General features: G+C 62.1%; 396 protein-coding genes, 8 tRNA genes, 3 rRNA genes, 4 pseudogenes and 1 riboswitch (1 of these 412 only partly in view). Of the genes and pseudogenes, 277 read left to right on the forward strand and 134 right to left on the reverse strand.

Annotated elements, in window-relative coordinates; translation table 11 throughout:
• The first annotated feature begins 400 nt into the window (after positions 1 to 400).
• Complete coding sequence (locus tag ARUE_RS07340; RefSeq protein ID WP_011774265.1) at positions 401 to 2,212, forward strand: proline--tRNA ligase; 1,812 nt, start codon at positions 401 to 403, stop codon at positions 2,210 to 2,212.
• On the forward strand, positions 2,209 to 3,006 hold the full coding sequence (locus ARUE_RS07345; protein ID WP_014921267.1) for a sulfite exporter TauE/SafE family protein: 798 nt from the start codon (positions 2,209 to 2,211) through the stop codon (positions 3,004 to 3,006). The genes ARUE_RS07340 and ARUE_RS07345 overlap by 4 nt, the downstream gene beginning before the upstream one ends.
• A gap of 17 nt (positions 3,007 to 3,023) precedes the next feature.
• Here the strand turns inward: ARUE_RS07345 and ARUE_RS24070 are convergent, their stop codons facing one another.
• From ARUE_RS24070 to ARUE_RS07360, 4 genes are read right to left on the reverse strand one after another with little or no spacing between them, the layout of a single operon-like run.
• Positions 3,024 to 3,170 (reverse strand): hypothetical protein, encoded by a 147-nt coding sequence (locus ARUE_RS24070; RefSeq protein ID WP_162486129.1) that lies wholly within the window; start codon positions 3,168 to 3,170, stop codon positions 3,024 to 3,026.
• Between the two features lie 26 nt (positions 3,171 to 3,196).
• Complete coding sequence (locus ARUE_RS07350; RefSeq protein ID WP_014921268.1) at positions 3,197 to 4,222, reverse strand: aminoglycoside phosphotransferase family protein; 1,026 nt, start codon at positions 4,220 to 4,222, stop codon at positions 3,197 to 3,199.
• A 34-nt stretch (positions 4,223 to 4,256) separates the two neighbouring features.
• Positions 4,257 to 4,985, reverse strand: a complete 729-nt coding sequence (locus tag ARUE_RS07355) for a VIT1/CCC1 transporter family protein (protein WP_014921269.1) — start codon at positions 4,983 to 4,985, stop codon at positions 4,257 to 4,259.
• A 51-nt stretch (positions 4,986 to 5,036) separates the two neighbouring features.
• Complete coding sequence (locus ARUE_RS07360; RefSeq protein WP_014921270.1) at positions 5,037 to 6,203, reverse strand: ferritin-like domain-containing protein; 1,167 nt, start codon at positions 6,201 to 6,203, stop codon at positions 5,037 to 5,039.
• A 30-nt stretch (positions 6,204 to 6,233) separates the two neighbouring features.
• Between ARUE_RS07360 and rimP the strand changes: the two genes are divergently transcribed.
• Positions 6,234 to 6,845 carry a ribosome maturation factor RimP gene (gene rimP, locus ARUE_RS07365; RefSeq protein ID WP_011774270.1) on the forward strand — a complete coding sequence of 204 codons (612 nt, stop codon included), beginning with the start codon at positions 6,234 to 6,236 and terminating at the stop codon, positions 6,843 to 6,845.
• Positions 6,845 to 7,825: a transcription termination factor NusA gene (nusA, locus tag ARUE_RS07370; RefSeq protein ID WP_011774271.1), complete on the forward strand. Its 981-nt coding sequence runs from the start codon at positions 6,845 to 6,847 to the stop codon at positions 7,823 to 7,825. The genes rimP and nusA overlap by 1 nt, the downstream gene beginning before the upstream one ends.
• A gap of 100 nt (positions 7,826 to 7,925) precedes the next feature.
• Here the strand turns inward: nusA and ARUE_RS24640 are convergent, their stop codons facing one another.
• Complete coding sequence (locus tag ARUE_RS24640; RefSeq protein ID WP_286140395.1) at positions 7,926 to 8,189, reverse strand: hypothetical protein; 264 nt, start codon at positions 8,187 to 8,189, stop codon at positions 7,926 to 7,928.
• On the opposite strand from ARUE_RS24640, the gene ARUE_RS24645 reads away from it, so the two are divergent.
• From ARUE_RS24645 to ARUE_RS07390, 4 genes are all read left to right on the forward strand, one after another.
• Positions 8,109 to 8,363, forward strand: a complete 255-nt coding sequence (locus tag ARUE_RS24645; RefSeq protein WP_238324636.1) for a YlxR family protein — start codon at positions 8,109 to 8,111, stop codon at positions 8,361 to 8,363. The genes ARUE_RS24640 and ARUE_RS24645 overlap by 81 nt on opposite strands.
• Positions 8,364 to 8,515: 152 nt before the next feature.
• A complete protein-coding gene (gene infB / locus ARUE_RS07380; RefSeq protein WP_014921271.1) occupies positions 8,516 to 11,392 on the forward strand; it encodes a translation initiation factor IF-2 in 2,877 nt (958 codons plus the stop codon).
• 77 nt (positions 11,393 to 11,469) lie between these two features.
• Positions 11,470 to 11,973: a 30S ribosome-binding factor RbfA gene (rbfA, locus tag ARUE_RS07385; protein ID WP_011774274.1), complete on the forward strand. Its 504-nt coding sequence runs from the start codon at positions 11,470 to 11,472 to the stop codon at positions 11,971 to 11,973.
• An 88-nt stretch (positions 11,974 to 12,061) separates the two neighbouring features.
• A complete protein-coding gene (locus ARUE_RS07390; RefSeq protein WP_011774275.1) occupies positions 12,062 to 12,544 on the forward strand; it encodes a nucleoside deaminase in 483 nt (160 codons plus the stop codon).
• Positions 12,545 to 12,557: 13 nt separating this feature from the next.
• Here ARUE_RS07390 and ARUE_RS07395 read toward each other — a convergent pair whose 3' ends face one another.
• On the reverse strand, positions 12,558 to 13,712 hold the full coding sequence (locus ARUE_RS07395) for a pyridoxal phosphate-dependent aminotransferase (RefSeq protein WP_187329933.1): 1,155 nt from the start codon (positions 13,710 to 13,712) through the stop codon (positions 12,558 to 12,560).
• 34 nt (positions 13,713 to 13,746) lie between these two features.
• Between ARUE_RS07395 and truB the strand changes: the two genes are divergently transcribed.
• The 8 genes from truB (at position 13,747) to ARUE_RS07435 (ending at position 21,463) form a co-directional block, all read left to right on the forward strand.
• Positions 13,747 to 14,682: a tRNA pseudouridine(55) synthase TruB gene (truB, locus tag ARUE_RS07400; protein ID WP_043469994.1), complete on the forward strand. Its 936-nt coding sequence runs from the start codon at positions 13,747 to 13,749 to the stop codon at positions 14,680 to 14,682.
• 2 nt (positions 14,683 to 14,684) lie between these two features.
• Positions 14,685 to 15,038, forward strand: a complete 354-nt coding sequence (locus ARUE_RS07405; RefSeq protein ID WP_011774278.1) for a hypothetical protein — start codon at positions 14,685 to 14,687, stop codon at positions 15,036 to 15,038.
• Positions 15,039 to 15,058: 20 nt separating this feature from the next.
• Positions 15,059 to 15,493, forward strand: a complete 435-nt coding sequence (locus tag ARUE_RS07410; protein ID WP_286140289.1) for a hypothetical protein — start codon at positions 15,059 to 15,061, stop codon at positions 15,491 to 15,493.
• A gap of 89 nt (positions 15,494 to 15,582) precedes the next feature.
• Entirely contained in the window at positions 15,583 to 16,566 is a 984-nt protein-coding gene (locus ARUE_RS07415) for a bifunctional riboflavin kinase/FAD synthetase (RefSeq protein ID WP_014921276.1), read from the forward strand.
• Between the two features lie 159 nt (positions 16,567 to 16,725).
• Complete coding sequence (rpsO, locus tag ARUE_RS07420) at positions 16,726 to 16,995, forward strand: 30S ribosomal protein S15 (protein ID WP_011774281.1); 270 nt, start codon at positions 16,726 to 16,728, stop codon at positions 16,993 to 16,995.
• Between the two features lie 240 nt (positions 16,996 to 17,235).
• Complete coding sequence (locus tag ARUE_RS07425; protein WP_011774282.1) at positions 17,236 to 19,488, forward strand: polyribonucleotide nucleotidyltransferase; 2,253 nt, start codon at positions 17,236 to 17,238, stop codon at positions 19,486 to 19,488.
• Positions 19,489 to 19,569: 81 nt separating this feature from the next.
• Positions 19,570 to 20,913: a M16 family metallopeptidase gene (locus ARUE_RS07430; protein WP_014921277.1), complete on the forward strand. Its 1,344-nt coding sequence runs from the start codon at positions 19,570 to 19,572 to the stop codon at positions 20,911 to 20,913.
• An 88-nt stretch (positions 20,914 to 21,001) separates the two neighbouring features.
• Positions 21,002 to 21,463, forward strand: a complete 462-nt coding sequence (locus ARUE_RS07435) for a DUF1579 family protein (RefSeq protein ID WP_011774284.1) — start codon at positions 21,002 to 21,004, stop codon at positions 21,461 to 21,463.
• Positions 21,464 to 21,494: 31 nt separating this feature from the next.
• Here ARUE_RS07435 and ARUE_RS07440 read toward each other — a convergent pair whose 3' ends face one another.
• Both ARUE_RS07440 and moaA read right to left on the reverse strand, forming a co-directional pair.
• Complete coding sequence (locus tag ARUE_RS07440) at positions 21,495 to 21,761, reverse strand: MoaD/ThiS family protein (protein WP_011774285.1); 267 nt, start codon at positions 21,759 to 21,761, stop codon at positions 21,495 to 21,497.
• A 4-nt stretch (positions 21,762 to 21,765) separates the two neighbouring features.
• Positions 21,766 to 22,905, reverse strand: coding sequence for a GTP 3',8-cyclase MoaA (moaA, locus tag ARUE_RS07445; RefSeq protein WP_011774286.1), 1,140 nt, complete (start codon positions 22,903 to 22,905; stop codon positions 21,766 to 21,768).
• A 150-nt stretch (positions 22,906 to 23,055) separates the two neighbouring features.
• Here moaA and ARUE_RS07450 point away from each other — a divergent pair, with 150 nt between their 5' ends.
• Genes ARUE_RS07450 through ARUE_RS07490 form a run of 9 tightly spaced genes read left to right on the forward strand, consistent with a single transcriptional unit; the run spans position 23,056 to position 30,686 of the window.
• Positions 23,056 to 23,823 (forward strand): response regulator transcription factor, encoded by a 768-nt coding sequence (locus tag ARUE_RS07450; protein WP_014921278.1) that lies wholly within the window; start codon positions 23,056 to 23,058, stop codon positions 23,821 to 23,823.
• A complete protein-coding gene (locus ARUE_RS07455) occupies positions 23,810 to 25,063 on the forward strand; it encodes a sensor histidine kinase (protein WP_011774288.1) in 1,254 nt (417 codons plus the stop codon). The genes ARUE_RS07450 and ARUE_RS07455 overlap by 14 nt, the downstream gene beginning before the upstream one ends.
• On the forward strand, positions 25,060 to 26,640 hold the full coding sequence (locus tag ARUE_RS07460) for a molybdopterin-dependent oxidoreductase (protein WP_014921279.1): 1,581 nt from the start codon (positions 25,060 to 25,062) through the stop codon (positions 26,638 to 26,640). Before ARUE_RS07455 ends, ARUE_RS07460 begins: the two co-directional genes overlap by 4 nt.
• 59 nt (positions 26,641 to 26,699) lie before the next feature.
• Complete coding sequence (locus ARUE_RS07465; protein WP_014921280.1) at positions 26,700 to 27,926, forward strand: molybdopterin molybdotransferase MoeA; 1,227 nt, start codon at positions 26,700 to 26,702, stop codon at positions 27,924 to 27,926.
• Entirely contained in the window at positions 27,914 to 28,444 is a 531-nt protein-coding gene (moaC, locus tag ARUE_RS07470) for a cyclic pyranopterin monophosphate synthase MoaC (RefSeq protein WP_011774291.1), read from the forward strand. The genes ARUE_RS07465 and moaC overlap by 13 nt, the downstream gene beginning before the upstream one ends.
• A complete protein-coding gene (locus tag ARUE_RS07475) occupies positions 28,441 to 28,938 on the forward strand; it encodes a MogA/MoaB family molybdenum cofactor biosynthesis protein (protein ID WP_014921281.1) in 498 nt (165 codons plus the stop codon). Before moaC ends, ARUE_RS07475 begins: the two co-directional genes overlap by 4 nt.
• On the forward strand, positions 28,928 to 29,383 hold the full coding sequence (locus ARUE_RS07480; RefSeq protein ID WP_014921282.1) for a molybdenum cofactor biosynthesis protein MoaE: 456 nt from the start codon (positions 28,928 to 28,930) through the stop codon (positions 29,381 to 29,383). The genes ARUE_RS07475 and ARUE_RS07480 overlap by 11 nt, the downstream gene beginning before the upstream one ends.
• Positions 29,384 to 29,434: 51 nt before the next feature.
• On the forward strand, positions 29,435 to 30,193 hold the full coding sequence (gene dapB, locus ARUE_RS07485; RefSeq protein ID WP_011774293.1) for a 4-hydroxy-tetrahydrodipicolinate reductase: 759 nt from the start codon (positions 29,435 to 29,437) through the stop codon (positions 30,191 to 30,193).
• A 4-nt stretch (positions 30,194 to 30,197) separates the two neighbouring features.
• Entirely contained in the window at positions 30,198 to 30,686 is a 489-nt protein-coding gene (locus ARUE_RS07490) for a hypothetical protein (protein WP_014921283.1), read from the forward strand.
• Here ARUE_RS07490 and ARUE_RS07495 read toward each other — a convergent pair.
• Positions 30,662 to 31,897, reverse strand: coding sequence for a heparan-alpha-glucosaminide N-acetyltransferase domain-containing protein (locus ARUE_RS07495; RefSeq protein WP_011774295.1), 1,236 nt, complete (start codon positions 31,895 to 31,897; stop codon positions 30,662 to 30,664). The genes ARUE_RS07490 and ARUE_RS07495 overlap by 25 nt on opposite strands.
• 89 nt (positions 31,898 to 31,986) lie before the next feature.
• Between ARUE_RS07495 and ARUE_RS07500 the strand changes: the two genes are divergently transcribed.
• From ARUE_RS07500 to ARUE_RS07530, 7 genes are all read left to right on the forward strand, one after another.
• On the forward strand, positions 31,987 to 32,322 hold the full coding sequence (locus tag ARUE_RS07500) for a hypothetical protein (RefSeq protein WP_011774296.1): 336 nt from the start codon (positions 31,987 to 31,989) through the stop codon (positions 32,320 to 32,322).
• A 104-nt stretch (positions 32,323 to 32,426) separates the two neighbouring features.
• On the forward strand, positions 32,427 to 33,359 hold the full coding sequence (dapA, locus tag ARUE_RS07505; protein WP_014921284.1) for a 4-hydroxy-tetrahydrodipicolinate synthase: 933 nt from the start codon (positions 32,427 to 32,429) through the stop codon (positions 33,357 to 33,359).
• Positions 33,360 to 33,365: 6 nt separating this feature from the next.
• Positions 33,366 to 35,057: a ribonuclease J gene (locus ARUE_RS07510; RefSeq protein WP_011774298.1), complete on the forward strand. Its 1,692-nt coding sequence runs from the start codon at positions 33,366 to 33,368 to the stop codon at positions 35,055 to 35,057.
• A 75-nt stretch (positions 35,058 to 35,132) separates the two neighbouring features.
• Positions 35,133 to 38,003, forward strand: a complete 2,871-nt coding sequence (locus ARUE_RS07515; protein ID WP_043469997.1) for an FtsK/SpoIIIE family DNA translocase — start codon at positions 35,133 to 35,135, stop codon at positions 38,001 to 38,003.
• Between the two features lie 38 nt (positions 38,004 to 38,041).
• Positions 38,042 to 38,644 carry a CDP-diacylglycerol--glycerol-3-phosphate 3-phosphatidyltransferase gene (pgsA, locus tag ARUE_RS07520; protein WP_014921286.1) on the forward strand — a complete coding sequence of 201 codons (603 nt, stop codon included), beginning with the start codon at positions 38,042 to 38,044 and terminating at the stop codon, positions 38,642 to 38,644.
• On the forward strand, positions 38,641 to 39,153 hold the full coding sequence (locus tag ARUE_RS07525; RefSeq protein ID WP_014921287.1) for a CinA family protein: 513 nt from the start codon (positions 38,641 to 38,643) through the stop codon (positions 39,151 to 39,153). Before pgsA ends, ARUE_RS07525 begins: the two co-directional genes overlap by 4 nt.
• A gap of 137 nt (positions 39,154 to 39,290) precedes the next feature.
• Complete coding sequence (locus tag ARUE_RS07530; RefSeq protein ID WP_014921288.1) at positions 39,291 to 39,725, forward strand: helix-turn-helix domain-containing protein; 435 nt, start codon at positions 39,291 to 39,293, stop codon at positions 39,723 to 39,725.
• Between the two features lie 93 nt (positions 39,726 to 39,818).
• Here the strand turns inward: ARUE_RS07530 and ARUE_RS07535 are convergent, their stop codons facing one another.
• The gene (locus ARUE_RS07535) at positions 39,819 to 40,358 is read right to left on the reverse strand and encodes a MarR family winged helix-turn-helix transcriptional regulator (protein ID WP_051024926.1); all 540 of its coding nucleotides are present in this window, start codon (positions 40,356 to 40,358) and stop codon (positions 39,819 to 39,821) included.
• A 41-nt stretch (positions 40,359 to 40,399) separates the two neighbouring features.
• Between ARUE_RS07535 and ARUE_RS07540 the strand changes: the two genes are divergently transcribed.
• The 6 genes from ARUE_RS07540 (at position 40,400) to dapF (ending at position 45,966) form a co-directional block, all read left to right on the forward strand.
• Entirely contained in the window at positions 40,400 to 40,624 is a 225-nt protein-coding gene (locus tag ARUE_RS07540) for a DUF3046 domain-containing protein (RefSeq protein ID WP_011774304.1), read from the forward strand.
• 258 nt (positions 40,625 to 40,882) lie between these two features.
• On the forward strand, positions 40,883 to 41,926 hold the full coding sequence (recA, locus tag ARUE_RS07545; RefSeq protein WP_011774305.1) for a recombinase RecA: 1,044 nt from the start codon (positions 40,883 to 40,885) through the stop codon (positions 41,924 to 41,926).
• Positions 41,916 to 42,458 (forward strand): regulatory protein RecX, encoded by a 543-nt coding sequence (locus ARUE_RS07550; protein ID WP_043470000.1) that lies wholly within the window; start codon positions 41,916 to 41,918, stop codon positions 42,456 to 42,458. The genes recA and ARUE_RS07550 overlap by 11 nt, the downstream gene beginning before the upstream one ends.
• Before the next feature lie 53 nt (positions 42,459 to 42,511).
• Positions 42,512 to 44,005: a tRNA (N6-isopentenyl adenosine(37)-C2)-methylthiotransferase MiaB gene (gene miaB, locus ARUE_RS07555; RefSeq protein WP_014921292.1), complete on the forward strand. Its 1,494-nt coding sequence runs from the start codon at positions 42,512 to 42,514 to the stop codon at positions 44,003 to 44,005.
• Between the two features lie 19 nt (positions 44,006 to 44,024).
• On the forward strand, positions 44,025 to 44,951 hold the full coding sequence (gene miaA, locus ARUE_RS07560) for a tRNA (adenosine(37)-N6)-dimethylallyltransferase MiaA (protein WP_014921293.1): 927 nt from the start codon (positions 44,025 to 44,027) through the stop codon (positions 44,949 to 44,951).
• Positions 44,952 to 44,997: 46 nt separating this feature from the next.
• A complete protein-coding gene (dapF, locus tag ARUE_RS07565) occupies positions 44,998 to 45,966 on the forward strand; it encodes a diaminopimelate epimerase (protein ID WP_014921294.1) in 969 nt (322 codons plus the stop codon).
• On the opposite strand, the gene ARUE_RS07570 is transcribed toward dapF, so the two are convergent.
• On the reverse strand, positions 45,947 to 46,561 hold the full coding sequence (locus ARUE_RS07570; RefSeq protein ID WP_014921295.1) for a class I SAM-dependent methyltransferase: 615 nt from the start codon (positions 46,559 to 46,561) through the stop codon (positions 45,947 to 45,949). The genes dapF and ARUE_RS07570 overlap by 20 nt on opposite strands.
• Before the next feature lie 540 nt (positions 46,562 to 47,101).
• Here ARUE_RS07570 and hflX point away from each other — a divergent pair.
• Positions 47,102 to 48,664 carry a GTPase HflX gene (gene hflX / locus ARUE_RS07575; protein WP_043470004.1) on the forward strand — a complete coding sequence of 521 codons (1,563 nt, stop codon included), beginning with the start codon at positions 47,102 to 47,104 and terminating at the stop codon, positions 48,662 to 48,664.
• Complete coding sequence (locus tag ARUE_RS07580; RefSeq protein WP_014921297.1) at positions 48,657 to 50,717, forward strand: ATP-dependent DNA helicase; 2,061 nt, start codon at positions 48,657 to 48,659, stop codon at positions 50,715 to 50,717. The genes hflX and ARUE_RS07580 overlap by 8 nt, the downstream gene beginning before the upstream one ends.
• Positions 50,718 to 50,795: 78 nt before the next feature.
• Here the strand turns inward: ARUE_RS07580 and lexA are convergent, their stop codons facing one another.
• Complete coding sequence (gene lexA / locus ARUE_RS07585; protein WP_011774313.1) at positions 50,796 to 51,539, reverse strand: transcriptional repressor LexA; 744 nt, start codon at positions 51,537 to 51,539, stop codon at positions 50,796 to 50,798.
• Positions 51,540 to 51,888: 349 nt separating this feature from the next.
• On the opposite strand from lexA, the gene ARUE_RS07590 reads away from it, so the two are divergent.
• The 8 genes from ARUE_RS07590 to ARUE_RS07620 all read left to right on the forward strand — a co-directional run bounded on the left by ARUE_RS07590 (position 51,889) and on the right by ARUE_RS07620 (position 58,077).
• The gene (locus ARUE_RS07590) at positions 51,889 to 52,248 is read left to right on the forward strand and encodes a LysM peptidoglycan-binding domain-containing protein (RefSeq protein ID WP_014921298.1); all 360 of its coding nucleotides are present in this window, start codon (positions 51,889 to 51,891) and stop codon (positions 52,246 to 52,248) included.
• 78 nt (positions 52,249 to 52,326) lie between these two features.
• Positions 52,327 to 53,445, forward strand: coding sequence for a histidinol-phosphate transaminase (locus ARUE_RS07595; RefSeq protein ID WP_014921299.1), 1,119 nt, complete (start codon positions 52,327 to 52,329; stop codon positions 53,443 to 53,445).
• Between the two features lie 46 nt (positions 53,446 to 53,491).
• Complete coding sequence (gene hisB / locus ARUE_RS07600; protein WP_011774316.1) at positions 53,492 to 54,118, forward strand: imidazoleglycerol-phosphate dehydratase HisB; 627 nt, start codon at positions 53,492 to 53,494, stop codon at positions 54,116 to 54,118.
• Positions 54,115 to 54,858, forward strand: a complete 744-nt coding sequence (gene hisH / locus ARUE_RS07605) for an imidazole glycerol phosphate synthase subunit HisH (protein ID WP_011774317.1) — start codon at positions 54,115 to 54,117, stop codon at positions 54,856 to 54,858. The genes hisB and hisH overlap by 4 nt, the downstream gene beginning before the upstream one ends.
• On the forward strand, positions 54,859 to 55,017 hold the full coding sequence (locus tag ARUE_RS24075; RefSeq protein WP_011774318.1) for a CG2302 family histidine operon protein: 159 nt from the start codon (positions 54,859 to 54,861) through the stop codon (positions 55,015 to 55,017).
• Positions 55,018 to 55,066: 49 nt separating this feature from the next.
• The gene (priA, locus tag ARUE_RS07610; RefSeq protein WP_014921300.1) at positions 55,067 to 55,810 is read left to right on the forward strand and encodes a bifunctional 1-(5-phosphoribosyl)-5-((5-phosphoribosylamino)methylideneamino)imidazole-4-carboxamide isomerase/phosphoribosylanthranilate isomerase PriA; all 744 of its coding nucleotides are present in this window, start codon (positions 55,067 to 55,069) and stop codon (positions 55,808 to 55,810) included.
• The gene (locus tag ARUE_RS07615; protein ID WP_011774320.1) at positions 55,810 to 56,721 is read left to right on the forward strand and encodes an SseB family protein; all 912 of its coding nucleotides are present in this window, start codon (positions 55,810 to 55,812) and stop codon (positions 56,719 to 56,721) included. The genes priA and ARUE_RS07615 overlap by 1 nt, the downstream gene beginning before the upstream one ends.
• Before the next feature lie 51 nt (positions 56,722 to 56,772).
• Complete coding sequence (locus tag ARUE_RS07620) at positions 56,773 to 58,077, forward strand: MFS transporter (RefSeq protein WP_014921301.1); 1,305 nt, start codon at positions 56,773 to 56,775, stop codon at positions 58,075 to 58,077.
• A gap of 85 nt (positions 58,078 to 58,162) precedes the next feature.
• Here the strand turns inward: ARUE_RS07620 and ARUE_RS07625 are convergent, their stop codons facing one another.
• Entirely contained in the window at positions 58,163 to 58,561 is a 399-nt protein-coding gene (locus ARUE_RS07625; RefSeq protein ID WP_043471107.1) for a DUF1844 domain-containing protein, read from the reverse strand.
• 394 nt (positions 58,562 to 58,955) lie between these two features.
• Here ARUE_RS07625 and infC point away from each other — a divergent pair, with 394 nt between their 5' ends.
• The 5 genes from infC (at position 58,956) to ARUE_RS07650 (ending at position 63,043) form a co-directional block, all read left to right on the forward strand.
• Entirely contained in the window at positions 58,956 to 59,972 is a 1,017-nt protein-coding gene (infC, locus tag ARUE_RS07630; RefSeq protein ID WP_014921303.1) for a translation initiation factor IF-3, read from the forward strand.
• Between the two features lie 117 nt (positions 59,973 to 60,089).
• A complete protein-coding gene (gene rpmI, locus ARUE_RS07635) occupies positions 60,090 to 60,284 on the forward strand; it encodes a 50S ribosomal protein L35 (RefSeq protein WP_011774324.1) in 195 nt (64 codons plus the stop codon).
• Positions 60,285 to 60,403: 119 nt separating this feature from the next.
• Positions 60,404 to 61,078 (forward strand): 50S ribosomal protein L20, sunset domain variant, encoded by a 675-nt coding sequence (rplT, locus tag ARUE_RS07640; protein ID WP_043470006.1) that lies wholly within the window; start codon positions 60,404 to 60,406, stop codon positions 61,076 to 61,078.
• A gap of 26 nt (positions 61,079 to 61,104) precedes the next feature.
• Positions 61,105 to 62,016, forward strand: coding sequence for a TrmH family RNA methyltransferase (locus ARUE_RS07645; protein WP_014921306.1), 912 nt, complete (start codon positions 61,105 to 61,107; stop codon positions 62,014 to 62,016).
• A gap of 100 nt (positions 62,017 to 62,116) precedes the next feature.
• Positions 62,117 to 63,043 carry a cation diffusion facilitator family transporter gene (locus tag ARUE_RS07650; protein ID WP_014921307.1) on the forward strand — a complete coding sequence of 309 codons (927 nt, stop codon included), beginning with the start codon at positions 62,117 to 62,119 and terminating at the stop codon, positions 63,041 to 63,043.
• 99 nt (positions 63,044 to 63,142) lie between these two features.
• Here the strand turns inward: ARUE_RS07650 and ARUE_RS07655 are convergent, their stop codons facing one another.
• Positions 63,143 to 64,351: an MFS transporter gene (locus ARUE_RS07655; RefSeq protein WP_043470009.1), complete on the reverse strand. Its 1,209-nt coding sequence runs from the start codon at positions 64,349 to 64,351 to the stop codon at positions 63,143 to 63,145.
• A 133-nt stretch (positions 64,352 to 64,484) separates the two neighbouring features.
• Between ARUE_RS07655 and ARUE_RS07660 the strand changes: the two genes are divergently transcribed.
• Positions 64,485 to 64,919, forward strand: a complete 435-nt coding sequence (locus ARUE_RS07660; protein WP_014921309.1) for a (deoxy)nucleoside triphosphate pyrophosphohydrolase — start codon at positions 64,485 to 64,487, stop codon at positions 64,917 to 64,919.
• Between the two features lie 10 nt (positions 64,920 to 64,929).
• On the opposite strand, the gene ARUE_RS07665 is transcribed toward ARUE_RS07660, so the two are convergent.
• Positions 64,930 to 66,024, reverse strand: a complete 1,095-nt coding sequence (locus tag ARUE_RS07665; protein ID WP_014921310.1) for an Rv2578c family radical SAM protein — start codon at positions 66,022 to 66,024, stop codon at positions 64,930 to 64,932.
• 91 nt (positions 66,025 to 66,115) lie between these two features.
• Here ARUE_RS07665 and pcp point away from each other — a divergent pair, with 91 nt between their 5' ends.
• On the forward strand, positions 66,116 to 66,757 hold the full coding sequence (pcp, locus tag ARUE_RS07670) for a pyroglutamyl-peptidase I (RefSeq protein ID WP_014921311.1): 642 nt from the start codon (positions 66,116 to 66,118) through the stop codon (positions 66,755 to 66,757).
• Here pcp and ARUE_RS07675 read toward each other — a convergent pair.
• Together ARUE_RS07675 and ARUE_RS07680 are read right to left on the reverse strand one after the other, a co-directional pair.
• A complete protein-coding gene (locus ARUE_RS07675; RefSeq protein ID WP_014921312.1) occupies positions 66,754 to 67,383 on the reverse strand; it encodes an SIMPL domain-containing protein in 630 nt (209 codons plus the stop codon). The two genes, pcp and ARUE_RS07675, sit on opposite strands and share 4 nt — an antisense overlap.
• A gap of 2 nt (positions 67,384 to 67,385) precedes the next feature.
• Positions 67,386 to 67,832 carry a hypothetical protein gene (locus ARUE_RS07680; protein WP_011774333.1) on the reverse strand — a complete coding sequence of 149 codons (447 nt, stop codon included), beginning with the start codon at positions 67,830 to 67,832 and terminating at the stop codon, positions 67,386 to 67,388.
• A 158-nt stretch (positions 67,833 to 67,990) separates the two neighbouring features.
• Between ARUE_RS07680 and pheS the strand changes: the two genes are divergently transcribed.
• From pheS to ARUE_RS07700, 4 genes are all read left to right on the forward strand, one after another.
• Entirely contained in the window at positions 67,991 to 69,052 is a 1,062-nt protein-coding gene (pheS, locus tag ARUE_RS07685) for a phenylalanine--tRNA ligase subunit alpha (RefSeq protein ID WP_011774334.1), read from the forward strand.
• A gap of 2 nt (positions 69,053 to 69,054) precedes the next feature.
• Positions 69,055 to 71,598, forward strand: coding sequence for a phenylalanine--tRNA ligase subunit beta (gene pheT, locus ARUE_RS07690; protein WP_014921313.1), 2,544 nt, complete (start codon positions 69,055 to 69,057; stop codon positions 71,596 to 71,598).
• 184 nt (positions 71,599 to 71,782) lie between these two features.
• A complete protein-coding gene (locus ARUE_RS07695; RefSeq protein ID WP_014921314.1) occupies positions 71,783 to 72,649 on the forward strand; it encodes a trypsin-like serine peptidase in 867 nt (288 codons plus the stop codon).
• A gap of 130 nt (positions 72,650 to 72,779) precedes the next feature.
• The gene (locus ARUE_RS07700; RefSeq protein ID WP_043470011.1) at positions 72,780 to 73,427 is read left to right on the forward strand and encodes a 4'-phosphopantetheinyl transferase family protein; all 648 of its coding nucleotides are present in this window, start codon (positions 72,780 to 72,782) and stop codon (positions 73,425 to 73,427) included.
• 4 nt (positions 73,428 to 73,431) lie between these two features.
• Here ARUE_RS07700 and ARUE_RS07705 read toward each other — a convergent pair whose 3' ends face one another.
• The 4 genes from ARUE_RS07705 to ARUE_RS07720 form a co-directional block, all read right to left on the reverse strand.
• On the reverse strand, positions 73,432 to 74,775 hold the full coding sequence (locus ARUE_RS07705) for a M1 family metallopeptidase (protein WP_014921316.1): 1,344 nt from the start codon (positions 74,773 to 74,775) through the stop codon (positions 73,432 to 73,434).
• A gap of 12 nt (positions 74,776 to 74,787) precedes the next feature.
• Positions 74,788 to 78,699 carry a Pls/PosA family non-ribosomal peptide synthetase gene (locus ARUE_RS07710; RefSeq protein ID WP_014921317.1) on the reverse strand — a complete coding sequence of 1,304 codons (3,912 nt, stop codon included), beginning with the start codon at positions 78,697 to 78,699 and terminating at the stop codon, positions 74,788 to 74,790.
• Between the two features lie 156 nt (positions 78,700 to 78,855).
• The gene (locus ARUE_RS07715; protein ID WP_011774340.1) at positions 78,856 to 79,821 is read right to left on the reverse strand and encodes a quinone oxidoreductase family protein; all 966 of its coding nucleotides are present in this window, start codon (positions 79,819 to 79,821) and stop codon (positions 78,856 to 78,858) included.
• Between the two features lie 85 nt (positions 79,822 to 79,906).
• Positions 79,907 to 80,995, reverse strand: coding sequence for a fatty acid desaturase family protein (locus tag ARUE_RS07720; RefSeq protein ID WP_014921318.1), 1,089 nt, complete (start codon positions 80,993 to 80,995; stop codon positions 79,907 to 79,909).
• Positions 80,996 to 81,162: 167 nt separating this feature from the next.
• Between ARUE_RS07720 and argC the strand changes: the two genes are divergently transcribed.
• The 9 genes from argC (at position 81,163) to ARUE_RS07765 (ending at position 90,695) form a co-directional block, all read left to right on the forward strand.
• Positions 81,163 to 82,194: an N-acetyl-gamma-glutamyl-phosphate reductase gene (gene argC / locus ARUE_RS07725; protein ID WP_011774342.1), complete on the forward strand. Its 1,032-nt coding sequence runs from the start codon at positions 81,163 to 81,165 to the stop codon at positions 82,192 to 82,194.
• Complete coding sequence (gene argJ, locus ARUE_RS07730; RefSeq protein ID WP_011774343.1) at positions 82,191 to 83,357, forward strand: bifunctional glutamate N-acetyltransferase/amino-acid acetyltransferase ArgJ; 1,167 nt, start codon at positions 82,191 to 82,193, stop codon at positions 83,355 to 83,357. Before argC ends, argJ begins: the two co-directional genes overlap by 4 nt.
• A gap of 10 nt (positions 83,358 to 83,367) precedes the next feature.
• The gene (gene argB / locus ARUE_RS07735) at positions 83,368 to 84,312 is read left to right on the forward strand and encodes an acetylglutamate kinase (protein ID WP_043470013.1); all 945 of its coding nucleotides are present in this window, start codon (positions 83,368 to 83,370) and stop codon (positions 84,310 to 84,312) included.
• Entirely contained in the window at positions 84,309 to 85,586 is a 1,278-nt protein-coding gene (locus ARUE_RS07740; RefSeq protein WP_014921319.1) for an acetylornithine transaminase, read from the forward strand. Before argB ends, ARUE_RS07740 begins: the two co-directional genes overlap by 4 nt.
• A complete protein-coding gene (gene argF, locus ARUE_RS07745) occupies positions 85,583 to 86,590 on the forward strand; it encodes an ornithine carbamoyltransferase (protein ID WP_014921320.1) in 1,008 nt (335 codons plus the stop codon). Before ARUE_RS07740 ends, argF begins: the two co-directional genes overlap by 4 nt.
• A complete protein-coding gene (locus ARUE_RS07750) occupies positions 86,590 to 87,126 on the forward strand; it encodes an arginine repressor (RefSeq protein WP_011774347.1) in 537 nt (178 codons plus the stop codon). Before argF ends, ARUE_RS07750 begins: the two co-directional genes overlap by 1 nt.
• A gap of 71 nt (positions 87,127 to 87,197) precedes the next feature.
• Entirely contained in the window at positions 87,198 to 88,403 is a 1,206-nt protein-coding gene (locus tag ARUE_RS07755) for an argininosuccinate synthase (RefSeq protein WP_011774348.1), read from the forward strand.
• On the forward strand, positions 88,400 to 89,875 hold the full coding sequence (argH, locus tag ARUE_RS07760; protein ID WP_014921321.1) for an argininosuccinate lyase: 1,476 nt from the start codon (positions 88,400 to 88,402) through the stop codon (positions 89,873 to 89,875). The genes ARUE_RS07755 and argH overlap by 4 nt, the downstream gene beginning before the upstream one ends.
• An 82-nt stretch (positions 89,876 to 89,957) precedes the next feature.
• Entirely contained in the window at positions 89,958 to 90,695 is a 738-nt protein-coding gene (locus ARUE_RS07765) for a maleylpyruvate isomerase family mycothiol-dependent enzyme (RefSeq protein ID WP_014921322.1), read from the forward strand.
• A 47-nt stretch (positions 90,696 to 90,742) separates the two neighbouring features.
• Here the strand turns inward: ARUE_RS07765 and ARUE_RS07770 are convergent, their stop codons facing one another.
• Entirely contained in the window at positions 90,743 to 92,302 is a 1,560-nt protein-coding gene (locus ARUE_RS07770) for an AlkA N-terminal domain-containing protein (RefSeq protein ID WP_014921323.1), read from the reverse strand.
• An 83-nt stretch (positions 92,303 to 92,385) separates the two neighbouring features.
• Here ARUE_RS07770 and ARUE_RS07775 point away from each other — a divergent pair, with 83 nt between their 5' ends.
• The 3 genes from ARUE_RS07775 to tyrS all read left to right on the forward strand — a co-directional run bounded on the left by ARUE_RS07775 (position 92,386) and on the right by tyrS (position 96,759).
• A complete protein-coding gene (locus ARUE_RS07775) occupies positions 92,386 to 93,051 on the forward strand; it encodes a DNA-3-methyladenine glycosylase (RefSeq protein WP_014921324.1) in 666 nt (221 codons plus the stop codon).
• A 131-nt stretch (positions 93,052 to 93,182) separates the two neighbouring features.
• Positions 93,183 to 95,411 (forward strand): ATP-binding domain-containing protein, encoded by a 2,229-nt coding sequence (locus tag ARUE_RS07780; RefSeq protein ID WP_011774353.1) that lies wholly within the window; start codon positions 93,183 to 93,185, stop codon positions 95,409 to 95,411.
• Positions 95,412 to 95,448: 37 nt separating this feature from the next.
• Positions 95,449 to 96,759 (forward strand): tyrosine--tRNA ligase, encoded by a 1,311-nt coding sequence (tyrS, locus tag ARUE_RS07785; RefSeq protein ID WP_014921325.1) that lies wholly within the window; start codon positions 95,449 to 95,451, stop codon positions 96,757 to 96,759.
• A gap of 73 nt (positions 96,760 to 96,832) precedes the next feature.
• Here the strand turns inward: tyrS and ARUE_RS24080 are convergent, their stop codons facing one another.
• Positions 96,833 to 97,051, reverse strand: a complete 219-nt coding sequence (locus ARUE_RS24080) for a hypothetical protein (RefSeq protein ID WP_014921326.1) — start codon at positions 97,049 to 97,051, stop codon at positions 96,833 to 96,835.
• A gap of 696 nt (positions 97,052 to 97,747) precedes the next feature.
• Between ARUE_RS24080 and ARUE_RS07795 the strand changes: the two genes are divergently transcribed.
• The 12 genes from ARUE_RS07795 to xerD all read left to right on the forward strand — a co-directional run bounded on the left by ARUE_RS07795 (position 97,748) and on the right by xerD (position 113,865).
• Positions 97,748 to 99,270 (forward strand): 16S ribosomal RNA (locus ARUE_RS07795).
• A gap of 576 nt (positions 99,271 to 99,846) precedes the next feature.
• Positions 99,847 to 102,989 (forward strand): 23S ribosomal RNA (locus tag ARUE_RS07800).
• A gap of 147 nt (positions 102,990 to 103,136) precedes the next feature.
• Positions 103,137 to 103,253, forward strand: a 5S ribosomal RNA gene (gene rrf / locus ARUE_RS07805).
• The 16S, 23S and 5S rRNA genes sit together here, the layout of an rRNA operon.
• Before the next feature lie 326 nt (positions 103,254 to 103,579).
• Entirely contained in the window at positions 103,580 to 105,478 is a 1,899-nt protein-coding gene (locus tag ARUE_RS07810; protein WP_014921327.1) for a hypothetical protein, read from the forward strand.
• Positions 105,471 to 106,457 (forward strand): HAD-IIA family hydrolase, encoded by a 987-nt coding sequence (locus ARUE_RS07815; RefSeq protein ID WP_014921328.1) that lies wholly within the window; start codon positions 105,471 to 105,473, stop codon positions 106,455 to 106,457. The genes ARUE_RS07810 and ARUE_RS07815 overlap by 8 nt, the downstream gene beginning before the upstream one ends.
• A 9-nt stretch (positions 106,458 to 106,466) precedes the next feature.
• Positions 106,467 to 106,727: a hypothetical protein gene (locus ARUE_RS07820; RefSeq protein ID WP_014921329.1), complete on the forward strand. Its 261-nt coding sequence runs from the start codon at positions 106,467 to 106,469 to the stop codon at positions 106,725 to 106,727.
• Between the two features lie 3 nt (positions 106,728 to 106,730).
• Positions 106,731 to 107,543 carry a TlyA family RNA methyltransferase gene (locus ARUE_RS07825; protein ID WP_011774360.1) on the forward strand — a complete coding sequence of 271 codons (813 nt, stop codon included), beginning with the start codon at positions 106,731 to 106,733 and terminating at the stop codon, positions 107,541 to 107,543.
• A gap of 13 nt (positions 107,544 to 107,556) precedes the next feature.
• Positions 107,557 to 108,597 (forward strand): NAD kinase, encoded by a 1,041-nt coding sequence (locus ARUE_RS07830; protein WP_014921330.1) that lies wholly within the window; start codon positions 107,557 to 107,559, stop codon positions 108,595 to 108,597.
• Positions 108,598 to 108,600: 3 nt separating this feature from the next.
• The gene (gene recN, locus ARUE_RS07835) at positions 108,601 to 110,340 is read left to right on the forward strand and encodes a DNA repair protein RecN (RefSeq protein WP_014921331.1); all 1,740 of its coding nucleotides are present in this window, start codon (positions 108,601 to 108,603) and stop codon (positions 110,338 to 110,340) included.
• Positions 110,341 to 110,467: 127 nt separating this feature from the next.
• A complete protein-coding gene (gene pyrG / locus ARUE_RS07840) occupies positions 110,468 to 112,213 on the forward strand; it encodes a CTP synthase (protein ID WP_011774363.1) in 1,746 nt (581 codons plus the stop codon).
• Between the two features lie 27 nt (positions 112,214 to 112,240).
• Positions 112,241 to 112,903, forward strand: a complete 663-nt coding sequence (locus ARUE_RS07845; RefSeq protein WP_014921332.1) for an NUDIX domain-containing protein — start codon at positions 112,241 to 112,243, stop codon at positions 112,901 to 112,903.
• Between the two features lie 2 nt (positions 112,904 to 112,905).
• Entirely contained in the window at positions 112,906 to 113,865 is a 960-nt protein-coding gene (gene xerD, locus ARUE_RS07850) for a site-specific tyrosine recombinase XerD (protein ID WP_011774365.1), read from the forward strand.
• 23 nt (positions 113,866 to 113,888) lie between these two features.
• Here the strand turns inward: xerD and ARUE_RS07855 are convergent, their stop codons facing one another.
• Complete coding sequence (locus ARUE_RS07855) at positions 113,889 to 114,647, reverse strand: hypothetical protein (protein WP_014921333.1); 759 nt, start codon at positions 114,645 to 114,647, stop codon at positions 113,889 to 113,891.
• Between the two features lie 56 nt (positions 114,648 to 114,703).
• On the opposite strand from ARUE_RS07855, the gene ARUE_RS07860 reads away from it, so the two are divergent.
• A complete protein-coding gene (locus ARUE_RS07860) occupies positions 114,704 to 115,201 on the forward strand; it encodes an 8-oxo-dGTP diphosphatase (RefSeq protein ID WP_014921334.1) in 498 nt (165 codons plus the stop codon).
• A 73-nt stretch (positions 115,202 to 115,274) separates the two neighbouring features.
• Here the strand turns inward: ARUE_RS07860 and ARUE_RS07865 are convergent, their stop codons facing one another.
• The 8 genes from ARUE_RS07865 to ARUE_RS07900 all read right to left on the reverse strand — a co-directional run bounded on the left by ARUE_RS07865 (position 115,275) and on the right by ARUE_RS07900 (position 124,938).
• Positions 115,275 to 116,414, reverse strand: coding sequence for a bifunctional 2-methylcitrate synthase/citrate synthase (locus tag ARUE_RS07865; protein ID WP_014921335.1), 1,140 nt, complete (start codon positions 116,412 to 116,414; stop codon positions 115,275 to 115,277).
• 77 nt (positions 116,415 to 116,491) lie between these two features.
• Complete coding sequence (gene prpB / locus ARUE_RS07870) at positions 116,492 to 117,397, reverse strand: methylisocitrate lyase (protein WP_014921336.1); 906 nt, start codon at positions 117,395 to 117,397, stop codon at positions 116,492 to 116,494.
• Positions 117,398 to 118,918 carry an MmgE/PrpD family protein gene (locus tag ARUE_RS07875; RefSeq protein WP_014921337.1) on the reverse strand — a complete coding sequence of 507 codons (1,521 nt, stop codon included), beginning with the start codon at positions 118,916 to 118,918 and terminating at the stop codon, positions 117,398 to 117,400.
• A gap of 10 nt (positions 118,919 to 118,928) precedes the next feature.
• Complete coding sequence (locus tag ARUE_RS07880; protein ID WP_014921338.1) at positions 118,929 to 119,570, reverse strand: GntR family transcriptional regulator; 642 nt, start codon at positions 119,568 to 119,570, stop codon at positions 118,929 to 118,931.
• A 68-nt stretch (positions 119,571 to 119,638) separates the two neighbouring features.
• Positions 119,639 to 120,727 carry a class I SAM-dependent methyltransferase gene (locus tag ARUE_RS07885; RefSeq protein WP_014921339.1) on the reverse strand — a complete coding sequence of 363 codons (1,089 nt, stop codon included), beginning with the start codon at positions 120,725 to 120,727 and terminating at the stop codon, positions 119,639 to 119,641.
• A gap of 141 nt (positions 120,728 to 120,868) precedes the next feature.
• Positions 120,869 to 122,494, reverse strand: coding sequence for a helix-turn-helix domain-containing protein (locus ARUE_RS07890; RefSeq protein WP_286140376.1), 1,626 nt, complete (start codon positions 122,492 to 122,494; stop codon positions 120,869 to 120,871).
• A gap of 87 nt (positions 122,495 to 122,581) precedes the next feature.
• The gene (locus ARUE_RS07895) at positions 122,582 to 123,295 is read right to left on the reverse strand and encodes a response regulator (RefSeq protein ID WP_011774374.1); all 714 of its coding nucleotides are present in this window, start codon (positions 123,293 to 123,295) and stop codon (positions 122,582 to 122,584) included.
• Positions 123,292 to 124,938, reverse strand: coding sequence for a sensor histidine kinase (locus ARUE_RS07900; RefSeq protein ID WP_014921341.1), 1,647 nt, complete (start codon positions 124,936 to 124,938; stop codon positions 123,292 to 123,294). Before ARUE_RS07900 ends, ARUE_RS07895 begins: the two co-directional genes overlap by 4 nt.
• Before the next feature lie 139 nt (positions 124,939 to 125,077).
• Between ARUE_RS07900 and ARUE_RS07905 the strand changes: the two genes are divergently transcribed.
• From ARUE_RS07905 to ARUE_RS07950, 10 genes are all read left to right on the forward strand, one after another.
• Positions 125,078 to 126,424 (forward strand): C4-dicarboxylate transporter DctA, encoded by a 1,347-nt coding sequence (locus tag ARUE_RS07905; protein WP_011774376.1) that lies wholly within the window; start codon positions 125,078 to 125,080, stop codon positions 126,422 to 126,424.
• A gap of 254 nt (positions 126,425 to 126,678) precedes the next feature.
• A complete protein-coding gene (locus ARUE_RS07910) occupies positions 126,679 to 127,578 on the forward strand; it encodes a ParA family protein (protein ID WP_011774377.1) in 900 nt (299 codons plus the stop codon).
• Between the two features lie 6 nt (positions 127,579 to 127,584).
• A complete protein-coding gene (locus ARUE_RS07915; RefSeq protein WP_014921342.1) occupies positions 127,585 to 128,508 on the forward strand; it encodes a segregation and condensation protein A in 924 nt (307 codons plus the stop codon).
• On the forward strand, positions 128,501 to 129,157 hold the full coding sequence (gene scpB, locus ARUE_RS07920; protein WP_011774380.1) for an SMC-Scp complex subunit ScpB: 657 nt from the start codon (positions 128,501 to 128,503) through the stop codon (positions 129,155 to 129,157). The genes ARUE_RS07915 and scpB overlap by 8 nt, the downstream gene beginning before the upstream one ends.
• Before the next feature lie 151 nt (positions 129,158 to 129,308).
• Positions 129,309 to 130,523 (forward strand): pseudouridine synthase, encoded by a 1,215-nt coding sequence (locus ARUE_RS07925; RefSeq protein ID WP_014921344.1) that lies wholly within the window; start codon positions 129,309 to 129,311, stop codon positions 130,521 to 130,523.
• A gap of 3 nt (positions 130,524 to 130,526) precedes the next feature.
• Positions 130,527 to 131,633 (forward strand): prephenate dehydrogenase, encoded by a 1,107-nt coding sequence (locus ARUE_RS07930; RefSeq protein WP_014921345.1) that lies wholly within the window; start codon positions 130,527 to 130,529, stop codon positions 131,631 to 131,633.
• Positions 131,633 to 132,346: a (d)CMP kinase gene (gene cmk, locus ARUE_RS07935; RefSeq protein WP_014921346.1), complete on the forward strand. Its 714-nt coding sequence runs from the start codon at positions 131,633 to 131,635 to the stop codon at positions 132,344 to 132,346. The genes ARUE_RS07930 and cmk overlap by 1 nt, the downstream gene beginning before the upstream one ends.
• A 28-nt stretch (positions 132,347 to 132,374) precedes the next feature.
• Positions 132,375 to 133,070 (forward strand): lysophospholipid acyltransferase family protein, encoded by a 696-nt coding sequence (locus ARUE_RS07940; RefSeq protein WP_014921347.1) that lies wholly within the window; start codon positions 132,375 to 132,377, stop codon positions 133,068 to 133,070.
• Between the two features lie 10 nt (positions 133,071 to 133,080).
• Entirely contained in the window at positions 133,081 to 134,631 is a 1,551-nt protein-coding gene (gene der / locus ARUE_RS07945; RefSeq protein WP_014921348.1) for a ribosome biogenesis GTPase Der, read from the forward strand.
• 141 nt (positions 134,632 to 134,772) lie between these two features.
• Positions 134,773 to 134,849 (forward strand) — tRNA-Pro (locus ARUE_RS07950).
• A 126-nt stretch (positions 134,850 to 134,975) separates the two neighbouring features.
• On the opposite strand, the gene ARUE_RS07955 is transcribed toward ARUE_RS07950, so the two are convergent.
• Positions 134,976 to 135,422, reverse strand: coding sequence for a MarR family winged helix-turn-helix transcriptional regulator (locus tag ARUE_RS07955; protein ID WP_014921349.1), 447 nt, complete (start codon positions 135,420 to 135,422; stop codon positions 134,976 to 134,978).
• A gap of 167 nt (positions 135,423 to 135,589) precedes the next feature.
• On the opposite strand from ARUE_RS07955, the pseudogene ARUE_RS07960 reads away from it, so the two are divergent.
• From ARUE_RS07960 to ARUE_RS07985, 6 genes and pseudogenes are all read left to right on the forward strand, one after another.
• A pseudogene (locus tag ARUE_RS07960) lies at positions 135,590 to 136,481 on the forward strand (MFS transporter); the annotation flags it as partial.
• Positions 136,482 to 137,260: 779 nt separating this feature from the next.
• Complete coding sequence (gene gcvH, locus ARUE_RS07965) at positions 137,261 to 137,647, forward strand: glycine cleavage system protein GcvH (protein ID WP_011774387.1); 387 nt, start codon at positions 137,261 to 137,263, stop codon at positions 137,645 to 137,647.
• A gap of 137 nt (positions 137,648 to 137,784) precedes the next feature.
• Positions 137,785 to 138,261, forward strand: coding sequence for an FHA domain-containing protein (locus ARUE_RS07970; protein WP_011774388.1), 477 nt, complete (start codon positions 137,785 to 137,787; stop codon positions 138,259 to 138,261).
• A gap of 20 nt (positions 138,262 to 138,281) precedes the next feature.
• Positions 138,282 to 138,998, forward strand: a complete 717-nt coding sequence (gene ftsR, locus ARUE_RS07975; protein ID WP_011774389.1) for a transcriptional regulator FtsR — start codon at positions 138,282 to 138,284, stop codon at positions 138,996 to 138,998.
• Complete coding sequence (locus tag ARUE_RS07980) at positions 138,998 to 139,501, forward strand: bifunctional nuclease family protein (protein ID WP_011774390.1); 504 nt, start codon at positions 138,998 to 139,000, stop codon at positions 139,499 to 139,501. Before ftsR ends, ARUE_RS07980 begins: the two co-directional genes overlap by 1 nt.
• Before the next feature lie 235 nt (positions 139,502 to 139,736).
• On the forward strand, positions 139,737 to 140,330 hold the full coding sequence (locus ARUE_RS07985; RefSeq protein WP_011774391.1) for a MerR family transcriptional regulator: 594 nt from the start codon (positions 139,737 to 139,739) through the stop codon (positions 140,328 to 140,330).
• Between the two features lie 122 nt (positions 140,331 to 140,452).
• Here ARUE_RS07985 and ARUE_RS07990 read toward each other — a convergent pair whose 3' ends face one another.
• Positions 140,453 to 141,262 carry a ParA family protein gene (locus ARUE_RS07990; RefSeq protein WP_014921351.1) on the reverse strand — a complete coding sequence of 270 codons (810 nt, stop codon included), beginning with the start codon at positions 141,260 to 141,262 and terminating at the stop codon, positions 140,453 to 140,455.
• A 303-nt stretch (positions 141,263 to 141,565) separates the two neighbouring features.
• On the opposite strand from ARUE_RS07990, the gene ARUE_RS07995 reads away from it, so the two are divergent.
• Complete coding sequence (locus tag ARUE_RS07995; RefSeq protein ID WP_014921352.1) at positions 141,566 to 144,961, forward strand: pyruvate carboxylase; 3,396 nt, start codon at positions 141,566 to 141,568, stop codon at positions 144,959 to 144,961.
• Positions 144,962 to 145,029: 68 nt separating this feature from the next.
• Here the strand turns inward: ARUE_RS07995 and ARUE_RS08000 are convergent, their stop codons facing one another.
• Positions 145,030 to 146,841, reverse strand: coding sequence for an AMP-dependent synthetase/ligase (locus tag ARUE_RS08000; RefSeq protein WP_043470017.1), 1,812 nt, complete (start codon positions 146,839 to 146,841; stop codon positions 145,030 to 145,032).
• A gap of 187 nt (positions 146,842 to 147,028) precedes the next feature.
• On the opposite strand from ARUE_RS08000, the gene ARUE_RS08005 reads away from it, so the two are divergent.
• Complete coding sequence (locus ARUE_RS08005) at positions 147,029 to 148,087, forward strand: ROK family glucokinase (protein ID WP_014921354.1); 1,059 nt, start codon at positions 147,029 to 147,031, stop codon at positions 148,085 to 148,087.
• A 29-nt stretch (positions 148,088 to 148,116) separates the two neighbouring features.
• Here the strand turns inward: ARUE_RS08005 and ARUE_RS08010 are convergent, their stop codons facing one another.
• The 3 genes from ARUE_RS08010 to ARUE_RS08020 are packed head-to-tail and all read right to left on the reverse strand — an operon-like array spanning position 148,117 to position 150,246.
• On the reverse strand, positions 148,117 to 148,671 hold the full coding sequence (locus ARUE_RS08010; RefSeq protein ID WP_014921355.1) for a hypothetical protein: 555 nt from the start codon (positions 148,669 to 148,671) through the stop codon (positions 148,117 to 148,119).
• Positions 148,658 to 149,461 (reverse strand): alpha/beta hydrolase, encoded by an 804-nt coding sequence (locus ARUE_RS08015; protein ID WP_014921356.1) that lies wholly within the window; start codon positions 149,459 to 149,461, stop codon positions 148,658 to 148,660. The genes ARUE_RS08010 and ARUE_RS08015 overlap by 14 nt, the downstream gene beginning before the upstream one ends.
• Positions 149,458 to 150,246, reverse strand: coding sequence for an alpha/beta hydrolase (locus ARUE_RS08020; RefSeq protein WP_014921357.1), 789 nt, complete (start codon positions 150,244 to 150,246; stop codon positions 149,458 to 149,460). Before ARUE_RS08020 ends, ARUE_RS08015 begins: the two co-directional genes overlap by 4 nt.
• Before the next feature lie 110 nt (positions 150,247 to 150,356).
• Between ARUE_RS08020 and ARUE_RS08025 the strand changes: the two genes are divergently transcribed.
• Both ARUE_RS08025 and ARUE_RS08030 read left to right on the forward strand, forming a co-directional pair.
• Positions 150,357 to 151,148: a lysophospholipid acyltransferase family protein gene (locus ARUE_RS08025; RefSeq protein ID WP_014921358.1), complete on the forward strand. Its 792-nt coding sequence runs from the start codon at positions 150,357 to 150,359 to the stop codon at positions 151,146 to 151,148.
• A 66-nt stretch (positions 151,149 to 151,214) separates the two neighbouring features.
• Positions 151,215 to 152,618 carry a class II 3-deoxy-7-phosphoheptulonate synthase gene (locus tag ARUE_RS08030; protein WP_011774399.1) on the forward strand — a complete coding sequence of 468 codons (1,404 nt, stop codon included), beginning with the start codon at positions 151,215 to 151,217 and terminating at the stop codon, positions 152,616 to 152,618.
• A gap of 71 nt (positions 152,619 to 152,689) precedes the next feature.
• Here ARUE_RS08030 and pknB read toward each other — a convergent pair whose 3' ends face one another.
• Together pknB and ARUE_RS08040 are read right to left on the reverse strand one after the other, a co-directional pair.
• Positions 152,690 to 154,756 (reverse strand): Stk1 family PASTA domain-containing Ser/Thr kinase, encoded by a 2,067-nt coding sequence (gene pknB, locus ARUE_RS08035; RefSeq protein WP_014921359.1) that lies wholly within the window; start codon positions 154,754 to 154,756, stop codon positions 152,690 to 152,692.
• 74 nt (positions 154,757 to 154,830) lie between these two features.
• The gene (locus tag ARUE_RS08040; RefSeq protein WP_014921360.1) at positions 154,831 to 156,174 is read right to left on the reverse strand and encodes a LysM peptidoglycan-binding domain-containing protein; all 1,344 of its coding nucleotides are present in this window, start codon (positions 156,172 to 156,174) and stop codon (positions 154,831 to 154,833) included.
• Between the two features lie 258 nt (positions 156,175 to 156,432).
• Between ARUE_RS08040 and ARUE_RS08045 the strand changes: the two genes are divergently transcribed.
• Entirely contained in the window at positions 156,433 to 156,786 is a 354-nt protein-coding gene (locus tag ARUE_RS08045) for an Rv2175c family DNA-binding protein (protein WP_011774402.1), read from the forward strand.
• 137 nt (positions 156,787 to 156,923) lie between these two features.
• Here the strand turns inward: ARUE_RS08045 and ARUE_RS08050 are convergent, their stop codons facing one another.
• Together ARUE_RS08050 and ARUE_RS08055 are read right to left on the reverse strand one after the other, a co-directional pair.
• Entirely contained in the window at positions 156,924 to 158,018 is a 1,095-nt protein-coding gene (locus ARUE_RS08050; RefSeq protein ID WP_014921362.1) for a polyprenyl synthetase family protein, read from the reverse strand.
• Positions 158,015 to 158,590: a hypothetical protein gene (locus ARUE_RS08055; RefSeq protein WP_014921363.1), complete on the reverse strand. Its 576-nt coding sequence runs from the start codon at positions 158,588 to 158,590 to the stop codon at positions 158,015 to 158,017. Before ARUE_RS08055 ends, ARUE_RS08050 begins: the two co-directional genes overlap by 4 nt.
• Before the next feature lie 72 nt (positions 158,591 to 158,662).
• Here ARUE_RS08055 and dinB point away from each other — a divergent pair, with 72 nt between their 5' ends.
• The 23 genes from dinB to dnaE all read left to right on the forward strand — a co-directional run bounded on the left by dinB (position 158,663) and on the right by dnaE (position 185,881).
• Positions 158,663 to 159,925, forward strand: a complete 1,263-nt coding sequence (gene dinB, locus ARUE_RS08060) for a DNA polymerase IV (protein ID WP_014921364.1) — start codon at positions 158,663 to 158,665, stop codon at positions 159,923 to 159,925.
• A 238-nt stretch (positions 159,926 to 160,163) separates the two neighbouring features.
• Positions 160,164 to 160,532, forward strand: a complete 369-nt coding sequence (locus tag ARUE_RS08065) for an SCO2097 family morphological protein (RefSeq protein WP_011774406.1) — start codon at positions 160,164 to 160,166, stop codon at positions 160,530 to 160,532.
• 512 nt (positions 160,533 to 161,044) lie between these two features.
• Positions 161,045 to 161,476, forward strand: a complete 432-nt coding sequence (gene mraZ, locus ARUE_RS08070) for a division/cell wall cluster transcriptional repressor MraZ (RefSeq protein WP_011774407.1) — start codon at positions 161,045 to 161,047, stop codon at positions 161,474 to 161,476.
• A 169-nt stretch (positions 161,477 to 161,645) separates the two neighbouring features.
• Positions 161,646 to 162,644, forward strand: coding sequence for a 16S rRNA (cytosine(1402)-N(4))-methyltransferase RsmH (rsmH, locus tag ARUE_RS08075; RefSeq protein ID WP_051024932.1), 999 nt, complete (start codon positions 161,646 to 161,648; stop codon positions 162,642 to 162,644).
• Entirely contained in the window at positions 162,641 to 163,309 is a 669-nt protein-coding gene (gene ftsL / locus ARUE_RS08080; protein ID WP_011774409.1) for a cell division protein FtsL, read from the forward strand. The genes rsmH and ftsL overlap by 4 nt, the downstream gene beginning before the upstream one ends.
• A gap of 42 nt (positions 163,310 to 163,351) precedes the next feature.
• The gene (locus ARUE_RS08085) at positions 163,352 to 165,148 is read left to right on the forward strand and encodes a peptidoglycan D,D-transpeptidase FtsI family protein (protein WP_011774410.1); all 1,797 of its coding nucleotides are present in this window, start codon (positions 163,352 to 163,354) and stop codon (positions 165,146 to 165,148) included.
• A gap of 102 nt (positions 165,149 to 165,250) precedes the next feature.
• Entirely contained in the window at positions 165,251 to 166,897 is a 1,647-nt protein-coding gene (locus ARUE_RS08090; protein WP_014921365.1) for a UDP-N-acetylmuramoyl-L-alanyl-D-glutamate--2,6-diaminopimelate ligase, read from the forward strand.
• 6 nt (positions 166,898 to 166,903) lie between these two features.
• Entirely contained in the window at positions 166,904 to 168,394 is a 1,491-nt protein-coding gene (locus ARUE_RS08095; RefSeq protein WP_011774412.1) for a UDP-N-acetylmuramoyl-tripeptide--D-alanyl-D-alanine ligase, read from the forward strand.
• The gene (gene mraY / locus ARUE_RS08100) at positions 168,391 to 169,500 is read left to right on the forward strand and encodes a phospho-N-acetylmuramoyl-pentapeptide-transferase (RefSeq protein WP_011774413.1); all 1,110 of its coding nucleotides are present in this window, start codon (positions 168,391 to 168,393) and stop codon (positions 169,498 to 169,500) included. The genes ARUE_RS08095 and mraY overlap by 4 nt, the downstream gene beginning before the upstream one ends.
• On the forward strand, positions 169,482 to 171,071 hold the full coding sequence (gene murD, locus ARUE_RS08105) for a UDP-N-acetylmuramoyl-L-alanine--D-glutamate ligase (RefSeq protein ID WP_051024933.1): 1,590 nt from the start codon (positions 169,482 to 169,484) through the stop codon (positions 171,069 to 171,071). The genes mraY and murD overlap by 19 nt, the downstream gene beginning before the upstream one ends.
• 2 nt (positions 171,072 to 171,073) lie before the next feature.
• Positions 171,074 to 172,375, forward strand: a complete 1,302-nt coding sequence (gene ftsW, locus ARUE_RS08110) for a putative lipid II flippase FtsW (protein WP_011774415.1) — start codon at positions 171,074 to 171,076, stop codon at positions 172,373 to 172,375.
• Positions 172,376 to 172,381: 6 nt separating this feature from the next.
• Complete coding sequence (gene murG, locus ARUE_RS08115; protein ID WP_011774416.1) at positions 172,382 to 173,500, forward strand: undecaprenyldiphospho-muramoylpentapeptide beta-N-acetylglucosaminyltransferase; 1,119 nt, start codon at positions 172,382 to 172,384, stop codon at positions 173,498 to 173,500.
• Positions 173,497 to 174,867 (forward strand): UDP-N-acetylmuramate--L-alanine ligase, encoded by a 1,371-nt coding sequence (gene murC, locus ARUE_RS08120; RefSeq protein WP_014921366.1) that lies wholly within the window; start codon positions 173,497 to 173,499, stop codon positions 174,865 to 174,867. The genes murG and murC overlap by 4 nt, the downstream gene beginning before the upstream one ends.
• Entirely contained in the window at positions 174,860 to 175,780 is a 921-nt protein-coding gene (locus ARUE_RS08125) for a cell division protein FtsQ/DivIB (protein ID WP_011774418.1), read from the forward strand. The genes murC and ARUE_RS08125 overlap by 8 nt, the downstream gene beginning before the upstream one ends.
• Before the next feature lie 216 nt (positions 175,781 to 175,996).
• Positions 175,997 to 177,217 carry a cell division protein FtsZ gene (gene ftsZ / locus ARUE_RS08130; RefSeq protein ID WP_011774419.1) on the forward strand — a complete coding sequence of 407 codons (1,221 nt, stop codon included), beginning with the start codon at positions 175,997 to 175,999 and terminating at the stop codon, positions 177,215 to 177,217.
• A 25-nt stretch (positions 177,218 to 177,242) separates the two neighbouring features.
• On the forward strand, positions 177,243 to 177,983 hold the full coding sequence (locus tag ARUE_RS08135; protein ID WP_014921367.1) for a purine nucleoside phosphorylase YfiH/LACC1 family protein: 741 nt from the start codon (positions 177,243 to 177,245) through the stop codon (positions 177,981 to 177,983).
• Positions 177,976 to 178,734: a YggS family pyridoxal phosphate-dependent enzyme gene (locus ARUE_RS08140; protein WP_011774421.1), complete on the forward strand. Its 759-nt coding sequence runs from the start codon at positions 177,976 to 177,978 to the stop codon at positions 178,732 to 178,734. Before ARUE_RS08135 ends, ARUE_RS08140 begins: the two co-directional genes overlap by 8 nt.
• A gap of 86 nt (positions 178,735 to 178,820) precedes the next feature.
• A complete protein-coding gene (locus ARUE_RS08145; RefSeq protein WP_011774422.1) occupies positions 178,821 to 179,357 on the forward strand; it encodes a cell division protein SepF in 537 nt (178 codons plus the stop codon).
• Between the two features lie 107 nt (positions 179,358 to 179,464).
• A complete protein-coding gene (locus tag ARUE_RS08150) occupies positions 179,465 to 179,752 on the forward strand; it encodes a YggT family protein (RefSeq protein ID WP_011774423.1) in 288 nt (95 codons plus the stop codon).
• 156 nt (positions 179,753 to 179,908) lie between these two features.
• Positions 179,909 to 180,607 carry a DivIVA domain-containing protein gene (locus ARUE_RS08155; RefSeq protein WP_011774424.1) on the forward strand — a complete coding sequence of 233 codons (699 nt, stop codon included), beginning with the start codon at positions 179,909 to 179,911 and terminating at the stop codon, positions 180,605 to 180,607.
• Between the two features lie 131 nt (positions 180,608 to 180,738).
• Complete coding sequence (lspA, locus tag ARUE_RS08160; protein WP_011774425.1) at positions 180,739 to 181,347, forward strand: signal peptidase II; 609 nt, start codon at positions 180,739 to 180,741, stop codon at positions 181,345 to 181,347.
• On the forward strand, positions 181,340 to 182,266 hold the full coding sequence (locus ARUE_RS08165; protein WP_043470019.1) for an RluA family pseudouridine synthase: 927 nt from the start codon (positions 181,340 to 181,342) through the stop codon (positions 182,264 to 182,266). The genes lspA and ARUE_RS08165 overlap by 8 nt, the downstream gene beginning before the upstream one ends.
• A 57-nt stretch (positions 182,267 to 182,323) precedes the next feature.
• Complete coding sequence (gene dnaE, locus ARUE_RS08170) at positions 182,324 to 185,881, forward strand: DNA polymerase III subunit alpha (protein ID WP_043470021.1); 3,558 nt, start codon at positions 182,324 to 182,326, stop codon at positions 185,879 to 185,881.
• A 15-nt stretch (positions 185,882 to 185,896) separates the two neighbouring features.
• Here dnaE and ARUE_RS08175 read toward each other — a convergent pair whose 3' ends face one another.
• A complete protein-coding gene (locus ARUE_RS08175; protein WP_011774428.1) occupies positions 185,897 to 186,397 on the reverse strand; it encodes a flavin reductase family protein in 501 nt (166 codons plus the stop codon).
• 113 nt (positions 186,398 to 186,510) lie between these two features.
• Here ARUE_RS08175 and ARUE_RS08180 point away from each other — a divergent pair, with 113 nt between their 5' ends.
• The 3 genes from ARUE_RS08180 to nrdR all read left to right on the forward strand — a co-directional run bounded on the left by ARUE_RS08180 (position 186,511) and on the right by nrdR (position 189,088).
• Positions 186,511 to 187,044: a hypothetical protein gene (locus tag ARUE_RS08180; protein ID WP_014921369.1), complete on the forward strand. Its 534-nt coding sequence runs from the start codon at positions 186,511 to 186,513 to the stop codon at positions 187,042 to 187,044.
• Positions 187,045 to 187,048: 4 nt separating this feature from the next.
• Positions 187,049 to 188,413 carry a histidinol dehydrogenase gene (gene hisD, locus ARUE_RS08185; RefSeq protein ID WP_014921370.1) on the forward strand — a complete coding sequence of 455 codons (1,365 nt, stop codon included), beginning with the start codon at positions 187,049 to 187,051 and terminating at the stop codon, positions 188,411 to 188,413.
• A 174-nt stretch (positions 188,414 to 188,587) separates the two neighbouring features.
• Positions 188,588 to 189,088 (forward strand): transcriptional regulator NrdR, encoded by a 501-nt coding sequence (gene nrdR / locus ARUE_RS08190; protein ID WP_011774431.1) that lies wholly within the window; start codon positions 188,588 to 188,590, stop codon positions 189,086 to 189,088.
• A gap of 60 nt (positions 189,089 to 189,148) precedes the next feature.
• On the opposite strand, the gene ARUE_RS08195 is transcribed toward nrdR, so the two are convergent.
• The 3 genes from ARUE_RS08195 to map form a co-directional block, all read right to left on the reverse strand.
• Positions 189,149 to 189,928 (reverse strand): SDR family oxidoreductase, encoded by a 780-nt coding sequence (locus ARUE_RS08195; RefSeq protein ID WP_014921372.1) that lies wholly within the window; start codon positions 189,926 to 189,928, stop codon positions 189,149 to 189,151.
• Positions 189,929 to 189,935: 7 nt separating this feature from the next.
• Complete coding sequence (gene ppgK, locus ARUE_RS08200; RefSeq protein WP_043470023.1) at positions 189,936 to 190,739, reverse strand: polyphosphate--glucose phosphotransferase; 804 nt, start codon at positions 190,737 to 190,739, stop codon at positions 189,936 to 189,938.
• A gap of 72 nt (positions 190,740 to 190,811) precedes the next feature.
• Positions 190,812 to 191,690 carry a type I methionyl aminopeptidase gene (gene map / locus ARUE_RS08205; RefSeq protein WP_014921373.1) on the reverse strand — a complete coding sequence of 293 codons (879 nt, stop codon included), beginning with the start codon at positions 191,688 to 191,690 and terminating at the stop codon, positions 190,812 to 190,814.
• A gap of 108 nt (positions 191,691 to 191,798) precedes the next feature.
• On the opposite strand from map, the gene ARUE_RS23700 reads away from it, so the two are divergent.
• Positions 191,799 to 191,963 carry an SPOR domain-containing protein gene (locus ARUE_RS23700; protein ID WP_011774435.1) on the forward strand — a complete coding sequence of 55 codons (165 nt, stop codon included), beginning with the start codon at positions 191,799 to 191,801 and terminating at the stop codon, positions 191,961 to 191,963.
• A 9-nt stretch (positions 191,964 to 191,972) separates the two neighbouring features.
• Here ARUE_RS23700 and panB read toward each other — a convergent pair whose 3' ends face one another.
• Positions 191,973 to 192,878, reverse strand: a complete 906-nt coding sequence (gene panB / locus ARUE_RS08210; RefSeq protein ID WP_011774436.1) for a 3-methyl-2-oxobutanoate hydroxymethyltransferase — start codon at positions 192,876 to 192,878, stop codon at positions 191,973 to 191,975.
• Between the two features lie 190 nt (positions 192,879 to 193,068).
• Between panB and glnA (ARUE_RS08215) the strand changes: the two genes are divergently transcribed.
• Complete coding sequence (glnA, locus tag ARUE_RS08215; RefSeq protein WP_011774437.1) at positions 193,069 to 194,409, forward strand: type I glutamate--ammonia ligase; 1,341 nt, start codon at positions 193,069 to 193,071, stop codon at positions 194,407 to 194,409.
• A 9-nt stretch (positions 194,410 to 194,418) separates the two neighbouring features.
• A complete protein-coding gene (locus ARUE_RS08220; RefSeq protein WP_014921374.1) occupies positions 194,419 to 197,430 on the forward strand; it encodes a bifunctional [glutamine synthetase] adenylyltransferase/[glutamine synthetase]-adenylyl-L-tyrosine phosphorylase in 3,012 nt (1,003 codons plus the stop codon).
• Here the strand turns inward: ARUE_RS08220 and ARUE_RS08225 are convergent.
• Positions 197,418 to 198,908, reverse strand: a complete 1,491-nt coding sequence (locus ARUE_RS08225; RefSeq protein ID WP_014921375.1) for an arylsulfatase — start codon at positions 198,906 to 198,908, stop codon at positions 197,418 to 197,420. The two genes, ARUE_RS08220 and ARUE_RS08225, sit on opposite strands and share 13 nt — an antisense overlap.
• Positions 198,909 to 198,970: 62 nt before the next feature.
• On the opposite strand from ARUE_RS08225, the gene ARUE_RS08230 reads away from it, so the two are divergent.
• The 3 genes from ARUE_RS08230 to ARUE_RS08240 all read left to right on the forward strand — a co-directional run bounded on the left by ARUE_RS08230 (position 198,971) and on the right by ARUE_RS08240 (position 200,285).
• Positions 198,971 to 199,585, forward strand: a complete 615-nt coding sequence (locus tag ARUE_RS08230) for a GNAT family N-acetyltransferase (protein WP_014921376.1) — start codon at positions 198,971 to 198,973, stop codon at positions 199,583 to 199,585.
• Positions 199,586 to 199,617: 32 nt separating this feature from the next.
• The gene (locus tag ARUE_RS08235) at positions 199,618 to 199,833 is read left to right on the forward strand and encodes a hypothetical protein (RefSeq protein WP_043471114.1); all 216 of its coding nucleotides are present in this window, start codon (positions 199,618 to 199,620) and stop codon (positions 199,831 to 199,833) included.
• Positions 199,834 to 199,934: 101 nt separating this feature from the next.
• Positions 199,935 to 200,285, forward strand: coding sequence for a hypothetical protein (locus ARUE_RS08240; protein WP_011774442.1), 351 nt, complete (start codon positions 199,935 to 199,937; stop codon positions 200,283 to 200,285).
• Between the two features lie 70 nt (positions 200,286 to 200,355).
• Here ARUE_RS08240 and glnA (ARUE_RS08245) read toward each other — a convergent pair whose 3' ends face one another.
• Entirely contained in the window at positions 200,356 to 201,780 is a 1,425-nt protein-coding gene (gene glnA, locus ARUE_RS08245) for a type I glutamate--ammonia ligase (protein ID WP_011774448.1), read from the reverse strand.
• Between the two features lie 312 nt (positions 201,781 to 202,092).
• On the opposite strand from glnA (ARUE_RS08245), the gene ARUE_RS08250 reads away from it, so the two are divergent.
• Entirely contained in the window at positions 202,093 to 202,530 is a 438-nt protein-coding gene (locus tag ARUE_RS08250; protein ID WP_014921378.1) for an RDD family protein, read from the forward strand.
• A gap of 87 nt (positions 202,531 to 202,617) precedes the next feature.
• On the opposite strand, the gene ARUE_RS08255 is transcribed toward ARUE_RS08250, so the two are convergent.
• The 3 genes from ARUE_RS08255 to lipB all read right to left on the reverse strand — a co-directional run bounded on the left by ARUE_RS08255 (position 202,618) and on the right by lipB (position 205,147).
• Positions 202,618 to 203,379 (reverse strand): DUF4191 domain-containing protein, encoded by a 762-nt coding sequence (locus tag ARUE_RS08255; protein WP_014921379.1) that lies wholly within the window; start codon positions 203,377 to 203,379, stop codon positions 202,618 to 202,620.
• A gap of 95 nt (positions 203,380 to 203,474) precedes the next feature.
• Positions 203,475 to 204,482, reverse strand: coding sequence for a lipoyl synthase (gene lipA, locus ARUE_RS08260; RefSeq protein WP_014921380.1), 1,008 nt, complete (start codon positions 204,480 to 204,482; stop codon positions 203,475 to 203,477).
• Positions 204,479 to 205,147: a lipoyl(octanoyl) transferase LipB gene (gene lipB, locus ARUE_RS08265; protein ID WP_043470025.1), complete on the reverse strand. Its 669-nt coding sequence runs from the start codon at positions 205,145 to 205,147 to the stop codon at positions 204,479 to 204,481. Before lipB ends, lipA begins: the two co-directional genes overlap by 4 nt.
• A 150-nt stretch (positions 205,148 to 205,297) precedes the next feature.
• Here lipB and ARUE_RS08270 point away from each other — a divergent pair, with 150 nt between their 5' ends.
• Positions 205,298 to 206,983: a serine/threonine-protein kinase gene (locus tag ARUE_RS08270; protein ID WP_014921382.1), complete on the forward strand. Its 1,686-nt coding sequence runs from the start codon at positions 205,298 to 205,300 to the stop codon at positions 206,981 to 206,983.
• Positions 206,984 to 207,047: 64 nt separating this feature from the next.
• Here the strand turns inward: ARUE_RS08270 and ARUE_RS08275 are convergent, their stop codons facing one another.
• Positions 207,048 to 207,947 carry a TIGR01777 family oxidoreductase gene (locus tag ARUE_RS08275; protein ID WP_014921383.1) on the reverse strand — a complete coding sequence of 300 codons (900 nt, stop codon included), beginning with the start codon at positions 207,945 to 207,947 and terminating at the stop codon, positions 207,048 to 207,050.
• A gap of 85 nt (positions 207,948 to 208,032) precedes the next feature.
• Here ARUE_RS08275 and ARUE_RS08280 point away from each other — a divergent pair, with 85 nt between their 5' ends.
• Positions 208,033 to 211,551, forward strand: coding sequence for a S41 family peptidase (locus ARUE_RS08280; RefSeq protein WP_014921384.1), 3,519 nt, complete (start codon positions 208,033 to 208,035; stop codon positions 211,549 to 211,551).
• A gap of 86 nt (positions 211,552 to 211,637) precedes the next feature.
• On the opposite strand, the gene ARUE_RS08285 is transcribed toward ARUE_RS08280, so the two are convergent.
• A complete protein-coding gene (locus tag ARUE_RS08285) occupies positions 211,638 to 212,066 on the reverse strand; it encodes an OsmC family protein (RefSeq protein ID WP_011774456.1) in 429 nt (142 codons plus the stop codon).
• A 133-nt stretch (positions 212,067 to 212,199) separates the two neighbouring features.
• Here ARUE_RS08285 and ARUE_RS08290 point away from each other — a divergent pair, with 133 nt between their 5' ends.
• Entirely contained in the window at positions 212,200 to 212,583 is a 384-nt protein-coding gene (locus tag ARUE_RS08290) for a VOC family protein (protein WP_011774457.1), read from the forward strand.
• A 121-nt stretch (positions 212,584 to 212,704) separates the two neighbouring features.
• Here ARUE_RS08290 and ARUE_RS08295 read toward each other — a convergent pair whose 3' ends face one another.
• From ARUE_RS08295 to ARUE_RS08310, 4 genes are all read right to left on the reverse strand, one after another.
• Positions 212,705 to 213,058 (reverse strand): hypothetical protein, encoded by a 354-nt coding sequence (locus tag ARUE_RS08295; RefSeq protein ID WP_011774458.1) that lies wholly within the window; start codon positions 213,056 to 213,058, stop codon positions 212,705 to 212,707.
• Positions 213,059 to 213,204: 146 nt separating this feature from the next.
• The gene (gene sucB / locus ARUE_RS08300; RefSeq protein ID WP_014921386.1) at positions 213,205 to 214,938 is read right to left on the reverse strand and encodes a 2-oxoglutarate dehydrogenase, E2 component, dihydrolipoamide succinyltransferase; all 1,734 of its coding nucleotides are present in this window, start codon (positions 214,936 to 214,938) and stop codon (positions 213,205 to 213,207) included.
• A 112-nt stretch (positions 214,939 to 215,050) separates the two neighbouring features.
• On the reverse strand, positions 215,051 to 216,433 hold the full coding sequence (lpdA, locus tag ARUE_RS08305) for a dihydrolipoyl dehydrogenase (RefSeq protein WP_026005508.1): 1,383 nt from the start codon (positions 216,431 to 216,433) through the stop codon (positions 215,051 to 215,053).
• A 298-nt stretch (positions 216,434 to 216,731) separates the two neighbouring features.
• Complete coding sequence (locus ARUE_RS08310; RefSeq protein WP_014921387.1) at positions 216,732 to 218,255, reverse strand: leucyl aminopeptidase; 1,524 nt, start codon at positions 218,253 to 218,255, stop codon at positions 216,732 to 216,734.
• 345 nt (positions 218,256 to 218,600) lie between these two features.
• On the opposite strand from ARUE_RS08310, the gene ARUE_RS08315 reads away from it, so the two are divergent.
• From ARUE_RS08315 to ARUE_RS08330, 4 genes are all read left to right on the forward strand, one after another.
• Positions 218,601 to 219,539 (forward strand): proteasome assembly chaperone family protein, encoded by a 939-nt coding sequence (locus ARUE_RS08315; RefSeq protein WP_043470029.1) that lies wholly within the window; start codon positions 218,601 to 218,603, stop codon positions 219,537 to 219,539.
• Between the two features lie 35 nt (positions 219,540 to 219,574).
• Positions 219,575 to 220,930, forward strand: coding sequence for an MFS transporter (locus ARUE_RS08320; RefSeq protein ID WP_014921389.1), 1,356 nt, complete (start codon positions 219,575 to 219,577; stop codon positions 220,928 to 220,930).
• A gap of 109 nt (positions 220,931 to 221,039) precedes the next feature.
• Positions 221,040 to 222,293 (forward strand): DUF4192 domain-containing protein, encoded by a 1,254-nt coding sequence (locus tag ARUE_RS08325; RefSeq protein ID WP_014921390.1) that lies wholly within the window; start codon positions 221,040 to 221,042, stop codon positions 222,291 to 222,293.
• 246 nt (positions 222,294 to 222,539) lie between these two features.
• Entirely contained in the window at positions 222,540 to 223,853 is a 1,314-nt protein-coding gene (locus ARUE_RS08330) for an RNA polymerase sigma factor (RefSeq protein WP_011774465.1), read from the forward strand.
• A 180-nt stretch (positions 223,854 to 224,033) separates the two neighbouring features.
• Here the strand turns inward: ARUE_RS08330 and ARUE_RS08335 are convergent, their stop codons facing one another.
• Positions 224,034 to 224,255, reverse strand: a complete 222-nt coding sequence (locus ARUE_RS08335) for a DUF7455 domain-containing protein (RefSeq protein WP_018778705.1) — start codon at positions 224,253 to 224,255, stop codon at positions 224,034 to 224,036.
• Between the two features lie 255 nt (positions 224,256 to 224,510).
• Between ARUE_RS08335 and ARUE_RS08340 the strand changes: the two genes are divergently transcribed.
• Entirely contained in the window at positions 224,511 to 226,619 is a 2,109-nt protein-coding gene (locus tag ARUE_RS08340) for a DNA gyrase/topoisomerase IV subunit B (RefSeq protein WP_014921391.1), read from the forward strand.
• Here the strand turns inward: ARUE_RS08340 and ARUE_RS08345 are convergent.
• The gene (locus tag ARUE_RS08345) at positions 226,616 to 227,827 is read right to left on the reverse strand and encodes an MFS transporter (RefSeq protein ID WP_014921392.1); all 1,212 of its coding nucleotides are present in this window, start codon (positions 227,825 to 227,827) and stop codon (positions 226,616 to 226,618) included. The two genes, ARUE_RS08340 and ARUE_RS08345, sit on opposite strands and share 4 nt — an antisense overlap.
• 33 nt (positions 227,828 to 227,860) lie before the next feature.
• Between ARUE_RS08345 and ARUE_RS08350 the strand changes: the two genes are divergently transcribed.
• On the forward strand, positions 227,861 to 228,397 hold the full coding sequence (locus ARUE_RS08350) for a Chromate resistance protein ChrB (protein ID WP_043470031.1): 537 nt from the start codon (positions 227,861 to 227,863) through the stop codon (positions 228,395 to 228,397).
• Between the two features lie 13 nt (positions 228,398 to 228,410).
• Here ARUE_RS08350 and ARUE_RS08355 read toward each other — a convergent pair whose 3' ends face one another.
• Together ARUE_RS08355 and ARUE_RS08360 are read right to left on the reverse strand one after the other, a co-directional pair.
• Positions 228,411 to 229,433, reverse strand: a complete 1,023-nt coding sequence (locus tag ARUE_RS08355) for a M56 family metallopeptidase (protein WP_014921394.1) — start codon at positions 229,431 to 229,433, stop codon at positions 228,411 to 228,413.
• 5 nt (positions 229,434 to 229,438) lie between these two features.
• On the reverse strand, positions 229,439 to 229,825 hold the full coding sequence (locus ARUE_RS08360; protein WP_011774471.1) for a BlaI/MecI/CopY family transcriptional regulator: 387 nt from the start codon (positions 229,823 to 229,825) through the stop codon (positions 229,439 to 229,441).
• A gap of 280 nt (positions 229,826 to 230,105) precedes the next feature.
• Here ARUE_RS08360 and ARUE_RS08365 point away from each other — a divergent pair, with 280 nt between their 5' ends.
• Genes ARUE_RS08365 through ARUE_RS08380 form a run of 4 tightly spaced genes read left to right on the forward strand, consistent with a single transcriptional unit; the run spans position 230,106 to position 237,237 of the window.
• On the forward strand, positions 230,106 to 231,704 hold the full coding sequence (locus tag ARUE_RS08365) for a cytochrome ubiquinol oxidase subunit I (protein WP_014921395.1): 1,599 nt from the start codon (positions 230,106 to 230,108) through the stop codon (positions 231,702 to 231,704).
• An 18-nt stretch (positions 231,705 to 231,722) separates the two neighbouring features.
• Positions 231,723 to 232,805: a cytochrome d ubiquinol oxidase subunit II gene (gene cydB / locus ARUE_RS08370; protein WP_014921396.1), complete on the forward strand. Its 1,083-nt coding sequence runs from the start codon at positions 231,723 to 231,725 to the stop codon at positions 232,803 to 232,805.
• Between the two features lie 7 nt (positions 232,806 to 232,812).
• Complete coding sequence (cydD, locus tag ARUE_RS08375; RefSeq protein ID WP_014921397.1) at positions 232,813 to 236,217, forward strand: thiol reductant ABC exporter subunit CydD; 3,405 nt, start codon at positions 232,813 to 232,815, stop codon at positions 236,215 to 236,217.
• Positions 236,218 to 236,226: 9 nt separating this feature from the next.
• Positions 236,227 to 237,237, forward strand: coding sequence for a GNAT family N-acetyltransferase (locus tag ARUE_RS08380; protein ID WP_014921398.1), 1,011 nt, complete (start codon positions 236,227 to 236,229; stop codon positions 237,235 to 237,237).
• Between the two features lie 4 nt (positions 237,238 to 237,241).
• Here ARUE_RS08380 and ARUE_RS08385 read toward each other — a convergent pair whose 3' ends face one another.
• Positions 237,242 to 237,760, reverse strand: a complete 519-nt coding sequence (locus ARUE_RS08385; RefSeq protein WP_014921399.1) for a DinB family protein — start codon at positions 237,758 to 237,760, stop codon at positions 237,242 to 237,244.
• Between the two features lie 129 nt (positions 237,761 to 237,889).
• On the opposite strand from ARUE_RS08385, the gene ARUE_RS08390 reads away from it, so the two are divergent.
• Positions 237,890 to 238,273, forward strand: a complete 384-nt coding sequence (locus tag ARUE_RS08390) for a VOC family protein (RefSeq protein ID WP_011774476.1) — start codon at positions 237,890 to 237,892, stop codon at positions 238,271 to 238,273.
• An 89-nt stretch (positions 238,274 to 238,362) separates the two neighbouring features.
• Here ARUE_RS08390 and ARUE_RS08395 read toward each other — a convergent pair whose 3' ends face one another.
• Complete coding sequence (locus ARUE_RS08395; protein WP_011774477.1) at positions 238,363 to 240,879, reverse strand: DNA gyrase/topoisomerase IV subunit A; 2,517 nt, start codon at positions 240,877 to 240,879, stop codon at positions 238,363 to 238,365.
• A gap of 55 nt (positions 240,880 to 240,934) precedes the next feature.
• Here ARUE_RS08395 and ARUE_RS24920 point away from each other — a divergent pair.
• Positions 240,935 to 241,759: pseudogene (locus ARUE_RS24920) on the forward strand (GNAT family N-acetyltransferase); the annotation flags it as partial.
• A gap of 43 nt (positions 241,760 to 241,802) precedes the next feature.
• Here the strand turns inward: ARUE_RS24920 and ARUE_RS24090 are convergent.
• Positions 241,803 to 241,904 (reverse strand) — tRNA-OTHER (locus ARUE_RS24090).
• Between ARUE_RS24090 and ARUE_RS24095 the strand changes: the two genes are divergently transcribed.
• From ARUE_RS24095 to ARUE_RS08415, 4 genes are read left to right on the forward strand one after another with little or no spacing between them, the layout of a single operon-like run.
• On the forward strand, positions 241,889 to 243,622 hold the full coding sequence (locus ARUE_RS24095; RefSeq protein ID WP_162486228.1) for an acetate--CoA ligase family protein: 1,734 nt from the start codon (positions 241,889 to 241,891) through the stop codon (positions 243,620 to 243,622). The two genes, ARUE_RS24090 and ARUE_RS24095, sit on opposite strands and share 16 nt — an antisense overlap.
• A 57-nt stretch (positions 243,623 to 243,679) precedes the next feature.
• Positions 243,680 to 244,405, forward strand: coding sequence for a DUF5998 family protein (locus tag ARUE_RS08405; RefSeq protein ID WP_011774479.1), 726 nt, complete (start codon positions 243,680 to 243,682; stop codon positions 244,403 to 244,405).
• On the forward strand, positions 244,402 to 245,631 hold the full coding sequence (locus tag ARUE_RS08410) for an alkaline phosphatase family protein (RefSeq protein ID WP_014921401.1): 1,230 nt from the start codon (positions 244,402 to 244,404) through the stop codon (positions 245,629 to 245,631). The genes ARUE_RS08405 and ARUE_RS08410 overlap by 4 nt, the downstream gene beginning before the upstream one ends.
• On the forward strand, positions 245,624 to 246,352 hold the full coding sequence (locus tag ARUE_RS08415) for a thymidine kinase (RefSeq protein WP_011774481.1): 729 nt from the start codon (positions 245,624 to 245,626) through the stop codon (positions 246,350 to 246,352). Before ARUE_RS08410 ends, ARUE_RS08415 begins: the two co-directional genes overlap by 8 nt.
• Positions 246,353 to 246,388: 36 nt before the next feature.
• Here ARUE_RS08415 and sepH read toward each other — a convergent pair whose 3' ends face one another.
• Positions 246,389 to 247,741: a septation protein SepH gene (sepH, locus tag ARUE_RS08420; RefSeq protein WP_187329934.1), complete on the reverse strand. Its 1,353-nt coding sequence runs from the start codon at positions 247,739 to 247,741 to the stop codon at positions 246,389 to 246,391.
• A 302-nt stretch (positions 247,742 to 248,043) separates the two neighbouring features.
• Between sepH and ARUE_RS08425 the strand changes: the two genes are divergently transcribed.
• The gene (locus tag ARUE_RS08425) at positions 248,044 to 248,343 is read left to right on the forward strand and encodes a DUF4193 domain-containing protein (RefSeq protein ID WP_011774483.1); all 300 of its coding nucleotides are present in this window, start codon (positions 248,044 to 248,046) and stop codon (positions 248,341 to 248,343) included.
• A 70-nt stretch (positions 248,344 to 248,413) separates the two neighbouring features.
• Here ARUE_RS08425 and ARUE_RS08430 read toward each other — a convergent pair whose 3' ends face one another.
• Positions 248,414 to 248,884: a DUF3093 domain-containing protein gene (locus ARUE_RS08430; RefSeq protein WP_014921403.1), complete on the reverse strand. Its 471-nt coding sequence runs from the start codon at positions 248,882 to 248,884 to the stop codon at positions 248,414 to 248,416.
• Positions 248,885 to 248,960: 76 nt separating this feature from the next.
• Between ARUE_RS08430 and dut the strand changes: the two genes are divergently transcribed.
• The 4 genes from dut to ARUE_RS08450 all read left to right on the forward strand — a co-directional run bounded on the left by dut (position 248,961) and on the right by ARUE_RS08450 (position 251,527).
• Positions 248,961 to 249,500, forward strand: a complete 540-nt coding sequence (gene dut, locus ARUE_RS08435) for a dUTP diphosphatase (RefSeq protein ID WP_043471120.1) — start codon at positions 248,961 to 248,963, stop codon at positions 249,498 to 249,500.
• A gap of 119 nt (positions 249,501 to 249,619) precedes the next feature.
• Positions 249,620 to 250,378, forward strand: a complete 759-nt coding sequence (locus tag ARUE_RS08440; RefSeq protein WP_014921405.1) for a DUF3710 domain-containing protein — start codon at positions 249,620 to 249,622, stop codon at positions 250,376 to 250,378.
• Positions 250,379 to 250,529: 151 nt separating this feature from the next.
• Positions 250,530 to 250,748 (forward strand): hypothetical protein, encoded by a 219-nt coding sequence (locus tag ARUE_RS24650; RefSeq protein ID WP_238324569.1) that lies wholly within the window; start codon positions 250,530 to 250,532, stop codon positions 250,746 to 250,748.
• Positions 250,745 to 251,527 carry a DUF3159 domain-containing protein gene (locus ARUE_RS08450; protein ID WP_014921407.1) on the forward strand — a complete coding sequence of 261 codons (783 nt, stop codon included), beginning with the start codon at positions 250,745 to 250,747 and terminating at the stop codon, positions 251,525 to 251,527. The genes ARUE_RS24650 and ARUE_RS08450 overlap by 4 nt, the downstream gene beginning before the upstream one ends.
• Here ARUE_RS08450 and ARUE_RS08455 read toward each other — a convergent pair.
• Together ARUE_RS08455 and ARUE_RS08460 are read right to left on the reverse strand one after the other, a co-directional pair.
• A complete protein-coding gene (locus ARUE_RS08455) occupies positions 251,494 to 252,231 on the reverse strand; it encodes a potassium channel family protein (protein WP_011774488.1) in 738 nt (245 codons plus the stop codon). The genes ARUE_RS08450 and ARUE_RS08455 overlap by 34 nt on opposite strands.
• Entirely contained in the window at positions 252,231 to 252,902 is a 672-nt protein-coding gene (locus tag ARUE_RS08460; RefSeq protein ID WP_017198905.1) for a potassium channel family protein, read from the reverse strand. Before ARUE_RS08460 ends, ARUE_RS08455 begins: the two co-directional genes overlap by 1 nt.
• Before the next feature lie 115 nt (positions 252,903 to 253,017).
• On the opposite strand from ARUE_RS08460, the gene ARUE_RS08465 reads away from it, so the two are divergent.
• From ARUE_RS08465 to ARUE_RS08475, 3 genes are all read left to right on the forward strand, one after another.
• The gene (locus ARUE_RS08465; protein WP_014921408.1) at positions 253,018 to 254,991 is read left to right on the forward strand and encodes an APC family permease; all 1,974 of its coding nucleotides are present in this window, start codon (positions 253,018 to 253,020) and stop codon (positions 254,989 to 254,991) included.
• On the forward strand, positions 254,992 to 256,356 hold the full coding sequence (locus ARUE_RS08470; RefSeq protein ID WP_014921409.1) for a class I SAM-dependent RNA methyltransferase: 1,365 nt from the start codon (positions 254,992 to 254,994) through the stop codon (positions 256,354 to 256,356).
• A gap of 243 nt (positions 256,357 to 256,599) precedes the next feature.
• Complete coding sequence (locus ARUE_RS08475) at positions 256,600 to 259,407, forward strand: aconitate hydratase (RefSeq protein ID WP_011774492.1); 2,808 nt, start codon at positions 256,600 to 256,602, stop codon at positions 259,405 to 259,407.
• Positions 259,408 to 259,431: 24 nt separating this feature from the next.
• On the opposite strand, the gene ARUE_RS24105 is transcribed toward ARUE_RS08475, so the two are convergent.
• On the reverse strand, positions 259,432 to 259,572 hold the full coding sequence (locus ARUE_RS24105; protein WP_162486132.1) for a hypothetical protein: 141 nt from the start codon (positions 259,570 to 259,572) through the stop codon (positions 259,432 to 259,434).
• Positions 259,573 to 259,595: 23 nt separating this feature from the next.
• Between ARUE_RS24105 and dxs the strand changes: the two genes are divergently transcribed.
• From dxs to ARUE_RS08500, 5 genes are read left to right on the forward strand one after another with little or no spacing between them, the layout of a single operon-like run.
• Positions 259,596 to 261,569: a 1-deoxy-D-xylulose-5-phosphate synthase gene (dxs, locus tag ARUE_RS08480; RefSeq protein WP_014921410.1), complete on the forward strand. Its 1,974-nt coding sequence runs from the start codon at positions 259,596 to 259,598 to the stop codon at positions 261,567 to 261,569.
• A complete protein-coding gene (locus ARUE_RS08485; protein WP_011774494.1) occupies positions 261,566 to 262,135 on the forward strand; it encodes a DUF402 domain-containing protein in 570 nt (189 codons plus the stop codon). Before dxs ends, ARUE_RS08485 begins: the two co-directional genes overlap by 4 nt.
• Entirely contained in the window at positions 262,132 to 262,692 is a 561-nt protein-coding gene (locus ARUE_RS08490; RefSeq protein WP_014921411.1) for a hypothetical protein, read from the forward strand. Before ARUE_RS08485 ends, ARUE_RS08490 begins: the two co-directional genes overlap by 4 nt.
• Before the next feature lie 30 nt (positions 262,693 to 262,722).
• A complete protein-coding gene (locus ARUE_RS08495) occupies positions 262,723 to 262,941 on the forward strand; it encodes a helix-hairpin-helix domain-containing protein (RefSeq protein ID WP_011774496.1) in 219 nt (72 codons plus the stop codon).
• 57 nt (positions 262,942 to 262,998) lie between these two features.
• Complete coding sequence (locus tag ARUE_RS08500; RefSeq protein ID WP_011774497.1) at positions 262,999 to 263,982, forward strand: aldo/keto reductase; 984 nt, start codon at positions 262,999 to 263,001, stop codon at positions 263,980 to 263,982.
• Between the two features lie 82 nt (positions 263,983 to 264,064).
• Here ARUE_RS08500 and ARUE_RS08505 read toward each other — a convergent pair whose 3' ends face one another.
• From ARUE_RS08505 to ARUE_RS08545, 9 genes are all read right to left on the reverse strand, one after another.
• A complete protein-coding gene (locus ARUE_RS08505; protein ID WP_011774498.1) occupies positions 264,065 to 266,209 on the reverse strand; it encodes a 3-hydroxyacyl-CoA dehydrogenase NAD-binding domain-containing protein in 2,145 nt (714 codons plus the stop codon).
• Positions 266,206 to 267,477: a thiolase family protein gene (locus tag ARUE_RS08510; protein WP_011774499.1), complete on the reverse strand. Its 1,272-nt coding sequence runs from the start codon at positions 267,475 to 267,477 to the stop codon at positions 266,206 to 266,208. Before ARUE_RS08510 ends, ARUE_RS08505 begins: the two co-directional genes overlap by 4 nt.
• A gap of 194 nt (positions 267,478 to 267,671) precedes the next feature.
• A complete protein-coding gene (locus ARUE_RS08515) occupies positions 267,672 to 269,033 on the reverse strand; it encodes an HRDC domain-containing protein (protein WP_014921412.1) in 1,362 nt (453 codons plus the stop codon).
• An 80-nt stretch (positions 269,034 to 269,113) separates the two neighbouring features.
• Positions 269,114 to 269,773, reverse strand: a complete 660-nt coding sequence (locus ARUE_RS08520) for a DUF3000 domain-containing protein (protein WP_014921413.1) — start codon at positions 269,771 to 269,773, stop codon at positions 269,114 to 269,116.
• 67 nt (positions 269,774 to 269,840) lie between these two features.
• Positions 269,841 to 270,947 carry a threonine aldolase family protein gene (locus ARUE_RS08525; RefSeq protein ID WP_011774502.1) on the reverse strand — a complete coding sequence of 369 codons (1,107 nt, stop codon included), beginning with the start codon at positions 270,945 to 270,947 and terminating at the stop codon, positions 269,841 to 269,843.
• Between the two features lie 10 nt (positions 270,948 to 270,957).
• Positions 270,958 to 271,695: an SDR family NAD(P)-dependent oxidoreductase gene (locus ARUE_RS08530; protein WP_014921414.1), complete on the reverse strand. Its 738-nt coding sequence runs from the start codon at positions 271,693 to 271,695 to the stop codon at positions 270,958 to 270,960.
• Positions 271,695 to 273,059 (reverse strand): DUF6421 family protein, encoded by a 1,365-nt coding sequence (locus ARUE_RS08535; RefSeq protein WP_014921415.1) that lies wholly within the window; start codon positions 273,057 to 273,059, stop codon positions 271,695 to 271,697. The genes ARUE_RS08530 and ARUE_RS08535 overlap by 1 nt, the downstream gene beginning before the upstream one ends.
• A gap of 209 nt (positions 273,060 to 273,268) precedes the next feature.
• Positions 273,269 to 273,709, reverse strand: coding sequence for a peptide-methionine (R)-S-oxide reductase MsrB (gene msrB, locus ARUE_RS08540; RefSeq protein WP_014921416.1), 441 nt, complete (start codon positions 273,707 to 273,709; stop codon positions 273,269 to 273,271).
• Positions 273,710 to 273,723: 14 nt separating this feature from the next.
• On the reverse strand, positions 273,724 to 274,215 hold the full coding sequence (locus ARUE_RS08545) for a hypothetical protein (RefSeq protein WP_011774506.1): 492 nt from the start codon (positions 274,213 to 274,215) through the stop codon (positions 273,724 to 273,726).
• 138 nt (positions 274,216 to 274,353) lie between these two features.
• On the opposite strand from ARUE_RS08545, the gene ARUE_RS08550 reads away from it, so the two are divergent.
• On the forward strand, positions 274,354 to 275,619 hold the full coding sequence (locus ARUE_RS08550) for an alpha/beta hydrolase family protein (protein ID WP_014921417.1): 1,266 nt from the start codon (positions 274,354 to 274,356) through the stop codon (positions 275,617 to 275,619).
• Positions 275,620 to 275,663: 44 nt separating this feature from the next.
• On the opposite strand, the gene ybaK is transcribed toward ARUE_RS08550, so the two are convergent.
• The 3 genes from ybaK to ARUE_RS08565 form a co-directional block, all read right to left on the reverse strand.
• Complete coding sequence (gene ybaK, locus ARUE_RS08555) at positions 275,664 to 276,170, reverse strand: Cys-tRNA(Pro) deacylase (protein WP_011774508.1); 507 nt, start codon at positions 276,168 to 276,170, stop codon at positions 275,664 to 275,666.
• Between the two features lie 33 nt (positions 276,171 to 276,203).
• Positions 276,204 to 276,665, reverse strand: coding sequence for a SufE family protein (locus tag ARUE_RS08560; protein WP_187329935.1), 462 nt, complete (start codon positions 276,663 to 276,665; stop codon positions 276,204 to 276,206).
• A 74-nt stretch (positions 276,666 to 276,739) separates the two neighbouring features.
• On the reverse strand, positions 276,740 to 277,666 hold the full coding sequence (locus ARUE_RS08565; RefSeq protein WP_014921418.1) for a sulfurtransferase: 927 nt from the start codon (positions 277,664 to 277,666) through the stop codon (positions 276,740 to 276,742).
• Between the two features lie 209 nt (positions 277,667 to 277,875).
• On the opposite strand from ARUE_RS08565, the gene zapE reads away from it, so the two are divergent.
• Positions 277,876 to 278,916: a cell division protein ZapE gene (gene zapE, locus ARUE_RS08570; RefSeq protein WP_043471131.1), complete on the forward strand. Its 1,041-nt coding sequence runs from the start codon at positions 277,876 to 277,878 to the stop codon at positions 278,914 to 278,916.
• A 19-nt stretch (positions 278,917 to 278,935) separates the two neighbouring features.
• Here the strand turns inward: zapE and ARUE_RS08575 are convergent, their stop codons facing one another.
• The 7 genes from ARUE_RS08575 to ARUE_RS08605 all read right to left on the reverse strand — a co-directional run bounded on the left by ARUE_RS08575 (position 278,936) and on the right by ARUE_RS08605 (position 282,683).
• Positions 278,936 to 280,153, reverse strand: a complete 1,218-nt coding sequence (locus tag ARUE_RS08575) for a benzoate/H(+) symporter BenE family transporter (protein WP_014921419.1) — start codon at positions 280,151 to 280,153, stop codon at positions 278,936 to 278,938.
• Positions 280,154 to 280,285: 132 nt separating this feature from the next.
• The gene (locus tag ARUE_RS08580; protein WP_014921420.1) at positions 280,286 to 280,519 is read right to left on the reverse strand and encodes an antitoxin; all 234 of its coding nucleotides are present in this window, start codon (positions 280,517 to 280,519) and stop codon (positions 280,286 to 280,288) included.
• A gap of 94 nt (positions 280,520 to 280,613) precedes the next feature.
• Entirely contained in the window at positions 280,614 to 282,068 is a 1,455-nt protein-coding gene (locus ARUE_RS08585) for an amino acid permease (protein WP_014921421.1), read from the reverse strand.
• 178 nt (positions 282,069 to 282,246) lie between these two features.
• Positions 282,247 to 282,322, reverse strand: a tRNA-Gly gene (locus tag ARUE_RS08590).
• Between the two features lie 58 nt (positions 282,323 to 282,380).
• Positions 282,381 to 282,455: transfer RNA gene (locus ARUE_RS08595), tRNA-Val, on the reverse strand.
• A 38-nt stretch (positions 282,456 to 282,493) separates the two neighbouring features.
• A tRNA-Cys gene (locus ARUE_RS08600) sits at positions 282,494 to 282,564 on the reverse strand.
• Positions 282,565 to 282,610: 46 nt separating this feature from the next.
• Positions 282,611 to 282,683: transfer RNA gene (locus ARUE_RS08605), tRNA-Gly, on the reverse strand.
• Between the two features lie 250 nt (positions 282,684 to 282,933).
• Between ARUE_RS08605 and ARUE_RS08610 the strand changes: the two genes are divergently transcribed.
• From ARUE_RS08610 to hisF, 16 genes are all read left to right on the forward strand, one after another.
• Positions 282,934 to 283,005, forward strand: a tRNA-Val gene (locus ARUE_RS08610).
• A 15-nt stretch (positions 283,006 to 283,020) separates the two neighbouring features.
• Positions 283,021 to 283,269 (forward strand): hypothetical protein, encoded by a 249-nt coding sequence (locus ARUE_RS08615; protein ID WP_043470035.1) that lies wholly within the window; start codon positions 283,021 to 283,023, stop codon positions 283,267 to 283,269.
• Between the two features lie 12 nt (positions 283,270 to 283,281).
• Positions 283,282 to 284,175 (forward strand): cytochrome P450, encoded by an 894-nt coding sequence (locus ARUE_RS08620; protein WP_014921422.1) that lies wholly within the window; start codon positions 283,282 to 283,284, stop codon positions 284,173 to 284,175.
• 50 nt (positions 284,176 to 284,225) lie between these two features.
• Positions 284,226 to 284,798, forward strand: coding sequence for a peptide deformylase (def, locus tag ARUE_RS08625; RefSeq protein ID WP_011774517.1), 573 nt, complete (start codon positions 284,226 to 284,228; stop codon positions 284,796 to 284,798).
• Positions 284,795 to 285,715, forward strand: coding sequence for a methionyl-tRNA formyltransferase (fmt, locus tag ARUE_RS08630; protein WP_014921423.1), 921 nt, complete (start codon positions 284,795 to 284,797; stop codon positions 285,713 to 285,715). The genes def and fmt overlap by 4 nt, the downstream gene beginning before the upstream one ends.
• Positions 285,712 to 287,262: an RsmB/NOP family class I SAM-dependent RNA methyltransferase gene (locus tag ARUE_RS08635; RefSeq protein ID WP_014921424.1), complete on the forward strand. Its 1,551-nt coding sequence runs from the start codon at positions 285,712 to 285,714 to the stop codon at positions 287,260 to 287,262. The genes fmt and ARUE_RS08635 overlap by 4 nt, the downstream gene beginning before the upstream one ends.
• 55 nt (positions 287,263 to 287,317) lie before the next feature.
• Entirely contained in the window at positions 287,318 to 287,992 is a 675-nt protein-coding gene (gene rpe, locus ARUE_RS08640; RefSeq protein ID WP_011774520.1) for a ribulose-phosphate 3-epimerase, read from the forward strand.
• A gap of 78 nt (positions 287,993 to 288,070) precedes the next feature.
• Positions 288,071 to 288,225: riboswitch (FMN riboswitch) on the forward strand.
• Between the two features lie 89 nt (positions 288,226 to 288,314).
• The gene (pnuC, locus tag ARUE_RS08645; RefSeq protein ID WP_011774521.1) at positions 288,315 to 289,019 is read left to right on the forward strand and encodes a nicotinamide riboside transporter PnuC; all 705 of its coding nucleotides are present in this window, start codon (positions 288,315 to 288,317) and stop codon (positions 289,017 to 289,019) included.
• Positions 289,016 to 290,137 (forward strand): bifunctional diaminohydroxyphosphoribosylaminopyrimidine deaminase/5-amino-6-(5-phosphoribosylamino)uracil reductase RibD, encoded by a 1,122-nt coding sequence (gene ribD, locus ARUE_RS08650; protein ID WP_014921426.1) that lies wholly within the window; start codon positions 289,016 to 289,018, stop codon positions 290,135 to 290,137. Before pnuC ends, ribD begins: the two co-directional genes overlap by 4 nt.
• Positions 290,137 to 290,766, forward strand: coding sequence for a riboflavin synthase (locus ARUE_RS08655; RefSeq protein ID WP_011774523.1), 630 nt, complete (start codon positions 290,137 to 290,139; stop codon positions 290,764 to 290,766). The genes ribD and ARUE_RS08655 overlap by 1 nt, the downstream gene beginning before the upstream one ends.
• Positions 290,763 to 291,458, forward strand: coding sequence for a 3,4-dihydroxy-2-butanone-4-phosphate synthase (gene ribB / locus ARUE_RS08660; protein WP_014921427.1), 696 nt, complete (start codon positions 290,763 to 290,765; stop codon positions 291,456 to 291,458). The genes ARUE_RS08655 and ribB overlap by 4 nt, the downstream gene beginning before the upstream one ends.
• Positions 291,455 to 292,159 carry a GTP cyclohydrolase II gene (ribA, locus tag ARUE_RS08665; protein ID WP_014921428.1) on the forward strand — a complete coding sequence of 235 codons (705 nt, stop codon included), beginning with the start codon at positions 291,455 to 291,457 and terminating at the stop codon, positions 292,157 to 292,159. Before ribB ends, ribA begins: the two co-directional genes overlap by 4 nt.
• 16 nt (positions 292,160 to 292,175) lie before the next feature.
• Positions 292,176 to 292,661 carry a 6,7-dimethyl-8-ribityllumazine synthase gene (gene ribH, locus ARUE_RS08670; RefSeq protein WP_014921429.1) on the forward strand — a complete coding sequence of 162 codons (486 nt, stop codon included), beginning with the start codon at positions 292,176 to 292,178 and terminating at the stop codon, positions 292,659 to 292,661.
• 105 nt (positions 292,662 to 292,766) lie between these two features.
• Positions 292,767 to 293,030: a phosphoribosyl-ATP diphosphatase gene (locus tag ARUE_RS08675; protein ID WP_018778638.1), complete on the forward strand. Its 264-nt coding sequence runs from the start codon at positions 292,767 to 292,769 to the stop codon at positions 293,028 to 293,030.
• An 84-nt stretch (positions 293,031 to 293,114) separates the two neighbouring features.
• Complete coding sequence (gene hisG, locus ARUE_RS08680) at positions 293,115 to 293,975, forward strand: ATP phosphoribosyltransferase (RefSeq protein ID WP_011774526.1); 861 nt, start codon at positions 293,115 to 293,117, stop codon at positions 293,973 to 293,975.
• A gap of 60 nt (positions 293,976 to 294,035) precedes the next feature.
• Complete coding sequence (hisF, locus tag ARUE_RS08685) at positions 294,036 to 294,812, forward strand: imidazole glycerol phosphate synthase subunit HisF (protein ID WP_011774527.1); 777 nt, start codon at positions 294,036 to 294,038, stop codon at positions 294,810 to 294,812.
• 73 nt (positions 294,813 to 294,885) lie between these two features.
• Here hisF and ARUE_RS08690 read toward each other — a convergent pair whose 3' ends face one another.
• A complete protein-coding gene (locus ARUE_RS08690) occupies positions 294,886 to 295,530 on the reverse strand; it encodes a TIGR03085 family metal-binding protein (RefSeq protein ID WP_014921431.1) in 645 nt (214 codons plus the stop codon).
• An 89-nt stretch (positions 295,531 to 295,619) separates the two neighbouring features.
• Here ARUE_RS08690 and hisI point away from each other — a divergent pair, with 89 nt between their 5' ends.
• The 11 genes from hisI to pyk all read left to right on the forward strand — a co-directional run bounded on the left by hisI (position 295,620) and on the right by pyk (position 310,856).
• Entirely contained in the window at positions 295,620 to 296,036 is a 417-nt protein-coding gene (gene hisI / locus ARUE_RS08695) for a phosphoribosyl-AMP cyclohydrolase (RefSeq protein WP_014921432.1), read from the forward strand.
• Between the two features lie 58 nt (positions 296,037 to 296,094).
• Positions 296,095 to 297,678, forward strand: coding sequence for an anthranilate synthase component I (locus tag ARUE_RS08700; RefSeq protein WP_014921433.1), 1,584 nt, complete (start codon positions 296,095 to 296,097; stop codon positions 297,676 to 297,678).
• Entirely contained in the window at positions 297,675 to 298,280 is a 606-nt protein-coding gene (locus tag ARUE_RS08705) for a Trp biosynthesis-associated membrane protein (RefSeq protein ID WP_014921434.1), read from the forward strand. The genes ARUE_RS08700 and ARUE_RS08705 overlap by 4 nt, the downstream gene beginning before the upstream one ends.
• A 132-nt stretch (positions 298,281 to 298,412) precedes the next feature.
• Positions 298,413 to 298,685, forward strand: a complete 273-nt coding sequence (locus tag ARUE_RS08710; RefSeq protein WP_011774532.1) for an HGxxPAAW family protein — start codon at positions 298,413 to 298,415, stop codon at positions 298,683 to 298,685.
• Between the two features lie 2 nt (positions 298,686 to 298,687).
• Complete coding sequence (trpC, locus tag ARUE_RS08715; RefSeq protein ID WP_014921435.1) at positions 298,688 to 299,506, forward strand: indole-3-glycerol phosphate synthase TrpC; 819 nt, start codon at positions 298,688 to 298,690, stop codon at positions 299,504 to 299,506.
• 114 nt (positions 299,507 to 299,620) lie between these two features.
• Positions 299,621 to 300,997 carry a tryptophan synthase subunit beta gene (gene trpB, locus ARUE_RS08720; RefSeq protein WP_014921436.1) on the forward strand — a complete coding sequence of 459 codons (1,377 nt, stop codon included), beginning with the start codon at positions 299,621 to 299,623 and terminating at the stop codon, positions 300,995 to 300,997.
• Positions 300,997 to 301,809: a tryptophan synthase subunit alpha gene (gene trpA / locus ARUE_RS08725; RefSeq protein WP_043470039.1), complete on the forward strand. Its 813-nt coding sequence runs from the start codon at positions 300,997 to 300,999 to the stop codon at positions 301,807 to 301,809. The genes trpB and trpA overlap by 1 nt, the downstream gene beginning before the upstream one ends.
• Positions 301,810 to 301,830: 21 nt before the next feature.
• Positions 301,831 to 302,985 carry a prolipoprotein diacylglyceryl transferase gene (lgt, locus tag ARUE_RS08730; protein WP_014921438.1) on the forward strand — a complete coding sequence of 385 codons (1,155 nt, stop codon included), beginning with the start codon at positions 301,831 to 301,833 and terminating at the stop codon, positions 302,983 to 302,985.
• Between the two features lie 259 nt (positions 302,986 to 303,244).
• Entirely contained in the window at positions 303,245 to 307,858 is a 4,614-nt protein-coding gene (gene gltB / locus ARUE_RS08735) for a glutamate synthase large subunit (protein ID WP_014921439.1), read from the forward strand.
• Positions 307,851 to 309,308 (forward strand): glutamate synthase subunit beta, encoded by a 1,458-nt coding sequence (locus tag ARUE_RS08740; RefSeq protein WP_014921440.1) that lies wholly within the window; start codon positions 307,851 to 307,853, stop codon positions 309,306 to 309,308. Before gltB ends, ARUE_RS08740 begins: the two co-directional genes overlap by 8 nt.
• Before the next feature lie 54 nt (positions 309,309 to 309,362).
• Entirely contained in the window at positions 309,363 to 310,856 is a 1,494-nt protein-coding gene (gene pyk, locus ARUE_RS08745) for a pyruvate kinase (protein WP_011774539.1), read from the forward strand.
• A 149-nt stretch (positions 310,857 to 311,005) separates the two neighbouring features.
• On the opposite strand, the gene ARUE_RS08750 is transcribed toward pyk, so the two are convergent.
• Complete coding sequence (locus tag ARUE_RS08750) at positions 311,006 to 311,611, reverse strand: ANTAR domain-containing response regulator (RefSeq protein ID WP_011774540.1); 606 nt, start codon at positions 311,609 to 311,611, stop codon at positions 311,006 to 311,008.
• Between the two features lie 189 nt (positions 311,612 to 311,800).
• On the opposite strand from ARUE_RS08750, the gene ARUE_RS08755 reads away from it, so the two are divergent.
• Positions 311,801 to 311,882 (forward strand) — tRNA-Leu (locus ARUE_RS08755).
• An 856-nt stretch (positions 311,883 to 312,738) separates the two neighbouring features.
• Here ARUE_RS08755 and ARUE_RS08765 read toward each other — a convergent pair.
• Positions 312,739 to 313,206 (reverse strand): hypothetical protein, encoded by a 468-nt coding sequence (locus ARUE_RS08765; RefSeq protein ID WP_162486133.1) that lies wholly within the window; start codon positions 313,204 to 313,206, stop codon positions 312,739 to 312,741.
• A 650-nt stretch (positions 313,207 to 313,856) separates the two neighbouring features.
• Between ARUE_RS08765 and ARUE_RS08770 the strand changes: the two genes are divergently transcribed.
• The gene (locus ARUE_RS08770; RefSeq protein WP_043470044.1) at positions 313,857 to 315,110 is read left to right on the forward strand and encodes a HEPN/Toprim-associated domain-containing protein; all 1,254 of its coding nucleotides are present in this window, start codon (positions 313,857 to 313,859) and stop codon (positions 315,108 to 315,110) included.
• A gap of 80 nt (positions 315,111 to 315,190) precedes the next feature.
• Here ARUE_RS08770 and ARUE_RS08775 read toward each other — a convergent pair whose 3' ends face one another.
• The 4 genes from ARUE_RS08775 to ARUE_RS08790 form a co-directional block, all read right to left on the reverse strand.
• On the reverse strand, positions 315,191 to 317,740 hold the full coding sequence (locus tag ARUE_RS08775; RefSeq protein ID WP_014921444.1) for a tetratricopeptide repeat protein: 2,550 nt from the start codon (positions 317,738 to 317,740) through the stop codon (positions 315,191 to 315,193).
• Positions 317,741 to 317,774: 34 nt separating this feature from the next.
• Positions 317,775 to 318,143 (reverse strand): Het-E N-terminal domain-containing protein, encoded by a 369-nt coding sequence (locus ARUE_RS08780; protein WP_014921445.1) that lies wholly within the window; start codon positions 318,141 to 318,143, stop codon positions 317,775 to 317,777.
• Positions 318,144 to 318,673: 530 nt separating this feature from the next.
• Complete coding sequence (locus ARUE_RS08785; protein WP_014921446.1) at positions 318,674 to 319,705, reverse strand: DUF4192 domain-containing protein; 1,032 nt, start codon at positions 319,703 to 319,705, stop codon at positions 318,674 to 318,676.
• 460 nt (positions 319,706 to 320,165) lie between these two features.
• Complete coding sequence (locus ARUE_RS08790) at positions 320,166 to 320,828, reverse strand: hypothetical protein (protein WP_162486134.1); 663 nt, start codon at positions 320,826 to 320,828, stop codon at positions 320,166 to 320,168.
• Positions 320,829 to 320,897: 69 nt separating this feature from the next.
• Between ARUE_RS08790 and ARUE_RS08795 the strand changes: the two genes are divergently transcribed.
• The 7 genes from ARUE_RS08795 (at position 320,898) to ARUE_RS08820 (ending at position 327,191) form a co-directional block, all read left to right on the forward strand.
• Positions 320,898 to 321,395 carry a hypothetical protein gene (locus tag ARUE_RS08795; protein ID WP_043470046.1) on the forward strand — a complete coding sequence of 166 codons (498 nt, stop codon included), beginning with the start codon at positions 320,898 to 320,900 and terminating at the stop codon, positions 321,393 to 321,395.
• Positions 321,396 to 321,817: 422 nt separating this feature from the next.
• A complete protein-coding gene (locus ARUE_RS08800; RefSeq protein WP_014921449.1) occupies positions 321,818 to 322,519 on the forward strand; it encodes a hypothetical protein in 702 nt (233 codons plus the stop codon).
• 441 nt (positions 322,520 to 322,960) lie between these two features.
• Entirely contained in the window at positions 322,961 to 323,614 is a 654-nt protein-coding gene (locus tag ARUE_RS24925) for an 8-oxoguanine DNA glycosylase OGG fold protein (RefSeq protein ID WP_353580112.1), read from the forward strand.
• Positions 323,614 to 325,125: a hypothetical protein gene (locus tag ARUE_RS08805; protein WP_014921451.1), complete on the forward strand. Its 1,512-nt coding sequence runs from the start codon at positions 323,614 to 323,616 to the stop codon at positions 325,123 to 325,125. The genes ARUE_RS24925 and ARUE_RS08805 overlap by 1 nt, the downstream gene beginning before the upstream one ends.
• 238 nt (positions 325,126 to 325,363) lie before the next feature.
• Positions 325,364 to 325,543, forward strand: a complete 180-nt coding sequence (locus tag ARUE_RS08810) for a hypothetical protein (protein ID WP_162486135.1) — start codon at positions 325,364 to 325,366, stop codon at positions 325,541 to 325,543.
• Positions 325,544 to 325,911: 368 nt separating this feature from the next.
• Entirely contained in the window at positions 325,912 to 326,883 is a 972-nt protein-coding gene (locus ARUE_RS08815) for a phospholipase D-like domain-containing protein (protein WP_162486136.1), read from the forward strand.
• Positions 326,884 to 326,996: 113 nt separating this feature from the next.
• The gene (locus ARUE_RS08820; RefSeq protein WP_043470048.1) at positions 326,997 to 327,191 is read left to right on the forward strand and encodes a hypothetical protein; all 195 of its coding nucleotides are present in this window, start codon (positions 326,997 to 326,999) and stop codon (positions 327,189 to 327,191) included.
• 639 nt (positions 327,192 to 327,830) lie between these two features.
• Here ARUE_RS08820 and ARUE_RS08825 read toward each other — a convergent pair.
• Complete coding sequence (locus ARUE_RS08825) at positions 327,831 to 329,600, reverse strand: DUF4209 domain-containing protein (protein ID WP_014921454.1); 1,770 nt, start codon at positions 329,598 to 329,600, stop codon at positions 327,831 to 327,833.
• Positions 329,601 to 330,293: 693 nt separating this feature from the next.
• The gene (locus tag ARUE_RS24930) at positions 330,294 to 331,001 is read right to left on the reverse strand and encodes an HNH endonuclease (protein WP_353580113.1); all 708 of its coding nucleotides are present in this window, start codon (positions 330,999 to 331,001) and stop codon (positions 330,294 to 330,296) included.
• 2,288 nt (positions 331,002 to 333,289) lie between these two features.
• Here ARUE_RS24930 and ARUE_RS08835 point away from each other — a divergent pair.
• Together ARUE_RS08835 and ARUE_RS08840 are read left to right on the forward strand one after the other, a co-directional pair.
• Positions 333,290 to 334,582: a C-glycoside deglycosidase beta subunit domain-containing protein gene (locus ARUE_RS08835; protein WP_014921457.1), complete on the forward strand. Its 1,293-nt coding sequence runs from the start codon at positions 333,290 to 333,292 to the stop codon at positions 334,580 to 334,582.
• A gap of 25 nt (positions 334,583 to 334,607) precedes the next feature.
• The gene (locus tag ARUE_RS08840; protein ID WP_014921458.1) at positions 334,608 to 336,086 is read left to right on the forward strand and encodes a C-glycoside deglycosidase beta subunit domain-containing protein; all 1,479 of its coding nucleotides are present in this window, start codon (positions 334,608 to 334,610) and stop codon (positions 336,084 to 336,086) included.
• Between the two features lie 46 nt (positions 336,087 to 336,132).
• Here ARUE_RS08840 and ARUE_RS08845 read toward each other — a convergent pair whose 3' ends face one another.
• Entirely contained in the window at positions 336,133 to 337,074 is a 942-nt protein-coding gene (locus ARUE_RS08845) for a LysR family transcriptional regulator (RefSeq protein WP_014921459.1), read from the reverse strand.
• Between the two features lie 252 nt (positions 337,075 to 337,326).
• Here ARUE_RS08845 and ARUE_RS08850 point away from each other — a divergent pair, with 252 nt between their 5' ends.
• From ARUE_RS08850 to ARUE_RS08910, 13 genes are all read left to right on the forward strand, one after another.
• Entirely contained in the window at positions 337,327 to 338,610 is a 1,284-nt protein-coding gene (locus tag ARUE_RS08850) for an ABC transporter substrate-binding protein (RefSeq protein WP_014921460.1), read from the forward strand.
• A gap of 56 nt (positions 338,611 to 338,666) precedes the next feature.
• Positions 338,667 to 339,626 (forward strand): carbohydrate ABC transporter permease, encoded by a 960-nt coding sequence (locus tag ARUE_RS08855; protein WP_043470050.1) that lies wholly within the window; start codon positions 338,667 to 338,669, stop codon positions 339,624 to 339,626.
• A gap of 2 nt (positions 339,627 to 339,628) precedes the next feature.
• A complete protein-coding gene (locus ARUE_RS08860) occupies positions 339,629 to 340,465 on the forward strand; it encodes a carbohydrate ABC transporter permease (RefSeq protein WP_014921462.1) in 837 nt (278 codons plus the stop codon).
• Between the two features lie 93 nt (positions 340,466 to 340,558).
• Positions 340,559 to 341,335 (forward strand): TIM barrel protein, encoded by a 777-nt coding sequence (locus ARUE_RS08865; protein ID WP_014921463.1) that lies wholly within the window; start codon positions 340,559 to 340,561, stop codon positions 341,333 to 341,335.
• The gene (carA, locus tag ARUE_RS08870) at positions 341,332 to 342,894 is read left to right on the forward strand and encodes a c-glycoside 3-oxidase CarA (protein WP_043470051.1); all 1,563 of its coding nucleotides are present in this window, start codon (positions 341,332 to 341,334) and stop codon (positions 342,892 to 342,894) included. Before ARUE_RS08865 ends, carA begins: the two co-directional genes overlap by 4 nt.
• Before the next feature lie 53 nt (positions 342,895 to 342,947).
• The gene (locus ARUE_RS08875; RefSeq protein ID WP_014921465.1) at positions 342,948 to 343,343 is read left to right on the forward strand and encodes a C-glycoside deglycosidase beta subunit domain-containing protein; all 396 of its coding nucleotides are present in this window, start codon (positions 342,948 to 342,950) and stop codon (positions 343,341 to 343,343) included.
• Positions 343,340 to 344,443, forward strand: a complete 1,104-nt coding sequence (locus ARUE_RS08880; RefSeq protein ID WP_014921466.1) for a sugar phosphate isomerase/epimerase family protein — start codon at positions 343,340 to 343,342, stop codon at positions 344,441 to 344,443. The genes ARUE_RS08875 and ARUE_RS08880 overlap by 4 nt, the downstream gene beginning before the upstream one ends.
• A gap of 17 nt (positions 344,444 to 344,460) precedes the next feature.
• On the forward strand, positions 344,461 to 345,486 hold the full coding sequence (locus ARUE_RS08885) for a sugar phosphate isomerase/epimerase family protein (protein ID WP_014921467.1): 1,026 nt from the start codon (positions 344,461 to 344,463) through the stop codon (positions 345,484 to 345,486).
• Positions 345,487 to 345,496: 10 nt separating this feature from the next.
• On the forward strand, positions 345,497 to 346,267 hold the full coding sequence (locus ARUE_RS08890) for a nuclear transport factor 2 family protein (RefSeq protein WP_014921468.1): 771 nt from the start codon (positions 345,497 to 345,499) through the stop codon (positions 346,265 to 346,267).
• Positions 346,268 to 346,275: 8 nt separating this feature from the next.
• Positions 346,276 to 346,674, forward strand: coding sequence for a C-glycoside deglycosidase beta subunit domain-containing protein (locus ARUE_RS08895; protein WP_014921469.1), 399 nt, complete (start codon positions 346,276 to 346,278; stop codon positions 346,672 to 346,674).
• The gene (locus ARUE_RS08900) at positions 346,671 to 347,855 is read left to right on the forward strand and encodes a Gfo/Idh/MocA family protein (RefSeq protein ID WP_014921470.1); all 1,185 of its coding nucleotides are present in this window, start codon (positions 346,671 to 346,673) and stop codon (positions 347,853 to 347,855) included. The genes ARUE_RS08895 and ARUE_RS08900 overlap by 4 nt, the downstream gene beginning before the upstream one ends.
• A 13-nt stretch (positions 347,856 to 347,868) precedes the next feature.
• Positions 347,869 to 348,873, forward strand: coding sequence for a sugar phosphate isomerase/epimerase family protein (locus ARUE_RS08905; RefSeq protein WP_014921471.1), 1,005 nt, complete (start codon positions 347,869 to 347,871; stop codon positions 348,871 to 348,873).
• 3 nt (positions 348,874 to 348,876) lie between these two features.
• Entirely contained in the window at positions 348,877 to 349,665 is a 789-nt protein-coding gene (locus ARUE_RS08910; protein WP_014921472.1) for an SDR family NAD(P)-dependent oxidoreductase, read from the forward strand.
• Between the two features lie 19 nt (positions 349,666 to 349,684).
• Here ARUE_RS08910 and ARUE_RS08915 read toward each other — a convergent pair whose 3' ends face one another.
• A complete protein-coding gene (locus ARUE_RS08915) occupies positions 349,685 to 350,698 on the reverse strand; it encodes an apurinic/apyrimidinic endonuclease family protein (RefSeq protein ID WP_014921473.1) in 1,014 nt (337 codons plus the stop codon).
• Between the two features lie 66 nt (positions 350,699 to 350,764).
• Between ARUE_RS08915 and ARUE_RS08920 the strand changes: the two genes are divergently transcribed.
• The gene (locus ARUE_RS08920) at positions 350,765 to 351,196 is read left to right on the forward strand and encodes a C-glycoside deglycosidase beta subunit domain-containing protein (RefSeq protein ID WP_014921474.1); all 432 of its coding nucleotides are present in this window, start codon (positions 350,765 to 350,767) and stop codon (positions 351,194 to 351,196) included.
• A 21-nt stretch (positions 351,197 to 351,217) separates the two neighbouring features.
• On the opposite strand, the gene ARUE_RS08925 is transcribed toward ARUE_RS08920, so the two are convergent.
• Positions 351,218 to 352,483, reverse strand: coding sequence for an ROK family protein (locus tag ARUE_RS08925; protein ID WP_014921475.1), 1,266 nt, complete (start codon positions 352,481 to 352,483; stop codon positions 351,218 to 351,220).
• Positions 352,484 to 352,586: 103 nt separating this feature from the next.
• On the opposite strand from ARUE_RS08925, the gene ARUE_RS08930 reads away from it, so the two are divergent.
• From ARUE_RS08930 to ARUE_RS08975, 10 genes are all read left to right on the forward strand, one after another.
• Positions 352,587 to 353,621, forward strand: a complete 1,035-nt coding sequence (locus ARUE_RS08930) for a Gfo/Idh/MocA family protein (RefSeq protein WP_014921476.1) — start codon at positions 352,587 to 352,589, stop codon at positions 353,619 to 353,621.
• Positions 353,618 to 354,400, forward strand: coding sequence for a hypothetical protein (locus tag ARUE_RS08935; RefSeq protein WP_014921477.1), 783 nt, complete (start codon positions 353,618 to 353,620; stop codon positions 354,398 to 354,400). The genes ARUE_RS08930 and ARUE_RS08935 overlap by 4 nt, the downstream gene beginning before the upstream one ends.
• Before the next feature lie 92 nt (positions 354,401 to 354,492).
• Positions 354,493 to 355,509: a VOC family protein gene (locus tag ARUE_RS08940; protein WP_043470053.1), complete on the forward strand. Its 1,017-nt coding sequence runs from the start codon at positions 354,493 to 354,495 to the stop codon at positions 355,507 to 355,509.
• A gap of 163 nt (positions 355,510 to 355,672) precedes the next feature.
• Complete coding sequence (locus ARUE_RS08945; protein WP_014921479.1) at positions 355,673 to 356,650, forward strand: fumarylacetoacetate hydrolase family protein; 978 nt, start codon at positions 355,673 to 355,675, stop codon at positions 356,648 to 356,650.
• A gap of 9 nt (positions 356,651 to 356,659) precedes the next feature.
• Positions 356,660 to 357,646, forward strand: a complete 987-nt coding sequence (locus ARUE_RS08950; protein WP_014921480.1) for a cyclase family protein — start codon at positions 356,660 to 356,662, stop codon at positions 357,644 to 357,646.
• 27 nt (positions 357,647 to 357,673) lie between these two features.
• Positions 357,674 to 358,810: an FAD-dependent monooxygenase gene (locus tag ARUE_RS08955; RefSeq protein WP_014921481.1), complete on the forward strand. Its 1,137-nt coding sequence runs from the start codon at positions 357,674 to 357,676 to the stop codon at positions 358,808 to 358,810.
• The gene (locus ARUE_RS08960) at positions 358,807 to 359,811 is read left to right on the forward strand and encodes an amidohydrolase family protein (protein ID WP_014921482.1); all 1,005 of its coding nucleotides are present in this window, start codon (positions 358,807 to 358,809) and stop codon (positions 359,809 to 359,811) included. Before ARUE_RS08955 ends, ARUE_RS08960 begins: the two co-directional genes overlap by 4 nt.
• Entirely contained in the window at positions 359,808 to 360,773 is a 966-nt protein-coding gene (locus ARUE_RS08965) for a fumarylacetoacetate hydrolase family protein (protein WP_014921483.1), read from the forward strand. Before ARUE_RS08960 ends, ARUE_RS08965 begins: the two co-directional genes overlap by 4 nt.
• 48 nt (positions 360,774 to 360,821) lie before the next feature.
• Positions 360,822 to 362,417 carry an MDR family MFS transporter gene (locus ARUE_RS08970; RefSeq protein ID WP_286140303.1) on the forward strand — a complete coding sequence of 532 codons (1,596 nt, stop codon included), beginning with the start codon at positions 360,822 to 360,824 and terminating at the stop codon, positions 362,415 to 362,417.
• 20 nt (positions 362,418 to 362,437) lie between these two features.
• A complete protein-coding gene (locus ARUE_RS08975) occupies positions 362,438 to 364,054 on the forward strand; it encodes a GMC oxidoreductase (protein WP_014921485.1) in 1,617 nt (538 codons plus the stop codon).
• Positions 364,055 to 364,615: 561 nt separating this feature from the next.
• Here ARUE_RS08975 and ARUE_RS08980 read toward each other — a convergent pair.
• The gene (locus ARUE_RS08980) at positions 364,616 to 364,918 is read right to left on the reverse strand and encodes a YciI-like protein (protein ID WP_014921486.1); all 303 of its coding nucleotides are present in this window, start codon (positions 364,916 to 364,918) and stop codon (positions 364,616 to 364,618) included.
• 44 nt (positions 364,919 to 364,962) lie between these two features.
• Positions 364,963 to 365,463 (reverse strand): GNAT family N-acetyltransferase, encoded by a 501-nt coding sequence (locus ARUE_RS08985; RefSeq protein WP_014921487.1) that lies wholly within the window; start codon positions 365,461 to 365,463, stop codon positions 364,963 to 364,965.
• Positions 365,464 to 365,523: 60 nt separating this feature from the next.
• Here ARUE_RS08985 and ARUE_RS08990 point away from each other — a divergent pair, with 60 nt between their 5' ends.
• The gene (locus ARUE_RS08990) at positions 365,524 to 366,105 is read left to right on the forward strand and encodes a TetR/AcrR family transcriptional regulator (RefSeq protein WP_014921488.1); all 582 of its coding nucleotides are present in this window, start codon (positions 365,524 to 365,526) and stop codon (positions 366,103 to 366,105) included.
• 41 nt (positions 366,106 to 366,146) lie between these two features.
• Here ARUE_RS08990 and ARUE_RS08995 read toward each other — a convergent pair whose 3' ends face one another.
• Positions 366,147 to 367,394: a beta-ketoacyl-[acyl-carrier-protein] synthase family protein gene (locus ARUE_RS08995; protein ID WP_014921489.1), complete on the reverse strand. Its 1,248-nt coding sequence runs from the start codon at positions 367,392 to 367,394 to the stop codon at positions 366,147 to 366,149.
• Between the two features lie 65 nt (positions 367,395 to 367,459).
• Between ARUE_RS08995 and ARUE_RS09000 the strand changes: the two genes are divergently transcribed.
• The 3 genes from ARUE_RS09000 (at position 367,460) to ARUE_RS09010 (ending at position 369,224) form a co-directional block, all read left to right on the forward strand.
• Positions 367,460 to 368,074: a TetR/AcrR family transcriptional regulator C-terminal domain-containing protein gene (locus ARUE_RS09000; RefSeq protein WP_014921490.1), complete on the forward strand. Its 615-nt coding sequence runs from the start codon at positions 367,460 to 367,462 to the stop codon at positions 368,072 to 368,074.
• Positions 368,075 to 368,470: 396 nt separating this feature from the next.
• Positions 368,471 to 368,884 carry a hypothetical protein gene (locus ARUE_RS09005; RefSeq protein WP_014921491.1) on the forward strand — a complete coding sequence of 138 codons (414 nt, stop codon included), beginning with the start codon at positions 368,471 to 368,473 and terminating at the stop codon, positions 368,882 to 368,884.
• Entirely contained in the window at positions 368,859 to 369,224 is a 366-nt protein-coding gene (locus tag ARUE_RS09010) for a helix-turn-helix domain-containing protein (RefSeq protein ID WP_043470057.1), read from the forward strand. Before ARUE_RS09005 ends, ARUE_RS09010 begins: the two co-directional genes overlap by 26 nt.
• Before the next feature lie 746 nt (positions 369,225 to 369,970).
• On the opposite strand, the gene ARUE_RS09015 is transcribed toward ARUE_RS09010, so the two are convergent.
• Positions 369,971 to 370,618 carry a TetR/AcrR family transcriptional regulator gene (locus ARUE_RS09015; RefSeq protein ID WP_014921493.1) on the reverse strand — a complete coding sequence of 216 codons (648 nt, stop codon included), beginning with the start codon at positions 370,616 to 370,618 and terminating at the stop codon, positions 369,971 to 369,973.
• Between the two features lie 181 nt (positions 370,619 to 370,799).
• On the opposite strand from ARUE_RS09015, the gene ARUE_RS09020 reads away from it, so the two are divergent.
• From ARUE_RS09020 to ARUE_RS09065, 10 genes are all read left to right on the forward strand, one after another.
• Positions 370,800 to 371,021, forward strand: a complete 222-nt coding sequence (locus ARUE_RS09020) for a hypothetical protein (protein WP_014921494.1) — start codon at positions 370,800 to 370,802, stop codon at positions 371,019 to 371,021.
• Between the two features lie 32 nt (positions 371,022 to 371,053).
• Positions 371,054 to 372,856 carry a sigma-54-dependent Fis family transcriptional regulator gene (locus tag ARUE_RS09025; protein ID WP_014921495.1) on the forward strand — a complete coding sequence of 601 codons (1,803 nt, stop codon included), beginning with the start codon at positions 371,054 to 371,056 and terminating at the stop codon, positions 372,854 to 372,856.
• A 220-nt stretch (positions 372,857 to 373,076) separates the two neighbouring features.
• Positions 373,077 to 374,024, forward strand: a complete 948-nt coding sequence (locus ARUE_RS09030; protein ID WP_014921496.1) for a C-terminal binding protein — start codon at positions 373,077 to 373,079, stop codon at positions 374,022 to 374,024.
• Positions 374,025 to 374,042: 18 nt separating this feature from the next.
• Positions 374,043 to 375,329, forward strand: coding sequence for an aspartate aminotransferase family protein (locus ARUE_RS09035; protein ID WP_014921497.1), 1,287 nt, complete (start codon positions 374,043 to 374,045; stop codon positions 375,327 to 375,329).
• Between the two features lie 2 nt (positions 375,330 to 375,331).
• Positions 375,332 to 376,231: a fumarylacetoacetate hydrolase family protein gene (locus ARUE_RS09040; protein WP_014921498.1), complete on the forward strand. Its 900-nt coding sequence runs from the start codon at positions 375,332 to 375,334 to the stop codon at positions 376,229 to 376,231.
• A gap of 31 nt (positions 376,232 to 376,262) precedes the next feature.
• On the forward strand, positions 376,263 to 378,353 hold the full coding sequence (locus tag ARUE_RS09045; RefSeq protein WP_014921499.1) for a hydantoinase/oxoprolinase family protein: 2,091 nt from the start codon (positions 376,263 to 376,265) through the stop codon (positions 378,351 to 378,353).
• A gap of 3 nt (positions 378,354 to 378,356) precedes the next feature.
• Positions 378,357 to 380,117, forward strand: coding sequence for a hydantoinase B/oxoprolinase family protein (locus tag ARUE_RS09050; RefSeq protein WP_014921500.1), 1,761 nt, complete (start codon positions 378,357 to 378,359; stop codon positions 380,115 to 380,117).
• Positions 380,118 to 380,198: 81 nt separating this feature from the next.
• Entirely contained in the window at positions 380,199 to 381,332 is a 1,134-nt protein-coding gene (locus ARUE_RS09055) for a Gfo/Idh/MocA family protein (protein ID WP_286140309.1), read from the forward strand.
• A 184-nt stretch (positions 381,333 to 381,516) separates the two neighbouring features.
• Positions 381,517 to 383,478, forward strand: a complete 1,962-nt coding sequence (gene iolD / locus ARUE_RS09060; protein WP_014921502.1) for a 3D-(3,5/4)-trihydroxycyclohexane-1,2-dione acylhydrolase (decyclizing) — start codon at positions 381,517 to 381,519, stop codon at positions 383,476 to 383,478.
• A gap of 93 nt (positions 383,479 to 383,571) precedes the next feature.
• Positions 383,572 to 384,927, forward strand: a complete 1,356-nt coding sequence (locus ARUE_RS09065; protein WP_026005296.1) for an aldehyde dehydrogenase family protein — start codon at positions 383,572 to 383,574, stop codon at positions 384,925 to 384,927.
• Positions 384,928 to 385,001: 74 nt separating this feature from the next.
• Here the strand turns inward: ARUE_RS09065 and ARUE_RS09070 are convergent, their stop codons facing one another.
• The gene (locus tag ARUE_RS09070) at positions 385,002 to 386,186 is read right to left on the reverse strand and encodes a Gfo/Idh/MocA family protein (protein ID WP_014921504.1); all 1,185 of its coding nucleotides are present in this window, start codon (positions 386,184 to 386,186) and stop codon (positions 385,002 to 385,004) included.
• Positions 386,187 to 386,374: 188 nt separating this feature from the next.
• Between ARUE_RS09070 and ARUE_RS09075 the strand changes: the two genes are divergently transcribed.
• The 14 genes from ARUE_RS09075 to ARUE_RS09140 all read left to right on the forward strand — a co-directional run bounded on the left by ARUE_RS09075 (position 386,375) and on the right by ARUE_RS09140 (position 403,588).
• Positions 386,375 to 387,142, forward strand: coding sequence for an SDR family NAD(P)-dependent oxidoreductase (locus ARUE_RS09075; RefSeq protein ID WP_017197455.1), 768 nt, complete (start codon positions 386,375 to 386,377; stop codon positions 387,140 to 387,142).
• A 52-nt stretch (positions 387,143 to 387,194) separates the two neighbouring features.
• Positions 387,195 to 388,955 carry an IlvD/Edd family dehydratase gene (locus ARUE_RS09080; protein ID WP_187329936.1) on the forward strand — a complete coding sequence of 587 codons (1,761 nt, stop codon included), beginning with the start codon at positions 387,195 to 387,197 and terminating at the stop codon, positions 388,953 to 388,955.
• Between the two features lie 59 nt (positions 388,956 to 389,014).
• A complete protein-coding gene (locus ARUE_RS09085) occupies positions 389,015 to 389,989 on the forward strand; it encodes a D-2-hydroxyacid dehydrogenase (protein WP_014921507.1) in 975 nt (324 codons plus the stop codon).
• 152 nt (positions 389,990 to 390,141) lie between these two features.
• On the forward strand, positions 390,142 to 391,605 hold the full coding sequence (locus ARUE_RS09090; RefSeq protein ID WP_014921508.1) for an APC family permease: 1,464 nt from the start codon (positions 390,142 to 390,144) through the stop codon (positions 391,603 to 391,605).
• Positions 391,606 to 391,646: 41 nt separating this feature from the next.
• Positions 391,647 to 392,654, forward strand: a complete 1,008-nt coding sequence (locus ARUE_RS09095) for a Gfo/Idh/MocA family oxidoreductase (protein ID WP_014921509.1) — start codon at positions 391,647 to 391,649, stop codon at positions 392,652 to 392,654.
• Between the two features lie 296 nt (positions 392,655 to 392,950).
• A complete protein-coding gene (locus ARUE_RS09100) occupies positions 392,951 to 393,835 on the forward strand; it encodes an ATP-binding cassette domain-containing protein (protein WP_043470061.1) in 885 nt (294 codons plus the stop codon).
• Entirely contained in the window at positions 393,832 to 394,830 is a 999-nt protein-coding gene (locus tag ARUE_RS09105; RefSeq protein WP_231745402.1) for an ABC transporter permease, read from the forward strand. Before ARUE_RS09100 ends, ARUE_RS09105 begins: the two co-directional genes overlap by 4 nt.
• Positions 394,831 to 394,902: 72 nt before the next feature.
• On the forward strand, positions 394,903 to 395,871 hold the full coding sequence (locus ARUE_RS09110) for a sugar ABC transporter substrate-binding protein (RefSeq protein WP_014921512.1): 969 nt from the start codon (positions 394,903 to 394,905) through the stop codon (positions 395,869 to 395,871).
• A 110-nt stretch (positions 395,872 to 395,981) separates the two neighbouring features.
• Positions 395,982 to 398,930 (forward strand): FAD-binding and (Fe-S)-binding domain-containing protein, encoded by a 2,949-nt coding sequence (locus ARUE_RS09115; RefSeq protein ID WP_014921513.1) that lies wholly within the window; start codon positions 395,982 to 395,984, stop codon positions 398,928 to 398,930.
• Positions 398,931 to 399,128 carry a hypothetical protein gene (locus tag ARUE_RS09120; RefSeq protein ID WP_014921514.1) on the forward strand — a complete coding sequence of 66 codons (198 nt, stop codon included), beginning with the start codon at positions 398,931 to 398,933 and terminating at the stop codon, positions 399,126 to 399,128.
• A gap of 436 nt (positions 399,129 to 399,564) precedes the next feature.
• Positions 399,565 to 400,188 carry a carboxyltransferase domain-containing protein gene (locus ARUE_RS24935; protein WP_353579759.1) on the forward strand — a complete coding sequence of 208 codons (624 nt, stop codon included), beginning with the start codon at positions 399,565 to 399,567 and terminating at the stop codon, positions 400,186 to 400,188.
• A gap of 38 nt (positions 400,189 to 400,226) precedes the next feature.
• Entirely contained in the window at positions 400,227 to 400,928 is a 702-nt protein-coding gene (locus ARUE_RS09130) for a TetR/AcrR family transcriptional regulator (RefSeq protein ID WP_014921516.1), read from the forward strand.
• A 47-nt stretch (positions 400,929 to 400,975) separates the two neighbouring features.
• A complete protein-coding gene (locus ARUE_RS09135) occupies positions 400,976 to 402,439 on the forward strand; it encodes an APC family permease (RefSeq protein ID WP_014921517.1) in 1,464 nt (487 codons plus the stop codon).
• 867 nt (positions 402,440 to 403,306) lie between these two features.
• On the forward strand, positions 403,307 to 403,588 hold the full coding sequence (locus ARUE_RS09140) for a hypothetical protein (protein ID WP_014921518.1): 282 nt from the start codon (positions 403,307 to 403,309) through the stop codon (positions 403,586 to 403,588).
• Here ARUE_RS09140 and mobF read toward each other — a convergent pair.
• Together mobF and ARUE_RS09150 are read right to left on the reverse strand one after the other, a co-directional pair.
• Positions 403,516 to 404,417, reverse strand: a pseudogene (gene mobF / locus ARUE_RS24940) (MobF family relaxase). The gene ARUE_RS09140 and the pseudogene mobF sit on opposite strands and share 73 nt — an antisense overlap.
• Positions 404,414 to 404,755 carry a hypothetical protein gene (locus tag ARUE_RS09150; protein WP_014921520.1) on the reverse strand — a complete coding sequence of 114 codons (342 nt, stop codon included), beginning with the start codon at positions 404,753 to 404,755 and terminating at the stop codon, positions 404,414 to 404,416. Before ARUE_RS09150 ends, mobF begins: the two are co-directional and overlap by 4 nt.
• A 251-nt stretch (positions 404,756 to 405,006) precedes the next feature.
• On the opposite strand from ARUE_RS09150, the pseudogene ARUE_RS23725 reads away from it, so the two are divergent.
• A pseudogene (locus ARUE_RS23725) lies at positions 405,007 to 405,641 on the forward strand (Nramp family divalent metal transporter).
• Positions 405,642 to 406,375: 734 nt separating this feature from the next.
• Here the strand turns inward: ARUE_RS23725 and ARUE_RS09160 are convergent.
• The 4 genes from ARUE_RS09160 to ARUE_RS09175 all read right to left on the reverse strand — a co-directional run bounded on the left by ARUE_RS09160 (position 406,376) and on the right by ARUE_RS09175 (position 410,709).
• Positions 406,376 to 406,579 carry a ferredoxin gene (locus tag ARUE_RS09160; protein ID WP_014921522.1) on the reverse strand — a complete coding sequence of 68 codons (204 nt, stop codon included), beginning with the start codon at positions 406,577 to 406,579 and terminating at the stop codon, positions 406,376 to 406,378.
• Between the two features lie 49 nt (positions 406,580 to 406,628).
• Positions 406,629 to 407,864: a cytochrome P450 gene (locus ARUE_RS09165; protein ID WP_014921523.1), complete on the reverse strand. Its 1,236-nt coding sequence runs from the start codon at positions 407,862 to 407,864 to the stop codon at positions 406,629 to 406,631.
• A gap of 27 nt (positions 407,865 to 407,891) precedes the next feature.
• Positions 407,892 to 409,073: an NAD(P)/FAD-dependent oxidoreductase gene (locus ARUE_RS09170; protein ID WP_014921524.1), complete on the reverse strand. Its 1,182-nt coding sequence runs from the start codon at positions 409,071 to 409,073 to the stop codon at positions 407,892 to 407,894.
• Between the two features lie 178 nt (positions 409,074 to 409,251).
• Positions 409,252 to 410,709: an MFS transporter gene (locus ARUE_RS09175; RefSeq protein WP_051024942.1), complete on the reverse strand. Its 1,458-nt coding sequence runs from the start codon at positions 410,707 to 410,709 to the stop codon at positions 409,252 to 409,254.
• An 83-nt stretch (positions 410,710 to 410,792) separates the two neighbouring features.
• Between ARUE_RS09175 and ARUE_RS09180 the strand changes: the two genes are divergently transcribed.
• Positions 410,793 to 411,380: a TetR family transcriptional regulator gene (locus tag ARUE_RS09180; RefSeq protein WP_286140378.1), complete on the forward strand. Its 588-nt coding sequence runs from the start codon at positions 410,793 to 410,795 to the stop codon at positions 411,378 to 411,380.
• A 731-nt stretch (positions 411,381 to 412,111) separates the two neighbouring features.
• Here the strand turns inward: ARUE_RS09180 and ARUE_RS09185 are convergent.
• The 13 genes from ARUE_RS09185 to ARUE_RS09245 form a co-directional block, all read right to left on the reverse strand.
• Positions 412,112 to 412,855 carry an SDR family NAD(P)-dependent oxidoreductase gene (locus ARUE_RS09185; protein ID WP_014921527.1) on the reverse strand — a complete coding sequence of 248 codons (744 nt, stop codon included), beginning with the start codon at positions 412,853 to 412,855 and terminating at the stop codon, positions 412,112 to 412,114.
• A 30-nt stretch (positions 412,856 to 412,885) separates the two neighbouring features.
• A complete protein-coding gene (locus ARUE_RS09190) occupies positions 412,886 to 413,899 on the reverse strand; it encodes a zinc-dependent alcohol dehydrogenase (RefSeq protein WP_043470064.1) in 1,014 nt (337 codons plus the stop codon).
• 10 nt (positions 413,900 to 413,909) lie between these two features.
• Positions 413,910 to 414,770, reverse strand: a complete 861-nt coding sequence (locus tag ARUE_RS09195; RefSeq protein WP_014921529.1) for a fumarylacetoacetate hydrolase family protein — start codon at positions 414,768 to 414,770, stop codon at positions 413,910 to 413,912.
• Between the two features lie 61 nt (positions 414,771 to 414,831).
• The gene (locus ARUE_RS09200; RefSeq protein ID WP_014921530.1) at positions 414,832 to 415,734 is read right to left on the reverse strand and encodes an SMP-30/gluconolactonase/LRE family protein; all 903 of its coding nucleotides are present in this window, start codon (positions 415,732 to 415,734) and stop codon (positions 414,832 to 414,834) included.
• Positions 415,731 to 416,495 (reverse strand): IclR family transcriptional regulator, encoded by a 765-nt coding sequence (locus ARUE_RS09205; protein ID WP_014921531.1) that lies wholly within the window; start codon positions 416,493 to 416,495, stop codon positions 415,731 to 415,733. The genes ARUE_RS09200 and ARUE_RS09205 overlap by 4 nt, the downstream gene beginning before the upstream one ends.
• A 75-nt stretch (positions 416,496 to 416,570) precedes the next feature.
• Positions 416,571 to 417,248, reverse strand: coding sequence for an SDR family NAD(P)-dependent oxidoreductase (locus ARUE_RS09210; protein ID WP_014921532.1), 678 nt, complete (start codon positions 417,246 to 417,248; stop codon positions 416,571 to 416,573).
• Positions 417,245 to 420,151, reverse strand: a complete 2,907-nt coding sequence (locus ARUE_RS09215) for an FAD-binding and (Fe-S)-binding domain-containing protein (protein WP_162486138.1) — start codon at positions 420,149 to 420,151, stop codon at positions 417,245 to 417,247. The genes ARUE_RS09210 and ARUE_RS09215 overlap by 4 nt, the downstream gene beginning before the upstream one ends.
• On the reverse strand, positions 420,138 to 421,853 hold the full coding sequence (locus ARUE_RS09220; RefSeq protein WP_043470067.1) for an IlvD/Edd family dehydratase: 1,716 nt from the start codon (positions 421,851 to 421,853) through the stop codon (positions 420,138 to 420,140). The genes ARUE_RS09215 and ARUE_RS09220 overlap by 14 nt, the downstream gene beginning before the upstream one ends.
• Before the next feature lie 383 nt (positions 421,854 to 422,236).
• Positions 422,237 to 423,265 carry a family 43 glycosylhydrolase gene (locus tag ARUE_RS09225; RefSeq protein WP_202949983.1) on the reverse strand — a complete coding sequence of 343 codons (1,029 nt, stop codon included), beginning with the start codon at positions 423,263 to 423,265 and terminating at the stop codon, positions 422,237 to 422,239.
• Between the two features lie 134 nt (positions 423,266 to 423,399).
• A complete protein-coding gene (locus ARUE_RS09230) occupies positions 423,400 to 425,811 on the reverse strand; it encodes a glycoside hydrolase family 3 N-terminal domain-containing protein (protein ID WP_202949984.1) in 2,412 nt (803 codons plus the stop codon).
• A 282-nt stretch (positions 425,812 to 426,093) separates the two neighbouring features.
• A complete protein-coding gene (locus ARUE_RS09235; protein WP_162486139.1) occupies positions 426,094 to 428,433 on the reverse strand; it encodes a family 78 glycoside hydrolase catalytic domain in 2,340 nt (779 codons plus the stop codon).
• A 442-nt stretch (positions 428,434 to 428,875) separates the two neighbouring features.
• Positions 428,876 to 430,612: a DUF5605 domain-containing protein gene (locus ARUE_RS09240; RefSeq protein ID WP_043470073.1), complete on the reverse strand. Its 1,737-nt coding sequence runs from the start codon at positions 430,610 to 430,612 to the stop codon at positions 428,876 to 428,878.
• A 511-nt stretch (positions 430,613 to 431,123) separates the two neighbouring features.
• Complete coding sequence (locus ARUE_RS09245; protein WP_014921539.1) at positions 431,124 to 432,254, reverse strand: LacI family DNA-binding transcriptional regulator; 1,131 nt, start codon at positions 432,252 to 432,254, stop codon at positions 431,124 to 431,126.
• A gap of 536 nt (positions 432,255 to 432,790) precedes the next feature.
• Between ARUE_RS09245 and ARUE_RS09250 the strand changes: the two genes are divergently transcribed.
• The 9 genes from ARUE_RS09250 to ARUE_RS09285 all read left to right on the forward strand — a co-directional run bounded on the left by ARUE_RS09250 (position 432,791) and on the right by ARUE_RS09285 (position 445,197).
• Positions 432,791 to 433,753, forward strand: a complete 963-nt coding sequence (locus ARUE_RS09250; RefSeq protein WP_014921540.1) for a carbohydrate ABC transporter permease — start codon at positions 432,791 to 432,793, stop codon at positions 433,751 to 433,753.
• A complete protein-coding gene (locus ARUE_RS09255; RefSeq protein WP_014921541.1) occupies positions 433,750 to 434,577 on the forward strand; it encodes a carbohydrate ABC transporter permease in 828 nt (275 codons plus the stop codon). The genes ARUE_RS09250 and ARUE_RS09255 overlap by 4 nt, the downstream gene beginning before the upstream one ends.
• Positions 434,578 to 434,698: 121 nt before the next feature.
• Positions 434,699 to 435,961, forward strand: coding sequence for an ABC transporter substrate-binding protein (locus tag ARUE_RS09260; protein ID WP_162486140.1), 1,263 nt, complete (start codon positions 434,699 to 434,701; stop codon positions 435,959 to 435,961).
• Between the two features lie 32 nt (positions 435,962 to 435,993).
• Entirely contained in the window at positions 435,994 to 436,455 is a 462-nt protein-coding gene (locus ARUE_RS24945) for an ATP-binding cassette domain-containing protein (protein WP_014921543.1), read from the forward strand.
• A gap of 31 nt (positions 436,456 to 436,486) precedes the next feature.
• Positions 436,487 to 439,237: a family 78 glycoside hydrolase catalytic domain gene (locus tag ARUE_RS09265; protein ID WP_502691466.1), complete on the forward strand. Its 2,751-nt coding sequence runs from the start codon at positions 436,487 to 436,489 to the stop codon at positions 439,235 to 439,237.
• Between the two features lie 126 nt (positions 439,238 to 439,363).
• Positions 439,364 to 440,614, forward strand: a complete 1,251-nt coding sequence (locus ARUE_RS09270) for an MFS transporter (protein WP_014921545.1) — start codon at positions 439,364 to 439,366, stop codon at positions 440,612 to 440,614.
• A 269-nt stretch (positions 440,615 to 440,883) separates the two neighbouring features.
• On the forward strand, positions 440,884 to 442,248 hold the full coding sequence (locus ARUE_RS09275; RefSeq protein WP_043470076.1) for a GH1 family beta-glucosidase: 1,365 nt from the start codon (positions 440,884 to 440,886) through the stop codon (positions 442,246 to 442,248).
• A 496-nt stretch (positions 442,249 to 442,744) separates the two neighbouring features.
• Positions 442,745 to 444,424 (forward strand): D-apionate lactonase family protein, encoded by a 1,680-nt coding sequence (locus ARUE_RS09280; RefSeq protein WP_043470081.1) that lies wholly within the window; start codon positions 442,745 to 442,747, stop codon positions 444,422 to 444,424.
• A 20-nt stretch (positions 444,425 to 444,444) separates the two neighbouring features.
• The gene (locus ARUE_RS09285; protein ID WP_014921548.1) at positions 444,445 to 445,197 is read left to right on the forward strand and encodes an SDR family NAD(P)-dependent oxidoreductase; all 753 of its coding nucleotides are present in this window, start codon (positions 444,445 to 444,447) and stop codon (positions 445,195 to 445,197) included.
• Between the two features lie 859 nt (positions 445,198 to 446,056).
• On the opposite strand, the gene ARUE_RS09290 is transcribed toward ARUE_RS09285, so the two are convergent.
• Positions 446,057 to 447,442: an MFS transporter gene (locus ARUE_RS09290; RefSeq protein WP_014921549.1), complete on the reverse strand. Its 1,386-nt coding sequence runs from the start codon at positions 447,440 to 447,442 to the stop codon at positions 446,057 to 446,059.
• A 317-nt stretch (positions 447,443 to 447,759) separates the two neighbouring features.
• Positions 447,760 to 448,425: a TetR/AcrR family transcriptional regulator gene (locus tag ARUE_RS09295; RefSeq protein WP_014921550.1), complete on the reverse strand. Its 666-nt coding sequence runs from the start codon at positions 448,423 to 448,425 to the stop codon at positions 447,760 to 447,762.
• A gap of 192 nt (positions 448,426 to 448,617) precedes the next feature.
• Here ARUE_RS09295 and ARUE_RS09300 point away from each other — a divergent pair, with 192 nt between their 5' ends.
• Positions 448,618 to 450,654, forward strand: coding sequence for a hypothetical protein (locus ARUE_RS09300; RefSeq protein ID WP_202949985.1), 2,037 nt, complete (start codon positions 448,618 to 448,620; stop codon positions 450,652 to 450,654).
• Positions 450,655 to 451,071: 417 nt separating this feature from the next.
• Here the strand turns inward: ARUE_RS09300 and ARUE_RS09305 are convergent, their stop codons facing one another.
• From ARUE_RS09305 to ARUE_RS09330, 6 genes are all read right to left on the reverse strand, one after another.
• The gene (locus tag ARUE_RS09305) at positions 451,072 to 451,932 is read right to left on the reverse strand and encodes a phosphogluconate dehydrogenase C-terminal domain-containing protein (protein ID WP_014921552.1); all 861 of its coding nucleotides are present in this window, start codon (positions 451,930 to 451,932) and stop codon (positions 451,072 to 451,074) included.
• A gap of 1 nt (position 451,933) precedes the next feature.
• Positions 451,934 to 452,734 carry a sugar phosphate isomerase/epimerase family protein gene (locus ARUE_RS09310; protein ID WP_014921553.1) on the reverse strand — a complete coding sequence of 267 codons (801 nt, stop codon included), beginning with the start codon at positions 452,732 to 452,734 and terminating at the stop codon, positions 451,934 to 451,936.
• Positions 452,731 to 453,555 (reverse strand): triose-phosphate isomerase family protein, encoded by an 825-nt coding sequence (locus ARUE_RS09315; protein ID WP_043470084.1) that lies wholly within the window; start codon positions 453,553 to 453,555, stop codon positions 452,731 to 452,733. Before ARUE_RS09315 ends, ARUE_RS09310 begins: the two co-directional genes overlap by 4 nt.
• The gene (locus ARUE_RS09320; RefSeq protein WP_014921555.1) at positions 453,539 to 454,009 is read right to left on the reverse strand and encodes a ribose-5-phosphate isomerase; all 471 of its coding nucleotides are present in this window, start codon (positions 454,007 to 454,009) and stop codon (positions 453,539 to 453,541) included. Before ARUE_RS09320 ends, ARUE_RS09315 begins: the two co-directional genes overlap by 17 nt.
• On the reverse strand, positions 454,006 to 455,763 hold the full coding sequence (locus tag ARUE_RS09325; RefSeq protein WP_014921556.1) for a dihydroxyacetone kinase family protein: 1,758 nt from the start codon (positions 455,761 to 455,763) through the stop codon (positions 454,006 to 454,008). Before ARUE_RS09325 ends, ARUE_RS09320 begins: the two co-directional genes overlap by 4 nt.
• Positions 455,764 to 455,846: 83 nt before the next feature.
• A complete protein-coding gene (locus ARUE_RS09330; protein ID WP_043470087.1) occupies positions 455,847 to 457,214 on the reverse strand; it encodes an MFS transporter in 1,368 nt (455 codons plus the stop codon).
• A 208-nt stretch (positions 457,215 to 457,422) separates the two neighbouring features.
• Between ARUE_RS09330 and ARUE_RS09335 the strand changes: the two genes are divergently transcribed.
• Entirely contained in the window at positions 457,423 to 458,166 is a 744-nt protein-coding gene (locus ARUE_RS09335; RefSeq protein ID WP_014921558.1) for a FadR/GntR family transcriptional regulator, read from the forward strand.
• A gap of 502 nt (positions 458,167 to 458,668) precedes the next feature.
• Here ARUE_RS09335 and ARUE_RS09340 read toward each other — a convergent pair.
• Positions 458,669 to 459,370, reverse strand: coding sequence for a TetR/AcrR family transcriptional regulator (locus ARUE_RS09340; RefSeq protein WP_014921559.1), 702 nt, complete (start codon positions 459,368 to 459,370; stop codon positions 458,669 to 458,671).
• Positions 459,371 to 459,456: 86 nt separating this feature from the next.
• Here ARUE_RS09340 and ARUE_RS09345 point away from each other — a divergent pair, with 86 nt between their 5' ends.
• Positions 459,457 to 460,860 (forward strand): MFS transporter, encoded by a 1,404-nt coding sequence (locus ARUE_RS09345; RefSeq protein WP_081589130.1) that lies wholly within the window; start codon positions 459,457 to 459,459, stop codon positions 460,858 to 460,860.
• Positions 460,861 to 460,912: 52 nt separating this feature from the next.
• A protein-coding gene (locus tag ARUE_RS09350) for an SDR family oxidoreductase (RefSeq protein WP_014921561.1) crosses the window boundary here: on the forward strand, positions 460,913 to 461,373 show its 5' portion. 280 nt of this gene lie beyond the right edge of the window; 461 of the gene's 741 nt are visible here — the first part of the coding sequence; its start codon is at positions 460,913 to 460,915; the stop codon falls past the right edge of the window.

Below are 461,373 nucleotides of genomic sequence, written 5' to 3' on the forward strand. Positions count from 1 at the left end.
AATGTGTCTGCGATCACATAGGTTCTTCCCAAGCCGTGTCGTTGGGGCGCGGGTGGTACAGGGGGAATCATGACCAAGACCTTGAAGGGCGCCATTGGCGGCTATACCATCCGTGATTTCGGCAATGAACAATGCTTCCCAGTCGCAGGCGATGCCGTTCCGCTGGAGGGAACGGCAATCTAGTCCCCGGACAGAGTCTGCGGCCGTCCGGCCGCTGAGCCACGCCATCGCAGGATGACCAGCCGGTTGCGGCCAGGGGCTTCCAAACGCGACGGCGTGGCTCTTCTGTTTTCAAGCTGTCCGGACGCCATGCGGGCCCGTTCAAGCGGCCGCGCAGTCAGCCGGTAGATTAGTAGACAGTTGTTTTTGCCACATCTGCCATAGAAACGGATACGTACCCGTGGTCCTTCGCCTTTCCCAGCTGTTCCTACGCACCCTGCGTGAAGATCCCGTCGACGCCGAGGTTGACAGCCACAAGCTCCTGGTCCGCGCCGGCTACATCCGCCGCGCCGCACCCGGTATTTACACATGGCTGCCGCTGGGGCTGAGCGTCCTGCGCAAGGTGGAGGACATCATCCGCCAGGAAATGTCCGCCATTGGAGCCCAGGAAGTCCACTTCCCGGCCCTGCTTCCCCGCGAACCTTATGAGGCCACCAACCGCTGGACCGAATACGGCGAAGGCCTGTTCCGTCTCCAGGACCGCAAGGGCGCGGACTACCTTCTGGCACCCACGCACGAGGAAATGTTCACGCTCTTGGTCAAGGACCTGTACTCCTCGTACAAGGACCTCCCGCTGAGCCTCTACCAGATCCAGAACAAGTACCGTGACGAAGCCCGTCCGCGGGCAGGGCTCCTCCGTGGCCGCGAATTCATCATGAAGGACTCGTACTCCTTCGACATCGATGACGCCGGCTTGGACGCAAGTTACGCCGCCCACCGTGCTGCCTACCTGAAGATCTTTGAGCGGCTCGGCCTGGAAGTTATTCCTGTAGCCGCCACCGCTGGTGCCATGGGTGGATCCAAGAGCGAGGAATTCCTGTTCCCCACCGAGATCGGCGAGGACACGTTCGTGCGCTCGGCCGGTGGCTACTACGCCAACGTCGAGGCCGTCACCACCGTGGTTCCGGACGAGATCGACTTCAGCAACGCTCCGGCCGCCGAGGTCCTGGACACACCGAACACCCCCACCATCGACACTTTGGTGGACGCCGCCAACCAGTTGGCTCCCCGCAGCGAGTCCGACGGCGGCGCCTGGACTGCCGCTGACACGCTCAAGAATGTTGTCCTCGCCGTCACGCTGCCCACGGGTGAGCGCCAGATCGTGGTGATCGGCGTTCCCGGCGACCGCGGAGTAGACCTCAAGCGCGTGGAAGCCAACATTGGCTCCCACCTGCCCATCGCCGGTGAAATCGGCCTCGAGGCTGCCAACGAAGAGGACCTCAAGAAGCTGCCCTGGCTGGTCAAGGGTTACATCGGACCCGGCCTGTCCCTCGACGAGCCTGTCCTTGGACTTGAAGGATCCTCCAAGGTTCTTTTCCTTGTGGATCCCCGCGTCGTCTCCGGCACCACCTGGGTTACCGGTGCCAACGCTGAGGGCAAGCACGTCTTCGGGCTGGTCGCTGGCCGCGACTTCGTGTGGGACGGCGTCATCGAGAGCACCGAAGTGCGTGCAGGCGACCCCGCCCCGGACGGCTCGGGACCGCTGGAAACAGCGCGTGGCATCGAGATGGGCCACATCTTCCAGCTCGGCCGCAAGTACGCTGAGGCCTTGGACCTGAAGGTCCTGGACCAGAACGGCAAGCAGCAGGTTGTCACCATGGGCTCGTACGGCGTTGGCGTGACGCGTGCCGTCGCGGCCCTGGCTGAAGCGAACAATGACGACCGCGGCCTCGTGTGGCCGCGCTCCGTAGCTCCGGCCGATGTCCACGTGGTGGCGGTGGGCCGCGGCGATGAGATCTTCGAAGCAGCAGAAAAGCTTTCCCTTGAACTCGAAGCCGCCGGCCTGGACGTCATCTTCGATGACCGTCCCAAGGTTTCACCCGGCGTGAAGTTCGGCGACGCCGAACTGGTGGGTGTGCCCACCATCCTGGCCGTCGGCCGGGGTCTTGTGGACGGTGTAGTGGAAATCAAGGATCGCCGCAGCGGTGAAGCCGAGAACATCTCGGTGGACAAGGCCGTGGACTACGTGGTCAACGCCGTACGAACCCGGTGATTTCCGGGTTCGAGTCGATCCAGCTCACCACACTCATCCTGATTGTGGTGGCTGGATTCGCAGCCGGCTGGGTGGATGCCGTAGTGGGGGGCGGGGGACTGATCCAGCTCCCCGCCCTGCTGCTGGTTCCGGGCATCACGCCTGTACAGGCCCTGGCTACCAACAAGATGGGGTCCATTTTCGGGACCACCACCAGCGCTGTCACGTACTACCGCCGCGTGGGACCCGATCTCAAGACGGCTGTTCCCATGGCGGTTATCGCGTTGGCCGGGAGTTTTGGCGGGGCCATCCTGGCTGCCTCCCTGCCGGCCAGCGTTTTCAAGCCCATCATCGTGCTGGCGCTCATCGCTGTGGCCATCTTCACAGCCCTTCGTCCCGGCGCCGGTGAACTGACCGCTCTCCGCCATGACGGCAATAAGCACTACGTGGTGGCGTGCCTGATCGGTGCCGTGATCGGCTTTTACGACGGCTTGATCGGCCCGGGTACGGGCTCGTTCCTGGTCATTGCCCTTGTTTCGGCCATGGGTTATGCCTTCCTGGAAGCCAGCGCCAAAGCGAAGATCGTCAACATGGCCACGAATGCCGGCGCGTTGATTTTCTTCCTCCCTCACGGTTCCCTGCTGTGGGGCGTAGGCCTCATCCTTGGCTTGGCCAATATGGCAGGAGGCTACCTCGGTGCCAGGACCGCTGTGGCCAGGGGAAGCAAGTTTGTGCGCCTTGTCTTCCTGATGGTGGTTGCGGCGTTGATCATCAAACTGGGCATGGATGTCTGGAACGAGAACTTCGCAGCGTAGGGCTGCCGCAGTTGGTTTTAGATAAAGCTGCCGCTGGCATTGGCCATGGTCCTCAAACCACGGACGACGGCGTGGGGCACCACCGCGCTCGACGCCGGGTTGCCGGGGGAAGCCTTGTTCGTCACCCGGATGTCGAACCTGCCGAGGCTTGTTTCCGCCACCACTTCAAAGCCACCGTCAGGACCATGAGCTACTGAACCGCTTCGCCGGGCTCGGGGAGTTCGTGCGCCCGCGGCAGGGCATCGAGGGTGCTGCCGGCCAACGTGCTGGCTACCCACAGGGAACGGGCAAGGTCGCCACCGTGTCCGGGTTTTGCGGCGTACCACAAAGCGTTCTGCACCTCACGGGCGACGCTCCATTGCCGCGCGACCTCAGGATCCAGTCCTGCGGCGAGGCTGAAGTCATGGCACCGCTCGCGCAAGGCCGCTTCCGGGTCCGTCCGCGAGAGGTCGTGGATGCGGTTCCACAGGATGGGTGCTACGGCGAACTCGGCCTCGCCAATCTGTGGTTGCGGATCAATGGCCAGGTAGTCCCCGCGGAGGGACAGCCGTCCGGCGGCGGTGGTAGCGAGAATGTTCATGAAGTGGAGGTCCGTGTGCACCAGGACATCGGTGCCGGAACGGCGTCCCACCACTCCACGCGTCTGGCAGACCTCCAAAGCTGCCTCCAGAAGCCACCTCGGGAAGGGCCGGTCCAAACGTTCCCATTCTGCAGGGAGTTCATCGCTCCACCGTTCGGCGGTGGCAGCAATATGGTCGAAAGCCCGCCACTCCGGGCGGTCGTCGGGCTGGATTGAGAGTTCGCGCATGATGGCGCCCCACACGTCCCTGGCCTCGTCCAGCGGAGCGTCCTGCAGCCACCGGGAAGCATCCAGGCGTTCGAGCACCATGGAGCACCTTGCGTCGTCTGAGGCGAGAAGACGGACCGCGCCCCGGCCGTCCCAAAGGGCCAGGGCGTGGCCCTCCACCAGCGCTTCGTCGTGGGGAAAAGCGATCTTCAGGGCCGCGGGAACGCCGTTCTGAAGAACAGGCACCACCAAGGCTCCATGGCCATTCCAAGGCTCGGCGCCTGGCGCAAGGTCCACCGTGAGCTGCCAGCGGTCCAGTGCCTCAGAGATGAGCCTCGGGAGGCTGGCCAGCCAGTCCCTGCCCGCGGAGTCGCGGTTGTACCGGGCGTGGAGGTCGCCCGGAATGGGAATCATCGCGTGAAGGGTCACGCCAACAGCCTAACTCCGCGTCACCGCGTGCCCCTTAGAAAACGCCGCTTGCGCCCAATAGGGTTCCGATCGAGAAGGTTGCGGCCAGCGCCAGTGCCCCGCCCAAGACCACCCGGGCTGCCGCGCGGAAGCGGGAGGCGCCGCCGATCCATGCGCCTACCGCACCGGTGATCGCCAGGGCCAGCAGGACTGCGACGAACGTCAGCGGCACCCGCAGCTCCGGCGGAGGCAGCAGGATGGCCAGCATGGGCAGCGCCGCCCCCAAGGTGAAGGCGACAGCGGAAGCCAAGGCTGCGTTCCAAGGGCTGACGATGTCGTCTTCATGGATATTCAGCTCGGCCGAGAGGTGGGCGGCCAAGGCATCGTGTTCGGTCAGCTCCTGTGCAACGGTCCGGGCGGTCTCGGCGCTGAGCCCTTTCGACTCGTAGATCGCGGCCAACTCGTTGAGTTCATCTTCCGGTTGCTCCGCCAGCTCACGTTTTTCTTTTTCGATCAGCGCTTTTTGGGTGTCGCTTTGGCTGCTGACGGACACGTACTCACCCAAAGCCATGGAGATAGCGCCACCCACCAGGCCAGCGGTTCCTGCAGCGAGGATACTGCCCGTGCTCGTGGTAGCGCCCGCCACGCCCACCACGATCGCCGCGACGGACACGATGCCGTCGTTGGCACCCAGGACTCCGGCCCGCAACCAGTTCAACCGGTGGGCAAGATCGTCGCGGTGGGGTTCGTTCTCATGCATGGTGGCAGTTTCTGTGGAAGCCATGCATCAAGCCAAGCACTGGCAGGCGGCCCTGACCAGCATGGCTAGGCTCGCCTATCCGCCGGTGGAAGCGGGTGCGGTGGTGGGCGTCGGCAGCGAAGGCAACTCGCCGGCGTCGAGCATGAGTCCCGGCAACGCAGGTAGGGGCGCGCCCCAGGCTGCGCTCCTGCGGGCAGCAGTCAGAAGACCGTCAACTGCCCAGCTCCGAGTCTCATCCGTGGACAAAGCAACCAGGTCACCGAATCGAGGCAGGGATGCAAGTTCCACGGAGCCCAGGAAAGCGGCCGGGTCCTTGGCGAACTGTTCCGGCAGCCGGTAACCGGCCTCGCTGGCGGGCGAGTCCGCGCAGTTGGCGCTGGTCAGTGATTCTGCCTGCTGGAGCAATGCCTCGTGCACTGGCAAGTACTTGGCAGCAGCCGCCGAGTTCGGCTCGTCCAGGCGCTTCAGGGCCACCTGGTACACGTAGATCGCTTCTTGTTGCGAGCGAACCACCGCTGCCAGGGCGGTGTCGGTGGTGGCGGACGTCGACTCCGGGGTGGGGCTGACCGACGGGCAGGAGGCGGCCAAAGGCGTTGCCGCCAGAGCCTTGGCGTCCGCCGCCGCTGTCTGCTGTGGCTGTGGCAGCTGCCACTCCGCGGCCAACCGTTCGGCCTCAAGCAGCTGAGCGGATCCGACGGCGGCAAGCATGCGGGCGATCCCGCCGTCGGCCTTTCGGGCATCGTCCAGTCGCTCCTGCCCACTGCCGGCCAAGCCGGTCAGGAAGGAGGCGCGGCTGGTTTCCGTCGCTGCTGCCCCGGTCTTGGCAGCCGTGGCCCCGCCGGACGATCTTGGGCTGGGCGTTGCATCATTCGGGCCAAGCAACGCCTGTGCATGGGTTGTCAGCAAAGTCACAGCGTTACCGAGTGTCGATTTTTCGGCATCAGGAGCGGCAGCCTCTGCCTGCATGGCGGCTGATTCGCGCAGCTGCAGCGTGTCTTCCAACGCCGAGGCGCGGGCTGTTTCGGAGAACGGGACTATCGGGGGAGTGCCGGAATCCCGCGGAATAAGCACCATTCCGGTGCCCGCAACAAGCAGTGCCACCACGGCAACCAGCAAAACCCGGCCCCAGGGTGGTGTTCGTCGTTTTTCGCTTGTCCGCCCGTTCACAACAGACCATGGTGTCACGTGGAGGGGGAAGTCCGTGCACCATGTTCCCGGGAAAATCGTTAGGCTAGTAGTCACAACAACATCTATCGGGAGGCGGCGGGCAACGTGAGTGACTCGGAAGCCACGACTTCAACAGACCGTTCTGAATCGAACTCAACGGCCACCATCCACAACCCGGAAGAGAGCAGGCTTAAGGCACTGCTTGAACCGGCTGTCCTTGCCAGCAGGCTCTACCTCGAGGATGTTTCCATCCACGTTGCCGGTTCTCACCGCACGGTCCACGTCGTCGTGGACCTTCCGCAGGAAGAGACCGGGGGCGTCAGCCTTGACGCTATCGCGGACGTCTCACGTGGGCTGTCCGATATTCTGGACAACGATCCCCATGACGACGGCCGTCCGTACGACCTTGAGGTTTCTTCCCCGGGAGTAAGCCGCCCACTGACCGAACCGCGTCACTGGCACCGCGCCCGCGGCCGCATGGTCAGGGTCAACGTCATTCAAGGGGATAACCTCCTGGGCCGTATTGCCTCGGTGGGGGATGATGCCGTGACGCTCATCCCCGAGCACGAGGTCAAGAAGGGCATGAAGCCCAAGCAGGGCGAACCCATCACTATTCCTTTCGACAGGATCCGCCAAGGAAAAGTCGAGATTGAATTCAGCCACCTCCACGAGGCTGCGCTGGAAGACGAGCACAACGGACCTTCCGAGGAGGCCTAATGGATATTGACATGAGCGCACTGAGACTCCTGGAGCGTGAGCGTGAAATCCCGCTGGATCTCCTGATTCCCACCATCGAGCAAGCGCTGCTGGTGGCGTATCACAAGACGCCCGGGGCCTTCGAGAAGGCCCGCGCGGAACTGGATCGCAAGAGCGGCCACGTGACCATCTGGGCCACGGAAATCGACGACGACGGTGAGCCCATCGGCGAGTTCGAGGACACCCCGGCAGGTTTTGGCCGCATCGCTGCCAGTACGGCCCGCCAGATCATTCTGCAGCGCCTTCGCGACGTTGAAGACGACAACGTGCTGGGCGAATTCAAGGGCCGTGAGGGCGAGCTTGTGGCCGGCATGATCCAGCAGGGCAACAACCCGCACATGATTCAGGTCAACCTTGGGGCTGTGGAGGCATTGCTGCCGCCGCCCGAGCAGGTTCCGGGCGAGAAGTACCTCCACGGAAGCCGCTTGCGTGCCTTCGTGGTGGACGTACACCGCGGTGCCAAGGGCCCGTCCATCACGTTGTCCCGTTCGCACCCCGGCCTGGTCCGCAAGTTGTTCGAAATGGAAGTTCCGGAAATCGCGGACCACTCGGTAGAGATCGTGGCGCTGGCGCGCGAAGCGGGTCACCGCACCAAGATCGCCGTCAAGGCAAACACTCCCGGCGTCAATGCCAAGGGTGCCTGCATCGGTGAAATGGGTTCGCGTGTCCGGGCGGTCATGACCGAACTCAACGATGAAAAGATCGACATCGTCGATTTCAGCGATGACCCCGCGACCTTCATCGCCAACTCGCTGTCGCCGTCGCGAGTGAATTCCGTCACTATCACCGACGAATCCACCCGCTCGGCCCGCGTGGTTGTGCCTGACTACCAGCTTTCGTTGGCCATCGGCAAAGAAGGCCAGAATGCGCGGCTCGCAGCCAAGCTGACCGGCTGGCGCATTGATATCGTCTCGGACGCCGCCCCCGCCAAGACTGACTAGCGCTTCAGCCGGCGGCCTGTGCCGCCGGTTCCGCGCCGCACTGGCGCGTACCTGGTTTCGGGAGACCGGGGCCGGGGGGCTAGACTAGATGGAACCGGGCTTACGTCCGGTATCCGCGCGCTTTGGCGTGCCTCAGCTGCATCCGCAGGACCGGGGCCCGTCGGGTGCCAGTAGCGTAAGGCAGGTTGGACACGTCGTGGCTGAACTGCTTGAACACGGCCATGGGCCTGTTCGCACCTGCATCGGATGCCGGAAGCAAGGCTCCCGGTCCGAGCTTGTCCGGTTGGTCGCCCAAGGCAGCGGTTCGTCCGCTGTCCTGGTGGATGAACGACGCCGGATGGCCGGCAGGGGTGCGTGGCTGCACCCCAGCGAAAAGTGCTTGGCATTGGCGATCAAGCGGCGAGCTTTTGGAAGGGCCCTTGCGGGTGCTTCCGATACAGGCGCCGTGGAACGATACTTGATGCCCGGCACGCCACTTGTGGAGGCCCAGGCCGCCGCAGGAAAACCGTCCAAACCTGAAAGCGGGTCAGAAAACTGATGGAAACCCGATGAGTTCCCAGCGATGAGTGCGTAACGATGACAACTTTGTTGCGCTCTGCAATGGGCCTTTCAATCGCGCAAGCGGCGAAGGCCCGCAGTAAGAAGTAGACGGTTCGTGCCTGGCTCGGTGCGGACCGAGACAGGAGAAATGTGGCCAAGGTCCGCGTACATGAGCTCGCCAAAGAGCTCGGTATTACTTCCAAAGATGCAGTAACCAAACTGCAGGAATTGGGCGAATTCGTTCGCTCCGCCTCTTCAACCATTGAGGCCCCCGTCGTGAAGAAGCTTCGCGACGCCTACCCGGGTGCCGGCGCTGCCAAGGCTGCCGCTCCCGCTGCAGCCCCCAAAGCTCCCGCAGCATCCCGTCCGGCTGCTCCGGCACCGGGACCTGCAGCGCCGAAGGCCCCGGCCCCGGCACCTGCAGCCCCCGCTCCGGCAGCTCCGGCCGCCGCTGCTCCGGCCGCCGCTGCTCCGGCAGCACCCGCCCCGGCAGCCCCCGCGGCTCCTGCCGCGTCCACCCCGGTTTCGGCCAAGCCCGGCGCCCGTCCTGCTCCCAAGGCAGAGACCCCGGCTCCGGCACGTCAAGGTGGTCAGGCTCCCCGTCCCGGCGGTCCGCGTCCGGGCAACAACCCGTTTGCCACGTCCCAGGGCATGCCCCGTGGACGTGGTGGCGACGGAGACCGTCCGCCGCGTCCGGGTAACAACCCGTTTGCACCGTCCCAGGGCATGCCCCGAGGCGAACGCCGCAACGACGGCGAACGCCCCGGCGGTCCCCGCCCTGCAGCTGGCGCAGGCGGCCCCCGTCCCGCAGCCGGTACCGGTGGTCCCCGTCCGGGCGCACCGCGTCCCGGTGCACCCCGTCCGGGCGCACCGCGTCCCGCCGGTGGTCCCGGTGCCGGAAACCGTCCTACTCCGGGCATGATGCCCAACCGCACTGAGCGTCCGGCTCCCGGTGGCGCAGGCCGTCCGGGTGGCGCAGGCCGTCCCGGTGGCGGACCCGGTCGTCCCGGTGGCGCACCTGGTGCAGGTACCGGTGGCGGAGCTCCCGCCGGCGGTGGCTTCGGTAAGGGTGGCCGCGGTCGCGGTGGCACCCAGGGTGCCTTCGGCAAGGGCGGCGCCGGTCGTGGCAAGCAGCGCAAGTCGAAGCGTGCAAAGCGCCAGGAACTGGAGCAGATGAGTGCTCCGTCGCTGGGCGGCGTATCGGTACCCCGCGGTGACGGTGAGACCATCATCCGCCTGCGTCGTGGCTCGTCCATCACGGACTTTGCCGAGAAGATCGATGCGAACCCCGCATCGCTGGTGACCGTACTGTTCCACCTCGGTGAAATGGCTACGGCAACGCAGTCCCTCGACGAAGACACCTTCGGCCTGCTTGGCGCCGAACTCGGCTACAAGCTCCAGGTTGTTTCGCCGGAGGATGAAGAGCGCGAGCTCCTCGACCAGTTCGACATCAACATCCAGGACGAACTTGACGCCGAAGGCGACGACGTTCTCGAGGCCCGAGCACCGGTTGTCACGGTCATGGGTCACGTTGACCACGGTAAGACCCGTCTGCTGGACGCGATCCGCAACTCGAACGTTGTGGCCGGCGAGCATGGTGGTATCACCCAACACATCGGTGCCTACCAGATCAGCCACGTCCACGAGGGCACGGCCCGCGACATCACCTTCATTGACACCCCCGGTCACGAGGCCTTCACGGCCATGCGTGCACGTGGTGCCAAGGTCACAGATATCGCGATCCTGGTTGTTGCAGCCGACGACGGCGTTATGCCGCAGACGGTGGAAGCACTCAACCACGCCCAGGCAGCCAATGTGCCGATCGTCGTCGCAGTGAACAAGATCGACAAGGAAGGCGCCAACCCTGACAAGGTCAAGGGACAGCTGACCGAGTACGGACTGGTTCCCGAAGAGTACGGTGGCGACACCATGTTCGTTGAGGTCTCTGCACGCCAGAACCTCAACATCGACGAACTGATCGACGCCGTTCTGCTGACGGCCGATGCCGCACTGGATCTGCGCGCCAACCCGGACAAGGACGCTCGAGGCATTGCCATCGAAGCGAACCTGGACAAGGGCCGCGGTGCTGTTGCTACCGTCCTGGTCCAGTCCGGAACCTTGGCAGTGGGCGACACGATCGTGGCCGGTACGGCTCACGGCCGCGTCCGCGCCATGTTCGACGAAAACGGCGAGGCACTCGATGTCGCACTGCCGTCCCGCCCGGTTCAGGTCCTCGGCCTGTCCAACGTGCCGCGTGCAGGTGACACCTTCCTGGTGACACCTGACGAGCGTACGGCCCGCCAGATCGCTGAGAAGCGTGAAGCTGCCGACCGCAACGCTGCACTTGCCAAGCGTCGCAAGCGCATCAGCCTGGAAGACTTCGACCAGGCCGTTGCCGAAGGCAAGATCGACACCCTCAACCTCATCCTCAAGGGTGACGTGTCCGGTGCCGTGGAAGCCCTCGAAGACGCGCTGCTCAAGATCGACGTCGGAGACGACGACGTTCAGCTTCGTGTCATCCACCGCGGTGTGGGTGCCATCACGCAGAACGACGTCAACCTCGCCACGGTGGACAACGCCATCATCATCGGCTTCAACGTCAAGCCGGCCGAGCGTGTTGCCGAACTGGCCGACCGTGAAGGCGTGGACATGCGCTTCTACTCGGTCATCTACGCAGCAATCGATGACATCGAGATGGCTCTCAAGGGCATGCTCAAGCCGGAATACGAAGAAGTCCAGCTCGGTACCGCCGAGGTTCGCGAAGTCTTCCGTTCTTCCAAGTTCGGAAACATCGCCGGCTCGATCGTCCGCACGGGCATCATCCGCCGTAACTCCAAGGCACGTGTCAGCCGCGACGGCAAGGTCATCGGTGACAACCTCACCGTTGAGACGCTCAAGCGCTTCAAGGATGACGCCACCGAAGTCCGCACGGACTTCGAGTGTGGTATCGGTCTTGGCTCCTTCAATGACATCAATGAAGGCGACATCATCGAGACCTTCGAAATGCGCGAAAAGCCGCGCAGCTAGGTTCCGTTTGGAACGGGTCCGTCGGGTAGCCCCGGCGGACCCGTTCCGTCCCCTTTTCTACTTTCCAGGAGGAAGTCATGGCTGATCCCGCACGCGCCGCCAAGTTGGCACAGCGGATAAAGGTGGTTGTTGCCGAAGCGCTCGGACGTCGCGTCAAGGATCCGCGCGTGGAGTCCATCACGGTCACGGACGCCCGCGTCACCAACGACCTTCAGCACGCCACCATCTACTACACCGTCTTTGGTGACGACGTAGCACAGGCCGATGCCGCCAGGGCACTGGAGAAGGCAAAGGGTGTGCTGCGGCAGGAAGTCGGCCGCAACATCACTGTTCGTCTCACTCCGACCCTCGAGTTTGTGGCTGACCAGATTCCGGTCAATGCATCCAACCTTGAAGAGCTCCTGCGTGAAGCCAAGCGCCGCGACGCAGAGGTAGCCGCTTTGGCTGCCAGCGCCAAGCACGCAGGCGAGGCAGACCCCTACAAGGGCGATTCCCCGGAGGACATCGACGAGGACGACTTCGACGAAGAGGACACCGACCTCTCCGGCGATAACGATCTGGACGAAGACGCCAACCGGTAGACCACTCTTTGAGTTTTTCTACAGCTGATGCCCTTAAGAAGCCTTCTTAGGGGCATCAGCTGTATTAAAACTCGCTATGATCTGGAGCATGTCGGCGCACAGTGCTCAGCAACGCGATGAATACCTGAACCTTGCCATCCAGCTGGCCGTGCACAACGTTTCCGACGGCGGCGGCCCTTTCGGCGCCGTTGTGGTCACCGCGGACGGAACTGTCCATGAGGGAGTCAACCGGGTTACTCGGGACCACGACCCCACAGCACATGCGGAAGTGGTGGCGATTCGTCGTGCCGCAGCCGCAAGCAAAAGGTTCGACCTCACGGGTTCCGTCCTTTATGCAAGCTGCGAGCCGTGCCCGCTGTGCCTATCCGCCACGCTCTGGGCCAGGATCGGGCACGTCTACTTCGCTGCAGACCGACACGGTGCGGCCAAGGCAGGCTTCGACGACGCTGTGTTCTACGAGTACTTTGCCGGCACCCGACCGGAGTTGCTGCCCGTGGAGCATGCCGAGCTGGCCGCTTCCAATGAACCCTTCGACGCCTGGCGGAACCACGCGCGCCGCACGGCCTACTGAAGATCCGCGAAAACTAGACCTTGGCTGGGAGGCGGCTGACGCCGTCGAGCAGGTCCTGCTGCCCGCCGCACAGGGCAATCCTGATCCAGCCCTCGCCGATCGAACCGAACGCCGTACCCGGAGCGAAGGACACGCCGGACTCTGCCAGGAACGCCCGCACCCAGGACCTGACATCCCCGCCGCTCACATGCGAGACGTCGGCCCACAGGTAGAACGCCCCCTGGGCGCCCAGGAACGGAATTCCCTTCTTCGCCAAAACAGCTGAGGCTGCATCCCGGTTACTCCGGTAGTGGTCGCGAGCCTGGGAAACATAGTCCTGGGGTCCTGTCAGCGCGGCCAAGGCGGCGTACTGCGAAGGAGACGCGACGCAGGACACGATTGACTCCATCACGTTGTTCATCTTCGGCTCCAACCCGGGCGGGCAGATCAACGCTCCAATCCGAAGGCCAGTTAGCCCGTAGGTCTTGGACAGCGTCAGGGAAGTGAAGACCCGGGCTTCTCCGGGGATGTCGCTGTCGAAGCGCGCGGGACTGACATGGGGGACATCGAAAGTGAAGGCTTCATAACATTCGTCAGAGATGATCCAAAGGTCATGGCGGACGGCAAGCTCCACCAGTTGGCGCGTGGATTCTTCGCTGAAAACGGCGCCCAAGGGATTGGACGGGGAGTTCAACATGAGGACCCGGGTGCTTGGCGTGACGAGCGCCTCGATGTCCTCAACGCGCGGCTGGAAGTCGTTCTGCGGGTATAGCGGATACGGCACCGGAACGGCGTGCAGTAGCCGGCTGGTCATGGCGAAGGTGGGGTAGCCGGGGTTGGGGATGAGAATCTCATCGCCGGGGGAGAGAAGGAGGCTCATGGCGAAGTGCAGTCCCTGTTGGGCGCCGTCCACTACGTACACGCGATCCGCGCCGATATCCACGTTTTGCTGTTCCCGGAAGCGGGCGGCAAAGGCTTCACGGAGGGCGGGGATCCCGGCGTTGGGTGTGTAGTTGGTCTCATCCCGATCCAGGCAGTCAATACCGGCGTCGAGGACGTGCCGGGGTAAGGCAAAGCCCGGCTCCCCGATGCTGAGGACGATTGCTTCGGGGGTGCACCACGCAGCTTCGGTGATCTCACGGATCTGGTTCACAGGGACGTCGCGGACATGCGCGGCAAGGTCAGGCATGGGAGCCATCCTAGCCACCCATATACTGGTAAGCGTGCTTTCTGGACTGGTAATCGTTGACAAACCGCAGGGATGGACCAGCCATGATGTGGTTGGCCGGATGCGGCGGCTGGCCGGCACCCGGAAAGTAGGCCATGCGGGCACGCTTGATCCCATGGCAACCGGCGTTCTGGTGCTCGGCATCAACAAGGCCACGCGCCTGCTGACCTACATTGTGGGCACGTCCAAGACGTACACCGCCACTATCAGGCTGGGCGAAACCACCATCACCGACGACGCCGAGGGCGCGGTCACGGAGGCCCGCACCGCAGCGGACATTACTGATGACGCCGTTGCCGTTGGTGTTGCCGCGCTCACCGGGCCCATCCAGCAGGTTCCCAGCAGCGTGAGCGCCATCAAGGTCAATGGCGAACGCTCCTACGCCCGTGTCCGCTCGGGCGAAGAGGTTAAGCTCGCGGCTCGCCCGGTCACCATCCACCGCTTCGATGTCCACTCCATCACGAGGATCGACGGCGGCAGGGTAGTTGACGTCGACGTCACCGTGGAGTGTTCTTCCGGCACGTACATCAGGGCGTTGGCCCGGGACCTCGGCAACGCTTTGGGTGTCGGTGGGCACCTCACAGCCCTACGCAGAACCCAAGTTGGCCCGTACTCCCTCGATCAAGCGCGCACGCTGGAGGAGCTGGCAGAAGAGCTCGAGGTTTTGGAGATGTCCTTGGCAGCACGCTCGCTGATGCCCAACCGGGAGTTGAGCGAGGAAGAAACCACCGAGATATCTTTTGGCCGCCGCATCGCTGCCGGACCAGGAGCAGGAACGCCGGACGCTGCCACGGCTGAAAAGCCTGCCGCCGCGTTCGCGCCGTCGGGAGAGCTCGTGGCATTGCTGGCAGACACGGGCAGCTTCGCTAAACCCGTGCTGGTCTTTGCCCCTGGAACTGGAACTGGAACTGGAACAGGGCAGGCAAAATAGGCATGGACGGATACTTCTACGCCATCCTCATCGTTGGATTGGTGTCCACGATCATGTGCGTCGTGGCCGGTTTGATGAAGAAAGCCCCGAACGACCCCACCATCTTTTCCGTACTCGCCGTTGAGCTCGTGCTCGTGGTGTATCTGGTGGGCTCGATAGTCCGGGTTGCCATGGGCGAGCAGATGGCCGGTGAAGCTTGGGAGTTCTGGGGCTACCTCATCGTTGCCCTGATGATTCCGTTGGGGGCCGTCTATTGGGCCATTCTTGAACGAACCCGCTGGAGCAATTTTGTCCTCGCGGCAGTGGGCGTAACCGTGCTGGTGATGGCCGCGCGCATGAATCAGATCTGGTACTGACCTTGAAGGAAGAACGCAACGTGACTGGAACCGACACCAACCCGGCCAACCGGCAGCCGAAGCAAAAGGACACACGGAACACAGGGCCAGGTCGCCTGCTGATCGCGGTCTACGCCGTGTTCGCGTTGTCGGCGACAGCTCGTGCCGGCTACCAGATCGCCACCAAGTTCGCCGAAGCTCCCTTGGCGCATATCCTGTCGGCGTTCGCCGCCGTCGTCTATATTGTGGCCACTGTCTCGCTTGCCAAGCCGGGCCGTACTTGGTTCAAGGTTTCCCTGGCGGCTGTGCTCACTGAACTTGTGGGTGTGCTGGTGGTAGGAGCGATCAGCCTCTTTGATCCGGTCGCTTTCCCGCACGACACCGTGTGGTCCCTGTTCGGCCGCGGTTACGGCTTTGTTCCGCTTGTCCTGCCGATCCTGGGTCTCTTGTGGCTCAACAAGCGCCGGCCGTCCTGAGTCAAACACCCTAGCGGGTAACCTTAGATTGTTCCGGCGCCGGGAGGTTGCCGGGCGCAATGAACATCTGCAGTAAAAAGGCGAGGTTGATGGTCCACATCTGGAACGATCCCACTGAAGTCCCCAAGGACTTCGGACCTACTGTCGTTACCATCGGGAACTTTGACGGCGTCCATCGTGGCCACCAGCACGTTCTGTCGCAGCTGACCGATACGGCCAAGAGGCACAACATCCCGTCGGTCGCCGTGACATTCGATCCCCACCCCGCCCAAGTGCACAGGCCGGATTCTGCTCCGGAGCTGATCATGGGGCTTCAGGACAAACTGGAGGCCCTTGGCGATACCGGGGTGGATGCCGTACTGGTGATGAAGTACACCCTTGAACTTGCTGCCATGACGCCCCTGGAGTTTGTCCGGGAGGTCCTGCTTGAGGGTCTCCACGCCGCACACCTCGTGGTGGGACACGACCTCCGCTTTGGTGCCGGCAATGCCGGCGACGTTGTCACCATGCAGGAACTGGGAGATCAGCTCGGTTTTGGGGTTCAGGTTGTCAATGAATACGGCGCGGGGGGCTTCCCGGTCCACCACGACGGCGATACCGACCGGCGCTGTTCCTCCACCTGGGTGAGGGAGGCCTTGTCCGAAGGCGACGTCGTTACTGCTGCCGCGGTGTTGGGCCGGCCCCACCGCATGCGCGGGGAAGTGGTGCACGGAGCTGCCCGCGGACGGGATCTCGGTTTCCCTACGGCTAACCTTTCCCACGATTCCACCGGTTACGTGCCAGCGGACGGCATCTATGCGGGGTGGCTGATCGACCAGACCGGCACGCGGTGGCCAGCCGCAATCTCCGTTGGTTCCAACCCCACGTTCGACGGCGTGAGCCGGCAGGTTGAGGCACACGTGATCGACCGTCCCGAAGAGAACGTGGAAGACTTCAACCTCTACGGGCAGACAGTTGCCGTGGAATTTACGCAGCGTCTGCGGGGCATGGTGGCCTATCGGGGACCGGAAGCCTTGGTGGAACAAATGTGCCTGGACGTAGCCCAGGCACACGAGCTGCTGACCCGGCACTAGGGGCATTTCGACAACACTGCTGACGTGCCGGTAAACTGATGAGTGGATCCGGCTGCAGTCCGTGGCGGCTGGACCTGTTTTTGTGTGCGGCAACGTACCAAGGACAACCCGTCAGCGAGGCGCTGCACCGGGAGGCACGGCACAACTCTAGGAGTTCACGTGGCACTTGACGCCGCTGTAAAGCAGTCCATCATCAAGGAATACGCAACCACTGAAGGCGACACCGGTTCGCCCGAGGTTCAGGTTGCAGTCCTGACTCAGCGGATCAAGGATCTGACTGAGCACATGAAGGAGCACAAGCACGACTTCCACACCCAGCGCGGTCTGCTGGCCATGGTTGGTCGTCGCAAGCGCATGCTTTCCTACCTGAAGAACACTGACATCGCCCGCTACCGTGCGCTCATCGAGCGTCTCGGCCTGCGCCGCTAGTCTGCCTTTAGGGGCGGCCCGCTCCGTTTCGGAACGGGCCGCCTTCTTCACCAACAACTAAAAACAGGAATCAACCGCATCGCGCATTCGCGGTCCTCGGTAGTGATTCCCGGGAAACCATCTGTGACGATGATGCCCGTGGATCTCGATCGATGACCGGGTGTCGTACAGGCCAGGAAAAAAGAAGAGGCCTGGGTTGATGCGGCGGACTTCCGCTAACAGAAACGGAGGTGACTCTCTATGGAGGGTCCCGAAATCCAGTTCTCAGAAGCCATTATCGACAACGGACGTTTCGGCAAGCGAGTTATTCGCTTCGAAACCGGCCGCCTTGCCAAGCAGGCAGCCGGCGCGTCGATGGTCTACATCGACGAAGACACCGCACTGCTCTCGGCAACCACCGCTGGCAAGCAGCCGCGCGAAGGTTTCGACTTCTTCCCGCTGACGGTTGATGTTGAAGAGCGTATGTACGCTGCCGGCCGTATCCCGGGTTCGTTCTTCCGCCGCGAAGGCCGTCCCTCCACGGAAGCCATCCTGGCTTGCCGCCTCATGGACCGCCCGCTGCGCCCCGCCTTCGTGAAGGGCCTGCGCAACGAGGTCCAGATCGTGGTGACCGTTCTGGCCATCAACCCGGATGAGCTCTACGACGTCGTCGCCATCAACGCGTCCTCGATGTCCACGCAGCTTTCCGGCCTCCCGTTCTCCGGCCCGATCGGTGGCGTCCGCGTCGCCCTCATCGCCGACGAACAGGGTTCGCAGTGGGTCGCTTTCCCCAAGCACTCCCAGCTTGAGAACGCCGTGTTCAACATGGTTGTTGCCGGCCGCATCGCCGGTGACGACGTCGCCATCATGATGGTGGAAGCCGAAGCCACGGACAACTCCTGGAACCTCATCAAGGAACAGGGCGCAACCGCTCCTACCGAAGAGGTTGTTTCCGAGGGCCTCGAGGCTGCAAAGCCGTTCATCAAGGCACTTTGTGAAGCACAGGCAGACCTGGCAGCCCGCGCTGCCAAGCCCACGGTTGAGTTCCCGGTCTTCCTGGACTACCAGGACGACGTCTACGCCGCTGTTGAAGCCGCTGCTGCCGACAAGCTGGCCGCTGTCTTCCAGATCGCTGACAAGCAGGACCGCGACAACGCCTCCGACGAGCTCAAGGACGAGGTCCTTGGTGCCCTTGCCGGCCAGTTTGAGGGCCGCGAGAAGGAACTGTCCGCAGCTTTCCGCTCGGTCACCAAGCACGTTGTGCGCCAGCGCATCCTCAAGGACCAGGTCCGCATCGACGGCCGTGGCCTGACGGACATCCGCCAGCTGACCGCCGAGGTAGAGGTTCTGCCCCGTGTACACGGTTCGGCAATCTTCGAGCGCGGCGAAACCCAGATCATGGGCGTCACCACGCTGAACATGCTGAAGATGGAGCAGCAGATCGACTCGTTGTCGCCGGTAACGCGCAAGCGCTACATGCACAACTACAACTTCCCGCCGTACTCCACCGGTGAAACCGGCCGCGTCGGTTCCCCGAAGCGCCGCGAAATCGGCCACGGTGCCCTTGCTGAGCGCGCCCTGGTGCCGGTTCTGCCCACCCGTGAAGAGTTCCCGTACGCCATCCGCCAGGTATCCGAGGCCCTCGGTTCCAACGGTTCGACGTCCATGGGTTCCGTCTGTGCTTCGACGCTCTCCATGCTTAACGCCGGTGTGCCGCTGAAGGCCGCTGTTGCCGGTATCGCCATGGGCCTGGTTTCCGACCAGGTTGACGGCCAGACCCGCTACGCAGCCCTGACCGACATCCTCGGCGCCGAAGACGCATTCGGTGACATGGACTTCAAGGTGGCAGGTACCTCCGAGTTCGTTACGGCCATCCAGCTGGACACCAAGCTCGACGGCATCCCCGCTTCCGTGCTGGCAGCAGCACTGAAGCAGGCCCGCGAAGCCCGCCTCCACATCCTCGAGGTCATCAACGCAGCGATCGACACCCCGGACGAGCTCTCCGAGTTCGCGCCGCGCGTTATCGCTGTCAAGATCCCCGTGGACAAGATCGGCGAGGTCATCGGCCCCAAGGGCAAGATGATCAACCAGATCCAGGAAGACACGGGCGCGGACATCTCCATCGAAGATGACGGCACTGTCTACATCGGCGCCACCAACGGTCCGTCTGCCGACGCAGCACGCTCCGCCATCAACGCCATCGCCAACCCGCAGGTACCGGAAATCGGTGAGCGTTACCTGGGTACGGTCGTCAAGACCACTACCTTCGGCGCTTTCGTTTCCCTCACCCCGGGCAAGGACGGCCTGCTGCACATCTCAGAGCTCCGCAAGCTGGCCAATGGCAAGCGCGTGGACAACGTTGATGACGTCGTCTCCGTGGGCCAGAAGGTTCAGGTCGAGATCACCAAGATCGATGACCGCGGAAAGCTTTCCCTCTCCCCGGTTGTTGCCGAGGAAGAAGGAGCAGCCTCCGAGGACGCTCCTGCCGAGGCCGCTGAAGAGTCCGCAGAGTAGTCTGTAAGCAGTACACCCGGCAGGGCCGGTGGGCTTGAAAAAGCGCCACCGGCCCTTCCGGCCTTAACCCGAAAGGCCTTGATGACTGTTGTACCCTTGCCGTTGGAGCAGACCCTTCCCGGCGGCGAATTGATCCATGGTGCAGAGGGCGGTTCCGTCGTAAGGCGCTCCGTCCTTCCCGGGGGCGTGCGCGTCCTGACCGAGGCCATGCCCGGTCAGCGTTCGGCCACCATAGGGTTTTGGGTGGCAGTGGGTTCGCGCGACGAAGCGGACGGCCAGCACGGTTCCACACACTTCCTTGAGCACCTGCTGTTCAAGGGCACCAAGCGGCGCACAGCCTTGGAGATCGCCTCCGCTTTTGACGAGGTGGGCGGCGAGTCCAATGCGGCTACGGCCAAGGAAAGCACCTGCTACTTCGCCCGCGTCCTGGACACCGACCTTCCCATGGCCATCGATGTCATTGCCGACATGATCACCGGGGCTGTCCTCGATCCTGCTGAACTGGAGCAGGAGCGCGATGTCATCCTTGAGGAAATCGCCATGGACAGCGATGACCCCACAGACGTTGCCCACGAGAAATTCGTAGCGGCCGTCCTCGGCCACCACCCGTTGGCACGCCCCATTGGGGGAACCCCGGATGCCATCAAGGCTGTGGCGAGGGATTCTGTCTGGGCGCACTACCAGCGCTACTACCGCCCCGAGGAACTGGTCATCACCGCGGCCGGCGGCCTGGATCACGACGTCGTCTGTGAACTCGTTCTGGATGCTTTGAAGGCCGCAGGATGGCAGCTCAACGCCGATGCCGCGCCCGTGAATCGTCGTGGGACTGACCGGGCCGTCATCACGGGCACGTCGGGACTGCACGTAGTTAAGCGTCCCGTGGAGCAAGCAAACATCATCATGGGTTGCCCCACGATCGTTGCAACGGATGACCGCCGGTTTGTCATGAGCGTGCTCAACGCCGTCCTGGGTGGTGGCATGTCATCCCGCCTGTTCCAGGAGATTCGTGAGAAGCGCGGCTTGGTGTACTCCACGTACTCGTTCACGGCAGCGTATGCAGACGCCGGATACTTCGGGATGTACGCCGGCTGCACGCCGTCCAAGGTTCGCCAAGTGTTGGAACTTCTGGGCCTTGAGCTGGACAAGCTCGCCAAGGAAGGCATCACGGACGAAGAGCTCCGGAAAGCAGTAGGGCAGCTCAGCGGCGGGATTGTCCTCGCGCTTGAGGACACCGGCTCGCGGATGTCGCGGCTTGGCCGGGCGGAACTGGTGTCAGGAGAATTCCAGGACATTGACGAGACCTTGGCCCGTATCAAGGCCGTCACGGTGGAGGATGTTCAGGAGCTCGCCCGCGAACTCGCAGCGGCGCCCCGCACCATCACCGTTGTTGGTCCATTCGAGGAAACCGAGACCTTCGGCCTGTAGCTTCCTGTCCCGAATCTCTGGACTCCCGCACTGTAAACAGGGCAGCATGATCACACGATGATGCTGCCCTGACTACATTGGAGTCCTGATGGATCTGCCCCCAAGCGGCCATGCTGCGGAGATGCTGCGGGATTTCCTCGGTCATTGGCGGGGCATCACGGAGATCGCTGCGTCACCGTGGGGAACTGCACGGACAGCTGAGGCCGAGGCGGTGTTTACCAAGGCTGCGGGCGGCTACGCGGTGGTCCAGAGCTACAGGCACCGCGAAACCGACGGCACGCATTTCGAAGGTCATGGCATGTTCACTGTTGACCGGGACCACGGCGATACGCTGTGGTACTACGTGGACAGCATGGGCCGGCCGCCGGCGAGCCCGGTCCGTGGGACATGGAACGCAGGCACGTTGACCCTGGACCGGCGGACAGCCGACGGCGTGGCCCGGCACACGTTCCGCGTTGACGATGGCGTCCTGGTGCACACCGCAGACTTGAAGCTTGAGGGATCTGCCGAGTTCAGCCCGTTGTTGAAGAGCGTGTTCCGGAAGGTCTGAACCCCGAGCAGTCCTAGCCCCCTGCGCGGTCCTAGCCTCCGGCGAACGGCGGCAAAACGTCGATGACGTCTTCACTTCCCAAGGGAGCCGTACGGTCCCGGACGGCCACCTCATTGCGGAGGAAACTGCTGCGCGCCACGATCCTGGCGAGCGGCGGCGTGCCTTCGGGAGGCAGAGGGCGTTCGACGGCGAGGGCGGCTTCCAGCAGTTCCTCCAGGCTGGTGCCTTCCGGGAGGACGTGGCGTTCTTCTTCCACCCCGGCGGCCGCGCGTGCGGCAGCGAAGTAACGGACAAGCAAGGGTTCAGCCTCCGATTGCGCTCATGCTGCGGTCCGGCTGGACGAAGTCCGCTGCGCCGAGACCGGTGTGGTCCATGCCGTGGGCTTTGGGCTTGACCCACATGGCGTCCTGCCACCGTGACGCCAATTCGTCATCCGTGGCACCCTCACGGAGAATGCCCAACAGGTCGAATTCTTCGCGGGAGAAAAGGCAGCTCATGATCTTGCCCTCCGCGGTGATGCGAGTACGGCGGCAGTCAGAGCAGAACGGTTCAGTGACTGATGCGATGATGCCGACTGTACCGAGGACCGGCCCTGTGGCGACGCCCGTTGCCGCATCCCGGCGTCGTACTTCAAAACGTTCGGCCGGGGCACCGTCCCGCTCCCGGGGGTCGTTGTCCAGCACGAAGTCGCGGGAGAGCAGTTCACGAATCTCGGCGGCCGTGATCATGTTGCGCCGGGTCCATCCGTGGTCGGCATCCAGGGGCATTTGCTCGATGAAGCGGAGTTCGTAGCCGCGGCCCAGGGCCCAAGCCAAGAGGTCCGGCGATTCGGCGTCGTTGATGCCGCGCATCAGCACAGCATTCAGTTTCACGGGACCCAAGCCGGCTGCCCAGGCGGCATCTACGCCGGCCAGGACGCGGTCCAGGAAGGGGCGTCGCGTCAGTTTGGTAAACGTCTCCTCGTGGAGGGAATCGAGCGAGACGTTGATCCGGGTCAGGCCTGCAGCTTTCAGGGCTTGGGCCTTCTTATCCAGTCCCACGCCGTTGGTGGTCATGGAAATGGGGAGGTCCGGGTGGTCGCTCCGGATGCCGGCAATGATTTCCACCAAGTCGGCGCGGACCAGGGGCTCGCCGCCAGTCAGGCGGAGCTCACGTACGCCCAGGGCGTTGACGCCCACACGGACAATGCGGACGATTTCGTCTTTGGTCATCACGGCCTGTTTCGAGAGCCATTCCAAGCCCTCGGCAGGCATGCAGTACGTGCAGCGCAGATTGCATTTGTCCGTCAGGGACAGGCGCATGTCCGTTGCGCGCCGACCATAGCGGTCCCACAGCCCGGCGGGCGTGCCTGCGGGACGTGGGGGCGGAACTGCAAGGCCGCTTTCCGTGCTGCCTGCCGCGCCGCCCGTAGGGGGCACCGGCATGCCTAGCTGAACACTCATAAATTCAGGCTACGCCACCGCGGCTGGATCAGTGACACCCGTTACAGTCGCAGAGGCCTTTACCCACACAGTTCTTACGGATTCCATACACTTGTGCCCTTTGTGCCAGGATCGGGTGCCGGCCACCCCCAGCAAACCTATGCTGAAAGTGTGACCACAAATACGGCATCATCTGCACCGGGGAATCGTCGCATTCTTCTGGTAGAGGATGAACAGACCATTGCCGACGTTGTCCGCGACTACCTGCTGAAGGCCGGGTTCCAAGTGGACATGGCGGGGGACGGCTTCACCGCGCTCGAGCTGGCAGCCTCTCGTCAACCCGACCTTGTGATCCTGGACCGCATGCTGCCAGGACTGGACGGTGTGGAGGTCTGCCGCCGACTCCGCCAAACCATGAGCGTTCCCGTCATCATGGTCACGGCTCTGGGAACCGAAGACGACCGGATTCTGGGCTTGGAAATGGGAGCGGATGATTACGTCACCAAACCCTTCTCTCCGCGGGAGCTGGTCCTCCGGGTTAAATCGGTACTGCGCCGGAGCATCAAGGAATTCGCGCCGGAACCGCCTGTGGAGGCCGCAGGACTTGAACTGGATCCTGCCTCCCGGACAGTCACGCACGGCGGAGTTCCGCTGGCGCTGACGGTCCGTGAATTCGACCTCCTGGCTTTCATGATGCGAAGGCCCAACCAAGTTTTCAGCCGGGAAGAATTGATCAAGGCCGTCTGGGGCTGGGACTTCGGCGATCTGTCCACAGTCACGGTCCACGTCCGGCGCCTGCGGGAGAAAATCGAAGCCAACCCCACCAAACCCGAACTGCTCAAGACCGTATGGGGCGTCGGCTACCGCTTCGACAGCAAGCGATCCGATGGCGTCACTATGAACGTGCACGGCAAAGAGGGTGAGCATGGAAGGCAGTGAGCTGTGGGCCATCCTCGCGTGGGTCTTGTTCTGGGCCGTGCTCATCGGTGCCGGCACTTGGGTGCTTCTCCGGCTGCTTCGCCGGGCCTCAATACTCGCCCAGATCTGCCTGGTGGTGGTGGCCACCGTTGCCGTTCTGGTGGCGGGCATGGTCAGTGCCTTCACCGCGATGTTCATCTCCGCGAGGGACCTCGAAGTCATGTGGTACATCTTGGCCACTGCCTCGGCGGTTGCTGTTGCACTGTCCCTCATGCTTGGTGCCGGCGTCTCCCGGAACGCTGCCCACCTGGTGGACGCTGCCCGGCGCCTGGGGCGTGGCGAAACACTGGAACATACCGTGGCGGAGGGTCGGGGGAGCGCTCCTGCCATGACGTCCGAACTCGCCGAACTGGCCCAGGAACTTGAGGCCAGCAGCCGGAGCCTGGCCGAGTCCCGGCAACGCGAAGCCGCCATTGAGGCCGCCCGTCGCGAGCTGGTGTCGTGGATTTCGCATGACCTCCGAACACCCTTGGCCAGCATGCGCGCCATGACCGAAGCCCTTGAAGATGGCATGGCATCAGATGTTCAGGGCTATTACCGGAAGATCATCGGGCAAACCGAACAAATGACGGCCATGGTCAACGACCTCTTGGAACTATCCAAAATTCAGGCAGGCACCCTCCGCCTGCGTGCCGAGCCGCTGGACCTTTATGACCTCGTCAGCGATGCGCTCTCGGACTTGGCACCTTTGGCCGCGAAACGCGGAATCAGGCTCGACGGCGGCGGTGACCGGGAGTGCATGGCCGTCGCCGACGGACCAAGCCTGGCCCGGGCCGTGCGAAACATACTCCTCAACGCCATCATCTACAGCCCACCAGGCAGCGACGTCCACATTAGCGTCGGCCGGGATCGCGTGGGAGGTTCCGGCGGGAACGCCATTATCGCTGTGGAGGATCAGTGCGGCGGCATCCCGGACGAGGACCTCCCGCACCTGTTCGAAACGGGCTGGCAGAAAGACCCCGCCCGCCGCACCACGGAAGAGATGCAAGGCCGCTACAGCGGCGCAGGCATCGGCCTGAGCATGGTGGCCGGCATCGTCAAGGCACATGGGGGATCGGTTACCGTGGACAACGTCGACGGCGGTTGCCGCTTTGCGTTGTCATTGCCGGCTGGGGCACCCCCACCGGAATCATCGATGTCATCAATGACTCCTACCCATCAAGTCATCGCAACTGACAACCGCCCTGGAGGCTCGTCATGAGTACGCTCGCACCCGATAGCACCCAGCAGCGTCGCATCATGGGCAAGCCCGTATTGTGGGCCGCTGCGGCCGGGGTAGCAGCCGGAGCCGCCGGGATCGCGGCGGGCGAACTGACAGCAGGCCTCCTGAGCCCGCTGGTATCGCCGGTCACAGCCCTTGGTGGCGCCGTGATCGACGCCGTGCCGCCGGGAGTCAAAGACCTGGCAGTCCAGTTGTTCGGCACCGCAGACAAAATCGTGCTGGTGGTGTGCATCGTGGTCGTCGCAGGAATTCTGGCAGCGCTCGCTGGTGTCCTGGAACGCCGCCGGACCGGCTGGGGCCTGGCACTCGCTGGACTGGCGGGCGCAGCAGGACTGACCGCCGTCGTGACCCGAGCCCAAGCGAGCCCCCAAGCGGCCCTTGCACCGATCGTTGCCGCCATTGTCACCATGCTGCTGCTGCGAACGCTCATACGTCGGCTCGCAACCTGGGCTCCGTCCGAAGAAACCCCCGGGCGCGAAAAGGCGCCATTGGCTCGGCGAAGCTTTCTAAACGCCTTGGCTGGAACCTCACTCGCCGCCGTCGTAGCCGGAACGGTGACCACTGTCCTCACCAGGGCCACAGCGGTGGCTTCCGGTTTCCGCGGCTCCATGACGCTCCCGGAACCCGCCACCCCGGCGCAAGCCATTCCTGCGGGTGCGTCCTTGCCGGTGGATGGCATCAGCCCTTTGGTCACCCCGAATGCGGATTTCTACAGGATCGACACCGCATTGACCGTGCCGGCCATCGACCCCCCTGCCTGGACACTGAAGGTCACCGGAATGGTGGAACGCGAAGTTGAAATCGACTTCGCTACCCTCCTTGCCAAGCCCATGACACAACGCCACATCACCATCGCCTGCGTGTCCAACAACGTAGGTGGCGACCTCATAGGCAATGCCCTCTGGCTGGGCTGGCCCGTGAGGGAACTCCTGGCAATGGCAGGACCCAAAGCCGGCGCAGACATGGTCCTCTCCACCAGTAACGACGGCTGGACGGCCAGCACTCCCTTGGAGGCCCTCACCGATGACCGTGACGCGCTCCTGGCCGTAGGCATGAACGGTGAACCCCTTCCGCTGGAACACGGATTCCCCGTACGGTTGATCGTGCCGGGCCTCTACGGCTTTGTCTCCGCCACCAAATGGCTCACTGAACTGAAGGTCACACGTTTCACCGACGACACCGCGTATTGGACGCCCCGCGGCTGGAGCGATCACGGGCCCATCAAGACGCAATCGCGCATCGATGTACCCCGCAGCAGCCGGAGCGTCCAAGCAGGCAACGTGCAGTTCGGCGGTGTGGCATGGGCCCAGCACAGGGGAATCAACCGCGTCGAGCTCCGCGTCAACCGCGGACCGTGGCAGCAGGCAGCGCTTGCCGGCGCCATCTCCACTGACACTTGGTATCAGTGGCAGTTGGGCATCGACCTCACGCCAGGAGACTACGAAGTGCAAGTCCGGGCCACCGATTCCAGCGGTGTTCCCCAGACCGAAGACAAGGCACCTGTAGCCCCCGACGGTGCCACCGGATATCACACCATCAACGTCAAGGTGGGCTGAGGCCCTAGTCTGGGTACGTCCGGAGAATTCCCCGGAAGCCAGCGTGTCCACACAGGAGGATGTCCGTGCCCAGATCTGTTGCCGCCCACCGCCAGGCAGTGGTGGAACTGCTGACCGGCGTCAGTGCGGATAGGGGTAAGCTCCGCCTGCCACTGCTGGAGGCGCTGGGCAAAGCGCTCGCCGTCGATGTCTACGCGCCCCTCTCCCTGCCCCCGTTCGACAATTCCCAAATGGACGGCTTTGCCGTCCGCTCGGCAGACATTCCCGACGGCGGTGCGGAGCTCCGGGTAGCTGAGCCGGTTCCGGCAGGTGCCGCGCCGGCAGCACTCAAGCCCGGCTTTGCCGCCCCCATCATGACCGGGGCCGTGATCCCCGAGGGGGCCGACGCCGTCGTGCCCATTGAAAAGGCGACGCCGAACGCTTTCCCGGACCCTGCAGTGGGGGAGGCTGTTGTCGTCCTGCCTTCAGTCGCTCCCGGCACCTACGTCCGGGACAGCGGCAGCGACATTGGGAAGGGTGAACTGGCGCTGGTCGCAGGCACCCGGATGGGACCCGCACAGTTGGGTCTCTTGGCGGCCTTAGGCCTGACAACCGTTGAAGTCCGCAAACCTTGGCGCGTGCTTCTGGTCACAACCGGAGACGAGGTAGTGGAGCCCGGAAAGGAACTCACTGCCGGCAAGATTTTCGACTCCAACGGAACACTGCTCGAAGCCTCCATGCGACAAGCCGGCCTGGACGTGGTCCGCACCGGAATTTCCGATGACGACCCCTCCAAGCTGCTGGCGGTCCTCCAACGTCACACCGGACCGGCGGAGGACCGGGTAGATGTCATCGTCACCACAGGGGGAGTGAGTAAGGGCGCCTACGAAGTAGTCCGGCAGGCCATGGCGAACCAGCCGGTGGAATTCCTGCCGGTCGCCATGCAGCCAGGTGGACCGCAGGGATTGGGCACCGTCGAGGGTGTTCCGTTCCTTGGCTTCCCGGGAAATCCGGTCAGCTGCCTGGTCTCCTTCGAGATGTTTCTCCGACCGGCCCTTTCACAGGTACTGGGAACGCCTGCGCAGCGGCCGGTGCTCAAAGCACGTTTGGCCGAATCGCTGACCTCGCCGGAAGGAAAACACCAGGTTCGTCGCGGAACCATGGGCGCCGATGGCACGGTCCGGATGGAAGGCGGCGCAGGTTCCCACCTGGTCCACGCCCTGGCCCGGGCAAACGCGCTGGTGCAGATCCCCGGCGACGTCACGGAACTCGCCGAAGGGGACGAAGTGGAAGTATGGATGCTGTGAACCACACTCCCGAAAATTCCGGTGGCCTGACCCACCTCAGGCAGGACGGCACTGCGCAGATGGTGGACGTTTCAGAAAAAGCCGTCACTACGCGTGAAGCCACCGCCACAGCCACTGTCCGCAGCACGCCTAACGTCCTGGCCCTGCTGGGCGCCGGTGAGCTGCCCAAGGGCGATGCCCTCGCCGTGGCACGTGTTGCGGGGATCATGGCGGCGAAGAAGACACCCGAGCTGATACCGTTGTGCCATCCCTTGCCGATCTCCAAGGTCACGGTGGACTTCGAGCTGGGCGCCGACTCTGTTGAAATCCTGGCGAGCGTCAAGACCAGAGGCGTGACCGGCGTCGAAATGGAAGCCCTGACGGCGGCCTCGGTTGCCGCATTGAGCGTCTACGACATGATCAAGGCCGTGGACAAGCATGCAGTGCTGACCGATATTCGTGTGCTCGCCAAGAGCGGTGGAAAAAGCGGAGACTGGGACGTTTCCGGAGAATCGACCCCCAGGGAGGCCGGCGCGTGAGTGCGTGCGAGCCGATCACGCCGCGGAAGGCCGGCGTCGTTATCGCGTCAACCCGAGCCGCCGCCGGCGTGTACGCCGATGAGACGGGGCCGATCATCCTCGATTGGCTCAGCGAGCACGGCTTCGATACGTTCCCCACCATGGTGGTGCCGGACGGTGAGCCGGTCGGCGCTGCCCTGAGGGCACTCCTGACACAGCACCCCGCCGTGATCATCACCAGCGGCGGTACGGGCCTCAGCCCGGACGACCGCACGCCTGAAATGACGCTGCCCCTCCTCGAACGCGAGATTCCGGGCATCATGGAGGGTATCCGGCGCGCCGGCGCCGCCAAAACCCCCATGGCCATGCTGAGCCGTGGCCACGCCGGGGCAGCGGGGAAAACGTTCGTCATCAACCTGCCCGGATCCCCGAAAGGCGTCATGGACGGCTTGGCTGTCCTGGACCCTGTGATCGGGCACCTCTGTGAGCAATTGGAAGGAAACCATGGGCATTGAAACAAACTTTGAAGTGGTGAGCGCAGTCCTCAGCGCCGAGCCCATTTCCGTAGACCAAGCCATCAGGGCAGTGGAGTCGGATACCGCCGGAGCAGTGGTCAGCTTCAGTGGCGTCGTTCGAAATCACGACGACGGCAAGGCAGTGGACCGGCTAAGCTACAGCGCGCATCCCACGGCGCATCAGGTGATGTCGGACGTCGTGGCGCAGCTGGTTGCCGAGCACTCCGGAGAAGCGGCGCAACCCGTTCGGATCTGGGCAGCCCACCGGATCGGCATGTTGGAGATCGGTGATCCCGCGCTGGTGTGTGCAGTGGCTGCCGCCCATCGAGGCCAAGCATTCGCTGTGTGCTCCGAACTCGTGGACCGGGTCAAAGAACAGGTCCCCATATGGAAGGAACAGTTCTTTACTGACGGCACCGTGGAATGGGTGGGAGCAGGGGAGTAGGCCGGAGTAACGGTTCCTGCCGGGCTCCGGCCCGGCGGTAGGGTTAACGGCATGACCGAACAACTTGCTGTTGCAGTGCTGGGCGCCCACGGGCGCATGGGAATTGAAGCCGTTAAGGCTGTTGACGCAGCCGAAGACATGAAGCTCGTAGCCGCTCTGGGCCGCGGCGATTCCCTGGAGAAACTGCTCGACGCCGGTGCACAGTACGTTGTTGACCTGACCGTTCCGGACATCACCGAGACCAACGTCCGGTTCGCCGTGGAGCACGGCATCCACGCAGTTGTGGGTACCACTGGCTGGGACGCCCACCGGCTCGATTCCTTGCGGAGCCTCTTGGAGCAAAAGCCGGACACCGGTGTTCTGATCGCCCCGAACTTCGCCCTCGGATCGGTGCTCGCCTCCGCGTTCGCGGCGAAGGCGTCGCAATACTTCGAGTCCGTGGAAATCATCGAACTGCACCACCCCAACAAGGTTGATGCTCCCTCCGGCACCGCAGTGCGCACGGCACAGCTGATCGCTGAAGCGCGCCAGGAAGCCGGCGTCCCGGCGAGCCCGGACGCCACGGAAACATCACTGGACGGTGCGAGGGGCTGCGACGTGGACGGGGTTCGTGTCCATAGCGTGCGCCTCCGCGGTTTGGTGGCCCATCAGGAAGTGCTCTTCGGTGGTCCGGGTGAGCAGCTGACGTTGCGCCACGACTCCTTCGACCGTGCCTCCTTCATGCCCGGCGTCCTTCTCGGGCTTCGCAAAGTCGCAGCCAACCCCGGCCTCACCGTTGGCTTGGACGGCTACTTGGACCTGGGGCTCTAGGACCATGGGCAATTTTTGGACCTCTTTGAAGAAGAACCGCACCAAAATCTGGGTGGGTGCCATCACCTTGCTGTTGGTGCTTTACCTGGTGGTTTCCGTGCAGCGCTCGTTCCTCTTGCTCGGCGACCCCAACCTTGTAGCCAAGGGGATCGGGGCCGCCTATCTGGTCCTGCCTGTTGTTGGCGCATGGGCGCTCATCCGTGAGCTGCTTTTTGGTGCCCGTACAGAGCAGATGGCCAAGGTTCTGGAAGCCGAGGGCGGATTGCCGGTTGATGATCTTCCGCGCACTCCCGGCGGGCGTATTGTCCGCGCAGCTGCTGACGCCGAGTTTGAGAAGTACCGCGCCGAGGCCGAGGCCGCTCCGGAGGACTGGCGCTCATGGTTCCGGCTCAGCTGCGCCTACGATGCCTCAGGAGACCGCAAACGTGCACGTGCATCCATGCGTGACGCCGTGAAGCTCTTTCGCTCTCAGCCCACCGCAGCTGGCCGGTGACGGCCCAGGCTTGATGCCGTATGGGCCACCCACTCCAATGGTCCGCGGCGCCGAAGTACGGCGAAACAAACGCCGATCACAACAGCAGTGAGAGCCTGGGCCCAGTACATACCTTCATCTGTCCACCCCGAGGGCAGGGGCTGGTTGGTGAAGCCGGAGACAACCCACACGTGCGCTGAATAGAGGGTCAGGGTCATCGCCCCCGGCCCGCTCAGCAGGATCAGGAAGTTGACCTTGATCCGCTCCGCCCAGGTGCCGAGCAGCAGGAACAAACCCACCACGGCCGCAGCCACGCCACCGCTGTGCAGCAGGTCCAAGGTGGTCCCGGCGTGCGGGGACGCTGTCGCCAGCCACCACCATGTACCGGTCTGTTCGAGGCCGGTGACGTTCACCTGAAGCATGCTCTCCAACGGGTATCCGCGGGTGTTCGGGAGGACTGAAAGTGCAGCCCGACCACCCCACAGCTCCATGGCAAGGATTCCGACGACTTTTGCCAGGCCGGCCACCACGACCCCGCAGGTCAGCAGCAGCACTTGGACTCGCGCCGTCGTCAGCGCCAAGCGGCCGATCACCAATCCGAGCAGCAGATAAGAGATCCACTGGAACGCGGGGTAGTAGCCGGTGAAAAAGAGGTCGGCGAGGAGGAGCGCAGGCGTCTCCATGTCCTCCCAGTTGGGATTGTGGCCCAACTTCAAGGGAGGGTTGGCGTCCAGCAGCAGAGGCCGGACCAGATATGCCAGCACCGGTGACAGCAGGACCCAGCCAAGTGCCCAAAAGCAGAGCGCCTTGAGCCGAAGGCCGAGGAACGGCAGGATGCACAGGAACAGAACCGCGTAGTGGACGAGGATCACGGCTACGTTGACTTCCAGGCCGCCCAGCATGAGTCCGACGACGGCGATCACCAAGGCGCGCATGGCAACTCCACCCCGGGCAGCCCATAGTTCCGTGCCGCTGCGGGGCTCCTGCTTGCCCGTACTGAGCGCCAGCCCGACGCCGGCGAGGACGGCAAACAGCGCCGCGGACCTGCCTGAGAACACCAATCCCACAAAGGTCGGCTCCCATTGCGGGGACGGTCCGAACGTTGGCATCACGTGCGTGGCCATCATCCCCAGCAAGGCTGCACCCCTGGCGGCATCTATCCCTGTGAGCCGGGAGGAGACGCGTCGGCCGCCTGGCGCTTTCTGCGTCGGGGTCGTCTCTTGCGAAGTCATGCAGCGATCGTCTCATAAGCCAATGTGAGCCGCTCGTGATGTGACAAGAAGCCCTTGTGTTCGAATATATGTTCGAATAACATGGCTGCATGAACGAAGCTCCCAAGCCGCCGGAAGGCATTCAAGGACCCATGAAAGCGATGAGCCCCGGCGTCGTCGATTTCCTGTTCAGGCAGCTCGTAGCGGGCGAGCCTCCGGAAGACACCCAGTGGCGGCGTGAAGGTCCTGTCTTGGCGGAGCAGACGCCGGGGGCCGAACTCGCCCGTCGGCTGTCCGAGACGGACCTGGCGTCCTTGACGCCCCTGGAACTTTTCGAGTACGTTCGCGCCTCGCAGCGCTTGGTGGCTTGGGCAGAACAGCTCAAGGAGCGGGCAGTGGCGCACTACTGTGCGGAGGAGCCTGCACGGGCGCCCAAACCCGCTTAACAGCCTCGGACCCGTCTCCTTCCACAGCTCTGTCGCCAGCGAATGAGGACCACCACGCGGGACCCATTCTTCCAACAAGCCTGCGACAGGGTAACGTTTTTCGTATGTCTGACTTGCGCGCCCACGTTCCCGCCCTTGGTACCCTGCTGACCGCCATGGTCACCCCGTTCACTGAGGACGGCAAGGTGGACTATGACCAAGCCGCAGCGCTGGCAGAAAAGCTCGTTCAGGACGGATGCGACGGACTCGTGGTCACCGGTACCACTGGAGAGACGTCAACCCTTACGGACGATGAAAACCTCGGTATGTTCCGGGCGGTCAAAGAAGCCGTTGGAGGCAAAGCCGCCATCATTGCCGGGACCGGCACCAACGACACCGCCCACTCCGTGCACCTCTCGCAGCGTGCGGCAGAAGTCGGCGTCGATGGTCTCCTGATCGTCACCCCTTACTACAACAAGCCCAGCCAGGCAGGCGTTCGTGCGCACTTCGAGACGATTGCATCGGCCACGGACCTGCCCGTCATGCTCTACGACATTCCGGGCCGTTCCTCCATTGCGATCGCTCCCGAGACCATGATTGCGCTTGCGAAGCACCAGAACATCGTGGCCGTCAAGGACGCCAAAGCGGACTTCGCTGCTGCAACGCGGGTCATGGCTGAAACGGACCTGGTCTTCTACTCCGGTGATGACGGATTGACGCTGCAGTGGATGGCACTCGGCGCCGTCGGCCTGGTGGGCGTCACTACTCACGTCGCCACCAGCCGCTTCCGCGAGCTGATCGACGCCGTCAACGCCAGCGACCTCGCCAAGGCAAGGGCCATCAACTTTGAACTGGAGCCCGTCATACGCGCAACCATGACGCGGGTCCAAGGCGCAGTAGCCGCCAAGCAGATTCTCAAGTGGCAGGGAGTCCTGCCCAACTCGGTTGTCCGTTTGCCCCTCGTGGAGCCGGACGCGGCCGAGATCGAAATCATCCGCGGGGATTTGGCAGAAGCCGGAATGGACTTCGACGTCCAGGACGGTTCCGCCGGAAAGTAGCAAAACATGACCCAAACCGCCCTTCCCGGACTGGTTACTCCGCCGAAACTGCCGAAAGGCACACTGCGGATTGTCCCGCTCGGTGGACTGGGAGAGATTGGCCGCAACATGGCGGTCTTCGAAATCGACGGCAAACTGCTGGTGGTTGACTGTGGCGTGCTCTTCCCCGAGGAAACCCAGCCCGGCGTCGATTTGATCCTGCCTGATTTCTCCTACATTGAGGACCGTCTGCAGGACATCGTAGGCGTCGTGCTGACCCACGGCCACGAGGACCACATTGGCGCGGTTCCCTACCTCCTGCGCCTCAAAGCCGATATCCCGCTGATCGGATCCCAGCTGACTCTTGCCCTAGTGGAAGCCAAGCTCCAGGAACACCGGATCAAGCCGTACACGCTGACCGTCACTGAGGGGCAGGTGGAGCAGTTCGGCCCGTTCGAGTGTGAGTTCGTTGCAGTCAACCACTCCATCCCGGATGCCCTGGCAGTCTTCATCCGAACCGAGGGCGGCAACGTCCTCCACACCGGCGACTTCAAGATGGATCAGTTGCCGCTGGATGGCCGTATTACGGACCTTCGACACTTCGCGCGTTTGGGCGAAGAGGGCGTGGACCTGTTCATGGCAGACTCCACCAACGCGGACGTACCGGGCTTCACCACCGCCGAGAAGGAAATCGGCCCCACCTTGGACCGGTTGTTCGGACAGGCCAAGAAGCGCATCATCGTGGCCTCATTCTCTTCCCACGTTCACCGTGTCCAGCAAGTTCTGGATGCCGCAGCCAAACATGGCCGCAAGGTGGCCTTCGTTGGCCGTTCAATGGTCCGCAACATGGCTATCGCAGCCAAGCTTGGCTACCTCGATGTCCCCGAAGGCATCCTGGTGGACATCAAGAACATCGACAACATGCCGGACGACCGCGTGGTTCTCATGTCCACCGGATCGCAGGGTGAGCCGATGGCTGCGCTCTCCCGCATGGCCAACGGTGACCACCGTGTGGTGGTGGGCAAGGGAGATACCGTCATCCTGGCCTCCAGCCTCATCCCGGGCAATGAGAACGCCGTTTTCCGTATCATCAATGGCCTCCTCAAGCTCGGCGCCGATGTGATCCACAAGGGCACGGCAAAGGTCCACGTGTCCGGGCACGCAGCCGCCGGTGAACTGCTCTACTGCTACAACATCCTTGAGCCTCTCAACGCGATGCCCGTCCACGGTGAAACCCGCCACCTGATTGCCAATGGCAACATTGCGCTCGAATCAGGTGTCCCGGCCGAGGGCATCATCCTGAGCGACAACGGCACTGTCATTGACCTCAAAGACCACAAGGCCAACGTGGTGGGCCAGGTGGAAGTCGGCTTTGTCTACGTCGATGGTTCCAGCGTGGGAGAAATCACCGACGCCGACCTCAAGGACCGTCGCGTCCTGGGGGATGAGGGCTTCATTTCCGTTATCACGGTCATCAGCCGCACCACCGGCAAGATCGTGTCCGGCCCGGAGATCCATGCCCGCGGTGTGGCCGAGGATGACTCCGTCTTCGACGAGATCATCCCCAAGATCAACGCCGCCCTCGAAGATGCTGTGCTTAATCACACCGACCACACCAACCACCAGTTGCAGCAAGTGGTCCGCAGGATCATCGGCACGTGGGTTAACCGCAAGCTTCGCCGCCGCCCCATGATCATCCCAGTGGTCCTGGAGGCGTAGCCAGCCAGCAACATGAATACCCAAGGGGGCCTGAAATCCGCGGATTTCAGGCCCCCTTGGGGTAGCGTGGCACTTATGGCGACCCGTACTACCTCCACGCCACGAGGCAGCTCCAGCAGTAAATCCGGCGGCACAGGCCGGAGCACAGCCGCATCCAAAACCAGCGGAGCTGCGTCCAAGAGCGGGCGCGGCAGCACTGCCCGCACCAAACAGGCGGCCGCCGTCGAGCCGCATGCTCCTCTGCCGCTTCGCATGCTTTCAGGTTTCTGGCAGGGCATCGGCCACGTTGTCGGCGCCGGGGTCCGGCGAATCGGCTACGACGTCAGTGATCTGGATCCCGCCGACCGCCGGGACGGTGCAGCCCTGTTCAATTTGGTGCTGGGCATTGCCATCGCCACCTTCGCTTGGTGGGGTCTGACCGGGTGGCTCCCTGACATGGTTTACAGCGTGGTCAATGGGACCTTCGGGTGGATGTCCCTGATCCTGCCCTTCATGCTGTTCGTCTGTGCTTTCCGTCTTTTCCGCAAGCCACAGGATGGACGTGGGAATAACCGCGTGGGTATCGGTTTCATGATCATGACCCTGGCAGGGTCGGGCCTGGCCCATGTCATTGGTGGCCTGCCCACCGTTGCGGATGGCTTCGACGGCCTGCGCAAAGCTGGCGGAATGCTGGGTTTCCTCGCCGCCGCCCCGTTGGCTGCAATCCATATGGCTGTCCCCGTGGTCCTTTACGGACTATTGGCGTTTGTGTCTCTGCTGATCGTCACGGCTACGCCGTTTGGTGCCATTCCGTCCCGGATCAGGGGCGCCTATGAACACCTCATGGGTGTTGACCTCATGGATGAGTCCGGCAAGGACGCCCATGACCGCAGCTACCTCTATGAAAACGAAGCTTCCACTAAGCCGAAGAAAAAGAAGCGCATGCGCTTCTTTGGCAAGGACGAGGAAACAGATACGAGCCTGGAAGGTTACGTCGGCGACGAGGCCTTCGAGCACGCAATAGTCGACGACGACGAAACTCCGCGTGCGTCCGAACCGCGCGTTCCACCGGGCGTGCGTCGTCCAACGCAGGCCGAGATCGCCGTCGGAAAGATCAAGGCCGCCCAAGGCCTGGGTGGCGCCACGCCAGGTATCGACAACCCCACCGAGGCCATCCCGATACTGACTCCGGAGATGACCGCGCCTGTGGCTCCGGTTGCCCAGGTTCCCGCGAAACCCGCAGGGGCGCCCCTCCCTCAGGCGCCCATTCCGCAGCGCACCGAGCAACTGTCCCTTGCCGGCGATGTCACCTACACCTTGCCGGCATCGGACTACCTGACGCCCGGCTCCATTCCGAAGGAGCGCACGGAAGCCAATGACGCCGTCGTCGCTGCGCTGACGGACACCCTGACGCAATTCAACGTTGAGGCCGCGGTGACCGGCTTCAGTCGTGGTCCCACTGTGACGCGTTATGAGATCGAGCTGTCTCCCGGTACCAAGGTGGAGCGCGTCACTGCCTTGTCCAAGAACATCTCTTATGCCGTGGCGTCGAGCGATGTCCGCATCCTGAGCCCGATTCCCGGCAAGTCCGCCATTGGCATCGAGATCCCGAACACTGACCGCGAGACCGTATCGCTGGGTGATGTGCTGCGGAGTCAGAATGCGCGCAGGACCGACCACCCGATGGTCATGGGCGTCGGCAAGGACGTCGAGGGTGGCTACGTGGTAGCCAACCTCGCCAAGATGCCTCACTTGCTCGTTGCCGGTGCTACCGGTGCTGGTAAGTCGAGCTTCGTGAACTCCATGATCACCTCCATCCTCATGCGTGCCACTCCTGATGAGGTACGGATGGTCATGGTGGACCCCAAGCGCGTGGAGCTCACGGCGTACGAGGGCGTCCCGCACCTGATTACGCCCATTATCACCAACCCCAAGAAAGCGGCCGAGGCTTTGCAGTGGGTGGTTCGCGAGATGGACGCCCGCTACGACGACCTCGCCAACTACGGTTACAAGCACATTGACGACTTCAACAAAGCGGTCAGGGCGGGCAAGGTTGTGCCGCCCGTGGATTCCAAGCGCGTCATCAAGCCTTACCCGTATCTTCTGGTGATCGTTGACGAGCTCGCCGACCTCATGATGGTTGCCCCGAGGGACGTCGAAGACTCGATTGTCCGCATCACCCAGCTCGCGCGTGCCGCCGGCATCCACTTGGTGCTTGCAACGCAGCGTCCGTCCGTTGACGTCGTGACGGGCCTGATCAAGGCGAACGTTCCATCCCGTATGGCGTTCGCTACATCGTCCGTGACGGACTCGCGTGTTGTGCTGGACCAGCCGGGCGCCGAGAAGCTCATCGGCCAAGGTGACGCTCTGTTCCTTCCGATGGGTGCTTCCAAGGCCATGCGTGTCCAAGGCGCGTGGGTCACGGAATCCGAGATCCATAAGGTTGTGGAGCACGTCAAGGGACAGCTGCAGGCTGTCTACCGTGACGACGTCGCTGCTGAGGCGCCTAAGAAGCAGATCGACGACGACATTGGAGACGACCTCGAGGTCCTGCTCCAGGCAACGGAGCTTGTGGTCACCACGCAGTTCGGCTCAACCTCCATGCTTCAGCGAAAGCTTCGGGTGGGCTTTGCCAAGGCCGGCCGCCTCATGGACCTCCTGGAATCCCGCGGCGTTGTGGGTCCCTCAGAAGGTTCCAAGGCGCGGGACGTCCTGGTCAAGCCCGATGACCTCGCAGCAGTACTTGCCGCGATGAAGGGCCAGGAATCACCCGCTGCGCCCGACGCGCATACCGCCGCGCTGAGCGATAACGCGAACTCGAACATCGCCGTCGGCGGGTATGCCGAAGACCTTGTGCAGGCGGACCTGGACAACCGGACGCAGGCCATCGAATACTACGACGGCGCCGATGGCCCGAATGATGACGAAGAGGGCGGCGAGGACGCCTGGTCGCTCACGGGGCGTTAGCCCAAGGAAGGCAGCCCCAAAGAAGGTAGCCTAGTGGGGTGACTACAGCCGAGGGTGATAACGCGACTTCCAGCAGTTCCGACGTCTGGAACCTGCCCAACATCCTCACGATGCTCCGCATCGTCCTGGTTCCCTTCTTCGTCTGGTTCCTGGTGGCCGACGACGGCGAATACGGCGTCTGGCGCTGGGCCGCTGTTGTCGCCTTCGCCGTCGCCATCTATACGGACAAGCTCGACGGCGACATTGCCCGGGCGCGAGGCCTCATCACCAACTTCGGCAAGATTGCCGATCCCATCGCCGACAAGCTGCTGATCGGTTCTGCGCTGGTTCTCCTGTCCATCCTGGGAGAGTTGCCGTGGTGGGTAACTATCCTCATCCTGGTGCGGGAGTGGGGGATAACCGCCCTACGCTTCGTGGTTATCCGGTACGGCGTCATGCCTGCCTCCCGCGGGGGCAAGCTGAAGACAGTGGTCCAAACGGTGGCCATTTTCCTTTACATCCTGCCGCTGAAGGCGATCACTCCCTGGCTGGGCGACGTCGCCTTCTGGGTCATGATGGTGGCTCTCGCCATCACCCTCTGGACCGGCGTCGAGTACGTCATCCAAGCGCTGAAGCTGCGCGCGGCCGGGCGGCGTGCATGACGCCCGATGACGGCGCATCCGCCGCTGAACAGACGTCGACGGCGGCAGTGGCTATTGCCATCGGGAACAAACTGACCGTGGCTACCGCTGAGTCACTGACGGCGGGCATGGTTGCGGCAGTATTGGCCAACACCCCGGGAGCATCCGGGATGCTGCAGGGCGGCGTGGTTGCCTACCAGAATTCAGTGAAGGCCGGTGTCCTGGGTGTTTCCCAGCAGCTGCTCTCAGAGGTCGGCTCCGTTGACGGGCAGGTGGCAGAGGCCATGGCCGACGGCGCAAGGCGGGTCTGTGGCGCCGATCTTGGGATTTCCACGACGGGGGTGGCCGGACCTGAGCCGCATGACGGCAAAGCAGTAGGCACGGTGTTCATCGGAATTGCCGGGAAATCCGGAACGGAGTCGTTTGAATACAGTTTTTCGGGGGACAGGCAATCCATCAGGGAACAAGCTTGCGGGGCCGCCTTGGCGCGTCTGCTTGCTGCCCTGAGTGACGTTGGTTACCGTTCGTAAAGTAGTCGGGAACAAAAACTGATTGCCAATAGTTGTGTCATTGTGTCGCTTCGGAAGAGCCGGGGCGCCTAGGATGTAAAAACCAACCCGGTCCGCCAGCCAGCGAACCGGACGAATGAGGGAGCAAGGCGATACAGATGGTAAAGCAGCCCGTATCCGTAAACGGCGTTGTCCGCTGGAAGGATGTGGGCTTGGCTGATCAGGCACAGAGCGAACAGAAGGAGCGCAAAATGGTTGTACTACGCCACGAGATAGGTGATGTACTGCGCGATGTCCGCCAGCGTCAGGGCCGTACCCTCCGCGAGGTTTCGCACAGCGCCCGCGTCTCACTCGGCTACTTGAGTGAAGTTGAACGCGGCCAGAAGGAGGCTTCTTCCGAGCTCCTGTCCTCTATCTGCACAGCCCTGGATGTTCCGTTGTCCCACATGCTTCGCGAAGTCAGCGACCGCGTGGCCGTCGCAGAAGGTGTCGCAGTTCCGGACACTGTTCCGCAGGAATTCTCCCAGCGTTACGGGCGCGATCTCGACCTCACGGACGACTTCCCGCAAGGAATGCTCTCCGGAGCCAGGTAACCGCTCCACCAGAACCATGGAAAAGGTCCCCAGCCTCAGGCTGGGGACCTTTTTCGTTTGAGTTCGTGGGATGCAGGCGCGGCAGGATGCTGCCTAAACGCCCGTGGGCTTGTCCTCGGCGTCGATTCCAGGTTCCTTCACGTTGAGCACACCGTCGCCGTAGATCGCGTTGAGCCGGCCCATGTAATCAGCCAACGTTTGGACGTCCTCCAGTGGCCATTCGCCGAGTCGTTCTCGGAACACCTGCCTGCGGGCATCCTGAACCTGGTGCATCTTCTCTTCGCCCTTATCCGTCAACCGGATGGACTGGGCCCTGCCGTCCTGGGGATCCGCTTCTTTGTACACCAGGCCGATGCTTTCCAGAAAGGCGATCTGGCGGCTCACGGAGGGCTTGCCTACCCCGATGCACGTGGCCAGGTCAGTGAGCCGGATGGGCCCCTCCCGGCGGATGACTGTGAGGAGTCCATAGGCGGCAGGTTCCATGTCAGGGTGGACCTGGCGCGACAACTGGTGGGAGATAGAACGGGCACGGCGCCAGAGCAGGCTCAGCTGGTGTTCAACCTGCTGGAGGGCGTCGTCCGCGGCGTCGCCTGGCACGGCCGTACTTGGCGTGCTCTGGAGAGGATTGCTCATGGCAACCATTCTAGAGTCCGGGGCCATGAGAGACTCTATCCGTGAGGGCAAGTGACTTTTGGCGACTGATGGACGATGAATTCGGGGCAGGCTACTCCCGGGTCCTGGCCAACTCGCTGGTACTCGCCGGCGTTGGCGGACGGACTGCCGTGGAGGCGTTGGCCTCCGGTTATCAGCCCCGCGAGGTCTGGTTGGCCATGTGTGAGGTCCAGGATGTTCCCCCCGAACGCAGGCTTGGCAGGGATATCAAACCGACTGCCAATTGAACTCCGGCACCCGATGGTGACGGCGTCCCGGCATGGGACACGCCGGGACGTTGTTCGAATATCTGTTCGGGTGGGGATATGCTCCTGTGAGAGGAAAATTGATCTCGAAGGACGCATTCCAGAGCCTCCGGCAGCCCGGTTATCCACATAGCCATTGCCGGCTACTAAAAATGTCAGAGCACCGTAATAGCGTCTGACGTGACAGGAAAGCGGCCCTTCGGGCCACTCCACAGCGAGAAAGCATCAGAGGTGTGAACCATGGCGGCAACCCCGGATCGTGAGAAGGCGCTCGAAGCAGCGCTTGCCCAGATCGACAAGCAGTTCGGCAAAGGCTCCATCATGCGCCTGGGTGATGACACCCGCGCGCCGATTGAGGTCATTCCGACCGGCTCCATTGCACTGGATGTCGCCCTTGGCATTGGCGGCCTGCCGCGAGGCCGAGTGGTGGAAATCTACGGCCCGGAGTCCTCGGGTAAGACCACCGTTGCGCTTCATGCCGTGGCCAACGCGCAGCGGGCAGGTGGCATTGCAGCCTTCATTGACGCTGAGCACGCCCTTGACCCGGACTACGCTGCCAAGCTTGGCGTGGATACGGATGCACTCCTGGTCTCCCAGCCGGACACCGGTGAGCAGGCCCTGGAGATCATGGACATGTTGGTGGGCTCCGGCTCGCTGGACATCGTGGTCATTGACTCCGTGGCGGCCCTGGTACCCCGCGCCGAAATCGAAGGCGAAATGGGCGACTCCCACGTTGGCCTCCAGGCCCGACTCATGAGCCAGGCATTGCGTAAGATCACAGGCCGCTTGAGCCAGACCAAGACCACCGCCATCTTCATCAACCAGTTGCGTGAAAAGATCGGCGTGTTCTTCGGATCTCCGGAAACCACCACCGGTGGTAAGGCCCTGAAGTTCTACGCCTCAGTGCGAATCGACGTCCGTCGTATCCAGACCCTGAAGGAAGGTGCGGACTCCGTCGGTAACCGCACCAAGGCGAAGATCGTCAAGAACAAGATGGCTCCGCCGTTCAAAATCGCCGAGTTCGACATCATCTACGGTCAGGGCATCTCCCGCGAGGGCGGCATTATTGACATGGGTGTGGAGCACGGCATCATCAAGAAGTCGGGCTCGTGGTTCACGTACGACGGCGATCAGCTCGGCCAGGGCATGGAGAACTCGCGTCGATTCCTTCGGGATAACCCTGAGCTTGCTCAGGAGCTTGAGCGCCTGATCAAGGAAAAGCTTGGCGTGGGCGTCGTCAAGACGGAAGAAGATTCCCCGAAACTGAAGGCCGTTGACGGCTAGAAGAGGGCCGGATCCGAATTCTTCGGTTGCGGCCGATCCCGAACCTGATCCCGAATCCGTGGCGCGTGCCATCGTGCTGAGGCAGTTGACGATGGCGCCGCGGAGTCGGCTGCAGTTGTCCCGGAAACTCGCGGAACGCAATGTTCCCGAGGACGTGGCGCAGGCAGTTCTGGATCGCTTCGAAGAGGTTCAGCTGATCGATGATGCTGAGTTTGCCAGAATGTGGGTCCGGAGCCGCTCGCAAAGCAAAAAGCTTGCCAAGGGTGCCATTCGTCGTGAACTGGCAGACAAAGGCATCGAGTTGGACGCAGCGGAAGAGGCCCTCTCGCAGCTCAGTGACCAAGACGAGGAATTGGCTGCCCGGGAGCTCGTTCAGCGCAAGCTGCGGCCGGGCATGGATTTGTCAGATCGGGCCGAGCGGGACAAGTACACCCGCCGGTTTGCATCCATGCTGGCACGCAAAGGGTATCCCCCTTCCTTGGCTTTCAGAATCGTCGGTGAGGTGCTGGCAGAAGCCGGTACCCTTGAGTAGTGAGTTTGACCATTCCCTCCCCAATAGCTGCCACCCCTCCTTCTGCTGCGTCCATGAGTGCTGGTGAGCCCAAGACCTATCAGGTTCGGACTTTTGGCTGCCAGATGAACGTCCATGATTCCGAGCGCATGGCGGGGCTCCTTGAAGAGGCCGGCTATGTGCCCGCTGACGGGGAGGTGGCGGATGTTGTGGTCTTCAATACGTGTGCTGTCCGGGAGAACGCAGACAACAAACTCTACGGAAACCTCGGCCAGCTGCGGCAGGTCAAAGAGGCGAACCCCGGTATGCAAATTGCAGTTGGCGGTTGCCTGGCCCAGAAGGACCGCGAAACTATTGTGAAGAAGGCGCCGTGGGTTGACGCTGTATTCGGAACGCACAATGTGGGGGCTCTTCCGGCTTTGCTGAACCGTGCCCGTCACAACAATGAGGCGCAACTGGAGATTCTCGAATCCCTGGATGTGTTCCCGTCGACGCTCCCCACAAAGCGTGACTCGGTCTATGCAGGATGGGTCTCCATCTCCGTGGGTTGCAACAACACCTGCACTTTCTGCATTGTGCCCTCGCTTCGTGGCAAGGAGAAGGACCGGCGCCCGGGCGAGATCCTGGCCGAAATCCAGGCACTCGTTGATGACGGAGCTGTGGAAGTAACGTTGCTGGGCCAGAACGTGAATTCGTACGGTGTGGAGTTTGGTGACCGTCAGGCATTCTCCAAACTCCTGCGTGCTTGCGGTGAAATCGAAGGTCTGGAGCGTGTTCGTTTCACCAGCCCCCACCCCGCTGCATTTACGGACGATGTCATAGACGCCATGGCCGAGACACACAACGCCATGCCACAGCTGCATATGCCGTTGCAGTCCGGCTCGGACAAAGTGCTCAAGGACATGCGTCGTTCATATCGCTCCAGCAAATTCCTGGGGATTCTGGACAAAGTGCGGGACCGCATCCCCCACGCCGCCATCACGACGGACATCATCGTTGGCTTCCCGGGCGAAACCGAAGAAGACTTCCAGGCGACCCTGGATGTCGTGGAGAAGTCGCGGTTTGCGTCCGCTTTTACGTTCCAGTACTCAAAGCGGCCAGGCACGCCGGCCGCAGACCTTCCGGAGCAACTCCCCAAGGCCGTGGTGCAGGAGCGCTACGAAAGGCTCACGGCGCTGCAGGACCGCATTGCTGCAGAAGAGAACGCCAAGCAGCTGGGACGGAAGGTGGAGGTCCTGGTCACAGCGCAGTCAGGGCGGAAGGCCGGTGAAACACACCGGTTGTCCGGCCGTTCCAAGGACCAGAGGCTGGTCCACTTCTCCGTGCCTGCAGGTGCTGAGGCTCCGAGGCCGGGTGACTTCGTCACGGTGACCATTACGGAGGCCGCTGCTTTCCACCTTGTAGCTGACCCGGCGGGCGCAGACGATTACCTCTTGCGCCGCTCCCGCGCAGGGGATGCCTGGGACCGTTCGCAGGCTGATTCCTGCGGAGTACCCGCAGCAGGAGCGGCGTCAGGCAAGGCCGGTGTGTCGTTGGGCATGCCGTCGCTGCCAACTCGTCGCGCTTAGAGACGGATCACAGGACCTCATGTCGTTCACCAGTCGGGAACTTCCTCGGCCTGTCATTGCAGTTGTAGGCCCCACGGGTTCCGGTAAGTCGGATCTGGGCGTCAACCTCGCCCTTGCTTTGGATGGTGAGGTGATCAACGCCGACGCCTTGCAGTTTTACCGCGGCATGGACATTGGAACCGCCAAGATCACAGTGGAAGAGCGCAGGGGTGTGCCACACCATTTGCTGGACTCCATGGACGTCACCCAGGAGGCGAGCGTCGCGGACTTCCAAGATGAATGCCGCGCTGCCATCAATGACATTCACTCGCGGGGAAAGCGCGCTATCCTCGTGGGCGGATCCGGATTGTATGTGCGGGCCGCCTTGGATGTGCTGGAGTTTCCCGGCACTGATCCCACACTCCGCAAGGAGCTGGAAGAACAGTACGAAAACAACGGGCTTGCGCCGCTGCGTGCCCGCCTGGAGGAAGTCGATCCCGTGTCGGCGGCCCGCCTCGGCGACGCCCGGCGCGTGATCCGTGCTTTGGAGGTCCACGGCCTCACTGGCCGCCCCTTTAGTTCGTTCATGCCGCAGCGGGAGTACTTCCAGCCTGCACTGCAGATCGGCCTTGAAGTGGATCGGGAGCAACTAAGGGAACGTCTGGCCGTGAGGGTCCATCGGATGGTGGAGGCCGGTCTTCAACAAGAAGTTGAACGACTCGACGCCGTCGGGTTGCGGAGCGGCAAGACAGCTTCGCGCGCCTTGGGGTATGCCCAGTTCCTGAAGGTTCTTGACGGTGAGATGACCGCAGACACTGCAGCTGAGGAAACCATCGTGGCCACCAGGCAGTTCGCACGCCGCCAGCTGACGTGGTTCCGGGCGGATCCACGCATCACGTGGCTGGGTTGGCAGGATCCGGAGCTTGTGGACAAGGCGGTCAAGGTGGTCAACGCGGCTTCGACGTAGCCGATGCAATTTCTGGCCGAACAGGCGCGGCAGGTAGCCTAGAACCATGGATGAAACCGCCGCAGTTCCCGCCCGGCAGGCCGCAACTGCCGACGTGTCAGTGACACCTCCCAGCCTCGCAGGCCTGACATTTTCCAAGGGTCACGGAACGGGCAATGACTTTGTGCTTATCGCTGATCCCGGGGACGCCCATGAGGTCACGGCTGAGCAGGTGGCGCAATTGTGCGACCGCCATGTGGGCATCGGGGGTGACGGCCTTATCCGGGCGGTCCCGTCCCGCTTTCTCCCGGAAGGCCGCGTTGCCCTGGAGCAGGATCCCCAAGCAGAGTGGTTCATGGACTACCGCAATGGGGATGGTTCGCTTTCCGAGATGTGCGGCAATGGCGTGCGCGTCTTCGTCCATTTTCTGATCGCGGAGGGTTTGGTGGACCTGGGGCCCGGTCAGACCCTCACTATCGGCACACGCGGCGGCGTAAAAAAGGTTGTACGCACGGTCAACGGCTATGCCGTGGATATGGGCCCGTGGGAGTTCATCTTCCCCGAGGAAGCCACCAGCAAGGCCATGGATGCACTGGTCAGCGCCGAGGGCCTGGAAGTGCCAAGGCCCGGCCTGTCAGTCAGCATGGGCAATCCCCACACGGTAGTTGCCCTTGCGGAACTTAGCGAGCTTTCAGCCACACAACTGTTCAAGGCTCCCGTGGTGGATCCCAAGCCCGCCAATGGAACCAACGTCGAGTTTGTGGTCCCCGCCGAGCCGCTGGTGGAGGACGGTGTAGGAACCATCACCATGCGCGTTCACGAGCGTGGCGTGGGGGAGACACAGTCCTGCGGCACGGGCGCGTGTGCCGCCGCCGTCGCGATCCGTCACTGGGCGGGGGACACAGCCCCGAACGACTGGCACGTCAAAGTGCCGGGCGGCGTCGTGGGTGTGAAGTTCTTCCCCGGGGCAGGCGGCCGCGAGCATGTGGAACTTAGCGGCCCGGCCGTGATTGTGGCTACTGGGACGCTTTCCTGACCCGGATGATCCTGAACGTCTTGGACGTGCTTTCACGGGAAACCGTGTAAGAACTGTCCAGTTCGGCGGCGAGCCATCGCTGGAGGGAGTCCGAGCCCAGGTTCTTCTGCACAACCAACCAGGCGTTGCCTCCCGGGGCCAGCCGGGGCAGCCACGTCAGCAGCAGCGAGTGTAGTTCGTCCTTGCCGATGCGTATGGGCGGGTTGGACCAGATGGTGTCGAATTCGACGGCGGGATCTACCTCGTGCGGGAGGCTCGCCGTGACGTTGGTGAGGCCGAGCGCCGTCGCGTTCTCGTTGGTCAGCGCGATGCAACGCTCATTCACGTCCACGGCATGAACGTGGGCATGTGGCGCCATCAGGCCAAGGGTCAGGGCAATCGGGCCCCAGCCACAGCCGATGTCCAGAAGGTGACCCTTCGGTGACGGCGGTGGAACCTCGGCGAAAAGCACCGCCGTGCCCTTGTCTACACCGTCGGGACTGAAGATGCCCGATGAGGTCTGCAGATGGCGCGTGGCCCCAGCGAGTTCAACTGTGAGTGGCTTGCGCGTGAACGGTCCTGCCGGTTGGGCGGTGAAATAGTGTGCAGACTCCATAATTTGCCAGATTAGTTGGCTATCGTCGGCTTGGGAAACCGCCTCCGTCCACGGCAGGGTTGACAACGGCTGCTAAAGTGGAGCGCATGTTCTTGATCTTCGAGTAATCAGCCGAACAACGCCTGATTCATCAGGTGTTGTATGGCACCGCCCGCGACGCAGGCCCCGCTTGGCATTTCAGCCCGGCCCGGCCTTTCCGCCCGGCAGGTCCCAATGGCCCAGTTTGGTCGCAACGGCTCAGTCCGTTGGTTCCATGCCGAGCCGGACACTCTGAAGATCCCGTCCCGCCTTTCTATTCGCCGTGGACCGCTAACGTTTTGCGGCCGAAGCGCAGGGACAGGCAGCGCATCCTCACCTTGGCCAAGGACCCTCCCCGCGGAATCAACCACGCCACATCACAACAGCCCTGCCCCCACAAGGCCCGGGCTGCCCAGTACACAGGAGGCCCTTTTGGCCGATGCCCGTCAGCCCAGCGCGAATAGCGCCCCACCCAGCAGCAAACAGCACTATTCTGGAATTGCCGAACAGTCTAAGGAGACCATGACCACCCAGAAGCACTCCGGATCCGATTCCGACGCCCAGGACATGAGTCCTGAACAAATCCAGGCCGTCATCGACCGGATTCTTTCCAAGGATGTACCTGCGCAGGCATCCGACGACAACGACGCCAATGGTGTGTTCGGCAAGGCGCAGGCGATTTCCACGCTGGACCAGGAACACAGCATCTTCGACGGCGATCAGGAAGATTTGGCTGAACGCCGCGCTCTTCGCCGTACCGCGGGACTGTCCACCGAGCTTGAGGACGTCACTGAGGTCGAATACCGGCAGCTGCGCCTGGAGCGAGTTGTCCTGGCCGGCCTGTGGACCGAGGGGACTCTTGCTGATGCAGAGAACTCCCTCCGCGAACTCGCGGCACTGGCTGAGACCGCCGGATCCGAGGTGCTGGATGGCTTGGTTCAGCGTCGGCAGAAGCCGGACCCCGGGACCTTCCTTGGTTCCGGTAAAGCCCAGGAACTCAAGGACATCGTCGCCGCCACCGGCGCAGACACCGTGGTGGTGGATACAGAGCTCGCGCCGTCTCAGCGACGCGGCCTTGAGGACATTGTGAAGGTCAAGGTCGTTGACCGGACCACGTTGATCCTGGACATCTTCGCCCAGCACGCCAAGAGCCGGGAAGGCAAGGCGCAGGTTGAGCTCGCACAGCTCGAATACCTGCTCCCGAGGCTTCGTGGTTGGGGTGACTCCATGTCCCGTCAGGCCGGTGGCCAGGTGGGTGGAGCAGGCGCTGGCATGGGCTCGCGTGGTCCGGGTGAAACCAAGATCGAACTTGATCGACGGCGAATCCGCACCCGCATGGCCAAGCTGCGTCGTGAAATCGCCGCGATGAAGCCAGCGCGCGAGACCAAGCGCGCCAACCGCCGTCGTAATGCTGTTCCGTCCGTCGCCATCGCCGGGTACACGAACGCCGGCAAGTCGTCCCTGCTCAACCGCCTTACCGACGCCGGTGTCCTGGTGGAGAACGCCCTGTTCGCCACCTTGGATCCCACGGTCCGCAAGGCGCAAACCCCGGATGGCATCGGCTATACCCTCGCAGATACCGTTGGATTCGTTCGTTCACTGCCAACCCAGCTGATTGAGGCTTTCCGGTCCACGTTGGAAGAAGTTGCAGATGCGGACCTGATCCTCCATGTGGTGGATGCATCGCACCCTGATCCTGAGGGCCAGATTGCCGCAGTAAGGGCCGTTTTCACCGAAGTGGATGCCCGCAAGGTTCCGGAAATCATCGTCCTCAACAAGGTTGATGTCGCGGATCCCTTTGTGGTGGAGCGCCTTAAGCAGAAGGAACCCCGCCACGCTGTGGTGTCCACCCGCACGGGTCAGGGTATTGCCGAACTGCTGGAAGACATCAGCCGATCCATTCCGCGGCCTGGCGTGCGCCTTGAACTGCTCATTCCCTACGACCGCGGGGAAATGATCAACAAACTGCACAATTCCGACTCGGAAATCCTCAGCCTTGAGCATGAGGAGAACGGGACCCGCGTAGTTGTCATGGTGCGTGAAGGTCTGGCTGCCGAACTGGAGTCATTCGTCAGTAATGGTTGAGAAGGTGGCGGCGGACGGCGTCGAGTCGGCGGGGGAGAAAGCCACCCTCGAGTTGTTGGACCGGGCTGTTGCCGGCATGGGCGGACAAAGCCGTACGGGTCAGCACGAAATGGCCAAGTATGTAACCCGGGCTATTGAGACCGGAGAGCATTTGCTGGTCCAAGCGGGAACGGGAACGGGTAAGTCCTTGGCTTACCTGATTCCGTTGATCGCTCATTCCATGGACAGCGACAAACCGACGCTCGTGTCCACCGCCACCTTGGCACTCCAGACTCAGATCGTCGGCCGTGATCTTCCCCGGCTGCTGGAGACGATCAATCCTGCCCTTGAGCGTCCGGTCAACGTGGCACTGGTCAAGGGCAGGGCCAATTACGTGTGCCTGCAGAAACTTGAAGGCGGATTCCCCAGCGAAGAGCCCTCCGAAGGGCAGCTGTTCTCCTTGGGCGAGGACACCAGCGTGCCTCACTTTGCTGCCTCCATGGGCGGGCCGCAATCCCAGCTGGGCAAGGAAGTAGTCCGCCTCCGGGAATGGGCGGAGAAGACCGCTACGGGCGACCGGGACGAACTGATGCCGGGCGTCACTGACAGGGCCTGGCGTCAGGTGTCCGTCACGTCCATGGAGTGCTTGGGTGCGCAGAAGTGCCCTCTGGCCGAGGAGTGCTTCAGCGAGCTGGCGCGCTCCAGGGCGGGGGAGGCCGACGTCGTGGTCACCAACCATGCCATGCTTGCCGTCAGCGCCTTCGAAGGCCTCGCTGTGCTGCCTGAGTACGACGTCGTGGTGGTTGATGAGGCGCATGAGCTTCAGGACCGCGTGACCGGTGCCGTATCAGGGCAGTTGTCGGTGGCGATGGTCCACGCTGCGGCATCCAGTGCCCGCAAGCACACAGCCATAACAGTGGACGCCCTCAACGCTGCAGCGGACCGGCTGGATATGGCCATCGCCGGCGTATCCAACGGGCTGTTGCCCAGTGGCCTCAATGACGAGCAGCTCGATTGCCTGGACCAATTGCGGGACGCCACGCGCGCTGCGCTCTCGGATTCGAAGACTGATTCGTCAAGCGCAGTGGACGGCGGCCGCCAGCTCGCGCGCTCACGGCTCATGCTCATCCTGGAACTGTGCGAGCGAATGCTGGCCGCCAAAGAGAACCGGGAAGTTGTCTGGTTCTCGCGGAACAGCACATTCGACCCCCAGCAGGGCTATTCGCAACCGGATGAGACTGCCCCGGCTTTGATCAATATCGCCCCGCTCAGTGTCGCGGGACGGCTTCGGGAGGGCCTCTTCGCCGGCCATACCGTGGTGCTGACTTCCGCCACGCTGGCCATAGGCTCTGCCTTCGAGCCGGCAGCAGGCGGCCTCGGCCTGATTGGCGACGGTGCCCCGAGTTGGACAGGGATCGATGTCGGATCGCCCTTTGACTACCCCAAGCAGGGTGTGTTGTACGTGGCTAAGCACCTGCCCAAACCCGGTCGGGGAACTTCGCCCGAGGCGCTGGACGAATTGGAAGACCTCATCCGGGCCTCCGGAGGCGGGGCTCTGTGCCTGTTCTCCTCACGGCGTGCGGCAGAGGAAGCAGCCGATGCCATGCGACTCCGGCTGGACGTGGATATCCTCTGCCAGGGCGAATCAACTATGGCGGCCCTCGTAAAGCAATTCGCGGATGAGCCGGACACCTGCCTCTTTGGAACAATGTCACTGTGGCAGGGGGTCGACGTTCCTGGCGGCTCATGCCGTCTGGTGGTGATTGACCGCATTCCCTTCCCGCGCCCCGATGATCCCCTCATGACTGCCCGCTCCCGGGCAGTGGCACAATCAGGCGGGAATGGCTTCATGGCCGTATCAGCAACGCACGCTGCCATCAGGCTGGCGCAGGGCGCTGGCCGCCTGATCCGCTCGACGGGCGACAAAGGGGTAGTGGCAGTGCTCGACTCGAGGCTTTCGACGGAACGTTACGGAGGCTTCCTGCGTGCCGCCCTGCCGCCCTTCTGGGCAACGACGGACCGATCAGTGGTCCGAGGCGTTCTGGAGCGTCTGGGCTCGGCTAAGGCCCCGTAGCGCAACCTTCCCGTGGACACCTGCTGGTGTCCACGGGAAGGGGCGTCTAGATGGAGCTGCGTCTAGGGGGAACGGCGTCTAGAGAGAGCGCAGTACCGAAACTACTTTGCCCATGATGGTGGCCTGATCGCCGAGGATGGGTTCGTACTGGGTGTTTTGGGGGAGCAGCCACGTATGGCCGTCACGCTGGCGGAAGGTCTTCACGGTTGCTTCGTCATCCAGCAGGGCGGCCACGATGTCGCCGTTGATGGCGTCGTTCTGGCGGCGGACCACCACCCAGTCACCGTCACAGATGGCGGCATCAATCATGGAGTCGCCGGCCACTTTCAGCATGAACAATTCGCCGTGCCCCACAAGTTGCCGGGGGAGTGCAAGTACGTCTTCCACCGTCTGGTCAGCCAGGATTGGGCCACCGGCAGCGATGCGGCCAACCAGCGGAACCATGGCGGTATCGCTGGCGCTGGCGAGTTCCGTTACGGCAAGGCCACCCGCGCTGCGAAGGGTGGTGGGCGCTTCCACTCCCGGAATCGCCCCACCATCAAGGGTCAGCGGCATCAGGACTTCCATGGCGCGCGGACGCTTGGGATCCCTGCGGAGATAACCAAGCTTCTCCAATTGGGACAACTGATGAGTAACGCTCGACAAACTGGCCAGACCCACGGTGTCGCCGATCTCACGCATGCTGGGCGGGTAACCGTTGTCATTGACCGACCGTTGGATGGTCTCCAGGATCTTCTTCTGCCGGACAGTCAGGCTCTTGGGACTCTTTTGAGGCTGCTGGCTCCGCAGGGGTGCCCCGCCGCCTGTGGCTTTCGCTGCCATGTTCGCCAATGCCCTTCCGTTCGGCCCCGAACCGTGCCCGGGGTTGTCGGGTCTGCAAAAAATGTCAGACCCTCCTGTTCCACTGAAACAGTGCTGTTTCTTCACTCAAACGTAGGGCAGGCACAGGCGTTTATCAAACATTTGTTCTAGCGAGTCTCGACACCGTTCGTTGATAAGTGCTAAAAATGTCATAGCAAGGTTCGAATATGTGTTCTATAAACCTGATGCTGAAGCCGGATGTTCGAACATAGCGTTCGAATATCCGGAGCCAGAGGAAGGGAACACCAAGAATTGGCCGCCAAGCACCGGGCACCCCGGAGCTTGGCAATAGCTCAGAAGGGCTCAGCTCATGTCCGCAATCACTACGTTCGCTGATTTCCGCACCACCCAGGCATCTGCTCGCCTGCGTCTCACCCGGCGGGGACGGATTGTTTTCTTCGGCATTCCGGCAATGCTGCTGGTGGCGGCACTGCTGAGCCTGGCCGGTTTCATCAACTCTCCAGCCAAGGCCTCGGACTCGCAGTCCCAACTGCGTCCGCCCGTTGCCGTCACCGTCACGGTTCAGCCGGGGCAGTCCCTGTGGGGCATCGCCGGCGCTGCCGCTCCCGAGCGGGACCCTCGGGATGTCATCGCCGAGATCATCCAGCTGAACGACCTCCGCGGCGGTCGCATCCTGCCAGGCCAGCAGCTGTTCGTTCCGGCGAACTGAGCCAGTTCCCATCCGCAGGAACCCGTGATCGGGCGTCACAGTTAGTCGGCAGTGCCGGAGGCCCCTTAAACTAAGTTGGTGAGTGACCAGCTTGAGCGACTTGACCGACTTCCCCTCCGGACCAACCTGCGTGGACTGAGCCCCTACGGCGCACCGCAGCTTGATGTCCCCATTCTGCTCAATGTCAACGAGAACACTCATGGCGTCCCCGCAGATGTCCAAGCCGCCATCACCGAGGCCGTAGCCGCTGCGGCCACAGGACTGAACCGCTATCCGGACCGCGAGTTCACGGAACTTCGTGAAGCCTTGGCCGAGTACCTTGGCCACGGACTTTCTCCGGACAACATTTGGGCCGCCAACGGATCCAATGAAGTCCTGCAGCAGATCCTTCAGGCATTTGGCGGACCCGGCCGCAAGGCCTTGGGCTTCCCTCCCACGTACTCCATGTACCCCCTGCTTGCCAGTGGCACAGACACCGAGTATGTCCGCGGAGTGCGTGCCGACGACTACGGGCTGGATGCCCAATCAGCCGCTGCCCAGGTTCGGGAAACGGGAGCCAACATTGTGTTCCTGTGTTCACCCAATAACCCCACGGGTACAGGCCTGAGCCTTGACGTCGTCGAGGCCGTCTATGAGGCCGGCGAAGCGAGCCAGGCCATTGTGATCGTGGATGAGGCTTACCACGAGTTCGCGCACGACAATACTCCGAGCGCCTTGACCCTGTTGGCCGGACGCGAGCGTCTGATCGTCTCGCGCACCATGAGCAAGGCATTCGCCTTGGCGGGCGCCAGGCTCGGATACATGGCGGCTGCCCCGGAAGTCACGGACGCCATCAGGCTGGTCCGCCTCCCGTACCACCTCTCTGCCGTCACGCAGGCAACGGCCCTCGCAGCTCTCAATCACCGCGAAGCCCTTATGGCCGATGTTGAGGACATCAAGGTTCAGCGCGACCGCATCGTTACTGAGTTGCTGCGCATGGGCCTCAAGCCTGCGGCATCAGACTCCAACTACGTCTTCTTTGGAGGACTGGAGGATCCGCACACCATCTGGCAGGGCCTGCTGGATGCCGGCGTGCTGATTCGCGATGTCGGCATCCCCGGACACTTGCGCGTCACTGCCGGAACCGAGCCGGAAACCACAGCTTTCCTGGAGGCTTTGGAAGCATTGCTGGACGGCACAGCGCCACACCGCGCCTAAACTTGTCCATAGACCCAACCCACCCTCCGTGTATAAGGACGTCCCAATGAGCGAAACCGGCGCCACGCCGACCGCTGCCCGCACTGCGCGCATGGAGCGCACCACCAGCGAGTCTTCCGTCCTGGTGGAGATCAACCTGGACGGTTCCGGTGTCTCCGACATCAGTACCTCGGTACCGTTCTATGACCACATGCTGACGGCACTGTGCAAGCATTCCCTGATTGACATGACCGTCAAGGCAACCGGCGATACCCACATTGATGCGCACCACACGGTGGAAGATGTCGCCATCACCTTCGGGGAGGTCCTTCGCCAGGCCTTGGGCAACAAAGCCGGTATTCGTCGCTTTGGTGAAGCAACGGTTCCCTTGGACGAAGCCTTGGCTCACGCCGTCGTTGATGTTTCCGGACGTCCCTACCTGGTCCACGGCGGTGAGCCGGCCGGACAGGAGTATCACCTGATCGGCGGGCACTTCACGGGATCGCTGACCCGTCACGTTTTTGAGGCCATCACGCTGCACGCCGGCATCTGCCTGCACATGAACGTCCTTGCCGGACGGGACCCGCACCACATTGTAGAGGCCCAGTTCAAGGCCTTTGCGCGCGCGCTGCGTGCGGCCGTGGAGTCCGATCCCCGAGTGGAGGGCATTCCGTCCACCAAGGGCGCACTATGAGCGGCCAGGTTTTGAAGGATGGGGCAGTGGCGGATGCCATTGCGTCCGTGAAGCCGGAGTCGCCGGAAGGCAAGCCCACCGTCACCGTATTGGACTATGGATCGGGCAACGTTCGGTCCGCTGTCCGTGCGCTTGAACGCGCGGGCGCCCATGTGGTGTTGAGCTCCAAGCCTGAGGACGTGCTCAACGCTGATGGTCTGGTGGTTCCCGGGGTTGGTGCCTTCGAGACAGTGATGAAGGAACTTAAGTCCGTTGACGGCATCCGCATGATCGGGCGCCGGGTTGCCGGTGGCCGCCCTGTGCTGGCCATCTGCGTCGGCTTGCAGGTCCTTTTCGAAGCCGGTGTTGAGCATGGCACCGAATCCGAAGGCATGGCCGAGTGGCCCGGCAAGGTTGAGCTCCTGCCCGCCCCCGTGGTCCCTCACATGGGCTGGAACACGGTAGACGTGCCGGAGGGCTCAAAGCTCTTCGCCGGCGTGGAAGAGGAACGTTTCTACTTTGTGCACTCCTACGGTGTTCAGGAGTGGAATTTCGACGTCGTGCAGCCCCGAATGGCTCCTCCCATGGTCACGTGGTCAGAGCACGGTGCACGCTTCATTGCTGCGGTGGAGAACGGCCCTCTCTGCGCCACGCAATTCCACCCGGAGAAGTCAGGCGACGCCGGAGCGCGGCTCCTGCGCAATTGGGTGGACAGCCTCCGCAAGCCCGCTCAGGAAGCATCCGGAAGCGGTGCCGCCTAAATGTGGTGGTCGGTAATACTCATGGGCCTCGCGGGCTTGCTGGTGGGTGGGGGTATCTCCTTCCACCAGCAGAAAAAGCCGCGGTGGGTTTCCATTTCTTTCTATGTGCTGGCCGGGATGTCCCTGCTGGCCGCTTATCTCCTGACGCTGGGTAACTGAACCAGGCGCTCAACAAGCCCGCGTCACCTTTCAAACTCCAAGGACACACATGACCACCTCCGCCCAGTCCGTTCTGGAACTCCTTCCCGCCGTCGACATTGTTGACGGTCAGGCAGTCCGCCTCCTTCAGGGAGAAGCCGGTTCGGAAACCAGCTACGGCACACCCCTTGAAGCAGCTTTGAACTGGCAGAACGACGGTGCCGAATGGGTGCACATGGTGGACCTTGACGCCGCTTTCGGGCGCGGAAACAACGCCGCGCTGATCAGCGATGTCGTGTCGCAGCTCAATGTCGAGGTGGAGCTCTCCGGCGGTTTGCGGGACGACGAGTCCCTGGAACGTGCACTGGAACTGGGCGTCGCGCGCGTAAACCTCGGTACGGCAGCGTTGGAGAACCCGGAATGGACCCGGAAAGCAATCGACCGCTTCGGTGACAAAATCGCGGTCGGCCTTGATGTCCGCGGTACAACTCTTGCCGGGCGCGGTTGGACCAAGGAGGGCGGCGACCTCTGGGAGGTTCTGGCCCGCCTCGAGGATGCAGGTTGTGCGCGTTATGTAGTCACCGACGTCACCAAGGACGGAACACTGCAGGGCCCCAACGTGGAACTTCTGCGCCAGATGGTGGAGAAGACCGGCAAGCCTGTTGTCGCGTCGGGCGGAATCTCCAGCTTGGAAGACCTCCGTGTCCTGCGCGAACTGGTACCTCTGGGCGTTGAGGGCGCGATCGTAGGCAAGGCGCTCTATGCGGGTGCCTTCACGTTGCCCGAAGCCCTGGACGTTGCCGGCCGACGCTGATGCCCCACGACGAAGGACACGGGCATGGGGATCACGGCCACGGACGGCGTGAGCTTCCCGGCCACATTGCGGCCGCGTTGGCCGGCGCCGGGGGAGCTACCGACTCTGCAGGCCAGCCCTGGGCCGGCAGGAGCCTCAGCGGTGACGACGCCAAGATCCACAATTTCGAGGACGACGACGGCTCAGCGGACCCCGGGTACGTAGCCGCCGTGGCGGCACTGATCAACGGAACAGGCAGTGAGGCAGACGTTGTGGCCTCCCTGGCGACGGCACGGGTTTTCGTTCCGGTGGTTGCTCAGCTGGCTGAAGAAGCCGAAGGCGTTGACGGCCTGCACGCTGACAAGCAAGCGGATATGGCGTTGGTCACACTTAAGGCTCCTGATGGCCGCACGGCCATGCCGGTATTTACTTCCGCAGCCGCCCTCGAGGCATGGCATTCGGAGGCGCGGCCGGTTGCCGTTTACGCCGCGCGCGCAGCACTTTCGGCAGTATCTGAAGGCGCACAACTGTTGGTGTTGGATCCCGGTTCCGACTTTGCCTTTGTTGTGCGGCGCCCGGCCATGTGGGCCCTTGCCCAGCAGAAGGACTGGACGCCGTCATACCTTGATGATCAACTGGAGGCTGCTCTCGGTTCCACGGTCACGGCCTTCCGGACGGTCCGTCGACTCGAGACGCAACCCGGCGGCGGTGTTTCGTCGCTGACGGCCGATGGTCGTCAGGTCTCAGGAGGCGGTGCGGGGCCGGAGCTACGCGTTGTTCTTTTCCTTGAGGATGGACTCGACGCCGTAGCGGTGCAAACTCTCGTTGCCCAACTGAACGAGGCGTGGGCGCAGATGGATTCCTTTGCCGAAAGCGTTGATTCCATGGAAGTAAAACTGCAGCGTGCAGCACAGGAGCCCACGCGGCATTAACGGCAGCACCGGTTCCCCGGGGCTGCCCTGGGGAACAAGAGGATTTAGCCAGTGAACTTCGCTCTCTACAAAGAGATGCTGTCCATCCGTCCTGTCCGGCGTCTACTGATAGTGGGCATGATTGCCCGCATTCCGCACTCGGCTGCCGGAGTGCTGCTGACGCTGCACATCGTGCTCACACTGGGCCAGGGATACGCTGCTGCCGGTGCGGCAGCAGCCGTCATGACCATCGGCATCGCGGTGGGTGCACCGTGGCGTGGCCGCCGGGTGGACATGGTGGGCCTCAGGAAGGCACTGATCCCTTCGGTTGTCTCCGAAACTGTCATCTGGTCGGTCGTTCCGCACGTTTCATACGAGTGGCTGCTGCCGCTGGTGTTCGTCGGCGGCCTTTTCACGCTGCCGATCTTCAGCGTTGTCCGCCAGTCGTTGGGCGTCATGGTGGATGGTGAGCAGAGGCGTTCGGCGTTCGCCCTTGATTCCATCGCCACCGAGCTGGTCTTCATGATCGGCCCGGCAGTCGGTGCCATCGTTGCCACCAGCGGCTTCTCGGCAATTGGTCTCACCGCGGTGGGAATCTCCGTCTCTGTGGCGGGACTGTTCCTCATGTGGTTCAACCCGCCAACACGCAGCGAGGTGGTGTGCAGCCCACAAGAATCGGCAGACCGGGCCGCAGCTGACCTCGCTGCCGCGGAGGCTGCCATGGTGGCTTCAGCGCCTGCCCACGTTCAGGAGGCGGCATCGGAGATGGCGTCGGCAACCTCGCGTACAGCAGCCCTTCGGACCCGGGTCGCCAGGAACTTCACCTGGTTCACGGTCTCTGTTGCGGCACTCTTCGCGGTTGCTGCGGGATCGGGCATGGTGCTTAGCGGGTCCGACGTCAGCATCGTCGGGCTGTTGGAACGTGGCGGGCACGAGAATGAAATCGGAATTGTCTTCTTCTTCTGGTGCGCCGCGTCGGTAGTTGGCGGACTCATCTACGGGTCCATGAAGCGGTCCATCTCGCCAATGCTCTTGCTGCTTGGAATGGCCGCCCTCACCATACCTATGGGCTTCGCCCAAGACACGTGGACCCTTGCGTTCCTGTCGCTGTTGCCCGGCCTGTTGTGCGCCCCGGTTTTGTCGGCATCGTCGGAGAAGGTGGCTGACCTGGTGGACGAGGAACGCAGGGGTGAAGCGATGGGCTGGTACGGCTCCGCACTGACCGCTGGCGTTGCGTTGGGCGCTCCTCTCGCCGGGGTCTTCATTGACACGGTTGGGCCGTCGGGCGGCTTTGCGGCCGTCGGCATCGCCGGCGTCGCTCTCTGCGCTACGGGCCTCATCCTCACGTCTTTGCGCCGCCGGTCCGCGCGCGTCTGAGGCGCGGTATAACCAAGCAAACAACGACGGCGGGTCGACCACATGTGGGTCCACCCGCCGTCGTTGTTTCTTGCGGTTGTTGGGGCTAGTTCACCGGTCCGGTGAACTTTTCGCCCGGGCCCTTGCCCGGTGCGTCGGGAATGAGTGACGCTTCGCGGAAGGCGAGCTGCAGTGAGCGAAGGCCATCGCGCAACGGGCCTGCGTGCTGTGAACCGATCTCCGGGGCGGCTGCCGACACCAGGCCGGCGAGGGCTGTGATCAGCTTGCGGGCCTCGTCCAAGTCCTTGAGGTCCTCGGCATTGGGGTCATCTGCCAGGCCAACCTTGACGGCGGCCGCACTCATGAGGTGGACGGCGCCGGTGGTAATAACTTCCACGGCCGGAACTTCAGCGATGTCACGGATCTGCTGGGACACCCCGGCATCAACGGCGGGGGCGGCGTCTTCGCCATAGGAGTTGCGGGAATTGCTGTCTTCAGTGCTCATACTGGTAAGCTTGTCACAGACCGACTGGAAGTCGTTATTCACAGTCAACATCTGCAGTTCATGCTCCCGCCTCACGCAATGTGCGCTTGGCGGGTTGTTTCTGTAGAATTGATTTTCAGTTTGCAAGCGGAGTTCTCTCCCACCCGCGTCAGCCGTTCCCTTCGGGGACAGGATCCCTTTTTGGGACAAGAGGTTGCCGGGTACCTGGTCGGACACTTTTGGAGGCATGGCCTCCGGGGGTGCGTGCTTCCTTAGAGGAGGTGCAGCCGATCTTCGAGGCCTTCGATTGCACCAGCAATTGGGGGCCTTCTCTATTTGCCGGTGACATCATCACAACCACAGGAGCTTTAACATTAGCGAGCCAAGAATCAATGAGCGTATCCGCGTCCCCGAGGTGCGGCTGGTCGGTCCTGCCGGCGAACAGGTAGGAATTGTCCGCATCGAGGACGCCCTGCGTCTTGCTGCCGAGTCCGATCTCGATCTCGTTGAAGTTGCCCCGCAGGCTAAGCCTCCTGTTTGCAAGTTGATGGACTTCGGCAAGTACAAGTACGAAGCCGCCGTAAAGGCCCGCGAGGCCCGCAAGAACCAGACCAACACGGTTCTGAAGGAAATTCGCTTCCGCCTGAAGATCGACAAGCACGACTACGAAACCAAGCGCGGACACGCACTTCGGTTCCTGGGTGCCGGCGACAAAGTCAAGGCCATGATCCAGTTCCGCGGCCGTGAGCAGCAGCGTCCCGAGATGGGCATCCGCCTGCTGCAGCGTTTCGCTGAAGACGTTGCCGAGGTTGGCATCATCGAGTCCAGCCCGCGCATCGATGGCCGCAACATGGTCATGGTGATCGGCCCGCTGAAGAACAAGGCTGAAGCGAAGGCTGAAGCCCGTCGCGCAACGCAGCGTGCTGAGGCCAAGGCGCAAAATGAGGCCAAGGCGTCGGGACGCGTTGACACCACGGGCGAGCAGGCTCCGCTGACTCAGAGCCTCGCTGACCTTCTTCCCGAGGGCTTCAGGGTCACCGAAGAGGAGACCAAGCAGGAAACTGTTGAAGCACCCGAGGTCCAGGCGCCGGTTGCTGAGGAAGCTCCGGTTGTTGAGGAAACCGCGCCGGCTGCTGAAGAAGCTCCGATCGTGGAGGAAGCTCCGGTTGTTGAGGAAGCCCCTGCGCCGGTGGTTGAAGAAGCACCCGTGGCCGAGGCTGCACCGGTCAAGGCAACGCCGGCCGCAAAGGCTCCGGCCGCCAAGGCTGCTCCAGTAGAAGCAGCTCCGAAGCCGGCTGTTCCCGCAGCTGCCCCGAAGCCTGCAGTTCCTTCGGCTCCGAAGCCCGTCGCCAAGCCGGCAGCTCCCAAGCCGGCAGCCCGGCCCGCGGCGCCCAAGGCTGCGCCGAAGCCCGCATCACGCAAGACCAACTAGTTCAACGCCGCGGAGGCCCCGCCTCCATCGGCAAGCAACCAGCACGCCGGCCCTCGTAGGCCGGCTGCGCGAAAGAATCGCGGACTCGTCCGTGGATACGTAAGGAGATCGGTTCCCATGCCGAAGATGAAGACCCACAGCGGTGCTAAGAAGCGCTTCAAGCTGACCGGTACCGGCAAGCTGAAGCGCCAGCAGGCCAACCGCCGTCACTACCTGGAGCACAAGTCCTCCAGGCTGACCCGTCGTCTCGCAGGCGACAAGCTCGTCTTCAAGGGCGATGCCAAGGTCATCAAGAAGATGCTCGGCGTCTAAGTTCCAAGTTCTTTGGTTACTGCCATCCGGCAGGGACCGACTACACCAAAAGCCTTCTCAGGCCGGCCGGGTTTCCGGCAGTAGCAGCTTGGGATAAAGATTTCTGAAGGAGTACGCACGTGGCACGTGTGAAGCGGGCGGTAAACGCCCACAAGAAGCGCCGGGTTGTCCTCGAACGCGCAAAGGGTTACCGCGGACAGCGTTCGCGCCTGTACCGCAAGGCCAAAGAGCAGCTGCTGCACTCGTTTGTGTACAGCTACGGTGACCGCCGTAAGAAGAAGGGTGACTTCCGTCGCCTCTGGATCCAGCGCATCAACGCTGCATCCCGCGCCAATGGCCTCACCTACAACCGGCTGATCCAGGGCCTCAAGGCCGCTGAGGTTGAGGTTGACCGCCGCATGCTGGCCGAGCTGGCCGTTTCCGACGCCAACGCTTTCGCCGCTCTGGTGAACATCGCCAAGGCTGCACTTCCGGCTGACACCTCGGCTCCTGCAGCTGCCGCTGCCCCTGCCCCCAAGGCTGCCAAGGTTGCTCCGGCTGCTGCCACCGCAACGGCTGTCAAGGCTGTCGTTTCCGAGAAGCCGGCCATCGACGGCGCAGTTGCTGCTGACGGCGACGAGGCTCCGGAAGGCTACGCCATCAAGGGCAACGCCGAGTCCAAGAAGTACCACGTTCCGGGTTCCACCTGGTACAACACCACTGCTGCTGAGTACTGGTTCTCCACCGTTGAGGCTGCAAAGGCTGCCGGCTTTGAGCCTGCAGGTGGCGAAGCCCGCCAGCAGATCAAGAACTAGTCGCAACTGCCACTAAAGTTCTTTATATGAACGAAACCGGGCGCCCGCAAGACTTTCCGATGACCAACCCCCGAGCTGATCGGGTGAGGGACGTCGCCAAGCTTGCCGGGCGCCCGGCGCGTTTAAAACGCGGACGCTTTCTGGCAGAAGGTCCGCAGGCGGTGCGTGAGGCGTTGACGCTGCACCGTGAGCGCACCGCGGCCGGAGGTCCCGCCGTCGTGCATGAAGTTTTCGCCAGCGAAGCCTGCCTTGAACGCCTCCCTGAGCTTGCCGACCTCGCGCTGGGGACGCTGCTCCGGCTGGCAAGCGACGAAGTCCTTGCCGCCATGGCGGACACCGTCAATCCACAGGGGATTGTGGCAGTGTGCAGTTTTGTGGATGTCAGCCTGGATTCAGTGCTCGACGCCGGTCCCCGCCTGATCGCCGTGATGTGCCAGGTGCGCGACCCAGGCAACGCCGGTACGGTCCTGCGCGCCGCTGATGCGGCTGGGGCAGATGCCGTGGTGCTGACAGGCTCCAGCGTGGATATTTACAACCCCAAGGCTGTCCGCTCCACTGCCGGCTCCCTCTTCCACCTGCCGGTGGTTCTGGGAGCCGACGTCGAGGAACTGGTGGCACAGTGCCGCCGGCGAGGGATCGGCATTCTGGCGGCCGATGGCTATGGAACCGTCAACCTGGACAAGCTGCAAGATGAGAATGCGGCGCGGAGGCTCGGGAATGGTTCCGTAGCCTCGGACTATGCCCTTGAGTCTCCTACGGCATGGTTGTTCGGTAACGAGGCACAGGGTTTGTCGGATGCGGAGCTTGCACTGGCTGATCACCGGGTGGCAGTACCGGTTTATGGGGCAGCTGAGAGCCTTAACCTGGGCACGGCTGCCACGGTGTGCCTTTACGCCAGTGCGCGCTCCCAGCAAAGCGCCCGAGTGGGGAATGTGTAAACAGCGCATCGCCGGGTACGGTATTGGATGCAGGATCAGACGATGACGACTCTTCTTGGTCAATTCCATTCTTTCCCTAACCCGAAGAGGTGAAGCTTTCGTGGCTGCAGGTGGCGGTACCAAAGCGATTGTGGCGGCGCTTGCCGCGAACCTGACCATCGCCGTATTGAAGTTCGTTGCGTTCTTCCTGACGGCGTCATCGTCCATGCTCGCAGAAGCCATTCACTCTGTAGCTGACTCAGGCAATCAGATCCTCCTGCTCGTGGGCGGAAAGCGTGCCAAGAAAGCCGCCAGCCCTGAGCACCCGTTCGGCTACGGCCGCGAACGGTATATTTACGCGTTTATTGTCTCGATCGTGCTGTTCAGTGTTGGTGGCCTGTTTGCCCTGTACGAGGCGTGGGAGAAGTTCCAGCACCCCCACGGTATTGAGGGGGCTTTCTGGTGGGTCCCGTTGGCCGTCCTGGTGGGTGCCATCATTGCCGAGTCGTTCTCGTTCCGCACTGCGATCATCGAGTCGAACCACATCCGCGGCAAGCAGTCGTGGGTGAAGTTCGTCCGGAACGCCAAGCAGCCGGAACTGCCGGTTATTCTCTTGGAAGATTTCGGCGCGCTGCTTGGCCTGATCTTCGCGCTCTTCGGTGTGAGCATGACGTTGGTTACGGGTGACGGTGTCTGGGATGCACTCGGCACGGCAATGATCGGCCTCCTGCTGGTGGCCATAGCCGTGGTCCTGGCCCTGGAAACCAAGTCCCTGCTGTTGGGGGAGTCCGCCACCAAGGAGGACGTCCAGCGCATCACGGAGGCCCTGGAAGCCGACGGCACCCGCATCATCCACCTCAAGACCCTGCATTTGGGCCCGGAGGAACTGCTCGTAGCCGCGAAGATCTCCATGGGTGCTTCCGAAACGGGTGAAGAGATCGCCAAAGGTATCGACGACGCCGAGCAGCGTATCCGTGCGGCCGTTCCGATCGCGCGGGTCATCTACCTCGAACCCGACATCGAGCGCGTCCAGGCATCGCAGCTTTAGGATTTCGGCCACGCGCTTAACGCAGATGGGCTCCGCTTGCGCGGAGCCCATCTGCGTTAACTCAAGCTAACCGGCCAGTGCCGCCGGTCCTCATGAGGATCAGGTGGCCAGCGGCCTCTTGCGTTCCAGCAGGCCGCTCAGTACGGCCACTCCGAGGCCCAAGATGGCCAGGACCGAACCTACCAATGCAGGAGCTACATAGCCCCAGCCCCAGGCGATAACGGTTCCGCCGAGGAAGGCGCCGAGCGCGTTGGCGATGTTGAGGGCTGAGTGGTTCAGGGAGGATGCCAGCGATGCGGCGCCCGGTGCAGCGTCCAGGAGTCGGGTCTGCAGGGCAGGGGTCAGCATGGAACCGATGCCGCCCACTACGAACGCCATGATGAATGCGGCCCAAGCCCAGTGCGCAGCTACGGCGTAGACCACCAGCGCCACGGCGATTCCCGGCATGACCCAGTAGATGGTGCCCATCACGGACTTGTCAGCAAGGCGTCCACCAAAGATGTTGCCCACTACCATGCCTAGTCCATAGAGGGCCACGACGGCGGGGATCAGGTTTTCGGGTATTCCAGCCACGGACGTCATGGTGTGCGCGATGTACGTGTACACGGCAAAGAAGCCGCCAAATCCAATGACGCCGATCAACAGCGCCAGCCAAACCTGAAGACGCTTGAGTGCCCCCAGCTCGCGCCGGATGCTCGCCTCCGGGTGCGCTGCTTCGAAGGGAACGAACTTCCACACCATGGCAACGGTCAACAGCCCGATGGCGCCGACGATGACGAAGAGCAGTCGCCATCCGAAGGTCTGACCCACCCACGTGGCCAAGGGGACGCCGATGACGTTGGAGACCGTGAGTCCTGCCATCACCATGGAGATTGCCCACCCCCTCTTGGTAGGGGCGACGAGGCCGGCAGCGATGACGGCTGCCACTCCGAAGAAGGCTCCATGGGGAAGGCCCGAAGCAAAGCGCGAGAGCAGCATGAAGCCGTAATCGGGCGCGATGAAGGAAGTCAGGTTCGCCAGGGACAGGAACAGCATGAGCCCCAGGGCAAGATGCTTTCTGGGGAGCTTTGCCCCGAATGCGGCGAAGACGGGAGCGCCGATGACCACACCCAAGGCGTAAGCAGAAATGAGGTTGCCGGCCTCGGGGGTGCTGATGCCCAGCCCTTCCTCGATTTCCTTCAACAGGCCCATCATGGCGAACTCGGTGGTACCGATGGCGAATCCGCCCATGGCCAAGGCCAGGATTGCCAGACCAAGGTGTTTCCTTGCAGCTTTGGCGGTAGCGGGTGGGGACACAGTGGTAGTCATAAGCCTGCTTCTTGAGGGTGCCTTGTGGGCTGAGGAATGCGGAGAAAATCCGATAACAAGTTTAGTCCCGCACCCACCACTTGGCGTCGCTATGTGACGAGCCCCATTCATCGGGCCCCCATAGACTGTTGCGGTGACTGCACTGATTAACGTCGTGGGCGCCGCCGTCGTCGACTCCCTGGAAGCCCCCACCCGCCTACTAGTTGCGCGCCGCACAGCACCACCCCAATTTGCGGGTATGTGGGAATTTCCGGGCGGCAAGGTGGAAACCGGTGAGGCTGCGGAGGCTGCCCTGCATCGCGAACTCGCGGAAGAACTGGGAATTGAAGTGCAACTGGGGCCCGAGCTTGACTCAGGCAATGTCGCCGGGTGGACACTCAATGAACGTGCGTCCATGCGCGTGTGGTTCGCCGAACTGACGGCGGGCGAGCCGCGGCCCCTGGAAGATCACGATGAACTTCGCTGGGTGTCGCTGGTTGAGCATGACGAAGCTCTCAGCCTTCCGTGGATTCCGGCAGACCTTCCGATTGTCCAGGCCCTGCTGGATCGGGTAGCCGCTCCAGCTTGAGAACGGACTCCTAGAAAAGCGGCTGTTGTCCCGGGAGGGGAGCGGACACGTCCACGGCCGGGCCGGCTCCCGTTCCGGTGGAAGGCCGTGCATTCCGATGGCTGAAGCCCGACGTCCCGGTGAAGCCGTACTTCGCCTTGAAGTAGCTGATCCGGCCGGTCAGCCATGCACGGTACTCCTTGGAGGCGTAGGAGCCTTGGCCGTAAAGCCGCCTGTACTTGCCCACCAGCTCCGGGTGCTGGACGGCCAGCCACTTCATATACCACTCCCGCGTTCCCGGCTTGAGGTACAGGGCGCCGGCTGTGACTCCTGTGGCCCCCGCCTTCGTCAGCTCCGCGAACAAGGAGTCAAGGGCCTCATCCGAGTCTGTAAGCCAGGGCAGGATAGGCATCGCCATGACGCCGCAACCCAGGCCAGCGTCCCGAAGACGGGCGATGAGCTTCAACCGCGCCCTGGGAGAAGGCGTACCGGGCTCGATCAGTGCAGCCAGATCTTCGTTGGTCATAGCCAGGGAGATACCGAGGTCCACGGGAACCTGCGTAGCGGCGTGCTTGAGCAGAGGAATGTCCCGTGCCAGCAGGGTGCCCTTGGTCAGGATGGAAAACGGAGTGCCGGAGTCCGCCAGGGCCCGGATGATTCCCGGCATGAGCGCATAGCGACCTTCGGCGCGTTGGTAGGGATCGGTGTTGGTGCCAAGGGCAACTTGAGGACGTGCCCAGGAGGGCTTGGCCAGTTCCTTGCGCAGAACCTCTGCGGCGTTGATCTTGACCACCACTTGGGAATCGAAGTCCCGTCCGGCGTCGAATTCCAGATACGTGTGGCTCTTGCGGGCGAAGCAGTAGACGCAAGCATGGCTGCAGCCGCGGTAGGGATTCACGGTCCACTCAAACGGCATGTTGGAACCGGAAGGCACCTTGTTGAGCACTGACTTTGCGGTGACCTCATGGAAGGTGACTCCCGAGAATTCGGGTGTTGAGATGGAACGCACAAGCCCGGCCAGTGGCAGCAAGGCATCCAGTGCCGGGGCAGGGCCCGGAGCCTGGGTGTCACTGGTTTCTGACGCCGGTCCACGCGTAGGTGAAAGTGCTTGTGCGTCCCATCTCATGGACTCTATTCGAATGTATGTTCGAATGAATGTCAAGGCCTCGACACCAAGGTCCGGATCACGGGGGCAGGGGCATTGCTAAGGTTGCCCCATGATTCTGCTGACTGGCTTCGAACCGTTTGCTGAGGACACCGTGAATCCTTCCTGGCTGGCGGCGCGGCGTGCGGGGGAGTTGCTCGCCTCAGAGGGCATCGCCGTTGAAGCGGTGGAGCTCCCATGCGTCTTTGGTGAGTCCGTACATGTCCTCACCGAGGCAATAGCCCGTCTCAACCCGGACCTGGTTATTTGTCTTGGCTTGGCGGGAGGCCGTGAACGGGTCTCCTTGGAACGCGTCGCCATCAATTGCGATGACGCCCGGATCCCGGACAATAAAGGCCAGCGCCCCGTCGATGAGGAGGTTATCCCGGGCGGGCCCGCAGCATACTTCTCAAGCCTGCCCATAAAGGCGGCGCTCAGAGACCTCCAGATCGCGGGAATCAGGGGAGAGATCTCGCAGTCCGCGGGAACCTACGTGTGCAACCACGTTTTCTACGCCCTGATGCATTCGCTCGTGTCCAGGCCCGGCATCCGTGGCGGGTTCGTCCACGTTCCCTACTTGCCGGAACAGCTGCAGGCAGACAGCCCAGTGCCGTCCATGCCCTTGGATGTGATGGCGGAGGGAATTGCCGTCATTGTCCGGACAGCCCTGCGCACACAGACCGATGTGAAAATTTCAGCAGGGGCTATCCGCTAAACAAGCTCCCACTCAACCTTGACGCTCGCCGTGACTGAGGACTCGCCGGCTTCCACGGGCATGGCCTCGGCAGTGAAGGAGGCCCTGACCATTCCACCCAAAGGAATAGGTGCGCCGTGCAGGGGTTCTTGGGAAATGGACACCACCTGCCCAAGCCCGGCCGAAGCCAGCGAAGCGTACTGTGCGGCTCTTGCCACGGCATCCTGCCATGCGGCCTCTTGTGCCTGGGCTGTGACCGAGGAATTATCCGCAAAGCCTTGCTCGATCCCGTTGATCCGTATGTCGTCGCCGCCGGCCGCCACCGCGGCGGCGATAGCACCTGGTGCGTCCGCCTGGGAGCGGATTCCCACCTGCAGGTTCGTGGATGCCACGTACGCGGTCACCTTCTGCCCTTGACCTTCCACCCACACCAGATCGGCACGAAGGTTCAATCCGCTGGTTCGAAGGTCGACGTCGGAAATACCGGACCCCCGCACAGCGGCCGCGACAGCGTTAGCCGCCTTCCCGGCGTCGTCATACGCTTTCGCCGCCGAGTCCCGGCGGGTCTCGATGCCGAGCGTCAAGGTGACCAGGTCTGGAACAGCCTTTGCGCTCGCGGTCCCGGTGACAGTGATGGTTCGCTTCATTCTTAAGCCTCGATTCGATTGCTGGCAGGTCTCTCCTGCGGGCGGTTGGGCGCGTCCACGTAGCCGCCGGCCGCGAGGCCCGCCTGGCGCTCGAAGAAATTCCTTGAGCCCGGGTTTCCGCTGCGCAGCATGGACCAAGCGGCGGCGACGCCGTAAAGGGCCAGGAAAGGAAGTCCCAGGCAGTACGCGTATTGGGTGCTGTGCCGCTCTTCATGGCCCAGGAGCACTGTGTCGGCTCCGGCCACGCCCGGCGGCGCGCGGTACAGAATGACGTTCCCCAGTGTGAATGCGCCCGCGTGGGGGAGTTTCCACTGATACCCGGCAGCTATCAGGAGGCCGCGCGGACCGCGCGAGAGAGTGCTTCGGGACGCCGCAGCCACTGCAAGTCCCAGCGGTGTGGACAGGTTCACGACGTTTGCGATCTGCCGTAAGCGTTGCGCCGGAGTCATGAAGCCATGCTAGACCCGTCCCAAACTCCGCGGTTAAAGCGCGCCTGCGAGGTTCAACTAGACTGAAGGGTAGTGCCTGCCGTCCGCGGTGAGCACTGCCCTTTCGTTTTGCAGGCCTGCCTTGCCGGCCGCTCCCGACTCGTAGCTAAGAACAGTAGATGACTGACACTTTGCCAGGCGCTGCCATCCCGAATCCGCTGGATGAAGCCGCCATCACCGCCGCCGTCGAGGACGCCATTGCCGCTATTGCGGCTGCTTCCTCCCTTGATGAACTCAAGGCTGTCCGCCTCGCCCACACCGGTGAGAAGTCGCCCCTGAGCCTGGCCAACCGTGAAATCGGTGGCCTCGCCAAGGAGCACAAGGCTGCCGCCGGCAAGCTCATGGGCTCCTCCCGCGGCCGGGTCAACCAAGCGCTCGCTGCCAGGACCCAAGTGCTCGAGGCTGAGAATGACGCTCGCATCCTGGTGGAAGAAACCGTTGATGTCACGGCCGCTCCGCGTCGTCGCCGTGCCGGTGCGCGCCACCCGCTGTCCACGCTGCAGGACCGTGTTTCGGACATCTTTGTTGGCATGGGTTGGGAAATCGCCGAAGGCCCCGAGGTGGAGTCCGAGTGGTTCAACTTCGATGCCCTCAACTTCAAGCCGGACCACCCGGCCCGCGAAATGCAGGATACGTTCTTCGTCGAGCCCCCTGAGGCGCACCTGCTGATGCGTACGCACACGTCCCCTGTGCAGGTCCGTTCCATGCTGGAGCGTGAAGTTCCCATCTATGTGCTGTGCCCCGGCAAGGTGTTCCGCACGGATGAACTCGATGCCACGCACACGCCTGTCTTCCACCAGTTCGAGGGTCTTGCGATCGACAAGAACCTCAGCATGGCAGACCTTCGCGGCACGCTGGAGCACTTCGCCCGCCAGATGTTCGGCGACGAAGCGTCCATCCGCCTGCGCCCCAACTACTTCCCGTTCACTGAGCCTTCCGCTGAGCTGGACATCTGGCACCCGGGCGCCAAGGGCGGTCCCCGCTGGATCGAGTGGGGTGGCTGCGGCATGGTCAACCCCAACGTCCTCCGGGCAGCCGGCATCGATCCGGACATCTATTCAGGTTTTGCTTTCGGTATGGGCATCGAGCGCACGCTCATGTTCCGCAACGAGGTCGGCGATATGCGCGACATGATCGAAGGCGATGTACGTTTCAGCGAGCACTTCGGGATGGAGATCTAACAGTGCGTATCCCACTTTCCTGGCTGCGTGAATTCGCGCAGGTACCGGCCGACGCCACGGCCGAAGACGTCATGGCTGACCTGGTCAAAGTTGGCTTCGAAGAAGAAGAAGTCCACCGCCCCACCGACGAGCTCAGGGGTCCCATTGTGGTTGGCCAGGTCCTAAGCCTGGTCAAGGAACCGCAGACCAACGGCAAAACCATCAACTGGTGCCAGGTCCGCGTGGTCCCTGAGGGACAGGAGCAGACCCTCACCGGCAAGGGCATCGATCCTTCCGGTGTGCAGGGCATCATCTGTGGTGCTCACAACTTTGTTGAGGGAGACAAGGTAGTTGTCACACTGCCTGGTGCTGTCCTGCCCGGCAACTTCCAGATCTCGGCGCGGAAGACCTACGGTCACTTGTCCGCGGGCATGATCGCTTCCGTTCGCGAGCTGGGCATCGGGGACGACCACGACGGTATCCTGGTCCTCTCGCGTATCGGCCTGGACCCGGAAATCGGCACTGACGCGATGGAACTCCTTGGTCTCTACGACCAGGCAGCGGAAATCAACGTCACGCCGGACCGCGGTTATGCTTTCTCCATCCGTGGTGTCGCCCGTGAATACGCCCACGCCACCGGGACCACGTTTGTGGATCCGGCGTCGAGGGTCAGCGCACCGGCTTCCCTTCAGGGCGGCTACGGCGTCAAGATCAACGACGACGCGCCGATCTACGGCAAGCCCGGCTGCGACCGCTTCGTGGCCCGCACGGTCCGCGGCGTGGATGCTTCACGTCCCACCCCGCCGTGGATGTCCGCGCGCCTTCGCCTGGCCGGCGTTCGCTCCATCTCGTTGCCGGTTGATATCTCCAACTACGTCATGCTGGAGCTCGGCCAGCCGAACCACTGCTATGACCTGGACAAGCTCTCTGGCGACATCGTGGTTCGTCGTGCAGTGGCGGGGGAGAAGATCACCACCCTCGATGACAAAGAGCGCACGCTCGATGTCGAGGACCTGCTGATCACCGATGATTCCGGCGCCATCGGCATCGCCGGTGTGATGGGCGGCGCCCACACCGAGGTGTCCGATTCCACCACCAACATCCTGGTGGAAGCCGCGCACTTCGACGAAGTCTCCATTGCCCGCTCCCGTCGCCGGCACAAGCTGCCGTCCGAAGCTTCCAAACGCTTCGAACGTGGCGTGGACTGGCACGTCGCCAACATTGCCGCCCAGCGCGTGGTTGACCTCTTGGTCGAGCTCGCCGGTGGCACCGCAGATGAGGCCGGGACCGACGTCGGAACCGCTCCTGACGCCGTCACCATTGAACTACCCGCAGAGTTCGCCTCCGCCCGTATCGGCATCGACTTCACTGACGAGCAGATCACCACGTCCCTTGTGGACCTGGGGGCCGTGGTGGAGAAGACCGCCAGCGGCTACCGCGTGACGGCTCCGAGTTGGCGCAACGACCTCGAAACCAAGGAAGACCTCTCCGAGGAAATCGCGCGTCTTGTCGGCTACGACAACATCCCCTCGACTCTTCCGGTGGCGCCTCCGGGCCGTGGCCTGAGCCGCAGCCAGCAGCAGAAGCGCCGCGTTGTCCAGGCTTTGGCTGATGCAGGGCTTACCGAGGTGTTGTCCTACCCGTTCGTCTCCAAGGCAGCCAATGACACCTTCGGTGTTGCTGCTGAAGGTGCGGCTCGCCCGGCGCTCAAGCTGGCCAACCCCATCAGTGAGGAACAAGGATACCTCCGCACCTCCATCCTGCCGGGCCTGATCGAGGTCGCCCGCCGCAACCACTCGCGCGGCTTCCGCGACCTGGCATTGTATGAGGCCGGTTCGGTCTTCCTCCCCGGTGAAAAGCTGGGCACGGATTCCATTCCGCCGCTGGGCGTCAAGCCCGCCGATGAGGTACTGGATGCACTGTACGACGGCGTCCCTTACCAGCCGCTGCACATCGCCGCTGTCCTGACCGGCCATGACTCCCCGGCAGCTGCGACGCATACGCCGCGTGCCTGGGACTGGGCAGACGCTGTTGATGTGGCACGCCTGATCGCCGACGTCCTGGGCGTGGAGCTGGTTGTCAGCCAGGGAAGCCACCAGGCATTCCACCCGGGCCGTGCAGCCCGACTCGCACTGCGCACTGGCGACGTTGTGGGCTACGCAGGAGAGCTGCACCCTAAGCTCCTGGCTGCGCACGACATGCCGGCCCGCTCCGTGGCACTTGAGGTCAATGTTGAAGCGTTGTTCGAAGCTGCCGCTGACGTGATCGTGGCCAAGCACATCTCCGGGTTCCCCGTGGCGACGCAGGATGTTGCCTTGGTTGTCCCGCAGGACGTGCCGGCAGACCAAGTCCTTTCGGCGCTCCGCGAAGGCGCCGGAGTCCTCCTCGAAGATGTCTCGTTGTTCGATGTCTATGTGGGGCCGGGCATTGAGGACGGCAAGAAGTCGCTGGCTTTCGGCTTGCGTTTCCGCGCGGACGACCGCACGTTGACGGCCGATGAGGCCTCTGAAGCCCGCGCTGCTGCTGTGGCCGTGGCGACTGAGCGGTTTGGGGCTGTTCAGCGCTGACCTGTTTTACTTAGGACTGTCCCCGGAATCGAACAGGTTCCGGGGACTTTCTTTTTATTGAGATAACACTCCCAGCATCTTGACAGAATATTCACATATGCATGACAGTTTTGTCATACACATGTGAAGCATGCGTATCACATCCCTCGCACGGTTCCCCAGAGCCGTCCCTTGAAAGGTACCCATGAAGAAGCAGAACGTTGCTTTGCTTGTCGGGGCTGCAGTAATGGCTTTGACGTCCTCGCTTGGTGGAGCCGCTGTGGCGTCAGAGTCGACGCCCCAAGTGAACGCCGCAGAGGTCCAGCCCGTATCGCACACGGTAGACCAATCGCAGGTTTCCGGTTCCGCCGCGTCGCCGTTGGCAGACAAATACACCATTGCCGCACCCTCCAAGAACGGCGGCGCGTCCACAGACTCAGTCATCGGTGCGGACGGCCGGGTGCGGATCACCAACACCACTGCGGCACCCAACCGCTCGATCGTGCAGATTGAATTCAATGGCGGATACATCTGCTCCGGTGCCTTGATCTCCGACGACACAGTCCTGACTGCCGGGCACTGCGTGCACGAGGGCGGCACCGGATCGGAAGCCGACTACTCCTGGGGTGTCAAAGTGGCTCCGGGCCGCAACGGCTCAACCGATCCCTACGGCACGTGCGGGGCAACCAAGATCTTCACGGACCAGCGCTGGATCGACTCCGCCAATACCAATGCAGACTGGGGTGTCATCAAGCTCGACTGCACCATCGGTAACACCACCGGATGGCTCAACTACACCGGCACAACCGCCAGCCTGAACGGGATCAGCACTACGGTCCGGGGCTATCCGGGAGACAAAGCCTTCGGCACCATGTGGTCCATGACCGGCCCCATTGAAAGCACCCAGACGGAGAAGGTTTTCTACAAGATGGACACCTACGGCGGTCAGAGTGGAGCCCCCGTGTACAACAGCTCCAACACCATCGTGGCAATCCACACCAACGGCGGCAGCTCCAACTCAGGCACCCGCATCACGCCCACGCTGGCGAACTACCTGACGTCGGTGAAGTAACCCGGATGAGTTAACTCACCTACACGTGTTCCCCGCTGCGAACCTGGCTGCGGGGAACACTGCTGTCCGGGTGGGATGCGAGAGAAGCACGCTAAAGTTTTGCTGGGGAGAGGGCCGTAGGGAGGTCGTGATGGATAACCCAAAACTTGCGCTGCATAAGCTGGGTGACCTGCCTTTTTCGGATGTCCCTCTTCGAGACCTTGGCCAACCGGCCCTCGAGCGCGCCAACAGCTTTGCCGATGCCAAGGACCGCAACGTGTTCCTTGCCGGCCGGCTCGCTCTCCAGCACTTCGCGGCCTCGCTCCTCGACGTGGACCCCACTCGGCTGGTACCGGACTATTGTTGCCCGCGGTGCGGCCCGGGACAGGACCACGGCCGCCCCGGGTTCATGCTCGACGGCGGCCCGGCGCCTTTGGCGGTAAGCGCATCCCGGGCGTCGGGCTGGGTGCTGCTGGCCGGCGTCGTACATCCAGCGGAGGGCATCCGGCTGGGAGCGGACCTTGAAGCGATAAGCGGGATTGGCTTCGATGGCTTTGACGGCGTCGCCTTGACCGCAGCCGAGAAGGTATTCCTGGTGTCCATCCCGGCGCAGGATCAAGCCAGGCGGCGCGCCCGGCTCTGGGCGCGCAAAGAAGCCTGGCTAAAGATGACGGGCGAGGGTCTGCGAAGGAACCCAGCCGAATTGGACGTGGTGGACCGTCCGGGCTTACAGGACGTGAACATTGTCAGCAATCGTGATCTGCCGGAAGGCCTGGTCGCCGCTTTGGCCCTCGGCTAACGCGTCAACGCGCTGAAGGCAGTGGTGGCAGCGAAGCTTCGTACAGCCACGGGCGGAGAATCGACGCGGCATTAAGCCCGGGAACGAATGAATCCGCAGCCTCAATGAACGTCCCAGTTGAGACCGAACCGTGCCGATTCGTAGCCGTCCAGTGCTGCAGGAAACCGAAGAATGCTTCGTCCCCGGCCGCCATCCGCACCGCATGAACGGCAAGTGCGCCGCGTTTGTAGACGCGGTCATCGAACATCAGCTCGGGACCCGGATCACCCACTACGAGGTCTTGGGCCCCGGCGTCGAGCCTCTTCCACGCGGCCGTTGCGCGGGCGGCGACCGTCATGGTGCGGGATTCCTCGGACCATAGCCACTCCGCATAGCAGGCAAAACCCTCGTGGAGCCAGATGTCCTTCCAGCTGCTCACCGTGAGCGAATTGCCAAACCACTGGTGCGAGAGCTCGTGCGCGATCAGGCGCTGCGCATCCCATGTGTCGCGCATATGGTTTCGCCCGAAGATGGAGACGGTCTGGGCTTCCAGTGGAATTTCCAACTCGTCTTCGGTGACCACCGAGGTGTAGTCGGCGAACGGGTAGGGGCCGAAGCAGTCCTCGAAAGTACGCATCATGTCCGGCTGCCGGCGCAGGCCTTGGAGGGCGTCCACTGCCATCTCGGGCGTCACGGCAACAAACTGGGGGACCCGATGGTGAGTATTGCCGGCGTGGAGTGGGACCCTCGCGTAGCGACCGATCTGCACAGTGGCCAGGTACGTGGCCATGGGTTCGGCTTGTTCGTAGACCCACGTTTCCCGGCTGGACTTCCGGGTATGGCTGACTAGCTGGCCGTTGCAGACGGGCCGGTAATTGTCGTCTGTGGTGACGGAGATGAGGAAGGTTGACTTGTACCGCGGATGGTCGTTGCACGGGAACCAGGACGCTGCACCGTTGGGCTGGCCGGCCACCAGTACGCCGTCGTTCAATTCCTCCCAACCGACATCACCCCAGAGGCCGCGGCGCGGCTGGGGGTTGCCGTCGTAGCGGATCTCGAGTGAGAACTGCTGGCCAGGCTTGAGCGAGGTTGTGGGCGTCAGCACCAGGTGCTCCGCCCTGTGGCTGAACTTCTGCAGCTTCTTGCCATCCAGCTGAACCTTGCTGGCCCGCAAGCCCACCAGGTCCAGGACGATCTGCGAGGCCGCCTCCAAGGCTGTGCATCGCAGGACCGCTTTGCCGATTAGCTTGTTGCTGCCCAGCCTGACATCGAGGTCCAACTCGTACCTGTCCACGCGGTAGCTGCTGCTGCCGTGGTTCAAGGCGTAGGGGTCGGCTTCGGCTGTGGGAGTAGCGATTGGTACGGTCATGATCCGTCCAATCTACTTGAGGCGCGGCGCTTGTGCAGACGGACCCACCCACGGGCTCACCGGGTTACCCATCCAGTACGTCCCGGCCGGGACGGTTTCGCCGCGCATGACCAACGACGCCGGACCAACAGTACCGCCGTCGCCGATGCTGGCCGCGGGGAGGATGACGCCGTGCGGTCCCATGGTGGCACCGTTGCCGAGCGTCACGGTGTCGAGGCTCATTACACGGTCGTGGAACAGGTGTGTCTGGACCACGCAACCACGGTTGACGGTGGAGTTCTCGCCCAAGGTCACGAGGTCAGCTTCGGGGAGCCAGTAGCTTTCGCACCATGTTCCGCGTCCGATCTTGGCTCCAAGTCCGCGCAACCACCACACCAAGGCAGGAGTTCCGGCAGCAGACCGGGCAAACCACGGGGCGCTCACCATCTCGATAAACGTGTCCACAACCTCGTTGCGCCAAATGAACGAGCTCCACAACGGATGTTCTCCCGAACGGATGCTCCCCACCAGGACCCACTTAGCGACGATGGAGCTGAGCGCGGCAACGGCGCCTGCGGCCAGCATCACTACGCCACCCAGGAGGGCGGCAATCCAGTAGCCCCACCCGCGGGCGATCCAGTCCAGCACCAGCATCACGGAGACAGCGATGTTCACCGTGAGGATGACCGGAACCAAGCGGCACAGTTCCCACAGGGCTCGTGCCAGTTTGAGCTTGAGGGGCGGTTGGAAGGTGCGGGTCTGGTCAGCGTTGACTGCGGTGCGGCGCAACCTCACCGGAGGGCTGCCAAGCCATGAGGTACCGGATTTCGCCTTGGCGGGCGTGGCCGACAGCACTGCGACGAGCGAATTCTTGGGTACGTTGCGGCCTGCGGCCGTCATCCCCGAGTTGCCAAGGAAGGAACGCTTTCCGATCTTCGCCGGAGCGATTTTCATCCACCCGCCGCCAAGCTCGTAGGAGGCAACCATAGTGTCATCCGCCAGGAAGGCGCCATCGCCAATGGTGGTCATTTTTGGAACGAGCAGCACGGTGGAGGCTTCCACGTTCTTGCCCACCTTGGCCCCGAGGAGTCGGAGCCAGACAGGGGTGAACAGGCTTGCGTACACGGGAAAGAGGAGGTCGCGTGCCATGTCCAGGAGGCGTTCCGTGGCCCAGACCTGCCAGCCGATGCGGCTTCGAACCCGGTAGTAGCCCTCCGCCAGGCCCAATCCCAGAAGCCTGGCGACAATCAGGATGAGCACGAGGTTGCCGAAGAACCACACCAGGGCCGCCAGCGGCAGGGCGATGGCGATGTGCGGAAGAGCGGTCTCCAACGAATCATGGCCTTGGATGAAAGCCAGGACCACCAGTGCGCCTGCGAAAGCAGAAACATAGGGGATGAGGGCCAGAAGGGCCGAAGCGCTGGCAAAGGCGGAGAACCAGAGCCTGTCGATGACGGGCCGGCGGCTGCTGGGCTCAGGCCACTCGTGCTTGGCTTTTCCGCGGCGTTCTGCGGGGGAGCCGGCTACGAGGTGTCCGGCTTTCACTTTGCCCAACACAGCGGATCCAGCATCGACGTGGGCACCTGCGCCGATGGTCGCTCCTGGCATCAGGGTGCTCCGTGCACCTACGACTGCACCAGCTCCCACGTGGATCTTGCCGATGTGGACTGAATCACCGTCCACCCACCAGCCCGAAAGGTCCACTTCGGGCTCGATGTTTGCTCCGCTACCCAAGGACAGCAGGCCGGTGACCGGGGGCAACGAGTGCAGATGGACGTCTCTGCCGATTTTCGCACCCAGGGCGCGCGCGTAATACGGGACGAACGGTGCGCTGGCCAGGCCGATGGCGCCCGAAAGATCCTGAATTTGCTCTGCGAGCCACAGCCGCAGGTGCGTCTTGCCGGACCTCGGGTAAGTGCCGGGTTCAATTCTGCCGAGCAGGATGCGGGCCGCCAGGACCGAGATCGCCATGCGGCCCAAGGGGCTGACAAAGACCAACCATGACGCCGCGATCCACCACCAGGAGACCACGGGGGCCGCAGCGAACCCGGCAAAGGCTGCAAGTAGATTGTTGGCGCCCATGAGGTAGGTCAGCCAACGCATCCCCACGAGTATGTGGAGCGGCACGCCCATGAGGACCTGGAAAATCTGCGACTTCAAAGCGGTGGGACGGACGGTGCGCTCAGCGGCGGGACCCGGCGTGCCGCCGTCGGGCAGTGATTGCCGGGCGGCGTCAATCAGGGCGCCGATGCGCGGCGTCGCATAAATATCGGCGACGGTAATGGTGGGGTACCGGACACGAAGAGCGGAAACGAGCTGGGCCGCTGCCAGGGACCCGCCGCCGTAGGCGAAGAAATCGGCATCCAGGGAACTCACCGGACTGCCCAGCACAGACTCCCACTGATCCACTACCCAACCCGCGTCATCCGGCAGGTTCAACGGTGCGTTGCTGGCCTCCGTGGCACCGGCCCCCGCCAGCGGCCAGGGAAGGGCATGACGGTCTACTTTGCCGCTGGTCTTGGTGGGTAGCGAATCCACCACGGTCAGCAAAGGGATCAAGGCAGCCGGAAGGCTCTCGCCGAGGAGCTTCCGTGCTTCATCCATATCGAGCTCATGGCCGTCAGCCGGAGCTAAGTACCCCACCAGGATCTGGTTGCCGGCCGCCGTCGTCTGGACTGCGGCCGCTGCGCCGGCAACGCCGGGGAGGGATTGCAAGGCCGCATCCACTTCGCCCAGTTCGATGCGACGCCCGCCCAGCTTGACCTGTTCATCGGCCCGGCCCATGAAGATCAAGCCCTCGGTTTCGAAGCGCACGAGGTCGCCAGAGCGGTAGGCGCGGGCCCATCCCAGCGTGGTCATGGGGGCGTACTTCTCGGCGTCCTTGGCGGGATCCAGGTAGCGGGCCAACCCGACGCCGCCGATGATCAGTTCGCCGATGTCGCCTTCAGCGACCGGTACTCCATTGGGATCGACGACGGCGAGGTCCCACCCGTCCAGCGGCAGGCCGATCCGTACGGGACCGGGTCCGCCAAGGGGAGCGGCGCACGCCACCACCGTGGCCTCTGTGGGCCCGTAAGTGTTCCACACTTCGCGGCCGTCCACGGCGAGCCGTTCGGCCAATTCGGGTGGGCATGCTTCGCCGCCGAAGATGAGGAGCCGCACGTTCTCCAATGCCTCAGCCGGCCACAGTGCAGCCAAGGTGGGCACTGTGGAGACTACCGTGATGCCGTGGTTGATGAGCCAGGGGCCGAGGTCCATTCCGGTGCGAACCAGGGCTCGTGGTGCGGGCACCAAGCAAGCACCGTGCCGCCAGGCAAGCCACATCTCCTCGCAGGAAGCGTCGAATGCGACGGAGAGCCCAGCCAGTACCCGGTCCTGAGGTCCAATGGGTTCGGCTTGGAGGAAGATCCGGGCTTCCGCGTCAACGAACGCTGCGGAAGAGCGGTGCTTGACGGCGACGCCCTTGGGAGTGCCTGTGGAACCGGAAGTGAAAATGATCCAGGAATCGTCATCCAGTCCGGGCGTGCTGGGACCGGAAACAGCTTCCCTTGCCTCGCCGGCGAGCTGGACGTCCAGGCCCGAAGCAATGACCGCGCCAACTTTGGCTTCCCCGAACACCAACTTGGCGCGCTCGTCGGGGTCGTCCGCATCCACCGGGACATAAGCGGCGCCGGCCATGAGAATTCCCAGTATGGCGATGTAAAGCTCATTGGTTCCCGAGGGGATCCTGACGCCGATCTTGTCCCCACGGCCAAGCCCTGCACCGTTCAATTGCGCTGCGAAAGCGCGGACAGCCTTGAGCAGTTCGGTGTAGCTCAATGACTTGTGCCCATCATCCAAGGCAGAGGCCTCGGGGAATGATGAAGCGGTATCTTCCAGGATGTCGACGAGAGTGCGCTCGGCGGGGGCCGCCGCGCCTCCCGGTAGCTGGGGTCGGTATGTCATCAGGGCAGGCGTCGTACCGGCCCCAGCGGGATGTTCTGTGCTCACGAACGTCAGCTTTCCGCAGAAAGATGAACAAAAGGTGTCTGACGTTTCCTGCCCTTAACACTTTGTTGCATCATTGTTCGCTTTCCGCTCACCTGACGTTCAAACCGGTACTTAAGGGACCAGCAGGACTTTTCCAGTGGTCCGGCGGCCTTCCAAGTCCCGGTGCGCCTGCGCCGCTTCTGCCAAGGGATAGGTGGCACCAACCCTGACAGCGAGGGTGCCGTTGGCGGCGGCGTCGAAAATTTCTGCCGAGCGCCATCGACGCTCGTGGGTGTTCTGGACAAAGTGAGCCATGGTGGGCCTGGTCAGGGTGAGCGAACCTGCGGCGTTCAAACGCTGGGGATCGAACGGCGGCACCGGGCCGGAAGCCGCACCGAAGAGCACCATGGCGCCGCGGATGCGCAGGCTCTTCAGGGAGTCATCGAACGTGTCCTTGCCGACGCCGTCGTACACCACGTTGACGCCCTCACCGTCGGTAAGTTCGCGGACTCTGTCTGCGAAGCCCTCGTAGCGGAGTACTTCATCGGCACCTGCCAGCGTGGAGAGATCGGCCTTCTCATCAGAGGAGACGGTGGTGATGACGCGGGCGCCGCGGGCCTTGAGCAGTTGGGTCAGCAGGAGGCCGACGCCGCCGGCACCTGCATGCAGGAGGACGGTGTGCCCGGGCTCCACCCGGAAGGATGAATTCATCAGGTAGTGAGCGGTGATTCCCTGCAGCGGCAGGGCCGCGGCGGTGTGATCATCGACGCCGTCAGGAACCGGCAGTGCCTTGCTTGCCTCAACGAGGGCGTACTCCGCGTAGGTTCTGGACCCCTCGGCGGTGGCAATGCGGTCACCAACAGAGAATTCCTCAACGCCTTCTCCTACGGCCTCCACTGTGCCGGCAGCCTCGGCGCCCGGCGTGAAGGGGTACTCCACTTTGTAGGTGCCGCTGCGTTGGTACGTCTCGATGAAATTGACCCCGGCAGCTGCGACCTTGATCAACAGCTGGCCGGGGCCAGGCGACGGTGTTTCCACGGATGCGTACTCGAGGACCTCAGGTCCTCCGGACTGCTGTGCAACGATGGCGTTCGTCATGGTGGCTCCTTACTCCGGGGCGGTCCTTCCGGTGCCCGGTTTCAGAATCCATCCTAGGGAGGTTGGGGCCTCCGGTGTCGAACGCCTAGCGGCGTCCGTGCGTCGAAGCGACGGGGCAGTCGAAGCCGCGGCCTGCGGCCAAGCCCACGTCATTCAGGTACCGGACCACGATCCCGTAAGACTGCATGAGCGTGGTTTCGGTGTAGGCGATGGAGTGTTTGCTGCAGAACTCGCGCACAATTTTTGTGGCCTTGTACAAATGGGGGCGAGCCATGTCAGGGAACAGGTGGTGTTCCACCTGCCGGTTCAGCCCACCCAGGAGGAAGTCCATAAAGATGCCGCCGGAGATATTGCGCGAGGTCAGGATCTGGCGGTTGAGGAAGTCCACGCGGCTGTCCTTGGGAAGGACGGGCATGCCTTTGTGGTTCGGGGCGAACGAGGCCCCCATGTAAAAGCCGTAGACCATGATCTGCACACCCAGGAAGGCGAACGCCATGCCGATGGGCAGGAATGTGAATGCCAGAACCGGGAGGGCGGCCAGCCTTGTGACCAGGATGGGCGTCTCTACCCAGCGGTGGCGTACTTTCTGCTTGCCGAAGACGAAGCGAAGGGAGTCAAACTGCAGGCTCAAGCCGAGGAGCGTCAGGAGCGGGAAGAAGAACCAGCCCTGCTTCTTGGTGAGGAAAGCGAGGCGGCCCTTACGTTCGGCTGCGGCGTCTTCGTAGAAGACCAAGGCGTTGTTCCGGATGTCCGGGTCCTTGGAAATGACGTTGGGGTGGTTGTGGTGGGCTCCGTGCTTCTGCTCCCACCAGGAGTAGCTGATGCCGGCGACGCCGGTGGCCAGGAGACGGGCGGACCAGTCATTGGCGCGGCGTGAGGCGAAGATCTGCTTGTGGCCGGCCTCGTGGGCCAGGAAGCTCAACTGCGTGCAGAGGATACCCACGGCAGCGGCGATCAACAGCTGGTACCAGGATTCACCGATCAAGGCGAACCCCAACCAGGTGCCTGCCATAAGGAGCACTAAGGCAACGAAGACCCAGATGTAAAAGCCGCTACGGCGTTCGAGGAGTCCTTCGGCTTTGACGCTCTTGAGGAGCTCGGAGTAGCTCTGGACGACGGGGTTGGGTTGAATTGCGCGAGCTTTGGGGCGCTCAGCGGTGGACGTGGGTGACATAAATGTGCCCCGTATCGCTAACGGGCAACGCTGCAGCCGACGTTCGGACTGCACGGTCTGGATCACCCTTCACTAAGCATACGGGTAATCTCCAAAATAATGAGACTGCTCACAACTGCATGCATAAATATCGGACAGCATGAATATTCTTGCTGTACAGTGTAGGTATGACTATTTCTGTTGCCGTCTCCGGTGCCAGCGGCTACGCCGGGGGAGAAGTGCTGCGCTTGCTGGCTGGCCATCCGAACGTCACCATCGGTGCCATCACCGCTCACAGCAACGCCGGTTCCAGACTAGGGGAGTTGCAGCCGCATCTCCACGGTTTGGCCAGTCGGATTCTGGAAGACACCACAGTGGAGAACCTTTCCGGGCATGACGTCGTGTTCCTGGCTCTGCCGCACGGTGCCTCTGCCGAGATCGCTGCACAGTTGCCTGAAGGGACGGTAGTGATCGACGCCGGTGCTGACCACCGCTTGCAGGACGCCGCAGCGTGGGAAAGGTTCTACGGCTCCGCTCACGCGGGCACTTGGCCGTATGGCCTCCCTGAGCTCCCCGGTCAACGCGAAGCCCTCAAAGGCGCTACCCGCATCGCCGTTCCCGGGTGCTACCCGACGTCCGCCCTGCTGGCCTTGACGCCCGGTTTCGCCAACAATCTCCTCTTGACGGACGACGTCGTGATTGTCTCCGCCTCGGGGACCTCAGGCGCCGGAAAGGCAGCCAAGGTCAACCTGATCGGCGCCGAGGTCATGGGTTCCATGAGCCCCTACGGTGTTGGCGGCGGACATCGGCACACCCCGGAGATCGAACAGGGACTGTCCAATGCGGCCGGTGAGCCGGTGACGGTTTCGTTCACGCCCACGCTGGTTCCGATGAGTCGCGGCATCCTCACCACGGCAACGGCCAAGGTTGGCCACGGCGTTTCCTACGCGGAGCTTCGCCAAGCCTGGGCAGACGCTTACGACGACGAACCGTTCGTGCACCTCCTTCCCGAAGGCCAGTGGCCCACCACCAAGTCCGTTCAGGGCTCCAATCATGCGGTGATGCAGTTGGCCTTCGACGCCCACACTGGCCGCGTGATCGTGACGTGCGCTATCGACAACCTCACCAAGGGGACCGCCGGTGGAGCCGTGCAGTCCATGAACATTGCCCTCGGCCTGGACGAAACCGCCGGCCTGAACCTGCAGGGAGTTGCACCGTGACCATTACCGCCCCCAAGGGATTCCGCGCCGCAGGCATCAAAGCCGGCATCAAGGCCTCGGGCAAACCGGACCTTGCTCTGGTAGTCAACGACGGCCCGCAAAAGTCCGCCGCCGCGGTCTTCACCTCCAACCGTGTGGCTGCTGCGCCGGTTCATTGGTCACGCCAGGTGGTCAGCGACGGACGTGTGGATGCCGTGGTCCTGAACTCCGGTGGAGCCAACGCCTGCACCGGTCCCCAGGGCTTCCAGAACACCCACGCCACCGCCGAGAAAGTGGCAGAGGTGCTGGGAATCTCAGCTTCCGACGTCGTCGTGTGCTCAACCGGCCTGATCGGTGAGCAGCTGCCCATGGACAAGATTCTGCCCGGCGTGGACGCTGCCTTCCGTGAACTGTCGGAGGATGGCGGCTCCGCCGCAGCCACGGCGATCATGACCACGGACAGTGTGTCCAAGGAAGCCGTCTTCACCGGCACCGACGCCGAGGGCAAGCAGTTCACTGTCGGCGGCATTGCCAAGGGTGCCGGCATGTTGGCTCCGGGCCTCGCCACGATGCTGGTGGTCCTCACTACCGACGCCGAGGTTCCTGCTGATGAACTCGACGTCGTCCTGCGGGATGCCACGCGCGTCACCTTTGACCGGGCAGACTCGGACGGCTGCATGTCCACCAACGACACCGTGGTTCTGCTGGCATCCGGGGCGTCCGAGGCGTTGCCATCCGCCGAGCAGTTGAGCGAAGCGGTCACCCAGGTCTGCGCCGAACTGGCCCGCAAGCTCATCGGTGACGCCGAAGGCGCCAGCCACGACATCGCCATCCGGACGTTCAACGCTGCCAGCGAACGCGATGCCGAAATCGTTAGCCGCAGCGTTGCCCGCTCCAACCTGTTCAAAGCCGCCATCTTCGGCAAGGACCCTAACTGGGGCCGTGTGCTCTCGGCCGTGGGAACGACTGACGCCGTCTTCGAGGCGGACCAGCTCAACGTGGCAATGAACGGTGTGCAGATCTGCCGCAACGGCGCAATCGGCGATGACCGCAACCTGGTGGACCTGGAGCCGCGCGAAGTGCTGGTCGAAATCGACCTGCAGGCCGGCGATGCCGAAGCCACCATTTGGACCAACGACCTCACGCACGATTACGTGCACGAGAACAGCGCATACTCGAGCTGAGCGGATGACTATGACTGCGCACACCCGCGAAACCACCTCCATGAGTGACGCCCAGGACAAGGCCGGCACCCTGATCGAGGCCCTTCCGTGGATCCAGCGTTTTGCCGGTACCACCATGGTGATCAAGTACGGCGGCAACGCTATGGTCAACGACGACCTTCGTCGTGCCTTCGCCGAGGACATTGTGTTCCTCCACCACGTTGGCATCCACCCCGTGGTGGTCCATGGCGGTGGCCCCCAGATCAACTCCATGCTGAGCCGCCTGGGCATCGAGTCCGAGTTCAAGGGCGGCTTGCGCGTCACCACCCCTGAAGCCATGGATGTGGTCCGCATGGTCCTCACGGGCCAGGTTGGACGCGAGCTTGTTGGCCTCATCAACTCCCACGGTCCCTACGCCGTGGGCATGTCAGGCGAAGATGGCGGACTATTGCGCGCCGTTCGTACGGGCACGGTTGTTGACGGCGAAGAGGTGGACCTCGGCCTGGTGGGCGAAGTGGTGGGTGTGGATCCCGCCGGCATCAAGGACATTCTCGACGCCGGCCGCATCCCGGTGATCTCAACGGTCGCCCCGGAAATTCTCGACGACGGCAACGGTTCCGGTCCCACCACCGGACAGGTCCTCAACGTCAACGCGGACACTGCAGCTGCAGCCGTCGCCTCCGCCCTGGGCGCCACCAAGCTTGTCATCCTGACCGACGTCGAAGGCCTGTACGCCAACTGGCCGGACAAATCCTCTCTGATTTCTTCCCTGACCGCATCGGAACTCCGGGACATGCTGCCTCGCTTAGAGTCCGGAATGATTCCAAAAATGGCCGCCTGCCTCAAGGCCATCGATGAAGGCGTGGAACGCGCGCACATCGTGGACGGCCGCTTGCCGCACTCGATGCTGCTGGAGACGTTCACGACCGCCGGTATCGGCACGCAAGTAGTACCCGACGAGGAAGTGAACGCATGAGCACCGAACTGAGCCATACCGCCATCGCTGCGGAGGCTGCCGCAACCACGCTCGTTTCCCAGAGCTCAGGCGCTGACTGGCTTGCCCGTTACTCGTCCTCGCTCATGGGCGTCTTCGGCACGCCGCAGCGTGTCCTGGTCCGTGGCGCCGGCTGCCTCGTGTGGGACGCCGACGGCAAGGAATACCTGGACCTGTTGGGCGGGATTGCCGTGAACGCGCTGGGCCATGCCCACCCCTTCGTCACGTCTGTCATCTCCAGCCAGCTGGCCACGCTGGGCCACGTCTCGAACTTCTTCACCAGCCCCACGCAGATCGCACTGGCCGAGAAGCTCCTGGCCATCAGCAATGCACCGGCAGGTTCCAAGGTCTTCTTTGCCAACTCCGGCACTGAGGCCAACGAGGCAGCGTTCAAGCTCGCCCGCCGGAACAACTCCGACGGGAAGCGGACCAAGATCGTTGCCCTCGAGGGGGCCTTCCACGGCCGCACCATGGGAGCCTTGGCGCTCACCGCTAAAGAGGCTTACCGTGCGCCGTTCGAACCACTGCCCGGTGGCGTGGTCCACCTTCCCTTCGGCGACATCGAAGCCCTGCGTGCCGCCGTCGACGATTCCACCGCAGCTGTCTTCCTGGAACCGATCCAAGGCGAAGCGGGTGTCCGGCCGCTCAGCGCCGAATACCTGCGGGCGGCCCGCGAGGTGACCACAGCTGCCGGTGCGCTGTTGATTCTTGACGAGGTCCAGACCGGTATTGGCCGCACAGGCAAGTGGTTGGCCAGCGAAGACGCCGGCATTGTTCCCGACGCCGTGACCCTCGCAAAGGGCCTCGGCGGCGGCTTCCCGGTGGGCGCCTTGGTTACCTTCGGAAGTACGACGTCGGCCCTGCTCAGCGCCGGGCAACACGGCACCACGTTCGGCGGGAATCCGGTGGCTACGGCCGCCGCGCTGGCCACGCTCCACGCGATCGAAAGCCAAGGTGTCCTGCAGAACGTGCTGACTGTCGGCGCCCACCTTCGTGAGGGACTGGCCGCCATCGAGGCCGTCACTGAAGTCCGTGGCGAGGGTCTGTTGATCGGCTTCGATGTGAACGCCGACATCGCACCCGCGATGGTGACCGCAGCTTTGGACGCCGGCTTCATCATCAACAGCCCGGGGCCGAGGACCATCCGCCTCGCGCCGCCGCTGATCCTGACCGTGGATCAAGCGAACCGTTTCCTGGACGCTCTACCCACCCTGATCGCTACGGCTACGGCCAACACCGCTAAGGACGCACAGTGACTACTACCAACACCACCCGTCACTTCCTCAAGGACACGGATCTGAGCCCTGCCGAGCAGGCTGAGGTTTTGGAACTCGCCGTCCGTATGAAGGCCGCGCCGTACAGCATGCAGCCCTTCGCCGCCGAGGGTAACGGCCGTAAGACAGTGGCAGTGATCTTTGACAAGACCTCCACCCGCACGCGTGTTTCCTTCGCCACCGGCATAGCGGACATGGGCGGCAACGCGCTGATCATCAACCCGGGTGAAGCCCAGATCGGCCACAAGGAATCCGTGGAGGACACGGCGAAGGTCCTGGAGCGCATGGTGTCCACCATCGTATGGCGGACAGGTGCGCACTCCGGCCTGGTTGCCATGGCGGCAAACTCCAAGGTCCCCGTCATCAATGCCCTGTGCGATGACTACCACCCCTGCCAGCTCCTGGCCGACCTCCTGGCCGTCAAGGAACACAAAGGCGAACTGGCTGGATTGAGCATGGCCTACCTGGGTGACGCCGCCAACAACATGGCCAACTCCTACTTGCTGGCCGGAGTTACTGCCGGAATGCATGTGCGCATTTCCGGCCCCGAAGGCTATCTTCCGGCACCTGAAATCGTGGCTGCCGCAGAGGAGCGTGCGGCCGAGACAGGCGGCTCGGTGCTCATCACCAGTGATGCAGCCGAAGCGCTCAAGGGCGCCGACGTCGTAGCAACGGACACGTGGGTTTCCATGGGCCAGGAAGCCGAAAAGGAAGCCCGGCTGCAGCTCTTCCGCGAGTACTCCGTGGACGAGGCCGCCATGGCGCAGGCCGCGCCGGACGCCGTTGTGCTTCACTGCCTTCCGGCCTACCGGGGTTACGAAATTTCCGCCGGAGTGATCGACGGGCCGCAGTCGATTGTCTGGGACGAGGCGGAGAACCGCCTGCACGCCCAGAAGGCGCTGATGGCCTGGCTAATGCACCGCTCCGGTCTCGCTTTCGTGGACGGTCTTTCTCCCGTCGAAGGAACCGGGGAGAGCACGTTCTAGTGTCCACCAACCCGTCCGTGCCGGGCGCCAGCCCAGCCACCAAGACTGCCCGCCAGGCGCGTATCACCGCGATTCTGACGGGTGAGTCCGTGCGTTCACAAGCAGAGCTTGCAGCCCTGCTGGCGGACGACGGCGTCCAGGTCACCCAGGCCACCCTGTCCCGCGACCTCGTGGAACTGGGCGCAGTCCGGGTCCGGGGCAAGGAAGGCGCACTTGTTTACGCTGTCCCGGGGGAGGGTGGGGACCGCAACGCCAAGAGCGGTGTTACCCAGGAAATCCTGGATGCGCGGCTGACCCGGCTTTGCGGCGAACTCCTGGTGACAGCGGAGGCATCGGGCAACATCGTGGTACTCCGCACCCCGCCGGGAGCAGCCAATTTCCTGGCCTTGGCAGTTGACCACTCGGTGATGCCGTCGGTATTGGGTACGATCGCAGGCGACGACACTTTGCTGCTGGTCGCACGGGATCCCGATGGCGGGGCAGAACTGGCAGCGCGTTTCCTGCGCATGGCCGAAGAAGCCGGGCCTGGCAACTAATTGATCTTTTTCAGCATTGATTCACACAGCATTGATTCGAATGAACCAAGCAACAATAAAGGAGCACTCTCGTGACTGAGCGCATTGTTCTGGCCTACTCCGGTGGCCTTGATACTTCCGTAGCCATCGGCTGGATCGGTGAAGCCACCGGCGCCGAGGTCATCGCTGTGGCCGTCGACGTCGGACAGGGCGGCGAGTCGCTGGAGACCATCCGCCAGCGCGCCCTCGGTTGCGGTGCTGTCGAAGCCTACGTTGCCGACGCCCGTGACGAGTTCGCCAACGAGTACGCCATGCCTACCCTGAAGGCCAACGCCCTCTACCAGGGCCACTATCCGCTGGTTTCCGCTATTTCCCGCCCGGTCATCGTGAAGCACCTCGTGAAGGCTGCCCGCGAATTCGGTGCCACCACCGTTGCCCACGGCTGCACCGGCAAGGGCAACGACCAGGTCCGTTTCGAAGTTGGCATCCAGACCCTCGGCCCGGACCTGAAGTGCATTGCACCGGTCCGCGACCTCGCGCTGACCCGCGACAAGGCCATCGCCTTCGCCGAGGAAAAGGGACTGCCGATCGAGACCACCAAGAAGAACCCGTACTCGATCGACCAGAACGTCTGGGGACGCGCCGTCGAAACCGGTTATCTCGAGGACATCTGGAACGCTCCCACCAAGGACATCTACGATTACACCGCCACCCCGGAATTCCCGCCGGCGCCGGATGAGGTCATCATCTCCTTCCAGGCCGGCGTTCCGGTCGCCATCGACGGCGTCAAGGTCACCCCGCTGCAGGCCATCCAGGAACTGAACCGCCGTGCAGGCGCGCAGGGCGTTGGCCGCATCGACGTCGTCGAGGACCGCCTCGTCGGCATCAAGTCCCGTGAAATCTACGAAGCCCCGGGTGCCATGGCGCTGATCACCGCCCACAAGCACCTCGAGGACATCACCATCGAGCGTGAGCAGGCCCGCTTCAAGGCAACTGTTGGCCAGCGCTGGGCCGAGCTGGTCTACGACGGACAGTGGTTCTCCCCGCTCAAGCGCTCCCTGGATGCCTTCATCGAGGACACCCAGCAGTACGTTTCCGGTGACATCCGTATGGTCCTCCACGGCGGCCAGGCAGTCGTCAACGGTCGTCGCTCCGAGACCTCGCTGTACGACTTCGACCTCGCTACCTACGACACCGGCGATACCTTCGACCAGTCCATGGCACGCGGCTTCATCGAACTGTGGGGCATGTCCTCCAAGGTTGCCTCGGGCCGCGACCTGCGCGTCGCAGGGCAGTGACACCGCAGCAGGGCCCCGGGACGCAGGGGTCCCCGGCCGAGCGTAGCGAGGTAGGGGAGCGTTCAGGGACAAATGAAGGTGCACTGTGGGGCGGCCGGTTCGCCGGCGGCCCGGCAGATGCGCTGGCTGCTCTGAGCAAGTCCACCCATTTTGACTGGCGGCTCGCCCGCTATGACATCGCCGGTTCCAAGGCCCACGCCCGCGTGTTGGCCAAGGCCGGTCTGTTGGACGACGCCGAGCTCGAAGGCATGCTTGCCGCCCTCACCCAGTTGGATGAGGACGTCGCCAGCGGCGCCTACCTCCCGGCTGAGAGCGACGAGGACGTGCACGGTTCGCTGGAGCGTGGCCTGATCGAGCGGGCTGGTACCCAGCTGGGCGGCAAGCTGCGTGCGGGCCGTTCCCGCAATGACCAGGTGGCCACGCTGGGCCGTATGTTCCTGCGTGACCACGCCCGCATCATCGCCCGCGGTGTCCTTGCCACCATCGATGCCCTTGTGGAGCAGGCCAAGGCCCACCACGGCGTAGCGATGCCTGGTCGGACGCATTTGCAGCACGCGCAGCCGGTGTTGCTGAGCCACCACCTGCTGGCCCACGCCTGGGCGCTGTTGCGCGATGTGCAGCGCCTCCAGGACTGGGACAAGCGTGCCGGTGTGTCGCCCTATGGTTCGGGTGCGCTGGCCGGTTCATCCCTGGGCCTGGACCCTGAGGCTGTCGCCGCTGATCTCGGCTTCTTCTCGGCCGTCCACAACTCGATTGATGGCACCGCCTCCCGCGATGTCTTCGCCGAGTTCGCCTGGGTATGCTCCATGATCGGCGTGGATCTGTCCCGGATTTCCGAGGAAGTCATCTTCTGGGCAACCAAGGAATTCTCCTTCGTGACACTGCATGACTCGTACTCCACAGGGTCCTCGATCATGCCGCAGAAGAAGAACCCGGACGTTGCCGAGCTCGCGCGCGGCAAGGCAGGACGCCTCATTGGCAACCTGACCGGACTGCTGGCGACGCTCAAGGGCCTGCCGCTCGCGTACAACCGCGATCTGCAAGAGGATAAAGAACCTGTCTTCGACGCCGCCGACACCTTGGAGCTGCTGCTTCCGGCCGTGTCCGGCATGATTGCCACGCTGAAGTTCAACACGGAGCGCATGGAAGCACTGGCTCCCCAAGGCTTCGCGTTGGCCACGGACATTGCTGAGTGGCTCGTCCGGCAGGGCGTTCCCTTCCGTGAAGCCCACGAGCTGTCCGGCGCTGCCGTCAAACAGGCCGAAGGCCGGGGCGTGGAGCTGTGGGACCTGACGGACGAGGAATACGCAGCAATCTCGGAGCACCTGACTCCCCAGGTTCGCAGCGTCCTGAGCACTGAGGGGTCGCTCAACAGCCGCAACTCTCAGGGCGGAACGGCACCAGCCGCCGTCGAACGCCAACTGGCTGCCCTTCAAGCGGAACTGGACGCAGCGCGTTCCTACGCCAGCTAGACCACTCGGGACGGCACGTCGCGGCCATGCCTTCGGGCAGGGCAACGCGAGGTGCCGTCCCGCAGTGCGTTAACATGGCGCTATGACTCAGATCACCCCTGAGACGTTGCCCGCAGAGCTTCACAAAGCCGCCGACACCGTCACCCGCCTCGTATCCAAGATGGACGAATCCTCCGTCGCGGAACCGTCAGAACTTCCAGGCTGGACCCGTGGCCACGTCCTGGCGCACCTTGCCGGAATTTCCAACGCCATGGCCCGGCAACTGGAGTACGCGCGCCGCGGCGAAACCGTGGAACTGTACCACGGCGGCATGGACGGCCGTACGAAGGCCATCGAACTGGCGGCAGGGCACAGCCTCGCCCGGCACACGGAATCGGTCACCGCCGCGCTGGGGTCCGCCATCGCCGCGTTCGACGCCTTGGGTCCGGACGATTGGCAAGCACGGATCGCCTACAGAGACGGAACAGTGCTCGACGGCGGTCTGGCGCTGTGGCGCGAACTCACCATCCACGCATCGGACCTGCGTTTGGGTTACGGGCCGGAGACTTGGAGCCGACCCTTCTGCGAGCACCTCATCACTTTCCTGGCCGCACGTGTGCCCGAGACCTACAAACTGGTCCTGCAACCCACAGGGCTGCCACAACTGAGCATCGGCACCGGAGGCACATCCATAGCAATTACCGGCATGCTGACGGACATCGCGGCCTGGCTGGCCGGCCGCGAACCGAGCCTTGGGAGCCTGCGGGCAACTGCAGCCGCTGACGGTGTGGAGCTCCCCGAATTGCTGCCGTGGCCCGCGGCCCAGCCCGCCGCCCGCTGAACCCCGGACGCTCTCTCACGTCCCTCGGGTTTGGGGCGGTCGCTCTCTCACGTCCCTCGGGTTTGGGGTGGTCGCTCTCTCACTTCCCGCGGGTTTGAGCTGGTCGCTCTCTCACTTCCCGCGGGCTTGGTCTTCACCGCTGCTGCCCGCCACAAGTGCATGGTGGCGTACGAACGCCACGGGCTGACCTCCCTGAAGTCTGCGCTGAGTCCCAACCCCACGGGCAGCGCCTTCACGCCGTTCCTTACTGCCGCGTCATTGGCCAGGAACACATCCGGGGCGCCCAGTACCCTCATGGCGACATAGCCCACCGTCCACGGTCCCACGCCAGGCATTGGGAGAAGCTTCCGGCCGAGGCTGGCGGGGTCGTCGCCGTAGCCGAAGTCCAGTTCCCCGCTGGCCATGGCCTCGGCGGCGGCCACGATGGAATCGATGCGGCGCTGTGGTCCTCGGAGTAAGGCACGCCCGTGTTCGGCGAGTTCTGCTGCTGTAGGAAATAGTCGATCAAGGTCTGGCGCAGCGCCATCGACGGCGGATCCGGCCGCAGACAACTGGCTAAGGGCAGTTCGGGCAGCAGCGACGGTGATCTGTTGTCCGATCATTGCCCGAATAAGCAGTTCCTGGGGCTCCACAGCCCCCGGCACGCGCATCCCCGGGAGTGCGGCCACGCTGGCCGTAAGCCTCGGATCCGGCGCCAGGGCGCCATCGACCGCTTGCGGATCGGCGTCCAGGTCGAACAGCCTGCGGACCCGGCTCAACAGTGCCGGGAGGTCGTGCAGGTCCACGGCCGTGGCTGTGAGTTGCAACGGTTTGCCGGGTGTTGAGGGGCTGTAGGCAACCGAAAAGGATGCGCTGCCTCGGGGGAGCCGGAGCGTGCGGGCATAGGTCCGGCTCCCGTCACTGTCAGTCGTTGCTCTTTCGATGCCCGGCACCGCGCGAACTGCCAGGAAGTCGAAAATGCCCGGATCGAAGGGTTCCCTGTAAGGAAGGTTCAGCGTCAGCGCCGCCGGGGCTGGCGTCGCTGCCCCGGAACCTTTGCGGGTGCTGGACTTCGCCCCGGTGGCCCGCACCGCCGTCGGGGTCATCGCGAAAACCTCGCCGATGGTGTCGTTGAATTGCCGCACGCTGTTGAACCCTGACGCGAACGCCACGTCGGCAAGGAGCATGTCGGTGGAAACCAGCAACGTCCTGGCGGTCTGCGCCCTGCTGGCCCGTGCCAGTGAGAGGGGGCCGGCGCCGAGTTCGTTGCTGAGGATGCGATTAAGCTGTCGAGCGGAGTACCCCAGCCGGGTCGCGAGGCCGTCGACGCCCTCGCGCGTGATGACGCCGTCGTTGATAAGCCTCATCGCTCGGCCGGCGATGTCGGAGCGGATGTTCCACGCGGGCGTCCCAGGGACAGCCTCGGGCAGGCATCGCTTGCAGGCGCGATACCCGGCCTCATGAGCCGCTGCGGAGGTTTCGTAGAAGGTGACGTTCTCAGCCTTGGGCGTACGCGCGGGGCACGACGGCCGGCAGTAGATGCCGGTGGAGCTGACGGCAGTGAAGAACTGACCGTCAAAGCGGGTGTCGCGCGCGTCGATCGCCCTGTAGCGCTGCCAGAAGTCCATTGCTTTATCCTGCCAGCCGTTCGAAGCAGTCGCTAGCGGAAATCGGACATGGCCGTTTGCTGCATTGTTGCTAGGGTCTGGTCATGAGTTACGTGCCAAACGAGGTCAGCAGCCCCGCCGACGTGCGCAAGTTCCTTGAGGGCGATCCCCGTGTCATCGCTCCGCTGATACTCGGTGCGGTACTGACCCACCACTCGGAAGCCGGTCCGGTCTCCGTCAGGCTCACCGAAGTTGAGTCCTACCTTGGGCCTCGCGACTCCGAGCACCCCGACCCCGGCTCCCACACCTTCGGCGGTCCTACCGCCCGGAATGCGCCCATGTTCGGGCCGCCCGGGTTCCTGTACGTCTACTTCACCTACGGCATGCACTACTGCGCCAACATTGTCTGCGGTCCCGATGGCGCTGCGTCAGCACTGCTCCTGCGTGCCGGTGAAATCGTCGAGGGGGAGGGTCTCGCCGCCCTTCGCCGGCCTGCATCCAAAGCGCACAAGGACCTGGCCAGCGGACCCGCCAGGCTCGCCTCCGCGCTGGGACTTACGACGGCGGACACTGGCCGTGACGCGCTCGCGGAACCGTTCAGTTTGTGGTTGCCCAGGACGCCGGCGCCTGCCGTTGCCAGCGGACCACGGGTGGGCGTAGCGGGTCCGGGCGGAAGCACTGAATACCCGTGGCGCTTCTGGATCGAGGACGATCCTACGGTGTCCCGGTACAAGGCAGCACGGCCGCGGAACCGGAGCGCCACCAACTGACTTCAGCGCTGGCGGCTTTGCGAACCTCGACTTTTGTGTGACGCAGTCCGCCGTATGACGCGTACCCCCCACGTTTACCAAAATCGCTGTAGAATGGTAGGTCTGTCTTTTGCGATAGGGGTTACGGTTCGATGCACGACGCTGATTTGGTCCATGAGCAGGAATATGTTGCCGGGCTGTATGCCCGGCTCGATGAGCTGCGCGCCGAAAAGCGCGCCCAGCTGGCGCAGGTGCGCAAGGCCGGTGCGGTGGGAACCATGCAGAACGTCTCAGAACGTGACGCGTTCGCGGCACTGTACGAAGACCGCCTGGCCCAGCTCGACGCCGTCGACGACCGCCTGGTCTTTGGCCGCCTGGACCTTGATTCCGGTGAGGCGCAGTACATTGGCCGCATCGGGCTGTCCACGGCCGATCTCCAGCGGCTGATGGTCGACTGGCGTGCTCCGGAAGCCGGCCACTTCTACCAAGCCACCGCGTTCGACCGTCAAGGCGTGCGCCGCCGCCGTCACCTGATCCTTCAGGGGCGCGACGTGAAAGCCATAGAAGACGACGTCCTGGATGCCGGGATGCTTGCGGACAACGACTCGCTCCAGGGCGAAGGCGCGCTGCTCGCTGCGCTGAATTCCAAGCGCACGGGCCGCATGTCGGACATCGTGGGCACCATCCAGTCCGAGCAGGACCGGATCATCCGTTCCTCCATTTCCGGCGCGCTGGTAGTCCAGGGCGGCCCCGGAACGGGCAAGACCGCCGTAGCCCTGCACCGTGCCGCCTACCTGTTGTACACGCACCGCGAGCGGCTCAAGAGCGCCGGTGTGCTGCTTGTCGGGCCGTCGTCGTCCTTCATGCACTACATCGAACGAGTGCTTCCGTCGCTCGGCGAGACCGGTGTGGTCATGGCCAGCCTCGGACGCCTCATGCCCGGCATTCACGCCATTCCCGAGGAAAATGCGGACGTCGCCGCCCTCAAGGGCAAGCTGGACATGGCCACCGTGGTGGCAAATGCCGTGGCAAACCGGCAACGGACGCCTGCTGAGGACCGTATCCTCGAAGTTGACTCGCGGAAGCTGACGCTGACGGTACGTCAGGTCCGCCGTGCCCGGGAAAAAGCCCGCGCAACAGGCAAGCCGCATAACGAAGCGCGGCTCACGTTCGTCAAGATCCTCCTGCGCGAGCTCACGGAGCAGTTGACGGACCTCGTAGAAGAGGGCAACATCGGCAACAACGCCGATCGCGCCTACTTGGCCGAAGACGTACGGTCGGCCCGCGACGTGCGCATCGCGCTCAACCTTTGCTGGATGCCGATGACGCCTGAGAAGCTCATTTCCGAGCTCTTCAGCAAGCCTGCCATCCTCGAAGCCTGCACGCCGCACCTGACACCCGCACAGCGTTCGCTGCTGCAGCGTCCGGTGGATGCGCCGTGGACGGAAGCAGATGTTCCGCTGCTGGATGAGGCTGCAGAATTGCTCGGTGAGCTGGACCCGGCCGCCGGCAGGGGACTGGCCCAACAGGAAGCCGACCGCGCACGCGACCTCGCCAACGCCAAGCAGACCCTCGCCAACATGGAAGCGATGGGCGTGGACGTCCTGGTGACCGCTGAAGAGCTCGCCGAACAGAACCAGGAACGCGAAGGACGGCTGACCGCTGCCGAACGCGCCACGAGCGACCGGTCATGGGCCTTCGGCCACATCGTGGTTGACGAGGCCCAGGAACTCTCGCCCATGCAGTGGCGGCTTCTGGTACGGCGTTGCCCGCTGAAGTCCTTCACCATCGTGGGTGATATCGCCCAAACGAGTGCAGCAGCCGGTGCCAATTCGTGGCAAAGCGCGCTGGCGCCGTCGTTCGGTGACCGCTGGACACTGGAAGAACTTACCGTCAACTACCGCACGCCGTCGCAGATCGCAGAAGCTGCTGTCCGCATGGCCAACCGCGCAGGTTTGGTTGTTTCGGCTCCGAAGGCCGTACGCGAAGGCAAGTGGTCACCCATTGTGGACCACGTGGAGGCGGACGGCATCGTGAAGCGCTTGGTTGAAGTCCTGCCGGAAGAAGTCGAAGCGATCGACGGCGGCCTGCTGGCTGTCATTGCCGACGGTCCCTTGCTGCCTCAGGCCACAGCCGCGTTGCGGGAAGTCTACGGGCGTCGCATCGGATCCGGGGCGGGCAGCTACCAGCAGGACATCGTGGTGATCAGCCCCAAGGAAGCCAAGGGACTGGAATTCGACGGTGTGGTGGTGCTGGAACCGGCTGCCATGTTGAATCACGAGCACGGCAAGGTGGGTGACCTCTACGTTGCCATGACCCGGGCCACCCAGCGTCTGCGCCTCATCGCAGCCGCACCGGTACCCGCCGGTATCGAACGGTAGGAAAAACGGACCCTGCAATCCTGCTAACTTAGATCTCGTGTCACACGTAAACAACCTCGAGTCCCAGCACAACGATCCCGCCTTTGCCAACGTCTGGCAGGAGCTCAAATGGCGCGGCCTTGTCCACGTTTCCACTGATGAAACGGAACTGGAAAAGCTGCTCGCCGGGGACCCGATCACGTATTACTGTGGCTTCGATCCCACCGCGCCGTCGCTGCACCTGGGCAACCTTGTGCAGTTGCTGGTGATGCGCCGCCTGCAGCTGGCCGGCCACAAGCCGCTCGGTTTGGTGGGCGGTTCCACCGGCTTGATCGGTGACCCCCGCCCGACGGCGGAACGTACTTTGAACACCAAGGACACCGTCGCGGAGTGGGTCGGCTACCTTCAGGGCCAGGTGCGCCGTTTCCTCAGCTTCGAGGGCGAAAACCCTGCCCGCATGGTCAACAACCTGGACTGGACGGCGCCTTTGAGTGCCATCGACTTCCTTCGCGAGATCGGCAAGCACTTCCGTGTTGGCACCATGCTGCGCAAGGATGCCGTAGCGTCGCGCCTCAGCTCGGACGAAGGTATCAGCTACACCGAGTTCAGCTACCAGATCCTGCAGGGAATGGACTACCTCCAGCTTTTCCGCGACTACGGCTGCGCGTTGCAGACGGGCGGCTCGGACCAGTGGGGCAACCTCACCAGCGGAACCGAACTCATCCGTAAGGTAGAAGGCAAGAGTGTCCACGCCCTCGGCACGCCGCTCATCACCAACTCCGACGGCACCAAGTTCGGCAAGAGCGAAGGCAACGCCATTTGGCTGGACCCGGACATGTGCAGCCCGTACACCTTCTACCAGTTCTGGCTGAACACCGCCGATGCTGATGTGGTTGACCGGCTTAAGGTATTCACATTCCTGAGCCGTGCCGAGATCGAGGCACTTGGCCAGGCTGTGGAGGAGCGCCCGTTTGCCCGCGAAGGCCAGAAGAAGCTTGCCTTCGAGGTGACCTCCTTGGTGCATGGCGTAGACGCGACCGAGAAAGTCATCGCTGCTTCGGCTGCGCTGTTCGGCAACGGGGACCTCACCGTACTGGATGAGCGGACCCTTGAAGCTGCCACGGCGGAACTTCCCTCCGCGACGATTGGGGCCGACGGCCTCGGCATCATCGACCTCCTGGTTGCTTCGGGTCTGTCGGACAGCAAGTCGGCCGCCCGCCGGACCGTCGGCGAGGGCGGTGCCTACGTGAACAACACCAAGGTGTCCGATCCCGACGCTGTCATTGCCCGCGAGGAACTGCTGCATGGCCGGTACTTGCTCCTCCGCCGGGGCAAGAAGAACCTGGCAACCATCGAGGTCTCGGCCTAAGTAGTTTAGTTATCCAGCCCTGAAAGGGTCGGCAACCGTTATGGCTGCCGGCCCTTTTTGCGTTTAAGCGTGCTTACTCTTGCCGGCGTTGGGTGGCGTGGCTGGATGGTGGGCTGGTGTGGACGGCGCGGAAGCGGTGGTTGGCGCGGAGGGTGTGGTTGGCGCGGAGGGTGTGGTTGGCGCGGAGGCGGTGGTTGGTGCGGAGGGTGTGGTTGGCGCGGAGGCGGTGGTCATCCTCGGCGCGCTCGCTCCTTCGTCGCTTGGACGCGCGCTGCCGGATAACCGCCGCCACCTTCCGACGCTCTCTCACATCCCTCGGGTTTGGAGCCGTCGCTCTCTCACATCCCTCGGGTTTGGAGCCGACGCTCTCTCAGGTCCCTCGGGTTGGTGGGGTGTTCGACGGCGGTGGTTGGGTTTGGGGTTTTGGTGGTCTTGGGGTGGGGGTTGGGTGGTGTGATGGGCTTCACGGGGTGGTGTTTTGGTGGTTTGGTGGGTGTTTTGGGGTTGGGTGGGGTTGTTTTCCTTGTGTTTGCGGGGTTTTTGGGTGGTGTTGGGGTGGATTTGGTGTGGGGGTTGGGCGCGTGTAAAGTTATTCGAGTCGCCGCCGCTGATGCGGAAAGTTAGCGACAATCTCCCTTCAAATCACCGGTTCCGGTTGTGCTTTTGTGTGCTTTCTGGTTGGTGGGGGAGGCCTGTGGCTGGTTTGCTTTGTGCGGCTGGTTCGGGTAAGTTTGAAAAGTTGCTCCGGAGCGATCCTGGGCCCCTGTGTGGGGGTTTTGGTGGTGCCGGTTAGTGTCTGTTGTTTGAGAACTCAATAGTGTGCCAAGTTTGTTGATACCGATTGTTTTATCAATTGGTTGAATTTATGCCGGATTGTCATGCACCCCCGTGTGTGGTGGTCTGGTTTTCAGCTGGTTTCGAATTTTGTGCAGCCGTGTTCGCCGTTATTTCCGGTGGGTGTGGTTGTGTCTGTTTGATTTGTTTTTCTTCAACGGAGAGTTTGATCCTGGCTCAGGATGAACGCTGGCGGCGTGCTTAACACATGCAAGTCGAACGATGATCCCTGGCTTGCTGGGGGGATTAGTGGCGAACGGGTGAGTAACACGTGAGTAACCTGCCCTTGACTCTGGGATAAGCCTGGGAAACTGGGTCTAATACCGGATACGACCATCTGGCGCATGTCATGGTGGTGGAAAGCTTTTGTGGTTTTGGATGGACTCGCGGCCTATCAGCTTGTTGGTGGGGTAATGGCCTACCAAGGCGACGACGGGTAGCCGGCCTGAGAGGGTGACCGGCCACACTGGGACTGAGACACGGCCCAGACTCCTACGGGAGGCAGCAGTGGGGAATATTGCACAATGGGCGCAAGCCTGATGCAGCGACGCCGCGTGAGGGATGACGGCCTTCGGGTTGTAAACCTCTTTCAGTAGGGAAGAAGCGAAAGTGACGGTACCTGCAGAAGAAGCGCCGGCTAACTACGTGCCAGCAGCCGCGGTAATACGTAGGGCGCAAGCGTTATCCGGAATTATTGGGCGTAAAGAGCTCGTAGGCGGTTTGTCGCGTCTGCTGTGAAAGACCGGGGCTCAACTCCGGTTCTGCAGTGGGTACGGGCAGACTAGAGTGCAGTAGGGGAGACTGGAATTCCTGGTGTAGCGGTGAAATGCGCAGATATCAGGAGGAACACCGATGGCGAAGGCAGGTCTCTGGGCTGTAACTGACGCTGAGGAGCGAAAGCATGGGGAGCGAACAGGATTAGATACCCTGGTAGTCCATGCCGTAAACGTTGGGCACTAGGTGTGGGGGACATTCCACGTTTTCCGCGCCGTAGCTAACGCATTAAGTGCCCCGCCTGGGGAGTACGGCCGCAAGGCTAAAACTCAAAGGAATTGACGGGGGCCCGCACAAGCGGCGGAGCATGCGGATTAATTCGATGCAACGCGAAGAACCTTACCAAGGCTTGACATGAACCGGAAAGACCTGGAAACAGGTGCCCCGCTTGCGGTCGGTTTACAGGTGGTGCATGGTTGTCGTCAGCTCGTGTCGTGAGATGTTGGGTTAAGTCCCGCAACGAGCGCAACCCTCGTTCTATGTTGCCAGCGCGTTATGGCGGGGACTCATAGGAGACTGCCGGGGTCAACTCGGAGGAAGGTGGGGACGACGTCAAATCATCATGCCCCTTATGTCTTGGGCTTCACGCATGCTACAATGGCCGGTACAAAGGGTTGCGATACTGTGAGGTGGAGCTAATCCCAAAAAGCCGGTCTCAGTTCGGATTGGGGTCTGCAACTCGACCCCATGAAGTCGGAGTCGCTAGTAATCGCAGATCAGCAACGCTGCGGTGAATACGTTCCCGGGCCTTGTACACACCGCCCGTCAAGTCACGAAAGTTGGTAACACCCGAAGCCGGTGGCCTAACCCTTGTGGGGGGAGCCGTCGAAGGTGGGACCGGCGATTGGGACTAAGTCGTAACAAGGTAGCCGTACCGGAAGGTGCGGCTGGATCACCTCCTTTCTAAGGAGCTGCTAACAACTGGTTGCTGCGCCTGCATGGGTGTGGTGGTGGTTGTCAGTGTTGCCCATTGCGCAGGCGTCTGTTCTGCGGTGGGTGCTCATGGGTGGAATATCAACGAATCAAACTTGTTTGGCATGGCCTTCACCGGTTGTGTCCTGGTGCCAGTACGGCAACCTGTGCCCCTTGTGGGTGTGGTGTTGTTTGGAACGCTGCCGGGGTGCGGGTGTGTGGGGTTGTGTTTGGCGCACTGTTGGGTCCTGAGGCAACAGGACCTTTTTGCAGCAATGCATGGGGGCATCTTCTGGTGTTTCTTTTGTTCCTGCTTCCGGTAGCACTGTTCATCGTGCACGGCCCCGCTGTGGTGTGGGTTGTGGTGGGTGGTGGTCTGGTTGACGGGGTTGTTGTTTGAGAACTACATAGTGGACGCGAGCATCTAGAACACACACGTGGCTGATCCCTTTTTTGGGGTTGGTGTGTGTGTTCTTACAGCAATTTCTTATGAATGAACCTGGCCCTTGTGGTCATGGTTCTCTCGAATAGATGATGCATGATCGGATGAGAGTCCGGTCTGTGTGTGGTCAAGTTTTTAAGGGCACACGGTGGATGCCTTGGCATTAGGAGCCGAAGAAGGACGTAGGAATCTGCGATAAGCCTGGGGGAGTTGATAACCGAGCGTTGATCCCAGGATGTCCGAATGGGGAAACCCCGCACAACGCTGCAAGGTGATTGTGTGACCCGCATCTGAACACATAGGGTGCGTGGGGGGAACGCGGGGAAGTGAAACATCTCAGTACCCGCAGGAAGAGAAAACAATAGTGATTCCGTTAGTAGTGGCGAGCGAACGCGGATCAGGCTAAACCGTTTCCATGTGTGATAGCCGGCGGGCGTTGCATGGGCGGGGTTGTGGGACTTTCCGTTCTGGTTCTGCCGGACCAGTGAGGTGAGGTGCAGGCATAGGTGAACGGTCTTGAAAGGCCGGCCAGAGAGGGTGTGAGCCCCGTAACCGTAATGTTGTGCACGGCCTGGGGAGTATCCCAAGTAGCACGGGGCCCGAGAAATCCCGTGCGAATCTGTCAGGACCACCTGATAAGCCTAAATACTTCCTAATGACCGATAGCGGACCAGTACCGTGAGGGAAAGGTGAAAAGTACCCCGGGAGGGGAGTGAAACAGTACCTGAAACCGTGTGCTTACAATCCGTCGGAGCCAGTCTGATTCTGGTGACGGCGTGCCTTTTGAAGAATGAGCCTGCGAGTTAGTGTTACGTCGCGAGGTTAACCCGTGTGGGGTAGCCGTAGCGAAAGCGAGTCTGAATAGGGCGAGTGTAGTGGCGTGATCTAGACCCGAAGCGGAGTGATCTACCCATGGCCAGGTTGAAGCGACGGTAAGACGTCGTGGAGGACCGAACCCACTTCAGTTGAAAATGGAGGGGATGAGCTGTGGGTAGGGGTGAAAGGCCAATCAAACTCCGTGATAGCTGGTTCTCCCCGAAATGCATTTAGGTGCAGCGTTGCGTGTTTCTTGCCGGAGGTAGAGCTACTGGATGGCCGATGGGCCCTACAAGGTTACTGACGTCAGCCAAACTCCGAATGCCGGTAAGTCAGAGCGCAGCAGTGAGACTGTGGGGGATAAGCTTCATAGTCGAGAGGGAAACAGCCCAGACCACCAACTAAGGCCCCTAAGCGTGTGCTAAGTGGGAAAGGATGTGGAGTTGCGAAGACAACCAGGAGGTTGGCTTAGAAGCAGCCATCCTTGAAAGAGTGCGTAATAGCTCACTGGTCAAGTGATTCCGCGCCGACAATGTAGCGGGGCTCAAGTACACCGCCGAAGTTGTGGATTTCACATAATGCCCTAGCCTTCGTGGTTCAGGGGTGTGGAGTGGTAGGGGAGCGTCGTGTGGGCAGTGAAGTCGCGGTGGAAACCAGCGGTGGAGCCTACACGAGTGAGAATGCAGGCATGAGTAGCGAAAGACGGGTGAGAAACCCGTCCGCCGAATGATCAAGGGTTCCAGGGTCAAGCTAATCTGCCCTGGGTAAGTCGGGACCTAAGGCGAGGCCGACAGGCGTAGTCGATGGACAACGGGTTGATATTCCCGTACCGGCGAAAAACCGCCCATGCCAAGCGGGGGATACTAACCGCCCGGAGCCTGCCCGCTCACCCTTGTGGTGTTGTGGGTTTTGGCCGAGCGCGGGACCTGATCCCGGGAGGTAAGCGTATTAACAGGTGTGACGCAGGAAGGTAGCCGGGCCGGGCGATGGTTGCCCCGGTCTAAGGATGTAGGGTCAGGGATAGGCAAATCCGTTCCTGTGTGCTTCGAGCACGATCCTGAGATCTGATGGGACCCCCGTTCGGGGGGATCCGGTGATCCTATGCTGCCAAGAAAAGCATCGACGCGAGGTTTTAGCCGCCCGTACCCCAAACCGACACAGGTGATCAGGTAGAGAATACCAAGGCGATCGAGAGAATTATGGTTAAGGAACTCGGCAAAATGCCCCCGTAACTTCGGGAGAAGGGGGGCCTGCCCCGTGATGGAGACTTGCTCTCCGTGAGCGGGTGTGGGCCGCAGAGACCAGGGGGAAGCGACTGTTTACTAAAAACACAGGTCCGTGCGAAGTCGCAAGACGATGTATACGGACTGACTCCTGCCCGGTGCTGGAAGGTTAAGAGGACCGGTTAGCCCTTACGGGCGAAGCTGAGAATTTAAGCCCCAGTAAACGGCGGTGGTAACTATAACCATCCTAAGGTAGCGAAATTCCTTGTCGGGTAAGTTCCGACCTGCACGAATGGAGTAACGACTTCCCCGCTGTCTCAACCATAAACTCGGCGAAATTGCAGTACGAGTAAAGATGCTCGTTACGCGCAGCAGGACGGAAAGACCCCGAGACCTTTACTATAGTTTGGTATTGGTGTTCGGAGTGGCTTGTGTAGGATAGGTGGGAGACGTTGAAACCCGGACGCCAGTTCGGGTGGAGTCATCGTTGAAATACCACTCTGGTCACTTTGGACATCTAACTTCGGCCCGTGATCCGGGTCAGGGACAGTGCCTGATGGGTAGTTTAACTGGGGCGGTTGCCTCCTAAAAAGTAACGGAGGCGCCCAAAGGTTCCCTCAGCCTGGTTGGCAATCAGGTGTCGAGTGTAAGTGCACAAGGGAGCTTGACTGTGAGAGAGACATCTCAAGCAGGGACGAAAGTCGGGACTAGTGATCCGGCGGTACATTGTGGAATGGCCGTCGCTCAACGGACCCCAAAAAGGTCGGGGATAACAGGCTGATCTTGCCCAAGAGTCCATATCGACGGCATGGTTTGGCACCTCGATGTCGGCTCGTCGCATCCTGGGGCTGGAGTAGGTCCCAAGGGTTGGGCTGTTCGCCCATTAAAGCGGTACGCGAGCTGGGTTTAGAACGTCGTGAGACAGTTCGGTCCCTATCCGCTGCGCGCGCAGGAAATTTGAGAAGGGCTGTCCTTAGTACGAGAGGACCGGGACGGACGAACCTCTGGTGTGTCAGTTGTACTGCCAAGTGCATCGCTGATTAGCTACGTTCGGATGGGATAACCGCTGAAAGCATCTAAGCGGGAAGCTCGCTTCAAGATGAGATTTCCATACACATTATGTGTGAGAGGCCCCCAGCCAGACCACTGGGTTGATAGGCCGGATGTGGAAGCGAGGACTAAAGACTCGTGAAGCTGACCGGTACTAATAGGCCAACAACTTACACCACACAACACACTGCACGCGTCCACTATGTGGTTCCCGAACAACAACCGTTCCAGGAACCAACAACTAAATACACAACACCACAGTTGTAACCCAAAGATTTCCCACCCCCACCCAGGACAACCTGGCACCGGGGTTCGGGTAACAGAGTTACGGCGGTCATAGCGTGGGGGAAACGCCCGGTCCCATTCCGAACCCGGAAGCTAAGACCCACAGCGCCGATGGTACTGCACCCGGGAGGGTGTGGGAGAGTAGGACACCGCCGGACAACCATTCACGGGAAGCCCCGACCACCACGGTCGGGGCTCCCCGCATTTAACAACCAATTGCTGCCCGACTGCCTGGCAGTAGTAGTGCTTCCCATGCTCGAGCACAGCACTACTGAGAGGTAGTTGGATGGCTCTGCGCTTGTGAGACTTGCCACGGGACGCCCCAAAGGTGCTTCCGGCGTTCGGTCGCTGTGGTGGGGTCGAATAGAATTGAACCAGATATACGAGTCGGCAGCTGAGCGCTGCTGGCGGCGTGACAACGAAATAAGGGTTATGAGCGACTACGCACGCGCCAGTGGTCGGCTCGCAACAGGAGGAATCCACCATGGCTGAGCACAACGGCGGCAATCGCGGCGGCAATCGCGGAAACTTCGGAGGGAACCGGGACGACCGTGGTTCGTACCGCCCCAACAACAATTCCGGCGGAGACCCTCGTGGCTTCCGTTCCAGGGAGAACCGGGACGGCAATGATCGTCCGGCACGTGATGGTGAGCGTCGCCCCTTCAGTAATGACCGTGGGGATCGTCCGGCACGTGACGGTGAACGTCGCTCCTTCGGCGGCGACCGTGATCGGAAGCCTTTTGGCGACCGTAACGACCGTCCGGCACGCGATGGTGAGCGTCGCCCCTTCAACAACGACCGTAGTGACCGGAAGCCGTTCGGTGATCGTCCTGAGCGTGGACCGCGGAACTTCGATGGCCCGCGCCGCGATGGCGATGACCGCCGCGCATTCGGTGGCGACCGTGACCGCAAGCCCTTCGGCGACCGTGGGGATCGTCCGGCACGCGATGGCGAGCGTCGCCCCTTCAACAACGACCGTGGCGACCGCAAGCCCTTCGGCGACCGTCCTGCCCGTGACGGTGAGCGCCGTTCGTTTGGTGACCGTGGGGATCGTCCGGCACGCGATGGCGAGCGTCGCCCCTTCAACAACGACCGTGGCGACCGGAAGCCCTTCGGCGATCGTCCTGAGCGTGGACCGCGGAACTTCGATGGCCCGCGCCGCGATGGCGATGACCGCCGCGCATTCGGTGGCGACCGTGACCGGAAGCCTTTCGGCGACCGTGGGGATCGTCCGGCACGCGATGGTGAGCGTCGCCCCTTCAACAACGACCGTGACCGGAAGCCCTTCGGCGACCGTGGCGACCGCAAGCCTTTCGGCGACCGCCCCGAGCGTGGCGGCGAACGTCGTTCCTTCGGCGGCGACCGCCCCGAGCGTGGCGGCTCGTGGGAAGAACGTCCGGCCAGGGTGCCGAACGCCAAGGACATCCGCAGCGCCAACCGTCCCGACCGCGAGCGTTCTCCTGAAATTGACGAGGACGTCACGGGCAAGGAACTCGACCGCGCCACGGGCCACCAGATCAAGACCCTCGAGGAGCAGAGCGCGGGGTGGGTCGCAAAGCATCTGGTCATGGCCGGACGCTTGATCGACATCGAGCCCGAGCTCGCCTTCCAGCACGCCCTTGCTGCAAGCCGCCGCGGCGGTCGACTCTCGGCCGTGCGTGAAGCGGTTGGCCTGACTGCTTACGCTGCCGGTCACTATGGTGAGGCTCTGCGTGAATTCCGCACGTACCGCCGCATCAGTGGCTCCAACGTGCATTTGCCGGTGATGGCTGACTGCGAGCGTGGCCTTGGCCGCCCTGATCGCGCGTTGGACATGGTCCGCTCTCCCGAAGCCCAGGATCTTGACGCTCCGGGCAAGGTTGAGCTTGCGATCGTGGCCTCGGGTGCTCGTGCCGATCTCAACCAGTTGGATGCTGCTGTCAGCGAGCTTGAGATCCCGCAGCTGGACATCAACCGGGCATTCTCGTACAGCCCGCGTCTGTTCCGTGCATACGCTGAGGCTTTGAGCGCGGTGGGTCGAACCGAGGAAGCGGACAAGTGGGCCCGCCAGGCGCTGGTTGCTGAGAACGCTTTGGGTGTGGGCGATTTTGCGGAGCCCGAGATTCTTGACCTTGGCTGGGACGAGCAGGAAGAAGCAGCTGCGCGTAAGCCGCGTTTCGAGAGGCCGGCCCCGGACGCCGACGTCGTGAAGCCTGAGACGGAGACGGTCATCGTTGAGGCGGCAGCTGCTGACGTCGAGCGTGATGACGTTGAGCTTGACGATGCTGAGTCTGATTACTTCGAGTCGGATGACGCGGAATCGGACATCGATTCCGCGGAAGAAGACGCAGAGGCAAAAGACGAAGACACCGAGAACGAGGGCTCCGACTCCCAGCATGGCTGATTCACTGATCTCACTGTTTGATGCTGTCCTTTCAGATCTGGACGGGGTGGTCTATGCAGGACCCCACGCCATCCCTGGGGCTGTGGAGTCATTGCAGCGTCTCGAAACCGTAGGCGTTGGCCTGGGTTATGTGACCAACAATGCCTCCCGCACCCCGGCCCAGGTCGCGGCGCATCTACGTGAGCTTGGCGCGCCGGCTGAGGACCATCAAGTGGTCAGTTCCTCCCAGGCAGCAGGGGAGCTTCTGGCTTCCATGCTGCCTGCGGGGGCGCATGTCCTCATCACGGGCAGTGCGGCTTTGGCCCATGAGATCGAATTGGCGGGCCTGAAACCCGTGCACAGTGCCGCCGAATCCCCGGTTGCCGTTGTCCAGGGGTTCAACCCGGAGATTGGCTGGAAGGATCTCGCGGAGGCGTCGTATGTTGTGGCCGGGGGAGCCATGTGGTTTGCCACCAACACGGACATGTCCATCCCGCAGGCCCGCGGCATGGCCCCCGGGAATGGAACACTGGTTGCCGCTGTGGCGGCCGCCACGGGAAAGGCGCCGCTGGTGGCCGGTAAGCCTGAGGCCCCTCTTTTCCACGCAGCGGCCAAACGGCTTAAGGCCGACCGTCCGCTGGTTGTGGGCGACCGTCTGGACACCGACATCCTGGGCGGCAACCGTGCAGGATTTGCGACGGCGGCCGTCCTCACCGGAGTGGACACCACCCACACCATCATTGCTGCACGAACGGATGAACGTCCGGACTACCTCCTGGCAGACCTGACGGGCTTGTACGCACCGTATCCGGAGGTTGTCAGCGACGCCGGTATGTTCCGTTGCGGTGCAGCCACTGCAGTTGCCGGGGACGGGATTGTCACGGTGACTGGCCTCGAGGGTGACCTCGACGCGTGGCGGGCGGCATGCGCGGCGTGGTGGGCAGCTGTTCCGGACACGGACGTGGCGCAAACGCCGCAGCTGGTGTGGCGAAATCACTAGACTGGTGCGATGACCGAGCCCCAACATTCCGAATCGGAACATCCCGATCCGGAACGACCTGCAGTTCAGTGGCCTGACACGGCAAGCCCCACGGGGGATCCCTTGGTGGACAAGGCCCTCGGCCTGCTGGACGGCGTGGCGGAGTCACCCGTACAGGACCATGGGGAGCTGTACATCGGCATCCATGACGCCTTGTTGGAAGCTTTGGATGCCGAACCAGGGCTCCCGGCGGTCCCACAAAGCACCCCCCGCCCGGAAGGCGACAGCTAACGCATGCCAAGACTTGATCAGGAACTCGTCACCCGCGGGCTGGCGAGGTCTCGTACCCATGCCGCCAAGCTCATTAGCGACGGCAAGGTCAGCTCGGGCGGCCACGTTCTCGTCAAAGCTGCCCATCAAGTGGATGCCCGGACGGAATTGGATGTCGAGGCCCATCTGGAGGACATCTACGCAAGCCGCGCCGGGCACAAGCTGGCCGGCGCGCTGAAGGTGTTTCCCGGCGTCGTGGTTTCCGGTAAGCGGTGTCTCGACGCCGGTGCCTCCACGGGCGGTTTCACTGACGTTTTGCTCCGGCAAGGTGCCGCCCAGGTGGTGGCGGTGGACGTGGGGCACGGCCAGCTGGTGCCGCACCTTCGGGAGGATCCCAGAGTGGAGGTCCACGAGGGCCTCAACGTCCGGTATATGACGCCGGAGGAGATCGGCGGTCCAGCGAAACTGACTGTGGCCGATTTGTCCTTCATTTCGTTGACACTGGTTGTGGGACCCCTTGCCCAGTGCACGGAGCCGGGCGGTGATTTGGTCCTCATGGTCAAGCCGCAATTCGAGGTGGGCAAGGAGCGTCTGAGCCGAACCGGCGTGGTGTCGTCGGAGAATGAACGACGCCGGGCCGTGGCGCAGGTTGCCCGGGCGGCAGTGGATGCCGGCCTTGAACTTCAGGACCTCGCACCCAGCCCGCTTCCGGGCCAGGACGGAAATGTTGAATACTTCCTGTGGATGAAGCGCAGGATGTCCACGGCGTTGCCTAAGATCGAAGAGCGGGACGAGGACGTTGCTGCGTTGATCAAGAAACTCTGGCCGAACCACTAGAAAGCAGAACCCGATGAGCAGGCGTGTACTTGTCCTTGCCCACACAGGGCGGGAGGAATCGCTCCGCGCAGCGTGGGATGCCTGTACGCAACTGCATTCCTCAGGCTTGGTTCCCGTGCTGCAGAAATCCGAACTTGCAGATATTGAACGGTTCTTCGGCGCCCTTGATACGCCCATCGAGATCCTCAACGATCACGTCAATCTTGAGGATGTGGAGCTGGTGATGGTCCTCGGCGGCGACGGCACCATCTTGAGGGCTGCCGAACTGGTGCGCGAGGTGGACGTCCCGCTGTTGGGCGTGAACCTGGGGCATGTGGGCTTCCTGGCGGAAAGTGAGCGCGCCGATCTGGCCCAGACAGTGGAGTGGATAGCCAGCCGCCAGTACACGGTGGAAGAACGCATGACCATCGATGTCCAGGTGTGGGTCAAGGGTCAGAAGATTTGGCACACGTGGGCTTTGAATGAGGCTGCCATTGAGAAGGCCAACCGCGAACGCATGTTGGAGGTTGTCACCGAGGTGGACGAGCGTCCTCTGACGTCGTTCGGCTGCGACGGTGTTGTCCTCGCAACGCCCACGGGTTCCACGGCTTACGCTTTCTCTTCAGGCGGGCCCGTGGTGTGGCCGGAGGTCGAAGCTTTGGTTATTGTCCCGATTAGTGCCCACGCGCTTTTTGCCAAGCCTTTGGTGGTGTCTCCGCGCTCCAAATTGGCGGTTGAAATCATGAACAGGACCGACGCCTTGGGTGTTCTTTGGTGTGATGGGCGGCGTTCGGTGGACCTCCCGCCGGGAGCACGCGTTGAAGTAACCCGTTCGGCCACCCCGGTGCGGCTCGCACGGACCCATAAGACTCCGTTCTCGGCCCGGCTTGTCCGCAAGTTCCAGCTTCCCATCCACGGTTGGCGCGGACCGGCCCCTCGGAGCGGTGAAGTTCATACCGGTCCCATCCCCGTCATCCGGACCTTGTCACCGGCTCCGTTGCCCAGCCCCCGGGACTCCGAGACGTCCCAGGACCTGGGGCACGGTGAGCCATCAGACCCCACGAATGCGAAGTGAAACATGCTCGAAGAACTCCGAATCCGTGACCTTGGCGTCATAACCGACGCCGCCCTTCCTCTTGGACCTGGCCTCAGCGTGGTCACCGGTGAAACCGGTGCGGGCAAGACCATGGTGGTGACCGCCGTCGGGCTTCTTCTCGGTGCCCGTTCGGACGCCGGCGCGGTGCGAAGCGGTGCCAAGTCCGCGTCGGCCGAGGCTGTTCTTAAGCTCGATCCCGCGCACAGCGCTGTGGAACGCGCCAAGGAGGCAGGCGGCGAGGCAGAAGAGTTCGACGGCGTCGCTGAGCTCCTGCTTGCCCGCACCGTGGGTGCCGATGGGCGTAGCCGGGCTTATGTTGGCGGGCGCGCGGCACCTGTGGGGGTTCTTGCAGAGCTGGGCGAGAGTTTGGTGGTGGTCCATGGCCAGTCGGACCAGATCCGGCTCAAGAGTGCCACCGCGCAGCGGCACGCCTTGGACAGATTTGCCGGAGCACCCCTGGCCAAATCTCTGGGGGAGTACCAGGAGCTGTTCAACCACTGGAAAGCCATCCAGGCCGAACTGGAGACGCTGCGCAGCGAAGCCCGCGAGCGTTTGCGCGAGGCTGAGTCGCTGGACGCCGCCCTCAAGGAAATTGACGAGGTGGATCCCCAACCGGGTGAAGACGAGACACTCAAAGCCGAGGCTGTAAAACTGGCCAACGTGGAAGAATTGCGTTTGGCGGCGGCTGCGGCCCATGAGTCCCTCATCGCCGAGGAATTCGGGGACGCCGGCGACGCAACCACCATGGTGGATGCGGCCAAGCGGACCCTGGAGCATGTGGCTGAGCATGACGAGGAACTTCGTTCCGCAGCAACCCGGCTGGCGGAGGTCGGCTTCCTCCTTAATGACATCGCCGCCGAGCTCTCCAGTTACCAGGCGGCCTTGGACAGCGAAGGCCCTGAGCGGCTCTCCGAAATCGAGGAACGCCGGGCTTTCCTTGCCAAGCTGATCCGCAAGTATGCCCCGAGCATTGATGAAGTGCTTGAGTGGGCAGCTACTGCGAGGACCCGCCTTGATGAGTTGCAGGATGACTCCACTCGGATCGAGTCCTTGGACGCCGAGGTTGCTTCTGCGGAGGCGACCCTGCGCAAGCTGGCGGCGGCCATCACCAAGGCCCGGCTCAAGGCGGCGAAGGACCTCTCAGGCCGGGTCAGTGCCGAGCTGAAGGCCTTGGCGATGGCTGACGCCACCTTGGTCATCGAGGTGGATGGGAGCGGCGCGTTGGGCCCGTGGGGCACTGATGAAATCGCCTTCCTCCTCCAACCTCACTCTGGCGCCCCGGCGAGGCCCCTGGGCAAGGGAGCCTCCGGCGGTGAACTGTCCAGGGTCATGTTGGCGATTGAGGTAGTGCTCGCCGCAGTAGATCCCGTCCCAACGTTCGTGTTCGATGAGGTGGACGCCGGCGTGGGTGGGCGGGCCGCCGTCGAAATCGGACGCAGGCTGGCCATGCTCGCCCGGCACGTCCAGGTGCTGGTGGTGACGCACCTGCCGCAGGTGGCGGCCTTCGCGGATCAACACATCCGCGTGACCAAAACTTCCGTGCGCGGCGCTGACGGGAAAACAACCACCGGCTTCACGTCCAGCGACGTGCAGCTTCTCAGCGACGATGAGCGGGTCAAGGAGCTTGCCCGCATGCTGGCCGGCCAGGAGGACTCCGAGAGCGCGCAGGCGCACGCCCAGGAATTGCTGGACGACGCAAAGCTCCTGCCGCAGCGCGCCTAGTGCTGCGGGGAGTGCGAGCACAATCACATCAGTGCACTTAATCCCGCGCGGGTCTTGCTTGGACCGCGGTGGTGAGCAACTATTGACCATTTGGGGAATCCGAACGGACGCTTGGAAGGCGTAATTGATGATAAGCTCGAATTCCGTGGTGCAGCGATCAAATTCCCGTGTAAATTCCCGGTTCCCGGGCTCGTCCAAGACGACCAAACACATCTTCGTCACCGGTGGTGTGGCGTCCTCGCTCGGTAAGGGTCTGACGGCTTCCAGCCTCGGTCACCTGCTGCGGGCACGTGGTTTGTCTGTAACTATGCAGAAGCTCGATCCTTATCTGAACGTGGATCCGGGCACGATGAACCCCTTCCAGCACGGCGAAGTATTCGTGACTGATGACGGCGCCGAAACAGACCTCGACATTGGTCACTACGAGCGCTTCCTTGATGAGAACCTCGAAGGTTCGGCCAACGTCACAACGGGCCAGATCTACTCCACCGTTATCGCCAAGGAACGTCGCGGCGAATACCTTGGGGACACCGTTCAGGTCATTCCCCACATCACCGATGAAATCAAGCGCCGCATGCGCCTGCCTGCCGAAGGCAAAAACGCTCCTGACGTCATCATCACCGAAATCGGCGGCACGGTTGGCGACATCGAGTCGCAGCCGTTCCTGGAGTCTGCACGGCAGGTTCGCCAGGACGTGGGCCGGAACAACGTCTTCTTCCTGCACGTTTCGCTGGTCCCGTACATCGGTCCTTCCCAGGAACTGAAGACCAAGCCCACCCAGCACTCCGTGGCGGCTCTCCGCTCCATTGGTATCCAGCCTGAAGCAATCGTGATCCGCTCAGACCGCGAAGTGCCCGATGCCATGCGGGAGAAGATCGGCCGCATGTGCGACGTCGACATCGACGCCGTGGTTAACGCCGCTGACGCACCCAGCATCTACGACATCCCCAAGACCCTTCACTCGCAGGGCCTGGACTCCTACATCGTCCGTGCACTGGATCTGCCGTTCAAGGACGTTGACTGGAGCAAGTGGGACAAGCTGCTTGAAGCTGTCCACAACCCCAAGCACGAGGTCGAGGTAGCCCTGGTGGGCAAGTACATCGACCTTCCGGACGCCTACCTCTCGGTCACCGAGGCACTTCGCGCCGGCGGTTTTGCCAACGAAGCCAAGGTCAAGATCCGCTGGGTCCCGTCGGACGAGTGTGAAACCCTGGCCGGTGCAACCAAGTCCCTGGCCGGCGTGGACGCCATCTGCGTTCCCGGTGGCTTCGGTATCCGCGGCCTCGAAGGCAAGCTGGGCGCGTTGAAGTTCGCCCGTGAAACCAAGCTCCCGGTCCTGGGCCTTTGCTTGGGCCTGCAGTGCATGGTGATCGAGTATGCACGCAACGTAGTTGGCCTTGAAGGTGCTTCCTCCAGCGAGTTCGAGCCGGATTCGAAGTACCCGGTTATCGCCACCATGGAAGAGCAGCTGGACATCGTGGAAGGCAAGGGAGACCTTGGCGGCACCATGCGCCTGGGCCTCTACGAAGCCAAGCTGGACGAAGGCTCGGTCATTGCCGAGACTTATGGCACCACCACCGTCAGCGAACGCCACCGCCACCGCTACGAGGTCAACAACAAGTACCGTGACCAGATCGCTGCCGAGGGCCTGGTGTTCTCCGGTACGTCTCCTGACGGCAAGCTGGTGGAGTATGTGGAGCTTCCCCGTGAAGTCCACCCGTACTACGTGGCAACGCAGGCGCACCCGGAGCTCAGCTCCCGCCCCACGCGCCCCCACCCGCTGTTCGCAGGTTTGGTCAAGGCTGCCTTGGAGCGTCGCGAAGGTGCGCCCGTGGCCACCAAGACCGGTGCCCGCGCGGTAGCTGCCAAGTAAACGCAAGTACTAGTGAAGGACGGCGCGATGCCCGGTATTTCTGAAACCCCCCGCACATCAAGGCAGGTTTCGGACATGCCGAGCCCGCGCCGTCTTTTGTCTACCAGCAAGGTGTACGAAGGCCGCATTTGGGACGTTGTCAGCGACTCGTTCCAACTCAGCGACGGCACGGACACCCTGGTTCGTGATTACATCGACCACCCGGGCGCTGTGGCAGTGCTGCCCATGAACGTGGACGGTGAGATTCTGCTGCTGAAGCAGTACCGGCATCCGGTGGCCATGGATCTGTGGGAGATTCCCGCCGGCCTGCTGGACGTCGAAGGCGAGGATTTCGTGGTGGGCGCGGCCAGGGAGCTGGCAGAGGAAGCCGACCTGGTGGCCGCTACCTGGAACGTCCTTGTGGACTTCTTCAACTCGCCGGGTTCTTCCAGCGAGGCAGTCCGGATCTATCTGGCACGGGGCCTCAGCGACGTCCCTGTGGCGGAACGCCACGTCCGCACCGATGAAGAGGCCGAGATTGAACTTCACTGGGTGCCGCTCGACGAAGCGGTGAAGGCAGTGCTGGAAGGCCGGCTGCACAATCCTTCTGCGGTGCTGGGGATCCTTGCCGCCGCTGCCGCGAACGCCGATGGTTTCACCAGCCTTCGGCCAGCCAATGCGCCTTGGCCGGCTCATCCGAGCCAGCGCTGAGCATGGCCGAGGCCGCCACTCGAACCGCCAACGGCGTTGACCGCGCAATAACCGACTATCTCCAGCACGTTGGTGTGGAACGCGGCTTGGCGGCAAACACTTTGTCTGCGTACCGTAGGGACCTCGCCCGATACTCCAACTTCCTGGCGGCCCAAGGTGTGGAACAGCCCGGAAGTATCACACGGCACCACGTGACAGCCTTCGTTCAGGCATTGTCCGACGGCTCCGATGGCGCCGCCGCTTTGGGCGTCCGCTCCGCCGCCCGCACCGTGGTGGCTGTACGTGGACTCCACAAGTTTTGGGCGCTCGAAGGAACCACGACGGCGGACCCCGCCAGCGATGTCCACCCGCCTATGCCGGGCAAACGGCTTCCAAAAGCCATCAGCGTTGGTGAAGTGACGCGCATCCTGGAAGCTGCCGGCTCGGATACCGCTACCGGTCTCCGTGACCGCGCACTGCTTGAATTTCTCTACTCCACAGGGGCCCGCATCAGCGAGGCCGTGGGACTGGATGTTGATGACGTGTCCCTCGAAGACACCGGCGGTGACCCTGCCATCGTGAGGCTGTTCGGCAAGGGTTCCAAGGAACGTCTGGTTCCTCTGGGCTCTTTCGGTGCCCGCGCCGTCGGGGCCTATGTTGTCCGCGGCAGGCCGCTGCTGGCGTCCAAGGGCAAAGGCACTCCGGCTCTGTTCCTCAATGCCCGTGGTGGCCGGATCAGCAGGCAGAGTGCGTGGACCATCCTCAAGACGGCGGCCGAGAAGGCCAACATCACCAAAGATGTCTCGCCGCACACGCTGCGCCATTCCTTCGCCACCCACCTCCTGGAGGGCGGTGCGGATGTCAGGGTGGTCCAGGAGCTGCTGGGACATGCGTCCGTGACCACCACGCAGGTCTATACCCTGGTCACAGCGGACACTTTGCGTGAGGTCTACGCAGCCGCGCATCCCAGAGCGCTCGGATAACCGGAGCGCTCGGATAACCAGAGCTATTCGAGCACGTTCAGCGTCAGCTCCACGGCGTCGACGAACAACGCCAGCAGCGACGTCCCCAAGCCAGCTACGAGCAACAGCCCGGGGTGCGCGAGCCCCACTACTACGCGCTTGAGCCTTGGGCGCCCGCGCAGGAACTTCTTCGGTACGCGTGTCTTCAGCGGTATCTGCCGCCAGCCCCGCAAACGCCGCAGGAACCATGCACAGCGCACAATGAAGGCCATCCACAGGATGGAGAGCACCAGCGGAACTGCGGCCAGCATGAGGTTGAAACCCAGTGCCGTGACTTCCTTTTCGGAATCGCCAATCACGGACTGGACAGTGGTGGAGATCGAGGCACTCATCACCACCGACGCTGCCCAGACCATGAACGCTGCCACTAATGCGAGGAAGCGGACGAAGAAGTGGCCCAGGACTGTCGCGTCCACCGCACGCAGGTGGCTTCGTGGCGTGGCATGAAGCACCACCAGCGTGGAGATTAGCGTCGGCAGTGCCGCTACGAGGACCAGCAGGTACCAGGTCCATCCGGCAAGGTCCACCACCTCGTCCAAGACGATCAGCCCTGCCCACACCACAGTCCACGCCCAACCTGCATAGAGCGGGTGTGCCACCAACCAACGGGGTAGCCAGGAGTCCCGTTCAGCCTTAGCATTGGGGACCATTTCTGCGGCACCGATACCTCGCTTGGACGGCGGTTCTGCATCGTCTTCGACGGCGGCCGCATTGGCGCGCGCGTCACCCCCACCTTCAGTCATGGGCTCACTGTAGCAATGGCGGCAGTGGCAGGGGAGATCAGGTTAAGGTAGGCAGCATGACTGCAGCCCATGTGACCTTGTGCTTCCTCCTCCGCGACGCCGCGGACGGCGAACATGTTTTGCTCGGGACCAAGAAGACGGGTTTCGGCAGGGGCAAGGTAGTGGGTGTCGGCGGGCATGTTGAAGCGGGGGAGACCGCCTCGGAGGCTGCATGCCGTGAGGTCATGGAGGAAATCAATGTTGTGGTTCAGGCGAAGGACCTGATTCCTGCGGGCACTGTGGACTTTGTGTTCCCGGCCAGGCCGGAGTGGAACATGGCAACTACTGTGTTCCTGACCCGCGAGTGGGACGGGGAACCGTCGGAAAGCGACGAGATTGCCCCTGCGTGGTTCCCTGTGGCACAGCTTCCCGTGAATCGGATGTGGGCTGACGCCGAACACTGGCTGCCGGCCATGATTTCCGGCCAGCGCATCGCCGTAACGGTGGCCTTGGCGGCAGATAACGAGAATGTGGCTGACGTCCACACGGTTGCTTGGGTGGACCCCGAGTCGTAGAAATAGCGACGGCGGACCGGTCGCCTTTCGGTGACCGGCCCGCCGTCGTTCTTCCTGCTTTAGTCCGGAAGCGTTACGGCACGTGCCGTTCTTCCGGACCGTTGTACTCGCTCAGCGGGCGGATGAGTGAGTTGGAAGCCACCTGCTCCATGATGTGCGCGGTCCAGCCGGTGATGCGGCTAGCCACGAACAGGGGCGTGAACGTCTGGGTGTCGAAGCCCATGAGGTGGTACGTGGGGCCGGCAGGGTAGTCGAGGTTGGGCTTGATCGCCTTGGCCTCCTCCATGGCCTGTTCCAAGCCGTTGTACAGCCCCAGGAGTTCGGGCCGTCCGTAGTGCGCGATCATCTTGTCCAGGGCGGCCTTCATGGTGGGCACACGGGAGTCGCCGTGCTTGTAGACGCGGTGTCCGAAGCCCATGACCTTCTTCTTCTGTGCCAGGGCGTCTTCCATCCAGGCACGGGCACGGGTGGCGGCTTCCTCGAGGGATTCTTCGCTGCGGATGCCGATCTCATCGAACGTGTGCATCACAGCTTCGTTGGCTCCACCGTGCAGAGGACCCTTGAGAGCACCGATCGCGGCAGTAACAGCGGAGTGCAGGTCCGAGAGCGTGGAGGTGACCACACGTGCCGTGAAGGTTGAGGCGTTGAAGGAGTGTTCCGCGTACAGGATCATGGAGACGTTGAACGCCTCCACCACTTCGGGAACCTGCTCTTCGCCGAAGGTCATCCAGAGGAAGTTGGCGGAGTAGTCCAGGTCCTCGCGGGGTTCCACAGGCTCCTGGCCGCGGCGGCGGCGCTGGTCGTAGGCAACGACGGCGGGCATGGCAGCCCAGAGGTCGATTGCCTTCTTCATGTTCGCCTCGGGGGTGGAATCCTCGGCCAACTCGTGCCGGGCACCGAGCACGGATGCTGCCGTGCGGCACACGTCCATGGGATGAGCTGTGGTGGGCAAGGTATCCACAACGGACTTGACCACGGGGTCCAAGGCGCGACCGGAACGCTCGCGGGCAGTGAATTCCGCAAGCTCTGCGTCAGTGGGCAGTTCGCCGTTCCACAGCAGGTACGCGACTTCTTCGAAGCTGCATTTGGCGGCCAGTTCCTGGACCGGGTAGCCGCGATACAGCAGCGAGTTGGTGTCCGGGTTGACCTTTGATACGGCGGTGTAATCCACCACGACGCCGGCAAGGCCCTTTTTGATGTCAACAGCTACCATGCTGCTCTCCTTCGTTCATAATGCAAGCGGCCCGGAAGCCCCGGGCTACCTGCTTTCCCCTGTATGAATCCCGGGACCTAGCGAATGCCAGGAACCTGGAAGTTGAAAACGCCGGTATCGAATTGGTTGTATGCCTCGTAGTCGACGAGTTCGTAGAGGCGCGCACGCGTGAGCATGTTTTCCACTTGCGCTTCTTGGGTCCCCGCAGCCTTAATCGATTCCAGAGTACGCTCTGCAGCTCCCATGGCAATGCGGAGTAGCGTGACGGGGTAGATGACCATGTTCACGCCTACGGTTTGAAGCTGGTCCACAGTGAAGAGATCGCTTTTGCCGAACTCGGTCATGTTGGCCAGGATCGGTACGTCCACGGCGTCTCGGATGGCCTGGAATTCGTCCAGGGTGGCCATGGCTTCGGGGAAGATCGCGTCAGCGCCGGCCTCTACGAGGGCTTTGGCGCGGTCCTGTGCGGCCTGGATTCCTTCGACGGCGCGGATGTCGGTGCGGGCCATGATGAGGAAGTTCGGGTCCCGGCGTGCGTCTGCTGCTGCGCGGATGCGTTTGGTGGCGGTGTCGATGTCCACCACGTTTTTGCCGTCCAGGTGTCCGCAGCGTTTGGGGTTGAACTGGTCTTCGATGTGGCAGCCGGCAAGGCCCGCATTTTCGAGCTCCTGGATGGTGCGGGCCACGTTCATGGGCTCACCGAAACCGGTGTCGGCGTCCACCAGGGAGGGAAGGTCCGTCATCCGGGCGATCTGCCCCGCCCGGGTGGCTACCTCGGTGAGGGTGGTCAGGCCGATGTCCGGCAGGCCGAGGTCGTTGGCCAGGACGGCGCCGGAGATGTAGACCCCGGCGAAGCCTTTTTCCTCGATCAGCCGGGCCGAGAGCGGGTTGAACGCTCCCGGGAACTGCTGCACGGTCCCGGAGGCCAGCAACTCCCGCAGATTGACCCTCTTCTGTTCGGGGGTGACTTTGGAGTACAGCATTTAGAACAGTCCCTTGGGTGCGTTGTTGAGGTCGATCACGCCGGGCGCTGCGGTGATGTTCAGTTGGTCCAGTTCGCCTTCGCCGAGTTCGGTGACGCGTTCGACGGCGGTGAGGAACCTTTCGATTTCGGCTTCCTCCACGAGACCGGCAGCGAGGGTGCGGAACTTGTTGATGTATTGCTCGCGGGCGAACGGCCGGGCACCGAGCGGGTGGGCGTCGGCGACGGCGATTTCGTCCGTGACAACAGACCCATCCGTGAGTGTGATGACAACAGTGCCGCCGAAGGCTTTCTCTGCGATGTCCAGGGAGTGGTAGCGGCGGGTCCATTCGGGGTCTTCGACGGTGGTGACCTTGTGCCAGAGTTCCACGGTGTCCGGGCGTGCTGCGCGTTCTGGGGCGTAGGAGTCCACATGGTGCCAGGCGCCGTCCTGCAGGGCGACGGTGAAGATGTATGGGATGGAGTGGTCCAGGGTTTCGCGGGACGCGGTGGGGGAGTACTTCTGGGGATCGTTCGCGCCGGAACCGATCACGTAGTGCGTGTGGTGGCTGGTCTTGATCAGCACGGATTCCACGTTGGCCGGGTCCGTGGTTTCCGGGTGCTCGCGGTTGAGCTTGCGGGCGAGGTCGATCCACGCCTGGGCCTGGTACTCGGCGGAGTGTTCCTTGGTGTAGGTGTCCAGGATGGCGCGCTTGGCTTCACCGGGCAGGGGCAGCGGAACCTCGTAGGAGGCATCGGGGCCGTCCAGCATCCAGGCGATCACGCCGTCTTCGCCTTCGTAGATCGGCACGGGGGAGGTCTGTCCGCGCATCGAACGGTCTACCGCTTCAACCGCCATCTTGCCCGCGAACGCGGGTGCGTGGGCTTTCCAGGTGGAGATTTCGCCCTTGCGGGACTGCCGGGTGGCGGTGGTGGTGTGCAGGGCTTGGCCCACGGACTGGAAGATCGTCTCAACATCCAACCCCAGCAACGTGCCGATGCCGGCGGCGGCGGACGGGCCGAGGTGGGCGACGTGGTCGATCTTGTGTTTGTGCAGGCAGATGGCCTTGACCAGGTTCACCTGGATTTCGTAGCCGGTGGCGATGGCACGGACAAGGTCGGCGCCGTTGGAGCCAACGTGCTGGGCGACGGCCAGGATCGGCGGGATGTTGTCGCCCGGGTGGGAGTAGTCAGCGGCCAGGAACGTGTCGTGGTAGTCGAGTTCGCGCACGGCCACACCGTTGGCCCAGGCGGCCCACTCGGGGGAGACCTGCTCTTCGATGCCGAACACTGAGGCGCCCTTGCCGTTGGCAGACGGGGAATGGGTCAATGCCTGTGCGCGGGCCGCGACGATCGGTGCCCGGTTCAACGAGGCGATGGCCACCGAAGCGTTGTCGATGATCCGGTTGATCACCATGTCGGTGACCTCGGGGGTCACCTCGACTGCGTCGGCGGCGACTACGGCGATCTTGTGTGCCAGCTGCTCCTCGCGGGGGAGGTTCTCTTCGCTCTTGTAGACGCGGACGTGGTTGTTCTTGACCATGGTGCTCCTTCTAATGAGGGGTGTGGGTGGCTTTGACGTGGGTGAGGCTGCGGTGCAGGTGAAGCGTGGTGGCGGCTTCGGCGAGCCGGGGGTTGCCTGCGGCGATGGCCTCGGCGATCGCGGCGTGCTCGGCGGCTGCCGCATGAAGCCGGGCGGCGTCGTCGGCTGCCAGGCGGCGGACGCGGACCAAGTGGACGCGGAGGCTGCGCATGGCATTGGCCAGGTAAGTGTTGGAGATGGCCGAATCGATGGCGTCGTCCAAGCGGCCTACCAAGGCGTAGTACTCGTGGCGCGCGGGGTCGTTGTCGCTCAGCAGCTCAGGTGCCAGCACCAGTTGGGCGTGCAGCTCGGCGAAGATGCCTGGTTCGCCGCGCTGGGCGGCCAAGGCGGCCGCCCTGACCTCGAGGGTTTCGCGCAGTTCGAACAGTTCGTCGATGCTGTCCAGCGAGATATCGGTGACGACGACGCCGCGGCCACCTGCCGCCGTCGTCAGTCCTTCTGCGGTAAGCCGGCTCAGCGCCTCTCGGACCGGCGTCCGGGATACTCCGAGGCGTTCGGACTGCTCTACTTCCGCGAGGACCGTGCCCGGCCGCAGGCGCCATTCAATGATGTCTTCTCGAAGGGCGTTGTAAGCCCGATCACTGGCGCGCATACCCCCAGTGTATACATATCGGCAGCTTTATGGCACTAAAGACCCAAAAAATTCGTTCTGTGTATACATCACGGCCTTGCAACGTAGTACGCATTGAAGGGGTCTTCTTCCAGTTCCTTCACCTCCACCGCGCGGAAACCCGCATCCAGAAGCATGTCCGTTGCCCGCTGCTTGCCCCACACCGTACCCAAACCATCGCCGCCCTGCCCCAACGAAACTGCCATGCAATGGAAGGTTGAGATGGTGTACAGGAACGCTGCCCACGGGAGCTCCACGTTGTCCTCCAAGCGGCTTGAAGCGTTGATGTCCACCATGAGGAATGTTCCTTCCGGCTTGAGCGCAGCCCGGATGTTCTTCAGGACTTCAGCCGGGCGGGCTTGGTCGTGAATGGCGTCAAAAGCTGTCACCAAATCGAACGGCTCCTCGGTTTCCAGGCGGCTTACATCCTGGAGTTCAAACCGGACGTTGGACAGTCCCGCTGCTGAGGCTTCGTCGGAGGCAGCAGCCAATGCCTCCCCTGAGAAGTCGTAACCGGTAAAAGTGCTGGCAGGGAAAGTGGCCGCCAGCAGATTCATGGCATGCCCCTCGCCACAACCGATGTCGGCCACTGAAATTCCACGGCGCAGTGCATCCACGCAGCCCGTCAAGGGAAGGATCGTCTCAACAAGTGATGCGTCGTTCACCGCGGCGCTTTCGGAAGCCATGATGTGATGGAACCGCGGGTAGTCGTCGTAGCTCGTTCCGCCACCCGTCCGGAATGCCTGCGCCACCTTCGGGGCAACTTCTCCCATCAGCGGGACATACTGCAGCGTTCGCGCCAGATTTTCGGTTCCGGGCCCGGTAACGACAGGCACGAATTCCGGACGAAGGCTGTAGGTTCCACGGTCCGGTTGGTAGTCGACAAACCCAGCCGAGGTCATCCCGCCCAACCATTCCCGGACATAGCGCTCGTTAAGGCCGGCAGCATCGGCGATCAGATCGCTCCCGGCTGCCGGCAGGGCCGCCAAGGTCTCGAACAAGCCCGTTTGATGTCCAACGCCGATGAGCAGGGCAATGGAGGAGTCGTTGAGGATTCCGATCATCCGGCCCGCGGCCTGTTCCACGCTGTCCCGGGTGGGCGTGGGGCTTTGCTGCTGTTCAGTCTGGATGTTGTTCATGGCCAGTCCTTTGTGTTCCGGTGGCCGGCTCGCCCGGCCAGTTGCCCGCAACTTCACGTTATGTTTGGGACCGCGGTCACGGCGTCGGGGGATTTCTGCATGTTTTGCGGGGCCATGAGGCGAATGATGCAGGTACCGGCATCAAAGCTTCGGACGCTCCGGGATGCCGTGCTGGCGAGCCCAGGCAGCGGCAGCGGTTCTGGACGTGACGCCGATCTTGGTAAAGATGTTCGCCAAGTGCCGTCCGGCTGTCTTTTCGGAGATCGTCAACGAGTCCGCGATCTGGCGATTGCTGGAACCGGAGAGTACGCAACTGAGCACTTCCACCTCACGGGACGTCAACCCACCCGTTTCCCCGGAGGTCTTTAGCCAGGAGATGTTGGCAGCGCCAAGCTGTGCGCGGATAGCGGCGGCAGTGGCCCGCTCCGCGTCCGCAGCACGGTGCTCACCCATGGCCGCGTTGACGGAGGCAAGACGATCGTGGATTTCTGCCAGCTCATACCTCAGACGTTGCGATCTGTATGCCTGCGCGGCGGCCTCCAGTGCCGTCATCGCCTCAGGCCATCGGCGCTCAGCCATCAGGACGGAGCCGCGGGCATGGTGGGCGCGGCCCAGGAAGCCCGGGCTGCCGTAGCGGGACGCCGTCAGCTCAAGCTCCCGGCAGTAAATCTCGGCCGCTGCTGGATTTCCGGGCGCGAGCAGCTCCACCATCGGCAGCAGGAGCCATGCCCGTCCCAACGGTCCGCGTTCGGCCAAGGCTGCCCTGAGTGCGTCCGTGGCGGCCTCGGTCCGGCCTGCCTGTGCAAGGAGGAGTGCGGGGCCAGGCTGCGCGTCCACTCCCAGCTCGCGGGCCGACGCGAAAGCTGCGGCCGCACCCGCCGTATCACCGCGCCGTCGGCGGATCTCACCCAGCTCGCAGAAGCAGTCCGCGGCAATCCACCCGTGGGCATTTCTCAGGCGCTCGCCGAGCTCAGCGATCTCCGATTCCACCTGTGCCCAGTTGCCTTCGGCGCTCAGCAACTGGAGTTCGTGAACGCGAACGATGCCCGCGTACATGAAGGACGCGGAGAGCCCTGCGCACCACGTCGCCAAGGCATCCGTCCAAGCCCTCATCCGCGAATAATCAGCCATTTCGTAACACAGGTGGATGACGGAGCAATAGATATCGCCACCCCATTCAGCGGGCACCTGCCCGGCCAGGACGGGAAGCATCGCTTCGTCAAGGTCCCGGAAGCCGTTGCTTGCGTCACCGCTGCGTACGGCAGCCAGGCCGGACAACATCGAGGCGAAGCTCGCCAATTCCGGGGCCACCAGCCTGCGCGACAACTCTTTCAACTGCACGGAGGCCGACAACGCCGGTCCGGCGTCCCCTTCGAGGTAGATCGCGTCGTTTCCCTCGAGGTAAAGGAGATAGCCGTGCTCAACGGACTCCGGAAGACTCTCCAGCAGGAGGCGGGCACGGTTCAGCCATGCAGAGGACACGGCGATATTTCCGCGAAGTCCCCACTGCAGGGAAAGCATCAGGGCAGCTCTTGCGGCGGATTGGGCGTGCCCATCCGCAACCCTGCTGTGAAAGATGTCTTCGGACAGGGCCATGGAGCCCTGGACATCGCCGAGCCACCATTTGGAGCGTGCCAGGATTTCCTGGTCTTCCACACCGAGGGCCGCTTCGTTCGCAGCACGTTCCATGGCCCGACGCGCAGCGTCCCAGTCTCCGCGGGCAAACGCCTCGCGGGCTGCCATCAGCTGGTGCTGCACTGGAAACATTGGCGCTGGGGACATTGGCGTTGGGGACATGGGCTCTCCATGGGTCGGCACCAGCTTACTGCCGGAGGCGCAGGGAACGGGAGGACCCTAGCCCCGGTTCCAGCCGTACTCGTTCTCCGGCCGGCCAGGAGTGCCGTACCGGGGCGCCCGGGTGACCGTACCGGCGTCGGCAAGGTATTCCAAGTACCGGCGGGCTGTGACGCGGGACATCCCCAGCGCGTCCATCACCTCACTTGCCGACACCGGCTGCCGGCCCGCCCGCACCAGGTCCTTCACCGATTCCAACGTCGAGCCGGAGAGCCCCTTGGGCAGTGGCAGATCGGTGGGAGCGCGAAGGCTGGCAAACGCCTGGTCAACGTCACTCTGCGACGCTCCGGCTTTGGAGATCCCGGACATCGAGCCCGCCAGCTGTTCGCGGAAGGTCCGGTAGCTGCTGAGCTTGTCCGCAAACGTGGCGTACGTGAAGGGCTTGATGAGGTACTGCACGACGCCGATGGACACGGCGCTGCGCACGATGGTCAATTCCCGGACGGCAGTGATGGCGATGATGTCGGCAAAGACGCCCGCGGAACGCATTCGGCGGGCGACGTCCAGGCCGTGGAGGTCCGGCAAATTCATATCCAGCAGGACAAGGTCCACCGGGGAGCCCGACGCCGCGAATTCGCCCAGGATGCGCAAGGCCGACTGTCCATCCGGTGCCGTCCCCACCAGGGTGAAGCCGTCCAGGCGGCCAACGTAGACAGAGTGGGCGTCCGAGGCTATCGGCTCGTCTTCCACCACCAGGACGCGGATGTCTGTCATGCCTTCTCTTCCTCGGGAACCGGCGCCGGGAGCAGAACATGGAACTGTGCTCCACCGGGATTGCTGATGGTCATCGTACCGTTGAGCCGCTCCACAGCCTGACGCACCAAAGCGAGGCCAACGCCCCGGCCATGGGCGCCGCGCGGGTTTTCTTCCGGGGACTTTGTGCTGAAGCCGTACTGCAGGACGTCATCAATGGAGTCGGGATTGATGCCACTGCCCGTGTCCCGCACCGTAAATTCGACGGCGGCAGGTCCGGCTTCCACGTCCAGCTCCACCTTCCGTGGGAAGTCCCCGGCGGCCGCAGCATCAATTGCATTGTCCAGCAGGTTCCCAAGGATGGTCACCAGGTCCTGTATTTCCAAGCCCAGGACGCCGGAGCTCCCCGAGGTCCGCACCACCAATTCCACCCCGCGTTCGTGGGCTTCTGCCGCCTTCCCCATCACCAGCGCGCTCATCACTGGCTCATCCACGGACGCCACCATGTCGTCGGTGAGTTGCTGGCTGAGTTCAAGGTCCTTGGTGGCAAAGTCCAGGGCTTGCGGCATGCGGCCCAGTTCCAATAGGGACACGATCATGTGCAGCCGGTTTGCATGCTCATGTGTCTGGGCGCGCAGGGCATCGGAGAGAGTCTTCATCGTCTGCAGTTCCGTGCCCAGGGACTCGATCTCAGTACGGTCGCGGATGGTAGCTACCGTGCCGTAGACAGCGGGTTTCTGTCGGCTGCGCTCAGGCACCGGCCCCACTGCGGGGGCCTGATTGACTACAAGGATCCGGGAACCGGTCAGGTGGATTTCGTCGTGAGCGGGCCTGCCGGATTCGAACAGCGCTCGCAGGCTGCCGTCGAAGGGAAGATCGGCGAGTTTCGGGGCGTCATCGGGGGACCGGTCGGCGTCGGAAGGCTCCACGCCCAGTAGCTCGGCGGCTTGGTCGTTGTACATCACCGCCTTGCCGTGAGTGTCAATCAGAATCACGCCTTCGCGGACAGAGTGCAGGACCGACTCGTAGTATGCGAACAGCTGCGCCAATTGCTCCGGGCCCCATCCGCGGGTGACCGAGCGAAGGTATCGGCCTAACAGCCACGAGGCGACCGATCCGAAGAACAGGACCACCAAGGCGATTCCGCCAATCACCCCCAGCCTTTCGGTAACGTCGGTGTCCACTGTGCGGACCGTGACTCCGGCAGCCACCAAGGCCTTGACGTTTCCGCCGATGTCCTTGACGGGAGCGATGGTTCGGACTGAGGGGCCCAGGGTTCCTGCGGTCACTTCCGTGAAGGTTTCGCCGCCGAGAGCGGGCTCAATCGTCCCGATATAGGGCTTGCCCAGTTCCTCGGTCCGGGGATGGGTCCAGCGTGTCCTGTCCGGCGCCATGATGGTGATGAAGTCGGCGTCGGCGTCGTCCATGACTTCCCGCGCATATGGCTGGAGGATGGCAGAAGGATCAGTCGCCGACGCCGCCTCCAGGACCAGGGGATTGTTGGCGAGGGAGGTGGCGATTGCCTGCATCCTGCCGCCGGCCTCGTCGTAGGCCCGGTCCCTGGCTTCCACCACGGAGAACGCACCGAAGACCGCCGTCAGTACCAGGACGAACAGCAGGTTCGCCACGAACAAGCGGCGGGCGATGCTCCAGCTGTGAAACACGTGGGCCTCCCATGACCAATATGACCGCAACGGTGATGTGTGTCACCAACAGCTCAATGATGGATATCACACAAGGGCAGCGGATTGGACATCAGTGCAGGACCGCAGCGCCTTACACAGTATCCAGAAGGAGAATCCCATGACCTCTCAACGAGGAGAGTCGGCAGTAGCCGCCAAAGGTGGACGCAAGGGGCTCGACAAGTCGCATTACCTGTACATCGCGGTCATCCTGGCCGTAGTGCTCGGCGCCGTGGTCGGCCTGATGTTCCCCGAAGTCGGCAAATCCCTCAAGCCGCTCGGTGACGGCTTCATCAAGCTCATCAAGATGATGATTGCTCCGGTCATCTTCTGCACCATCGTCCTGGGCATCGGCTCCATCGCCAAAGCCGCAACCGTTGGCAAGGTGGGAGGGCTGGCGCTGGGCTACTTCGTGGCAATGTCCACATTTGCCCTCGCCATCGGCCTGGTGGTCGGCAACCTGATCCACCCGGGAGAGGGTCTCAAGCTGACCCCGTACGATCCCACCAAGAAGGCCGATACCAACAGCACCGTTGACTTCCTCTTGGGAATCATCCCCGGTGACATTCCGGTCCTGCCCACCCTTCTGGCTGCCATCCTGGTTGGCTTCGCACTGCAGAAGATGGGCAAGCAGGGTGCACCCATCCTCACCGCTATCGGTCACGGACAGCGCCTCGTCTTCCGTATCCTCATCATGATCATGTGGCTGGCTCCGGTGGGCGCATTCGGTGCCATCGCCGCCGTCGTTGGTGCCACCGGCGCCCAGGCGATCCTCAGCATGTTCACCCTGATGCTGGCCTTCTACGTAACCTGCGCCTTGTTTATCGTGGTCATCCTGGGCACACTGCTCCGCGCAGTTGCCGGCGTGAACATCTTCAAGCTCATGAAGTACTTGGCCCGCGAGTACCTCCTGATCTTCTCCACCTCATCCTCCGAGGCTGCGCTGCCCCGCCTGATTGCCAAGATGGAGCACCTGGGTGTTTCCAAGCCGGTTGTCGGTGTCACTGTTCCCACGGGCTACTCCTTCAACCTCGACGGCACGGCTATCTACCTGACCATGGCATCGCTGTTCGTGGCCAACGCCATGGGCACGCCGTTGGATCTCGGTGCCCAGATCTCCCTCTTGGTCTTCATGATCATCGCTTCCAAGGGTGCTGCAGGCGTCACCGGTGCCGGGCTTGCAACCCTCGCCGCCGGCCTCCAGGCACACAAGCCGGAGCTTTTGGGAGGCGTGGGCATGATCGTAGGAATCGACCGCTTCATGTCCGAGGCACGTGCACTGACCAACTTCACAGGCAACGCAGTTGCCACGGTTCTGATAGGCACTTGGGTGAAGGAGATCGACAATGGCCAGGTAGAGCGTGTCCTTTCCGGCAGCGAGCCCTTCGATGAGCAGACCATGATTGCCCACGGGGGCGAAGAAGAGGCTGCTCCCGAAACTGAAAACCGCGAAAAGGTTACGGTCTAAGAGGACCCGCCCCACACGCTATGCAGTGAGGCGGAGGCCGGCACCCCACAGGGTGCCGGCCCCCGCTGTTTCCGCGGCAGGACGATGCCAGCGATATAAACCTTCGACCTCAACCAGAGGGTCAAGGCTCAGGAATCGGCCAATGTCAAGTTCCCAAAATAACCGTGTCGGGCGCTGTAGCCTAAGGGGGTAGCAGCGCTGTCGCCGGGGGCGCAGCGGCAGGGAAGATCGTCGTCGAAAGAGTGGTTAGATACGTGAGCATCGAACGGGGAACAGCTACGCTGGAAGGCACCGAGCTCGATCTGGAAGACGCCATCATGGGGCCCACGGGCCGCCCTCACCGCGAATTCCCGGAACCCGCTCCACTGGCCTCCCACGGTCCGGCGAGAGTCATCGCCATGGTTAATCAAAAGGGTGGCGTGGGTAAGACCACCTCCACCATCAATCTGGCGGCTGCACTCGCCGAGTACGGCCGACGTGTCCTGTTGGTGGACTTTGACCCCCAAGGGGCGCTTTCCGCCGGCCTCGGGGCAAATCCGCACGAGCTCGACCTCACCGTCTACAACGTCCTGATGGACCGTAAGGTGAACATCCGCGATGCCATCCAGCAGACCGGTGTTGAAGGCGTTGACCTCCTGCCCGCCAACATTGACCTCTCCGCTGCCGAAGTCCAGCTCGTCAACGAGGTAGCCCGCGAGCAAGTCCTGGATCGCGCCCTCAAGAGCGTTGAGGACGACTACGACGTCGTATTGATCGATTGCCAGCCCTCGTTGGGCCTGCTGACCGTCAATGCTCTGACTGCAGCCCACGGCGTCATCATCCCGCTGATCTGCGAATTCTTCGCCTTGCGCGCCGTTGCGCTCCTGGTGGAAACCATCGAGAAAGTACAGGACCGCCTCAATCCGCGCCTTCAGGTGGACGGTGTCCTGGCCACCATGTATGACGCCCGCACCCTGCACAGCCGTGAAGTAATTTCGCGTCTGGTGGAGGCCTTCGGGGACAAGGTCTTTGAGACTGTCATCAAGCGTTCCATCAAGTTTGCTGATGCCACTGTGGCCGCCGAGCCCATCACCAGCTACGCCGGCAATCACATCGGCGCTGACGCGTACCGCCGCCTTGCCAAGGAACTGATCTCGCGCGGCGGCGCGCCCTAGCGGACGGTGGGACCGTCAATCGCCCCCACCGTTGAAGCGGATCCGGCCTTAGCCGTCCCGGCGGTAGCGCCCGACGCCGGTACTTCCGAAGCCCGTAAGGCCGGCTTCGAAGTACGGCTGGCTAACTTCACGGGTCCCTTTGACCTTTTGCTCGGCCTCATTTCCAAGCACAAGCTGGATATCACCGAGGTGGCGTTGGCCACCGTCACCGATGAATTCATCAAGTACATCAGGCGCCTCCAGGAGCTGGGGGAGGACTGGGCCCTGGATGAAGCCAGCGAATTTTTGGTGATCGCGGCAACGCTGCTGGACTTGAAGGCAGCCCGCCTCCTGCCGGCCGGTGAGGTAGAGGATGCCGAGGACATAGCGCTCCTCGAAGCGAGGGATCTGCTGTTCGCCCGGCTCTTGCAGTACAAGGCGTTCAAGCAGATCGCCGGAATCCTGGGCGAGAAACTGGAGCAGGAAGCCCGTCGGTATCCGCGGCAGGTTGCACTGGAAGGCCATTTCGCCGCGCTGCTTCCGGAACTGGTGTGGCGGCACACTCCGGAGCAGTTCGCGGAACTTGCTGCCAAAGCACTCAAACCGAAGGACTCCGCTCCTGCCGAGGTTGGCTTGGACCACCTCCATGCTCCGCCGGTCAGCGTCAAGGAACAAGCTGAAATCATGGGCTACCGCTTGAAGCTGGGCGCGCCGTTGTCGTTCCAGACGTTGATTGCCGACGCCGAAACCACCTTGGTGGTGGTTGCACGATTCCTGGCATTGCTGGAGATGTTCCGTGACCGCGTGGTTGCCTTCGAGCAACCCGGGCCGTTGGCTGAGCTGACGGTGCGGTGGACAGGTGATGATGCCGGCTGGGACAGTTCCAGCCTGAGCGAGGAGTACGAAGCCGGAACAGAAGCCGGGGGAAGTGGGGGTGGCGCCAGTGAGTGAACAGGAAACGGTCCAGGATGGCCTGGCTGAACTGGAAGCGCTGCCCGGCGGTGCACGGGCAGCGTTGGAGGCAGTCCTCATGGTCATTGATGAGCCAGCCACCTCGGAAGAGCTGGCGGCCGGGCTCAACGTGACCGTCGCCGTCGTCGAGGATTTGCTGCAGGACCTGCAGCGGGAGTATAGCGGCTATACTGTTAAAGCCCCGGACGTGGATGCTGTCGGCTTTGCCGTTGCCAGTACTGCACCCCGGGGTTTTGAATTGCGGAACGTCGCCGGTGGGTGGCGGATCTATTCACGGTCGGATTTCGCCGACATCGTGGGGAGATTCGTCCTTGAAGGGCAGACCACCAGGCTTACTCAGGCAGCGCTTGAGACCCTGGCGGTCATTGCCTACCGGCAACCGGTCTCACGGGCCCGGGTGTCTGCCATTCGCGGCGTCAACGTCGATTCCGTGGTCCGGACTCTTACCCAACGTGGTTTGATCGAGGACTCCGGAAACGATCCCGAGTCGGGGGCCGTCCTTTATCGGACAACCTCGTACTTCCTGGAACGGATGGGCATTGGCTCGGTGGCTGAACTGCCACAGCTCTCGCCGCACCTTCCGGGTTTGGAAGGGATCGACGAGTACTACGACGCAAGCCGGATGTAGCCACGGCCCACACCGGCACAGCAATGCAACTTAATACTGATTCACGGCGCCTTACCAAGGTGCACAGCGACAAAGGGCAGACGATGTCTGCCCGGCTGGCTAGTGTTGATTTCAACACCAACTGCCGGCCATTACTACACAAGGACGGGTCATGACACAGGCGGGACGCCAGAGTTCACCACGTAACGGTTCGGGGCGCAACAGCACCGGACGCAATGAGGCCAAGGGCGGCGGCACAGGCCGCTCCAACGCCGGCGGCTTCTCCGGCCGCGGCGGCAGCGCCGGCGCTGGAAAGCGCAACTTCACCCAGGGCGAAGGCCGCCCCTTCAAGGCTTCGAAGCCGCGCGAAGCGGCACCCTTCGATCCTGACAACCCCACGACAGCGGGCGATTACGACCGCGGCCAGGCAGCCAGGCCCGCGAAGCCCTTCCGCAAGCCCGGCTCCAACAAGCCTGGCTTTGGCAAGGCACCCGGCACGCCGGGCGCCATCAAGCCCAAGGCGAAGCCGGCAAGGCAGTACGGATCGAAGGCCTTCGGCAGCGAACGCTTCGGCCAGAACCTGGGCCCCATCCGGAAGCCGGGCCGCAACCGGGGCCCCCGCCAGGAAGTCCCCCAGTCCGACCTTCACGATGTTGACGGCGTGCGCCTGCAAAAGGTCATGGCACAGGCTGGCGTGGCTTCGCGTCGCGTGTGTGAGGAAATGATCCTCGAAGGACGCGTTGAGGTTGACGGTGTGGTGACCACCGAACTTGGTATGCGCGTGGACCCTACGTCCGCAGTGATCCACGTTGATGGCATCCGCATCCAGCTCGACGAAACGCTCGTGTACATGGTCTTCAACAAGCCCAAGGGCGTCGTTTCCACCATGGAGGACCCCGAAGGCCGCCCCTGCATCAGCGACTTCCTCAAGAACAACAAAAACAAGGGTGAGCGCCTGTTCCACGTCGGCCGTCTCGATGTCGCCACTGAGGGACTGCTGCTGCTGACGAACGACGGCGAACTCGCCAACCGCCTGACGCACCCTTCCTATGAGGTACCCAAGACGTACCTGGTCCAGGTGCGTGGCCCGTTCCCGCAAGGGGTGGGCGCAAAGCTGAAGAACGGCGTCGAGCTCGAAGACGGCGTAGCTGCAGTGGACTCCTTCCGCTTGGTTGATTCCACCCCGGGCCACGTCCTGATCGAGGTCGTCCTGCACTCGGGCAAGAACCGCATTGTGCGCCGCATGTTCGACGCCGTCGGGTTCCCGGTGGAGCGTCTTGTCCGCGTCAAGGTAGGACCCATTGGCTTGGGCGACCAGCGCCAGGGCAGCATCCGCAACCTCGGCAGGCAGGAAGTCGGACACCTCCTGGCATCTGTGGGGCTCTAAGGCATGTCGGCATTCGGTACGCACGGCCGGGGCCATCTCGATGGCCCGGTCGTCGTTCTCGGCACAGGCTTGCTTGGGGCCAGTATTGGCCTCGGCTTGCGCGGACGGGGTGTCCCTGTTTTCCTTTTCGATCCTTCGCCCACCAACCAGGCGGTCGCGGTGGATATTGGTGCGGGACGGCCGTTAGGCGAGTTGGATGAAGAACCCCAGCTGGTAGTTGTCGCGGCCCCGCCGGACGTAACCGCCGACGTCGTGCAGAAGGCACTGGAGGACTACCCGTCCGCCGTCGTGGTTGATATTGCCAGCGTCAAGGCGGCCATCCAGGCGCAGCTGCGGGAACGTGGCGTGGACCTGACCCGCTATGTGGGTACGCATCCCATGGCAGGCAGGGAGAAATCCGGCCCGGTTGCGGCCAGGGGAGAGCTTTTCACCTCCATGCCCTGGGTTCTGTGCCCCTCTGAAGAAACTTCGGATGCGGCACTTCATGCTGCGGGTTCGCTTGCGGGGGATCTGGGAGCGATTGTTTCCCGCTTCACCGCGGACGAGCACGATGAGGCCGTGGCCTTGGTGTCCCATTTGCCACAGATCATGTCGTCGCTTCTGGCGAGCCGTCTGCAAGGCACGCCGCTGCATGCCCTCTCCTTGGCAGGAAACGGGCTTCGGGACACCACCCGTATCGCAGCCAGCGATCCCACCCTCTGGGTCCAGATCCTGGGTGGCAATGCCGAGAAGTTGGTTTCCATCCTGCATGGTGTGCGCGAGGACCTGAACCGTTTGATCGGTACCTTGGAAGCTCCTCTTGCTCCGGGGGCCCGGCTGGACCTTGCGCAACTGATCAGTGAAGGGAACGCAGGCCAGGCACGGATCCCCGGAAAGCACGGTGGGCCTCCTCAGGCGTACTCATGGCTGACCATCCTGGTGGACGATAAGCCTGGCCAGATCGCGCACCTCCTCACGGAGATCGGCGAGATCGGCGTGAACCTTGAAGACCTTCGGCTCGACCATTCGTCGGGACAAAACGTGGGCATGGTGGAGCTTTCCGTGCTTCCGAGCAAGCATGACCTCCTTGTTGAAGCTTTGACTGACCGTGGATGGCGGGTACTCCAGTAATGACGCGTGAATTTTTTGGCCCGGAGACAGTTGCCCGTCCCGGCAAGCCGCTCGTGATCGCGATCGACGGACCATCGGGATCCGGTAAATCCAGCGTCAGCAAGGAAGTTGCCCGGCGCTTGAAATTGGCGTACCTCGATACCGGTGCCATGTACCGGGCGCTGACTTGGTACTGCCTTAAGACCGGCGTTGACCTTCAGGATGGCGCAGCGGTGGAACAGGCTTCCAAAATCATGCCGCTGGAGATCAGCACCAGTACTGCCACCGAGTACGTGGCGGTTGACGGCACGGACATCACGGACGAAATCCGGGATCCTTTGATCTCTTCGTCCGTCAGTGCTGTCGCCACGACGCTCGGTGCCCGCACTGAGCTGATCCGCCGCCAGCGCGAGCTGATCGATCAGCACCACCGCCGCATGGTGGTGGAAGGACGCGACATCACCACCGTCGTCGTACCCAACGCCGAGGTTCGCATGCTGCTGACCGCCAGCGAGGAAGCCAGGCTGCGGCGTCGCGGGATCCAGCTGGGCGGCACGCAGACGAAAGAACAGCTCAACAGCCAGGTGATCCAGCGTGACGCCAAGGACTCCACCGTTGTGAACTTCACCCAAGCGGCGGACGGCGTGGTGACGCTCGATTCCTCTGATCTGAACTTTGAGGAAACTGTCGAGACAGCCTTGGCGATCGTGAGCAAGGTTATCTATGGTGACTGAGTATCAGCTCCCCTCCGCACAGAGCAGGATGTGGAGCCGGCCGGTTGGTTGGTTCCTGGATCACGTGATCTATCGGACCGTCGTGGTGGGCAAGAGCAACGTGCCCGCTGCCGGACCGGTGATTTTTGCGGCGAACCACATCAGCTTCCTGGACGGGCCTGTGATGTTCGGCGCGTCGCCGCGCCCTATGCATATCCTGGTCAAGAAAGAGATGTTTAAAGGTTTGTTGGGCGCCGTCCTGAGGGGATCCGGACAGATTCCGGTGGATCGCGCCGGTGACCGCACCGCCCTGCATATCGGCAAGAAACTGCTCGACGCCGGTCGCTGTGTAGGGATCCTCCCTGAGGGAACCCGGGGGAGCGGCTCGGCCGAAAACATCAGCAACGGAGTTGCCTGGCTGGCCCTTAACTCGGGAGCCACAGTCATCCCGGTGGCCATCCTCGGAACCCGCCAAGGTGATGAGCATCGCGACCATATCCCCAAACCCCGCCGCAAGCTCCATGTCAGCTTCGGTGAACCCATCACGGTGAAGCGCCGGAGGGGCGAACCCGGGCGTGTTTCAATGGACAGGGCGGCTGCGGAGATCCGTGATGCCCTGGCCGAACACGTCCAGGACGCCATCCGGGCCACAGGCCAGGGCCTTCCCCTGGAACCTGCGCCCGGAGAAACCACTTCGCAGCACCGCCATTCAGCAGTAGCCGGGACGCCGGCAGACCACCACTAAGGAAAGTGCAATGAGCGATACGACTCAAAAATCCGGCCTCCACGGAGCCGGCGACGACGAATACACGCCCACCGGCACCGACCAGGTGGCGGAAAACCTGGCGGCCCTGGACGATGACGAGGCCGAGCTCCGCGCGGCCACCCTCCGGGCCGGCCTGGACGATTACGATCTCGACGAAGAAGATGCCGCGCTGCTTAGTGGCGAGTACGGCGACGAAGGCGACGAAGGTCCCCTGAAGCTGGATCCGGTTCTGGCCATCATCGGCCGCCCCAATGTGGGCAAGTCCACGTTGGTGAACCGCATCTTGGGCCGCCGTGAAGCCGTAGTGGAGGACACCCCTGGTGTTACCCGCGACCGCGTCATGTACTCGGCCCGGTGGAATGGCCGCAACTTCACCCTGGTGGACACCGGTGGTTGGGAGCACGACGCCAAGGGCATTCACGCACGGGTTGCCGAGCAGGCTGAGATGGCCGTTGAGCTTGCTGACGCCGTTCTCTTTGTAGTGGACTCCGCCGTCGGCGCGACCGCCACTGACGAGGGCGTCATGAAAATGCTCCGCAAGAGCAAGAAGCCGGTCATCATGGTGGCCAACAAGGTGGATGACTTCGCCCAGGAGGCCGATTCCGCAACCCTTTGGGGCCTGGGCTTCGGCGAACCGTACCCGGTTTCTGCCCTCCACGGTCGCGGCGTCGCGGACCTCTTGGACCACGTCATGGACACCCTGCCCGAGTACTCCTTGGTGGACGGTGTGGAGCGTTCAGGCGGCCCGCGCCGTATCGCCCTGATCGGTCGCCCGAATGTGGGTAAGTCCTCGTTGCTGAACAAGCTCGCCGGCTCCGAGCGAGTTGTGGTGGATCCGCTGGCCGGCACCACGCGTGACCCGGTTGACGAGTTCATCGAACTTGGCGACCGCACGTGGCGCTTCGTGGATACCGCAGGTATCCGCCGCCGCCAGCACATGGCACAGGGTGCCGACTTCTACGCGTCGCTGCGTACGCAGGCCGCGCTCGAAAAGGCGGAGGTCGCCGTCGTTCTTCTTGCCGTGGACGAGGTCCTCAGCGAGCAGGATGTCCGCATCCTGCAGCTGGCCATTGAGTCCGGCCGTGCGCTGGTGCTCGCGTTCAATAAGTGGGACCTGCTGGACGACGAACGCCGCCGTTACCTGGAGCGTGAAATCGAGCAGGACCTTGCCCACGTGGAGTGGGCTCCGCGCGTGAACATCTCGGCAAAGACCGGCTGGCACAAAGACCGCCTGGTCCCCGCCTTGGACATCGCGCTGGAGAGCTGGGACCGTCGCATCCCCACAGGACGCCTCAACGCGTTCCTGGGCGAACTCGTGGCAGCGCACCCGCACCCGGTCCGTGGCGGAAAGCAGCCGCGCATCCTGTTCGGCACGCAGGCATCCAGCCGCCCGCCGAAGTTCGTGCTGTTCACCACCGGTTTCCTGGATCCCGGATACCGTCGCTTCATCACGCGTCGCCTCCGCGAAACGTTCGGCTTTGAGGGCACGCCCATCGAGGTCAACATGCGCGTACGTGAGAAGCGTGGCAAGAAGCGCTAAGTGAGACGGGCATCACAGCCCACTTTGGCTGTGATGGCGTCTCCGACCTCCAACTTCGTGTAAGCTTTTGGAGGTGGTTCGGCCGGACTGCTTAGGTGGGACTCCTCGGAGGAAAACCTAGGCGGAGAACGGTGGAACCAGCGGGCTGTAGCGCAGCTTGGTAGCGCACTTGACTGGGGGTCAAGGGGTCGCAGGTTCAAATCCTGTCAGCCCGACCAAAAAGGCCGGAATCACGTGGAAACACGGGATTCCGGCCTTTGGTCGTTAACGCCCGACCAGCTCCCGGTCTCGTTCGCTGTGCCCGCCGTTGAAGTCCGGGGGATACGTACAAGACCGGGAACTGGTTAGATCTTCTGCAGCGCGCCGAGTGCTCTCACCAGCGGTTCAAGCTCAGGCACCGACTCCGCGGCCTCAAGGGCGGAGGCCAGAGTCTCGTCGTGGACCGGCGTTGCCGCCTCGAGAAGCTTTTGGCCGGCCAGTGTCAGCTCGGTGTAAATGCCTCGGCGGTCGTCGGCGCACAGGATCCGCGTGAGCAAACCCCGATCCTCGAGGCGATTGACCAAGCGAGTGGTGGCACTGCTGGATAGCGCCGTGGCGCGGGCCAGCTGCTGCATCCGCATGTGCCAGCCATCCTGTCGGCTCAGCGCATCCAGCACCGTGTACTCCACTACCGACAGGTCACTCGAGGCCTGGAGTGCCTTCTCCAGCTCCGCCTCGATGCTTCCGTGCAGGGCGGCAAGGGTTCGCCAACCCTGTGCCCGTACTTCTACGGCGTCATCCTTGATGCCCATGTCTGCTGTGCTCCTGCCTTGATGTCGTGTGAAACGCGACGCACTGCAAAGTAGTTACTCGCGCAAGTATCTAGCGTGGGCAACTATATATAGAGCGTCTGCAACTATTATTCTACGGTTCCCGACGACGCACTTCCAGTCGGAACCGCCCATTGAAGGAGCTCCACATGCCCGCAGGGTTGATTGCCCTTGCCCTCGGCGGATTCGGCATCGGACTGACCGAATTCGTGATCATGTGCCTCTTGCCGGAAGTTTGCCGCCGACTTCCAGGTCAGCGAGGCTTCGGCCGGCTGGTTTATCTCCGGCTATGCCCTCAGCGTTACCGTCGGCGCACTCCTGGTGACGGCAGCAGTCACCAGGCTGCCGCGCAAACCCGTCCTCATTGGTCTGCTCGTCCTGTTCATCGCCGGCAACTTCTTGTCTGCCGTTGCTGACAGTTACATGGCCATGATGATCGGCCGGATCATTGCAGCGCTCTGCCACGGCGCGTTCTTCGGTATCGATTCCGTGGTGGCAGCGAGCCTTGTGCCTGCCCACAAGAAAGCCGGGGCCATCGCCATCATGTTCACCGGACTCACCGCGGCCAACGTTCTGGGCGTTCCCTTCGGAACGCTGCTGGGCCAGCATTTCGGCTGGCGGTCAACCTTCCGGGCGATCACTGCCATCGGAGTTGTAGCGCTGTTGGGTATTGCCCTGATGGTTCCCAAAGCCGCCACTGAAGCCGCCAAGGGCCTTCGCAGCGAGCTGGGAGCCTTCACATCCGGTCAAGTCTGGCTCTCCATCATCGTGACCATCCTGGGGTTTGGCGGCCTGTTCGTTGGCAACTTCCTCGGGGGAAAAGCCGCCGACAAAGCCCTGGGCAAGTCACTCATCGTCATCCTTGCCGGGCTGGTGGCGGTGCTGATCTTCTTCGCCCTCACAGCTTCGACCAGCATCGCCACCCTGGTGTCACTGGCGCTCATGGGCGGCTTCGGCTTTGCCACCGTTCCGAGACTCCAGTTGCGCGTGATGCACTTTGCCTCCACAGCACCAACGCTGGCATCCGGCGGCCGCAGCGGCCAAACGTGGGGGAGTGGCGGCACCTGCTGTAACTCCCGACGTCGAACGCGAACCGCGCGAGGCGACCGTCGCCTGACGCCTTATGCGTTGGGTGCAGTGTCCTGCTTTGCCGCTTCGGCGCTCTTGGCAGCTCTGACGCGTTGGTTCTCTGCTTGCCTGAGCACTTTCATTTGCTTGCCCCTGCGTCGCCACAGGGCCCAGAGAATAGTGACCGCAATGAAGACCACCACGGCGGCGACGGCGGAAATAGCCGTCCACGTGGTGAAGAATCCCGCATCCACGCTCAAGGTCCGCTGGCCTGCGTGGGCTGACTCCGTGCTGCCGAAGGCGATCCCGGCTGTGAGCAGGTTGGGCACGGCGATGGCGACGGCCACCAGGACGATAACAATTTTCCAGGGCCAGGACACTGCTTTGCGGGTGGCTTGCCACGCTACGAGGAGCGGAACGAACGTGAAGACGAAGCCGTAAAACATACCCACCAGGACGCTGGCTCCAAGGTCGCGCCGGATCTGTCCGGCGATGACATCGGACCACCAGCGGGGGAGGATGGCCCCGAGAATGAAGTATGCGGCCACAGCGACAAGTACTGCCACCAGGATCAGGATTATTTTTACGCCCCAATTGCGCTTTTTCTGAGCTGGTACTTGTACTTGTTCGGTCATGGGTCAATCATGGCAGAGACCCCATCAGGTGCAGGGGAAATGTGCCTATACTTTCAGCGGTGGCCATCAGCACAGGCCGCCGTCGAGGTTCGTAAATGTCCCGATGAAAGGCCACCAGTGAGCAATATTCCGGAAGAACTTTCCTACACCGCAGAACACGAATGGGTGACCGCTCCAGATGCCGACGGCGTAGTGCGCATTGGCATCACCGACTTCGCCCAGGACGCCTTGGGCGACGTCGTCTACGCCCAGATGCCCGAGCCTGGCACAAAAATCACGGGCAACGAGGTTGTCGGCGAAGTGGAATCCACCAAAAGCGTCAGTGACATCTACGCTCCGGTGACCGGTGAAGTCACCAATCGAAATGACGCCCTGGACACTGATCCGGCTTTGATTAACTCCGACCCGTACGGCGAGGGATGGCTCATTGAAGTAAAGCTTGCAGAAGCTGATGCAGTGGATTCCCTGCTCAGTGCATCGGAGTACGAACAACAGGTAGGCTAAAGTTATCTGGCCCGTCAGGCTGCTTTCCTTAAACCGGAAAGCGGGACGGCGGGCCAGCAACCGATTTGCCCGGCGGTACCGGGAGGCGGAAGTGGCCGGCAGGGTTTGGAACTGCCGGCGGATGAGGAGGAAATTCCATGGTTGGCGGCGAACAGAATCAAGCCAATGTCGGGAACGGCGCGGAGGAACAGCCGACGTCGGAGACCACCTCGATCAGCATCACGCCAACGTGGGACGAGCCGAGCATTGCTCCCAAGTTGGCTCCTGAAGAACGTGCATCCGTAGACGCCCTTCCGCCGAACTCAGCGTTGCTCATTGCGCACAGCGGTCCCAACGCCGGAGCTCGTTTCCTGCTGGACGCGGACACCACAACAGCTGGGCGGCACCCGGATGCCGACATCTTCCTGGATGACGTCACAGTGTCCCGCAAGCATGTTCAGTTCATCCGGACTGCCTCGGGCTTCGAGCTGGTGGACATGGGGAGCCTCAACGGAACGTACGTCAACCACGACCGCGTCGACCGCGTGCAGCTGAAGAGCGGCAACGAGGTACAGATCGGCAAGTTCCGGTTGACCTACTACCTGAGCCCTGTTCGCGCAGCAGGCCAAGTCTGACGGGGTATCTGCCTGTGGCTATGGCCCAGCAGGACCGTCGCGGACCGCAGGTCCTGAATATCGGGGAGGTCCTTGCCCAGCTGAGCGACGACTTCCCAGGTATGACGGCGTCCAAGATCCGTTTCCTTGAGGAAAAAGGACTCATCAACCCCAAGAGGACTCCTGCCGGCTACAGGCAGTACGCAGACGGTGATGTCGAGCGGCTCCGTTTCGTCCTTGCGCTCCAGCGCGATCAGTACCTGCCGCTGAAGGTCATCAAGGACTATCTGGATGCCATCGACCGCGGTGAGAGGCCTGAAAATCTCCCTCCGGGTGTCACGGTGTCACCCAGGGTGGTCTCGGCGGAAATGGCAGCAGAGGTGCAAGGGCGTGCCCGCGCACTCACCGAAGACCAACTTCGTGCCGAATCGGGTGCCAGCGTTCCTTTGCTCGAATCACTGCTGAGTTTCGGGCTGATCAGCCACGTGGGCGGCAAGTTCGACGAACACGCCCTCCAGGTGGCGCGGGCCTGTGTTCAGTTGGAAGGCCACGGCCTTGAGCCCCGGCATCTTCGCCCGTTCCAAGCTGCAGCTGAGCGGGAGTTCGGCCTGGTGGAGAGGGCCGTTGCGCCGTTGACATCGCGTCGGGATGCAGCGTCGCAGGCGCGGGCCGCGGAAGCTGCCCGTGAGATCAGCGACCTCTGCCTCACCCTGCACAGGGCCTTGGTGCACGACCGTATCTCCCGGATGGACAGCTGATGATCGAAGTTGAAATCGTCGGTGTCCGGATTGAACTGCCGTCCAATCAACCGCTGGTACTCCTTCGGGAGATCAACGGCGAGCGGCATGTTCCGATCTGGATCGGCACTCCTGAAGCCAGCGCCATCGCCTTGGCACAGCAGGGCGTTGTCCCGCCCCGGCCCATGACGCACGACCTCCTGGTGGATGTTGTTGAATCCCTGGGCCATTCCATCATCAGCGTGAACATCGTCGCTGTGGAGGACAACATCTTTTACGGGCAGCTGCAGTTGGACGACGGCACGGTAGTAAGTTCGCGCGCCTCGGACGCGTTGGCGCTGGCATTGCGCGCCAAGTGCCGCATCTGGTGTGCCGACGCTGTCATGGAGGAGGCCGGCGTTCGCATTACCGAGCATGATGAAGGCGAAGACTCGGAGCCGGATCCCGCCGTGGACGAAGAGCGCGAGATGCGCCGGTTCCGTGAGTTCCTGGACGACGTTGAACCGGAAGATTTCGAAGGCTGAGGCACCCTAAGCCTAAAGTTGAGGGTGAAACTTTCGACACGGCTGTATTTTGGGGCCAAGGTCTTTGACCTCGGAGCCTCACGGGCCTAACGTCGAAGTTATCAAGTTCCCGTTGCATACACTGCCTGCGCAAGTCACACTGGAAGGTGCGGACTTGCGGGAATTACACTGCTGCATTTCGCCGTTGTATCAGGGTATGCACCGTCCCCAAGGGAACTGAGAACAAGGAGGTCACGTGAGTCCGAAAGGCGAAGCAGGCGAGCTGAAGCAGTCCTCTGCCGGCATTGCTGCGCCCGCATCCGGCGCCCAAGGTTTGCTCTTCACGGAGGACCTTCCTGTGCTGGACGAGGACGCGGGCTACCGCGGTCCCACCGCATGCAAGGCTGCGGGCATCACCTATCGCCAGCTCGACTACTGGGCACGTACAGGCTTGGTTGAGCCTGCTGTCCGTGGCGCTGCCGGCTCCGGCTCCCAGCGTCTCTACGGCTTCCGTGACATCCTGGTTCTGAAAGTCGTCAAGCGGCTCCTTGATACCGGCGTATCCCTCCAGCAGATCCGCACGGCCGTGGAACATCTACGCGAGCGGGGCGTCGAAGACCTGGCACAGATCACGCTGATGAGCGATGGCGCCAGTGTCTACGAATGTACATCCGCGGACGAGGTCATCGACCTCGTTCAAGGCGGACAAGGCGTCTTCGGCATCGCTGTCGGACGCGTATGGCGGGAAGTGGAGGGGAGCCTGGCCGCGCTTCCGAGCGAGCATGCCGCGGAGCAGTCCTTTCCCGACGACGAACTGAGCAAACGGCGCGTTGCGCGCCGCATCGGCTAAACGCCGCACCACGGAATCTGAACCAAAGAGGAAAGGCTTCGACCCTCCAGGGGTCGAAGCCTTTCCTCTTCTTCTATCCGTGCTTACGCGCAGGCTGTTGAGGCTCCCGGTTGTTGAGTCTTTCAGCGCTGGCGGCGGTCCCGCAACGAGGACTGTCCAGCCAAGAGGCTCTCGAGCAGGGCATCAAAGAGTTTGGCTGCGTTCTTGGCCGAGTCTCCGGGCCAGTGGTGGACCGAGTGCGCTGCACCTTGGATCTGCTGCCAGTTGGCCTGCTCCGGAATGTGCGGTGTGAGCAGTAGTTCGCCGAACATGGACTCCATTTCAGCCAAACGGAAGGTGTGCTCCGCAGACCCGGTGCGTACCCGGTTGGCCACGATCCCTGCCGGAGCCAGGTTAGGGGCGAACTCCTGCCGAAACAGCTGGATGGCCCGCATGGTGCGTTCAGTGCCGGCTACGGAGAAGAGGCCGGGCTCGGCTACGAGGACAACGCGGTCGCTTGCGCTCCACGCCATGCGCGTTAGTCCGTTCAAGGACGGTGGGCAGTCCACCAGGACGAGCTCGTAGTTAGTGGTGCCTGACAATACGGCTGAAAGCCGGCGAAGGTCACGCCGGCCCAAATCCGGGCGGTCATAGATTCCGGTGAAGGCCGAACCCACCGCGACGTCCAGGGTGCCGTTGCTTGAGCCGTTGGAAACCCAGCTGCTGCCGGCCACATTGCCCGCCAGGTTGGCTTTCCGGGGGCTTTTCAGCATCCGGCCGATGTCGAGTTTCCCGCCTGGCTGAACGCCGAGTGCCGTGGTGGCGTCGGCGTGAGGATCGAGGTCCACTACCAACGTGGAAATACCGGCTGCGAGGGCCGCGGACGCCAGACCGGTGGTCACGGACGTCTTTCCCACTCCACCCTTGAGGCTGCTGATGCTGACTACTTGCACTTGAAAACCCAAAACCTAACGCCGGTTGCCGTATCGCGCTGATTCGCTCCGGAAGCGCCGGAGCCGGGGCTTGCCGAAGCCCCCTCAACATCATATGGTGCATCGCGGTCGATTCCCGCTTTCTACGCGCCCGACCGCTGAGGATAAGCCCCGGGCAATAGCATGCCGTCGGATCGCGCGCACGTATATACAGTGCAGATGACGATTCCTTTGTGATGGTTGCCACAAAGATTTGTGTTTGATGCTGGCGGCACTACACACTGTGACCACCGACCGATCCACCCGCAATGATGCAGGAGAAGTATGTTTTCGAAAATTCTGGTGGCCAATCGCGGCGAAATCGCGATCAGGGCGTTTCGCGCTGGTTATGAACTGGGCGCCAAGACCGTAGCCGTCTTTCCGCATGAGGACCGTAACTCGATCCACCGGCAGAAGGCCGACGAAGCTTACCTGATCGGCGAGGTGGGCCATCCCGTCCGCGCCTACCTGGACGTAGAGGAGGTTGTCCGCGTCGCCAAAGAAGCCGGCGCTGACGCCATCTACCCCGGCTATGGCTTCCTCTCCGAGAACCCGGACCTGGCCCGTGCAGCCAAGGCAGCAGGCATTACCTTTGTGGGACCGCCCGCTGAGGTCCTGGAGCTGGCAGGAAACAAGGTTGCCGCCTTGGAAGCTGCCCGCAAGGCCGGCGTTCCTGTCCTGAAGTCGAGCAAGCCTTCCAAGGATCTTGACGAGCTCATCGCAGCAGCCGACGAGATCGGCTTCCCGATCTTCGCCAAGGCCGTCGCCGGCGGTGGCGGTCGCGGTATGCGGCGCGTGGAGACGCGCGAAGCCCTCCCCGAGGCGTTGCAGTCCGCCATGCGCGAAGCTGATGCTGCCTTCGGCGATCCCACCATGTTCCTTGAGCAGGCAGTGCTGCGTCCCCGTCACATCGAAGTGCAGATCCTGGCGGACGCCGAAGGGAACGTCATGCATCTCTTCGAGCGTGACTGTTCACTGCAGCGCCGCCACCAGAAAGTGGTGGAGATCGCTCCCGCGCCGAACCTGGATGAGAACATCCGCCAGGCTCTTTACCGCGATGCCGTTGCGTTCGCCAAGGCCTTGAACTATGTCAACGCCGGAACCGTGGAGTTCCTGGTGGACACGGAAGGGGAGCGGGCCGGACAGCACGTCTTCATCGAAATGAACCCCCGCATCCAGGTCGAGCACACCGTCACGGAGGAAATCACCGATGTCGACCTCGTGCAGGCACAGATGCGCATCGCTTCAGGGGAAACCCTCGCGGACTTGGGGCTGAGCCAGGACTCGGTGTTCATTAAGGGTGCTGCGCTGCAGTGCCGTATCACCACCGAGGACCCCTCCAACGGCTTCCGCCCTGACGTTGGAAAGATCACCGGCTACCGTTCTGCCGGCGGCGCCGGTGTCAGGCTCGACGGCGGTACGGTCTACTCGGGTGCCGAGATCAGCCCGCACTTCGACTCCATGCTGGTGAAGCTGACCTGCCGTGGCCGTGACTACCCTGCAGCCGTAGCCCGCGCACGTCGTGGTTTGGCTGAGTTCCGTATCCGTGGCGTGTCCACCAACATCCCCTTCCTGCAGGCGGTTCTTGCGGATCCGGACTTCAATGCCGGCAACGTGGCCACGGACTTCATCGACAAGCGCCCTGAACTGCTGAAATCGCACATCTCTGCAGACCGCGGCACCAAGTTGCTCACATGGTTGGCCGAGGTCACCGTGAACAAGCCAAACGGCGAACTCACAGTTCATTCGGACCCTGCCAGCAAGCTGCCCGCGATCGATGGCCCGGTTCCCACCTCGGGTTCGCGCCAGAAGCTGATCGAACTGGGGCCGGAGGGCTTCGCCAAGGCGCTGCGGGAGCAGCAGGCACTGGCAGTCACTGACACCACGTTCCGCGACGCCCACCAGTCACTGCTGGCAACGCGCGTCCGTACCCGCGATCTCGTAGCAGCAGGCCCGGCAGTGACGGCGCTGATGCCGGAGCTGCTTTCCGTGGAGGCCTGGGGCGGTGCAACGTACGACGTCGCGCTCCGCTTCCTCGGTGAGGACCCGTGGGACCGTCTGGCTGCCCTTCGCAAGGCCCTGCCGAATACCTGTATCCAGATGCTGCTCCGCGGACGCAACACCGTCGGATACACCCCATACCCGGAAGAAGTGACGGAGGCCTTCGTCAACGAGGCCGCCGCTACGGGCATCGACATCTTCCGTATTTTCGACGCCCTCAACGACGTCAACCAGATGGCCCCCGCCATTCGGGCCGTGCGTGCAACCGGGACTGCCGTCGCAGAAGTGGCCCTCTGCTACACGGGCAACCTCCTGGATCCGAACGAGGACCTGTACACCCTCGACTACTACCTGGACCTGGCCCAGAAGATCGTCGACGCCGGTGCCCACATCCTTGCCATCAAGGACATGGCTGGCCTCCTGCGTCCGGCTGCTGCTGCGAAGCTGGTGGCTGCCCTGCGCGAGCGCTTCGACCTGCCCGTGCACCTGCACACGCACGACACCGCGGGTGGGCAACTGGCCACCTTGCTGGCAGCTGTTGACGCCGGGGTGGACGCCGTTGACGTGGCAGCCGCGTCCCTGGCCGGCACCACAAGCCAACCTGCCGCGTCTGCATTGGTCGCAGCCTTGGCCAACACGCCCCGCGATACCGGCCTTAGCTTGGCCAACGTTGGCGCACTGGAGCCTTACTGGGAAGCTGTGCGGCGTGTCTACGCTCCCTTCGAATCCGGTCTGCCGGGCCCCACAGGGCGCGTCTACCAGCACGAAATCCCGGGCGGCCAGTTGTCGAACCTTCGCCAGCAGGCCATCGCCTTGGGACTCGGGGAGCAGTTCGAGGCCATCGAGGACATGTACACCGCGGCTGACCGCATCCTGGGTCGCCTGGTGAAGGTCACGCCGTCCTCCAAGGTGGTGGGCGATCTCGCTTTGCACCTGGTGGGACTTAACGCTGATCCCGCGGACTTCAACGAGAACCCGCAGAACTATGACATCCCGGACTCCGTCATCGGCTTCCTCTCCGGCGAACTCGGAGATCCTCCCGGAGGCTGGCCCGAGCCGTTCCGCACTAAGGCCCTTCAGGGCCGCAGCGTCAAGGTGCGCGACGTCGACATCAGCGCCGAGGACAGCGCAGCGCTCAAGGGTGACTCCAAGACACGACAGCACACGCTGAACCGTTTGCTGTTCGCCGGACCCACCAAGGACTACCTGAAGAGCGTTGATACGTACGGCAACATTTCCGTGCTGGACACCCGTGACTACCTCTACGGCCTGCAGCAGGGCGCAGAGCACGTCATCGAGTTGGAGAAGGGCGTCCGCCTCATTGCCCAGCTTGAGGCTGTCTCGGAAGCCGACGAGAAGGGCATGCGCACGGTCATGTGCACGCTCAACGGGCAGTCCCGGCCCGTGGTTGTCCGTGATCGCTCGGTGGTCAGCAACGTCAAGGCAGCGGAGAAGGCAGACCCGGCACAGCCTGGCCAGGTTGCCGCGCCGTTTGCCGGCGCAGTTACCGTCACGGTCAAGGTGGGCGATACCGTCAACGCCGGCGATACCGTTGCCACCATTGAGGCGATGAAGATGGAAGCTTCCATCACGACGCCGGTTGCGGGCACGGTTTCGCGCCTCGCCATTTCCTCGGTAGAGCAGGTCCAGGGCGGCGATTTGCTGCTGGTGATCGGCTAGCCATCCACATAAAGAAGTACCCCGTCCGGAAGAATCCGGACGGGGTACTTTTTTGTGATTCTTGGTGGCTACGAAGCGCGGGGTGCGGAGTACATTTCCTCGATGACTGCGTCGAAGTCCTTCATGACTTGTGCACGCTTGACCTTGAGGGATGGCGTCAGATGACCGGAGGCTTCAGTAAAGTCCGCAGGGACAATCCTGAAGGACTTGATGGCCTCCGCCTGGGACACGGTCTGGTTGGCCTTGCTGATGAGCTCCTGGACTGCAGCCTTGACCACGGCATGGTCCGTGGCCTCGGCAAGCGTTGTGCTGGCGGGCAGTCCGTGGCGGTCCAGCCATCCCGGAAGCGCTTCTTCGTCCAGCGTGACCAGGGCGCCGATAAACGGACGGTTATCGCCCACCACCAGCACCTGGGAAACCAACGCATCCGCGCGGATCTGGTCCTCCAACAGGGCAGGAACCACATTCTTTCCGCCTGCGGTGACGATGATTTCCTTCTTGCGGCCAGTGATCTTGAGGAATCCGTTGCTGTCGAGTTCGCCGATATCCCCCGTGCGGAACCATCCGTCAACGAACGTTTCGTCTGTGAGGTCTTCCCGCTTGTAGTAGCCACGCATGACGCAGACACCCTTGGCGAGGATTTCTCCGTCGTCGGCGATCTTGACTGAGTTTCCCGGAAGGGGGGCGCCTACCGTGCCGATCCTGATCATGGACGGGGTGTTCACGGTAATGGGCGCTGTGGTCTCTGTCAGGCCATAGCCCTCCAGAATCTGCAGGCCAATGCCTTGGAAGAAGTGGCCCAGGCGTTCGCCCAACGGACCGCCTCCGGAGACGGCATGGGCAACATGGCCGCCCATGGCCGCACGGAGCTTCCCGTAGACAAGTTTGTCGAACACGGCATGCTTGAGCTTGAGGCCAAGCCCCAGGGAACCGGACTCGCGTGCCTTGGAGTAGGCGATCGCAGTGTCCACTGCCCGGTGGAAAATGGCGCCCTTGCCGCCGTCCTCAGCCTTGGTCAGTGCAGAGTTGTACACCTTCTCGAAGACCCGGGGTACGGCCAGAATGAACGTCGGCTGGAAGCTCTGGAGGTCGGCCAACAGATGCTTGATATCCGGGGTGTGTGCCACCTTGACGCCGCCGGCCACGGCCAGCACGGAAATGAAGCGTGCGAAAACGTGCGCCAGGGGGAGGAACATGATGGTCTTGCCAGACTCGTTGATGATCTCAGGCAAGGATGCGCGGGCGTTTTCGGAGAGTTCCACGAAGTTGCCGTGGGTCAGTTCGCAGCCTTTGGGCCTGCCCGTGGTGCCGGAGGTGTAGATGATTGTGGCGAGATCCTTCAGGCCGGCCGAGGAACGGCGGGACTCGAGCTCGTCGTCGGGGACACCGGCGCCTGCTGCCCGCAGGGCGTCCAGTCCGGCGCCCTCAAGCTGCCAGACGTTGGCAACTGACGTGATGTCCTCTGCGGCGACAGCCTGCCGAATCACGTCTTCGTGGTGCGCTGCTTCGCCGAAGGCGGCCACAGCACCTGAGTCACCCAGGTTCCATGCCACCTGGGAAGGCGACGACGTTTCGTAGATCGGGACGGAGACGGCTCCGGCAAACCAGATGGCAAAGTCCACAAGGGACCATTCGTACCGCGTGCGGGACATGATGCCCACGCGGTCGCCGGCGGCAACACCACTGGCAATGAGGCCCTTCGCCAAGGCCCTCACGTCCTCGAGGAAGTCCTTGGCACGGATGTCCTGCCACTGCCCATTTCCGTCCAGCTTGGAGAAAAGCGCAGGGTTGGATGCTTTTTCTGCCTCTCGGATCACGAGGTCCGTGATGTTGGTTTCCGGGGCGATGTTGACGAGGGGAGGAACACTGATTTCACGCACGGTAGCTCCTTTGATATCCACGGGCCACGAGGGGCTGCTTCCACTCTAGTATGCCCGCTCGCGGAGGTGTGTTCTATTTCACCTACTGGCGAGTAACTTTACGGATCCACCGTCATTTCAAGCAACTCGGCTCCATCCGTGCCGTCCGATGCGGGTGCTGCTCCGCCCTGCGGAATAGGATGATGGGATGCCTGCACTACGGTCCAGTTCCCTGGTCAGAACCAAGCCACCGGCCTCTGCCTGGAAGGAGGTCCCGTGGGCTGCCCGCCGCAGCCATTTGGGCCGCAGGGGCCTGGCAATAGGGATCGACATCGGCGGCACCAAAGTGGCCGCCGGTGTGGTGGATGCCGACGGGCGGGTCCTCGCCGAGGCCCGCAGGTCCACACCCGGTGCCGACCCCAGGGCTGTCGAGCAGACCATCGTGGAACTCGTGGACGAGCTGAGCGCAGGACACCGCATCGCATCGGTAGGGATTGGTGCCGCAGGATGGATGGACCTCGACGGCGGCACGGTCCTGTTCAGCCCACACCTTGCCTGGCGTAACGAGCCCCTGAGGGAGAGCCTGCAGAAGTTACTGAGGCGTCCCGTGCTGCTCACCAATGACGCCGATGCCGCGGCCTGGGCGGAGTGGCGCTTTGGCGCAGGACAGGGTGAAAGCCGCCTGGTCTGCATCACACTGGGCACGGGCATAGGCGGCGCCATGGTCATGGATGGCCGGGTGGAGCGGGGACGCTTTGGCGTCGCCGGGGAGTTCGGGCACCAGATCATCTTTCCCGGTGGACACCGTTGCGAATGCGGTAACCGCGGGTGCTGGGAGCAGTACGCCTCCGGCAATGCGCTGGGGCGTGAAGCCCGGCAGTTGGTGCGGACCAATTCCCCGGCTGGCCGCGCTTTGCTGGAGAAGGCAGGCGGGACCGCGGAGAAACTGTCCGGGGCGGCCGTGACCTCGCTGGCGCTTGCGGGAGATGCCACCTCCCGTGAACTCCTTGCCGACCAAGGTGACTGGTTGGGGCTGGGGTTGGCCAACCTCGCAGCGGCATTGGACCCTGGAATGTTCGTGATCGGCGGGGGCCTGTGTGATGCGGGGGAGTTGCTCGCCGCACCAGCACGGGAGTCGTTCGCCAAGAACCTGACGGGCAGGGGGTTCCGTCCCATGGCGAGGATAGAACTCGCGGCCTTGGGCCCGCGAGCCGGCATGATCGGCGCCGCCGACCTTTCACGGGTCAGCGGCCGGGCGCGCAGCTGAGTTTTCCTTGCCAAACGGGGCGTCGGCACCTAGATGCGTGCGCCGTCGTCGTCCTCATTCTTTTCCTGCGGAAGCCGCATGATGAGGTACACCACGGATGCGACGAAAGCGGCCACAATGCCCAGAATTGCCGTCAACGGCGCGGACCGCCAAAACATGGCGGTGAAGAGGAGCGCGAGTGGTCCACCGACAGCGCCCACCCACGCGAGCATGATCAGCGGCTCAGTTCCCGCCAGGCTTGGTGGCTCTTCGGGGACGAACGTGTGGTCCTCGTCCTCGACGTCGAAGTCACGCGGACCGACAGGCCGGCCAGCGGCTTCGGCGTCCGCAGGGACTGCCGCCGCATCACCAACCGGTTCCCGGGCCGGGGCGGACAACCCCAGTGGATCGAAATCCTTGAAGGTCCTGCCGGGCTCTGCCTGCAAACGTCCGGCTTCACCGTCCGGGTCCTTGTCGGCGTCCTGCGGCAGCTCCCTTTCCGGGGCCGACTGTGTGGCCTCCAGCCTGGCCACCAGATCCAGCCACACGGCGTCGTCGTCCTTGTTGGCGCTTTGATCAGCGGAATTGGGATCAGGCCTGTTCATGGGCTGTGTCCTTTTCGGGAGAAAGCCCGTGCCCGGCCAAGGCCGCTACGGTCTTTTGAATGAAGTCGACAGTCCCGGAAAAAATCTCGGGCGCGTCATTGTCAAGGGTGGCCACGTGGCGGCTGTTGTGGAGGTATCTGACATCCACCGGTGCCTGGACCCTGGAACGGAGGAACTCCAGGCTCGCGTTCGAGATGACGTTGTCCACCGTGGACTTGTAGACCCGAACCGGTGAGCTGATGCGCGGCAGGATGGCCGCTGTGTCCTTGTACATCTTCTTGAGTTGGTGAGCTGCCGCAACGGGTGTGCGGGCGTAGGCACCTTCATCCTGGTCGGGCTTGAGGATGTCGTTGGAGATGGCCGGAGTGGTCCTCACCACATACTTGAGGGCAGCGACGATGACGGCCCGGGGATCGTCGAGGACCAGCCCGGGGTTAACCACCACCGTCCCGGCAACAGGACGCGTGGCTGCTATCCGCAACGCCAAGGTTCCGCCCATGGACAGGCCGGCAGAGAAAACGTAATCACACTCGGAAGCCAGCTCAAGGTAGGCATTATCCACCGCGCGGTGCCACTCCCGCCACGAGCGGGTGGCCATGTCCTGCCAGGAGGTGCCGTGACCGGGCAGCAGCGGTAGCCTGACGGCATAGCCTGCCTCGGCAAGGTGTTGGGCCCACGGCCTGACACTGTGCGGGCTACCAGTGAACCCGTGGGACATGACAACACCGACGCGCGGCCCGGCACCCGTCCAGCTGCTGTGGAACGGCGAAAAGTCGGGGAACATTTTCATGATGACTCTGAGGCTACTCTGTCCCCGGCATGCTGGCGGAAAAAGCCGGCTGATTCTTCAAAAATGGTGGGTGCATCCACATCCAGGGTGGCTACGTGCCCGCTGTGCGGAAGCGCCACTACTTTCAGGCGGGAAGAGCCGATTGACTTACTGATAGTGGCCACAGAGCTCGGAGGGATGACGTCGTCAACCGAGGATTTGAAGACCAGGGCCGGAGCCTCAACGTGCGGGAGGCCCCGGGTAGCAGCGCGGAAGAGTTTCTTGAGTTCGTGGACAGACTTCAGCGGTGTCTTGGAGTAGTCTCCGTCCTCGGTTGTTACCGGCGTGGGAGTGTCCTCCACTATGGGGGTGGTGGTGCGCATGACGTACTTCAGCGCTCCGACATACCTCACGCGGCGGTCATAGAAGCTCAGCCCCGGGTTCACCAGGACCAGCCCGGGAACTTCATGGCGGGAGGCCACCCGCAGAGCCACGGCTCCGCCCATGGACAGGCCTGCCACAAAACACGTTCCGGTGTTCGCCGCCAGATCCAGGTAGCTCCTCTCGAAGGTCCGGTACCAGTCCTGCCACCTTGTAGTGGCGAGGTCCTGCCAGCTGGTGCCGTGTCCGGGGAGCAGGGGCACGGACACCGCAAAGCCCTGCTTTGCGAGATACTCGGCCCAGGGGAGGACGCTGAGGGGGCTTCCGGTGAAGCCGTGGCAGATGGCCACTCCTATGGATGCGTTGGCTCCGTGTCCGGCATGGTGGAATGCGAGCGGCGCGGCGGGTATAAGGCGTTCCGTCATGCGTCCATCGTGTCACTGTTCCTGACAAATCTCACTGGAGTAGGGTTGCTGTTGAGTGCCGGCCGGGTTGCCCGGGTGCATGCCAACCAATCGGCCGTGAGAGGACAAACGTGTTCTATTGGGTCATGAAGAGGATCTTTCTCGGTCCCATTCTCAAGCTCCTGTTCCGCCCCTGGGTGAAGGGGCTGGACAACGTTCCTGAAAGCGGAGCCGCCATTTTGGCCTCCAATCATTTGTCCTTCTCGGATTCCATTTTCCTGCCGCTGATGGTCCATCGCCCTGTGATCTTTCTGGCCAAGTCCGAGTACTTCACAGGTAAAGGTCTCAAGGGACGGCTCACTGCACTGTTCTTCAGGCTGAGCAACCAACTGCCGATGGACCGGTCCGGCGGCGCGGCATCGGAGACGTCACTGCAGGCGGGCAAAGACGTCCTGAACTCGGGGGGCCTGCTGGGGATTTATCCGGAAGGCACCCGGAGCCCGGATGCCCGGCTCTACCGCGGCAAAGTAGGCGTGGCCAAGCTTGCGCTGCAAACCCGTGTTCCCGTGGTGCCCGTGGCCATGATCGGGACGGAGAAGGTCCAGCCTATCGGCAAGCGACTGCCGAACATCCGCAGGATCGGCCTTATTTTCGGGCAGCCTTTGGACTTCAGCCGCTACTACGGGATGGAAGACGACCGCCTGATCCAAAGGGCAGTGACCGACGAAATCATGTACGAGTTGATGCGGCTCTCCGGCCAGGAATATGTTGACGAGTACGCAGCAGTGGTTAAGGCCCAGTTGGCCGGCAAAGGCCCCGAGCCCGTCCATAAGATCGAGGTTGCTGAAGACGCCGCAGCAGACATTGCAGAGGACAGGGACGAACCCCGGAGTGACGGGAACGGACCAGCGGAGAAACTGTGACGTAAGCGGCAGCATCGGTTACGGCTGCAGTCTCGCAACCTTGCCGCAGGCTACTACTCTTGAAGGGTGACTGAGCTAACCGCGAACACCGCACCCTCCGCAGCAGATCCTCTCGCCAGCACCGCCCAGAGCGGGGCAGCAAACTATCCCGGGCTCGACGCTTGGCGGGACCTGCCAATTTCCCAGCAGCCCACGTGGTCGAACTCTGATGTCTTCAAGGCTTCCGTCAAGGAACTCTCCGTCGTGCCGCCCCTGGTCTTCGCCGGTGAAGTGGACGTCCTGAGGGAGCGCCTCGCCGCTGCTGCCCAGGGTAAGGCCTTCCTCCTGCAGGGCGGTGACTGCGCTGAAACGTTCGAGGCCGCAACAGCGGACAAGATCAGTGCCCGGGTCAAAACGATCCTCCAGATGGCAGTGGTCCTCACCTACGGCGCTGCCATGCCCGTCATCAAGATGGGGCGGATGGCCGGCCAGTTCGCGAAGCCACGCTCCTCCAACGACGAGACCCGCGACGGCGTGACGCTTCCCGCTTACCGCGGCGACATCGTGAACGGCTACGATTTCACGCCGGAATCCCGTGCTCATGACGCCGGCCGGATGCTTCAGGCGTACCACACGTCCGCATCCACACTGAACCTTATCCGGGCCTTCACCCAGGGCGGCTTCGCGGATCTCCGCCTGGTTCACCAGTGGAACAAGGGGTTCACCGAAAACCCGGCACACGCGCGCTACGAATCGCTGGCGCGGGACATCGACCGTGCCATTAGTTTCATGGACTCCTGCGGCGCTGACTTCGAGGCACTCAAGCGCGTGGAGTTCTTTGCCAGCCACGAAGCACTGCTGCTTGACTACGAGCGCGCACTGACACGCATCGATTCGCGGACCGGCTTGCCCTACGACACCTCCGCGCACTTCCTGTGGATCGGCGAGCGGACCCGTGAACTGGACCATGCCCACGTTGATTTCCTGTCCCGCGTGCGGAACCCCATCGGCGTCAAGCTCGGTCCCACTACCAGCGGCGACGACGCCCTGCGCCTGATCGACAAACTGGACCCCAACCGCGAACCTGGCCGTCTCACTTTCATTACCCGCATGGGCGCCGGCAACATCCGCGAAAAGCTGCCGGCCGTCGTCGAGCGCGTCACTGCATCCGGTGCGCAGGTGCTGTGGGTGACCGACCCGATGCACGGCAACACGGTCACGTCGCCAAACGGCTACAAGACGCGGAACTTCGATGACGTCATTGACGAAGTACGTGGATTCTTCGAGGTCCACCACGCCCTGGGCACGGTGCCGGGCGGACTTCACGTTGAAATGACCGGCGATGACGTTGCTGAGTGCTTGGGTGGTGCTGACCCGATCGACCAGGATGCCTTCCTGGACCGTTACGAGTCAGTGTGCGATCCCCGCCTGAATCACATGCAGTCCCTTGAGATGGCCTTCCTGGTAGCCGGAGCCCTCTCCAAGAGGTAGAGATACAACAAAGCGCGGTCCGGATTCCCGGACCGCGCTTTTTTGTCGTTGAAATGATCGGGACCCGATTGCTAGACGACAGTCAGTGTGACCACTGAGTCTTCCGGTATCTCGGTATTCACCGGGTTCTGGTCCCGGACGGTGCCGAAAAAGCCACCCAAAACCTTGTTGACCTGAACTTTGAAACCGAGCTTCTTCAGTTCCTTTTCGGCCTCGTCGGCTTGCTTGCCGATGAAACTGGGGACCTTCACCAACTTGGGTCCCTTGGACACAGTGAGTGTCACCGCTTCGCCCCGGACAAGTGTGCCGTTCGCCGGTACTTGGGAGACAACGGCACCTTTGGGGACAGTCTTGTCGTTGACGGTCTCCGGAGCGATCACAGCTGTCAGACCGGCGTCTTGGAGGGCCTTGACGGCTGCGTCCTGCGCCAGTCCGCGCACATCGGGAACGGGGATGGGTTGGGGTCCTTTGGAGACCACCAGCGACACCGGCGTGCCATGCCTGACTTCAGTGCCTTTGGCCGGATCCTGGGAGATCACGACGCCGGCAGGAACCTTTTCGTCGAAAGCCTGCGTGACGTTGCCGAGAGCCATTTCGGCTGCGTTGAGCGCTGTCTTTGCCTCATCCAGGCTGCCGCCGGTCAAAGTTGGCAGGGCGAAAAGCTGGGCACCCTTGGAGACGAAGAGCGTGATGGGTTGAAACTTGCGAACCTCGGCGCCGGACTCCGGCTCGGTCCCAACGGCCAGCCCTGCCAGGATGTCGTCGTCAAAAACATCTTTAGGCTCAGACTGGAAGCCGGCGGTCCGGAGAAGCTGCTGCGCTTCCGCAACGGTCTTGTTTTTGACGTCGGGCACGGTCCCCGGCGATCCGGGTCCCATTCCGAAGAACCAACCTGCCGATGCCGCAAGCGTTGCAAGGATGACGATCACGATGGTCCAGATGATGCCACGGCGGCGGGGATTGCCCTCGCGCAGCGGGCGACTTGGCGTGGCTGCGGCTCGGGCGCGGTCTTTGATCTCTTGCCGTTCGAGTCTCTTCAGCTCCCGCTTGCCGGGCTGGCGCACGACCTCATGGTTGACTGCACCAACAGCGGCGGTTTGAGGTCTGCCCGAACCAGCTGCCGCCATGATGGTGGTGGGGTTGCTCTGGTGGGAGATCATTTCCGTGGGTGAGGCCGTGGCAGGGATGGCCTCTGTGGGGTTCCCGCCCGGGCCGCCAAGAGCTGCGGCGGCCGTCGCAGCCGCAGGGGAGCCAGGGGGTTGGGACGGCGCTTGCCTGCGGTCCAGGTCTTCGTCAGTCAGCGTGGTGCGGATGTGGCGGAGTTCGGTCAGCAAAGCAGTGCCGTCGACGGGCCTGTTCTCCGCATCTACCGCGGTGCACCACTGCACCAGCTCATCCAGGTCCTCTGCGAGGCCGGGAGCGGCGTCCGAGGGGCGTCCCACCGCTGCATTGACGTGCTGGTAAGCAACTTGGATGGGGGAGTCTCCCGCGTAGGGCTGTTTGCCCGTCAGCATCTCGTAGAGCATGATGCCGGCCGAGTAGATGTCGCTGCGGGCATCCGCAGGCTGGCCAAGCACCAGTTCGGGAGCTAAATAAGCCACTGTGCCAATGAGGGCGCCGGTGCTGGTGTTGGCCGAGATGGCCCGGGCCAATCCAAAATCGCCCACCTTGATGCGTCCGTCGTCCGCAATGAGGACGTTCTCCGGCTTGACGTCACGGTGGATCAGACCTGAGCGGTGGGCGGCGGCCAAGCCCTCAATGACAGGATCGATCAGCGCCAGGGCAAGGCGTGGCGGCAAGGCACCCTGTTCGTTCAGGGTGTCACGAAGGGTGTGCCCCTTGACGTATTCCATGACCAGATAGGCGATGGGGCCGTCCTCGCCTTGGTCGAGCACGCCAACGATGTGCGGGTGCGAGAGACTCGCGGCCGCCTTTGCTTCACGGCTCAGGCGCTCCAGGAAGGTGGGATCGTTGGCCAGATGCGGGTGCAGGACTTTGAGGGCCACGTCGCGCTCCAAACGCTGGTCCGTGGCAAGGTAAACAGTGGACATTCCGCCACTCGCAAGGCGGGAACGAACCGTGTATCGGCCGTCCACGGTGGTCCCGATGAGGTGGTCCTGCGTTGGTTCTTGCACCATACGATCCTAAACGAGGCAGGGAAGGGGCCCGAATCCGTGCAGGATCCGGGCCCCTTCAGAGGTGCAGTTGAGGCCTAGCCAAAGGTGCGCTGGCGGGCCTTGATCGATTCGACGTACCGCTTGGTGTCGTCGTACATGCCGTACTTGCTGACCGAGTACTGGCCCTGGTAGTAGCCGGCAATCGCCGTGTCCAGGTCCTTGCTGGTAGCAATGAGGGTCCGAATGATAGCGACACCTGCCGTGGCGTTATCGTACGGGTCCAGGAGATTGAGCTTCCTGCCCACCAAGTCGGACGCCCACTGGCCTGAAGAAGGAATAACCTGCATGGTGCCGATGGCATTGGCGGGCGAGACTGCCCGCTGGTCAAAGCCCGATTCTTGTTCGGCGAAGGCCAAAGCCAAGGACGGGCTGACGCCCATGCGCCGAGCTGTGTCAGCCACGATGCTCTTCATTTCGGCCCGGCTGGGCACCGGTGAAGCGTTGAGCAAGGCCTTGTTCTCGTTGGCCGAACTGACAACTGCAGGCGGATATGTGAAGCCCAGGAAAGTGCTGGGGACCAGTGGCTTGGTATCGCCCACAGGCTGAAGGCCGGCACCGGGAATGGTGAGCTTCTGGCCGGGATAGATGACAGTGGTGGCTGTCACGTTGTTGTTGGCGGCCATCAACGCAGCAAGGGAAACTCCGTGGCGGGAAGCGATGGAACTGAGGGTGTCGCCTGCCTTGATGGTGTAGGAACCTGTGCCGGCCAGTGGTGCGGGAGCAGGTGCAGGTGCCGGTGCTGTTGGTGCTGATGGGGCGGATCCGCCACTGACCTTGATCTTCTGTCCGGGATAGATGATGGAGCTTCCGTTGAGCCCGTTCCAGCTGAAAATGCTGGACAGCGCTACGCCATGTTTGGCTGCGATGGCGCCCAGGGTATCCCCGGGAACCACGGTGTAGATCTTTGCGGTGCCGGGGGCACTGGGCGTGGTGGGTGCGGCCGGAGCCGGCTGCGAGGGCGCTGCTGCGGCTGTGCCCGTGAGCTTGATGGTCTGTCCCGGGTAGATCAGCGTGGTGGGAGAGAGCTTGTTCAGCTGAAGAACTGCCGCAGTGTCCAGGTTGAAGCGGCGCGCGATGGCGCTGATGGTATCGCCGCGGACCACCGTGTAGCTGTCCGGGACGGACGGGGCCATGGGCCTCAGCGCTGCAGGGATCGTGGCTGCGACCGCCTGTGCGGGAATGACGGAGCCCACGTTGACCGGCTGGGCTTTCATGGCCGCCGCGAGTGTTGCGGGGATTTTTCGAGCTTGCGGTGCCGGTGTTGCCATGGACGGTTGGGCCAAAGCAAGCGAGGACAAAACCACGGCGGGAAGCGCGGCCGTGGTTGCCGCGATTACCGGCATGCTCATGGTTCGTTTCGGCGAACGGGGCGTCGTCATGAAATTTGTCCTCATCTCGAACAGCGGGAGTGATTGTTGACGCTGTTGTCAGTGTTACCAGTGGTGCTGATGTTATCAATGATGCAAATGTGATCAGTGTGAATCTCTCATACTTAGTCGATCCACACAACAATTCCTGTCAAACCGGGCAAAAGACCACAATTGATGCGCAGGAAATCGCTACTGAAGAGCGGTCTGCGGGAACCGGCGGGGGACTCCGGCTAGGCGCCGGGCGGGGCGGCGTGGCAACCTTGATCCGTGAGTAATGTAGAAAGCCTTGTTTCCGACTGGCTGCCGCTGCCGGATGTTGCCGAAATGTTGGAAGTTTCCATCACCAAAGTCCACGGACTTCTGGATGAGCGTGCGCTTGTCGCCATCAGGCGGGGAGAACGGAACATCCGCTCAATCCCGGCCCTTTTTGTCCAGGACGGGCATGTTGTAGACAGCTTGAAGGGAACCATTGCGGTTCTCAGCGACGCCGGCTACAACGACGAAGAACTGATCATCTGGCTTTTCACCGCGGATGAGTCTTTGCGCGGGCGCCCCATAGACGCACTTCGCGAGGGGCGTAAGACAGAGATCAGGCGTCGCGCCCAGTCTTTGGCCTGGTAACTGCCCTTCCTCTAACTGGGACGCCTCAGCAGGAGACCGGAATAGACGCGGACGACGGCGGTGATTCACCGCCGTCGTCTCTGCATGTCGTCTTTATGCCGGCCTCAAGGATTGTGGGCTGCACAAATTCCCTTGAGTCAGGCCGCCCGGCTCACAGCGGCTTCGGCCAGCTGACGTAATGCCACCAGCGGCAGGTCCTCAAGGGGTAGGCGTTCAAGAGCTTCGAATGCTCTGTTGCTGAGCTCAGCGATCAGCGATTCCGTGGCGTCCAAGGCGCCGCATTCAACAATGACGCGCCGTATTTCGGCTACCTCGACTTCGCCGAGGCCGGGATTGCCGAGCATACGGTCAAGGTAGTCTGCCTCCGCCGGGGGTGCTTGGTTGATGGCAAAGCCCACCAGAACCGTACGCTTGCCTTCCCGAAGGTCATCGCCAGCGGGCTTGCCGGTCGTTTCGGGATCGCCAAAGACCCCCAGGACGTCATCCCGCATTTGGAATGCCTCGCCCAGGGGCAACGAGAACTCCGAGTAACCCTTAAGCAACCCTTCGGGGGCTCCGGCCAGTGCCCCACCCAACGCCAGTGGATGCTCAGTGGAGTATTTTGCGGATTTGTACCGAATGATGGATTTTGCACGCTCCACAGATCCGGCCCGGTCACGTACGGGACCAGCCACCTCTTCCAGAATGTCGAGGTACTGACCTGCCATTACTTCTGCGCGCATCACGTTGAAAATTCGCCGTGCTGGACTTCCCGCTGCTGCCCGGTGGCCGATCTCCGTAAAGGACTCCTCGCTGAAGGAAAGGCAGAGGTCGCCGGTCAGGATCGCTGCCGCATCGCCAAAACGCCCGCTGTCCAGTGCCCAGCCGTTCATTTCATGGAGCTGGTTGAACCGTTTGTGCACGCTTGGGCCGCCGCGACGGGTGTCAGACCGATCAATAATGTCATCGTGGATCAGGGCCGCTGCCTGGAAAAGCTCAAGAGCACACCCGGCGGCGATGATGTCCGGGTCGCCGGCAGGGCCGCCAGCGCCCCTCCAGCCCCAGTAGCACATGAGGGCCCGGAGGCGTTTGCCTCCGGTGACAAGATTCGAAATCGATCCAATGAGCGGCTCGACGTCGGGAGAAACCGTAGCCATGAGGTCCTGTTGCTCTGACAGGAACCCGCTCAATTTGCCGGCAACACCATTAATGAACTGCGTCTGCTCCGCGGTGACGTGGGAAGTCGCCGTCACTTGACGGACCCGGCCGCCACGTTGGCGCCAATGGTGAACGTTGAGACGCCCTCCTTTTGCCTGACCGATACGTTTACCGTTTCGCCATCACCGCGGATGAAGTCCAGGGAAGTGACGTTGCCAACAGCCGACGGGCCGGGGACAAGCTTAAAGCCCTGCGCCTCCATGGAGGTCTTGTAGTAGTCCACAACACCCTCGGGTGGAGCTTTGATTGTCCCGACGAGCGCCACCGTGGCTACTGAATCGCTCTTGTCCACGCTGCTCGAGCGCACGGAGGTCTTGGGCATGACCGGAATGAGTTGCTCAGGAAAACCAGGAACAAGAGCATTCACCGTTGCCGTGGCGTCCGGTGCCGGTTGGGGTGTCTCCGTGAATGCGGTGGTTTCAGGCGAGGCTGTGGAGCCGGAAGGCGATGACGGGGTTGGCACCGCCGTGGACGATGCCGAGGAAGCGCTTGTTTCGGACGGCGCTGCCGTGCCGCCGGGGGATGGTGTGCATGCCGAGGCCGCCAAAGCGACACTGACTGCGAGCAGGGCAAACCCTCGCGATTGAGGAGTTCCAAAGAGCTTCACAGGGTATCCTTCCTGGGGCTGAGCCGGACTGTGCCTCCAGTTTAGTCAGTGGTGGGGCATAGTATTGCCGTTGTGAGGCAGGAAGCATTCGGTGGCGCCCCAAGTGCCGGCAGCAAGCCCGCCCGCAGCGCCGGAGATGCCCTGCGGGAACAGCGGCGAACCAGCATACTTCACGTGGATATGGATGCTTTTTTCGTCTCCGTGGAACTGCGGACCCGTCCCGAACTTCGGGGAAAGCCGGTCATTGTTGGATTCCCTGCAGAACGGTCCGTGGTGCTTTCCGCTTCCTACGAGGCGCGGGCCACGGGTGTGAAGTCCGCCATGCCGATGTCCATTGCCATGAGGCGGTGCCCATCTGCGGTGATCATTAATCCCCGGCATACCGAGTACTACGAGGTTTCCGGCCGGCTCATGGAGATTTTCGCCTCCATTACCGATCTCGTGGAGCCGCTGAGCGTGGACGAAGCCTTCCTGGACGTGGGCGGCGCGATTCGTCGTCTTGGGTCGCCGATGGACATCGGCCACCTCATCCGCCGCAGGGTCCATTCGGAACTTGGAATCACGGCCTCCGTGGGGATCGCAAGCACCAAGTTTGTGGCTAAGATCGCATCCACTCGGTGCAAGCCTGACGGCATCCTCCAAATCGATGCCGAGGACTCCGTCCCTTATCTCCACAGCCTTCCTGTCGGAGCCCTGTGGGGTGTGGGTGGAAAGACTGCCGAAGTGTTGTCCCGCTTGGGCATTCGCACTGTGGCGGATGTCGCAGCAACCCCCTTGGCGTCGCTTAAAAAGGTTCTGGGAGCCAGTGGCGAGCACGTTCACCGGTTGTCCATGGGTATAGACCCGCGGCCGGTAACTCCAACCAGGCTTGAGAAGAGCATAGGGGCGGAGGAGACCTTCTCCGTGGATACCGCGGACCAGGCCTTGCTGCACCGGGAATTGCTGCGTCTTTCACACCGCACCGCCATCCGGCTCAGGAGCTCAGGCATGCTGGCAAGGACTGTGGCATTGAAGCTGCGGTACTCGGATTTCTCTACGGTCACGCGCAGCCGCACCGTGCAGACCCCTGTGGACAGCGCGCAGCTGATTTACCAGGTAGCCGTGCAGCTGCTTGAGTCCTTGGGCACCCGATCCATGAGTGTGCGGTTGGTAGGGGTGCGGGCTGAGCAATTGGAACCAGCGGGCCAGACGTCGCTGCAGTTGAGCCTTGACCGGCGGGACGACAACTGGCGGGCAGCCGAACAGGCCTTGGATCGTGTCTCCGAGCGCTTCGGGTCCAAAACGCTTCTGCCGGCCCGGCTCCTGGAGCCTGGGAAGCCCCCGGCGGACGCATGAGGCCCACCCGGTTGCCCGGCGGCACTCCGGGCGTCTTTCAGAACGGCGTCGGACAAACTATCCTATTTATTACAGAGATTTAGATCGTCTGGACAAACTGTTTCCTGAACAGTCGGCCCCGAGATGCCCGCTGAACCAAAAGGGAATTTTGGGGAACGATTTTCTTGGTCCGATCGTTTTGGAAACAGACGCACAGAACGCGTCATGTCCGGACGCTGGCTGACTAAAGGAGGTCGCGATGCCCCTCTCGGAGCACGAACAGAAGCTGCTTGAGCAACTTGAGAAGCAACTTCATGAGGACGATCCGAAGTTCGCCAACACCATGGGTTCGGATCCCATCCGCAGCTGGTCCACCCGGCACGTCATTATCGGTGTGCTTGGCGCCATTGCCGGAATCCTCCTTCTTCTCGTTGGCGTATCACTGCAGGCGATACCTGTGGGTGTCCTTGGCTTCGTCGTCATGGGCGCCGGCGTGTACTTCGCTACGTTGCGTGGCGCGGCCTTCGGCAAGGCAAGCAAGGGGAAACCCGGCAAGGCCAAGCCAAAGAGTTCGTTCATGAGCAGCTTGGAAGAACGCTGGGACGAACGGCGTCGCGACGACAATTGACAGACCCTTCCGGGTTCGAGGACGTCAGCCGAGGCCTCTCCTGAATCATCCACGCCCCGGAGATTCTTAGGGGCAACGAAAGACCCGCGATGCGGGTCTTTTCGCATTTAAGGGCCGTCCTCAACGAGGAAGCCGTCCTCAACGAGGAAGCCGTCCTCAACAAGGGAACGATCCTCAAGTAAGGGAGCTTGCTCCACTTCGCACCACTAGCCCCACTTTCCACCCTTTCCGGCATTTTTCACCCCCATTAGCCCGGATCATGCCTGGCGTTTCAGGTGCAAGGGCCAGAAACTGGCATCCCACGCCCCGGAGCCGTGGCTCTTTGGTATGCGCCTCCACTTTCCGCCACACCCAGAAAACCGCGTGATTTCAGGCTTGGTGATTCTCAAAGTGGTGGAGAAACGCCCCGCAGTGCGTTGACTGTGGTGCGTTGTGGAGTAAAGTGGAGAGCATAAGAGGGTAGTGGCAGTGTTGGGCATGTGCGGGCACCTTGATTGAGGGGCGGTGGGCCAGTGTTTCTGGGTACTCACTCTCCGCGTCTCGATGAAAAGGGCCGGATCATCCTTCCCGCCAAGTTCCGCGAGGAACTTGCCGACGGATTGGTTCTCACCAGAGGCCAGGAACGCTGCATCTACGTCTTTAGTCAGAAGGAATTCGAGCGCATTCACGAGTCGATGCGGGAGGCACCACTGTCCTCCAAGCAGGCACGTGACTACATTCGGGTTTTCCTGTCTGGAGCCTCTGATGAGGTACCGGACAAGCAGGGGCGCGTGACGATTCCGCCGGCGCTCCGCGCTTACGCAGGGCTTGGCCGGGAACTGGCGGTTATCGGCGCCGGTACCCGGGCAGAGATCTGGGACGCCGACGCTTGGAACGAGTACCTCAATGAGAAGGAAGCAGCCTTCTCTGAAACGGATGACGACAATCTTCCGGGGTTCATCTGACCCCGGTTGGAGGAAGCGGCAGTCCAGCTTCTTGAATGGGATCTCCAGCCGCCCATCGAACTGTCTTCCTGGCTCACCTTCCCCTGAGCCAGGCCGGCGGAACGATAGGCGCGGATGGGGATCCGATTCAAGAATCAGTAGGCAAGCGATTGAGGAAAGAGGAGGCAGCGTGGAAGAGCAGGACGCGGCAAAGCCCACATCGGAGCGCCACGTGCCCGTCCTGAAAGACCGCTGCATCAACCTGCTTGCTCCCGGCTTTGAGGCTGCCAGGAAACGCGGGGAAAGACCTGTCGCCATTGATGCAACCCTCGGCATGGGAGGCCACTCCGAGGCCATGTTGCAGCGTTTCCCCGACCTTCACCTCGTTGGCATCGATCGCGACGAGGAAGCCCTGGCCTTGGCAGGCGCCCGGCTGGAGCCCTTTTCCGATCGCACCGATCTTGTTCATGCTGTGTACGACGAGATAGAGGACGTCCTGCTGGACCTTGGCGTTCCTGAGGTTCATGGCATTCTTATGGACCTTGGCGTCTCTTCCCTGCAACTCGACGAGCGGGAGCGCGGTTTCGCCTACTCCTACGACGCCCCCTTGGATATGCGGATGGACACCAGCCGTGGCCAAACGGCAGCTGATGTGGTCAACAACTACAGCGAAGACGAACTGGTGCGCATCATCCGGAAATGGGGCGAAGAGAAGTTCGCCGGGCGGATCGCCAACAGGATCGTCAACGCCCGCGCGGAGAAGCCGTTCGCAACCACGGGAGAACTTGTAGAGCAGATCCGCAGCGTTGTCCCTGCCGCAGCAGCGAAGAGTGGCGGGCATCCCGCCAAGCGCACCTTCCAGGCATTGCGGATTGAGGTCAACGAGGAACTCGATGTCCTGGAACGCGCGGTTCCGGCAGCGGTGGCCGCGACGGCCATGGGTGGTCGGATAGTGGTGATGTCTTATCACTCGCTTGAGGACAAGATCGTGAAGTCCGTTTTCCAGGCGGGTTCCAAATCTTCGGCGCCGCTCGGCTTCCCCGTTGAGCTTGAAGAACACAAACCTGAATTGAAAACCATCACCAAGGGCACGGAAGTGCCCACGGCAGCGGAAATCGCTGAAAATCCCCGCGCGGCGTCTGCCCGGTTGAGGGCAGTGGAGCGTATCAAACAGAGGAGAGACGCATGAGCAACGCCGCAGCGAAGACTATGCCCTCCACGGTGGGTAGCACCGCCCGTGCGCTTCCGGTCCCTGCGGGAAGGCCCGACACCGCCCGCAAGGCGCGCACTCCTCTGTCACTGGTGCGCAGCGTGCCGGGCAAGCGGAGGACGCCATTCGTGGTCCTGTGCTTCGTGGCGATGGCCGCCGCGCTTCTGACAGTACTGGTGTTGAACATTTCTGTGTCCACGGCGCAGTACCAGCTGGTCCAGCTAAAAGCCCAGGCTGCCACCTTGAACAAGGAAAACCAGGACCTGACACAGAAGAAGCAGAACTTCGAAGCTCCGCAGAACCTCGCAGCGAAGGCCGCCGAGTTGGGAATGGTACCTTCCACCGTTAAAGGGCAGATCGACCTGAACACCCTGGCGGTGACCGGAAAGGCATCACCGGCAGTCAAGGGAGATAATCCCGGAGCCTTGCTTGCCGCTCCGGCCGTTGAAGGCTTGATCGATGTTGTTCCGTCGGTGACTACCAAGGAACCGCTGGAAAACCGCAAACCGGATGCAGCTCCGGTGGCCCCGGCTGCAACGCCGTCCACGCCGCCGGCTACCCCCGCATCACCGGCGGCGACCCCGCCCGTGGAGCTTCACGGGGGTACGGTACCGGCTCCCCAACAAAAGACACCAGGGCAGTAGACAGTCCGTCCACCGAAGCAAGGCCAGCAGCAAGGATTCAACGTGGCAAAGAACCCCGGCACATCGAATAAAACGAAGACGCCGGCGGCAAGAAAACGTTTGCGCGTTGGCCTCGGCATCATGCTGACCTTGCTTCTGGTGGTGGGCGGCAAGCTGTTCATGGTCCAGGGCCTGGATATGGGCGGGATGGCTGAAGCTGCCTTGGCGAGCCGGCTCACGCCGCAGGTGCTCCCTGCCGAGCGGGGGCAGATCGTCGATGCCAACGGCACGGTGCTGGCCAGCAGCGTGATCCGATACAACATCGTGGTGGACCAAACCGTGAATACGAGCACGGAAACTTTTCACCGCTTCAATGAGAAGACCGAAAAGCTGGACGAGATAACCCGTGATCAAGGGATATCCGACCTGGCCGGGCTTCTGGGGGTGGACGAAAGCACTATCCGTGAGTCACTGACCGGAGATAAGCAGTACTTCATGGTGGCAAAGGACGTTAAGCCGGAACTGGAGGACCGGATCTCCAAGCTCTATATCCCGGGCCTTAGCGCAGAAGGTGTCAGCAAGCGCGTCTATCCCAACGGCAGCGTTGCCGGCGGGGTGGTTGGTTTCCTCAAGGACGGAACCAACGGACAGGCCGGCATCGAGCAAACCCAGGACGAGATTCTTCGGGGTGTCGAAGGTAAACGCGTCTTTGAGATCGGTGCTGACGGCCTCAGGATTCCGGTGGCGACAGATGAACTCACCCCGGCCGTCGATGGCAGCGACGTCAAGCTGACCATCAACACGGACATCCAGTACTTTGCGCAGCAGGCCATCCAGAGCCAAGTGAACAAGATGAACGCCGAGTGGGGTTCCATCATTGTGATCGACACCAAGACGGGCAACCTCATCGCCCTGGCGGACACCAATGCCCCGGACCCCAATGATCCCGGGAAAGTGGATGCCAAGGATCGCGGCGTCAGATCAGTGACAGCCGCCTACGAACCCGGTTCCGTGCAGAAGATGATTACCGCCGCAGCCGTGATCGAGGAGGGGAAATCGTTCCCCTTGGATCACTTCACCACCCCAGCGGCCTACACCATCGATGGGCAGACGTTCACTGACGCGTTCGAGCACGGCACTGAAGAGCGCACCCTTGCCGGCATCCTTGGGTGGTCCATGAACACCGGAACCGTGATGGCAGGCAGCCGACTCACCAAAGAACAGCGGTACGACTGGCTGAAGAAGTTCGGCATCGGCGAGCAGACGGACATTGGCCTGCCGGCTGAAGCCACGGGCATCCTGGCCAAGCCCGAGCAGTGGGACGACCGCCAGCAGTACACCGTGCTGTTCGGGCAAGGCGTCTCGCAATCAACACTCCAGACTGTGCGCGCCTTCCAAAGCATTGCCAACGATGGCGTGATGCTCCAGCCCAGGCTGATTGACAGCTACATCACTCCGGAGGGCGAGGAGCAAAAGGTTCCGGCCAAGGACTCCCGCCAAGTGGTATCCAAGGAAACAGCCCAGCAGGTCCGGGACATCCTGGAAAGCGCCGTGACTGAGGGCCAGATCAAGGACGCAGCCATTGACGGCTACCGTGTCGGAGCCAAGACGGGAACGTCCCAGGCGCCCCGCGAGGACGGGCTCCCTGGATTTGACGGCTTCACTGCCTCGATGGTGGGCATGGCACCCATGGATGACCCCCGGTTCATCGTGGAAGTAGTCCTTCAGCGCCCCAAGGGAAACATCTACGGCGTCACGAACGGTCCCGTGTTCCGTTCCGTGATGTCACAGGTCCTCCGGGCCTACAACGTGGCGCCGTCCACCGGCACGCCCGCGCGGTTGCCCCAGTTCGTCAAGTAAGCTTCTTGGGCGTCTGTTTCGGCCAAAAATCGATCAACCACTAACGGCCCGGGCGCCGCTGGCCCCAAGCCGGTCGTTCCACGAGCACCAACGGAGAACCACGTGTCAGAGCACAATGAGGCAGCTATCAACGCCACGATGCCGGATGCCGGCCAAACAGGCTTTCGTCCCGCATCCGTGGCCGCGGTGCCGTTGGCAACCATCGCGGACGCACTCGGTGTTGCCGCTCCGGACGCCAGCCAGGACAGGGGAGTGACGGGGATTACCCTGAACTCCAGGGCCGTCGAAACGGGCGACCTCTACATGGCTTTGCCGGGAGCCTCCCGTCATGGTGCCGACTTCGTTCCCCAGGCAGTCGAGGCCGGGGCGGTTGCGGTTGTCACGGACGACGCCGGGGCCCGCCAGCTTGCGCTTGCAGGTGAGCAGCCTGTGCCGGTACTTATCGTCCCTGAGCCGCGAACCGCCGTCGGACGTCTTGCCGCACTGATCTATCGCAGCCAGCCTGCGGATGGTGGCTTCCCGACGCTGTACGGCGTCACCGGTACCAACGGCAAGACCACCACCACCTACTTCATCAACTCCTTGCTGCGTGCCTTGGAGAAGAAGCCCGGCCTCATCGGAACCATCGAAATCGTTGCAGGAGGCGATCCGATCCCCAGCCTCCTGACCACGCCGGAATCCACCGACGTCCATGCACTGCTGGCCTTGATGCGCGAACGAGGCCTGGACGCGGCATCCATGGAGGTCTCGTCCCACGCCATCTCCTACCACCGCGTGGACGGAGTGATGTTCGACGTCGCCGGTTTTACCAACCTCACCCAGGATCATCTGGACCTGCACGGAAGTATGGACGAGTACTTCCGCACCAAGGCTGAGCTCTTCACAGCTGGAAGGGCCAGGCACGCAGTGGTCACGGTGGACGACGACTGGGGACGCCAGCTGGCTGAGACAGCCGATATTCCGGTCACCACACTCTCCACCAAGCCTGTTGATGGAAGCAGCTCCAGCACCGACTGGAAGGTTGCGTCCATCACGGCGCGCGGACTGGGCTCGGAATTCGAACTCAAGCACGCTGACGGACGAACCCTGCGCGTCCACACCGGCCTGCCGGGAGACTTCAATGTGGCCAACGCGGCCCTGGCCACAGTGATGGTCCTTGCATCCGGCGTGGACGAACACACGCTCCAGGCTGCCCTGGATGCGCACGATCCCTTCACAGTGTCAGTGCCCGGACGAATGCAGCTCATCTCTACTGAGCCTGCCTCCGTTGTTGATTTTGCCCACAACCCTGACGCCTTGTCCCGTGCCTTGGAAGCCGTTCGCTCACCCCGGGAGGGGTCCCGCGTCATCGTGGTCTTCGGGGCAACAGGCCAACGCGACCAAGGCAAGCGCCCCACCATGGGAGCCATCGCTGCCCGCCTCGCAGACGTCGTGATCATCAGCGATGACGATCCCCACGACGAAGACGCTGCAGCAATCCGGGCTGAGGTCCTCCAAGGCGCCCATGCGGCCCGGGATTCAGAGAATCTGAACAGCGAAATCATCGAGTCCTACCCGAGGGATGCCGCCATTAAATTGGCCGTCGACATGGCAACCGGCAAGGACACCATCCTGATCGCCGGGCGTGGACATGAGGTGTGGCAAGAGGTCAAGGGAGTGAACCTGGCCCTGGACGACAGGGTGGAGTTGCGGGCCGCCTTGACATCCAAGGGATTCAGCGTTTCAGCGGACCAGCGGATAGAGTCCTAAACCGAGATGATTGCACTTACTGCGGCGGAGATCGCCGACATCACCCATGGCCGCCTGACCGGAGATCCGGACATCGTGCCCACTTCCGTCGTCACTGATTCGCGGGAATCGACGCACGGTTCCCTGTATGTGGCCAAGCCCGGCGAGCACGCCGACGGCCACGACTTCGTCGATGCCGCTTTCGAACGCGGCGCCGTCCTGGTTCTCGGCGAACGCGAAGTGACCGATGCCGACGGCCGCCCCTTTCCCGCCGTCGTGGTGGAGGATGCTGTGTTGGCCATGGGTGCCCTGGCAGCAGAGTCCGTCCGCCGCATTCGTGCTGAGCGTGCGAGCCGTGGCGAGGACTTTACGGTCATAGGCATCACAGGATCAGCGGGCAAGACCACCACCAAGGACCTCCTTGCCGGTGTCCTGTCCACCGCCGGAGCCACAGTGGCCCCGCAGGGGTCCTACAACGGTGAGGTGGGCGTCCCGCTGACGGTCTTCGCCGCTGACGCCACCACGCGCTTCCTGGTGATCGAGATGGGCGCTACCGGCCTGGGCCATATCAAGTACCTGGCAGAGATGGTCAAGCCGGATATTGGCGTAGTCCTTGTGGTTGGTACGGCCCACGCCGGCGAGTTCGGTGGCGTGGAGAACATCGCCAAGACCAAGGGCGAGTTGGTGGAAGCCCTGAGCGAGCACGGCACAGCCGTGATCAACCTCGACGACGGCCGGGTTGCTGCCATGCGCGCCCGTACCAAAGCCAAGGTTCTGGGCTTCACGTCTTCGCCCGCCACCACCGAAGAAGTGGAAGCGCGGAACGTTGTAGTCAACGGGCAAGGCTTCCCTGACTTCGATCTGGTACTGCCCGACGGCGGCCCGGCCGTTGAGGTGCGAAGCCGCCTGATCGGCGGCCACCACGTCACTAATCTTCTGGCCGCAGCGGCCGCCGCGTTCGCCGCCGGCATCCCGGCCGCCGACATTGCAACCTCGCTCAGCTCCCAATCGGCAGCCAGCCGCTGGCGGATGGAGCGGACCGAACGTGCAGACGGCGTCACCATCATCAACGACGCTTACAACGCCAACCCGGAATCGATGCGGGCTGCCCTGCGTTCGCTGGCTGACCTTGGACAAGGCAGAAGGACCTGGGCCGTTCTGGGAGCCATGCTCGAGCTGGGGGAGGACTCCATCCGCGAGCACACCGCCGTAGGAACGCAAGTGGTGCGGCTGAACATTTCCAGGCTGGTAGTGGTGGGGCGCGAAGCCCGTGCCCTCTACATCTCCGCCATCCAGGAAGGTTCCTGGGGTGACGAATGTTCGTTCACGGAGACCGTGGAAGAAGCCTACGAGCTGCTTCAACGTGAGCTTGAACCCGGTGACCTGGTGCTCTTCAAGTCCTCCAACGGTGTGGGACTAAGGCATTTGGGTGATCGGATAGCATTACCTCCACGGGCCGAGCCCACCGGAGAAAACGCGGCTGAAGCTGCCGCAAGCGAAGGGAACGAGCTGCTGTGATTGCACTTTTGATCGGCGCCGGCGTCGCCCTTCTGGTGGCCCTGATAGGGACGCCCCTGTTCATCAGGTTCCTCGTGGCCAAGAGCTACGGACAATTCATCCGGGACGACGGACCGACGTCCCACCACACCAAGCGGGGCACTCCCACCATGGGCGGAACCGTGGTGGTGGCCGCCGTGCTCATCAGCTACTTCGTAACGCACCTGATCATGTGGATGATGAACCCGGACTCAGCCGGTCCCTCGGCATCCGGGCTGCTGTTGCTGTTCCTCATGGTTGGCATGGGATTTGTAGGCTTCCTCGATGACTTCATCAAGATCTCCAACAAGCGAAGCCTCGGCCTCAATGCACGCGCCAAGCTGATCCTCCAGGCAGCCGTTGGCATCATCTTTGCGGTCCTGGTCCTCCAGTTCCCCAACGAGGATGGTCTGCGTCCTGCCTCTACCCAGATTTCCCTGGTGCGCGATATTCCCTGGTTGGACCTCGCCTTCGGCGGGACCGTGGTGGGCGCCATCCTGTTTGTTCTGTGGTCCAACTTGATCATCACCGCCGCCACCAACGGCGTTAATCTGACCGATGGCCTGGACGGGTTGGCTGCAGGAGCATCCATTATGGTCTTCGGCGCGTACACAATCATGGGGATCTGGCAGAACAACCAGGCCTGCGGATCACCACGGGAAGCCGGCAGCGGTTGCTACCAAGTGCGCGACCCCATGGACCTTGCCCTGCTTGCGGCGATTCTCAGTGCCGCCCTGGTGGGCTTCCTGTGGTGGAATACGTCCCCCGCCAAGATCTTCATGGGGGACACGGGATCGTTGGCCATTGGTGGTGCCGTTGCGGCTTTCGCCATCCTGTCGCGCACCGAACTCCTGCTTGCCTTCATTGGTGGCCTCTTTGTGCTGATCACCCTGTCCGTCATCATCCAAGTGGGCTTCTTCAAGCTCAGCGGCGGCAAACGTGTTTTCAAAATGGCTCCCTTGCAACACCACTTTGAACTAAAGGGCTGGGACGAAGTCACTGTAGTGGTCCGGTTCTGGATACTCGCAGGGCTCTTCGTGGCCGCCGGACTGGGAATTTTCTATGCTGAATGGGTGGTGCTGCTGTGAACGAAAGCCCGGAATCGACGCCGTCGAACGCCGACAGGCTTAACGAACTCACCAGCTGGGATGCTGACTGGACGGGTCTGCGCGTCGTAGTGACCGGCATCGGTGTGTCCGGCTTCTCAGCTGCGGACACGCTCATCGAACTCGGCGCAAAGGTGGTGGTGGTTGACGCCGCCACCACTGCAAAGGCCGAAGCCCAGGCCGACACCCTGAAAATCGTGGGTGCCGTGGATGTGCTGTTGGGTGAAGAAGCCGTGAAGGCACTTCCTTTGATCGACGGTTCCTTGCCCGAGCTTGTGGTGACGTCGCCTGGGTGGCGCCCCGACCAAGCACTGCTTGCCGCTGCGAAGCGGAAGCACATCGCCGTCTGGGGAGACGTGGAGCTCGCATGGCGACTCAGGGAGCGCGCAGGGCGCAAGACCGCCGATTGGCTGACGATCACCGGCACCAACGGCAAGACCACAACAGTGGGTATGGCTGAATCCATGCTTCAGGCTGCCGGGCTCAAAGCGATCGCAGTGGGAAACGTAGGCACCCCTATTCTCGACGCCCTACGGGATCCTGTGGACTACGACGCCTTTGCAGTTGAGCTCTCCAGCTTCCAGCTGCACTGGAGCCACTCGTTGTCTCCCGTGGCAAGTGTGTGCCTGAATGTTGCCGAGGACCACGTCGACTGGCACGGCTCCTATGCCTCGTACCTCGCGGACAAGGCCAAGGTGTACGAGAACACCCAAAAGGCCGCGATCTACAACGCCGAGCAAATCGAAACTGAACGAATGGTGGAGAACGCCGACGTCGTGGAGGGGTGCCGGGCCATCGGATTTACCACCAACACTCCGGCCGTCAGCATGCTGGGCGTGGTGGACGGTCTGCTCGTTGACCGGGCGTTCATTGCCGAGCGCAAGGACTCTGCGGCAGAACTTGCCGCGATGACGGATCTAGGGCCGGTTGCGCCCCGCCATATGGTAGCCAATGCCCTTGCGGCGGCAGCCTTGGTCCGCGCCTATGGAATCGAGCCGGCGGCGGTAAAACAGGGCCTGGTCAACTACTTGCCAGGCGCCCACCGGATCCAGCTGGTGGCCAACCATAACGATGTCCTGTGGATCAACGACTCCAAGGCCACCAACCCGCACGCGGCCTCCGCTGCACTCTCGGCTTTTCAGAAGGTTGTGTGGATCGCCGGCGGACTCTCCAAGGGCGTCAATTACGACGACCTGGTCAAGGAGCACGCCCCAAGGCTGAAAGCTGTTGTGCTCATTGGCACCGACACCGAAGCCCTGGAGGGCTCCCTCCAGCGACACGCTCCGGATGTCCCGGTGATAGCGCCCCCCAAGGGCGACACTGAAGGAGTGCAGACCGCAGCCGGAGACGCCGCTTCGCCAATCTATGGTGAGACCGTCATGGCTCAGGCCGTGGCATCGGCGGCCGCCGTGGCAACGCCCGGCGACACTGTGCTGATGGCACCGGCGGCTGCATCCATGGATCAGTTCTCTTCCTACGCTCACCGTGGCGACGCTTTCGTCCTGGCAGTTCGCGAGCTTGTGGAAGGGCAGGCAACGACCACCGAGGAGTAACAATGGTCAGCACGCCCACCCGCACCCGCGGCAAAGAACCCCGGGACGGGAAACCCAAGGCCGCGTCCGATGACGGCAGCCGGCCCAAAGGGCTCCGCGGGCACCTGCGCAGCTTCTGGGAGAGCCTCGAAGGCAAAGGCAAAGCCCCCAACAGCTCCACGTATTACCTGATCCTCGGCTGTGCCCTGGCGTTGACAGCCATCGGCATCATGATGGTGTTGTCCGCCTCCAGCGTTGAAGCCATCTCCGAGGGTAAGTCGCCTTATGCTGACGCCCTCAAGCAGGCGGTCTTCGGCGTCGTTGGGCTCATTGCGATGTATGTCATCTCGCGGACCAACGTGAACTGGATGAAGAGATTGTCTTGGTGGGCGCTGGGAGCCGTGATTGCCCTTCTTGCCTTGGTGCAGATCATGGGCAACACGGTGAACGGCAACAAGAACTGGATCGACATCGGTGGAATCACCCTTCAGCCGTCAGAGATGGCCAAGCTGATCCTCTGTGTCTGGATCGCCGCCGTCCTGGCGCGGAAGCAGAAACTCCTTCACCGGTGGATGCACGTCATCATTCCCGTGGTTCCCGGCGCTGGCCTGGTTATCGCGTTGGTGATGTTGGGCAACGACCTCGGAACAGTCATAGTCATCGCGGCGATCACCGCAGCCGGGCTCTATTTCGCCGGCGTACCGGGCCGGATGCTGGCCATCGCCGGCGCTGTGGGTGCCCTCGGCGCTGTCCTGGGCACCATCAGCAGCCAAAACCGGATCTGTCGCATCACGTCCTGGTTGGGTACCGCCTCGCAGCAGTGCACCGAGCAGTTCGACTTCGATTTCCAATCCACTAACGGCATGTACGGTCTCGCCCAAGGAAGCTGGACGGGACTGGGCCTTGGTCAAAGCCGACAGAAATACAACTGGCTGCCGGAAGCACACAACGACTTCATTTTCGCCATTATCGGCGAGGAGCTCGGCCTCGTGGGAACCATCGTGGTGCTGGTCCTGTTCGCGATTCTGGGCATTGCCATTTTCCGTGTAGTGGTCCGGCAGACTGATCCTTTCCAGCGCACTCTTGCGGGCGGAATCATGGTGTGGTTGCTGGGCCAGGCCAGTATGAATATGGCCGTGGTGACTCAGCTCCTTCCCGTGGTGGGGGTGCCGCTGCCTTTCATCTCCTATGGTGGCTCCGCGCTGATCATGTCACTCTGCGGCGTGGGCGTAGTGTTGTCTTTGGCCCGCGGCCAATTGCCAGCGCAGCAACGTTCAGGATTCCTGCCGCGCCTCATATCCAAGACCGCACGAAAGCGTACCTAGCACTTCATGACTTTTGATTCCGCCAACGCATCCAAGCCTTTGTCCGTCGTCCTTGCCGGCGGCGGAACTGCCGGCCACGTCAGCCCTCTGCTGGCCATTGCCGATGCCATCAGGGAAAAGCGTCCGGAGGCTGCCATCCTTGCTGTTGGTACGCCGTCGGGCATGGAAACCCGGCTGGTCCCCGCAGCCGGGTACGAGCTCGCCACCATTGACCGTGTTCCGTTTCCGCGGAGGCCTTCAGCGGATCTCGTTAAGTTGCCGGCCCGTCTGAGCGGCGCGGTCCGGCAGGCGCGGCGCATCCTGGAGGAAGCCCGCGCGGACGTTCTGGTGGGGGTGGGTGGTTACGTCTGTACGCCGATGTACCTTGCTGCCCGGAAACTCCGGATTCCCATCGTCATCCATGAGGCCAACATGAAAGCCGGCCTGGCCAATCGCGTTGGCGCCCGGTTCAGTAACCATGTTGCCGTGGCATTTGCCGGTACCCGGTTGCGGGGTGCACGCCATGTCGGCATGCCCATGCGCCGGGCCATCTCGGGACTGGACCGGGCGGTCGCTGCGCCTGCGGCTAGGGCTGCGCTCGGCTTGGACGCACAGCGCCCTGCCCTGATCGTCACCGGCGGATCCTCGGGAGCATTAAGCATCAACCGTGCCATCACTGCAGCCCTCCCCGCGTTGGCGGCGGCCGGCGTGCAGACGCTGCACATCACGGGCAACGGCAAGGCCGTCAAGGATGACGACGGCGGCCTTCTCACCGCTGACGGCTATCGGCAGGTTGAGTACGTGGATGGCATGGAGAACGTTTACGCAGCTGCCGATGTCCTCCTCGCCCGTGCCGGTGCCGGCACCGTCAGCGAGGTAGCGGCGGTGGGAGTCCCCGCAGTGTTCGTGCCCTTGCCCATCGGCAACGGAGAGCAGGCACTGAACGCCGCTCCCTTGGTTGCGGCCGGTGGCGCCGTGATGGTGGATGACAAAGACCTCAGTCCGGAATGGCTTAGGAGCGAATTGATTCCGCTTCTGACTGACCGCAGCAGGCTCAACGAAATGGCCCGGAAATCCGAGGCCCTTGGAATCAGAAACGCCGATCAGCGCATGGCTGATCTTGTCTTGGAAGCGGTATCCGCATGACCACCAGCATCGCCGGACTCGAGTCCCTCGGGCGCGTTCACTTCATCGGAATCGGCGGAGTGGGCATGTCCGCGGTCGCACGCATCATGGTGTCGCGGGGTGTTCCGGTCAGCGGGTCGGATGTCAAGGATTTGCCGGTCATGCGTGACCTTTCCTCGGCAGGCGCACGCATTGCCGTGGGCTACGACGCAGGAAACCTGGGGGACGCGCAGACGATCGTTGCCGGCTCAGCCATCCGCGCGGATAACCCGGAGCTGGTGGCGGCTCGCGAGGCCGGGTTGCCCGTACTTCACCGTTCGGAAGCTCTGGCCGCCACTATGGCCGGGCACCGGGTGGTCACCGTGGCGGGTACCCATGGCAAATCCACTACCACGTCGATGGTTGCGGTGCTCCTCAAGGAAGCCGGCTTGGATCCCTCCTTCGCGATCGGCGCGAATGTTCCGGCACTCGGCGTCAATGCAGCACACGGGTCCTCCGACATTTTCGTGGCAGAGGCCGATGAATCGGATGGTTCGTTCCTCAACTACCGGCCATTGATTGCCGTGGTCACCAATGTCGAGGCCGACCACTTGGATCACTACGGGACGCCGGAGGCCGTGTTCGCGTCCTTCGATGACTTTGCGGCGCTCTTGCCCGCCCAGGGTGTTCTGCTGGCGTGTTCCGACGACGCCGGCGCCCGGGCCTTGGCGGATCGTACAGCGTCCAAGGGGACCACACGCGTGCTGACGTACGGAACGTCCGACGACGCGGACATCCGGCTTCACGACGGCGGCCCGGGCGACGTTTCGGTTGCCCTTGACGGTGACGTCCACAAACTCGAACTGCAGGTACCTGGGCGGCACAACGCCTTGAACGCGGCAGCTGCGTTCGCCGTCGCCGTCGAACTCGGTGTGGAACCCGGCGCTGCAGCAGCAGCACTGGGCCACTTCACCGGTGCGTCGCGGCGATTTGAGCTCAAAGGCCGGGGCAGGGGAGTGCGGGTCTACGATGACTACGCACACCATCCCACGGAGGTCCGTGCAGCTTTGTCCGCGGCCCGTTCTGTGGCCGGGGACAACAAGGTGCACGTCCTCTTCCAGCCGCATCTGTTTTCGCGCACCCGTGAGTTCTCCCAGGAGTTTGCCGCCGCACTGGACTTGGCGGACACCGCATTGGTCCTGGACATCTATCCCGCCCGCGAGGACCCCATTCCGGGTGTGACAAGCACGTTGATTACCGACCATTTGGTGAACGGACGGCTGGTTTCGGCAGACGAGGCCGTTGATGCCGTGGCAGCCGTCGCAAGCGAAGGCGACGTCGTCCTGACGGTCGGTGCAGGAGACGTCACTGCCTACGGTCCAGTGATCGTGGAGGCGTTGGGTGGCTAGCACCCGCAAGCCCACCTTCAAAGCGGGAACGGAGCCGCGGCAAAGCAAAGACGCCCGTCCCGGGGGTGACTCCCCGGAGGTCATCAGTGCACAGCGTTCCGTTGAGCCTGAAGCCAAGACCTCTGAGAAAGCGGCAGCCAATGGCAAGCGCACAGGCGGTGCCTCCAAGACCGGCAAGGAATTGTCGCCGGATAACGTCATTGCTTTTCCTGAGCCGAAGAAACGCCGTCAGCGACGACTCGTGCTGTGGACGCTCTCGATTGTGGCCGTTGTGGTGGGTGTACTGATTGCAGGGGCGGTCTTCTCGCCTGTGCTCGCAGTCCGGACCATCACGGTGGACGGCACTTCCTTGCTGACGCCTGATGCGGTGCAGAAGGCTCTGTCCGGCCTCGAAGGCAAGCCGTTGCCACAGGTTGGCGAGCAAGAAATCAACGAGCTCCTGAAACCATTGGTCCAGGTCCGTTCGGCCACCATGGAAGCACGGCCGCCGTCGGAGTTGCTGGTGCACGTGGATGAGCGCGTCCCGGTGGCCCTGCTGAAACAGGGGGACTCGTACGTGATGGTGGATGTGGACGGCGTGCAGCTCGGTGCGACCAAGGACTTGACCGCCGTAGCGCTGCCGTTGATCGACGCCGGCGTCGGCACAACCAACACGGAGTTGTTCAAGGCGATTGCTGCTGTGTTGGACACCTTGCCCGCGGATATCCTGGCCAGGATGTCCACTGCATCCGCAGCATCCGCGGATGCAGTTGAACTGAAACTGGTGGACGGAAAGACGGTAGTGTGGGGCAATGCCGAGGACAGGGAAATGAAGGCGAAGGCACTTGAAGCGCTCCTGAGGATGCCGGTGGACCCCAAGGTTCCCGTCAGTGTCTACGATGTCAGTGTTCCCCGGCATCCATTCACAAAATAAGCAGCATTGAGAACGTAACCTGCGGCCGGCGGTGGCCTTATTTCACGACAATCACACGACACGCGCAAGCGGAGATTGCATGTGGGAACCAGAGGAAATACCGTCGCAGTAGAGTTACTTGACATAACTATAACCTTCAACTAGAGGGTTAAGGTCCAAGGATTCAAGTTGGACTCGATCAGTTTCGCTATAGGACACAAGCAAGGGGCACGAAACGTGGCAGCACCGCAGAATTACTTGGCCGTCATCAAGGTCGTCGGCATCGGCGGCGGTGGCGTGAACGCAGTCAACCGCATGATCGAGGTGGGCCTTCGGGGCGTCGAGTTCATCGCCATCAACACCGACGCGCAGGCGCTGCTGATGAGCGACGCCGACGTCAAGCTCGACGTCGGACGTGAGCTCACCCGCGGCCTCGGCGCCGGGGCGAACCCCGAGGTCGGCAAGCAGGCCGCAGAGGACCACGCCGATGAGATCGAAGAAGTTCTCCGCGGCGCTGACATGGTCTTCGTTACGGCAGGCGAGGGCGGTGGCACCGGAACCGGTGGCGCGCCCGTGGTCGCGCGCATCGCCCGCTCCCTCGGTGCGCTGACCATTGGCGTCGTGACCCGTCCGTTCACCTTCGAAGGCCGACGCCGTGCAGGCTCTGCCGAGGCTGGCATTGACGCTCTCCGCGACGAAGTCGACACCCTGATCGTGATCCCCAACGATCGCCTCCTGTCCATTAGTGATCGCAACGTCTCTGTCCTGGACGCTTTCCGTTCTGCAGACCAGGTGCTCCTTTCCGGTGTCCAGGGCATTACCGACCTCATCACCACTCCGGGCCTGATCAACTTGGACTTCGCTGACGTGAAGTCAGTCATGCAGGGCGCAGGATCGGCGCTCATGGGCATCGGTTCCGCCCGCGGTGAAGACCGCGCGGTCAAGGCTGCGGAACTAGCCATCGCTTCACCGCTCCTGGAGGCTTCGATCGACGGTGCCCATGGTGTCCTGCTTTCCATCCAGGGCGGTTCGGATCTTGGATTGTTCGAGATCAATGAGGCTGCCCGCCTTGTGCAGGAAGTGGCCCACCCCGAGGCAAACATCATCTTCGGTGCCGTTATTGACGACGCCTTGGGTGATGAAGCCCGCGTGACCGTCATCGCTGCAGGCTTTGACGATGTCAAGGCAACCTCGCCGTCCATGGACCAGTCCCGTCCGGCGCAGAACCCCGTACCTTCGGACCGCCCTGCCGCACCGAGCAGTGCCCCGTCCAGCGCTGCTGCACCGCAGCACGCTACGGCAGGTATCGGTGCTGCAGGCTTGAGCAACTGGGGCCAGCAGCGTCCGTCCGCCTTGCCCGCTGACTCAGGCTTCGACGTCGACCTCCCCGCAGTGGTTGAACCCGATCTGTCGGGCAGCCGCTCCGATGACCTCGACGTTCCCGACTTCCTGAAGTAAGCCACGTTCGGAGAGTCAGTACCAGGTGTTTTGGTGGCGAAATGAAGTACGGCCCGGCGTTTCTGTAGCCTTCACGGATGCAGGCGCCGGGAACCTGGCTCTCCATGTGGGGGATGACCCCGTGGATGTGATGGCGCGTCGTGCCCGGTTGGAACATGCCATTGAGATGAACTCCGAGCGTGCTGATCCAGGGCAATTCCAATATATGGATCAGGTCCACGGCAACCATGTTGAGTTCATCGCTTCTCATGGTCCCGGCCCCACTGCCGACGCCATGGTCTCGGCTGCCGAGGTATCGCCCTCAGCCAACCGACGTAACGCACAAGCCCTGGCTGTCATGGTGGCTGATTGTGTCCCCGTTGTGCTCGTTGGAACAAGCGCCCATAACAGTCCGGTCATAGCGGTTGCTCACGCCGGACGTCCCGGTGTTGCTTCGGCCGTTGTGCCAGCCACCGTGGCGGAAATGCGGCGCCGGGGTGCTGTGGATATCAGTGCCTGGCTCGGGCCGTCCATCTGTGGATCCTGTTACGAGGTACCGGAAGAGCTACGTTCTGACGTCGCAGCCAAAGTTCCCGAAACATGGTCCTCCACGTCGTGGGGGACGCCGGCCCTGGACTTGCCCGCGGGTGTTCGTGCCCAGATGGCCGCGCTGGATGTCACGGTGGAGTATTCGGGGGAGTGCACCCTGGAGAATGACTCCCTTTTCTCATACCGGCGGGACTCCCGAACCGGTCGATTTGCAGGTTTGGTGTGGACGCATGACTAGCCTTGGATACGACAATGACCAGCGGCAGGATTCGGGTGGCGACGCCCGTAGCGCCGAGCTTGCCGATCGGCTCGGACTAGTCCGCCGGCGGATAGAGGCAGCCGTTCACGCTGCAGGACGAACTGATCCGCCAAAGCTGATTGTGGTCACCAAGTTCCACCCGGCGGCCGATGTCCGCCGCCTGGTTGCCCTCGGCGTTACGGACGTCGGCGAGAACCGCGACCAGGAAGCCGCTTCCAAGAGCGTTGAGCTCGCCGACGTTGACGTCCGATGGCACTTCATCGGCCAGCTACAGAGCAACAAGGCAAAGTCCGTCGTCAAGTATGCCCACTCTGTCCAGTCGATAGACCGCCCCCAGGTTGTTGACGCTTTGGTCAAAGCCATAGCGCGGGAAAAGGGTGCCACGGGGCGAAGCGATCTGGACTGTTTCATCCAAGTCAGTTTGGACGACGACGCCGGGGCGCACCGCGGCGGTGCAGACCCGTCCGATGTTGAGGTACTTGCAGAAAAAATTGAGTCAGCAGACGGGCTCCGGTTGTCCGGGCTGATGGCCGTGGCACCGCTGGGGGCTGATCCGAATGCGGCGTTTGAGAAACTTGCCGGAATTTCCGAGGCGCTGCGTGCCGTTCATCCCGCCGCAACCGGTATTTCTGCCGGGATGAGCCAGGACTTGGAAGCTGCGGTGACGTTCGGGGCGACACACCTGAGAATTGGCTCCGATATTCTCGGTTCCCGTCCGGCCGTGGGGTAGCGTCAAAGTATTGGAATGACGGGCCGGGGTTCCAATAATGTCAAGTCATGGCGGCCCGCCTACTGCAGAACTGATAGGAGTGCACCATGGCTGGCGCTCTGCGCAAGACAATGATCTATCTTGGGCTCGCCGACGGCGATGAACACTACGAATCTGAGCAGTCCGTCGCCACGCACCACGACGAAGAACGCCCCCAGGCACAGGAACGGGAAGAGCGCCGTGCGCCTGCTCCCGTCCGGGAAGTTGTCCGTGAAATGCCCACTGTTGATGCCGAAGAGGAATACCGCGCACCCGTGACACCCATCAAGCGTGCGGCGTCCAGCCGCGAAGATGCCTCGGGCCTGAGGCAGATCACCACCGTTCACCCGCGTTCATACAATGATGCAAAGGTCATCGGTGAGAGCTTCAGGGATGGCATTCCAGTCATCATGAACGTCACCGATATGGGTGAAGCTGATGCCAAGCGCCTCGTGGACTTCTCAGCCGGCCTTGTTTTTGGCCTGCACGGCAGCATCGAAAGGGTGACCAACAAAGTCTTCCTGCTGTCGCCGTCGTATGTTGAGGTCATCGGTGATGACAAGAAGGCCAGCGAAACGCAGGCCAGTTTCTTCAACCAGAGCTGACAACAGTCTTTTCGCGGATGCCAGGCGGGTCAACCTGCCTGGCATCTGTGTTGCAATAGTAGGGACCGATCCGCATTCCGGAACAAGTGGGAGATCTGAGCTAACTCGTGGGCATTGTTTTCGGCCTTATCTATATTGTGTTGTTGCTGTTCTTCATTGCCCTGATCATCCGGCTCATCTTCGAATGGGTCCAGATGTTCGCCCGCCAGTGGCGTCCCAGGGGTGTGGCGTTGGTTACAGCTCATGTGGTCTACTCCGTAACGGATCCTCCGCTCAGCCGGCTCCGTAGACTGATACCACCCCTCCAACTGGGCGGAATATCCTTGGATCTGGGCTTCCTGATCCTGATTATTGCCGTCAGCATTGCCATGGCAGTAACCAACAGCTTGGCGTAGCTGCTCCGCGGAACCCGGGCCACCGATGGTCCATAGGCCGCAAATTCTCCAAATCAACACGATGGTGTTGAATTGGAGGAACAAGATGATATTTAGGTACCGTAGTTTTGAACGGCCGGAAGGCCTACTGACTAACTAGACCAACGAGGTGACCAGATGGCTTTGACGCCAGAAGACGTTGTCAACAAGCGCTTTCAGCCGACCAAGTTCCGCGAAGGCTACGACCAGGATGAGGTTGATGACTTCCTCGACGAGATCGTTGTGGAACTTCGCCGCTTGAACCAGGAGAACGACGAACTTCGCAAGAAGCTCGGCGAAGCCGGATCGGCTGTTCCCGCAGCAACGGCTGCGGCCCCTGTTGTCGAGAAGGTTCCGGCCCCGGTCAAGGTTGACAAGGAAGCCGAGGCAAAGGCTGAAGCCGAAGCCAAGGCCGCCGAAGCTGCCAAGAAGAAGGAAGCCGAGCAGGCTGCAGCTGCCGCTGCAGCTCCCAAGGCACCCGCTGCAAGCAACGGCGTCACCCCTTCCGCTGAGTCCGCTGCAGGCCTGCTTGCGATGGCTCAGCAGATGCACGACAAGCACGTTTCCGACGGTGCGCAGCAGAAGGAAAAGATCATTGCCGAGGCTCAGATCGAGGCTTCCAGCCTCGTCAACGACGCCCAGGAGAAGTCCCGCAAGATCCTTGGTGCCCTTGAGCAGCAGCGCTCCGTTCTCGAGCGCAAGGTTGAGCAGCTCCGTGGCTTCGAGCGCGACTACCGTTCACGCCTGAAGGCCTACATCGAAGGTCAGCTCCGCGACCTCGACGCCCGTGGTTCCGTCGCTGCCCCTGAGGTTGGCGAAGCAACGGCCGACGTTTAGCAAGTATTCTGAAAGCCGGTGGCTGAGGACTCCTCGGCCGCCGGCTTTCGCTGTTAAAGCTGACATCAGCTAAAAACTGAAGGCAGCTGGAAACTGACAGCAGCCCACCACGCTTCCCGAATGAAAGCACTATGACCGACGACTTCACCGCTGAATCCACACAGCCGACGCCTGCCGGGCGCCGCAAGTGGCGTCCTGCCATGCTTTGGCTTTTTGCCGGCTTCGCCGTGTTCGCCTACGTTTTTGACCAGCTCACCAAACTCTGGGTGACCAGCACCATGACGGAGGGTGAGCGCATTCCAGTGCTGCCGCCGCTGCTGCACTGGTACTACATCCGTAACTCCGGGGCGGCGTTTTCCATCGGCGAGAACGTGACGTGGATCTTCACCATCGTCATGGCAGCCGTTTCCGTGGCCATCCTCTTTCAGTTGCGAAAGTTGGGCTCTGCCTGGTGGGCGCTGTCGCTGGGACTGCTGCTGGGAGGTGCCCTCGGCAACCTGACCGACCGCCTTTTCCGGGAGCCGTCCTTTGCCATGGGCCACGTGGTGGACTTCATCCAATTGCCAAACTTCGCCATCTTCAACATCGCAGACTCGGCCGTGGTGTCCGGCGTCGTCATTATCTGTCTCCTGACGCTGCGAGGCGTGGGCATGGACGGGACGCGCCATGTGGCCGCGCCCAAGCCGGCCAAGGATGCCAAGCCTGCCGGCGGCACTACCGGGGAGCCTGCTGGTGAGTAGATCCGTGGTGGTCCCCGAAGAGCTGGCCGGGGCCCGCGTTGACGCCGGCCTTGCCCGGCTTCTGGACATTTCCCGGTCCGCGGCGGCGCTGCTGATTTCCGAGGGAAACGTCACCAGCGGCGGAGTTCCCCTGGGTAAATCGGCAAAGCTCGTTGCCGGCGCAGTGCTTGATGTCACGGTTCCCGAGCGGCCGGATCCCTTGGAAGTCGTGGAGGAAGTTGTGGAAGGCCTGAAGATCCTGTTGGACGACGAGGATTTCGTTGTCATCGACAAGCCTGTGGGGGTTGCTGCCCACCCCTCTCCCGGCTGGGTAGGTCCCACAGTGGTGGGAGGCCTCGCCGGCGCCGGGTACAGGATTTCGACGTCAGGGGCTCCGGAGCGGGCGGGTATCGTACACAGGCTGGATGTGGGCACGTCGGGTGTCATGGTGGTGGCCAAAACCGAGCATGCCTACACCGTGCTGAAGAGGGCCTTCAAGGAACGCACCGTGGAGAAGGTCTATCACGCAGTGGTTCAAGGGCTGCCTGATCCGCTCGAGGGCACCATTGATGCGCCGATCGGACGTCACCCGGGCCATGACTGGCGTTTCGCCGTCATCGAGGACGGTCGACCCTCAGTGACCCACTACGAGGTCCTGGAGGCCTTCGGTAAGGCAACCCTGGTGGAAGTGCATCTGGAAACCGGCCGCACCCATCAGATCCGCGTGCACTTCTCCGCGTTGCGGCATCCGTGTGCCGGAGATCTCACCTATGGTGCGGACCCGCGGCTGGCTGCGAACCTGGGGCTGACCCGACAATGGCTGCACGCCCGTCAACTTGGATTCATTCACCCCCGCACGGGCGATTGGGTTGAAGTCAGCAGCGAATACCCGGCCGACCTCCAGTACGCCTTGGATCTGCTGGCTACAGGTTCCGCATAGACAGGATTCACTGCCCGGGTCCGACTTCTGTCTGAGACGGGACGGTAGACTGTCGTGGTGACTTCCAGCAATGATTCGTTCGTCCACCTGCACACCCACACCGAATACTCCATGCTGGATGGAGCCGCCCGGCTCGGTGAGTTGTTCGATGAGACCGAACGCTTGGGCATGCCGGCGCTGGCCACCACGGACCACGGGTATTTGTTCGGCGCATTCGACTTTTGGCGCAAGGCCACGGACAAGGGCATCAAGCCGATCATCGGCGTCGAAGCCTACGTAACCCCTGGTACCGCCCGCGGGGACAAAGAACGCGTGCGCTGGGGCGACGAAAGCCAGCGCAAGGACGATGTCTCGGGTGGTGGCTCGTACACCCACATGACGCTTCTGAGCTATAACAACGTAGGCATGCGCAACCTGTTCAGGGCGTCATCCATTGCCTCCTTGGACTCTGTCTTTGGTAAGTGGCCCCGGCTGGACAGGGAACTGCTCAACACCTACTCCGAGGGCTTGATAGCCACCACCGGGTGCCCTTCCGGAGAAGTTCAGACCAAGCTGCGGCTCGGCCAATACCGCGAGGCCGTCGAAGCCGCAGCGGAGTTCCGTGACATTTTCGGAGCAGAAAACTACTTCTGTGAATTGATGGACCACGGGCTGGACATTGAGCGGCGCGTTACCGGCGATCTCCTGCGCCTGGCCAAGGAACTCAACCTTCCGCTGGTGGCCACCAATGACCTTCACTACACGCACGAACACGACGCCAAGGCCCACGAGGCCTTGTTGGCTATCCAGTCCGGTTCCACGCTCCTGGAACCGACGTATGACAACGGGGGTTCCCGCTTCGCGTTCTCCGGCAGCGGCTACTACCTGAAGTCTCCGCAGGAGATGAGGGAGCTGTTCCGTGATCACCCGGAGGCCTGCGATAACACGCTGCTCATCGCCGAGCGCTGCGAAGTTTCGTTCAACACCGGCGCCAACTACATGCCACGCTTCCCTTGTCCTCCCGGGGAAGACGAGACCTCCTGGCTGGTTAAGGAAGTAGATACCGGCCTGAAGTACCGCTATCCGCAGGGTATTCCGGACAAGGTCCGCAAGCAGGCGGACTACGAGCTCGGCGTCATCACCTCCATGGGATTCCCCGGGTACTTCCTGGTGGTTGCCGACTTCATCAACTGGGCGAAGAACAACGGGATCCGCGTGGGTCCCGGCCGTGGATCCGGTGCAGGCTCCATGGTGGCCTATGCCATGCGCATCACCGACCTCGACCCCCTGCAGCACGGCCTCATCTTTGAACGCTTCCTCAACCCGGACCGCGTTTCCATGCCCGACTTCGACGTCGACTTCGATGATCGCCGCCGCTCCGAGGTGATTGACTATGTCACCAAGAAGTACGGCGACGAGCGCGTGGCAATGATCGTCACCTACGGAACCATCAAGACCAAACAGGCGCTCAAGGATTCCTCACGTGTGCTGGGATATCCGTTCAGCATGGGGGAGCAACTGACCAAAGCCCTTCCGCCTGCCGTCATGGCCAAGGACATTCCCTTGGCGGACATCCAGAACCCGGAATCCAAGCGTTACAGCGAAGCCGGGGATTTCCGCCAGCTGATCGCTACCGATCCCGAAGCCGCCAAGGTGTTCGAGACCGCGCTCGGCATCGAGGGCCTGAAGCGCCAGTGGGGTGTTCACGCCGCCGGCGTCATCATGTCCTCGGACCCCATCATCGATGTCATTCCCATCATGCGCCGCTTCCAAGACGGCCAGGTCATCACCCAGTTCGACTATCCGACGTCCGAAGGCCTTGGCCTGATCAAGATGGACTTCCTGGGCCTCCGAAACCTGACGATCATTTCGGATGCCCTGGAAAACATCAAGATGAACCGCGGCGTTGACCTGGACCTGGAAAACCTGGAACTCGACGACGCTGCGTCCTATGAGCTCCTGGCGCGCGGTGACACCTTGGGTGTGTTCCAGCTGGACGGCGGCCCCATGCGGTCCCTGCTCAAGCTCATGAAGCCTGACAACTTCGAAGACATCTCCGCAGTTCTTGCGCTCTACCGTCCCGGGCCCATGGGCGCCAACGCCCACACCGACTACGCCCTGCGTAAGAACGGGATCCAGGAAGTCATTCCCATCCACCCGGAGTTGGAAGAACCGCTCAAGGAAATCCTTGGCGGCACCTTCGGCCTGATCGTGTATCAGGAGCAGGTTATGGCTGTGGCCCAGAAGCTGGCGGGTTACTCGCTCGGCCAAGCCGACATCCTCCGCCGCGCCATGGGTAAGAAGAAGAAGTCCGAGCTGGACAAGCAGTTTGCCGGCTTCTCCCAAGGCATGCAGGATAACGGCTACTCCATGGCCGCCGTTAAGACGCTGTGGGACATTTTGCTCCCGTTCTCCGACTACGCCTTCAACAAGGCCCACTCGGCAGCTTATGGAGTCATCTCCTACTGGACGGCCTATTTGAAGGCGCACTACGCGCCGGAGTACATGGCCGCCCTGCTGACGTCCGTGGGTGACGATAAGGACAAGTCCGCCATTTACCTCAACGAGTGCCGTCGAATGGGCATCACGGTCCTCCCGCCGGATGTCAACGAATCATCGTTGAACTTCACCCCAGTGGGAACGGATATCCGCTTCGGCATGGGCGCCATCCGCAATGTGGGTGTCAACGTGGTGGATGCCATGGTGGCCGCCCGAAAATCCGAGGGCAAATACACGTCCTTCAAAGACTTCCTCCTGAAGGTGCCTGCCGTGGTGTGCAACAAGCGCACCATCGAATCCTTGATCAAAGCCGGAGCGTTCGACTCACTCGGCCATCACCGGCGTGCTTTGGCGATGATCCATGAAGAAGCCATCGATTCCGTGATCACGCTCAAGCGCAACGAGGCCATTGGCCAGTTCGATCTCTTCGCAGGCTTTGAAGACCAGGAGCCGGAGGCATCGCTGACAACGGAAATTCCGGACCTGCCCGAGTGGGAGAAGAAGGACAAGCTGTCCTTTGAACGGGACATGCTGGGACTTTACGTTTCGGACCATCCGCTGCAGGGACTTGAGGGCGTCCTCAGCCAGCACGCGGAACAGTCCATTACGTCGATTATCGCCGAGGACGGACCGCACGACGGCGCTATAGTCACCATTGCGGGCATGATCACCTCGCTGAGCCGCAGGATCGCCAAGGCCAGCGGAAACGCCTACGCCCGGGCAGAAATCGAAGACCTTGGCGCTTCCATGGAAGTCATGTTCTTCGGCCAGGTGTACGGGCCCATCGCTTCGGTCCTGGCTGAAGACTTGATCGTTGTGGTCAAGGGCCGGCTCCAGCGCCGCGATGACGGAGCGGTCACGTTGAACTGCATGGAGCTTTCCGTCCCGGACCTCAGTGAAAGCGTGAACGGTCCCGTGGTCATCACCATTCCTACGTTCAAGGCTACCGAGGCAGTAGTGACGGACCTGCGTGATGTGCTGCGCACCCACCGCGGAAACTCAGAGGTCCGGCTCAAATTGATGGGTGATACGAAGGTGGAAGTCATGGGCTTGCCGGTTCACATGCGAGTGAATCCCAGTCCATCACTCTTTGGCGACTTGAAGGTCCTGCTGGGACCTGCCTGCCTGGATAACTAAATCTCGCTGCTTCGACTAGATTTCATAGTCGATCGGCGTGGGTTTGCTATAGCTGCCGCTGTGGTAAAGCAGGGGAGTACCGTTATCGCCAACTTGCCCGTCGACAACTTCGACCACCACAACGGCGTTGTTCTCGAAAGACAGACGCATTTGAATCCTGCCCACGAGCCAGCCGCTGACGTCCTTGAGAATGGGCACGTCGTGGGGACCTGGTTCCCAGTGGTCGCCGTCGAAGCGGTCGCGGGTCCGTGCGAAGCGATTGGCGAGGGCTTGGTTTTCCAGCCCCAGCATGTGGACTCCTATGTACTCCGCATTGGCCACAGCCGGCCAGGAACTGGAGCTCCTGGCCATGTTGAACGTGAAGCGGGGAGGCTCGGCGGACAGGGAAGCCACGGAGGTGGCGGTGAAACCAAAGGGGCTTCCGTTGAGGTTGGCCGTGATGATGGCTACTCCTGCGGCATGCCGACGGAACATCTCCCTGAACGTCTGCTCGAAGCCGGATGGTTCGCTTGGCACGTCGGTTTTTCTCCTGAATCGGGGCTGCACTTCTCTCCTTCAGAGTATTCCTCCCGAACTGCGAGCCCCACATTTTTGTTGAGTCGGCGTGAACCTTTGTTAATGTGAGTTGCATGACCGAGCCCACCGTGCACGACCCAGCCGTTGCAGATCCGATGTCCGACTCCAAGCGGTGGCGCTCGAAAGACGTCCTCTGGCTGGTCCTTCCGGCGGCCTCGGGTGTGGTTGCCGGCGTGCTCTGGTGGCTTCTGGCTCCGGGTGGGCTGAATCTGGTCTCGGGCAATCCGGATCTGGCGAATGCGGCAAATCCTGATTCCTGGCTACCGCGCGACTTGGTCCTCGGAGCTCTGATGCTCCTTGCAGGGTGCCTCACCGGCGTCATGCTGGACGGAAAGCTGCAGGGTGACGGAGCCGGCAGGCGTCTGGCTTTCGCCCTCATCGGAGGTGCTTTGGGCGCTCTCATCGCGTGGTTGGTCGGGCTGCTCGCCGCCCAGTTGCTGGGGCCAGCGCCGGATCCGGCACTTGGCCCAGGGTTTGGCTTTACGCTCCGCTCCTACGCTGTACTGGTTCTATGGCCTGCTGCCATCGCGTTTATCACGTTCGTTCTGGCGCTGTTCGGGGTTCTGTCAAAGAAGACCGTAAAATAGCGGGGTGACCACTTCCTCGGATACTTCCGCCCCCACCACTGACGCCCTGAACTTCCGAAGCATCGACTTCCGGGGCCGCCACCTTTCGTTGGCGGAACTTCGCGCAGCTGTGCCAAGGGCGCAGCATCAGACAATGGCGGACGCGGAGCAGAAGGTCTTGGACATCATTGCCGATGTCCGCAGCCGGGGCTTCGCCGCCTTGGGTGAGCTGGCAAAGAAGTTCGACGGCGTGGTGCAGTCCCACCCCCGGGTTCCGGCGGAGGCCCTCACCCAAGCGCTGACCGATCTCGATCCGAAGGTCCGTGCAGCCCTGGAGGAGTCCATCAAGCGCGCCCGCCAGTTTGCTGACCAGCAGCGGCCCGCCAATGTGGATGTACAACTTGGCGACGGCGCCGTCGTCAGCCAAAACTGGATACCAGTGGGACGCGTTGGGCTCTACGTTCCCGGCGGACTCGCCCCTTTGGCGTCATCAGTCATCATGAATGTCGTCCCCGCAGTTGCCGCCGGCGTTGAGTCCATTGCACTGGCCTCTCCTCCGCAGAAAGACTTCGGTGGCCTACCTCACCCCACCATCCTGGCCGCAGCGAAGCTGTTGGGCATCGACGAGGTGTACGCCATCGGTGGTGCGCAGGCCATTGTGTCGTTTGCCTACGGAATCCCGGGAACCGACGATGAACTGCCCCTTGAGCCTGTTGACGTGGTTACAGGCCCCGGAAACATTTTTGTGGCCACAGCCAAACGACTCGTCAAGGGTGTGGTGGGCATCGACTCCGAGGCTGGAACCACTGAGATCGCCATCCTCGCCGACTCCACGGCGCAGGCCCCGTTGGTGGCCGCCGACCTCATCAGCCAGGCGGAGCACGATCCCAAAGCAGCTTCCGTCCTGGTGACGGACTCCGCGGAACTGGCTGACGCCGTCGTGCTTGAACTGTCACGGCAGGCCGCTGCAACAAAGCACAGTGCCCGCGTCCTTGAGGCGCTGTCCGGACCACAGTCCGGTGCGGTGCTGGTGGATGATCTTGAGCAGGGGATCGCGGTTTGCAATGCCTACGCCGCTGAACACCTGGAGATCATGACGGCGAACGCACCCACTGTTGCATCGCGGATCCGCAACGCGGGCGCGATCTTCGTGGGCGACTTCAGCCCGGTGAGCCTGGGGGACTACTGCGCAGGTTCCAACCACGTGCTGCCCACCAGCGGAACCGCGGCATTCTCTTCGGGCCTCAACGTCACCACGTTCCTCCGGGCAGTCCAGGTCATCAACTATGACCGCGCTGCGTTGGAGCAAGTCAGCGGACACATTGTGAGCCTGTCGGGCGCCGAAGACCTGCCGGGTCACGGTGACGCTGTCCGAATTCGCTTCGCTTAGGGGCGCAAAACACTACATATATGGGCACACACCACTACATGTAGTAATTACACGCTTGTCATTACGGTGTGGCGAACCGTAAACTGGTGCCGGAAGTGAAACTTCCGGCACCTTTTGCGTATCCGGCGTCCTGCCGCATCGATTCCGTGCCGGAGCTGTCAGGGGAGGCCCAGCGTGTATTGTCCGTTCTGCCGGAATCCCGACTCCCGCGTCGTCGATAGCCGCATGGCAGACGACGGCTCCTCCATTCGCCGCCGCCGCCAGTGCCCGGAATGCGGACGCCGCTTCACCACAGTGGAGACCACCAGCTTGTCCGTGATCAAGAGGTCGGGCGTCGGCGAGCCGTTCAGCCGGATCAAGGTCATCAGCGGAGTCCGCAAGGCATGCCAGGGACGCCCTGTCACCGAGGACGATCTTGCCATGCTGGCCCAGGAAGTCGAGGAGAATATTCGTTCCTCAGGCGCGGCGGAGATCGATGCCCATGAAGTGGGCCTTGCCATTCTAGGACCGCTCCGGAAGCTTGATGAAGTGGCGTACCTTCGTTTTGCCAGTGTCTATCAGGCGTTCGAATCCTTGGAAGACTTCGAGTCGGCCATCTCGCTGCTTCGCCATGAGGCAGAAGCGGCCAAGGCAGGCGCCAAAAAAGCCACAGGTTCAGAAAAGAGCCAACTCTAGCTCCGGTGGCGGCAGCGGAGGGGAAGCCGCAGCCACCACCGGCACAATCCGGGATCGGGTCTAGCGCCCGCCTGACACGGGAAGCACTGCTCCGGTAATGTAGCCGGCGTCCTCCGACATCAGCCACATCACGGCCGCAGCCACCTCTTCCGGTTCGGCTCCGCGACCCATCGGTATGGTTGGGTTGAGCCTCTCCACCCGGTCCGGCATTCCGGCCGCTGCATGAAGGCCGGTGTTGGTGCTTCCAGGGGCAATGGCGTTGACCCGGATACCTTGCTTGGCCACTTCGGCTGCCAAACCTACCGTCAAGACATCTACTGCGCCCTTGGTGGCCGCGTAGTGGACCCAAGTTCCGGGGGACCCGGCCTTGGTGGCTGTGGAGGAGATGTTGACGATGGATCCACCGATGCCGCCATTGTCCGTGGAGAGTCTCCGAACTGCTTCTTGGCACATGAAGATCATTCCCGCGACGTTGACATCAACAACCCGTTGCACGGTCTCCGCCGGAACTTCCACGAGCGTGCCGATAAGGTTCCCCGTGATGGCGGCGTTGTTGATGACGGCGGTCAGAGGACCCCAGCCAGCGGCTTCGTCGAACATACGCACGACGTCGTCCGGTTGGCTGACATCGGCTTGTATGGCACGGGCCTTCCCTCCGTGGGCCAGGATGTCGTTAACCGTCGTCTCCGCGCCCTGGCCATCCGCCGAGTAATTGACCATGACGTGATACCCGGCGGCCGCCGCGGCCTGTGCCACGGCGGCTCCGATCCCACGGCTGGCGCCGGTGACGATCGCGACGTCGGGCTTGCCGTTCCGGCTACCGGTCCTGCTGCCTGTCATGCCGCGATTACTTCGCGAGCTTGTGGTGCAAAGCGACCTCGAGAGCGGCACCGACGATGCCGGCGTCATTCTTCAATTTGGCGGTGACGATCTTGGTCCGCAGTTCGAGGTGCGGGAAGTACTCGTCGGAGCGCTTCGAAATGCCGCCACCCACAATGAAGAGTTCGGGGGAGAACAGGAACTCCACGTGCTGGAGGTAGCGGTTGAGAAGGACCCCGTACTCGTCCCAGCTGAGGCCATCGCGTTCGCGTGCCACGGCGGATGCCTTGGTCTCGGCGTCGTGTCCGTCCACTTCAAGGTGGCCGAGCTCGGCATTGGGGACCAACTGTCCGTTGAAGATGAAGGCCGATCCTATGCCGGTACCCAGTGTGATCACCAGGACAGTGCCGTCCACGCCCTCGCCGGCTCCGTAGCGGGCTTCAGCGAGGCCGGCCGCGTCGGCATCATTGATGACCTCTACGGGGCGGCCGAGGCGCTTGGTGAACGCGGCATCGATGTCGGTGCCGAGCCAGGTCTTGTCGACGTTTGCCGCAGAGTTGACTACGCCGTGCTGGATGATGCCGGGGAACGTGACACCCACGGGTGAGTCGGCTGCCGGAGCGTCGGGGCGGCTGGAGAGTTCCTCAACGATTTGGGCGACAACCTCGGCCACGGCCTCCGGAGTGGCGGGCTGCGGAGTGGGAACGCGGAAGCGGTCGCCAATCAGCTTGCCCTTCTTCAGGTCGACAATGCCGCCCTTGATGCCGGTGCCGCCGATGTCGATACCGATCAAAGGGGCGTTCTTATGGGTCTTCTCATCCTTCTTGGACAATGCATTTCCGATCATGGCAGGAGGGGATGGGCATGGCGCAGCCGCCCGGGCTGCGAGGACCTTCCGGAGAGCTCAGGGAAGGGTAAGGATTTCCGCGCCGGTCTCGGTGACCAGCAGGGTGTGTTCGAATTGGGCCGTTCGTTTGTGGTCCTTGGTGACGACCGTCCAGTCGTCGGCCCACATATCCCATTCGATGGTGCCGAGCGTCAGCATGGGTTCGATGGTGAACACCATGCCTGCCTCGATCACGGTGTTGTACGCCGGGGCTGCGTCGTAATGCGGAATGATGAGACCGGTGTGGAAGGCCTCACCCACGCCGTGGCCGGTGAAATCCCGTACTACGCCATAGCCGAAGCGTTTGGCGTAGGACTGGATGGCACGGCCGATTACGTTGATTTCGCGGCCAGGGGCCACGGCCTTGATGGCCCGGTTGAGCGACTCCTGCGTACGCTCAACCAGCAAACGGGATTCTTCGTCCACGTCGCCAACAAGGAAAGTGTAGTTAGTGTCCCCATGCACGCCGTTGATGAAGGCAGTGATGTCAATGTTCAGGATGTCGCCATCCTGCACCACGGTTGAGTCAGGGATTCCGTGGCAGATGACCTCGTTGAGCGAGGAGCACAGGGACTTGGGGAAGCCCCTGTAGCCGAGCGTGGACGGGTAGGCGTTGTGGTCCAGAAGGAACTCGTGCCCTACTTTGTCCAAGTGGTCCGTGGTGACGCCGGGCTGAATGTGCTTGCCTACCTCCACGATCGCTTGTGCCGCGATCTTCCCGGCAATCCGGATCTTCTCGATGGTCTCCGGAGACTTCACCTCGGAGCCTGTGAACTTGGCGGGTGCTTTCTTGCCGACGTACTCGGGCCTGGGAATCGACGCCGGTACGGGTCGTTCAGGGCTGATGGTTCCCGGGGTGAGGGCGCCAATGGGTGCAGTCGAAGCAAGAGAAGGCATAGATTGATCATATAAGGCACACAAGAGACGTAAGTAACAAAGTGTGGCCGGGTTCCTGTGACCCCGCCAACGTTACGCGTTGAAGGGCCCGAGGATCGAGGAGGAGACGTGACGGAGTACTGGTACAACGTCAAGACGCATGAGATCGAAGAGGACGCGATGTCCGATTGGACCCAGCTGATTGGCCCTTATAAAACCAGGGAAGAAGCCGAGCACGCCTTGGAAAAGGTCAAAGCACGCAATGATGCCTGGGATGCCCAGGATGACGACTAGCCAGGATGCCTAGAAGGAATGCTCCGGTCCGGGGAACTGGCCGGACCGGACATCCTCACCATAGGCGGCAGCGGCATCGCTCAGCGTGGTGCGAAGGTCTGCGTACTGCTTGACGAACTTGGCCATTTTGCCGCCCCGCAAACCTGCCATGTCCTGCCATACGAGAACCTGGCCGGTGGTGGTCTTGCCAGCGCCGATACCGACGGTGGGCACCCGCAGTGCGGCGTCGACGGCGGCTGCTGTCTCGGCAGGCACCATTTCCATGAGGACGCTGAAGGCGCCGGCGTCCTGCAACGCGACGGCGTCGTCCACGAGCCGCTGGGCGTCATCGCCGCGGCCTTGGACGCGGTAGCCGCCAAGGGAGTGTTCGCTTTGCGGTGTGAATCCGATGTGAGCCATGACGGGAATGCCTGCCTGGACCATGGCCCTCACAGTGTCCGCGTAGTAGGCGGTTCCCTCAATCTTGACCGCGTGCGCCAGTCCTTCTTTCAGGAACCGTACTCCGGTGGCCACTGCCTGCCCGGGGGAAACCTCGTAGCTGCCGAAAGGCAGGTCCGCCACGATCAGCGCACGCTTCGCCGACCGGCTCACGGCACGTGTGAGGGGAAGGAGCTCGTCCACGGTGACGGGAAGGCTCGTCTCGTTGCCGTACACGTTGTTGGAAGCCGAGTCGCCCACCAGGAGGACTTCGATTCCCGCCTGGTCAAAGATTTCAGCGGTGTACTGCTCATATGCCGTCAGCATGGCGAAGTGTTCGCCGTTGTCCTTGGCCTGCTGCAGGTGGTGAATCCGGACCCTGCTGATCGGCTTCCTGCCGGCTGCTGATGCCGCTTGCGCCGCTGCTGCTGGACCGGTGCCGTAGGGTGCGGGAACTTCGGCGGGCGTGGTGGACTCAGGAAGGTTGCTCGGGGCCATGGATAGAGCCTAAGCGGTGCCGACGGAGGCTGCCACCAGTGTGCCGGGCGTCACCTTATGTAAACGCTGTGTTACGCGGAGCTTCCGCTGCGGCATTAGCACGGAACTCTTAGTAGAGTGAAGGCTGAGCTGCCGTGGCTTCTATCCCTTGAAACCAGCGGCATGGACACTGAACCGGAAAAGAGGCCCTATGGACCGCCAGCAAGAGTTCGTTCTGCGGACGATCGAAGAGCGTGACGTGCGCTTCGTACGCTTGTGGTTCACCGACGTCGTGGGTTCGCTTAAATCGGTGGCGCTTGCGCCCGCCGAAGTTGAGGGCGCCTTTGAAGAGGGCCTTGGCTTTGACGGTTCCGCCATTGAGGGCCTCGCCCGCGTGTTCGAGTCGGACATGCTCGCGCAGCCGGACCCCTCCACCTTCCAGATCCTGCCGTGGCGTGGCGAGACCGAGCAGACATCGCGGATGTTTTGCGACGTCCTCACTCCCGACGGTGAGCCCTCTGCGGCGGACCCCCGCAACGTCCTCAAGAGGACCCTTGCCAAGGCCGCCGACATGGGTTTCACCTGCTACACCCACCCCGAGATTGAGTTCTACCTGTTGAAGTCCAAGGAGTTGGGCCCTGACGGTGCTCCTGTTCCCGTGGACGAAGGCGGCTACTTTGACCACGTACCGGGCGGCGTAGCGCAGGACTTCCGCCGTACCGCCGTCACCATGCTCGAGTCCGTGGGCATCTCCGTGGAGTTCAGCCACCACGAGGGCGGTCCGGGCCAGAACGAGATTGACCTCCGTTATGCGGATGCCCTCCAGACCGCGGATAACATCATGACGTTCCGCACGGTCATCAAGGAAGTCGCCCTTCAGCAGGGCACGTACGCCACCTTCATGCCCAAGCCGTTCACGGACCACCCCGGTTCCGGCATGCACACCCACTTCTCGCTCTTCGAAGGCGACACCAACGCGTTCTTCGAAGCCGGAGCCGAGTTCCAGCTGTCCAAGACGGCGCGCCAGTTCATTGCCGGAATCCTGAAGCACGCCCCGGAGTTCACGGCGGTCACCAACCAGTTCGTGAATTCCTACAAGCGCCTTTGGGGCGGCGGCGAGGCACCGAGCTACTTGAGCTGGGGCCACAACAACCGCTCGGCATTGGTGCGCGTTCCGCTGTACAAGCCCGGCAAGGGCCAGTCCGCACGCATCGAATACCGGGGCATCGACAGCGCAACCAACCCGTACCTGGCCTACGCCGTACTTCTCGGTGCCGGCTTGAAGGGTATTGAGGAAGGCTATGAACTTCCGGCTGCAGCCGAAGACGACGTCTGGTCGCTGACCACTGCGGAGCGCAGGGCCATGGGGCATGCGCCGTTGCCGGCCAGCCTCCACGATGCCATTCGCGCCATGGAGGAATCCGAACTGGTGGCCCAGATTCTGGGGGAGCAGGTGTTCGAGCACTTCCTGCGCAACAAGCGTGCAGAGTGGCAGGACTACCGCCTTCAGGTCACCCCGTACGAGTTGCAGCGCAACCTCGGCATTCTCTAGGCAGGGCCAATGAGCCTCGCGCGTCGGCTCATCTCAGCCGGATTCAGTGACCTCGAAAAGGGCGAACGGTTTCTTGCTGCCCCGGAACTTGACGGGATCGACGAGGACGCCTTGTTCGCCGGGCTGTCCTTGTCGGCCAGCCCGGATACCGCTCTCCAGTCCCTGGTAAGGCTGATTGAGAAGAATCCGGGGCTAAAGAAGCTGGCTGCGGCTGATCAGGACACCAGCGAGCCTATGTATCGGCTCCTGGGTGCCTCGGAGGCGCTGGGGGAGTTTCTCATGCGCCGGCCGGAGCATCTGGATGTCTTCAATGTCCGGGTCAGTCCGGAGCCGCTCCAAGCATCCTATGAAGAGCTCCGGGCGATGCTGCTGCGCTCCGTGAAAGCAGAGCCCGGCGCCCAGCGCCCGGTGGCCGGGATAACCGGCCTGCCGGCATACGCAGCCTTGCGGAGCGCGTACCGCCGCGGTTTGACGGAGCTTGCCATCAAGGACATCTGCGCGGCATCACCAACGGACTTCATGCCTGCAGTTGGTGCCGAGTTGGCAGATCTCGCCGGTGCTGCCATTGAGGCCGCCCTCGCGGTATCCCGGGCGGAAGCTGCAGCCCAGTTCGACGCAGCCGAGATCGCAGACATCGGGCTTGCCGTCATTGGCATGGGTAAGTGCGGCGCCCGGGAGCTGAACTACATTTCCGACGTCGATGTCATCTACGTCATCGAGGCAGGGGAGGTGGACGACGCACGCGCGTCCACTATAGGCACCGCCCTCGCGTCCGGTATCTCCAGGGCGATCTCCTCTTCTGCGCCGGAACCAGGCCTGTGGGAAGTCGACGCCAATCTTCGTCCGGAAGGAAAGTCCGGGCCGCTGGTTCGCACCCTTCCCTCGCACTTGAGCTATTACGCCCGGTGGGCCGAAAGTTGGGAGTTCCAAGCACTGCTGAAGGCGCGGACCATTGCCGGCGACCAGGAACTCGGTCAGCGCTACGAGAAGGCCGTGGAACCGCTGGTCTGGGCATCCGCAGGACGTGAGGGCTTTGTGGAGTCGGTCCAGGCCATGCGCCGCAGGGTGACCGACTACATTCCGGCAGCCGAAGAACAGCGTCAAATCAAGCTGGGGCGCGGTGGCCTCCGCGATGTTGAATTCACGGTGCAGTTGCTGCAATTGGTACACGGAAAGTCCGACGAGTCACTTCGGTGCCGTGACACCACGTCTGCTATTGCGGCGTTGTCTGCCGGTGGTTACATCGGCCGGACTGACGCAGCGGCCTTCGACAATGCCTACCGCTATTTGCGTCTCCTGGAACACAGAATTCAGCTGTTCCAACTGCGTCGAACCCACCTCATGCCTGTCACCGAGGATGCCCAGCGCTTCCTTGCAAAGGCCGTCCTGGGTCCGTTTGCGCTGGAGCGACCCCATCCCGACCAGCTGATGGCCACCTGGCAAAAAACCAAGAAGGCCGTCCGCGAACTTCACGAGCGGATCTTCTACAGGCCGCTGCTCAACACCGCGGCAAAGCTGAGCAGCGAGGACGCGAAGCTCAGCCCGGAGGCAGCCCAAGGTCGTCTTGCAGCGCTTGGTTACGTGGACCCCCAAGGTGCCATGCGGCACATCGAAGCACTCACAGCGGGCGTCAGCCGGCGTGCGGCACTGCAGCGGCAGCTCCTGCCGATCCTCCTGGGGTGGCTCGCCGAGGGCGTTGATCCCGACGCCGGACTGCTCGCCTTCCGTAGGGTCAGCGAAGCCCTTGGAACCACCCACTGGTATTTGGGCCTGCTCCGGGATTCCCAAGCGGCAGCCGAGCGACTCTGCCAGGTGCTGGCTAATTCCCGCCTGATTTCGGACCTGTTGGAAGTATCGCCGGAGTCCGTTGCCTGGCTGGGCAGCGACAAAGAACTGGCACCGGTTCCTTTTGAAGCCCAGTGGCAGGAAATCCGGTCCAAGCTTTCCCGTCATGAGGATCCCGAGAGTGCCATGAGGCTGATCCGGTTGATCCGGCGTCGCGAAATCCTGCGCACCGCGGTCGCGGATAGTGCCGGGTTGCTGGACCAGGATGCCGTGGGACTGGCCTTGGCCGAGACGGACCGGGCAGCCGTTCTAGGGGCGTTGCATGTAGCGGAGTCCGTCATTGCGGCGACTGGTCCTTTGAAAACCGATGTCCTGGTGGTGGCGATGGGCCGGCAGGGTGGCCGCGAGATCGGCTACGGCTCGGACGCGGACGTCATCTACGTGCACCGTGCCCGTCCCGGGTTCACTGATGCTGAGGCCCAGGAACAGGCGACGGCGATCGTCGCCAAGCTTTCCAGCTTCCTCACCCAGCCGCTCAAGCCCGCGATCATGGCCGAACGAGTGCTCATGGTGGATGCCGACCTGCGGCCCGAGGGCAAGAACGGTGCCATGGTGCGGTCTCTGGACTCCTATGCGGAGTACTACCGACGGTGGTCCCTGACTTGGGAGGCGCAGGCACTGCTGCGGGCCCGCCCGATGGCAGGCTCGGACGATCTTGCCGACGACTTCGTACGCCTCATCGATCCCATCCGGTACCCCGAGCAACTCGCGGAGCAGGACGTCCGGGAGATCCGCCGTATCAAGGCCAGGGTGGAGTCCGAGCGTCTGCCTCGTGGCGCCGATCCCGCCAGGCACGTCAAGCTTGGCCGAGGCGGCCTGAGCGACGTCGAATGGCTGGTTCAGTTGCTTCAACTCCAGCATGCAGGCAAGCACCCGGAGCTGCGGACTTCGTCCACTCTGGACGCCCTGGCTGCTGCGGAAAAGCTGGAACTTATCGCTGAAGACGACGCCCAGCTCCTGCGGGAAGCGTGGAGACTCGCCAGCCGCATTCGTTCCGCGAATGTCATTGTGACGGGACGGGCATCGGATCTTTTGCCATCATCGCGCAAGGACCTCGAGGCCGTGGCACGCTGGTGCGGATACGAACCCGGGAACGCGGGCCACTTCGAAGAGGACTATCTGAGGCTTAGTCGTCGCGCCAGGGGCGTTTTTGAGAAAGAGTTCTACGGCAACTGAGGCGTGGCGGCGGAGGCTTTTTCCCGGGCATGCCGCAGCATGGCGACCACCGCGGCTCCTGGCGTCAACGCGCCGTCAATGACGTATCCCTCCTCGCGGTCCTTAAGTGTCTCCACCATTCGTTGGCGCCATGACAGCAGTTCACCGAGGTAAGCAGGCGCTTGGGCGAGGTTTTTCCTCTCCTGGGGATCGGCGTCGAGATTGAACAGTTCTTCAGTCCCTTCACCGGAACCCCAAATGTATTTGTGGTGGCCATCGGTCAACCAGTGCAGGTTCTGGCCCCAGTACACGTGTTCGCCGTGAAGGACATCCCTGACGGCTCCGGTGCTCTCGCCCCGGACGATGCTTGCCAGTGATTCTCCGTCCACGGAATCCGGGATGGGCAACCCGGCGAGGTCCAACAGCGTGGGCATGATGTCCCTGAGTTCCACCACGTGGTCCACCACCGTTCCGCGTGCGGCCTGCTGAGCGGACGGGGAATTGGCGATGATGAACGGTACCCGGGCGGATCCTTCGTAAGGGACCGCCTTGCGGAACATATGGTGATCACCCATCATTTCGCCGTGGTCGCTGGTGAAGGCGATCACGGTGTTGTCATGCAGGCCGAAGTCGGCCAGTGACTCCTTGATCCGGTTGACCTGCAGGTCGATCTGGGCCATCAGCCCGTAGTAGCCCGCCCTGGCTCTGTGGACAACGTGGTCAGGGATCCTGCCGTAGCTGGCTTGGTAGTTTCCGTCCTGCCGATGCTCGTCCCAGTGCTGTTCCCAGTTACCTTCCACCGGTTCATACGCCGGTATGTTGAGGTACTGTTCGAAGGCCCACGACGGCGGATCGTACGGTGGGTGCGGGCGGTGAAAGGAAAGGTAGAGGAAGAAGGGCTTTACAGGATCGCGCCGGTGCATCCATTCGATGGCCTGCGTGCCGATCCAATGCGTGGGATGCAGATTCTCGGCTTTGTCCCAAGGACGGGCGACAATCGAATTGCAATTGACGCCGTGATCAAAATACTCGGCGTCCGGACCCATCCCGGGTTGTCGTCGGAGCCACGGCACGTAGTCATCAAACATGGCGAAGTTCTGATGGTGTTCCTGCCTGGCATGGTGAAGGTATCCGTCGTGCAGGACAACGTCATCAAAGTCGAGCCTGGAGCGTTCCGGCCACACGTGCATCTTTCCGATGGCCTGGGTGTGATAGCCGCCTTTCCTGAATTCGCCTTGCAGGGTCACTGGATGGACGGCATGAAAAGGTACGCCGTCGTTGTACCCGACGCGGCCATGCCTTTCCTGTGATTGGCCGGTAAACAATGCCGCGCGGGCAGGTACGCATGACGGTGTAGCAGAATAGCCCTTGGAGAACCGGACACCGTTTCGGGCAAGGTCGTCCAGGTGCGGTGTCTCCACATAGGGGTGGCCGTCCGAGGACAAGCAGTCGCCCCTCCACTCATCGACGCAAATGAGAATGACGTTGGGCTTGCTCATCGGAAGTGGTCCCTTGGTCGTCGGAAACGGTTGAGACAACCCTAATAGGAGAACTTCTGCGAATGCTTGAATATGACTCGGATGGCGTGTTTTCGATCGAGAGTGATCACAGTGGGCAAGGCGATGTCTGGCTGATTCCCCTCAAAATGCTCGACGACGACGCTCGCGCCATTCAGCTCGGGGCAGTTGCGGAGTTGGCTGTGGAAGCAAAGCAGCGGGACTTCGTCGGGGATCCGCTGCGTATGATGCTCATTTCCCTGGAAGAAGAGTCTCGCCTCCCGTACGTCATTGAGTCAGGAGGAGTTGCTGTTGGTGTGCTGACCCTCCAGTCCGGCGCGGCCATGCTCGCGGGCTGGCCCGACGACGAGTCGGTGTGGTTGTTGAGGGGATTCCTGATAGACACAAGAAGCCAAGGGCGCGGCCTCGGTACCCTGGCTGCGCGGGCCGCAGTGGAGGAAGCGCGAAAGGTGACGGCCAGGCTGGGAGGCGGGCAGGCCGGCGTCGTGCTTTCTGTCAACGAGCGTAATCCGGCAGGGTTGGCGGCGTACTCGAAAGCCGGATTCAAGGACGCGGGGCGTTACCTGGGTGGTAGCGCGGGTCCACAGCGGACCATGTACAAGGCTTTCTTGCCGGAGGTCTCAGCGCCCGCTGAACCTAGTGACGTCAATGAAAGTTGACGCTCACTATACCGTCAACTATGGTTGACGGCATGGAGGTGGACCGGATGAAAACGTTAGTGGGATCAATGGACGGCATGGGCCCGGCTGAGGCGCTGTACGCCGTTGCGGAGTTGCAGAAGGAAGTGGGCCGAGCCGAGGCTTCGCTGGTGCGCGCCGCCCGGCAATCAGGCTTGTCGTGGGAAGCGATCGCGCTCTGCCTCGGGGTGAGCAAGCAAGCAGTGCACAAAAAGTACGGAAAGCGGTAACGCGCCGTTCGCCCAGGGGTGCGCCGCCGCAACCGCCCCCCGCACGCTAAGTATCCTTATAGACTTCTTGTGTATCTGTTCTCAACGCATAGGGGAAGTACATGGAATACAACGGAAATCCGTCGGAGAAGGCCATTCCCGCCGGAGAGCTGGATCGGCGTCACGTGGGCCATTCTGTGAGCTTTCAGCCCAATGATTTCACCGTCGTCTTCGGCACGATCGCGGGCATCGCAAGGACTGAAGCCCTTGTGTACCTGTCCCTCGACGGAGTTGCCGGTGGTACTCATCTGAAAGACGAATACGACCTGCCCATCGATAAGAACGTGTATCTTCAGTTGGACCCGCTGGGCAGCGCGGAAAAGGGGCTTTCGGAAGCAGCCAGTTTCGTTAAGGAGAAGCTGGACGACATCACCAAGAATCTCAGGGATCGCGACCAAGGCAAGTCCGAGTAGTCCGAACCCACAAAGAAGGCCAGTCTCAGTCCGTACAGACTGAGGCTGGCCTCTTTGTTACGTGGTGGTATTAGACGCCGTAGTAGAGCTCGAACTCGTAGGGGTTCGGGCGCAGTGACAGCGGGCGGATCTCATTCTCGTACTTGTAGTCGATCCAAGTATCGATGAGGTCCTGGGTGAAGACGCCGCCGGCCTGGAGGAACTCGTTGTCTTCGCGCAGGGCTTCAAGTGCTTCTTCCAAAGTGCCCGGAGCCTTGGGGATGTCCTTGGCTTCCTCGGCCGGGAGCTCGTAGAGGTCCTTGTCGATGGGAGCCGGGGGCTCAATGCGGTTGCGGATACCGTCGATGCCGGCCATCAGCTGTGCAGCGAACGCCAGGTACGGGTTGGATGAGGGGTCCGGCGCGCGGAACTCAATGCGCTTGGCCTTCGGGTTGGTGCCCGTGATCGGGATACGGATACCAGCGGAGCGGTTGCCCTGCGAGTAGACCATGTTCACCGGAGCTTCGAAGCCCTTGACCAGGCGGCGGTAGGAGTTAACCGTCGGGTTGGTGAAGGCCAGGACTGCGGAAGAGTGCTTCAGCAGGCCACCGATGTACCAGCGAGCGGTGTCGGAAAGGCCGGCGTAGCCCTTCTCGTCATAGAACAGCGGATCGCCGTTGCTCCACAGCGACTGGTGGCAGTGCATGCCCGAGCCGTTGTCACCGAAGACGGGCTTCGGCATGAACGTGACGGACTTGCCCCAAGCATCTGCGGTGTTCTTGATGATGTACTTGAACTTCTGCAGGTCATCAGCAGCCGCGGTCAGCGTGGTGAACTTGTAGTTGATCTCAGCCTGGCCGGCGGATCCAACTTCGTGGTGGGAGCGCTCGACCTCAAGGCCGGCCTTGTCCAGCTCGATGCACATGGCGTCGCGAAGGTCGGCCTGCTTGTCGGTGGGGGAGACCGGGAAGTAACCGCCCTTGACGGGGGTCTTGTAGCCGAGGTTTCCGCCCTCTTCCTTGCGCCCGGTGTTCCAGTGTGCTTCTTCAGAGTCGATCTTGTAGAAGCTGCCCTGCGGGGAGGACTCGTACTGGATGTTGTCGAAGACGAAGAATTCGGCTTCGGGAGCGAAGAACGCGGTGTCGGCGATGCCTGTGGATGCCAGGTACGCTTCAGCCTTCTCTGCCACGCCGCGGGGATCGCGGTGGTACGGGTCACCGGTGCGGGGGTTCACGATGGAGAAGTTCAGTGCGAGCGTCTTCTCAATGCGGAAGGTGTCGATGAAAGCCGAGGTCACATCCGGGATGAGCTGCATGTCGGACTCGGCGATGCCCTGGAAGCCGCGGATTGAAGATCCGTCGAAGAGCTGGCCGTGGACGAAGAAATCGAGGTCGACACTCTTGGCCGGCACGTTGAAGTGCTGCTGGACACCAGGAAGGTCGGTGAAGCGGATATCGACGAATTTGACGTCTTCGTCTTTGATGAACTTGAGGACTTCGTCCGCAGTCTTGAACATCTATGCTCCTTATGCATATCAAGTAACAGGCCCGGAAGGCCGCGTGGTGCAGCCCATACCAAGGGTCGGGAGACACAAAAAGTTCCCCGTGCCATGGTGGCTGGCAACTCATACCACCTTAGGGAGATGGGATTTCCCGGGGGTGTCAGTATTGTTTCCGGCAGGTTACAGAATCATCTGTCGTGTAAACGGTAGTCGGCTTTCCTGTCTCCGGTCCACGCCGGTCCGCTGGGCGAACACCCGGGCGGTAGGCGTCCATCATCAGAGGTCTCGCGGTCGGTCACCAAGCATGCCAGCCGTTAGGCTTGGAGTGTGGTAGATCGAAAAGACATAGGCTCCTGGCTGAGCGGCCCGGACACATCCGGAATCTCCAAATATCCTGGTGAACGGCTCGGGTTGCCCGAATCCGGCCCGGGTTCCATGGCGCGAGCCGGACGGCGCATTCTGGGCATCATGGTGGACTGGACGATCGCCCTGGTGATCAGCAATTTTGCCTTCGGGGGAAACCCGTGGGCAACGTTGGCCATCTTTGCCGTGGAGCAGATCCTCCTGATCGGAACGTTGGGTTACAGCATCGGTCACAGGCTGGCCGGCATCCACGTGGTTCGATTGGGTGGCGGTCCCGCAGGACCGTTGGCCGCCGTGGTGCGGACTCTCCTGCTCTGCCTGGTCATCCCGGCAGTGGTCTTCGATCCCGATCAGCGAGGCCTGCACGACAAAGCGATGAACACCATCCTCATCAGGATGTAGCACCCCATGACTTGTTCTTAGTGCGACTTAAACAAAAACCGCCCCTGTCTCTACATCAGAAGACAGGGGCGGTTTTTTGATGTGGGATCAGCGTCCGCGGGCGGCCTTGCGGTCCGGACGGGCCTTGTAGGGGTCAATGCCCTTGGGGATGGGCAGACGGTTACCAAGGGAGTTGATGCGCTTGGAAACTGCGTTGACCTCTACTTTGGTGAGTTCGTTCTTTAGCTTGCCCATGGTCTTGGCAAGTTTGTTCAGTGGCACCTGGCCTTCGCCGCGGCCGGATTCCAAGACGTGGATGGTGACATTGGGCAGAATACGCGCGAGGCGCTTGCGCTCTGCGTCTACCAAGGGCTTGACCCGGTGGGTGGGACCTTCACTGACGAGGACGACGCCGGGGCGACCAATGGCCATGAACACAGCGTCTTGGGTGCGGGGGTTGACGGCAACAGGCTGATCCTGGGTGACCCAACCGCGGCGAAGAGTACCCAGCGCCGCGCCGGAAGCGCCAGGCTGGTTTTCAATCTGCGCAAAGGCAGCCTTCTCAGCCCGGCGGGAAAGAATGAAGACGGCCGCAAGAAGACCCAGCGGGATACCAATGATCAGGCCGGTGACCCAGTTCTCCAGCAGGAAGCCGATGAGGAAGGCCACGGCAACCACTGCAAGGAATGCCAGCACCATGATCCAGACAACCTGCGGATCATTTCGCCGGGTCATCTTGAAGACTTCAGCGATCTGCTTCAGCTGGCTCGGCTTCTTGGCCTTGGCTTCCTTGGGCTTGCGCTGGAACAGCCCACGCTTGGGTGCGTCGGCCGAGGGGGTCGAATTGCTGGAATCAGGGGAGTTCGCCATAGTGCCTTAATTCTACGTGATGTACGCAGAAGGACCGGACGCCGTTACGTAGCGGGCATCCGGTCCTTCTGTACTGATTGCGGTCCTGCTCAGTGCTAGCCGTGGGCGGCGAGGATGGTGGAGGCTTCCTGGCGGGTGGTGCCGGAGGACTCGATGTGGGAAAGGGCGGCCGGGATTTCCCAGCCCTTCTTCCGCATCGCGGTGGCCCACAGGCGCCCGGCCCGGTACGAGGACCGCACCAACGGCCCGGACATGACACCGAGGAACCCGATTTCTTCGGCCTCGTGCTGGAGGTCCACGAACTCCTGCGGCTTGACCCACCGGTCCACGGGCAAGTGCCGCTCGGACGGGCGCAGGTACTGGGTGATCGTGATCAGGTCACAACCGGCCGCGTGCAAGTCACGGAGCGCTTCGGAGATCTCCTCGCGGGTCTCGCCCATGCCCAGGATCAGGTTGGACTTGGTCACCATGCCCAGATCCCGGCCCTGCGTGATGACATCCAGGGACCGCTCATACCGAAACGCCGGACGGATGCGCTTGAAAATCCTCGGCACGGTCTCCACGTTGTGCGCAAACACCTCGGGCTTGGAATCACAGATCGCCGCGATGTGCTCGGGCTTGCCGGAGAAATCAGGGATCAGCAACTCCACCCCCGTGCCCGGGTTCAGCTCATGGATCTTCCGGACCGTTTCGGCGTACAACCACACACCCTCATCGGCCAGGTCATCACGGGCCACCCCGGTCACCGTCGCGTAGCGCAACTGCATCGCCTGCACGCTGCGGGCCACCTTGGTGGGTTCGAACATGTCCACCGGGGAGGGTTTGCCGGTATCGATCTGGCAGAAATCACAGCGCCGGGTGCACTCGGACCCGCCGATCAGGAACGTCGCTTCCTTGTCTTCCCAGCACTCAAAAATGTTCGGGCAGCCGGCCTCTTCACACACCGTGTGCAGGCCTTCCTTCTTCACCAGGTTCTTGAGCTGGACGAACTCCGGCCCCATCTGGACCTTGGCCTTGATCCACTCGGGCTTACGTTCAACCGGGACCGCCGAGTTACGCTGCTCAACGCGCAGCAACTTACGGCCTTCAGGTGCCAAGGTCACTGGAGTGCTCCTTCGGGTGTGGAAACGAGTGCTTCTTCATGCTTGCTGAATTCTTCAACGAAGCGGTCAACGATGTCGGCGGGGTTGATGGTCCGGCCGGTTTCCAGCGACATGGTGGTGACGCTGGCGTCGGTGATGCCGCAGGCGATGATCTGCGCATAGGGCGCCAGGTCATTGCTGCAGTTGATGGCCACGCCGTGCATGGTGACGCCGTCCAGAACGCGAATGCCGATCGCGGCAATCTTGCGGTCGGGTCCCTTGTCATCTGCAAGAATCCAGACTCCTGCCCGGCCTTTCACGGTGACGGCCTTAATGCCGTAGTCCTGCATGACGGCAATCATGATGGCTTCAAGCCGTTCCACGTAGTCGCGGATACCGGCACGGTTCTTGAGTTTGAGGATCGGATAGGCAATGAGCTGACCTGGGCCGTGCCACGTTAATTTCCCGCCGCGATCCACGGGAACAACGGGTGTGCCGTCAAAGGGGCGCTCGTGGTCCTCCGTGAGTTTGCCGGCCGTGTAGACGGCGGCGTGCTCAAGGATCAAGACGGTGCTGTTCTTCTCGCCCGCAACAACTTTGTTGTGGATGTCGCGCTGCAGGTCCCAGCCCTGCATGTAATCGACAAAATCCGGGGCAAGACCCAGTTGTGAAAACTCAAGAGTCATGGGTTCAAGCTTAGACCCAGCGGGAGACTGGCCACGGTTTTGTGGTGAAGCTCTCAGTCGCATCTTGGGCTATGGGGGGCGGGGAATGGTTCGAGTCAGCGCCTGTGGATAACTTCTGCGGAAAATCAGGCATTCCGGTACACCTTGTTTATGGAAACTCTGGAAACTCTGGAAACTCTGGAAACAACGGCCACCGTGGCTCCTCACATTCCGGGCTACACGATGTCCCGCCCATTGGGCCAGGGCAGTAGTTCCACCGTTTGGCTTGCCACAAGGGATATGGACGGGGCGCGGTTTGCGGTCAAATGCGCCAAGCCCGGTGCGGCTGGTGATCGGGCAACGGCCCAAGTTCTTGAAGACCTTTCCCGCGAGATGAGGCTCCTCTCCGATCTTCAGCACAAGCACCTCATCCGTGTCCACGAAGTCCTCCACGTGGGTGGCATGGCCGAGGGAACACAGGGGATTGTGATGGACTATGCCGCGGGTGGCTCACTGGCCAACCTGGTATCCGCGAGGGGGAAGCTCAGCATCGGGGAAACAGTGACCATCTTGACCCCCATCGCCCAGGCGTTGGAGTACCTGCATGTCAACGGCACGGAGCACGGAGACGTGTCGCCCGGCAATGTCTTGTTCACAGCCGTTGGGATGCCACTGCTCGCGGACCTTGGCATCGCTGCCCAGGTGGGCGACAAGCCACAAAACCCGGGAGTCGGAACGCCCGGATTCATGGACCCTGCGGCTGACGAATCCAAGGACGGCAGTACTTCCCGCGAAAGCCTCCAACCGCATCGTGACGTCTATTCGCTTGGAGCAGTCGGTTGGTACTGCCTGACGGGGGCAGCTCCGGAACAGGAACAGGATCGCCCACCGTTGTCACTTCTGGTCCCGGAAGTACCCAAGGCCCTTGCCGCAGCTTTGGAGGCGGCCTTGGACCCCGATCCCCGGAATCGTCCGACGGCTAGGGAACTTGGCACGGCGATCTTCAGAAGTGCTGCCCCCGAGGCCCTTGACTTGTCCGGTGCAGTTCATTCGTCGGTGATTCCTGAATTGCTCACCCGGCGTGAGACGTTGGGGCGTTCGCCACGCCAGACAATCCTTTGGTTGACGAGGTGGCGGAGATTGCTGCAGGTGAGGCGGAGACCTGTGCTCCGAAGGTCAGGCCGTCCGCGTCGCCGGCACGACAGTCCCCGGCAGGACAGGCTTAGGGGCGGCCCAGGCGGCAGCCTTGGCATCCGCTTGGTTGCCTTGGCAGTGGTGGGCGCGCTCATCGGCGCTGCGTCGTGGATTCTTTGGCAGCAGGACCGCCCGACGACGGCGATGGCGCACCAAGCGGCGATGGAGACCGGCGTGGCCGACCCCGGTCAGGAAGCGGAACTGCGGGACCTCGAGGACGCTCAGAAGATAAAGGACCTTCCTGATGCACTTTCTGAAACGCTCCGATCAGCGGATCCCCTGGTTGCCGTGCCCGCATTGTCAGCCGTGCGTGACATGGCCTTGGGGGAGCGGCGCCTCGACCTTTTGGACTCGGTCAATGCGCCTGGTTCGCCGGCCGAAGCGACGGACAAGCAGCTTAGTGATTATCTTCGGGGTGCTGGTACAGCGTTTGCAGGACTCCGTACAACGTTGACGGCTCTGACCGTTGAAGGACCTCCGCAGCCAGATCATGTGCTGGTAGCGGTTACAGCCACCACATCCGGCTATGAGGAACGTCTGGCATCAGGGGCAGTTGTCAGGACCGAGGGTGCCGGAAAGCCGCAGCAACTCCGGCTGGACCTGGTTCGTTCGGAGGGGCGCTGGTGGATTTCCGGAATTCTTGGCGCCGTTTCCGCAGGCTGAGATGCAACGGAAGGGGCTGCCCTGCGCAGGGTGTGGGAACCTGCTGCGTCAGCTGAGGACGTCTTTAGTGGGCCTTTTCCGAGCTGAGCCACGCCATGGCGTCGCGGAGGGAGGGGTGCAGCCATTGGAAGCCGGATTCCTGCAACCGTGCGGGCTCCATTCGCTGGTTGGCCATGACGAGTTCGTCCGCCAACCCGCCCAGGACCAGTCGCAGGGCAGGGCGGGGAACACGGCAGAAGGCCGGCTTGTGGAAAGCCTTGGCGAGGCCCGCGACAATCGTGTTCACATCTGCGCTTTCCGGGGCGCAGACATTTACCGGACCTTCAATGTCTGCTGTGAGGAGGTGCGCGAGGGCTCCGGCTTCATCGGCCAGGGTGATCCATGGCCAGTACTGGCGTCCGTTCCCAAAGGGTCCTCCCAGCCCGAGCTTCAACAAGGGAAGCAATGGGCCCAGCGCGCCACCGGAGGTGCTGAGCACCACGCCTGTCCTGGGCGTCACCACCCTCACCCCCGTGGGTGCGGTCCTGGCCGTGCGCTCCCATTCATCGGTCAGGCGTCCAAGCACGCCGCCGCCGTTGCCGGAGTCCTCCCGGAGAACTCCATCGCGTGACGCCCCGTAGTAGCCGGAGGCGGATTGGCTGATGAAGACAGCGGGCGGTTTGCTGAGGCGTTGCATGGCAGCGGTCAGGGTCTGGGTGGGCTGGAGGCGGGATTCCTTGAGGACCCGAATCCGGCGTTTTGTCCAGGGGCGGTCCCCGATGCCGGCACCCGAAAGGTTCACCACGGCATCGGCGCCATCCAGGACAGCCTCGTCGAGTTCACCTTTGGTTGGGTCCCACATCCGTTCAAGAGCTGTCCTGGCCGGCCGCCGTACCAGCCGGATGACCTCATTGCCGTCTGCGGCCAATCGCTCGGACAGGGCCGTCCCGATCATTCCCGAAGCTCCGGACATCACAATTCTCATGACCCATCTCACCATGGCGAACGCTTGTGGTGGAAACGACAGTGGATGCCGCTACTGACACGTGCCTCTTGACTATGATCGAACAATGACCTCCTCCAGCTACCTCCGTTTCCCGCATGTGCACGGCGATCTGGTCACTTTCGTGGCCGAAGACGACATCTGGATCGCCCCCCTTTCAGGAGGCCGCGCTTGGCGGGTTTCCTCGCAGCAACTGCCGGCAAGGAACCCACGGTTCACTCCGGACGGCAAGGGCCTGGTGTGGACCACCGTGGTGGGCACGTCACCTGAGGTGGTCACGGCGGACGTCGACGGCGGCGGGTACAGGCAGCTGAGTTACTTCGGGCACAGCACCACCAAGGTCAAGGGCTTCACACCGGCAGGAAACGTGGTGGTGACGAGCGCCTTCCAACAGGCCGAAAGCCGTCACACGCACGCGTACAGCCTCCCGCTGGACGGCGGTGCCGCCGTCGAACTTCCGTTCGGCCCGGTGGAGGCAGTCGCCTTTGGTCCGGAGATCGGTGATGAGAAACCTGTGGTCCTGGCAAGTGTTCTCTCACGTGAGCCCGCCTGGTGGAAGCGCTACCGTGGCGGCACTGCCGGGAAGCTGTGGATCGATGCCGACGGCAACGGCGAGTTCGAGCGACTGTTGCCGGAAGTGGACGGAAACCTGACCGACCCACTGTGGATTCAGGGGCGGATCGCCTTCCTGTCGGACCACGAGGGCTACGGAAACCTTTATTCGGTGCTTCCGGATGGTTCCGGACTGCGCCGGCACACGGACCACGAGGACTTCTACGTCCGGCATGCCAGCACCGACGGTACACGTGTCGTCTTTGAATCGGCAGGCGAGTTGTGGCTCATCGCGTCGTTGGACGCAGACGCCGAGCCCGTCAAGTTGAATGTCACTCTCGGCTCGGCGTCACCCGGCCGCCGCCCCGCACCGCTCAAGACCTCCACCCATTTGGGGGACGTCTTCCCCAATGTCACTGGCACTGCCAGCGCAGTGGAATCGCACGGCACCATCCACTGGCTCCGGCACAAGGACGGTCCCTCACGGGTGGTTGAGGCGACAGCCGGCGTCCGCGCCCGCCTGCCTCGACCGCTCACTGACGGCCGGATAGCTTACGTCGCCGATCACGGGGGAGTGGAGGCGCTGTACATCAAGCGCATCGCCGCGCGCCTTTCTGCCGCGGTGGAGGTTCCCAAAGTTGTTGTTGAACCGACGGCTTCGGCCGAGGAAGCGGCTCCGCTCCCCAAACCGGTCTCGGCGTCGAACGTCCTGGGACAGGGAGCAGCTTCCGCGCAGGCAGGGCCCAATATCAGGCAGGCTTCCGACGAACCGGCTCGAGCTCAGTCCGGTGAGCCGGTCACGGCCGAGCCATCCGCAGATACGGTAGGTGGCACGACGGAGACCACAGCCCCCACGTCGGCGGAAGACTCCGCAGATCTCCGACTGGATTTCCCTGCACCTACCCGGACGAGTGCTTTGGAAGCCAGCCCGGATGGTCGCTGGTTGGCTGTGGGCACGTCCTTCGGCGATGTCTTCCTTGCCGACACCGCCGCCGGTAAACTGACGCGGCTTGTCAGCGTCGGCGAAGGCAGCATCGACCAACTCTCCTGGTCCAGCGACTCGCAGTGGCTTGCCTGGTCCGAGCCGGTGACGTCCTTCGGTTCACGGAGCAAGCTCCGGATCGCCCGCCCGGCAGAGCCTAACGCGGGCATCATCGATGTCACGGACGGCCGCTTCTGCGACGAGTCTCCAAGGTTCACCCCGGACGGAAAATTCCTGGCGTTCCTGTCCAACAGGAGCTTTGACCCCGTGTACGACGGTCATTCCTTCGACCTATCCTTCCCGAGCCCCATTAAGCCGTACATGGTTGCCTTGGCAGCGGACACGCCCTCGCCGTTTGGCCCTTCCATAGACACGCTCGAGGACGCATCACCCGCCACGACAAAGTCCGACGACGGCGACGCGCCTGCCGTGCGCGTTGATGCGGAGGGGCTTGCCCATAGGGTTATTGCCGTCCCGGTACCGCAGGGTAACTACTCTGACCTGGCCGTTGGTGATGGGGCGCTGTTGTGGCTCGATACTGAACTTTCGGGCGTCACGGGCGATGGGCGGGGCACCCTCCAGGACAAGAAGACGGCGCCTTCCTTGGTCCGTTACGACCTCGCCAAGCGCAAGCAGGCCACGCTCGTCAAGGCAGTGGACAGCTACCGCTTGTCGGGTGACCTCAGCCGCATCATCTACGTCCTCGATAAGCAGATCACGTCTGTCCCTGCTGACAACAAGGTGGAAGAGGACTCGGCCGACCTTGTGAAGGTGGAGCTCAACAGGGTCCGGGTCATCCTTGACCCCGTGGCTGCCTGGGGACAGGCTTTCGAGGAGGCCTGGAGGCTGCAGCGGGACTTCTTCTGGACTGCCGACATGGCAGGCCAGGATTGGGATTCCGTGTACAAACGCTACCGTCCCATCGTGGACAGGCTCGGTTCCCACGATGACTTGGTTGACCTGTTGTGGGAGATCCACGGGGAACTGGGAACATCCCATGCCTATGTGAAACCGGCCGCTGTCACCGAGCCCGGACGAAACGGTCAGGGCCGGCTTGGTGCCGAGTTCCAGCTCGGCACCAAGGGCTGGGAAATCACCCGGATCCTCGCAGGAGAGTCCTCCGACCCCCTGGCTACTTCACCATTGACGCGGCCCGGCGCGGACGCAAAAGTGGGTGACGTCCTCCTGGCGATCGACGGCGTCGAGCTTTCCGCGGTCCTGACGCCGGCGATGCAGCTGGTGGGTTCAGCGGGCAGGACCGTTGAGCTGACGCTCTTGAACGGTGATGGCCACGGTCAAGCGGCTGGCGAGCAACGACGAGTTGCCGTAGTTCCCGTCCGTGACGAGGAGCGGTTGCGGTACCAGGACTGGGTCCGGGCTAACCGACGCACCGTCCGTGAGGCATCGGATGGCAAGTTCGGCTACCTGCACGTCCCGGACATGATGGCCAACGGCTGGGCGCAGCTCCACCGCGACCTCGATACTGAGACCGCATTGGACGGCCTGATTGTGGACGTGCGGCGCAACCGTGGAGGACACACCTCCCAGTTGGTTGCTGAACTGATCGGGCGCAAGGTCACAGGCTGGAGCATGCCGCGTGGTGAAAAGCCGCGGACATACCCGCACCACGCACCTCGCGGACCCGTGATCATCCTCGCCGATGAATTCGCCGGATCCGACGGCGACATCATCACCCAGGTGTCCAAGCTCAGGGGCATCGGCCCCGTCATCGGTACGCGGACGTGGGGTGGCGTTGTGGGCATCGACAACCGCTTCGCGCTTGCCGATGGCACTGGTGTCACCCAGCCCCGATACGCAACCTGGTTCAGTGGCGGAATCGGCTGGGACGTTGAAAACCGGGGCGTGGAGCCTGACATCGAAGTACTGTTCCCGCCGCACGCGTACGCCGCCGGGACCGATCCGCAACTGGAGTACGGAATTGGTGCACTCAAGGAAATGATCCAGGAGCTGCCCACTGACCGTCCTCCGTTGCGTGAGGGCTACCGAAAGGTCCGGCCGGCACCACTGCCCTCGCGCCCCCAAAAGAGCTGACAGGCACCAGGCGCAGAAGAGCCCCGCCACTTCCCTGAGGGGGAGTGACGGGGCTCTTCCGGGCTTACGGGTGGTGCTGTTCGGTGCTACACCGTGAGGGTGGCATCCAAGGTGATCTCGATGCTGGCCAGAGCGCCGGAAACGGGGCAGCCGGTCTTTGCGTCCTCGGAAATACGGCGGAAGTCCTCTTCGGAGAGGCCCGGAACCTTCGCGGTCATGGTCAGGTGGCTGCCGGTGATGCCTGTGCCCGGAACGAAGGTAACGTCAGCCTTGGTCTGCACTTCCTCAGCGGTGAATCCTTCGCCGGCAAGGGCGTGGCTGAAGGCCATGGAGAAGCAAGCGGAGTGGGCAGCGGCGATCAGTTCTTCCGGGCTGGTTTTGCCGCCGGACTGTTCGGTCCGTGCCTTCCAAGTGACATCGAACGTGCCCAGTCCTGAGCTGTCCAGCGTTGTGTTGCCGGCGCCTTCAATCAGGTTGCCGTTCCAAACCGTGTGTGCGGTGCGTGTTGCTGCCATGTCCACTCCTTGGGGTCGTTGTGAGTCGGCAACCAGCCTTCGGCAGGTGCCACCGGGATCAATCCTAGGGATTTGCCTGCCGGACCGCACGGCCATTCCGCTGACAGTGGATTGTGACCCCTAGACTGGCGAAATGGATACCGAAAAACTCGCACCTGCCGGGCGCAACCGGGGACCCAGAATCGCGTCCATCATGGTTAACGCCGCCGACGCTGCCCGCCTGTCAGCTTTCTGGTCGGAGCTGCTGGACATGCCCGTAGCAGCGGAACATGAAGGGTACATCTGGCTTCGGCCGGCTGAACCGGGCCTGCCGCAACTGGCATTCCAACAAGTCTCCACACCCACCGAAGGGCGACGTCGCCTGCACCTGGACCTTCACGACGCAGATCCCTCAGCGCTGCGGCGCAAAGCTGAGACGTTGGGGGCTACTTTCGTGGAGGCGCACGACATCGGAGATTTCCACTGGGACGTCATGCAGGATCCCGAGGGCAACGAATTTTGCATAGCCCAGGAGTAGTCGCCTAAAGACAGCGTCGGAGAACATCAGTCCGTTAAAGTCAGCGGCCGTCCCGCACTGCCTTCAGGCAGAACAGGACGGCCGCCGGTACCTAAGGAGCTACCTGGGATAGGGCCCCGGTTTAGTTCCAGAGGGTGGCGATGGCGATGTTGATCAATGCCAGGCCGCCCACTCCGTGGGCCAGGCCGGTAGACACCGGTTCGCCGTTCTTCACCTTGCGGGAGCCGATAACTGCGAGAACTGCTACGGCCACACCAATGGCGAACTTGACGCCGAGCTTGAAGTAGTTGGGATCGGCGTCAGGCAGCAAGGGGAATACACCCATCATGGCGATGCCTGTGAGGAGCTGCAGGAAGGCGCCATCGCGCTGACGTGGGTGGACCGTCGGCGCCTTGAGGGTGGCGATCCAGTAACCCACAATCATGGCTGCGCCGACGATGTGCAAGAACACCAGGATGTTGAAGAGAATACTCATGGCCCAAGCTTATCCAGTTGGTTCTACGTCCCGTAGCAAAGCCACGCTGATGCTGTCAGGTGCTTGGAAACAGAAAGGCAGGTTACCGGATTCCCGGTAACCTGCCTTTTGATACTGCAGTCAGTGCTGCTTATTGATGCAGGGTCTTAGAGACCGAGGTCTGCTTCGAAAGCGCCTTCTTCAAGGCGGGCCTTGAGGGTCTGCAGGAAGCGTCCGGCATCAGCACCGTCCACCAGGCGGTGGTCGTACGTGAGGGACAGGTACATCATGGAGCGGATGGCGATCGAGTCGTCACCGTTTTCGTCGGCAACCACGACGGCGCGCTTGACGATCGCACCGGTTCCGAGAATGCCTACCTGCGGCTGGTTGATGATCGGGGTATCAAACAGTGCACCAACGGAGCCGATGTTGGTGATGCTGAACGTGCCACCGGACAGTTCGTCCGGGCCGATCTTGCCATCGCGGGTACGGCCTGCGACATCGGCGATCTTGCCGGCCAGGCCGGCGAGGTTCAGGTTGCCGGCGTCGGAAATGACGGGAACCAGTAGGCCTTTGTCAGTGTCGACGGCGATCGCCAGGTGTTCGGCGTTGTGGTAGGTGATTTCCTGCTTCGACTCGTCGTAAGCAGCGTTCAGCTTGGGGTGCTGCTTCAGGGCCTCGGCCACAGCCTTGGCGATGAACGGCAGGAAGGTCAGCTTGACGCCGTTCTGGGCCTGGAACGAGTTCTTGGCCTTGAGGCGGAGCTTGGCGATCTTGGTCATGTCGACCTCGTGCACCTGTGTCAGCTGAGTGGAGACCTCAAGGGACTCGCGCATGCGGCGGGCAATGACCTGACGGATACGCGGGGCCTTCTCAGTGGTGCCACGCAAGGAGGATGCGACCACGGGGGCAGCGGCCTTGGCTGCCGGTGCTGCGGCCGGAGCAGCTGCAGCGGGGGCTGCGGCTGCCTGCTTTGCTTCCGCAGCAGCCAGAACATCCTGCTTACGGATGCGGCCACCGACGCCGGTGCCGGAGACCGAAGCGATGTCCACGCCGTGCTGGTTGGCAAGCTTACGGACCAGGGGAGTGACGTAGCCGGATTCCGAAGAACCTTCAGCCGCGGGAGCAGCCGGAGCTGCGGCGGGAGCAGGCGCGGCTGCCGGAGCGGCCGGGGCGGGTGCAGCAGCCGGAGCAGCCGGAGCAGCAGCCGGGGCGGGTGCAGCAGCGGGAGCGGCCGGTGCCTCAGCCGCAGGTGCAGCCGGAGCGGGAGCAGATGCAGGCGCAGCTGCGCCGGAACCGATGACGGCCAGGACGGAGCCAACCTCTGCTGTCTCGTCCTCGCTGACACGGATTTCCTGCAGGGTGCCGGCAACCGGGGAAGGAATTTCGGTGTCTACCTTGTCGGTGGAGACCTCGAGGAGCGGTTCGTCGACCTCCACGGTGTCGCCAACGGCCTTGAGCCAGCGGGTGACAGTACCTTCGGTGACGCTCTCGCCCAATGCCGGGAGGGTCACTTCGTGGCCTTCACCCGAAGCGGCGGGTGCTTCAGCTGCTGGTGCTTCTTCAGCGGCGGGGGCGGCAGGAGCTTCCTCGGCCGGTGCAGCCTGCTCTGCAGGGGCTTCCTCAGCCGGTGCGGCCTCAGCTGCCGGAGCAGCTGAACCGGAGCCGTCGCCGATGCGGACCAAGGGGGCGCCCACTTCGGCCGTCTCGTCTTCAGCGACGAGGATTTCTTCGATGACGCCTGAGATCGGAGAAGGGATTTCGGTGTCTACTTTGTCGGTTGAAACCTCGAGCAACGGCTCGTCGATCTCTACCCGGTCACCAACCTGCTTGAGCCAGCGGGTGACGGTTCCTTCGGTGACACTCTCACCGAGGGCGGGCAAGTTAACGGATTCAGACATGTCGTCCCCGTTCTCCTTATTGATCTTTGTGCGGATGAATTCTGCTGGTCCGGATCGGGTGCATGCGGCATATTCCGCCGCATGCACCCGATCCGTTGGGTCTTGGTAAGAGTTAGCCGTGGAGTGCCTTGCCCGCGAGGGCAAGGTGGGCTTCGCCCAGGCTTTCGTTCTGGGTGGGGTGGGCGTGGACCAGCTGGGCCACGTCCTCCGGGTAGGCTTCCCAGTTCACGATCAGCTGGGCTTCACCGATCTGCTCGCCCATGCGGGAGCCGATCATGTGGATGCCAACCACGGGGCCATCCTTCTGGCGTACGAGCTTGACGATGCCACCGGTGCCGAGGATTGAGCTCTTGCCGTTGCCGGCAAGGTTGTATTCCTGGGTCTGCACCTGGTCGTCGCCGAACTTCTCCTTGGCGGCTTTTTCTGTGTAGCCCACCGTGGCGATTTCAGGTTCGCAGTAGGTGACCTTGGGGATGTTGATGTCCTCGACGATTGCCGGGTTCAGGCCGGCGATTTCCTCGGCGACGAAGATGCCCTGCTGGTAGCCGCGGTGCGCGAGCTGGACGCCGGGGACGATGTCGCCGACGGCGTAGATGTTGCCAACGCCGGTGTGGAGGCGTTCGTTGGTGATGACGAAGCCACGGTCGATGGTGATGCCTGCTTCTTCGTAGCCAAGGTTGGCGGTCACCGGACCGCGGCCAACGGCTACGAGCAGGAGGTCGGCTTCGAACGTCTGGCCATCAACCAAGGTGACCTTGACGCCGTCGTCGTTCTGCTCAACGCCCTGGAAGAAGATGCCGGTGGTGAACTTGATGCCGCGCTTCTTGAAGGCACGCTCAAGGTTCTTGACGATCGAGGCGTCCTCGTTGGGAACCAAGGAGGGGAGGCCCTCAATGATGGTGACGTCCACGCCGAAGGACTTCCAGACGGACGCGAACTCGACGCCGATGACGCCGCCGCCCAGGACGATGGCGCTCTTGGGGATGTAGTCCATGGTGAGGGCTTGGTCCGAGGTGATGACCTTGCCGCCGATTTCCAAGCCGGGAAGTGAACGGGAGTACGAACCCGTGGCCAGGACGATGTTCTTGCCCGTATACGAGGTGCCGTTCACGACGACAGTGTTGTTGCCCTGAAGCTTGCCTTCACCCTCGATGACGGTGATGCCCTTGGACTTGATCAGTCCTTGGAGGCCCTTGAACTTACCGGCGATGATGCCGTCCTTGTACGCGTTCACGGCCGACATGTCGATGCTGTCGAGCGTGACATTCACGCCGTACTTGGCGGAATCCCGTGCGTGGTCGGCCAGTTCGGCCGAGTGCAGGAGTGCCTTGGTGGGGATACAACCGTTGTGCAGGCAGGTTCCGCCGAGCTTTGCCTTTTCCACAAGGCCAACGGTGAACCCAAGCTGTACGGCCCGCAGGGCAGTGGCGTAGCCGCCGCTGCCGCCACCGAGTACCAGGATGTCGAATTCTTGCGCAGTTGCCTGATCGGCCACTAAAACGCTCCCTCGCGTGAATGATGACACGGGACTGCGTGCCATCTGGTCTTTGGAACTTGTTCTGCCGTGATTATGCCAGCACCTAAGTTCTCTTGCATTTGTGACTATCGAGTTCACCTTAGCGAACCACCTACCCATGCTCCACCCTCTGCAGGCGTTTGTGGAGCGCTTGTGTCGAGACTCACGTTCCCTTGTGACACAGCGCTACACCCCGCATAATTCCGGGGTTGCGCCGGCCGCCGCCGAGGAACCGGCAAGGGGCCTGCGCAACCCGGAAGGGCATGGGGGAGCGGTGCTAGGCGGAGACCGCCAAGAGATCCTCAGCGTAGGCAACCAGGGTGCGGACGGTGCATCCGGTTCCCTGCTTGGGCGTGTAACCATACGGGGCGCCGTTGTTGAACGACGGGCCGGCGATATCAACGTGGGCCCACGGGATCTGCTGGCCGTCGTCGTTCTTGCCCACGAATTCACGAAGGAAGACAGCTGCGGTCATCATGCCGCCGTTGCGCTCACCGATGTTGGCGAGGTCCGCAACCTGCGAGTCCAGGCTGGGCCGGAGTTCTTCGGGGAGCGGCATCGGCCACACCAGTTCGCCCGCCCTGTCGGCCGCCGACTTCAGCGCTGCCGTGACGGAATCGGATCCCATGACGCCGGCAGTGCGCAACCCGAGGGCGATGAGCTGCGCGCCGGTCAGGGTTGCGACGTCAATGATGGCGTCCGGCTTCTCCAAGCTGGCAGCAACGATGCCGTCGGCCATCACCAAACGCCCCTCAGCGTCCGTGTTCAGAACCTCAACAGTCTTGCCGCCGTAAATGGTGAATACGTCAGCAGGCCGCGCTGCGGCACCGGAGGGCATGTTCTCCGCGATGCAGAGCCAGGCAGTTGCTTTCAGGGGCAGGCCAAGGGAGGCGATGGCCAGGACCGTGTTAAGTACGACGGCGGCACCCGCCATGTCGCTCTTCATGTCGCCCATGCCGAGGGCCGGCTTAATGGAAATGCCGCCGGTGTCGAAAGTGATGCCCTTGCCCACGAGTGCAATCTTCTTTGTGGCCTTGGCGGGGGCGTATTCCACCTTGACGAGGCGCGGTTGGCGGGTGGACCCCTTGCCGACGCCGAGAATACCTCCGAAGCCTTCCTTTTCCAGGCGCTTTTCATCCCAGACCGTGATTTTGACCGGAAGGCCCTTGGCGAGTTCCTTGGCGGACTCGGCGAACGACTCGGGATAAAGGTGGCTCGGCGGCTGGTTGACCAGGGTGCGGGTGGTGTTCACGGCACGAGCGAGGACAATCGCCCGATCAAGTGCCGGTTGGGCAGACTTGGCTTCGACATCCGAGAAAATCAGGGCCTTGGCTACTGGTGCCTTCAGTCCATCCTTGCTGGAACGGTGCTCTGTGTAGGAGTACGCGCCCAGGGCGGCTCCTTCGGCGACGGCTGCGACATCGGCGAGGGTCGCCGTCGGAAGGGCCAAGGTGACCGAAGAGGTACCGGCAAGCTGGCGCACAGCGGATCCCGCCGCACGCCGCAGCGCTTCTTCGCTGAGGCTGCCGTCATCGGACAGCTTCCCGACGCCGGCAAGAACAAGAATCCCGGAGCCTGTTTCCGGAAGGCCCGGAAGGCGGTGCGCCTGGTCTGCTGCGCCGGTGATCCCCAAAAGCTGCAAGGAACCCGCAAGGGATTCGGCGGCCTTCGCGCTCAGCGGGTTGGAAAGCAATACCGGCCCGTCCGCGCCTTGCGCGACGCCAATCACCAGCGCGTCGCTGGGGGACTTTTTCAGGTCCTTGGCGATGATGCCCAGGATGATGTCAGTAGTCTTGACCACGAGGATGTGTCCTCACTTCTCTCTGCATTGCATGGCGGGGCCGCATGTTTGGCGGCCTGCCCCGGTACGCCCCCGACGTCTTCTTGCGACGGTGGCCTTGGTCTTCAGGTCCAGCGTCGCAAAAGGGCGCCGGCCCGTTTCGATCGTAGTCTCTAGAACGCTGCGGACGGCAATTAAATGAGAGCTGCGGCACATCAGGGGCAGGAATGCCCCTTGGCCGCCCAGCGTTGTATGGATTAATAGAGTCCCGCCGCCAAGCAAGTGCCCAGCGATGTTATGTCGCCGGGTGTCATGTGCTGGGTACCGGAACCTCCCCGAATTTTGTCATTGCGAAAGGAACACGCCGTGTTTGAACGGATATCCGGCTCTCTCCTGGACCCCGAATCGCTGTACGCGCGAAACATCGAGACCTTCCACAGCCCCGAGCTTCGCGGGTTGAACATGGTCATGGGATTCACGGGCTTTGCCGATGCCGGTCACGTGGTCCGGCAGATCAATGCGGAACTGTTGGACGAACTGGGCGCCGAGGTGGTGGCCATGTTCGATGCCGACCAACTCATCGACTACCGTTCCAGGAGGCCCCACATCAGCTTTGTGGAGGACCATCTGCAGGACTACCAGGCGCCAAAGCTCGGGCTGTACAAGCTGAACGATGGTCTCGGCCAACCTTTCCTGTTGCTTGCCGGCTTCGAGCCCGACCTGCAGTGGGAGCGCTTCTCGCGTGCCGTCGTCGGAATCGTGGAAGAACTCGACGTCAACCTGGTGACCTGGATCCATTCCATCCCCATGCCCGTTCCGCACACGCGGCCTGTCGGGGTGACGGTCCACGGCAACATGCCGGACCTCATTGAGGGAATATCGAGTTGGAAGCCCACCGTGGATGTTCCTGCCGCCATTGGACACATCCTGGAACTCCGGCTCACCGAAGCGGAGCGCAACGTAGCTGGCTACGTTATCCACGTCCCGCATTACCTTTCCGAAGCTGAGTACCCGCCGGCCGCAGTCGCCGGTTTGGAATACCTGGGGGCGGCAACTTCCCTCATGCTGCCGACGGACAGGCTCCGGGAAGCCGGCCGTGAAGTGGGCCGCCAGATCGCCGAGCAGATCGAAGCTTCCGAAGAAGTGCAGGCAGTAGTGACCAATCTTGAGACGCGCTACGACGAGAAATCCGAGGGCATTGTCCGCCGCTCGCTGCTGGCCGACGAAAATGATGAACTGCCCAATGCCGAGGACATTGGCGCAGCCGTCGAGGCGTACTTGGCCCGTAAAGACTCGCCTCAATAAATCAGCTTTGAGTTGCTGACAGGCATAATTGTGGGGTGAATGCTCCCCGCGCCTGGCTCATCTGGACGATCGGCGTGTTCGCCTACCTCGTGGCGGTGGCGCAGCGAACCTCTTTTGGTGTCGCAGGGCTGGAAGCCACTGAGCGTTTTCATGCCAGTGCCGCTGCCATCTCCTTTTTCACGGTGCTTCAACTCCTGGTTTACGCAGGGCTGCAGATTCCCGTCGGCGTCTTGGTGGACAGGTTCGGTTCGCGGGCCATGGTGGCCGGCGGGGCCGTGCTCATGGGGCTGGGGCAGCTCCAGTTGGCTTTCGCGGACAGTGTTCCCGGTGGCGTCCTGGGCCGGGTCCTGGTGGGAGCCGGCGACGCGATGACCTTCATTTCGGTGATCCGCCTGGTCCCCTTGTGGTTCGCACCTGCCAAGGTTCCGCTGGTCACACAGCTGACCGGCATGTGTGGCCAGCTCGGCCAGCTCTTCAGCGTGGTTCCGTTTGCGCTGCTTCTTCACAACGCCGGATGGACCCCCGCGTTCCTCACCCTGGCCGCCATGTCCGTGCTGGCGGTGGTCCTGGTGCTCGCAGTGCTACGGGACGCCCCACCCGGGCACCCGCCACGGGAATCCGGCCAGGGTCTCCGCGCTACCGGCATCTCGCTGTCCCGCGCATGGAAGCAGCCTGGAACCCGGCTGGGGCTCTGGAGCCACTTCACCGTGCAGTTCAGCGGCAACCTTTTCGCCATGACCTGGGGCTATCCCTTCCTGTTGTCTGCGCAGGGACTTGATGCAGGTACCGTTTCCGGCCTCATGGCACTCTTCGTGGCCACGGCCATTGTTGCCGGCCCTGGGTTTGGCCGGTTCGTCTCAAGGCATCCCATGCGAAGATCTGCCATGGTCCTGCTGATTGCGTTGGCGACCGCCATGGCTTGGGCTGCAGTGCTGGTTCTTCCCGAGCGCGCGCCGCTGTGGCTCCTGGCCATTTTGGTGGTGGTGCTGGCCGTGGGTGGGCCCGGATCCATGATTGGATTCGACTTCGCCAGGACATTCAACCCTTCGCACCGGATCGGTACGGCAACGGGCATCGTCAACGTTGGCGGTTTTATTGCGGCGCTCGTCGCCATCTACCTCATCGGCGTGGTCCTCGACGTCCTGTATGCCAGCGGGTTTTCCGACGGTGATCTTTACGGGCTCGCACCGTTCCGAATCGCCCTCAGTGTCCAGTTCATACTCCTTGCCCTTGGTACGGTGCTCATCCTGGCGACGCGGCGGAAGGTGCGCCGCCAGATGGCCTCCCAAGGAATCCACGTACAGCCGCTGATGGCCGCCCTTGCCAGGCAGCGCCGGGAAAGGATTGAGCGGCGGCGTGCTTCACGGCCCGTTTCTGCGGACGACCAGTAAGGGACAGTCCGGCGCTGCTTTACTTCCGGCGCTGTTTTACTGAGGCCGGTTTTCCACATAGGCAGGATGGTCACTGTCTCCTCCGGGAGGAGTTGAGCAGGGTGGAACCATGACTTCCAACAGAACGCTCAGCATCCACCAACCCGAAGACATTCTTGGCTACATCCCCCACATGTTGGGTTACTGGCCCGAGGACAGTCTTGTGGCCATCACCATGCAAGGAAAAGTCCTTGGCGCAACGCTGCGCGTGGATCTGCCGAAACTTGGTTCGCTCCAGGCCCGCTCATATTTCGCGGACCAGATCCGCAACTTCCTGGTTGCAGACGAGGACGCCAATGGGGTGGTTCTTGCCGTTTACACTGACACGGGATGGGCCGACGGCAGTGTATCCCGGCAGGCAATGCCGCTGCTTGAGGCCCTTCAACTCAGCCTTGATGAAGTGGACTTATCGGTTCGGGACGCGTGGCTGGTTGGCTCCGACTACTGGCGCAGCGCCTACTGCACGAATGTGGAATGCTGCCCTGATCCGGGACTGCCTGTTGATCGCATCAAGAACAGCAGGCTCAGCGCAGAACTGGTGTATATGGGGAGCTCAATCGGTCCATCGCCCAGGAGCGCTTCCGGAAAGCCGCAGCTTGCACGTCCCGGGGTGCTGGATCCTTTGGTGCTGGCAGCGGAGTCACGCTACGGGAAGCAGATCCTCAGTTCGTGGCGGAGTGAGCGCTTTCTGGATGCGGTCCTTGCGGTGTGGTGCCACGTGCTCGGCAGGTGCGAAGCAAATGACCCACTGCAGCCCGGGGTTGACGCAGAGCTCATGGGTTTCCTCAGAACCACCCTCAGGGTCCCTTCATGGCGGGACGCCGTGGTTGTGATGGCGGCAGCAGGCATGGAATCTGCCAAGTCCGGTGCCGCAGCCTTCGGACTTCTTGTTGAGGATAGCGGCGACACGCCTTTCGACCCACAAGAACTCGGCGTGTTGGGCTTGGTTGTTCCCGCCGACAACGTCACGTCTGGAGGGAATTCCTCCAGGGACGTCTTCACGTACGGCGATGTTTTGTTGGGTATGCAACCGGACATGCCCCGCTGGAGCACCCTCGATGCGCTGCAAAAAGTTCTTGCCGGTTTATGTGTGGACGGTGAATCCGGTGTTGTACCTGCAGCGGCGCTGACCCTCCAAGGCTGGATTTCCTGGTGCAAGGGGCATGGATCCTTTGCACATGCCTGCCTCAGCCGGGCGGTGGCCGCACAACCGGGGTACCGATTGGCCGAACTGCTCATGGATCTCCTGGGCGAGGGGACCATCTGCCCGTGGGCACGGAACGCCGGCACTGCGTGGCGGGGGTTCAAGGACACGGTGGCATAGGCGGTTTGGAAATTCATCAGGCTTGCGTTTCGCAAAACCGTGAGACAATGGATGCCGAGACCCGGTTGGGTCCGCGTTCGAATGCCTGAATTGGCCCCTTGATCGGGAACAATACAGTGTCGTCGGGAGTTCTCTATAGAGACTCTGCAGACGGCGATCGCATTTGAAATTGATCGCGGACTTGACAGGGTCATAGTGGTGTTGCCCGTATGGTGATTCCACAGACCGCCGCTAGAAAGGTTTTCTGTGACTCCGTCTTCCGTCGAGAAGGAACCCGCCGCCCAGGCCGAACTGTCCGCTGAGGAAAAGAAGGCGGCAACATCGGCAAAGCGCGCCGCGACCCGTGCTGCCAACAAGGCCTCAGAGGGCGACTCTGACAAGCCGGCACCCAAGAAGCGTGGACCCAAGCCCGGCGCGAAGGCCGCCGCTGAAGCCGCGAACAAGTCCTCAGGCTCCGACTCTGAGGAGACCAGCGGCGAGGATGAAGACTTTGATCCCGCAGCTGCCGAGGAAGTCGAAGTCGGAGAAGATGACGTCGAGGACGGCGCCACGGCCACCAAGGACAAGGCAGCTCCGTCCGGTTCGGGATTCGTCTACTCGGATGCCGACGACGATGACGCCCCTGTCCAGCAGGTCATGTCGGCCGGTGCTACAGCAGACCCCGTCAAGGACTACCTGAAGCAGATCGGCAAGGTTGCACTGCTGAACGCAGAGCAGGAAGTCGACCTCGCCCTTCGGATTGAGGCCGGCCTCTTTGCCGAGGAAAAGATCAACGCTGACGACGGGTCCATGGATCCCAAGCTCAAGCGTGAACTTGAATTCGTCATCCACGACGGCAAGCGCGCCAAGAACCACCTGCTCGAAGCCAACTTGCGCCTCGTCGTTTCCTTGGCTAAGCGCTACACCGGCCGCGGCATGCTCTTCCTCGACCTGATTCAGGAAGGCAATCTGGGCCTTATCCGCGCTGTGGAGAAGTTCGACTACACCAAGGGCTTCAAGTTCTCCACCTACGCAACATGGTGGATCCGCCAGGCCATTACCCGTGCCATGGCAGACCAGGCCCGCACCATTCGTATTCCGGTGCACATGGTGGAAGTCATCAACAAGCTGGCCCGCGTACAGCGCCAAATGCTTCAGGACCTCGGCCGTGAACCGACGCCTGAGGAGCTGGCGCTCGAACTGGACATGACGCCCGAGAAGGTTGTTGAAGTTCAGAAGTACGGACGTGAGCCCATTTCGCTGCACACCCCGCTGGGCGAGGACGGTGACTCGGAATTCGGTGACCTGATTGAGGACTCGGAGGCCGTTGTTCCTGCCGACGCCGTTAGCTTTACGCTGCTTCAGGAGCAGTTGCATTCAGTTTTGGACACCTTGTCCGAGCGTGAAGCCGGAGTGGTGGCAATGCGCTTCGGCCTGACCGATGGCCAGCCGAAGACTTTAGACGAAATCGGTAAGGTCTACGGCGTCACGCGTGAGCGTATCCGCCAGATCGAATCCAAGACCATGTCCAAGCTGCGCCACCCGTCCCGCTCGCAGGTCCTGCGCGACTACCTGGACTAAAAACACCCAGAGTCAGTGATGAAGCGGCCCTGTCGGACTTTCCGGCTGGGCCGCTTTTCTTGTGCGCAGCATGCTGAACGCAGCCGACTGACCACAAGAGACTTAACGCAACAAGGCCCCTCCCGAAAGGGGAGGAGCCTTGTTATACGATCAAAAAGGGTTTCCGGATAGCCGGACTGCCTAGTCGACGGGTACGGGAGCCTTCTCGTTGAGGCGCTCGGTCTCATCGTGCCAGTCAGAAGTCATGGGCCGAAGCGTAGCTTCAACTGCACGTGCGTGGTGGCCGCAGAAGAGCAGCTCACCGCCGGAGGACTCGAGTACAACGCGGACGTACGCCTGGGCTCCGCAACGGTCACAGCGGTCAGCTGCGTTCAGCGTGCGGTCTGCAACTGCTGTTGTCATGTCGGCCTCCTTAGTAGTTCTGTACATCCATATAACCAGCATTCGACGCAGATCCATGGCAAGGATGGGTCACTTTCGCTGTCCGCGTATCACATGTGCGTAACGTAACCGGGCAGGCTGCGTCCGCGCTGGAGTGGCAAACCGTGTCTGATGCCTTCCCCGGCTAGGCTGGTACGGGCAGTGTTTGCCTTGAATTACCAGCCAAAACACGGTTGGGAAGCACCCCGAGATATACCCCGAAGGAGCACACCGCGAGTGGCACCGAGTTCTGAATACAACGCCCGGCATCTGTCCGTCCTTGAGGGCTTGGAAGCCGTCCGAAAACGCCCGGGCATGTACATCGGCTCCACGGACTCCCGCGGCCTCATGCACTGCTTGTGGGAAATCATCGACAACGCCGTGGACGAGGCCCTGGCAGGCTTCGGACATGACATTAAAGTCATCCTGCATGCCGATAATTCGGTCGAAATCCACGATGACGGCCGCGGTATTCCCGTGGACGTAGAGCCCAAGACCGGGCTCTCCGGCGTCGAGGTTGTTTTCACTAAACTTCACGCAGGCGGCAAGTTCGGCGGCGGTTCCTACACAGCCTCGGGTGGATTGCATGGCGTCGGCGCCTCTGTGGTGAACGCCTTGTCCAGCCGCCTCGATGTCCAAGTGGACCGCGGCAGCAAGACCTACCAGATGTCATTCCGCCGCGGTGAGCCCGGCCGCTTCATCGACTCCGGGGCGAAGCCGGGCCCTAATGCAACCTTCGAGCCGTTTGTTGAGAACTCGGTGCTGGATGTAGTGGGCAAAGCCAAGCGTGGTGTGACGGGAACCCGCGTGCGGTATTGGGCAGACCGGCAAATTTTCACCCCTGACGCCAAATTCTCCTATGACGATCTGGCAGCACGGGCGCGCCAAACATCGTTCCTTGTTCCGGGCCTGAAACTCACTGTGCGTGACGAGCGCAAGCTGGCCGGAACACCGGGGGAGGCCGGTGTCCATGAGGAAGTGTTCCACCACGACGGCGGCATCTCCGAGTTCGTTGAGTTCCTCGCTGCAGACTCGGGTGTGACGGACGTATGGCGCCTTCATGGTTCCGGAAAGTTCAAGGAAACCGTCCCTGTCCTCGATGAGAACGGGCACAGCAAGATCGCGGAAGTCGAGCGTGATTGTGAGGTGGACATCGCGCTGCGGTGGGGCATTGGGTACGAGACCACCATGCGCAGCTTCGTCAACATCATCGCTACGCCCAAGGGCGGCACGCACCAGTCGGGATTCGAAGCCGCCCTGCTGAAGACTTTCCGCAAAGCGGTGGAGACGAACGCCCGCAAGCTTAAAGCCGGTAACGACAAGATTGAGAAGGACGATATTCTCGCTGGTCTGACAGCCGTCTTGACTGTCCGGCTTGCCGAGCCGCAGTTCGAGGGGCAGACCAAGGAAATCCTGGGTACCTCCGCGGTCCGGGCCATTGTGGCCAAGGTGGTTGAAAAGGAAATAACCGCAAGGCTTGGCTCAGCCAACCGCAATGACAAAGCCCAGTCCGCGCTCCTGCTGGAGAAGATGGTTGCCGAGATGAAGTCGCGCATCTCGGCGCGCGTGCACAAGGAAACCCAGCGCCGCAAGAACGCCCTGGAAACGTCCTCGATGCCCACCAAGCTTGCAGACTGCCGCACTGATGACGTGGCGCGCTCGGAACTGTTCATCGTAGAGGGCGACTCCGCGCTCGGAACCGCCAAGCTTGCCCGCTCCTCCGATTTCCAGGCCCTGCTGCCCATCCGCGGAAAGATCCTGAACGTCCAGAAAGCATCCGTTGGAGACATGTTGTCCAACGCTGAGTGCGCGGCGTTGATCCAAGTTGTCGGCGCCGGCTCGGGCCGCAGTTTTGATATCGACGCTGCCCGGTACGGCAAGGTCATCCTCATGACCGATGCCGACGTTGACGGTGCGCACATCCGAACCCTGCTGCTGACCCTGTTCTTCCGTTACATGCGGCCCATGGTGGAAGCCGGCCGCGTGTTTGCAGCTGTCCCGCCCCTGCACCGCGTGGAAGTCATCAACCCCGGCCAGAAGGCCAATGAGATGATCTACACCTACTCGGAGGCCGAGCTTCACGTGCTCCTGTCCAACCTTGCCAAGGAAGGCAAACGCTACAAGGAGCCTATCCAGCGCTATAAAGGGCTGGGCGAGATGGACGCACAGCAGCTGGCCGAGACCACCATGGATCCGCGGCACCGGACCCTCCGTAAGGTGGGAATCGAAAGCGCCCAGCGTGCCGAGGAAGTCTTCGATCTTCTGATGGGCTCGGACGTTGCACCGCGCAAGGAGTTCATCATTGCCGGTGCCGCCACCCTGGACCGGGAGCGCATCGACGCCTAACCGTGCTTTGGCGGAACCGGCGCACCATCAGCGGCCTGTGGTGTGCGGGCGCCCGGGGCGGCGAACGTAGCCGCTCCCACCGCCAGGGCCAAAGCGCCCAGTCCCCAGGGGAGCCCGGCCGCTACGGCAACGCCGCCCACCAGCAGCGGCCCGCCGGCGTCGCCAAGTTCACGACCCAGCTCGGCTGAGCCCATGGTCCTGCCGAGGCGTTCGGCCGGCGTCGCATCGGCCAGGTGGGCGAAGGCGAGAGGCGTGGAGACGCCGATGCCTACGCCGATGAGCACTGCTGCGCAATAAATCCAGGCGGCTCCCGGCAATAAGCCGGCCATCAGGGTGCCTACCGAGATAGCCAGCAGGCCGGCCACCATGCCAGGCCTGCCGGCGATTCTTTCGTGGTCCCTCAGCCTGCCCACGCGGGGCTGTATCAGCGCCGAAGCTATGGCCAGCACTGTGACTACGGCAACGCTGCCCGCCGTTCCAAGCCCTTCCCGTGCGGCCAGCGCAGGGAGAAAGCCGACGGCGGCACCCAGTGCTCCCGTGGCAGCGGCCAGCACCAGGGTTGGTCCCAGGAATGACCGCTCGGTGCTTTGTCGCCATACATCGACGATGGTGTACCTGGGGCGGGGAAGCGGCTGCAGGCGGGGCATGGAAGCAAGGGCCCAGACAGCCACGCCCAAACCCAGGGCGGCCAGGATCCCGAACAGGAGGCTGAAACCGCCGGTGATGATGGCCAAGGCTCCCAGCAACGGACCGATCGCGTAGCCGAGTCCTTTCCATGAGCCGTAGCGGCCAAAGTAGTGGCCCGTCCGGCCGCCTGCAAGCCGTGCAACGCTGGCGGAGGAGGCCGGTGAGAAGGCAGAAGCCGCCATCCCCTGACCCAGGCGGGCGGCCGCCAGCATGGCGGGCTGGTCCGCCCAAAGACCAATCACGGATGCGGCGGAGAAAGCCACAAGCCCGCCTACGATGACCGGTTTGGGTCCGATGCGGTCGCTGAGGGCGCCGAACACCGGTTTGAGGAACACTTCCGCGACGTCGTACAAAGCCAGCAGGATCCCCAGAGTCAGCAGGCTCAATCCGATGTCGGCGCTTTCTGCCCCGAGTCCCGCGGCAACAGCATGGGCGCCGAAGGCGGTGGTAAAGCCTGCGGCGTAGAGGGGCCAACGCTGGCTGGCAGGATCGAAAGACGGACGTGCCTCTGGTGCTTTCACTCCTTGAATGTAACAGCTGCTACATTCAGGAGTGTGATTGATGAACGTTGGTTGCTCATTCTCGTTCAAGTTCCTGCTCAGCCGTCGCGGCACAGGGTGGCTGTGTGGCGGGAGCTGCGGCGGATCGGGGCAGTTCCCTTGTCGCCCGGAGCCTGGGTTCTTCCCGCCCACCCGGCCTTCGATGAGGGCCTCGCCCGGACCGAGGCGCTGGTGGCGAAGGGGGATGGGTCCTGGACCTTGGTGGACGCTGCGCCCCGTGGAAAAGGCGCGGATACCTTCCGCGGCGCTTTCCAAGCTGCCAGGTTGGAGGAATGGAAAGAGTTCACGTCGGATTGCACCAAGTTCGAGCTTGAGATCGCCAAAGAGATTTCACAGGAGAAGTTCACGTTCGCTGAACTGGAGGAAGAAGAACAAAGCCTGGAGCGCTTGAGGCGCTGGTACAGGGAGTTGAAGTCGCGCGATGTCCTTCATTTGCCGCAAGCGACGGAAGCCTCAGCGCAGCTTGCTCAATGCGCAGACACCCTGGAGGGCTACGCGTCCTTGGTGTACGACGCGACACTGCCCCAATAGCCGGCCACGCTGGTCAGCCTAATAGTCCCGGGACGATCAACAGTGCAGTGGGCACCGCAAGAAGCAAGGCTGAGGCCGCCAGGACCAGCACTCGCGCAGCCCTGGTGAGTGGAGGCTTGGGTGAGAGCAGGCGGCTGACGCGTGACGCCGTCGTACGTGGGGAATCGGCGCCGCCGGTCGCGCTGACGGCATTGCCTTCGACGACGGCGCCACCGGCGCTGAGTGCTTGGCCGCCGGCCAGTGCCTGACTGCCGTTGAGTGCCTGCCCGCCCAAGGCGGGTTGTGAGGTGCCGCTGGCAACAATGGCGATGGCCTTGATCAGGGTCCCTTTGCTTTCGGTGCGGAGTGCGACGTCGTCGGCCAGCATTTCGATCAAAGAATTAACTGCTGTCTGGGCCAGGCGTGTGGTGGGGAACCATGGCAGGGCTTGCCGCCAAGCAGCAAAGGCCCAAAGCAGAAGGTCGTGGCGTTGCGACAGGTGTGCGTTTTCGTGAATGAGCACAGCCCTGAGTTCGGCTGGCTCCAGCGCTGCCATGAGGCCGTCAGACAGCACGGTCACGGACCTGGCGCCGCCGGGCAGGCAGTAGGCCACCGGAGATTCGTGGTTGATCACCACGGTGCCCGGGCCGTCGTCGGAAGGTGACGCGAGCAGTGCCAGCAGTTCACGATGCCGGCGGCGCTGGCGTTCGATTTTGTAGTAGGTCAGCAGCAGGGTGAAGACCAGATGCGCGGTCAAGAGGGCGGCGGCTGAGAGGGCAAAGAGGTGCCAGAAGCCCAGCGCCGTGGTGGGTTCGTTATTGAATACCATCCCGGCGAGGCTCTTCAGCCCTGCAATGAGGTTGTCGCCAATGGGCTCGAGGCCGTAGACGAGCATGGCGCCGATCATCGACAAGCCACCGGCGAGGGCTATCGCCTGCCATAGCACCATGGCCGTGAAAGGGGATCGCGCCGGCCACTGCGCGCGGGACAGTAAAACGGGTACCGGCCACGCCAGAATCAATGCCAGGACCGCAAGCAGGTATGAGGTCCAGAACATACTGGCTAATTGTAGCCGAGCAGTTTGCGCAGGGTAGCGGCTTCACTTTCGGTGACGGAGCCAATGAAGCGGGCCAGTACGGCCTCACGGTCCGGGGCGGAGCCCAGAACTTCGTGCATCAGCTCGGCCGTGTGGTCGGCGCGGCTGGAAACGGCCTGGTAACGGTGCGGACGCGTACCGCGTTCACGCTCCACCAGGCCCTTCTTCTCCAGGCGCGAGAGAACCGTCAGCACCGTGGTGACTGCCAGATCCTTGCCCTGATGACCTGCGGTGCCGTCGCCGGCCTCGGAATCCTGCGCCAAAAGATCACGCAGTGTATTGGCGGTTGCAGCCTCCTGGCCTGCCCAGAGCAGATCCATCACTGCCCGTTCCAGTTCCCCAAGACTTGCCATTTATACGTCCCTACCTTCCGCTTCCCGGTGCAGTGTGGCTACTGCGGGGAGCGATGATCCAACATTCCACAATAAATCTACCGCTTTTCAGACCTTCATTCTACGTGAAGTAGAACTATCGGCGCGCCGCGCCGCCGAGCGGACCCTTGCGCGTGGGTTACGCCACTTGAAGAATGGGTTTCGTTGCCCGTCAATTGTTCTACACTGTGTAGAAGAGAAGTTTTCTACGTGACGTAGAAGTAAGGTCATCGTACTTCGGTCCACCGCACAAAGGACAGCCATGGACGCCTTGGAAATCGCACGCTGGCAATTCGGTATCACTACCGTCTACCACTTCATGATGGTGCCGCTCACTATCGGCCTCGGCCTGGTGGTGGCAATCATTCAGACCATCTGGTACCGCACCGGCAAGCCTGAGTACCTTCGCATGACCAAGTTCTGGGGAAAGCTCTTCCTCATCAACTTCATCATGGGTGTAGCCACCGGCATCGTCCAGGAGTTCCAGTTCGGCATGGCGTGGAGTGAGTACAGCCGGTTCGTGGGGGACGTTTTTGGGGCTCCGCTCGCCCTTGAGGCTTTGCTGGCATTCTTCGTCGAATCAACGTTCCTGGGATTGTGGATCTTTGGCTGGAAGCAACTCAAGCGCGGCGTGCACCTGGCCTGCTTGTGGATCGCCGTCGTCGGCTCCGTCTTCTCCGCCTACTTCATCATTGTGGCGAACTCCTGGATGCAGCACCCCGTAGGCGTTGACATGGTGGATGGCCGGCCCGTGATGACCGACGCCTGGGCAGTGTTCACCAACAACACTGCACTGGTTGCCGTGCCGCACACTCTCTTTGGTGCACTGGCTGTTGCCGGCGCCTTCCTGCTGGGCATTGCCTGGTACCACCTGTGGCGTCGCCGCCACGACGGCATTGATGTTGTGGGCGAGGACGGCAAGCTGGTCCCCGGCGAAGCTGCCATCCCGGGCCGCGACAAGTCCGATTACACCGTGTGGATGAAGTCCCTGCGGATCGGTGCTGTGGTGGCCATGATCTCCTTCGCGGGAACCGCCATCACCGGTGACCTTCAAGGCAAGCTGATGTTCGAACAGCAGCCCATGAAGATGGCCGCCGCTGAAGCTGCCTGCCACGACGGCACGGGCTTCTCGGTGCTGAGCGTTGGCAACCTGGGAGCCACCAACTGCGACGACATCGTTGCAGTTATCGAAGTCCCCGGCATCCTCTCTTTCCTGGCCAAGGGTGACTTCACCACTGAAGTGAAGGGCGTGAACAGCCTTCTGGGTGAGTACAAGGAAAAGTACGGCACCCACCTGCCGGACAACCCGCTCTACGGTGAGCGCGCCGGACAGGAAATCCAATACGTGCCCGTCATGGAAGTGACCTACTGGGGCTTCCGTATGATGATCGGTTTCGGCGGCATTGCAGCGTTCGCCGCACTGCTGGCCCTGTGGGTAACCCGTAAGGGCGTCGTTCCCCAATCCAAGTGGCTCATGCGCCTCGCTGTCTTTGGGATCCTCGCTCCCTTCGGCGCCAACGCCGCAGGCTGGATCTTCACCGAAATGGGCCGGCAACCATTCGTGGTGGCGCCCAACCCGGACATGAACGGTATTGACCAGGTCTTTATGTTCACAGCTGCCGCAGTATCCCCGGGCGTCAGCGCGGGAGAACTCATGACCTCGCTGGTGGTCCTCACAGCCATCTACGCCGTGCTGCTGGTGGTAGAGGTCAAGCTCCTGGTCAAGTACATCCGTGGTGGAGTGGCCTCGGCGATGCCTGAACTGGCCCACGCCAAAGACTCAGACAACCAACCCGACAAGAATGACGACGACACCGGCCCGGACAAGTCCGGCGACGACGTCCTGGCATTCGCCTACTAAAGCTAAGGGGTACTGACAATGGAACTGTTGCCAACCATCTGGTTCGTGGCCATCGCGGTTTTGTGGACCGGGTATCTCTTCCTGGAGGGTTTTGACCTGGGCGTCGGCATGCTCATGAAGCTGTTCGCCCGCAACAACACCGACCGCCGCGTCCTGCTGAACACCATCGGCCCTGTATGGGACGGCAACGAGGTGTGGCTGCTCACCGCAGCCGGTGCCACCTTTGCAGCTTTCCCCCTCTGGTACGCCTCGCTGTTCTCCACCCTTTACCTCCCGCTCCTGGCAGTCTTGGCCGCCTTGATCTTCCGGGCTGTCGCATTCGAATACCGCGGCAAGGTGGACTCCGAGAGCTGGCGCAACCGCTGGGACTGGGCGATCGCCGTCGGGTCTTTCGTGGCCGCGTTCGGCATCGGCGCTGCACTGGCGCTCACCACCACGGGGCTGCCCTTGGACGCCAACGGAGACCGCAGCGGTGGCCCGATGTCCTGGTTCAGCGGCTACGCACTCCTGGGTGGTTTTGGTGTCGTGGCCTTCGCCCTGGTGCACGCCCTTGCGTTCCTGGCCCTGAAGACCGACGGCGAGGTGCGGTACCGTGCACGCCGCTGGTTTGTGCGGCTGGTTCCGTTTGCGGTGTTGCCGATGTTCGGCTGGATGGTGGCCGTTCAGTTCCTGAGCGGCAAACCGTGGACCTGGGCCTTGGTGGTCGCTGCAGTGGTAGCGGTCGTCCTGGCATGGAGGCTGGCCCGTACTGGGTCCGAAGGGCGCGCTTTCAGTGCGCTCGGCGCGTTCATTGTCTGCGCCACAGCCTCGATCTTTGGAGCCGCGTTCCCTGTGGTCATCCCCTCCACCATCGATCCCGCTTTCAACCTGACCATCTCCAACGCCTCGTCCTCGGACTACACCCTTGGCCTGATGAGCATCGTGGCAGCCGTTGGACTGCCCCTTGTGATCGCCTACCAGTCGTGGACGTACTGGGTGTTCCGACGGCGTGTCAGCGCGGCCCACATCCCCGAAGCGCATGGATTCCTGCCCGCCATCGCCGCGAAGGTCATGATTTCCAAAGACAGCTCGCCCTCCACTCCAAGTCAATCGGGAGACTAGTCGACCCATGAAACCCGTGTTCCCTTCCGGCCCGGCCACGCGATCGGCGCTCTACGCCATTGGCCTGATGTCCGCCCTCAAGGCATTGTCCCTGGTGCTCATGGCCCAGGCTGTTGCAGGGATGCTGGCAGGACTCGCCTCCGGGTCGGAGGAGTGGAACAACGGACTCGTCTGGGGTGCGGTGGGGGCAGTCCTCAGGTCCCTGACCGCCTGGGGCCAAGGCATTGCCTCCAGGCGGGCCGCGCTGGGCGTCAAAGAGGAACTGCGGGCACGGCTCTTGAGGCGCTCGCTGTCCGACGGCGGTTCGTCGCCCGTAGCGGGAATGAACGACGGCGGCCTGGCCATCCTCGCGACGCGGGGACTGGACGCGCTGGACGACTACTACACCCAGTACCTACCTGCCATCGTGAACTGCGCTACGGTCCCGCTGTTGATCGGAGCCCGGATCCTCTTCGCCGACTGGGTAAGTGCCGTGGTGATCGTCCTGACGGTTCCCCTGGTCCCGCTGTTCATGGTCCTGATAGGCAGGCACACCGAAGACACTGTCCAGGAAGCGCAAACCACGCTACGGAAACTGTCCGGCCACATACTGGAGCTCGCCAAAGGCCTGCCTGTCCTGGTTGGCCTGGGCCGTGCCACGGAACAGCGCGCAGCCTTGGAAGACATCTCCGAGCAGTACCGCACCCGGACCATGGGCACCCTTCGCACGGCGTTCCTCTCCGCGCTGGCCCTCGAACTCATTGCAACCATTTCCGTGGCCGTGGTGGCAGTCTTTATTGGCGTCCGGCTGGTACATGGGGACATGCCCCTCGAAGCCGGCCTGCTGGCACTGATCCTGGCCCCGGATTGCTACCTGCCCCTCCGGGAGCTCGGTACCGCGCACCACGCCAGCGATGACGGCAGGGCGGCCCTCCAGACCACCAACAAAGTACTGGACGCCCCTTCGCATGAGCGCCTCCAGAATGGCGGGACGTCCGACGCAGCCCCGGCCGGAGTAGTGGTGGCCGACGTGTCGGTGACGTACCACGGAAGGTCCGCTGCCGCCGTCGGGCCTCTCAGCTTCACCGCCCACCAGGGGAGCGTAACAGCCCTCGACGGTGACAGCGGCGCCGGCAAGAGCACGGTCCTCGGGGTCCTCGCCGGCCTCATCGGACAGGGACCCGGCGCCGAGGTCACAGGAGTCATCACAGGTGCGGCAGCAAAGACGGTGGCGTGGGTTCCACAACACCCCGTCATGGCCGCCGAAACAGTGCAGCAAGAGATTGAGCTCTACCTGGACGGATACGTCGGGAACACCGCTGACGCCGTGACCCGCGTCCTAGGGAAAGCCTCGGCCGACCACTTGGCAGCCAAGCATCCCGCCGAACTGAGCCCGGGCGAACTGCGCCGCGTAGCACTTGCCCGTGGATTGGCCCGAGTGGAAGCCGGCGCGACGCTCTTGCTGCTGGATGAGCCCACCGCCCATCTTGACCCGTACTCCGCCAGCGTTGTCCGCCACGCCATCGAGTCACTTCGCGGCAACGTCACAGTGATCCTGGTGGCCCACGACGCCGCCACCCGGGCGCTCGCCGACCAGCTCGTGCCTGTAGGGCAAAAGAACTCCGTGCCTGCCGTGTCAGCGAAGAACGCACAGCGCACCGATGCCGCAGCCCAGCCCAACAATGCAGTCCCCGCGAAAGACGCTGCACTCCACGGTGATCTCCTTTCCGTTCCCGCGAACGGTAGCGCGCAGGGTCTTCTGCGAGTGTTGAAACCCGTGCGCTGGAAGTTCGCCGCCGCCGGAATCGTGGCCGTAGTTGCCGCCCTGTTCGCAGTGGCGTTGTCGGGACTGTCCGGGTGGCTGATCATCCGGGCCAGCCAACAGCCACCCATCCTCTACCTGCTAGGCGCGATCGTCGGAGTCAGGTTCTTCGGCATAGGGAGGGCCGTGCTGCGATACTGCGAGCGACTCCTGACCCATGATGCCGTCTTCGCTGCCATGACCCGCCTCCGCGGCGCACTGTGGGCATCACTGAGCCGCAGGGCGCTGTCTCTCCGCCGCCTCCTCCAAGGCGGCAACGTCTTGGGCTCCATCGTGGACGACGTGGACACCCTCCGCGATCTCCTGCCCAGGGTTGTCCTCCCGCCCATGACCGCCGTGGGAGTCGGGGCCGCGGCGATCCTCGCCACAGCCATGGTCTTACCGGAGGCTCTGGCAGCGGTGGTGATGGCCGCCGTCGTGGGGCTGATCCTTGCCCCGACCCTGGCCGTCCTGGCTGACAGGAACGCAGCCAAAGCCGAACAGCACATGCGTTCAGTAGTGCTTCGGGGAGTGGCCGCCGCCCTTGACGCCCGGGCGGAACTCAGCGCCAACGGAGTGAGCGAGCCCGTCCTCGGTGCACTGCGCGACAAAGACCGCACCGCCACCCTCTCTGCACAGCGCTCGGCATGGGCTGAAGGGCTCGGCCAGGCCGTGATCGTTCTCGGGTGCTCCATGGCCGCATTGTGGGCGGGCGTCCTGAGTGCGCCCGCCGTTCTGAACGGCACTGTCGCCCCTGAACTCGCAGCCGTCATAGTCCTGATGCAGCTGGCCCTGGTTGAACCATTCGGGGGCATCGTATCCGCCGTACGCCAAGCGCCCGCGCTCGCAGATGTGCTGGGCCGGGTGGCGGCATCCGGCGCTTTGGACGCTCCCGCTTCACTGAACCAAGCGGAAGACCACGACGGCGGCATCCGGCGCCTGCCGGATCGGCCCGGCAAAGCAGGACTGGAATTGATAGGTGCATCAGCGGCCTGGCCCGGTGGGCCTGACGTCTTTACTGGTGTAAATGCTGTTGCCGAGCCTGGCCGCTGGCTTGCCATAACAGGGCCTTCGGGCGCAGGGAAGTCCACGCTCCTCTCCGTGCTCCTCGGATTCCTGCCGCTGACGGAAGGAACTGTGCAGCTCTCCGGCACAGCGGCATGGTGCCCCCAGGAGGCCCACCTGTTCGACTCCACTCTTCGTGGCAACCTCCTGCTGAGCCGGCCGGCCGGAGCGAAGCCCAGCGAGGCGGAGATGCACAAGGCCCTGGCCGACGTCGGACTTGATTCAGTGGTGAATGCGTTGCCGGATGGGCTCGACGCCCGCATAGGTCCCGGTGGTTCATTCCTGAGCGGCGGCGAACGGCAGCGGCTTGCCATGGCCAGGACCCTCCTCACCGGAGCCTCCGTGTTGTTGCTTGACGAACCAACTGCCCACTTGGACGCGGGCTCGGCCCGGGAAATGATGGCTATACTCCGCAGCGGGCTCAAGGACGTCACTATTGTCCTGGTCACCCATAACCCGGAGGACATTGATCCGGCTGATGCGCGGCTTGAACTGCCCGCGGTCCGATCTGCCGTCAAGCGAAGTCCGGGCGCGGCGGAACTGGTGGGAAGGCCTACTGCTCAGTAGCCTGTTGGCATGCCTTTCGACGCCGCAAGCCAAGCCATGCCTGATGTCCTCGCAACCGGCCTTCAATGGCGGCCGGCCACCATGGAAGACCTGGATAACTGGGCAGGCCTGATCTCCCGGACGGCCGCCGTCGAACATCCCGTCTGGTATGAAAAGCGCGGCGACCTCGTCCACATCCTGCAGTCCACCAAGAACCCGCCGGAAACCAGCACCCTGTTGGGCCTGGACGCCGGGGGAGTAGCGCGCGCCTATGGGCGTATCTCCAAAAACCCCACGGGAGACAAGGCCACAGGAATGGCGTGCGTCGATCCGGAGTGGCAACAACGAGGCATCGGCTCTGCAGTCCTGGTGTGGCAGGAAGGACAAGTGCGCAACCGGTTCCAAGCCGATGAGGCCGCCGGTCACACCACGGCGCCGCCCCGCCTCCGCATCCAGACGGAGGAGCAGCACGAACATCAGGCAACACTCCTGATGGGGCACGGCTACGGGGCCGTGCGCTGGTTCAGCGAAATGCACCGGCCATTGACTGCGGAACTGCCTGAAGTCCGGCTTCCCGCCGGACTTGAGCTCAGGACCCTCGATCCATCGCTCTTCGAACCCGTGCGCCAAGCCCACAACGATGCGTTCAGGGACCACTGGGGGAGCGAACCGCGGGACGAAGAATCGTGGCGGTTCACCATCGAGGAACCCACTGCCCGGCACGATCTGGGCGCGGTGGTTATCGACCAAGCCAAAGGCGAGGTGGCCGGATACCAGCTGACCAGCTTCGATCCCGACTCTGCCGCGGATCGCGGTTTCAAGGAAGGCTACACGGAGCTCCTTGGCGTGCGGCGTGCCTATCGCGGCCGGGGCATTGCCCAAGCACTGCTCGCCGATGCCATGCAGCGCTACGCCTCGGCGGGAATGGACGTGGCATCACTGGACGTTGACTCAGCCAACCCCACCGGGGCGCTGGAACTCTACCTTGGCATGGGCTATACGCCCGTGAACCGCAGCATGACGTGGGAGAAAATGCTCTAGGTTCCTAGCCGTCCACATCATGAAGATGGTGAACAACATCGTGGAGGAAGTACTGGGAGAACGTCAGCACGGTAAATGAGGATCCATTGCTGCGCGTTCCGGTACGCTGCCAGTCATCCTCGGTGACCCGTGCGAAGGACTCGGCAATCTCCGTACCCTCGGCCTCAAGCTGATCGGCCACCGTCCGTGGGTCCGCCGAACCGTACTCTCCGTCGATCGCGGCCTGGTCCTGGTCCCAGTTGGCGAACCGGGCGTCGTCCTCCGTCAGCATCAGGTTGAGACGCTGGTCGAAAAGGCTGAAGACGTCCCGGACGTGGCATGCGTACTCCAGGTTGGACCAGGTGTGGTCATTAGGACGTGTGGCAACGTCCTCCCGGCGCAGGACGGCACGCCACCGGGGGAGCATGTTGACGACGGTGCCAGGCACCGTGGAGGGAGTCACGGTCGCGGGATCAAAACCGCACTCGGGGCAGGGCTGTGAGAGCACCCAGGTCCAGTCTTTTTCATCAGGGATGATCGGCATGCGGCCAGTCTAAGCTGATCCGCTCCGTGCCTCTGGGCAGCCCACGAAATATGGTGTCGTTTTCCAATTACTTACCGACCCGCCCAAGAGTAAAGTTCGTTCCGGGGGGAGAGCCGGAAAGAGAAAACAATGCTCAAGGATCAGCAGGTTGGTGCCGTCCTACCGGCACAGGACATAGCCCGGGCACGCGCGTACTACAGCGAAAAACTCGGACTGGAACCCGAAAATCCGGACGACGACGACAACCTCCAGTACAGGTGCGGCGATGGAACCGGATTCTTTGTCTATCAGACGTCGAATGCAGGGACTGCGAAGAACACCCAAATGGGCTGGACTGTCAGTGATGTCAAGGCCACGGTGCAGGAGTTGCGCGGCAAGGGAGTCAAGTTTGAGGACTACGACTTCCCTGGCCTGAAGACCGAAGACGGCATCGCCACGATGCCCGATGGAAGCGCTGCAGCATGGTTCCTTGACAGCGAGGGAAACATACTCAGCATCAACCAAACCGGCTAGCCCATGCGGTGGCTTCAAGGCCACGGCAGCACAAAGGCCGGAGGTGCCATAACCCCCGGCCTTTGCCGTGCTGCTTGACTTTTCTGCGGCTATTCCGCGGCTTCAGCCCAGGCCATGCTCGGCCCGATTGCCTCCACAGGCTGGGACAGCGGCACGCCCGATCCGTCCCTGCGACCATGCTCGTGGGGGAGTGCCCGTGCCACGCCGGCGGCGGATGAAGCCTTGGCAGGACCATGTCCGGCCCACGCCATCAACAGCGTGTCTTCGCCCTTGAGGAAGCGGTGAACCCGCACGCCACCTGTTGCCCGACCCTTGGCCGGATACTCCTCGAAAGCAGTCACTTTGGCAGTACCCGGCGCCGTCCCCGGAAGGGCGCCGTTGGTACCGGCAATGGTCACCACGACGGCGGCAGGATCGTCCGCGCGCACGGTACCGAAGTGGATTACTTCGTCCCCGGCCGCAAGCTTGATGCCGGCCATGCCGCCTGCTGTGCGTCCCTGCGGACGGACGTTCGACGCACTGAAGCGAAGCAATTGGGCCTGCCTTGTCACGAAGACGAGGTCCACGTTGTCGTCCTGGGCAGGTTCCACCGCGAGCACCAAGTCTTTGTCTTTAAGCGCAATGATCTCCCAGTCCTCACGGTTCAACGGGTAATCGGGCTGCACGCGCTTCACCACGCCCTGAACCGTGCCAATGGCAAGGACGGCGTCCAAGGGCACGAAAGCCACCAAGGTTTCACCCTTGAGTAAGGTGATGAAGTCCTTGGCGGGGACGCCACCGGCCAAGTTGGGCAGACCTGAGACCGGGGGCAGCACGGGCATGTCCATCACTTGGAGCCGCAGCATGCGGCCCTGCGAGGTGACCGCGCCGATTTCGCCCCTGGCGGTGGTCTTCACCACTGAGCGGAAGACGTCGTGTTTGGTGCGGGGGCCGGCCTCGGCGAGTGGCTCCTGGTTGGATGTCCTGGCAATCTGCCCTGAGACGCTGAGCAGGGCCCAGCAGGGGTCGTCCGGAATTTCCAGCGGCAGCGCTGCTGCCTTGCCTTTGGGGCCCGGAACTGACGCTGCCAATGCCGCAGCCACCGTGGGGGAAACAGCTTCCGATTCCAGCAGCACCGTGCGCCGGGGCGTGCCGTACTTCTCGGCAATGACGGCCAACTCGCCGGAAACAAGATCTCGGAGCAACTCGTCCGAGGCCAGGATGGCTTCAAGTGCCTCGATCTCGCGGCGGAGTTCGTCCTGTTCCTTCTCCAATTCAAGACGCGAGTACTTGGTCAGCTGCCGCAGGCGCAGTTCCAGGATGTAGTTGGCCTGGATCTCGGTGAGGTCGTAGATGGACATGAGGCGTTCACGCGCGGCCGAGGCTTCGTCGGAGGAACGAATGATCTGGATGACCTCGTCGATGTCCACAATCGCGATCAGCAAGCCCTCCACCAAGTGGAGGCGGTCCTTCTTCTTGCCAAGGCGGAAAGAGGTACGGCGGCGCACCACATTCAGGCGGTGTTCCACGTACACCTGCAGCAACTGCAGGAGGCCAAGCGTCTGCGGCTGGCCGTCCACCAAGGTGACGTTGTTGATGCCGAAGGAATCTTCCATGGGTGAGTAGCGGTACAGCTGCTGAAGCACGGCGTTGGGATTGAAACCGTTCTTCAACTCGATGACCAGGCGGAGGCCGTGATTACGGTCCGTGAGGTCAACGACGTCGCTGATGCCGGTCAGCTTCTTGGAATTGACGGCATCCTTGATCTTTTCGATGACCTTCTCAGGGCCCACCATGTAGGGAAGCTCAGTGACCACCAGGCCCGTGCGACGGGCAGACAGCTGTTCCACCTCAACCTTGGCGCGGGTCTTGAATGATCCACGCCCCGTGGCGTACGCGTCCCGGACTCCGTCCAGTCCCACGATGCGGCCGCCAGTGGGAAGGTCGGGCCCCGGGATGAACCGCATGATCTCCTCCAGCGTGGCACCGGGGTTGGCGATCAGGTGGCGTGCGGCGGCGATGACCTCCACCAGGTTGTGCGGAGGCATGTTCGTGGCCATGCCCACAGCAATGCCCGTGGTGCCGTTGACCAGCAGGTTGGGGAAAGCAGCGGGGAGGACATCGGGCTGCGTCAGCTGGTTGTCATAGTTGGGGACAAAGTCCACCACGTCTTCGTCAAGGTGGTCCGTCATGGTCAGCGCTGCGGCCGCCAAGCGTGCTTCCGTGTAGCGCGGTGCTGCCGGGCCGTCGTCGAGCGATCCAAAGTTGCCGTGGCCATCGATCAGTGGCAGCCGGAGGGAAAAGTCCTGCGCCATGCGGACCATGGCGTCATATATCGCGGTATCGCCGTGCGGGTGGAGCTTGCCCATGACTTCGCCCACCACGCGGGCGCTCTTGACGTGTCCTCGATCCGGGCGGAGGCCCATGTCGGACATCATGTACAGAATGCGCCGTTGAACCGGCTTCAGTCCGTCGCGTGCGTCCGGGAGGGCGCGCGAGTAAATCACCGAGTAGGCGTACTCCAGGAAGGAGCCCTCCATCTCGGAAGTGACATCGATATCGACGATGTTCTCGGTGAAATCGCCGAGGGGCTCGCCTTTGCGTGCGGGAGTTTGGCTGCGGGCCATGGGGTCGGTGGATCCTTGAAAGTTGTACTGCGGATGTTTTAGCTAGGCTAAGCCTATGGTGGATCAGCCCGGCGTCGGCATTTATCCGGAATATTGGGAGGCCGATGTCGTGCTGCGCGACGGCGGGACAGCCCACCTTCGCCCCATACGACCCGAAGACGCGGACGCTTTGCAGGCCTTCCACGCGGGCCAGTCGCAGGCCTCCATCTACATGAGGTTTTTCTCCTTCAAGCCCAAGCTCTCCGGCAAGGAAGTGCGGCGCTTCACGGAAGTGGACCACATCAACCGTGTCGCATTCGTCATCACCATCGGCGGCGAAATCATAGGGATCGGCCGCTATGACCGGCTTGAGGATCCTGCCGAGGCTGAGGTCGCCTTCAACATTTCCGACGCACACCAGGGCCGCGGGATCGGCTCCATCCTCCTGGAGCATCTGGCAGCTGCCGCCCGGGAAAACGGGATCCGCCGCTTCACGGCCGAGGTCCTGCCGGACAACCGTAAAATGCTGATGGTCTTCGCAGACGCCGGCTATGACCTCAAACGCCAATTCGACGACGGCGTTGTCTCCGTGGAATTCAACATCGATCCTACGGAGAAATCACGTGCCGTCATGGAGTCACGGGAGCACCGCGCGGAGGCGCGCAGCGTGCGCGACCTGTTGTCGCCGTCGTCGGTGGCTGTTATCGGTGCCAGCCGCAAGTGGGGGACGGTGGGCTACCAGCTGCTGGAGCACATCATCGAAGGCGGCTTCAAAGGTCCGGTCTACGCCGTCAACCCGGAAGCGTTCGAACTCGCCGGAATGATCTCCTTCGGGAAATTGTCCGAGATCCCGGGGCCGGTTCAGCTGGCCATCATCGCCGTTCCTTATGAGGAAGTCCACAAGGTAGTTGACGACTGCGCAGCTGCCGGCGTCAAGGGCCTTGTGGTGGCCACTGCCGGATTCGCCGACGACGGCGAGCGGGGACTCGCCCGCCAGCACGAGCTGGTGCGTCGGGCCAGGGCAAACGGGATGCGCGTCATTGGCCCTGAGTCCCTCGGGATCCTGAATACGCACCCGGCAGTATCCTTGAACGCGTCCATGGCGCCCACGATGCCTCCGAGGGGAAGCCTGGGTTTGTTTTCCCAATCGGCTGCCGTGGGTGTGGCGGTTTACGCCGCCGCCAGCCGCCGCAGGCTAGGTTTGTCGTCGTTCCTGTCTGCGGGAAACCGTGCCGACGTTTCCGGCAACGATGCCATGCAGTATTGGGAAGATGACGCCGATACCTCCGCCGTGGGGCTCTATTTGGAGTCCATCGGCAATCCCCGTAAATTCTCCCGACTCGCCCGGCGGTTGTCGCGCAGCAAGCCCGTGATCGTGGCCAAGTCCGATGTCACGGGACTTAGCCTTCCGCCCGGGCACGAGGTTCGGACCACCCAGGCGCCGGGCGCGGCCGTGGATGCCATGATGCGCCAAGCGGGCGTCATCCGCGTCGAGACCATTGAACAGCTTATGGACATAGCCCAGATTGCGTCCTCGCAGGCACTGCCCAAGGGGCCGGGCCTGGCTGTCTATTCCAACTCGGTCGCCTTGGGCAAAGTGGTTGCGGACAGTGCAGTGCCGCTCGGTTTGGACGTAGCCCGACTAGTAACGGACCTGGACCTCGACGCAGGGATGTCGCTCGCCGTTCCTGCCCTCCGGTCCAGCTTGCAGGAGAGCCTCGCGGACGAGTCCGTCCACGCCGTGGTTGCCGCACTCCTCCCCGCCCGCGGACTCACCGTGGAGGCGCTGGCAGGAGTCTTGGCCGAATGCGCTGCTGAATCCGGAAAACCGGTGGTGGCTGCGTTCACCGGAATCCTGGATCCCTCCGTGCAGGTGGAAGGCATGGTAGGAACAGCCGGGAAGCCCGTGCTGCCTTGCTACTCCAATGCCGGTGCCGCCGTGGCGGCTCTGGCTGCGATCGTCCGCTATGCGCAGTGGCGCGACCGGGACCAAGGGCTGTTTGTGGAGCCCGAGGACTGCGATGTGGACGGCACCAGGGACACGCTGACCGCGATGCTGGCCGGCGTCACTGGCGAAAAGATCAGAAAGCTCGACGCCGGTGCTGCCGCGGCGCTGCTGTCGGGCTACGGAATCGAGGTAGTACCGTCGCTTGGATTTGGTACCTCTGATGAAGCCGTGCAAGCCGCGGATACCGTTGGATGGCCCGTAGTTCTCAAGACCACCGATCCTGCGCTGCGGCACCGACTTGACCTGGGTGGGGTTCGGCTGGATATCCAGGACGCGGAGTCCCTGAGGCAGAACATCGCCCAAATGCGCCGCGCCTTGGAGCCTTACGGATCACCCTCACTTGAAGTACAGGCGATGGCACCTGTGGGGCAGGCCTGCACTTTCCGTGCGATGGAAGACCCCCTGCTGGGGCCGGTTCTGTCGTTCGGGTTGGCAGGAGATGCCGTGAACCTGCTGGACGACTGGGCCCATCGGGTGCCGCCGCTATCGGCTGCCGATCTGCACGATGTCATCCGCTCACCCCGGGCGTCCCGGAAGCTCTTCGGCTACCAAGGACTGCCCGCCGTAGATGTGGCAGCCCTTGAGGACATCGCAGCCAGGCTCGCCAAGCTAAAAGATGACCACCCTGGAATCGCGCTGGTGGAATTCAACCCCGTCCTTGCACATCCCACAGGCGCCACCATCCTGGGGGCGGAGGTTTGGATCGGCAACGCAGCGCAGCGTACGGACAGTGCCCGGCGCGCCATGCGGGGTTAGCCACAGGAAGGGACCGCACGGTTAGGTAGTCACCAAGCGATCTGTGAAAATGGGGGAATGAGCACCCAGTCGCCGACGCCTCAATCCCGCCCGTCCAACGCCGGGCACCACACCGCCCACCATCACGGCTCGCAGGGACAGAGCCTGGACCAGGCGCTGCAGCAGGCAGGCTTCTACCCGCGGTTGGTGGCAGACGTCGTTGACGACGCCTTGGATGGCCGGGAGTGCCTCTCCCACTTGGTCCACCTGGAGACCCACTTCGACCGTGCCGAGGTCCGCAGGCACATCACCGTGCTGGTGCTCACGGAAGACATGCTGGTGATCACCCACGTTGATGACCAGCAGCTGGATGAGGCCGGAGAACAGATCGTCGCCCAGGTTTCCACTGAGTCGGTACCTGTGGCCCAGATCCGCTCGGTGGTGCTCAGCTACATGTATGCGCAACCCCAGGACTACAAGCCGTCCGATCCTGTCCGTGAGATGACTGTTTCCATCGCTTGGTCCGGCGGGCAACGCCTGGACATGGGGCCGGCGAGCTGCGGGGATCCCCAGTGCGAAGCCGACCACGGCTACAGCGGAACCATCGCCCAGGAAGACATTGTCCTGCGGATCAGCGCTGAGGCAGACGGACTCCAAGCAGTCCAGGACGCCAAGACATTTGCCCGTGCACTGCGTGCGGTCAATACGGGCAACCCAACACCCGCCCAACATGCCAGCATCCCGGCACCGAGGCCGCGTTCGGGCGTCTTCAGCAACCGCCTCAGCCGCGGACACCAGCGTTGAGGGAAACTGCACAGAACCCGGTGAACACAGCTGCGGGGACCGCCCCGGCCGCAGACCTCCCATCGCCCCCGCTTTTCGGGAGCAGATCCATAGCCGAAGTCCTGACGAGTTCCGCCGCGGCCCTTGGCATGCCCGGCTTCACCAACCACCTTCAGCTGCCGTCAACGCAGCGTGTCTGTGTGGTCCTCGCCGATGGCCTCGGCCGCAGCCTGCTGAAGCAGAAGGCCTCCCACACGCCCTTCCTCCGTTCGGTCATGGCTGAGGGACAACGCAATGTCCCTCCATGGATTGACGCCGCCTTCCCCAGCACTACGGCAGCGTCCCTCGCGAGCCTCGGCACCGGTTTGCCTGCCGGCCAGCACGGAATGGTGGGCTACGACGTCCTCGATCCCGCCCAAGACAAGGTAGTCAACCTTCTGGGCAACTGGGATTCACAGGTGGATCCTGCGCTATGGCAGCCTCACGCGACGGTCTTCGAACGGCTGGCGGGAGAGCTGGACGTCGTCACCGTCAGCCTGCCGCAGTTCGGAAACTCGCCCATGACACAGGCCGCTCTGCGGGGAAGCCGCTTTGTGGGCAGTACCACCCTGCATGCCAGGACCGCCGCAGCCGCTGAGGCAATGTCCGGTGGCGGCCGTTCCCTGATGTACTTCTACGCCAACGAGCTGGACAAAGCCGGCCACCGCTATGGCTGCCAGTCCGACCGCTGGGAGCACCAACTCGAAGAACTCGACTCCACGGTGAAGAGGCTCTCCGCCACACTGCCTCCCGGAACCACCATCCTGGTGACCGGCGACCACGGCATGTTGGACGTTCCCGAGTCCCAAAGGATCGATTACTCCGCTGATGAATCTTTGGTGGCCGGTGTCCGGCACACTGCCGGCGAGCCCCGCATGGTCCATCTCTACTTGGAACCGGACGCAGCCCCTGCCCACCGGGAAGCCCTCATTGAAGCCTGGCGTCGTCGCTTTGGTGAAAGGATATGGGCCTTTACGCGAGAGCAGGCCGCGGATGCAGGGTTATTCGGCCCGGTGCGTCCCGAGGTCGCCCCCCGCATCGGCGACGTCATGATCGCAGCGCGTGACACCCTGGCCCTCTACGACACACGGAGGGCCCGCCCGGCATCACTCGAAGTAGTGGGGCAGCACGGTTCGCTGACCAAGGCCGAGCGCGAAGTACCCCTGTTGTGCTTCGCCGCTGCCGGCAAGAAGGGCAAACGTGGCTGAGCTGGTCTTCTTCTCTGGCACCATGGACTGTGGCAAGTCCACCCTGGCCCTCCAAATGGACCATAATCATCGGGCACGGGGCCGCGGAGGTGTTCGGTTCAGCTGTAACGACCGTGCAGGTGATTCAACGATCTCCAGCAGGCTGGGCCTTCAGACCGATGCGGTTGAGGTTGTGGGCGGCACCGATTTCTGGGACGAAGTGGTTGCCCGGCGGACCAACGGACTCCGCGTGGACTACCTCATCTGTGATGAGGCGCAGTTCTACTCACCCACCCAGGTGGAGCAGTTGGCGCGGGTTGTGGATGAGATGGATGTGGACGTCTTCGCGTTCGGCATCACCTCCGACTTCCGTACCAGATTGTTCCCCGGCTCACAGCGGCTTATTGAACTCGCGGACAAAGTGCAGGTGCTGCAGGTGGAAGCTTTGTGCTGGTGTGGCCGACGGGCAACGCAGAACGCCCGCACCGTGAACGGCATCATGGTGGTGGAGGGTGACCAGGTGATGGTGGGCGATGTCGCACCCCAAAACAGCGGCGACGAGCCTGTGCCCGACGAGCCTGTGCCCGCGCACGCCGTGGGTTACGAGACGTTATGCCGCCGGCACTACATGAGGCGTGTGACGGCTCATGGCGCAAATCTGATGGCAGGGGCGGACCAGCCGCTGCCGTTCGACATTGATGCTTGCCTCTGGCCGGGGGCAGGAGCTCTCCGGCACGGCTAGCCGATCCAGCCAGCCGTTGCTGCCATCTCCGCGGGGCTAGTCTCCGCGAGCCCCGAAAACGATCTCGTCCCAGCTCGGGATGCTGGACCGCTTGGGGCGTGAGGGTTGGCGTTCCGCGGGGGCATCAACGTCCTTGCGAACGTCTGAGTCTTTCTGGTCCTCTACGGGAGTCTCATCCTGAGGGACGCCAGGGACGTCATGTGCAGCTTGCAAGCCGGTGGAATCGTCTTCCCCGCGGGGTTCCGGGTTGCCGCTGCCGCCGAGGAGTTCGTCGAGCCCTGCAGGTTTGCGGCCCGCCAAGGAAGTAACGGGCCGGAGCGGGCTGGCTACCACCGTTATTTCACGTGTGTCAGTGCTGACTCCATTGTGGAGCTTCAGGGAGTCGTCGCCGTCGTCGTCGTGGGACTCAAAGTGTCGCGGGGCCAGACTCAACCGCGACAGCATCGAAGGGCGCCCGTCTTTGCGTGCGGGCTCCTCGGCGGCAGGGGCTGCCGGCTCACCATCCGCATGGCCCGTTTCTTCTGCCGCCTCGTCACTTTCCTCGCCCGGCCGCGGGTGCGCTGCCGGAACGTTGCTCAGCAGCACTGCCAAGGCATCATCGCCGTCTTCGTCCACGCCCAAGCGTTGGCCTCGCCGGGAGCGGAGCATTTCCAGGAGGCTGTCTGATTCTTTCGCGGACGCACGTGCTGCTGTTTCGGCGTCGGTTTCGAAATCGAACGGCCTGTCCGAAACCGCGGCAAGTCGTCGCGCAGGCACCGGGCCGTCCATCGGCTCAAGTTCGCTGAGTTGCTGGGCCCAGCGGTTGGCATTCTGCAGGGACTTGCGTTGGGGACTGAAAGTCCACATGGCAGGCGGCTCTTCGCCGATGCTTCCATGGGCGCCGGGAACAGTTTCGAAGCGTGCGACGACGGTCCAGGTGCCGTCCGGGCGACGCCAGGAGTCCCAATCCACCGTGGAGGAATCGATACCGTGCGCCGAAAGCCGGTAGTCAACCATCTCCCCGAGAGTGGCCGGGTTGTCGCCGAAAGCGGAGCGGTAGATGTCATGCCCGGGGGCAGGGGAGGCAACTTCGATGTTGCGGGCCTGCCGCACTACGTACTCACGCTCTGCAAGCACAGGGCCTTCATAGCGCTGGACGTTGGCAAGGGGGAGGCCGGAGAGTTCAGCAACTTCCGTGGCCGTGGCTCCGCTGCGGATCCGGGCCTGGATGTCGCGGGGCGACATGGCAATCGCCGTGTTGGAAGCGCGTGCGGCCACCTGGGCAGGGGTGCGGCTCGCCGCGGCCCTCAGGGCCTCGTCGATCGGAAGCTGGAACATCGCACCGCCCGGGCCGCTTAAGAGCAGATGCCCGCCGTCGTCGTGGACGCCTACCAGCCGTAGATCCTGCATAACACCCTCCACCACATGGCATAACTGACATTCGAAACTCTGCCACCCGCGGGGGCCTTTTCCTACTAGGACAAAGGGCGTGCCGTGATATTCCGCTGAAAGCCGATCGATTCCGGAAGGCTTCCCGAGCTTTTTCGCACCAGATCGAGTTCTATGGACTTTTTGGGCGTGGGGGAGGACAATCTGGCCGAGATCGGGCACAAATCCGGGGCGTCCGGCGTTTGCACCCTTAAGCCGGCGGCAGGAGAGTTGCTGCACTCCGGTTTCCAACCCGGAACAGGTATGGAGGACGAAGAAGGACCATGGCCACGGATTACGATGCCCCTCGAAAGACCGAGGAAGACGTCAGCGAGGATTCCCTGGAAGAACTGAAGACCCGCCAGTCGGGGAAGCAGTCCTCAGCGGTGGACGTCGACGAGACCGACCTCGCCGATGGCTTCGAGTTGCCGGGCGCGGATCTGTCCGGGGAAGAGCTCCTCATTCAGGTCATGCCGCCCCAACCTGATGAATTTACGTGCTTCAACTGTTTCCTGGTCAAGCACAGGTCCCAGATCGCTGCGGAACGGGGCGGCCACCAGTACTGCACCGAATGCGAGAGCTAGTCGCTGCCGCGGGGCCGGGAACCCCCACGGAAGGCGTCACGGGTGGCGTCAGCTCCTGACCGGCCCGGCGTTAACGCTGTGGCGTGGTGAGGGCGGAAACGAGCTCATCGGGCCGGCGGGAGGACGCCAGCCAGTAAGGGGTCCGGTCCGCGGGGTCCGTGATCTCAATCTTGACCACGGGGTCGATCCACCCGCGGAAGCACATGTAGGCGAGTCCATTCAGGCGGGGACCCCGTTCAGCGGTGGCCTCTGCTTTCCTGAATGCCTGGACGGACCCTACGAACTTGCGGTCGATGCTGGCCCGACCCACCCTGACGGTGTTAGCCGTAACGGTGATGGTGGGCGTCGAGAGCACCAACATGATGGTCATAATGGCCAGCAGCACCAAGGCGGCGATGATGCCGGTGGCCGCGCTGATGGGACCAAACATCAGGACGCCGGCGCCGGACAAGCCAACCACCACAACCCAGATCCACACAGACGGCCACAACTTCTCGGTGTACAGGACGTCGGAGGCCGAAGGGGTGTTCCGGGCAGGCATGGGGGAGGACTGGTCAGGCGTAGGCATGGGTCCAGCTTATCGGGCCCTGGCCGTGGTCCCAGTAGAATGGACCATTGTGAGCAACGAGACCGCAGTATTCAGCACAGACCAGAGCTCCGCAGTCGCGGACAGCAGCGAAACCACAGCAGCCTACAGCGCCCCCACTTTGGAAGTGCAGCTGAAAATGCTCGACGCCGGGTTGGAGGCCCCGTCCTACGCGCACCCTGGCGATGCCGGTGCCGATCTCCGCGCACGTGTGGATGTGCACCTTGCTCCCGGCCAACGGAAACTCGTTCCAACGGGCGTCTCCATTGCGTTGCCTGAAGGTTTCGTTGCCCTGATCCACCCCCGTTCCGGGCTGGCCACCAAGCATGGACTCACGGTGGTCAATGCTCCCGGCACTGTGGACGCAGGCTACCGTGGCGAAATCGCCGTCACGCTCCTGAACACCGACCAGGAAAATGCCATTGACCTCAAGCGCGGCGATAGAATTGCACAAATGGTGATTCAGCGCGTCGAATACGCGCAGTTCGTGGCTGTTGACCAACTGTCCGAGTCCGTTCGTGGAACCGGCGGCTTCGGGTCCACGGGTGGATTCAACGCACCGAAGGCCTGAGAGACTACCGAACCTGGCGTGTACCGCACACCAAACGATTGACGTATGTGCGCGGTTTAGCGAGGTTTAACGTGGTTGCGGTTTACTTGGGGATAGACCACTACTAAGGAGAAAACCCAATGCTTTTTGGGCGCGGCAAGAAGTCCAAGGACGATCGGTCCGAAACCGCCGGCACTGTTGAGGAGTCCGGTGCCGAGGCACTGACTTCCGAACCAGGCGGGTCCGGTACGCCCGGCGATTTCCGCCTTGGCAAAGGCCCCTTGGACATAGACGAGATCGAGAGCCGCGAGGGCTACGTCGACCTCGGTGCACTGTTGATCGCACCGGCGGATGGTCTCCAACTGCGGCTTGAGGTGGAAGAAGCCACCCAACGCGTGGTGGCCGTGACCATGGACCTCAACGGTTCGAGCCTGCAGCTCCAGGCGTTCGCGGCGCCGCGTTCCGAAGGTCTTTGGGACGAAATCCGCGAGCAGATCACCCAGTCGGTGGCGAGCCAAGGCGGGGAAACCGAGGAGGTTTCCGGAGCTTTCGGCACGGAACTCGTGGCCAAACTGCCCGCTGAGGCGGCTGACGGCAGCCGCGGCTTCCGTGCCGCCCGCTTCATGGGTGTGGACGGGCCCCGATGGTTCCTCCGTGGTGTCCTTGGCGGGCAGGCTGCCTTGGAACGTGATGCCGCAGCGGGGCTGGAAGACCTCTTCCGCAAAGTTGTGGTGGTCCGCGGGGACAATCCGATGCCTCCGCGCGAACTGTTGCAGCTGCGCCTGCCCAAGGATGCCGCGGTACCGGGCCAAGCGGGCGCACCCCAGGGTGCGGTTCCCCCGGCAGCGCCCGCAATGCAGCAGCCGGAGCGAGGGCCGGAGATCACCCAGATTGGTTGATTCCCCCGGCGGCAGCGGTGTGCCCGGTCAGAGGCCCCCTGAGCAAGGAGTCCGTGATCTTCCTGCACGGGGCAGAGCTGTATGTACCGGCTTCATTGAATCCGTAACGCATCAACCGCCCAGCGAACAACCATTCTTTTCGGCTGTGGTGGTGGATGCCCTGAGGCCGGGGGACCAGCGTGCGTCCGCTCCCGGCGGAGCCCGGAAGTCCTATGACCGCCTCCGTGTGATCTGGCTGGGCAGGACCCGGGTTCCCGGCATTGAAGCCGGTGTGCAACTTCGCTTGAACGGCATGGTGACCCAGGTTGATGGACTACCGGCCATGTTCAATCCCCGATACGAAATACTTTCCCGTCAGGAGCACCTATGACCGTGGCAAACGGATCAGAACCGAAGGACACAGGGCGCCCCACGCCCCCGGAGGACCACGTTGTGCTGCCCGACGCGGCTAAGGCCGGTCCGGACTCACCCAGTGTGTCCGAGCTCGCTGCGGGATATGCCGAAAAGGCCGGCCTTCACCGGAACAGCGCGGGGCACGTCGACATGCTGAAGTCAGCGGGCGGGGTACAGGGCATTGCCGAGAGCATCCTTCCCGGACTGGTCTTCCTGGTGGCCTTTACCATCACCCGGGATTTAACGCCGTCTCTTATCGCGGCGCTGGCTACCGCCGCCGTCTTCACCGTGGTGCGCCTGATCCAGCGGCGGCCCTTGACGCAGGCATTGGCCGGCGTGGTGGGCGTGGGTATTTCCGCGTGGCTGGCCAACACCACGGGTAAGGCAGAGGACTTCTATGTCCTGGGGTTCTTCACCAACATCGCCTATATCGCGGGCATGGTGCTCTCCATCGTGCTCAAGTGGCCGGTTGCGGGGCTTCTGTTCGGTTTCGTGCGCAACGAGGGACTTGAGTGGCGGAAGGATGCTGAAAGGCTCCGCGCCTACAGCCTGGGCACGTGGATCGTGGTGGCGGTGCTTGCTCTCCGCCTGGTGGTTCAGGTGCCGCTGTACTTCATGGGTGAACCCGGCCTGACAGCGTTGGCCACCACCAGGCTCCTGATGGGGGCCCCGCTGTACATCCTGGGCCTCTGGGTGGCCTGGCTGGTCACCAAGCCGGCGACTCAGCCGTCGAAGCCGTCGTCTTCAGCGGACTGATCTGCTGCTTCGGAGGACCCCTCACGAGGTTCCTGGCCGTCCTCGGCCGCTGGTGACAACAGGGCCCGCAGCCCGTCTTCCGCTGCGATGGTGGTGACGAAGAACAGCTCGTCGCCGCCGTCCAGGACGTCATCGCGTGTGGGGGTGATGGGTGCGTGGTCGCGCAGGATAGCCACCAGCGTTGCGTCTTCCGGCCAGTCGATACCACCCACCGTGCTCCCGATGACATGGGAATCGTGGGGAACCGTGAACTCAACGATCGATGCCACGCCTGTTTGCAGGGTCAGCAGCCGCACGATGTCGCCGATTTCAACAGCCTCTTCCACCAGGGCCGTCATGAGCTGCGGGGTGTTGACTGCGACGTCCACGCCCCAGGAGTCATTAAACATCCAGTCGTTCTTGGGATTGTTGACGCGCCCAACTGTCCGTCCCACACCGAACTCGGTCTTGGCGAGCAGTGATACCACCAGATTCACTTTGTCGTCGCCTGTGGCAGAAACCACGACGTCGGCATCCTCAAGTTTGGCGTCCTGCAGGGTGCTGAGTTCGCAGGCGTCGCCCACCAGCCAGCGGGCACCTCGAAGCCCGCTGCGTCCGATGACTTCGGGCTTCAAGTCAATAAGGAGGATCTCGTGTTTGTGGGCCAGCAGCTCACGCGCAATGGACGAGCCGACGCTGCCCGCGCCAACAATGACAACTTTCACTAAGACTCCTTGGCGGGTGCTTTGGCGAGGATCCGGCTGATCTCGGAGGTTCTGTCCAGGCTCACCATTGCGTGGACAGTATCGCCCTCTTGGTATGCGGTGCCGGCCTGGGGCAACAGGCCCTCACCAAACCTGGTGAGGAAGGCGATGCGGATTCCGGCGGCGGACTCGATGGAGTCCATGCTGTGTCCGATCCAATCCTCGTGGAGATCCACTTCGGCCAGTACCAAGCGGCCCGACGGCTCGCGGTAGTCACCGGCGAGGTGCTGCTCGGGAAGGATGCGGCGCAGGACCTGGTCGGCACTCCAGCGGACGGCTGCCACCGTGGGGATGCCGAGCCGCTGGTAGATTTCGGCGCGGCCGGGATCATAAATCCGTGCCACCACGTGGGCAACATGGAAGGTTTCGCGGGCCACACGCGTGGCCAGGATGTTCGAGTTGTCGCCGCTGGATACGGCGGCAAAGGCATAGGCCTCTTCCACGCCGGCTTGTTTCAGGGTGTCCCGATCAAACCCGACTCCGGTGACTTTGCGCCCAGTGAACGTGTTGCGCAACCGGCGGAAGGCCCGCTCGTCCTGGTCGATGATGGCCACCGAGTGGCCGGCATCCTCCAAAGTGTGTGCCAGGGTTGCGCCAACACGGCCGCAACCCATGATCACGAAGTGAGCCACCATGTCTCCTAATGTGTGTTGTCCATCCCGCTCGGTATGACTTTACCGGTGCCGCGTGGCTAAGCCGGCGACAACCCGTCATGACATCCCTGGGGATTCAGAGTAGCTTTGCGGAGTGCTGACAATTCTGAATGCCGCGAAGCGGGTGTTGGTGGGCCGGCCAGTCAGGAACGACCGCCTGTCCCACACCTTGTTGCCCAAACGCATCGCTTTGCCGATCTTCGCCTCGGACGCCCTGTCCTCGGTGGCTTATGCCCCCGACGAAATTCTGTTGACGCTCGCCCTTGCCGGCGTAAGCGCCGTGGCTTTCTCCCCGCTCGTGGGCCTGGCCGTCATGGTGGTGTTGCTCACGGTGGTGGCGTCCTACCGCCAAAACGTGCACGCGTATCCGTCCGGAGGCGGCGACTACGAGATTGCCAACGTCAACCTCGGCAAGTACGCCGGTCTTACCGTCGCCTCCGCCTTGCTGGTGGATTATGTGCTGACGGTTGCCGTGTCCATGTCATCAGCGGCGACGTACCTGACCACCGCCATCCCGGCACTCCATGGCCAGCAGGCACTGATTGCCACTATTGGCGTGATCATCCTGGCGCTGGTCAATCTTCGCGGAGTCAAGGAAGCCGGGACGCTCTTCGCTGTCCCGACGTACATCTTCATGGCGTCCATCCTTGGAATGACCGGGGTGGGTATCTTTCAGGCGGTCACCGGCACCTTGGGGGAGGCACCTTCCGCCAACTTCACCATCGTCCCTGAGCCCGGATTTGATGAGGGCCTGGTGGGCCTGGCCGGGGCTTTCCTGCTTCTGCGTGCCTTTTCATCGGGCGCCGCCGCGCTGACCGGTGTCGAGGCCATCAGCAACGGCGTACCAAACTTCCAGAAGCCCAAGAGCAAAAACGCGGCCACCACGTTGCTCCTGCTCGGCGTCATCGCAGCCTCCATGCTGGCAGGCATCCTTTACCTGGCCAACGCCACCAAGGTGCACATCGTCCTGGATCCTGCCCGGGAGTTCCTGGTGGACGGAAAGCCACTTCCTGAGGGGTACATCCAGACACCTGCCATCAGCCAAATCGCAGACACCATCTTCGGGTCCGGCTCCATTCTTTTCTACGTCGTCGTTGCGGCCACCGGCGTCATCCTTGTGTTCGCTTCCAACACGGCTTTCAACGGCTTCCCCGTGCTGGGTTCGATCCTTGCCCAAGACGGCTACCTGCCCCGGCAGCTCCGCACCCGTGGCGACAGGCTTGCGTTCAGCAATGGCGTCCTTGCGTTGGCAGCCGGGGCGCTGGTCCTGATTCTCGCGTTCAACGCAGATGTCACCAAGCTGATCCAGCTGTACATTGTGGGCGTCTTCATCTCCTTCACTGCCAGCCAACTCGGCATGATCCGGCACTGGGGCCGCGAACTTAAACTCGCCAGGGACAAAGCCGTCCGCCGCCGTATCATCAAGTCACGGACCATCAATATGCTGGGCTTCGGGATGACGGCCTTGGTCCTTGTCATCGTCCTCATCACCAAGTTCGAGCAAGGCGCTTGGATTGCTTTGCTCGCCATGTTTGTTCTCTTCCTCATCATGTGGAGCATTCGTGCCCACTACGACAACGTGGCCAGGGAGCTGGCCGTGGACGAGGATTCCTCACCGCGTGCACTTCCCACCAGGGTCCACGCGGTTCTCCTCGTTTCCCACGTCCGCAAGCCGGTCCTCAGGGCGTTGGCATATGCACGGGCGTCGCGGCCATCGCGCCTGGACGCCGTGACCGTGGACATCAGTGCTGAAGAGACAGCCCAGACGGTCCGCGATTGGGAGAAGCTGGAAATCCCCGTTCCCCTGACCGTTCTGGCCAGCCCCTACCGTGAGACCGTGACACCCATCATGGATTACATCAAGAACATGCGCCGCGACTCACCGCGGGACCTGATCGTGGTGTACATCCCCGAATATGTGGTGGGCAAATGGTGGGAACAACTCGTCCATAACCAAACAGCACTCAGAATCAAGACGAGGCTCCACTTTGAACCTGGAGTCATGGTTGCCAGCGTCCCGTGGCAGTTGAAATCGTCCGAAGAAGCAAAGGCACTGCAGGATACCTAAATGACCTCCCACAGCAATTCCCCCCAACACCACTCCGGAGACCAGGATGCGCCCGCCACTGAACTGGTGGTGGATGTAGGCCCCATAGCCCACGGAGGGCACTTCGTCGCACGGCATGAAGGGCGCGTCATCTTCGTCCGGCACGCCATCCCGGGAGAGAAAGTCCGGATCCGGTTGACCGACTCCGGCGACTCGTCGCGCTTCTGGCGTGCCGACGTCGTCGAGGTCCTGGAAGCCTCACCCGACCGCGTTCCGCACTTCTGGAAGCAGGCGGACTCGCTGGGCTCATGGAGCCGCGGGGCTCCGCCGGTGGGCGGTGCCGAGCTCGGCCACATTTCGTTGCAGCGCCAGCGGGCCTTGAAAGCGGACGTGCTGGCGGAACAGCTCAAGCGGCTTGCCGGCTTGGACCTCACCACCGAGGTGGAAGCCGTGGGAGATCAGCACGACGGCGGACTCGGCTGGCGTACGCGGGCCAGCTTCGCGGTGACCCCCAAGGGCCGGTTGGGCATGCACGCACACCGTTCAGACGTAGTGCTTCCCATCAAGGAGATGCCGTTGGCGCTTACGGGCGTCAACGAGCTGAAGCTGTGGGACCTTGACCTGTCCGGCATCGCCCGTGTGGAAGTTGCCGTGCCCGCCAACGGTTCGCGGCCCCTGATTCTGCTGGCTCCGGAAGAATCGACCAGCCCCAAGAGATTGCACAGCATCCTTTCGCAGCTGCCGCACCATGTCTCGGTTGCCGGCTTCGATCCCAGCAAGGGCGAAGTCCTGCAGCTTCGGGGGAGGACCTGGGTGCAGGAAACCGCAGCAGGCCATGAGTACCGTGTGACCGGTGAGGGTTTCTGGCAGATCCACAAGGACGCCCCGGACACGCTGGTGGACGCTGTGACGGGCTATCTTTCCGGCGGCGGCTACTTGCAGCCCGGCGCGACAGTGGCCGACCTCTACGCCGGCGCCGGCCTGTTCACGGCGCCCTTGGCGGACGTCGTCGGAGTTACCGGTTCGGTACTTTCCGTTGAAGGCGCGCCGGGCACCAGCCGCGACGCCCGAAAAAACCTGCACGGTGAAGCCCAGGTGGAAATTGTGCAGGGACGTGTGGAGAAGGTCCTGCACCAACGTGCCCGCAGCTTCGACTCGGTGGTGCTGGATCCACCACGTGCCGGAGCAGGCAAGGCCGTGGTCAAGCAATTGATGGCCACCGGACCCCGTGCAATCGCCTATGTGTCATGCGATCCCGCATCCTTTGCACGTGATCTGGGTTACTTCCATCAAGGTGGCTGGCGACTGGAGTCCCTGCGGGCCTTCGATCTTTACCCGAACACCCATCACCTGGAAACTGTAGGGCTGATCGTTCCTGCCGCCTAGCCGTGGCGCGGTCCGCCTTCCATGGGGCAGCAGGCGGAACTGCTTGTTTTCACAGCGGCACCTGATCAGTGACGCAACGCCGGAGTATGCCACTACGATGGCTGTAGTAGTCCCGGTCCGCAGAAATCAACGCCGCGGACCGGGGTGACCAAGAGAGATGCCGCCAGGCTAAGTAAGGTGCGCCTAACTGGCTAGCGGCCAACCACGCGACAAAGATGAAACTGTTGCGAGAGGAGTCCTGCCATGAGCACTGTGGACAGCTTCGGTTCCAAAGGCGTACTGAATGTAGCCGGCACCGACTATGAAATTTTCCGGTTGAACTCCGTAGAGGGCGCAGACAGCCTTCCGTTCAGCCTTAAGGTATTGCTTGAAAACCTCCTGCGGACTGAGGATGGCGCCAATATTACGGCTGACCATGTCCGCGCCCTGGCCGGTTGGGATCCCAATGCGGAGCCCGACACGGAAATCCAGTTCACCCCCGCCCGCGTCATCATGCAGGACTTCACCGGCGTTCCCTGCGTCGTGGACCTGGCGACCATGCGTGAAGCTGTCAAGGAGCTCGGCGGTGACCCCAAGCGCGTCAACCCGTTGGCGCCTGCAGAAATGGTCATCGACCACTCCGTCCAGATCGACGCCTTCGGAAACTCCGGCGCACTGGAGCGCAACATGGAGATCGAATACCAGCGCAACGGTGAGCGCTACCAGTTCCTTCGCTGGGGCCAGACCGCATTCGATGACTTCAAGGTTGTTCCCCCGGGAACCGGCATCGTCCACCAGGTCAACATCGAGTACCTGGCACGCACAGTCATGACCCGCGAGGTAGACGGCGTTGTCCGTGCCTACCCCGACACCTGTGTTGGCACCGACTCCCACACCACCATGGTCAACGGCCTGGGCATCCTGGGCTGGGGCGTTGGCGGCATCGAAGCCGAAGCAGCCATGCTCGGCCAGCCCGTCTCCATGCTGATTCCCCGCGTTGTGGGCTTCAAGCTCAAGGGCAGCATCCCGGCTGGCGCTACCGCTACTGACGTGGTGCTGACCATCACCGAAATGCTGCGCAAGCACGGTGTTGTTGGCAAGTTCGTTGAGTTCTACGGTGAAGGCGTTGCGGCTGTGCCGTTGGCCAACCGCGCCACCATCGGCAACATGAGCCCGGAATTCGGTTCCACGGCTGCCATGTTCCCGATCGACGACGTCACCCTGGACTACCTGCGCCTGACCGGCCGTTCCGAAGCGAATGTCGCCCTCGTGGAGGCATACAGCAAGGAACAGGGTCTCTGGCACGACCCCTCCCGCGAACTGCGCTTCTCCGAGTTCCTCGAGCTGGACCTGTCCACTGTTGTTCCTTCCATCTCGGGCCCCAAGCGTCCTCAGGACCGCATCGAGCTCACGGATGCCAAGGAGCAGTTCCGCAAGGACATCCACAACTACGTCGCCATCGAAGACGGCAGCGTGGACGAGTCCCTGGACGAATCGTTCCCGGCATCGGATGCGCCGTCCTTCACGCACGCTGATTCGCATACCACGGAGACGGCGCGCGTTTACTCCGCCGCCAACGGTGCGAATGGCCGCCCGTCCACGCCGGTCAAGGTGACCACCGCCGATGGCCGCGAGTTCGAGCTGGACCACGGTGCAGTGTCGATCGCTTCGATCACCTCCTGCACCAACACGTCCAACCCGTCCGTCATGCTGGCTGCGGCCCTCCTTGCACGCAACGCCGTGGACAAGGGCCTGACCTCCAAGCCGTGGGTCAAGACCTCCGTTGCCCCGGGCTCGAAGGTTGTCACTGACTACTACGAAAAGTCCGGCCTTACCCCGTACCTGGAGAAGCTCGGCTTCTACATCGTGGGTTATGGCTGCGCCACCTGCATCGGTAACTCCGGTCCGCTTGAGCCGGAAATCTCCGAGGCAATCCAGGCCAACGACCTCTCCGTCACCGCAGTCCTCTCCGGTAACCGTAACTTCGAAGGCCGCATCAACCCGGACGTAAAGATGAACTACCTGGCGTCCCCGCCGCTGGTCATCGCTTACGCACTGGCCGGCTCCATGGACTTCGACTTCGACACCGATGCCCTGGGCACCGACTCCGAGGGCAATGAGGTCTTCCTGAAGGACATCTGGCCGAACCCCACTGAGGTGCAGGAAGTCATCGACTCCTCCATTGACGAGGCTATGTTCGCCAAGGGCTACGAAGGCGTTTTCGACGGCGACGATCGCTGGAAGGCCCTCGACACCCCTGCCGGTGACACCTTCGCGTGGGCCGAAGATTCCACCTACGTCCGGAAGCCCCCGTACTTCGAGGGCATGAAGGCCCAGCCGGATCCCGTCAAGGACATCTCAGGCGCCCGCGTGCTCCTGAAGCTTGGCGATTCCGTCACCACGGACCACATCTCCCCGGCCGGTTCCTTCAAGTCGGACACTCCCGCAGGCCAGTACCTTCTGGCCAACGGTGTGGAGCGCAAGGACTTCAACTCCTACGGTTCACGCCGTGGCAACCACGAAGTCATGATCCGCGGTACCTTTGCCAACATCCGTATCAAGAACCAGCTCCTGGACAATGTTGAAGGTGGCTTCACCCGCGACTTCAGCCAGGAGGGTGCGCCCCAGGCGTACGTTTACGATGCAGCCCAGAACTACCAGGCAGCAGGAACGCCCCTGGTTGTCCTGGCAGGCAAGGAATACGGTTCCGGTTCGTCCCGTGACTGGGCAGCGAAGGGCACGGCGCTTCTGGGCGTCAAGGCCGTCGTCGCCGAAAGCTACGAGCGCATCCACCGCTCCAACCTCATTGGCATGGGCGTCCTTCCGTTGCAGTACCCCGCCGGTGAGTCCGCAGCAACGCTGGGCCTGACCGGTACGGAAACGTTTGCAGTGGAAGGTGTCACCGAGCTCAACAACGGCACCACGCCGAAGACGCTCAAGGTGACTGCCACGGCCGAAGACGGAACCGCCAAGTCCTTTGACGCCGTTCTGCGCATCGATACCCCGGGTGAAGCGGACTACTACCGCAACGGTGGCATCCTGCAGTACGTTCTGCGCCAGATCTCGGCATAACGAACCGGCTGATTAGCAGCTGATTCAGAAGCCGGACAGCCCCGGCTGGTCGCCCGACCAGCCGGGGCTGTTGGCGTCCCGGGGGCCGGCCCGGGAGAACAATGCCGTGGCTCGAATCCACGGCGCAACGCGCAGCCCCGGGCACGCGCTAGAGTTAACAAGCACGTCATTCACCCTAAGGAGGGCCGTTGGGACTTTTGGAAACCGTCAAGGATCCACGGGACCTGGCCAAACTGTCCGGCACCGAGCTGGAACAACTGGCCGGCGAAATCAGGGAATTCCTGATCACCAACGTAGCCGCAACGGGTGGACACCTGGGTCCCAACCTGGGCGTTGTTGAACTCACCCTCGCTGTCCACCGGAACTTTGACTCTCCGCGGGACAGCATCGTCTTCGATACCGGTCACCAGTCCTATGTGCACAAGCTGCTCACCGGACGTCAGGACTTCACCACACTTCGCCAGCAAGGCGGACTGTCCGGCTACCCGGACCGTGCCGAGTCCGAGCACGACATCGTGGAAAGTTCACATGCATCGTCCTCCTTGTCTTGGACAGATGGCATCTCGCGTGCCCGGCAGCTGACCGGCGAGGGCGACCGGTTCGTCGTCGCCGTCGTTGGCGATGGCGCGCTGACCGGCGGCATGGCCTGGGAAGCCATCAACAACATTGCCGCTGACAAGCGGCGCCGCGTGGTGATCGTCGTCAATGACAACGGGCGCTCATACGCTCCCACTGTTGGCGGTTTTGCCGATTACCTTGCCTCGTTGCGTCCCACCATCGACTCCCTGCGCACCACACCGGCCTACGAGCGCATGCTGGATTGGTGGAAGAAGAAGCTTCAGGACGGCGGCCCGGCGGGTCAGTTCACTTATAAGAGCCTGCATGCCATGAAGAAGGGCATCAAGGACTGGTGGGCCCCGCAGGGCATGTTCGAAGACCTTGGCATGAAATACATCGGCCCGGTTGACGGACACAACCTGCAAGCCATGGAACATGCGCTCAACACCGCGAAGGCTTATGGCGGACCGGTCATTGTGCATGCCATGACGGAAAAGGGCCACGGCTATGCACCGGCCCTGGCCAATGAAGCAGACCAGTTCCATGCGGTAGGCATCATTGACCCGGAAACGGGCGAGCCCACGGAAATGCCGGGAGCCAGGTCTTGGACCTCGGTGTTCGCTGAAGAGATCGCGGATATCGCGGATGAACGCTCCGATATCGTGGGGATCACCGGCGCCATGCTGATCCCCGTGGGATTGCACAAGTTCGCTGAGCGCCACCCGGAGCGTGTGATCGACGTCGGCATTGCAGAACAGCATGCTCTGACGTCCGCCGCGGGAATGGCTTTCGGTGGCCTCCACCCGGTGGTTGCCGTGTACGCCACTTTCCTGAACCGCGCCTTTGACCAGCTCCTCATGGACGTCGCCCTGCACAAAGCAGGCGTCACTATCGTCCTGGACCGTGCCGGAGTGACCGGCCCGGATGGGCCCAGCCACCACGGGATGTGGGACATGGCGATGGTCCAAATCGTGCCCGGACTTCATCTGGCGGCCCCCCGCGATGCAACCCGCCTCCGCGAAGAACTGCGTGAGGCCGTCGCCATCAACGATGCCCCCACAGTGGTCCGGTTCTCCAAGGGCAGCGTCGGTTCCGAAATTGAAGCCATCGACAGGCTTCACGACGGCGTGGACATCCTCGCGCGCCGCCCGGAGGGCTCCACAGAGAACGACGTCCTGATTGTCAGCGTCGGCGCCATGTCAGAACTCGCACTCGATGTCGCTACCCGTTTGGGGGCCCAAGGCATCAGCTCCACAGTAGTGGATCCGCGGTGGGTACTGCCCGTCCGGAAGTCGATCATCGCCCTTGCCGCCCGTCACCGCCTGGTGATCTGCATCGAGGACGGAGTCCGAGCAGGTGGCGTGGGTTCCCGTATACGGCAGGAAATGCGGGCTGCCGGTGTAGACACCGCCCTGAACGAAGTGGGCCTGCCGGTTGAGTTCCTGGTGCACGGCTCCCGCAGCCAGGTCCTGGAACGCGTGGGACTCACCGCCCAGAAAATAACCCACGACGTCGTGGCCCAGGTTTTGGGAACAAAGGTCCCCTTCGCCAGGCCCCTCCCGGGCCAGGAACACCCCACCACCGGCAGCCTGCCAACCCTGTGACGGACGGGCGCGTTCCGGGCGCATTACAGCCCGGTGACCTCGTGGTGTCGAGGAACAGGAAATGGGACGGAAAAGCGCACTGGGTGGTGCCTGGCCGCTACCTTGGGGAAGACATTCATGGTTGGTGGATATTTCAGGGGGCCGGCGAGTTTTGCGCTCGCCCGGGCGCGGCTTTCTATACCGCGTCGGATGCAGTCCTGTTGGTCCCGCGGCACGGTGATTTCGTGGCCACGTTCTACGACGACAGCTACCCGGGCGACTTCAGGATCTACGTTGACCTGGCCACCGGCCATGACTGGAATCCCATCAAGCCGGGCGTCACTGAATTCCACATGATCGACATGGATCTGGACGTCATCCGTTCCACCAAGCATGGGGTGTTCGTGGACGACGAAGACGAATTTGAGCATCATCGGGTGGCCATGGGCTATCCGCAACAGACGGTGGACACAATGCGCGCAGAATGCGCAGCTCTCTTTGAGGCAGTGGACACCATGAAAGCACCTTTCGACGTCAATGGAGCCACCAGCACCAGCGCCGAGTGGTTCAGGAAAGGACGAGCATGAGCGGCATCATCCGCGCGTACAAGCGCGACGACGAAGGAGTTCTCCACTTCCGGGAGGCCTGGTATGACGACGAAGACCAGCAGTTCGTGGTCAACCACGGTGTAGTGGGCCACCAAAGCAAGACCGACGAAGCAAACGTTGACGACGATTCTGCCGTGGATGGCTTGATGGCTGCTTTCGCCGCGCAATGCGAGGAAGACGGCTATGCCGAAATTCCGGAGTCCGAACAGTTTTGGGTAGTTGCCCAGATTGCGCTGAAGACCAAGGACGGCACCGAACGTGACCGGCATCTTGAGCGGAAGGCCAAGGCCGCACTCACCGGCGAACTGGCGTGGCGGGGCTTGGGCATCGTGGACCGTTCAGAAATCGGCAATGGCCACCTGAACATCTTCTGCCTCTGCCCGGACGTCAACAAAGCAGTGAATGCCATCAAGATCTGCGTCCGTGGTGAGGACCTGGACTTCACCAAGCTCACGGTGGCAGCAGCGCCTCATAGCGACCCAAGGGCATTCCGTGTGAAGCACTCGCCCAAGCAGGGTGTGGGCTTTACTCTCTAAGTAGCACCCAACGCATCAGGAGGGATCTCCATGTCTTCCAAGAGCAACTGGCCCGGACATACGCCACTGCCCAAGGGTCTCGCCGCGCCGGCGAGACGAGCCCTGGCCCACGAAGGGATAGAGACACTGGAGCAACTGGCCGAGTTCGGCGAAGTTGAACTTACCAAGCTCCACGGCATGGGTCCGGTCGCCCTGGCTCAACTGGAAGATGCCATGGAGGAATCCGGGATCTCCTACGGCACTGGCTAGCCAGTGTTTGTTGCCTTGGGTGACTATGTGCGCCGAGGCGCCGTATAGGCTGAATCCATGACTGAATACCGACGCCTTGGCCGTTCCGGACTGACCGTCTCAGCTGTTGGGCTGGGCTGCAACAACCTGGGCCGCGCCAATACTCCCACCGAATCCCAGGAAGGTACGGACGCTGTTGTCCACGCCGCGCTAGACGCCGGGGTGACTTTCTTCGACGTTGCCGACGTGTACGGGCGTGAGCCGGGCCTCAGCGAAACCATGCTGGGCAAAGCGCTGAAGGGGCGCCGCGATGACGTGGTCATCGGCACCAAGTTCGGTATGGATATGCACGGAGTCAACGGCAACGACTTTGACGCCCGGGGCTCGCGCCGCTATATCATCAAGGCCGTAGAGGCGTCCCTTCGCCGCTTGGATACTGAGTGGATCGACCTCTACCAGTTCCACACCCCGGACCCGCGCACCCCCATCGAGGAGACCCTGGCCGCCTTGGATGACTTGGTGTCCAGCGGCAAGGTCCGGTATATCGGCCACTCCAACTTTGCCGGCTGGCAGATCGCAGAAGCTGAATATGTAGCACGACAATCACCATCAGGTGGTGTCCGCTTCATCTCGACGCAGAACCACTACAACCTCCTTGATCGGCGCGCCGAACTCGAAGTGCTTCCCGCTGCCGGGGCCTTCTCCTTGGGTGTCCTTCCGTACTTTCCCCTGGCCAACGGGCTGCTCACCGGGAAGTACTCTGCGGGGAAAGCTCCGGAAGGCTCACGATTGAGCCACACCCGGACCAACCTGGTGCACGATGCCGACTGGGAACAGCTTGGCCGTTTCGGCCAGTTCGCCAAGGAACGGGACATCAGCGAGCTCCAGTTGGCCTTCTCCTGGTTGGCCGCGCAGCCCGGCGTCAGCAGCGTCATCGCCGGTGCCACCCGTCCGGAGCAGATCCGCGAGAACGCCGAAGCCGTGTGCTGGGTGCCCACGCAGGAGGATCGCGAGGAATTGGACGAGATCTTCCCCCGCGCGCCCAAGGTGGCACTCTTCTAGGCCAAACACGCGCCACACAAGAAGGGCCGTGCCCGGAGCAACTGCTCCGGGCACGGCCCTTCTTCCTATGCTCTTGCGGGACTTAAGCGGGTGCCGACGCTACGCCGGCGGCGAGGAACCGCTTGCCGTTGACCCGCTCGGATGCGCCCACCCGGTCCAGGTACGGCGTGATGCCGCCCAGGAACATCGGCCACCCGGCGCCCATGATGACGCAAAGGTCGATGTCTTCCGGTCCGGCCACGACGCCCTCTTCCAGCATCAGCCCGATCTCCTCGGCCAAGGCGTCCTGGGTGCGTCGGAGGACTTCCTCACCAGTGGAAGGGGTGTTGCCGAAGGACATGATGGCCAGTGTCTCTGCCGGGATGACAGGAGTCCCGTCGGGGCCCGGAACCCAGAGGCTCTTCACTCCGTTGTCGATGAGCTTCTGGAGGTTTTGCGAGACCGGGAACCGGTCGCCGAACGCGGCGTGCAGTGACTCCTGTACATGTTGGGCTACTGGTAGGCCAACCATGGCGCTCAAAGTGAACGGCGACATAGGCAGCCCCATGGGGCGCAGTGCGCTGTCTGCCACGTCCGCCGGGGTTCCTTCATCAAACGCCGCGATGACCTCGCCCATGAGGCGAAGCAGGATGCGGTTGACCACGAACGCTGCGGCATCCTTGACCAGGACGGCGGTCTTCTTGAGTCCCTTGGCGAGTTCGAACGCGGTGGCCAGGACGGCGTCGTCGGTCTTGGGAGCCCGAACGATCTCCAACAGAGGCATGACAGCCACCGGGTTGAAGAAGTGGAAACCCACCAGGCGTTCGGGGTGCTTCAAATCTTCCGCCATGGCAGTCACGGACAGGGAGGACGTGTTAGTGGCCAGAATGCACTCGGGAGAAACGATCGCTTCCACCTCGGCAAAGACCTGCTTCTTGACGTGCAGTTCCTCAAAAACGGCCTCGATGACGAAGTCGGCGTCAGCGAAGGCTTCCTTGGAGACGGAACCCGTAATGAGCGCCTTGGTCCTGTTGGCGGCGTCCTGCTTGATCCGTTTCTTGGCAAGCATCTTGTCGACTTCGGCGTGGACGTACGCGACGCCCTTGTCCACCCTCGCCTGATCGATGTCCGTCATGACCACCGGGACTTTCAGCTGCCGGGCGAACAGCAGTGCCAGCTGGCTTGCCATGAGCCCTGCACCCACAACGCCGATCTTGGTGACCGGACGGGCAAGCTTGCGGTCAGGAGCCCCCGCAGGACGCTTGGAGCGTTTTTGGACGAGGTCCAGGAACGCGTACACCGTGGAGCGGAACTCGTCGGTTTGCATGAGCCCCGCAAGGGTCTCGCACTCGAGTTCAGCCGACTCTGCTTGGGTCATGGTGCGGTTGGCTTCCATGACATCCAGCACTTTGGCCGGGGCAGGGGAGGCATTGGAGGTCTTGGACTCCACAAATGCCCGTCCTGCGGTTACCGCGGCTGCCCACCGGCCGGCGACTGTTTCATCGCTCGCATCTACGGAGTTCTTCCGCTCAGGCGTAACGTCGCCGGAGATAACCCGTGCCGCCCATGCGAGCGACTGTTCCACGAAGTCGGCGGGTTCGAAGATGGCATCGGCCACGCCGAGCTCGAACGCCTGCGGTCCGGTGAGCGTGCGGTTGTTGCTGAGGGGATTCTCGATCATCACCTTGACCGCGTTCTCGGGACCGATGAGGCGCGGCAGGATGTAGACGCCACCCCAGCCCGGTACGAGGCCAATGAAGGCCTCAGGCAAGGCAAGGGCGCCGGCACCCGTGGAAACGGTCCGGTAGGTGGACTGCAGGGCAATCTCCAACCCGCCGCCCAGGGCAAGGCCGTTGATGAAGGCGAAGCTTGGAACGCCCAGATTTGCCAGGGTGCTGTAAACGGCGTGGCCGAGCTGCGCCATCCAGAGCCCGTGTTCGCGTTCCTTGAGTGTTTTTACGGCAGAGAGGTCGGCACCTGCCACCAGGAAGTAGGGTTTGCCCGTGACGCCTACGCCAACAATCTCTCCCCGGGTGGCGCGCTCCTTGAGGTTCTCCAAAACGCCGCCGAGTTCAACGAGCGTGTTGGGGCCCAGCGTGGTGGGTTTGGTGTGGTCAAGGCCGTTGTCCAGGGTGATCAGTGCGAAGGTCCCTGCGCCGCCCGGCAACTGGATGTCCTGCACGTAGGAGTGTGTGACAACTTCGTCAGGGAAAAGGGCGGCGAGCTTCTGGAATTCTGCGGCGCTCATGCGGCGGCTCCTTCGGTGGTGGCTGCGATGGCCTGGTCAGCGGTGAACGATTGGTAGGCGGCGTGGTGCGGGTTTTCCCAGATCACCGTGGCGCCCATGCCCAAGCCGATGCACATGGTGGTCATGCCGTAGCGAACCGAGTGGTCTTCCTCGAACTGCCTCGCGAGTTGGTTCATCAGGCGGACACCCGAGGAAGCAAGTGGATGTCCGACGGCGATCGCCCCGCCATAGCGGTTGACCCGGGGATCGTCGTCCGCGATGCCGAAGTGGTCCAGGAAGCTGAGGACCTGCACGGCGAAGGCCTCGTTGATTTCGAAGAGTCCAATGTCCTCGATGCCCAGCCCTGCGTTCTTCAGGGCCTTTTCCGTGGCAGGAACCGGACCAATACCCATCACCTCAGGCTCGACGCCGGCGAAGGCGTAGGAAACGAGGCGCATCTTGACTGAGAGCCCCAGTTCTTCAGCGGCTTCGGCCGACGCGAGAACGGCGGCAGTGGCGCCGTCGTTCAATCCGGCAGCGTTGCCTGCGGTCACCCGGCCATGGGCGCGGAACGGGGTCCGCAGTTCGGCCAAATCGGCAACAGTGGTTCCGGGCCGCGGGGGCTCGTCCATGGTGTGAAGTGCCCAGCCTTGGCCGGGCTTCATGGTGGCGACGGGGACGAGGTCGGGCTGGATTTGTTCGTTGGAGTACGCGGCGGCGAGTTTGGCCTGGGAGGCTGCCGCATAGGAGTCCGTGCGGTCCTTGGTGATCGCGGGGAAGCGGTCGTGCAGGTTCTCCGCGGTGTTGCCCATGTTCAGCGCCGCAGGGTCCACCAGGCGCTCGGACATGAACCGCGGATTGGGATCGGCGCCTGCGCCCATGGGGTGGTTGCCCATGTGTTCCACGCCTCCAGCAATGACGACGTCGTAAGCGCCGAAGCCGATGCCGCTCGCCGTCGTCGTTACTGCCGTCATGGCACCTGCGCACATGCGGTCGATGGCGAAGCCCGGTACCGTGCGGGGGAGTCCGGCCAAGAGCGCCGCTGTGCGGCCGATGGTGAGGCCCTGGTCCCCGGTCTGGGTGGTGGCGGCAATGGCTACCTCGTCGATCCGGTCCGCGGGCAGTGAGGGGTTCCGCCGCATCAATTCGCGGATGCACTTCACCACGAGGTCATCGGCGCGGGTACCCGCATAGATGCCTTTGTCGCCGGCCTTGCCGAAGGGTGTGCGCACGCCGTCCACGAACACGACGTCGCGGACGTTCCTCTGAGCACTGCGTGATGGACTCATGTATTAACTCCTCGTTGAGACATGGCGCCGAATCCCGCGTCACGGGTGCTTCGGCTGGCATTCACTGCAATGTTACTCGTGGGTAACTTAGCTTGCAAGGCCCGCGCCGCACGCGGAGTGCGTATCCCGGGGACGCAAAAGGCCTGCCACCACAAACCACGGTTCGGGTGACAGGCCTCAAGGAAGAGATGAATTCAGCCGGCATGGCCGGTGGGTTGGGCGTCCTTCGAGGCTGGGGCTTCCTTTGCCTTGGATTCTTTGCCGGGCAGCGGGGCCGGGTTCAAGCAGGCTTCGGTGAGTATGGGAGCGGCGAAGGAGATCTGCCACTCACGCGCGCCCAGGGACCGCAGCTCTGCGGCGACGGACTCCAGGGAAACGTCAGCCGGGGGCCGCCAGGCAACCCGCCGCAAGTAATCCGGCGTCAGCAAGTTCTCCACAGGCAGCTTCAGCTCATCGGCCTTTGCCTGCAGGGCCGGCCTGGCAGTGGCAAGGCGTGCTGCGGCCTCAGGATCCCGATCCACCCAGACCCGGGGCGGCGGCGGCGCATTGGTGGGCAAGTGCAGGGGTGGGAGATCTTTGAGCGTCCGGGCGTTGGTGATGCAGCGCAGCCAGCGGGGGGCTTCCCTCTGGGCAGACCGCCCGTGGAATCCTTTGGTGGCCAGCAGCTGCGGCACCGTGGTGGGCATCGCTTTGGCTGCGGCCACAAGTGCGGAGTCGGGGATGAGACGGCCGGGTGCTACGTCGCGTTTGCGTGCCAGTTGGTCGCGCTCCAGCCACAGTTCACGAACGGCGGCCAGTTGGCGGCGGTCGCGTATCTGGTGGAGCCCGGAGGTCTTCCGCCAAGGATCGACACGCGGAGCCGGGAGGCCCGCGGCGAGGATGCCCGCAAACTCTTGTTCGGCGTATTCAAGCTTGCCGTCGGCTTCCAGCAGCTCGATGAGTTCTTCGCGGAGCTCCGCGAGGACTTCGACGTCGAGGGCCGCGTAGCGCAGCCAAGGTTCCGGCAAAGGTCGGGTGGACCAATCGGCCGCGGAGTGTTCTTTGGCGAGGCCGAATCCGAGAAGTTGTTCAATGACGGCGGCAAGGCCCACCCGGGGGAGACCCGCCAGGCGGGCGGCAAGTTCGGTATCAAAGAGCTTGTCCGGCCACATGCCGAGCTCCGAGAGGCAAGGAAGGTCCTGTGATGCCGCGTGAAGGATCCATTCGACGCCGCGAAGGGCGTCATTGATGATGTCCAGGTTGTCGAAGGGCTCGGGATCGATCAGCCAGGTTCCGGCACCCTCGCGTCGGATCTGGACCAGGAATGCCCGCTGGCCGTAGCGGAACCCGGAAGCGCGTTCTGCGTCCACTCCGGCGGGTCCTGTTCCGGCGGCGATGGCGGCTGCGCACCGCTCCAGCCCGGACGGGGTATCAATGACCAGGGGTACGCCCTCGCGGGGAGTATCGAGATCGATAATTTCAGGGACATGGCTGTCGAAGCCGTCTACCTTGATGTGGGTGGTGGGATCAGCAACCGGGTCGCCGGCCGTGGTGTTTTCCGGATATTCAGGGGTCATGGTGGCTTAAGCTTACCGATTCCGGCTACAGCGGGGTGTTGCCGGTCCATTGCGGGTACCCGCCGACGCGTTTCTTGAAGTCAATTGAGCCTCCTGTTGGGCAGTCCGGTAACGCCTGGCGGCAGGGGAGGCAGCCCGGCGAACGTACAGACCATGTCAGACCACGCCTCGAGGTGGGCTTGAACATCCTGGCTGGCCGGTGTCCAGGATGCGCGGAGTTCTATGTCGATGGTGTCCGGCCGTTCAGACAAGGTACCGAAGCTTTCCGAAAGGATTCTTGTGGCTGTGCCACCGGCGGCGCGATACGGCGCGGCATGGTTCTCCAAGGCATCCACGAGCCACGTCCAGGCAACAGAGCCAAGCATTGAGTCGTTCCCCATCTCGGCGTCCATTTGAGCCCGGATGTAGGTGACGATGCGGAATTCCCCTTCCCAGACGGCCGATCCGTCGGGGTCGTAAAGGAGGATGAAGCGGCCAGTGGCGAGTTCATCGTCCTCTTCGCTGGAGGGGCTGTTGCCTTGGTTCGCGGCGAAGGCCTTGGCCGCTGGCCCGTGAACGGGAACCTGGCGGGTTGCTGCGGTGGGGCTGAAAACTTCAGCTCCCAAAGCAACTGCGTACGGAGCCAGGCGGGCAGGAGCTGGGATCTCGTCAAGCCGCAGTTCGCTGCGGCATTGTGCTTTTCGTAGCGATCCCAAGGCGAAGAGAAATTCCGAGGGAACCTGTGCGAGGGCGTTCACCATCGCAGATTATGCTTCCGGGGCGGCGAATCTGTGCAGGCTCGCCGCCCCGGGTTGCACGTGTTATGCGTCAGGCCAATTCGCGCTTAATCGCCGCAACGAAGGCATCGATGTCTTCCTCCGTGGTGTCGAACGAACACATCCACCGCACTTCGCGGCGGGCGGCATCCCAGTCGTAGAAGGCGAAGGACTCCCGCAGCTTGTCCGCAACGCCTTCGGGAAGAATGGCGAAGACGCCGTTGGACTGTGTTGCTTGAGTTGGCTCCACGCCGTCGATTTCCTCAACTGCCGTCCGGAGGCGGGCGGCCATGGCGTTGGCGTGGGCGGCGGAACGCAGCCACAAGCCATCCTCCAGCAAAGCAATGAACTGGGCCGAAATGAACCGCATCTTCGAAGCAAGCTGCATGTTCATCTTGCGTAGGAACTTCAGGCCGTCAGCTGCCTCCGGGTTCAGGGCAACCACCACTTCACCGAAAAGAAGGCCGTTCTTGGTGCCGCCGAAGGACAGGATGTCTACGCCGGCGTCGCGGGTGAACGCGCGAAGGGGCACGTCCAGGTAAGCCGCGGCGTTTGCCAGCCGAGCGCCATCCATGTGGAGCTTCATGCCCTTGGCATGGACATGGTCGGCGATGGCCCGCACTTCTTCCGGCGTATAGCAGGTGCCGAGCTCAGTGGTTTGGGTGATGGAGACCACCAGCGGTTGGGCGCGGTGCTCATCGCCCCAGCCCCAGGCCTCCCGGTCGATCAGCGCGGGAGTGAGCTTACCGTCCTCGGTGGGAACCTGCAGGAGCTTAATCCCGCCCACCCGTTCCGGTGCACCGTTCTCGTCCATATTGATGTGTGCTGTGGAGGCGCAGATGACCGCTCCCCAGCGGGGAAGGAGGGATTGCAGGGCAAGGACGTTGGCTCCCGTGCCGTTGAACACCGGGAAAGTCTCAATGCCCGGGCCGAACTGCTGCTCAAGCACCTCCTGCAGCCGCGCTGTGTACACGTCCTCGCCGTAGGACACCTGGTGCCCGCCGTTGGCGGTTGCCAGTGCTGAGAGGATCTCCGGGTGCACGCCGGAGTAGTTGTCCGATGCGAACCCGCGAACCGCAGGGTTATGCAGTTGAGCCGCGCCGGGCGTCTCGGTGGCGCTGTGGATTGCCTCTGTTGTGCTTGTCACTTGTTCATTCACGCTTTCAAGTCTATTTGGCCAGCAGGATGCGCTGACCGTTGAGGGTGGCAGCCGGTTGTTCAAAAAGCGCGACGGCGGCAGTCGCCAATTCTTCGACGTCCGTGAAGCCGGGGAATCGCCTTTCGGGATGCGCCTCCCGCATGGCTGAATCCACCAGGGCTTTGACCACAAAAACTACTGCCGCGCTGTGCTGTTCGTCGGGAGCGTCCGGGTTCCCGGCGTTGCCGGATTGTGCCCGGCGGAAACCGTCGGCAACGGCCAACGTCCAGGCTTCTGCAGCTGCCTTTGCCGCTGCATAGCTGGCAGCGGCGGCCGTCGGAGCAGCTGCGGTGGTTGACGACACCATGGCAAGGCGACCGTGCGGAGACGCTTCGAGGTGACTGTAGAAGACCCGGGAGACGTTACGGAGCGTGGTCACAGCGGTCCGTTCCATGGAGTCCCAGTCCTCGTCCGTTTGGTCTTCAATGCCTTTCGCGCCCCGCCAACCGCCCACCAAATGGATCACGCCGTCGATGCCTTCGATGCCGAGGTCACGGACGGTGACCTCAAGTTCCCGAACGGAATCCAGGCTGGAGAGATCGGAGACCAGGGGAGTCGCTCCGTGGCCCGCTTCAACCGCGGCCGCCCTAATCCGGACATCGTCCGAACCGACAGTGAGCACCCTGTGACCGGCGGCCCCCAACGCCCGCGCCACGGCGATGCCGGACGCACTGCTCCCGCCGGTCACGAGGATGGTCAGTGTGGTCATCAGGCAGCCGTCGCGCCGGTGATCCCGGTGGTCGATTCGATGACGGGGCGCATCTTCTTCTCCAGTGCTTCATAGAACATGGACAGGGGGAACTCATCGTCCAAAACCTGGTCCGTGAGGCCACGGGGCGGGCCATCCAAAGGAAGTGCTTCCGGACCCTTGGCCCATACGGACGCCGGGTGGGGAGTCACGGTGCTCGAAATGAGCTCGTATGCCGCCAGCCAGTGGGCGGCCTTCGGGCGGTCGATCGAGCGCCAGTACAACTCTTCGATCTTGGCGCCGAGTTCCACCACAACCGAGGCAGCCTCGTCCCAGTCGATGGAGAGCTTGCTGTCCGTCCAGTGGAGCACGTGGTGCTGGTGCATCCACGCGAACAGGAGCTGGCCGCCGAGGCCGTCATAGTTGCGGACGCGGCTGCCGGTAATGGCAAAACGGAAGATCCGGTCAAAGATCACTGCATACTGGACGAGCTTTGCATGCTTGCGGGCATCGGGATCGGCATTTTCGTCTTTTTCGATGCGTACGGATTCACGGAATGCGGTCAGGTCGCAGCGCAGCTCCTCCAGTGAGTAGAGGAAGAACGGCATCCGCTGCTTGATCATGAACGGATCGAAGGGGAGGTCGCCGCGCATATGGGTGCGGTCGTGGATCAGGTCCCACATGACGAACGTGCGCTGCGTCAGTTCCTGGTCCTCGATCAGCTGCGCTGCGTCCTCGGGAAGTACCAGGGACGTGGTTGCGGCAGCCGCCTTCAGGACGCGGCGGAAACGGGCAGCCTCACGATCGGCGAAGATGGCTCCCCATGTGAAGGTGGGGGTCTCGCGGACGGCCACCGTCTCGGGGAAGAGCACGGCGGAGTTGGTGTCGTACCCAGGAGTGAAATCAACGAAGCGGATGGGGACGAAGAGCTTGTTGGAGTACTCGCCTGCCTCAAGGCCGCCAATGAACTCGGGCCAGATAACCTCGATCAGGACTGCTTCCACCAGCCTGTTAGTGCTGCCATTCTGCGTGTACATGGGGAAAACCACCAGATGCTGGAGGCCGTCAATGCGCTGCTCCTGAGGCTGGAACGCCTGAAGGGAGTCCAGGAAGTCCGGCACCCCGAAGCCGCCCCGGACCCATCGGCTGAAGTCTTCTACCAGGAGCTCCAAGTAGCGGGCATCATGGGGGAAGTGCGGAGTCAGGGCCGTGATGGCGTCGGTGACTGTGTTAACGAGGGCGGCCGCCTCGGAGTGAAGCGAAGAATCGGCAATGGAACCGTCCTGCTCTTGGTACGCCTGCAGTGCAGTGGCCGCAGCCTTCAGGGACATCCACTCGGCGTTGTCGGCGGTGACACGCGGGAGGATGGCGGTGGTGATGGTCATGGAGCTCGGCCCTTTCGACGTGGTGATTGCTTCTGGGCCGAGCGTAGCAAGCAAAAAGCGTTGCTAATCCAAGAATGCCGTGAGCATAAGCAAGTCTTGGTCAAACAGTGCTTGGAGACGGGTTGAGGTCCAGTCCCGGGATGTGGAGGCGTCCAACAGAGCGCCAGGCTTTCGGACGGGCGGGCCAAAGGCCCACCCGTCCGGAGTGCTTAGCTCTCTTCCGGCTTAACCAAGCGCAGTGAAACGGAGTTAATGCAGAACCGCTGGTCCGTGGGCGTGCCATAGCCCTCGCCCTCGAAAACATGCCCCAAATGGGAGTCGCAATTGGCGCAGCGTACTTCCACGCGATCCATTCCCATGGTGCGGTCGTGGAGATACCGGACCGTGCCTTCAGCCAAAGGTGCCCAGAACGACGGCCAGCCACAATGGGAATCGAACTTTTCCCGGCTCGTGAACAACTGGCTGCCACAGGCACGGCATTGGTACACGCCTTCCGTGTGGGTGTCCCAGTACTCACCCGTGTACGGCCGCTCGGTTCCCGCCTGCCGAAGCACACGGTATTCCTCAGGCGATAACTCCTCGCGCCACTGGGCATCGCTCTTCTCCACGGGCACAGAAGTTGTCTTGCTGGTGTTGTCAGGAGTGTTCATGTCTTATGCAACGCTCACGAGTCGCCGATAAATCCCGAACCCGCATACAGGTGGAGGACAGGAAGCCCCAGCTGATCCTGCGCCTTATTGGCCCAGTCAGTGTGGAACGTGTCCGCAATGGCATGGGGCCGGGTAATCACCACAGCCTGGGCAGCATCAACCGCCCGGACCTTCGCCACCAAGGCGGCCACGGCACCGCCGTCGACGATTTCTCCGGTGACACCCCCGCCCAAACCAGCCAGCGCGGCCAGCGATGCAGCCAGGGTCTCGGAGGCTTCCGCACGCTCAAGCTCAGGGTCCGGGTGCTGCGCGGTGAGCTCCCGGAACGCCTTGGCGATATCAAGCAACGACAGATTCTCCAGGAAATCCACCAGAAGATGTCGTTCGGTGTTGGACGGAACCAGGACAATAAGGGGCGCATCACCGCCGTCGAGCAGTTTGGCAATGTTAACGCGGTCGTCGGCGCCCAGGGGCTCTTCAGTCAGGATGACGATGGGATCACTCATGGCTACAGCGTAGTCCCGGTGAACCGCAGTCCGCAGACTTTTGGACGCTGACGACTTGTGGACTCCGGTTCCCGCTCAGGTGCGCCGCGCGGTCCACACCTGCACCAGGCAGTGCCGGGGAGCAGCAACAATGGAACCATGGCATCGACTACCCCGCCAGCGAGCGACGCTGCAGACAAGAAACTGTCCCTCCGCACCAAATGGGCCATCGCCGGCTTCCTGGCAGGCGGCACTGTCGCCGGTCTGGTAGGCGCAGGGTCCTCGGCGCTCGCCGTATATTTTGCCCGCCGCGTCATTACCCCTGCCGCCCGGCACGAGGACCAGGAGGTCCTTGCCGTGATCCGCGGTGACAAGGGACCACAAGTCATTCTTGCGGCCACGCCGGACACCACCATAGACGGCGTCTTCAGCCTGTTCTTCTCCGGCGGCCAGGGTCACGCGAGGATCGGCCGGATTGTGTCCTATTCGCCCGCTGAACAAACCGTGCTGCGTGAGGTCGAAGAGGTCTACAGCGGCAACCTGTCAGAGGCCCGCCGCGCCTGGTGGAGCGGGGCAACGTACCCGGATCCCGCCGCGATAGGTCTGGCGGCCGAGGACGTGGACATAGAGATCGACGGCGGGAAGGCACCTGCCTGGCTGATCCGCGCCGAAGCGTCTGCAGCGGCGCCGGTCTGCGCAATCATGGTCCATGGTCGGGGCGCAACACGCCTGGAAGGCCTCCGCGCCGTCCGCACCGCACGCGAGCTCGGCATGGACAGCCTGCTGATCTCCTACCGCAACGACGGACTGGCCCCCTCGGCGCCGGACGGGCGGTATGGCCTGGGATCCACGGAATGGCGCGACGTTGAGGCCGCCATCGAGTATGCGCTGGAGCACGGTGCGCAGGAGATCGTTTTGTTCGGCTGGTCCATGGGCGGGGCGATCAGCCTGCAGACGGCGGACCTGTCCAAGCACCGCCACCTCATCCGGGCGTTGGTCTTGGATGCGCCCGTCATCAATTGGGTCAATGTGATGGCCCATCATGCTGAAATGAACAGGATTCCTTACAACGTTGGCCGCTACGGGCAGATGATGCTGAGCCATCCGCTGGGGCGCAGGTTGACCGGACTATCAGCGCCTGTGGACCTGAAAGCCATGGACTGGGAAACCCGCGCGGTTGAGTTACGCACGCCCACTTTGCTGATCCATAGCGTGGACGATGACTATGTGCCCTTCGGGCCGTCCGCCAGCCTTGCGGAAAAGAACCCCGAGATGGTCACCTTCGAGCCGTTCGACGGCGCGCGGCACACCAAAGAGTGGAACGTCGACCCCGAACGGTGGGAACGCGTGGTCCACGCCTGGTTGCAGCGGCAATTGGCTCCGCGGAACAATCCCGGAGGGACTGGCGCCGCGCAGGCCGGTTGACAGGCCCGCGCTGGCGGTCAGGGCTTGAGCTTTGCAGTCACGGCTCAGCCCTTGATGCTTGAAGCCGTGCCGATGGGAGCAGTGATGGCCTTGGTGAGGCTGATGAGGTTGGCCGGAGCCAGCTCGATGTCCAGTCCGCGGCGGCCTCCGGAGACAAGGACAGTGGTGAAGCCCATGGCAGATTCGTCGAGGACTGTGGGGGAGGGCTGCCGCTGTCCCAGCGGTGATATTCCTCCCAGCACATACCCCGTGCGTCGTTCGGCCGTCCTGGGATCCGCCATGGCAGCCTTCTTGGCGCCTAGCGCTGCAGCAACGGCCTTCAGGTCGAGGTTTCCGGATACGGGCACGATGGCCACGGCGAGGCGGCCTTCAACTTCCACCATGAGGGTCTTGAAAACCCGTTCGGGTTCGATGCCCAGGACTTCCGCGGCTTCCAAACCGTAACTGCCTGCCCCGGGATCATGGGCGTAGGGGTGTAACACGAAGGGAACGCCGGCCGCAGCAAGAGCTGCAGTTGCCGGCGTTCCCTGTGAAGCCATCTTTTTGGCCATGCTGTGTGGCGGTACCTTTCAGTGTCCTGCCGGTCAGTTTTCCAGCCGGCTGGCGGCTGCGACCTTCCGTTTGATCCGGCCGAGCATGGCGGTCATGCCCCGCATGCGCAGGGGTGTGATGGCCCGGGTCAGGCCCAGCAGTTCAGGCATATCATCCGGAACGGCAAGGATTTCCTGGGCAGTCAACCCATCCAGGCCCTCGTGCAGCACCCCTGCGAAGCCCCGGGTTGTAGGCGCTTCCTGAGGAGCTTTGAAGAAGAGCCGGTAGGCGCGGGCACCGCCGTCGGGGTTTTTCTCGGACTCAATAGTGAGAAACAACGGCGACTGGCACTCCACAACCTGTTCCAGCAACTCAGGGTGGTCCTTCAAGCGCTCCGGGAGCTCCGGCAATCCCCTGGAGAACTCAAGCAGGAGTTGCAGGCGGTCAGGCTCCGTCAGTGCCTGGAAGTCGTCAACGATTTCCGCCAGGGCGGTGGGCAAAGTGTTCGTACTCATCTCTTCCAGCTTACGCACAACAGTGTTCAATGCATCTTGTGTGCCGGAACACTACGGACGCCTCTGTGTCTGCGCTAGTTGCTGACGAGCGAGGCAGGAACGGAACCGCGCTCAGCGCCCTTGACGATGGGAACCCGCACAGCGTTGCCCCACTCGGTCCAGGAGCCGTCGTAGTTGCGTACGGTGTCGAAGCCCAGCAGGTACTTCAGTGCGAACCAGGTGTGGCTGGAACGTTCGCCGATGCGGCAGTAGGCCACCACGTCATCGCCGCGCTCCAGGCCCGCCTCGCCAAGGTACAGGGCTTCGAGCTCTTCGCGGCTCCGGTAGGTGCCATCTTCAGCAGCGGCGCGTGCCCACGGGACCGAAGCCGCAGTGGGAATGTGGCCGCCGCGCAGAGCGCCTTCTTCCGGGTAGGCCGGCATGTGCGTGCGCTGCCCCGTGTACTCCTCAGGGGAGCGCACGTCGATGAGGGGGTTGCCCAAGTGCGCCAGGACATCTTCCTTGAATGCGCGGATGGGGGCGTCGTTGCGCTCCACCTCCGGGTATTCACCCACCGCGGGCCGGGGAACGTCGATGGTCAGCTCGCGGCCTTCGGCGATCCACTTGTCGCGACCGCCGTCGAGGAGGCGGACGTCCTCGTGGCCGAACAACGTAAAGACCCAGAGAGCGTAGGCAGCCCACCAGTTGGACTTGTCACCGTAGATGACCACGGTGCTGTCGCGGGAGATGCCCTTGGAAGCTGCGAGGGCGGCAAAAGCGGCGCCATCCACATAATCGCGGGTGACCTCGTCGTTCAGGTCGGTGTGCCAGTCGATCTTGACGGCGCCCGGGATGTGGCCGGTTTCGTACAGAAGAACGTCTTCGTCGGACTCGACGACTACAAGCTTGCCGTCGGCGATGGCGCCGTCTGCAAGGGCTGCCGCGAGCCACTCGGTGGACACAAGGCGTTCAGGGTTCGCGTACGACGCAAACTTTTCATTCTGTTCAACGGGGTAGGACATGATGATGGCCTTTCACTGACAACGGTCGGAGCCAGGCCGTGGAAGGTGGTGCAGGTGCCGGCCGGGCGTGCTCCAACACTAACCACGGGCAGCGAGGAATGCTTCCCTGCGGTCATACGGTGAAACATGGGCTTGGTCACGTGACGGTTTTGCGAGTGTCCGATGCCGGTATTCTTGCTGGGGACCTCAAACCGAAGGAACGGACCACCGTGGTAAAGATCGAACAACTGGCTGCCCGCACGCCGGCAGTCTCTGTGGAGGAACTCCTCAAGGGTTTCTACCCGTCTCCGCGATTCGGGGAGGTATCGTTCGACAGCTACCGGCCGGATCCGTCCCAGCCGAGCCAGGCAAATGCCGTGAAGCTGCTTTCCGGATTCGCCGATGGCGTGGGCAACGGCGACGGTGGCGGCCTCTTTAAGAAATTGTTCGCCAAGAAGGCCCCGGCCACCAGGGCAGGAATCTACCTCGACGGTGGTTTTGGTGTGGGTAAGACCCACCTTTTGGCTTCTCTCTGGCACAGGTCACCGGGGCCCAAGGCTTTCGGCACGTTTGTGGAATACACCAACCTGGTGGGAGCGCTGTCCTTCCGTAAGACGGTTGAAGCCCTGAGCAGCTACAAGCTGGTGTGCATCGACGAATTCGAGCTCGATGATCCGGGCGACACCGTGCTCATGTCCCGGTTAATGCGTGAACTGGCCGACGCCGGTGTGAAGTTGGCAGCAACGTCCAACACCCTTCCCGGTTCACTGGGTGAAGGGCGCTTCGCCGCAGTGGACTTCCAGCGCGAAATACAGGTTCTCGCGGACCAGTTCGACGTCGTCAGGATCGACGGCGAGGACTTCCGTCACCGTGGGCTTCCGGCGGCTCCCGCGCCGCTCAAGACCGAAGAGCTCAAGCACAGGATGCGTGCTGAGTTCGATGGAAAGACCGTTGCTGTGGATGATTTCGGCACCCTCGTCAACCATCTGGCCGCCGTCCACCCCAGCCGTTACCGGCAGCTCATCTCTGGCGTGGAAGCCGTGGTGTGGAGCGACGTGGAAACCATCACCGAGCAGGCAGTTGCCCTCCGTTTTGTGGTTCTCGCGGACCGGCTCTACGACAAGGACGTGCCGATCCTGGCCAGTGGCGTACCCTTCGACAAGCTGTTCACCGAGGAGATGATGACGGGCGGCTACACCAAGAAGTACTTCCGCGCTGTGTCCAGGCTGACGGCTTTGGCACGCGAAGCCCAAAACCACGAGCCGGCGTGATTCATGGTTTTGGCCTGATTCACGCTTTCTGAACCGGCTCGCGGCTCTTCAGCATCCAGCGAACCAGGATGCCGCCTGCCAGCGCCCAAAAGGCAGCGCCGACGCCGGCGAAGCTCAGTCCTGATGCTGCCAGCAGGAAAGTGATACAGGCCGGGATGCGTTCCTCCGCTACAGCCAGAGCCGACGAGATGGATGACGCCAGGGTCCCGAGGAGAGCGAGGCCGGCTACCGCCTCAAGGAGCCCCGGCGGTGCTGCGGCTACCAAGGTGACCAACGCGGCAGAGCCTGCGGCCAGCACCAGGTAGGCAAAGCCGGAGACGAAAGCTGCGATCCAGCGTCGCCCGTGGTCTTTGCCGGCTTCCTCGCCCGCTGCCAGGGCTGCGCTGAGTGCGGCCAAATTGATGGCGTGGCCTCCAAATGGTGCGCCGGCGATGGTGCCGGCTCCGGTCACGAGCATGGACGACCGCCACGGGGTGGTGTACCCGAACGACTTGAGCACGGCGACGCCGGGGATGTTCTGTGAAGCCATCGTGACGATGAACAAGGGCAAGGCCAGTCCTATTGCGGCCTCCACCGTAAACGCAGGAGTAGTCCACTCCAAGCGGGGCAGGAGGCCGTCAGCGGGGATCTGGACTCCGTTCCACACGATGTGGACGCCGATAACTGTCAAGGCGACCAGCAGCGACGCCGGAACAGACCAGCGCGGTGCGAATTTCATCAGGACTACCCAGCACAGCATCACTGGTGCGATGAACAGGGGCGCCGACCCCAACGATGTGAAGGGTGCAAGGCACAGGGGGAGCAGCACGCCGGCGAGCATTGCCTGTGCCAGTGCTGTGGGGATCTTCGCCATGAGCCGGCCGAGGACGGGGAGCAGTCCCGTCAGGACTATCAGTACCCCCACGATGAGGAACGCACCCACCGCCGCCGGCCAGCCGCCGTCGACCATTCCCGCGGAGGCGAGCAGCGCTGCGCCGGGCGTGGACCACGCCAGTGTCACGGGCATTCGGGACCGCCAAGCCAGCCACAGGATACCCAGGCCAAAGGTGAGGGTGAGCGCCAACAGGCCGCTGGATGCTTGTGCCTGATTGGCGCCTACAGCCTGTAATCCTGCCAGGACCACAGCAAATGACGAGGTGAAACCCACAAGGGCGGTGACAATACCTGCCGTGATGGGCGGGCCCAGCGTCTCCTTGGTGGCGCGGCTGTGGGTGGCTTGCGGGGAGACAGAAGGCATAGGGTCCAAATTACCTGACCCACGGGTAGAGAACTTGTGACGGCAAAGTTCAGTTAAACGCCAAGGGCACCGGTGGCGCCTCTCGGCGGGACCGGTGCCCCCTTGACGTATCTGGTACGGCGGCTCAGGCAGCTACGGCTGCTTCGGCTCATCCGTGACGGGAGCCTGTCCAGGCTGACCGTCGTTCTTGGCCACGAAGTCGGAAGCGGCATTCTGAACTTTGTCGACGTGACCGGCGTACTTGCCGCCCGTCTTCTGATCCACAAAATCCCCGGCCTTTTCGATGCCATTCTTGATGGCTTCTTCGTTGCCTTGAATGAGACCCTGAGCCTTGCCCTTCAGGTCGTCAATTAAACCCACGGGCACCTCCCTTCCATCGCGGAGCCAGTTCGCTCCTCCGCGTCCGACCCTAACACCAGTTCTCTGGAGTGCCAAGGGTTCAGCGGAGGCCTGTGGACAACTACGCCAACGGCTTACTTTCCACCTTGTGGCGCGGGCTGTCCGGGTTCATGAGGGAGTGCCTGCGCCCGTAAGCGAAGTAGATGATCAAGCCGATGACCAACCATGCCCCGAACCGCACCCACGTTTCCCAGTGGAGCTGGAACATGAGGAACGCCGATGCCAGGACACCGAACGCGGGGACAACCGGCATGAACGGCAAGCGGAACGTGCGCGGAGCGTTGGGTTTGGTGTAGCGGAAGACGATCACGGAAATGCAGACGACCACGAAGGCAGCCAGGATACCGATGTTGGTGAGGTCGGCAACTTCCTTGATGGGGAAGACGCCGGCGAGGAACGCCGAGGCAACACCCGCGATCCACGTGACGCGCTGCGGAGTGCCGTGGCGGTCAGTCTTGGCAAACCAGCCGGGGAGCAGGCCGTCGCGGCTCATGGAGAACCACACGCGGGTCACACCCAGAAGGAAGGTGAGCATCACGGTGAGGATGGACAGGACCGCGAAGACCGAAATGATGGTGGCGATGACAGGCAGGCCGACGCCGGTGAACGCCGAAGCGAAGCCGGCCGTGGGATCGATGTCCTTGTAGTTCTGCATGCCGGTGAGTACGAGTGTGGCGGCAACGTACAGCAGCATGGCCACGATCAGGGAAAGGATGATGGCCTTGGGCATGTGCTTCTTGCCGTCCTTAGCCTCTTCCGCGGCGGTGCTCATGGCGTCATAGCCGAAGACGGCGAAGAAGACGGTAGCGGCACCGGCCAGGACCGGGCCGAAGCCACTGGGCATGAACGGGTTGTAGTTCTCGGTGTTGATGTAGAAAATGCCCAGGCCGATGATGAACAGGATCAGGATGACCTTGATGGCAACCGCCACCAGTTCAAACCGGCCGAACGCCTTGGTTCCCCGGCTTAGGATCCAAGTGACCAGGAGGCAGACAAGGATGGCCGGCAGGTTGATGATGCCGCCCTTGCCTTCATCTGCGGTGGACGTCATCCACGTGGGCATATGGATTCCGATGCCGGAAAGGAAAGCATCGAAGTAACCGGAGATGCCGATGGCCACCACAGCCACGATGGCGATGTACTCAAGCAGTAGATCCCAGCCGATGAACCAGCCGATGATCTCTCCCAAGGCAACGTAGCCGTAGGTGTAGGCAGAGCCGGCGCGGGGGATCATCCCGGCAAATTCGGCGTAGGACAATGCTGCTGCGCCGGACGCGAGACCGGCGATCAGGAACGAGAAGAGCACGGCAGGGCCGACGCCCGGGTTGCTCTCGCTGCCATGGGCTACCAGCCCGGCCAGCGAAAAGATGCCGACGCCGATAATTCCGCCGACGCCGATGGCCGTCAGCTGCCAGAGGCCAAGACTCTTAAAAAGCCCGCTGTGTTTGTTTTCTTCTTCGATATCGTCGATGGGCTTGCGCCTCAGGACGGACTGGGAAGCCGTCTGTTGGTTCATGGGGTACTCCTGCCGGTGGGCGTGGAACGGTGATGAGCTCGCAGTACATTATGCGAGCCGAATCACATTAGATAAAGCGACTTCTTCTGAGGGGTACCGGTTACTTCCATTAATCAATTGGTTATTCGCCGAATCCGGGCATAAAAAAAGCAGCTCCGGGGAGCTGCCTTTTTTATCGTGGAGCGGACGACGAGATTCGAACTCGCGACATCCACCTTGGCAAGGTGGTGCTCTACCAGCTGAGCTACGTCCGCACATGCTGCTTGCCGGGCTGATGCCCGGCCAACAACTACAAAACAAGTTGCCTTGTTCTGGTGGGCGATACTGGGATCGAACCAGTGACCTCTTCCGTGTCAGGGAAGCGCGCTACCGCTGCGCCAATCGCCCATGCATCCAGCCAAAGCTGGAAGACATGGTTTTCACCGAGGTGGGTACGGGATTCGAACCCGTGTATACGGCTTTGCAGGCCGCTGCCTCGCCTCTCGGCCAACCCACCGTGTAAGCAGGATTCCGGGGAATTCTTGCCTTGACAGTGCCTTGCGAGCGGACGACGAGATTCGAACTCGCGACATCCACCTTGGCAAGGTGGTGCTCTACCAGCTGAGCTACGTCCGCAGTGTCGTTACCGGCGGGCAGCCCTGCAGGCATTCCGTCGCTTTCCGACGAGTAAAAACTCTATAGGAGGTTGCTGCAAACTCCAAATCGGTTGCCGTCTTTTGATCGCTGTGGCGGCTGGATCCTTGTGTTTGCGCGGATTTGGTCGAATTTCACGGCTGTAATTTCACTGGTGTAGTTCGAGGGCAGCCTGGACATCAGGATCCGTTTTGCATTCCGGCGATGGTCCGTTAGTGTTTTCTATGCACCCGGGCGATTGGCGCAGTGGTAGCGCGCTTCGTTCACACCGAAGAGGTCACTGGTTCGAACCCAGTATCGCCCACTACCGGGAACCCCGTTGGGACTGATTGATTCGGTCCAGGCGGGGTTTTTTCTTGTTTTCTGCGTCACGATTCACGTGGACGCGACACCCATCAGCATGCGCGAACAAGAAGAGCCCGAAGTGCCCCCAGCCGTCACGGAAACCGCCACCCTCATGGGGGATCTCGCAGTGACCGCGCCGATCCTCGCCGGCAAGCTGGCCAGGTTGCCTCCAGAGCAGTTCGCGTTGATCTTCCCGCAGATGAATTCTGTCGGCCCTCTATGACACAGTCTTTATATGACTGCTCCACTGCTTGCCCACGCTACTGACTACGGCCGGATGTACGCCCGCTCCACCACTGAGCAATTTTCTGTGCCGTCCATCACCACGGTGATCGGACAACAGGCGCATGCCTTGGATGGTTGGTTCAGTTACATGGGGGCGAGCAGCCTCGCTGCGGATCCTGAGCTTCCCTCGATCCTTGGAAGCCCGGCGAAAGTCCGTCAGGCAATCAACAAAGCCTCCAAAGCCGCCGAGGTTTACCGGGACGCGGCGGCCGCACGCGGAGATCGCGTCCACACTTACTGCGAACAGGTAGCTTTGCGGGCCATGGGGCGCCCACATCGAATGCAGGAATGCAGGGAGGACCTCGCTGCCAACGGTGAACAAGCCTTCGCCGCCCGTTTTGATGAATGGTGGGAGCTCTACAGGGTGGAGCCCTTGGCACCGGAGATTACTGTCTGGAACAAGACGGTGGGTTATGCCGGGACCTTGGACCTCGTGGCCCGGATCAACGGGCGCATCTGCCTGATTGACTACAAAACCAAGGGCACTACCCGGGACGGCACGGTCAAGGCCCTGGACGACAAAGTGGTCATGCAGCTTGCTGCCGGGATGAAAGCCGAGGAAAGCCTGGTGGACCCTGTTGCAGGTGAATGGGAGCCGTGGAAGTACGGAGACAGTCCCATGTTGCTTGCAGTAGCCATCGGTGAGACTGAAGTCCGGCCTCAGCGGGCTAATCCGGACATCCTCAAGCACCATTGGTGGAAGTTCTGCGCCCTCCGGCGGGTGTGGGAGATGTCAGCGGACGTTGTTGCGGCCGGGCAGCCACTGCTGCCTGTTGCTCCTCCGGTCTTCGCGTCAGCCGGTGCGGCACCGGCAGCCGCCATGACCTCAACTAAACTGGCTTAGGCTCCGCAACAGCCGGAACCTGGTTTGACGATCGTGAGGACTGACAGCAGATGGCAATTTTGAGTATCCGAATCATCGGGGATCCGGTGCTGCGCACCGTAGCTGACCCCGTCACCGATTTCGGTCCGGAGCTCGCCAAGCTGGTTGCCGACATGACGGAAACCATGGAAGACGTTGAAGGCGCCGGGCTCGCCGCGCCGCAGGTGGGTGTCAGCCAGCGTGTGTTTACCTACCGCATCGGGGGCGTGGAAGGCCACATCATCAACCCGGTCCTGGAAAACAGCGAGGACTACCAGCCGGATGAAGTAGAGGGTTGCCTTTCCATTCCCGGCTTGGGATTCCCCGTGCGCCGCTACAGGGCCACGCGGGCAACCGGCGTGGATCTGAACGGCAATCCGGTTTCGGTGGAGGCTGAAGGCATGCTCGCCCGCTGTTTCCAACACGAGACAGATCACCTTGACGGCGTCCTGTACACGGACCGGTTGGAAGGCGATGACCGTAAGGCAGCCCTCCGTGCCATCCGAAACGCCAATTACCACGCCATCACGGAACAAACCACCTCCCAGCGAGCCAATTCCGTAGGCTCCAGCTTCGGTGGCGGCAGCTTCGGGGCTCCCGAGTGAGGGTACTTTTCGCCGGGACGCCGGCTGTGGCTGTGCCGTCCTTGGATGCGCTGGTAAAGGCCGGCTTTGACGTCGTGGCGGTCCTCACCCGGCCGGATGCACCAGTGGGCCGCAAGCGCGTCCTGACTCCTTCACCTGTGGCTGCACGCGCGATGGAACTCGGTATTGACGTCATACGCGCGGCAAGGGTGAACGCCGATACTACGGCGGGAATCGCGAAGTATGCGCCAGACGTCGCCGCCATTGTTGCCTACGGTGGCATAGTTCCCAAAGCTGCCCTGGGAGTCCCCACGCACGGATGGGTCAATCTGCACTTCTCACTTCTCCCGGCATGGCGAGGCGCTGCCCCCGTGCAGCGTTCCATCATCGCGGGCGACGACGTCACCGGGGCAGCTACCTTCCAACTTGAGGAAGGCCTCGATACCGGGCCTGTCTTCGGGACACTGACCGAAACAGTTCGTCCTGAAGATACAGCGGGTGATCTGCTCGAGCGCCTATCCATCAGTGGCGCGGTGCTGCTGAGCCAGACCCTTTCCGCCATTGATGCCGGGAAGGCTGCTCCGCAGCCGCAGATCGGGGAGGTCTCCCTCGCCCCCAAGCTGACCCTCGACGACGGTCGTCTGGACTGGCAGCAGCCGGCCCTTGCATTGAACCGCCGGGCGCGTGGAGTTACCCCTGAACCCGGAGCATGGACCACCTTGGACGGCCAAAGAGTCAAGCTTGAACCTGTAGCTCTCCGGCCCGAGGTCAAGGATCTTCCGCCGGGAAGCATCAGGGTGGATGGCAAGTCGGTTCTGGTAGGCACCGGTTCCCATGCAGTGGAGCTTGGCCGGGTCCAACCGGCCGGTAAGAAAATGATGTCGCCGGCCGATTGGGCCCGCGGTTTGGCAACACCCGAGAGAGTGGTATTCGAATGAGCGAGTCCGGCCGGCGAGGCCCCAACAACAGCGGGAGCCGGGACGGCGGCGGACAAAACAACCGTGGAGCCCGCGGCGAGAGCAAACGCAACGCTCAAGGCCGGGAGCGAAACAGGGGGCCGCAGAGGGGCTTCACCAATAATGCCCCGTCGCAGCGTACGCGCCGCGCTGACCCGGCGCGACTGGTTGCTTTCGAAGTGCTTCGTGCGGTTGCTTCCGAGGATGCTTACGCGAACCTTGTGTTACCCGCACGCATCCGGGAGCATCGCTTGGACCGCCGGGATGCCGGCTTCGCCACTGAGCTGAGCTACGGTGCTTTGCGCGGGCAGGGTACCTACGATGCCATCCTGGCCCGTTGTGTGGACCGCCCCCTGGAGCAACTGGATCCTGCCATCCTGGATGCGCTGCGAATCGGCGCCCACCAGCTGCTCTCCATGCGCGTTCCTGCCCACGCCGCGCTGGATCAGACCGTCGGCCTGGCACGCGCCGTCATCGGAGCCGGCCCATCGGCCCTGATCAACGCGGTGCTTCGCAAAGTCACTGCCCACAGCATGGGCGAGTGGTTGGAGATCCTGCTGGATGACGAATCCGACGAGACCAAAATCGCTGCCCTGCGCCACGCTCACCCGCAATGGATTGTCCGTGCACTCCGCCAATCCCTGGTGAACCACGGTCGCCCAAAAACCGAGATTGACGCCCTCCTTGAAGCCGACAACGCTGCCCCGGTGGTTAACTTGGTGGCCTTGCCCGGCCTGGGGGACCTCGACGAAGCTTTCGATCATGGCGCCACTGCCGGTGAGTTGGTGGAAGATTCGGCTCTCTCCGCCGGCGGGGACCTTGGCCGTTTTGAATCGGTGCGGCGCGGCACCACGCGTGTACAGGACGTCGGATCACAACTTGTAGCGCGTGCTTTGGCCGGAGTCGAGCTGGGGGAGTCTCCTGCCCAGGGTGAACGCTGGTTGGACTTGTGCGCGGGTCCCGGTGGCAAGGCTGCGCTCCTGGCTGCCCTGGCCTATCGCGACGGCGCGACCCTCCTGGCCAACGAGCCTGCACCGCACCGGGCCAAACTCGTTCAGCAAGCACTTTCGGCTGTCCCCAGCGAGGCCTGGACGGTGCGGACCGGCGATGGTCGCGAAGTGGGTGCGGAGCAGCCCGAAACCTTTGACCGTGTCCTCGTTGATGTGCCCTGCAGCGGTCTTGGGGCCTTGCGGCGGCGGCCCGAATCGCGGTGGCGCCGTTCTCCCAAAGACATTGGGGACCTGGGTCCATTGCAGCGTGACTTGTTGAAGTCAGCGCTTGACGCCGTAAAGCCCGGTGGAGTGGTGGCATACGTGACGTGTTCGCCGCATCCGGCCGAAACAACTGCTGTGGTCACTGACGTGCTGGCCAAGCGTGAGGACCTTGAACTCCTCGACGCCGGACAGGCGCTCGACGATGTCAGCCTTACCGGCAGCCTCGGCGCTGGACACGAGCTCACTGCCCAGCTGTGGCCGCACGTTCATCAGACGGATGCCATGTTCATGGCGATTATCCGCAAGAAGCCGTAGCCACCCACACGACTCTCACCGAACTTCCGACCATCACCGAACTGAAGGGGCTGCCTTGTCTCAGTGCTGTATCAACCCGAGCATTTTGTCTGCAGATTTCGTCAACCTTGAGGCGGAACTGCAACGGATCAGTAATGCGGATGCCGTCCATGTGGACGTCATGGACAACCACTTTGTGCCCAACCTGACGCTTGGCTTGCCGGTAGTTCAGAGAATTCAAGCTGTTAGCCCGGTGCCGTTGGACGCGCATTTGATGATCTCCGACGCCGACCGCTGGGCGCCTGCGTACGCCGATGCCGGCGTCGCTTCGGTGACGTTCCATGCCGAGGCCGCCATGGCGCCGGTCAAGCTTGCCCGCGAATTACGTGCCCGGGGATCCAAGGCAGGCATGGCCTTGCGCCCGGCCACACCCGTGGAGCCCTACTTGGACATGCTCAGCGAGCTGGACATGCTGTTGATCATGACGGTGGAGCCCGGCTTCGGGGGACAGTCGTTCCTGGACATCACGTTGCCCAAGATCCGGCGGGCGCGCGCGGCAATCGAAGGTTCGGGCATCGGCGTCGCCATTCAGGTTGACGGCGGCATCACCGAGGAGACCATCGTCCGCGCTGCAGAAGCGGGTGCAAACGTGTTCGTTGCGGGTTCGGCAGTATATGGACATGCGGACCCTGCAGAAGCCATCGACCGCCTCCGCGCGGCGGGTCAGGCTGCGGCCGCTACGAAAGCCTGACGACCGTCACCACATGTTACGAAGATTGCCCGGGAATAGCCCGGACATCTTTGTAGTTGTGGCAGAATAACAACACACATACGTGCTCCGGGGTCGGTGTAAGTCCGAACCGGCGGTTATAGTCCGCGACCCGCGAGCCATTGGACTCCAAGAAATTGGCGATCGATGGCGGACGGTTGAACTGGTGAAATTCCGGTACCGACAGTTAAAGTCTGGATGGGAGAAGCACGTACAGTCATGCCTTGGGCGTTCCTTTTGCGACGCCCGGCATTGCGCTGTCGTACACCCCCGGAGTCATCGCGGCTTACTGGGAAGGAACGGCATGGACTTACTGCGATGGCTCTTCGAAGCACAGATCCCCGTTGGAGGATCTGCTCTTGTCTTACGCGAAGTGCTTGGAAACATCTTTGGGCTCCTCAGCGCCCTCGGCGGCATGCGCCGAAAAGTCTGGGCTTGGCCGATCGGCATCGTCGGTAACATCCTTTTGCTCACGGTCTTCCTGGGCAACGTCTTTGGTGCAGCCGCCCCCGCCACGTTGTGGGGACAGGCCGCCCGTCAGATCATGTTCATCGCCGTCGCCATTTATGGCTGGTACCGGTGGCAGCAGGGCCGGCAATCAAGCACCCCGGGGCGTGCAATCGTCCCCGGTTGGGCCAGCAATAAGGTGCGCATCGCGCTGATTGGTGCGATGGTGGCGGGCACGGCGGCACTGACGCCCTTGTTTGACGCCCTCGGCTCGTACCCGCCCGTTTGGGCCGACGCTTGGACCTTCATGGGATCCCTGTTGGCAACCTACGGCATGGCACGTGGATGGACTGAGTTCTGGCTGATCTGGGTGGCCGTTGACATCGTTGGTGTGCCGCTGCTGTTCAGCGCGGGATACTACGCCAGCGCGGTCATGTACCTGTTCTACGGCTTCTTCACCCTCACCGGCTTCTTTGTGTGGTGGCGGGCGGAAAAGCGCGAACGGGCCGGCCGCGGTACCAGCCCGGCAGTCGTTGCCGCATCCGTGGGAGCTGTCCAGTGAGCTTCGTCGACACCTCTTACACCGCTGCGGAAAGTGAAGCCATGGACGCCGCGCTGACGGCGGCCCTGGCCGGTCCCCGCGGAGCAAACCCGTTGGTTGGGGCGGTAATCCTCAGTCCTGACGGCGAGCAACTGGCAACTGGCTATCACCGGGGTGCCGGCACTGCCCATGCCGAAGCTGACGCAATTTCCGAAGCCCGAAAGAAGGGCATCGACATCGTGGGAACCACTATGGTGGTGACCCTGGAGCCTTGCAACCACGTGGGTCGCACCGGCCCCTGCGCCCAGGCCATCATTGCCGCGGGAATCGCGAAGGTGATTTACGCCGTCGACGATCCCCATGACCCTGCCGCGGGCGGCGCACGGACGCTCAGCGCCGCCGGTGTGGAGGTCATTTCCGGACTGGAAGGCGAGAAGGCGCTGGACCTGAACCGCGACTGGTTCGACGCCGTTGCGGCCAAGCGTCCGTTCGTCACCTTGCACATCGCCCAGACGCTGGACAGTCGCATCGCTGCCGTGGACGGTACCAGCCAGTGGATCTCCTGTCCGGAGTCGCTCGCCGACAACCACGGTCTCAGGGGACTCATCGACGCGATACTGGTAGGCACGGGAACCGTGCTGGTCGATGACCCGCGGCTGACGGCCCGAACGCCGGATGGGGAACTTTCAGCTCACCAGCCGATACGTGCCGTCATGGGCCTGCGGGACGTCCCCCAAGATGCTGCAGTCCGCGGAAATGACGGGCGTTTCGTCCACCTGCCCACACGGGATCCGGCAGAAGCTCTGGGCATGCTGTTCGAAAAGGGCGTCCGGCACCTCATGGTGGAAGGTGGCTCGTCCATTCTGAGCACGTTCCTGGCGGCAGACCTGGTGGACGAACTGATCGTCTACCTCGCTCCGACGCTGCTGGGATCCGGAACTCCGGCACTGAACGACCTCGGTATCACCACTCTGGCCGACGCACAGCATTGGTCGTGGGATGAAGCCGGCGGCGGCGCTGTCCGCATCCTCGGCAATGACCTTCGGCTCCACCTGCGGTCCCCAAGGGGTGCCGCGAGCACTATCAAGAATTCGATTCCGGGCAGTGAAGCCGCGGAATATGTCACGGGAGGACACTGATGTTTACGGGAATCGTTGCTGAGCAAGGCACTGTGCTGAGCATTGAGCATGAAGGAGATGCCAGCGCAACATTGCGGCTGAAAGCGCCTACCACCGCGGAGGGCTTGCCCTTGGGCGGCTCCATTGCTGTCAACGGGGTATGCCTGACCGCGACGCAGATCGACGGCCAGGATTTCAGCGTGGACGTCATGGGGGAGACCCTGGTCCGGACGACCATCGGCGAGCTGACGCCAGGAGATGCCGTGAACTTGGAACGCTGCGTTCCGGCCGGCGGACGCTTGGACGGCCATGTGGTGCAGGGCCATGTTGACGGTGTTGGAGAGTTGCTGGAACGCGAGCCGCTGGGCAACTGGGACCGTCTGCGTTTTGGCGTGCCGGCCCCGCTGGCGCGGTACATCGCCGAAAAGGGTTCGATCGCCGTCGACGGTGTATCACTGACCGTGACCGCCGTCAGTCCTGCCGCCGAAACGGCACCATGGTTTGAAGTGGGACTGATCCCCACCACGCTGGAAGAAACAGGCCTGGGTGCCAAGGCGGTGGGAGGCCGCGTGAATCTCGAAGTGGATGTGCTGGCCAAGTACACAGAACGCCTGCTGTCCTTCGCACCCCAGCAGGGGGGTGCGCGATGAGCGCTCCTGCCAAGACAACACCTACGGGGGAGCGCCGTACGGGGCTCGATCCTGTTGAATCGGCTATCGCGGCGATGGCGGCGGGCCAAGCCGTGATCGTGGTGGACAACGAAGACCGCGAGAACGAAGGCGACATTATCTTTGCCGCCGAACACGCCACTCCGGCCCTCATGGGCTGGACCATCCGGTATTCATCCGGCGTCATCTGTGTCCCCTTGGATGGAGCACGTGCGGACGCCCTCATCCTTCCGCCCATGGTGGAGATCAACGAAGACGCAAAGGGAACCGCCTACACCGTTTCCTGCGACGCCGCGATCGGTGTCAGCACCGGAATTTCAGCCACTGACCGGGCCTTGACGGCACGGATTCTGGCTGATCCAAGCAGCACTCCGGCATCCATCACCCGCCCCGGGCATATTTTCCCGTTGCGGGCAGTTAACGGGGGAGTGCGTGAACGTCCGGGTCACACGGAAGCTGCCGTGGACCTGTGTCGTCTTGCCGGGCTTGCTCCGGTGGGTGTGATCGCAGAGTTGGTACATGACGACGGTGAAATGATGCGCCTGGACAGCCTGCGCGACTTCGCCGCTGAACATGGATGCCCCCTCATCTCCATCGAGGACCTGGTGTCATATGTTGAGGCGGTAGAGTCCCAGACGGCACGTGTTTCACAGGAGGACGAGGAGAAGCGATGACCGCATCGACCACACACAACAGCGACCACACCGGCCCCGCGCCGCACCCTGTGACCGGCGGGCCGATCGTGCAATTGCCTACGGCCTTTGGTGATTTCGTTGCACAGGCCTGGACGGACCACGAGACAGGCCACGAGCACCTTGCCGTGAGTTCCCCCAACCCGCCCAAAGGTGGCCGTGCGCCCCTGGTGCGGCTGCATTCGGAGTGCCTGACCGGTGACGTGTTCGGTTCCTACCGCTGCGACTGCGGAGAGCAACTGGCCTATGCCCTGGAGCTTATCCACGCTGAGGGCGGAACCCTGCTGTACCTGCGCGGACAAGAGGGCCGCGGCATCGGGCTGGCCAACAAGATCAAGGCCTACGCGCTGCAGGAAGCCGGCTTTGACACGGTGGAAGCCAACGAGCAGCTGGGGCTGCCGGTTGATGCGCGCTCATACGCCGCGGCCGGACAGATCCTGGCGGAGATGGGCCTGCACGAGGTCAGGCTGCTAAGCAACAACCCGGACAAGCAGCACCGCCTGGACAAGGCCGGGGTGACTGTTGTTGAGATGGTGCCCACCGAGGTGCCGTCGCGTGAACAGAACCTTCGCTACCTGCAGACCAAGAAGGACCGGATGGACCACCGGCTGACGCTCGATGTCGAGCCGGTCAGCAATGGCAAGACACCTTCAACGCACTCTTTTGACAACAACCAAGACTGAACGGATTCCAGCAAATATGAGCGGCCACGGCGCACCCACTATTGACCTCACCACCCTCAACCCGGAGGAAACCTCGCAGCTGAAGCTGGCCATTGTGGCGGCAAGCTGGCACACGCAGATCATGGATGGACTGGTTGACGGTGCCCTCCGCGCAGCCAAGGAAGCCGGCATTGCGGAACCCACGCTGCTGCGGGTCCCGGGCAGCTTTGAGCTTCCGGTTGCCGCAGCCAGGCTCGCGCCGCACTTCGACGCCGTCGTAGCACTCGGAGTGGTCATCCGCGGCGGAACCCCGCACTTCGACTATGTCTGTCAGGCTGCGACGTCGGGACTCACCGATGTCAGTGTTCGCACCGGAGTGCCTGTCGGCTTCGGCGTCCTCACGTGCGACACCGAGCAGCAGGGCATCGACCGTGCCGGCCTTCCCGGTTCCAAGGAGGACAAGGGCCACGAAGCGGTGACCGCCGCCCTCGCCACGGCTGTGACGCTCAAGCAGTTCAGCTAGAAGCCTTGGATCGAAGGGGATGTGGGTGTGTCTTCACTCACATCCCCTTCGTCATGCAACGCCCCAACAAGCGGTGGCCGCCCCCAAGCAAGTAGTCTGGAGGGCGTGAAGAATTTCGAGACGCTGTTCGCAGAACTGAGTGAGAAAGCAGCGACCCGCCCGGCAGGTTCGCGCACGGTTGCCGAACTGGACTCCGGAATCCACGGCATCGGCAAGAAGGTGGTCGAAGAGGCCGCCGAAGTCTGGATGGCCGCGGAGTACGAATCGGACGAAGCCGCCGCTGAGGAAATTTCCCAGTTGCTGTACCACCTGCAGGTCCTCATGCTCGCCAAGGGCCTCAGCCTGGAAGACGTTTACAAGCATCTCTAGCCACGCCACTCCGTTTGCCTTTAGCGGAGCCCCCTGCGTGGCCAAGGTGCCTGAAAACCTCCATTCCAAAAAGAAAGTCTCCCAATGCTCCGTGTAGCAGTCCCCAATAAGGGATCCCTGTCCGAAGCCGCCTCGGCAATGTTGTCCGAGGCCGGATACCGCCAGCGCCGCGACACCCGTGAACTGGTCATGGTTGATCCCGACAATGACATTGAGTTCTTCTTCCTCCGTCCCCGCGACATCGCGGTCTATGTAGGCCAAGGAACCCTGGACGTCGGCATTACGGGTCGCGACCTCTTGCTTGACGCAAAGGTAGAAGCCGAAGAACTGCTTCCCTTGGGCTTCGCGCCGTCCACGTTCCGTTTCGCCGGCCCCGTAGGTGACTTCAGCGGCGTCGAGCAGCTCGAAGGCAAGCGCCTCGCCACCAGTTACGACGGTCTCCTGCGGGACTACCTCGCTGAGCGCGGCGTAAACGCCAAGGTGGTCCGTTTGGACGGCGCGGTGGAATCGTCGGTACGCCTCGGCGTTGCGGACGCGATCGCCGACGTCGTTGAAACAGGTAACACCCTCAAGGCTGCCGGAATGGAGATCTTCGGCGATCCCATCCTGAAATCCGAGGCCGTGCTGATCCGTCGCTCCGGCTCGGGCGGCGCTGCCAACGGGACGGCCAAGGAAATCGAGATCCTCATCCGGCGCCTGCAGGGCGTCCTCGTGGCTCGCCAATACGTGCTCATGGATTACGACATCCGCAAGGACCTGGTGGAAGACGCCGCAGCACTGACCCCGGGCCTTGAATCACCCACGGTCTCGCCGCTGCGCGACTCCGAATGGGTGGCCGTGCGGTCCATGGTTCCCAAAAAGGAAACCAACCGCATCATGGACGAGCTTTACGACCTCGGCGCGCGCGCCATCCTGGTCAGCAGCATCCACGCCTGCCGTATCTGACCCGCGTATCAATCCAGTCGCGCATCAAGCAGCAGAGCACAGAGAACTGAGGAGCAGCACATGGCTGTAGCCGTACGCGTCATACCCTGCCTGGATGTCGACGCCGGCCGCGTCGTCAAGGGCGTCAACTTTGAAGGACTCCGCGACGCCGGTGATCCGGTGGAACTCGCGCACCGTTACGACAATGGCGGAGCGGACGAACTTACCTTCCTGGACGTCACTGCGTCGTCCGGCAACCGCGAAACCACGTTCGACGTGGTTCGCCGCACCGCAGAGGAAGTGTTCATTCCCCTGACCGTGGGCGGCGGCGTCCGTGGCGTGGCGGAAGTGGACAAACTCCTGCGCTTTGGTGCGGACAAGGCGTCCATCAACACTGCTGCGGTTGCGCGGCCCGATGTGATCGATGAAATCACCCGCCACTTCGGCTCCCAGGTGCTGGTGCTCTCCGTGGATGCGCGCCGTACCCGCGAAGGTGACCAACCGACGTCGTCCGGTTTTGAAGTGACCACCCACGGTGGCCGTACCGGTACCGGAATCGACGCCGTCGCGTGGGCCAAGGAAGCAGCCGACCGGGGCGTGGGGGAAATCCTGCTGAACTCCATCGACGCGGACGGCACCAAAGACGGCTTCGATCTTGAATTGATTCGCTTGGTCAGGGCCGCAGTGAACATTCCGATCATCGCTTCGGGTGGGGCAGGAGTGCCTGCCCATTTCCCGCCTGCGGTGGAGGCAGGCGCTGACGCCGTCCTTGCAGCATCGGTGTTCCACTTTGGTCCCGACGACATGATTGCCCAGGTCAAGACCGCGATCCGCGACGCCGGGTTCGAAGTCCGCTAGCTTTCAGGCGTAAACAGCAACGGAGAGTCACCTTGAAGGTGACTCTCCGTTGCTGGTTTAAGCCTGTTGGTGGTCACAGACCGATATCGGCGGACTGCAGGAGCGCGACGGCGTCCGGCTGGCCTTCGAAGGTGACAAGGGCTTGGCTGGTGCGTCCGTGTGCGTGCATGAGCAGTTCTCCGGGTTCACCGACAATTGCTACGGAGACGGGAGCCCGCTTGGCTACATGGCGCGGGCCGGTGGGCCGCACAAGCACGATGCCCAGGTCAACGCCGCGGTACAGGAACGCGGCACGCTTGATCAGCTCGTCCCACAGGGCGTCCGAATAGGCTTCATCCAAGGCCCGGGGCGCCCAGCGGTCACCGGCGCGACGAATGTCCTCCGTGTGCACGAAGTACTCAATGAGGTTTGATGTCTCATCCAGCGCCTTGATCTTCAAGGGGGAAAGCGCCGGCGGACCTGCACGGAACGTCTTGACGAGGTCCGCGTAGGCGTCGGAACTCTTCAGCTTGGCAGCGAGTTTGGAGGTGGCTTTTTCGGATGCCTTGCCCAGGCTGGGGATCAGTAGCCCCAGACCCACGGCGATCTTCCGTTCGCGCAGGTATAAGTGCGCGGCAAGATCCCGGGTCAACCACCCTTCGCAGAGCGTGGGGGAGTCAGGCCCGGCCGCCAGCAGGGTTTCGGCCAGTACTTCTCGGGAAGGATCGACGAAATGCATCACTTGTGAAACTAGCACGATCGGAGCACTCTTGCGCAGTGGAACCGCCGCAGAATCCGGCTCCCGCCGAAGGCACTAGACTTGATCTGATGTCAGAGCAGTCCGCCCCCAGCCCAACTCCTGCCGCGGAGCTTTCCAGCGACCCCGCAAGCCCCTTGCCGCAGGAGATCGCCAGCGCCCTTAAACGGGATTCTTCCGGCCTCGTTGCAGCAATCGTGCAGCAGCACGACACCAACGAGGTCCTCATGCTGGGCTGGATGGATGACGAAGCACTGCACCGCACCATGACATCCGGCAGGGTCACGTTCTACTCCCGCTCCCGCCGGGAGTACTGGCGCAAGGGCGACACTTCCGGACACGTACAGTTCGTGAAGTCTGTCGCCCTTGACTGCGACGGCGACGCCCTTCTGATCCGCGTGGACCAAATCGGCGCAGCCTGCCACACCGGAACCCGGACCTGCTTTGATGGTCGCGACTTCACAGTCGTTACGGGCCACCGCGAATAAGGCACCCACCACTTTCCACTGACGCACCACCTCAGACAATAAGGCGGAGAACATAGCCATGCAGGACCTTGGAATCATCAGCCCGGGCCTGGAAGAGTTCCGCGAACTCGCCGTCCACAGCCGTGTCATCCCTGTCCGACTCAAGGTTTTGGCCGACGCCGAGACCCCCATCGGCCTGTATCGGAAGCTTGCCAAGGGCCAGCCCGGTACCTTCCTCCTGGAGTCAGCAGCGGTTGGCGGCGCCTGGTCCCGCTACTCCTTCATCGGTTCCAAGTCCCGCGCCACACTGACCACCAAAGACGGTGAAGCGCACTGGATCGGTGAGCCGCCCGTTGGCGTGCCGGTTTCAGGCAACCCTGTAGAAGCTGTGCGCGACACCATTGCTGCTCTGCAGACTGATCGCTTTGACGGCCTGCCACCGTTCACCTCCGGTTTGGTTGGCTTCCTCGGCTGGGAAGCAGTGCGCCACTGGGAGCGCCTGACGTCCCCGCCCGAGGATGACCTCCAGCTGCCGGAGATGGCGTTGAACCTGGTCACCGACATGGCGGTGCATGACAATGTGGACGGCACGGTCCTCCTGATCGCCAATGCGATCAACTTTGATGACAGTTCCGAACGTGTGGATGACGCCTGGCACGACGCCGTAGCCCGGGTGAAGGGGCTGCTGGACCAGATCAGTACGCCTGTTGCCCAGCCGGTCTCCGTGCTGGAAACTGCGGCCCTGGACTTCGCCTCCAGCGTTCAGGAACGCTGGGACGAGGCCAAGTACTTGGAAGCCATTGACCGCGGCAAGGAAGCCATAGTCGACGGCGAGGTTTTCCAGGTAGTGATCTCCCGGCGCTTCGAGATGGAGTGTGCCGCGGACCCGCTGGATGTGTACCGCGTCCTGCGCAATACCAACCCCAGCCCGTACATGTACCTCTTCAGCCTGGAAGACGCGGACGGCCGGGAGTACTCAATCGTCGGTTCGTCACCGGAGGCTTTGGTGACGGTGACCGGTGAGGAAGTCATCACCCACCCCATCGCCGGTTCGCGCCCCCGCGGAAAAACGGTTGAGGCGGATAAGGCCTTGGCAACAGAACTGCTGGCCGATCAGAAAGAGCGCGCCGAGCACCTGATGCTGGTGGATCTTTCACGCAACGACCTCTCCAAGGTATGTGTGGCCGGAACGGTGGATGTCACGCAGTTCATGGAAGTGGAGCGGTTCAGCCACATCATGCACCTCGTGTCCACTGTGGTTGGCGAGCTCGCCCCCCATGCCAAGGCCTACGACGTCCTCAAAGCGACGTTCCCGGCCGGCACGTTGTCCGGGGCACCCAAGCCCCGCGCGCTGAGGTTGCTCGATGAGCTCGAACCACACCGGCGTGGCATCTACGGTGGCGTGGTTGGCTACTTGGACTTCGCCGGCGATATGGACATGGCCATTGCCATCAGGTCCGCGCTGCTCCGTGAGGGCCGTGCCTACGTGCAGGCCGGTGGCGGAATCGTGGCCGATTCGCACAAGCCTTCCGAAGCCTTGGAGACGGTGAACAAGGCCGCGGCACCCCTGCGGGCCGTGCATACAGCCGGGTCGTTGCAAAACATTGCCGCGGACGCCGTGCGGAATGCGGACGCATCCGGGGATAGGACCCCCGGCTCATGAGTACGGCATCGCCTGCGCCTTCCGTCAGGAAGTCACCGCGTTGGGCGCGGAAATCCACACTGGTCCTTGCTACCACCATCCTTGCGCTGGCCGTTTTCGGTGCCACGACGCAGACCTGGATCGAGGTGCGCCTGGACCCCGCGGGCGCATCCAACAGCGACCTCCATGTCCAAGGAAGCAAGGCTGCCACCGCCGTCACAGCGCTGGCCGTGGCCGCCTTGGCGGGCGGCCTGGCTGCATCCATCGCAGGGAAAATTGCCCGCTGGATCATCGCGCTCCTCATCGCCTTGTCTGCCGCAGGAATCATCCTCGCGGCTATCACCGTGATGATGGATCCCCTGGGAGCCGCACAAGGAGCCATCGCTGCAGCCACTGGAGTTTCCGGCGGGCAGGCCGACGCCGCCGTCACGGTGTTCCCGGTCTTCGCCATCGTTGCCGGTTCTCTCCTGGCGATCTGTGCCATAGCTTTGCCGTTGGCCGGGCGCTACTGGACCTCGCGCACCAAGTACGACGCCGGAGTGCGGGGTAAGAAGAACGGCGGCGAACCGGTGGACGAGATCGATAGCTGGGACAGTCTTTCGCGCGGCGAAGACCCGACGTAGGCAGTCACATCGGACTTTTGGGTGGGTCTGGCGCAACAAAGCCGACACCACCCGTCCTGACGCCCGGCGATGTCCCGGGCGTCGTCAATAAATGGCAGAATGTAAGCAGTATTCATCCTGAGGAGATTTCACATGAGCAAAACCACAGTGTCCAACAACCAAGCGGAATCCACCATGGCCAGCCACGCTGACGCCATCGGTCACGGAAACAGCCCGGCTGCCTGGACCTGCGTACTCGTGATGCTGGTCGGCGCCCTGATTTCCTCCATCGCCTTCGTCATCGCCAGCACCCCGATCTTCGTCGGCGGACTGGTCGTCATGGTGATTGGCCTGATCGTGGGCTTCGTCATGCGTAAGGCAGGCTACGGAGTTGGCGGCAGCAAGCTGCAGAACAACGGCCACTAATCGTGACCGTTCTTGATGACATCATTGTTGGCGTCAAGGAGGACATGGAGGTCCGCCGCGGCCTCGTGTCCCTCGCGGAGCTGAAGGAGCGCGCCGCAAACGCTGCTCCTGCTCGTGATGCGTGGGCAGCCCTGGGTGGCCCCTCATCCATCCGCAACGACCTCAAAGTCATCGCTGAAATCAAGCGCCGCAGTCCATCCAAGGGTGATCTCGCATCCATCGCCGATCCTGCGTCCCTCGCAGTGCAGTATGCCGACGGCGGAGCTTCCGTCATCAGCGTCCTCACCGAACAGCGCCGGTTCGGCGGCTCGCTGGCTGACTTCGACGCGGTGCGTGCCGCCGTCCAAACGCCGTTGTTGCGTAAGGACTTTACTGTTGACGAGTACCAGATCTGGGAAGCCCGAGCCCATGGCGCCGACCTCATCCTGCTGATCGTCGCTGCATTGTCCGACGCCGAGCTTGCCGACTTCAGTGCGCTGAGCCATGAGCTTGGAATGAACGTGCTCGTGGAAACCCACACCGAGGAAGAAATCGAGCGCGCAGTTGCGGCGCAGGCCAAAATCATCGGCATCAATGTCCGCAACCTCAAAACGCTCGACGTCGATCGTTCCGTTTTTGGATCGCTGGCCGGTTTGATTCCGGCTGAGTCCGTCATCGTGGCCGAATCCGGCGTCCGGGGTCCGGAGGATGTCTCGCATTATGCCGCTGGTGGCGCCAACGCCATCCTGGTGGGGGAGGCGCTGGTCAGCGACTCCACGCCGCGCGAACGCATCACTGAATTCAAGGCAGCTGGAGCTGCCGCCATCGCCGTCAGGAACTGAGGCAGTAACTGAATCACGGCGAATAGTTGCAAGGCAGCCCGGGCATAAGCCTGCGGCTGCCTTGTGGCACGTGGAACTACCCAATGAACTAACTGGAACAGGACGGTGAGACTGATGGTCGACGCGCCAACAGCCGGCTCAGAAGAGAATGCGGCGGACGCATTCCTCCAAGGTGGCCCTTCGCTGCGGAATGCATCGGGGCCCTACTTTGGCAGCTATGGCGGACGCTGGATGCCCGAGTCGCTCATCGCCGCCCTTGACGAAGTCCAAGACACTTTTGAGAAAGCCAAAGCTGATCCCGATTTCATCGCTCAGCTGAAGGACCTCAACAAGAACTACTCAGGCAGGCCTTCCTTGCTGACCGAAGCCAAGCGCTTCTCGGAGCACGCCGGGGGAGCACGTATTTTCCTCAAGCGCGAGGACCTCAACCACACTGGCTCCCACAAGATCAACAACGTCCTGGGCCAGGCACTCCTCGCGAAGCGCATGGGCAAGACCCGCGTTATCGCTGAGACCGGTGCCGGTCAGCACGGCGTTGCGAGTGCCACGGCCGCAGCCCTGCTGGGCCTCGAGTGCGTGGTGTACATGGGTGCGGAGGATTGCCGTCGGCAGGCCTTGAACGTGGCCCGCATGCAGCTGCTGGGCGCCACGGTTGTTCCGGTAACCAATGGTTCACAGACGCTCAAGGACGCCATTAACGATGCCCTTAGGGATTGGGTCTCCAACGTGGAGCACACCCACTACCTTCTGGGCACAGCAGCCGGTGCGCACCCCTTCCCCGCCATGGTCCGCTACTTCCACGAAGTTATCGGCGAAGAAGCGCGCAGCCAGATCCTGGAGCAAACCGGCAAGCTCCCTGACGCCATTGCTGCATGTATCGGTGGCGGCTCCAACGCCATTGGTTTGTTCCACGCTTTCCTTGATGACGCTTCCGTGAAGATCTACGGCTTTGAAGCCGGCGGCGAAGGTGTGGAAACGGGCCGCCACGCGGCTGCCATTTCCCTGGGCCGTCCAGGCGTACTGCACGGTGCCCGCTCCTACCTCATGCAGGACGAGGACGGCCAGACCATCGAGTCCCACTCCATTTCGGCCGGCTTGGACTACCCGAGCGTTGGTCCGGAGCACTCGTACCTGGCCGACATCGGGCGCGTGACCTATGAGGCCGTTACCGACACAGAGGCCATGGATGCCTTCAGCCTCCTCTGCCGGACCGAGGGCATCATTCCCGCCATTGAGTCCTCGCACGCCCTGGCCGGTGCCATCAAGATCGGCAAGCGGCTCACGGAGGGCAAGGAAACTCCCTCGGACGTGACGGTGATCGTCAATCTGTCCGGACGCGGTGACAAGGACGTGGAGACTGCCGCTGCCTGGTTCAACATGTTGGACGAGGAAGGGCACGTCAAGGGCACTACGCTGTCCACGCGAAAGCCCAAGGGGCCAACTGAGCACACGTCCGAAGCAGCCGTGGATGTCAACGAGGACCAGAAGTGATGACTGAAGAATTCGCCAGCAAATCCGCAGGCGCCATTGACCGCGCAAAAGCAGACGGCCGCGCCGCGCTGGTGGGCTACCTCCCCGCGGGCTACCCGACGGTTCAGGAGAGCATCGAGGCCGGCATAGCCTTGGCCCGCAACGGTGCTGACCTCATCGAAATCGGCATTCCGTATTCCGATCCCGTGATGGACGGCCCTGTCATCCAGGCCGCTACCACCGAAGCGATTTCCAACGGATTCCGGGTGTCCAACGTCTTTGACGTGGTTGCCGGCATTACCGCAGCTACTGATGCGGCCGTTCTGGTCATGACGTACTGGAACCCTGTCATGCGCATGGGCGTGGATGAGTTTTCTCGCCGTTTGGCCGAGGCCGGGGGAGCAGGGCTCATCACTCCGGACCTGGTCCCGGACGAGGCTCATGAGTGGTTCGAAGCCTCAGATAAGTACGGCTTGGACCGGGTGTTCCTTGTGGCGCCCTCGTCCACTCCGGAGCGACTGGACATGACGGTCAAGGCAAGCCGCGGCTTCGTCTACGCTGTCTCGATCATGGGTGTCACCGGAACGCGCACCTCCGTCAGCAGCAGCGCTGAAGACGTAGTGGCCCGCGCCCATGCGGCCGGTGCCGAACGCGTTTGCGTGGGGTTGGGCGTCTCCAACCCGGATCACGTCCGCGAAATCGCTGCCTATGCGGACGGCGTGATCGTGGGTACGGCTTTGGTGGCGGCCCTCCGCGATGGCGGCGTGGACGCCGTCGGACAACTCACCAAGAACCTCAGCGCCGGCTTGGGCCGCGCAGCTGCAGAAGCCTAGGAAAAGGAAACAGCGAAGCGAATGCAGACCGTCCTCCACGCAGCGGCAATGGTCCCACTGAGTATCCCGAGCCCATCGTGGTCCGGATTCGACATTCCGCTGCCGTGGGGGACGTTGCGCATCCACGCTTACGCCCTCTGCATCCTGGCGGGCATCATCGTTGGCCTGTGGCTGACCTCGGCTCGTTGGAAGCGCCGCGGTACCCCCGAGGGCAGCCTGTGGGACATCGCCATCTGGGCAATTCCCTTCGGCATCATCGGCGGCCGCCTCTACCACGTGTTCTCTTCACCGGACGCGTACTTTGGGCCCGGCTTTGACGGCACGGGCGACCTCTCCCTGATTCCCCAGATCCAGCGCGGTGGTCTGGGTATTTGGGGTGCCGTGATCCTTGGCGCTGTTGGTGCGTGGATCGGCTGCCGGCGTGCCGGCGTCAAACTGACCGCCTTCCTTGACGCAGCTGCCCCCGGACTGTTGCTCGCGCAGGCAATCGGCCGTTTAGGAAACTGGTTCAACCAGGAACTCTTCGGCGCTCCCACCACCTTGCCTTGGGGCCTTGAGATTGATCCCGCGAATGCCAACTTCCCGCCGGACATGGCCGCGGGTACGCTCTTCCACCCCACGTTCCTTTACGAGCTGGTGTGGAACCTGGTTGGCGTCGCCATCCTGCTGCTGCTGGACAAGAAGTTCAACTTCCGTTGGGGCCGGCTCTTCTGGCTGTACGCCGTTTACTACACCCTTGGGCGCGTGTGGATTGAAGCGCTGCGCATTGACGACGCGGAGCAGATAAGCCTCTTTGGCATCACTACCAGGCTCAACGTATGGACGAGCATTTTTGTGTTCGTCGCCTCACTGGCAATCTTCTTTATCCTTGGCAGACGGGGCCGGCCGGTGCCTGATACTCCTTATTTGCCGGGCCGCGAGCCTGAAAACGAAACGGAAAAGGAGCCCGTTGCGGTGACCAGCGTCACCAGTCATGATGTGGACGCATCTGTCTCAGATACTGGTTCGCGTGGTAATCTCCCAGATAACCAAAGCGATCCGGGCCACGTTGACGAGCCGCAGGAATCAGCAGGGGACGCGGGTAAGGACATCAAGTCCGGCACGGGTTCCACATCTGCTGCTACTGCCGCAAGGAAGGCCCCCGGATCCACGCCGAAGGCAGACGACACCAAGTAGTCGCCGTCGGTAAAGGGGCAACAGAGTCACCGCTCGTAGGGCCCAGTCCACAGCGTCGTGGCACCCCGGAAACCGGATCGCAGCATACCGATGTTCACTGGTCAAGCCGGGGCCAGAGGTCTGCGTAACTGTTCGTTGCGCTGGATCGGCTGGCCTACAATTCCAATTACTAGCGCTTTGTTGTGCCCGTCACAGGGCAGGCAAGGTGGGGCCAACGTTGTCCCTTCCATACGCACGATCTCGAGGAAGGACGTCTCCCATGACCCATCTTCATAACCCCGGTTGGTCCGAAAATATCGAACCTCAGGGTGCCATGTCTCCATTCAAGCGCTTTGCCGCGCTCCCGGAGGCGCAGGGTCTTTACAACCCTGACAAGGAGAAGGACGCCTGCGGCCTGGCAATTATTGCCACGCTTCGCGGGGAACCGGGATACGACATCGTGGAAGCGGCGCTCACCGCCCTCCGCAATCTCGAACACCGCGGCGCCGTGGGCGCCGACGAAGGTACCGGCGACGGTGCGGGTCTGCTCATGCAGGTTCCGGACGAGTTCTTCCGGGCCGTCACCGAATTTGAACTGCCTGCCCCTGGCCAGTACGTGGTGGGCACAGCCTTCCTGCCAGCTGAGTCCCGCGAAGCAGAAACCGCGAAGGCCGGCATTGAAGCGCTTGCAGCCGACGAGGGCCTGACCGTCCTCGGCTGGCGTGAAGTTCCAGTAGTCGCCGATCTCGTGGGCGCCATGGCACGGGCCTGTATGCCGTACTTCTCGCAGCCGTTCTTTGCCTCCGCCACCGGTGAACAGCTTGAGCACAATGAGCTCGACTCCCGCGCCTGGCGCATCCGCAAGCGTGCCCAGAACAAGTTCGGCGTGTACTTCCCGTCGCTGTCCTCGCGCACCATCGTGTACAAGGGCATGCTGACCACCGCCCAGCTGGAGCCGTTCTACCCGGACCTTTCGGACAAGCGCTTCAAGACGAAGCTCGCCATTGTCCACTCGCGCTTCTCCACCAACACGTTCCCCTCATGGCCTTTGGCGCAGCCTTTCCGCACCATCGCCCACAACGGTGAAATCAACACGGTCAAGGGCAACCGCAACTGGATGCGTGCCCGCCAGTCACAGCTGGCCAGCCCGCTGCTTGGCTCAGTTCCCGAAGAGCTGTACCCCATTTGCACCCCGGGTGCCTCGGACTCTGCTTCCTTCGATGAGGTGGCCGAGCTCCTCTGGCTCTCCGGCCGTCCGATCACGCACTCGATCATGATGATGATCCCGGAGGCGTGGGAGAACCACGCCACCATGGATCCCGCCCGCCGTGCGTTCTACGAGTACCACTCACTGCTCATGGAGCCGTGGGATGGTCCGGCCGCAGTGTCCTTCACGGACGGCAGCCTCGTTGGCGCAACGCTGGACCGCAACGGCCTGCGCCCGGGACGCTACTGGATCACCGAAGACGGCCTCATCATCTTCGCCTCCGAAGTTGGCGTGATCGAGGTTGAGCCTTCCAACGTGGTCAAGAAGGGCCGCGTTGCCCCGGGCAAGATGTTCCTGGTTGACACCGAGGCCGGCCGCATCATTGACGACGCCGAGGTCAAGGCCGAGGTCGCTGCAGCCAATCCATGGGCCGAGTGGCTCAAGGACAACCTGATCGACATCAATGAACTCCCCGAGCGCGAGCACGTGGTTCACACGGCTGCGTCCGTGAACATCCGTCAGCGGACCTTCGGTTACACCACCGAAGAGCTGAAGATCCTGCTCGGACCGATGTCCCGCACCGGAGCCGAGCCCTTGGGTGCCATGGGTTCGGACACTCCCGTAGCCGTGCTTTCCAAGCGGCCGCGTCTGCTGTTCGACTACTTCGTGCAGTCCTTCGCGCAGGTCACCAACCCGCCGCTGGACGCCATCCGCGAAGAACTCGTCACTTCGCTGAAGTGCGCCATCGGCCCCAACGGCAACCTGTTGGACGGCAAGCAGGTCCGCCAGCCGCAGATCTCCCTGCCGTTCCCCGTGATCAACAACGATCAACTCGCCAAGATCGCGAACATCGAAAGCCCCGACGGCGACCGCATCGCCATGAAGGTCCGCGGCCTTTACCGCCCAGAGGGCGGAGAAGCAGCACTCCGTGCGCGCTTGACCGAGATCTGTGAGCAGGTTTCCGGTGCGATCAACCGTGGCGTGCAGTACGTTGTGCTGTCCGATCGTGACTCGAATGCGCAGTGGGCTCCGATTCCGTCGCTCCTGCTGGTCAGTGCAGTCCACCACCACCTGCTCCGCAGCGCCAACCGCACCAAGACCGCGCTCGTGGTCGAGGCCGGCGACGTCCGCGAGACGCACCACGTGGCTGTACTCATCGGTTACGGCGCATCTGCCGTCAACCCGTACCTGGCCATGGAATCGGTGGAACAGCTGATCTCCAACGGCGACGTTGTGGGCGTAACTCCGGAAGACGGCGTCTACAACCTCATCAAGGGCCTCGGCAAGGGTGTCCTGAAGATCATGTCCAAGATGGGCATCTCCACTGTGGCTTCTTACACGGGCGCCCAGACGTTCGAGGCCTTGGGCTTGTCCCAGGAGCTCGTGGACGAATTCTTCTCCGGCACGCACTCCCAGTTGGGTGGCGTCGGACTCGACGTCATCGCAGCTGAAGTTTCGGCCCGCCACCAGATGGCGTACCCCGAAGGTGGCATTGAGCACCCGCACCAGCCGCTGCTGGGCGGCGGCGAGTACCAGTGGCGCCGCGACGGCGAACCGCACCTCTTCAACCCGGAGACGGTGTTCCGTCTTCAGCACGCCACCCGCGAACGCCGTTACGACATCTTCAAGTCCTACACCAAGGGTATTGACGATCAGTCCGAGAACCTGATGACCCTCCGCGGGCTCCTCAAGTTCAAGGATGGCGTGCGTCCGGCCGTTCCGCTCGAGGAAGTGGAGCCCGTCTCCAGCATCGTGAAGCGTTTCTCCACGGGTGCCATGAGCTACGGTTCCATCTCCAAGGAAGCCCACGAGACCCTGGCAATTGCCATGAACCGTTTGGGCGCCAAGTCCAACACCGGTGAAGGTGGCGAGGACGTTGACCGCTTGCTGGATCCAGAGCGCCGTTCTGCCATCAAGCAGATCGCTTCGGGCCGCTTCGGTGTCACCAGCTTGTACCTGACCAACGCCGACGACATCCAGATCAAGATGGCCCAGGGCGCCAAGCCTGGCGAGGGTGGCCAGTTGATGGCCCAGAAGGTCTACCCCTGGGTAGCCCGGACGCGTCACTCAACCCCAGGTGTCGGACTCATTTCGCCGCCCCCGCACCACGACATCTACTCGATCGAAGACCTCGCGCAGCTCATTTACGATGCCAAGCGCGCCAACCCTTCGGCCCGGGTCCACGTGAAGCTGGTGTCGGAAGTCGGGATCGGCACGGTGGCGTCCGGCGTCACCAAGGCGAAGGCCGACGTCGTGCTTGTTTCAGGTCACGACGGCGGTACCGGTGCCTCGCCGCTGAACTCGCTCAAGCACGCGGGCGTGCCGTGGGAACTCGGCCTCGCCGAGACCCAGCAGACCCTCATGCTCAACGGTCTGCGTGACCGTGTGGTGGTTCAGGTTGACGGCCAGCTCAAGACCGGCCGCGACGTTGTCATTGCTGCGCTGCTCGGTGGCGAGGAATACGGTTTTGCCACCGCTCCGCTGGTGGTTTCCGGCTGCATCATGATGCGCGTCTGCCACCTGGACACCTGCCCGGTTGGTGTTGCCACGCAGAACCCTGAGCTGCGCTCCCGGTTCAACGGCAAGCCCGAATTCGTGGTCAACTTCTTTGAGTTCCTCGCAGAAGAAGTCCGCGAAATCCTGGCCGAGCTCGGTTTCCGCAGCTTGGAAGAGGCAATCGGCCACGCCGAAGTCCTGGACACCCGCGAAGCGATCAACCACTGGAAGGCCGAAGGGCTGGACCTCGACCCCATCCTGCACGGGCTGGAGTTCGACGACGACGTGCCGCTGCGCAACATGACCGCCCAGAACCACGAGCTGGACAAGCACTTCGATCAGCGACTGATCACCATGGCACAGGAAGCACTCAGCGACCGCATGCCCGTCAAGATCACTCTGGACGTCATCAACACGGACCGGTCCGTGGGTACGATGCTCGGCCACGTGGTGACCAAGACGTTCAGCACCGATGTGCTGGCAACCGACACGATCGATGTGACGCTGAACGGTACCGCGGGCCAGTCCCTCGGCGCTTTCCTGCCGGCCGGCATCACGCTGCGCATGTTCGGCGACTCCAACGACTACGTGGGCAAGGGCCTCTCCGGTGGACGCATCATCGTTCGTCCGGACCGCACCAACGTGTTCCAAGCGGAGCAAAACGTCATCGCCGGTAACGTCATCGGCTATGGCGCCACCAGCGGTGAAATGTTCCTGCGTGGCCAGGTTGGCGAACGTTTCCTCGTCCGCAACTCCGGTGCCACCGCCGTCGTCGAAGGTATTGGCGATCACGGTTGCGAGTACATGACCGGTGGCCAGACGCTGATCATCGGCCGCACGGGCCGCAACTTCGGTGCCGGCATGTCCGGCGGTACGGCCTATGTGCTGGACTTGCAGCCTGAGCGCGTCAACAAGTTGGCCCTCGATACCGGTGAACTCCAGCTCCTGGAGCTGGACGCCGAGGACCGCGACATCGTCCACGGCCTGCTCACCAAGCACGTTGAGGAAACCGAATCCGTTTTGGCCGGCCGTCTGCTCGAAAACTTCGACGACACCGCCGCCCGCATCACCAAAGTGCTGCCGCGCGACTACGCCGCAGTCCTGCAAACCCGTCTCGACGCCATCGAAGAGGGCCTTGACCCCGATGGCGAAGAAGTATGGTCACGAATCCTGGAGGTAACCGGTGGCTGATCCACGCGGATTTTTGAAGGTCCGGCAGCGCGAGACGCAGCCACGCCGTCCCGTTCCCGTCCGCATCATGGACTGGAAAGAGGTTTACGAAGCCCAGGAAAAGGGCGTCCTGAAGAGCCAGGCGGGACGCTGCATGGACTGCGGTGTGCCGTTCTGCCACCAGGGCTGCCCGCTGGGCAACCTCATTCCTGAGTGGAACGACCTCGTTTGGCGGGATAAGGGTGAAGAAGCGATTGAGCGTCTTCACGCTACGAACAACTTCCCGGAGTTCACGGGCCGGCTGTGCCCTGCACCCTGTGAAGCTTCCTGCGTGCTGGGTATCAACCAGCCTGCCGTGACCATCAAGCAGGTTGAGGTCTCGATCATCGACCAAGCCTTCGACAACGACTGGGTTCAGCCCCTTCCGCCCACACGCCTCACCGGCAAGACGGTGGCTGTGGTTGGTTCCGGTCCCGCAGGCCTGGCTGTGGCACAGCAGTTGACCCGAGTGGGCCACACTGTTGCAGTGTACGAGCGCGACGACAAGATCGGCGGCCTGCTCCGCTACGGCATCCCCGACTTCAAGATGGAGAAGGAACAGGTTGACCGCCGCCTGGAGCAGATGAAGGCCGAAGGCACTCGCTTCCGTACCGGCGTTGCCGTTGGTACGGACGTGACCTGGGAGCAACTGCGACGCCGTTACGACGCCGTTGTAGTCGCTACCGGCGCCACCGTCCCGCGCGACCTGCCGATCCCTGGCCGTGACCTCGACGGTGTGCACTTCGCCATGGATTACCTCGTCCCGTCCAACCGCAAGGTGGCAGGGGAGAACCCTGAGAACCACATTGATGCGCGCGGCAAGCATGTTGTCATCCTTGGTGGTGGCGATACCGGTGCTGACTGCATCGGCACCGCCCACCGCCACCAGGCCGCCTCGGTGACCACGCTCGCGATCGGCAAGCAGCCGCCCGCTGAACGTGCCACCCACCAGCCGTGGCCGACGTTCCCCACCCTGTTCGAGGTCGCCAGCGCCCACGAAGAAGGCGGCGAGCGTACCTACCTTGCATCCACCGTTGAGTTCGTTGGAGAAAACGGCAAACTCACCGGCGTCAAAGTTGCTGAAACCGAGTTCGTGGACGGCAAACGCCTGCCCAAGGCCGGTACAGAACGAATCATTCCAGCTGACCTTGTGTTCTTGAGCCTGGGCTTTACCGGTGCTGAGCCGGCAGGTATCACGGAGCAGGTCAGTGCCGAATTCGACGGTCGGGGCAACGTTGCCCGCGACGGCTACTACATGACGAACACCGAGGGCGTGTTCGTTGCCGGTGATGCCGGACGTGGCCAGTCACTGATTGTGTGGGCCATTGCGGAAGGCCGTGCGTGCGCGGCTGCAGTGGACAGGTTCCTGATGGGAAGCACCATTCTCCCGGCACCGGTCGCCCCCACCGACCGGGCGATAGCGGTCTTATAGCGCCGGCAGGAACACTTCTTTTACTCAATCAGCATGACTACTTAGGGTAGGTATATGAGACGCGCGAAAATTGTGGCAACTTTCGGCCCGGCTATCTCCAGCTTCGAGAACACCCTCGCGGTGCTGGAGGCCGGCGTCGACGTTGCTCGCATGAACATGAGCCACGGCGACTACTCCGTGCATGACACCACCTACGAAAACGTCCGCAAGGCTGCGGCCCAGCTCGGTAAGCCCGTGGCCATCATGGCCGACCTCCAAGGACCCAAGATCCGTCTGGGCCGCTTTGTTGACGGCCCTCACGAGTTGGCCGTGGGCGATACGTTCACCATCACCACCGAAGACGTCCCCGGTACCAAGGACATCTGCTCCACCACGCTCAAGAGCCTCACTGAAGACGTCAACGTGGGCGACGCCCTGCTCATCGACGACGGCAAGGTGGCACTGCGTGCCATCGAAGTTGACGACGTCAAAGTTGTGGCCACTGTGACGGTTGGCGGCAAGGTCTCCAACAACAAGGGCATCAACCTCCCCGGTGTTGCCGTCAACGTCCCCGCCCTGAGCGAAAAGGACGAGGACGACCTCCGTTGGGCCCTCAAACGCGGCGCTGACCTCATCGCCCTCTCGTTCGTGCGCGATGCCTCAGACATCAAGCGCGTCCACGAGATCATGGACGAAGAAGGCCGCCGCGTACCGGTGATCGCCAAGATCGAAAAGCCGCAGGCAGTGGAACAGCTCCACGAAATCATCGACGCCTTCGACGCCATCATGGTTGCCCGTGGCGACCTCGGTGTGGAACTGCCGCTCGAAGAGGTGCCGATCGTCCAGAAGCGCGCCATTGAACTGGCACGCCGCTGGGCCAAGCCGGTCATCGTAGCAACCCAGGTCCTGGAATCCATGATCGACAACCCGCGTCCGACGCGCGCCGAGGCTTCCGACTGCGCCAACGCAGTTCTCGACGGCGCCGACGCAGTCATGCTGTCCGGTGAAACCTCCGTTGGCCAGTACCCCATCGAGACCGTTAAGGTCATGGCCCGGATCATCGAGTCCACCGAAGTCCACGGCCTTGAGCGCGTCCCCCCGCTGGGAACCAAGCCCAAGACCCGCGGTGGCGCCATCACCCGCGCCGCCGTCGAGATCGCCGACCAGCTGGATGCCAAGTACATCTGTACTTTCACCCAGTCCGGCGACTCGGCACGACGCCTCTCGCGTCTGCGCCCGGTCAAGCCGGTCTTCGCCTTCACCCCGGTGGAGCACGTCTGGAACCAGCTCGCCCTCACTTGGGGCATCCAGCCGGTTCTGGTTCCCTCCGTGGGCCACACCGACGAGATGACCGCACAGGTGGACAAGAGCCTTCTGGAAATGGACCTCGTGGACGAAGGAGACCTGGTTGTCATCGCTGCCGGTTCCCCTCCCGGACAGGCCGGTTCAACGAACTCCCTGAAGGTCCACAAGGTAGGCGACCTCGCCGACACCTCCAAGACCGACGACGGTTCACGCAAGGAACCCGTTGGCCCTTGGCCGGAAAAGAAGTCCAAGGCCAAGAGCTAAGTTCTTCGCTTTCTTGAATGCGGGCCCCGCCTTTTGGTGGGGCCCGCATTTTTCGTTCTGATTTTCGGCGAGGACGACTTCTCGGCGAGTACGACGGCGGCCGCCCACCTCGCGTGAGGTGAGCGGCCGACGTCGTGCGTTGCTTTTGCTTAGTTGACCTGGTTGATGATGGTCTCGGCAACCTCACGCATGCTGAGGCGACGGTCCATGGAGGTCTTCTGGATCCAGCGGAATGCTTCCGGCTCCGTCAGGCCCATCTTGGTGGTCAGGAGGCTCTTGGCGCGCTCTACAAGCTTGCGCGTGGCGAACTGCTCCTGGAGATCGGAAACCTCGTTCTCGAGGGCCTTGATCTCCTCGTGGCGGGAGAGGGCAATCTCGATGGCCGGGATGAGGTCCGCGGGGGAGAACGGCTTGACGACGTAAGCCATCGCGCCGGCATCGCGTGCGCGCTCCACCAACTCCTTCTGGCTGAAAGCGGTCAGCAAGACCACAGGTGCAATGCGGGCCTTGACGATCTTCTCAGCCGCCGAGATGCCGTCCATGACGGGCATCTTCACGTCCATGAGGACAAGGTCCGGCTTGAGCTCCTCGGCCAGCTGCACAGCCTTCTCGCCATTGTCTGCCTCGCCGACGACGTCGTACCCTTCGCCCTTCAAAATCTCGATAATGTCCAGGCGGATGAGGGTCTCATCCTCGGCTACGACAACGCGTCGGGCCGGCTGGGCTGTGGACGTGGACTCCGTCTGTTCGGTCACGGGATCTCCTTGAAAAGGTTCGGCGGGTTCATATCCATCTTAGTGTGGACTCTTTGATGGCTGGTTTTTGTTGCATCAGCGTGCCCGGTTCTTTGAATCAGCCTATCTGCATGTATAGTAATTTCGCGTGCTGGGAAAGGATCGCGTTGCTCACAGAGATGGGAGCAGCTGACTTCCCCGCATATCCGCGCCCGAGTGGCGGAATTGGCAGACGCGCTGCACTCAAAATGCAGTATCGAAAGGTGTGTGGGTTCGAGTCCCACCTCGGGCACGGCATACCCCCTCGTCAGAGGGGGTTTTTGCTTTAACGTGTTGACAATTGTTGACACGAGTCTCTGACGTGTGGTGCCGGCTGATGCCTGGCCGCCGGTTGGCCTGTTCAGTTTGGGTAGGGGAGCGGTGTCAGCGTCCTGGCGTGTGGGCGCTCCGCTTACTGGGTCGTGTGGTCATTGGCGTCCTTTCCTGGGGTGTTCCTGCGGCCGCGGTTGGCCGCTCAATTCTTCATGGGCTGCGGTGGTGGTGTCGAAATGACATTTCGGGAATCCTGCTGAACTTTTCCTCCGAATCGACCTTGCTGCGCAGCATGTTGTTGAGGTGGCGCCCTTGGTTGTCCTGTCAAAGGGGGGTGGACAGTGTCCACACTTAAAGCAGATAATGTTTGACCCCCTCCTGGCTCGGTTTTCGGAGTATTCACCTCTTCATTGGGTCTCTCGGTTCTTGGCAACATGACTTCGCGCACAACGGCGACATAGCCATACGAAAAGTCCAGACCCTGCAGGACCAGGCCTCTACCCTGACCGGAGACTTAGGGGAGCTGGTTATGCCCAACTTTGGGTTTTGGATGCAGGTGGGAAGGGTTAGGGCCGCGGAAAGACGGCTGTCCACCGCTGTCGTGGGCAGCCTTCAGGGGCGAGGCAATCAGAACCCGTCCGTTTCGTACAAATTTTCTGCACCTGGGTTTGCGCAAGATGTTGTGTGGCTTCTAATCGCGGGGTGCTGTCAGTCTTGAGGGAAGGGAATTCGTTCGTCCAGACGGTGTGGGGACAATCGGATCTGTCGTGGGCACGGCATCGACAAGCTCAGCGCCGATAAGCCCACTTTCGTCAGCCAAGACAAGGGGAGTCAGTCTACGCGAGTGGTGGCCGAACTCTATGGATCTCAGTGGTCACCTCGTTCATCCGCATGATGCAGTTGTCGATCCATTCGTCGTCTATCCAAAACCGTTTGCCAGTCGTTGCGCGGTTCTGCGTTTCAGCACGTAGTAGACGCTGCAAGCCAGCCGGGTGTGTTGCCGGGCGGGCATGCAAGACATCGTTGCGAATCTCAGCGACAACGAAAAGTCCGCGGTAAACGGCGACGATGTATTCCTTGATCGGCCCATCAGCCATTGAGGCCGCAGCAGTTTTCAAGGCCTTGGCCATCCCGGCCGTCATGAGAGGCTCGAGCAGCTCCAGTCTTAGGTTCTCCGGCAGGTCCTTGGACAATCGATTCAGATCACCCAAGATTGTCCACTCCGTATAGCTTGCGGCGTAGGCAATCTCGCCTATTCGTGAGAGATAAGAATCCTCCGGCATCGCTACAGTTGATCGTTCCATAGCCTTGACCGTAGCAGTCGCGCCGCTTGGACCACCTGGCGACGCAGGCTGCAGTAGCTGCGCGGTTCTCTTATCCGATGACGAGGACCCGGATCGAACGCCCATATATATATGATTCCGTAAAGCTAGGGGAGTGGCGCCCGTTTGGAGCGCTTGCAGTTCCGCCGTTGTCAATCTTCGAGGACTGCCGTGCGGATGTAGCGTCGTGAAGGTCTCTGGCAGGTTTTCTCTTGCTCTTCGAGCTTGCGTTTGTAGATGGCGTGGGCAGCTTGTTTGGTGATACCCAGGGCTCGCCGATCTCGGATCATTTCGCACCCGTTTCGTAAGCGGATTTCTTGACGTACCAGCGTCTTCGTATGAGCATCTCGACGGTTTTCGAGTTGGCAGGCAGCGTCCGGGGGGGCGCAAGTCTGATACCTCTGCTGCGGCTTCACGAGCCCGGTCGCTGCACATGGCAGAGCCTTCACGCCAAGTGTCGCCTCGGTTAAAGCATCTCCGCTGGCTTGCTCGACAAACCAAGGCATTCGCCGCTCGGTTGCAGGTGCGCATCTAGGCCCATGAGAACGAATCAGGCATCTCAGGGCAAGCCCGAAGCTCAAGGATGTTCGCGCTGGGCACACCGGCCGCGGCAAGCTGGGAAGATACAGGCTATGAGTAGTTATGCGGAGCTTATGGTGGGCGACCTGCCCGTGCTTGTATTCCGAAATGGCGTGCCCCCACACGTACTGGCTCTGTTCAGGGACGACTGGTTGGTGCACGTGGAAGGTGTAAACGACGATCGATTCATGGAGCCGGTTGACTCGTTCCAGTACATGGTGGGTGCGCAAGACCTAGTCTTAAGGTTGGAAACTTTGGGGATACATGCATCGGCAGTGGCCCGGAAGTTTGACGAGACCGTCGAATCGCGTAGGGGTTTTCTCCACGAACTCCTGACGAGCTGGCTGGAGTCCGATCCGACTGCCGCCGAAGATTGCCTGAAAGAAATTCGCTTCCTAGATCGCCTCACAATTGAAGAGTGGGGGCAGATGCTTCGTACCAGCGTTCCAGGCGTGGACGCAGCAATGACTGGTTCGAGGGGGTGGCTGCTGTCACTACTTCAGGAGTGGGACACGCGCCAAACCTTGATGGCCTGCCTAATGGCGGAGCCGAAGAGTATCGTCAGCCTTGATCTTACTGCGGTGGAGTTCGCTGGGTATCTAGACGGCGAGCTCTCATCTCTTGCATCCCGATCCTTAGCGGATATCAGGAGCAATACGTTGATAGATAGTCCGCTCATAGTACTTACCGAGGGTAAAACGGACTCGGAGTTTCTATCGACCGCGCTGGAAGTTCTCTATCCAAATTTAACTGACCTTGTGAAATTTTTAGATTTCGAACAAAAGCCGGAGGGAGGGGCGGGTGCTTTAGTGAAAACTATTAAAGCTTTTTCATCTGCCGGTGTAGCCAATCGAGTCGTAGCAATTTTTGATAATGACACCGCCGCGTCCGCTGCTCTTCGACACCTTGACTTCGCAGCATTGCCAGCCAATGTCAAGGTCTTGCAGTACCCCGATATAGCGCTAGCGTCGAGCTACCCGACTCTTGGACCGCCGACCTGGGAGTCACCACAGGGGGCGATAGCGATCGCCGACGTAAATGGTTTCGCTTGTAGCTTGGAGCTGTACCTGGGAGCGGACGTATTGAAATCCAAGGACGGATCCTTCTATCCCGTGCGATGGAGTTCTTTCGTCTCTGGACCTAACCAATATCAAGGTGAAGTTTCGGCGAAAGCAGAAATTCATGCTGCTTTCCGTAGCAAGGTGTCGAGAGCTCTAGAACAAAGGGAAGCCTTAATCGAAGAGGACTGGACTAATCTCTCCGAGATTTTAGCAGCAATTATCACGGCTTTCAGTCCAGTCCACTGATCGGTCGGGATGTGATCGGTCAGGAGCCGGTCTTTGAAGTCCGCCATTCGGTACTGCCGCTTACGTGGAATCCAGCACCCTCAGTACCCTTCCCTATTAAGGAATGAACGCGTTGTCTGTTTGAATTCTCTTGCCGATGAAAGGTTGGTCCTGGTCACTTTAGTGTGCGGGTGCGCCCCACCTAAGAGTGCTTCTTGCCTGGCAAGAGTCCCTTCGTATAATTCGATCGCTTGGTCTATCTTGCCCATCGACATGTAAGTGGCTGCGACGTTGTTTCGAGAAGCCAAAACGCTTGGATGTTCCGGTCCCAAAACCCTTTCTCGGCCAGCCATAGCTTGCTTATAGAGTTTGATTCCCAGTTCCAATTTGCCGACCGATGTGTAAATGGAAGCAAGATTATTCAAGGAGGTCAGGGTTTGAGGGTGGTCCTGTCCCAGGATCCGTGTTCGGTCAGCCAGCGTTTGCTTGTACAGCGAGGCAGCTCGCATGACATACCCAGCTTGGTGTAGAACACCCGCAAGATTGTTGCGCACGCTCATTGTATTCGGATGATCCGGCCCGACTATCCTCAAATGGTCTTCGAGGCTCCGCTCAAAGAGCGCTATGGATTTCTCCGTCTCACCAACCGCCTGATAGACGCCGGCTAGATTGTTGCGGGCGCCCAGCGTATCGGGGTGGTCAGGCCCAGAAACCCTTTCTTGGTCCGTCAATGTCTGCTCAAACAACGGGATCGCCTGGCTGAACTTTCCAATCTCCATATAGATGCCGGCAAGGTTGTTACGGGCGCCCAGGGTATCGGGGTGGTCAGGCCCAGAAACTCGTTCTCTGTCCGCCGCTGTCCGTTCGAACAGAGGGATAGCTCGAGCTACTTTCCCCATTGCTTGATAGGCGCCGGCGAGGTTGCTGCGAGATCCCAGAACGTCCGGGTGGTCCTTTCCCAGCACCCTCTCGCGGTCCGCGAGGGTGCGCTCTAATAAGGAGACAGCCCGATCCATCTTTCCTAGAGACACGTATGCGGTTGCGAGGTTGTTCCGGGAAGTCAGAACATCCGGGTGATCCTCTCCCAGGATCCGCAGGCGGTCATGCAGTGTTTGCTCGTAGAGCGCGATCGCTTCGTTCAGATTCCCGGCGGACTTGTACGCGGAAGCAAGGTTGTTCCTTGAAGAAAGTGTGTCCACGTGTTCTGGCCCAAGGTAATTAATCGAGTCGTCCAGCATCCGATGGTGGTATTCGATAGCGGGTTTGGTCAGGCCACCGTTTATTAGCGAAACGCCGTAACGCGATAGAACGGGGTGGGAACCGTAGCCGGTTTTGTCCCACAGCCCTTCCTGAGCAGAACCGATCAGAGAAACTGTGTTTGACCGCAGAGAATCGATCAGTAGAGGATCCTGCTCGGTCTCGGGCCACAGTGTTATCAATGCTGAGGCAGCAACGAAACCGAGAGCCGCAATTCCGTCTGCGGATATAGTATGTCGAATGCTAAGTCCGGTGAGATTGTGCATCCTCACCGCACGAGGATTACCCAATTTAGGGTTATGGTCAATCAAAGACAGCCGGTGCAGAGCACGCAGAGCGCGTCGAGCCTTGTCCGCCGTAACTTCTTTCTCCGAAATCTGGGAAAGGTAGGAGCAAACAGCCTGTCCAGTCAAGGCTGCCTCGGGAACGCCGGCGGGATCGAGCGTTGAGACCAGGTTGGCCATCGGAAGGGCCAATCCACACGGCTCTATTTCGTCCGCCGCAAGCACGGCAAGCTCCCACGTCGTAGCAACGGTACGAGAATATCCGTCCGCCGAAGCTTCCGGGGGGAACAACTCCTCCAAGGCCGTGGCACGATCTGCGAACATTGCCCGGTAGACGGCACAGGTGATTCCCTGATCGATAATCACGGCAGCCGCTTGCGCCAAAGCCAGTGGTAACCGTCCCAAATCTTGGACCAGTTGGGGGACCTCGATGAATACATCCTTAGGAAGATCGTCCCTGTGTGGACTAATGCGCTCTCGAAGGTATTCCTCGGCCTCCGCCGTGGTGAAAACGTTCACTGGGATGATCGTCCGTCCGGATCCGGAAAAAGAGGCGTCCCGACGCCGCGTCGTTACAATTACGCTCCCGCTCACTGGCGGCCACAAACCATCTAGGTCGGAAACGGCGCGAACGTCGTCCAGGACGATGAGCCAGCGTCGATCGGTACTACCAAGGAAGCCGATGAAAATCCTGGACAGTTGCTCTGAGTCGAGACTTGTATCGGCGAGATCTAGCCTGATCGCCGCTTCAGCAAAACCGGCCACGATGGCTTCACGGGACTCTGCGTTGATCCATAACCGTATATCTGCCGAACTGGAGGTAAAAATACCCACAGCAATCTGTGTCTTGCCGACCCCACCGGCCCCTGCAAGGACCTGTCCGGAAAGTTGTTGCAGCACAATAGCACCGCTAGCCATTGATATTTGTTCAATAACGGCTTCTCGTGGCTGATATGCCGAAGCTCGAGTTGGAACAGCACCCACGACGACCGGCCAAACCAGGGTGCGGCGAGGCATCATCACTTGGTTGTGGTCACCAATCGCGCCCACAGTTCCACCTGAGATGTTCACGATGGTGCCGGGAAGACGACGCGATTCGGACTCAGACATTAGGATTGCCTTCCAACCTGTAGGAAACGAGCCATTAATTCACTGTTACGTGCCCGTGGTCACCAACTATGCCCACCTTGCCGCCCGACACTACGACCTGGTACTTAGTCGCAAAACCAGCTTCGTTTGCTGCTTGCAGAACTGCCTCCGCAGCCTTCAGAATCTGATCATCCTGGTCAGCTTGGGACTCCCTTAGTTGCTTAACTAATGGTTTTTCGTACGTTTCGGGATCATCTTCATGATCATCCAAAGTCTGAAGTGCTTTCTGGCTGTCCCCAAATCTGGAGACAAGTAGTTTCTTCAGACCCGCATAGCCATCCTTCATGGCCTGCGAAACTGTATCTGTTGTGCCTGACGCAGCGCCAGCCACCAAGGCCGCGACAATCAAGGTTACCGGGTCCACAGCATTCAACTTTCTACGAGTAAGACACCGAGCCGATGTTGCGACTCGACTTCAAAATACTTGCAGCATAACGGAATGGAACGGTACAAACGCAGTCCTGTGAGCGCCTGCTCCTGTTTATCGTCTACGCGCGGACTGCAGTCCCGTCGGTTTTCGCTTGCGCTAGCTGAGCGGATCTCTCATCGACTGACGACGTACCTGGTCGGATATCCGTGAGTTCTTCAGCCGAGGGATCCACTATCGTTCTTACCGTCGGTTTCTGGCCTGACGGATGGTGGACCAGAGCTTGAACCGGAACACGCCGCTTCCCCTCACGTAGGAACGAACGAACTGGGCTAGCAAGATCGCCGCAAGCAACAATGCGAATAACTCGATGCTGCCGATCCAAAGGCGCGCATCGTGGAGGACCGCTTCATCATGGCTTCATGGTCCCACAACACAGACCAAAACCCGCACAAATCACACCCTGAATCACAGGTGATAAAACGCCGATAACCGACGCTTCGTAAAGCTTGCTACGACGACTTGATTCACGGCATTTCGAGTTGGTTTCGGTAGGCGGTGTTTTTGTTGGTGTTCCAGCCTGCGATGATGCCGGCTCCGAGCATGTGGTCGGTGAGGCGTGCGAAGCGGTAGCCGGGGTCGGTGTCGAGGGCGAGTTGGAGGTATTGGTGGGCTTTGGATCCTCTGCCTTCCCACCAGTTGATGTAGCCGATGGTGGTCAAGACTGGTGCTGCATGTTCGGGAGCGGTGAGGGTGTAGGTGTGGGTGAGGAGTTGTTTGGCCCATTCGATCCTGGACCAGTTCGGTGCTGTGGTGGTTTGGGCGAAAAGGATGTGTTCGGGTGGTTCGTCGATACCGGGGATGTCGGCCATGAGCCGGTCCCGGATGTGGGGGAACTGGAAGTACGCGATGAGCTGCAGGACGTCTTGGTCGGTGGGGTAGTCCTTGGTCTCCAGCATGGTGGTCCAGAGTCGGTGCGCGCCTCGGGCGGCACTCGCTGGTGGTGTGTTGAGGATGGTTTCCATGTGGTGTGCGACGGCGGTCGCGTGCTCTTGCTTGTCGGTGGCCGCCGGGAGGTTGATCTGGTTCGAAGGTGCGATGGTGCTGCCGCGGTAGATGAACTCGGCATTGACCCGTGAGTATTCGGTGAGGCTGAGGGGGATGGCGATGTTCTCACCGGGGTCGGTGTCGTAGGGGGAGTAGGTGGTGTTGGTGACGTAGATGCCATCGCGGATGGTGATGCCCTCCTGCGCAAGGACTCCGGTGAGGGCTGCAACGGCGGCCCGGTGCGGCCTGGCCTCTCCTGGTTCGGGAGCGTCCGAGGTGTAGAGCGCGAAGACGATGCCGTTGGCTCGTTCGTCCGACGTCAAGTAACTGGCGACAGTCCGCGCGAATTGAATCTCTTGACCTGGTTGTTTAGGGAGGTCGATGCGGAGGGTGGAGCCGACTTTGTCTTTGTTGAGCGTGATGCAGACGAGGCTTTCTGTGGGCCAGAAGCCGAGGGTGTGGCCGATGAAGCTGAGCAGGTCGGCGGGGTCCTTGATAGTGAGCGCATTCATGGTCCTGTCTCCTCTTGCGTTGATGACTGGTAACGGTGGAAGCCCTTCTGCCGGGGGCCTCAGCCATCCATGGGCTTTGGCATGCTTTGCGCCATGACGGTATTCCGTCGACTTCGCGGATCGAACGCGGCCGCGACGAATAGTCTTTCGAGCGATGCAGGCAACCGATCAGTTGAGCTGCAGCGTCATTCGGACACCGTCACGAATGATTCGGGAGGGTGCCAGAGAACGCTTTGGCCCTTCGTTGGGGTACTTCTGGATAGGCCGAAATCAGGGAGTGGAGCATTCGAACATATGCGCCATTATCGGCTCTTTCGAAAGGGCAGGCGGCCGAGCTCCAGAAGGAGCTTCTGGACTATGCTTCTGCGGCGCCCGGTGCGGCCCACATAGGTTTATCGGCCTATCAAAGGACGAGAAATGTCCAGGATGATGTGTTTTTGACGGCTCGCAGCTACAAATCCTACAGTGGAACCAGAATTTGGGGCGCTGCTCCGCTGCTTTTCCACATAGCGGTCTGGGCCGCTGTGAGCGTGCATAAGCGCCTGATCAAGGTATTGGCTTCTGCCATCGGAGTCGGAATATGAAGTTCGTCGTCACGTCTGACAAATATCGCCTCATCAGCTATATAGCAACGAATCAGCCCCTTCGACCCGTCCGAGCCTTCCCAAGCGTCCCGGGACTTCACAACACAGTCAAAGGCGCCGACCCAGCCGACCTCATCGGGATGTCGATGCGCCCATGCCTGTGCCCAAGAGTCCATCCGTTCATCGAAGTGCTCCAATGAGTTGCGCGCCGATACGCTCTTGATTGTCGGAAGCGCTGGATATCCCATCAAATTCTGAATCCAGCGGATCCGATCTGCCCAAAAAGCAGCCAGCGTCTTGTCTCGCGGTTTTACACTGCCAAAGATCAAATTTCTTAGGCTATCCGCAGATGAGACAGCTTGTTCCACTCGCTCACTCAATTCCTCTAGGTCAAGAGGGCGAACCGGTTTCTCGGAGCGGAGGGCATCACCAAGTTTCAGGGCTTGGTCGCATGCAGTTTTGCATGTCCGCGCCTGTCGGTTGAGTTCAAATACGTACATCTTCCATACGTGGCTTTCACCTTCGATGACCTTTTCCATCCGCTCACGAACCCGATGCCACGCCCTACGAAAGGTCGTGAGGCAACCCAAACCCATCACATCGGTGGGATGACCAAGCTTCAAGAACTCACCGACGCGCAGGCTGCGAATCAACTCGCCGCATTGAGGCGCGAACGTGAGCTGACAGCCATGTCTGCGGCCCACACCGCAAGTCGCGCGGCGCTGCTGGGGTCTGTGGATTCGGCCACCAAGGAGGAATGGCAGACGAAAACTAATGACCCTAGCAACATGTGGGCCCTAAACTACGGCCTCAGAGGAGATGGCCGTACGCTAATTCCTCTAGTGGGAGACTTGCTCTGTCGGTTTGTTGAACTTAAGTCCCACCACGCTCCAGAAATAGAGCGAACGTCTTCTTATGGGACTTGCTACGACCTGCTGTTCAAGCGCTCATTCTTCTCGTTCAAAGACTTTGAGAAGCTGATCCTGAAGTGGTCTGATCTAAAAGATGCCGAGCGCGGAGAAGCTCTAGGCAACCTGGCTGGAGAGATGCAGGCAGCGCAGAGCGAGCTCCTCCTGACAGCTAAGCACGGTGCCGTCGGAGGGTGAGCCGGTCCGGATCGCAAGGAACCAATGATAGTCCACCTCGACCTGCTGGGCCGATATTCGGGCGCTCTGAAGCGGATCAGGACTGAGCTCAGCAAATACGTTCACCCGGATTCCGGGCGACAGGAGAGTGTTCGTCGTTGAATCAGCTTTCCGATTCTCCGAGAGATACATCCCACTCCCTCCGGAGGCTCCCAGGCCGGCGGTTTGCTGGTGGGGGGCTACCGCAACAGACGAGCGATTCCCTGGCTTAGTGACAGTCCGGATCGAACGCCGTATCTTTCCTCAACCTGAAGAAGTGGCTGGGATGACTTGAATTCGTTGGGAGAAATCCAAGTCAACGGGAGTGCTTGTCGTGCTCAATTCCCGATAGATGTTAGTTGTAGCCCAACGCGGATCCCCTCTTAGGCTGGTACCTTGATCGGGTGCTTCCCGCTGAGATCATCTTCAACTTTGTCCCGCCAGCTTCAACCTCCTGGCTCACTCCCGTTCTAACGTTCGCGGGCGCAATTATTGTGGCCCTGATAGCAGCCGTCAGCCTATGGCTGTCAGATAAGCGAAAAAAGGAGCAAGAGGATAGACGGCGATGGGATGAAGAGCTAGTCAAGGTCGTTGTAGACATGCTTGTTATCACAGATGATGTCGCTTCTACGGAAAAGGAAGTGAGAAAGAAGAAGAAGGCCATCCTCGCGGGAGACCTGCCCAGTAAGTTGAATCGCCATCTTATACAGATACGCCTCCTCTCAAATGAGCAACTAGCGGATAGAGCTCAGGGTGTGGCCACGCACTTCCTTTCGGGGCGAATTGCGATGCATGAATTCCTCGCCGAGGAAGTAAAAACAGGCAAATCTATTGATGTGATCACGGAGGTTCCGGGCCACTCCTTCGAAAGCACTATCAGTGATGACTACAGCGACTCGCGCCGATACTTTCTGAACCTGTTCCACCAACTCCTAGTGTCAGCCCAAGTTCGCAAGTTCACCGCAGAGAACTCCGTGAACTGGAAAACCCTCGTCCAAATGGTGGATGACTTCGAGAAAGATGTGAAGAAGAAGCAAGAGGAAGCAAAGGATAGTGCGCCAGGTGGGCTCGAACCATCAATCGCTGTCAGAGCATGGGTGAAGTAGAGCGACCAGGGGGAGGCCCGGGATTCCGTTCCGGCCCATAACGCCAGGTGCACGTTCCTGCCCCCGAAAGGTCCGGTCTGCGGACGCGTGGGGGCGGTATCGCTGCTCTTATGCTTGTGGGGACTAGTAGGACTACAAACCACAGAGATGGTCCACCATTAGCTGTTGGAATAGATCTCCTTCAATCGGCCGCCTATGGCCAGGTCGTTCGCTGGATGTCGGCGTACATCGATGCGTAGTTGTAAGAGAAGTGGTCATTGAGGACGTCAAACCTGATCAGTTGTATGTCACGTAGCCAGCTTTGATCTGAGCCACTCAAACCGCTGTCCATAGCAGCGGACCACGCGCCGTCCGGAATCCCGTAGAGTCACCATTGTGATAAACGCGAACGCGAACTTGCCTGATGACGTGTTCTCGCGGCTACCGGGCCCCGCTGCCGTAATGGGTCATGCGGTCGCAGTCGATGTCGATAGATGGAATCGCGCTTTGAAAGAGCGCGGACTGCCACCAGCAAAAGGAAAATTCGCCGGTCACGGCCGCGTCGTACTGACTCGGGAAGATGTCCTCAAACTAGGGGGCTTGATCCCGAACGCCGGGAATAGCCTGCAGCTTCTATATCACTCCCTAGCGTGGGGGTTGGGCACCCGTGCACCCCGTCTGCAGAAGCGACTGGATGGTCTGGCTTCAGATGTAGAACGAGCACAAAATTTGCTCCTTGACGCGTGGCAACTAGTCCGGTCGGATGCATCTCCTCGTGAATCGTATAGAGCTTTGACCACCGAGCGGGGAGCCGGGCGCATTCCGTGGTTAGGGCCGGCATTTGCCACCAAGTTTCTTTACTTTGCCCAGGGCTTATCCAGGGAACCCCGTCACTTGATCCTCGACGAAGTGGTGGCCACCAATCTCCGTGATGTATGGCCACAGGCCCCTACGACAGCCTGGTGGCCCGAGACGTACGAAACGTACTGCCGATTGGTGGAGCGTTGGGTGGAACAAGCAGGGCTTCGAGTAGGACAATCACGCAGTATTCGGGCTGACGAAATCGAACTGGCCCTATTCAGGCGCCACCTCAAGCAGAACCACCCCATATCGTAATGAATAGCGACAGGGGCATCAGCTTTGAGACTTTTCGTCAGGCAGTCAGGCGATTCCCGACATCGCAGGTAATCCGTTTAACTTCGTCCCATGCCGCGAAGCGCTTGAATCCGATTGAAGGTGAATCACCGGAGCAGTTGAAGCGCGGTTTTGTTCCATGGTTCTATTCAGCACTGGTTCGTGAATCAATCATTTACGGCAATGAGTACCGGTCCCGGACTATCACCGACGGCGACATGGATGAGCTTCGAAAGCTTTTCATCGACACACCTGTGGGCATCGAAAACAATGGTACTCAGGAGCACATGCTAGCCAGGTTCGTTCAAGGCATTTCTCATGAGCAGTTCCCTTATCAAGCCAACATCAAGCGGGAGCTTGGACGTTCTTACTTGTTATTTGGTGGTGATTTGAACGACGGAGGTCGTCCGTCACATCCGCGACCGCAAGATTGGGTCCCGGTCTTGGGAGGAACGATTTCTCAAGCACTAACCGCATCATTCGTTTTTGCAGTTGGTGCGCAGAGGAATGGGGGGATAGTCGACCCGTCTTGGATGGAGATGGCTTGGTGGGATGACCTCGAACCGGTACTGCCTCGAGCGGTTGCAACCGCAGTACTAGATCATCTTTCTTCCACCATTGAATTGGCTAAGAAGGACGGCAAAACAGTCATAACCGATCCCCACGCCTACCCTAGATACGCATACAACCCCCTCGTTGCATCGCCAATCATGGACCTTGGTCCCGGCCCCCGTTTCGCGCCCCAACCGTACTTCATCCACACAGCGATGACAGCGGAGAATCTCTATTACAGAGGTATCAAGCGTTGGGATCGAAACGAGTTCGGCAAGGCTGTCGGTCTCCGAGTCCAGGATTACGTAGGTCGTCAGCTCATGCACACCGGGCAATTGCACGTCGAATCGGAGTTCAGATGGGCTAAGAATCGGGTAGGGGGAATCGATTCGTCTGATTGGTTTGTCGTGACTCCCCGCGCCACAATTCTCATCGAGTGTAAATCGGCCCGAGCGAACCCGGCGATGCGCAGTGGGACCTTGGAAGGTCTGGCCGTCACGGCTACTAGGCTGGAGAAAGCCTTTAATCAACTCAACGAGAATGCAGTGCAGGTACGAAACAGGAACCCCAAGTTCAGTCACCTGCCAGCCGACCGTCAGCTAATTGGCCTGGTTGTCACCGCGGAACCCCTTTACGAAGCTAACAGTGCCTCAGTCCGAGGCATGCTGCCAAAACCCGAGATACCCATCTTTACAATCGCCCTGAAGGATTTAGAGGTGCTCGCGGTCCTTCCGCCGGAGATCTTGGGAGATGCTCTGTGCTCGCTGGTGGAACGCGGTACGGAGATTTACCTGCTAGGTCTCGGACTGGGGGACGTTTTCCCCGAGGGGTTCGCGGTCCCAGAAAATGGTCTGTTAGATAAGGCTTTCGCAGATGCCGTCCTTCCCCGCGGGGCACACCAGGCTTTAGCCGAACCATACGCCGCACCTCCGGTCGCATGATCTTGCGACTGCTAGGAATGCGGATGAGCATTTAGCACTCGGACTCTGTGGCGTGGGTCTCATGGCGCGCTATGCCCAGATGACAGCTCTGGCCGGAGCACCTGACTTGGAAGCCTCAAAGCGGCCTCATGTTAGAGAGAGGCTCGTCGATGGAGCATGGGACTGCCCTATCAGTTGAAGAAGCCGATAGTGCTGAGGATTGATGCCGTGTGTCCGGGCGATGTGGGTGAGGATTCGTTTGGCCCATTCGACGCGCGACCAGTTTGGGGCGGCGTTGGCTTGGGCGAAGAGGATGTGTTCGGGTTGGTTCGCGCACGACGAGGATGTCGGCCATGAGCTGGTCGCGGATTTGCGGGAACTGGTAGTGGTCGATGAGCTTCAGGACGTTTTGGTCGGTGGGGTAGTCCTTGGTGGTTAGCATGCCGATCCAGTTGTAGTGGGCGTCCTGGATAGCTGCCGCCGGTGGTCGTCTCAGGATCTCTGTATGGAGCGTTCGACGGCAGTCGCGTCCTCTTGTTTGTGGGCCGCAGCCCGAAGGGTTGTCCGGTTGGTAGGTTCTATGGTGCTGCCCCGGTAAATGCGGCCTTCTCTGAGGCGGGAGGCAATCAGGGCCGCAAGGCTCTGCCTAAGTCACGCCGATAACGGTTCCTTGGCCGCAATTGGAGCGCTCATCGGGAAGTGACCGCAGATTCAGTTGACGCCATCGGAACTGAGCCGTGATCGAGACATCTTGATGCGACCATCCATTTGGCGTTCAATCGCCGTGTCCGCTGTATGGTCAACTATGTGATCACTGAAGGCACCGTACATGCCAAAGCCGCTGATTGGCTTTTTGCTGCTCTTGAGGAATCTGACGAAGATGTGGTTCTGGCGAGCCCGTATCTCTCGTATGTCGTCGCCCGCGACTTGGCCGAGGTGGCAGAACGGTCCAATGTTGCTTGGAGGCTTTATACGCGCCTTGACCCGATGGCGGCAGCCGGCGGCTTTCTGAGCGCCGAAGGGCTCAGAAAGCTAATCGGGGCTGGTGTCAGTGTTCGCCACGTGGAAAGGCTTCATGCTAAGGCTTTTCTTGTCGGGCGGCGGGGCTTCCTCGGCTCCGCGAACCTGACGAGTGCCGGACTCGGGAACGCTGAGGCCTCCAATGACGAGCTGGGTGCCGAACTGATGCCCGCCCAAGTCGAATCTGTTCGGCAGGCCATGGGTGCTTGGACCAGCAGCGAGGTGACAGCACATCACTTAGCTGAATTCCACCAACAGGTCAGGCGGCTCGTTCGGCCCATAGGCACTGTCCGGGACGATCAGGCTGGGTTCGGGCCGGCCATAGTGGAGCAGCTGTTGCTCGACATCCGTGACCCGGGGCGCCGGCTGCTTTTGAAGCAGGAGTATGGTGAACCTTCACTGGAGCAGTGGCGCAGCGCATGGTTTTTTGGTAGTCCCAAAAAGAGCGAGCCGCGGATCAAGCCCGGGGACCTGGTACTCATCTGCGCCAAGCAGACTAAAGATTGTTACGTTGTCGTTGAAGTGACGTCGGTCCCCGAGTACCTGCCAACGGATTACGCCGATCAAAGGGGAGACGAGGCTGAGCGCTGGCCTTGGGTCAATAGAACGAAACCACGGTTGGTTCCCAGCCGGGTGCTGCACTTCAAGCCGGGAGACATGGGTCGCAGCTCCCAAGGTTTGCAGAATGGCCACATAGTGCTGAGTATCGAACAATTCGCGGAAGCCGTGAATGCTTTGTCGCGCATACCAACGACGTAGTTATAGATCAGCTGGGGAGTCGGCGTTCCATGGTTGGGGAGGGCGCTCCGTGGCTGTGGCCTTGAGCAATTCACTGCACACGATGCGTCGCAATATGCCTGGAGGTCGGTGTAGTGGACCTGCTTGTGCTGTGGTTGTCGAGGACACAAATGTGGGCAAGTGGTGCAGGGCAATCCGGATTGATCCGGGTGAATTTCTGTCAGCAGCAGCGCGAGCTTATCGACATCCTGGAACAGCGCTTCCTTCTTGAAGCTACCCTGCGTGCCAGCGTCGATCTTCAGTTCGTTGATCACGGCAAGGTCCTCTAACAGGCCGACCCCGGAGTCGTCCGAAGCCAGGCCAAGATTGTTGGCGCAGTGCGGCATCACGAGTCCTGAACACCTGATAATCACAGCGTCGGGTTCGGCCTCACCGTTTCCGTACTTTACGTTGAGGGCTTGTCCAGGCGCCGGAATATAACTTCTTGGCATTCGGCTCTAAGGGGGGAGGGAGAATTGTTGCTGACACCCAAATCTCTTGAAGTTTTCGAGTGGGTAATCCCTTCTTGGGCGTCCGCTTCCAGGGACTACAAAGACAGGAACTGTGGTCGTCTCCTGGGCGACAGCGTAGACGCCATGATCGGTGGGGACCTCGGATAAGGGAATCTCGCTGAATCGGATGGATCCTTCGAATCCCTTGTCGCCTAACCAACGGATATTTAGGTGAGTCGGTCTCTCTGCGCTCCGCGGCGGCATCCTATTGGCATCCGTGACAGCGATTGAACCAGCGGGTCATTCGTTTGGAAGTCTCGCGGGGAGCCTGAGCAGTCAAGACGCGGCCTGCGACTAAGAAGAGGCGTTGATTATGGCCGTGAAAGTCGCCACTTATCGCCGAAAGACACAGGAGAACGGCCGGGCATCTTGATTAGCGCCGCACAAGATTGATTAGCGGCAGGTGGAGAACACGGGTCATGACCAGACCCACCCCAGTCGTCGCCGAAGTCGACTCCTCGTCATTGTGGGCATAGCCTCTAGACTTTGCGGATCAAGATTGTTTGGCATGGCACAGAAGAGCCCCGCGAGGCGAAGTAATAACGCAGATTGTTGCTCAGAAAAGTCCATCATGAAGCCGTGAGCAGCCAGATTCCGGAGGTTCATCCCAGGCGTCAACAACGTCATTCGAAGTGCTCGAACCCAATCGGGGTCAAGTTCTCGCTTTGCGAGGGCGTCAACGTAGAAATCCATTGCGGGAAAACGCCCCGGAGAGTCGCCTCGCTGAGTCCGGTAGAGCGGCTCATCGAGTGACCGGAGCAGCCCCCGCGCAGCACTTTCGACTAATGGGATCGAGAGTCTCGCCGAATGTGAATAATTCTCCGCCCAGTGAAGGGCAAGCGACTCAGAGAACAAGCGTGCAAGCGATCCATCCGCGGAGAGCGTTTCGACCATCCAGAGGGCAACACCCTCTGCTGGCGGCGCTGAGAAGCGCATGCGGATATGCTCCAATTCGAGCGCAAGGAGGATCGACGTTGTGCTCAGGTTCATTGTCTCGGTCCGGGTGATTTCTTCTTCCATGAAGTCGTCGTTGGTACGCTCCGGAAGGCCATGGACCCCGTAGACCGTACGTGTGATGAGTGATCTTATCGATCCCGTAGCTGCCCTACGGGCACGTCGCTTGTTTGCTTCATGGTCTCCAGATGGCGAAGGACTGGCCAAGAACGTCATCAGGGCATGACTCCAATCACGTGCGCGGTTGTACCTTCGAAGGTGGGCGCGAAACGCGTTTTTGGACAGTCGTACATCGTGGTGAATCGATTCCCAACCCATGGAGTCGTGGTCCACGGACTGCATGACGAGCACCGCCGCGTTCTTGAGGTCGGAAAAGCCGTAGTCGCTGGCCAGGCTTACCGCCGTCTGCGCATGGTGCATCTTGGCCATCCCATGGTCTTCGGCGCGGGCGCGGGCTAGGTAATGTTCCACATGCCAGCGACGGGCTGATGCCAACTCAGCGGGGCTATCCGCAAGTCGCGCAAGCGACTTAGCGATTTCATCAGTAAAGAACGTTGACGCGCCTCCGATATTCAAAAGGCGACTGCGAATCATCTCCCGTTCTTCTCCTGGTATGCTCACGCCGCGGCGGGCCGCGGAAAGTGCCGCTAAGAGAGTAAGTGCAGGGCCGCTTGTCTCAGACCTGTTGGCAAGCACCTCACTTTTTGCATACATAGCCTGGCGAACTGCCACTTCTTCGGTCATTTTGCGTGAACGAGCAATGGTGTTGGCTCTTGCGAGTGACAGCGCAACCTGCTGTGCTGTAACTCCTTCAAGTTCTGCCACCTCTAGATAACATGTGACGGTCGATGTTGCGTGCTCGGGTTTAGGCCTCACCCGCGCGGTTAGGAGAATGTCGGCAACGTGGGTGCGTATGGTTGATGGCCTCAGAATGTCGTAAACCTCGGCCCATAGCGACCAGGCGCCTGGCGGGGTCTCTGACATAGGACGAGTAGCAGTGACAGAGAGCGCTGATTGGACGAGATTCACGTCGCCGGCAGTTCCGAAATCTTCTTGCAGCTCATACGAGAAGACGAAGTCAATTTCTGCCTGGAGATTCTCATCCAAAAGCCTATATTCTTCCGCCAAACTAAGCTGCTCCCAAACCTTCAATACTTCATCAGCTGGGGTCGCAACCTTTCCCAGTAATCCCGAAACGACCTGAACATCGGTGGGATTGAACTCGTATGTCACGTTTCCTCTTCTCAATCAATTTGCTAGGGAAGCCTCTGCGGGGCAGGAGTCTGCCACCAACTGACTGTACTTGTTGTGGCCATCGCGTCCGCGAGACGGTCTGAAGTCAACTCGCTTTTAAGTGGGCCCCACGGGGGCAAGAGCTCGCTGCCAGCGGAGCATGGCCACTGCCTAAGACTAACTACAGCCGTCTGAGGCGTCCCAATAGCCCTGCCGCCTACGACTTTTCAGGGATAAATGGCGGTGTTTTCAGAGCTCTTTGGGTATGGAACTGCCGGGATGTGAGTGGTGGTGTGGCTTGTTGCGATCCACGAGCTGAGGATGCGCGGCTTTTCTCCTGTGGCTGCCGGTTGAACTGTCCAGCAGATGAGTTGTTGGTCTGAGTCTCTTGCCTAAATGAAGGTGTCCCGATCGATCATGCGGTCGCCGAGTTTCGGATGACGGAGGTCCACCAGCGGTCTAACTGCGCGTACGCCAGCAGAAGCTCGACTACGAGGACAGCGAGACGCGGGTGTGTGGGATTGGCGACGGACTGTATGCGGGCCTCCATCGCCTTGGTCGAACAGGCGTTTGTGGTGTCGATGGAGCCGTAGAGAGTTCGGAACGCCGCTAATCGTAAGCCCGTGAAAGTTGGTTGGGGTTGTCCTGTAGCGTGTCAGTCTCTGGATCTCGACTGGCACACCTCTTTAGGACCTAGAGTGCTTCGTCGATAGGCGCGAAACCACTGGCAAGACATTGCAAGGACGTCAGCTCTGCCGGTGACAAGTTCTTATTGCTGTAGAACTCCTCGCTTACCTGTATTGCTCTGAGTAGCTCGGGATGGAGCCGGGCGGCTTGCAAAACAGAGTCTACGGGACCGTCTGCGTCCCGCCAATCTGCTGGCAACCAAGGATTTCCCTTCTTTCCCCTGGGGGCTGATTTATCCCAGCGTGGTTTACCCCCAAGGAGTGGCGGGGCCCATGCAATTAGGATAGGGCGGTGTTTTTTCGAGGAGTTGCAGCCGGAACATGCTGGTGTGATGTTGTGGAGGGCATGGGGTCCTCCGCTGCTTGGGTGCAGAGGGACTATGTGATCCATATGGAGATTTTCTGGCTCAGTGCCCCGTCCACAATATGTACATCTATATCCAAGCCCTTCGGCCAAGTCGAGCCAATCAACAACAGAGAAGGGAACACTGCCGTGATTCCCCAGTTTCTGCGCTTTTCGTAAGGACTGTCCGAGGCGAGTTCGGAGGCGGATGCTGACGATATTCCGGGCAGCGCTTGCAGTTTGGGTGCATTTCAGGCTGCAATGTTTTGCGTTACGGCGTGCGGTTGACATGTCCGCACCGCAGTGGGGACAGAGTCGCATCCCGAGATCGCGGGCTCGGGCGAGTGCTCGGGTAAAGCGCAAATAGTGCATGTTGCAGCGGCCTACTTTGAATGCGTTGCTCGGGTCACTGTCCGGAGTTACGCAACAGCCTTCCTCCAAGCAGGTTGGCGGCTCGAAAGAACCGTAGGCATCCCAGAGTGTCCAGTGCTTGCGGCAAAGGCCCTCGTAGAGCTTGTTCTGTGGACCGCAGGCGTTGTTTACACGGCACCGCTGTTCGCCTTGCTCGACTCGCCGTTGTAACTTGCGGAAGCGCTGTTCGTGCATGGGGCACCTTCCTCCGACGAATTTGTTGGCAAATTCGGTCGGGACGACGTCGCAATCCAGTTCGATGCATGAATCCGCTTCGGAATAAAACCGGTGATACCGGCACATGCCGCTGTGAAGTCGCGTTTGCGGCCCACACTCTTCCTTTCCAACCGCGCACAACAACTCATAACTTCCGTACAGCCTCATGCGTCTGTAGTGCTTGCCGCAGACGTCATCGCTGTAAAGCTGCCCAGGTGTGCAGCTGTCGCCCCCAATTCGGCATTTTTTCTCCAGGTTGCTGTTCACTTCGACTCCCTTGCTCGTGCTCGGAAGCTATGACCGCAATCGACGGCTGTTCCCTTACCTTTGGCAGTCCTTCCGCATGACCATCCACCCGGAAATCTGAGGCCCGCCTCAGTGGCAGGTTCGTGGATGCCGATGAGTGCGGGTACGCGCCCTCGTCCACAGCGACCCTTTGCCATGCTTGCCAATCTTTTAGGGCCGGTATGCCGGCCATCGTAGTCCCGCTGTTGCGGCGGTGATGGCGACAGTACCCTAACTTTTTAGTTAAGAAAAGTTAAAGAGTATATACACGTTGAACAATTACGTGTATCATACAAACTTTTGTGACGTGATGAAACTGCTGTTGTCAGTCAAGACACACATACGCGTGGGTGAGATGTCCTCACTTACGTTGTTGTCGCGTGCCAGAGCGTGGACGGCAAGGCTCGCCGAATGATGGCGTCACCGCCAGTGTCTGGCCACTGGCCTTAGTTCGCCCGCGGGGCATAAAGAATTGTGCAGGGATATGCATATCAGAGACGTTCCCTCGGTGGTCAAGGGTGGAAGAAGTTTAAGTCTCGTCTAGTCATGTCCCTTCATGAACGATGCACAACGGATGCTCGAAAGGAGGGAATCTGATGAAGGCACCTTGCTCCGTTAGGGTCGGCCCCGGAGGCATAGTCCGGGCATCTGACGTGTACCCGTAATGCACTGTGATTCTCCCACCCGAGTTTGCTCGTCGAATGAGCAAAAGGAGGTGTGGACAATGTCCACACCTTCCACCTCGGACTCGCCCGTACAACCATCGGACTGGCCCGGATTCCGCATGTTCCGCCACTTCCCAGTGTTTCCAAGGCCCGGAATTCCGTTCGAGTCCCACCTCGGGCACGGCATACCCCCTCGTCAGAGGGGGTTTTTGCTTTAATGTGTGTACATTCTGGGTGGTCAAGTCCCTCTGACACTGGCCGCGGGGTGTGCCTGGCGCCGCGGGTCGCCTGTTTGGTTGTGGGGGAGCGGGCTCAGGGTCGTGGCTGACCGGCCCTCCGCTTGCTCTGAGCTGGGTTATGGGTTCCTGTCTTTCATCCGGTAGGTCGTGGTTGCCCTACACCTGTTCATAGGTAATGGCGGTGAGCGCAACATGACTTAGAGAACCTACGCCGAGACCGGCTTGGTTTCGGGTGGCTCCTGGGGGATGGAGACGAGGTTGGTGGCAGCTCTGCCAGTCCAAAGAGGGGTGAACATTGTCCACACTTATGTCTTCTCAATTGAGTCTGTTCACGGCCATTGCCTGCCCCTTGTTCGGCCTTCATCTACTTAACGCGTGGGTCCGAGCCGAGACGCCCGTTTGCAAGCGCACCATCTGTAGCACCGCGGCAACGTGAGAGTCCAGCCGCGACGGGCGCCCGGGTACTCAGGGGAGGTCTCTTCCATGTCGTCGACGCGTAACTATGACTAAGTGGGGAGGGTCCGGCGCGGATCGCGGTCCCTTTCAAAGTCGCCGGGCTTTTGGATCGCGTTTATGGAACTCTTTACGGACTCCCGCGAAGGCCGCAAGCGTCAGTTACTCCGTCCCCAAAGCTCCTATTAGGCCGCTAGCGCTGCACCGTGTGACGTACCGCGCCGCGGTATTACATGACCGATCCGCCTTCGAGGGATTCGGCCCAGCTGCGCGAACCCGTCGAGCTCCCTCCGGCGCCGCAAAGAAGTTTGGCCAGTTAGCCACCTACTTATGTTCAAATTATGCTTAAGTGGTCTATGCTCGTAGCATCCCCCTCAAGGAAAGAGCAAAGATGCTTCTCGAGCGAGACCTCATTCAAGCCACCGGCTTCCGCAATGTCCGCGACGGTGATCGCGTGACCGGCTTCCAATTCAGGGTGCGCATGCCGTCGTACCGCGGTATGGCTGCGTCGCTCATCGACGGCATCGCAGTACGTGTCGGCGATGTAGTGGACGTCCCGGCTGAGATTCCTCTCTGGACGCTCAGTGGAAACACGTACACACTTCGGGAACTCTGGGCGAGCGATGGTGCTCGTTGGCAACTCGAAGAGGCTGCAACCGTCACAGTGCCGTTTGAAGGTGGGCTCCCCCAGGGAGTGCATGACGTCCATGTGGAACTGAAGCTGCGTATGTCCTATATACCGATCGAGCATCAGCCCACTGTGCACCGGGCATCGCGAAGAATCACTCTTGCCCCGGAGGGTGGCGACGGCGTGTTCCGCTACGGCGTCTCCCTCTACAGTTTCATGCACGACTACGGAACAGTCCTGGATTTGGAGACGGCCTTGGCAGCCGTGGCAGATACCGGAGCCACCGGGGTCGAAATCCTGGGTGAAGGCCACGTGCCAAACTATCCGGAACCAACCACCGTATGGATCGATCAGTGGTTCAGCCTGCTGGAAAAGTATTCGCTGGAGCCGACCAACTACGGCTCATGGATTGATACCCGGCTCCGACCTGGCCAGGCGATGACGGCTCAAGAGGGAGCGGTTGCACTGCAGCGGGACCTCACGCTGGCCAATCGGCTGGGTTTTGGGTTTGTGCGGCCAAAGATCGGAGTGGTGTCCAGTGACCTGATTCCGGATCCCATCTGGACCGAATCCGTGGAACGTTCTTTGGACCTCGCCCACGAACTCGGAGTGGTCATCTGTCCGGAGATCCACTCGCCGACTCCCATCAAGCATCCGGTAGTGGACGACTACATCGGCTTGATCGAACGCACCGGAACGAAGAACTTTGGCTTGCTGATAGACACGGGAATTTTCCAGGACCGGCCCATCCCTTTGCGCGAAGGCGAAACGCGTGAAACAAGGCCAGCTTTCCTCGATGGCATTGGCGTTGATCCGGCTGACTTCGTAGATGTTGCTCAGTACGTGGTCTTCGTTCAGGCCAAGTTCCACGACATCAACGAAAATCTCGAAGACCAGCAGATTCCTTGGCGTCCTGTGCTTCAGGCGCTGAAAGACGCCGGCTACAACGGCTACCTGTCCAGCGAGTACGAAGGCGAACGGACGCCATGGCGTTCCATCGAACAAGTTCGCCGTCAGCACTCGCTCATCCGCACCATCGCCTCCGAGCTCGCCTGAGTATCCTCACAGTTAGAGAAGAACAATGCCCAATGGACTAATTCACGAAGACAGCCTGCGCGCTCACCCTGAGGGCCTCGCCGTATCGCTCACGCTTCCCTGGTACAGGAGCCTCTGGCTCTCATCCGTATCCACGCTGAAACTCACAGTCGATGGAGAGGAGGTTCCGAGCGAAGAACTGTCCCTCAGCCTCGGCGGTGCGAGCTATGCCCTGGCCGACCTTCCCCAACAATTCGAAACATTGTGGTTCCTGCAGGAGCACCCGCTGCTGATCGCCAAGCGACCGGAGCCCGTTCAAGTAGGGGAGCGGCACACCATCCAGGTCTTCGGTGAGCTTCGACTTCCCTACATGCAGATAGCGCTAGGTCAGGATGGCGGCCCCGGCATGTACGTACCGAACTTCGTCAACCAAAACCTCGAACTGACGGTCGTGGACGCGGACGCACCGGCACCGAAAACCACGACGGCGGTCACGCCCCCACCGCCGAAAGCGGACGAAGACCCGTTCTCACTGGGGCTGACTCTTTACTCAGCCAGTGCAGAATTCCGGGCCGGGTGGTACGACTTCGATGGCTTGCTGAACAGGGTGGCTGAGCTTGGCATCGGTCCGGGCATCGAGATTGTCGCTTCCCAGGTACTGCCGACATATCCGGAAGTTACTGCTGATTTCGCTGCATCCTGGCAGCAAGCGTTCGACAAACACGGCTTCGACGCGAGTTCCTTCGGAGCAAACCTGGACATGGGGCGGCGCCGGGACCGCGACATGACTCCGGACGAAGAGTACGAATTCACCGAGAGGCTCTTTCAAGGCGCCAGTAAACTGGGCTTCCCTTTGGTGCGGATCCAGAGTGCCAAGCCGGAGCTGCTACGCCGGTTGCTGCCTCTCGCTGAGAAGCTTGAGCTCAAACTCGCGTACGAGATCCATGCTCCGCTCGGGCCCAACTCCCCGGAGATCATGAAGGTCCGGGATGTCTATGCCGAGCTGGACTCGCCGCTGCTGGGGTTCGTTGCCGATTTCTCGTCCACCATGCACAGCATGTCTCCGACGCTGCTGCGGGCCGTTTCCCGGGCTGGCTTGGACGGGGAAGCGCTGGAACGCCTGCAGGCTATTTGGGCCACCGACGCCACCATGCGGGAACGCCAGCAAGAGTTTATCGGTTACCTGCGGGGGCGGGACTTTGACCCTGCCCGGCTGGGCTCTTTCGCCCACTTGGCATTCAACATGCACGGCCACGTCAAGCCGACTGAGTGGGCGGACATCATGCCGCAGATCATGCACGTCCACGCCAAGTTCTATGACATCGATGAGCAAGGCAACGAGCCCGCCATCGACTACCCGGAGCTCGTCAGGGTCTTCGTGAAAGGTGGATACCGGGGCTACTGGTCTAGTGAATGGGAGGGGCACGCCTTCGCTGAATTGGGCGAAGTCGACCCGCTCCTGCTGGTCCGCAAGCAGCACGACCTGATCCGTCGCAGCATGCGTGCTGCCGTGGCACCAGTCTGATATGTACCGCATCACGTAATGCCCGGCCGGATTCTCCGGCTGGGCTTTACGTGTTGGCGGCAGTTCCGGCGGCCACAATGGCAGCGGCCTCTTCGAAGAGTCCGCGCATCCAGATGTGCTCGGAGTCTGCGTTGTGAACAGGGTGCCACCACAAGGCGTTGACCAGCGGAGTAGCCGGGAAAGGCAACGGAAGGATACGGACGCCACCCAGGCGCCGGGCAATGGGAGCCAAGGCTGCCTGAATGAGCCCAATCCTGTTGGTGCCGGCGATGAAGTGGGGGAGTGCCTGGAAGCTTTCCACAACTACTTCCACCCGCGGTTCAATGCCCAGTTGCTGGATCTGGCGTTCGGCGGAGGTGAATGCTGACCGGGATTGGTAGGTCATGACCCATGGCAGGGCGGCGATGTTGTCCATGGAGACCTCATCCCCGACGGACTCATTGGTTTCCGAAACCACCGCCAGCCAGTCATCGCGCCACAGGTCGACAAACGGAAGGCCGGTCAGGATCCCGTGCGGAATCACCATGCCATCTGCAGCCCGTAGCCGATTGGCCGCGTCTTCGACCACCACAGGGTTGTGCAGCATAAAACGGAATCGGACTCCGGGGGCCCGCTCGGCTGCGAGCTCTGAGACGATGCGGCCAACAGTGGTGAAGCCGTAGTCGGATCCGTAGATGGAAAATTCGCGCGCCGATTCGTTGGGCTCCCAGCTGGCCTGGCTCTCGAATACCCGGCGCGCGGCGTCCAGGGCAAGCGTGGTGTGTTCGGCGAGCCTGAGGGCAAATGGCGTGAGCTCATACGTGTTCCCGCGCCGGGCCAGAATTGGATCGCCGAAGTGGCTCCTGAGTCGGGCCAAGGACGCGCTCAGTGCCGGTTGACTCAAGTGAAGGCGTTCGGCGGCCCGCGTCACGCTGCGTTCGGTGATGAGGGCGTCCAAGGACGTCAGCAGGTTGAGGTCGAGCCTGGAAAGCAGTGCGTGGTCCGTCACCCGGGGATCCTTTGAGTCTGGGCCTTATGGGAAAGAAGGCGTAGCAGGACCAGTGTATCCATGCCCTTGATGACTCTCCGGTAGCTCATCGGAGGGGCAAATACGGGGTCCGCGACCGGCCGCGAGGCAGAACAGTGGGACTTATGTGCGGCATTCAAAATACTTATGTGTCTTTCTGGCAAATGCCATGCATACTGATGAGTGACCGGGGTCACGGTACTCCGACAGACAAAGAAGTCAGAAAGGCTGAAAATGACACAGCACCGCTTCCGGGGACTTAAGCTCGGCGTCCTCGTTGTCCCAACCGCTGCTGCACTGGCACTAACAGGCTGCTCGAGCTCCACTCCCGCGGCCAGCAACGGCGGCTCCAAGGAATTCTCGCTGACGTTCTCCACGTCCAACACCATCGAGAGCCCCTTCCAAAAGCTAGGCGAGCAGTACATGGCCGCTCACCCGGACGTGAAGATCACGTTCAACGCGCAGCCCAACGACTCATACGACCAGACTGTTCGCACCCAGCTGCAGGCTGGCAATGCCTCAGATGTGATCGTGACCTCGCCAGGCTCGGGCACCGGCCGGAGTATCCTTCCGCTGGTCGAGGCGAACTTCCTCGAGCCGCTGGACGAGTCCGCGAAGAAACTGGTTCCCGTAGGGAGCGAGGCACTGTTCGGCAAGGATGGGAAAGTCTACGGACAGGCGCCGGAGATCACCGTTGTGGGCATCGTGGCCAACGAAACTGCCGCCAAGGCGGCCGGCCTCTCCGATTTTCCTACCGACTTCGCAGCTTTGGAGAAGCAGTGCTCCACCTTGAGCTCATCCGGTAAGTCGTTCTTTGCCCTTGCCGGCTCGGCCGCACCGAATACTGGCCTCATGGCCATGTCCTTGGCGGCGTCCCGCGTCTACGCCGAGGACCCGAAATGGAACGAAAAGCGCGTCAACAAGGAAACGACCTTCGCTGATACCCAGGGCTGGAAGGACTCCCTTGAGGCCGTCAAGACGCTCAACGATGCAGGATGCTTCCAAAAGGGAGCTGCGGGCGCCGGCTTCGATGCCATCACCAAGGGGCTTGCCAGCGGGTCTTCCATTGCCGGCTTCGTCCCGGGTCCCACCTGGAAGCAAATTAAGACGGCGGCCGCGGATGCAGATTTCGCAGTCCGCGCCCTGCCTGCTGAAGGTTCGGGCAAGAGCTACGTCTACGCCAGCGCCAACTACTCCTTCTCCATCAATGCCGCGTCCAAAAACAAGGAAGCTGCCAAGGCATTCCTGGATTGGGCAGCCGAACCTGAGCAGACCAAGACCTTTGCTGAGGCCGACGGCGCCCTCCCTGTGAGCGGCCTCGAGAGCTATGACTACGGTTCGGGCGCCTACAAGAACGTCGGGGACCTCATCAAGGATGGAAAGTACGGTCCGCTGCCCAACAGCCAATGGCCAAACTCCGCTGTCTACGACGCACTTGCCACTGGTGTCCAAGGACTCCTGACCGGACAGAAGTCCGTTGACCAGGTCCTGCAGGCCATGGATTCGGCCTGGGGCTAAGAGCAGATTCAGACCAACGACGTTCCGACGACTCAAAGGGACAAGCAAGGATTACCATGACTGCGACGATGCAATCGAAAACCGAAGCAGCAAATGCGCCCCGGCGAGGCAGGCGGAACCCGGGGGCGGCCCGCAAGGTCCGCTCCCGGGGTGGCTCCCTGCAGTTCGGACACTGGTGGTGGGCCCTTCCCGGCATAGCCCTCGTCATCGCCATCCACTACGTTGCCACTGGCATCGGCGGCTACTTCGCCTTCACCAACTGGACCGGAATCGGGTCCTTCAAGGTAGTGGGCCTGGCCAACTTTGAGGCCATCTTCAAAGACCCCACCAAGCTTGGGGCCTTGATGAATACCCTGTTCCTGGCCTTCTCCTCAGTGTTCCTTGGCAATGTAGCCGGCTTGGTCATCGCCCTGGGATTGAACCGAGTGGTGAAGACCCGGTACCTCCTCCGCACCCTGTTCTTCATGCCCGTAGTCCTCAGCCCTCTGGCGACGGCCTACATCTGGAAGTACATCTTCGACTTCGACGGTCCCATCAACGTCTTCCTCAAGTCCGTCGGCCTGGAAGATCTCGCCAAACCGTGGCTCGCCGATCCACAGTGGGCCATCTGGACAGTATTGGTAGTCCTGGTATGGGGCAGCACCGGCTTCGCGATGGTCATATTCATGGCCGGTCTGGCCAGCGTCCCCGTGGAAATCGAAGAAGCCGCCGCCATCGACGGCGCCAACCTGTGGCAACGGTTCTGGAACGTCACGCTCCCGGCGATCCGCCCCGCGGTAGCAATCGCAACAACACTCGGCATCGTCCAAGGACTCAGGGTCTTCGACCCCATTATGGCACTCACCGGCGGCGGTCCAGCGGGCGCCACCGAAACCCTGGCCACGCAGGTCTACAAGCAGGCTTTTGCCCTGGGTAACTTCGGTGGCGGTGCCGCCCTGGCCCTGGTGCTTGCACTCATCATCTTGTTCTTCGCCGTAATCCAGCAGCGGCTGACGCGATCGAACCCGGAGGACTAACAATGTTCCGTTACACGAAACTGACTCTTCTCCGCGAAATCGGGCTGTGGGTGTTGGCCCTCCTTTTCCTGGCACCCTTCTACTTCCTGGTGACCACCGCCCTGAAGTCGGACAGTGAGATCTACACCACCTCGCCTCTCGCGCCGCCGTCAAGCCCGGATTTCAGCAACTTCACGGCCGTACTGACTGCTACAGGCAACTCCAACGTGATGCTGGGGCTGATGAACAGCCTGATCATCACGGCGGGCAGCATCCTGGGCCTGATCGCCCTTGGCTCCATCACCGGCTACGTGATCTCCCGTTCAACCAAGCGCTGGAGCAAGGGCGTTTACTACCTGTTCCTGATAGCGATCATTCTGCCGGGGCAGCTCGGGGCGGTTCCGCTGTACATGGGCGCCCGCTCCTTGGGCCTCACGGGTTCAGCCTGGGGTCTGATCGTTCTATACACAGGCATGTTGCTGCCGCTTTCGATCTTCCTTTACGCCAACTTCTTCCGCGGTCTCGGTACCGACTACGAGGAAGCGGCAACCATCGACGGTGCCAGCAAGACGCAGGTTTTCTCCAAGGTGGTCTTCCCCATGATGGCGCCCGCCACCGGAACTGTGACGATCTTTGCGGGCCTGATCGTGTGGAACGACTTCTTTACCTCGCTGATCTTCCTGGGCGGATCCAGCAACCAGACCCTGCCGGTGGCCATGTACTACTTCATCGGCTCCCTTGTTTCCCAGTGGAACTCCATCTTTGCGATCGTGATCGTGTCCATGATCCCGATCCTGGCCCTGTTCCTCTTCGCACAGAAGCGCTTCATCCAAGGCTTCTCCGGCGGCCTGAAAGGCTAAGCGAGACCGAAAGCCGGCTTCAGTCCGTCCCCGCAGATGCAGCCCACGACCACCCCATGTTTTAGAGAAACCCCTAAATTTCAGGAGACAGCCATGTTCCAACTTGCGCCGAATATCGACCTTCTTTTCTCCGAAGCTGGCGAAAGTGCCGCAGATCGGGTGCGGGCAGCAGCGGCTGCCGGCTTCGACGCCGTCGAAATGTGGGGACCCACGGGTAAGGACATCCCTGCCCTGAAGGCAGCCCTGGATGAAACCGGCGTGCAACTCACTGCCCAACTCGCGGAGCCGCGGATGCAGTTCATGATTCCGCCAAAGAACCATGCACCTTTCTACGAAGGTCTGGATGCCGGTGTCGCAGTAGCCCAGCAACTCGGATGCCCGCGGATCGTCGTGGGAAGCGGGACCGGGTTCGGCGGGCGCAAGCGCCAAGACCAGTTGGACGAACTCATCGAAATTTTCACTGAGGGTGTCAACCACATCCAAGGGTCAGGCATCACGCTGGTCCTGGAACCGGTCAACGTTCGCGTGGACCACCCGGGCGCCCTGCTGGATCGGACGTCCGAGGCCGTCTACATCGCCCGCGGCGTCAACTCACCGTCCTTCGGCGTCCTCTACGACCTCTACCACTCCACGGTCGAGGGCGAAGATATCGCCAAGGAACTCGCCAATGCCGGCGACCTCATCAAGTACGTTCAGATCGCCGATGCGCCGGGCCGCGGCGAGCCGGGCTCCGGTTCCATTGACTGGGCTGCCCGCCTCAACGACCTTCAGTCCAGCGGCTACACGGGTCCGATCGGCCTTGAGTACTACCCAACCATTGACTCCGCCAAGTCGGTGCGGCGCATCCAGGAACTGGTGGCTTCACGGTGACTCAGCGCTCTTACCCCGCGGCGGTGGACGTCGCCATCGTGGGCAGCGGCCCCACAGCCTCGGCCTACGCGCGGATCCTCAGCGAAGAGGCCCCCGGTGCAACCATCGCCATGTTCGAAGTGGGGCCCACGGTCAGCAACCCGCCGGGTGCCCACGTCAAGAACATTGCAGATGAGCAGCGGCGAACGTTGGCGCAGCGTGCCTCTGAGGGTCCGGGCGCGGGGGCCGCAACGGTCAACTCGCCGGGCGCCGTCAAAAGCGGCGAACGCAGGGCACGTCCCGGAACCTACCTGCTCACCGAAGGCTATGCGTTTGCGGGGGAGGACGGCCTGCCGGTAGCAGCCATGTCCAGCAACGTGGGAGGAATGGGTGCCCACTGGACGGCTGCGTGCCCCCGCCCCGCCGGCAAGGAACTTATTGGATTCCTGCCGGACCTCGACGCTTTGCTGGACGATGCCGAACGCCTCTTGGGCGTCACGACGCACGCTTTTGATGATGCGCCCTTCTCGGACATTGTCCTCAGCAAGTTAGCCGCGGCAGTGGACGATGGGCGCGAGTCCGCCCGCCGTGTCCAACCCATGCCTCTGGCTGTCCACCGCGAGCCGGACGGCCGCCTCATGTGGTCCGGAGCAGACGTCGTCATGGGCGAAGCTACCCGAAACAACCCACGCTTTGACTTGTTCGACGAATCGCTGGTCACCAAGGTCACGCTCGACGGCGGCAGGGCAGCAGGCCTCGAGGTCCAGGACCGCCGGACTGGCGGCAGCCATCACGTTGCCGCCCGCTTCGTCGTGGTGGCGGCCGACGCGCTGCGGACCCCGCAACTGCTGTGGGCTTCCGGCATTCAACCGGACGCACTTGGCCGCTATCTCAATGACCAGCCGCAGATAGTCTTTGCCAGCCGGCTGGAAGGCGTCTCTTTTGCCGAGACGGCTGAGTCGAACTGTCACGGCGGGCTGACCCGGCAAAGCGGTGTTGCTTGGGTTCCGTACTCTGACGACGTTCCGTTCCATGGCCAGATCATGCAGTTGGATGCCTCGCCGGTTCCCTTAGCTGACGACGATCCAGTAGTCCCCGGCTCCATAGTGGGACTGGGCCTGTTTTGCGCCAAGGACCTCCAGCGCGATGACCGTGTGGTATTCGACGACGACGAGCGCGATGCGTACGGAATGCCGGCCATGCGCATCCACTACCGCCTGACGGACCGTGATCATGAGGTTATTGAACGGGCAAAGAGCGAGATCGTCCGGCTCGGCAATGCCGTAGGCCTTCCCCTGGATGACCGGCCGTTTGTCCTGCCACCTGGTTCGTCCCTGCACTACCAAGGCTCTACTCGGATGGGTGCATCCGATAACGGCGAGAGTGTGTGCTCGCCGGACAGCGAAGTCTGGGGAGCCGAAGGCCTTTTCGTGGCCGGCAACGGGGTCATCCCCACGGCGACCGCGTGTAACCCAACCCTAACGGCGGTCGCTTTGGCTGTTCGTGGAGCACGCAGAATCGCCAGGAACCTCGCAGTCACTTTACTTATGTCAGAATCAGACAATAGAATTACTAAATAAGGAAAAAGTCGCTGAGGGGCGCTGATGCTCCCAGTGAGACAAGGAGATTTCCGATGATTGCCGACCGCATGATCGAGCAGGGAACGCTCACAACCGAGGCGGGCCGAACCGCCGTCGAAGTCCGTATCCCGTGGTATCGGGCCCTTCCGGGTTCGTGCATTGCCGGGGCCGCGCTCACCATCGATGGTGTTGCTGCTCCTGAGGAATCACTTCGCTGGACCATGAACAACCGCACGTTCAGCTTCGCTGAACTCGTCGAAGAAACGAACGAATGGTGGTTCCCTCTGGATTCAGCCGTCCTGTCCGGCGAGCTGCCGATCACCGACACGGACGCCGAGCATGAAGTCCGCGTGGATCTCAAGCTCTACATCCCCTACATCATCACCGACCACGGCGTGTTGCACATCGAAGAGAACAACACCAAGACCATGAAGGTAGGACAGCGATGACCGGCCTCGGCACGCCCATCCAGGGCGTTACCCTCTACAGCTTCACAAGGGCTTTCCATAGCCGCCAATACGACCTGGACAGCCTGATCCGCAAGGTTGCCTCCGAAGGCTACGGACCCGGGCTCGAGATCATCGGCTTCTCCAGCCTGCGAGGCTTTCCGGACCGGGTGGAGGACTCTTTCGTGGGTCACTTCCGCGACCTCGTAGCCGAAGTCGACCTGGTTCCCACCTCGCTTGCCATCAACGTTGACACCGGCATCCGCAGGGACCGCCTGATGAACCACGACGAACTCGTGGAATACATGCGCAAGCAGATCGAGGTCGCATCCAGGCTCGGTTTCCCGATCGCGCGAGTACAGATCTCCCTGACGCCCGATGCCATGGAAAGTTTGCTCCCCGTGGCGGAACAGTACGGCGTAACCCTCGCGCTGGAGGTCCACGCGGACCAGCACGGTGCCCACGAGCGCATCCTCGCCCTGCGCGACCGGTACGAAAAGCTCAACTCGCCGCTGCTCGGTTTCACCGCAGACTGGGGAGCCACAGTCAGCGGTTTCGCTCCATCGCTGCTCGAGGCGTACCGCCGCCGCGGCGCCTCGGAAGAGCTCCTCCATGACGTCGTGGAACTGTGGAACGGCTTCTACGCTGAGGGCCCGCCCATCACGCAGAAAGTCCACGGCGAGCGCTTCGGCGCCTTCATCGGATTGGCCGCCCGCAATGGACGTCCGGACCTCGGAATCGACTTCGCCATCAACGGAACCGGGCTCTTTGGCCCTGCGCCGATTGATACCTGGCTGGAGATCATGCCCCACGTCCGCCATGTCCACGGCAAGTTCTTCGGTATCGACGAGAACGGTGAGGAACCATCCGTTCCGGTGCGTGACCTGGTCCGCCAACTCGTGGAGAACGGCTACTCCGGTGCGATCTCCAGCGAGTACGAGGGCTGGCACTGGAACAACTGGGAGGATCCCTTCGACATCATCCGGGGCGAACAGGCCGTCCAGCGCTCAGCTGCGACCAACGCCGGCTCCAGGATGATCACCGATCCCGCTGAAGCCCGCAGCATCCTCAACAGCCACCTCACCCAGCCGGTCCTCGGCTGATACGAACGGATAAGAACATGTCTACAGGCATCGCAGGCTCGGGTATCGAGCTTGGAATCACCCTTTACTCCCTGACCTCCGAATTCGCCGCGGGCCACTACACGCCCGAGACACTCATCAAGGCCGTCGCTGATGAAGGCCTGGGCCCCGGCGTCGAATTCAACATCGCACAGATGTTGCGCACCTACCCGGACGTCGACGCTGAGTTCGTCAAGCTGTGGCGCGACAGCATGGACCGATACGGGCTGACCCCCAGCGCGGTGGGCACCAATCTGGACATGGGCCGCCGCAAGGATCGGGACATGACCCCGGACGAAGAGTTCGACTTCTTTGCGCGCCAGCTGAAGACGGCAAACACCTTGGGCTTCAACAAGATCGTCATTCGATCCGCTGGCAAGGAGCTGCTGCGCCGCCTCCTGCCGCTCGCGGAGAAGTACGACCAGAAGCTCGGCTACGAAATCCACGCCCCGCAGGGACCGAACGACCCCAAGATCCTCCAGATACGGGAAATGTATGAAGAGCTGGGAAGCGAGCGGCTGGGCTTCACGGCAGACTTCAGCTCCACGATGCACAGCCTTTCGCCTACCCTGTACAGGACCCTGACCGAGATGGGGCTGCCGCAGGAACACTTCGCGGTGATGCAGGAGATCTGGAAGAAGCCCCTTCCCATGCAGGAACGCAACCAGGAGTTCGAGGACTACCTGCGTTCCAAAAATTTCGATCCGGCGAACCTGGGGCCCTTCACCCGCCTGGCGTTCAACATGCACGGGCTGGTGGCACCCGAGGAGTGGCTGGACATCATGCCGCAGATGTTCCATGTTCACGCCAAGTTCTACGACATCGACGAGCACGGCAACGAGCCCGCCATGGACATCCCGCGCATTGTCCGCCAGTTCGTCAAGGGCGGCTACACAGGCTTCCTTTCGAGCGAGTGGGAAGGCCACGCCTTTGCCGACCTCGGCGAATCGGACCCGATCGACCTCGTCAAGAAGCAGCATGCACTCATGCGCCGCGCCATCGAAGACGCCGTAGTGCCGGCCTAGGGAGATATCCATGCCAGCAACCGATACGGACCTCAGCGCGGTGATCCAGCAGCTCCAAACCGAACTGAAGGAAGCCCAACGTTTGGCTCGCCGCGCGAACGACCGCGGCGACATCGAGAACCTGTTCAACCGCTACATGTACCTGCACAACGCTTTCCAGGACGAGCAGATCATCCCTCTGTGGGTGAAGCCGGGAACTCCCGGCGTCCGGGCCCGTTACACGAACGCGGGGCAGTACACGGACTACGACAGCGTTATCCGTTACCACCAGGGCCGTCCGAACCCGGAGGGCAAGCTGATCCTGCACTACACCACAACCCCGGTCATCGAAGTTGCGGCCGACGGCGAAACCGCCAAGGGCGTTTGGATCATGACCGGCAATGAATCGGGCCTGACGGACCCGGACGTTGCTAAGGAAAGCCCGGACTATATGTACTCTCCGGGCGAAGTCCTGGGAAAGAAAGTCTGGGCACACTGGGTGTGGTGCAAATACGCCGTGGACTTCCTCCGCCAAGACGGTGAGTGGAAGATCTGGAAGTTCCGCTGCTACGAGCTCCTGCGGGCACCATTCGAAGAGAACTGGATCAGCTTCGCCGAAAAGAATCAGCACGCTTTCGCGCTGGACCTCATGTACTTCGGGGACGATGGCAAGCCCGTCTTCATGCCGCCCGCGGACGAACCCGTGCCCAGCGAATACCACCCGTACAACCCGACGGCCCGGCAGACACTGGAGCCGCAGCCGCCGGTACCGCATCAAACCTTCGTCGAGACCTTTGAGTAAGGATCATCATGGCAACCCATAACTCCCTTTTCCAGGACGCTGACGTCCGCCGGCACCCCGAGGGCATCTCTGTCTCCGTGCAGCTGCCCTGGTACCGCAGCTTGTGGCTCTCCGCCGTGGATGATGTCGCCGCCACCGTCAATGGTGTTGAAATTCCCAAGTCCGCCCTGCGGTTCGAACTGCAGGGAAGAAGCTACTCCATTGAGGAACTCCCGGAACAATGGGAAACCTTGTGGTTCGTGGCCGACAAGCCGGACATTATCATCCCGCTGGACCGGGTCCCCGACTCCGGTGAGGAAATCGACGTCGAAGTCATCCTGACCCTCCGCCTGCTGTACATGCAGATCGCACCCATGCGCTACGTGGGCAACCGGGTGGCGGTTGAGCGCAAAGTTGTGCTCGCATGACAAGCCTCCGGGTGGCCATGATCGGCTATGGGTTCATGGGCGCTGCCCACTCCCAGGGCTGGCGGACGGCACCGCGTGTTTTCGATCTTCCGCTTGATGCCCAGATGGCTGTCATCGTTGGCAGGGACGCAACGGCGGTGGCCGCCGCGGCCAGTAAATGGGGCTGGGCCGAATCGGCCACTGACTGGCGGGGGGTCATCGCCCGCGATGACATCGACATCGTGGACATTGTGACTCCTGGCGATTCCCATGCCGAGATCGCCATCGCCGCCTTGGAGGCAGGCAAGCACGTCCTGTGCGAGAAGCCGCTGGCCAACACCGTGGCGGAAGCAGAAGCCATGGCCGCCGCTGCTGAACGTGCCGCGGCGCGGGGAGTGAAAGCGATGGTGGGTTTCACCTACCGTCGGGTGCCGGCCGTGACGTTCCTGCGCCAGCTCATCGCCGAAGGCGCGGTGGGCCGGATCGCACACGTTCGAGCGTCCTACCGCCAGGATTGGCTGGTGGATCCGGACATGCCCTTGGCGTGGCGGCTCCAGAAAGAGCATGCGGGCTCCGGCGCGTTGGGGGACATCGGAGCCCACGCCATCGATCTGGTGGAGTTCGTTACCGGGATCGACGTCGAACAGGTCTCCGGCGTGCTGGATACCATCGTCAAGCAACGGCCGCTTCTTGGTAGCGGATCGGGACTTTCCGGTAAGGCGACTGCCGGGTACGGGCAGGTCACTGTGGATGACATTGCCATCTTCACGGGACGACTTGCCTCCGGGGCGCTGGCTTCCTTCGAAGCCACGCGCTTCGCAACCGGGCGGAAGAACGCACTCTCCATCGAAGTTTCCGGCGACAAGGGTGCCTTGGCCTTCGATTTGGAAGACCTGAACAGCATCCAATTCTACGACCGGACCGCCCCGGCCGATCAGCAGGGTTTCCGCAAGATCCTGGTCACCGAACCCGTTCATCCCTACGTCGCTGCGTGGTGGCCGGCCGGACACATGCTGGGCTACGAGCACGGCTTCTCCCACCAAGTCAAGGATCTCGTGGAAGGCATCTACAGGAACACGGATCCGCACCCGACCTTTGCCGATGGCCTGCGGGTTCAGCGCGTACTGGAAGCCGTGGAACGCAGCTCAGACAACGACTCTGCCTGGACACGCGTGGCCGCGGACGTCCGGGTGGAAGCCTAGGAAGGACACTGACATGGCACGACCAATCACCCTCTTCACAGGGCAGTGGGCCGATCTGCCGTTCGAGGAGGTGGCCAGGCTCGCCGGCGAGTGGGGCTACGACGGGCTGGAAATTGCCTGTTGGGGAGACCACCTCGACCCGTGGCGCTGGGATGACGATGCCTACATCCAGGACAAGCTCAACATCCTGGAGCGCAACGGGCTCAAGGTCTGGACCATCTCCAACCACCTTAAGGGCCAGGCTGTCTGTGACGATCCCATCGACCAACGGCACCGGGACATCCTTCCGGACATCGTGTGGGGCGACGGCGATCCCGAAGGGGTGCGCCGCCGGGCCGCCGAGGAGATGAAGAATACCGCCCGATTGGCTGCGAAACTTGGCGTCAAGACGGTCACCGGCTTCACAGGCTCATCCATCTGGAAATACGTGGCGATGTTCCCGCCTGCCAGCGAGAAGATGATCGACGCCGGTTACCAGGACTTCGCGGACAGGTGGAACCCCATCCTGGACGTCTTCGACGAGGTTGGAGTGCGCTTCGCCCACGAAGTCCACCCCTCCGAAATTGCCTATGACTACTGGACCACTCAGCGCGCTCTGGAGGCGATCGGTAACCGCGAGGCCTTCGGACTGAACTGGGATCCCAGCCACATGGTCTGGCAGGACATCGACCCCGTCGGATTCCTGTGGGACTTCCGCGACCGCGTGTACCACGTGCACTGTAAGGACACGAAAAAACGTCTCAGCAACGGCCGCAACGGTCGACTGTCTTCCCATCTTGCATGGGCTGATCCTCGCCGTGGCTGGGACTTCATTTCCACGGGCCACGGTGACGTTCCGTGGGAGGACTCCTTCCGTATGCTCAACGCTATCGATTACGCAGGTCCTTTGTCCGTGGAATGGGAAGATGCGGGCATGAATCGCTTGGTTGGCGCACCGGAGGCGCTGGGTTTCGTGCGGAAGCTATCCTCGTACGAGCCCTCCGCTGCGGCGTTCGACGCCGCTTTCAGCACAAAGTAGGGGATGACCATGCGGTCGCGCAGACTCAGGCTCGAAGGTAAAACTGCCGTTATCACCGGCATCGCCAGCGGCCAGGGCCGCGCGGCCGCTCTCGCGTTTGCGGAGGAGGGGGCGGTCGTCGTGGGGTGTGACATGAACGACGACGGCGCTGCCGCCACCGTTGACATGGTGCGGCAAGCCGGTGGCAGGGCCGAAAGTACGAGCGTAGACCTTACCGACGACGAAGCTGTCGCCAGCTGGGCTGCCAATGTGGCCGGTGCCCACGAACGGGTCCATATCCTCTACGCGAACGCGGCCGCCACCCGTCTCGCCCCCGTGGAGCAGATCTCCTTTGCCGATTGGCGGTGGAACGTGGCGCACGAAATGGATGTCGTTTTTCTACCCGTGCGGCACTTTTGGGGACAGTTGGCCGCGGCCGGAGGAGCCGCCGTCGTGCTGGTGGGGTCCACCGCCGGAGTCACCGGCTCCGTCACCAATGGGCGCCTGGCACATACCGCCGCCAAGGGCGCCGTGGTGGCCATGACCAAGCAGCTTGCCGCCGAAGGAGCGCCGGTCGGTATTCGCGTCAACGCAGTGAGCCCTGGCATGATTCGCACGTCAGCTACGGAGGGCGATCTCTTGGCCCCGGGACATCCCATGAACGCTATCGCCGTGCACATCCCGCTGGGGCGCATTGGTGCACCTGAAGAGGTGGCCCGATGCGCCCTTTTTCTTGCTTCTGACGAAGCCTCCTACGTGACGGGCGCCAACCTGATGGTCGACGGCGGCTGGTCCGCCGTGCTGCCAGGTTGACGCCCCGTCATGCAGGTAACTACCGGCCGAGGCGGTCACCTGCGCCGGCAGTCAGTGCTTTCTCCGCCATCGCCAGATGCCGGCGGGTCATGTCGCTCGGATCGCCCTGAAGCCACTCGTGACCGCCCCACTCGCTGGTCAGCGTGCCGGTGAATCCGTGCTGGTCCAACAGCCTTCCCAGTTCCAGCAACGGCTGGGACACGCGGTTGTCGGCATCGTCAAGGTCCCAAAACTTCAAGTGAAACCCACCCACCAGCGGGAGAATGTCCGTAAGATCAGAGGCCTCGCTTCGTCCGAACCGGATGAGCAGGTTCATGAACAAGGTGTGCACTCTGGCCGGTATTGTCCCGGAGCGCAGTGCTGACATCACCGCATCGTTGATGGAAGGGTCCTTCCAGTCTCGCGCGAGCAGCCCGCACAAGACGGGGGATAGGCCCCCTTCGGACAGTTCTTCCAGGTAGGTGACAGGCAGCGCGGGCATCAGCATGCTGATGTCCACCAATACCCGGATTCGGCGATCATCCAATGCGGAAATGTGATCGAGGGCTGGCCTTACCTGAGGATTGAGGGGGCTCTGCTGCCCTTGGATTTCCTCAAACAGCACCAGATCAAGATCGTGCAGAATCGGCTGAAGCAATCCAAGCAATTTCGGTCCCGCCTGACCAATCGGGAGCCGGACGCCCGATGCCCCGACACGGCGTGCGGCGTCCAGCTGCGGAACCAGGAACTCAAGGCGCTGGCCAGTGGTGCGGCGGTCCGACGTCGTCGTGAAATCGTCCAGACTGCAACCAACAATACTGACCTGACCGCCCGCTGCCCGGAGCGCAGTCCGGAATTCGTCAACCTCGTGGTGTTGTGGCGCGGGAAATGTCCGCCACAACAGTCCGGGCTCCAGTTCGATGACGCTGGCCACCTTGTTCCCGGCGATGCCGGTCACAATGTCCTGGCTGCTCCGGTGGGCGGAGATGATCTCCGGAGCCCAATTGAAGGAACTGGCCGCGGTGGTCCACCCGGCAGGCAAAGTGGCTTCCATGATGATCCTTTCCAAATAAGTATCTTAATGACAAACTTATGTCACTTTCAGACAAAGGAGAAGGAAATGTTGGAGAACGCTTTACTTGACGGCGCCCTAACTGCAACCCTTGGTGGTTACGAGCTCCGGTTGGGCCTGCCGTGGATCCGCTCCATGCCGTTGTCCTGCATCTCCGGGATCACCGTGACAACGGACGGGTACTCGGCGCCCAGTGAAGATGTGAACGTTAGGCTTCACGATCGCACGGTTCCGGCGGGTTCACTTGTTAACGAGTCCGGTTGGTGGTTTATCCAGGACAGGCTGGTGCTGGCCTTCCCCGCCGGGCCGGTCTCTCGGCGAAAATCTGAGGGCAGGCATCACGTGTCAGTGGACTTTAACTTGTTGGTTCCGTACCTACGGGGCGGCGGGGATGGGCCGCTGGTTCTTCCCATCCACGTGGAGTCCTGGATTGGAGAAACCTGCGAAGGATCTGCTGGCGCGGCCCGGGACGTCGCGTAGCAATTGCAGGAGGAGCTCGTCTTAGTTCAGGGCCATGGTCCTGGCCGGCCGGGGTTTGCCCTGCGCGAACCACCGCGGGAAAGTGGTTTCAAAGAGCTGCTCGCGCGCCAGCTCGATGCCGCCACGCAACGGTTCCCGCTCATCGTTGACGGACAATTGGATCCGGAGGTCCCGCGTGGCAAGCGGCAGGGACAACTCGTACACCCTTTGCCTTACCTCCGCGAGGAATACTTCGCCGGCAGATGCCATGGCGCCGCCGATCACGATGACTCCGGGATTGAACATGTTGACGAGGGCGGCGATTGACTCACCGACGACACGCGCGGAACTCTGAAGCAACCGCACCGCCAGTCCGTCGCCGCTGTTGGCTGCCAGGGCGATGCTCTCCGGTGACAGGGCCCTACCTTGCTCAACTGAGGCGGCGAGTGGACCGGTAGCGCCTTCTTTGATGGCGAGCTCTGCGTCCCGGATCAGAGCCCAGCCTCCGGCGACGGCCTCAAGGCAGCCAACTTTGCCGCACCGGCAGACAGCATCCGAATCCGGAACGCGGACGTGGCCGATGTCCCCTGCAGCGCCGTTGGCACCCCGGTGAATCCGACCCTGCGAGAGCAGTCCCGCGCCGATTCCAGAGCCAATCTTGCAGTAAATGAGGTCGGCGTAGGCGTCCCGACGGCGGGCCCGTTCGCCCAAGGCGAGCAGGTTGACATCGTTATCCACCCACACGGGAGCGTCAAAGCGCTCCTCGAAGGGCAGCCGGATGTCGTAGCCGTTCCATCCCGGCATGATCGGCGGTGCAACGGGTCGGCCGCTTTCAAAGTCCACGGGACCCGGAACCCCTACAACCACGGACCAAACCGGCAAGGTTGCGGCCTCGCCGAGGAGTTCGTCCAGAAGATCCATGGCAGCCTGCAATGTTTCAGCCGGCCCCCGGGAGATGTCCCACTCCCGGTGCCGCTGGTCAATGATGTCGCCATCCAGTTCTGCATAGCCCACCCTGATGTGAAGGGCGCCAAGGGCGCAGACAATGATGCGCCCCTGCTCCGAACGGAAGCGGAGCGTCCGCGGTGCCCGGCCGCCGGACGAAGTCCCAAACTCGCCGTCCCCCAGGAAGCCCATCTGGATGGCCTGATCCACCCGCTGCGTCACGACACCCCGGCCCAGGCCTGTCACGCGGCCAATTTCGGGTCGGGTGGTTGCTTCGCCGGTGCGCACGAGGTTGACGATGCGGAGCAGGCTGGTGACTTCGTCGGTCTGTGCGCCGAAGCGAAGCGTCGAATCTGTGGTCATAGCTCCAGATTCTCCCACAAAGCAGACACTAAGGTGCGGATTTCCAGTGTCTATAGCCAAAATCGCAAATACTTAGGAATAATTCTGACAAAAGGAGTGGGACATGACATGGAACATAGGTTTTCTCGGGGCTGGTCCGGGGGTAGCTGCCCTGCACATCCCCACGATCGCGCGCCTGGGCGGCCTGTTCCGACCAGTGCACTTCGCCGACGTCGGCAGTGGAAGGGCGCTAGCGCTTGCGGAGTCCCAGGACGCAAAGTGGTCGGTGGGGGAGCGGGATCTGTTCGCCGACCCCGAAGTCAATGTGGTGGCAGTATGCAGCCCGCCAGCGGAGCATGCACGGCAGATCCTTGCAGCTGTGGCTGCAGGGAAGCGGGCCATCTTTTGTGAGAAACCGTTGGCCACCAGCGCAGAGGAGGTGTTTGAGGTGGTGGCCGCGTGCCGCTCGGCCGGCGCCGTCATGATGGTGGGCACCAATCACGCGCATGATCCCGGCTGGAAGCGGGCCCAGCGCCTACTGGACGGGCACTCGGTCGAAGCCATCACGGTGACTCTCGCGCTTCCGCCGAATGACCGCTATCACCTGGTGGTCTCGGAAGCCGGCCCTTTTCAGATGCCCGCGCGTGGTCGACCCGACATCGGAAACCCCACTGTTGCCGCAAGCGTCGTCAAGCAACTGATCACGGGCCTGGCCGTCCACGACCTTCCCGCAGTCCGGCGCTTCGCGCCGCGCATTGACAGCGTCGAGTATGCCCGCTTCATCCCGCCGATCGGGTACGCCGTGGGATACAGGGCCGGCAGCGTGACCGTTCAACTGGCCCTCACCATGCTCCCCGCAGGTCCGGATGCCCTCTGGCGAGTCACGTTCTCTACGTCCCACCTTCAGGTGGACCTGGACTACACGCCGCCCTTCGTTCACGCGGGAAGCGGGGCGGTGGCGGTAATGCATGCGGACGGGTCCCGGACGGAGTATCCGACAACCCCCGATGATGGCTACGAGGAGGAGTGGCGGTATTTCGCGAGCCTCCTCAAGGGAGCCGCCCCCGTCGACTACGACGACATCCTGGAGGATGCCTTGTATCCACTCCATGTGGCCGAGCAGATCCACGCCGCTATGACTGCGGGGGTGCTCCGTTGAAGACGGCTTTGCCTGTAGCGGCAACGTCCTGGAGCTACGAGGCGGCAATAGTTGAACTGTCCGAAAGTGTGCGCCCCAGCGCTTCCTGGCAGAGTGCCATCGTAGCTGTTGACGGACGGGGCGCTTGGTGGAGGTGCGTGCAGGATGCGCAGCATGCAGGGGCGTTGGCTGTCGTGGTCGCTGATCCACGGGATGTTCCGTCGGCGGCGGTGGCCGCCGTCACACGTGCGAGCGTGCCAATTTTGGTGGAGCGGCACCGATTGCGCCCGGATGTACTGGGCGACGCGCTCGTACTGAGGGCGGGGACCGTAGCCACGTTGGTGACGGTGGAATGTGCGGCACCTTCCTCGAGCCTCGAAAGTGTGCTGCGAGATGCCGTGCGGTGGGCGGCCACCCTGGCTGGTGGCCCACTCCGTTGTGTTGCCGGCAGCTCCGGGATGTTCCTACTTGAGGCGCAGGCTCCCGGAGGGCCGGTCTCAGTGACACTAAGGACCCGGCTGCCCGCAGATACGGCGCAGCGCCCGCAGTTCAAGGTGATGGCTTTGGGCGAGGTTCGTACGGAGGTGGAGTGGGGCAGGACTGGAGACGAGGTCACGGTGACAACAACCACCGCGGACGGAGGATTGCTGGCGCCGGTTCGCTATGAATCGTCGGCTCGGCTGACTCTTCGCAGGGCGGTTGAAGCGTCCCGTTCGAGAGTGGGCCCCAATGACATCGAGATGCTGCTCGAGGATCGGGAGCTTGCAGTGCAACTCCTCGGGCGGCATAACCAAGGCTGATCTGCGGCATAGGCAATATCGTCTTCCCTGATGTGCATGCGACGCCGAGACTTGATGTGGGCAGCTTCACAAAACCATTGAAAGGATCGAAGATGATCAAGCTTCTCTCCCACCTCTCCTACGTAGCCATCACCACTCCAGACGTGGAGGCCTCCGTGGACTTTTACGTCAACCAGGTAGGGCTCAAGGTTGTTGACCGTGTAGACGGCGCGGTCTACCTCCGTTGCTGGGGCGACTATTACAGTTACAGCGTGGTGGTAGCCCCCGGTACGGAACCGGCGCTGGAGACCATGGCATGGCGCACGTCGAGCGCCGAGGCTCTCGACGAGGCGGCTCGACGCATCGAGGCCGCCGGAGTCACCGGGGAGTGGATTGATGTCCACGGCATCGGACGCGCCTACCGCTTTGTTGGACCCTGGGGCCACAGCATGACGCTGCACTGGGATGTCACCCGCTACCACGGCGAGGGCAAGGACTTGTCGACCTACCCGGATCGCCCTTCCCGCCGAAGCATGGTGGCCGGGGCGCCTCGCCAGCTGGACCACGTGACCATCGCGACGTCCGACGTGGACGGTTTTGCCAAGTGGTACAACGACGTCCTTGGATTCCGGATCATGGCCCGCACGGTCCTGGACGAAGCACCCATCTCCGTGTTCTCCGTGCTGACAACCAACGAGAAGTCCCATGACCTCGGCGTCGTTCTGGACGGCTCCACCAGGGCCGGCCGCATCAACCACTATGCCTTCTGGGTGGACACCCGCGAGGAACTCCTGATCGCTGCGGACACGCTGATCGAGAATGGCGTCCCGATCGAGTACGGTCCCTCCATCCACGGCATCGGGGAGCAGAACTTCCTCTACTACCGCGAGCCCTCCAGCCTGCGCATCGAGCTCAACACGGGCGGATACCGGAATTATGTCCCGGACTGGGAGCCGAACACCTGGACCCCGTCGCTTGGCTCGAACAACATGTACCGCAACGGTGCCATGCCGATGTCCATGACTGAATCCTTCCCACCGGCAGACGGTCCCAGCGCCACGGAAGAAGGCGTGCCGGACGAGATCAAGGAAGCACTCTTCAACCCCTACGCGCGCCAGGGGCAAGGCTAGGAACCGTCCCGCACCGGAAACTGCTGCTCCCGGTGCGGGGTCTTCACTCTACGTGCGCATTCACGTCGGTGATAAACGATATAACCAGAAATTGATTTACTTATGTCGAATTCCGACATTAAATGAAGTGGGCCGAAGGCGGCCTACGAGGGGAGTTACGTTCATGACGACGTCGTCAGGCCAGTTGGAAGCACCGTTCGCACTCGCACGTTACCGGGAAGAGGACGCAGTGCTGCTGGGTCTTATCGCCGGAGACCGGATCCGGCCGCTCGGTGAGAGAGAACTCGGGGCTGCAAGCCTCAATGATTTCCTGAGCGCACCCGACTGGGACCGTTTGGAAGAGCTCACGGGAAACGAGGATGCGTGGGTTCCGCTGGACAGCGTGGTTTTGACGGCGCCCGTCGAGCCGCGGCAGGTGTTGCAGACCGGTGCCAATTACAGAACCCATGTGATCGACCTCGTCGTAGCGGGCCTGGACAAGGCTGACCCCCGCACTCCCGAGGAAGCGCGCGAATGGGCAGGCAAGATGATGGACGATCGCCAGGCCAACGGTGAGCCCTACTTCTTCATCGGGCTTCCTGCCTGCGTTGTCGGCGACGACGTTCCGTTGGTTCTCCCCGGCTACAGCGAGAAACACGACTGGGAGTTGGAACTTGCTGTGGTTATTGGCAAAGAAGTCTTCAAGGTAAGCCGCGAGGAAGCGATGCAGCACGTTGCTGGCTACACAGTGGTCAATGACATCACCACCCGTGACCTGGTCTTCCGCCGGGACATGAAGGAGATTGGCACCGATTGGTACCGCGGTAAGAACGCTCCTGGGTTCCTCCCCACCGGCCCGTTCCTGGTCCCGGCGCAGTTCGTGGATCCCGCCAAGCTCAAGGTGCGGCTGGAGCTCAATGGTGACGTCATGCAGGACGCCTCCACGGATGATCTGCTCTTCGACATCCCCGCCTTGGTTTCAGCCGCTTCGCAGAACATGCCGCTCCTGCCCGGCGATCTCCTCCTGACGGGAAGCCCGGCGGGCAACGGCGCCCATTGGGGAAGGCTCCTCCGGGGCGGCGACGTCATGACGGGCAGCATCCAAGGCCTCGGCACCCAGGTAGTGCGCTGTGTGGCCGAACCTGTCGATGAGTCAGCGTAAGGGTCGGCAATGAACCTGGACAATCCGGCATCGCTGGACCGCAACGACCCTGAAGGTGAAATCTCCCGCCGTGGCAAGGCCTACCGGAACTGGGGCCGATGGGGTGAGGACGATGTCCTGGGCACCCTGAACTTCATCGACGCAGCCAAGCGGAAGCAGGCAGCTGCCCTGGTACGGGAAGGCGAAGTCATCTCGCTTTCGCAACCGTTCGACATGAACGGGCCGCAGAAGGGATGGCGTCGCCGGACAAACCCCGTCCACACGATGCTTGACACGGGAACGGATGCCGAGCGGGGTACGCAAGGCTTCCCTCACGGACTTGGCGGGGCTGACGACGTGATCTCCATGCCTCTCCAGTGCTCCACCCAATGGGACGGGCTGGGCCACATCTTCGATCACGGTGCAGCCTGGAATGGGCGCAGGGCTGGCGACGTCGTCACCAGCGACGGCGACCTCGTAACCGGCATCGAGCACGCCGCGGCGGCTCCGGTGTCGCGAGGTGTCCTCCTGGACGTCGGCCGCCACCTCCACCCGGAAACGGGTGAGCTCACTGACGGGTATGCGATCACCACCGCGGACCTGGAGTCCTGCATCGAAGCCCAGCGCAGTGCTGTGGGTCAGGGCGACATCGTCCTGGTGCGGACCGGGCAACTATCGCGAGCAAAGCGGGACGGGTGGGGCGACTACGCGGGAGGCCCGGCGCCGGGACTGTCACTTACGACGGCGGGCTGGTTGTACAGCAGCGAAATCGCAGCCATCGCCACCGACACCTGGGGCTTCGAAGTGCGACCCAACGAGTTTGACGTCCCGGCCTTCCAGCCCCTCCATCAGGTGGTCATCCCCAACATGGGCCTCACCGTGGGCGAACTGTGGGATCTGGACCAGCTTGCGGAAAAGTGCGGGGAACGCGGCCGCTACGACTTCCTGCTGGTCGCGGCTCCCTTGCCCATTACCGGGGCGGTTGGTTCGCCCATCAATCCCATCGCGATCCTCTAACAACCCGACAACTACCAAGGGGTAATCATGACAGCAGTCCAGAAGGTCGCGATCGCCGGCAGCGGTGTTGCTGCCATGGCGACCGCGATCCAGCTCGCGAAGGCGGGGGTCGCCGTCGACGTTTTTGAAGTTAAGCCGGAGCTGAGCGCCCTCGGCTCGGGCATCACGTTGCAGGGCAACGCCCTGCGGGTCTTCGATGCCCTGGGCGTGTGGGACGACGTGCGTGAGAAGGGCATGGCCTTCGAAGGCCTGACACTTCGTGCACCCGGCCCCGACGCGCCGGTCATCGCTCAGCTTCCTGAGGTCAAAACAGGTGGCCCCGATTATCCCGCCTGCATGGGCATGTATCGACCCGACCTCGCCAAGATCCTGCTGGAGCACGCCGAAAAGGCGGGAGCCAAGGTTAGCTTCGGAGCCAAAGTCACCGGCATCGACGTCAAGGACGACAACACCGTGGAGGTGTTCGTCAATGACGCCACCGCGGGAGCCTACGACCTCCTGATCGGTGCCGACGGCGTCAACTCGACAGTGCGGAGCCTCATGGGCATCGACACCGCACCCGAGAGCACCGGGATGGGCATTTGGCGGGCCTTCGTTTCCCGGCCCAACGATGTGGAACACAGCGAGCTTTACTATGGTGGTCCGGTCTACATCGCGGGCTATACGCCCACGGGCGAAGACACCATGTATGCGTTCCTCGTGGAAAAGGCCCAGGACCGCTTTGGTGTGTCCGACGAGGAAGCGACGAACATCATGCTCGGCGAATCCATGGCCTACGGCGGGGCATGGAATTCCATTCGCGACGACCTGGGCGCCGGAGCGAAGGTCAACTACACCTGGTTCACCCAGCACCTGGTACCAGGACGGTGGAACCGCGGCCCGGTGGTGATCATCGGCGACGCCGCCCACAGCTGCCCTCCGACGATTGCCCAAGGCGCTGCTCAGGCCCTCGAAGACGCCGTGGTCCTGACTGAGCTGCTGATTGAATCCGATGCCCTCAACGAGGAGCTCTGGGACAGCTTCCACGAACGGCGGGTTCCGCGCGTACAGGCTGTGGTTGATGCCTCCGTCCAGTTGGGTCAGTGGCAGATTGAAGGGAAGAAGGACGCGGATGCGCCTGGCCTGCTCTTCGGTATAGCGCAGAAGATGGCGGTCCCCGCATGAGCATCGATGTGCACGCGCACGTCCTGCTGCCGTCCCTCCAGGCGGAAGTTGAGCGCCGTGCGCCCGAGGCTTTCAAAGTTGCAGGTGAACTGGAGGCCCGGCGCAACGGCCCTCAAAGCCTCGCAGCTTCCGGGCGCATGATTGGTGAACGGTTTCCGCGGCTGACAGATGTGAACGCCCGCCTCGCTGCGATGGACGCTCAGGGCGTGGATCACCAGTGGGTCAGCGCGTCGCCAAACCACTTCTATCCTTGGGCCGAAGAGGGCCTGGCCGTCTGGACGGCCAGCGAGGCCAACCGCCTGGTGGCTGAGCACGTCGCCCAAGCGCCGGAACGACTCACAGGCCTCGGGCTGGTGCCCCTTCAGCATCCCAGCCGAATCGTGGAGTGTGTTGACGACGCCATCCTGGGCCGCGGCCTTGCCGGCATAGAAATTTCCTCTTTCGCGGGTGATGTTGAGTTGTCCGACGAACGCCTGGAACCCTTCTGGTCGCGTGTGGAGGAGTTGGGGGTGGTGGTCTTCCTCCACCCGTTCGGCTGCAGCCTTGACGAGCGGCTGGACAGGTACTACTTGTCCAACACCGTTGGGCAACCGGCCGAGAATGCCGTCGCCCTCTCGCACCTGATCTTCTCGGGAGTCCTGGACCGGCACCCCGGACTCAAAATCCTTGCCGCCCACGGCGGCGGATACCTTCCGATGGCCATCGGCCGCTCCGACCACGCGTGGCGGGTCCGCCCGGAAGCCCACGGCTGCAGCGAAGAGCCATCCAGCTACCTTCGCCGCATCTGGTTCGACACTGTGGTCCACGATCCTTCGGCTCTGCGCCGACTCGTGGACGTCGCCGGACCCTCGCAGGTACTCATGGGCAGCGACTTCCCATTCGACATGGGGCCCGAAGACCCCATTGCCGAAGTCCGCACTGCAGGACTGCCGGCAGAGGTAACCGAGAGGATTCTTTCCGGCAACGCCCAGGCACTTCTGGCAGAGCGGGTACGAGCATGAGAATCGCACGGTGGCAAGACAGTACGGAAATCGGCGAGGGCTTCATCATTGATGACACGGCAGTGCCGTTTCCGAACGGCCTCCGCGTCGCGGACGTGTTGGCGCGCGGGTTGGACGGCGCCCGCGCACTTTTCGACCGGGCGAATCACGACGACGGACGGCCCCTTTCCACTGTCCGGCTGCTTGCACCTTTGGTCCCGGCGGCGATCAGGGATTTCGTGGCCTTCGAAGAGCACGTCGAGGGAGTCAGTGCATCTGTGGACGGCAAGAGCGAAGTGGTACCCGAGTGGTACGAGGCGCCCACGTTCTACTTCACTAACCCACACACGGTGTTGGGGCCGGACGAGCCGGTGGTGCCCCCCGTGACGCAGCGCCTCGACTTTGAACTGGAAATCGCTGCGGTGATTGGAGGCGCTGGCGGTACCAACCTCGCAGGTGCTGAGGCTGCCGACGCGATCTTCGGCTACACCATTATGAATGATTGGTCCGCGCGGGACATCCAATCCAGGGAAATGAAGGTCCGCCTTGGTCCCGCCAAGGGGAAGGACTTTGGTACCAGCCTGGGGCCATGGATCGTCACCGCCGACGAACTTGAAACATACGAGGATGAGGATGGGTTCCTGGCACTGAGGGCCGAGGTGCTCATCAACGGTGCGCGCGTCGGGGAGGACCTCGTCTCCAACATGGGGTGGACGTTTCCGGAGCTCGTCACCTACGCCTCGAGGAATTCCCGCGTGGTGTTCGGGGACGTCCTGGGATCCGGCACCGTTGGCAATGGTGGATGCCTGGGCGAATTGTGGGGTCGAAAGGGAGAACTCAGCCCCGCACCGCTGACTGACGGCGACGAAGTACGGATGGTCGTCGAAGGCATCGGTGAGCTGACAGCCACCGTGGGTGCCGCCGTCGAGGGGCCTTCAATTCCGCGGGCCCGCAGCCGCAGCCGCGCTCGGATTCGTGTCTAATTCAAGCGATCTTATGTTGTTTTTCGACTAAAGTGCGATAGAATGAAAGTGGCGTCGGGATCTCTTCAAAGATCCGTTCTCGGCAGTGACGATGCCGCCGAGGCACAAACCGTCGCGTCGACGGCCCGATCGTTCGGGCAGAACACCATGCCACTCTCACCCATAAGATTTCGCTTCCTCGTCGCGTCCCTGCTGACCGTGTCCTTCTTGGGGGCACTCGACCACACCGTCGTCTCCACATCGCTGGCCACCATCGCCGGCGAACTCGGAGCACTGGAGCTCATGAGCTGGGTGGTGGTTGGTTACACCCTCGCCAGCACAGTTCTCTTGCCCATCCTGGGAAAGCTCGGAGATGTGCTCGGCCCACGGCACGTCTTCATGGTTTCCTTGGTGGTCTTCCTCCTGGCGTCCCTCGCCTGCGGGTTCGCCCAAAACATGACGTGGCTTGTTACCTTCCGTGTAATACAGGGAATGAGCTCTGCCGGCCTCCAATTAATGTCGCAGACCATCGTCGCCAAGGTGACCACACCCAGGGAACGCCCCCGATACCTCGCGATCATCGGAGCAGCGTTTCCAGCCGCAATCCTAATAGGGCCAATCCTTGGCGGAGCGATCACCGATTACTGGGGCTGGTCCTGGGTTTTCTGGGTCAACGTCCCGGTGGGTGTGATCGCCCTGGCGCTCGCATACGTTGCTGTTCCCAAACTGGAACGTGGCGTTGCCCCACGCCACTACGACGTGACAGGCGCTGTCGCGTTCACTGTGGGCTTGGTATTTCTTGTCCTGGGTGTCACCTGGGCTGCGGAACGAAGCGGCGGGGCGCAAGCATTGGCGGCCCTGGTAGTCAGTGGCGTGGCCTTGCTGGGGTTCTTCATTATTGAACGCCGAGCCCCTGAACCCATGGTCCCTTTGCACTTGTTTGCCAACCGAACCATAGCCGCATGCACCGCACTTTCGGCGATTATCGGCGTCGGACTTTTCTCTATCACCGCCTACCTTCCCACCTACTTCCAGATGGCTTACCAAGTCAGCGCAACCGTCTCAGGGCTTGTGCCTATTGCTACGGTCCTTGGCATGCTGGTCAGCAACCTTCTGACCGGGTGGTTGGCGAGCCGCACTGGACGGTACCGGGTATTCACCATTATTGGTACGTGCATGGGGTCGATGGGGCTTTTTGTGATGGCCTGGCTGCCGATCGGTCTTCCGTTGTGGGTACCCATGATCGTCATGGGATTTGTGGGTATCGGGACAGGGTCCTTCATGAGCCTGATCGTTGCCGTCGTCCAAAGTGCGGCACCCCTCAGCCAGACAGGCAGCATCACCGCGACAGTAAATCTGGTGAGGCAAGTTGGTTCCACGGTAGCTACAGCCATCATCGGAGGCACCATCGGTTTCGGGGTTGCGGCCCTCCTGCCCTCCGGCCTCACTGCGGCCAGCCTCACCCCGCATGCTGTGCAGCAAGCAACGCCGGAAATCCAGGAAGCCGTCGCCGGAATTTATGGACAGCTGTTCGTTCCAATCTTCATCGCACTCGCGTGTGCATACGCAATCGGCATCATTGCCGCCGTCCTGCTTCCCCAAGGTCGCCTGACGGACGAAGCGGAAACTACCCAGTCAGAAGTTCCTGAGCCCCTGTCGGCCTGACATTCCACCAAGGAGAATCAATGTCCAAGAATCAGACCATAGCCATTGTTGGCAGCGGACCAATCGGCTCAGCGTACGCCAGGCTTCTGGTGGAAGGCACACCCGATGCCCGCGTCATCATGTTCGAAGCAGGACCGCAGCTGACCGACCGGCCCGGCGAAAGCGTGCGCAACATCGCCGACCCCGATCAGAAGGCCAAGGCGCGCGAGATGTCGCAGGGGCCGCAATCCGGGGCATATCGGGAGTCGCTTGGCATCCCGGCCGGGACCGTGACCGAAGGCATGTTCACCGCGCGCCAAGGTACTCATCTCCTGGATTTCGGAGCAGCGGGATCGGCCCACGCAGAGACGTTCCCCGCCGCCGCAGCGGCCACCAATGTCGGGGGTCAAGGCGCCCACTGGACATGCGCGACGCCGTCGCCGGCCTTCAGCGAAAAAGTTCCGTTCATTGCCGACGACGAGTGGGAAGACCTGCTCGCTTCCGCCAAAGACCTGCTGCACGTGCAGAGTGCCGCCTTCGCCGACTCCGGCGTCGGGGCAGCCATCCGTTCCCTGCTGCAGGAGGAGTTTGAGGGCGAATTGCCCGAAGGGTACGGCGTGGATACGCTTCCCGTCGCGGGGGACCCCCAGCCTGACGGTTCCATGCGATGGGCAGGAGCGGACGTCGTCCTAGGACCGCTCATCGATCCCCGGTCCCCATTGTCCGAGAGATTTGAACTCCGTGACCTCTCGCTGGTCCGCCGCGTGGAAACTGATGGAAACCGCACCACAGGGGTCACGGTGGAGGACCTTCGCACGGGGGAGACCACTTTCGTTCCCGCCGACGTCGTGGTGGTAGCAGCGGATGCCTTCCGGTCGCCCCAATTGTTGTGGACTTCCGGGATCAGGCCAGCGGCGTTGGGGCGCTATCTGACAGAACACCCCGTGGTCATCTCCACTGTGGCACTCGATCCTCAGAAAATGGAAAGGTTTGCCAGCGAAACGGACCTGGAAGCTGAGCTGGCCCGCCGCGCGCAGAACCCTGCCGATCCCGTGGCCGCCGTTAACAGAATCCCGTTTTCTGAACCCGACCACCCCTTCTCCGTCCAGGTCATGTACTCCGAGACGACGCCGTTCCCTATGGCGGCGGATGCGCCGCACGCCCGGAACCGCTGGGGCTACGTCAGCATGGGCTACGGGATGCGCAAGCACCCGCGCGTTGAGGACGGCGTGACGTTTGACGACAACGAGCTGGACTACCGGGGATTCCCGAACATGACCATCAGCTATTCCCTCACCGAACGGGAGAATGCGGAGATTGAAGACGCCACCGCACGTCTGCGCCGCGCCGGCAATGCGTTGGGCGTCTTCGTGGCAGAGCCCCGGCTCATGCCGAACGGGTCCAGCCTCCACTACCAAGGAACGATGCGCATGGGTGCGTCCGACGACGGCACATCGGTAGCTGATCCATGGTCGCGTGTGTGGGGCTACGAAAACCTGGTGGTCGGCGGAAACGCGCTCATCCCCACGGCCACAGCCATGAACCCGACACTGATGAGTGTGGCCATAGCGGTTCGCGGGGCGCGGAGAGTAGTGGACGAACTCGCTTCGCGGGGTACTGCGGCAGTTGAAGAAGATCTCGGGCGGGCGCGGGTCTGAGGTGGCGTAGGACGTGTCTTGGACGTCCCTGCATCGTCCGGACCGGCTGCATTACGACTGTGTGGTGTCCTGTAAGTAGTCACCTAGAACTAGGCGGTGCACATTTGCAGGCGCCGCACACGGGTGCGGCGATGGTGTCTGGCCCCTGTGTAGGGTGCTCGAAAACGGCCAAAATGGAAGTGTGGACAATGTCTACACTTCCACCTCGGATTGCCTCGTACAACCACCGGACGCCCCGGATTCCGCCTGTTTCCGACACTTCCCAGCAATGCCAAGGCTTGGAATCCCGTTCGAGTCCCACCTCGGGCATAGGAAGACCCCCTCTACGGAGGGGGTTTTTGCTTTAACGTGTGTACATTTCTGCTTGGTCAGGTCCCTCTGACACTTGCCGCGGGGTGTGCCTGGCGCCGCGGGTGGCCTGTTTGGTTGTGGGGGAGTGGGTTGAGAATCGTGGTTGGCGGGGCCCTCTGCTGGCCCGGTAGCAGGGCATTACTGTCGTCTCCGCGCAGGAGGCTGAAACGCTCAAGAGCTCCATGACTAACTCGTTGACTGGCTCGTCGTCTATGGCCTTATGGGCGTGGTTGCTTCGTTTCCGACTACGGTGCGCCATGGGCGTGCGGTCCAGGATGTCACGACGCCGTTGACTACGTAGGGATCGGCGGCGGCAAAGGCGCGGGCCGTCTGGAGCGCGTCCGTTCCGGTGAAGATTAATAGTGCGGTGAACGGGCCGTCACCGACGGCACCTCCGAGGACGAGTTCGCCTCGCTCTACCGCCGCCCAGGCTGCCGTGAGATGGGCTGAACGGTGCGCTTCGCGGGCGTGGAGGTAGTCGTCACCGTAGGTGTATTCAAGGACGGCATGCATTTGGTTTCCCGTTCTGTTCGTGTGTTGGCGTGCGGGGGGCTTGTTTACAGGTCGAGGACCCAGGTCTGCTCCATGTAGTCCCCGCCGCACAGGTGCGTGGGTGACTCAGATTGGAGCTCGAACCCTGCTCGTTCATAGAGCCGGCGTGCTGCGGTGAGGTTATTTGTCGTCCAGAGTGACACGTGTTTATACCCGGCCGCGCGTGCGAAGCGGAGGTGTTCTTCGACGAGTCGTGCCCCGACGCCGAGACCGCGTGCGAGCGGAGTGACCAGAAGGACGCGGAGCTTGGCCGTTCGCTCATCGTGGGGCATCAGCATGATGCACCCTACCCGCTCGCCGTCGACGTCGGCGATCCATGCCGCTTGGCGGCTGTTGTCGGCGGGCTTCGTGTATTCACTGACAATGCTTGCCACGAATCCCTCAAAATCTTGGCCCCAGGCACACAGTTCAGCGAAGACTTCGCCGTGGGCCTGCACTATCCAGCCCAAATCTCCGGGCAGTTCTGCGCGCCGTACGGTGACCCTGCGTTGCTCTTCCGCGATCACTCTGTCTCACCTTCCTATTCACTGACACAAGTGTGTCAGTGGTTTTGGTAGAGTATCGGCATGGACGATCGGTCGGCAACTCCTTCAGCACGGCAGATCGAGCTGCTCGAAGCGGCCTACCAGTATGTGCTGCAGCACGGTCTCTCCGGGCTGTCCCTGCGTCCGCTGGCCGCTGCGATCGGGTCCAGCACGCGTGTCTTGCTGTTCCTGTTCGGGAGTAAGGAGGAGCTCATTCGGGCTCTGCTCGATCGTGCCCGCGCGGAGGAACTGGAAGCCCTTCACGAGCTGATGCCGGAGCGCCGGGGGTTGGCGGCTGGTGTCGAGGTGCTCTGGGAATGGCTTTCCTCGGAGGTCCATCGGCCGCTGCTCCTGCTGTGGGTGGAATCTTATAGTCGATCACTCGCTGACCAGGGCGGGCCATGGGCTGACTTTGCGCAAGGGACCGTGACGAGGTGGCTGGACATCCTTGCGCAGTGCCAAGACGAGGGTGATCGGATCAGCCCGTCAGGTGAAGTCGAACGGACACTGGCTCTTGCCGTGCTCAGGGGCGCGTTGCTCGACCTTTTGGCCACGTCGGACGTTGCCCGTTCATCGGCGGCGGTGCGGCACTACGCCACTCGCATGAACGCTCAGAACATCTGAAAGGCATTCCCCAAGTCCGACATCACCGCTGAGGCAGCTGATTAGTTTTTGCTGAAGATCAGGCTGACGTTCTGGCCGCCAAATCCGAAGGAGTTGGACAGTGCTGTGGGAGGTGTTCCGTGGCGTTGTTTGTTGATGTGGCGCTGTTCGGTAACCAGGTCCAGTCCGATCTCCGGGTCCACGTTTCCGGGATGGAGGTTTCGGGTGGGAGGGATGATCCCCTGCGCAACGCTCCGGGCAGCGATGATGGCTTCGACAGCGCCGGCGGCCCCGAAGAGGTGTCCAAGGGATGCTTTGGGCGCAGTCACGGGGGTGTTGTCGCTGAAGATGGCCCTGATGGCTTTCGCCTCAGCGAGGTCGCCAAGGGTGGTGCCGGTGGCGTGGGCATTGACGTGACCTACCTCCGCGCCGTTCATGTCGGCGTCGCTGAGGGCTTTGGTGATGGCGGTGATCTGGCCTTCGCCATCGTCCGCCGGTGCCGTCACGTGGAAGGCATCGGAGGTGATTCCCACTCCGCGCAGGACCGCATGGACGGTGGCGCCGCGGGCCGTGGCGTGTTCGGCGCTTTCGAGCACAACGATGCCTGCTCCCTCGCCGAGGACGAAGCCGTCGCGGTCGGAGGCGAAGGGGCGTGAGGCGGAAGCGGGCTCGGTCGTGAGGGTTGAGAGGGCCCTCGTTTGCAGGAAGGCGGCGACGGTGAAGGGCGTGATCGCGGCTTCGGCGCCGCCGGCAATGACGACATCAGCTTCGCCGGAGCGGATCAGCCTGGCGGCCAGGGCGATGGCTTCGGCGCCGGAGGAACATGCTGAGACCGGGGTGTATGAACCTGCCTTGGCGCCGTAGCGGATGCTCACGGCCGCGGCGGGTCCGTTGGCCATGAGCATCGGTACGGCGCGTGGGGAGACGCGGCGCTGTCCGCGGTTCTCCAGGGTGTCGTCCTCGCGGAGTAGTGTGCCGATTCCGCCCACGCCTGTTCCGATGGCTACGGCCAGTCGGGTGCCGTCCACCTGGGGTGAACCGGCATCCGCCCAGGCTTCCGCCGCGGCAACCAGGGCGGCTTGCTGAACCCGGTCCAGTCGTTTGGCTTCGACGGCGTCAAGTCCGGTGGCGGGGTCGGTAGCCATGGGTGCGGCGATGGTGACCGGGAGTCCGCTGTCCCGCAACATCTCCTCCCCGACGTCCCGCACCCCTGAAACGCCCTCAAGGAGGGCGGCCCAGGTGCTCTCGACGGCGCCTCCCAGCGGCGTGGTCGCGCCCATTCCTGTCACAGCGATATCTCGTTCCCTCATGACAACTCCTTTTCTTGTTTGCCATACAAGATATCCAGAGAGTTGTATGAAGTACAATTTTCCTCATGATCGCAGAGCGCAAGGGCAAGCGTCAGCCGGGGGGCCCAACTCAAGCCCGTGGCCACTCAACCCGGGGGCGGATCCTGGACAGCGCGGTCAAGCTCTACCTCGCCACCCCCTCCGATGCGGTGAGCGTGGCGGCCATTGCCGCCGATGCCGGAGTATTTCCCAATCAGGTGACCTACTACTTTGGTTCCAAGGACTCGCTCTTCATCCACGCAGCCTTCCTTGCCCTCCTCCACGACGCCGAGCGCATTGAGGCCATCGGCCACAGCGCCGGGAGTCCGGAGTCATTTCGTAGGAACATGTCCCGCACAGCGCTGATGCTCCCGTCGATGCCGCTGGTGGTGCGTGCCTTGGCTGTGGGGACATCCCGGCCATCCCTCGCTGCGGTAGTGGACCAGCACCTGAATCTGCTCTTCCGCCAGTCCGAGCGCTACCTTAGCCGCCTTCTGGCCCAGCGGGACTGGGAAGTGCAACGCGCCCTTCGTGTGGAAACCAGGACGTTTTGGAGCGCAGCCTTCGGAGCCACTCTCCTGTCGCAGGCCGGCGTCACGGGCTCCGGAAGCGACGTGGACCTGGCCGGCACGCTGACGGTCCATTCAAAGGGAGAGGTCTAAGCGGCGGGCGGTGGGCAGCTACTCTAAGGCCCAAGGGTGTGGGATCACTGCCCAGGGGTCAATCGGGCGGCCTGGCTCGAATTCGACTTCCATACAGGTCAGGGTAAGGGTGAGCGGTGACATTATGGGCCAAGCCACGGGGCCCGCTAGTTCTGACGCGGAAGGTGAGCGATAACGGACGGTCGGCGTATGGGTGATGACCCGCTTGTCCCGGCCCAAGTGGTGCGGCTCTCCCAGATGAACCTTCGGGCCAATAGCGGACTCTCCTTCAGAAGGAGGACGATGGGCTGACCAAAGATGTAGCCCCGTTATACCGGCTGACAGTGCGAGTTGTGCCTTCGGAGATGGCTCTTTGAATGACTTTCAATGCATATGCCTTCAAAGTCATAATTGCCTATGGAACTTTTCTGGCCGGACAGCTTTGACGAGCAGCTGGACCGACTCGAAGAGGAGGCCGAAAGCGGTGATGAGAGGGCTGAGGCTGTATTCGAATATGTAGCCGCAGAGATGGACTATCTGCGGCGCCTGAGCGCACCACCCGCCGAAGAGACTCCGACACCCAAAACGGTGCGTCAGGCGAACAGGTACCAAGTATGGCGGGTTTCTCACCCGTATCATCACGGGATCGCCGTCCGACTGATCGTCTGGTTTCCACACGATGAGAACACAGCGGTGGTGGCCCTGTTTTCGGGTGATAAAGCCAACATGGGCGATGTCTTCTACGACAGTGTGGGAAGCAGAGCTGACCAAATAATCGATCAATGGATCAGAGAAGGGGAGGTTGATGAAAATGGTGAGGAAGACATTTAGGAAGGGCGATGACCGGCTCGGACGTATCCTGGCAAAGCCGGGTATGACAGAACGCGTAGCCGAAATTCGGGATGCTTCCGCACGCGAGGACCGTATTTACGCCCTTAACCTAGCCACAATTCGCAAGGCCGCAGAACTGACACAGGATGACTTGGCCCAGAGGCTTGGAATAGATCAGAGTGTTGTTTCGAAGACAGAGCGCCGCGAAGACATGCTTCTGTCAACGCTTATGGACTATCTCTCAGCCGCGGGCGTAGAAGACGCAAAGATGGTGGTGCACGTTAACGGCCGCGAAATTGAACTGGACCTCCGCAGTCTGCAGCATCAAGTGCAGGGCTGAGAACGTTTGCGGAAGGACCTGGCATCGCAACCCAGAGGGGACTCCGCATAGTCGAGCTTGCTTCCGGTGATGTGGGCACTGCTGACGCGGCTGGGGGAGTGCGGCCGGTCTCAAGAGTCATGTGAATGGGGCAAAAGTAAGTGTGGACAATGTCCACACTTTCCACCCCGGACTGGCCCGGATTCCTTATGTTTCCGCCACTTCCCAGGTGTTCCCAAGGCCCTGAATCCCGTTCGAGTCCCACCTCGGGCACAGCATACCCCCTCGTCAGAGGGGGTTTTTGCTTTAATGTGTGCACAAATGTGGACATGAGACTCTGATGTGTGGTGCCGGCTCGTGCCTGGCCGCCGGTTGGCCTGTTCAGTTATGGGGGAGCGGGTTCAAGGTCTTGGCTGGGCGGCCCTCCGCTTGCTCTTTACCGAGGTTCGTACTTCCATTCCGGTTGCATGGCGGCCAGGGTTAGCCGCTCACTACTCCATACGCCCGGGTAGTCCTGAGAACATGACTTTGAGCGACTCCTTCCGGAGTCTTTCCAGAGTTGTTGCTGTGTCCTCGAGGGAAGACGTGCGCCTGCCGGAACTTAGACCGAACAATGGATATGTGGAGACCAACCCTCGCTCATTCCGAAGCATTGGCCATGATTTACCACTCCCGGCGGTCCCGATTGGTGGGGGAACGAGATGCCGATAGATACCGGCGACCTCCTGAACAGCTACCCGGCCATCCCGCCGCAGCTGACCCTCCTGCTAGAAATCCGCCGCAAGAATCGTACGGGACAGGACGACGGCCCGGTCGGTGAGTTCAGCAAGCTCGGCATCGTCGCATTCCGGTGATGCCCACCGGGTGGCTCCTTCGAGGAGCGTCACGACGACTTTGACCCGTTCTTCAGCCTGTGGAAAGCCCATGTCAACGGCGGCGGCGACGTACATGTTTTGGTGGAGGTTCACCCAATCGTCTACCTGGGAACGCAGCTCGCTGGGGAGAATGTTGGCCATCCTGTCGGTCGCAACCAGAAGGTCCCAGAGGTTGCTTTCGGGGAGTCTCACCTGGCGGGTGAAGTGCAGCCGGACCATGCAATCCCAAAATTCGGATGCCGATTGCGCGTGGTCCACGGCCTCCAGTAGTGCTTGGCCGAAGCGGTGGAAATGCCAGCGCAGCGATTCGGCGACGATCTCGTCCCGTCCGCCCGGGAAATGCGAGTAGAGGCTGGGTGGCTTGATGTTGACGGCATTGGCGATGGTGCGCATCGATACGGAGTTGAATCCGCTGGCAATGGCCAACTCCAGAAAGGCTTCAAGGATGTGCCGCCTTGATGCTCCTTGGCCAGCCCAATCCCATTCCTCCAGACGGTGCGCGAACGTGTCGCGGGCGGACTTGTAGGACGTGCTGCTCATGATGTGACCCTAACAGTCGGGTGGACGCTGCCTCATTTATCGTGACGCGAAGGGCGTTCGAAGTTCAGTCCAACTCTACAGAAACTCTTGGCTAACGACCATTAGTTAGGTACTCTGAAAGTGGCGCAAAGCAGCACCCGCTGGCTCCGCCGTCTGAACGCCTTAGCGGAAGGAACGAGTCATGGATATCGAGGATTCGAGCCGGGGGGCCAAAGGAAGCACCATCATTTTGGGCAGCGGCCTCTCTGGCATGGTGGCCGCTTATATCAGCGCCCGGGCGCTGGAAGACGACGCCACCCACGACCCAAACTGGCGCGCGCAACAGGCTTTCCGTCCTAAAGGCCGAGGCTGGAGAAGCAAGTGGCTGGCTTCGCGCCGTGGCGGCACCGCCGTCGTCTCCTGACAACCTCCACTCCACGAAGGAACGTGTTTGATATGGCCGCTGCTGAAGTCCTTTCTCCTTGGTTGCCCCATGAGTCGCTGCGCCAAACAGACCGGCTGCGCGAACTCTTCCTGATGCAGCCTCACGCTGACCTCACCGGAATCCGGCCGATTGTGGCACGCTCCTGGTACAGAAGCCGTGCGGCTGGCGTCGACGCTGTGGTGGACCGGGGATTCTTTGATGAAGGCCGGGTCGACGAGTTCACCATCAGTGCTGCGGGCCCGCACTTGCAGAAATTGGATGAAGTCGCAGCTGACATGGGAGGCTACGTCAACATCACAGCCCCGAACGGAGTCCTCGTCAAGGCAGACTTCCTGCGCGACGACGGCTTTCCAGCAGGGTATTCACTCTTGGAAGAGAGTTGCGGCAGCAACGGAGAAGGTCTCGCTCTGGAAGAAGGGCGGGGCGTCTGGCTCGCACCGGAGGAACACTTCCGCGAAGACATGAGGGGCAACTGGTGTTTCGCTTCCTTGGTCCGTGATCCCTTCCACAACCGGGTCCGGGCTGTTATCGGTCTTACGTTGCCGGCCAACAGGGTCTCCGCGCTGGAACCGTCATCGACCCTGCTGATGCTTGAGGGGGTTGCATCCCGAATCGAACGCGACATCGAGGTCCGCACGTCATCCAGGGAACGGGCGCTGCTCAGCGAATACTTGACGGTCTCGCGCCGCAGGGGCAATCGCGCCGTGATTGCCTTGGATGGCAAGAACTCCCTTCTCAATGCCTCCGCAACCGCTAGCTTGGAGGACAGCGACTTCTCCATCATTTCGGGCTACGCAAAAGCGGTGATGTCCTCCGGTCGGGAAATGAACTATGAGGTATCGCTTCAGGGACCCGGGCGTTCCACGCTTGAAGTTTCACCGGTGACGCTCTCTGCATCCAATGTCGGTGCCATCGTGGTTGTCCGTCCTCATGTTCCTGTGAAGGTGCGCATTTCCGAGTCCGTCAGCGACCCTAATAGACCGGAACCATCATTGCCGGACACTACGAACCGGCTCATGAAGCATTTGGACGGGACAAGCATGGGTTTCAAACGTGCCCTGAATCTGGCCCGCAAAGCTGTAGAGCAAGAACGCTCAGTGGTAGTGATCGGTGAACTGGGCAGCGGTAAGCGCAGGTTGGCCGGCGCCATTGCGTCGATGCGTGGTGAGCAGATGGTGGTAGATGCGAGGACTGGGGCGCTGAGGAATCCGCAAATTCGGGACGTGATTCACCGCGTGTCCACGGAGCTTCCGCCAACTTTGGTTGTTGAACACGCCGACGAACTCTCCCAAAATGAAGCCGCCGAGCTGGTCAGTAACCTGAGAGGCAACACCACCACCAAACTGGCGTTCACTATCACTCACCCCACGGATGCCACCCTCCTGCTCTCGGACGCATTCGACGTCCTGGAAATCTCGGTGGAGCCCTTGCGTAATCGCAGGGAAGACATCCCACCGCTTGCTTCTGCCATCGCCGCAGAGATGGGCGACCGGAAACTGTCCCGCCGTCTCCTCACCACCCTGACTCACGCGGATTGGCCCAGGAACATCGATCAACTGCGGGCCGTCGTGTCGAATGCCGTGGAGCGTGCCGCCGGGGCCGAAGTGACTGTGGACGATCTTCCTCAGGGCTACCACAGGGTCCTTACCAAGGGGCGGCTGTCCAGGCTGGAGGACGCCGAGCTCAGTGAGCTCCGCACGGCCCTCCAGGAAGCCGATGGCAACCGCAGCCTGGCAGCAGTGGCCTTGCAGATTGGCCGTTCCACCCTCTACCGCCGGATGGACTACTTCCGCAGCCGCGGATTCGACCTCTAATTCGGGAACTTAAGGCAGCCGGCTACCGCTTAGGGCCGGCTGCTTTTTGCTGCCTGCCAAACAGCCTGGCGAAGCTGGGACAGTGTCCCACCCAGGTGTCTCGATCTGGTACGGATCAGCCATACGGACCCGCGTTCTACTTGAAACTACCCGGACACCGGCACCCCTCCACGGGGCGCTGGCAGATCAAGAGGGTACAAAAACGAACAGGACGACGACTATGACCCGCGATGCCCACGGAACCATTCTTGTGGCCCCACATCACTTTCCGAACCTGGACCGCGAGCACGCGCTCGCCAAGGAGTTCGGTTACACACTCAATCCGGCTGCCGACGCCGATTCCTTTCGCAAAGGACTTCCCGACGCCGACATCGTGATGATCACTCCGTACGCGAAACTCACGGCGGTGGACTTCCCTCTGATGTCCAACTGCAAGGCTGTCATCAGGTATGGAATCGGCTACGACAACATTGATGTTGCCGCAGCTACCGAGGCCGGCATTCCGGTATCCATTGTCCCTGGGACTGCGTCGGAAGAAGTTGCCTCGCATGCTTTTGCCATGGGCCTGGCCTTGGCCCGCAGGTTGCCTGCTGGTAATGCGTCCATCCGGGACCTCGGCTGGGCCGGGACCATCGGCTACGACACCCCGGTTCTTTCCGAACTAGAGGTCGGCGTTTTGGGAATGGGCCGCATCGGCCAGCACGTTGCCCGCATGTATCAAGCTGTTGGGGCAAAGGTCCGGGCCTACGACCCATTCGTCACGGAGAGCTTTGTGGACCTGACCACTCTGGAAGACATCCTGGAGAATTCCGACGTCGTCTCACTGCACCTGCCGCTGACTGCGGATACGGCCAACCTCATTTCCAAGGATGTTCTGGCCCGGATGCGCAAAGGTGCGGTGGTTGTCAACGTGTCTCGTGGCGGCCTCATCGAGGAATCAGCCCTTGCCCAGGCGCTCACCTCCGGGTACATTGCCGGCGCCGGCATCGACACCTTCGCCGAAGAGCCACTCGGTGCTGAACACCCGCTTCGTTCAGCGCCCAACACCATCCTGACGCCCCACATTGCGTGGCGTTCCAACCGCTCCACGGGTGCTCTGCAGGAGGGCGCCGTGGAGAGGGTCCGCCTGGCTTTGACGGGGCAGCCGCTGATCGACCTCGTGAACTGAAAGACTGGAGAGAACCAAGTGGGAACAGAGCAAAAGAACGCCATCACGCAGAACCACCCCGCGGAGGATCCACATCTGCGCAGGGGACCCCGCGGCTTCCCGTTGCTGCCCGGCGGCTATGGCCGATCGACGTACTACACAGGTGCCCCGAGCCCTTACGCCATCCGGGGCGAGGGGTACCGTGTCTGGGATGACCGCGGCCACGAACTGATCGATGCAAACAACAATTTCACGTCCCTGATACACGGCAACGCCCACCCTGAGATCACGGAGGCCGCCACCAAGGCACTCACAGCCGGTGCCAGCTGGGGAATCCCCAACCTCTACGAGTGGGACCTGGCCGATCTGCTGTTGTCCCGTCTACCCGACCTCGATCAGGTGCGGTTTGCCAACTCCGGCACGGAAGCGGTGATGTCCGCGATTCGCATTGCGCGGGCCAGCACCGGGCGGGAACGCGTCATAGTCACCAAGGGCGGCTACCACGGCACATCCGAGGTCGCTCTGGTTCCAGGCGGCCCCTCCTACCAAAGGGGAGTCACTCAGGGTGTCATTAATGACGTCACTGCGGTGCCGCTCAACGATGTCGAGACCCTGCGTCAGGAGGTGGAGGCAGCACCGGAATCCTATGCTGCGATAATCCTTGACCTGCTGCCGAACCGTGCTGGCCTGCTCCGGATTTCCGAGGACTTCGTTCACACGGCCCGTGAGTTGGCCACGCGGTACGGGATCGTTCTGATCATTGACGAGGTCATCAGCCTTCGGCTTGGTTTCAACGGCTTCAGTGGAGAGTACGGCGTTTCTCCGGACTTGCTCACCACAGGAAAGTTGATTGGCGGAGGGTTCCCCGTGGGAGCAGTGGCTGGTCGTGCTGAGCTGATGGCCGAAGTGGATCCGACCCGCCCCGGCAGCTTGCCACACGGCGGCACGTTCTCGGGGAACCCGGTCAGCATGGCAGCCGGAGCAGTTGCTTTACGCCTTTTCACTCAAGAAGAAGTCAAGAGACTGAATCACCTCGGCGACACAACACGGGACGCCGTGAACGCGCGGATCGCAGACGCCGGCTGGGAAATACGTGGGCGGGGTTCGCTGCTGCGGGCTGTTCCCTCAGGCGCGGAGAAAGTGGGCGAGCGCACCCAGCATGAACTGTGGTGGGCGTCCTATGAGCGGGGTTTGCTCGGCTCGCCAGCCAACCTGCTGTCCTTGTCCACGCCCATGGACGAAAAGGTCGCGGAGGACATCGCAGATCGACTGACCGATGCCGTGCTCGCCGTGGCAGATGGCACGGCCACGAAAGGGGAGAAGTAACCATGAAGATCGTCTCCTACAAAAACGAATCCGGCGTTCGCGGCGGTGTCCTGATCGACGACGCTGTCTATGATCTCGAACTGCTGCTCCAAGGATCCACGGACGCAGTTCACGGCGCCACCAGCTCCGTCCGAGGTTTCCTGGACCTTTACGGCGACCGGATCCCGGCGATCTCGGCGGGGATCGCTGCTGTAGCAGCTGAGGACCCCGTGGCCCGCGTCGGCGCGTTGTCTGAGGTTACCTTGACCACCCCTGTGGCGGACCCGTCAAAGGTGCTCTGCATCGGCCTCAATTACAAGGACCACGTGGCCGAAACCGGAAGGGCGTTCCCTGAATACCCGGATGTGTTCGCAAAATTTGCGTCAACGATGATCGGCCCACAGGACGAAATCGGCGGAACCCGGGTCAGTGAAAACCTCGACTTTGAAGGGGAAGTCGCTGTGGTGATTGGCCGCCGGGCCAGTGATGTGTCCGAGGACGAAGCCTTGGACTACGTTGCCGCACTGGCGCCCCTGAACGACATCACCGCACGAGATCTCCAGTACCGAGGCACCCAATGGCTGGCCGGTAAAGCCGTAGACGGTTCCACCCCCTGGGGTCCTGCGCTGGTAACGCTGGACGAAGTGGGGGACCCGCAGGCACTGGACATCACCACACGGGTTAACGGCATCGAAGTCCAGCATTCCAACACGCAGTACCAGATCTTCTCCATCGCCCGCGTTGTCTCTTACCTGTCGAGCTTCCTCACCCTCGAACCCGGAGACGTCATTGCCACAGGTACACCGCAAGGCATCGGCGCCAAGCGCAACCCTCCCGTCTGGCTCGAACCGGGCGACACGGTCGAAATCGAGATCGAAAAGGTCGGGCTGCTCCGCAACCGCGTGGCCAAGCCCCAGCGATAAACACTTCAACTCCTAGAAAGACAGAAATCCCATGAGCGAAGTACAAACACAACCGGGTGAAGCGAGGTACCGCATCGCCGTCGATACCGGTGGCACGTTCACAGATGTGGTGGTCGGATCAAATACAGGGGACATGGCCGTTGGCAAGGCCCTGACCACTTACGACCGCGTCTTTACCGGCTTCGAAGCCTCAGTCCGCCGCGCAGCCGAGTCCGTTGGCTGGAGCGGTGACGATGTTCTGCGTAACGCAGACGTTATTGTCTACGGCACCACCCACGCCACCAACGCTGTTCTCACCGGTAAAGTGGCCAAAACGGCACTGCTGACCACGGACGGTTTTGCCGACACCCTCCTACTCCGTGAAGGTGGCCGCAGGGATGCCTTCGATTCAAAGGCCTCCTACCCGCCGCCCTACATTCCCCGCCAGCTGACCTTCGAAATCACCGAGCGCATCTCTGCCGAGGGCGACGTCCTGGTGTCACTGGACGAAGAGCAGGTCCGCGAAGTCCTCGGATCCTTCAAGGAACAGGGCATCGAAGCCGTAGCAGTCTCCTTCCTGTGGTCCATCATCAACGATGCCCACGAGAAGCGCGTCGCGGAACTCATCCAAGAGATTCTGCCGGGTGTTCCGTTCACCCTCTCCAACCAAGCCAACCCGACTATCCGCGAATACCGCCGTTCCTCGGCAGCCTCGATCGACGCCTCCCTGAAGCCACTGATGGCTGACCACCTGGGCAAACTGCGTTCCGATCTCCAGGAGTACGGTTTCGAAGGTGACCTGCTGGTGGTCACGTCCGAGGGTGCGGTGCTCGATGTCGTGGACGTCCTGGACCGTCCCGTCCTCCTGCTGAACTCCGGACCTTCCATGGCACCGCTGGTTGGCGCTGCTGCCGCCCCGGACCGGGACACCGTCGTTGTCTGCGACATGGGCGGCACCACTTTCGACGTGTCCTTGGTTGAACAGGGCGTCGTCCGGCACACCCGGGAGGCGTGGCTCGGGGAGCCCTTCGTCGGTCACCTCACCGGTCTGTCCTCCGTAGCCGTGTCAAGCATTGGCGCCGGTGGAGGCAGTATCGCGTGGATCGACGGCGGTGGCCTGCTTCGCGTTGGCCCCCAAAGCGCCCGCAGCACTCCAGGACCGGCCGCGTACGGGCGGGGCGGCGAAGAACCGACCGTCACTGACGCCTGCGTCGCGCTGGGTTATCTCGATGCAGATGGCTTTGAAGGAGGCTTCACGCTGGACCGCGAGGCCGCCGTCCGCGCCATCGATACCCGGATCGCCGGCCCACTGAACATGGACACCCTGCAGGCAGCTCAGGCCATCCTGGACGTCTCAGCCAACCACATGGCCACGGCTATTCGTCAGGCTTCCCTGGAACAGGGTGTCGATCCGCGCGGTGCGCTCATCGTGGCAGGCGGCGGCGCGGGTGCCATGGTAGCGGCCGCCATCGGCGTACTCCTCGAAGCCGACACTGTCCTCATCCCAGCGACCGCCGGTGTGCTTGCCGCGTACGGAGCACACCGCGCTCCGATCGCGACGGAGTTCCTCTCGCCGCTGCACAACGACACCCGCAGCTTTGATGCCGGATCAGCCTCACGGGCAGTGGAGGACCTCACAGGCAAAGCACATGACTTCGTGAAGCGGTTCGATGGCGTGGGAGACGAGCCCAACGTCACCTACTTCGTTGATGCCCGCTACCCGGGCCAAGCCTGGGACCTTCGTGTCTACCTGGACGCTGCGCCAGATACCGCAAGCGACGCCGCAGGCATCATTGAACGCGCCTTCCACGAAGAGCACGACCGTCGCAACGGCACACACGATCCTGATAGCCGGGTGGAGATCATCACCTGGGGTGTTCGCGTGGAAATCCCGCGGCCGGAGCACACCAAGGAAGAAGCGGGGATCAGCCGGGAGACCGAAGTCCACCGCACCGACTCCATTGTCTTCGGCGGAGAGAGCTTCAGCACCCAGCGCTACCGAGGCGTCACCCTTGCCCCTCGGGACAAGATCGAAGGCCCGGCCGTCATCGACCAACCCACAACCACCATCGTGGTCCCACCAGAGTGGAACGCCACGCTTGACGAACGATCCAACATCTACCTCACCCGTAAGGAGGCGTAGGGAATGACACGCGAATTTGACCCCGTAAAGCTCTCGGTACTGGCCAACGCATTTGACGGCATTGTCCGCGAAATGACCAGCGGCCTGCTGCGTTCGGCCCGATCCTCCGTGATCAACACTGCCCGCGACTTCTCCTGCGCAGTACTTACAGCGGACAACCAGCTCCTCGCTGCTGCAGAGGGTGTACCGGTACACGTCTTTGGTGCCGGCCCCTTGGGCGAAGACATGGTGGAACTGCACAAAGACATCCGCGAAGGCGACGCGTTTCTCCATAACGACCCCTACATGGGAAACTCGCACGCCGCAGACCATGTGATCCTGGTTCCGATTTTCGTCCACGGACGGCATCTGTTCACCGCCGTCACCAAAGCCCACCAGGCAGATTGCGGCAACTCGCTCCCCACCACATTCTTTGCCACCGCCCGGGACGTCTATGAAGAAGGTGCGCTGATCTTCCCTTGCGTCCGGGTGCAGCGCGACTACACGGACATTGACGACATCATCCGTATGTGCCGGTCCCGCATCCGCGTCCCCGATCAATGGTACGGCGACTACCTCGCGTCGGTCGGGGCTTCGCGCATCGCCGAGCGCCGCATCCACGAGCTTGCCGAAAAGTTCGGGGTGGAAGACCTTGAAGACTTCGTGGACGCCTGGTTCGACTACTCCGAGCGACTCACCGCGAGCGCGATCGAAACATTGCCCGAATACGTCCTCCACGGATCCTCTGACCACGATCCCTTCCCGGGTACCGGCCCGGAAGGCGTGCACCTGCAGGCAACCCTTGAGGTAAAGCCCAAGCAGGGCAAGATCATCATTGACCTGCGGGATAACCCGGACAACCTCCCCAATGGCCTGAACCTGACCAAGGCCACAGCCACTGGCGCGGCACTGGCAGGAATCCTCTCCGGCATCCCGGAGAACCTGCCGAGCAACGCCGGAACCTTCCGCCGGGTGGAGGTGCTGCTTCGCGACGGCTGCGCCGTAGGAGTGCCGAAACATCCCTACTCCTGCTCGTCGGGTACTACCAACCTGGCCGACCGGGTGGTCAACATTGTGCAGGCCGCTTTCTCGCAGATCGACGACGGCTACGGCACCGCTGAGGGCGCCGCCGGGCAGGCACCGGCAAAGTCGGTGATCTCGGGTATCGACGAGCGCAACGGCAACGCCTACGTCAACCAGATCCTGGTGGGCGGGGTTGGTGGCCCGGCTACTCCCTACGTTGACGGCTGGCCCACATACCAGCGTCCTGTTTGCGGAGCCCTTCTCTACCACGACAGCGTGGAAGTCGATGAGCAGCGCTATCCAATTCTTGTCCACGAACGCACCTTGGTGGCCGACACCGGCGGAGCGGGACGCCAGCGCGGCGGACTCGCAACCCGGGTCACCATGGAACCCCGTGGGGAGAGCGTCACCCTCACCTACGGCATCGAAGGCAAGATCAACCCGCCCAAGGGTGTCCGTGGCGGCCACGACGGGGCAGAACCGTCCGCCTGGGTAGAGGACCTCAAGACCGGCGAACGGCGCGAGATCCCGGTAGTAGGCCGCTACGACCTGCAGTCGGGCGAGAAGGTCGTATCCATCACCCCCGGCGGTGGCGGCTACGGCGATCCGCTGGAGCGTGACGTCCTGGCAGTCCTCGACGACTACCGGGAATCCCGCGTCACTGCCGAGGCCGCAGCTGCCGATTACGGCGTCGTTATCACCGACGGCGCAGTTGACGAGGCAGCCACGGCGAAGGCCCGCCAGGAACGCCTGGCCGGCTAGCCGACAGCTATCGCAACCCATCCCGAGGCGAGGTATATTCCTCGCCTCGGGATGTTCCAACAAACATTTACGGAGATTCACATGGAACCCATTCGAGTCGGCATCATCGGCGTCGGAAATGTCCTTAACCAATACCTGGACAAGATCGGCGTCCACCCCGACGTCAACATCGTTGCGCTCGCGGATGTGAACCCCGAGGCAGTGCGGAAGCGTGCTGCCGAGTACGACGTTCCCAAGGCCCTCACTCCGGACGAGTTGCTCGCAGATGAAGACGTGGAGTTGGTCCTCAACCTCACGCCGCCCAAGCTCCATGCACCGGTCACCCTACAGGCGATCGCGGCCGGCAAACATGTCCTTTCGGAGAAGCCCTTCGCAACCTCCCTTGAGGAAGCCAAGCAGATCCTGGACGCAGCAAGGGCAGCCGGCGTCAAAGTCGGCTCCGCGCCCACCACGTTCCTGGGTTCCGGCATGCAGACCAGCCGCAAGCTCATCGACGACGGCTGGATCGGCGAGCCGGTGGCGGCCTTCGCATCGTTCGCGTGCCGGGGCTATGAGCACTGGCACCCGAACGTGGACCCCTTCTACAGCCCCGGGGCTGGCCCGATGCTGGACATCGGCCCGTACCTGATCACCAATCTGGTGAACTTCTTCGGCCCGGTGAAGCGGGTATCCGCGACAACGCCGCGTTCCTCCGAGACCCGTCCCCGCCCGGGCAAAGAGGGCGAAGTCATCCAGATCCAGACCCCCACGCACGTCACGGGCACCCTCGATTTCGAGTCTGGCGCTACAGCTACGGTGATCGTCAGCTGGGACATCTGGAACCACAACCTGCCGCACCTGGAAATCTACGGCACGGGCGGTTCGCTGGCCGCTCCGAACCCGGACCACTTCTCCGGCGCTCCCGTGCTGCGCCGCGGCGAGCCTGGCGACCTTGCGCTGGACATGACACCTCCCGGTGGCGGAGATTGGCGCGAAACGCCCATCACCCACCGGGACGACGCCTACCGTGGCATCGGCCTGGCCGAATTCGGTTACGCCATCCGCAACGGCGTGGAACCCCGGACCGGCGGCGACTTCGCCTATCACGTACTGGAGGTTCTGCTTGCTTTCGAAGCATCCTCGGAGCAAGGCCGACACATCCGGATTGAAAGCACCTGCGAACGGCCGCGCCCGCTGCCCTCCGTCGGGCCCCAGGAACCTTACCGTTTCGACTAAAAGGACAACAGCCAGAACAGCAGCCGACGGCGGGACTCAAGTTCCGCCGTCGGCTGCTGTTTGTCTTCCATGGCCGGGCCGCGTATCAAACTGGGACACACCGGCGCCTTCGCGCGGTGAAAACCTGAAGTTCGGGCGAATCGGTGTGGAAAATGCCGACGCACCTTCGAATTTAGGAGATCGCATGACTAGCACAGCCGCTGCTGACATCGGCACCGTGGTCAACACCGCAGGCGACAAAAAGGCCGTCCGCCGCCGCACAGTCGCACAAGCAATCGTTGAATACCTTCAGGTCCAGTACAGCGAATTAGACGGTGAACGCAGGCGCCTCGTTCCCGGAATGTACGGCATCTTTGGCCACGGCAACTCCGTTGGCTTGGCGCAGGGAATCGACGAATATGGTGTGGACTTCCCGCACTATCAGGGCAAAAACGAGCAGTCCATGGTCCATGCGGCCATCGGCTTTGCAAAGGCTTCCAACCGCGCCGCAACACTTGCGTGCACGGCCTCAGCCGGCCCGGGATCGACCAACATGGTATCCGGCGCCGCCACAGCAACCACCAACCGCCTCCCGGTGCTTCTTTTCCCCGCGGACATCATCAACAACCGTTTCGGTGACCCGGTGCTCCAGCAGATCGAGCACCCGGTGGAACGTGATGTGTCGGCCAACGATTGTTTCCGCCCGGTCAGCCGCTACTTTGATCGGATCACCCACCCGGCACAGTTGCTGTCCACACTCCCTGAAGCCATGCGGGTACTCACCGATCCCGTCGAAACCGGGGCCGTGGTTATTTGCCTGCCCCAGGACATTCAGGGCGCGGAGTTCGACTTCCCGGAATCCTTCTTCACGCCGCGGGTATGGCACATTCGCCGTCGTCCGGCCGTGGAAGATGAGTACAGGGATGCAGCAGAAATTATCGGCAACGCCAAGCGGCCTCTGCTGATCGCAGGCGGCGGTGTCCGTTACTCCGCAGCGCAAGAGGAGCTGGCACGCTTTAGTGACGACTTCGGCATTCCGGTGACGGAGACCTACGCTGGCAAGGGCAGCGGCCCGCTCAGCGACCTCAACCTGGGCGCCCTCGGTGTGACCGGCACGGTGGGAGCCAACGAGATCGCGGACGGCGCAGATGTGGTCATCACTGTCGGCTCGCGTCTCCAAGACTTCATCACGGCCTCGCATTCGCTGTTCCAGAACCCGGATGTTAAGTTCGTCAACCTCAATGTGGGCTCCTTCGATGCCCACAAGATGGGCTCATTCCCGGTCATCGGCGATGCAAGGCTGTCGCTGGCTGCTCTGCGGGAGCGTCTGGCGGCCGTTGGGTACTCGACGTCGGACGAGTTCCGCAGCGACATCGCAGATGCCCGCAAGGCCACGATGGAGGTGCGCAAGCACGACCTTCAGGATTTCGCCGGCGAACTGATGAGCCAGGCCCAGGTGATCGACGTACTCAATAAGCGCACCACAAGTGACGACGCCCTGATTTTGGGCTCCGGCGGCGTGGTTGAAGGCATCCATAAGGCGTGGGATCCCTCCAACGGCACCGAAATTCACTTTGAATACGCCAACTCCTGCATGGGCCATGAGATCCCGGCGGGCCTCGGCTACCGTTTGGCTCGTCCCGATGCGCCGGGCGAGGTATATGTCCTGATCGGTGACGGTACCTACTTCATGCAGCCCACCGAACTGGTCACGGCAGTCCAGGAACGCAAGAAGATCATCACTATCGTTATCGACAACCGCGGACACCAGTGCATCTGGCCCCTCCAAGTTGCCAAGGGTGGTCCTGGCCGCGAATTCGGCACACAGTACCGGGAACGCAGCAAAGAGTCAGGTCGACTGGACGGGTCGATCCTCGACTTCGACATCGCAGCCAACGCAGCCAGCATGGGCTGTGCTGCCTGGTCCACGACGACCATCGAGGAGTTCTCGGCCGCCCTCACCGAGGCGCAGGAAGCCGAAGGCCCCGCCGTGATCGTGGCCCGAGTTGAGCCCTGGCGCTACCTTTCCGGCAATGGCGCCTTCTGGGACGTTGGAGCTCCGATGACTTCGGAGCGACCCGCAACGCTCGAGGGCATCGCCAAGCATCTCAAGGGCCGTGAGCGCCAGCGCTTCTACGCTGCCACCACCGCACCTGAAACGCGCTGAGCGCACCGGGCGGGACCGCTACGCAGCGGTCCCGCCCGTCGTCTTACGGGCTTGCCCGTTCTTTCCAATTTTCGCAACAAAGGAGCATTCATCATGAGCGCATTTGCCGTTACTGATCCGGCTACCGGAACCATCCACGCCGAATACCCCGCAGCCACTGATGCCGAGGTGGAAGCCGGGCTCAGCGCAGCACAGAGGACCTACCAGGAGTGGTCCCGTACCACCACGGTGGCCGAACGGGCGGCCTTGGCCAAGCGTCTTGCGGACCTGTTTGTCGAGCGTAAGGACAAGCTGGCCGCCATCATCAATCGGGAAATGGGCAAGCCGCTGCAGCAGGCAGTGGGCGAAGCTGAGTTCTCCGGTTCCATTGCGGCCGCTTTCGCGGAGCACGCCGAGGAATGGCTGGCCGATGAGCAACTCGAAGTAGCAGACGGGCTCCGGAGCTTCTTCCGGTACCAGGGCCTCGGCGTGATCCTGGGCATCATGCCGTGGAACTACCCCTACTACCAGGTGGCACGGTTTGCCATTCCGAATATCATTTTGGGCAACACAGTGATCGTCCGCCACGCCAGCCAGTGCCCGGAATCGGCGTTGGCGTTGGAGGAACTCTTCCGCGACGCAGGCTTCCCGGAGGGCGCCTACGTCAACCTGTTCGCCACGCACCAGCAGATCTCCACCATCATTGCCGACGATCGTACACAGGGCGTCTCACTCACTGGCTCAGAGCAGGTGGGTGCGATCGTTGCCGAGCAGGCCGGACGCGCCTTGAAGAAGTGCGTGCTGGAGCTCGGTGGGGCCGACGTCTTCCTGGTGCTCGATACGGATGACGTGGACCTTGCAGTGAAGAAGGCCGTCATGGGCCGCATGGGCAATACAGGCCAATCCTGCAACGGTTCCAAGAGGATCGTCGTGATGGACAAGTACTTCGATGAGTTCTCGGAGAAGTTCAAGGCGGCCATCGCCGGCCAGTCCTACGAGAACGGTGATTTCGGGCCGATGTCTTCGGCTTCCGCCACCAAATTCCTGGCCTCGCAGGTGCAGGGTGCCTTGGACCAGGGGGCCGAGATCCTGGTGGGCAACAATGAGCCCGAGGGCAACGTCTTCACGCCGACGGTTATCACCAACATCACCCCGTCCATGGACGTTTACAGCGAGGAGCTTTTTGGCCCTGTTGCGCAGCTCTACAAGGTCGGCAGTGACGCTGAGGCGATCAAGCTGGCCAACTCTTCGCCGTACGGCCTGGGTTCCGTGGTGATTTGCGACGACGTTGAGCGCGCCGAGCGCGTCGGCAACCAGCTCGACGTCGGCATGGTCTTCGTAGGCGCCTATGACCTCAGCGGTGCGGATGTACCGTTCGGCGGCGTCAAGAAGTCCGGGTATGGACGGGAACTCGGCAAGGTAGGAATGCTGGAGTTCGCGAACAAGAAGCTGTTCCGCTTCGCCAAGTAGTCAGCAAACCTAAGAAGGAGGCCGGATCGTCGTGATCCGGCCTCCTCTTTTGTGAGTGGGGTGATGGTGGCGGTTCAGGCCTGGTAGGTGGTGTGTCCGGAGACTTCCAGGAGCTCAACCCAGTTCCCGGAACCGGCGCTGCGCAGCGATGCATCCACCAGTTCCGAGGCAGACCAGCCGTCAGCAGCAGACGGACCCAGCTGTTGACCTTCGGCCACTGAGCGCAGGAACAGGGCAGCCTCTATGGTCTTGAGATCGTTAAAACCTATGCCCGGACCCGGACCCGGCTGGAAGCGTCCGAACTCGCCGTAGGACGGCGGCGTCATGATGGTTCGGTAGCCGCTGCGGTCCGTGGCAACTTCCAGCTGGTTCATCCGTTCGAAGTTCCAGCGGAGTGAGCCCTCGGTGCCGTAGACCTCGATGATGTATTCCGCGTGGGGTCCAATAGCTACCCGGGTGGACTCGAACATGCCGATCGCGCCGCCTTCGAACCGGGCGAGCATTGCCGTGTAGTCCTCGTTTTCCACCTCCCGGGTGACTTCGGACGCCTGGCCCATGTCAAAGGAATTCGAGGAGTTTCCCGCCGGAAGAGGCCGGTCCTTGATGAACGTCTCCGTCACAGCATTCAGAGAGGTGATGCGTCCTACCAAGAACTGGGCGAGGTCGAACCCGTGGCTCAAGACGTCACCCAGGACTCCCGAACCTGCCCGGGCCTGCTCGTAACGCCAAGTAAACACCTGGCTTGGATCCGAGGCGTAGCCGGTGAGCAAACGGATCTGCACGTTGGTGATGCGGCCCAGAGTGCCGGAGCGAATCAGCCTGCGGGCCTCCGCCACAGCCGGGGCGTGCCGATAGTTAAAGCCCACCGAGGTGATCAGCCCCGCAGCCTCGGCCCCCTGCGCGATCTCGCGGGACTCCTGGGCGCTCCGTCCCATAGGCTTCTCGATCCAGAAGTGCTTGCCGGCCTCGATGGTGGCAAGGGCTATTTCATGGTGGAGGAAGTTCGGGGAGCATATGGAGACCACATCCACATCCGGGTTCTCCAGTACCTTGCGGTAGTCAGTGGCGGTCTCCTTATACCCGAGGGCATCCTCGGCATGATGGCGGCCGGCGTCGTCGGGATCCGCGGCGATCACAAGCTCCGGGTGCCGTGGCAGTTCCGGGAAGAACTGCTTGGTGGCCAGGTAAGCGCGGGAGTGCAACCTGCCCATCCATCCGACCGAAATCAGGCCAACCCCAATGCGGTTCTGCTGTTCCAAGAGGACTCCTTAGTCTTTACCGCTCTCAGGCGGTGCTGTGCCGCAGAATGACGGCGGCATCTACTGATCAGCCTAGGAATGTTGCGGGTGTGTGCTGTGTCTCAATGTGAGACACATGGCGCCGGGATAGCGCTGTTTTAGTTGAAGGAACCAGCCCGACACCACCTAGCAAGAGGAGCCCGTCGACGATGATGGACCGCAACCAACCACTACGAACCGGCCCCCTGCGCGTGCTCGTTACTGGAGCTTCGTCAGGTGTCGGGGAAGCCACGGCCAAGTTGTTCGCAAGCCGTGGCGCCCGTGTGGCGTTGTTGGGCCGCCGGCCTGAAGAACTGCAGCGGGTGGCCGCGGACATCGGCACCGATGCCCACACTCTGGTTGCCGACGTCTCCGATGCCGGGGCCGTCAGGAACGCTGTGAGGAGTGCGATCCACGTCATGGGTGGTTTGGACGTGGCGGTCAACGCCGCAGGTGTAGCAGGACATGTTGCCTTGGAAAACCTCACCGATGACCACTGGCATGAGGTGCTGCAGACCAACTTGTCCGGCACCTTTTATGTGGCACGCGAGGCTGCACTCCATATGCGGCGGGCCGGCCGGGGTGCGATCGTCAATGTCGCTTCCGACCTGGCCTCTGTTGGCGCTGCAGGACTCGTCCACTACTGCGCAGCCAAAGCCGGTGTCGTGGGACTCACCAAAGCGCTGGCCCTGGAACTTGCGCCCTCCGTCAGGGTCAACGCCGTCTGCCCAGGTCCGATAGATACGCCCATGGTGCGCGCCGGATTGTCGGCGGCACCGGATCCTTTGGCGGCCCTCACGTCGAAAGAAGGCACCGTGCCGCTGAACCGCCTCGCTGATCCAGAGGAGGTGGCAGCCGCTATTTATTTCCTGGCGGTCGAGGGGACCTTTGCCACCGGAACCAGCATGGCGTTCGACGGCGGCACAACAGCTGCGTAGGAACGCCACCAATTACCTGTCAACTGAACAAGCCCAAGGAGCTTTGAAGGAAATGGAAGAGTCAAACTACAAGGACCTCCGCAGCGCACGATGGTTCGCGCCGCATGATCTCACCGGATTTGTTCACCGCACGGCGATCCAAGCTGAGGGATTCTCACGCTTTGCGCTCAAGGACAAGCCGGTCATTGGCATCGCCAATTCCTGGTCGGAACTGGTCAACTGCAACATCCACTTCAAGCTCCTGGCTGATGCGGTCAAGCGCGGTGTCTTGATGGCCGGCGGCCTGCCGCTGGAGTTCCCCACAATTTCCTTGGGCGAAAGCCTGATGAAGCCCTCGGCCATGCAGTTCCGCAACCTGATGGCCATGGACGTCGAAGAGTCCATCCGGGCATACCCTTTGGACGCGATCGTACTCCTGGGTGGCTGTGACAAGACTGTCCCGGCACAGCTTATGGGAGCAGCAAGTGCCGATGTTCCCACGATCATGCTGACCGGCGGACCCCAGGAGCCCGCACACTTCCGCGGGAAACAGCTCGGTGTCGGTACAGACACGTGGAAGTACGCAGATGAACTGCGCGCAGGAAAGATTACCGAGGCGGACTTCGACGAGCTTGAGTCGGCCGCGAAGCCCTCTGCCGGGCACTGCAGTGAGATGGGTACGGCCTCAACCATGACCTCGCTGGTTGAAGCACTTGGCATGTGTTTGCCGGGTACCGCGTCGATCCCCGCGGTAGACGCGCGCCGTGCCCAGGCAGCGGAAGCAACGGGACGCCGCGCGGTGGAGATGGCGCTGTCACAGGGGCCGAAGCCCAGCGAAATCTTGACAAAGGAGGCCTTCGATAACGCCATCACACTCCTGATGGCTGTGGGAGGGTCCACCAACGCAGTGGTCCACCTGCTGGCTCTAGCACGGCGTGTCGGCTACGAGCTGCCCTTGGACCGATTCCATGAGATTTCCCAACGGACGCCCCGAATTGTCAACGTACGTCCATCCGGCGAGTACCTGGTCCAGCAACTCTTCCAGGTTGGCGGAATCTCCACCGTTCTCAAGGAGCTGACGCCACTGCTAAATAAGGACGCAATAACCGTCACAGGCGAGTCCCTTGAGAAGGGCTACCTTAGTGCTCCCGAACCTGACGGCGTGGTGGTCAGTACGCTGGAGGCGCCTTTCGATGCCTCCGGAGGCATCGCCGTCGTGCGTGGCTCCCTGGCGCCCAACGGCGCTGTCATCAAGAGGAGCGCCGCTTCCAAGGACCTGCTGCAGCACAAGGGTTCCGCAGTGGTGTTCGAAGACATCTACGATCTGGGACGCAGGATTGATGACCCCGATCTGGACATCTCCGAGGACTCAGTCTTGGTCCTGCGCAACAGCGGGCCGGTTGGGGCTCCCGGTATGCCCGAGTGGGGCATGCTGCCGATCCCGGAGAGACTTCTGCGCCGCGGTATCCGGGACATCGTCCGGATCTCAGATGCCCGGATGAGTGGCACGGCCTTCGGCACTACAGTCCTGCATGTTTCCCCAGAGGCTGCCGTGGGCGGCCCGCTGGCGATTGTCCGCGATGGTGATCCAATCGTGCTCGACGTCGAGAACCAGCGCCTCGACTTGGACATCCCGGCAGAAGAAATCGATAACCGCTTGGCCGAACTCAAACTTCCGGAACCGAAATATCGTCGCGGCTATGGTCGGCTCTTCATCGACCACGTGAACCAGGCCCACGAAGGGTGCGACTTCGACTTCCTCAAGGGCCTGCCTGACGAGGAACCACAGCGACTGCCGTACGGCCTGATGAGCGGTTGGCAGGGCGGCTGGTAGCCGGCAACGGGTCCAATCTGAAGATGGGTTCCCCACAGGGACACCCCGGGAAGGAAAATGTGTCACAACCAAAAGTAATAGCCATTGTTCAGGAAGGTCGCCCGCTCCCTCCACTGGAACGGCTGAAGGCCGACGCCGATATCGTTGTGGTCCGCACCGCGGATGAGTACCGTAAAGCGCAACCGGGTGCGGAAATCCTGTTTTTGAACGACTTCAGGACCAAACTCCTGCGCGAAGTAGGGCCGGGGGAGTTGCGGTGGATCCATACCTCGAGCATCGGCGTCGATAGTCTCATGACGGACGACATCATCAATAGTGACATCGTTGTGAGCAACTCCCGGGGCGTCTGTGAGCGTCCCATTGCCGAGTGGGTTCTGGGCGTCTTGTTGATGTTCACCAAGGACCTCCGGCGCACCATTGAATTGCAACAGGCCAGAACATGGCAGCATCGTGAGACCGAGCCCCTGCTGGGTCGGAAAGTGCTTGTGGTGGGTCCGGGGCCTGTAGGCCGCGAGACGGTCCTTCTGCTCAGGGCAGCTGGCATGGACGTGACGGTCGTGGGCCGGTCAGGCAGGAACGATCCCCAGCTGGGCACCATATCCGGCTTTGATGGCCTTGAGGAGCTGTTGAGCCAAGCCGATGACGTCGTGCTGACACTGCCGCTCACAGAGGAGACCCGGGGATTGTTCAACTCTGCAATGTTCCGCACCATGAAGCCCGGGGCGAGACTGGTCAACGTGGGCCGTGGAGCGGTGGTCGTGGAGCAGGACCTCCTGGACTCCCTTGATGCCGGACACCTCGGTGCAGCCGCGCTGGACGTCTTCGAGTATGAGCCGTTGGATGCCGGCAATCCGTTGTGGGGTCGACGCGACATCCTGGTCTCACCGCATGCATCCGGCGATCTCATCGGTTGGCGGGGAAGGGTAGTGGACTGCTTCGCCCGGAACCTGAGCCTCTGGAAAGCCCACGAGCCGCTGAACGACGTAGTGGACCTGAAGAAACTCGGCACGGTCAGCCCGGCGGCCGGGGTCTGAGACACCCTGCTGGGGCCAATCCCATGGGGTATTCGGCGCTTTAAAACCGCGTGGAATACCCCATGTGATCCCGTGTCCCAAGCTGGTACAGTGCTCCCACCATCCCCGTCGATAGTGTGATTCAGCATTCAAACTTTCGTGACGAGGATTACATGTCTAGCACAACAAGAGGTACGACGAAAACGCCGACCCAGACCCAGGACCATAAGCTCAGCGGCAATATGGGCGTAGGTGAGCTCGTGATGAACGTGCTCGCTTTCTCCTCCCCGCTGACGACAGTCGCGGGCACCCTGCCCGTGATGCTCCTCTTCAGTGGGCACACTGCTCCGGGCATCTACCTTCTGGTAACACTGATGCTCCTGATTTTCTCCGTGGGTTTTGTGAAGATGAGCCGCAGCGTGGAGGCGCCGGGAGGTTTCTACTCCTTCGTCACGGCAGGCCTGGGCAAACCCGCCGGCCTTGGAGGAGCGTTGCTTGCCCTCTTCGGATATGTGTTTATTGGGTTCTTCGCTCCGTCCCTCTTCGCCCTGACACTTCAGAGCTTTGTGGTCAATACGCTCAATGGTCCTGACATCCCGTGGTACTGGTACGGTCTGGGCATCATTGCCGTCACCACACTGCTCGCCTACAACCGCATTGATCTCTCCGCCAAGGTCTTGACGGTGGTCATGCTGCTGGAATCGGCAGTAGTTATCGTCTTTGACATCGCAGCCTTTGCGGCGGGTTCAGGCGAAGTTGTCCAGGGAATCGGCTTCTCCATGCCGTGGATAACAGATGCCGGTCTGGGTTTGGCACTGCTGTTCGCCGTCGGAAACTTCTTCGGGTTTGAAGCGACGGTCATTTACAGGGATGAAGTCAAGAACCCGGACCGCACCATTCCCAGGGCCACCTACATTGCGGTAGTAGGAATCGGTCTGTTCTATGCTGTCGCCGCCTGGGCTTACACGACCTTCATTGGAGCAGACAAAGTTCAGGACGAGGCCGCCGCTAATACAGTTAACCTCTTCAACGACGGCGCCACTGCTCTGGTCGGCAAGATCTTTGCGGATGTGGCGGTGGTATTGCTGATCACCTCGATCCTGGCTTCGATGCTCTCCATCCAAAATATTGCCGCGAGGTACAGCTTCTCGCTGGCAGCCGATGGGGCGCTACCGTCCGTGCTGAGCCGGGTCCATCCCCGGCACAAGTCACCTTACGTGTCAGCCCTGGCAGTGGGCCTGGTGTGGGCCCTGGCCACGGTGGTCTTCACCTTGGTGGGCGTTGCCCCGGAGCTGCTGTATCCCATCGCAAGCGGCAGCGGAACCTTTGCTGTTCTCCTGTTGATGTTCATCACGAGCTTTGCTGTCCTTGTGTACTTTGTACGGCGGCGCCGCATCGCCCCTGAGTCGGTGTGGAAAACGATTGTCGCACCGATCATCAGCGTCATCTTCCTTGGCGTGATCACCTACCTTGCGATCACTAACTACCCCGAGCTCATCGGGGGATCGGCCGTGATGACGGCGATCTTCATGACTTTCACTTTCGCCTTGTTCTTCGGCGGGATCGGGTACGCGTACTACCTGCGGTCACAACGCCCTGATGTGTACCGGCGACTGGGCCGGCAAAGAGTCGACTAAAAACCAATCTCACCTGATCTTCAACTGTCTGGAGTTTTGCAATGACGCAACAAATCAGAGTTGGCCTCTTCGGCACGGGAAGAATAGGCCAAGTCCATGCCATGAGTGTGGCCACCTTGGATGAAGCCACCTTGTCCTGGGTCTGTGACCCTTTCGTCGAGGGTGCCAAGCAAACAGCCGCGGAGTTCGGGGGGCGCGTCAGCGATGACCCTCACGAGGTCTTCGCGTCAGGGGAGGTTGACGCTGTCATCGTAGCCTCGCCCACGAAGACCCACCTCGACCTTCTGGAGATGGCGGTAGACGCCAACATCCCGGTGCTCTGCGAGAAGCCGATAGATCTGGACATAGGCCGTGTGGATGCCCTGCGTGCAAAAGCAGCGTCGGCGGGCGTGCCCATTGCCTTGGGCTTCAATAAGCGCTTTGACAGGCACTTTGTGGAGCTCAGGAGACGGGTGGGCGCCAATGAAATTGGGGCATTGGAGCAGCTGGTCATTACCAGTAGGGATCCAGCGGAACCACCGGCTGCCTATTTGCCTCAATCGGGAGGAATCTTCCGGGACATGACCATCCATGACCTGGATATGGCGCGCTACTTCATCCCTGACATCGTTGAGGTGTCCGCGAGGGGTGCGAACGTTTTCAGCGATGGCATCCGTGAGGCAAACGACTTCGACTCCACCGTAGTCACCCTCCGGGGTTCCAAGGACGAACTCGTAACAGTCCTGAACTCGCGTCACTCGGCGTACGGTTACGACCAGCGAATTGAGGCTTTCGGAGCAACAGGGCTCCTGCACGTGGGCAACAAAAGCGACAGCCTCGTGCGGCACTGGGGAAGCCGGTCCGTCGAATCCGCGGGCCCCTACCAAGACTTCTTCTTGGAGCGATATGCGGAGGCCTACCGGCTGGAAGTTGCCGAATTCCTCCGCGCCGTCCGTGGCCTGCCATCGAGAAGCCCGGGATTTGAGGACGGCAGGGCTGCTCTCATCCTTGCCGATGCCGCGGAAGAGTCAGCCCGGACCGGTGTTGCCGTGGCAGTGAACCTCAACTAACACCTAGAGGTCGCCTGCCTGGGCCGTTGGCGTTTCGCAACGACATTTACGGCCCAGAGCAGGCTTTTTCCATTCTTTTTGAAACGATTCACAATCGGTGTTCCAAAGTGGTACACATGCTGAATTCGGGGATCCGTCAGAGTTCAGGTAAGTGAAACAGTGTGGTGAAGGTCACGCAGCTTCGGGATGTATTTGCAACTACCCGGAGCCAGCAGGGTCAAACAATGTTGATTGATCAGCCGCCACCAAAGGTGTTTCACCGGTTCATTTACATGGCCCTATCGAACGAGGATGAGATGACCGACGTACCACCGGCGACCCCTCCACTGGTCGCCCTCAACGACATACACAAAACATTCGGGGCGGTGTCCGCATTACGCGGCGTCAGCATCGATGTCCAACCCGGCGAAACCTTTGCTCTGCTTGGCGATAATGCCGCCGGCAAGTCCACGCTGATGAAAGTACTCACTGGCGTGTATCAACCCGATCAGGGTTCCATTGAGCTTGACGGAAAGACCACGGAGTTCCCCACGCCATCCGCCTCCCGCGACCAAGGGGTGGAGATGGTTTACCAGGACTTTGCCCTGGCAGACAACCTGGATGTTCGCTCCAATATCTTCCTGGGGCGGGAGCCGCAAAAGAATGTCCTTGGCCCCTTGTTGCGGATTATCGACCGCAAAAAGATGGAGCTTGAAACCAAACGGGTGCTTGAACGCCTGGACATACCCATCAATCCTCGGCTCAAGGTCAAGCGGTTATCCGGTGGTCAACGTCAAGCCGTCGCCATAGGCAGAGCGCTGGCATTTGACGCCCGACTCATCATCATGGACGAGCCGACAGCGAACTTGTCGGTGGCCAAGGTGGACAAGCTCATTGAGGTGACTCAACGCCTCAAGGATCTGGGCATTGCCGTCATCATCATCACACACCGATTGGACGAGGCCTTCGCCGTGGCTGACCGCTTTGCGGTCATGCGCCAGGGCCAAGTGGTGGGGCGGTTCCGCGTCGGGGATGTTTCAGAAGCCCAGGTGGCCCACTTGATCTCCCACGGCACCTTGGATGACTACATCGACGACGGTGCCGGCATCCCCGAAAAGCGCCGCAAAATCGGGAGCACCTCATCGATGGAAGTCGTCGATGTGATGGCAACTCCAGCCACTACGAACGGGAGTCACTCATGAGTCTCACAATGGAACGCGTCAAAACAAAGCTGGGCCCTGCGGACCTTAAAGAAGGTATGACAGCTACCAAGGTCAAGCGCTTCATCGGTGATTACGGGATCATCATACTTTTTGTGGTCATCCTCGTCTTTCTTGCCGCCGTAGCCCCCAACTTCCTGACCCTCAACAACATCGTCAATGTGGTTAGACAGTCGTCCATCATCGGACTGATCGCCCTCGGGATGACCTTCATCATGATTACCGCCGGCATCGACCTTTCTGTTGGTTCGATTGTGGGTTTGGCGGGTATGACCTTCGCCTTGCTGGCCCCGGCAAGCGGTGGAGCCTTTTGGTTGCCGTTGGTTGCCGGTCTTGCGGTAGGCCTGCTGGTTGGATTCCTGAGTGCAGCCTTAGTGGTCTGGGGAGCCATCCTGCCGTTCCTGGCAACACTGGCAACCATGGCCATTGCCCGCACGGCAGTCCTGGTCATGACGGACGGCCAGGTTGTTTCCGGACTCAGTGGACCTGCTGAATGGCTCGGCTCGGGCTTCATAGGCCCGGTTCCCGTCCCGGTCATCATCTTCTTGATCGCGGCCATAATCTGCGAGTTTGTGCTCAGCCGGACAAAATTCGGTTCGCACGTTTATGCCGTGGGTGGCAATGAAGAGTCTGCCAAGAAGGTTGGCATCTCCACCGGCCGTGTGCTGTTCACCGTGTACCTCATTGGTGGTGTGACAGCCGCGCTGGGTGGTTTGGTCCTCACTGCGCGTTTGGATGGCGCGGCCCCGGTGGCCGGCACTGGCTATGAACTCCAGGTGATTGCCGCCGTCGTCATTGGAGGAACGAGTCTCTTCGGTGGCGTCGGCACCATCCGCGGAACGGTCATCGGCGTTCTCCTGCTGGGTGTGGTGATGAATGGCATGAACCTGATGGGGGTCTCGTCGTACTTCCAGCAAGGCGTCCAGGGCATCATCCTGGTGCTCGCCGTGCTGTTGAACCGTTGGAAGTCGGACTGACCGCAACACCCGCACCAAGCAACAAAAAAATCTCCCTCAGCACAGACAGAAAACCACCGAAAGGAACACACCATGGGAATGCGACGGAGTATCGCAGCGGCGTTCGCAATGATGGCAGCAGGTGCGCTTACGCTGACCGGCTGTGCCGGCAGCAGCAACGCAACCAGCAGTGGCGGGACAGGCAAGACCTACAACATTGGCGTTGTGGTTCTTGACCTCCAAGACCCGGATCTGGCCCACATGACGGACGCCATGAAAAAGACGGCTGATGAAAAGGGTGTCAAGCTCAACATCACCGACTCCAAGAAGGACGTAGGCAGTGAACTGAACCAAGTTGAGGACCTCCTCACCCGCCAGGTTGATGCCGTAATTATGCAACCGTTGGATGGTGACGCCAGCCAGAACGCCGCAAAGCGCGTTATCGCCGCCAACATCCCGCTGTTTATCCTGTCCACCGAGTTCGCCGAAGGCTCAGACGTTGGGTACAAGAGCTACATCGGCGTCGATGACACAGTGGCCGGTGAAATGCAGGCAGATTATTTGAACAAGGCGCTGCCGGAAGGTGGCAACATCGTGTTCGCCGCCGGTGTCTACGGAGCCTCTTGGACGGATCGCCGAAAGAACGGCTTCGACAGCAAGATCAACAAGAACTTCAAGATCGTGGCGGAATTCCAAGCCAAGGGAAGCCGTGACGATGCCAAGCGCAACATGGAGGATACCCTTCAGCGCTTTGGCGCCGGCCAGATTGATGCGGTCGTGGCAAACAATGACGAGATGGCCATTGGTGCAGCCTCTGCCATTGCTGACGCTGGACGGACGGCGGAGTTCAAGGCAGTAGTCGGCGTCGATGGTACCGAACCAGCCATGCAGGACATCAAAGCCGGGACAATGTCGGCTACAGTCCGGCAGGACTCCGCTGGACAGGGTGTTAAAGCAGTTGAAGTGGTTACTGACTTCCTCAACGGCGGGAATGTCGAGAATCGCTACACCCTGCCCTTCACCCTCATTACCAAGGACAACCTCTCTGAGTTCTTGAAGTAGGACAATCCATCAATCAAACGGGCACGGCGGTTTTCTCCGCCGTGCCCGTTCCGTTTTGGCACACCTCCGCACATGCCGCGGCTGCCTACACTTCAGGCGGACCACTACGAATGGAGAATGCGACCATGCCCCATGGTGACGATCGCGACGCGAACATCAGTCAGCTACTCGCCAGACTGGAGCATCACGGGATTGAGGTGGACGACTCCCAGCGAAGACGATCCGAGTACTCCTACGACGCATCCAACTACCGCGTGCGCCCGGCCGCTGTCGCCTTTCCTGGGAATATCGAGGACGTACGCACCGTCTTGCGCGTCTGTTCGGCGCTGGAGGTCCCGACGACCACACGCGGCGGCGGGACCTCGATGGCAGGCAACGCTATAGGCGACGGTTTGGTGATCGATCTTTCCCGCCATATGACCTCGGTAGGAACCCTTGAGGCCGGGCAGAGGACTGTATGGGCCGATGCGGGGGTGGTCCTGGGAGAGTTGCGTACGCAGATTGAAACCATCACCTCTGGGGTGCTGACGTTCGCCCCGGACCCTTCGTCCTTATCGCGGGCCACGATCGGTGGTTCCATTGGTAATGACGCCTGCGGAAACCACTCTGTAGCTTACGGTCGCATGACCCATCACGTGCAGGAATTGGAGTTGGTGACCGCAGACGGCGCGTACCTTCGGGCCGGCCGTGATTTCCTGCACGCAGTCGACCACAACGACATCCATTCCATTGCCCGGGCCCGTGAGTTGTTCGAAGGCCTGAAGTCGCTGGCTGCCGCGAACTTGTCGCCCCTCCGCGTGGAGCTGCAGACCATCCCGCGGCAGGTCTCCGGTTACCACGTGGGACACCTGTTGCCGGAACACGGTTTCAATGTTGCCAGTGCGCTCGCGGGCAGCGAAGGGACCTGTGCTGTTGTTGTGCGTGCCAAGGTGAAACTGGTGCCGAAGCCCCGCGCCACCGCGCTGCTATGTCTGGGCTACCTCGACACCATTGATTCTGCCCGCGATGTCATGACCATATTGTCCGCCAAACCGAGCGCGATCGAGGGTTTGGACGTTTCTATCGTGGACATCATGCGTCACCGTCGGGGACCGGCAAGCGTGGAATCACTGCCGGACGGCAATGCCTTCCTTATGGTCGAGTTTTCAGATGACACCCTTCATCAGGCCGCCGCTTCCTGTGAAGACCTCGTGGAGAAGCTTCGGGCCGAGGGCCGTGTTGTCGACTACTCGGTGGTCACAGAACCCCTGGCGCGAGCCGCGATGTGGCGGGTCCGCGAAGACGGGGCAGGGCTCTCCTCGCGACGGATTGACGGAATTCAAACATGGCCCGGTTGGGAAGATTCTGCCGTTGCTCCCGAACGACTCGCTGACTATTTGGCGGACCTGCTTCCCTTGGTGAAAAAGTACGGCTACGCAGCATTCATGTACGGCCACTTCGGTGCGGGGTGTGTCCACATGCGTTTGGATTATGATCTGCGCAGTGAGGCCGGGCGTCGCAATTTCACTGATTTCACCCGTGAAGCTGCCCAGCTGGTGGTGGCCCATGGAGGCTCGCTGTCAGGGGAACACGGTGACGGGCGGGCGAGAAGCGAACTGTTGTCGGTGATGTATTCCAAGGAGATGATTGGCATCTTCAAAACGTTCAAAGAGCTGTGGGACCCGGCGGGGATTCTCAACCCTGGGGTCATCGTGGACCCCGTTCCGTTCACTGCCTCGCTGGCCTTGGAAGGCGTGGCCAAAGCCGGCCCCACGCACAGTGAACTGACGACGTCGCCGACTGCCGCCGTCGTGCCGTCCTCTGACCGTGAGCTGCTTCCGGTGGTGAGTCCGTTCGTGGGGAACACCCATGCCTGCATAGGCGTGGGTAGGTGCCGCTCCACCACCGGGGGTTTCATGTGTCCCAGCTACCGCGCCACCAAGGATGAGAAGGACTCCACTCGTGGCCGCGCACGGGTGTTGCAGGAGCTGACCAGGGTTCAAGGGAGCAGTAAGGACGGCTGGAAGAGCGCGGAAGTCCGGGAAGCGCTGGATCTTTGCCTGTCCTGCAAGGCATGTTCCGCAGACTGTCCCACGGGAGTGGACATCGCTGAGGCCAAGTCGGAGCTCGTGGATGAGTATTACCGCGGGCGTATCCGACCCTTCACGCACTATTCGATTGGGTGGCTGCCTCGGTGGCTCCCGTGGTTGACCCGCGTAGCGGCTCTGGCGAATTGGGGGACCTCCTTCCGGCCCTTCAGGACGGTGGGGGAGTGGTTGGGCATTAGTGCTCGACGGCGGTTGCCGGCTTTCGCGGCGAACGGCCGGATCCGAAACCGGGTACGGGAAGCCCGGCTCGAGGACAACGCAGACATCCTTCTGTTTATCGACAGCTTCACCCGCGCTTTCAGGCCGGAGGTCATTCCGGCAGCGGCCCGGGTTCTTCGCGACTCCGGTAGCTCTGTGGGGTGTACACCGGACGCCTGTTGCGGCTTGACCTGGATCTCCACAGGGCAACGTGATGGGGCCCGCCGGCGGCTGGCCCGGTTGATCAGCAGTCTCGACGATGGCACGGACAGGGATATCGTCGTACTCGAGCCCAGCTGTGCGGCCGCTATCCGCGATGAAGGTCCAAAAATGGTAGGCGGGCCGGCCGCTGCCCGAGTGGCGGCAAGGGTACGGTCGTTTTCTGTAGCAGTGGATGAGGCCATCAAACGCGGCTGGAAGCCCACGGCTCCTGCACCGGAAACAGCAGTACTGCAGACTCACTGCCACGAGCACGCCGTGTTCGGCTCGGGCGCCCAGAAACGCGTCCTTGAGGCCTGGGGAGTTCCACGAGTAGTGGAATCGTCGTCGTGCTGTGGCGTGGCTGGAAACTTCGGATTTGAGGCCGAGCATTTCGATATGTCCATGAACGTTGCTGAGCACTCTGTCATACCCGCCCTCGCGAAGGGCGAGGCTGATGCCCTTGTTCTCACCGACGGATTTAGTTGTGCCATGCAGGTCTCACAGGTTGATGCCGGGCGTTCAAGTGCACACCTGGCCGTGGCGCTGGATCCCAAACCCACCGAGTCAAAGTAGATGGAGTACGTCGGCATATTTCTGATCCTGATCGCTGCCGGACTGCGGGTGATCGGCGATCATATGGCGAACTCGGCCCAACAACCACGAACCACGGCAAGCATGCGTGGCATCCCCAGCGTTCCACCACGAGCCGCGGCCTTTCTGGTGGCTGCGGCCGGGATCTTCATCTTTGTCACGAGCATCAGTTCGCGGTGAGTGGCCCCATCCAGGGCAGTGTCTCAAACTGACACGATCGACTGTGTGCTTTAAGGCCGATTCTGGAAGAGACCAATAAGCACGACTAGTTTGAGGGTTGATCCCGATGATGAACAGGAAGCTCGCACAAGGACGGCACGTGGAGTGGCTCCGATCTTCGGCCCACTGTGGCCAAGCCGATTTGGGTGAACGCAGCGACTATCAGCCAAAGCGATCCGGCAGGCTTATACATCGTCTCCTACAGGACGTGGCGGAAGGCCGAGAGATCGGCGACGCCACGCCCTGGCCTTCTCCCGGGTCGTAGCCCTTTTAAAGCCGCGGTCCGTAGCGATTGTTCCTGGCACTGTGCTCAAGCGCTACGGACCGCTTTACCCCTGTGCAGGAGACAGATTTGTCCATTCCGGGCCCCGCCGTCCTCGCCAGTGAGCCTGGCAAGGTGTTGGTTGAACTCCCACAGCCGGACTTCCGGGGTCCCCGCGCAACCGCATTCATCGAAGCTTTGCAATCTTTCGAGCCGTTAGGCATTACACGGTGCCGACGGCTACGGGATGGAATCATCGTGACCTACGACGACGGCGCCTTGGAGGTGCACGAGCTACGGGCACTTCTGTTGGCCGCATCCTCCAAGGTCAAGTACATGGAGGGGGACTTTTCTCCGTCAACGCATATCTTGCCAGTGACGTTCGGCGGTTCGTTCGGACCGGACTTATCCATGGCCTCTGTGCTGCTCGACTCTGCCGAGCGAACCCTCATTCGACGGATGTGCCGTTCCCGGCATACTGTCAGGTCATTTGCTGGGCCAGGTGCCTCCGTCTTCTGCGAAGTGCCGTGGTCGAAAGACTGGCTCCGAGCCCAGCCGGACTTGTCTGTAAGAGAAGTGCCGAGAGGGTCCCTCACACTTTCAGCGCAGGGAGTGACCGTTACGAGCCGCCGAGGCTACACAAATGAGCTTGTGGTGGGCAGGGTCCGAGACGCCTTTCTTGACGTTCCGGCGGAGATACGGATGGGGGATTCAGTGTGGCTGAGACTAGGCAAAAGGTGCCTACCTAACGATAGTTAGCTAAATTGGATCCAGCCGGACAACGTTGTGAGGATGATATGGACCCTACGCCCCGCGAGCAAGCAAATGCTGCAGTCAGGAAGTTCCTGTCCGGTCATGACTGGTCAACCCAGACGCCCACCCGACAGCGAATACTCCTGGCTTTCCTGCACTTGGCGGCCGTCAAAGGCGTCAACGCCGTGAGCATGAGGACCATGGGTCGCGAACTCGACATGAAAGCGCCCAGCTTGTACTCGAGCTTCCCTCGCGGCAAGGACGAAATCGTTGCCGAGTCGCTCCGCTGGTTCACCCATGGATTCGCCAGAGATCTCCTTGAGGCTGTCGAATCGACAAACACGCCGGAGGATTACTGGGCCGCGCTGGTCCGCGTCCATCTTGCACAACAGCTCCAGCGACCGGAAGCCGATCTTTGGGACCTGCTGATAGCCACTGACAGGGCGGCCCGCTTCTTGAGCGACGACGCCCGTGCTGAGGCCAACCAATGGCTGCGCCTGCACGAGGATATGTTTTCGGCTGCTGCCCGGGAGATGGGGTATCGCTTCAGGGCGCAAACCGTCCGAGTGATTCTCGCGCTCCTCGACGGCGCCGGCCGATGGGTCGACAGGAGCGACAATGACCAGGATTTCGCGGCTCTGTCGGATCGCGCCGTAGCTCTAACTCTTTCGATTCTTGAGATCGATACTCAAAGGCGCTCCACGGATAGGGCATTGTCCCAAGCTGGCACAACGTCGCTCCGCTGAGCGCCGATACTGTGATTCGAAACTCAGATATTAGTGACAGGGATTACATGAATAACGTAACGCTGGAATCACCAAGGACGACGGTTCGAACCCAAGAGACCAGGCTCAACGGCAACATGGGCGTGGGCGAACTTGTAATGAACGTACTGGCGTTCTCCTCGCCTCTGGCCACCGTTGCCGGAACACTGCCTGTGTTGTTGATGTTCAGTGGACAAACAGCCCCTGCCATCTACATTCTTGTCACTTTCATGTTGCTGATCTTCTCGGTCGGCTTCGTCAAAATGAGCCAGAGTGTACGAGGCCCCGGAGGCTTCTATTCCTTTGTCACTGCAGGTCTGGGCAAACCCGCCGGCCTCGGAGGAGCCTTTCTCGCCCTTTTCGGTTACATCTTCATCGGGTTTTTTGCGCCCTCGTTCTTCGGTGTAACGCTGCAGGGTTTTGTGGTCGAAACGCTGAACGGACCGGACATACCTTGGTACTGGTATGCGTTGGGTATAACTGCCGCCACCACAGTTCTCGCCTACAACAAGATCGACTTGTCCGCAAAGTTGCTGACGGGAGTGATGCTTCTCGAAGTGGCAGTTGTTGTCGTCTTCGACGTCGCGTCGTTTTCAGCCGATGGACTGGAGGTCGTCTCGTCCGTGGGGTTTGCCCTTCCCTCATTTTCAGACGCAACATTGGGTTTGGCGCTCCTGTTCGCCGTAGGCAACTTCTTCGGATTCGAAGCCACCGTCATCTACCGCGACGAGGTCAAGAACCCTGACAAGACCATTTCAAGGGCCACATATATTGCCGTTGTGGGAATCGGGCTGTTCTACGCTGTGGCGGCCTGGGCCTTCATTGCATTCCTTGGACCTGAAAATGTCCAGGCCGCGGCCGAAACCAATACGGTGAACCTCTTTAGCGATGCAGTCGCTGCTCTGGCGGGCAAGATCTTCGCGGACGTTGCCATGATCTTGCTCATCACCTCAGTTTTGGCTTGCATGCTCTCGATCCAAAACATTGCTGCCAGATACAGCTTCTCGCTCGCCGCTGACCATGCGCTTCCAGCAATCCTTGGGCGGGTGCATCCCCGCCACAAATCCCCGTACGTTTCCGCTCTGGCCATCGGCCTCATATGGGCAGTTGCCACCGTCGTCTTCACTTTTCTGGGCGTTGCACCCGACGCCTTGTATCCCATCGCCAGTGGGAGTGGAACTTTCGCCGTCCTCCTGCTCATGTTCATCACCAGTTTCGCAGTGCTCGTGTACTTCGTTCGCCGACGCAGTTTCGCGCCAGAATCGGTCTGGAAGACCATCATTGCGCCGCTCGTCAGCGTGGCGTTCCTGGGCATTATCACCTATCTGGCTGTTGCCAACTACCCGGAACTCATAGGTGGCTCGGCAGTCATGACTGTCATTTTCATGAGCTTCACCTTCGCACTCTTCATCGGCGGAATCGCTTACGCGCTCATCCTCAGGTCCAAACGGCCCGAGATCTATGCGCGGCTTGGGCGGCAGCAGATCGACTGAACCATTTTGCGGGAGTATCGGCGAGTCACGCGATACTCCGGCGTTCCCGAAGCTTCGCCTTCTGCGAAACATCTACCCCGCCGAACTAACTTCGTGGCCGGTGGCCACCCCAGAGCACCCTGGAGGACTCATGAATAGCTATTACCCACTCGCACTTCTCCTGGCGCGGCAGGAAGCTGCACAAAGCGCTCTTGAAACCGCGCACAGCGCCCTGCCCGGCGCACCTGTCGTAGTCGAACGCCAGAGGCCGCATTCACTCCGGTGGGCCGCGTTGCGCGGGCATGTAGCTACGTTTCTCCACCGCCTGGCCTGGGCGATTGAGCCGGGTGAGCGCGGAACGCCGAACTCGGGATCATGACATATCTACCCCTCTCGCGGAATCAGAGCGCTTGAGCGGAGCGCCCACCGAGTCGTTCTTTCGACTGCTCAGTGTCGTGCATGGGGCGGTTCCACTTGTACAGCCTGTCGGGACGGATTTTGTTCCCAGTTCTCGCGGCTGGTGTGGTGTGGACAATGTCCACACTTTCCACCCCGGACTGGCCCGTACAACCCCCGGACTGGCCCGGATTCCTTATGTTTCCGCCACTTCCCAGTGTTCCCAAGGCCCTGAATCCCGTTCGAGTCCCACCTCGGGCACAGGAAGACCCCCTCGTCAGAGGGGGTTTTTGCTTTAATGTGTGTATCAATTTGGAGCTGTGTGGTGCCGTTTGTCGTACTGAGTTGCCTTACCGCCGGCATGGGGGGCGAAATGAGATGACGGTCGGATAAGTCTTTGCCGTTTCAGGGGTCCACGTCTCCCCGCAGTGCGGCGCGGCTCTTTCGTGGGAGAGGGATCCTTATTCGAACATATGTTCTAGTCTTGTTGTTATGAGACCGAAGCAAGACTCCATCGCTTTCGCCCGGATGATGGCACAGATAGATGCCGACAACAGCCACCCCAGACCTGATGACGGCAAGATCATCGAGCTGGAGCCGGGCAGCCAGCCACTGGTTCGGGTGGGGGAGATCTACGGTCGGGCGATCAAATACACGAGGAGCTTTGGCATGGTCGAGTGGGTGGATGACAGACGCGCGTATCACGTTGAGTGGTTCCCGGCTGCGCAGGTGAGGCGCGTGGACGCTGAATCGTGGAGGGGGCGGCCGCTGTAGGTTCTTGGTATCGGCTTCATGTGGGCATGGGTGGTAATACGAAGTGGGATGCGAGTGAGTTGCTGGCTTGGGTTATGAGAGTTCTGCGCCGGGGCTCGGATGTCGGTTTCCGTGCCGAGGCTAGTGTGTAGGGCATCAAAGAGGAGCCCGTTGTAACGTTCGCTGGCGGCGACGACGGCTTTGTATAAGGAACAGGAGTCCACGGTGACCCACGCGCCGTCCGTGATGCGCTGGACTCGGTTCGCGATGACTAGGTGGGTGTGGAGCTGAGGGTCGCCGGCGCGTGATTCCCAATGGTCGAGTGCTGCTGCGATGACTCCTCTGGTGCCGACGTGCGCCACTCCGTTTCGGCCGGTCTGGTGTTGATGACCTGCTCTTCCATCCAGGCGAGCGTTGCCTCGATGGCTTCGTGGTGGGTGTCTAGTATTTGTTCCTGGACAGGGCGGGGGCTAAGGGCCCACAGCGTGGAGACGGACTTCGGGACGCTGAAGGTGAGGTCGAAGCCGGCGACAGCGTGGTTCGTCGTTTTCTGATTGCTGGCCTCTTGGCTGATCGCTGGCTGCCCATGGGGCCTTCCTAGCGGTTCTTTGCTGTCGGGGTGGGCTGCGTCCTGGAAGATGGCGCGCGCATCGGATTCAGTGACTTTGTCTCCGGGTTCCCTGGCAATCCCGTGGAGCCCAAGGCCAAGCCAGCGGCCTTGTGGGGTTCCGGTTTTAACGTAGTAACTGATGGAGTCTGGGGGAGTAGGGGAGACGTCGTCCAGCATCGTGGACTTGAACAGGTACTTCAGCCCCGACCGAACGGAGAGCCTGGCGATGGACATAGTCATGGCCGTGCTGCTCCGGTTCGGTTCCTGGTGGGCAGCCAGCCTCGCCGACGGAGAATGCCGAGGGTCACTGGGTCGAGGGCGACGCCTTTAGCGCGCGAAATTTGGAGCAATACGGCCGCCACGCGGGCGAGGTCTTGGACGTTGGTGCGCTGGGCACGCTTTAGGCGGAGGACTTCGTTGTGGAGGAGACCGTTTCTGGTTTCCAGCTCTTCGTAGATGGCGTGTAAACGTTCTAGTTCGGAGGATTGTGATCGCAGCTCGGTCAGGAGCCGGTCCATGTGGTTAGCGCCGTATTCGGGAGCGCCATCTGTTCGCTGTTCGGAGGTCTGCTTGTTCACACCAGTTCATGTGGTCTGCACGTACCTTCGGCATGATTTCTCAGGTGACGGACCTTGGATGCCAGAGGTGTGAGGGAGGTGACGACTGCTAAAGCGGGCGATCGCTGCCGTGGCCTCGTCCTCTTGGCCATGCAAGCGCCCGTGCACGTTGCTGGAAGGCGAATGCGGGGGGCAAATAACTCTTGCGGTGAAGGTCTGCTCGGCAGGAAGTACCTAAGATCCGCCGATCCTTCTGGGGCCAACTTGCCCTGATCGGCCCGGCCTTCGTCGCCGGCGCCTGGCAGTTCGGACCCGGTAACCTTGCCACGGCCGTTCAGGCTGGTAACGGCTACCAGTACACCCTGATCTGGGTGATCGTCGTTTCCACCATCCTGATGATTTTCCTGACCGACATGAGCGTGCGCTTGGGTATCAAGTCACCGGTGTCATTGATCCAGTCAATCAAAGACCACCTTGGCAAAAAGGTCGGGGTGATCGCCGGCATCGGCGTCTTCCTGGTTACCTTGTGCTTCTCAGTCGGTAACGCCGTGGGCCTCGGCCTCGGCGCGTCAATGCTCCTTGGCGGATCACCGGTGATGTGGACCATCATCGGTACCGCCATGGTGGCCATCATCCTCCTGTTCCGCAACGTTTACCGGGTCATAGAGAAGTTCTGGTGGTGATGGTCGGCGTCATGGCGATTGCTTTCGTCACATCGGCCTTCATCGCGAACCCTGACTGGGCCGCGGCAGCTTCCGGCTTAATTCCGCGCGTTCCCGGCGATGCCTGGTTGTTGGTCATCGCCCTGGTCGGAACCAACTTCTCCGTGAACGCCCCTTCTACACCTCCTACGGAACCAATTAGCGCGCGCAGCGAGGCAGACGGTGGTGGCGGATGCTGCAGCTGATGGGGACCCCGTGAGATAAGGCGGGCCGTCTGGAGGTCGAGGTAATGGTGGTCGGGATGCGCTTGGCGGTGAATCGTCGGCAGTGTGTGGGCAGCGGGTCCCGCGTGATGAATCCGCGGACCGAGAAGCGGCCGCTGGCTGCGGGGTATGCGCCGGCGACAATGAATCAAGCACTGAGATGGACTGGGCCGGGCAGCGCGTCATTGCCGCGCCGAGGATTCCAAACGGTTCTGGCTGCTCCTGTACTGCCGTGTCCACCCCGCGCAGTTTAGCCAGAATGAGGCCAGTACATCGAGGACTTCTGCTGCATCAAAGTTTGGAAGGACGACCGTATCGATGTCCGCCAGGGCGCACTCGCCGGGTCCGGAACGCAGATCGCAGACAACACCCCAGCCTGCTGGGCGTCTTCAGGTAGCCAGTGCAACACCTGTAAGGCATCGAAGTGCTCAAGCTGGATGCGTTTCACTCCTTCCCCCCAACATTCGGGCCAGCTGAGGTTCCGCAACGGAAAGGTTTGGTAGGGACAACCGCATGGATCTGGGTGCCGGTAACTGGCAACGCCGAAGGCGATCTTCGGCGCAAACAGAACTTTCCGTGTGGGCCGGCCGCGTCCGACGGTGGCCCTCATGACTGACCTTTGGTGCCCCAAGAACCGAAGGAGCCGGTTCGTGTACCCGGCGGCTCCCCGCCAGCCCGTTAAGGGCTGGCGGGGAGTCCGCGGTTTCATGTCTGGTTCAGTTGTCGGTCGTGATGTGGATGGCTAGCACTGGGCAGACCGCTGCCGCCTGGCGGACTTCGGCTTCACGCTCAGGTGACGGTGTCTCCTCCAAAAGGACGGCGATGCCGTCCTCGTCGCGTTGGTCAAAAACTGTCCCGGCGGCCGTAACGCATTGACCTGAGGCCACGCATTTGTCTTGTTCGAGAATGACTTTCAGCATTGAATCTCCTTCTTTGTGTTCTTGGGCTGGGGTTTTGATGCCGTTGCGGCTACCAGGTCACCGGAAGCTCGTAGACTCCGTAGACGGAGCCGTCGTGTTTGAAGGGCACCTTGTCGAGGGTGGTGGCCAGGCGCAGGGTCGGAATCCTCCGGAACAGCGTGCTGTAGGCGACTTGGAGCTCCATCCGGGCCAGGGGTTGTCCCAGGCATTGGTGAACCCCGAAGCCGAAGGCGACGTGGTGGCGGGCGTCCCGTCCCAGGTCCAGGTTGTCCGGATCGGGGAAGGCTTCAGGGTCGCGGTTACCCAGGTCGGTGGCCATGATGACCCCGTCACCGGCGCGAATGGTGTGGCCGGAAATATCAATCTCTTCCACAGCGACGCGTTTGCGCCCATCGTGCGTAATGGTGAGGTAGCGCAGAAGCTCTTCGACTGCCGAGACGACGAGTTTTGAATCCTCCTGCTCCTGGAGCCGCTTGAGCTGGTCCGGGTGTTCCAGCAGCGCCAGCGCCCCGAGCGCTATCATGTTGGCGGTTGTCTCGTGTCCGGCAACCAAAAGCAGGACGCCCATCATGGCGGCGTCGTGACTGCTCAACTCGTTCTTCTGAGTGCGCTGTGCGAGGTCTGAGAATATGTCGTCGGCGGGTTGGTTTTTCTTTGCCTCGAGCAGGCCGTGCAGGTAGCCGACGAGTTCCTCCACCGCTTGCCGGCGTTGCTCAGGGCTTGCTTCACGATTAATAAGAGCGTTGCTGTTGCGTTGGAAGAAGTTGTGGTCGGCGTAGGGGACACCAAGCAGCTCGCAGATGACGAGGGAGGGCATGGGCAGGGCGAACGCCTGGACAAGGTCGACGGGACCATCGGTCGCGAGCATGTCCTCGATCAACTGGTCCACGATCTGCTGCACGCGCGGACGCATGGCTTCCACGCGCTTGACCATGAAGGGTGCTGTGACCATTCTGCGCAGGCGTGCATGTTCAGGGTCGTCCATCAGAATGAAACTGAACGGGGAACTGGTGCTGCCGCTGTTCGCCGGGATGGGATACCCAGGGCGTTTGACGTCGGCGCTGATGCGCGGGTCACTCAGGAGCGTGCGTTGCTCGGCATAACGGGTCACGAACCAGGGGGTGCTGCCGTCGGAAAGCTCGACGCGGGTCAGCGGTCCTGCTTCCTGGGCCGCGCTCCCCGTGGGGGGTGGATCGAAGGGGCAACGGGGTTCACGGGCCATAGGGAACGCGGCGATCGGTTCCGTAGTTTCCGCAGCGGGGAGGGAGGTGGTGTTGCGGCTCAAAATAAAAGCTCCATTCGAACTCGATTATTAATGTGTTGGGGCCACGGCTGTTTGAAGTTCTGCCCTCCTCATGCGGGTTTGTTTTGGCATGGCCCAACCGATTACGCCGACGGGCCGTTCGTGGTCAGGGCTGAAGGCGAACGCGACGAAGCGGCCGGTGGCGGGGTCGCCATCGGTGATTCTCAGGCGAGCGTTGTTCGCAACGGAGCCGTGGACCTGGATCCTGACGTTGTGCTGGTCAGTCCAAAAGTAGGGAATGGGAGCATAGGGCGCACCTGCGCCAAGAATGTCGGCAGCGACGGCAAGTGCCTGTTCTGCGGCGTTGGTCCGGTTTTCCAGGCGGATGCTGCCGAGCTCTGAGTGGTCCCACCTCGCGGCGTCACCGGCGGCCCAGATGCCCGGGGCAGCGCGGCAGAACGAGTCACAGACGATGCCGTCGTCGAGCTGGAGTCCACTGTAGGCGAGCCAGTCGGTTGCCGGGCGTGAACCGATCGCGACGACCACGTCGTCGGCTGACAGGACCTCGCCGCCGTCGAGCGTAACGTGCGCTCCGGTCCACCCTCGACGGACTCCCGTGACACGCCGACCACCGAGGAGCCGGACACCTGCCTTTTCATGCATGTCGGCCAGCATCGCTGACACGTAGTCACCCAACTGGGCCGCCATGGGAGTGGGTGAGGCCCCGACAAGGATGACGTCCACGCCCAGAGCAGCCGCGGTTGCGGCGACCTCAGAGCCAAGAACCCCGTTGCCGACGACAACGAGGCGCCGGCCCTTCCGGAGCCGGGGCTTGAGGCCCAAGGCATCGTCGATGGTGCGCACCACGTGTGCATTCTTCAGAGATTCCTGACCGGGAAGGTAACGCGGAGTGACTCCAGTGGCAAGGACGATCGCGTCTGCGCTCAGAATCCGGCCCGTTGCGGTGCGGACGGATCGGGCCCCGGTTTCGAGGTGTTCGGCACGTTCACCGAGAATCCATTCCGCGCCCAGCGTGTCGAGGGCTTCGCGGGAGCGGAGGGCTGTTTGGGATGCTTCCCATTGGCCGGAAAGCACCTGTTTGGACAGCGGTGGACGGTCGTATGGGTCACGTGATTCGGCGTCGAGCAGGGTCAGGCGTCCGCGGTGTCCTCCGCGGCGCAGCGCTTCGGCCGTGGAGAGCCCGGCCGCAGAGGCACCGACAATCATTACGTCTTGGTCCAGTTTAGACATTGGTCACTTCTCGGTTTCGGGCGCCAGCCAGCCATTCCTGCATGGTGTTTTTTAGGGTGAGGGGTGTTATGCCCACGGTGCTTGTCTCCTTTTGGTGGTTTACGCATCTCAGCTTCGTAGTTTCCGGGCTGCAGGTCCTCCGTCAGGGCTGGAGATTCCCCTACTTCATCTGCTGTTGTTAGCGGGCCGCGAGGATGCCTTCGGGGAGAGCAGGCTCCTCATCGGTAGCGGCTTTTGGAATTGGGATAAGGGTTGCCAGAGCGGCGCACAGGATGGCCGCGCCGAGCCCAAAGAGCAGTGCGAGTTCGAAGCCGGACTCGGAGGGAACCGAGCCCATTGGCGTTTTATTGGCGGAGTCAGCAAGGACCGCAGCGACTACAGCCGCGGCAATGCTTGTTCCGAGCGCGCGCATCAGAGTGTTGAGGCCGTTCGCGGCGCCAGTCTCTTGGACGGGCACCGCCTGCATGATGAGCGTTGGCATGGCTGCGTAGCCGAGGCCGATGCCGACGCCGATAACGGTGTTGATGATGAGGACGAGCCACATGTTCAGGTCAAGCAGGACGGCGGCGAGGTAAGCGGCCGAGATGATGACGGCACCGGCGACGAGCAGTGGTTTCGGTCCGACGCGGCGCTCAATCCGGCCGGCGAGGGGGGACATTGCGAGCATGGCAAGGCCGGACGGCATAAGGAGCAGGCTCGCGTTGAGCAATGTGAGCCCCAGTCCGCCCGCCGCCTCCGGCATCTGCAGCAATTGGGGAAAGACAATACTGGAGGAGAACAGGGCGAAGCCCATCGCGATTGATGAGAGGTTGGTCATCAGGACTGGCCCCCGGGCACTGACCCGCAGATCAACGAGAGGGTTGCTTTCGCGCAGCTCGTACCAGCCCCACGCGACGAGCGCGGTGATGCCGATGCCCAGCCAGGTCAGGGTCGGCGCACTGGTCCAACCCCACTCGTTGCCCCGTGATACGGCAAGCAGCAGACCGGCAAGGCCGATCGCGAGTCCGATCGCGCCCACGACGTCGAAGCGGCCGTGAAGGTTTCCTTTGCCCGCAGGGACAACAACAAGGTAGAGAGCCAGGGCGAATGCTCCCAGGCAGGCTGCGACCCAGAAGAGTACGTGCCAGTCAAAGTGTTCTGTTATCAGTGCACTAATCGGGAGTCCCAATGCCCCGCCGACCCCGAGGGTTGCGCTCACCAGGGCGATCGCCGAACCGAGGCGTTCCTTGGGCACGGTGTCCCGGAGGATCGAGATGCCCAGCGGGATCACGCCCATCCCTGTGCCCTGCAGGCCACGGCCGATGATTAGCGGGACGACGGTGGGGGAGAGTGCGGAGATGACGGAGCCTGCGATGAGCAGGGAGAGCAGCACGACGGCGACACGCCGTTTGCCGTACATGTCACCGAGTTTTCCCGATACAGGGGTGCAGATGGCGGACACCAGAAGCGTGACCGTGATGACCCAGGCAGTGTCATCCCGGCTGGCATTCAGCAGTTCGGGAAGCTTCGCCTGGATGGGAATCAGGATGGTCTGCATGAACGAAGCACTCATGCCCGCGAAGGCGAGCACAGCGACGACTAGCTTCGGCCGGGCGGATGTATGGGCGGCCGGCGGATCGATAGGAGCTACGGACATGGGTCTCCCTAAGCAGCGGCAGATATTGAGATGCAGCCTCTGGAGTGATACTGCGTCTCACACTTTATACTAGGTATGTGAAGATGGGAATACGGGACAGGACCCGGGAGCTGGTCAAGGCGGAACTGGCCGAGGCCATACTCGCAGTGTTCATCGAACGCGGCTACGCGGCTGTGACAGTGGATGACGCCGCCCGTGCCGCCGGGATCTCCCGGGCTACGTTCTTCCGCTACTTCGGCAGCAAAGAGGATGTCGTTGTCGCATCAGTCGAAAGCGCCAAAATCGACTATCTGGCAGGCATCGAGGCAATACCGGTGGGGCATCACTCCAGCGGCTGGGGACTTTTACGCGCCGCGATCGAGCCCGTCGTGCAAGCTGCCACTGAAGAGCCTGAAAGCTTGCGCGCCAGGCTACGTCTCATAGGAAGTGAACCCGCTCTGAAGGCGCGGCTTCGGGAGCGGCGGGCTGCGAACACGGACGCGCTTGCTGCCGCCCTGTCAAAATACATGGACGATGACCTGTCATCCCGGGTGCTGGCCACTGCCGGTCTCGCCGCCGTCGATATCGCCTGGGAGGAATGGACGCCACGGGAAGACGCTGACTTCCGTGCAATCGTCAACAGCATCTTCACGCGGCTCGAAACTGCCGGGGAGGACCCTCGCAAGCGCTAGGCGGGCTGGACTGATTCGGTCATGGCAATGCCCGGTCGGCTGCGCTGTCCTGATGTTCAGTTGACATGGTGACAGGCTTCTGGATCAGCAGGGCGCCGGGGGTACTGGCCTACGCATGTGCATGGCATATCACATCGAGATCCACTTGGACGGGTTGTTGGCGAATCGGTGCGCATTTTATCCGTGAGCCCTGGACAGCTGGCATGAGAGCTGTCGGTTGGTTCGCGCCGGATGGGACAGCCAAGTCGAGCTCGCACAATCGTATATTTCTTGGGCAGAAGTATTACGGCGTTCAGCAGGTCATCGTAAGGAAGGGCCTCGGGCAGCAGACTGACGTCTGTTGTCAGCCGACCACAGTTCCAAAATCTTGTGAAGGCTCAGTCAGCATAAATTCGCCGTCGATCCTGAGGTTCGTTCGGTTGTGGCTGAGTATGTTCTTAGATTCAAACGCGGAAACCGGTGGGGTCGTTTGGGCAACGGGGGCTATTCCAATCTTATGGCTGGGTCCAGGGGCTTAGAGGACGGTCCGCTTCATCCCCGAGGCCCCGGACAACTAGTGCCCGACTTCGGAGATCCCACGGGCGACTCTCCAAAATGCAATCTACACCTAGCTTTGGGCTGGCAACGGGCCTGAGGCGGGGATGAAGTCTGCGCGGAGTCTGCGAACGCTGTCCATTGCCTCTGCCATTCAGGTGCCGGTAGGGCGTTCCTTCGGTTGTCTGCGTGAGTTCTCACCGGACACGGATTCCGGCCATGCCGCCGTCGACGGGCAGGAGTGTGCCGGTGGTCGATGATGACCCGGGGGAGGCCAGGTAGACGATGGAGTGGGCAACTTCGGCTGCGGTCACCAAGCGTCCCATGGGCTGGCGGTCCCGCAGCGCCGATGCTGCAGCGTCAGGATTATCGGCGGCTCCGAGGAGGCGTCCGACCCAAGGGGTGTCGGCGGTACCGGGGGTAACCGCATTGACCCTTATGCCTTCAGCCACGTGGTCTGCGGCCATGGCCAGCGTGAGGGCTGCCACGGCGCCTTTGCTGGCTGCGTAGAGCGTGCGGTTGGGAACGCCGACGGTGGCGACGACCGAGCATGTGTTGACCACGGCGGCATGGCTGGAGGTGCGGAGGTAGGGAAGGGCCGCCCTGGTGACGCGGGCAATTCCCACGACGTTTACGTCCAGTACGCGGTGCCATTCCTCGTCCGAGTTGGCGGTAATGTCGCCAGCAGCCCCGATGCCTGCGTTGTTGACGACGATGTCCACACCGCCAAAATGTTCTGCGACGGCCGTGACGGCTGCCTGCACCTGGGCGTCGTTGGTGATGTCGCACTGGACGCCGAAAAAGTCGCCGGAAACCGAATCAACGTCGCGGTCCAGAACGGCAACACGTGCTCCCCTTTCGAGAAGTAGTTCAGCGGTGGCGGCACCGATGCCGCTCGCCCCACCGGTGACAATGGCGACAAGATTGTTGAACTCACTCATATGGTGTCCTTGGATTTAGTCCGCAGCGCATCAGATGCGGGGGTCGATGTGCATTTTTGGTCCTGCCCCGGCGCCGTTAGGGCGTTCTCCGGCGAGGATGGCGCCGACGCCATCGAGCCCGACGGTTGCGGCGACGAGGGGCCTTGGGTTCACGGCGCCGGAGGCATAGAGGTCAATCGTTCCGGCCAGGCCGGGTGAGGCGCTGAGGATGCCGACGGCGGTGACGTCCTTGAGTGCGAGGGTCCTGGTGTCGAGCATGCTGGGACTGCCGGCGAGGCCGACGTAAACCACCCTTTTTGCCGGTTCGACAAGTTCAAGTGCCTTGGCCGGGAGGGAGGGGGCATTGGATGCATCGATAACTGCATCGAACGGCACGTCCGGCAGTTCCCCGGCCGCCCAGACGCCGTCGAATCCCAAGGTCCGGGCGAAGTCGAGGGAGCGTAGGGATCTTCCCATGAGGTGCACTTCGGCACCTTGGGCTTTTGCGAAAAGTCCCGCAAGCAAGCCAATGGTGCCGGGGCCAAGTATCAGGGCCCTATCGCCACGCCGGAGCTCGGCGCCATGGACGGAACGCAGTGCGTTTCCCCCGGGCTCCACGAGGGCGCCAAGCGCGTCATCGACGGTGTCGGGCAACTCGTGGAGCGAGGTCGCGGGAACGGCGAGCTGTTCTGCGAGCGCGCCGTGGTAGCCGCCCCGGATGCCAACTTCGAAGCGGTATTCACAGACGTGCTGGTTCCCGCCCATGCAGCGGCGGCAGGTGCCGCAGCCGAGCATGGTGTCGCCTGTGACGCGGCGGCCGAGCCACCGGCCGTCAACACCGTCCCCGACGGCGGACACCGTCCCGCTCCACTCGTGGCCCAGCCGCATGGGGAATTCGGCGTGGCCTTCGTGAAGATATTGCATTTCTCCGCTGAAGAATTCCACGTCGGTCCCGCACACTCCCACCCTTGCGACGTCGACCACAACCTGTCCAGGCTTGGCGACAGGGGGTGCGACATCCCGAATTTCGGAGGATTCCGGTCCAGTGAGTACGAAGGCTCTCATTGTGTGCGGCCTACCGGGGTGCCAGGACTGGCTGGCGCTGCTTGCCCAGGCCCTCGATGCCGAGCTCCATCACGTCGCCGGGCTGCAGCCAGATCTGGGGCTTGAATCCCATTCCGACTCCTGGCGGGGTACCGGTGTTGATGAGGTCCCCGGGTTCGAGGACGAGGAACTGGCTCAGGTAGTGGACGATGAAGTAGGGGTCGAAGATCATTGTGGATGTGGATCCGTCCTGGCGGCGGACGCCGTTGACGTCCAGCCACATGCTCAGATCCAGGACGTCGTCGATCTCATCCGGGGTGACCAGCCAGGGGCCGGCAGGGTTGAAGGTTTCCGCGGACTTGCCCTTGGACCACTGGCCGCCGCGTTCGATCTGGAATGCGCGTTCGCTGACGTCGTTGACGACGACGAAGCCGGCGATGGCGTCTCGGGCGTCTTCGACACTGTCCAGGTAGCTGGTCCGCTTGCCGATCACGATGCCGAGTTCGACCTCCCAGTCGGGTTTCGACGATCCGCGGGGGATGCGCACTTCGTCATTCGGACCGATCAGGGTGTTGGGGGATTTGGTGAAGAGGATGGGCTCCTCAGGCACCGCCTGGCCGGTTTCGGCGGCGTGGTCGCTGTAGTTCAAGCCGATGCACAGGATCTGGTGAGGACGCCCGATCGGGGCGCCGATGCGCTCCCCGGCGAACGTCTTCAACTCGCCGGAGGCTGTCCGTTCGGAAACGACATCACGGAGTTTGGCTATGCCTCCGCTGCCGAAGAAGGCTTCGTTGAAGTCGGCGACGACGTCTGATACGTCAACGTAGTGGGTGTCATCGATGCGGACGACGGGCTTTTCCGAGCCTGGTTGGCCGATTCTCATGAGGTACATGGATAGTCTCCTGTGGTGTCTGACTGGTATTTGTGGCTGTGAAGAGTGTTGATGGCCGCGTCTAATGAGCGACGGCTGGCTTCCATGAGGCAGACCACGGGCTGCAGGGTGCTCCTGTGGTCTCCACCTGTGCGGTGAACAGCTTCCCGGCGTCGGGGTAGGTCTGCAGTTCTGCCTCGGTGAGGTCACGTGACGCTGTGGTGATGAGCAGTGTGTCCAACTTTGGGCCGATAAAGGCAACGCTGGAGGGGTGGGGGCATGGCACCTTCACGGTGTGTTCGGGTGTGCCCTCGGGTGTGAAGGAACGGACTTCACCGGAACCCCATACGGCGATCCACAGGTGTCCCCGGGAATCTGTGCAGATTCCGTCGGGGAAGCCATTGGTGATGCGGAGGTGTTCCCTTCGCTCTCCGAGCAGCCCGGTTTCGGCGTCGTAGTCCCGGACCCAAATGATTCCGTCGACGGTGTCGGTGTTGTAGAACAAGCGGCCGTCCGGGGACCAGGCCAGGCCGTTGGAGAGGGAAAGGTCGGCGTCAATGGTGGTCAGTTCGCCGTTATCTTCAATGCGGACCAGGGTTTCCTGGCCGGCGCGGTCATCCAGTGCGAGGGTGCCGATCAGGAAACGGCCCGTGGGATCGCACGCACCGTCATTCGTCCGGCTCCGCTTACCCGCCGGGACAATCCGGGGGCCCGGGGTCCGTTCGCCCGATGGGGAGACGACGACGAGTTGCTCCTGCGCTGCAACGAGCAGGTCACCGCGCGTCGACATGACGGCGGCGCCGACCATTCCATCGAAGTCATGCCGGCGGGTCTGAACAACGCTGCCGCCATCCAGACGCCCTTCAAAGACATGCCCTTTCATGATGTCAACCCACACGACCTGACCGGTTGCGCCTGCCCACAGGGGGCCTTCAGCCAGAACGTGGCGTTCTTTCGAAGCTACAGTGGCGGTGAATGTTGTCATGTCGTGGGGTCCTGGTCCTGCCCTGCGATGATCTTCCGAATGGCGGGGAGGTCGTCGATGAGTTGTTGTAACGGGGTCCGGTACGTCAGTGCGCTGATGCTGATCGCGCCAGTTGGAATGCTGGGGGAGGAGAGATAGACCGGCAGCGCGATGCAGTTAACGCCGGGCTCGTTTTCCTGGTCATCGACGCTGTAGCCCCGTTCCCGGACGAGTTGCAGGGCCTCATGCAATTCCTCGGCCGTGGTAGCGGTGTGTTCTGTCCGGCGTTCCAGCGTGCGGTCTCCGATCCACCTGTGTACTGATTCCAGATCCGGCAGTTGCAGCGAAAGAAGGAGCTTTCCGACGCCGGTCGCGTGTGCCGGGTTTCGACCGCCGATCGTGGAGGTGAGCTTCATCGCGCCTACGGATGGGTCAACCTTTCCCCTGTAGACGATCTCGTTTCCGTTCAGGACTGCGTAGTGGGCAGTTTCCCCGTAGCGTACGGCCAGCCGTTCCAAGATTGGTTGAACCCTGAGGTGGTCGGGCCGGGCTTCATAGTGCGCGAAGGCCATCCGCAGGAATTCGTCTCCCAGCGAGTAGTGTCCATGTCCGTCCTGGCCAGCCAAGCCTGCCCGCCGCAGCGACGCCAGTGCCCGGTGAACCGTGGGCTTTGCGCTATCGATCGCCTTTGCCATCTCGTCCAGGCTGATGCCGGCCGGGTGGCTGGCAAGTTCAAGAAGCACTGCCAAGACCCGGTCCGAGCCAACGAGTCGTTCATCCACCGAATATTCCTCACCTTAGATCATTCAAAGTTCCAACTATTAGTATTACATTTCAAAAAATGGAAGCCAGGGAATTCAATAGGTAGCTCTGCCGCCTGAGATGTCGTAGACCGCGCCGGTGGAGAAGCTGCATTTGTCCGAGGCCAGCCAGGCCACGAGCTCCGCGACTTCCTCGGCCCGGCCGACGCGGTTCATGGGAATGAGGCTCGTGATATGCGCGAGCACCTCGGGAGCAGTCGAGGAGTTCATGGGTGTGGCCACGACTGCCGGGGCGATGGCATTGACCAGGACGCCCTTCGTGGCGAGGTCCTTGCCCATTGTTTTGGTCAGGCCGATCACGGCCGCCTTCGTTGCGGAGTATGCGGCCATGTTCGGGTTTCCGTCTTTTCCGGCCATGCTCGCGAAGTTGACGATCCGTCCCCACCCCTTTGCCGCCATGGACGGCGCGAAGGCCCGGCAGAGGTTGAAGGTCCCGTCCACGTTGACCGCGAACGTCCGTTGCCACTCCTCATCCGTCACCTCCCAAAAGGGCTTGTTGGGCCCGATGATTCCGGCGCTGTTGATAAGGATGTCGACCGGGCCGATGGCCTCCGCGGCCCGGCGTACGGCGTCGGCGTCGGAGATGTCCAGGGCGACGTCGGCGCCGTCGGCGATGTCGATGGTGACGATCTCGATGCCATCCTGCGCCAGCCGGGCGGCCGTTGCGGCTCCAAGGCCGCTGATGCCGCCGGTGACAACTGCTTTGCGGGTCATGGGGCTATCTTCTTTCCATTGAGGGCCGTGGGCGGTACCGCATGCTCGTGGACCGACTGGGGTTTGGTTACGGCCGCAAGGAGTTCGAGGACATGTTGATACGGGTGGCCGGTGGCTCTGGTCATGCCGAGCTCACACGTTCTGTTGACCGAGGCGTAAGCGTCGAAGTCCCGCTGGGCAATTGCGGCGGCCTCGCGTGCGGTGGCGGAGGCTGTAAGTTCGGGGTGGAGCATGCCGCGGTCTCCGGCGAACGCGCAGCATCCCCAACTTTCCGGGATGACCACCTCTTCTGCTACGGCGGCTGCCACCCGCCCGAGTGCTGCGTTGAGGCCCATCCGGGTTGAAGAACATGTCGGATGCAAGGCCAGGCTGCTGATCCTGCGTCCTTGCGGCAGGGACCCCAGTAGGTGCTCGTCGACAAAGGCAACGGCATCGACCACCCGTAGGCGGGGTTCTTCCGCAACCACGGCAAGGAGCCCTTCGAGGCCTTCGGTGCAGGAGGCAGCATCACAGACGATGGGCAGTTCCCCTTGACGGCTTGCTTCCCAGAGCACGGGGAGGACCCTGGCCCGCATGATCTCGTAGCCGTCGGTCATACCCTTTGATTTCCATGGTGTGCCGCAGCACATGTCGGCAATGCCGTCCGGGATGGTCACGGCTACCCCGGCACGTTCGCAGAGCGAGAGGAACGCGCTGGATACACCGGGCCCTTCCTCAGCAGGCCCGAACATCGTGCTGATGCAGGCCGCAAGATAGACAGCTTTCGGAGCAGGAGGATGCGACGGCCGACGGCGGGATCCGCCTCCTGGAAGGTCTTTATCCCAGCGGGGCACAGTGTCAGTGCCAACGATCGCGCGGGCGACCTCTGAGGCGCCGGTTACCAGGGGGGCGGGGAGGCGTTTGACTGCCGAGAGGGCAAGGCCGCCGAACTGGGCAACACTGCCCCAGTGGCTGGCCGCGGTTTTCCAGCCGGCCTGTTCGATGCTGTTGCGGCTCTCAGCCCGCAGACGCTTCACGAGCTGCCCGGTGTCGATAAGGACCGGGCATGCGGTCTGGCACATGCCATCGACGGCGCAAGTATCGACACCGTCATAACGGTATTCGTTCTCCAGTTCAGCCTTCAGCCTGATGTTGCCTTCTTGGTCCGCACGGGCGATTTCACGCCGCAGCACGATACGTTGGCGTGGCGTAAGGGTGAGATCCTTGCTGGGGCAGACGGGCTCGCAATACCCGCATTCGACGCACCGGTCAACCTCTTCTTCCACGGGCGGGGCGGTTTTAAGGTGGGCCAAGTGGAATTCGGGATCCTCGTTGAGCAGGATGCCCGGATTGAGAAGTCCGTTTGGATCGCAAAGGTCCTTGACTTCACGCATGACCTCGTAGAGCGAGTCGCCGTACTGGCGCCGAACGAACGGGGCCATGATGCGTCCGGTGCCATGTTCCGCCTTCAGGGTGCCTCCGTTGGACAGCACGAGAGCGACCATTTCTTCGGTGAAGGCGGCGTAGCGCTCCAGCGTGGAGGTGCCGCTGGCCGGGCCCAGATGTTCGTTGAGCAGGAAGTGGATGTTGCCGTCTTTGGCGTGGCCGAAGATGACGCTGTCCTCATATCCGTAGCGCTCAAAGAGTGCAACGAGTCCTTCGCAAGTGGGCAGGAGGTTTTCAACTGGGACGGCAATGTCCTCCAGCAAGGCAGTGGTGCCGCTGGGCCGGTTGCCGGCGACCGTGGCGTACAGACCCTTCCTGATGTGCCACAGGGAGGCGCGGCGTGCGGCGTCCGACGACAATCCTGCGGGCCGGACCAGCGGCAGAGAGTCGAGTGAGGCAGTGCTGGATGTGATTCGGTGGGCAAGTGCGTCGGCGTCTGCCTCCTGAAACTCCACGAGCAGCGCGGCGTGGCCTGACACTTCGATACTGCGCAGATCCTCGTCAGCCTCCGGATCCCGCTGGGCCACGCGCAGCGAGGTGGCGTCAAGCAGTTCGATCGTCGCAAATCCCGCCGCGACCAGATCAGGCAGGGCGGCCGTGGCCGCGGAGAGCGTCGGGAAGTAAAGGAGATCGGTTGCAACATGCGGCTTGATTGCCACCGTGCGGAAAGTGGCCTCGGCGACGAACGCGAGCGTTCCTTCGCTGCCAATGACGAGGTGCAGCAGAATGTCGACGGCGCGTTCGAAGTCCAGGAACGAGTTCAGTCCGTAGCCCATGGTGTTTTTGATGGAGTACAAGCGTTGGATCCGTTCCACGTCGGAAACGCTGGCCAGGATCCGGCTTCGCAGAGCCAGTAGTCCGACGTGGAGCCCCGGCTCCCGCTCGCGGAGTATGTCATCCGCGTCCGGACTGGCGGTGTCGATGATGGTTCCGCTGGCCAGGACCAGTACGGCGGACTCGATGGTGCGGTAGGTATTGAATTCCGTGCCGCAAGCCATGCCGCTGGAGTTGTTGGCGACTACGCCGCCGATCGTACAGGCAGCTTCACTGGCCGGGTCAGGGCCGAGCTTGCGCTTATACATAGCCAACCGGGCGTTGACCTGGCGGACGGTGGCCCCCGGCTGCGAACGGACGCGCCTGCCTGCATCGAAAACGTCCACCGCACGGAAATTCCGCCGGGTGTCAATCAGCAGGCCGTCGGCTGAGGACTGGCCGCTGAGGCTGGTGCCGCCGGAACGGAAAGTGAGCGGTACTCCGTGGCCAGCCGCACCGCGCAGCAGCGCCGCGACTTGGTCAGCGGAGTCGGGGACAACGACGGCGAGCGGCGTCAGCAAGTAATGGGAGGCGTCATGGGCATGTGCGAGCCTGTCGGAGGCGCGCAGGCGAACCCCGCCCGGTACGGATGCTTCGAGCTCGGCGACCAGTGCTGCGTCAGCCCCGGGGAGATTCGAGCGGCGCTGGGTGCTAGTGCGACTCACGCGAGACCTCCGATCCGGATGCTCCCAGCAGGAAGTCCAGATCTACGCCGGTATCCGCCTGCAGGACGTGGTCAACATAGAGCCGTTCCCAGCCGCGCTTTGGGTTCGCATAGCCCGCAAGCGTGGCGGCGTTGGGCGTGCGGGCAGCCAGGTCTTCAGGTTCCACCTCCATGTCGAGGGTGCGCTTGTCCACGTCGAGGCTGATGATGTCACCGGTTCGGACGAGCGCAAGCGGGCCGCCGGCTGCGGCTTCGGGGGTCACGTGCAGGACTACCGTGCCGTAGGCCGTGCCGCTCATGCGTCCATCGCAGATCCGGACCATGTCACGGACGCCCGTCTCGAGCAGCTTCTTCGGCAGCGGCATGTTTGATACCTCCGGCATGCCGGGGTATCCCTTAGGTCCACAGCCGCGCAGCACGAGTACGGAATTTTCGTCGACTTCCAAATCCGGATCGTCGATCCGGGCGTGCATATCCTCAATGCTGTCAAAGACGACAGCCGGGCCTCGGTGGTGCATAAGGTGGGCGGATGCGGCAGCGGGCTTGATGACTGCGCCGCCCGGTGCAAGGTTGCCCCTCAAGACGGCGATCCCGGCCTCGGGCTGCAGAGGATCGGCACGACGTCGAATGACGTCCTCGTCCCAGATCCGCGCATCATCCACGTAGTCAACCAGCGGCCGGCCGGTGACAGTCAATGCTTCAGGGGCGAGCAGGTCCTTCACCTCGCGCAGCACGGAAAGGAATCCTCCGGCGCGGTGAAGGTCGTCCATGAGGAATTTGCCCGACGGCTGAAGGTTGACCAGCAGCGGAACTCCTGCACCCGTGCGGTCGAAGTCATCGATCGACAGCTCGATTCCCAGGCGGCCAGCGATGGCCAGCAAGTGGACCACGGCGTTCGTCGAACCGCCGATAGCTGCCAGGGCCACGATCGCATTCTCAAAAGATGCCTTGGTGAGCAGTTGGCTTGGGGTCCGCTTCTCCCGGACCATGTCCATGATCAGGCGCCCCGTCTCGTGGGCGCCTGCGAGGAGATTGCTGTCGACGGCGGGTGTTCCCGCAAGTCCGGGAAGCACCATCCCAAGGGCTTCGGCCACCAGGGCCATGGTTGAGGCTGTGCCCATGGTGTTGCAGTGTCCGCGACTGCGGATCATGGAAGACTCGGACTTGAGGAACTCCTTGTTCGACATGTCACCACCGCGAACGTCTTCGCTGAGGCGCCAGACGTCAGTGCCGCACCCCAGCGGGCTGCCCCTGAAGGTACCGGTCGCCATCGGTCCGCCGGGTACGACGACTGCAGGAATATCGACCGATGACGCGGCCATCAGCAGCGCCGGGATGGTCTTGTCGCAGCCGCCCAGCAGGACGACCCCATCAATCGGGTTCGCCCGCAGCATTTCCTCGGTGGACATGGCTGCCATGTTCCGCCACAGCATTGCCGTCGGCCGGACCTGCGTTTCCCCAAGGGATACGACCGGAAGGTTCAGCGGAACACCTCCGGCCTCCCAGATGCCCCTCTTCACGTGCTCGGCAACCTCGTCCAGGTGCGAATTGCATGGTGTCAGATCCGAGGCAGTGTTCGCGATGGCAATCTGGGGCTTGCCCTCAAAAGAATCCTCGGGAACGCCCCGCCGCATCCAGGCACGGTGAATGTACGCGTTGCGGTCATTTCCTGCGTACCACTGGGAGCTGCGCTGCTCGCTCATGTTCCAACTTTCCATTAATTGAATTGGCAGTCGAATAAATTGAATCTTGAATTGGTTCAGGTGTCCAGCGCCATTCGGGATGGAGCTTGGAAACTGGTCCGGGTTGGCCTTGGAGCCCAGCGTTCCGCCTAGCAGGATTCATGGATTGCTTTAGCGCTTCCTAACGCACTGACTGCGGGGCTGTGGTCGGTAAGCGACAACTGCCCACGTGCCTGAACTTCGGGACCACACGCGCGTCGTGGTGTCCCTTTCGGTCAAGGTCGTGCGGAGACAGATAGACGCCATCAAGGCCTGCGCCGCCCGCGACATGAGCGGGCTACACGGTTCACAACGCGATTGCTTGGGGTCCTAATTCTGGGGGTGTGCACCCACGTCATCTCGCGTTAGGGCCGCCAGGCGTCCTGCCACTCAATGACGGGCTGGCCGTCTTCAAACCGGAGTTCCAGCCATACGTGCCGGGCAACTGACGTGTCGGGCGCCCCTTCCTGGACGATTGCATCAATGTCAGGGTCTGGCTGACCGCCTGTGAATTGGGCCTCTGTGGCCTGCCAGGAGCGGTAGATCATCTCGTCAGGCATGTCAGGTAGCCACCTGTCGGCAAGCGCTAAGTGGCGCCCGTTCCCAAGAGAGAGAACTGAGGAGATCTGGGAGTGAAAGGATGTCCCGGTCGGGTCATTTTTGTGCGGGTCTCCGATAACCTTCCATGGGCCGTGGTAATCGTCGGCGACTGCTATTTCGGAGCGGTTGGGGAAGTACCAGCTGGTCCCGGACGTAACAAGGTAGTGGCGGCCCTCGTGTCGGAAGTAGGCGGGGGCCTCCCGGACAAGTGGCGGGTGCGGATGAGGGAAATGCGTGCTGTAGGTGCCGGTCACGTCCGTAAGGTCCTCGGTCAGGTCCGCGCAGATAAGCTCGGAATGGACGCGTTCAAAGTAGTAATAGCCGCGGCCAGTCTCCGGGTCGACCACAATGTCAAAGTCTCCGGCACTCATGCCCAACGGCTCAAAGCCGGGTCTGACAAGACGGTAGGGCCCCTCAAAACGGTCAGCCTGATAGACCCACGATCGTTGCTTGCCGTCTTTATGCATAACCTTCAGCCAGCAAACGAATGCTCCCGTGGCCGGATGCCGCACAATGTGCGGCCTGTCCATCATGGCTGCAGGGTGCAGGGGCGATTCGGAATCGTCGGGTTCTGCGGGAAGAATCGACCCGAGGTCAGTCCACGTCGTGAGGTCAGGGGAGCTGTACGCGCGAACGCCGCTGTGCCACCGGCCCGTGGCGGGAGTCGATAAGGACTTATCCTCCCCGTACCAGTAGTAGAGGTGGCCGAGGGCAATGATGGAGCCGCCGTGAATATGGATTCTTTTGCCCTCAGTGTCGAACATGATCTCGCCGGGCCGAATCTCGTTTGTCAATTAATTTTTCTCCTATCTTGGCGCTGCCGGGCAGCAGCTTGAATCCCCGCGTAATCGCAGCAGGGATTTAGCGTTCTTAGTTTCGGTATGTGCGTAGTTATTGAAGCTCCGCTGCCTGTAGTTCCTGGCCGGTCCTACTTTGCGTAGAAGCTCCGGGTTCGTCCGTCGATAACGGCATCCGAGGCAATGGTCACCGTTCCGGTCAGCCGCAAGTCTTCTGAGGAAGCGCCAATCATGATGTCCACGTCTCCGGCTTCTACCCGCCACTCCATGTTTGCGTCAAGGAACGCAAGCTGTGTGATGTCAAGGGTGAAATCAACTTGCGCTGTCTGGCCCGGCTCCAGTCCGACGCGTCGGAATCCGGCCAGTTCCAGCACCGGACGTGAAACTGATCCGTAGGTGTCCCTGATGTACAGCTGGGGGATTTCAGTCCCGTACCGTTCGCCGGTATTAGTGACGGTGAATGATAGATCGATACTTCCGTCCCCGCCTACCTTGTGTGCCGAGAAGGACAAGCCGCCGTACTCGAAGGTTGTGTAAGACAGGCCATGCCCGAACGGATACCGCGGTGCGTGCGGAGCATCGACGTACTCGGGAAATCCGACGCTTTCGCCCTGGTGCCAGGACGACCCATAGGGGTGGTTGTAGTACACAGGGACTTGGCCGGCGTTTCGGGCAATGCTGACGGGAAGCCGCCCGCTGGGGGAGTGGACGCCCGTGAGAATGTCAACGATGGCTTGGGCGCCGCCTTCCGCCGGGCTCCATGCCTCCACGAGGGCATCAAGGTGTTTGTCGGAGGCGTCACTTGAGATCGGCCGACCGTCCAGGTGCACACCAATGAGCGGCTTGCCCAATTGCGAGAGCTTGACGATCAGGTCCTCCTGGCAAGAAGGAAGGTTGATGTTGGTCGCGTCGATTCCTTCGCCCATCGATGCGATGGAAGCGGTGCCGTGCTTACCACCGAGAGTCAGCAGCACGACGTCGGCACGGGCAGCCAGGGCCAGGGCATCGTCGTGTCCTGAGTCGTCGTCGCCGGCGAAGGGGTAGCCGGCGGCCCATTCCACTTCTGTGTCGGGCATCCGCAGACGAAGCTCGTCGAGGAGACTGCGGATACCAGGTTGCTGGCGCTGCAGAAGCGCCTCGAAGGCCGTTCCGTCGGAAGCTTCGATCGTGGTGCCCGGAAGATTATTGGCGATGGCTTTTAAGTCATCGCTGCGTGTGGCGAGACCCGCCATGGATGAGTTGACGGCGAGCATGCCTTCGGCCATCGAGTAATGGGTATATCCGCCGAAGAAGAAGCGGGCGGTCGCTGCGTGACAGCCGATCACCGCAAGTTTGCCTGTACCTGCCGCCAACGGCAGTACGCCGTCGTTGGACAGCAGGACCAGCGACTCCCGGGCGGACTGGAGAGCCACCGCACTATCGGACTCCGCCCGGAATGAGGAGTCCCGGTCTCGTGCATCCGGGGCGAAGGGATGTTCAAACAATCCCATTCGGAATTTGGCCGTCAACACTTGGTGGACGGCCCTGTCGAGGAGGGCGACGTCGGCACGGCCTTCGGCGAACCAATCCCTCAACTCGGGACCGAAACCCTGCGGCACGTGCAGTTCAACGTCCATTCCCGCGCTTAGTGCAGCCAGACCCGCATGGGCCCAGGATTCGGCAACACGCTGGACCGTGTGCAGATTGCCGACGGCACAGTAGTCGGACACGACCATGCCGTCGAACCCCATGTCCTCCCTTAACAGCGTAGAGAGCAGCCGGTGGGAAGCTGACACGGGTTCACCGCCAACCGAGTTGTAAGAGGGCATCACACCACGCAACCCACCCCAGGTGATGGCCGCCTGGAACGGCTTGCCATACACCTCCAGCAACGTTCGTTCGGGAATGTTGCAGTGCGTGCCGTGGATCCCACCTTCAGTGTGATGCGAACCGACGAAGTGTTTGGCCACCGCCTCAGTACGTCGTCCCGCGGAGTCCTGGTCCTGCAAGCCCAAGGTGTACGAGACCCCGAGCGCAGCAGCGAGGGTTGGATCTTCCCCATAGGACTCGCCGTGCCGTCCCATCCGTGGATCGCGTGAGACATCCAAGACTGGTGCAAGCGTGTGAGTGATGCCCAGTGCGCGTTCCTGCCGTCCGACGATTTCGCCAACTCTAAGTTCCAGATCAACGTCCCAGCTCGCTGCCCTGCCGAGCCCTGAGGGGAAACTCGTTGCCCCCGGCAAGTACGCGCCGCACAATCCCTCCATGTGAAAGATCGCAGGGATTCCGTGTCCGGAGCCGTTCATGGCTGCGCTCTGAATTCGGTGCTGAAATTCGGTTACTTCGTTGAGCGTGAGCGCGGACCGTGCCTCGAGGCACGAAACCTCCCCAATTCCGAAAGGAAACCGGTCTGCGAAGTCGTCAGTTTGTGCAATGTCCGTCGGGAAGTAGCAGGAGACCTGGGCCATCTTCTGGTCAAGGCTTAGCTCCGCCAAAAGAAGGTTCGCCCGGGCCGGGGCGGGCAGGGTCTGGTCCATCCAAGGGCTTTTCACGTTTGTGCTCATCGTCATCCTCGAGCCGATAGTCGTTCAGCCGGTCGGGGAAAGGTTCACGCCCTAACCGGAACGGCGGGCTGGACCCGCCGCGCCGGACGACAGGGCGCCGGACTTCTTACAGCCACGCAACACGATTGTGCAACGTTCTACATAATAGCTTTGGATCTCTTTCACTGCAAGAGATCCGGGAACTGCCAACACCCCGTACGCCGGCCACGTGCTTCGATGGGGTTGAACTACGAAGATGCTCCTTCCAGGCAGGGGGAGGGCCAGCCCTAACTGGCCCTCCTTTTATCTACCTGGCGCAGATGCCGGGGAGGCGATGTACGTTTGGTGTTCACCTGCTGGAAGTTCAAGTGACGTGCCGCCGGCCCGCAGGATTGCGCTGGCACCGTCGGGGACCTTGACGTTGAATAGCCATCCACCCCCACCTCGTTCCCAGTGCACCTTTGCTTCGCCCAGAGGGGTAAGGTGGCGGATGCTGGCGTGGGTCAGGCGCCGGTCATCAATAGGTGAGATCTCAAAGCTCTTCCAACCAGGTGATGTTCGACGTAGCCCTCCGACCCGTTGCTGGATCCAGGATGCGACGGACCCCAGGAAGTAGTGGTTTCTTGAGCGTGCGTTGGTGTCCCATGACTCGAGCAGCGTCCGTTCGCCGTTGTCGAACCAAACGCCCCAGCCCGGCCGTGAACGCTGGGTTAGAACTGTGAGGGCGAGGTCGTCCCGGCCGGCGTCGCTGAGGACAGGCAGGAGGTGTCGCACCCCAATAGCGCCGCAATCGAGGTGTCCGTGCGTGCGGGACTCTATGTCCTGGATCAAGCTCTTCTGCACTGACTGCGTGTGCTCTTCGGGCACCATATTGAATGCTAGGGGCAGTATGTTGAGGCTCTGTCGATAGTCCACGTCTGGCACGGCATAATGGCCGGCGGCATAGTTGAAGTAGCTCTCATGGTATGCGGCGGCCGACCGCTCGGCGGCGGCCTCATACATGGCAGCAGTCTCGGGTTCACCCAGTTCGCGGAGGACGGAGGAGGTGTGTTGGAAGACCGATACGGCCATGGCTGTGGCCACCGGTGCCATTCCTTCGGGTGGAATGCCGTGACCGGGCGCCAACCAGTCGCTCCATGAGCGGTCATGCCAGATTCCCCCGCGGAGGCGCCCCATGATGTCATCGGCGAACCGGCGGATCATGGGGGAAAATTGCTGCAAAACTCCTGGATCCCCGTATTCCTCAAAGAGATACCACGGGATAAGTACGGCGGAGGCGGACCACGCGGGATCTGATGCGGCACCCCATCCCGGGGTCGGGATGATCTGGGGGATCGCCCCGTCCGGGGTTTGGGCATCGACATGGTCATCCAGCCACTTCCCGAGAAACGTCTTCAGATCAAAGTGATGGAGCAGCGCCTCTGTTGCCAGATGGGCATCGGCGGTCCAGCCGTTTTTCTCGTAGATGGGGGTGTCGGTAGGAATCCCGTGGACATTGTTTAGGAAGGTGGATGCCAACGACGCGTCGATCCAGCTGATAAGGGGATCGCTGGACGTGAATTCGCCCGTCCGAGCAAGTTCCGTAGAAATGGGTACTGCTTGAACGAGCTCGACCACGACATCCCCTTCGGTCTCCACTTGCATCCAGCGGAATCCGCGGTAACCGAACTGAGGTTCCCAGAGGTATCCCTTCTGTGCGGACTCCAGACGCAATGTGTCTTCCTGGGCGGCGCCGACTATCAGCACGTTATCGCAGACTACTGAGGAGTCCTGGGCCAGCTGTTCACCGTAAGTCACGCGGACAGATCCCTCGGTGCCGCTCACCATGCATCTGACACGGCCGGTCATCAACGTGGCGAAGTCGTACACGTGTTTGTTTGCGGTGAGCTGTTCAACTACAACCGGTGCCACAGGATCCAGTGCCCGGATCGGAGGTTGCGTAGCCGGCTGCAGACTTCCCCTGGGAGGATCGACAACTTGGGCCGGGGACCAGGGCAAGGGTGTGTCGGACAGGGCCCAGGTCTCTCCACGAAACAGGATCTCACTTTCGACCGGTCCCGGAGCGCATTCCCAGCCGGGGCCCGTTGCGACTTCATCGGTCCGGCCATCACTGTACTCCAGGGAGATTTTGGCGATGGCAGTTGGTTCGCGATGCCATGGAGCGATATTCCAGCCCCAGATGTCCCCGCCGCGCGCGGAGTAGCGTTCGCGTCCGGCCTCGATCACGATCTCATTACGCCCTTGCCGTAAAAGGTGGGTGATTGTTCGAGGCCTGTACAAGATCCGATTGTCGTAGTCGGTTACCGCCGGTTCGATAGCTTCGTCCCCGACCCGCGTTCCATTGATCCGGACAACGCCGCAGCCCAGCACCACGGCATTGATGGTGGCTTCCGTCAGTGTGCCGTCCACATGGAATTGGCTTCTGAACCAAGGGTTTGGTGCAGGGTCGGTTTCAACCGCCAGAAGCCTGACGCCGGCCACCGCTTCTTCGTTCTGGTATGCCTGCCCTTCGACAGGAAGAGGCGAAACGCCATCGTCCTTGCGTGCTTCCTTCGCATCTGCCGCATACCAGCCAACCCGGCCGCGGTCCGCCCTGAGCCGGACACAATAATTGCCGGGGGGAGCTTCATTCGGCACTTCCACGAAATGGCTGAACCTCTCCCATAAGATCTGGGGCCCGTTAAATTCCTTCCGTGCGATGGCGCGACCGTCTGCAGTTTCCAGACTGACGGAGAAGGAAACGTCGACTGCGTATGGGTTGTCGATACCGTCGGGACCAGCGAGGTCCACGCTAATGGCCCGCACGGGGCCGGGGGCATCGAATGATTGAGAGAGATCGGTTCCTGTTGACGCCCAGTCGACGCGGTCACGCCTTGTTTCCCTGACGATTCTTTGAGAACTGGGCGCCGGACGTGAAATCCACCTCGCGCCGTCAAAGGGCAATGCACGCTGTGTCCTTGACACGGGTGCCTCCGTTCTTGTCTATTATTTGGGGCCTGGCAGGGGCTTTAAGTGGGGCAGGCGATGGAGTCGGTGCCTGCCCCGGGAGGTTGCTATGGCCGGAGGTCGGTTCGCCAAACGGGGGCTAGGCAGCTGCCCTGCGGAGACGGACTGCAGTGTATGGGCGCCCCGGCAGGTCTACCCGAACGGTTCCCTCGAAGGTTCCAGGGAGTTCGTCAATGGTCATGTCCCAGGTGTCGATGACGTCGATGTGGGCACGCATTCCCGCCGGGATGATGATGTTCCGGAATGCTGGCTGCCCCGCGCCGAAGTACACAAGGATGTATTCGTTCTCAACGCCTCCACAGATGGAGTCCCAGTCGGATGGAAGGGGATCCAGGCGTTTGGTCGGCGACTCAGCCACGACGCGGTTGAGGAATTCAATACGGGCGGGGCTTTCCCCTATTAGTTTCCCGCCCTTGGCCCACCAGATGATGTCGCCGGGGGAGTAGTAGGTTTCGCCGTGTGTTGCATAACCGCCGGCGATTGTGGCTTCCCAGAACCGTCTCACGAGCTCTTGTGCGGTCAGGCTTCCCCACCCTTGGTCGAGGTTTCCTTCATAGCCGCATTCATCGATCACTACCGGCTTGGCGTATTTCCGGCGCCATGCCCCGACCTTCTCAGCCAGATGCTCCCCTGTCTGAATGCTGCAGTGGGTCACCCACTCTAAGTCGAAGTCAAAGAGTTCCATCCAGTTGTGGTTGGAGACCAGGTGGTTGGCGTGGTCTTCGGTGGCCACCAGTTTGCCGATTCGCTGCCAGTCTTCGGGCTGTTTGGAGGCGACCAAGTCATATTCGTTGGCCAGGGACCACCAAACGTTCGGATATGCTGCCAACCGCCGCACAACGTATTTGACGTACCTGTCGTCGGCAGCCTTCCCCAGATTGGAGAAGCCCCAACGGTCATAGGGGTGGAAAAGTATGAGGTCCGCTTCAATGCCGGCGGCATCCAGTTGCTGGATTCTTTCCTCCAGCTTGGCAAAGTAACCCAGATCGAACCTGGTGGTGTCCCAGGAGCCATCGCTGCTTCTCTCAAAGACGAAGCGTTCCGGTTCATTCTTGTTATACAGGTAGTCCTTAGGGAACAGGCACATCCGGAGTTTGTTGAAGGGGGAGCGGACGAGTTCAGTAAGCGTTTGCTCCTGCAGAGGATCGTCCTGATGCGTCCAGGCATACACTGTGGTCCCCGATGGGTTGTAGGGAGTCCCGTCTGCGTAGGCAAAGTGATGGGTGCCGCTGACGCGCACCGGTCCTCGGGAACTACCGTCGGCAACATCAAATTCAGCGCGTACTCCGTGGAGGGAGCGGGCGTTGGACGTGATTTCTACCGTCCAAGGGCCAGCTGCCGGCGGAAGGAAGCGGACCTTGTACTTGCCTTGACCGTCATAAAAGCCGCCCACGGTGACTGAGGCTTGGTCCTTGCGAAAGACTGCCGTAAACTCCACGTCGACAAACGGGTTTCCATGCGTCGGGCCGGTCAATTCCAGTCCGACGGGCCGGTTCTTTTCCCGGACGGAATCGATCGTTAGTGATGCGCTGGCCCCCTCAACGGCTTCGGATTCGTAATCCGGCCGGGTTTCGATGGGGGCAGGTTCAACCGGCTGAGGTGTCTGGTCTTCCATGGAGTAGAGGGTTTCCAGCAGCTCAGTCGCACGGTCAGGCTCAGCTCTGAGAACGAACTTCAGAAACGCGCCGATGGGAAAGATCCGCATCTGATCAAGTACGGTGCCAAGGACGTCCGGTATCTCCTTTTCAAGAAACTCGCGTGATTCCGGGTTGTCCATGGCATGGCCGAGAGTCGAACAGTTATTAAAGGTTTTCATGGTGGTCCTGTTTCTAGGTCGTGCTGAAGGGTCCGACTGACGCGTTGCAGCAGTGAGGGGACCGCGCACTTCGAGCCGCATCAAGCCGCCTCGGGGCGTCCGTAGCTGCTGTCGTATTCGACAGGCGCGATGACTGGCCGCTAACTTCCTTGTGCAGCCTCTTCACGGGCTTGACTGGACTTGAGGTGTCAGGTTGAGGTGCTCGTCGCAGGTCAGCAGCAGTGCGACATGGGCTGCGTGTGCCGCCACCCACCAAATGTAGAACGTTACCCTTCCCTCGTCAAGCATTGCTCAGGAAGGCAGAAGCCCGAATGCGCTTGCCGGCGCGCGCTCGTATGGGGTGTTGCCGGTGGGGCCGCGACTCGCCATGGTGGAGGGTCGCGACCGTAGCGCGAGCCGCGGCGTGGATAACGTTATACGGGTTTTCCTTGGCTGAATGGGATTTGTGCTGGCCTGAATTCCAGCACTAAGTGACTTTAGGGTGTTTTCGCCCTGGATCCAGCCTTGTCAATTACCGTGCACCAGCACGTATCTGCGCGTTTGATCGTGGTTCTGCACTGGTGCTGCGGGTGATGAGTTTGGGGCCGACGACGTACTGAACGGGTTGGTCCCGGCCGTTCATTCTCTCCAATAGCAGTTTCGCGCTGACTGACCCCGTCAGGGATCCTGATTGATCCACTGTAGTCAGTGCTATGCGGCCTATGGTCGATGCGTAGATGTTGTCGTAACCGGTGATGGTGATGTCCTGCGGGACCCGGATGCCTTTATCCTCAAGGGCCCGGAGCACCCCGAAGGCGGCGATGTCGGCCCCGGCGAAGATGGCAGTAGGCAGGATGTCCCTGCCCATGATTTCCGTTGCCGCGAGGTGGCCACCTTCTTCGGTGTACATGGTGACAACGACATCCGGGTCAAGCCCGTGGGCCTTCATGGCAAGTTCGTAGCCTTCCCTGCGGGCGGTGTGGGACAAAACGAATGGCTTCTTCTTCCCTGCGGACGGAGCGCTGGTATGAACGATATGGCGGTGGCCCAGCGAGACCAAGTGTTCAACGATGAGGCGGGCACCTTCTCGGTCATCGTCGACGACGGTGTCGAAGTATGATGCAGCACCATGAAGCCCGACGACTACAGTGGGCGTTGACCTTGCCAACGACTCGATCCAGTCAACTTCCATCCAGGGTGCCACCAGGATCAAACCATCCACCTGCCGGTCGACCAAAGCTTCAATGCATCTTTTTTGACGGTCCGGGCTAATCCCGCCGACTACGATTATTTCCTGATACGGACTGCTCTCAAGTTCGGCACTTATCCCCTGAACTACCTCCGGCTGGAATGGCGACAGAATGTCGCCAATCATCACCCCGACAGTAAAAGAGCGGCCCCGAAGGCCGCGCGCCCCCGCATGCGGACGGTAGCCCAGGCGTTCAATTGATGATGTCACCGTCTGCAGCATGTGTGCACTGACCCCGGAGGCACCGCGGACGACTTTCGAAACAGCCGATACGGAAACGCCGGCGTCCTTCGCTACATCCTGCAGGGTGGCCCGACGGGAGGTACCTGCGGCCGTCAGGGGAAGGCCGGAATATCCATCTTCCCGCCTGCTCCGATGTGGCATCTCGTTGTTTTCGTGCTTCGTTGAGTTCATGGGCCCGGATTCGCTGGTCGATAACGTTACACAAACAGTATGCCTCTCATGTGAAGATGTGCTGTAAGGGGTCCCTATGGCGGCGCGACTTTCCCGCGATCGTCGACTCAGAGTCGGTGTGCGCGGATAACGATATACGGCGTGGTCTGGTGAACTGCGCCACCGTGACGGGCATTAAATCCTGCTGGGAACAGTATTTGAGGCAAGGTGTTGACGTAGGTCACATTTGACCCTTATGCTCATCCGTATATCGTTGCACGTCGTTGTGGTAGCGATGTCTACACAGCAGGAGGGTGGAATACGCGGAGTTACGCCCCCTGGCTTCGGAGTGGAGTCGGTGGTTCCCCTCCAGCCAGCGCCAAACAAGGAGCTTCACGCAGGTTTCGAGGTCACCCCTCGGCCGGGCAGTGACGCCCGCCTCTTGAAACGTTTCAACGATTTTCTATATACATAGCTTACTAAGCGGATCGCCCTAGTTACCCCGAAGATTTGGTCTCGGCAGCTTGTGCGATCGCACAGGAGCACAAAGGAGTGTCATGTCGTCCAGTGGTGTTGAAGTTCCCACGCGTAGCGGGGTGCCCCCGGTGGGCAAGGAACTAGCGAACCGTCCTCGCAAACGTCGTCGCCTGCGTTCAGTCGGACGTGACCTTTGGTGGTTGGTTCTGCCCGGCGCTGCCGTTTACCTCTACGTGGTTGTTGTGCCCACCGTTCAGGGTTTGCAAGCCGCTTTCACCGATTGGTCGTTCGCGACCGTGGGGGCACCGAATTTCACGGGATTTGAAAACTTCACCCGTATTTTCAACTCGGACGCCGGTCCTGCGGTGTTCCGTACGCTCCAGTTGGCCGCCGTGGTCGTGGTTCTGCAGAACATCATTGGGTTAGCTCTCGCGCTCCTGTTGAACGGACGTGTGTTCGGTCGCAACGTGCTGCGGACCATTGTTTTCGCGCCCATGGTCGTTTCGTCGCTCGTTGTCGGCTACCTCTTCAAGTACATCTTCGGCCCGCCCGGGGTAGGGGGAGTCAACCAAGTCCTGGCTGCTCTCGGCCAGGAGCCCGTTGACTTTCTGGGCAACCCAACCACGGCGATGGTTATCATCATCGTCACCGTTCTTTGGCAGTCCATCGGTGGCAACATGATCATCTATCTGGCCGGTCTACAGGGCGTGCCCCAAGAACTTGAGGAGGCAGCCGCCATTGACGGTGCAGGGTATTGGAAGAGGTTCTGGTTTGTCATCCGTCCGCTGCTCGCCCCCGCTGTCACCATCAACCTCATGCTCGGACTCATCGGCGGACTGAAGATCTTCGACCAGATCTTTTCGCTCACCAACGGCGGGCCCGCCAATCAGACTCAGACTATCGCTACGCTCATTTACTCCTACTTCTCCCTGTACGCCGACTACGGACGTTCGGCCGCTCTCGCCCTTCTCCTCGCGATCGGCATCGCGATCCTCTCCGTCATCCAGTTCTCGGTCCTACGCCGCCAGGAGCGCAATTCATGAAAACATCAGGTCTTTGGAGCCGTTACGGCGCCAACATAACCGCCTACGGGTCGACGCTCATCTTCCTTCTCCCGGTTTACGTTCTCATCAACCTGGCGATCCGGCCCACTGACGACCTAACACCACCGGTCATTCCGAGTTCCCGCCCGACATTCGAGAACTTCGTCACCGCCTGGACCACTTCGCCGTTGCCGGGATCAATCATCACGAGTTTGATCGTCACGTCGATCTCGTGCCTTGTGGTGCTGGTGGTTGGAACAATGGCCTCGTACCCGCTGGCCCGGTCGACCTCGCGCCTATCCTCCGGCACTTTCTACTTCTTCATGATCGGCTTACTGCTGCCGTTCCAACTGGCACTCATACCTCTCTACATCCAGATGCGGGACCTCGGACTTCTTGGCACGGTATGGTCGCTGGTCATCGTCTACAGCGGCGTGCAATTGCCGTTCACCGTCTTCCTGATAACCACCTTCTTAAGGGCGAGCGTCCCCCTCGACTATGAGGAAGCCGCTCAGATTGACGGGTGCAGTCCCCTCCGGGCCTTCTGGCACGTGGTCATTCCGCTGCTTCGACCGGCTCTAGGCACCTGCATCATCCTCAACAGTGTTGGCGTATGGAACGACTTCTTCACCCCCCTGATCTACCTCTCGGGCAGCGGCCAGGTGACCATTCCCATGGCAATCTTCCAGTTCGTCGGGCAGTACACCACGAACTGGCCACTCATTTTTGCGTCCTTGCTGATCTCGATGGTCCCAGTTTTGACGCTCTACCTGCTGTTCCAGCGGTACGTAATCCAAGGATTCGCCGGTGGGCTGAAGGGATGATCCGCAGCCAGCCCGCGCATAAAGTCCGGTGCCGTCACCGGGTACTCCCAACTCCTTCACCACTCATCACAGCACCCACTTCACAGGAAGAGATCGATCAATGAAGATTCACAACCGCGTCATGGCGGCCGCCGTCGCCACCATCACGGCAATCAGCCTCGCCGGATGCGTCAGCTCCGGCAACACCGGCGCAAATAACCAGGCCAGCGGCGAGCCAAGCAGCGAGCCCAGCGGCACCTTGACAGGCCTGTTCTTCTCGGGCTTCAAGGACACGTATGAACAGATCGCGGCGGACTTCAAGAAGAAGTATCCGAACGTTGACGTGAAGTTCGACTACCAGGGTGGCGACATCGGGGCCCTGACAATGACGCAGCTGCAGGGCGGCACGGCCCCTGACATCCTGACGTCATTCCCCGGCGGCACGAAAACCGATCCGGCCGACACCGTCGTCTCGCTGGCCGCTTCCAATCGCATCGCCCCCCTCAACGCGCCCTGGGCAAAGGACGTCCCGGATGCCTGGAAGCAGGCAGTGAACTACGAAGACAAAACATTTGCCTACCCCGGAGCCCTTCAGCCGCTCGCCGCGATTTTCAATAAGACCAAACTCGACGAACTCGGCTTAAAAATTCCGACGACCCTGGATGAGGTCTATCAGCTCTGCACCGCCGCGAAGGACAAGGGTGTCTACGCCTACTCGCTCGGCCTCGGGGATCCTGCCGGGCCGCAGATGTTGACCTACAGCCAGCTCGCGACTCTCGAATCAGACCCCAAACAGTTTGATGCAGACCTCGCTGCCGGCAAGACGACATACGCCGATTCCGTGTGGGTCGACCAGTTCGAAATTTATAAGAAAATGGGCGACCTCGGCTGCTTCGGTGACGGCGCGCTCGGCCGATCCCGCGACCAGGCCGGCCAGGAAGTTGCAAAGGGCGCAGCACTCGCGACTGTAGATGTCGGAGCGGTTCTCGCTGGGATACAGAAGAGCGCACCTGGCAGCAGTTTCGAAGTAGCGCCCATGCCGGCGACGAATAATCCTGCGGACACGAAAGTCGTCGCTCTGCCCGGCCTTGTCAATACCATCAACGCAAAGGCAAAGAACCCTACGGCCGCACAAGCGTTCCTCGCGTTCATGGGGGAGTCCGAGCCTTCGGCGACCTACGCCAAGGGCTTCGCCTCTGTGCCTGTGCTCGCTAACGATACCTACACCGCACCAACGGAACTCGCTTCGTTCGCGGACCTCATCGAACGCGGCGCATACGCACCGCTAGGTAACGTGCAGGCCGAAGTCCAGACCCAACTCAACCAGACCGTCCAATCGCTGATCCTCGGTAACAGCACGCCGCGCCAAGTCGCTGAAAAGCTGGATTCTGTATACAAAAAATAACCTATGCTGCCGATCGGGCTCCGCGTAGATGTGTGGCCCGATCGGCGCTTCGAAAGGTGGCCCGCGGCATCCAAGTGGTGTTCGAGGATCCTTGCTCTTCACTGAACTCGTCCATGACGGTAGAAGACATCCTCGTCGAACCCATGGCCGCGGCGGACGCCACCGGCGGAAGACAACGCTACGCGAACTGCTCGACGCCGTCGGGCTCCCCGGAGACTCCGAAACCGCTACCCATAGGAATTCTCGGGGGACAAAGGCAGCGTATAGCGATTGCCGGTGCACTAGCGATGGACCCCGCTGTCATCATCTGCGATGAACCCACCAGCGCACTTGATGTCATCACCCGGGCACGCGTACTGAAGCTCTGTTCATCAGCCATGCCCCGGAGTCGTCATGCAACACCCTGGTCCCCGTTGGGGGTCCGCACCGATACTCAACCTGAAACGGAGACTCCATATGGCAACGGCTGCCGCTCCCCACGCCCCACGCTTTGAACACCGCACAGAAAACGGCCCAATCCTTGGCATGGGTACCGGAACGCCCAGACTCTCATGGTCCGTGCCGACCGCTGAGGGAGGCTACTTGCAGACCGCCTACGAACTGGAAGTCAGCCGGGGCGGCCTTACCCAGGCGTACAGGATCGAAAGCGCCGAGCAGGTACTGGTTCCGTGGCCTGCTCCTGCGCTTTCCTCCCGCGAGTCCGCCAGCGTCAGGGTACGCGTTGCCCACGATGTGGACTGGAGCCGGTGGAGCGATTGGTCGGTCGTCGAGGCGGGTCTGCTCAACACCAGCGATTGGTTGGCGGATTTCATCAGCCCCGTCGACCTCGGAGCGGAGGGCATGCCTGCGCCCATCCTGACCGGGACCCTTGATGTTCCGGGCGATGTATCCAAAGCGCGGCTCTACGCAACCGCCCACGGGGTTTATGTCGCCACGCTGAACGGGCAGCGGATCGATGACAGTGTCCTTGCTCCAGGGTGGACGTCGTACGAGAACCGGCTCCGCTACCACGCCTACGACGTCACGTCACTCGTGCGCCAGGGTCCCAATACCCTGGACATGCTCTTGGGCAACGGCTGGTACCGCGGTCGTCTCGGTTTTGAAAACAAGCGTGCGCTCTACGGGGACAGGCTCGCCGTGCTCGCCCAGCTTGAGGTGACCACGGTCGACGGCGGCACTTACGTCCTGCTCTCCGACGGGTCCTGGAGGGCGCGGGAGAGCAATATTGTTTCCGATGATCTGTACGACGGTCAGCGGACGGACCTGCGGATCCCGAATGACGTCTCGGCGCAAAGGGCTGGCACGGTCGAAGCCGTCGTGGCGGATCTTTCCCGGCTTGTCGCTCCGGAAGGTCCAGCTATCCGGCCCACCGACGTTTTACCTGCGCAATCGGTATTCATCTCACCCTCCGGAAAGACACTTGTGGACTTCGGTCAAAACCTGGTCGGCTGGATCCGGCTGCGGACGCGGAACCTGCCCGCCGGAGCTGAGGTGGTGCTCAGGCACGCCGAAGTCCTCGAAAACGCCGAACTTGGCACCGAGCCGCTGCGTTCCGCAAAGGCAACGGACTCCTTCATCGTTGCCGGATCCGCGGAGGAAACGTTGGAGCCCTGCTTCACCCTGCACGGCTTCCGCTATGCGGAGGTGACGGGTGTGCCTGGCCTCAAAGTGGAAGATATTGAAGCCGTTGTTATCGGCTCCGACCTCCGTCGCACAGGCTGGTTCTCTTCGTCCAATGACCTGCTCAACCGGTTCCACGAGAACGTTGTCTGGAGCATCCGCGGCAACTTTGTGGATGTGCCGACCGACTGCCCGCAGCGGGACGAGCGGCTGGGTTGGACGGGGGACATTCAGGTTTTCGCACCAACGGCGTCCTTCCTGTTCGATACCACCGGGTTCCTCAACTCCTGGCTGGCGGACCTCGCCGCCGAGCAGCTGCCGGACGGTGCAGTACCGCACGTGGTTCCCGACGTCATCCATTCGGAGTTTACCAATGCGCCCACGGCGGCGTGGGGTGATGCGGCGGTACTCGTTCCTTGGACGCTCTACCAGCGGACAGGCGACCTGGATGTTCTTGAACGGCAGTTCCACAGCATGTGCGCATGGTTGCACAGGGTTGCGACGCTGGCAGGCCCTGAGCATCTGTGGACGGGTGGTTTTCAGTACGGTGACTGGCTGGACCCCAGCGCTCCACCCGAAGATGCTGCTCGCGCCCAAACGGATCCCGACGTGGTCGCAACGGCGCATTACGCCCGCTCTGCAGAAGTCCTCGGTAAGGCAGCGGCGGTACTCGGACGGGACGAGGACGCCGCCCGGTATGCCAAGCTGGCCGCTGAGGTCCGTGCTGCCTTTGCCCAGGCGTTTGTGACTCCATCGGGGAGAATTGTTTCTGACAGCCAGACTGCCTACGCGATGGCGCTGGAATGGGCGCTGTTGCCCACTGAAGAGCAGCGCCAGGCAGCAGGCCGGCGGCTTGCCGACCTGGTCCGGGTCAGCGGATTCCGGATCAGCACCGGATTCGTTGGCACCCCGTTGGTCTGTGACGCTCTCACCTCCTCGGGGCACGTGGATACTGCCTACCGGCTTCTCCTCCAAACAGGCTGCCCATCATGGCTCTACCCTGTCACCATGGGTGCCACGACCATCTGGGAACGTTGGGACAGCATGCGGCCGGATGGCTCTGTGAACCCTGGCGGGATGACATCGTTCAACCACTACGCGTTGGGTGCCGTCGCTGACTGGATGCACCGCAGCCTCGCGGGCTTGGCGCCTGCGGCTCCAGGCTACCGCGCACTTGAAGTTCGGCCGTATGCCACGTCGGCACTCACCTCGGCGTCCGCCAGTCACCTGACACCCTACGGCGAGGCGGCTGTTCACTGGGAGCGTACCGGCGGGCAGCTGAGACTGAACGTAAAAGTGCCGGTGGGCGTTACAGCCCAGGTTTATGTTCCGGGCTCCCCGGAGCCGGAAATGGTTGCGCATGGTGAGTACTCATGGGTCGTTTCCGATCCCACTACAGCTGCGGAGAGCCAGACGGCCGAAACCATCCGCGACGTTCTTGACTACATGCCTGCTGCGTGGTCCGCTGTGGTGGCGGCTGCCGTGGAAACCGGGGTCACGCCTGAGGGGGAAGCCCAGGCGGCGGACAAACTCAGCAGGTACCTCAACGACCCGGCCAACACACTGGGGATCGCGCTGGTCCCTGAACCCTGGGTCCATGCACGCGTTCCGCTGCGGGAGCGCGTGGCCGAAATCCTCGCTGAGCCGCAATCATGACGGCCTGGGAGCGGACCGGGAACTCCGCGCTGCAGCCTATTTTGCCCGGCTTGTACCCGGACCCGACGATCTGCCGGATGGGCGAACACTGGAACAACGGCAGAACCACAGTCTTTCGAGAACAGGATGACTTCTTCCGTGAAACCGGGCCAGACAACGAACAATGCCCCCGCTACGACGGCCCAAGCCTTTCCCGTCGTCGGGCTGATGACACTTGCCTTGGCAATTTTCATCTCCATGGCGACCGAGTTCCTGCCAGGGGGGCTTATTCCGCAGATCGCTGCCGAGTTCGGCCGGTCGTCGGCTGAGGTAGGGCACCTCATTACCGTCTTTGCCCTCACTGTGATCGTCACGGCAGCACCGTTGGCTGTGATCACACGGCGTCTGCCGCGCAAGACCATGGTTTTGATCGCCTTCGGCTTGATAGCAGCCGGCAACGTCGGAACAGCGCTTGCACCGTCCTTTGAGGTGTTGCTGATCGCGCGGGCTGGGGGTGCCTTGGCTCATGCAGCCTTCTGGTCGGTTGTTGCCGCATACCCCGCCCACATGGTCCAGCCCACGGAGCTGGGTAAGGCAACTGCCGTCACCGCAGCCGGCGGATCTGTAGCTGGTGTGCTCGGTATCCCGCTGGGGAATGCGCTCGGCCAAGCCTTTGGATGGCGGATCGCGTTTGCAGCACTGGCGGGCTTGGCGCTGTTGGCCCTTTTGTTGATGGTTTGGCGACTACCTGCTGCAGGCGCGACGGGAGCAATCAAAACCAAGGCCGTGAACTCAGTGGGGAAGGACGGTACGCTGCCGTCGATATTGATGGTCTGCCTTCTGATCGTGCTGATCGTGGGGGCACAGAGCAGCTTCGGGACCTTCAACGTCGTGTGGTTGCTTGACACAGTTCACCTTCCTCCGACCGCGATTCCGGTGATGCTTTTCATAGGCGGGGCTGCCGGTGCCGTGGGAGTCGCCGTGACTGGCGCTTTGTACAGCAGGTTTCCGTTGCGGCTGTTCTTCGTATCGCTGACAGCGCTCATTGGTCTCCTGACAGCACTGCCTCTGGTTGCCGGTTCGCAGCCCGCCGTGTGGGTGGCATCCGGCCTTATCGGTGCAGTATTCGGCGGGCTACCGGTCATGCTGCAAACGCGCATGATGCTCGTGGCCTCACCCCGCAACCGAAATGTCGCAGCTGCTCTTCAGGTCACGGCTATCAACATCGGAATCGGAGGCGGCGCTCTTCTCGGCGGAATCGCGATCAGCCTAAGCGGGCTTCCGTCCCTTCCGAATTGGGCTGCAGGGTCGATGGGTCTGGCACTTGTGACAGCGATGGCCTGGGTAACAGCAAGCAATCTGAAGGGTACAAGGAAGAGGCTAACTACATGGCGATGATGCATCGGCAAACACCGGTCGTGGTCCCGGAACGGAACACTGGATATCGTCGTGGCCAAGTGCCATGCGCATTGCCAATTCATGACCGAGAGTTAGGCGGGACGACATGTCCACGACAAACCTCCCGGAACAGGTCTGGGAAGAGCTCAATGCACTCGTTCCCAGCGAAGAACACTGGCTCGACTTCGATGCCGTCCGACGATCATCCGCTGCCACCAAGCACTGCAATTTTGTTTACCGACGAAAATTTCACGACCGAAGGAGTCTAATTGCCTACCCTTTATCTGCCCCCGCATTTCAAATTTGGCGCCGCGACGAGTGCTTTTCAGATCGAGGGGGGTTGGAATGCCGATGGTAAAGGCCCGTCAATCTGGGATACTTTTGGCCACTCGCCGGGAAAAGTTAAGAATGATGAGCCAGGCGACGTGGCTTGCGATTCGTACCACCGCTACGGCGACGACATCGCTCTCATGCGCGAAGTCGGCCTCGATACATACCGGATGTCACTGAGCTGGTCGCGCCTGATGCCCGAAGGGACGGGACAGGTCAACCAGGCGGGCGTCGACTACTACAACCGGGTAATCGACGGACTCCTGGACGCCGGCGTCGATCCAAACGTCACTCTCTATCACTGGGACCTGCCGCAGGTTCTCGAGGATCGCGGCGGGTGGGCAAACCGGGATGTGGCGGACTGGTTCGGCGAATACGCCACAGTTGTGTTCGATCGCTTCGGCGACAGGGTGCGCCGGTGGGCAACACTCAACGAGCCCATCGCGATCTGGGCGGGGTACGGCGTTGGCTTTTTCGCACCGGGAAGGACGGACGCCCGGGCCGGCCGGCAAGCGATGCACAACGCCCTGCTTGCCCACGGCAGTGGCGTGCAGGCCTTTCGAGCCGCAGGGTCCCCCGGCGAGATTGGCATCGTGCTCGACATCTGGAAGCGTCATCCCGCGACCCAGTCGGCTCGGGACGTCGCCTTGGCGCACGAGGGCGACGACGACGGATTCCGGTTCTTCCTCGACGCCCTGCGCGGTGGCGGATACAGCGACCGCATCCGCCACCGCCTGCAGGCGGAAGGTACGATGCCGGTGATACACGACGGCGACCAAGAGCTGATCGAGCAGCCGATCGACTACCTCGGTCTCAACGTCTACTCGCGGATCGTTGTGGATTCGACTAAGAACGACGGTTCCCAATTTGCACGGACCGACCCGTTCCCTGGTGGAAATTTCCTCGACAATGGGCAGGAGTTTTACCCGCGTGCTGTACTCGATGCACTGAACCTGCTGCGGGACGACTATGGCTGGACGGGCCCGGTACACATCACCGAGAACGGCATGGCGGACGGCCCCTCCTCCGATTCGGACCCGTTGCAGGACGACGAGCGTATCCGCTACGTGTCGGGCTTCCTCGAGTGGATTTCTGAAGCTATCCGCGAAGGACACGATGTACGCAGTTACTACCTTTGGTCGCTGATGGACAATTTCGAATGGTCGGCGGGCTTCAGTATGAAGTTCGGCATCGCGGCGCTGGATCCTGCAACACTCGATCGGGTGCCGAAGAAGTCGGCCTTGTGGTATCGCGACGTCATTGCCGCGCACCGGAAAACGCGTCCCACCGCCGAGCAGGCCTGAGCCGCAGGGGTGCCTTTCGGAATCGGTCGGCACCACAGGGCCGATGAATCCGGCACCATCACGGTCGATCCCTCCTCGGCAACCGGACCCGTTCGGTAGCTTCGCTCGGATGGGTAGGAGTAAGCCGTCTGAAGGATACAAGGAACAATAACATGGCTGTGATGGATAAGAAGACGGCCTCCTTTGGTGGGGGAGAGGCGTCTATTTGGATGCGCCGCCGAAATCGGCATTATCGATACGTGCGCGCCGACGATCGAGAAGCTGCCTGGAACTTACACCGGCAGTTAAGCAACAGAATTACTTGGCCGGACCTACATGGCGCTCCGCATGGGCGTCCTGGAGAAGGCCTGATGACCTGTTCAAAAACAGCACATGATCACAGGCGGCGCGCGCGCCTCAAAAGCAACTTTGCAAACCCGACCGCATAACCTGCTGCTCCCGTTTCGCTCGTCGGCGGGAAGGGAGTGCTGACTTAGAGATAACGAAGGACATTTCCGTGAGCGAGAAGGCCGAGTCACGCCTGCAATTCCCTGTGAAGCATCTGCATTTTGGTCCGTGGTCGGCCAGGCTGCAAAATGACGAGCTCCTCGATATTTGCCACCGGGGTCTGCCGGTCTTGCGGGGTCTGCGGGCGGTGGTTCGTAACCATAACTGGCTCACTCTCACGCCAAACATCATGTCCTCCCAGGTCCACGAATCAGCCAAGTCGCTGCGGGTGGTCCTTGACGTCGCGTGGAAGGGGTATGCCGCCCGCTACGCCGGGCGGGTTACGCTGTTGTTCCAGTCCGAAAGCCTCACGGTTTCCTTTGAGGGGGCCGCTGTCGAGGATTTCGCCTCCAACCGCATCGGGCTCGTTGTCCTGCACCGCACGGACGACGCCGGACGGCCAGTGAGTGTGACTGCACCTGATGGGGACCGCACGGAGTCGGCATTCCCTACCCGCATCCGCCCCCATCAGCCCTTCAAGGACGTCGCGGCCCTGGAGTGGGAACGGGATCAGACCGCTTATCGCCTGGCCTTTGACGGCGACGTCTTCGAAACCGAGGACCAGCGGAACTGGACCGACGCGTCCTTTAAGACCTACAGCACGCCCCTCTCCAAGCCGTTCCCCGTGACTCATCGCTCCGGGGACACTGTCCGGCAAAGCATCCGGTTCAGCGCCCGGAAGATCATCCGGGTCCGGGACGAGACGCGTGGAGCCGTTCCCGAACTGGGCACCTCCACGGGCGGCGCATCGAAGGAAGCACCGGCTCAAACAATCCCCCGTGGTGCAGACTTCGGACCGCTTCTCGCCGAAATCGACACCGCGGCCGACCCCGCCCTCGGGCTGATCACCGCCGCCGATGCCGCAGGTCTGGCCGAGCGGCTGGGCCTGCCGCTGGACGCGCGGATTGTCGCCGCGACACCCGAGGACGCGGTCGCCGTGTTGCGGACCCTCCCGCTGGGTCGGGTGACACGACTGGGCGTCTACGACGCGGGCAGCCATGTCACCGAAGATACCTTGTGGGACGCTGTAGCCGCTGAAGCGAAAGCGCTCGGCTTCTTGGGTGAATTGATCGCCGGTGCCAGAAGCCATTTCGCTGAACTAAACCGGAACCAGGACAGTGCCCGTCAGGGCGCCGATGGCGTGACCTATTCCGTGACCCCGCAAATGCATGCCATGGAACCGGGGGCGATCATCGAGACGCTGCCGATGCAAACCCTCACCGCCCTGGACGCTCTGCGTATCGGCAATGGCAGGCCCCTGCATATAGGCCCGGTGACTTTGGCGGCCCGCTTCAACGCCGTCGCCACCCAGGTGCCTCTGGAGGAGGAACTTCCCACCCGGGACAGTCTGCAGGACACGGCTTTCGCCGCGGCCTGGCTGTTGGGCAGCGTCGCCGCTCTGACCATGCCGGGGACGGGATCGATCAGCTACGGCACCGTTGCCGACCTGGGGTCCCCGGCCGGGCAGCTGCTGCAACAACTCGCCGCGCACCGGGGGAGCGAGGTCCTGTGCACAGACGCGGGGCCCGAAACTATTGCCGTGTACCCTGTGCGGTCCCCCGACGGGATAATGGCCTACACCGCGAACCTCACCGCCGACGGCATCGCCGTCCGGCTTGTGAGCCCCTCCGGAAGGCACGAGGACATCAGCCTCGCCCCCTGGCAAACCGCCTCCACACTCCTGCCCTGACTTCCCGAAAGGAACAACTTATGTCCCAGCGACTTGAAGGCAAAACGGCCATTGTTACCGGAGCTGCTTCCGGCATCGGACGCGCCGTCGCCACCCGCTTCGTAGCTGAAGGCGCCACCGTCTACTTCGCCGACCTGAACTACGAAGCCGCCGTCACCGCCGCGAAGGAAACCGGCTCCCAGGCCGCCAACGCCCTCCTCATGGACGTTTCCGACGAGGCCAGTGTGGAAGCGGCCTATGCCACGGCCCTCGAACACGGTCCGGTCAACATCGTCGTCGCCAACGCCGGTGTCCAGCTCTTTGGCCAGGACGCCCGCGTGGGCGATCTGGATCTGGACGTGTGGGAGACAACCGTCCGCATCAACCAGCGCGGCGCCTTCCTGACGCTTAAGCACGCGGTCCGTGCCCTCTCCGGCGGCGGTTCCATTATCTGCACGGGCAGCCCCACCGCAGTTGTCGCCTGCGGCGGAACCTTCACCGCCTACACCAGCTCCAAAGCCGGCGTCCACGGGCTGGCCCGCGTCGTCGCCGCCGACTACGCGGCCGAAGGTATCCGCGTCAACACCGTAGTCCCCGGCTATACCGAAACCCCGCTCGTCCAGGCCATCGCTGAAGACCCCGAACAACGCGCCGGTCTCGTCGACTCCACCATGCTCGGCCGCGCCGGCACCGCCGCTGACGTCGAAGGCATCATGGTCTACCTCGCAAGCGATGACTCCGCCTACGCCACCGGCGGCATCTTCACCGTCGACGGCGGCCTCACCGCGAAGTAGCCAAGCATGCGCGAGAGATTCAAGCACGGAAACCAGGGCATGATTCAGTCATCACTGCGACCGATTACCGCCCAGGGATCCCCAAGCACATCGTCTTCTTTCAGCTCCTGGAAACGACTAGCCTGGCTCAACGCCAGGAAAATCGAAAACAGATTTAATGACTTGAGGACATCACCCAGGGGAGGGGCGGAGTACATCCTCAGCATCGAGTCCGGACCCCAGATCAGCCCGGAAGGCCTTCACCGAAGCTTCTAACGAGGGTTCATCGTCACCTTCCGCTCGAAAGGTGACAGGAACTACTACGTGGGTGAGCCGCTAATCAAAGACCCCGACTGCTACGACCATGCCCACCACCAGTTCAAGCAATTCGTCGGACAGCACCTAGAAGAGCCGCGATGGTCGCGGGTCTCGTCCATAATGGTGCCGGAGGTACCTCGTATCTGACATCCACCACGATGATGCGGTTATCGCAGCGGGTGACCGGAATACCGCGGCCCGGGTCCTTGAAAGCGTGCTTGATCGCTGCGGCTATAGCGGCATCGAGTTGCTCCTCAAGGTCATGTTTCCTCTTTTGGTGTGATCGGCGGATCCGCCGCTATAGAGCGAAGATGCTCCAGCCGGCCCCATCAATCTGGGTGGCCGGGACCGTGCTGCAGGTGGCCCCGTCCCTTGGGGGGGTGAGTCTTCACTCGTTGCAGAAAGATGTGTTGCACTCCTGCCTGGTGATGCTGCGCCTTCAGACCCGTGTGGCCAGGGGGGGACACCTGATCGCTCCGGGGATGATTTTCTCCCCTGGAGAAGCGGTCGGCGGAACTCAAAATGAGTTCCGCCGTGTAGGCGCCCACATCGTAGGTCTTGTCTATCTTCGGCCCCTAAGCCAGCCAGGCTTCCCCTTACTTTCCTGACGAACGATTTCAATAGCCTCCGTCCCAGTGCGAGGAGCACCAGGAATGATTTCTGTTTGCGCGTCAATTTCACGCCTTGCCAGGACCTCGGCGCTGATGCCCTTCATCCTGTGCTCCAGGCGATGATAGAAGAGTGCAAGCACGCCTACGCCAAAGGCAAAGATGGCAGGGATCCAGCTGTTCGTGGCGACGATCCCCTGGATGGCGGTGCCTGATTGCTGGTCAGCGGATCCGACGTACCCTGTGACGGCTAGGACCACGCCGGTTATGCCCGCAGCCAATGCCTGTCCGACCGTTCCGGCGAAGGAGAAGAATGCACCACCGACGCTTTCAAGGCGACGCTTACCCTTCCACTCGTTATACGTTGCATTATCGATTACAAGGATTGGGGCAAGAAAGTTGAAGGGCAGGGCTGCAAGGGCGGTGAAGACGGCGGAGACCATGATCAAAGGCATGCTGTCTCCTGCAAACATCAGGATCAGGAAGCCGATAACACCGATAAAGCTTGAAACGGCGATCATGTGTGAGACAGAAAACTTGCGAAGGAGCTTGGGGAAGAAAATCATCAGCGGAATCAGCGCGACAAAGGAGATAGCCACTGCGCCCTGCAGCGCGAGGTTTCCCACGATGTAGCGGAAGTAGTAAGACATAGCGGCGACACTCGAGTAGATGCCTACCAGGAATGCTATGGCCGAAAGGACCCACATGAAACGGTTAGTGCGCAGGACGTCCAGAACGTCGCGGATACGGACAGCTTCAGCTGAGACCTCTGCCGCCTCCGGAGACTCTCGAAAGACCCAGAAGCGGATCAAACCTACTACTGCCGCCGGGATCGCAACGCAGATGGCGATAAAGGACCATGCCGATGGGTCTTTACCCGCGGTCTGTATCGCCATTGGCATGCCAACCGTGATCACAATGGCAACCAGTACGGTGACTAGCCCGGTCTTTGCGGCCACATCTGTGTAGTGCTCACGGCGGGGAAATACCCTGGCCGTGAAGAGTGGATTGTTGGCGTTGTACAGCGGCATGAACAACGCGGTGAGCAGCATGTAGCTAGTGAACAACCAGATGTACTTCGCGATATCGTTCATGCTCCCAGGGACCGAGTACATGAATGCGGTGGCCGCCCAGCAGAGCACGACTACAAGCTCGAAAGGGCGGGCTTTTCCCATCTTGGTCTCGGGCGAACGGTCAACAATGTACCCCGAGAACAGGGCCCCTGCTGCGTCGACTACCTTCGCTGCAACCAGCAAACCTCCCACTATTGCGGGGTTCAGCAGGAGTGTGTCCGTTGCGTAAATCGTGAAATATCCGATGAACACTATCAATGCATTCATCGAGAACGAGTGTGCTGACCATGGAATGATCTTCCGAAGAGGCACCCGGTCTTTTCGGGTTTCTGCTTTCGCGGCGGCCCGTTCGGCCTTTGAGGGCTTGCTCCGAGGGGGTGCAACACTGCTTGACGCCATCGTCTTTCCTTTCCCTGGCCGACTGTTGCGGCTGCAAGGGTGTGTGGAGTTAAAGGTGGGGCTCATGACTTTTGAGACTCCCGCTGATCGAAAATAGTATGGCGTCCGGGATTCGATAGTCAAGAGATTTGAATGGATTCAACCCGAGATAATGCAACGTTGCCTATGCGCCGGGTGAAAGGGACCTAAAGAGGTGACTGAACGGGGGATTGCGAGTGAAGATCCGTCTGGACCGGCTCGACACGGACCTCGGAGTCAACTGCGTCGTTGAGATTGAGACGCCGCAGCAGATATGCCATGTTCGCGCGGACATCTATCGATTTGTCGTACATCCACTGGATCCGCAGGCCGTCCCAGCTGGCATACACCAAGGCCGCCACCGCGGACGCGCTGACGTCCGCCGGCATCTGGCCCCTCTCCTTCTTCCGATTGACGGCAGATTCAACAATCTGGCGGATGGCCTGGTAGCGATTTTTGAAGAAGTCATGGGCGGGGTGTTCGGTCTCCGTTGCCTCGCCGGTCATGCGCAACGTCAGTTGGGCCATCCCCGGGGACTCGGATTCCCACTCGACTGCCTGAAGGATTCCATCGACTATCTCGTCCGTGAAATCGTGGGTTTCGGGAGCAATTTGCGCTGCTGACAGCTCATCCCGATGCCGCAAAATTTCGGTGAAAAGTGCGTCCTTTGAGCCGAAGTAGTGCAGTAGGCCGTTCTGGCTGATACCAACTGCCTCGGCCAGTTCCTTGACGGTCGCCTTTGAGTATCCGTGGCGGGCAATGACTTCCACCGCGGCGCCAAGGATTTCCGCACGCCTTGCTTTCCCCTTCGCGTAAGGGCCTCTTACTGACATGGAGCAATTATAGGCGGCTGGTACTTGTTCAAACGAAAATCGCATGCCATGCTGGTTTCGTTTGTTGCGCATTTCGGACTCGCTAGCAGCCCGTTTCGCCCAACTTTCAGCCAGGGACGCCAACTGAGTATCACCGCAAGGGTCCCTTGCGCATTCAGTTCCCCGACCCTTGGAAAGATAGCGAGTAATCCTGTGACAACTGATCAGACCCACGCCCAGCAGACATTGCCGCTGGAAGCCACCTGGGCGTTCGACACTGAGGACAAGAGTTTCACCCAGCCCTACGTCGACGTCGATGAATGGCGCAGCCTGCCCGTTCGTCACAGGTACGTGCACGGGGGATTTTCGGATACCGACACGAGATTCTCGTTCTACTTCCCTGAGCCGCAGGCATATGAGGGCCGGTTCTTCCAGCATGTCACTCCCTTTCCCCAAAGTGAGCACTTGGCACCGTCTGCTCCACTGGCCTATAACAAGATCGCCTTCGCTAACGCGAGCGGGGCTTTTTTTGTGGAGACAAACGGCGGGGGTGCGAAAGCGGGAGATCCCTTTGGAGGCATGGACCCAACCATTTCCGCCTTCCGCGCTAATGCGGCCGTAGCGCGCTTCGCCAGGTACGTGGCTCGTGCAATCTTCGGGGATCACACGGTCTATGGGTACCTCTACGGTGGCAGTGGTGGCGGATACCGGACGATTTCAGGGTCTGAGAATTCACGAGGTGCCTGGGATGGGTATGTCCCGCACGTCATCGGCAGCTCCATGGCCATCCCCAATGTCTTCTGCGTCCGCATGCACGCCCTGCGAATCCTCCGCGACCGGTTCCCCGAGATCGTTGACGCCTATGACGCCGGCGGTGACCCGTCCGCGCTGCAGCTAACGGACCAGGAATTGAGTGCGTTACATGAGGTCTCGCGCATGGGCTTCCCCGTACGTTCGTGGTTTGGATGGAAAACGATGGACTTGCACGGCTTTAGTGCCCTGTATCCTGGCGTCATCGCTGCCGATCCCACATACACAAGCGACTTCTGGAATTCCGAGGGGTACTTGGGCTCCGATCCAGAAGCATCGATCCATCGCGATAGGGTGCAGCTCTTCACTAAAGTCCTGGAGTTCATCGAAGACGAAGACGGCGAACCTGTGTCGGGGGGAGTCGACGAATCGTTCAAACACTCAGCTGCAAAAGCGTCAAAGCGCGTCGTCGGGCTGCGGCTTGCCGAACGGCCGACCGGTTGGATTCTTGGAGCCGAGCTGCGCATTGCCAGCGGCAAGGCTGCCGGCGAGGTCGTTCGGCTGTCGGGGATCAAAGATGACGTGGCCCTGGTGGAGGGCTGGCAGGGTCCATTGCCTTCCGGACTCATGACCGGTGATGATGTGGTGCTGGACAATTCAAGCTTCCTGGCCGTCCAGACGTACCACCGGCATCAGGTGCCGGGGCCCGAGTTTGAGGTCTGGGACCAGTTTCGTGACAAAGCAGGCGAGCCGCTGTATCCCCAGCGTCCCATGTTGCTCGGGCCCCTCATGAGCCTCGGCGCAACGGGAACTCCCATGACGGGCAGGATCGATGGCAAAATGATCGTCGTTGCCTGTCTGCTCGACCGCGAGGCTTTTCCTTGGCAGGCGGATTGGTACCGTTCCCTCGTGCGCGAGCAGCTCGGTGATGCCGCCGATGGGCAGTTCCGCCTTTGGTATGTTGACAACGCGCTCCACGGGGACGAAGGTCCCCAAGAGTTTCCCGCCCGCAGTGTGTCTTACATTGGTGCCTTGGAGACGGCTCTGCGTCAGCTGGCGGACTGGGTGGAAAAGGGCATTGAGCCAGCTGGATCGTCAGTCTACGAAATCGTGGACGGCCAGGTCCGCGTGCCAGAGACCGCGGCCGAACGTCTCGGCGTCCAGCCGGTCCCCGCTATCACCGTGAACGGGACCCTGCGTGCGGATGTGCGTGTTGGTGAACCCGTATCTGTCCGGATTGCTGCGGAAGCTCCCGAGGGCATTGTCGTCGAGATCCTTGAGGTCATCACCGAATTGGACGGCACGGAGACGATCGGGAAGCCCTTCCAGTTCCATCCATCGTCAAGCGTGACCGTGGAAACCACGCGCACGTTTGATAGGGCGGGCACATACTTTCTTGCCGTCCGGGTTGCTGCCCAGACCCGCGGTGAAGCAACGTCCCCCCACGCTCTGGTGCAGAACATAGCTCGTGCCCGTGTTGTCGTTGCCGCGAACGTTTAGGAGCGGCCCTACTAGCCGAAGGTCGGTTTGCGTTGATCCGAATGCCACCGCTGTGCTGAAGCTGATGCTGTTTCGGGGGATAGGCCTACTGTGTTTTGGGCAGCGCTGCTGGCTGGCGCCGCAGGAAGCTGTGGCGCCAGCCAGATTAGATTCCGTCCTTGTGAGCCCGGGGCAGTAGACGAAGCCAGAAAGCCCTGCGTGTCAGCCTGTTGCGTGACACTTCGGGCGGCGAAGGAATGCCCTATGGAGCTCCCTGTTAGTCCCACGTAGTGGCAGACGCCGAGCTGCGCGCCTCTGACGGTGGAGCAGCGTCGATAAAACGGCGGGGGAGTGAGCCCGGCTGTTCGTCGGCCAAGGACGCACAAAAGGGGGCGCAGTATCACTGCGCCCCCTGTGTTTTTAATCCAGGCCTGGTGTTTACCGCTTGACGGCGTCCAGCTTGAGCATTTTGGCGATGACGCCGTCGAGTTCGGAGTCGTCGAAGATCTTCTTCCAGTCGTCCTTGATGATGGTGTCCTTGCCGTACTGGATAGCGATTTCACAGGCTTCGGAGAATGGGTTGGAGCCGCGCAGGGCGTTGGTGAGCGCGATCTGGACGTGGCCGAACAGCATGGCCTTGGCTGCTTCCTCGGGGACGCCGGCGGTGTGGACCGTCTCGTGGAGTGCCTCGTTAAGGAGGGTGCCGATCATGCAGGCCACGGTTTCCACCAGGGTGGGTTCCAGGATGGCGAGCTGCTTGACCGTGACCCAGTGAACATCGATCACGGGTGCGTAAATGGTGCGGATGACGGCTTCGGCTACGTCGCGGGTCGCGGCGGGTGCGTCGTCGTCAATCGCGGAGACCACGTTCTGCGGGGCGCCCTGGCCGCCGAAGGTATCGGCCCATTCTTCCTTGGTGGTGCGCTCCAGGAACACGGACGGGTGGCACGGGTGGGCAACGGCCTGGACAACGTCGTCGCGCTTGGCCAGCAGGCCTGCGTAGGCGGCGGCGGGATCGAGGGTGAGGAGGATGGCGCCGGACTTCATCTGCGGGACCACGCCCTCGGAGACGATACCAAGTACGGTGTCCGGCACTGCGAGGATCACGACGTCGGCCGTGGGAACGGCGTCGTCGGTTGCGGTGATGTCGCGGCCTTCGGCGCGGACACGGTCCTGGCCGGCGGGGGAGTTCTCGCTGTAGAAGACGTTGTGGGTGGACTTCTGGAGGTTGCGGGAAACGCGCATCCCCATTTTGCCACCGGCTCCGACAACGGCGACGGTCAAAGTTTCTGCTGACATTTCACTTGCTCCTTAGGAAATCGAGGCTTTGTTGTGTCCACTGGTTTTCGAGGCGGATGGTCTCCGCTTCGGAGTCCTGCCACGGCAGCCAGTGTTCGACGATTTGATTGATGTGTCTTTCTTTGGGCTGGATCTTTTCGACCATGTAGTCGTAGTCGAGAAGGCCTTCGCCGAGGGGTGCGCCCGAGTACGTGAATCCGACCCATCCCTGTTTGCGGCTGAACGCAAAGTCTTTGATGTGCATGTTCAGGACGTAAGGCGCGACGGCGTCAATCACCTGCTGCGGCATCTCCAGCGCGGCCACGGTGTTGGCGGGGTCGCTGCAGATTCCGAGGTAGGGGCTGGCGACGCGGCGGACGACGTCCAGTATCCGTTCCGTGGGGACCTGTTCATAGGTCTCGACGGCGATCCTCACCCCGGCTGCCTCGAATTCCGGCGAGACCTCGGTGAAGATCGTGACGGCTTCCTCGTCGTCCGGGGTGTGGCCGGGGACGTTGAACATGGTCCGCAGCAGGTCCGAGCCCAGCACTTGGGCAATGTGCAGGAACGTGCGCAGGTGTTCGGAGCGGATGCCTTTGGTCCCCACCTCGAGGGTGATCCCCAGCTCGTCTGCTGTTCGACGGACGGCGGCGAGGTCGGCGTCGTTCATGTCTTCCAGCGGTGCGTAGTCGCAGATCTGGAAGAGGTCCACGCCCAGATCCGCGGTTTTACGGAGGGCGTCATGGATGGTAAGCGGTTTGCTGACCTGGTCCGAGAGCTGCCAGAAGAAAGCGTAGCTGCTGAGGCCGATTTTGCTGCTCATGCTGGCACCGCCTTCGCGGCGAGGCGTGCAGCGGTTTCGTCCAGGATGGTTTTCAGCGCTGCGGGGTCGTGCGCGAAGCGGCCCAGGAACAAGCCTGCGACGGCGGTGTCCAGTTCCGTGATGAGGCCCGGTCCGGCGCTTCCGCCGTAGATGACGCGGCTGTTTTCCTGGCCCGGCGACGACCGCAGGTGCTCGTCCAGGCCGTGGACCACGGCGCTGATGTATTCCGGGGTTGCCGGTTCCGGGGCGCCAATGGCCCATTGGGGCTCGTAGGCCACGATGGTCCGGGCTGTGGGACCGTGCGTTCCGGCAAGGTTGAGGGCGGCGTCAATGTCGGCTGTGCATTGGGCGATTGCTTCCTCGGGGGAGCCGACGTTCAGTTCGCCAACGCACAGCACCGGGGTCAGACCGTTGCGGTAGGCCGCGGCCGTCTTGAGTCCGATGATCCGGTGGTCTTCGCCGAAGATCCGGCGGCGCTCCGCGTGCCCCACCTCCACATACCGTCCACCGAGCTCGGCAACGGTTTTGCCGCCAACTTCGCCGGTGTACGCGCCTTCGTCTTCCCAGAAGATGTCCTGCGCTCCGGTACCAACCCCGGCCGTGCCCAGGATCCGGGCCGCTTCGGGCAACACCGGAAGTATGGGTAGCACGAACAGTTCGATGGCGCCGCTCACCACTGCAGGGTGGTTCAAGGCGATGGTGGCGATGTCGCGGCAGTAGTCCACGGAACGCTGGTAGCCGAAGTACAACTTCAGGCTCACACCGATCACCGCACGTGGTTGCCGGGAAGCCGCGCTGGCGGTCTTAGCAGGAAGTGACACCCTCGTAGTCCTTAATCAGTGTGACCTTCTCGGCCGAGGCTGAGGTTTCGTCGAAGGTGTACGTGAGCCATTCCTTGGCCAGGCGCCGGGCGAGTTCCAGCCCCACCACGCGCTGGCCGAACGTGAGGACCTGGGCGTTGTTGCTCAGGACCGAGCGCTCCACGGAGAAGGAATCGTGGGCGGTGACGGCGCGGATGCCGGGAACTTTGTTCGCAGCGATCGCAACGCCCAATCCGGTGCCGCAGACCAGGAGAGCCCGGTCCGCCTTGCCGGCGGCGATCAGTTCAGCGGCGGCGATGGCAACAGAGGGGTACGGAGTGTGGCTCGAGGCGTCCACCCCGACGTCGGTCACTGATTCGACCAAGCCGCTCGCTTCCAGATCGGCTTTCAAGGCCTCCTTGTACTCGAATCCGGCATCGTCCGATCCAACGACCAGGCGCAGTTTGGTGCTCATGCTGTTTCCTTTACTGAGATCTTCCCGGCGGTGTTCCCGGCGAGGGTGTTGTGGATGGCCCGGACTATCAAGGCCATGGAGACGGCTCCGGCGTCGGGCGTTCCGAGGCTCTTTTCGGCGTGCGGGCGGGCGCGGCCCATGAGGGGCAGCAGATTGGCGGTTGCCTCGGCGGCCTGTTCGGCGATGGTGGTGGCGGCACCCCATGCCTCCCTGAGGCTTGCCCCGCCCTGAACAGCGGCCGTGAGGGTTTCGCTGAACGGGGCCAGCACGTCCACCAGGGTTTTGTCGCCAACCTTGGCCTTGCCGAAGTCCATGATGGAACGCTTTGCTTCAGCCACACCTGCGGCCACGGCCGCCGCGTTCGGGCGTTCACGGTCACCCACGGATTGTCCGACGGCGCGCAGGGCCATGCCCCACAGCGCTCCTGAGGTGCCACCGGCTTTGTCCGCCCAGGCATCGGCGGCCAGGTTCAGGGCGGTCCCGGCACCTGCACCGCGCTCGGCGGCGTCTGCCGCAGCAGCGGCGGCGGCGTGGATTCCGCGTTCCATGCCGATCCCGTGGTCACCGTCGCCGGCGATCGCATCGATCCGGCCGAGTTCTTCCACGTTGGCGTCCACCACGGCTTTGGCGGCGTTGAGGGCCGCAAGGATCGTGGGGGCTGCAGTTTTGGATTCTTCGCTGGCGTCCGGGATCACGGACTGCTGTTCGGCGCCCATGGTGAGTTGCTCGGCGTCGAGCGCTTCGGTGCTGACCGCACCGCGGCGGAAAGCCGGGGCGTCGGCGGGGGCCAGCCAGAGTTTTTCCAGCTCGGAGTCCAGCCAGAACAGCGTCAGGGAGGTGCCGGCCATGTCGAAGCTGGTGACCAGCTCGCCGACTTGTGGGTCCACGGCTTCGATGCCTGCCTCGGCCAGGAGTTTTGCCACTCGGCGGTAGACAACGAACAGCTCCTCGTACTTGACGCTGCCCAAGCCGTTGAGGATCGGGACCACCCGTGCGCCGTGGGTGGAGAGTCCGTCAGGGATCTCGGCGAGGAGGTCCTTGACCAGCAGCTCGGCGAGTTCATCCGCCGTCGGAATATCTGTCTCGCCAATGCCGGGTTCGCCGTGGATGCCCATGCCAACGGCCATGCGCCCCTGGGGAACTGAGAAGAGTGGGTGGTCCGCGCCCGGCAGGGTGCAGCCGGTGAACGCGACGCCGAAGGATCGCGTACGCTCGTTGGCGCGTTCGGCGATTTCCATCACGGTATCCATGGGGTAGCCGGCCTCGGCGGCAGCAGCGGCAACTTTGAAGACGGTCAGGTCACCGGCAATCCCGCGGCGCTTGTGTTTCTCGGCCAGGGGAGCGGAGGAGATGTCGTCCGTGACGGCGATGCTTCTGCAGTCGATGCCCTCGGCACGGAGCTTGTCCTGGGCCTGGGTGAAGTGCAGGACATCGCCAGCGTAGTTGCCGTAACCCAGAAGCACGCCGCCGCCGTTGTCCGCAGCTTTGGCCACGTTGTAGACCTGCTGTGCAGAGGGGGAAGCGAACAGATTGCCCATCGCTGCGCCGTGCGCCAGGCCCTGACCCACCAGACCGGCGAAGGCGGGGTAGTGGCCGGAGCCGCCGCCAATCACCAAGGCGACCGAGCCCGGCGTCGAACGCGTGCTGCGGGCAACACCACCCGAGACGCGCCGGACCCACCGGCTGTGCGATGCGACGAAGCCTTCGATCATTTCGTCAGCGAAGGCTGAGGGCTCGTTGTAGAGGCGGGTCATGGGGTATCTCCTGGGCTGTACTGAAAGTGTGAGGTGGTGGTTGTGCCCTCCCCGCTGGAAGGGCACAACCTGCTGGTGGTGTTCTACGGTTCCGCGTGCTGCCCGGCCCCTTGTGGGTCCAACGCTTCGGCCGGGGTGCCTGTGGCGGTCTTGCCCTGCTTGCTGAGGGTCACCATGAGGATGGAGGAGAGCAACATGAAGCCGCCGACGACGAACATGGGGACCGTGTATCCGCCTGTCAGATCCTTGAGCCAGCCGGTGATGTAGCCGGCGCTGAAGCCTGCCAGATTGCCCACCGTGTTGATCAACGCGATGCCGGCCGCTGCTGCCGCACCCGTAAGGAACTGGGTGGGGACGGTCCAGAAGTTCGGCAGGGCCGCGAAGATGGACATGGCCGTGATGGTGATGACTGCGATGGTTGCGGCGGGGGATCCGGCGAACAGCGCCAGCGGGATGCTGATGCCGCCGATGAGGGCCGGAAGGGCGATGTGCCAGGTCTTCACGCCGCGCTTGGTTGCGTCCTTGGACCAGAAGTACAGGGCGAATGCTGCCGGGAGGTACGGAATGGCCGTGATGAGTCCCTTCTGGAACACATCGAACTTGGTGCCGTAGAGGCCTTCGAATCCGGCAATGATGGTTGGCAGGAAGAAGCCAAGGGCGTAGAGGCCGTAGATGAAGCCGAAGTAGATCATGGAGAGCATCCATACCCGGCCGTTACCGAAAACCGTGCGAACGCTGACGTGCTTGTTGCTGGCGGCTGTTTCCTTCTTTTCCTTTTCCAAGGCGCCGGTCAGCCAGGTCTTTTCCTCGGTGGTGAGCCACTTGGCTTTGGCAGGGGAGTCCGCCAGGTAGAACCAGGCGACGATGCCCACGATGATCGCGGGGATTGCGACGCCGAAGAACATGAAACGCCAGCCTTCAAGGCCGAAGAACACGCCGTGCTGCTGGATCAAAGCTCCGGCGAGGGGAGCGCCGATCACTGTGGTGAGTGGCTGTGCCAAGTAGAAGAGGGCCAGGATCTTGCTGCGGTGCTTGGACGGCACCCACAGGCTCAGGAAGAGGATGGCTCCGGGGAAGAAGCCCGCTTCTGCCACACCCAGAATGAAACGGAGGATGTAGAGCTGCTCAACGTTACCTACCCAGGTGAAGAGCAAAGACACGATGCCCCAGCTGACCATGATGCGTGCCAGCCAGCGGCGGGCGCCGAACTTGTGGAGCGCCAGGTTGCTGGGGATCTCCAGCAGGATGTAGCCGATAAAGAAGACGCCGGAGGCGAAGCCGAACTGGGCTGCGGACAGGGCGAGGTCGTTGTTCATGCCGTTGGGGCCGGCGAACGAGATGGCCGTGCGGTCCAGATAGTTGATGAAGAACATCAGGGCGACGAACGGCACCAGCCGGATTGCCACCTTCTTAATTGCGGATTTTTCGACCACCGATTGTGTGGTGTCCACATTGACTCCTAGATGTTGGTGTCCCTGCGGATCCTGCACTGGATGCGCCGGGCTGACTCGTGACCTTGCCGGCGGGGATCCGGCGATGGCGAAGCTTGTGATTTAAACCATAGGACGTTGCCCCCAAATTGGTCAACCGGTTGACGTATTTGTTTTGTTCCGGAACGATCGCCAGCTGGATTGGTCATCCGGTTGCTACGCTGAGAGCATGTCAGCGAACACCGCCGCGGCAGCGGCCCACATGACGGCGGCACTAGCCCCCATGGAACAAGGCTCCGTTGTGTCCGAAGTAGCGGAAAGACTCCTCGCCTACTTCACAAGTGGCGACATCGCGCCTGGCACCCGCCTCCCGGCGGAACGAAATTTGGCCGCTTCGTTGGGGGTTGGGCGTTCGGCTATTCGAGAAGCCCTCGCCGCCTTGGAGATCCTTGGAATTGTCGTCGTGCGGCCCGGTTCCGGGACCTACCTGCGCGACGGCGTCTCCGAGCTATTGCCGCGAACGCTCAGCTGGGGACTGATGCTGGGGGAGCCCAGGACCCGCGAACTGGTTGAATTGCGAAGCGGGCTGGAAGTTCAGGCTGTGGAGTTGGCCGCCCTCAGGGTCACGGACGAAGCCTTGGAACGAATGCGGGCCGACTTGGACGCGATGGAGAACAACCTCGATGATTTGGCTGCGTTCGTTGAGGCAGATGCCGCCTTCCATCGTGAGATTGCGGCTGCTTCAGGCAATTTGGTCCTGGAGGAACTCCTGCAGAGCATTCGCTCGCTGCTGCGTATCTGGGTGGACCGTGCCCTTACCGACGAAGGCCACGCCGAGGCTGCGCTCCGCGAACACACTGCCATCTTTGACGCGTTGAAGGCGCGTGACGCAGCTGCGGTCTCTGACACAATGCGATCCCACATGGCTACGGCATCACGGCGTTTACTCGCTGGGTTCGACGCAGCCCAATAGGGAGCCTCGTTCCGCCGGGGACCAGCGGCGGGCCGCCCCGAGCTCCGCAACGGCGTTGAGCCCGTCCAATGAATTTCTGTCCACCCAGGCGAGTCTCGTTCGTCAGTCAGTGAGAGTCCGCTTCGCCGCTCCGACTCTTCCTGCCGCAATACCGACCATCGACGATATGTCAGCTGTCGTTGGCTCAAATCGAAGTTCAGGCTGACTGCCGGAAGGGGTGTACAGCGCTTTTGCGCCATACCGGGAAGTTTTGCGGCACGTTTTCAGCAAAACAGAACCCTAAGTCGCCCGTCTCCAACGAAGCAGCCGGGGTGTTTTGGCGTACGTTGCTCAGCGCATGTGCCCTCGGGATCACGTCACCGATGAGACTCGCACTATCCCAGGACTAGCCCCCACCATTGAGGGCAACCGCTCTTGCACTAGACAGCCTGGGTGAGGTCGAGAAACTCACAATCCGGCGCAGCGAAGACGGACCGCTGGGCGCGAGAGCGAGCGGAAGTCGCTACTGAGCGGCGGTGTCCGAGATCGATTCATCGAGGAAGGCGCGGCGGTGTCCACGGACCTCCGCCATTGCTTCCGGGGAGAGGAGTGCTGCAAGATAGCCGTCGATAGTCGCGCCGACTCGGACACCATCGTGATCGTACAACCATTGCATCTGGAGTCCGTCGAGCAAGGCGATGAGCCCTGCGGCTAAGTCGGTGGGGTCGAGCTCGGAGGTGACCAGGCCATTGTTTAACGCGGCGGTGAAGGCTCTGCCGAGGTAGGTACGGAGGTCGGCGTAGCGCAGTCGGTAGTGCTCGTGAGCCGGGTGGTCATGCGCGGTGGCCTCTCCGGTGAGGATGCTCTGCAGGCCTACGACGCTGGCCATCTGGGCGTCGGCCTCGACGACAGCAAGTACGGCGGCGAACGAAGCTAGTCCTGTGGCAGAGAGCACGACGGTCGATCGCCGGTGGTGATGATCGTTCATCACTGCCTCGAGCAGGGCTTCCTTGGTGGGGAAGTGGTAGACAAGTCCTCGCTCGCTCACCTCGGCTCGGCGAGCGATCTCTTTAAAGGTAGACGCATGGAAGCCGATGGTTCCAAAGACCTCGGCGGCCGCCCGAACGATGCGTACCTGCACCTGCTCGGACTTCGCATAGCGCCCTCGAGGTCCCTTCGGGGACAGTTCCCCGGCGGTTGAGGGCGGGGTGGAGGTCAAAGCCATGCGGACAGTCTACCGATCTTGCGCTTGAGAGCGAAATTGAGTACGTTGTTGAATGTTGCGCAGAAGCGCGACTTTCGAATCGATCAATGGAGATTGTCATGAGTCGAGCGCCATCCGAGGACGGGTCGGCTACGTCGGTCGATCACAAGCGAGCAGTACTCGAGGAGGTGGCCGCCGATTCGGTCCTTCTGCCACAGACTGCGATGTCGCCGGGTCGAGCGGTCTTCGAGGCCATCGATGAGACTGATAGGCCCGATGCCGTGCCGACGACACGTCTGCGCGCTGGAGTCATCTGGGTCCTGGTGTTCCTGACCTTCGGCGCCTCGATGGCCGTCGTCACCCCGCTTGCATTCTCGCTGACGGTGAAGCTGGACATCCTCGTACCGGGCCGGGTCGACGTCCTCGGTCTCGTCACGGGAGTCGGTGCGATCGCATCCGTCATCGGGACTCCACTGGTCGGGGTGCTGTCCGATCGCACCCGTACGAGGCTTGGCCGGCGACGGCCCTGGGCGATTGTCGGCGCCGTCGCGGGACTCCTCGGCCTGTTCGTGTTGGCCACGGCGCCATCGGTGCCGATCCTTATCGCGGGATGGATCGTCACCCTTGTAGGTTGGCAGACGTCGAGCGCTATGGTCGTCGCATTCCTCGGCGACCGGCTCGCCGAAGAGCAGCGCGGACGCGTCTCGGCCTTCACCGGATTCGCCAACATGATCGCCCCGATCTTCGGGATCGGGCTCGTCTCGTCCGTCGCCTCACAATTGATCCTGCTGTTTCTCATCCCAGGAGTAATCGCCCTCCTCGGTGTGGTCGCCTTCGTGATCTTTGCACGAGAGGTGCCCAACCTCGCGCCGCCGAAGACGACCTCGGCCGCCCAGATCGTCTCCCAGATGGTCTTCAATCCCCGCAAGGCGCCGAACTACGCCTGGAACTGGCTTGGCCGCGCGCTCCTCTTCTTCGGCCTATCGTTTACCACGACCTACGGCACATACTTCATCGCGGCCCGGCTCGAACTGCCGGTCGACCAGGTCGGCGGTATCCTCGCCATTCTCGGCGTCGGCGGCATCGTAACGGGCGCAATCGGCGCAATAGGTGTGGGCTTCCTCTCGGACCGGCTCAAACGCCGCAAGATCTTCGTCCTGATCTCCGGCCTCATCATGCTGGCCGGAACCGTCCTGTCCGCGGCTTCCTACGAGATACCGGGCCTCATCGCCGGCGCCCTCCTCGCGACAATGGGAATCGGCGCGTTCTCCACTGTCGACCAGGCAATCGTCCTCGACGTTCTCCCCAACCGCGAGGAAGCCGGTCGGTATCTCGGCATCATGCAGCTGGCTCAACAGCTCCCGAACACGGTCGGGCCGCTTGCGGCGGCCGGGATTCTCGTCATCGGGGCCGCGGCAGAACCGAACTACACGCTGATGTACGTCCTGTCGGGAGCCCTCGCACTCGTCGGGGCGCTTGTCATCCTATTCAAGGTGAAAGACGTGCGGTAGCTAGATTGTCGTCCCTCACATCCAACGTTCATCCCCAGAAAGAGAGACAACCGTGAACCGACTGACCGATAAGGTCGCCCTCATCAGTGGGGCCGCCCGTGGCCTCGGTGCTGAATTCGCCCGAGAACTGGCCGCGGAAGGAGCTTGCGTCGTGATCGGCGATGTGCTCGACGAGGACGGAAGCCAGCTCGCGGAGGACATTGGGCCCTCGGCGCGTTTCGTTCATCTCGATGTCCGCAATTATGACGAGTGGTCCGGCGCGGTCAAGGAGGCGGAACGAGAATTCGGTCGACTGGACATTCTTGTAAACAACGCAGGAGTCGTGCGCAGTGCCCCGATCGATGAGCACACCCTCGACGACTGGAACTTAGTCATCGACATCAACCTGACCGGGTCGTTTCATGGAATCCGGGCGGCTGCGACGGCGCTCAAGGCCTCTGGACGTGGCTCGATCATCAACATATCCTCCGATGCAGGACTTCAGGGGTACGGCGGGATCACCGGCTACAACGC

This window comes from Arthrobacter sp. Rue61a (genome assembly GCF_000294695.2).
GTDB classification, from domain to species: domain Bacteria; phylum Actinomycetota; class Actinomycetes; order Actinomycetales; family Micrococcaceae; genus Arthrobacter; species Arthrobacter aurescens_A.

Coding starts and splice junctions, on each gene's coding strand:
- ARUE_RS09230 (WP_202949984.1), bottom strand. CDS start 425,811: ATGAGCACAAACGTGAAAAGCCCTTGGATGGACCAGACCCTGCCCGCC.
- ARUE_RS07615 (WP_011774320.1), top strand. CDS start 55,810: ATGCCCCACGACGAAGGACACGGGCATGGGGATCACGGCCACGGACGG.
- ARUE_RS08545 (WP_011774506.1), bottom strand. CDS start 274,215: ATGAGTGATCCCATCGTCATCCTGACTGAAGAGCCCCTGGGCGCCGAC.
- ARUE_RS09045 (WP_014921499.1), top strand. CDS start 376,263: ATGAGCGAAGTACAAACACAACCGGGTGAAGCGAGGTACCGCATCGCC.
- prpB (WP_014921336.1), bottom strand. CDS start 117,397: ATGCTGTACTCCAAAGTCACCCCCGAACAGAAGAGGGTCAATCTGCGG.
- ARUE_RS09260 (WP_162486140.1), top strand. CDS start 434,699: ATGGCGGCCGCCGTCGCCACCATCACGGCAATCAGCCTCGCCGGATGC.
- ARUE_RS08690 (WP_014921431.1), bottom strand. CDS start 295,530: ATGCATTTCGTCGATCCTTCCCGAGAAGTACTGGCCGAAACCCTGCTG.
- ARUE_RS08885 (WP_014921467.1), top strand. CDS start 344,461: ATGTCTACAGGCATCGCAGGCTCGGGTATCGAGCTTGGAATCACCCTT.
- ARUE_RS07665 (WP_014921310.1), bottom strand. CDS start 66,024: ATGAGATGGGACGCACAAGCACTTTCACCTACGCGTGGACCGGCGTCA.
- ARUE_RS09290 (WP_014921549.1), bottom strand. CDS start 447,442: ATGAATGCATTGATAGTGTTCATCGGATATTTCACGATTTACGCAACG.
- ARUE_RS08355 (WP_014921394.1), bottom strand. CDS start 229,433: ATGTTCTGGACCTCATACCTGCTTGCGGTCCTGGCATTGATTCTGGCG.
- ARUE_RS07405 (WP_011774278.1), top strand. CDS start 14,685: ATGGACGGATACTTCTACGCCATCCTCATCGTTGGATTGGTGTCCACG.
- ARUE_RS09160 (WP_014921522.1), bottom strand. CDS start 406,579: ATGCTGAAAGTCATTCTCGAACAAGACAAATGCGTGGCCTCAGGTCAA.
- ARUE_RS08940 (WP_043470053.1), top strand. CDS start 354,493: ATGATCAAGCTTCTCTCCCACCTCTCCTACGTAGCCATCACCACTCCA.
- ARUE_RS09090 (WP_014921508.1), top strand. CDS start 390,142: ATGTCTAGCACAACAAGAGGTACGACGAAAACGCCGACCCAGACCCAG.
- ARUE_RS07435 (WP_011774284.1), top strand. CDS start 21,002: ATGGATCTGCCCCCAAGCGGCCATGCTGCGGAGATGCTGCGGGATTTC.
- miaB (WP_014921292.1), top strand. CDS start 42,512: ATGAGTGCTGGTGAGCCCAAGACCTATCAGGTTCGGACTTTTGGCTGC.
- pcp (WP_014921311.1), top strand. CDS start 66,116: ATGATTCTGCTGACTGGCTTCGAACCGTTTGCTGAGGACACCGTGAAT.
- ARUE_RS08500 (WP_011774497.1), top strand. CDS start 262,999: ATGACTGAATACCGACGCCTTGGCCGTTCCGGACTGACCGTCTCAGCT.
- rbfA (WP_011774274.1), top strand. CDS start 11,470: ATGGCTGATCCCGCACGCGCCGCCAAGTTGGCACAGCGGATAAAGGTG.
- ARUE_RS08585 (WP_014921421.1), bottom strand. CDS start 282,068: ATGAACCAACAGACGGCTTCCCAGTCCGTCCTGAGGCGCAAGCCCATC.
- ARUE_RS09170 (WP_014921524.1), bottom strand. CDS start 409,073: ATGTCTAAACTGGACCAAGACGTAATGATTGTCGGTGCCTCTGCGGCC.
- ARUE_RS08230 (WP_014921376.1), top strand. CDS start 198,971: ATGCTTGAATATGACTCGGATGGCGTGTTTTCGATCGAGAGTGATCAC.
- sucB (WP_014921386.1), bottom strand. CDS start 214,938: ATGTCTGAATCCGTTAACTTGCCCGCCCTCGGTGAGAGTGTCACCGAA.
- ARUE_RS07655 (WP_043470009.1), bottom strand. CDS start 64,351: ATGACTACCACTGTGTCCCCACCCGCTACCGCCAAAGCTGCAAGGAAA.
- ARUE_RS07880 (WP_014921338.1), bottom strand. CDS start 119,570: ATGCGCGCCAGTGATCGGGCTTACAACGCCCTTCGAGAAGACATCATT.
- ARUE_RS09335 (WP_014921558.1), top strand. CDS start 457,423: ATGTCAGCGAACACCGCCGCGGCAGCGGCCCACATGACGGCGGCACTA.
- ARUE_RS08700 (WP_014921433.1), top strand. CDS start 296,095: ATGCAGGACCTTGGAATCATCAGCCCGGGCCTGGAAGAGTTCCGCGAA.
- ARUE_RS08965 (WP_014921483.1), top strand. CDS start 359,808: ATGAGAATCGCACGGTGGCAAGACAGTACGGAAATCGGCGAGGGCTTC.
- ARUE_RS08880 (WP_014921466.1), top strand. CDS start 343,340: ATGACCGGCCTCGGCACGCCCATCCAGGGCGTTACCCTCTACAGCTTC.
- ARUE_RS08275 (WP_014921383.1), bottom strand. CDS start 207,947: ATGAGAATTGTGATGTCCGGAGCTTCGGGAATGATCGGGACGGCCCTG.
- ARUE_RS09255 (WP_014921541.1), top strand. CDS start 433,750: ATGAAAACATCAGGTCTTTGGAGCCGTTACGGCGCCAACATAACCGCC.
- ARUE_RS08225 (WP_014921375.1), bottom strand. CDS start 198,908: ATGAGCAAGCCCAACGTCATTCTCATTTGCGTCGATGAGTGGAGGGGC.
- ARUE_RS09040 (WP_014921498.1), top strand. CDS start 375,332: ATGAAGATCGTCTCCTACAAAAACGAATCCGGCGTTCGCGGCGGTGTC.
- ARUE_RS07680 (WP_011774333.1), bottom strand. CDS start 67,832: ATGACTCCGGCGCAACGCTTACGGCAGATCGCAAACGTCGTGAACCTG.
- ARUE_RS09130 (WP_014921516.1), top strand. CDS start 400,227: ATGGACCCTACGCCCCGCGAGCAAGCAAATGCTGCAGTCAGGAAGTTC.
- ARUE_RS07820 (WP_014921329.1), top strand. CDS start 106,467: ATGACCGAGCCCCAACATTCCGAATCGGAACATCCCGATCCGGAACGA.
- ARUE_RS07535 (WP_051024926.1), bottom strand. CDS start 40,358: ATGAGCAATCCTCTCCAGAGCACGCCAAGTACGGCCGTGCCAGGCGAC.
- ARUE_RS09325 (WP_014921556.1), bottom strand. CDS start 455,763: ATGACCCGCCTCTACAACGAGCCCTCAGCCTTCGCTGACGAAATGATC.
- ARUE_RS07430 (WP_014921277.1), top strand. CDS start 19,570: ATGACTGTTGTACCCTTGCCGTTGGAGCAGACCCTTCCCGGCGGCGAA.
- ARUE_RS08655 (WP_011774523.1), top strand. CDS start 290,137: ATGTTTACGGGAATCGTTGCTGAGCAAGGCACTGTGCTGAGCATTGAG.
- ARUE_RS07645 (WP_014921306.1), top strand. CDS start 61,105: ATGAACGAAACCGGGCGCCCGCAAGACTTTCCGATGACCAACCCCCGA.
- ARUE_RS08945 (WP_014921479.1), top strand. CDS start 355,673: ATGACGACGTCGTCAGGCCAGTTGGAAGCACCGTTCGCACTCGCACGT.
- rpmI (WP_011774324.1), top strand. CDS start 60,090: ATGCCGAAGATGAAGACCCACAGCGGTGCTAAGAAGCGCTTCAAGCTG.
- ribA (WP_014921428.1), top strand. CDS start 291,455: ATGACCGCATCGACCACACACAACAGCGACCACACCGGCCCCGCGCCG.
- ARUE_RS08335 (WP_018778705.1), bottom strand. CDS start 224,255: ATGACAACAGCAGTTGCAGACCGCACGCTGAACGCAGCTGACCGCTGT.
- ARUE_RS08220 (WP_014921374.1), top strand. CDS start 194,419: ATGAGCCTCGCGCGTCGGCTCATCTCAGCCGGATTCAGTGACCTCGAA.
- ARUE_RS09250 (WP_014921540.1), top strand. CDS start 432,791: ATGTCGTCCAGTGGTGTTGAAGTTCCCACGCGTAGCGGGGTGCCCCCG.
- ARUE_RS08765 (WP_162486133.1), bottom strand. CDS start 313,206: ATGGAACGATCAACTGTAGCGATGCCGGAGGATTCTTATCTCTCACGA.
- ARUE_RS09025 (WP_014921495.1), top strand. CDS start 371,054: ATGGCCGCTGCTGAAGTCCTTTCTCCTTGGTTGCCCCATGAGTCGCTG.
- recN (WP_014921331.1), top strand. CDS start 108,601: ATGCTCGAAGAACTCCGAATCCGTGACCTTGGCGTCATAACCGACGCC.
- xerD (WP_011774365.1), top strand. CDS start 112,906: ATGGCCGAGGCCGCCACTCGAACCGCCAACGGCGTTGACCGCGCAATA.
- ARUE_RS09010 (WP_043470057.1), top strand. CDS start 368,859: ATGAAAATGGTGAGGAAGACATTTAGGAAGGGCGATGACCGGCTCGGA.
- ARUE_RS07775 (WP_014921324.1), top strand. CDS start 92,386: ATGAGTTACGTGCCAAACGAGGTCAGCAGCCCCGCCGACGTGCGCAAG.
- ARUE_RS09115 (WP_014921513.1), top strand. CDS start 395,982: ATGGAGAATGCGACCATGCCCCATGGTGACGATCGCGACGCGAACATC.
- lspA (WP_011774425.1), top strand. CDS start 180,739: ATGACCGACGACTTCACCGCTGAATCCACACAGCCGACGCCTGCCGGG.
- ARUE_RS09265 (WP_502691466.1), top strand. CDS start 436,487: ATGGGTACCGGAACGCCCAGACTCTCATGGTCCGTGCCGACCGCTGAG.
- ARUE_RS07525 (WP_014921287.1), top strand. CDS start 38,641: ATGACGCCCGATGACGGCGCATCCGCCGCTGAACAGACGTCGACGGCG.
- ARUE_RS08235 (WP_043471114.1), top strand. CDS start 199,618: ATGGAGGTGGACCGGATGAAAACGTTAGTGGGATCAATGGACGGCATG.
- ARUE_RS08980 (WP_014921486.1), bottom strand. CDS start 364,918: ATGCATGCCGTCCTTGAATACACCTACGGTGACGACTACCTCCACGCC.
- ARUE_RS08005 (WP_014921354.1), top strand. CDS start 147,029: ATGCCTGCACTACGGTCCAGTTCCCTGGTCAGAACCAAGCCACCGGCC.
- ARUE_RS08535 (WP_014921415.1), bottom strand. CDS start 273,059: ATGACCATCACCACCGCCATCCTCCCGCGTGTCACCGCCGACAACGCC.
- ARUE_RS08770 (WP_043470044.1), top strand. CDS start 313,857: ATGAGTAGTTATGCGGAGCTTATGGTGGGCGACCTGCCCGTGCTTGTA.
- ARUE_RS08325 (WP_014921390.1), top strand. CDS start 221,040: ATGACTTCCAACAGAACGCTCAGCATCCACCAACCCGAAGACATTCTT.
- ARUE_RS07855 (WP_014921333.1), bottom strand. CDS start 114,647: ATGACTGAAGGTGGGGGTGACGCGCGCGCCAATGCGGCCGCCGTCGAA.
- ARUE_RS07460 (WP_014921279.1), top strand. CDS start 25,060: ATGAGTACGCTCGCACCCGATAGCACCCAGCAGCGTCGCATCATGGGC.
- ARUE_RS09245 (WP_014921539.1), bottom strand. CDS start 432,254: ATGAACTCAACGAAGCACGAAAACAACGAGATGCCACATCGGAGCAGG.
- pyrG (WP_011774363.1), top strand. CDS start 110,468: ATGATAAGCTCGAATTCCGTGGTGCAGCGATCAAATTCCCGTGTAAAT.
- ARUE_RS09055 (WP_286140309.1), top strand. CDS start 380,199: ATGGAACCCATTCGAGTCGGCATCATCGGCGTCGGAAATGTCCTTAAC.
- ARUE_RS07710 (WP_014921317.1), bottom strand. CDS start 78,699: ATGACATACCGACCCCAGCTACCGGGAGGCGCGGCGGCCCCCGCCGAG.
- ARUE_RS08180 (WP_014921369.1), top strand. CDS start 186,511: ATGACCGAGCCCACCGTGCACGACCCAGCCGTTGCAGATCCGATGTCC.
- ARUE_RS24930 (WP_353580113.1), bottom strand. CDS start 331,001: ATGCACTATTTGCGCTTTACCCGAGCACTCGCCCGAGCCCGCGATCTC.
- ARUE_RS08795 (WP_043470046.1), top strand. CDS start 320,898: ATGACCAAGCTTCAAGAACTCACCGACGCGCAGGCTGCGAATCAACTC.
- ARUE_RS07810 (WP_014921327.1), top strand. CDS start 103,580: ATGGCTGAGCACAACGGCGGCAATCGCGGCGGCAATCGCGGAAACTTC.
- ARUE_RS07955 (WP_014921349.1), bottom strand. CDS start 135,422: ATGGGCATCAAGGATGACGCCGTAGAAGTACGGGCACAGGGTTGGCGA.
- ARUE_RS07700 (WP_043470011.1), top strand. CDS start 72,780: ATGGATAACCCAAAACTTGCGCTGCATAAGCTGGGTGACCTGCCTTTT.
- ARUE_RS08635 (WP_014921424.1), top strand. CDS start 285,712: ATGAGCGAGTCCGGCCGGCGAGGCCCCAACAACAGCGGGAGCCGGGAC.
- ARUE_RS09220 (WP_043470067.1), bottom strand. CDS start 421,853: ATGAGCGAGCAGCGCAGCTCCCAGTGGTACGCAGGAAATGACCGCAAC.
- ARUE_RS09175 (WP_051024942.1), bottom strand. CDS start 410,709: ATGTCCGTAGCTCCTATCGATCCGCCGGCCGCCCATACATCCGCCCGG.
- ARUE_RS07865 (WP_014921335.1), bottom strand. CDS start 116,414: ATGGTAGCTGTTGACATCAAAAAGGGCCTTGCCGGCGTCGTGGTGGAT.
- ARUE_RS07925 (WP_014921344.1), top strand. CDS start 129,309: ATGACACAGGCGGGACGCCAGAGTTCACCACGTAACGGTTCGGGGCGC.
- ARUE_RS07720 (WP_014921318.1), bottom strand. CDS start 80,995: ATGTCACCCACGTCCACCGCTGAGCGCCCCAAAGCTCGCGCAATTCAA.
- dapA (WP_014921284.1), top strand. CDS start 32,427: ATGTCTGACTTGCGCGCCCACGTTCCCGCCCTTGGTACCCTGCTGACC.
- ARUE_RS07705 (WP_014921316.1), bottom strand. CDS start 74,775: ATGACCGTACCAATCGCTACTCCCACAGCCGAAGCCGACCCCTACGCC.
- ARUE_RS08960 (WP_014921482.1), top strand. CDS start 358,807: ATGAGCATCGATGTGCACGCGCACGTCCTGCTGCCGTCCCTCCAGGCG.
- ARUE_RS07890 (WP_286140376.1), bottom strand. CDS start 122,494: ATGTTTCCAGTGCAGCACCAGCTGATGGCAGCCCGCGAGGCGTTTGCC.
- ARUE_RS08010 (WP_014921355.1), bottom strand. CDS start 148,671: ATGAACAGGCCTGATCCCAATTCCGCTGATCAAAGCGCCAACAAGGAC.
- ARUE_RS08450 (WP_014921407.1), top strand. CDS start 250,745: ATGACCGTGGCAAACGGATCAGAACCGAAGGACACAGGGCGCCCCACG.
- ARUE_RS07510 (WP_011774298.1), top strand. CDS start 33,366: ATGACCCAAACCGCCCTTCCCGGACTGGTTACTCCGCCGAAACTGCCG.
- pnuC (WP_011774521.1), top strand. CDS start 288,315: ATGGACTTACTGCGATGGCTCTTCGAAGCACAGATCCCCGTTGGAGGA.
- ARUE_RS07695 (WP_014921314.1), top strand. CDS start 71,783: ATGAAGAAGCAGAACGTTGCTTTGCTTGTCGGGGCTGCAGTAATGGCT.
- ARUE_RS07715 (WP_011774340.1), bottom strand. CDS start 79,821: ATGACGAACGCCATCGTTGCACAGCAGTCCGGAGGACCTGAGGTCCTC.
- murD (WP_051024933.1), top strand. CDS start 169,482: ATGGGTGGTGCTGCTGTGAACGAAAGCCCGGAATCGACGCCGTCGAAC.
- ARUE_RS09100 (WP_043470061.1), top strand. CDS start 392,951: ATGACCGACGTACCACCGGCGACCCCTCCACTGGTCGCCCTCAACGAC.
- ARUE_RS07625 (WP_043471107.1), bottom strand. CDS start 58,561: ATGAGCACTGAAGACAGCAATTCCCGCAACTCCTATGGCGAAGACGCC.
- trpB (WP_014921436.1), top strand. CDS start 299,621: ATGGTCGACGCGCCAACAGCCGGCTCAGAAGAGAATGCGGCGGACGCA.
- argB (WP_043470013.1), top strand. CDS start 83,368: ATGACTGCGCACACCCGCGAAACCACCTCCATGAGTGACGCCCAGGAC.
- ARUE_RS09295 (WP_014921550.1), bottom strand. CDS start 448,425: ATGTCAGTAAGAGGCCCTTACGCGAAGGGGAAAGCAAGGCGTGCGGAA.
- ARUE_RS07930 (WP_014921345.1), top strand. CDS start 130,527: ATGTCGGCATTCGGTACGCACGGCCGGGGCCATCTCGATGGCCCGGTC.
- cydD (WP_014921397.1), top strand. CDS start 232,813: ATGAAACCCGTGTTCCCTTCCGGCCCGGCCACGCGATCGGCGCTCTAC.
- priA (WP_014921300.1), top strand. CDS start 55,067: ATGACCACCTCCGCCCAGTCCGTTCTGGAACTCCTTCCCGCCGTCGAC.
- ARUE_RS08240 (WP_011774442.1), top strand. CDS start 199,935: ATGGAATACAACGGAAATCCGTCGGAGAAGGCCATTCCCGCCGGAGAG.
- ARUE_RS08860 (WP_014921462.1), top strand. CDS start 339,629: ATGTTCCGTTACACGAAACTGACTCTTCTCCGCGAAATCGGGCTGTGG.
- ARUE_RS09000 (WP_014921490.1), top strand. CDS start 367,460: ATGATCGCAGAGCGCAAGGGCAAGCGTCAGCCGGGGGGCCCAACTCAA.
- ARUE_RS07480 (WP_014921282.1), top strand. CDS start 28,928: ATGGGCATTGAAACAAACTTTGAAGTGGTGAGCGCAGTCCTCAGCGCC.
- ARUE_RS08365 (WP_014921395.1), top strand. CDS start 230,106: ATGGACGCCTTGGAAATCGCACGCTGGCAATTCGGTATCACTACCGTC.
- ARUE_RS08865 (WP_014921463.1), top strand. CDS start 340,559: ATGTTCCAACTTGCGCCGAATATCGACCTTCTTTTCTCCGAAGCTGGC.
- ARUE_RS24925 (WP_353580112.1), top strand. CDS start 322,961: ATGGGTCATGCGGTCGCAGTCGATGTCGATAGATGGAATCGCGCTTTG.
- ARUE_RS07390 (WP_011774275.1), top strand. CDS start 12,062: ATGTCGGCGCACAGTGCTCAGCAACGCGATGAATACCTGAACCTTGCC.
- ARUE_RS07780 (WP_011774353.1), top strand. CDS start 93,183: ATGCACGACGCTGATTTGGTCCATGAGCAGGAATATGTTGCCGGGCTG.
- hisF (WP_011774527.1), top strand. CDS start 294,036: ATGGCTGTAGCCGTACGCGTCATACCCTGCCTGGATGTCGACGCCGGC.
- ARUE_RS08385 (WP_014921399.1), bottom strand. CDS start 237,760: ATGCCGATCATCCCTGATGAAAAAGACTGGACCTGGGTGCTCTCACAG.
- ARUE_RS07495 (WP_011774295.1), bottom strand. CDS start 31,897: ATGACTTCGCAAGAGACGACCCCGACGCAGAAAGCGCCAGGCGGCCGA.
- ARUE_RS08565 (WP_014921418.1), bottom strand. CDS start 277,666: ATGTCCTACCCCGTTGAACAGAATGAAAAGTTTGCGTCGTACGCGAAC.
- ARUE_RS08065 (WP_011774406.1), top strand. CDS start 160,164: ATGCCCCTCTCGGAGCACGAACAGAAGCTGCTTGAGCAACTTGAGAAG.
- ARUE_RS09240 (WP_043470073.1), bottom strand. CDS start 430,612: ATGAAAACCTTTAATAACTGTTCGACTCTCGGCCATGCCATGGACAAC.
- msrB (WP_014921416.1), bottom strand. CDS start 273,709: ATGAACACTCCTGACAACACCAGCAAGACAACTTCTGTGCCCGTGGAG.
- ARUE_RS08015 (WP_014921356.1), bottom strand. CDS start 149,461: ATGAAAATGTTCCCCGACTTTTCGCCGTTCCACAGCAGCTGGACGGGT.
- ARUE_RS08915 (WP_014921473.1), bottom strand. CDS start 350,698: ATGGAAGCCACTTTGCCTGCCGGGTGGACCACCGCGGCCAGTTCCTTC.
- ARUE_RS08405 (WP_011774479.1), top strand. CDS start 243,680: ATGAGCACCCAGTCGCCGACGCCTCAATCCCGCCCGTCCAACGCCGGG.
- dapB (WP_011774293.1), top strand. CDS start 29,435: ATGACCGAACAACTTGCTGTTGCAGTGCTGGGCGCCCACGGGCGCATG.
- ARUE_RS09180 (WP_286140378.1), top strand. CDS start 410,793: ATGGGAATACGGGACAGGACCCGGGAGCTGGTCAAGGCGGAACTGGCC.
- ARUE_RS08890 (WP_014921468.1), top strand. CDS start 345,497: ATGCCAGCAACCGATACGGACCTCAGCGCGGTGATCCAGCAGCTCCAA.
- ARUE_RS09195 (WP_014921529.1), bottom strand. CDS start 414,770: ATGTACCTCATGAGAATCGGCCAACCAGGCTCGGAAAAGCCCGTCGTC.
- ARUE_RS08910 (WP_014921472.1), top strand. CDS start 348,877: ATGACCATGCGGTCGCGCAGACTCAGGCTCGAAGGTAAAACTGCCGTT.
- lexA (WP_011774313.1), bottom strand. CDS start 51,539: ATGGCAGCGAAAGCCACAGGCGGCGGGGCACCCCTGCGGAGCCAGCAG.
- sepH (WP_187329934.1), bottom strand. CDS start 247,741: ATGCAGGATCTACGGCTGGTAGGCGTCCACGACGACGGCGGGCATCTG.
- ARUE_RS09305 (WP_014921552.1), bottom strand. CDS start 451,932: ATGTCAGCAGAAACTTTGACCGTCGCCGTTGTCGGAGCCGGTGGCAAA.
- ARUE_RS08020 (WP_014921357.1), bottom strand. CDS start 150,246: ATGACGGAACGCCTTATACCCGCCGCGCCGCTCGCATTCCACCATGCC.
- ARUE_RS09345 (WP_081589130.1), top strand. CDS start 459,457: ATGGAGATTGTCATGAGTCGAGCGCCATCCGAGGACGGGTCGGCTACG.
- ARUE_RS09285 (WP_014921548.1), top strand. CDS start 444,445: ATGTCCCAGCGACTTGAAGGCAAAACGGCCATTGTTACCGGAGCTGCT.
- ARUE_RS08140 (WP_011774421.1), top strand. CDS start 177,976: ATGACTAGCCTTGGATACGACAATGACCAGCGGCAGGATTCGGGTGGC.
- ARUE_RS07570 (WP_014921295.1), bottom strand. CDS start 46,561: ATGGAGTCTGCACACTATTTCACCGCCCAACCGGCAGGACCGTTCACG.
- ARUE_RS07740 (WP_014921319.1), top strand. CDS start 84,309: ATGAGCACCGAACTGAGCCATACCGCCATCGCTGCGGAGGCTGCCGCA.
- ARUE_RS09190 (WP_043470064.1), bottom strand. CDS start 413,899: ATGAGAGCCTTCGTACTCACTGGACCGGAATCCTCCGAAATTCGGGAT.
- lipB (WP_043470025.1), bottom strand. CDS start 205,147: ATGACTCTTGAGTTTTCACAACTGGGTCTTGCCCCGGATTTTGTCGAT.
- ARUE_RS07465 (WP_014921280.1), top strand. CDS start 26,700: ATGTCCGTGCCCAGATCTGTTGCCGCCCACCGCCAGGCAGTGGTGGAA.
- ftsL (WP_011774409.1), top strand. CDS start 162,641: ATGAGCAACGCCGCAGCGAAGACTATGCCCTCCACGGTGGGTAGCACC.
- ARUE_RS09185 (WP_014921527.1), bottom strand. CDS start 412,855: ATGAGTGAGTTCAACAATCTTGTCGCCATTGTCACCGGTGGGGCGAGC.
- glnA (WP_011774437.1), top strand. CDS start 193,069: ATGGACCGCCAGCAAGAGTTCGTTCTGCGGACGATCGAAGAGCGTGAC.
- ARUE_RS08855 (WP_043470050.1), top strand. CDS start 338,667: ATGACTGCGACGATGCAATCGAAAACCGAAGCAGCAAATGCGCCCCGG.
- ARUE_RS07455 (WP_011774288.1), top strand. CDS start 23,810: ATGGAAGGCAGTGAGCTGTGGGCCATCCTCGCGTGGGTCTTGTTCTGG.
- ARUE_RS08095 (WP_011774412.1), top strand. CDS start 166,904: ATGATTGCACTTACTGCGGCGGAGATCGCCGACATCACCCATGGCCGC.
- ftsW (WP_011774415.1), top strand. CDS start 171,074: ATGGTCAGCACGCCCACCCGCACCCGCGGCAAAGAACCCCGGGACGGG.
- ARUE_RS08470 (WP_014921409.1), top strand. CDS start 254,992: ATGACCTCCCACAGCAATTCCCCCCAACACCACTCCGGAGACCAGGAT.
- ARUE_RS08270 (WP_014921382.1), top strand. CDS start 205,298: ATGGAAACTCTGGAAACTCTGGAAACTCTGGAAACAACGGCCACCGTG.
- der (WP_014921348.1), top strand. CDS start 133,081: ATGAGCGATACGACTCAAAAATCCGGCCTCCACGGAGCCGGCGACGAC.
- ARUE_RS09005 (WP_014921491.1), top strand. CDS start 368,471: ATGGAACTTTTCTGGCCGGACAGCTTTGACGAGCAGCTGGACCGACTC.
- ARUE_RS08710 (WP_011774532.1), top strand. CDS start 298,413: ATGAGCAAAACCACAGTGTCCAACAACCAAGCGGAATCCACCATGGCC.
- ARUE_RS08425 (WP_011774483.1), top strand. CDS start 248,044: ATGGCCACGGATTACGATGCCCCTCGAAAGACCGAGGAAGACGTCAGC.
- ARUE_RS09120 (WP_014921514.1), top strand. CDS start 398,931: ATGGAGTACGTCGGCATATTTCTGATCCTGATCGCTGCCGGACTGCGG.
- ARUE_RS09050 (WP_014921500.1), top strand. CDS start 378,357: ATGACACGCGAATTTGACCCCGTAAAGCTCTCGGTACTGGCCAACGCA.
- ARUE_RS09310 (WP_014921553.1), bottom strand. CDS start 452,734: ATGAGCAGCAAAATCGGCCTCAGCAGCTACGCTTTCTTCTGGCAGCTC.
- ARUE_RS08790 (WP_162486134.1), bottom strand. CDS start 320,828: ATGGAAAAGGTCATCGAAGGTGAAAGCCACGTATGGAAGATGTACGTA.
- ARUE_RS08155 (WP_011774424.1), top strand. CDS start 179,909: ATGGCTTTGACGCCAGAAGACGTTGTCAACAAGCGCTTTCAGCCGACC.
- pyk (WP_011774539.1), top strand. CDS start 309,363: ATGAGACGCGCGAAAATTGTGGCAACTTTCGGCCCGGCTATCTCCAGC.
- ARUE_RS08900 (WP_014921470.1), top strand. CDS start 346,671: ATGACAAGCCTCCGGGTGGCCATGATCGGCTATGGGTTCATGGGCGCT.
- pheS (WP_011774334.1), top strand. CDS start 67,991: ATGACTGACACTTTGCCAGGCGCTGCCATCCCGAATCCGCTGGATGAA.
- moaA (WP_011774286.1), bottom strand. CDS start 22,905: ATGAGTGTTCAGCTAGGCATGCCGGTGCCCCCTACGGGCGGCGCGGCA.
- ARUE_RS08850 (WP_014921460.1), top strand. CDS start 337,327: ATGACACAGCACCGCTTCCGGGGACTTAAGCTCGGCGTCCTCGTTGTC.
- ARUE_RS07815 (WP_014921328.1), top strand. CDS start 105,471: ATGGCTGATTCACTGATCTCACTGTTTGATGCTGTCCTTTCAGATCTG.
- ARUE_RS08785 (WP_014921446.1), bottom strand. CDS start 319,705: ATGAATGCGCTCACTATCAAGGACCCCGCCGACCTGCTCAGCTTCATC.
- murC (WP_014921366.1), top strand. CDS start 173,497: ATGACCACCAGCATCGCCGGACTCGAGTCCCTCGGGCGCGTTCACTTC.
- ARUE_RS09110 (WP_014921512.1), top strand. CDS start 394,903: ATGGGAATGCGACGGAGTATCGCAGCGGCGTTCGCAATGATGGCAGCA.
- ARUE_RS07590 (WP_014921298.1), top strand. CDS start 51,889: ATGTCCGCAATCACTACGTTCGCTGATTTCCGCACCACCCAGGCATCT.
- recA (WP_011774305.1), top strand. CDS start 40,883: ATGGCGGCAACCCCGGATCGTGAGAAGGCGCTCGAAGCAGCGCTTGCC.
- ARUE_RS09135 (WP_014921517.1), top strand. CDS start 400,976: ATGAATAACGTAACGCTGGAATCACCAAGGACGACGGTTCGAACCCAA.
- ARUE_RS09140 (WP_014921518.1), top strand. CDS start 403,307: ATGAGACCGAAGCAAGACTCCATCGCTTTCGCCCGGATGATGGCACAG.
- ARUE_RS08495 (WP_011774496.1), top strand. CDS start 262,723: ATGTCTTCCAAGAGCAACTGGCCCGGACATACGCCACTGCCCAAGGGT.
- ARUE_RS09030 (WP_014921496.1), top strand. CDS start 373,077: ATGACCCGCGATGCCCACGGAACCATTCTTGTGGCCCCACATCACTTT.
- ARUE_RS07425 (WP_011774282.1), top strand. CDS start 17,236: ATGGAGGGTCCCGAAATCCAGTTCTCAGAAGCCATTATCGACAACGGA.
- ARUE_RS09095 (WP_014921509.1), top strand. CDS start 391,647: ATGACGCAACAAATCAGAGTTGGCCTCTTCGGCACGGGAAGAATAGGC.
- ARUE_RS08390 (WP_011774476.1), top strand. CDS start 237,890: ATGCTCAAGGATCAGCAGGTTGGTGCCGTCCTACCGGCACAGGACATA.
- ARUE_RS08490 (WP_014921411.1), top strand. CDS start 262,132: ATGAGCGGCATCATCCGCGCGTACAAGCGCGACGACGAAGGAGTTCTC.
- ARUE_RS09065 (WP_026005296.1), top strand. CDS start 383,572: ATGAGCGCATTTGCCGTTACTGATCCGGCTACCGGAACCATCCACGCC.
- gltB (WP_014921439.1), top strand. CDS start 303,245: ATGACCCATCTTCATAACCCCGGTTGGTCCGAAAATATCGAACCTCAG.
- ARUE_RS08505 (WP_011774498.1), bottom strand. CDS start 266,209: ATGAGCGCCGCAGAATTCCAGAAGCTCGCCGCCCTTTTCCCTGACGAA.
- ARUE_RS08040 (WP_014921360.1), bottom strand. CDS start 156,174: ATGACGACGCCCCGTTCGCCGAAACGAACCATGAGCATGCCGGTAATC.
- ARUE_RS07490 (WP_014921283.1), top strand. CDS start 30,198: ATGGGCAATTTTTGGACCTCTTTGAAGAAGAACCGCACCAAAATCTGG.
- ARUE_RS08975 (WP_014921485.1), top strand. CDS start 362,438: ATGTCCAAGAATCAGACCATAGCCATTGTTGGCAGCGGACCAATCGGC.
- ARUE_RS08835 (WP_014921457.1), top strand. CDS start 333,290: ATGCTTCTCGAGCGAGACCTCATTCAAGCCACCGGCTTCCGCAATGTC.
- hisG (WP_011774526.1), top strand. CDS start 293,115: ATGCTCCGTGTAGCAGTCCCCAATAAGGGATCCCTGTCCGAAGCCGCC.
- ftsR (WP_011774389.1), top strand. CDS start 138,282: ATGGCCCAGCAGGACCGTCGCGGACCGCAGGTCCTGAATATCGGGGAG.
- trpA (WP_043470039.1), top strand. CDS start 300,997: ATGACTGAAGAATTCGCCAGCAAATCCGCAGGCGCCATTGACCGCGCA.
- ARUE_RS07515 (WP_043469997.1), top strand. CDS start 35,133: ATGGCGACCCGTACTACCTCCACGCCACGAGGCAGCTCCAGCAGTAAA.
- ARUE_RS08510 (WP_011774499.1), bottom strand. CDS start 267,477: ATGAGTCCATCACGCAGTGCTCAGAGGAACGTCCGCGACGTCGTGTTC.
- moaC (WP_011774291.1), top strand. CDS start 27,914: ATGGATGCTGTGAACCACACTCCCGAAAATTCCGGTGGCCTGACCCAC.
- ARUE_RS08280 (WP_014921384.1), top strand. CDS start 208,033: ATGACCTCCTCCAGCTACCTCCGTTTCCCGCATGTGCACGGCGATCTG.
- ARUE_RS08430 (WP_014921403.1), bottom strand. CDS start 248,884: ATGCCTGCCCGGAACACCCCTTCGGCCTCCGACGTCCTGTACACCGAG.
- ARUE_RS08560 (WP_187329935.1), bottom strand. CDS start 276,665: ATGAGTACGAACACTTTGCCCACCGCCCTGGCGGAAATCGTTGACGAC.
- hflX (WP_043470004.1), top strand. CDS start 47,102: ATGACCACCCAGAAGCACTCCGGATCCGATTCCGACGCCCAGGACATG.
- ARUE_RS09200 (WP_014921530.1), bottom strand. CDS start 415,734: ATGACAACATTCACCGCCACTGTAGCTTCGAAAGAACGCCACGTTCTG.
- ARUE_RS08255 (WP_014921379.1), bottom strand. CDS start 203,379: ATGGCGAACTCCCCTGATTCCAGCAATTCGACCCCCTCGGCCGACGCA.
- ARUE_RS08195 (WP_014921372.1), bottom strand. CDS start 189,928: ATGACAGGCAGCAGGACCGGTAGCCGGAACGGCAAGCCCGACGTCGCG.
- hisB (WP_011774316.1), top strand. CDS start 53,492: ATGAGCGAAACCGGCGCCACGCCGACCGCTGCCCGCACTGCGCGCATG.
- ARUE_RS08920 (WP_014921474.1), top strand. CDS start 350,765: ATGTTGGAGAACGCTTTACTTGACGGCGCCCTAACTGCAACCCTTGGT.
- ARUE_RS08905 (WP_014921471.1), top strand. CDS start 347,869: ATGGCACGACCAATCACCCTCTTCACAGGGCAGTGGGCCGATCTGCCG.
- def (WP_011774517.1), top strand. CDS start 284,226: ATGGCAATTTTGAGTATCCGAATCATCGGGGATCCGGTGCTGCGCACC.
- ARUE_RS08805 (WP_014921451.1), top strand. CDS start 323,614: ATGAATAGCGACAGGGGCATCAGCTTTGAGACTTTTCGTCAGGCAGTC.
- miaA (WP_014921293.1), top strand. CDS start 44,025: ATGTCGTTCACCAGTCGGGAACTTCCTCGGCCTGTCATTGCAGTTGTA.
- ARUE_RS09105 (WP_231745402.1), top strand. CDS start 393,832: ATGAGTCTCACAATGGAACGCGTCAAAACAAAGCTGGGCCCTGCGGAC.
- ARUE_RS08995 (WP_014921489.1), bottom strand. CDS start 367,394: ATGAGGGAACGAGATATCGCTGTGACAGGAATGGGCGCGACCACGCCG.
- ARUE_RS07825 (WP_011774360.1), top strand. CDS start 106,731: ATGCCAAGACTTGATCAGGAACTCGTCACCCGCGGGCTGGCGAGGTCT.
- iolD (WP_014921502.1), top strand. CDS start 381,517: ATGACTAGCACAGCCGCTGCTGACATCGGCACCGTGGTCAACACCGCA.
- murG (WP_011774416.1), top strand. CDS start 172,382: ATGACTTTTGATTCCGCCAACGCATCCAAGCCTTTGTCCGTCGTCCTT.
- ARUE_RS08925 (WP_014921475.1), bottom strand. CDS start 352,483: ATGACCACAGATTCGACGCTTCGCTTCGGCGCACAGACCGACGAAGTC.
- ARUE_RS09015 (WP_014921493.1), bottom strand. CDS start 370,618: ATGAGCAGCACGTCCTACAAGTCCGCCCGCGACACGTTCGCGCACCGT.
- cmk (WP_014921346.1), top strand. CDS start 131,633: ATGACGCGTGAATTTTTTGGCCCGGAGACAGTTGCCCGTCCCGGCAAG.
- ARUE_RS07860 (WP_014921334.1), top strand. CDS start 114,704: ATGACTGCAGCCCATGTGACCTTGTGCTTCCTCCTCCGCGACGCCGCG.
- ARUE_RS08950 (WP_014921480.1), top strand. CDS start 356,660: ATGAACCTGGACAATCCGGCATCGCTGGACCGCAACGACCCTGAAGGT.
- ARUE_RS08145 (WP_011774422.1), top strand. CDS start 178,821: ATGGCTGGCGCTCTGCGCAAGACAATGATCTATCTTGGGCTCGCCGAC.
- ARUE_RS08295 (WP_011774458.1), bottom strand. CDS start 213,058: ATGAGTATTCTCTTCAACATCCTGGTGTTCTTGCACATCGTCGGCGCA.
- ARUE_RS07415 (WP_014921276.1), top strand. CDS start 15,583: ATGGTCCACATCTGGAACGATCCCACTGAAGTCCCCAAGGACTTCGGA.
- ARUE_RS07675 (WP_014921312.1), bottom strand. CDS start 67,383: ATGAAGCGAACCATCACTGTCACCGGGACCGCGAGCGCAAAGGCTGTT.
- pknB (WP_014921359.1), bottom strand. CDS start 154,756: ATGGTGCAAGAACCAACGCAGGACCACCTCATCGGGACCACCGTGGAC.
- ARUE_RS09340 (WP_014921559.1), bottom strand. CDS start 459,370: ATGGCTTTGACCTCCACCCCGCCCTCAACCGCCGGGGAACTGTCCCCG.
- ARUE_RS07765 (WP_014921322.1), top strand. CDS start 89,958: ATGACTCAGATCACCCCTGAGACGTTGCCCGCAGAGCTTCACAAAGCC.
- ARUE_RS07395 (WP_187329933.1), bottom strand. CDS start 13,712: ATGCCTGACCTTGCCGCGCATGTCCGCGACGTCCCTGTGAACCAGATC.
- dapF (WP_014921294.1), top strand. CDS start 44,998: ATGGATGAAACCGCCGCAGTTCCCGCCCGGCAGGCCGCAACTGCCGAC.
- ARUE_RS08285 (WP_011774456.1), bottom strand. CDS start 212,066: ATGGCAGCAACACGCACCGCACACACGGTTTGGAACGGCAACCTGATT.
- ARUE_RS07530 (WP_014921288.1), top strand. CDS start 39,291: ATGGTAAAGCAGCCCGTATCCGTAAACGGCGTTGTCCGCTGGAAGGAT.
- ybaK (WP_011774508.1), bottom strand. CDS start 276,170: ATGGCCAAAAAGATGGCTTCACAGGGAACGCCGGCAACTGCAGCTCTT.
- ARUE_RS08705 (WP_014921434.1), top strand. CDS start 297,675: ATGAGTACGGCATCGCCTGCGCCTTCCGTCAGGAAGTCACCGCGTTGG.
- ARUE_RS08895 (WP_014921469.1), top strand. CDS start 346,276: ATGGCAACCCATAACTCCCTTTTCCAGGACGCTGACGTCCGCCGGCAC.
- ARUE_RS07845 (WP_014921332.1), top strand. CDS start 112,241: ATGCCCGGTATTTCTGAAACCCCCCGCACATCAAGGCAGGTTTCGGAC.
- ARUE_RS09080 (WP_187329936.1), top strand. CDS start 387,195: ATGGAAGAGTCAAACTACAAGGACCTCCGCAGCGCACGATGGTTCGCG.
- ARUE_RS07970 (WP_011774388.1), top strand. CDS start 137,785: ATGGTTGGCGGCGAACAGAATCAAGCCAATGTCGGGAACGGCGCGGAG.
- ARUE_RS07355 (WP_014921269.1), bottom strand. CDS start 4,985: ATGGCTTCCACAGAAACTGCCACCATGCATGAGAACGAACCCCACCGC.
- ARUE_RS09020 (WP_014921494.1), top strand. CDS start 370,800: ATGGATATCGAGGATTCGAGCCGGGGGGCCAAAGGAAGCACCATCATT.
- ARUE_RS07500 (WP_011774296.1), top strand. CDS start 31,987: ATGAACGAAGCTCCCAAGCCGCCGGAAGGCATTCAAGGACCCATGAAA.
- ARUE_RS24095 (WP_162486228.1), top strand. CDS start 241,889: ATGCGCGTCATTGGCCCTGAGTCCCTCGGGATCCTGAATACGCACCCG.
- ARUE_RS07995 (WP_014921352.1), top strand. CDS start 141,566: ATGTTTTCGAAAATTCTGGTGGCCAATCGCGGCGAAATCGCGATCAGG.
- argC (WP_011774342.1), top strand. CDS start 81,163: ATGACTATTTCTGTTGCCGTCTCCGGTGCCAGCGGCTACGCCGGGGGA.
- glnA (WP_011774448.1), bottom strand. CDS start 201,780: ATGTTCAAGACTGCGGACGAAGTCCTCAAGTTCATCAAAGACGAAGAC.
- ARUE_RS08530 (WP_014921414.1), bottom strand. CDS start 271,695: ATGACCACACTGACCATCCTCGTGACCGGCGGGAGCAGTGCGTCCGGC.
- ARUE_RS24075 (WP_011774318.1), top strand. CDS start 54,859: ATGTGGTGGTCGGTAATACTCATGGGCCTCGCGGGCTTGCTGGTGGGT.
- ARUE_RS08875 (WP_014921465.1), top strand. CDS start 342,948: ATGATTGCCGACCGCATGATCGAGCAGGGAACGCTCACAACCGAGGCG.
- ARUE_RS07875 (WP_014921337.1), bottom strand. CDS start 118,918: ATGGTCAAGAACAACCACGTCCGCGTCTACAAGAGCGAAGAGAACCTC.
- ARUE_RS07980 (WP_011774390.1), top strand. CDS start 138,998: ATGATCGAAGTTGAAATCGTCGGTGTCCGGATTGAACTGCCGTCCAAT.
- ARUE_RS07895 (WP_011774374.1), bottom strand. CDS start 123,295: ATGACAGACATCCGCGTCCTGGTGGTGGAAGACGAGCCGATAGCCTCG.
- ARUE_RS08990 (WP_014921488.1), top strand. CDS start 365,524: ATGGACGATCGGTCGGCAACTCCTTCAGCACGGCAGATCGAGCTGCTC.
- hisH (WP_011774317.1), top strand. CDS start 54,115: ATGAGCGGCCAGGTTTTGAAGGATGGGGCAGTGGCGGATGCCATTGCG.
- ARUE_RS07885 (WP_014921339.1), bottom strand. CDS start 120,727: ATGAACAACATCCAGACTGAACAGCAGCAAAGCCCCACGCCCACCCGG.
- ARUE_RS08395 (WP_011774477.1), bottom strand. CDS start 240,879: ATGGCCCGCAGCCAAACTCCCGCACGCAAAGGCGAGCCCCTCGGCGAT.
- ARUE_RS07770 (WP_014921323.1), bottom strand. CDS start 92,302: ATGGACTTCTGGCAGCGCTACAGGGCGATCGACGCGCGCGACACCCGC.
- ARUE_RS07940 (WP_014921347.1), top strand. CDS start 132,375: ATGTGGAGCCGGCCGGTTGGTTGGTTCCTGGATCACGTGATCTATCGG.
- cydB (WP_014921396.1), top strand. CDS start 231,723: ATGGAACTGTTGCCAACCATCTGGTTCGTGGCCATCGCGGTTTTGTGG.
- ARUE_RS08515 (WP_014921412.1), bottom strand. CDS start 269,033: ATGACCCCTGAATATCCGGAAAACACCACGGCCGGCGACCCGGTTGCT.
- ARUE_RS08360 (WP_011774471.1), bottom strand. CDS start 229,825: ATGGCAAGTCTTGGGGAACTGGAACGGGCAGTGATGGATCTGCTCTGG.
- ARUE_RS08475 (WP_011774492.1), top strand. CDS start 256,600: ATGAGCACTGTGGACAGCTTCGGTTCCAAAGGCGTACTGAATGTAGCC.
- ARUE_RS09210 (WP_014921532.1), bottom strand. CDS start 417,248: ATGACCCGCAAAGCAGTTGTCACCGGCGGCATCAGCGGCCTTGGAGCC.
- ARUE_RS08575 (WP_014921419.1), bottom strand. CDS start 280,153: ATGCCTTCTGTCTCCCCGCAAGCCACCCACAGCCGCGCCACCAAGGAG.
- ARUE_RS08380 (WP_014921398.1), top strand. CDS start 236,227: ATGCCTTTCGACGCCGCAAGCCAAGCCATGCCTGATGTCCTCGCAACC.
- ARUE_RS08955 (WP_014921481.1), top strand. CDS start 357,674: ATGACAGCAGTCCAGAAGGTCGCGATCGCCGGCAGCGGTGTTGCTGCC.
- ARUE_RS07830 (WP_014921330.1), top strand. CDS start 107,557: ATGAGCAGGCGTGTACTTGTCCTTGCCCACACAGGGCGGGAGGAATCG.
- ARUE_RS08840 (WP_014921458.1), top strand. CDS start 334,608: ATGCCCAATGGACTAATTCACGAAGACAGCCTGCGCGCTCACCCTGAG.
- ARUE_RS08620 (WP_014921422.1), top strand. CDS start 283,282: ATGACTGCTCCACTGCTTGCCCACGCTACTGACTACGGCCGGATGTAC.
- ARUE_RS09270 (WP_014921545.1), top strand. CDS start 439,364: ATGACTTCTTCCGTGAAACCGGGCCAGACAACGAACAATGCCCCCGCT.
- panB (WP_011774436.1), bottom strand. CDS start 192,878: ATGGCCCCGAGCAACCTTCCTGAGTCCACCACGCCCGCCGAAGTTCCC.
- ARUE_RS09075 (WP_017197455.1), top strand. CDS start 386,375: ATGATGGACCGCAACCAACCACTACGAACCGGCCCCCTGCGCGTGCTC.
- ARUE_RS08290 (WP_011774457.1), top strand. CDS start 212,200: ATGGATACCGAAAAACTCGCACCTGCCGGGCGCAACCGGGGACCCAGA.
- ARUE_RS08550 (WP_014921417.1), top strand. CDS start 274,354: ATGGCATCGACTACCCCGCCAGCGAGCGACGCTGCAGACAAGAAACTG.
- ARUE_RS09320 (WP_014921555.1), bottom strand. CDS start 454,009: ATGAGCACCAAACTGCGCCTGGTCGTTGGATCGGACGATGCCGGATTC.
- nusA (WP_011774271.1), top strand. CDS start 6,845: ATGGATATTGACATGAGCGCACTGAGACTCCTGGAGCGTGAGCGTGAA.
- ARUE_RS07905 (WP_011774376.1), top strand. CDS start 125,078: ATGACCTCTCAACGAGGAGAGTCGGCAGTAGCCGCCAAAGGTGGACGC.
- hisI (WP_014921432.1), top strand. CDS start 295,620: ATGTCAGAGCAGTCCGCCCCCAGCCCAACTCCTGCCGCGGAGCTTTCC.
- ARUE_RS08440 (WP_014921405.1), top strand. CDS start 249,620: ATGCTTTTTGGGCGCGGCAAGAAGTCCAAGGACGATCGGTCCGAAACC.
- ARUE_RS08520 (WP_014921413.1), bottom strand. CDS start 269,773: ATGGTGAACGCCCTCGCACAGGTTCCCTCGGAATTTCTCTTCGCCTTG.
- ARUE_RS07580 (WP_014921297.1), top strand. CDS start 48,657: ATGGTTGAGAAGGTGGCGGCGGACGGCGTCGAGTCGGCGGGGGAGAAA.
- ARUE_RS08930 (WP_014921476.1), top strand. CDS start 352,587: ATGACATGGAACATAGGTTTTCTCGGGGCTGGTCCGGGGGTAGCTGCC.
- ribH (WP_014921429.1), top strand. CDS start 292,176: ATGAGCGGCCACGGCGCACCCACTATTGACCTCACCACCCTCAACCCG.
- map (WP_014921373.1), bottom strand. CDS start 191,690: ATGCCTTCTCTTGCTTCGACTGCACCCATTGGCGCCCTCACCCCGGGA.
- ARUE_RS08775 (WP_014921444.1), bottom strand. CDS start 317,740: ATGTCTGAGTCCGAATCGCGTCGTCTTCCCGGCACCATCGTGAACATC.
- ribB (WP_014921427.1), top strand. CDS start 290,763: ATGAGCGCTCCTGCCAAGACAACACCTACGGGGGAGCGCCGTACGGGG.
- lgt (WP_014921438.1), top strand. CDS start 301,831: ATGCAGACCGTCCTCCACGCAGCGGCAATGGTCCCACTGAGTATCCCG.